Source organism: Bradyrhizobium sp. Arg816, assembly GCF_029989365.1.
Taxonomy (GTDB): Bacteria; Pseudomonadota; Alphaproteobacteria; order Rhizobiales; family Xanthobacteraceae; genus Bradyrhizobium.
The window spans coordinates 167092-589083 of record NZ_JAPRAQ010000003.1; the positions used below are offsets into that span (position 1 = coordinate 167092).

The 421992-nt window shown below is 64.5% G+C and carries 404 protein-coding genes, 4 tRNA genes, 1 other RNA gene and 3 pseudogenes (1 of these 412 only partly in view); 218 read left to right on the forward strand and 194 right to left on the reverse strand.

Features of this window, described 5'->3' with window-relative positions; all coding sequences use genetic code 11:
• On the forward strand, window positions 1–164 hold the 3' portion of the coding sequence (locus tag OWC48_RS09460; protein WP_282519745.1) for a hypothetical protein. Its footprint begins 64 nt before the window's first position; only the last 164 of its 228 coding nucleotides appear in the window; its start codon lies off the left edge, out of view; it ends in the stop codon at window positions 162–164.
• Window positions 165–201: 37 nt separating this feature from the next.
• Entirely contained in the window at window positions 202–669 is a 468-nt protein-coding gene (locus OWC48_RS09465) for a hypothetical protein (protein WP_282519746.1), read from the forward strand.
• 247 nt (window positions 670–916) lie between these two features.
• On the opposite strand, the gene OWC48_RS09470 is transcribed toward OWC48_RS09465, so the two are convergent.
• On the reverse strand, window positions 917–1108 hold the full coding sequence (locus OWC48_RS09470; protein WP_282519747.1) for a hypothetical protein: 192 nt from the start codon (window positions 1106–1108) through the stop codon (window positions 917–919).
• A gap of 158 nt (window positions 1109–1266) precedes the next feature.
• Here OWC48_RS09470 and OWC48_RS09475 point away from each other — a divergent pair, with 158 nt between their 5' ends.
• Both OWC48_RS09475 and OWC48_RS09480 read left to right on the forward strand, forming a co-directional pair.
• Window positions 1267–1632 (forward strand): PRC-barrel domain-containing protein, encoded by a 366-nt coding sequence (locus OWC48_RS09475; RefSeq protein WP_018643617.1) that lies wholly within the window; start codon window positions 1267–1269, stop codon window positions 1630–1632.
• A gap of 114 nt (window positions 1633–1746) precedes the next feature.
• A complete protein-coding gene (locus OWC48_RS09480; RefSeq protein ID WP_282519748.1) occupies window positions 1747–2133 on the forward strand; it encodes a response regulator in 387 nt (128 codons plus the stop codon).
• Between the two features lie 53 nt (window positions 2134–2186).
• On the opposite strand, the gene OWC48_RS09485 is transcribed toward OWC48_RS09480, so the two are convergent.
• A complete protein-coding gene (locus OWC48_RS09485) occupies window positions 2187–2387 on the reverse strand; it encodes a hypothetical protein (RefSeq protein WP_282520078.1) in 201 nt (66 codons plus the stop codon).
• Window positions 2388–2792: 405 nt separating this feature from the next.
• On the opposite strand from OWC48_RS09485, the gene OWC48_RS09490 reads away from it, so the two are divergent.
• Complete coding sequence (locus OWC48_RS09490; RefSeq protein WP_282519749.1) at window positions 2793–2960, forward strand: hypothetical protein; 168 nt, start codon at window positions 2793–2795, stop codon at window positions 2958–2960.
• Here OWC48_RS09490 and OWC48_RS09495 read toward each other — a convergent pair.
• A complete protein-coding gene (locus tag OWC48_RS09495) occupies window positions 2914–3207 on the reverse strand; it encodes a hypothetical protein (protein WP_282519750.1) in 294 nt (97 codons plus the stop codon). The two genes, OWC48_RS09490 and OWC48_RS09495, sit on opposite strands and share 47 nt — an antisense overlap.
• Entirely contained in the window at window positions 3143–3406 is a 264-nt protein-coding gene (locus tag OWC48_RS09500) for a hypothetical protein (RefSeq protein WP_282520089.1), read from the reverse strand. Before OWC48_RS09500 ends, OWC48_RS09495 begins: the two co-directional genes overlap by 65 nt.
• Before the next feature lie 149 nt (window positions 3407–3555).
• On the opposite strand from OWC48_RS09500, the gene OWC48_RS09505 reads away from it, so the two are divergent.
• Complete coding sequence (locus tag OWC48_RS09505) at window positions 3556–4473, forward strand: Ku protein (RefSeq protein ID WP_282519751.1); 918 nt, start codon at window positions 3556–3558, stop codon at window positions 4471–4473.
• 21 nt (window positions 4474–4494) lie between these two features.
• Window positions 4495–4746 (forward strand): hypothetical protein, encoded by a 252-nt coding sequence (locus OWC48_RS09510; protein ID WP_282519752.1) that lies wholly within the window; start codon window positions 4495–4497, stop codon window positions 4744–4746.
• On the opposite strand, the gene OWC48_RS09515 is transcribed toward OWC48_RS09510, so the two are convergent.
• Together OWC48_RS09515 and OWC48_RS09520 are read right to left on the reverse strand one after the other, a co-directional pair.
• A complete protein-coding gene (locus OWC48_RS09515; protein WP_282520079.1) occupies window positions 4743–5063 on the reverse strand; it encodes a hypothetical protein in 321 nt (106 codons plus the stop codon). The genes OWC48_RS09510 and OWC48_RS09515 overlap by 4 nt on opposite strands.
• Window positions 5064–5219: 156 nt before the next feature.
• Window positions 5220–5584, reverse strand: a pseudogene (locus tag OWC48_RS09520) (SOS response-associated peptidase family protein); the annotation flags it as partial.
• Window positions 5585–5807: 223 nt separating this feature from the next.
• On the opposite strand from OWC48_RS09520, the gene OWC48_RS09525 reads away from it, so the two are divergent.
• Window positions 5808–5993 carry a hypothetical protein gene (locus tag OWC48_RS09525; RefSeq protein ID WP_247485424.1) on the forward strand — a complete coding sequence of 62 codons (186 nt, stop codon included), beginning with the start codon at window positions 5808–5810 and terminating at the stop codon, window positions 5991–5993.
• Window positions 5993–6364, forward strand: coding sequence for a hypothetical protein (locus OWC48_RS09530; protein WP_282519753.1), 372 nt, complete (start codon window positions 5993–5995; stop codon window positions 6362–6364). Before OWC48_RS09525 ends, OWC48_RS09530 begins: the two co-directional genes overlap by 1 nt.
• Window positions 6365–7080: 716 nt before the next feature.
• On the opposite strand, the gene OWC48_RS09535 is transcribed toward OWC48_RS09530, so the two are convergent.
• Window positions 7081–7776 carry a recombinase family protein gene (locus tag OWC48_RS09535; RefSeq protein ID WP_282519754.1) on the reverse strand — a complete coding sequence of 232 codons (696 nt, stop codon included), beginning with the start codon at window positions 7774–7776 and terminating at the stop codon, window positions 7081–7083.
• A gap of 735 nt (window positions 7777–8511) precedes the next feature.
• Between OWC48_RS09535 and OWC48_RS09540 the strand changes: the two genes are divergently transcribed.
• Complete coding sequence (locus OWC48_RS09540) at window positions 8512–11607, forward strand: phage tail tape measure protein (protein WP_282519755.1); 3096 nt, start codon at window positions 8512–8514, stop codon at window positions 11605–11607.
• A gap of 364 nt (window positions 11608–11971) precedes the next feature.
• Here the strand turns inward: OWC48_RS09540 and OWC48_RS09545 are convergent, their stop codons facing one another.
• Both OWC48_RS09545 and OWC48_RS09550 read right to left on the reverse strand, forming a co-directional pair.
• Window positions 11972–13603, reverse strand: a complete 1632-nt coding sequence (locus OWC48_RS09545; RefSeq protein WP_282519756.1) for a hypothetical protein — start codon at window positions 13601–13603, stop codon at window positions 11972–11974.
• A 94-nt stretch (window positions 13604–13697) separates the two neighbouring features.
• A tRNA-Thr gene (locus OWC48_RS09550) sits at window positions 13698–13772 on the reverse strand.
• Window positions 13773–14090: 318 nt separating this feature from the next.
• Between OWC48_RS09550 and OWC48_RS09555 the strand changes: the two genes are divergently transcribed.
• From OWC48_RS09555 to OWC48_RS09575, 5 genes are all read left to right on the forward strand, one after another.
• Complete coding sequence (locus OWC48_RS09555; protein ID WP_282519757.1) at window positions 14091–14279, forward strand: hypothetical protein; 189 nt, start codon at window positions 14091–14093, stop codon at window positions 14277–14279.
• A gap of 40 nt (window positions 14280–14319) precedes the next feature.
• Window positions 14320–16026, forward strand: a complete 1707-nt coding sequence (locus OWC48_RS09560; protein ID WP_282520080.1) for an FAD-dependent oxidoreductase — start codon at window positions 14320–14322, stop codon at window positions 16024–16026.
• A gap of 181 nt (window positions 16027–16207) precedes the next feature.
• On the forward strand, window positions 16208–16516 hold the full coding sequence (locus OWC48_RS09565; RefSeq protein WP_028151418.1) for an EthD family reductase: 309 nt from the start codon (window positions 16208–16210) through the stop codon (window positions 16514–16516).
• Window positions 16517–16798: 282 nt separating this feature from the next.
• Entirely contained in the window at window positions 16799–17308 is a 510-nt protein-coding gene (locus OWC48_RS09570) for a hypothetical protein (protein WP_282519758.1), read from the forward strand.
• A gap of 114 nt (window positions 17309–17422) precedes the next feature.
• Window positions 17423–18247 (forward strand): alpha/beta fold hydrolase, encoded by an 825-nt coding sequence (locus tag OWC48_RS09575; protein WP_282519759.1) that lies wholly within the window; start codon window positions 17423–17425, stop codon window positions 18245–18247.
• A 161-nt stretch (window positions 18248–18408) separates the two neighbouring features.
• On the opposite strand, the gene OWC48_RS09580 is transcribed toward OWC48_RS09575, so the two are convergent.
• Window positions 18409–19062 (reverse strand): TetR/AcrR family transcriptional regulator, encoded by a 654-nt coding sequence (locus OWC48_RS09580; protein ID WP_282519760.1) that lies wholly within the window; start codon window positions 19060–19062, stop codon window positions 18409–18411.
• Window positions 19063–19144: 82 nt separating this feature from the next.
• Between OWC48_RS09580 and OWC48_RS09585 the strand changes: the two genes are divergently transcribed.
• The 11 genes from OWC48_RS09585 (at window position 19145) to OWC48_RS09635 (ending at window position 25942) form a co-directional block, all read left to right on the forward strand.
• On the forward strand, window positions 19145–20083 hold the full coding sequence (locus OWC48_RS09585; protein WP_282519761.1) for an SDR family oxidoreductase: 939 nt from the start codon (window positions 19145–19147) through the stop codon (window positions 20081–20083).
• A gap of 26 nt (window positions 20084–20109) precedes the next feature.
• Window positions 20110–20769: an NAD(P)H-binding protein gene (locus OWC48_RS09590; RefSeq protein WP_282519762.1), complete on the forward strand. Its 660-nt coding sequence runs from the start codon at window positions 20110–20112 to the stop codon at window positions 20767–20769.
• Between the two features lie 82 nt (window positions 20770–20851).
• Window positions 20852–21301 carry a DUF2948 family protein gene (locus OWC48_RS09595; RefSeq protein ID WP_282519763.1) on the forward strand — a complete coding sequence of 150 codons (450 nt, stop codon included), beginning with the start codon at window positions 20852–20854 and terminating at the stop codon, window positions 21299–21301.
• A 145-nt stretch (window positions 21302–21446) separates the two neighbouring features.
• The gene (gene hisD, locus OWC48_RS09600) at window positions 21447–22742 is read left to right on the forward strand and encodes a histidinol dehydrogenase (protein ID WP_282519764.1); all 1296 of its coding nucleotides are present in this window, start codon (window positions 21447–21449) and stop codon (window positions 22740–22742) included.
• Entirely contained in the window at window positions 22739–23236 is a 498-nt protein-coding gene (locus OWC48_RS09605) for a UPF0262 family protein (RefSeq protein WP_282519765.1), read from the forward strand. Before hisD ends, OWC48_RS09605 begins: the two co-directional genes overlap by 4 nt.
• A 5-nt stretch (window positions 23237–23241) precedes the next feature.
• Window positions 23242–23709 carry a low molecular weight phosphatase family protein gene (locus tag OWC48_RS09610; RefSeq protein WP_028151427.1) on the forward strand — a complete coding sequence of 156 codons (468 nt, stop codon included), beginning with the start codon at window positions 23242–23244 and terminating at the stop codon, window positions 23707–23709.
• A gap of 145 nt (window positions 23710–23854) precedes the next feature.
• Window positions 23855–24484 (forward strand): Maf-like protein, encoded by a 630-nt coding sequence (locus tag OWC48_RS09615; protein WP_028151428.1) that lies wholly within the window; start codon window positions 23855–23857, stop codon window positions 24482–24484.
• A 144-nt stretch (window positions 24485–24628) separates the two neighbouring features.
• The gene (yacG, locus tag OWC48_RS09620; protein WP_028151429.1) at window positions 24629–24811 is read left to right on the forward strand and encodes a DNA gyrase inhibitor YacG; all 183 of its coding nucleotides are present in this window, start codon (window positions 24629–24631) and stop codon (window positions 24809–24811) included.
• Window positions 24812–24995: 184 nt separating this feature from the next.
• A tRNA-Phe gene (locus tag OWC48_RS09625) sits at window positions 24996–25071 on the forward strand.
• A gap of 115 nt (window positions 25072–25186) precedes the next feature.
• On the forward strand, window positions 25187–25336 hold the full coding sequence (locus tag OWC48_RS09630) for a hypothetical protein (protein WP_282519766.1): 150 nt from the start codon (window positions 25187–25189) through the stop codon (window positions 25334–25336).
• Window positions 25337–25450: 114 nt separating this feature from the next.
• A complete protein-coding gene (locus OWC48_RS09635) occupies window positions 25451–25942 on the forward strand; it encodes a hypothetical protein (RefSeq protein ID WP_282519767.1) in 492 nt (163 codons plus the stop codon).
• A gap of 674 nt (window positions 25943–26616) precedes the next feature.
• Here the strand turns inward: OWC48_RS09635 and OWC48_RS09640 are convergent.
• The 3 genes and pseudogenes from OWC48_RS09640 to OWC48_RS09650 all read right to left on the reverse strand — a co-directional run bounded on the left by OWC48_RS09640 (window position 26617) and on the right by OWC48_RS09650 (window position 30618).
• Complete coding sequence (locus OWC48_RS09640) at window positions 26617–27000, reverse strand: PLDc N-terminal domain-containing protein (protein ID WP_028147401.1); 384 nt, start codon at window positions 26998–27000, stop codon at window positions 26617–26619.
• A gap of 408 nt (window positions 27001–27408) precedes the next feature.
• Window positions 27409–27636, reverse strand: coding sequence for a DUF3551 domain-containing protein (locus OWC48_RS09645; RefSeq protein WP_282519768.1), 228 nt, complete (start codon window positions 27634–27636; stop codon window positions 27409–27411).
• Between the two features lie 862 nt (window positions 27637–28498).
• A pseudogene (locus tag OWC48_RS09650) lies at window positions 28499–30618 on the reverse strand (ATP-binding protein).
• Between the two features lie 141 nt (window positions 30619–30759).
• On the opposite strand from OWC48_RS09650, the gene OWC48_RS09655 reads away from it, so the two are divergent.
• Genes OWC48_RS09655 through OWC48_RS09665 form a run of 3 tightly spaced genes read left to right on the forward strand, consistent with a single transcriptional unit; the run spans window position 30760 to window position 33429 of the window.
• Window positions 30760–31422, forward strand: a complete 663-nt coding sequence (locus tag OWC48_RS09655; protein ID WP_282519770.1) for an FABP family protein — start codon at window positions 30760–30762, stop codon at window positions 31420–31422.
• An 18-nt stretch (window positions 31423–31440) separates the two neighbouring features.
• A complete protein-coding gene (locus OWC48_RS09660; RefSeq protein WP_282519771.1) occupies window positions 31441–32151 on the forward strand; it encodes a dihydrofolate reductase family protein in 711 nt (236 codons plus the stop codon).
• Between the two features lie 9 nt (window positions 32152–32160).
• Window positions 32161–33429 (forward strand): NAD(P)/FAD-dependent oxidoreductase, encoded by a 1269-nt coding sequence (locus OWC48_RS09665; RefSeq protein WP_282519772.1) that lies wholly within the window; start codon window positions 32161–32163, stop codon window positions 33427–33429.
• A 31-nt stretch (window positions 33430–33460) separates the two neighbouring features.
• Here OWC48_RS09665 and OWC48_RS09670 read toward each other — a convergent pair whose 3' ends face one another.
• The 7 genes from OWC48_RS09670 to OWC48_RS09700 all read right to left on the reverse strand — a co-directional run bounded on the left by OWC48_RS09670 (window position 33461) and on the right by OWC48_RS09700 (window position 38948).
• Window positions 33461–33793, reverse strand: coding sequence for a hypothetical protein (locus tag OWC48_RS09670; RefSeq protein WP_282519773.1), 333 nt, complete (start codon window positions 33791–33793; stop codon window positions 33461–33463).
• Between the two features lie 121 nt (window positions 33794–33914).
• Window positions 33915–34490, reverse strand: coding sequence for a cysteine hydrolase family protein (locus tag OWC48_RS09675; RefSeq protein ID WP_282519774.1), 576 nt, complete (start codon window positions 34488–34490; stop codon window positions 33915–33917).
• Window positions 34491–34683: 193 nt separating this feature from the next.
• Complete coding sequence (locus OWC48_RS09680) at window positions 34684–35031, reverse strand: DUF3088 domain-containing protein (RefSeq protein WP_282519775.1); 348 nt, start codon at window positions 35029–35031, stop codon at window positions 34684–34686.
• A 55-nt stretch (window positions 35032–35086) separates the two neighbouring features.
• Window positions 35087–35662 carry a hypothetical protein gene (locus OWC48_RS09685; protein WP_282519776.1) on the reverse strand — a complete coding sequence of 192 codons (576 nt, stop codon included), beginning with the start codon at window positions 35660–35662 and terminating at the stop codon, window positions 35087–35089.
• A gap of 202 nt (window positions 35663–35864) precedes the next feature.
• The gene (locus tag OWC48_RS09690; protein WP_282519777.1) at window positions 35865–37181 is read right to left on the reverse strand and encodes a tetratricopeptide repeat protein; all 1317 of its coding nucleotides are present in this window, start codon (window positions 37179–37181) and stop codon (window positions 35865–35867) included.
• A gap of 12 nt (window positions 37182–37193) precedes the next feature.
• Entirely contained in the window at window positions 37194–38216 is a 1023-nt protein-coding gene (locus OWC48_RS09695; protein ID WP_282519778.1) for an aldo/keto reductase, read from the reverse strand.
• A 306-nt stretch (window positions 38217–38522) separates the two neighbouring features.
• Window positions 38523–38948 (reverse strand): PaaI family thioesterase, encoded by a 426-nt coding sequence (locus tag OWC48_RS09700; RefSeq protein WP_282519779.1) that lies wholly within the window; start codon window positions 38946–38948, stop codon window positions 38523–38525.
• Window positions 38949–39019: 71 nt separating this feature from the next.
• Here OWC48_RS09700 and OWC48_RS09705 point away from each other — a divergent pair, with 71 nt between their 5' ends.
• Window positions 39020–39646 carry a CoA pyrophosphatase gene (locus OWC48_RS09705; protein WP_282519780.1) on the forward strand — a complete coding sequence of 209 codons (627 nt, stop codon included), beginning with the start codon at window positions 39020–39022 and terminating at the stop codon, window positions 39644–39646.
• Between the two features lie 56 nt (window positions 39647–39702).
• Window positions 39703–40917 carry a hypothetical protein gene (locus OWC48_RS09710; protein WP_282519781.1) on the forward strand — a complete coding sequence of 405 codons (1215 nt, stop codon included), beginning with the start codon at window positions 39703–39705 and terminating at the stop codon, window positions 40915–40917.
• 150 nt (window positions 40918–41067) lie between these two features.
• Here the strand turns inward: OWC48_RS09710 and OWC48_RS09715 are convergent, their stop codons facing one another.
• Window positions 41068–41376 (reverse strand): hypothetical protein, encoded by a 309-nt coding sequence (locus tag OWC48_RS09715; RefSeq protein ID WP_282519782.1) that lies wholly within the window; start codon window positions 41374–41376, stop codon window positions 41068–41070.
• 197 nt (window positions 41377–41573) lie between these two features.
• Here OWC48_RS09715 and OWC48_RS09720 point away from each other — a divergent pair, with 197 nt between their 5' ends.
• The 5 genes from OWC48_RS09720 (at window position 41574) to OWC48_RS09740 (ending at window position 46773) form a co-directional block, all read left to right on the forward strand.
• On the forward strand, window positions 41574–42053 hold the full coding sequence (locus OWC48_RS09720) for a hypothetical protein (RefSeq protein ID WP_282519783.1): 480 nt from the start codon (window positions 41574–41576) through the stop codon (window positions 42051–42053).
• 197 nt (window positions 42054–42250) lie between these two features.
• Window positions 42251–43198 carry a TAXI family TRAP transporter solute-binding subunit gene (locus tag OWC48_RS09725; RefSeq protein ID WP_282519784.1) on the forward strand — a complete coding sequence of 316 codons (948 nt, stop codon included), beginning with the start codon at window positions 42251–42253 and terminating at the stop codon, window positions 43196–43198.
• Window positions 43199–43387: 189 nt separating this feature from the next.
• The gene (locus OWC48_RS09730; protein WP_282519785.1) at window positions 43388–45499 is read left to right on the forward strand and encodes a TRAP transporter permease; all 2112 of its coding nucleotides are present in this window, start codon (window positions 43388–43390) and stop codon (window positions 45497–45499) included.
• The gene (locus tag OWC48_RS09735) at window positions 45496–45873 is read left to right on the forward strand and encodes a DUF1850 domain-containing protein (protein WP_282519786.1); all 378 of its coding nucleotides are present in this window, start codon (window positions 45496–45498) and stop codon (window positions 45871–45873) included. The genes OWC48_RS09730 and OWC48_RS09735 overlap by 4 nt, the downstream gene beginning before the upstream one ends.
• A 93-nt stretch (window positions 45874–45966) precedes the next feature.
• Window positions 45967–46773 carry an SDR family NAD(P)-dependent oxidoreductase gene (locus tag OWC48_RS09740; RefSeq protein ID WP_282519787.1) on the forward strand — a complete coding sequence of 269 codons (807 nt, stop codon included), beginning with the start codon at window positions 45967–45969 and terminating at the stop codon, window positions 46771–46773.
• A 71-nt stretch (window positions 46774–46844) separates the two neighbouring features.
• Here the strand turns inward: OWC48_RS09740 and OWC48_RS09745 are convergent, their stop codons facing one another.
• Window positions 46845–48422, reverse strand: coding sequence for a sodium:proton antiporter (locus OWC48_RS09745; RefSeq protein ID WP_282519788.1), 1578 nt, complete (start codon window positions 48420–48422; stop codon window positions 46845–46847).
• A gap of 80 nt (window positions 48423–48502) precedes the next feature.
• Between OWC48_RS09745 and OWC48_RS09750 the strand changes: the two genes are divergently transcribed.
• From OWC48_RS09750 to OWC48_RS09765, 4 genes are all read left to right on the forward strand, one after another.
• A complete protein-coding gene (locus OWC48_RS09750; RefSeq protein ID WP_282519789.1) occupies window positions 48503–49267 on the forward strand; it encodes a tetratricopeptide repeat protein in 765 nt (254 codons plus the stop codon).
• A 248-nt stretch (window positions 49268–49515) separates the two neighbouring features.
• Complete coding sequence (locus OWC48_RS09755; RefSeq protein WP_282519790.1) at window positions 49516–50901, forward strand: tetratricopeptide repeat protein; 1386 nt, start codon at window positions 49516–49518, stop codon at window positions 50899–50901.
• 331 nt (window positions 50902–51232) lie between these two features.
• Entirely contained in the window at window positions 51233–53143 is a 1911-nt protein-coding gene (locus OWC48_RS09760; RefSeq protein ID WP_282519791.1) for a propionyl-CoA synthetase, read from the forward strand.
• Window positions 53144–53382: 239 nt separating this feature from the next.
• On the forward strand, window positions 53383–53652 hold the full coding sequence (locus tag OWC48_RS09765; protein WP_282519792.1) for a hypothetical protein: 270 nt from the start codon (window positions 53383–53385) through the stop codon (window positions 53650–53652).
• 185 nt (window positions 53653–53837) lie between these two features.
• Here OWC48_RS09765 and OWC48_RS09770 read toward each other — a convergent pair whose 3' ends face one another.
• The gene (locus tag OWC48_RS09770; protein WP_282519793.1) at window positions 53838–54533 is read right to left on the reverse strand and encodes a DUF1013 domain-containing protein; all 696 of its coding nucleotides are present in this window, start codon (window positions 54531–54533) and stop codon (window positions 53838–53840) included.
• A gap of 265 nt (window positions 54534–54798) precedes the next feature.
• Here OWC48_RS09770 and ispH point away from each other — a divergent pair, with 265 nt between their 5' ends.
• From ispH to rnhA, 3 genes are read left to right on the forward strand one after another with little or no spacing between them, the layout of a single operon-like run.
• A complete protein-coding gene (gene ispH, locus OWC48_RS09775; RefSeq protein WP_063985850.1) occupies window positions 54799–55767 on the forward strand; it encodes a 4-hydroxy-3-methylbut-2-enyl diphosphate reductase in 969 nt (322 codons plus the stop codon).
• 6 nt (window positions 55768–55773) lie between these two features.
• A complete protein-coding gene (locus tag OWC48_RS09780; RefSeq protein ID WP_282519794.1) occupies window positions 55774–56757 on the forward strand; it encodes a homoserine kinase in 984 nt (327 codons plus the stop codon).
• The gene (rnhA, locus tag OWC48_RS09785; protein ID WP_014491534.1) at window positions 56754–57218 is read left to right on the forward strand and encodes a ribonuclease HI; all 465 of its coding nucleotides are present in this window, start codon (window positions 56754–56756) and stop codon (window positions 57216–57218) included. Before OWC48_RS09780 ends, rnhA begins: the two co-directional genes overlap by 4 nt.
• Before the next feature lie 155 nt (window positions 57219–57373).
• Here the strand turns inward: rnhA and OWC48_RS09790 are convergent, their stop codons facing one another.
• The 6 genes from OWC48_RS09790 to OWC48_RS09815 form a co-directional block, all read right to left on the reverse strand.
• Window positions 57374–57859, reverse strand: a complete 486-nt coding sequence (locus tag OWC48_RS09790) for a peroxiredoxin (protein WP_282519795.1) — start codon at window positions 57857–57859, stop codon at window positions 57374–57376.
• 95 nt (window positions 57860–57954) lie between these two features.
• A complete protein-coding gene (locus OWC48_RS09795; RefSeq protein WP_282519796.1) occupies window positions 57955–58509 on the reverse strand; it encodes a DUF924 family protein in 555 nt (184 codons plus the stop codon).
• Window positions 58510–58539: 30 nt separating this feature from the next.
• Window positions 58540–60225, reverse strand: coding sequence for a long-chain fatty acid--CoA ligase (locus OWC48_RS09800; protein WP_282519797.1), 1686 nt, complete (start codon window positions 60223–60225; stop codon window positions 58540–58542).
• A 191-nt stretch (window positions 60226–60416) separates the two neighbouring features.
• On the reverse strand, window positions 60417–61886 hold the full coding sequence (locus OWC48_RS09805; RefSeq protein ID WP_282519798.1) for a D-alanyl-D-alanine carboxypeptidase family protein: 1470 nt from the start codon (window positions 61884–61886) through the stop codon (window positions 60417–60419).
• Between the two features lie 176 nt (window positions 61887–62062).
• A complete protein-coding gene (locus OWC48_RS09810; RefSeq protein ID WP_282519799.1) occupies window positions 62063–63859 on the reverse strand; it encodes a glucan ABC transporter ATP-binding protein/ permease in 1797 nt (598 codons plus the stop codon).
• Window positions 63860–63949: 90 nt separating this feature from the next.
• Window positions 63950–64999: an ABC transporter substrate-binding protein gene (locus tag OWC48_RS09815; RefSeq protein ID WP_282519800.1), complete on the reverse strand. Its 1050-nt coding sequence runs from the start codon at window positions 64997–64999 to the stop codon at window positions 63950–63952.
• Between the two features lie 227 nt (window positions 65000–65226).
• On the opposite strand from OWC48_RS09815, the gene OWC48_RS09820 reads away from it, so the two are divergent.
• From OWC48_RS09820 to OWC48_RS09850, 7 genes are all read left to right on the forward strand, one after another.
• Window positions 65227–65601, forward strand: coding sequence for a hypothetical protein (locus OWC48_RS09820; RefSeq protein WP_282519801.1), 375 nt, complete (start codon window positions 65227–65229; stop codon window positions 65599–65601).
• Window positions 65602–65749: 148 nt separating this feature from the next.
• Window positions 65750–66154: a phosphoribosyl-ATP diphosphatase gene (gene hisE, locus OWC48_RS09825; protein ID WP_282519802.1), complete on the forward strand. Its 405-nt coding sequence runs from the start codon at window positions 65750–65752 to the stop codon at window positions 66152–66154.
• Between the two features lie 133 nt (window positions 66155–66287).
• On the forward strand, window positions 66288–66890 hold the full coding sequence (locus tag OWC48_RS09830; RefSeq protein ID WP_081369120.1) for a YqaA family protein: 603 nt from the start codon (window positions 66288–66290) through the stop codon (window positions 66888–66890).
• A gap of 122 nt (window positions 66891–67012) precedes the next feature.
• Window positions 67013–67552, forward strand: a complete 540-nt coding sequence (locus OWC48_RS09835; RefSeq protein ID WP_282519803.1) for a hypothetical protein — start codon at window positions 67013–67015, stop codon at window positions 67550–67552.
• A gap of 27 nt (window positions 67553–67579) precedes the next feature.
• Window positions 67580–68980: an aspartate ammonia-lyase gene (locus tag OWC48_RS09840; RefSeq protein ID WP_282519804.1), complete on the forward strand. Its 1401-nt coding sequence runs from the start codon at window positions 67580–67582 to the stop codon at window positions 68978–68980.
• 155 nt (window positions 68981–69135) lie between these two features.
• Window positions 69136–70104: a nitronate monooxygenase family protein gene (locus tag OWC48_RS09845; RefSeq protein WP_282519805.1), complete on the forward strand. Its 969-nt coding sequence runs from the start codon at window positions 69136–69138 to the stop codon at window positions 70102–70104.
• A 142-nt stretch (window positions 70105–70246) separates the two neighbouring features.
• Entirely contained in the window at window positions 70247–71026 is a 780-nt protein-coding gene (locus tag OWC48_RS09850; protein WP_282519806.1) for a thioesterase family protein, read from the forward strand.
• Window positions 71027–71441: 415 nt separating this feature from the next.
• Here the strand turns inward: OWC48_RS09850 and OWC48_RS09855 are convergent, their stop codons facing one another.
• Window positions 71442–73004 carry an AMP-binding protein gene (locus OWC48_RS09855; RefSeq protein ID WP_282519807.1) on the reverse strand — a complete coding sequence of 521 codons (1563 nt, stop codon included), beginning with the start codon at window positions 73002–73004 and terminating at the stop codon, window positions 71442–71444.
• A gap of 108 nt (window positions 73005–73112) precedes the next feature.
• On the opposite strand from OWC48_RS09855, the gene OWC48_RS09860 reads away from it, so the two are divergent.
• The 7 genes from OWC48_RS09860 to OWC48_RS09890 all read left to right on the forward strand — a co-directional run bounded on the left by OWC48_RS09860 (window position 73113) and on the right by OWC48_RS09890 (window position 78819).
• Complete coding sequence (locus OWC48_RS09860) at window positions 73113–74078, forward strand: nitronate monooxygenase (protein ID WP_282519808.1); 966 nt, start codon at window positions 73113–73115, stop codon at window positions 74076–74078.
• Window positions 74079–74246: 168 nt separating this feature from the next.
• The gene (locus tag OWC48_RS09865; RefSeq protein ID WP_028147356.1) at window positions 74247–74495 is read left to right on the forward strand and encodes a hypothetical protein; all 249 of its coding nucleotides are present in this window, start codon (window positions 74247–74249) and stop codon (window positions 74493–74495) included.
• A gap of 131 nt (window positions 74496–74626) precedes the next feature.
• The gene (locus tag OWC48_RS09870; RefSeq protein WP_063986734.1) at window positions 74627–75334 is read left to right on the forward strand and encodes a hypothetical protein; all 708 of its coding nucleotides are present in this window, start codon (window positions 74627–74629) and stop codon (window positions 75332–75334) included.
• A gap of 87 nt (window positions 75335–75421) precedes the next feature.
• Window positions 75422–76099 carry a hypothetical protein gene (locus tag OWC48_RS09875; RefSeq protein ID WP_282519809.1) on the forward strand — a complete coding sequence of 226 codons (678 nt, stop codon included), beginning with the start codon at window positions 75422–75424 and terminating at the stop codon, window positions 76097–76099.
• Between the two features lie 130 nt (window positions 76100–76229).
• Entirely contained in the window at window positions 76230–76451 is a 222-nt protein-coding gene (locus OWC48_RS09880) for a hypothetical protein (RefSeq protein ID WP_282519810.1), read from the forward strand.
• Window positions 76452–76459: 8 nt separating this feature from the next.
• On the forward strand, window positions 76460–76927 hold the full coding sequence (locus tag OWC48_RS09885) for a hypothetical protein (protein ID WP_282519811.1): 468 nt from the start codon (window positions 76460–76462) through the stop codon (window positions 76925–76927).
• Window positions 76928–76929: 2 nt separating this feature from the next.
• On the forward strand, window positions 76930–78819 hold the full coding sequence (locus OWC48_RS09890; RefSeq protein ID WP_282519812.1) for a hypothetical protein: 1890 nt from the start codon (window positions 76930–76932) through the stop codon (window positions 78817–78819).
• A 136-nt stretch (window positions 78820–78955) separates the two neighbouring features.
• Here OWC48_RS09890 and OWC48_RS09895 read toward each other — a convergent pair whose 3' ends face one another.
• Window positions 78956–79180 (reverse strand): cysteine rich repeat-containing protein, encoded by a 225-nt coding sequence (locus OWC48_RS09895; RefSeq protein WP_282519813.1) that lies wholly within the window; start codon window positions 79178–79180, stop codon window positions 78956–78958.
• 226 nt (window positions 79181–79406) lie between these two features.
• On the opposite strand from OWC48_RS09895, the gene OWC48_RS09900 reads away from it, so the two are divergent.
• The gene (locus OWC48_RS09900; RefSeq protein ID WP_282519814.1) at window positions 79407–79688 is read left to right on the forward strand and encodes a hypothetical protein; all 282 of its coding nucleotides are present in this window, start codon (window positions 79407–79409) and stop codon (window positions 79686–79688) included.
• Between the two features lie 137 nt (window positions 79689–79825).
• Here OWC48_RS09900 and OWC48_RS09905 read toward each other — a convergent pair whose 3' ends face one another.
• From OWC48_RS09905 to OWC48_RS09920, 4 genes are all read right to left on the reverse strand, one after another.
• Window positions 79826–81757: an ATP-binding protein gene (locus OWC48_RS09905; protein ID WP_282519815.1), complete on the reverse strand. Its 1932-nt coding sequence runs from the start codon at window positions 81755–81757 to the stop codon at window positions 79826–79828.
• On the reverse strand, window positions 81754–82437 hold the full coding sequence (locus OWC48_RS09910) for a response regulator transcription factor (RefSeq protein WP_282519816.1): 684 nt from the start codon (window positions 82435–82437) through the stop codon (window positions 81754–81756). The genes OWC48_RS09905 and OWC48_RS09910 overlap by 4 nt, the downstream gene beginning before the upstream one ends.
• Window positions 82438–82569: 132 nt before the next feature.
• A complete protein-coding gene (locus tag OWC48_RS09915; RefSeq protein WP_282519817.1) occupies window positions 82570–85266 on the reverse strand; it encodes a DUF2235 domain-containing protein in 2697 nt (898 codons plus the stop codon).
• Between the two features lie 270 nt (window positions 85267–85536).
• Window positions 85537–85770: a hypothetical protein gene (locus OWC48_RS09920; RefSeq protein ID WP_028147346.1), complete on the reverse strand. Its 234-nt coding sequence runs from the start codon at window positions 85768–85770 to the stop codon at window positions 85537–85539.
• A 125-nt stretch (window positions 85771–85895) separates the two neighbouring features.
• Here OWC48_RS09920 and OWC48_RS09925 point away from each other — a divergent pair, with 125 nt between their 5' ends.
• Window positions 85896–86357: a DUF6314 family protein gene (locus OWC48_RS09925; protein ID WP_282519818.1), complete on the forward strand. Its 462-nt coding sequence runs from the start codon at window positions 85896–85898 to the stop codon at window positions 86355–86357.
• A 34-nt stretch (window positions 86358–86391) separates the two neighbouring features.
• Here the strand turns inward: OWC48_RS09925 and OWC48_RS09930 are convergent, their stop codons facing one another.
• A complete protein-coding gene (locus OWC48_RS09930; RefSeq protein WP_282519819.1) occupies window positions 86392–86694 on the reverse strand; it encodes a hypothetical protein in 303 nt (100 codons plus the stop codon).
• Window positions 86695–86867: 173 nt separating this feature from the next.
• Window positions 86868–86952, reverse strand: a tRNA-Leu gene (locus tag OWC48_RS09935).
• A gap of 158 nt (window positions 86953–87110) precedes the next feature.
• Here OWC48_RS09935 and OWC48_RS09940 point away from each other — a divergent pair.
• The gene (locus OWC48_RS09940; RefSeq protein ID WP_282519820.1) at window positions 87111–87653 is read left to right on the forward strand and encodes a disulfide bond formation protein B; all 543 of its coding nucleotides are present in this window, start codon (window positions 87111–87113) and stop codon (window positions 87651–87653) included.
• Between the two features lie 118 nt (window positions 87654–87771).
• Here the strand turns inward: OWC48_RS09940 and OWC48_RS09945 are convergent, their stop codons facing one another.
• A complete protein-coding gene (locus OWC48_RS09945) occupies window positions 87772–88857 on the reverse strand; it encodes an AbrB family transcriptional regulator (RefSeq protein ID WP_282519821.1) in 1086 nt (361 codons plus the stop codon).
• A 101-nt stretch (window positions 88858–88958) separates the two neighbouring features.
• Window positions 88959–89249, reverse strand: a complete 291-nt coding sequence (locus OWC48_RS09950) for a PsiF family protein (protein ID WP_282519822.1) — start codon at window positions 89247–89249, stop codon at window positions 88959–88961.
• Window positions 89250–89448: 199 nt separating this feature from the next.
• Between OWC48_RS09950 and OWC48_RS09955 the strand changes: the two genes are divergently transcribed.
• On the forward strand, window positions 89449–89940 hold the full coding sequence (locus OWC48_RS09955; RefSeq protein ID WP_282519823.1) for a hypothetical protein: 492 nt from the start codon (window positions 89449–89451) through the stop codon (window positions 89938–89940).
• Window positions 89941–89980: 40 nt separating this feature from the next.
• Here OWC48_RS09955 and OWC48_RS09960 read toward each other — a convergent pair whose 3' ends face one another.
• Window positions 89981–90529: a TetR/AcrR family transcriptional regulator gene (locus OWC48_RS09960; RefSeq protein ID WP_282519824.1), complete on the reverse strand. Its 549-nt coding sequence runs from the start codon at window positions 90527–90529 to the stop codon at window positions 89981–89983.
• 105 nt (window positions 90530–90634) lie between these two features.
• Here OWC48_RS09960 and OWC48_RS09965 point away from each other — a divergent pair, with 105 nt between their 5' ends.
• The 3 genes from OWC48_RS09965 to OWC48_RS09975 all read left to right on the forward strand — a co-directional run bounded on the left by OWC48_RS09965 (window position 90635) and on the right by OWC48_RS09975 (window position 92304).
• Window positions 90635–91066, forward strand: a complete 432-nt coding sequence (locus tag OWC48_RS09965) for a thioesterase family protein (RefSeq protein ID WP_282519825.1) — start codon at window positions 90635–90637, stop codon at window positions 91064–91066.
• Between the two features lie 3 nt (window positions 91067–91069).
• Complete coding sequence (locus OWC48_RS09970) at window positions 91070–91546, forward strand: PaaI family thioesterase (RefSeq protein WP_282519826.1); 477 nt, start codon at window positions 91070–91072, stop codon at window positions 91544–91546.
• 98 nt (window positions 91547–91644) lie between these two features.
• Window positions 91645–92304, forward strand: a complete 660-nt coding sequence (locus OWC48_RS09975) for a DsbA family protein (RefSeq protein ID WP_028147336.1) — start codon at window positions 91645–91647, stop codon at window positions 92302–92304.
• A 78-nt stretch (window positions 92305–92382) separates the two neighbouring features.
• On the opposite strand, the gene OWC48_RS09980 is transcribed toward OWC48_RS09975, so the two are convergent.
• The 3 genes from OWC48_RS09980 to OWC48_RS09990 form a co-directional block, all read right to left on the reverse strand.
• Window positions 92383–92589 carry a hypothetical protein gene (locus tag OWC48_RS09980; RefSeq protein WP_282519827.1) on the reverse strand — a complete coding sequence of 69 codons (207 nt, stop codon included), beginning with the start codon at window positions 92587–92589 and terminating at the stop codon, window positions 92383–92385.
• Between the two features lie 82 nt (window positions 92590–92671).
• Window positions 92672–93742, reverse strand: a complete 1071-nt coding sequence (locus OWC48_RS09985; protein ID WP_282519828.1) for a phospholipase — start codon at window positions 93740–93742, stop codon at window positions 92672–92674.
• 29 nt (window positions 93743–93771) lie between these two features.
• Window positions 93772–94743, reverse strand: coding sequence for a S1C family serine protease (locus tag OWC48_RS09990; protein WP_282519829.1), 972 nt, complete (start codon window positions 94741–94743; stop codon window positions 93772–93774).
• Between the two features lie 285 nt (window positions 94744–95028).
• Here OWC48_RS09990 and OWC48_RS09995 point away from each other — a divergent pair, with 285 nt between their 5' ends.
• The 6 genes from OWC48_RS09995 to OWC48_RS10020 all read left to right on the forward strand — a co-directional run bounded on the left by OWC48_RS09995 (window position 95029) and on the right by OWC48_RS10020 (window position 102331).
• Complete coding sequence (locus OWC48_RS09995; protein WP_282519830.1) at window positions 95029–96447, forward strand: M20 family metallopeptidase; 1419 nt, start codon at window positions 95029–95031, stop codon at window positions 96445–96447.
• 260 nt (window positions 96448–96707) lie between these two features.
• Window positions 96708–98498, forward strand: a complete 1791-nt coding sequence (locus OWC48_RS10000; protein WP_282519831.1) for a peptide ABC transporter substrate-binding protein — start codon at window positions 96708–96710, stop codon at window positions 98496–98498.
• Between the two features lie 30 nt (window positions 98499–98528).
• Window positions 98529–99488, forward strand: coding sequence for an ABC transporter permease (locus OWC48_RS10005; protein WP_282519832.1), 960 nt, complete (start codon window positions 98529–98531; stop codon window positions 99486–99488).
• Complete coding sequence (locus OWC48_RS10010) at window positions 99454–100371, forward strand: ABC transporter permease (protein WP_282519833.1); 918 nt, start codon at window positions 99454–99456, stop codon at window positions 100369–100371. The genes OWC48_RS10005 and OWC48_RS10010 overlap by 35 nt, the downstream gene beginning before the upstream one ends.
• Window positions 100371–101366 carry an ABC transporter ATP-binding protein gene (locus OWC48_RS10015; protein WP_282519834.1) on the forward strand — a complete coding sequence of 332 codons (996 nt, stop codon included), beginning with the start codon at window positions 100371–100373 and terminating at the stop codon, window positions 101364–101366. The genes OWC48_RS10010 and OWC48_RS10015 overlap by 1 nt, the downstream gene beginning before the upstream one ends.
• The gene (locus OWC48_RS10020; RefSeq protein ID WP_282519835.1) at window positions 101363–102331 is read left to right on the forward strand and encodes an ABC transporter ATP-binding protein; all 969 of its coding nucleotides are present in this window, start codon (window positions 101363–101365) and stop codon (window positions 102329–102331) included. The genes OWC48_RS10015 and OWC48_RS10020 overlap by 4 nt, the downstream gene beginning before the upstream one ends.
• 6 nt (window positions 102332–102337) lie before the next feature.
• Here the strand turns inward: OWC48_RS10020 and OWC48_RS10025 are convergent, their stop codons facing one another.
• On the reverse strand, window positions 102338–103357 hold the full coding sequence (locus tag OWC48_RS10025) for a helix-turn-helix domain-containing protein (protein WP_282519836.1): 1020 nt from the start codon (window positions 103355–103357) through the stop codon (window positions 102338–102340).
• Between the two features lie 323 nt (window positions 103358–103680).
• On the opposite strand from OWC48_RS10025, the gene OWC48_RS10030 reads away from it, so the two are divergent.
• Window positions 103681–106938 carry an autotransporter domain-containing protein gene (locus OWC48_RS10030; protein WP_282519837.1) on the forward strand — a complete coding sequence of 1086 codons (3258 nt, stop codon included), beginning with the start codon at window positions 103681–103683 and terminating at the stop codon, window positions 106936–106938.
• 13 nt (window positions 106939–106951) lie between these two features.
• Here OWC48_RS10030 and OWC48_RS10035 read toward each other — a convergent pair whose 3' ends face one another.
• The 3 genes from OWC48_RS10035 to OWC48_RS10045 form a co-directional block, all read right to left on the reverse strand.
• Entirely contained in the window at window positions 106952–108856 is a 1905-nt protein-coding gene (locus OWC48_RS10035) for a diguanylate cyclase domain-containing protein (protein ID WP_282519838.1), read from the reverse strand.
• Window positions 108857–109036: 180 nt separating this feature from the next.
• Window positions 109037–109258: a dodecin gene (locus tag OWC48_RS10040; RefSeq protein ID WP_063985811.1), complete on the reverse strand. Its 222-nt coding sequence runs from the start codon at window positions 109256–109258 to the stop codon at window positions 109037–109039.
• 132 nt (window positions 109259–109390) lie between these two features.
• Entirely contained in the window at window positions 109391–110638 is a 1248-nt protein-coding gene (locus OWC48_RS10045; RefSeq protein WP_282519839.1) for a glycosyltransferase family 87 protein, read from the reverse strand.
• A 359-nt stretch (window positions 110639–110997) separates the two neighbouring features.
• On the opposite strand from OWC48_RS10045, the gene OWC48_RS10050 reads away from it, so the two are divergent.
• Together OWC48_RS10050 and OWC48_RS10055 are read left to right on the forward strand one after the other, a co-directional pair.
• Window positions 110998–111999, forward strand: a complete 1002-nt coding sequence (locus OWC48_RS10050) for a glycoside hydrolase family 16 protein (RefSeq protein ID WP_282519840.1) — start codon at window positions 110998–111000, stop codon at window positions 111997–111999.
• 2 nt (window positions 112000–112001) lie between these two features.
• Window positions 112002–113501 carry a GH1 family beta-glucosidase gene (locus OWC48_RS10055; RefSeq protein ID WP_282519841.1) on the forward strand — a complete coding sequence of 500 codons (1500 nt, stop codon included), beginning with the start codon at window positions 112002–112004 and terminating at the stop codon, window positions 113499–113501.
• 17 nt (window positions 113502–113518) lie between these two features.
• On the opposite strand, the gene OWC48_RS10060 is transcribed toward OWC48_RS10055, so the two are convergent.
• The 9 genes from OWC48_RS10060 to OWC48_RS10100 all read right to left on the reverse strand — a co-directional run bounded on the left by OWC48_RS10060 (window position 113519) and on the right by OWC48_RS10100 (window position 123499).
• A complete protein-coding gene (locus OWC48_RS10060; RefSeq protein ID WP_014491631.1) occupies window positions 113519–114076 on the reverse strand; it encodes an HNH endonuclease in 558 nt (185 codons plus the stop codon).
• Between the two features lie 220 nt (window positions 114077–114296).
• Window positions 114297–115274, reverse strand: coding sequence for a peptidyl-alpha-hydroxyglycine alpha-amidating lyase family protein (locus OWC48_RS10065; protein WP_282519842.1), 978 nt, complete (start codon window positions 115272–115274; stop codon window positions 114297–114299).
• A gap of 128 nt (window positions 115275–115402) precedes the next feature.
• Window positions 115403–117178 carry an NAD(P)/FAD-dependent oxidoreductase gene (locus OWC48_RS10070; protein WP_282519843.1) on the reverse strand — a complete coding sequence of 592 codons (1776 nt, stop codon included), beginning with the start codon at window positions 117176–117178 and terminating at the stop codon, window positions 115403–115405.
• 77 nt (window positions 117179–117255) lie between these two features.
• Window positions 117256–118341: a DUF2855 family protein gene (locus tag OWC48_RS10075; RefSeq protein WP_282519844.1), complete on the reverse strand. Its 1086-nt coding sequence runs from the start codon at window positions 118339–118341 to the stop codon at window positions 117256–117258.
• A gap of 196 nt (window positions 118342–118537) precedes the next feature.
• A complete protein-coding gene (locus OWC48_RS10080) occupies window positions 118538–119167 on the reverse strand; it encodes a general stress protein (RefSeq protein WP_282519845.1) in 630 nt (209 codons plus the stop codon).
• Between the two features lie 15 nt (window positions 119168–119182).
• Complete coding sequence (locus OWC48_RS10085) at window positions 119183–119503, reverse strand: hypothetical protein (RefSeq protein WP_282519846.1); 321 nt, start codon at window positions 119501–119503, stop codon at window positions 119183–119185.
• A 276-nt stretch (window positions 119504–119779) separates the two neighbouring features.
• Window positions 119780–121288 (reverse strand): acyl-CoA synthetase, encoded by a 1509-nt coding sequence (locus OWC48_RS10090; protein WP_282519847.1) that lies wholly within the window; start codon window positions 121286–121288, stop codon window positions 119780–119782.
• A gap of 10 nt (window positions 121289–121298) precedes the next feature.
• Window positions 121299–122474 (reverse strand): ABC transporter substrate-binding protein, encoded by a 1176-nt coding sequence (locus tag OWC48_RS10095; protein ID WP_282519848.1) that lies wholly within the window; start codon window positions 122472–122474, stop codon window positions 121299–121301.
• A 50-nt stretch (window positions 122475–122524) separates the two neighbouring features.
• Window positions 122525–123499, reverse strand: coding sequence for a nitronate monooxygenase family protein (locus OWC48_RS10100; RefSeq protein ID WP_282519849.1), 975 nt, complete (start codon window positions 123497–123499; stop codon window positions 122525–122527).
• A gap of 181 nt (window positions 123500–123680) precedes the next feature.
• Between OWC48_RS10100 and OWC48_RS10105 the strand changes: the two genes are divergently transcribed.
• On the forward strand, window positions 123681–124568 hold the full coding sequence (locus OWC48_RS10105) for a LysR family transcriptional regulator (RefSeq protein ID WP_282519850.1): 888 nt from the start codon (window positions 123681–123683) through the stop codon (window positions 124566–124568).
• 97 nt (window positions 124569–124665) lie between these two features.
• Here OWC48_RS10105 and OWC48_RS10110 read toward each other — a convergent pair whose 3' ends face one another.
• Complete coding sequence (locus OWC48_RS10110; RefSeq protein WP_282519851.1) at window positions 124666–125319, reverse strand: DNA-3-methyladenine glycosylase; 654 nt, start codon at window positions 125317–125319, stop codon at window positions 124666–124668.
• Between the two features lie 182 nt (window positions 125320–125501).
• On the opposite strand from OWC48_RS10110, the gene gluQRS reads away from it, so the two are divergent.
• Window positions 125502–126371: a tRNA glutamyl-Q(34) synthetase GluQRS gene (gene gluQRS, locus OWC48_RS10115; RefSeq protein WP_282519852.1), complete on the forward strand. Its 870-nt coding sequence runs from the start codon at window positions 125502–125504 to the stop codon at window positions 126369–126371.
• Window positions 126372–126474: 103 nt separating this feature from the next.
• Entirely contained in the window at window positions 126475–127749 is a 1275-nt protein-coding gene (locus OWC48_RS10120; RefSeq protein ID WP_282519853.1) for an ATP-binding protein, read from the forward strand.
• Here OWC48_RS10120 and OWC48_RS10125 read toward each other — a convergent pair.
• Window positions 127676–128569 (reverse strand): YihY/virulence factor BrkB family protein, encoded by an 894-nt coding sequence (locus tag OWC48_RS10125; protein ID WP_028159235.1) that lies wholly within the window; start codon window positions 128567–128569, stop codon window positions 127676–127678. The genes OWC48_RS10120 and OWC48_RS10125 overlap by 74 nt on opposite strands.
• Before the next feature lie 162 nt (window positions 128570–128731).
• On the opposite strand from OWC48_RS10125, the gene OWC48_RS10130 reads away from it, so the two are divergent.
• The 6 genes from OWC48_RS10130 to OWC48_RS10155 all read left to right on the forward strand — a co-directional run bounded on the left by OWC48_RS10130 (window position 128732) and on the right by OWC48_RS10155 (window position 132858).
• On the forward strand, window positions 128732–128926 hold the full coding sequence (locus OWC48_RS10130) for a twin transmembrane helix small protein (protein WP_014491643.1): 195 nt from the start codon (window positions 128732–128734) through the stop codon (window positions 128924–128926).
• Window positions 128927–128928: 2 nt separating this feature from the next.
• A complete protein-coding gene (locus OWC48_RS10135; protein WP_282519854.1) occupies window positions 128929–129501 on the forward strand; it encodes a cob(I)yrinic acid a,c-diamide adenosyltransferase in 573 nt (190 codons plus the stop codon).
• A gap of 139 nt (window positions 129502–129640) precedes the next feature.
• Window positions 129641–130390: an electron transfer flavoprotein subunit beta/FixA family protein gene (locus tag OWC48_RS10140; RefSeq protein WP_282519855.1), complete on the forward strand. Its 750-nt coding sequence runs from the start codon at window positions 129641–129643 to the stop codon at window positions 130388–130390.
• A complete protein-coding gene (locus OWC48_RS10145; RefSeq protein WP_282519856.1) occupies window positions 130390–131334 on the forward strand; it encodes an electron transfer flavoprotein subunit alpha/FixB family protein in 945 nt (314 codons plus the stop codon). The genes OWC48_RS10140 and OWC48_RS10145 overlap by 1 nt, the downstream gene beginning before the upstream one ends.
• Window positions 131335–131544: 210 nt before the next feature.
• Complete coding sequence (locus tag OWC48_RS10150; protein ID WP_063985792.1) at window positions 131545–132426, forward strand: 3-hydroxybutyryl-CoA dehydrogenase; 882 nt, start codon at window positions 131545–131547, stop codon at window positions 132424–132426.
• A 237-nt stretch (window positions 132427–132663) separates the two neighbouring features.
• Window positions 132664–132858, forward strand: a complete 195-nt coding sequence (locus OWC48_RS10155; RefSeq protein WP_282519857.1) for a hypothetical protein — start codon at window positions 132664–132666, stop codon at window positions 132856–132858.
• 8 nt (window positions 132859–132866) lie between these two features.
• On the opposite strand, the gene tlpA is transcribed toward OWC48_RS10155, so the two are convergent.
• A complete protein-coding gene (gene tlpA / locus OWC48_RS10160) occupies window positions 132867–133532 on the reverse strand; it encodes a thiol:disulfide interchange protein TlpA (RefSeq protein ID WP_282519858.1) in 666 nt (221 codons plus the stop codon).
• Between the two features lie 109 nt (window positions 133533–133641).
• Between tlpA and argH the strand changes: the two genes are divergently transcribed.
• The 3 genes from argH to lysA all read left to right on the forward strand — a co-directional run bounded on the left by argH (window position 133642) and on the right by lysA (window position 136715).
• Window positions 133642–135039, forward strand: a complete 1398-nt coding sequence (gene argH / locus OWC48_RS10165; RefSeq protein ID WP_071909339.1) for an argininosuccinate lyase — start codon at window positions 133642–133644, stop codon at window positions 135037–135039.
• Between the two features lie 93 nt (window positions 135040–135132).
• Window positions 135133–135426, forward strand: coding sequence for an LPS translocon maturation chaperone LptM (locus OWC48_RS10170; protein ID WP_282519859.1), 294 nt, complete (start codon window positions 135133–135135; stop codon window positions 135424–135426).
• Window positions 135427–135449: 23 nt separating this feature from the next.
• The gene (lysA, locus tag OWC48_RS10175; RefSeq protein ID WP_282519860.1) at window positions 135450–136715 is read left to right on the forward strand and encodes a diaminopimelate decarboxylase; all 1266 of its coding nucleotides are present in this window, start codon (window positions 135450–135452) and stop codon (window positions 136713–136715) included.
• 238 nt (window positions 136716–136953) lie between these two features.
• On the opposite strand, the gene OWC48_RS10180 is transcribed toward lysA, so the two are convergent.
• A complete protein-coding gene (locus tag OWC48_RS10180; RefSeq protein ID WP_282519861.1) occupies window positions 136954–137862 on the reverse strand; it encodes an NAD(P)-dependent oxidoreductase in 909 nt (302 codons plus the stop codon).
• Window positions 137863–137977: 115 nt separating this feature from the next.
• Entirely contained in the window at window positions 137978–138361 is a 384-nt protein-coding gene (locus OWC48_RS10185) for a carboxymuconolactone decarboxylase family protein (RefSeq protein WP_014491654.1), read from the reverse strand.
• A 178-nt stretch (window positions 138362–138539) separates the two neighbouring features.
• Between OWC48_RS10185 and OWC48_RS10190 the strand changes: the two genes are divergently transcribed.
• Window positions 138540–140657 carry a TIGR02302 family protein gene (locus tag OWC48_RS10190; RefSeq protein ID WP_282519862.1) on the forward strand — a complete coding sequence of 706 codons (2118 nt, stop codon included), beginning with the start codon at window positions 138540–138542 and terminating at the stop codon, window positions 140655–140657.
• Between the two features lie 3 nt (window positions 140658–140660).
• On the forward strand, window positions 140661–141566 hold the full coding sequence (locus tag OWC48_RS10195; protein WP_282519863.1) for a DUF4175 family protein: 906 nt from the start codon (window positions 140661–140663) through the stop codon (window positions 141564–141566).
• Between the two features lie 224 nt (window positions 141567–141790).
• On the opposite strand, the gene OWC48_RS10200 is transcribed toward OWC48_RS10195, so the two are convergent.
• From OWC48_RS10200 to OWC48_RS10235, 8 genes are all read right to left on the reverse strand, one after another.
• Entirely contained in the window at window positions 141791–142144 is a 354-nt protein-coding gene (locus tag OWC48_RS10200; protein ID WP_282519864.1) for a nuclear transport factor 2 family protein, read from the reverse strand.
• 193 nt (window positions 142145–142337) lie between these two features.
• Complete coding sequence (locus OWC48_RS10205) at window positions 142338–143810, reverse strand: amidase (RefSeq protein WP_282519865.1); 1473 nt, start codon at window positions 143808–143810, stop codon at window positions 142338–142340.
• A 259-nt stretch (window positions 143811–144069) separates the two neighbouring features.
• Window positions 144070–145041, reverse strand: coding sequence for an iron exporter MbfA (mbfA, locus tag OWC48_RS10210; protein ID WP_282519866.1), 972 nt, complete (start codon window positions 145039–145041; stop codon window positions 144070–144072).
• A 67-nt stretch (window positions 145042–145108) separates the two neighbouring features.
• A complete protein-coding gene (locus tag OWC48_RS10215) occupies window positions 145109–146257 on the reverse strand; it encodes an alpha/beta hydrolase (protein ID WP_282519867.1) in 1149 nt (382 codons plus the stop codon).
• A 198-nt stretch (window positions 146258–146455) separates the two neighbouring features.
• A complete protein-coding gene (locus OWC48_RS10220; protein ID WP_282519868.1) occupies window positions 146456–147325 on the reverse strand; it encodes an MBL fold metallo-hydrolase in 870 nt (289 codons plus the stop codon).
• 103 nt (window positions 147326–147428) lie between these two features.
• Complete coding sequence (locus OWC48_RS10225) at window positions 147429–148040, reverse strand: glutathione S-transferase family protein (RefSeq protein ID WP_282519869.1); 612 nt, start codon at window positions 148038–148040, stop codon at window positions 147429–147431.
• A 140-nt stretch (window positions 148041–148180) separates the two neighbouring features.
• A complete protein-coding gene (locus OWC48_RS10230) occupies window positions 148181–149023 on the reverse strand; it encodes a fumarylacetoacetate hydrolase family protein (RefSeq protein WP_282519870.1) in 843 nt (280 codons plus the stop codon).
• Window positions 149024–149247: 224 nt separating this feature from the next.
• Window positions 149248–150099: an MBL fold metallo-hydrolase gene (locus OWC48_RS10235; RefSeq protein WP_282519871.1), complete on the reverse strand. Its 852-nt coding sequence runs from the start codon at window positions 150097–150099 to the stop codon at window positions 149248–149250.
• A 135-nt stretch (window positions 150100–150234) separates the two neighbouring features.
• Here OWC48_RS10235 and OWC48_RS10240 point away from each other — a divergent pair, with 135 nt between their 5' ends.
• The gene (locus OWC48_RS10240; RefSeq protein WP_282519872.1) at window positions 150235–150666 is read left to right on the forward strand and encodes a DUF3775 domain-containing protein; all 432 of its coding nucleotides are present in this window, start codon (window positions 150235–150237) and stop codon (window positions 150664–150666) included.
• Between the two features lie 4 nt (window positions 150667–150670).
• Here OWC48_RS10240 and OWC48_RS10245 read toward each other — a convergent pair whose 3' ends face one another.
• The 3 genes from OWC48_RS10245 to OWC48_RS10255 form a co-directional block, all read right to left on the reverse strand.
• Window positions 150671–151660 (reverse strand): NADPH:quinone reductase, encoded by a 990-nt coding sequence (locus OWC48_RS10245; RefSeq protein ID WP_282519873.1) that lies wholly within the window; start codon window positions 151658–151660, stop codon window positions 150671–150673.
• A 163-nt stretch (window positions 151661–151823) separates the two neighbouring features.
• Window positions 151824–152606 carry an SDR family oxidoreductase gene (locus OWC48_RS10250; protein WP_282519874.1) on the reverse strand — a complete coding sequence of 261 codons (783 nt, stop codon included), beginning with the start codon at window positions 152604–152606 and terminating at the stop codon, window positions 151824–151826.
• A 184-nt stretch (window positions 152607–152790) separates the two neighbouring features.
• On the reverse strand, window positions 152791–153303 hold the full coding sequence (locus OWC48_RS10255) for a CvpA family protein (protein ID WP_282519875.1): 513 nt from the start codon (window positions 153301–153303) through the stop codon (window positions 152791–152793).
• 138 nt (window positions 153304–153441) lie between these two features.
• Here OWC48_RS10255 and OWC48_RS10260 point away from each other — a divergent pair, with 138 nt between their 5' ends.
• Complete coding sequence (locus OWC48_RS10260) at window positions 153442–154203, forward strand: SDR family oxidoreductase (protein ID WP_282519876.1); 762 nt, start codon at window positions 153442–153444, stop codon at window positions 154201–154203.
• 164 nt (window positions 154204–154367) lie between these two features.
• On the opposite strand, the gene OWC48_RS10265 is transcribed toward OWC48_RS10260, so the two are convergent.
• From OWC48_RS10265 to OWC48_RS10280, 4 genes are all read right to left on the reverse strand, one after another.
• Window positions 154368–155456, reverse strand: coding sequence for an aromatic acid exporter family protein (locus OWC48_RS10265; RefSeq protein ID WP_080586654.1), 1089 nt, complete (start codon window positions 155454–155456; stop codon window positions 154368–154370).
• On the reverse strand, window positions 155453–156424 hold the full coding sequence (locus tag OWC48_RS10270; RefSeq protein ID WP_282519877.1) for an HlyD family secretion protein: 972 nt from the start codon (window positions 156422–156424) through the stop codon (window positions 155453–155455). The genes OWC48_RS10265 and OWC48_RS10270 overlap by 4 nt, the downstream gene beginning before the upstream one ends.
• Window positions 156425–156529: 105 nt before the next feature.
• Window positions 156530–158128, reverse strand: a complete 1599-nt coding sequence (locus tag OWC48_RS10275) for a choline dehydrogenase (RefSeq protein ID WP_282519878.1) — start codon at window positions 158126–158128, stop codon at window positions 156530–156532.
• A gap of 123 nt (window positions 158129–158251) precedes the next feature.
• On the reverse strand, window positions 158252–159709 hold the full coding sequence (locus OWC48_RS10280; protein ID WP_282519879.1) for a coniferyl aldehyde dehydrogenase: 1458 nt from the start codon (window positions 159707–159709) through the stop codon (window positions 158252–158254).
• A gap of 313 nt (window positions 159710–160022) precedes the next feature.
• Between OWC48_RS10280 and OWC48_RS10285 the strand changes: the two genes are divergently transcribed.
• Both OWC48_RS10285 and OWC48_RS10290 read left to right on the forward strand, forming a co-directional pair.
• Window positions 160023–160099, forward strand: a tRNA-Met gene (locus tag OWC48_RS10285).
• Window positions 160100–160306: 207 nt separating this feature from the next.
• Window positions 160307–161188, forward strand: a complete 882-nt coding sequence (locus tag OWC48_RS10290) for a PhzF family phenazine biosynthesis protein (protein ID WP_282519880.1) — start codon at window positions 160307–160309, stop codon at window positions 161186–161188.
• Window positions 161189–161380: 192 nt separating this feature from the next.
• On the opposite strand, the gene OWC48_RS10295 is transcribed toward OWC48_RS10290, so the two are convergent.
• Window positions 161381–161692: a helix-turn-helix transcriptional regulator gene (locus OWC48_RS10295; RefSeq protein WP_282519881.1), complete on the reverse strand. Its 312-nt coding sequence runs from the start codon at window positions 161690–161692 to the stop codon at window positions 161381–161383.
• A gap of 95 nt (window positions 161693–161787) precedes the next feature.
• Here OWC48_RS10295 and OWC48_RS10300 point away from each other — a divergent pair, with 95 nt between their 5' ends.
• Window positions 161788–162540 carry an SDR family NAD(P)-dependent oxidoreductase gene (locus OWC48_RS10300; protein WP_282519882.1) on the forward strand — a complete coding sequence of 251 codons (753 nt, stop codon included), beginning with the start codon at window positions 161788–161790 and terminating at the stop codon, window positions 162538–162540.
• A 231-nt stretch (window positions 162541–162771) separates the two neighbouring features.
• Window positions 162772–163941 carry a serine hydrolase gene (locus OWC48_RS10305; protein WP_282519883.1) on the forward strand — a complete coding sequence of 390 codons (1170 nt, stop codon included), beginning with the start codon at window positions 162772–162774 and terminating at the stop codon, window positions 163939–163941.
• A gap of 30 nt (window positions 163942–163971) precedes the next feature.
• Here OWC48_RS10305 and OWC48_RS10310 read toward each other — a convergent pair whose 3' ends face one another.
• The 6 genes from OWC48_RS10310 to OWC48_RS10335 all read right to left on the reverse strand — a co-directional run bounded on the left by OWC48_RS10310 (window position 163972) and on the right by OWC48_RS10335 (window position 168395).
• Entirely contained in the window at window positions 163972–164298 is a 327-nt protein-coding gene (locus OWC48_RS10310; RefSeq protein ID WP_282519884.1) for a hypothetical protein, read from the reverse strand.
• 313 nt (window positions 164299–164611) lie between these two features.
• Window positions 164612–165538 carry an MBL fold metallo-hydrolase gene (locus OWC48_RS10315; protein ID WP_282519885.1) on the reverse strand — a complete coding sequence of 309 codons (927 nt, stop codon included), beginning with the start codon at window positions 165536–165538 and terminating at the stop codon, window positions 164612–164614.
• Between the two features lie 53 nt (window positions 165539–165591).
• Window positions 165592–166317, reverse strand: a complete 726-nt coding sequence (locus OWC48_RS10320; RefSeq protein ID WP_282519886.1) for an alpha/beta fold hydrolase — start codon at window positions 166315–166317, stop codon at window positions 165592–165594.
• Window positions 166318–166430: 113 nt separating this feature from the next.
• Entirely contained in the window at window positions 166431–166727 is a 297-nt protein-coding gene (locus OWC48_RS10325; RefSeq protein ID WP_282519887.1) for a putative quinol monooxygenase, read from the reverse strand.
• A 340-nt stretch (window positions 166728–167067) separates the two neighbouring features.
• Window positions 167068–167250 (reverse strand): hypothetical protein, encoded by a 183-nt coding sequence (locus tag OWC48_RS10330; protein ID WP_282519888.1) that lies wholly within the window; start codon window positions 167248–167250, stop codon window positions 167068–167070.
• A 41-nt stretch (window positions 167251–167291) separates the two neighbouring features.
• On the reverse strand, window positions 167292–168395 hold the full coding sequence (locus OWC48_RS10335) for an NADH:flavin oxidoreductase (protein ID WP_404979735.1): 1104 nt from the start codon (window positions 168393–168395) through the stop codon (window positions 167292–167294).
• A gap of 124 nt (window positions 168396–168519) precedes the next feature.
• Here OWC48_RS10335 and OWC48_RS10340 point away from each other — a divergent pair, with 124 nt between their 5' ends.
• On the forward strand, window positions 168520–169407 hold the full coding sequence (locus OWC48_RS10340) for a LysR family transcriptional regulator (RefSeq protein WP_282519890.1): 888 nt from the start codon (window positions 168520–168522) through the stop codon (window positions 169405–169407).
• A gap of 74 nt (window positions 169408–169481) precedes the next feature.
• Here OWC48_RS10340 and OWC48_RS10345 read toward each other — a convergent pair whose 3' ends face one another.
• Together OWC48_RS10345 and OWC48_RS10350 are read right to left on the reverse strand one after the other, a co-directional pair.
• A complete protein-coding gene (locus OWC48_RS10345; protein ID WP_282519891.1) occupies window positions 169482–169991 on the reverse strand; it encodes a YkgB family protein in 510 nt (169 codons plus the stop codon).
• A 45-nt stretch (window positions 169992–170036) separates the two neighbouring features.
• A complete protein-coding gene (locus tag OWC48_RS10350; protein WP_282519892.1) occupies window positions 170037–170573 on the reverse strand; it encodes a carboxymuconolactone decarboxylase family protein in 537 nt (178 codons plus the stop codon).
• 130 nt (window positions 170574–170703) lie between these two features.
• On the opposite strand from OWC48_RS10350, the gene OWC48_RS10355 reads away from it, so the two are divergent.
• Window positions 170704–171699 (forward strand): AraC family transcriptional regulator, encoded by a 996-nt coding sequence (locus OWC48_RS10355; RefSeq protein ID WP_282519893.1) that lies wholly within the window; start codon window positions 170704–170706, stop codon window positions 171697–171699.
• A gap of 29 nt (window positions 171700–171728) precedes the next feature.
• On the opposite strand, the gene OWC48_RS10360 is transcribed toward OWC48_RS10355, so the two are convergent.
• The 5 genes from OWC48_RS10360 to OWC48_RS10380 all read right to left on the reverse strand — a co-directional run bounded on the left by OWC48_RS10360 (window position 171729) and on the right by OWC48_RS10380 (window position 184608).
• Window positions 171729–172046: a hypothetical protein gene (locus OWC48_RS10360; protein WP_071916798.1), complete on the reverse strand. Its 318-nt coding sequence runs from the start codon at window positions 172044–172046 to the stop codon at window positions 171729–171731.
• A 111-nt stretch (window positions 172047–172157) separates the two neighbouring features.
• Window positions 172158–173078 (reverse strand): DUF427 domain-containing protein, encoded by a 921-nt coding sequence (locus OWC48_RS10365; protein ID WP_282519894.1) that lies wholly within the window; start codon window positions 173076–173078, stop codon window positions 172158–172160.
• Between the two features lie 161 nt (window positions 173079–173239).
• The gene (locus OWC48_RS10370) at window positions 173240–178384 is read right to left on the reverse strand and encodes an AAA family ATPase (protein WP_282519895.1); all 5145 of its coding nucleotides are present in this window, start codon (window positions 178382–178384) and stop codon (window positions 173240–173242) included.
• A gap of 152 nt (window positions 178385–178536) precedes the next feature.
• A complete protein-coding gene (locus OWC48_RS10375; protein ID WP_282519896.1) occupies window positions 178537–183693 on the reverse strand; it encodes an AAA family ATPase in 5157 nt (1718 codons plus the stop codon).
• 372 nt (window positions 183694–184065) lie between these two features.
• Complete coding sequence (locus tag OWC48_RS10380) at window positions 184066–184608, reverse strand: YkgB family protein (protein ID WP_306664269.1); 543 nt, start codon at window positions 184606–184608, stop codon at window positions 184066–184068.
• A gap of 461 nt (window positions 184609–185069) precedes the next feature.
• On the opposite strand from OWC48_RS10380, the gene OWC48_RS10385 reads away from it, so the two are divergent.
• From OWC48_RS10385 to OWC48_RS10445, 13 genes are all read left to right on the forward strand, one after another.
• Window positions 185070–185435, forward strand: a complete 366-nt coding sequence (locus OWC48_RS10385; protein WP_282519898.1) for a response regulator transcription factor — start codon at window positions 185070–185072, stop codon at window positions 185433–185435.
• 212 nt (window positions 185436–185647) lie between these two features.
• Window positions 185648–186091: a sigma-70 family RNA polymerase sigma factor gene (locus OWC48_RS10390; RefSeq protein ID WP_223153778.1), complete on the forward strand. Its 444-nt coding sequence runs from the start codon at window positions 185648–185650 to the stop codon at window positions 186089–186091.
• A 56-nt stretch (window positions 186092–186147) separates the two neighbouring features.
• Window positions 186148–187128 (forward strand): L-histidine N(alpha)-methyltransferase, encoded by a 981-nt coding sequence (gene egtD / locus OWC48_RS10395; RefSeq protein WP_282519899.1) that lies wholly within the window; start codon window positions 186148–186150, stop codon window positions 187126–187128.
• A 133-nt stretch (window positions 187129–187261) separates the two neighbouring features.
• Window positions 187262–187516 (forward strand): hypothetical protein, encoded by a 255-nt coding sequence (locus tag OWC48_RS10400; RefSeq protein WP_282519900.1) that lies wholly within the window; start codon window positions 187262–187264, stop codon window positions 187514–187516.
• A 37-nt stretch (window positions 187517–187553) separates the two neighbouring features.
• Complete coding sequence (locus tag OWC48_RS10405; protein ID WP_282519901.1) at window positions 187554–188237, forward strand: sensor histidine kinase; 684 nt, start codon at window positions 187554–187556, stop codon at window positions 188235–188237.
• Window positions 188238–188256: 19 nt separating this feature from the next.
• Window positions 188257–188769 carry a YkgB family protein gene (locus OWC48_RS10410; RefSeq protein ID WP_282519902.1) on the forward strand — a complete coding sequence of 171 codons (513 nt, stop codon included), beginning with the start codon at window positions 188257–188259 and terminating at the stop codon, window positions 188767–188769.
• 579 nt (window positions 188770–189348) lie between these two features.
• Window positions 189349–191022, forward strand: a complete 1674-nt coding sequence (locus OWC48_RS10415; protein WP_282519903.1) for an ATP-binding protein — start codon at window positions 189349–189351, stop codon at window positions 191020–191022.
• Between the two features lie 2 nt (window positions 191023–191024).
• Window positions 191025–191639 (forward strand): response regulator transcription factor, encoded by a 615-nt coding sequence (locus tag OWC48_RS10420; RefSeq protein WP_282519904.1) that lies wholly within the window; start codon window positions 191025–191027, stop codon window positions 191637–191639.
• 346 nt (window positions 191640–191985) lie between these two features.
• Window positions 191986–192918 carry a helix-turn-helix transcriptional regulator gene (locus OWC48_RS10425; protein ID WP_282519905.1) on the forward strand — a complete coding sequence of 311 codons (933 nt, stop codon included), beginning with the start codon at window positions 191986–191988 and terminating at the stop codon, window positions 192916–192918.
• 187 nt (window positions 192919–193105) lie between these two features.
• On the forward strand, window positions 193106–193957 hold the full coding sequence (locus tag OWC48_RS10430; RefSeq protein WP_282519906.1) for an alpha/beta fold hydrolase: 852 nt from the start codon (window positions 193106–193108) through the stop codon (window positions 193955–193957).
• Between the two features lie 59 nt (window positions 193958–194016).
• Window positions 194017–194991, forward strand: coding sequence for a zinc-binding alcohol dehydrogenase family protein (locus OWC48_RS10435; RefSeq protein WP_282519907.1), 975 nt, complete (start codon window positions 194017–194019; stop codon window positions 194989–194991).
• A 32-nt stretch (window positions 194992–195023) separates the two neighbouring features.
• Window positions 195024–195794: an SDR family oxidoreductase gene (locus OWC48_RS10440; RefSeq protein ID WP_282519908.1), complete on the forward strand. Its 771-nt coding sequence runs from the start codon at window positions 195024–195026 to the stop codon at window positions 195792–195794.
• A gap of 121 nt (window positions 195795–195915) precedes the next feature.
• Window positions 195916–196326, forward strand: coding sequence for a DUF2000 family protein (locus tag OWC48_RS10445; RefSeq protein WP_282519909.1), 411 nt, complete (start codon window positions 195916–195918; stop codon window positions 196324–196326).
• A 43-nt stretch (window positions 196327–196369) separates the two neighbouring features.
• Here the strand turns inward: OWC48_RS10445 and OWC48_RS10450 are convergent, their stop codons facing one another.
• From OWC48_RS10450 to OWC48_RS10465, 4 genes are read right to left on the reverse strand one after another with little or no spacing between them, the layout of a single operon-like run.
• Window positions 196370–196582: a hypothetical protein gene (locus OWC48_RS10450; protein WP_282519910.1), complete on the reverse strand. Its 213-nt coding sequence runs from the start codon at window positions 196580–196582 to the stop codon at window positions 196370–196372.
• Window positions 196583–196627: 45 nt separating this feature from the next.
• Window positions 196628–196894, reverse strand: coding sequence for a DUF6510 family protein (locus OWC48_RS10455; RefSeq protein WP_224517587.1), 267 nt, complete (start codon window positions 196892–196894; stop codon window positions 196628–196630).
• Window positions 196895–196899: 5 nt separating this feature from the next.
• Window positions 196900–197661, reverse strand: coding sequence for a ferredoxin reductase (locus tag OWC48_RS10460; protein WP_282519911.1), 762 nt, complete (start codon window positions 197659–197661; stop codon window positions 196900–196902).
• Complete coding sequence (locus tag OWC48_RS10465) at window positions 197648–198265, reverse strand: sulfite oxidase-like oxidoreductase (RefSeq protein ID WP_212100660.1); 618 nt, start codon at window positions 198263–198265, stop codon at window positions 197648–197650. The genes OWC48_RS10460 and OWC48_RS10465 overlap by 14 nt, the downstream gene beginning before the upstream one ends.
• Before the next feature lie 222 nt (window positions 198266–198487).
• On the opposite strand from OWC48_RS10465, the gene OWC48_RS10470 reads away from it, so the two are divergent.
• The 12 genes from OWC48_RS10470 (at window position 198488) to OWC48_RS10525 (ending at window position 208523) form a co-directional block, all read left to right on the forward strand.
• Window positions 198488–200026, forward strand: a complete 1539-nt coding sequence (locus OWC48_RS10470; RefSeq protein WP_282519912.1) for an amidase — start codon at window positions 198488–198490, stop codon at window positions 200024–200026.
• 244 nt (window positions 200027–200270) lie between these two features.
• On the forward strand, window positions 200271–200879 hold the full coding sequence (locus OWC48_RS10475; protein WP_282519913.1) for a cytochrome P460 family protein: 609 nt from the start codon (window positions 200271–200273) through the stop codon (window positions 200877–200879).
• Window positions 200880–200903: 24 nt separating this feature from the next.
• Window positions 200904–201485 carry a cytochrome P460 family protein gene (locus tag OWC48_RS10480; protein WP_282519914.1) on the forward strand — a complete coding sequence of 194 codons (582 nt, stop codon included), beginning with the start codon at window positions 200904–200906 and terminating at the stop codon, window positions 201483–201485.
• Window positions 201486–201547: 62 nt separating this feature from the next.
• Window positions 201548–202822, forward strand: coding sequence for a beta-propeller fold lactonase family protein (locus OWC48_RS10485; protein WP_282519915.1), 1275 nt, complete (start codon window positions 201548–201550; stop codon window positions 202820–202822).
• 108 nt (window positions 202823–202930) lie between these two features.
• Window positions 202931–203842 (forward strand): urease accessory protein UreD, encoded by a 912-nt coding sequence (locus OWC48_RS10490; RefSeq protein ID WP_282519916.1) that lies wholly within the window; start codon window positions 202931–202933, stop codon window positions 203840–203842.
• A 26-nt stretch (window positions 203843–203868) separates the two neighbouring features.
• The gene (locus tag OWC48_RS10495) at window positions 203869–204171 is read left to right on the forward strand and encodes an urease subunit gamma (RefSeq protein ID WP_028148889.1); all 303 of its coding nucleotides are present in this window, start codon (window positions 203869–203871) and stop codon (window positions 204169–204171) included.
• Window positions 204172–204180: 9 nt separating this feature from the next.
• Window positions 204181–204756: a HupE/UreJ family protein gene (locus tag OWC48_RS10500; protein ID WP_282519917.1), complete on the forward strand. Its 576-nt coding sequence runs from the start codon at window positions 204181–204183 to the stop codon at window positions 204754–204756.
• Complete coding sequence (locus OWC48_RS10505; RefSeq protein WP_282519918.1) at window positions 204753–205091, forward strand: urease subunit beta; 339 nt, start codon at window positions 204753–204755, stop codon at window positions 205089–205091. Before OWC48_RS10500 ends, OWC48_RS10505 begins: the two co-directional genes overlap by 4 nt.
• Window positions 205092–205103: 12 nt before the next feature.
• On the forward strand, window positions 205104–206807 hold the full coding sequence (gene ureC, locus OWC48_RS10510; RefSeq protein WP_282519919.1) for an urease subunit alpha: 1704 nt from the start codon (window positions 205104–205106) through the stop codon (window positions 206805–206807).
• A 137-nt stretch (window positions 206808–206944) separates the two neighbouring features.
• On the forward strand, window positions 206945–207529 hold the full coding sequence (locus OWC48_RS10515; protein ID WP_282519920.1) for an urease accessory protein UreF: 585 nt from the start codon (window positions 206945–206947) through the stop codon (window positions 207527–207529).
• Window positions 207526–208215, forward strand: coding sequence for an urease accessory protein UreG (ureG, locus tag OWC48_RS10520; RefSeq protein WP_282519921.1), 690 nt, complete (start codon window positions 207526–207528; stop codon window positions 208213–208215). The genes OWC48_RS10515 and ureG (OWC48_RS10520) overlap by 4 nt, the downstream gene beginning before the upstream one ends.
• Entirely contained in the window at window positions 208212–208523 is a 312-nt protein-coding gene (locus tag OWC48_RS10525; protein WP_282519922.1) for a chorismate mutase, read from the forward strand. Before ureG (OWC48_RS10520) ends, OWC48_RS10525 begins: the two co-directional genes overlap by 4 nt.
• Window positions 208524–208602: 79 nt before the next feature.
• On the opposite strand, the gene OWC48_RS10530 is transcribed toward OWC48_RS10525, so the two are convergent.
• From OWC48_RS10530 to OWC48_RS10540, 3 genes are all read right to left on the reverse strand, one after another.
• The gene (locus OWC48_RS10530) at window positions 208603–208956 is read right to left on the reverse strand and encodes a hypothetical protein (RefSeq protein ID WP_282519923.1); all 354 of its coding nucleotides are present in this window, start codon (window positions 208954–208956) and stop codon (window positions 208603–208605) included.
• Window positions 208957–209156: 200 nt separating this feature from the next.
• Window positions 209157–210194, reverse strand: coding sequence for a thermonuclease family protein (locus OWC48_RS10535; RefSeq protein ID WP_282519924.1), 1038 nt, complete (start codon window positions 210192–210194; stop codon window positions 209157–209159).
• 240 nt (window positions 210195–210434) lie between these two features.
• On the reverse strand, window positions 210435–210929 hold the full coding sequence (locus OWC48_RS10540) for a hypothetical protein (RefSeq protein WP_282519925.1): 495 nt from the start codon (window positions 210927–210929) through the stop codon (window positions 210435–210437).
• Window positions 210930–211208: 279 nt separating this feature from the next.
• On the opposite strand from OWC48_RS10540, the gene OWC48_RS10545 reads away from it, so the two are divergent.
• The 3 genes from OWC48_RS10545 to OWC48_RS10555 all read left to right on the forward strand — a co-directional run bounded on the left by OWC48_RS10545 (window position 211209) and on the right by OWC48_RS10555 (window position 216336).
• On the forward strand, window positions 211209–214265 hold the full coding sequence (locus OWC48_RS10545) for an AAA family ATPase (protein WP_282519926.1): 3057 nt from the start codon (window positions 211209–211211) through the stop codon (window positions 214263–214265).
• Between the two features lie 320 nt (window positions 214266–214585).
• The gene (locus OWC48_RS10550; protein WP_282519927.1) at window positions 214586–215806 is read left to right on the forward strand and encodes an OpgC domain-containing protein; all 1221 of its coding nucleotides are present in this window, start codon (window positions 214586–214588) and stop codon (window positions 215804–215806) included.
• A 41-nt stretch (window positions 215807–215847) separates the two neighbouring features.
• Window positions 215848–216336 (forward strand): DUF2059 domain-containing protein, encoded by a 489-nt coding sequence (locus OWC48_RS10555; RefSeq protein ID WP_282519928.1) that lies wholly within the window; start codon window positions 215848–215850, stop codon window positions 216334–216336.
• 48 nt (window positions 216337–216384) lie between these two features.
• Here the strand turns inward: OWC48_RS10555 and OWC48_RS10560 are convergent, their stop codons facing one another.
• Entirely contained in the window at window positions 216385–217590 is a 1206-nt protein-coding gene (locus OWC48_RS10560) for an ABC transporter substrate-binding protein (RefSeq protein ID WP_282519929.1), read from the reverse strand.
• Window positions 217591–217744: 154 nt separating this feature from the next.
• On the opposite strand from OWC48_RS10560, the gene OWC48_RS10565 reads away from it, so the two are divergent.
• The gene (locus OWC48_RS10565; protein ID WP_282519930.1) at window positions 217745–219358 is read left to right on the forward strand and encodes an acyl-CoA synthetase; all 1614 of its coding nucleotides are present in this window, start codon (window positions 217745–217747) and stop codon (window positions 219356–219358) included.
• Between the two features lie 16 nt (window positions 219359–219374).
• Window positions 219375–220382: an NAD(P)-dependent alcohol dehydrogenase gene (locus OWC48_RS10570; protein WP_282519931.1), complete on the forward strand. Its 1008-nt coding sequence runs from the start codon at window positions 219375–219377 to the stop codon at window positions 220380–220382.
• Here the strand turns inward: OWC48_RS10570 and OWC48_RS10575 are convergent.
• A complete protein-coding gene (locus OWC48_RS10575; RefSeq protein WP_282519932.1) occupies window positions 220379–221311 on the reverse strand; it encodes an AraC family transcriptional regulator in 933 nt (310 codons plus the stop codon). The two genes, OWC48_RS10570 and OWC48_RS10575, sit on opposite strands and share 4 nt — an antisense overlap.
• A gap of 195 nt (window positions 221312–221506) precedes the next feature.
• Window positions 221507–222703: an MFS transporter gene (locus OWC48_RS10580; protein WP_282520081.1), complete on the reverse strand. Its 1197-nt coding sequence runs from the start codon at window positions 222701–222703 to the stop codon at window positions 221507–221509.
• Window positions 222704–222899: 196 nt separating this feature from the next.
• Here OWC48_RS10580 and OWC48_RS10585 point away from each other — a divergent pair, with 196 nt between their 5' ends.
• The 3 genes from OWC48_RS10585 (at window position 222900) to OWC48_RS10595 (ending at window position 225843) form a co-directional block, all read left to right on the forward strand.
• Entirely contained in the window at window positions 222900–223703 is an 804-nt protein-coding gene (locus OWC48_RS10585; RefSeq protein ID WP_282519933.1) for an MBL fold metallo-hydrolase, read from the forward strand.
• A 157-nt stretch (window positions 223704–223860) separates the two neighbouring features.
• Complete coding sequence (locus OWC48_RS10590) at window positions 223861–224880, forward strand: alpha/beta fold hydrolase (RefSeq protein WP_282519934.1); 1020 nt, start codon at window positions 223861–223863, stop codon at window positions 224878–224880.
• A gap of 15 nt (window positions 224881–224895) precedes the next feature.
• Entirely contained in the window at window positions 224896–225843 is a 948-nt protein-coding gene (locus OWC48_RS10595) for a fatty acid desaturase (RefSeq protein ID WP_282520082.1), read from the forward strand.
• Between the two features lie 56 nt (window positions 225844–225899).
• On the opposite strand, the gene OWC48_RS10600 is transcribed toward OWC48_RS10595, so the two are convergent.
• Together OWC48_RS10600 and OWC48_RS10605 are read right to left on the reverse strand one after the other, a co-directional pair.
• Complete coding sequence (locus OWC48_RS10600) at window positions 225900–226133, reverse strand: hypothetical protein (protein WP_282519935.1); 234 nt, start codon at window positions 226131–226133, stop codon at window positions 225900–225902.
• A gap of 138 nt (window positions 226134–226271) precedes the next feature.
• Window positions 226272–227255, reverse strand: a complete 984-nt coding sequence (locus OWC48_RS10605) for a YafY family protein (protein WP_282519936.1) — start codon at window positions 227253–227255, stop codon at window positions 226272–226274.
• A gap of 84 nt (window positions 227256–227339) precedes the next feature.
• Here OWC48_RS10605 and OWC48_RS10610 point away from each other — a divergent pair, with 84 nt between their 5' ends.
• Window positions 227340–227984 (forward strand): glutathione S-transferase family protein, encoded by a 645-nt coding sequence (locus OWC48_RS10610; protein WP_282519937.1) that lies wholly within the window; start codon window positions 227340–227342, stop codon window positions 227982–227984.
• A gap of 17 nt (window positions 227985–228001) precedes the next feature.
• Window positions 228002–228436 (forward strand): DUF6157 family protein, encoded by a 435-nt coding sequence (locus tag OWC48_RS10615; protein ID WP_282519938.1) that lies wholly within the window; start codon window positions 228002–228004, stop codon window positions 228434–228436.
• On the opposite strand, the gene OWC48_RS10620 is transcribed toward OWC48_RS10615, so the two are convergent.
• The 4 genes and pseudogenes from OWC48_RS10620 to OWC48_RS10635 all read right to left on the reverse strand — a co-directional run bounded on the left by OWC48_RS10620 (window position 228437) and on the right by OWC48_RS10635 (window position 232292).
• On the reverse strand, window positions 228437–229222 hold the full coding sequence (locus tag OWC48_RS10620; RefSeq protein WP_282519939.1) for an enoyl-CoA hydratase/isomerase family protein: 786 nt from the start codon (window positions 229220–229222) through the stop codon (window positions 228437–228439).
• 23 nt (window positions 229223–229245) lie between these two features.
• A pseudogene (locus tag OWC48_RS10625) lies at window positions 229246–230349 on the reverse strand (cyclic nucleotide-gated ion channel); the annotation flags it as partial.
• A 156-nt stretch (window positions 230350–230505) separates the two neighbouring features.
• Window positions 230506–230724 (reverse strand): hypothetical protein, encoded by a 219-nt coding sequence (locus OWC48_RS10630; protein WP_282519940.1) that lies wholly within the window; start codon window positions 230722–230724, stop codon window positions 230506–230508.
• Between the two features lie 122 nt (window positions 230725–230846).
• Window positions 230847–232292, reverse strand: coding sequence for a TAXI family TRAP transporter solute-binding subunit (locus OWC48_RS10635; RefSeq protein ID WP_282519941.1), 1446 nt, complete (start codon window positions 232290–232292; stop codon window positions 230847–230849).
• 403 nt (window positions 232293–232695) lie between these two features.
• Between OWC48_RS10635 and OWC48_RS10640 the strand changes: the two genes are divergently transcribed.
• Entirely contained in the window at window positions 232696–233043 is a 348-nt protein-coding gene (locus tag OWC48_RS10640; protein WP_282520083.1) for a DUF3307 domain-containing protein, read from the forward strand.
• 293 nt (window positions 233044–233336) lie between these two features.
• Window positions 233337–233750 carry a hypothetical protein gene (locus tag OWC48_RS10645; RefSeq protein ID WP_028148857.1) on the forward strand — a complete coding sequence of 138 codons (414 nt, stop codon included), beginning with the start codon at window positions 233337–233339 and terminating at the stop codon, window positions 233748–233750.
• Here the strand turns inward: OWC48_RS10645 and OWC48_RS10650 are convergent.
• A complete protein-coding gene (locus OWC48_RS10650) occupies window positions 233747–234070 on the reverse strand; it encodes a YkgJ family cysteine cluster protein (protein WP_282519942.1) in 324 nt (107 codons plus the stop codon). The two genes, OWC48_RS10645 and OWC48_RS10650, sit on opposite strands and share 4 nt — an antisense overlap.
• 5 nt (window positions 234071–234075) lie before the next feature.
• Window positions 234076–234774: a YafY family protein gene (locus OWC48_RS10655; RefSeq protein WP_282519943.1), complete on the reverse strand. Its 699-nt coding sequence runs from the start codon at window positions 234772–234774 to the stop codon at window positions 234076–234078.
• A 113-nt stretch (window positions 234775–234887) separates the two neighbouring features.
• On the opposite strand from OWC48_RS10655, the gene OWC48_RS10660 reads away from it, so the two are divergent.
• Window positions 234888–235148 (forward strand): hypothetical protein, encoded by a 261-nt coding sequence (locus OWC48_RS10660; RefSeq protein WP_282519944.1) that lies wholly within the window; start codon window positions 234888–234890, stop codon window positions 235146–235148.
• Between the two features lie 68 nt (window positions 235149–235216).
• On the forward strand, window positions 235217–235945 hold the full coding sequence (locus OWC48_RS10665; protein WP_282519945.1) for a glutathione S-transferase family protein: 729 nt from the start codon (window positions 235217–235219) through the stop codon (window positions 235943–235945).
• A 347-nt stretch (window positions 235946–236292) separates the two neighbouring features.
• Here the strand turns inward: OWC48_RS10665 and OWC48_RS10670 are convergent, their stop codons facing one another.
• The 11 genes from OWC48_RS10670 to OWC48_RS10720 form a co-directional block, all read right to left on the reverse strand.
• A complete protein-coding gene (locus OWC48_RS10670; protein WP_282519946.1) occupies window positions 236293–237444 on the reverse strand; it encodes an ABC transporter substrate-binding protein in 1152 nt (383 codons plus the stop codon).
• Window positions 237445–237534: 90 nt separating this feature from the next.
• Window positions 237535–237954 (reverse strand): thioesterase family protein, encoded by a 420-nt coding sequence (locus OWC48_RS10675; protein ID WP_282519947.1) that lies wholly within the window; start codon window positions 237952–237954, stop codon window positions 237535–237537.
• A 25-nt stretch (window positions 237955–237979) separates the two neighbouring features.
• Window positions 237980–238741 (reverse strand): 3-hydroxyacyl-CoA dehydrogenase, encoded by a 762-nt coding sequence (locus OWC48_RS10680; protein WP_038933541.1) that lies wholly within the window; start codon window positions 238739–238741, stop codon window positions 237980–237982.
• A gap of 25 nt (window positions 238742–238766) precedes the next feature.
• The gene (locus tag OWC48_RS10685) at window positions 238767–240650 is read right to left on the reverse strand and encodes a feruloyl-CoA synthase (protein WP_282519948.1); all 1884 of its coding nucleotides are present in this window, start codon (window positions 240648–240650) and stop codon (window positions 238767–238769) included.
• Complete coding sequence (locus OWC48_RS10690) at window positions 240647–241456, reverse strand: crotonase/enoyl-CoA hydratase family protein (RefSeq protein WP_063980927.1); 810 nt, start codon at window positions 241454–241456, stop codon at window positions 240647–240649. Before OWC48_RS10690 ends, OWC48_RS10685 begins: the two co-directional genes overlap by 4 nt.
• A 121-nt stretch (window positions 241457–241577) precedes the next feature.
• Complete coding sequence (locus tag OWC48_RS10695) at window positions 241578–241976, reverse strand: type II toxin-antitoxin system HicB family antitoxin (protein WP_282519949.1); 399 nt, start codon at window positions 241974–241976, stop codon at window positions 241578–241580.
• Window positions 241977–241981: 5 nt separating this feature from the next.
• On the reverse strand, window positions 241982–242170 hold the full coding sequence (locus OWC48_RS10700) for a type II toxin-antitoxin system HicA family toxin (RefSeq protein ID WP_282520084.1): 189 nt from the start codon (window positions 242168–242170) through the stop codon (window positions 241982–241984).
• A 44-nt stretch (window positions 242171–242214) separates the two neighbouring features.
• On the reverse strand, window positions 242215–242673 hold the full coding sequence (locus OWC48_RS10705) for a DUF3237 domain-containing protein (protein WP_282519950.1): 459 nt from the start codon (window positions 242671–242673) through the stop codon (window positions 242215–242217).
• Window positions 242674–242879: 206 nt separating this feature from the next.
• Window positions 242880–244199 carry a TRAP transporter large permease gene (locus tag OWC48_RS10710; RefSeq protein ID WP_282519951.1) on the reverse strand — a complete coding sequence of 440 codons (1320 nt, stop codon included), beginning with the start codon at window positions 244197–244199 and terminating at the stop codon, window positions 242880–242882.
• 2 nt (window positions 244200–244201) lie between these two features.
• A complete protein-coding gene (locus OWC48_RS10715; protein ID WP_014498282.1) occupies window positions 244202–244711 on the reverse strand; it encodes a TRAP transporter small permease in 510 nt (169 codons plus the stop codon).
• Between the two features lie 222 nt (window positions 244712–244933).
• The gene (locus tag OWC48_RS10720; RefSeq protein WP_282519952.1) at window positions 244934–245950 is read right to left on the reverse strand and encodes a TRAP transporter substrate-binding protein; all 1017 of its coding nucleotides are present in this window, start codon (window positions 245948–245950) and stop codon (window positions 244934–244936) included.
• Window positions 245951–246210: 260 nt separating this feature from the next.
• On the opposite strand from OWC48_RS10720, the gene pobA reads away from it, so the two are divergent.
• Window positions 246211–247380 (forward strand): 4-hydroxybenzoate 3-monooxygenase, encoded by a 1170-nt coding sequence (gene pobA / locus OWC48_RS10725; protein ID WP_282519953.1) that lies wholly within the window; start codon window positions 246211–246213, stop codon window positions 247378–247380.
• A gap of 240 nt (window positions 247381–247620) precedes the next feature.
• The gene (locus OWC48_RS10730; protein WP_282519954.1) at window positions 247621–248076 is read left to right on the forward strand and encodes a PaaI family thioesterase; all 456 of its coding nucleotides are present in this window, start codon (window positions 247621–247623) and stop codon (window positions 248074–248076) included.
• Here OWC48_RS10730 and OWC48_RS10735 read toward each other — a convergent pair.
• Window positions 248033–248917, reverse strand: coding sequence for a LysR family transcriptional regulator (locus tag OWC48_RS10735; protein WP_282519955.1), 885 nt, complete (start codon window positions 248915–248917; stop codon window positions 248033–248035). The genes OWC48_RS10730 and OWC48_RS10735 overlap by 44 nt on opposite strands.
• A 121-nt stretch (window positions 248918–249038) precedes the next feature.
• On the opposite strand from OWC48_RS10735, the gene OWC48_RS10740 reads away from it, so the two are divergent.
• Window positions 249039–249674 carry a pyridoxamine 5'-phosphate oxidase family protein gene (locus tag OWC48_RS10740; RefSeq protein ID WP_282519956.1) on the forward strand — a complete coding sequence of 212 codons (636 nt, stop codon included), beginning with the start codon at window positions 249039–249041 and terminating at the stop codon, window positions 249672–249674.
• Window positions 249675–249867: 193 nt separating this feature from the next.
• Here the strand turns inward: OWC48_RS10740 and OWC48_RS10745 are convergent, their stop codons facing one another.
• From OWC48_RS10745 to OWC48_RS10755, 3 genes are read right to left on the reverse strand one after another with little or no spacing between them, the layout of a single operon-like run.
• Complete coding sequence (locus tag OWC48_RS10745) at window positions 249868–250599, reverse strand: ABC transporter ATP-binding protein (protein WP_282519957.1); 732 nt, start codon at window positions 250597–250599, stop codon at window positions 249868–249870.
• Entirely contained in the window at window positions 250596–252365 is a 1770-nt protein-coding gene (locus OWC48_RS10750) for an ABC transporter permease subunit (protein ID WP_282519958.1), read from the reverse strand. Before OWC48_RS10750 ends, OWC48_RS10745 begins: the two co-directional genes overlap by 4 nt.
• Window positions 252366–252370: 5 nt before the next feature.
• Complete coding sequence (locus OWC48_RS10755) at window positions 252371–253411, reverse strand: branched-chain amino acid ABC transporter permease (protein ID WP_282519959.1); 1041 nt, start codon at window positions 253409–253411, stop codon at window positions 252371–252373.
• A gap of 177 nt (window positions 253412–253588) precedes the next feature.
• Here OWC48_RS10755 and OWC48_RS10760 point away from each other — a divergent pair, with 177 nt between their 5' ends.
• Window positions 253589–254110 (forward strand): MarR family winged helix-turn-helix transcriptional regulator, encoded by a 522-nt coding sequence (locus tag OWC48_RS10760; protein ID WP_282519960.1) that lies wholly within the window; start codon window positions 253589–253591, stop codon window positions 254108–254110.
• Between the two features lie 207 nt (window positions 254111–254317).
• Here OWC48_RS10760 and OWC48_RS10765 read toward each other — a convergent pair whose 3' ends face one another.
• The 9 genes from OWC48_RS10765 to OWC48_RS10805 all read right to left on the reverse strand — a co-directional run bounded on the left by OWC48_RS10765 (window position 254318) and on the right by OWC48_RS10805 (window position 264234).
• The gene (locus OWC48_RS10765; RefSeq protein WP_282519961.1) at window positions 254318–255601 is read right to left on the reverse strand and encodes a glycerate kinase; all 1284 of its coding nucleotides are present in this window, start codon (window positions 255599–255601) and stop codon (window positions 254318–254320) included.
• Window positions 255602–255785: 184 nt separating this feature from the next.
• Complete coding sequence (locus OWC48_RS10770; protein ID WP_282519962.1) at window positions 255786–257015, reverse strand: ABC transporter substrate-binding protein; 1230 nt, start codon at window positions 257013–257015, stop codon at window positions 255786–255788.
• A 241-nt stretch (window positions 257016–257256) separates the two neighbouring features.
• Window positions 257257–258483, reverse strand: a complete 1227-nt coding sequence (locus OWC48_RS10775; RefSeq protein ID WP_282519963.1) for an ABC transporter substrate-binding protein — start codon at window positions 258481–258483, stop codon at window positions 257257–257259.
• Window positions 258484–258610: 127 nt separating this feature from the next.
• Window positions 258611–259840 carry an ABC transporter substrate-binding protein gene (locus tag OWC48_RS10780; RefSeq protein ID WP_282519964.1) on the reverse strand — a complete coding sequence of 410 codons (1230 nt, stop codon included), beginning with the start codon at window positions 259838–259840 and terminating at the stop codon, window positions 258611–258613.
• A 40-nt stretch (window positions 259841–259880) separates the two neighbouring features.
• Complete coding sequence (locus OWC48_RS10785; protein ID WP_166345291.1) at window positions 259881–260900, reverse strand: branched-chain amino acid ABC transporter permease; 1020 nt, start codon at window positions 260898–260900, stop codon at window positions 259881–259883.
• A gap of 2 nt (window positions 260901–260902) precedes the next feature.
• A complete protein-coding gene (locus OWC48_RS10790) occupies window positions 260903–261781 on the reverse strand; it encodes a branched-chain amino acid ABC transporter permease (protein WP_063980940.1) in 879 nt (292 codons plus the stop codon).
• A 12-nt stretch (window positions 261782–261793) separates the two neighbouring features.
• The gene (locus tag OWC48_RS10795; RefSeq protein ID WP_282519965.1) at window positions 261794–262507 is read right to left on the reverse strand and encodes an ABC transporter ATP-binding protein; all 714 of its coding nucleotides are present in this window, start codon (window positions 262505–262507) and stop codon (window positions 261794–261796) included.
• The gene (locus OWC48_RS10800) at window positions 262504–263301 is read right to left on the reverse strand and encodes an ABC transporter ATP-binding protein (RefSeq protein ID WP_282519966.1); all 798 of its coding nucleotides are present in this window, start codon (window positions 263299–263301) and stop codon (window positions 262504–262506) included. The genes OWC48_RS10795 and OWC48_RS10800 overlap by 4 nt, the downstream gene beginning before the upstream one ends.
• A 66-nt stretch (window positions 263302–263367) precedes the next feature.
• Window positions 263368–264234, reverse strand: a complete 867-nt coding sequence (locus tag OWC48_RS10805; protein ID WP_014498264.1) for an IclR family transcriptional regulator — start codon at window positions 264232–264234, stop codon at window positions 263368–263370.
• A 130-nt stretch (window positions 264235–264364) separates the two neighbouring features.
• Between OWC48_RS10805 and OWC48_RS10810 the strand changes: the two genes are divergently transcribed.
• The 10 genes from OWC48_RS10810 (at window position 264365) to OWC48_RS10855 (ending at window position 278669) form a co-directional block, all read left to right on the forward strand.
• Entirely contained in the window at window positions 264365–266461 is a 2097-nt protein-coding gene (locus OWC48_RS10810) for a 3-hydroxyacyl-CoA dehydrogenase NAD-binding domain-containing protein (RefSeq protein ID WP_282519967.1), read from the forward strand.
• 216 nt (window positions 266462–266677) lie between these two features.
• Complete coding sequence (gene pimA, locus OWC48_RS10815; RefSeq protein ID WP_282519968.1) at window positions 266678–268360, forward strand: dicarboxylate--CoA ligase PimA; 1683 nt, start codon at window positions 266678–266680, stop codon at window positions 268358–268360.
• The gene (locus OWC48_RS10820; protein WP_282519969.1) at window positions 268357–269544 is read left to right on the forward strand and encodes an acetyl-CoA C-acyltransferase; all 1188 of its coding nucleotides are present in this window, start codon (window positions 268357–268359) and stop codon (window positions 269542–269544) included. Before pimA ends, OWC48_RS10820 begins: the two co-directional genes overlap by 4 nt.
• A gap of 52 nt (window positions 269545–269596) precedes the next feature.
• Entirely contained in the window at window positions 269597–270787 is a 1191-nt protein-coding gene (pimC, locus tag OWC48_RS10825; protein WP_085403564.1) for a pimeloyl-CoA dehydrogenase large subunit, read from the forward strand.
• A gap of 182 nt (window positions 270788–270969) precedes the next feature.
• Window positions 270970–272112 (forward strand): pimeloyl-CoA dehydrogenase small subunit, encoded by a 1143-nt coding sequence (gene pimD / locus OWC48_RS10830; protein ID WP_282519970.1) that lies wholly within the window; start codon window positions 270970–270972, stop codon window positions 272110–272112.
• A 163-nt stretch (window positions 272113–272275) separates the two neighbouring features.
• Window positions 272276–273049 (forward strand): SDR family NAD(P)-dependent oxidoreductase, encoded by a 774-nt coding sequence (locus tag OWC48_RS10835; RefSeq protein ID WP_282519971.1) that lies wholly within the window; start codon window positions 272276–272278, stop codon window positions 273047–273049.
• 103 nt (window positions 273050–273152) lie between these two features.
• Window positions 273153–273545 carry an endonuclease domain-containing protein gene (locus OWC48_RS10840; RefSeq protein ID WP_282519972.1) on the forward strand — a complete coding sequence of 131 codons (393 nt, stop codon included), beginning with the start codon at window positions 273153–273155 and terminating at the stop codon, window positions 273543–273545.
• A gap of 263 nt (window positions 273546–273808) precedes the next feature.
• Entirely contained in the window at window positions 273809–275314 is a 1506-nt protein-coding gene (glpK, locus tag OWC48_RS10845) for a glycerol kinase GlpK (protein WP_282519973.1), read from the forward strand.
• A 121-nt stretch (window positions 275315–275435) separates the two neighbouring features.
• Entirely contained in the window at window positions 275436–277883 is a 2448-nt protein-coding gene (locus tag OWC48_RS10850; protein ID WP_282519974.1) for a penicillin acylase family protein, read from the forward strand.
• Window positions 277884–278075: 192 nt separating this feature from the next.
• Window positions 278076–278669: a GNAT family N-acetyltransferase gene (locus tag OWC48_RS10855; RefSeq protein ID WP_282519975.1), complete on the forward strand. Its 594-nt coding sequence runs from the start codon at window positions 278076–278078 to the stop codon at window positions 278667–278669.
• Window positions 278670–278686: 17 nt separating this feature from the next.
• Here OWC48_RS10855 and OWC48_RS10860 read toward each other — a convergent pair whose 3' ends face one another.
• Complete coding sequence (locus OWC48_RS10860; RefSeq protein WP_282519976.1) at window positions 278687–279811, reverse strand: BBP7 family outer membrane beta-barrel protein; 1125 nt, start codon at window positions 279809–279811, stop codon at window positions 278687–278689.
• Window positions 279812–280036: 225 nt separating this feature from the next.
• On the opposite strand from OWC48_RS10860, the gene OWC48_RS10865 reads away from it, so the two are divergent.
• A complete protein-coding gene (locus tag OWC48_RS10865; RefSeq protein WP_282519977.1) occupies window positions 280037–280666 on the forward strand; it encodes a glutathione S-transferase family protein in 630 nt (209 codons plus the stop codon).
• Between the two features lie 12 nt (window positions 280667–280678).
• Here the strand turns inward: OWC48_RS10865 and OWC48_RS10870 are convergent, their stop codons facing one another.
• From OWC48_RS10870 to metF, 3 genes are all read right to left on the reverse strand, one after another.
• Window positions 280679–281467, reverse strand: coding sequence for a hypothetical protein (locus OWC48_RS10870; protein ID WP_282519978.1), 789 nt, complete (start codon window positions 281465–281467; stop codon window positions 280679–280681).
• A 698-nt stretch (window positions 281468–282165) separates the two neighbouring features.
• Window positions 282166–286017 (reverse strand): methionine synthase, encoded by a 3852-nt coding sequence (gene metH, locus OWC48_RS10875; RefSeq protein WP_282519979.1) that lies wholly within the window; start codon window positions 286015–286017, stop codon window positions 282166–282168.
• A 6-nt stretch (window positions 286018–286023) separates the two neighbouring features.
• Entirely contained in the window at window positions 286024–286965 is a 942-nt protein-coding gene (gene metF, locus OWC48_RS10880; protein WP_166345253.1) for a methylenetetrahydrofolate reductase [NAD(P)H], read from the reverse strand.
• Between the two features lie 399 nt (window positions 286966–287364).
• Between metF and OWC48_RS10885 the strand changes: the two genes are divergently transcribed.
• Window positions 287365–288381: an LLM class flavin-dependent oxidoreductase gene (locus tag OWC48_RS10885; RefSeq protein WP_282519980.1), complete on the forward strand. Its 1017-nt coding sequence runs from the start codon at window positions 287365–287367 to the stop codon at window positions 288379–288381.
• A 168-nt stretch (window positions 288382–288549) separates the two neighbouring features.
• Here OWC48_RS10885 and OWC48_RS10890 read toward each other — a convergent pair whose 3' ends face one another.
• Both OWC48_RS10890 and OWC48_RS10895 read right to left on the reverse strand, forming a co-directional pair.
• Window positions 288550–289410: a prephenate dehydratase gene (locus OWC48_RS10890; protein ID WP_282519981.1), complete on the reverse strand. Its 861-nt coding sequence runs from the start codon at window positions 289408–289410 to the stop codon at window positions 288550–288552.
• Between the two features lie 21 nt (window positions 289411–289431).
• Window positions 289432–290172, reverse strand: coding sequence for a 3-deoxy-manno-octulosonate cytidylyltransferase (locus OWC48_RS10895; protein ID WP_282519982.1), 741 nt, complete (start codon window positions 290170–290172; stop codon window positions 289432–289434).
• A gap of 219 nt (window positions 290173–290391) precedes the next feature.
• Here OWC48_RS10895 and OWC48_RS10900 point away from each other — a divergent pair, with 219 nt between their 5' ends.
• The 6 genes from OWC48_RS10900 (at window position 290392) to OWC48_RS10925 (ending at window position 298893) form a co-directional block, all read left to right on the forward strand.
• Complete coding sequence (locus OWC48_RS10900; protein ID WP_282519983.1) at window positions 290392–290946, forward strand: cytochrome c family protein; 555 nt, start codon at window positions 290392–290394, stop codon at window positions 290944–290946.
• A gap of 212 nt (window positions 290947–291158) precedes the next feature.
• On the forward strand, window positions 291159–293060 hold the full coding sequence (locus OWC48_RS10905) for an extracellular solute-binding protein (RefSeq protein ID WP_282519984.1): 1902 nt from the start codon (window positions 291159–291161) through the stop codon (window positions 293058–293060).
• A 14-nt stretch (window positions 293061–293074) separates the two neighbouring features.
• Window positions 293075–294958 carry an extracellular solute-binding protein gene (locus OWC48_RS10910; protein ID WP_282519985.1) on the forward strand — a complete coding sequence of 628 codons (1884 nt, stop codon included), beginning with the start codon at window positions 293075–293077 and terminating at the stop codon, window positions 294956–294958.
• A gap of 2 nt (window positions 294959–294960) precedes the next feature.
• Window positions 294961–296070: a microcin C ABC transporter permease YejB gene (locus tag OWC48_RS10915; RefSeq protein WP_028148358.1), complete on the forward strand. Its 1110-nt coding sequence runs from the start codon at window positions 294961–294963 to the stop codon at window positions 296068–296070.
• Window positions 296070–297248, forward strand: a complete 1179-nt coding sequence (locus OWC48_RS10920) for an ABC transporter permease (RefSeq protein WP_085401891.1) — start codon at window positions 296070–296072, stop codon at window positions 297246–297248. Before OWC48_RS10915 ends, OWC48_RS10920 begins: the two co-directional genes overlap by 1 nt.
• A gap of 7 nt (window positions 297249–297255) precedes the next feature.
• Complete coding sequence (locus OWC48_RS10925; protein WP_282519986.1) at window positions 297256–298893, forward strand: ABC transporter ATP-binding protein; 1638 nt, start codon at window positions 297256–297258, stop codon at window positions 298891–298893.
• A 90-nt stretch (window positions 298894–298983) separates the two neighbouring features.
• Here the strand turns inward: OWC48_RS10925 and OWC48_RS10930 are convergent, their stop codons facing one another.
• Window positions 298984–299214 (reverse strand): hypothetical protein, encoded by a 231-nt coding sequence (locus OWC48_RS10930; protein ID WP_282519987.1) that lies wholly within the window; start codon window positions 299212–299214, stop codon window positions 298984–298986.
• Window positions 299215–299251: 37 nt separating this feature from the next.
• Window positions 299252–299533 carry a hypothetical protein gene (locus OWC48_RS10935; RefSeq protein ID WP_282519988.1) on the reverse strand — a complete coding sequence of 94 codons (282 nt, stop codon included), beginning with the start codon at window positions 299531–299533 and terminating at the stop codon, window positions 299252–299254.
• 289 nt (window positions 299534–299822) lie between these two features.
• On the opposite strand from OWC48_RS10935, the gene OWC48_RS10940 reads away from it, so the two are divergent.
• Window positions 299823–300074, forward strand: coding sequence for a hypothetical protein (locus OWC48_RS10940; RefSeq protein WP_282519989.1), 252 nt, complete (start codon window positions 299823–299825; stop codon window positions 300072–300074).
• A gap of 111 nt (window positions 300075–300185) precedes the next feature.
• On the opposite strand, the gene OWC48_RS10945 is transcribed toward OWC48_RS10940, so the two are convergent.
• Entirely contained in the window at window positions 300186–301040 is an 855-nt protein-coding gene (locus OWC48_RS10945) for a C40 family peptidase (RefSeq protein ID WP_282519990.1), read from the reverse strand.
• Entirely contained in the window at window positions 301033–302406 is a 1374-nt protein-coding gene (locus OWC48_RS10950; protein ID WP_282519991.1) for a M17 family metallopeptidase, read from the reverse strand. The genes OWC48_RS10945 and OWC48_RS10950 overlap by 8 nt, the downstream gene beginning before the upstream one ends.
• 220 nt (window positions 302407–302626) lie before the next feature.
• Between OWC48_RS10950 and OWC48_RS10955 the strand changes: the two genes are divergently transcribed.
• The 3 genes from OWC48_RS10955 (at window position 302627) to OWC48_RS10965 (ending at window position 305493) form a co-directional block, all read left to right on the forward strand.
• Window positions 302627–302830 (forward strand): hypothetical protein, encoded by a 204-nt coding sequence (locus OWC48_RS10955; RefSeq protein ID WP_018454690.1) that lies wholly within the window; start codon window positions 302627–302629, stop codon window positions 302828–302830.
• A gap of 253 nt (window positions 302831–303083) precedes the next feature.
• A complete protein-coding gene (locus tag OWC48_RS10960) occupies window positions 303084–304586 on the forward strand; it encodes a metallophosphoesterase (protein ID WP_282519992.1) in 1503 nt (500 codons plus the stop codon).
• Window positions 304587–304680: 94 nt separating this feature from the next.
• Window positions 304681–305493: a tetratricopeptide repeat protein gene (locus OWC48_RS10965; protein WP_282519993.1), complete on the forward strand. Its 813-nt coding sequence runs from the start codon at window positions 304681–304683 to the stop codon at window positions 305491–305493.
• Between the two features lie 63 nt (window positions 305494–305556).
• Here OWC48_RS10965 and OWC48_RS10970 read toward each other — a convergent pair whose 3' ends face one another.
• The 10 genes from OWC48_RS10970 to OWC48_RS11015 all read right to left on the reverse strand — a co-directional run bounded on the left by OWC48_RS10970 (window position 305557) and on the right by OWC48_RS11015 (window position 314474).
• Entirely contained in the window at window positions 305557–306531 is a 975-nt protein-coding gene (locus OWC48_RS10970) for a type II secretion system F family protein (protein WP_063980966.1), read from the reverse strand.
• A 9-nt stretch (window positions 306532–306540) separates the two neighbouring features.
• The gene (locus OWC48_RS10975) at window positions 306541–307518 is read right to left on the reverse strand and encodes a type II secretion system F family protein (protein ID WP_028148367.1); all 978 of its coding nucleotides are present in this window, start codon (window positions 307516–307518) and stop codon (window positions 306541–306543) included.
• Window positions 307519–307534: 16 nt separating this feature from the next.
• A complete protein-coding gene (locus OWC48_RS10980) occupies window positions 307535–308998 on the reverse strand; it encodes a CpaF family protein (protein ID WP_282519994.1) in 1464 nt (487 codons plus the stop codon).
• Between the two features lie 21 nt (window positions 308999–309019).
• The gene (locus OWC48_RS10985; RefSeq protein ID WP_282519995.1) at window positions 309020–310285 is read right to left on the reverse strand and encodes an AAA family ATPase; all 1266 of its coding nucleotides are present in this window, start codon (window positions 310283–310285) and stop codon (window positions 309020–309022) included.
• Entirely contained in the window at window positions 310282–311016 is a 735-nt protein-coding gene (locus OWC48_RS10990; protein ID WP_282519996.1) for a CpaD family pilus assembly protein, read from the reverse strand. The genes OWC48_RS10985 and OWC48_RS10990 overlap by 4 nt, the downstream gene beginning before the upstream one ends.
• Before the next feature lie 20 nt (window positions 311017–311036).
• Window positions 311037–312512 (reverse strand): type II and III secretion system protein family protein, encoded by a 1476-nt coding sequence (locus OWC48_RS10995; protein WP_282519997.1) that lies wholly within the window; start codon window positions 312510–312512, stop codon window positions 311037–311039.
• Between the two features lie 11 nt (window positions 312513–312523).
• Window positions 312524–313318, reverse strand: a complete 795-nt coding sequence (cpaB, locus tag OWC48_RS11000) for a Flp pilus assembly protein CpaB (protein WP_282519998.1) — start codon at window positions 313316–313318, stop codon at window positions 312524–312526.
• Window positions 313319–313444: 126 nt separating this feature from the next.
• Window positions 313445–313969 carry a prepilin peptidase gene (locus OWC48_RS11005; RefSeq protein ID WP_014498226.1) on the reverse strand — a complete coding sequence of 175 codons (525 nt, stop codon included), beginning with the start codon at window positions 313967–313969 and terminating at the stop codon, window positions 313445–313447.
• Between the two features lie 123 nt (window positions 313970–314092).
• Entirely contained in the window at window positions 314093–314233 is a 141-nt protein-coding gene (locus OWC48_RS11010) for a hypothetical protein (RefSeq protein WP_282520090.1), read from the reverse strand.
• Between the two features lie 76 nt (window positions 314234–314309).
• Window positions 314310–314474: a Flp family type IVb pilin gene (locus tag OWC48_RS11015; protein ID WP_014498224.1), complete on the reverse strand. Its 165-nt coding sequence runs from the start codon at window positions 314472–314474 to the stop codon at window positions 314310–314312.
• A gap of 269 nt (window positions 314475–314743) precedes the next feature.
• Between OWC48_RS11015 and OWC48_RS11020 the strand changes: the two genes are divergently transcribed.
• Window positions 314744–315571 carry a sterol desaturase family protein gene (locus OWC48_RS11020; RefSeq protein WP_014498223.1) on the forward strand — a complete coding sequence of 276 codons (828 nt, stop codon included), beginning with the start codon at window positions 314744–314746 and terminating at the stop codon, window positions 315569–315571.
• A 158-nt stretch (window positions 315572–315729) separates the two neighbouring features.
• Window positions 315730–316227, forward strand: coding sequence for a pilus assembly protein N-terminal domain-containing protein (locus OWC48_RS11025; protein WP_063980973.1), 498 nt, complete (start codon window positions 315730–315732; stop codon window positions 316225–316227).
• Window positions 316228–316391: 164 nt separating this feature from the next.
• Here OWC48_RS11025 and OWC48_RS11030 read toward each other — a convergent pair whose 3' ends face one another.
• From OWC48_RS11030 to OWC48_RS11040, 3 genes are all read right to left on the reverse strand, one after another.
• Complete coding sequence (locus OWC48_RS11030; protein WP_028148374.1) at window positions 316392–316604, reverse strand: cold-shock protein; 213 nt, start codon at window positions 316602–316604, stop codon at window positions 316392–316394.
• A gap of 266 nt (window positions 316605–316870) precedes the next feature.
• Window positions 316871–317158: a translation initiation factor IF-1 gene (gene infA, locus OWC48_RS11035; RefSeq protein ID WP_008131890.1), complete on the reverse strand. Its 288-nt coding sequence runs from the start codon at window positions 317156–317158 to the stop codon at window positions 316871–316873.
• 23 nt (window positions 317159–317181) lie between these two features.
• Window positions 317182–318753 carry a DEAD/DEAH box helicase gene (locus OWC48_RS11040; RefSeq protein ID WP_282519999.1) on the reverse strand — a complete coding sequence of 524 codons (1572 nt, stop codon included), beginning with the start codon at window positions 318751–318753 and terminating at the stop codon, window positions 317182–317184.
• A gap of 507 nt (window positions 318754–319260) precedes the next feature.
• Here OWC48_RS11040 and urtA point away from each other — a divergent pair.
• The 15 genes from urtA (at window position 319261) to OWC48_RS11115 (ending at window position 333278) form a co-directional block, all read left to right on the forward strand.
• Window positions 319261–320583, forward strand: a complete 1323-nt coding sequence (gene urtA, locus OWC48_RS11045) for an urea ABC transporter substrate-binding protein (RefSeq protein ID WP_282520000.1) — start codon at window positions 319261–319263, stop codon at window positions 320581–320583.
• An 82-nt stretch (window positions 320584–320665) separates the two neighbouring features.
• Window positions 320666–322273, forward strand: a complete 1608-nt coding sequence (gene urtB / locus OWC48_RS11050) for an urea ABC transporter permease subunit UrtB (protein ID WP_282520001.1) — start codon at window positions 320666–320668, stop codon at window positions 322271–322273.
• On the forward strand, window positions 322270–323436 hold the full coding sequence (gene urtC / locus OWC48_RS11055; protein WP_282520002.1) for an urea ABC transporter permease subunit UrtC: 1167 nt from the start codon (window positions 322270–322272) through the stop codon (window positions 323434–323436). The genes urtB and urtC overlap by 4 nt, the downstream gene beginning before the upstream one ends.
• A 5-nt stretch (window positions 323437–323441) precedes the next feature.
• Window positions 323442–324203: an urea ABC transporter ATP-binding protein UrtD gene (urtD, locus tag OWC48_RS11060; RefSeq protein ID WP_282520003.1), complete on the forward strand. Its 762-nt coding sequence runs from the start codon at window positions 323442–323444 to the stop codon at window positions 324201–324203.
• A 3-nt stretch (window positions 324204–324206) separates the two neighbouring features.
• Entirely contained in the window at window positions 324207–324902 is a 696-nt protein-coding gene (urtE, locus tag OWC48_RS11065; protein ID WP_014498215.1) for an urea ABC transporter ATP-binding subunit UrtE, read from the forward strand.
• A gap of 36 nt (window positions 324903–324938) precedes the next feature.
• The gene (locus OWC48_RS11070) at window positions 324939–325769 is read left to right on the forward strand and encodes an urease accessory protein UreD (RefSeq protein WP_282520004.1); all 831 of its coding nucleotides are present in this window, start codon (window positions 324939–324941) and stop codon (window positions 325767–325769) included.
• 39 nt (window positions 325770–325808) lie between these two features.
• Window positions 325809–326111 (forward strand): urease subunit gamma, encoded by a 303-nt coding sequence (locus OWC48_RS11075; protein ID WP_007605424.1) that lies wholly within the window; start codon window positions 325809–325811, stop codon window positions 326109–326111.
• 8 nt (window positions 326112–326119) lie between these two features.
• Window positions 326120–326425 carry an urease subunit beta gene (locus OWC48_RS11080; protein WP_007599812.1) on the forward strand — a complete coding sequence of 102 codons (306 nt, stop codon included), beginning with the start codon at window positions 326120–326122 and terminating at the stop codon, window positions 326423–326425.
• Window positions 326426–326573: 148 nt separating this feature from the next.
• On the forward strand, window positions 326574–327113 hold the full coding sequence (locus OWC48_RS11085) for an HD domain-containing protein (RefSeq protein WP_282520085.1): 540 nt from the start codon (window positions 326574–326576) through the stop codon (window positions 327111–327113).
• A gap of 34 nt (window positions 327114–327147) precedes the next feature.
• On the forward strand, window positions 327148–328863 hold the full coding sequence (ureC, locus tag OWC48_RS11090; protein ID WP_014498211.1) for an urease subunit alpha: 1716 nt from the start codon (window positions 327148–327150) through the stop codon (window positions 328861–328863).
• Window positions 328864–329015: 152 nt separating this feature from the next.
• Window positions 329016–329315, forward strand: coding sequence for a putative quinol monooxygenase (locus OWC48_RS11095; protein ID WP_007599815.1), 300 nt, complete (start codon window positions 329016–329018; stop codon window positions 329313–329315).
• Between the two features lie 12 nt (window positions 329316–329327).
• Entirely contained in the window at window positions 329328–329948 is a 621-nt protein-coding gene (ureE, locus tag OWC48_RS11100; protein WP_259259170.1) for an urease accessory protein UreE, read from the forward strand.
• A complete protein-coding gene (locus OWC48_RS11105; protein ID WP_282520086.1) occupies window positions 329929–330657 on the forward strand; it encodes an urease accessory protein UreF in 729 nt (242 codons plus the stop codon). Before ureE ends, OWC48_RS11105 begins: the two co-directional genes overlap by 20 nt.
• A gap of 39 nt (window positions 330658–330696) precedes the next feature.
• Window positions 330697–331320 (forward strand): urease accessory protein UreG, encoded by a 624-nt coding sequence (gene ureG / locus OWC48_RS11110; RefSeq protein WP_282520005.1) that lies wholly within the window; start codon window positions 330697–330699, stop codon window positions 331318–331320.
• Between the two features lie 299 nt (window positions 331321–331619).
• Window positions 331620–333278 carry an HWE histidine kinase domain-containing protein gene (locus OWC48_RS11115; protein ID WP_282520006.1) on the forward strand — a complete coding sequence of 553 codons (1659 nt, stop codon included), beginning with the start codon at window positions 331620–331622 and terminating at the stop codon, window positions 333276–333278.
• A 73-nt stretch (window positions 333279–333351) separates the two neighbouring features.
• Here the strand turns inward: OWC48_RS11115 and OWC48_RS11120 are convergent, their stop codons facing one another.
• From OWC48_RS11120 to OWC48_RS11140, 5 genes are all read right to left on the reverse strand, one after another.
• Window positions 333352–333960: a TetR/AcrR family transcriptional regulator gene (locus tag OWC48_RS11120; RefSeq protein WP_282520087.1), complete on the reverse strand. Its 609-nt coding sequence runs from the start codon at window positions 333958–333960 to the stop codon at window positions 333352–333354.
• Between the two features lie 198 nt (window positions 333961–334158).
• Complete coding sequence (locus tag OWC48_RS11125) at window positions 334159–335301, reverse strand: OpgC domain-containing protein (protein ID WP_282520007.1); 1143 nt, start codon at window positions 335299–335301, stop codon at window positions 334159–334161.
• A 187-nt stretch (window positions 335302–335488) separates the two neighbouring features.
• Window positions 335489–335944 (reverse strand): hypothetical protein, encoded by a 456-nt coding sequence (locus tag OWC48_RS11130; protein ID WP_282520008.1) that lies wholly within the window; start codon window positions 335942–335944, stop codon window positions 335489–335491.
• Window positions 335945–336026: 82 nt separating this feature from the next.
• Window positions 336027–336398 carry a YqjD family protein gene (locus tag OWC48_RS11135; RefSeq protein ID WP_282520009.1) on the reverse strand — a complete coding sequence of 124 codons (372 nt, stop codon included), beginning with the start codon at window positions 336396–336398 and terminating at the stop codon, window positions 336027–336029.
• 79 nt (window positions 336399–336477) lie between these two features.
• Window positions 336478–337590: an AI-2E family transporter gene (locus tag OWC48_RS11140; protein ID WP_282520010.1), complete on the reverse strand. Its 1113-nt coding sequence runs from the start codon at window positions 337588–337590 to the stop codon at window positions 336478–336480.
• A gap of 208 nt (window positions 337591–337798) precedes the next feature.
• Here OWC48_RS11140 and OWC48_RS11145 point away from each other — a divergent pair, with 208 nt between their 5' ends.
• Together OWC48_RS11145 and OWC48_RS11150 are read left to right on the forward strand one after the other, a co-directional pair.
• Window positions 337799–338578: a L,D-transpeptidase gene (locus OWC48_RS11145; RefSeq protein WP_282520011.1), complete on the forward strand. Its 780-nt coding sequence runs from the start codon at window positions 337799–337801 to the stop codon at window positions 338576–338578.
• Window positions 338579–338595: 17 nt separating this feature from the next.
• On the forward strand, window positions 338596–339249 hold the full coding sequence (locus OWC48_RS11150) for a DUF2865 domain-containing protein (RefSeq protein ID WP_282520012.1): 654 nt from the start codon (window positions 338596–338598) through the stop codon (window positions 339247–339249).
• 68 nt (window positions 339250–339317) lie between these two features.
• On the opposite strand, the gene OWC48_RS11155 is transcribed toward OWC48_RS11150, so the two are convergent.
• A complete protein-coding gene (locus OWC48_RS11155; RefSeq protein WP_282520013.1) occupies window positions 339318–341411 on the reverse strand; it encodes a methyl-accepting chemotaxis protein in 2094 nt (697 codons plus the stop codon).
• A gap of 272 nt (window positions 341412–341683) precedes the next feature.
• On the opposite strand from OWC48_RS11155, the gene OWC48_RS11160 reads away from it, so the two are divergent.
• Entirely contained in the window at window positions 341684–341839 is a 156-nt protein-coding gene (locus tag OWC48_RS11160; RefSeq protein WP_011084288.1) for a Thivi_2564 family membrane protein, read from the forward strand.
• A gap of 158 nt (window positions 341840–341997) precedes the next feature.
• Here the strand turns inward: OWC48_RS11160 and OWC48_RS11165 are convergent, their stop codons facing one another.
• The 3 genes from OWC48_RS11165 to cysD form a co-directional block, all read right to left on the reverse strand.
• Entirely contained in the window at window positions 341998–344163 is a 2166-nt protein-coding gene (locus OWC48_RS11165; RefSeq protein WP_282520014.1) for a malate synthase G, read from the reverse strand.
• A 297-nt stretch (window positions 344164–344460) separates the two neighbouring features.
• Entirely contained in the window at window positions 344461–346377 is a 1917-nt protein-coding gene (gene cysC, locus OWC48_RS11170; protein WP_282520015.1) for an adenylyl-sulfate kinase, read from the reverse strand.
• Window positions 346378–346397: 20 nt separating this feature from the next.
• Window positions 346398–347192 carry a sulfate adenylyltransferase subunit CysD gene (gene cysD, locus OWC48_RS11175; protein ID WP_038933487.1) on the reverse strand — a complete coding sequence of 265 codons (795 nt, stop codon included), beginning with the start codon at window positions 347190–347192 and terminating at the stop codon, window positions 346398–346400.
• A gap of 236 nt (window positions 347193–347428) precedes the next feature.
• On the opposite strand from cysD, the gene cysG reads away from it, so the two are divergent.
• The 12 genes from cysG to OWC48_RS11235 all read left to right on the forward strand — a co-directional run bounded on the left by cysG (window position 347429) and on the right by OWC48_RS11235 (window position 358645).
• Complete coding sequence (gene cysG / locus OWC48_RS11180; RefSeq protein WP_282520016.1) at window positions 347429–348853, forward strand: siroheme synthase CysG; 1425 nt, start codon at window positions 347429–347431, stop codon at window positions 348851–348853.
• Window positions 348850–349167 carry a DUF2849 domain-containing protein gene (locus OWC48_RS11185; RefSeq protein ID WP_028148398.1) on the forward strand — a complete coding sequence of 106 codons (318 nt, stop codon included), beginning with the start codon at window positions 348850–348852 and terminating at the stop codon, window positions 349165–349167. Before cysG ends, OWC48_RS11185 begins: the two co-directional genes overlap by 4 nt.
• An 11-nt stretch (window positions 349168–349178) precedes the next feature.
• Window positions 349179–350834, forward strand: a complete 1656-nt coding sequence (locus tag OWC48_RS11190; protein WP_282520017.1) for a nitrite/sulfite reductase — start codon at window positions 349179–349181, stop codon at window positions 350832–350834.
• Window positions 350821–351336: a DUF934 domain-containing protein gene (locus OWC48_RS11195; RefSeq protein ID WP_282520018.1), complete on the forward strand. Its 516-nt coding sequence runs from the start codon at window positions 350821–350823 to the stop codon at window positions 351334–351336. The genes OWC48_RS11190 and OWC48_RS11195 overlap by 14 nt, the downstream gene beginning before the upstream one ends.
• The gene (locus tag OWC48_RS11200; protein ID WP_282520019.1) at window positions 351333–352064 is read left to right on the forward strand and encodes a phosphoadenylyl-sulfate reductase; all 732 of its coding nucleotides are present in this window, start codon (window positions 351333–351335) and stop codon (window positions 352062–352064) included. Before OWC48_RS11195 ends, OWC48_RS11200 begins: the two co-directional genes overlap by 4 nt.
• Before the next feature lie 124 nt (window positions 352065–352188).
• Window positions 352189–353190 carry a sulfate ABC transporter substrate-binding protein gene (locus OWC48_RS11205; protein ID WP_404979730.1) on the forward strand — a complete coding sequence of 334 codons (1002 nt, stop codon included), beginning with the start codon at window positions 352189–352191 and terminating at the stop codon, window positions 353188–353190.
• Window positions 353191–353223: 33 nt separating this feature from the next.
• Window positions 353224–354060, forward strand: a complete 837-nt coding sequence (gene cysT / locus OWC48_RS11210) for a sulfate ABC transporter permease subunit CysT (RefSeq protein ID WP_282520021.1) — start codon at window positions 353224–353226, stop codon at window positions 354058–354060.
• A 9-nt stretch (window positions 354061–354069) separates the two neighbouring features.
• Window positions 354070–354981 (forward strand): sulfate ABC transporter permease subunit CysW, encoded by a 912-nt coding sequence (cysW, locus tag OWC48_RS11215; protein ID WP_282520022.1) that lies wholly within the window; start codon window positions 354070–354072, stop codon window positions 354979–354981.
• On the forward strand, window positions 354971–356005 hold the full coding sequence (locus tag OWC48_RS11220; protein ID WP_282520023.1) for a sulfate ABC transporter ATP-binding protein: 1035 nt from the start codon (window positions 354971–354973) through the stop codon (window positions 356003–356005). The genes cysW and OWC48_RS11220 overlap by 11 nt, the downstream gene beginning before the upstream one ends.
• 92 nt (window positions 356006–356097) lie before the next feature.
• On the forward strand, window positions 356098–356601 hold the full coding sequence (locus OWC48_RS11225) for a CAP domain-containing protein (RefSeq protein ID WP_282520024.1): 504 nt from the start codon (window positions 356098–356100) through the stop codon (window positions 356599–356601).
• Window positions 356602–356679: 78 nt separating this feature from the next.
• Window positions 356680–357855 carry a patatin-like phospholipase family protein gene (locus OWC48_RS11230; protein ID WP_282520025.1) on the forward strand — a complete coding sequence of 392 codons (1176 nt, stop codon included), beginning with the start codon at window positions 356680–356682 and terminating at the stop codon, window positions 357853–357855.
• A gap of 1 nt (window position 357856) precedes the next feature.
• On the forward strand, window positions 357857–358645 hold the full coding sequence (locus tag OWC48_RS11235) for a 3-hydroxybutyrate dehydrogenase (protein ID WP_028148408.1): 789 nt from the start codon (window positions 357857–357859) through the stop codon (window positions 358643–358645).
• 142 nt (window positions 358646–358787) lie between these two features.
• On the opposite strand, the gene OWC48_RS11240 is transcribed toward OWC48_RS11235, so the two are convergent.
• The 3 genes from OWC48_RS11240 to OWC48_RS11250 form a co-directional block, all read right to left on the reverse strand.
• Complete coding sequence (locus tag OWC48_RS11240; RefSeq protein WP_071916674.1) at window positions 358788–359612, reverse strand: sulfite exporter TauE/SafE family protein; 825 nt, start codon at window positions 359610–359612, stop codon at window positions 358788–358790.
• Between the two features lie 190 nt (window positions 359613–359802).
• Window positions 359803–361170 carry a flippase gene (locus OWC48_RS11245; protein WP_404979732.1) on the reverse strand — a complete coding sequence of 456 codons (1368 nt, stop codon included), beginning with the start codon at window positions 361168–361170 and terminating at the stop codon, window positions 359803–359805.
• Window positions 361171–361494: 324 nt separating this feature from the next.
• Window positions 361495–362334 carry a protein-disulfide reductase DsbD domain-containing protein gene (locus OWC48_RS11250; RefSeq protein WP_282520027.1) on the reverse strand — a complete coding sequence of 280 codons (840 nt, stop codon included), beginning with the start codon at window positions 362332–362334 and terminating at the stop codon, window positions 361495–361497.
• A gap of 142 nt (window positions 362335–362476) precedes the next feature.
• Between OWC48_RS11250 and OWC48_RS11255 the strand changes: the two genes are divergently transcribed.
• Window positions 362477–363121, forward strand: coding sequence for a YqgE/AlgH family protein (locus OWC48_RS11255; protein ID WP_063981003.1), 645 nt, complete (start codon window positions 362477–362479; stop codon window positions 363119–363121).
• Between the two features lie 175 nt (window positions 363122–363296).
• Here the strand turns inward: OWC48_RS11255 and OWC48_RS11260 are convergent, their stop codons facing one another.
• Window positions 363297–364184, reverse strand: coding sequence for a TauD/TfdA family dioxygenase (locus OWC48_RS11260; RefSeq protein WP_282520028.1), 888 nt, complete (start codon window positions 364182–364184; stop codon window positions 363297–363299).
• Window positions 364185–364281: 97 nt separating this feature from the next.
• Window positions 364282–365061, reverse strand: a complete 780-nt coding sequence (locus OWC48_RS11265; protein WP_282520029.1) for an SDR family NAD(P)-dependent oxidoreductase — start codon at window positions 365059–365061, stop codon at window positions 364282–364284.
• A gap of 98 nt (window positions 365062–365159) precedes the next feature.
• Here OWC48_RS11265 and OWC48_RS11270 point away from each other — a divergent pair, with 98 nt between their 5' ends.
• Both OWC48_RS11270 and OWC48_RS11275 read left to right on the forward strand, forming a co-directional pair.
• Window positions 365160–365897: an SDR family NAD(P)-dependent oxidoreductase gene (locus OWC48_RS11270; RefSeq protein WP_282520030.1), complete on the forward strand. Its 738-nt coding sequence runs from the start codon at window positions 365160–365162 to the stop codon at window positions 365895–365897.
• A 130-nt stretch (window positions 365898–366027) separates the two neighbouring features.
• Entirely contained in the window at window positions 366028–366402 is a 375-nt protein-coding gene (locus OWC48_RS11275; RefSeq protein WP_282520031.1) for a CsbD family protein, read from the forward strand.
• Between the two features lie 143 nt (window positions 366403–366545).
• Here OWC48_RS11275 and OWC48_RS11280 read toward each other — a convergent pair whose 3' ends face one another.
• Window positions 366546–368258, reverse strand: a complete 1713-nt coding sequence (locus OWC48_RS11280; protein WP_282520032.1) for an SGNH family hydrolase — start codon at window positions 368256–368258, stop codon at window positions 366546–366548.
• Window positions 368259–368553: 295 nt separating this feature from the next.
• On the opposite strand from OWC48_RS11280, the gene OWC48_RS11285 reads away from it, so the two are divergent.
• A complete protein-coding gene (locus OWC48_RS11285) occupies window positions 368554–370332 on the forward strand; it encodes a heme peroxidase family protein (RefSeq protein ID WP_282520033.1) in 1779 nt (592 codons plus the stop codon).
• 24 nt (window positions 370333–370356) lie between these two features.
• On the opposite strand, the gene OWC48_RS11290 is transcribed toward OWC48_RS11285, so the two are convergent.
• Entirely contained in the window at window positions 370357–371742 is a 1386-nt protein-coding gene (locus tag OWC48_RS11290; protein WP_282520034.1) for a lytic murein transglycosylase, read from the reverse strand.
• A 194-nt stretch (window positions 371743–371936) separates the two neighbouring features.
• On the opposite strand from OWC48_RS11290, the gene OWC48_RS11295 reads away from it, so the two are divergent.
• Window positions 371937–372812: a UTP--glucose-1-phosphate uridylyltransferase gene (locus OWC48_RS11295; protein ID WP_282520035.1), complete on the forward strand. Its 876-nt coding sequence runs from the start codon at window positions 371937–371939 to the stop codon at window positions 372810–372812.
• Window positions 372813–372919: 107 nt separating this feature from the next.
• Here OWC48_RS11295 and OWC48_RS11300 read toward each other — a convergent pair whose 3' ends face one another.
• Window positions 372920–374416, reverse strand: a complete 1497-nt coding sequence (locus OWC48_RS11300; protein ID WP_282520036.1) for a diguanylate cyclase — start codon at window positions 374414–374416, stop codon at window positions 372920–372922.
• Window positions 374417–374553: 137 nt separating this feature from the next.
• Between OWC48_RS11300 and OWC48_RS11305 the strand changes: the two genes are divergently transcribed.
• Together OWC48_RS11305 and OWC48_RS11310 are read left to right on the forward strand one after the other, a co-directional pair.
• The gene (locus OWC48_RS11305; RefSeq protein WP_282520037.1) at window positions 374554–374811 is read left to right on the forward strand and encodes a hypothetical protein; all 258 of its coding nucleotides are present in this window, start codon (window positions 374554–374556) and stop codon (window positions 374809–374811) included.
• Window positions 374812–374822: 11 nt separating this feature from the next.
• Entirely contained in the window at window positions 374823–374990 is a 168-nt protein-coding gene (locus tag OWC48_RS11310; protein WP_282520038.1) for a hypothetical protein, read from the forward strand.
• 579 nt (window positions 374991–375569) lie between these two features.
• On the opposite strand, the gene OWC48_RS11315 is transcribed toward OWC48_RS11310, so the two are convergent.
• Together OWC48_RS11315 and OWC48_RS11320 are read right to left on the reverse strand one after the other, a co-directional pair.
• Window positions 375570–378446 (reverse strand): EAL domain-containing protein, encoded by a 2877-nt coding sequence (locus tag OWC48_RS11315; protein ID WP_282520039.1) that lies wholly within the window; start codon window positions 378444–378446, stop codon window positions 375570–375572.
• A gap of 154 nt (window positions 378447–378600) precedes the next feature.
• On the reverse strand, window positions 378601–379599 hold the full coding sequence (locus OWC48_RS11320; protein WP_282520040.1) for an NAD(P)H-quinone oxidoreductase: 999 nt from the start codon (window positions 379597–379599) through the stop codon (window positions 378601–378603).
• Window positions 379600–379712: 113 nt separating this feature from the next.
• Between OWC48_RS11320 and OWC48_RS11325 the strand changes: the two genes are divergently transcribed.
• On the forward strand, window positions 379713–379904 hold the full coding sequence (locus OWC48_RS11325; RefSeq protein WP_282520041.1) for a DUF1192 domain-containing protein: 192 nt from the start codon (window positions 379713–379715) through the stop codon (window positions 379902–379904).
• A gap of 530 nt (window positions 379905–380434) precedes the next feature.
• The gene (locus tag OWC48_RS11330) at window positions 380435–380944 is read left to right on the forward strand and encodes a DUF1465 family protein (protein WP_282520042.1); all 510 of its coding nucleotides are present in this window, start codon (window positions 380435–380437) and stop codon (window positions 380942–380944) included.
• A 192-nt stretch (window positions 380945–381136) separates the two neighbouring features.
• Here the strand turns inward: OWC48_RS11330 and rpmE are convergent, their stop codons facing one another.
• The gene (gene rpmE, locus OWC48_RS11335) at window positions 381137–381364 is read right to left on the reverse strand and encodes a 50S ribosomal protein L31 (RefSeq protein ID WP_007599895.1); all 228 of its coding nucleotides are present in this window, start codon (window positions 381362–381364) and stop codon (window positions 381137–381139) included.
• 201 nt (window positions 381365–381565) lie between these two features.
• Here rpmE and OWC48_RS11340 point away from each other — a divergent pair, with 201 nt between their 5' ends.
• Window positions 381566–383410: an ABC transporter ATP-binding protein/permease gene (locus OWC48_RS11340; RefSeq protein ID WP_282520043.1), complete on the forward strand. Its 1845-nt coding sequence runs from the start codon at window positions 381566–381568 to the stop codon at window positions 383408–383410.
• Between the two features lie 230 nt (window positions 383411–383640).
• Here the strand turns inward: OWC48_RS11340 and OWC48_RS11345 are convergent, their stop codons facing one another.
• Genes OWC48_RS11345 through OWC48_RS11355 form a run of 3 tightly spaced genes read right to left on the reverse strand, consistent with a single transcriptional unit; the run spans window position 383641 to window position 386148 of the window.
• Window positions 383641–384087, reverse strand: a complete 447-nt coding sequence (locus OWC48_RS11345) for a GNAT family N-acetyltransferase (RefSeq protein WP_282520044.1) — start codon at window positions 384085–384087, stop codon at window positions 383641–383643.
• Complete coding sequence (locus tag OWC48_RS11350; RefSeq protein ID WP_282520045.1) at window positions 384087–385115, reverse strand: peptidoglycan -binding protein; 1029 nt, start codon at window positions 385113–385115, stop codon at window positions 384087–384089. Before OWC48_RS11350 ends, OWC48_RS11345 begins: the two co-directional genes overlap by 1 nt.
• A 4-nt stretch (window positions 385116–385119) precedes the next feature.
• Window positions 385120–386148 (reverse strand): flagellar motor protein MotA, encoded by a 1029-nt coding sequence (locus OWC48_RS11355; RefSeq protein WP_282520046.1) that lies wholly within the window; start codon window positions 386146–386148, stop codon window positions 385120–385122.
• 209 nt (window positions 386149–386357) lie between these two features.
• On the opposite strand from OWC48_RS11355, the gene OWC48_RS11360 reads away from it, so the two are divergent.
• The 3 genes from OWC48_RS11360 (at window position 386358) to OWC48_RS11370 (ending at window position 391980) form a co-directional block, all read left to right on the forward strand.
• On the forward strand, window positions 386358–387386 hold the full coding sequence (locus tag OWC48_RS11360; RefSeq protein ID WP_282520047.1) for a cyclopropane-fatty-acyl-phospholipid synthase family protein: 1029 nt from the start codon (window positions 386358–386360) through the stop codon (window positions 387384–387386).
• 232 nt (window positions 387387–387618) lie between these two features.
• Window positions 387619–388812, forward strand: coding sequence for an efflux RND transporter periplasmic adaptor subunit (locus tag OWC48_RS11365; RefSeq protein ID WP_282520048.1), 1194 nt, complete (start codon window positions 387619–387621; stop codon window positions 388810–388812).
• 6 nt (window positions 388813–388818) lie between these two features.
• Window positions 388819–391980, forward strand: coding sequence for a multidrug efflux RND transporter permease subunit (locus OWC48_RS11370; RefSeq protein ID WP_282520049.1), 3162 nt, complete (start codon window positions 388819–388821; stop codon window positions 391978–391980).
• Window positions 391981–392169: 189 nt separating this feature from the next.
• Here OWC48_RS11370 and OWC48_RS11375 read toward each other — a convergent pair whose 3' ends face one another.
• The 8 genes from OWC48_RS11375 to tkt form a co-directional block, all read right to left on the reverse strand.
• Entirely contained in the window at window positions 392170–392955 is a 786-nt protein-coding gene (locus tag OWC48_RS11375) for an inositol monophosphatase family protein (RefSeq protein WP_028150910.1), read from the reverse strand.
• A gap of 97 nt (window positions 392956–393052) precedes the next feature.
• Complete coding sequence (locus tag OWC48_RS11380; RefSeq protein ID WP_282520050.1) at window positions 393053–394129, reverse strand: tetratricopeptide repeat protein; 1077 nt, start codon at window positions 394127–394129, stop codon at window positions 393053–393055.
• Between the two features lie 8 nt (window positions 394130–394137).
• The gene (locus tag OWC48_RS11385; RefSeq protein ID WP_282520051.1) at window positions 394138–394812 is read right to left on the reverse strand and encodes a thiamine phosphate synthase; all 675 of its coding nucleotides are present in this window, start codon (window positions 394810–394812) and stop codon (window positions 394138–394140) included.
• Between the two features lie 3 nt (window positions 394813–394815).
• Window positions 394816–395841 (reverse strand): class I fructose-bisphosphate aldolase, encoded by a 1026-nt coding sequence (locus tag OWC48_RS11390; protein ID WP_282520052.1) that lies wholly within the window; start codon window positions 395839–395841, stop codon window positions 394816–394818.
• A 280-nt stretch (window positions 395842–396121) separates the two neighbouring features.
• Complete coding sequence (fba, locus tag OWC48_RS11395; RefSeq protein ID WP_071916654.1) at window positions 396122–397189, reverse strand: class II fructose-bisphosphate aldolase; 1068 nt, start codon at window positions 397187–397189, stop codon at window positions 396122–396124.
• Window positions 397190–397240: 51 nt separating this feature from the next.
• Window positions 397241–398437, reverse strand: coding sequence for a phosphoglycerate kinase (locus OWC48_RS11400; protein WP_282520053.1), 1197 nt, complete (start codon window positions 398435–398437; stop codon window positions 397241–397243).
• A 139-nt stretch (window positions 398438–398576) separates the two neighbouring features.
• Window positions 398577–399584 carry a type I glyceraldehyde-3-phosphate dehydrogenase gene (gene gap / locus OWC48_RS11405; RefSeq protein WP_085401784.1) on the reverse strand — a complete coding sequence of 336 codons (1008 nt, stop codon included), beginning with the start codon at window positions 399582–399584 and terminating at the stop codon, window positions 398577–398579.
• A 169-nt stretch (window positions 399585–399753) separates the two neighbouring features.
• On the reverse strand, window positions 399754–401739 hold the full coding sequence (tkt, locus tag OWC48_RS11410) for a transketolase (RefSeq protein ID WP_282520054.1): 1986 nt from the start codon (window positions 401737–401739) through the stop codon (window positions 399754–399756).
• 285 nt (window positions 401740–402024) lie between these two features.
• Here tkt and OWC48_RS11415 point away from each other — a divergent pair, with 285 nt between their 5' ends.
• The 5 genes from OWC48_RS11415 to OWC48_RS11435 all read left to right on the forward strand — a co-directional run bounded on the left by OWC48_RS11415 (window position 402025) and on the right by OWC48_RS11435 (window position 404535).
• Window positions 402025–402345, forward strand: a complete 321-nt coding sequence (locus tag OWC48_RS11415) for a DUF4164 domain-containing protein (protein ID WP_020608063.1) — start codon at window positions 402025–402027, stop codon at window positions 402343–402345.
• The gene (locus OWC48_RS11420; RefSeq protein WP_028150902.1) at window positions 402342–402725 is read left to right on the forward strand and encodes a cell division protein ZapA; all 384 of its coding nucleotides are present in this window, start codon (window positions 402342–402344) and stop codon (window positions 402723–402725) included. Before OWC48_RS11415 ends, OWC48_RS11420 begins: the two co-directional genes overlap by 4 nt.
• Before the next feature lie 59 nt (window positions 402726–402784).
• A non-coding RNA gene (gene ssrS / locus OWC48_RS11425) (6S RNA) lies at window positions 402785–402945 on the forward strand.
• Window positions 402946–403136: 191 nt separating this feature from the next.
• A complete protein-coding gene (locus OWC48_RS11430) occupies window positions 403137–403733 on the forward strand; it encodes a 5-formyltetrahydrofolate cyclo-ligase (RefSeq protein ID WP_282520055.1) in 597 nt (198 codons plus the stop codon).
• The gene (locus tag OWC48_RS11435) at window positions 403711–404535 is read left to right on the forward strand and encodes a TIGR00282 family metallophosphoesterase (RefSeq protein ID WP_212489593.1); all 825 of its coding nucleotides are present in this window, start codon (window positions 403711–403713) and stop codon (window positions 404533–404535) included. Before OWC48_RS11430 ends, OWC48_RS11435 begins: the two co-directional genes overlap by 23 nt.
• Before the next feature lie 207 nt (window positions 404536–404742).
• On the opposite strand, the gene OWC48_RS11440 is transcribed toward OWC48_RS11435, so the two are convergent.
• On the reverse strand, window positions 404743–405810 hold the full coding sequence (locus OWC48_RS11440; RefSeq protein WP_282520056.1) for a GTP-binding protein: 1068 nt from the start codon (window positions 405808–405810) through the stop codon (window positions 404743–404745).
• A gap of 120 nt (window positions 405811–405930) precedes the next feature.
• Between OWC48_RS11440 and OWC48_RS11445 the strand changes: the two genes are divergently transcribed.
• Window positions 405931–407028 (forward strand): cyclase family protein, encoded by a 1098-nt coding sequence (locus OWC48_RS11445; RefSeq protein ID WP_282520057.1) that lies wholly within the window; start codon window positions 405931–405933, stop codon window positions 407026–407028.
• Window positions 407029–407247: 219 nt separating this feature from the next.
• Here OWC48_RS11445 and OWC48_RS11450 read toward each other — a convergent pair whose 3' ends face one another.
• The 7 genes from OWC48_RS11450 to OWC48_RS11480 form a co-directional block, all read right to left on the reverse strand.
• Window positions 407248–408591 carry a cytochrome c gene (locus OWC48_RS11450; RefSeq protein WP_282520058.1) on the reverse strand — a complete coding sequence of 448 codons (1344 nt, stop codon included), beginning with the start codon at window positions 408589–408591 and terminating at the stop codon, window positions 407248–407250.
• Window positions 408588–410756, reverse strand: coding sequence for a xanthine dehydrogenase family protein molybdopterin-binding subunit (locus OWC48_RS11455; RefSeq protein ID WP_282520059.1), 2169 nt, complete (start codon window positions 410754–410756; stop codon window positions 408588–408590). The genes OWC48_RS11450 and OWC48_RS11455 overlap by 4 nt, the downstream gene beginning before the upstream one ends.
• Window positions 410757–410764: 8 nt before the next feature.
• Complete coding sequence (locus OWC48_RS11460) at window positions 410765–411229, reverse strand: (2Fe-2S)-binding protein (RefSeq protein WP_282520060.1); 465 nt, start codon at window positions 411227–411229, stop codon at window positions 410765–410767.
• A gap of 604 nt (window positions 411230–411833) precedes the next feature.
• Window positions 411834–412214 carry a hypothetical protein gene (locus OWC48_RS11465; protein ID WP_282520061.1) on the reverse strand — a complete coding sequence of 127 codons (381 nt, stop codon included), beginning with the start codon at window positions 412212–412214 and terminating at the stop codon, window positions 411834–411836.
• Window positions 412211–412378: a hypothetical protein gene (locus tag OWC48_RS11470; protein ID WP_282520062.1), complete on the reverse strand. Its 168-nt coding sequence runs from the start codon at window positions 412376–412378 to the stop codon at window positions 412211–412213. Before OWC48_RS11470 ends, OWC48_RS11465 begins: the two co-directional genes overlap by 4 nt.
• A 498-nt stretch (window positions 412379–412876) precedes the next feature.
• A complete protein-coding gene (locus tag OWC48_RS11475) occupies window positions 412877–414301 on the reverse strand; it encodes a methyl-accepting chemotaxis protein (protein WP_282520063.1) in 1425 nt (474 codons plus the stop codon).
• 114 nt (window positions 414302–414415) lie between these two features.
• Window positions 414416–416161: a methyl-accepting chemotaxis protein gene (locus OWC48_RS11480; protein ID WP_282520064.1), complete on the reverse strand. Its 1746-nt coding sequence runs from the start codon at window positions 416159–416161 to the stop codon at window positions 414416–414418.
• 203 nt (window positions 416162–416364) lie between these two features.
• Here OWC48_RS11480 and OWC48_RS11485 point away from each other — a divergent pair, with 203 nt between their 5' ends.
• From OWC48_RS11485 to OWC48_RS11515, 7 genes are all read left to right on the forward strand, one after another.
• Entirely contained in the window at window positions 416365–417111 is a 747-nt protein-coding gene (locus OWC48_RS11485; RefSeq protein ID WP_282520065.1) for a YebC/PmpR family DNA-binding transcriptional regulator, read from the forward strand.
• A 233-nt stretch (window positions 417112–417344) separates the two neighbouring features.
• The gene (gene ruvC, locus OWC48_RS11490; RefSeq protein WP_282520066.1) at window positions 417345–417872 is read left to right on the forward strand and encodes a crossover junction endodeoxyribonuclease RuvC; all 528 of its coding nucleotides are present in this window, start codon (window positions 417345–417347) and stop codon (window positions 417870–417872) included.
• The gene (gene ruvA, locus OWC48_RS11495; RefSeq protein WP_282520067.1) at window positions 417869–418486 is read left to right on the forward strand and encodes a Holliday junction branch migration protein RuvA; all 618 of its coding nucleotides are present in this window, start codon (window positions 417869–417871) and stop codon (window positions 418484–418486) included. The genes ruvC and ruvA overlap by 4 nt, the downstream gene beginning before the upstream one ends.
• Window positions 418487–418506: 20 nt before the next feature.
• A complete protein-coding gene (gene ruvB / locus OWC48_RS11500; protein WP_282520088.1) occupies window positions 418507–419541 on the forward strand; it encodes a Holliday junction branch migration DNA helicase RuvB in 1035 nt (344 codons plus the stop codon).
• A gap of 152 nt (window positions 419542–419693) precedes the next feature.
• Window positions 419694–420611: a metallophosphoesterase gene (locus OWC48_RS11505; RefSeq protein ID WP_282520068.1), complete on the forward strand. Its 918-nt coding sequence runs from the start codon at window positions 419694–419696 to the stop codon at window positions 420609–420611.
• A gap of 69 nt (window positions 420612–420680) precedes the next feature.
• A complete protein-coding gene (gene ybgC / locus OWC48_RS11510) occupies window positions 420681–421130 on the forward strand; it encodes a tol-pal system-associated acyl-CoA thioesterase (protein ID WP_282520069.1) in 450 nt (149 codons plus the stop codon).
• 93 nt (window positions 421131–421223) lie between these two features.
• A complete protein-coding gene (locus OWC48_RS11515) occupies window positions 421224–421691 on the forward strand; it encodes a nuclear transport factor 2 family protein (protein ID WP_282520070.1) in 468 nt (155 codons plus the stop codon).
• Window positions 421692–421992 lie beyond the last annotated feature (301 nt).

Genomic DNA, 421992 nt, shown 5'->3' on the forward strand with positions numbered 1-421992 from the left:
ACGCCAAGGGCTGCATCAAGGGCGCCATCGTCGGCGGCGTCGCCGGCCACATGGCCGGTCATGGCAACCTCGGCGCGGCGGCCGGCTGCGCGATCGGCCATCATGAGGCCAACAAGCAGAACCCGAACAATTCGAATGCCCAGGCGTCGTCGGGCCAGAAGTGATTTCCGGATTGGGCCTCCATAGTGTTGGAGAGACGCGATGAAATCGACGGTGTCGGCGCTCGTTCTTGGACTTGCCGTCTCGACCTCCATGGTCTCGGCTCAACCGGCGAGATGGACCACCTACTCCATCCCGCAGACAGGTACCTCGGTCGATTTTCCGGCCTCGATCTTTACCGAAGAGGCGGGCCGGCCGGACGGCTACGGACAGCGATTTCGGACTGCTGACGGCCGAGCCGACCTTACGATACAGGCCACGCCCAACGTCTCGAACGATTCACCAGCTGCATTTCTCGCAAAGAAGCATCCGCCCGCGCGCATTCAGTACAAGCGAACGACGCCTCGGTTTTTCGCGGTGTCCAGTTATAAGGGCGACAAGGTCTGGTACGACCGGTGCAACTTCTCAAGTGGATTGATTCACTGCGTCCTGATCAACTACCCGGCGAACGAAGAGCGCGACTGGGACGACATCGTAACGCGGATCAGCCTCTCGCTGAGGGGCAGATAAGGAGGGTGCGGGTGGACCTCGCGCGGACTGCGCGGGTGCCTTTGCCCGTGGCTTCGAGAACACGGAAGTCCGAGAGGCCGCCGCCTTTGGCTATCCTCGCGAGCGCTAGTTCTGAATAGCGGGTCGTGAGACCTTTGGCTATCCGCGACAGGCGCCGTAGTTCAACGGCGGGCGACGGTCCCTGCAGCTCAATGGGGTCGCAAGGTTATCGTTCCTCCGATCTGCCCGCGGCTCTTCGATCGGTGGTTCACGCGGTAGCCGCCGCCCGCCCGGCCTCGGTGATGCGATACTCGATATCTCCGGATGGAAGCGGTTCGGTTTCCACGAGACCGAGCTCCACCAGCCGCGCCACGATTTCATGGTCGAACGTCGGCGGGCTGACCCAGGACTCGCCGATGAGCTTCCTCAGAAAATCGCGCTCCAGATCGGTCAGTTCCATGCTCTAACTCCGCTCGCCGACTTCGTCCGGCACATTGCGGCGCGTCATCCGATCCGGCCGCTTCATCCCTGGGAAATCAACTTTTCGCCCCGGATTGTGCCAGGAACAGAGGCACCGTGGCCCCGTTGATTCCCGAAGACAACACCCAGGAGGTCAACATGACCATGGAAGATCGCGAGACGTTCAGCCTGATCGGCAGCGACAAGGTCGAGGGCACGAACGCGTACGACGCGAAGGGCGAAAAGGTCGGCTACATCGAGCGCGTCATGATCGACAAGATCAGCGGCAAGGTGTCGTACGCGGTGCTCAGCTTCGGCGGCCTGCTCGGCATCGGCGACGATCACTATCCGCTGCCATGGCAGACGCTGAAATACGACACCAACCTCGGCGGCTATGTAGTCACCGGCATTTCCCAGGACCAGCTCCGCGGCGCCCCGAAATACGCCGACGAGAGCAGTTGGAATTGGAGCGATCCCGCGACCACCCGGTCCGTGAATGCCTATTACGGTGTGCCGGTGGCTTGAGGCCGCACCACGCGCTTGGCTGCCCGACGGCGAAGCTCGCTCTTCCGCCGGACTGCGGACCAGCGCACTGCCAGCACGCGAGACGACCCGGCTCGGTCGCCGAGGAGATTTAAAGTGAGTGATGCCGTTCGTGTTCTGGTCGTGGAGGATGAAGCTCTCATCGCCACCTTCGTCGAGGACGCTTTGTCCGACGGCGGTTTCCAGGCCTGCTCGGTCCATTCGGGGGAGGCGGCCCTCTCCACGTTTTGCGATGGCCGCGAAGGATGTCGGGTCCTGCTGACGGACATCAACCTGGGTGGTGGTATAAGCGGCTGGGAACTGGCGCAGCAGATCAGGGAAATCTCGCCTGGCTTTCCCGTGGTCTACATGACGAGCGCCAGCGCGCCCGACTGGAAATCGCGGGGCGTCGACGGCAGCGTCCTGATTCAGAAGCCCTTTGCGCCGGCGCAATTGGCCGCCGCCGTCTCGCAGCTGCTCGGTGGCGCGACATCGCCGGGTTGACCTGGGAGATACTCTGTAAACCGCGCTTCGCAGGGCGAAAGCAGGCCCGGGTGTCAGGCTTCGCCGGAGCCCGAGAAGAGCACCGTCGGCGGGGTCGCGCGCGTGGGCGGCGATGGCCGTCCGTAGCTCGGTCCAGGTCTGCTCTTGAGCTCGTACCTCTGTGCCAGATCGAGAAGCCGCCGCCTGGTGAACGGGTCGGCCTTCTCCGCCAGATCGCGCGCCCGCTGCGCGAAGCCACTGTAGAACTCTTCCATGACGCCACCCCACAACATCACCGAATGCCGATCTTCGATGGTCGATGAGGTTCGGGTCAAGAGATCGCTTGCGCCCGCCCGGAAAAGGGCACTACGCTGACCGAGGCGGGGGAAGCCAAATGTCGTTGCAGCATCCAATCCGGAAGCCTTGCCCGCACTGTGGGCGGCGATGAAGCTCGTGCGCGACGAGGGCGCCAGAGGCGGAGAGCGCTACGTCTGCTCCGATTGCGACGACGATCCGCTGCACGACCCCACCGCCCGGACGTGGGTGGACGGCCCGCTTCGGCCGCCCGCGAAATAGCGGTCCGGAAGGCCCGGGCTGGTCCGGATCTCCCAGAATCGGGACTGGCAAGTTCGTCACGGCCGCACCAACTCCCTTAGATGCCAAACATGGGGAGGTGCGATGTGTCGGCTGTCGCAAACCTGCTTGCGCGGAAGCAGGCGCTCATGGAGCGACTGGAGAGCGGTACCGGACCGAACGAACGCGAGGAAATCGAGCGCCTGATCGAGCAGATCGAGACCGCGCTTAACCTGCTCGAGTCGGGCGATGCCGCGACCCCGGGCGAGGAATGATCGGCTCGTGCCGGTCACAGAGTGTGCAGGTCCGGCACCTCCGGATCAGTCTGGCGTCGCTGAAATCGCCGCTGGACGGGTCTCCTGTCCGCGAAAAGGCGACCGCGCCCGCGCAGCCGGTTTTCCGCGAGAGCGCTTCGGCGCGCATGACGGCCGCGTTGGCGCGCAGGCACTCCACCGCCTCACCGGCCGCCACCCCGTCGTCCGCCATGACGAACGGCAATGCCACGTGGTAGGTGACGTCCATCGCAATCACCCTTGCGTTCGCGCTGCGCGCCATGTCGCCCACGTGAATATCCTTTCGAGACCGCCGCGAGCAGCTCGTTGGCCTCGGCCTCGAGAAAGTCGATGGCGATCAACAACGCCTTGACCGTCTCCCGGGGGTCTCCGCCGCAGGCTTCGATGGCCTGGTCGGCGGGCAGCGGATATGCTTCCATGTTCTTCATTTGTTCCATAAGAGTCAATGGGCATCCGTCGCATTCCGCTGGCGGCGAGGACCGTGCGGATGAATCTTCGCCCGGAGAGGCCCGCCTGTCGGAACTGCCATCTGCCATTCGTCTTGAATCCAGGCCACCCCAATGGAGTTCTGCGTAACATGGCCCCGCGCGCCAACTGGAAAGGCTTCCTGCGTCTGTCCCTGGTCACCTGTCCGGTGGCGCTCTACCCCGCGACCTCGGAGAGCGAGAAGATCTCGTTTAACCAGCTCAATCGCGAGACCGGCCATCGCATCAAATACCTGAAGGTCGATGCGGACACCGGCGACGAGGTCCAGAACGAGGACATCGTCAAGGGCTACGAGTTTGAGAAGGGCCAATACATCGAGGTGTCGAAGGAAGAGCTCGAGAAGATCGCGCTGGAGTCCACGCGCACCATCGAGATCGACGAGTTCGTCGACATCGATCCCCGCTACCTGATCCGCCCCTATTACGTCCGGCCGGACGGCAAGGTCGGCCACGACGCCTTCGCGGTGATCCGCGAGACCATCCGCGAGATGGATAAGGTCGCGATCGGGCGGGTCGTGCTGACCAACCGCGAGCACATCATCGCGCTGGAGCCGATGGACAAGGGCCTGGTCGGCACGCTGCTGCGCTATCCGTATGAGGTGCGCAGCGAGCAGGAGTATTTCGACGAGATCCAGGACGTGAAGGTCACCAAGGACATGCTCGACCTCGCCAAGCACATCGTGAACCAGAAGGCTGGGCGATTCGATCCCGAGAAGTTCGAAGACCACTACGAGAGCGCGCTGATCGATCTCATCAACCAGAAGCGCGCCGGCAAGCCGATCACGCCGAAGTCCAAGCCGGTGGCGGGCAACGTCGTCGATCTGATGGAGGCGCTGCGCCGGTCAGTCGGCAAGGAGGCTCCGCCTGCGAACGCGGCGAAGCCTGCGAAGAAGCCGAAGAAGGCGTCCGCGGGCCAGAAGGAGATGCTGATGCCCATCGCCGGCAAGAAGCCGGCGAAGGAGGCGGCTGCGAAGAAACCCGTCGCCAGGCCGCAGCGAAAGTCGGCCTGACGCTACTAGTAGGAGGTTCGCATGGATATGAAGGAAGCCTCAGCGATGACGGAAGCCTCCGGCCTCGTGAACGACCCAGAAGGCGCGGAGCTGGCTGTTGCGGCCAAGCTGAATGCCGAAGCGAAAACGGCCGCCGACTTGCCACGACCGCGCCCATCTCAAGACGTCGCCCTGCGCTTGGCCGATCGCTTGCGCGAGGCAGCGATGAATGCCCCGTTGCGGTCGCTCTTGGCCGCCTTTTTGGTTGGAGTCTGGGTCGCGCGCCGGCGCTAAGGTGAAGTCGTTCCAGGTTGTCGGAACCGCTTCGCTAAGTCCTCGGGACCCCTTTCGCTCGCGGGGCAGTCCGGGCACGTGTCTCCGATGGAATCGAGCACTTCGAGGATCGCCGCGACGGCATGATCGGCCGAGATGCCCGCCGGCGGATATTTGCAGGCGAGATCGACTGCTCTCTGGCGGGCATGGGGGTCGGCCCGGTCCTGCATCCAGCTGTGCTCCTCGCATTCGCGGATGGCGCCGGCCTCCTGCAGCACCGAGATCGCCCAGCCGCGCAGCGTCCGGATCGCGGGCTGCCGTTCCTTGAACTTCAGCATCGAAATCGCTCCTTGGCCTTCGACCGAATCCTTGTCGGCCCCCGTGCGTTCCGCGCTGCTACCACAGCCCAGGGATTCGAAATCGCGGGGGCTGCGCTTTTCCACGTGTTCCCCGCTGTGCTGACCTAGGAACAAGGTATCCGTGCGCCCATTGTGTTAGGCTGCGGGCGCCGGGTCTTCCTTCACGCCGCGGGCGATGATCCGTCCGGAAGCGGCCGCTGCAGCTTCAGGGCTTCATCCGCAGGAGCGGTCATCCAGATCTCAACCTCGTCGGGCGTCGTCAGGATCACAGGCATCGCCTTCGGGTGGATGGCGCCGACCTCGGCGTTCGGCTCCGTCGTCAGGAATGCGTACAGGTCGTTGGTGCTCTCGCCCTCCTTGACCTTCCGGACCGACGTCCAATTGGTCCAGATGCCGGCGAAACACGCGAGCGGACGGCTTTCGTCGAGCGCGAACCAGATGTCACCGCCTTCGGCTTTGTTGAACTCGCTGAACGAGTTGAACGGCCAGACCCGCCGGTCACACTATGCATAAAAGAGGATTTGCATTGTGACGATCTGAAACAAAAAGTGATTAATGCACCCTTGACGTTGGCCACATTTCGTGGCAGGAAGTGTTCTAGATTAGCAGAACATTACATGAACGAACATTTGCCCCGTTCGTGACCTGAAAAACCTCGCCACCATCATCCACCCGCCCGCTGCATCACCGCACGCGGGCTTTTCGCGTTTTGGAGACCTCTACATGAAACCAAAGTTTGATGCCCATGAACTTGTGACCAGTCCAATGAAACACGTCACGATGTTGTTGCCCGCCGTGCTGGTTGAGCATATCGACCGAGCGGCACAGGTCGATGACCCGTCCGCGCCCAATCGCTCAAGCTGGTGTCGGCGAGCCCTGATCGCCGCTCTTCGCCGGGAGGCCGCGTGATGACGGACGCAATTGAGGATGCCGTCGTCGCTGCGGCACGCGCCAAGGGCTACCAGCTCAACAGCGCGACCATGATGATGGTCGCGTGCGATTTGGCTGGATCGACCCTGGATGGAGACAGCTTAGTCCTCCCGGGCAAATTCTCGCTGAAGATCGCGGACTATGTTCGTGACCTGCATGACAGAGCGCCAAGCGGCTTCAGCAAGGTGCAACAGCCTGACAAACCGGCCGACGAACGGACCATTTCAGAGCTTCGCCGGAAACGATCGCTCGACCCAGCTTGGCATGACCGCCGGGCCAAAGCCACGGGTCTCACCCGAGACATGATGAATGAAATCGCTGCAACTCGCGGCGAAAACAAGGGAAACTGACATGACACGACGACTGCGCAGTGCAATTTCAACCCGGGTTGCCATCGAGGCAATCCCGCCCGATGCGCGCGACCAACGCGCCAGACACCTTGTCGCCCGCGAGCGAGGGCAGCGCTTGGCTGCTGCTCAAGTGGAGTTGGCTATGGCTGAGCGGACGCACGCGGACGCCCTCGCGATTGTGCCAGAGGCTGAAGCTGCTCTAGCAGCCGCCAAGACACGGCTCGCGGAGATCGAAGCAGAGATGAGCGCTGCTACACGGGCCGCCTGATAGGCAGCTCGCTAATTCGGACGGCAGTTTCAGCTTTTCTCCAGGGAGTCTGCCGTTCGTACAGGGAGGCGTAATGGTGATTGAGACGACTCGTCGCGGCTCTCACTGTTGCGCCTCCCGCGCTAATGGTAAAGTTTGGACCGCGGTTTCAGCTTCGGAAGAGTCGCCGCGGTCGGAGGCGCAGCAGATGATATTGAGACGACTCGCAGGACTGCACGCACTCGCGTTGGCTCTCACTGCTGCGCCTTCAGCCCTTGCCGGACCCTACTGCATACCCGTCCACGGTCGCGACCAGATCGCCAAAGGCGGCAGCGTGTGTCCGGTCGGGTATCTGGGGTCGGGACCGTGCTGCATTGCGCTCCATGTGGACACGCCACGCGCCTTTGCCCGTCTGCCCGGCCGATCTTGTCTGAGCGGGACATTTACCAGCTCCGGCAGCTATTGCGTGTCACTGCGATAAACGCGCGAGAACGCGCTGCACTTGCACGGCCTGCCACTTTCCGTTGCCGAGCGCGGTCGGAATGCCGGCCTCGTTCAAGCCATCTGCAATCGCCCGTAGCGACGTGGCGCCGTCCGCCTGTAGCTTACGGATCGTCGGGCCGATATCTGCTGCATGTTTCGTGGTGCGCTCCAGTAGGGCTTTCCGTGAGGCTTCCTGCATCTTCGCACCGGGGACGACGCCACGGTTGCCGCCAAGCCTCTTACCCCGGCGCTTGGCCGCTGCCAGTGCCGCCTTGGTGCGGGCTGAGATCATGCCGGCTTCCAGCTCCGCCACTGCGACCATCTGCTGAAGAAGGAAACGGCCGGTAGCACCTTCGATCACGGGCAGGTCCGCGAACCGAACGTCAACGCCAGCCTCAAGCAGGCGGGACAGGAAGGCGACAGAGCGCGTAAGGCGGTCAACCTTGGAGACGACCAGCGCAGCCCGATGCAGGCGTGCCGCGGCCAGTGCCTGCTCCAGCGCGGGCCGGTCAGATCGTCTACCCGACTCCACCTCTGTGAACTCGGCAACGATCGTCCAGTCGCCACCGTTAAGATATGCCGCAACTGCCGCATGTTGAGCCTCTATGCCCAGACCAGACTTACCCTGCTTGCCGGTGGAAACCCGGTAGTAGGTGATGAACTTCCCGTTGTGCTGAGCCACGACCCGCCTGTTACGAATACTTCAACGTCCGTTGACGTATCTGTAACGGAGCGCGAGCCGTCCCGTCAACGAAAATCTTTTCGATCTTCGGCCCTCGCCCAAGGCTCCGTTGTGCTGAGGTCATATGGTGGAGGCCGCTGAGGTGCCGCGGCCACGGAAGACACTGCAGTGGTCAGTCACCGACCCCGCGCCCCAGCATCGTTCGTCTGCGTGTCCCCGCTCGCATGGATGACGGTCAGTGATCACCAGCCGGTGACGCTGTCTGCCCATGACATACGTCACCGGCCGGGTCGCTGCGATCGACTGGACGCGGTGCGCTCAAAGCTGACCGCTTGTCACCGCGACGGACGACGCGACCACCACGGCCGCTGCTCCTCACTTCACCGTCCGCCGGGAGCACGATCACCATCACCATCATCGTTCTCGCCCTGCACGGGCCAGTGAGGTTTCCAAGCGCTCGCGAGCGCGGGAGGGGTGAAGGCGAGATTTTTTATGCGGCATGGCCCCGGCATTGGCTGAGCGGTTTTCCTTAGCCACCAACAAAAGCGGACTTACCACCACCCCAGGCCTTCGGGGATGCACCCCCACACGCGCGCGAGGTTCATGCATCCGCACCCCCACCCCCGAAATCATCGGGCGTCACCATTTCACGCGCCATATGAGCGCATTTTCCAAAAGGCGATTTTACGCCGTCACCGTCCGCGCGCTCGGCCGCGCCAACGAAGAAGAGAGACCATGTCAGAGAACCTCCAGCTCCACGTATCATTGACCGCGACCGACAGCATGAGTCCTGTGGTCGTCGGACTGCAAAAAAACCTCCAGAAGCTTAAGGCGGTCATCAACTCCATCAACGGTATCTCAGCGCCTAAGCTGTTTCCTGACAGCCTCTCGGCAGGCCTACAGAAGTTCACCGACGACGCCCGCAAGGCCGCTGCGACCTATCGCACCGAATGGAAGTCGGCCTATGCAGACAGCCTGCGTGACGCGCGGGCGTTCCATCGTGAACTGGACCGCCTTGACCGGCAGACCTTCAACCGCCGGCAGGCTGAGCAACGCGCCGTTGGTCGTAGTGCCAGTTCCAGCGGCCGTGGCGCGCTCCCCCGTGGTATTTCGCCAACCACGGCGCTCGTCTCCGGCGGCATCACCATCTCCGGTGTCGCATCCGCCTTTAAACGCCGCATGGAGACGGAAGCCAGCGAGACAAAAACTCAACTTTTCGGTGGGCTCTCAGCGGCAGAGGTGAAGAAACTGCGAGGTGATTGGTCGGATCAGGTCGCGATCAAATTTGGCGAGTCGGCTTCCGTGGTCCTCGACTCATTCACCGAGAGTTTGAAGCAGGGATTCGGAAAGGATGCGGCCAAGAAGGTCACTGAGGGCGCCTTAGAATCTGCCGCCGCGCTCGAAATGGACATCGGCCAGTTGATGCGGCTCGCTGGAAAAACCGCCACGTCCATCTATGGAGACGTGAAAAAGGCCGATCCCGCTCGCGTGCTCAAGATGATGAACTCGGTCGCCGTGGCCGCTGCCGCGACCGCCGCAGACCCTAACGAGGTGGTAGAGGCGAACAAGCGCGCTCTGTCCGCCTTGAGCACCACGCGGATGAAGGAAACCGATCTCTCCGCGTTCACATCGGTCGGCATCTCGGCAGGCCTGCAAAGCAATAAGGCCGGAACGTTCCTCGGCTACTTGACCTCGGAATTTGCAAACGCCGGAAACGCCCGTGGGCAGAGGGCCAAAGACCTAGATCAAGCTGCACGCATGATCGGGTACGGCGGCCGGTCACAGATGGCTCAGCGCATGGCGTCTGCACCCAGCGAGTTCATGTTGAGCATGTTCGAGAAGATGCAGAACATGACCGAGCAGACCCGCGCTAAGTTTGCAAACTTGGCCGGCATGCGCGAGTGGCGTGATGAACTCGTACAGATGGCCAAGGCCGGCGCTCAAATCCGGGAGACGCTGAAGGAGATCGACGAAAAGAGCGACGCGGTTTCCGCGTTCTCCCGCACCAAGCTGAACTCGCTTGCGAAGCGCTGGGACCGGATCAAGGCGATGTTCGGTCTCGCATGGGAGAAATTCGGGAGCGGCTTTGAGCAGAGCTTCATTGAGGTGTCCGATTGGTCCGATCGACATACCGGCATCTTCACCTCCAGCAAGATCGCGGAGAAGTCCAGAGACCTTGTCGAGCGGCTGAAGAAGGCCTTTGGTGTCGCCAACATGGGCGACGCACTCGACAAGATCGCCGCGAAACTATCGTCCGTGGACGTAGACAAGATCATCGGCTTCGTGTCGGGCTTCGCGGGCGGGCTCAGGTCTGTGTTCGATACCGTCACCAACCTGCTGAAGGGCGTGGCCGCGGCAATGGGCGAGGGCAACAGCGCCGAAGTTCTGGGGAGGCTGACCGGGCAGATTGTTGCCTTGTCCGTCGCACTCGGGACACTTACTCCGGTCATGGCCGTGTTCAGCGGCTTGGTGAGCATCATCAGCCGCATCGCGGGTCTGCTCGGTGGTCGGGCGTTGCTCGGTGCTGCCAGCGCCAACCCTGTTGGCACCGCTGCGTTGCTCGCTTGGCTCCTCGCGGAGAACAACGACGCCGGCATATCGGATGCCTCGAAGAAACGGCCGGGAGAAACGACCGGCCAATGGCGAGAGCGGCAGCGCCAGCACAAGAAAGACCTCTATCAGAAGCAGTCCGGCGACAGCTTCAACCCCGCGGACGTCCATCCGATGAGCTACATCGGGAGCAAGCTGGACAATCTCGGTGGCAAGATCGAACGCGCTTCGTTCATCAGCACCGACTTCAGCTCCCGGGGCCGGATCTACGGCGGCTTAGGTGGACTGAGCGGCAGCACGGCTGTCAGCGCCAACATGAACCGTCTCGTCAGCGGCGTCGGCACTCCCGATGCCCTGATCAACGGCGCCACGCCCGGCGGCCTGCTCCCTAACTTCGGCGTTGGGTCGGGAGGCATCATCCGTCGCGGTCGCAGCGGCGGCCTTGGCGCTCCTGACGTAGGGACCAACGTCCCCGCTGGCGGCGTAGCTGACACGACCGCCGGAATGGGCCTCAGCGGTAACGCCTACCTCGCCGCTCGACGAGCACGATTCGCCGGCGAAATGAAGGAAGACCCCACGCTCAAGCGGGACATCGCGGCCATGCAGTTAACCGAGGGCGCAAGTGGCGGCGGTACTGTCGAAAGCCTCTACAACCGCGCTGACATGATGGGATGGTCTCTCCGGAAGACTCTCGGCTACTACGCCGATGGATCGCAGAGTGTCGATAAGTATGGCCGGAGGAACAGCTTCTACGGCCCGATCCGCCGCGGCGAACTGCCGGGCGCAATCGCGAAGGTCAAGGCCGATCCGAAGCTTCGGGCGAAGTTCGACGCCTACACCGACGCGGCTCTGGCAGGCAGCCACAGGATCGGCGGCTACACCGACCAGGGTCTGCCGACTGATCCCAACGGCACGGTTGCTCGCGCCAGGAAGGGTCTGCCGCCGCTTCCGACGATCAAGGTGGGCGGGAACGAGTTCACCGAGTGGCTCGGCAATAAGCGGGCGCGCGACTATCGCCTGATGATCGAGAAAGGCATCGCCGGCAGCGGCGACTCTCCGATCAAGAGCGTCCCGTCGCCCGCTGATGCGGTCAGAAACGTTCCTGCTGGTCCGCAGTCTGGCGTCCCAATGAGGGGCGACTTTGGAGGCGGTCGTGGCTCTGTCGCGATCCACATCAACGGCAACAGCCACGATCCGGAAGCCCTCGCAACCCTGGTGCAGCGCCGGGTTGACGAGTCCATGAACTGGCGCGCCCATGACTCGGAGAGCGAGTACACCTGAGACAACAGCTCGGCCCTACGGGGCCGGGCAACTTTTTTCGCCGTTTGCGTCAATACAAATTCCAATGCAAACGCCGATCGCTCATGGTCGAGTCGCGATCGACGTTCGGTCGCATTGAAAGGAAAGCATCACCGTGAAGAGCCATCCAGTAGAAACCGCAATCGAATTGATCTTGTTGGCACTGTTCAGAGTCGGTGGAGATCATCGGGCAACTGCGCTATCAGCGGCCGATAGCCTCATGCACTTGATCGACGGGCAGGTATTCCACGACGTCTCAGTCGAAGCAGCTTCGGAGATCGGCGGGGGCTCGCTCGGTACTTCGTGATCCACCTCAGCCCACTGCGGCCATCGCGCTCTCAGCCACTCAGGCCGGGGGCGTTTTTGCAATCCGGGGGATGGCATTAATCACGCGGGCCATGGCGAACACCGACACGTCGCCATAGTCCTCGCCAGATGTTCGGGCCGCGTGGCCCTGAATGGCATCGACGACTCGCGGATCAAATCCAAGGTCACGACTGACTGACTTGAGGCGGTGCCGCCATGCGTGGTTAGGCTGGACCCGTTCATCGGGTACAACCGTCCGAACAAAATCAAGGACACGTTTGTAGCTGCCTTTCGCGAACAGCGGGCCGTCTCCCGAGTCAGCGACGAAGCGCAATAACCCGAGTTCGATCAGGTGTGGGTGGACAGGGACCAGCCGGTAAGTCCCCGTCTTGATGCTCCCGGCAAGCGGATTGAGATCAAAAACATCGTGACCTGACTCGGTGCGAACATCCTCTTTGCGAAGCTGTAACGCCTCCGCAATACGGCAGCCGGTGTAGCAGGCGATCAGCGGAGCCCACCGCTTGGCGGCGGCTGTCCTCGAGTCCTCTTTCGGCTTCTGCACGTATGAATGGCAGGCCTCGAAGATCGAGCCGGCTTCCTGATCTGTGAAGCCCTTCGGACGGGTCCGGATCTTCTTTTCTGCCTTGACCTTGACTGCGTCGGCCGGATTTTTCGTCAGCTTCTGATTGTCTACTGCCCAGCCGAAAATGGATTTGATGCCCGGCAGATCACCATCCTTCAAGGTCTTGGCGGTCACGACCTTCAGACGGGCGTCCTTGAACGCAATCATGTCCTGCTCGGTCACGCGGTTAGCATCGTCGTGACCGAGATGCTTAACGAGTCGATCGATCGCGCCCTTGTAAGTGTCGTAGGTAGTCCGACTGCGGCCGGTCGCTTTGGCTTCAGCCCACCATAGTTCAAGCAAGCCGGTGATGGTTTGCCGCGGCTTGATCGCTGCTACGCTTTCGATCGGTGGGAAGCGTTGGGCCTTCGGGTCAGGGCTGTAGTCACCCTCAGCATTGCGCCGTAGCTGCCAGCCTGCATCAAGGCTGGCCGTTCCGACGAAGCGGAGGAAGCGTCGCCGATCGCTCGGGTTTAGGTGGATGCGCTGGCGGATCAGAACCCAATCAGCGAGAAGTCCGAACCGATCTTCCAGCGCGTCATACTGGTCGGGCGGGAAGGCGTTGACAGCCGCAGTCAGATCACCAGTCCCAAACAGCTCCGTCGCGGTGCTCGCCTCGTTCGGCATCAAGGCCGCTGGAGGTGGGTTTTTGATGCGACCTTCAAGCGCCGCGCGACTGAGCGCCTTGTGATACATCCATGCGTCAGGTTCGCCGGGGTTGTCGCGGTGGATTTCCTGATACAGCCGGTACGTCTCGCCGCTCAGCGCGACCATGTCTTTGTGACTGAGACTGATCGGAGCCGCTTCGGTCAGATCGAACAGCCGGCGAAGGTGATCCAGAGCGTTGGCCTGTCGCGCCTCCGCAATGGTCCTGTCGTCCGTCCCGAGGGTAAACGCTACGTCGCTTCCGATCGTCACGGTCCGGACGAATGGATAGTCGTCTGGTGTGCTGATGCTGAGCAACACGCGCTTGCCGCGGAGTCGATCGACGATCTTGGTAGGAACGCGAATGCGGAATTGGGGAACGGTCGAGCCGGCACGCTGGGACATTGAGAACTTCAGAGAAACCATTGGTCTGTGTGGCACTTTTGTGTGGCACTCAGGACCGAAATTTCAAGAAAATCAATGTTCCCAGCAGGATGAGTGGTGCTGCCAGACAGGATTGAACTGTCGACCTCTCCATTACCAATGGAGTGCTCTACCACTGAGCTACGGCAGCATGTGCTGGGATAAGAATCGGCCGCCAAGGGGGCCTACCAAGCGGGCCGATATCTGCCACAAGCCCCCCTCCTGTGCAAGCTTGCTAGCTCCGCCAAAACGAGAAAATCGGGTCGATATCGGGGCCAAAATGCCCGTTTTCAGGTGAAAGTACCGACTTTCCGCCGATTTCGGTTCCGATATCCCCGGCCAACTGGCCAGTTGGCCGCGGCATGGCATTCGGCCCATTTTCGACTTTCGCACGATCGGATCGCGAGGGGCCTCTTGAGCTGCCGCATTCTCCGGGCATGTTATCGCGGATCGCTGGTATGGACCGCTGATGGCTGACGAGAACGACAAGAGCACGAGACAGGCGAGGGGGGCGCGGGACGACCGGCTGAAATCGGCGCTGCGTGAAAACCTGAAGCGGCGGAAGGCGCAGGCGCGCGAACGCGCCGCAATCACCGACCCCTCGCAGAATGACGATGCTTCCCTAGATGAGGGGACCGCCGGCAAGACTGGCGATTGAAGACTGGCGATTAGAATTTTTGGAGTGCATGGACGTGGCAATGGGGCAGGACGAGCAGCAACGAAACGATGGTGACGCGCAGATGTCGCGATTCACACGCCCCGAGCAGACCTTTCCCGCGCTGACATCGGCCGAGATCGAGCGCATGCGGAATTTCGGCGAGGTCCGCACTTACGCCGACGGCGAATTCCTGTTCGAGACCGGCAAGCCCGGGCCGGGCATGTTCGTCGTTCTGAAGGGCCACGTCGCCATCACCCAGCGCGACGGGCTCGGCAATGTCACGCCGCTGATCGACCAGGGGCCGGGGCAATTTCTGGCCGAACTCAGCCAGCTCTCGGGCCGGCCGGCGCTGGTCGACGGCCGCGCCGAAGGCGAGGTCGAGACGCTGCTGCTGCCGCCGCCCCGCCTGCGTGCGCTGCTGGTCGCCGAGGCCGAGCTCGGCGAGCGCATCATGCGCGCGCTGATCCTGCGCCGGGTCAATCTGCTTCAGGCCGGCGTCGGCGGTGTGGTGCTGATCGGACCCTCGCATTCGGCCGGCGTGGTGCGCTTGCAGGGCTTCCTCACCCGCAACGGCCAGCCGCATCATCTGCTCGATCCCGAACGTGACCGCGACGCCGCCGAGGTGATCGCGCGCTATTCGCCGAAGCCGGAAGACTGGCCGCTGGTCGTCGCGGCGAGCGGCGAGGTGCTGCGCAACCCCAGCGAAACCGAGGTTGCGCGCGCGATCGGCATGATCGGCGGCCCCCGCAACGACCGCATCTACGACGTCGCGATCGTCGGCTGCGGACCCGCCGGGCTGGCGACCGCCGTGTATGCGGCGTCCGAAGGGCTTTCGGTTGCCGTGCTCGACACCCGCGCCTTCGGCGGCCAGGCCGGCGCCAGCGCGCGCATCGAAAACTATCTGGGCTTTCCGACCGGCATTTCCGGCCTGGCCCTGACCGCGCGCGCGTTCAACCAGGCGCAGAAGTTCGGCGCCGACATCATGATCCCGGTCACGGTGAAGTCGCTCGACTGCACGCGCAGGGACGGCGCCTTTGCGGTGACGCTCGACGGCAGCGATCCCCTGCGTTCGCGCGCAGTCGTGGTTGCGAGCGGCGCGCGTTATCGCCGCCCCGAGATCGAGAACCTCGACAAGTTCGAGGGCCGCGGCGTCTGGTATTGGGCCTCTCCGGTCGAGGCGCGGCTCTGCGCCGGCGACGAGGTCGCCCTGGTCGGCGCCGGCAATTCGGCGGGACAGGCGGCCGTGTTCCTGTCGGGGCACGCCAAGAAGGTGCTGATGATCATCCGCGGCGGTGGCCTGGGGGCCAGCATGTCGCGCTATCTCATCGAGCGCATCGAAGCGACACCCAACATCGAATTGATGTTCAATACCGAGATCACCGCGCTCGAGGGCGACGAGGCCACGCTGCTGCGGCGCATCCGCTGGAAGAGCCGGTTGTCTGATGACGAGGACTCCGCCGCCATCAAGAATCTCTTTTTGTTCGTCGGCGCCGATCCCGCCACCAGCTGGCTCGACGGCTGCGGCGTCACGCTCGATCGCGGCGGCTTCGTCGTGACGGGCGCGCAGTCCGAGCTGAACCAGGGCAGGCTGGTGGCCCCGCTGGAGACCTCGGTGCCCGGCGTCTACGCGGTCGGCGACGTCCGCTCCGGCTCGGTCAAGCGCGTCGGCGGTGCCATCGGCGAGGGCGCGCAGGTCGTGGCCTCCCTGCACGGCTATCTCGGCGACGCCGCAAAACCGGCGCTCTAAAGCACGATCCGGAAAAGTGTGAAGCGGTTTTCCGACAAGATCGTGCTCAAACAATAAGTCAAGGACAAGACAAGGGAATGGCAAGTCGAATGAGGCTTGCCATCCTGACGTGTCCCACAGACTATCCCCTCTCGCGAGCCAATCGCGCGTGGAAGAACAAAGATTCACAAGGGAGGACCAAATGGCCGAACTCGTCGTGCTCTACAAGACGCCCAAGGACGCTGCCGCCTTCGACAAGCATTATGCCGAGACCCACATTCCGCTCGCGAAGAAACTTCCCGGCCTGAAGAAATACGCCGTCAGCACGGGCGCAGTCGGCTCGCCCGCCGGACCATCGGGCGTCCACCTCGTCGCCATTCTCAGCTTCGACAGCGTGGGCGACATCCAGAAGGCCTTCGGCAGCGACGCGGGCAAGGCGGCCGCAGGCGACGTGCCGAAATTCGCCAGCGGCGGCGCCGATCTGCTGATCTTCGACACCAAGGAAGTGTGATCCAACTTTCGTCGGAGACCTGAGGGCTCGTAGCCCGGATGGAGCGCAGCGTAATCCGGGACGACACTATCCACACGCGAGAACCCCGGATTTCGCTTCGCTCCATCCGGGCTACAAACTGTCGTCGTTTGTGACAGCACTGCAAAAAATTCGGTCGTGCGTTTGTCGATTCGCACGACGGCGCATGGCTCCGCACGAGTCTGTGACATCGCGTATGTAGCCATCCGATGAGGACCGTAATATCAATCGCCTGATCTCAATGCAGAGAGTAGGAGAGATGCCGTGGTTCTTGGGTTGAGCCTGCCCGCCTTCACGTTGGTCCATGTCATCATCAGCCTGATCGGCATCGTCGCCGGCCTGGTCGTGATGTTCGGTCTGCTCGGGTCGAAGTCGATGCCGGGCCTCACCGCGATCTTCCTGCTGTTCACGATCCTCACCAACGTCACCGGCTTCCTGTTTCCGTTCAAGGAGCTGCTGCCCTCGTACATCATCGCCGGCATCTCGCTGGTGCTGCTCGCGATCGCCTGCCTCGCGCTCTACGGAATGAAGCTCAAAGGGGTCTGGCGTCCCGTCTACATCGTGACCGCGATGATCTCGCTCTATTTCAACGTCTTCGTGCTGGTGATCCAGTCGTTCCTGAAAGTGCCGGCGCTCGCCGCGCTCGCGCCTGCCGTGCCGCCGAATCCGCCGGGAGGCCCCGTCTTCGCCGTGGTGCAGGGCATCGTGCTGGTGTTCTTCGTGGTGCTGACCATCGGCGCCTGGCGCCGCTACAAGCCGATGACGTTTGCCTGATCGCACGTTCACGGTCGGTGCGCGGCATCGACCTCGTGACATCGCCCGACCATCTCCGGATTGCCGGTTCGCGTTTTGCGAGCCCCGGATCGATTTTCACTGAAGGAGCCATTCATGCCCACCATCACCACCAAAGACGGCGTCGAGATCTTTTTCAAGGATTGGGGCTCGGGCCAGCCGATCGTGTTCAGCCATGGCTGGCCGCTGTCGGCCGACGACTGGGACACGCAGATGTTGTTTTTCGTTGCGCAGGGCTACCGCGTCATCGCCCATGACCGCCGCGGCCACGGCCGCTCGTCGCAGGTCGCCGACGGCCACGACATGGATCACTATGCCGACGATCTCGCGGCGGTGACGGCGCATCTCGACCTCAAGAACGCCATCCATGTCGGCCACTCCACCGGGGGCGGTGAAGTCGTGCACTACATCGCGCGTCACGGCGAGAGCCGGGTGGCGAAGGCCGCGATCCTTTCGGCGGTGCCGCCGCTGATGGTGCAGACGGCGGCCAATCCGGGCGGCCTTCCGAAGGGCGTGTTCGACGATCTCCAGAGGCAGCTCGCCGCCAGCCGCACGCAATTTTATCGCGATCTCCCCGCGGGCCCGTTCTACGGCTACAACCGTCCCGGCGCAAAGCCGTCGGAAGCGGTGATCCAGAACTGGTGGCGCCAGGGCATGATGGGCGGCGCGAAGGCGCATTACGACGGCATCGTCGCGTTCTCGCAGACCGATTTCACCGAGGATCTGAAGAAGATCAGCGTGCCCGTGCTGGTGATGCACGGCGACGACGACCAGATCGTTCCCTACGCCGATTCCGCGCCGCTGTCGGCCAAGCTGCTGAAGAACGGCACGCTCAAGACCTACAAGGGCTTCCCGCACGGCATGCCGACCACGCACGCCGAAACCATCAACGCGGACCTGCTCGCGTTCTTCAAGGCGTGAGGTCGCCTCTTGCCCTCTCCCCTTGTGGGAGAGGGTGGCTCGCCGCATAGCGGCGAGACGGGTGAGGGGTTGTCTCCGCAAGCGAACCTCTGAGTTCGCGGATAGAACCCCTCATCCGGCGCTTCGCGCCACCTTCTCCCACAAGGGGAGAAGGAAGAGCGTCACTTCAAGATCGCCCTGATCGCATCGAACGTGCGCTTCACGAAGACCTCCGGTTTCTCCCGCACACCTTCGCCGATCCAGCTTTCGCCGCCGACCCGCATCGCGCCGGTGGCGATCATGGCGACGAGCCGTGCCTTCAGCCTGTCCGATTTGGTTTTGGCGCGCTGCGAAAGCCCTTCGGCCAATGCGCGCTCGAGCTTCTCGTATTTGAGCTGATCGCGCGCTTGCAGCGCTGGATTGTCGCGCTTGAGCCGCGACATCGCCGCCGCCTCCGCCGGGTCGATCCGCTTGATCGCCCCCGCGATCGCATTCTCGGCCGCGGTCAGCATGGACTCGTTCGTGGGCCGCGCCACGATCTCGGCGACCAGCGCGGTTGCCGCGCCCTCCTGCCAGGCAGCGACCACATCCTCCTTGGACGCGAAATAATGGAAGAAGCTGCGGCGCGACACGTCCGCCGCGGTCGCGATGTCGTCGATGGTCGTGGCCTCGAAGCCACGCTCCAGGAACAGTGCCATCGCCGCGCGGGTCAACCGCTCGCGGGTCGCCTGCAGCTTGCGCTCGCGCAAGCCCAGGCCATCAGGGGATTTTGCCCCTGCTGCCAATGGCTTGGCGCCTTTCCTGGCTGATTTCCCGGCGGCCTTCGAAGCCTTCAATTATTTCACCTCTTGCAAACTTGCACTCAGTGCACATTTAGACCCGTCGCGGGGCTTTTCCAGCCCCGAACGGAGATATGGCATGACCGACTGGAGCACGGCAGACATCCCCTCTCTCAGCGGCAAGACCGCCGTCGTGACCGGGGCGACGGGCGGCCTCGGCTACGAGACGGCGATGGCGCTGGCGGGCGCCGGTGCCATTGTCATACTCACCGGACGCAACGACGCAAAGGGCCTGCGGGCGATCGAGGGCATTTGCGAGCGGTTTCCCAACGCATTGATCGCCTACGAGCATCTCGATCTCGCCAGTCTCGCCTCCGTCGCCGATTTTACCAGGCGCTTTGCCGCCAGCAACGAGCAGCTGGATCTCCTGATCAACAATGCCGGCGTGATGGCGCTGCCGAAGCGGCAGCAGACGGACGATGGTTTCGAGATGCAGCTCGGCACCAACTATCTCGGCCATTACGCGCTGACGGCACAGCTGTTGCCGCAGCTTCGTCGCGCGAAAGCGCCGCGCATCGTCAATCTGTCGAGCCTCGCGCACCGCTCCGGTGCGATCAATTTCGACGATCTGCAAGGCAAGCGTTCCTATCGCCCCTGGCGCGCCTATTGCCAGTCCAAGCTGGCGATGCTGATGTTTTCGCTGGAGCTGCAGCGCCGCAGCCTCGCCACCGGCTGGGGCCTGACGAGCCTCGGCGCCCATCCCGGCTACGCGCGGACCGATCTCATTCCGAACGGGCCGGGCGCGAACACTTTCCAGTCGCGCGTGAGCCGTTGGCTCCAGCCTTTCATCAGCCACTCCGCAGCCGAAGGCGCGCTGCCCACGCTGTTCGCGGCGACCTCGCCGGCTGCAGAGTCCGGTGGCTATTACGGTCCGAACTGGTTCTACGAATTGAAGGGGCCGCCTGCGCCGGCGAAGATCATGCCGCAGGCGAAGGATTTCGCCGCGGCCGCCATGCTGTGGGATGTCTCGGCGACGTTGACCGGTGTATCCTTCGACGAGATCGCGGTTGCCGCATGAGCCGCGGGCCGGTTGGGAACGTCACGATGCAAGTCATCATCTTCGGCGCGACCGGCATGGTCGGTCAGGGCGTATTGCGCGAATGCCTGATCGACACCGGCATCGACCGCGTGCTCGTGGTCGGCCGCAGCCCGACCGGAGTGCGAAACGCCAAGCTCACCGAAATCACGCACGGCGATTTCACCGACTACTCGGCGATCGAAGCGCAGCTCACGGGCTTCGATGCCTGCTTCTTCTGCCTCGGCGTCTCCTCGATCGGCATGAGCGAGGATCGCTATCGCCATCTCACCTACGATCTCACGCTCGCGGCGGCGACGACGCTCGCGAAGCTCAATCCGCAGATGACGTTCGTCTACGTCACCGGCGCCGGCACCGATTCCACCGAGCAGGGATCGCGGATGTGGGCGCGGGTCAAGGGCAAGACCGAAAACGATCTGCTCAAGTTGCCATTCCGGGGCGCCTACATGTTCCGGCCCGGGGCGATCCAGCCCCTGCACGGCGCCCGCTCCAAGACCGCCTGGGTGCAGGCCGTGTATGCCGCAACCGGGCCGCTCTGGTCGGCGCTGCGCCGGATCTCGCCGCGGCTGGTCACCTCGACCGAGCAGATGGGTCGCGCCATGATTCGTGTCGCCCGGGAGGGGTATCCGCGGAAGGTACTGGAGATGGAGGATATCAATAGCCTCTAGTCGGCTGGCCCGTTAGTTTCACGGAAATTTCCGCGTCCGCGCGCGTTGAGCCATATCAGTCCCCCGAGGAGAAATGCCGGCGATGTCTCCCCAGCTCAAACTGATCGCGCTCGATGCCGACGATCTCGCGGTGATCTCGACCCATGTGCAGGACGCCCGCGTCCAGGCCGCCGACATCATCTGGCGGCAGAGCGAGAAGCGGCTGGTGGTCGGGATGAGCCGGCTGGACTGGGAGCAGACTCTGGACGGCGAGGCCGAACCCCGCCGGCTGGTCGCCGCGCTCCGCTTCGACCGCGTGCTCGCCTGCAAATCGCGCAACATCGATCTCGGCGCGCCGGACGAGGTTCTGGACCTCGTCGGCATCGAGTTTCACCCCCAGGACGGCCGCGACCAGGAGCCCGGCGGCAGCGCCCTGCTGCTGTTCGCCCATGGCGGCGCCATCCGCCTCGACGTCGAATGTCTGGAGTGCGAGTTGACTGATCTGGGGGCGGACGAGCTGGGGGCGGGACTGGGCATCGAGGAGGAGGGGTGAGTTGACCGGTATACCAGTCAAGCCAGGTCGGGCCGCTGCCGGAACGGCATCTCCCGAGGGTTGACGCAGCTTCCCCGTCGCGCCATTGAGCAGGGGGTCGGGTGAGCCAATCCGCCCCAAAGACCAGCCGGAAGCCAAGCCAAAAATGCCCGTTCGTCTCGACCGCAGCAGCGCCGATTTTGACCAGCGATTCGCGGCCTTCCTCGCCGCCAAGCGCGAGGTCTCGGCCGACGTCGAGGCCGCCGTGCGCGTCATCGTCGACGACGTGGCCAGGCGGGGCGATGCGGCCCTGCTCGAGGCCACGGCAAAGTTCGACCGGCTGAAGCTGGATGCATCCGGCCTGCGCGTCACCGCCGCAGAGATCGAGGCGGCCGTAAAGGCCTGCGATGCCGCGACGCTGGATGCGCTCAAGCTCGCGCGCGACCGCATCGAGACCTATCACCGCCGCCAGCTTCCGAAGGACGAGCGCTTCACCGATCCGCTCGGCGTCGAGCTCGGCTGGCGCTATACCGCGATCGAATCCGCCGGCCTCTATGTACCCGGCGGTACCGCGGCCTATCCCTCCTCGGTGCTGATGAACGCGGTACCCGCGAAGGTCGCCGGCGTCGCGCGCCTCGTCATGGTGGTGCCGTCGCCGGACGGCAAGCTCAATCCGCTGGTGCTGGCGGCCGCTTCGCTCGGCGGTGTCAGCGAGATCTACCGCGTCGGCGGCGCGCAGGCCGTGGCGGCGCTCGCCCACGGCACCGCGACGATCGCGCCGGTCGCAAAGATCGTCGGCCCCGGCAACGCCTATGTCGCCGCAGCAAAACGGCTGGTGTTCGGCAAGGTCGGCATCGACATGATCGCCGGTCCCTCCGAGGTGCTGGTGATTGCCGATGACACCGGCAATGCCGACTGGATCGCCGCTGATCTGCTGGCGCAGGCCGAGCACGACGCCAGCGCGCAATCGATCCTGATCACGGATTCCGCGCGCCTGGCCGCCGATGTCGAAAAAGCCGTCGAAGCGCAGCTGAAGACATTGCCGCGCACAGCAATTGCCGGCGCCTCCTGGGCCGATTTCGGCGCCATCATCATGGTGAAGAAACTTGCCGATGCCATTCCGCTCGCGGATGCGATCGCGGCCGAGCATCTCGAGATCATGACTGATGATCCCGACGCGCTTGCCGCAAAGATCCGCAACGCCGGCGCGGTGTTCCTCGGGGCGCATACGCCGGAGGCGATCGGCGACTATGTCGGCGGCTCCAACCACGTGCTGCCGACGGCGCGCTCGGCGCGGTTCTCCTCAGGCCTCGGAGTTGCCGACTTCATGAAGCGCACCTCGATCCTGAAATGCGGCCCGGACCAGCTGCGTGCGCTCGGACCTGCCGCGATGACGCTCGGACAAGCGGAGGGGCTGGACGCTCATTCGCGCTCGATTGGATTGCGCCTCAATCTGTCATGACCCAGCCGCCCGAACAGGACGACACGACCAATCGCATCGTCGCGGTCACCCTCGACGAGGACTCGATCGGCCGTTCCGGGCCCGACATCGAGCATGAGCGCGCGATCGCGATCTACGATCTGATCGAGCAGAATCTGTTCGCGCCCGATGGCGCCGACGGGAAGGGGCCGTTCACGCTGCATATCGGCATCACCGGCAGCCGGCTGATGTTCGACATTCGCTGCGACGACGGCACGCCCGTGGTCGCGCATCTGTTGTCGTTGACGCCGTTCCGGCGGATCGTGAAGGACTATTTCATGATCTGCGACAGCTACTATCAGGCGATCCGGACAGCTACGCCGGACAAGATCGAGGCCATCGACATGGGCCGCCGCGGCATCCATGACGAGGGATCGCGCACGCTCCAGGAGCGGCTGAAGGGCAAGGTGCGGGTCGATTTCGAGACCTCGCGCCGGCTGTTCACGCTCATCACCGTCCTTCATTGGAAGGGCTAAGTGCGATGGCGGCGCCGCCACGCGCACGCGATCCGCAATCGGTGCTGTTCGCCTGCGCGATGAACAGCGTGCGCTCGCCGATGGCCGAGAGCCTGCTGCGGCACATGTTTCCACAAGGCCTCTACGTGAAGTCGGCCGGCGCCAGGAAAGGCGAGCTCGATCCCTTCGTGGTCGCCGTGATGGATGAGCTGGGGCAGGACATCTCCGCCCACAAGCCGCAGACCTTCGAGGAGCTGGAGGATTGGGAGGGGCTGAATTTCGACCTCATCATCACGCTCTCGCCCGAAGCGCACCACAAGGCGCTGGAGCTGACCCGCACGCTCGCCGCCGACGTCGAATACTGGCCGACGCAGGATCCCACCACGATCGAAGGCAGCCGCGACCAGAAGCTCGCCGCCTACCGCGAGGTCTGCGACCAGCTCCTGATGCGCATCCGCAGGCGTTTCGCGAAGGTCGGCGCGGCGAGCGGTTAGCCGTAACACCCGCGTCACAGACCGAGGGCACATGCATGTGGGACGCCTCGAATCAGTAAAGTCCGGGTTCCCGGGTTGTGAAATCAGCCCCCTTCCGATAGGTTCCGCGCGCAATTCACCCCCTGCTTCATCCCCCAATCACCTGATGCTCGGCCGCCCCAAATTCGTACTTGCCTCCGGTTCGCCGCGGCGCCTGTCGCTGCTCAACCAGGCCGGCATCGAGCCGGACGCGCTCCGGCCGGCCGACGTCGACGAGACGCCGAAGCGGGGCGAGCTGCCGCGCGCCTGCGCCAACCGTCTCGCAAGGGCCAAGGCCGATGCGGCGCTCAAATCAGTCCAGCTCGACGACGAGCTGCGCGGCGCCTTCATCCTCTCGGCCGACACGGTTGTGGCGGTCGGCCGCCGCATCCTGCCCAAGGCCAATCTGGTGGACGAGGCGGCGCAGTGCCTGCGGCTGCTGTCGGGCCGCAACCACCGCGTCTACACCGCGATCTGCCTGGTGACGCCGCGCGAGGCCTTCCGCCAGCGTCTGGTCGAGACCCGCGTCCGCTTCAAGCGCCTCTCCGAGGACGACATCCAGGCCTACATCGGCTCTGGCGAATGGCGCGGCAAGGCCGGCGGCTACGCCGTGCAGGGCATCGCCGGTTCCTTCGTGGTGAAGATGGTGGGGTCCTACAGCAACGTCGTCGGCCTGCCGCTCTACGAGACCACGACGCTGCTCGGCGGCGAGGGTTTTCCGATCCGCTTCGGCTGGCTCAACGCCACGGCGATCTAGCGCGCCGACAAAAATCTCGAAAACAACCCCATGCACAGTAGAATGGGCCGCCGGACCCGGCCCGCAGCGCCTGCGCGTCCGGGCGAGGAACCGCTTCGCCGACAGGCTCTTGAACGCCTTCACCCCGAGTAAGCTGCCGACATCATGGACGACCACGTCAAAAAGCCCGCCGGCCCGCTCAAAACCTGCCCGATCTGCGGCAAGCCGCAGTCGGAAGCCACCCGCCCGTTCTGCTCCTCGCGCTGCCGCGACGTCGACCTGAACCGCTGGCTGAAAGGCTCCTACGTCATTCCCGGCCGCGACGACGAGGCGGATGGCGAAGAATAACGAGTAATATCAATCTCTTAGTCAGGCGGTCGATTCTCCGTGAACCAGCCGCAGCAAGCCCGCCCCACCTTGTGCACAGGCGGGCCGCGCCCAGCGAAGCCACTTGGCGAAGCCGGGTGGACAGGCCGCTTCCAGCCCACTATAAACCGCCCGCTCGATGGGCCTTGGCCCCTCTTTGGAGCACGCCCAGGTAGCTCAGTTGGTAGAGCATGCGACTGAAAATCGCAGTGTCGGTGGTTCGATTCCGCCCCTGGGCACCATCCTGGTGCTTGCCCTCGTTCTCCGGCATCCGCTGACGCCAATTTCTCCGGCCTATTCCAGCAACGCCACGCATCGTGGCTGAGCGCGTACCTTGGTTCAGCGGGTGCGGTGCTGTTGACGATGCTCATTCATGGCTGCGCGCGCTTCATGGCGGAACGCAACGATGATTTCCGCACGCTCCAGGAGCCAAACCTCGTCGTCGTGGCCATCGCGGTCGCCGTTCTGATGACGTTCGTCCAGTGGTTGATCACCACGGGCGGATGACGAGACCGGCCGAATCAAGTTGCAGGATTCGGCGATGCAACTCCAATTGGCGCGTGATATCCTCGTCTCGGGGGATGGAATGGACTGTCCCTCCGCATCTGGAAGGACATGGCCATGACGTTGTCGTCACGCTTCGTTGCGCGTCCCGCTGTCGCATTCCCATCGATTGCACTGTTGCTGTGCGGCCTGAGCGGCACGGCAATGTCTCAACCGACGCCCACCGAGACCCAGCTTCCCAGCGTCACGGTCGACGCGCCGCGACAGGTGGCAAGGCCGCACAAGCCAACGCATCACGTGGCCGCCCGCAGCACCGGGTATCGGACATCGCCAACCACATCGACAGCCGCGGCGGTGCCGATGTCGGATGCCGCGAGGCTCGCCAAGCTCGAACGCGAAACGAGCAGCTGTGCCGGCGGTTGCCAATCGAGCTTCAAGACGGGAAATCAGCCCTGGGTCGGCTGCAACGCTTCGGGCGGCGTGTACTCCTTCACGTGCCGGAACGTCGGCAACTTCAAGACCTACGACGAGTGCAAGGAAGCCGGACGAGTCACCGGCTGGCGGTCGGGCGAGACCTCGGCCTATTGCAGCAGCTTGGCGTTGAAGTAGGGGCGGCTGGGGTTGAGGAGGCTCGTCGGCTAGGCCAGCCTCCTCCGATCGGACTGGGCACAGTCGCCCGCGCATCGATAATCACGGCGTGATCGCCGGTACCTATCATCGCACGCTGCGGTTCCGGTCGAAAACGCAACCAAGTCCAATAATGCTCAGTAGCGCTCCGTCAGAACTTCGAACCGACACCTCCATTGTTGATGCGAGAGCGATCCGGTGGGCAACCTGCAAACCCGCAAGACGAAGTCTGCCTTCTAATTCCCTTTGGGCCCGGGCGGTCCGATCGGGCCTGCAGGTCCGGCCGGCCCTGGAGGACCCGCTGGCCCGGGGAGGCCGCAATTCTGTATCACCACGTCTCTCGTATCTGATCCGGACGTGATCTTGACGATACAAGTGGATGGAAACTCCGGTCCAATCCACCGAAATCCTCCCGTCGACGTGCTCTCGACTTTCACGGTTTTGCTCGGACTGATCTTGATCTCCACGCTGGGCTCGCGGGGCCGTCTTACTCTTCCGACGATGACCAACTCGCCCTGCGATATGGTGGCGGTTGTTATGAATATTTCCGCATGCGCGCTTTCAGTCCACGCAATTGCAAAGCCGGCAATAAGAGCTCCAACGGTTCCAAAAGGCTTTGCGAACATCATGGGCCTCCCCGCTTCCCTCACCGATGGTTAGGAGACCAGCTTGGTGCGAAGGCGCCCGTACTCGGTGTCGGTTATGGAGCCCGATTTTTTGAGCTGATCGAGCTTGGAAAGCTCGTCGGCGACACTAAAGCCGACGATGTGCCGTAATTCCTCGCGCGCCCGCTGAGCCTGCTCAGCGCTGCGTTCCGCCATCCCCCTGCCTTGGGTGATGAGGTAAGCAAAGATGCCGAGGTAGGAGGTCAGAACAAGCGCAAGCACCCACAGTGCCTTACCCCATCCGGAAATGTCGTGGCGCCTGAACAGGTCGCCATAGATGACAATGAGCAGCCAGAACCAAACGACAAATGCGAATACAGCAATTATATCCATCAGAAAATTTCGATATGTGAATCCTTCCTGAGCGAAGAACATTGCGATCCCCTTATTGAGTTGCCGTTCTCGATCTCTTCTGTAGGCCAGTCGCACGGCCCGCTACGCGAAGGCTCAACGGCAGTACCGATGCGACACCCGGTGCGACCTTCCGCTGGACGAGCGGTACCAGCAGTTGCCGTTCCTCCAATAATATCGATGCCAATGCCGATGTCGCCGGTGGGCGCCCGCGATGGCTCCGGCCGTCGCCCCTATGGCAGCGCCGCGGCGACCACCAACAGCACCACCGATGACGGCACCTCGCAGCGCACTCTGAGAAAATAATTCGCTGGAAGGGACCATTCCTGCGAACGAGAGCAGGATGACGAACAGTGCAAGCTTTCGCATCGGGGGTCTTCCTTGATTGACCGCTTCTGCCATGCCGTGCCGCCGAATAGCTCCGAGCGGTGATTAGCGCCGCCGCGGAGCGGCATAGCGCGGGTTGATGCCGCAATATGCGTTCGTGCCAGAAGCAGAAGCCAGGCATTGCGAGCGGGTGGCGAACTGACAATTGCCCGGAAAGCCCCAATTGCGACCTCGCAGGCAGTATCGATCCGCCTCGACAGCTCGGACTGGCTCCAAAAAAGCAAGGAATACAGCGGCAGTGAGTAACGTCAGCATCGGAGCGACACGATGCATATCGATCTCCGTGGATGGATGGAGGTGAATATACTGGCGGAGCGAGGGGAATACCGCCAGTAAAAGCCCTTGCCAGACGCTGGGGCGTTTATTGATGCTACCTGGCGCGAAAAGCGCTCATGCTACTCAGGCTCGGAACCGCTTGTAGGTAAACGTAACAATTGCCATTGCGTGTCCTTGAATGCGGACCGCTGGCCGGATGACGTACGGCTTTCGGATATCGAGCCCCGTTTCGCCAGCCAGGATGCCGCGGAAGCATGGTTCGTAGAGAACGATCCTGTGGGAGTGGCGTTCGAATACGAGGTTCTCGAATGAACCGGATCGGCCGCGGGACTATCTACGCCATGTTAGTAGTCGTTGTGCTGCTGATCGTCTGGCAGATTCTCGCACCGCTTTGAAGGAGTGAGACGTCGTCGCGCGAGGCCAATGAACCTTGCATACTTGTAACGAGGCGGACACCGAAGCGCCTTCTGGGTGGCCAAATGCTGGCGGAATGTGAGGGCTTATAAAAGCCGACCCTGGCCCACGGAATTTACTCCGATGTTATTTCAAGCGGCGATTATTTGCCTGATCGTACTCAGCATTGGCGTTCTCGTCGCCCACGCGGTTGACGCTCTCAGAACGTAGTGAGCCCGCCAGCGTGAACCGGCGGGCCTCCACCTCGGTCTTCTCAGTTCACGCCCAGAGTCTGGCGTTGAAGTAGACGCGGCTGGGGTTGAGGAGGTTCGTCCGCTCGGCAGCCTCCTCCGATCGGACTGGGTACAGTCGCCCGCGCATCGATAATCACGGCGTGATCGCCGATACACATCATCGCACCGGCATGTCGCTTTCGCTCATGCGAGCTGCTCGCCTGCTTGCGTCGCTATCGCCCCGCCTTCGCCAAGCCGGCCAAACTCGCCGCCAGCTCATCGCTTCGGAACGGCTTCGTCAGCCGCGACAGTCCGGCGTGATGCCTTCGTTGTTGGCGTAGCCCGACACGACGAGGATCTGGAGCTCGGGATATTGATTGCGCAGCGCGAGGCCGAGGTCTGTTCCGCTCATGCCGGGCATCAAATGGTCGGTGACGAGCAGGTTCGGCCGCAGGCCTTCCCTGACGCGCTGAAGTGCATCCTCCGCCGAGACGGCTTCAACGACGTTGTAGCCGAGCTCGCCCAGCATCTCGGCGGTGCTCATGCGCACCAGCGGTTCGTCATCCACCAGCAGTGCGGTGCCGACGGGCTGTGGCCGCAGTTTTGATTGCGGGACGGCATCGATCGCGCCCGCGACGGCGTGGCTGACCGGCAGCCACAGCTCGACCGTCGTTCCCGCGCCCATGGCGCTCCTGATCGTCAGCGCGCCGCCGAGCTGTGACGCGAGGCCGTGGACCATCGAGAGGCCAAGACCGGTGCCTCGCCCGACGCCCTTGGTCGAGAAGAACGGTTCGACGGCGTGGGCCAGCGTGAACTCGTCCATGCCGATGCCGGTGTCGGCGACGGAGATGCAGACATAGGTGCCCGGTGCCAACTCGGAATTGTGAGAGTCTCCGACCGTCCGGGCCTTCGCCGAGATGCGCAACTTGCCGCCGTCGGGCATGGCATCCCTGGCGTTCACGCTGAGGTTCAGGATCGCCATCTCGATCTGGTTGGGATCGGCCATGGCCGCAGGAAGGTCTTCCGGCGTGTCCACCGTCACCTGGATCTGCGGTCCGGTCGTGCTCGAGATCAGGTCGCCCATCTCGGCAACGAGGAGACCGATGCTGACGGGAATGGCCTGAAGCGGTTGCCGGCGCGCGAAAGCAAGCAGGCGTTGAACCAGCGTCTTGGCGCGCTCGGCCGCCTGTGCTGCGCCGGCAATGAGGCGATGCTCGCGCTCGCCGCCGATGCCCTTGCGCTGAAACAGGTCGAGCAGGCCGACGATCGGCGTGAGCAGATTGTTGAAGTCGTGCGCGACGCCGCCCGTGAGCTGGCCCATGGCCTCCATCTTCTGGGCCTGGCGGAGCGCCTCCTCGGCCTGCGCGAGCCGCGCCTGCTCCTCCAGGCGATCCGTCACGTCGACCCCGGTCAGGAACGCGCCGATCCGCGTGCCGTCAGGAGCGCGTAGCGCCTCGAACTTCATCTCGTAGACGCGGCGGTCGAACCGGGGATCGCCGAACTCATCGATGTTGGTGAAGGCTTCGCCGGCCAGCGCCCGGCTCCAGATCGCGGTTGCCGCAGCGAGATGCTCGGGCCGGTCGGCCAGGAATTCGTGCAGGGAAGCGCCGATCTGCGGCCGCTTGCCGTAGATGCGCTGATAGGCATCGGCGCAGGACGTGTTGATCGCCAGCCAGCGATAATCGAGATCGAGCGCCTGGATCTGTCCGTCGGTGGTTTCCACGATCGTCGCCAGCAAATGACGCTCGGCGGTTCGTTCGGCGACGCGCTGCTCGAGGGTCGTGGTCAGCTCCCTGTATCGCGCTTCGCTCGCCCGCAGCCGCGTCTCGCCCAGCACGCGCTCCGTCGTCTCGGACACGATGCAGAGCACTCCGCCGGCCGAGCCGTCATCGTCCCGCACGGCCGAGTAGGAGACATCCCAGTAGCTGGTTTCGCCGTAGCCGTGGCGCTCGACGTAGAACGGACGATCCTTGGCGGCGAACGTCTTTCTGGTTCGGCGCACGCCTGATAGCAGCGGTTCGAGATCGTCCCACAGCTCGCCCCAGTTTTCGATCGCGGGGCGACCGAGGGCGCGGGGGTGATTGACGCCGATGCCCGGGGCGTAGGCGTCATTGTAGAGCGCGACGAAGTCAGGCCCCCAGAACAGGACGATCTGGGCTTGCGCGGCCAGCAGCATGCTGACCGTCGTTTTCAGCGCCTGAGACCAATCGCGGGGATGACCGAGCGGCGAATCCGACCAGTCGCGGGTGCTCATCATGGCGCCCAGCCCGCCGCCGTCAGCGAGGAAGTCCAGATCAGTTGACTGCCGAGCAGCTCTCTCAGACAGCACCGGATCCCCCGCTACGCGTGACATGGGCGTCCTTGCCCATTCGAGCCCGATTTCCAGGGCTCGTACTCAAGCTCACATAACACCCGGCGCACGCTCTGGTTCCGTTCCAGTCGATTCCCGCAGCCCTTGTGCTATTGCTGTTCCCCGCAACGATGCGAGGTTCCCATGCTCCCCATTCCCGCCGACATCTTCACCGAACAAGAGGACGTCTCGCCCGACGGCCTTGCCAATCTCGGTCCGCTCCGCCGGCTCGCAGGGAGCTGGCAGGCGGACAAGGGCATCGACATCAATCCGAAGGCGGAGGGGCCGGAGCGGCGGACCTTCATCGAGCACATCCGCATGGACCCGATCGATCCGCAGGCCAACGGGCCGCAGCTGTTTTACGGGCTGCGCTATCACATCCACATCAACACGCCCGAGGAAGACATCACCTTCCACGACCAGGTCGGCTACTGGCTGTGGGAGCCCGCGACCGGGCTGATCATGCAGACGCTCGCGATCCCGCGCGGACAGGTCCTGCTCGCCTCGGGCAAGGCCGGGCCGGATGACAGGAAGATATCGGTCACGGCGAAGCGCGGCGATACCGCTTACGGAATCTGCTCGACCGATTTCCTGGAACAGGCCTTCCGCACCGACTCCTATCGCTGCGACATCACCTTCAACGATGACGGAAGCTGGAGCTATCTGATCCAGACCGAGTTGTTCGTGCGCGGCGCGCCGTTCAATCATCACGACAGCAACACGCTCAAGCTCGTCGCGCCGCCCAAGCTCAATCCACTGGCGGTGATCGTGAAGGATCGCGCCGGGCGCGATGGATCAGGCGCCTGAAGCGGACCGGAGAATTGCATGAAGCCCTACGTCATTTGCCTGATGCACTCCAGCCTGGACGGCCGCACGCATCCCAGCCGCTGGCGGCCGAAGGGGGCGAGCACAGACTGGTTCGAGAAGATCCATGACGAGCTCGGCGGCGACGCCTGGGTGATCGGCCGCGTCACCGGCTCGGAGTTCGCCAAGGGCAAGCCCTATCCCGAAACGGCGGGCGAGACATTTCCCCGCCAAAGCTGGTTCGCGCGGCGCGATGCGAAAACCTACGGCGTCGTGCTCGATGCGCAGGGCAAGATCGGCTGGGGCCGGTCCGACATCGGCGGTGACCCGATCGTGGTGGTGCTGACCGAGGGCGTGCCGGATTCGCATCTGGCGGGGCTCCGCGGCGAGGGTGTGTCCTACATCTTCGCCGGCAAGTCCGAGATCGACCTGGCGCTGACGCTGGACATCCTCAATCGGGAGCTCGGGGTGAAGCGCCTGCTGGTGGAGGGCGGCGGCGTTGCCAATGGCGCCTTCCTGCGCGCCGGCCTCATCGACGAATTCAACCTGATCCTCAGCCCCGCGATCGATGGCGCCAGGGGCGCACCCTTCGTGTTCGATTCGACGGACGCGGACAGCGACAAGCGCGCGCCGCTCGCCGCGATGACGCTGGAGAGCACGCGCGACCTCGGCGGTGGCGTTCTGCTGCTGCGCTATCTGATCAAGAACGACCCGCAAGCGATGCCCAGGTAAGGCATCGGCATGGGACAATTGGAGCACATCGTCATCGTCGGTGCCGGCGCGGCCGGGCTGATGGCGGCGCGCGAGCTGGCACGTGCGGGCAGGACGGTCACGATCCTGGAGGCGCGCGAACGCTGCGGCGGACGCGTCCATCCACTGCCGGCGTCGGAGTTCGGCTACCCCGCCGATGGCGGCGCCGAATTCGTGCATGGCGAGGCGCCGGTCACGCGCAAGCTTGTGCGCGAGGCGGGACTGTCGCTGCAGGAGATCGAAGGCACCCAGTGGAGCTTTGACGGCACGAGGCTCTCGCGCGAACATCGTCACGATCCGCACGAGGCAGAGCTTCAAGCCGCGCTGGGGGCATTGACGGATGATCTCACGGTTGCCGATTTCCTGCGCCGTCATTTCGCCGAGCCCGAGTATGTTCAGCTGCGCTATTCGATCGAGCGCATGGTCGAGGGCTATGACGCCGCCGACCCCGAGCGCGCCTCGACGCTGGCGCTGCGCGAGGAATGGATGGACGGCGGGCATCACACCCAGGCGCGCATCGTCGGCGGCTACGGCGCGCTGATCGATTTTCTGGCGAGCGCGTGCCGCGGGCTTGGCGTGACGTTTCGCTTCGGCTGCGCGGTGTCAGCGATCGAGGAGACGGGCGGCGCGCTGGCCGTCCGCTGTGCCGGCGGCGACGTGCATGGCTGCGATCGCGCGGTCCTCACCGTGCCGCTGCCGTTGCTGCGCGAGATCGCGCTTCCGGAGCCCGCACGCGCGAAGGCTGCGGCAGCTGACGATATCGGCTTCGGCAGCGTGATAAAAATCCTGCTGCGGTTCGCGCGGCCGTGGTGGCGCGAGCGAAGCGAAGACCTTGCGGACATGACCTTCCTGCTGTCGGACCAGTCGATCCCGGTGTGGTGGACGCGGCATCCGGACCAGCATCCCGTGCTCACCGGCTGGTTCGGCGGGCCGCGAACGGCCGAGCTTGCGAAGCTCGATCGGCAAGGGCTGATCGATGCCGGGGTCGTTTCGCTTGCGGCGATCTTCGGCGTGTCGCGGGCCGACATCGCGCGCGATCTCGTGGCGGCTGCGGCGACCAACTGGCTGCACGATCCCTTCGCGCGCGGCGCCTATTCCTGGGCGACGCCGCGGACGCGCGAGGCCCAGGCGATCCTGGCGCGCGCCGACGGCCCGGTGCTGTTCTCAGGCGAAGCGCTCTATCGCGGCCGCGACATGGGGACGGTCGAGGCGGCGCTGGCGAGCGGGCTGGAGACGGCGGAGATGATTTTGCGGGGATGAAAAAAGGCCCGCACAAGGCGGGCCTGATCTCTCACCAGCGGCCGCCGCCGAAGCTGAACGTCACGCCGGGACCTCCGCCACCATAGTAGCCGTACGGTCCGCCGCCGTAATAGCCGTGGTGCCGCGGGTAATAGCCGTAGCTCCGGTCGTAGCTCCGGTAGTGCGGGCGATAGTAGCCGTGGTTGTGATGACGCCATTGGTGATGGCGATGGCCATGGTGGTGGTGCCTGTGCTGTGCGCTGATGTCGGTGGACTGGCCGGCTTGCGCGTTCTGCTTCGCGCTGGCCTTGCCCGCCGCGTTGGCCGTGGATCCGCCGGCGAGCGCCGCAGCACCCACGGCCATCGCGACAAAGAGATACTTCATGTCATCACTCCAGTTGAGAAGTCGTGTGACAACAGATGGCTGTCCGGTGCGTTCCGGCCAGTCCGGGCGTCGAAACGACGCAGACGGAGTCCCGATCGACGTGTGAATGATGTGGCGCGATCTATTGTCGCATCGCTTCGAGCGAAGCGATCACGTCGGCGGCGGCGACGATGCGCGCGAATTCGCCGTTGAGATTCGACAGCGTCATCGCATGAATCTCTTCGGCCGAATGCTTGTCGCCATCCGGTCCGATCCGGTCGAAGGTCCAGGTCGCATCGCGCACGAGGCCCGCGTCGAAACCGAGATTGCCGGCCATCCGCGTCGTCGTCTCGACGCAATGATTGGTGGTGGCGCCGCAGATCACCAGCGTCGTGATGTTGCCAGCGCGCAGGCGCGTCTCGAGATCGGTGCCGATGAAGGCGCTGTTGACGCGCTTGACGATTACCGCCTCGCCCGGCGCTTCGCGCGCCTCGTCCTTGACCGCGTAGCCGGAGTTTTGCGGCAGGAACGACGAGGTCGGCTTGGTGCCCTCGTGGCGGATGTGGAAGATCGGCGCGCCGCGCTTCCTGAATGCGGCGAGCAGATCGGCGATGCGCGCCACCGCATCCGGATTGTTGCGCCGCTTGCCCGCCGCCTCCCATTCGTCGAACGCGCGCTGGACGTCGACGACGATGAGGGCGGGGAGGGGACTGGTCATGGGATGCGGCTTTCAGGCTTGCTTGCGACCTGAACTATGCGAGGCGATCGAGATAGCGCACAATGCCAATCTTCCCTCGTTTCGCGACGAAGGTCCGTAGCCCGGATGGAGCGAAGCGTAATCCGGGAAGGTCTGGCACCGAATTCGGGGCCCCGGATTACGCTTCGCTCCATCCGGGCTACGAGATCTTCTTTCACGGATGCGGATCGGGAAACCCGTGGCGTTCGGAGAGCGCGGCGAGGATTGCGTCCTTGTCCGCGATGAAGGCGCGGCCCTGGTGGCTGCCGGTCTGGTGCGGCGACGTCGTCCCGTCGGCCAGCACGAGCAGCGGCAGCGACTGGTTCTCCTCGCCGACCAGCGCGATCACCGGCAGCCTTGGGCGCGGCCATGCGATGCGCTCGACGTCGAGCTGTTCGGCGACCTGCGGAAACGAGGCGAGCACGCCCTCGATCAGCGCGCAATGCCAGCAATAGAAGCGCTGACCCGGAAAGGCGGGGTCCTCGAAACCAGGGCGCAGCAGAAACAGGCGGTCGCGCGTCATGAATCGCTCCAAAGCATGGCGCGATCATACATGCCGGCAGCAGCGGGCGATGCCGTTACTTGAACGGGTCCTGGATCGACGGCGACGATTGCCGGATGCGGCGCACGCTCACCGGCTTGCCGTCGGAGACGAACAGCAGCTCGTATCGGCGGCCCTCGCTGTCGGTCGCCGTGCAGGTGACGTCCGTGACCTTCCTTGCGGCGAAATTGCCGGTCTGGCGGCAGACGCCGGTCGAGGTCTGCTCGGCCGGCACCGGCAGGCCGTCGACCTTGGGGCGGTCCTTGGAATTGAGCAGCATGCGGTCGATTCGCAGCTCGTAGGAATTGTCGTCCGCGCGCTGGCCGTTCTCGCCGGAGAACGACACGACGTGGTTGGCGTCGGAGGGATCGTCGACGGCGACCGCGAAATTGACCCGGCCCTTGTCGCCATGGGCGTAAGCCACCGTCTTGCACGCGAAGGTGCGCCCCGCGACCTTCAGCGTCTTGCAGTGGCCCGACATCAGCGCCAGCAGGTCGATGAAGGCGTTTTGCGCCGGCGGGTTGTTGATGGGGATGGGCGCGGAAGACTCGGCAAAACAAGGGCTTGCGAGAATCGCGAGGGCCGCGGCGAGGACCGGTCGGCGGAGGCGCATCATCAGGCTCGTATGCCAGGGGGCCACGGCGGCGGGAAAGTTCCGCTCAACAACGAGCGAACCACAAATTGGTTGCGAACCCGTTTGTTCAGCTAAACCCGACTGGAATACCACCGCACCACCCATCGGCGATTCACCCGATCGCCCCATCCCGTCCTAGCAGGCCACTTGCTGCCAGACCGATGTTTTTTTCGTGGCAGAGCTAGCCCGTCGCCGCCTGCCAGCGCGCGTCGCGAAGGGAGGGCCGGCGGTGCAGGCGGGCGTCGAGCAGCGCGCGGGCGCGGGGCAGCTCGCCGCTGCGCATGAGCGCGACGATGTAGGTATCCTCGATCAGTTCGCGCTGGGCATGGCTGCCGCCGATGCGAACGACCTCGCCGAGGACGGGCGCGAGCGTTCGCACGCATGAGGTGTAATCCTCGCGGGCAAAGGCCGCGAGCGCACGGCAGATCGCCGGCACCACGGGACCGGCCGGCAGCTTGCCGTCGCCGAGCCGCTGCTCGATCGCCGCAAGGCGCGCGGCCAGCGCTCCCTGGTTCTGCGTCGCCGCAGCGAACAGCGCCATGTGGACGTCGGCAAAGGGCAGGCTCGATTTCGGAAACAGTTTTTGCGCGGTTGCGTCGGCCTCGAGCCAGAGTGCCTCCGGCACGGCGTGGCCGTAAGCCGACAGGCGCCAGAGCAGCGAGGCGCTGTCGGTGATGACGTTGAGCGGCGGCGCCTGCGTGGCGGAGGGCTGAAGCACGTCGGCATAGATCGCAAGCGCGCGGGCGGCATCGCCGTGTTCGAGCGCGCCGAGCGCCTGATGCCAGCGAATATGGCCGTGCAGGATGCCGGTGCGGTCGTAGGAGGGGATCCATTCGTCGACGAGACGGTCAGCCGCCTCGATCGAGCCGTCCTCGAACATCGCATGCAGCACGGCGTGCGCGGCGTGGGCGTTCTGACGGCGCAGGTCAAAACCACGTTCGGTGACGCCGCGGCCGCGCGCGACGTCGCCATTCTCCGTCATCGCCCAGCCGGACATGGTGAGAAACCACCAGTCCTCGCCATAATGCTGCGCGACGCGCTCGCACAGCTCGTGCCGGGCGCGGTCGTGATCGGGCATGCCGGAGAACGCAAAGAGACCGAACGCGCCGAGCGGCAGCGACAGCACCACGGCGTCGCGCGGCCATGCGTCGACGTGTTTCAGCGTCGATGCGATGGCTTCGGGCAGCCGTCCCTCGATCGCAAGCGCCAGCGTCTCGACATGCGAGCGCTCGCGCTCCGTGCCGCGCTTGGCGACGCGTTCGCGTGCCACTGCCGCCTTCTGCCGCGCGAGGTCGCCCTGCTGATAGAAGGCATGCACGCGGGCGCGGGCGATATGGGGCAGCGCGAAATCCGGATCGGCCGCAATCGCGCGTTCCAGCGCCTCCGCCGTGCCGGTCCAGCCGGCCAGCATGAGATCGACGCCTTCGCGATAGGCGCTTGCCGCCTCATCGGAAGAGGTGGAGAGCGGCAGGCCGTAGCGGTCTTCGTGCGCCGTCATCGTCTTCAGCTCTCAAGCTGTCCGCGCGCGGCGTCCCTCGATCGGATAGGCGGGGTCGTTGTAGCCCGGCGTCGAGGGATGGCCCGGCACGACCAGCCTGTCGATCAGCGCCTCGTCATCCCCAGTGAAGCGGTAGTCGAGCGCGCCGATGTAGCCGTCCCACTGCTCCTCGGTGCGGGGGCCTGCGACGATCGAGCTGACGAAGGCGGAGTTCAGCACCCAGGCGACCGCGAACTGGCCGGCGGTGATGCCTTTCTTCTCGGCGTGGGTCTTGATCTCCTGCGCGAGCTGGAGCGATTCCGGCCGCCATTCCGTCTGCATCATGCGGGTGTCGTTGCGGCCGGCGCGTGTCTCCTTGTCCGGCGCTGCGTCGGGCTTGTACTTGCCGGTGAGCACGCCGCGCGCCAGCGGGCTGTAGGGCACGATGCCGAGGCCGTAGTAGGAGCAGGCCGGAAAATGCTCGACCTCCGGCATGCGGTTCATCGCGTTGTAATAAGGCTGGCTCACCGCGGGACGGTCGATGCCGAGCCGGTCGCAGATGTTGCAGATCTCGGCGACGCGCCAGGCGCGGTAGTTCGAGACGCCGAAATAGCGCACCTTGCCGGCCCGGATCAGATCGCCCATCGCGCGCACCGTCTCCTCCAGCGGTGTCGCATGGTCTTCCTTGTGCAGATAGTAGATGTCGATGTGGTCGGTGCCGAGCCGCTTCAGGCTCTCGTCGGCGGCCTGCAACACCCAGCGCCGCGACAGGCCGACACGGTTGGGATCGTCGCCCATACCAGTGTTCATGGGGTTGGCGAGTTTCGTGGCGAGCACCCAGGCGTGACGGTTGTTGCCGATGGCGCGGCCGACGACCTCCTCGGATGCGCCCTTCGAATAGGCATCCGCCGTGTCGATGAAATTGATCCCGGCCTCATGCGCCTTGGCGATGATCCGATTTGATGCGGCTTCATCGGTCGGCCCGCCGAACATCATGGTGCCCAGACAGATCGGCGAGACTTTCAGGCCGGTGCGGCCGAGCTGGCGGTATTGCATGGGCGGGTCCTCGATATTTTGATGGAGAGCAGCATAGCTAGCTACCGCCGTCATTGCGAGCGCAGCGAAGCAATCCAGAGATGCGTCCGCGGTGAGATACTGGATTGCTTCGCTTCGCTCGCAATGACGAGGTTGGGGAGGGCGCTTGCCGCACTCTCAGCTGTCATCGCCCGCGAAGGCGGGCGATCCAGTATCCCAGAGACGGCTGTGATTGAGCCGAGAGGCTGCGGCGTACTGGGTCGCCCGGTCAAGCCGGGCGACCCAGTGGTGGGTGTGGCTAGCAACGGCGGCAGTATGACCGCACGCCTATGCCGGCCCCTTCATGATCTTGAACACGCCATTCGCCATCACGATGCAGCGGCCATCCACCGTCACTTCCGTGCTCATGAAGATGAGGCTGCGCGTCGAGCGCACCACGCGCGGACGGGAGATCAGGATGTAGCCGATCTGGCCGGCCTCGACGAAATGGGTGTCGAGCTGCACCGTCGCCATGAACTCCTTGCCGGAAACGTAGCGGGCGGTCATGCCGCAGGTGCGGTCCGCGAACGTCATCATCACGCCGCCCTGGACCATGCCGCGGCGATTGTGGTGCTTGTCCTCGGTGGCGAGCGCGAATTCGTAATGGCCGTCGACCTTGCGCTCCCACAACGGGCCGATCAGGTGCATGAAGCCCGTGGTCTCCAGGATGCTCCAGCCGTCCGATTTGAGCCTTGCGGCGGCCTTGTTGGTCATGTGGTCGTCCATTGCTGCGCGGGCCTTGCGATCTCATTTCATCGGGGCCGGACGTGGTGTAGTCAAGCATCATGAGACCGTTCGACGATGCCACACGGCGGAATATCGCGGCTGCCTGCGCGGCCTTCACGCGGCTGCCGGAGGACGATGCGCCGGCCGTATTGAAGCGCGCCGCGGTGGCGGTCGCGCTGACCGCGACGAGTGACGGCGATGACACCGCATTCCTGCTCACGCTGCGCGCGTCACACCTGCGCGCCCATCGCGGCCAATGGGCCTTGCCGGGCGGTCGCTGCGATGCCGGCGAGACCCCGGTCGAAGCGGCGCTGCGCGAGCTTGATGAGGAGCTTGGCCTCCGCCTCTCGCACGCGGAGGTGCTCGGCACGCTCGACGATTATCCGACCCGCTCCGGCTATCTGATCACGCCCGTGGTGGTCTGGACGGCCGACAGTGCCGCGATCCGGCCGAACCCGGATGAGGTCGCCTCGGTCCACCGCATCGCGCTCGCCATGATCGAGCGCGAAGACGCGTTCGACTTCATCGCGATTCCCGAAAGCTCCCGCCGCGTGATCCGCTTCCATCACGAGACGAGCCTGATTCACGCGCCGACCGCGGCGCTGATCTACCAGTTCCGCGAGGTGCTGGCGGGGCGTCACACCCGCGTCACCGAGCTGGAACAGCCGGTGTTCGCCTGGAAGTGACGATGGTAAACGGCGCGTTAACGTGACGGTTACCGGATGCCTGCTAAGAGGGCAGCATGCATCATTCGATTCGAAAACATCTCGCGCTGGTTCCATTCGCGCTCGTCCTGCTCGCGCCCGTTGCGCGAGGCGGCGAGGCCGACGCGCTGCCGCCGGCCGTCCGCGATGCCAAGGCCCAGCTCTTGTCGCAGTTCTTTGCGCAGGGTGGGGCGTCGCCGGCCGTGCTCGAATATCGCCGCAAGCTGCAGGAATATCAGGCGGCGCGCGCGGCCTTCGACGAGGAGGCGGGTGCCTATTGGAGCCAGATCTCCGAGAAGCGGAAAGGCCGCAACGCCAAGCGGCGCAGCGGACAGCAGGTGATGCTTGATGATTACGTGCTGGAGCATCCGCCGCTCTATAATGGGCCGAAGCGGCCGGTGAATCCGGAGCCGGAGGAAACGCCGGATCGTCCGACCAGAAAGCCGATACCGGTGGTCGCCGATCTCCTGCAGGCGGCGCGGGAGCTCTATCAGTTCACGCCGCAGCGGCCGTCCAGCGAGGTCGAGTTCAAGCGCGCCTATGCTCGCTACGCGCTCGCCTCCGGGGTGACGCGCGAGCAGGCGGTGCGGGTCTATTCGTTCGAGACCGGCGGCACCGGCAATTACGACGTGCAGGCGGGTATTGAGCATGGCGGCAAGCGCGCGATCTCGACCGCGATGGGCTACAACCAGCTCCTGACCACCAACAGCGTCGAGCTGCTGGCCGAGCAGGGGCATGAACTCATCCGTGCGCTTTCCGACAAGGTGGCGCGGACGTCCGGGCCGACGCGCCAGCCACTCGAGCACAAGCTTGCCGTTCTGAAGAAGATGGTGGCGCAGGCGAAGTCGGTGCCCGACACCTGGTCGGAGCACGAGAAGATCGGCAACACCGCGCAGGGCTGGGCCATGCATGCCATGGTGCTGGACATCGATATCGGCCCGATGCTGCAAACCCATAAGCTTTTGACTTCGGTGCTGTTCGCGCGCGCCAAGGGCTACACCCGGCCGCTCACCGCCGCCGAGCTCGAGATGATGAACCTCACCGGCGACGGCACCGGTCTCGACATGGTGACGATGCCGCAGGCGATGCGCGAGCAGGTGCCGACCTCGAACTTCTTCCAGCGCGGCGGCTACGAGCGCAACCCGGTCGCGATCCGACACAACACGGTGGCCAAGCTGCTGGCGGTGACGGACACGCGGATGGACAGTAACAGCAACAATGCCGGCGCACGGGAGCTGGCGGGGGCGTTTTAGTCCTCGCTGCCACATCCTCCGCTGTCATGCCCCGGCTTGACCGGGGCATCCAGTACGCCGCAGCCTCTGGATTGAATCACGACGGCCTCTGGAATACTGGATCACCCGCTTTCGCGGGTGATGACCGAGTGTGTGGCGGCGTCGTCGCCCCTACTGATCCGACCCGAACTTGAACTTGCCGTCGCCTTCGAGATACGGGCCGCTGCGCATGTAGAGCTGGCCGTTGTGGCCGATGAAGAACAGCGTGCCTTTCGGCACCTTCTTGGCGCCCTTCAGGAGTTCACCGGCGTTGCTGGTGCCCATCTTGTAGGAGAAGGTCTTGCCTTCCTTGTCATAGGCATAGCCGGTGTCGGGCTTGAGCTCCCAGGGCGTTGCCGCGGTCTGCGCCAATGCGGGTGCGCTGAACGCGCCGAGCGCTGCTGTGAGTGCAAGTGCAAATGTCTTCGTTGAAAATGCCATCGTCCCATCCTCCCCATCGTTGGGGTTGCCGTCTTGAACAAATCACGAACGGCGTTTACAGGTCAATTTGCGAAAGCGCCGCAGCGCATCACGTCCTGCCCAGCAGTTTGTGATTTTCCCTTGGTCCCCGCGCGACTATGTTCCGCTTTCAGTCTAGAACGCAATTCGACAAAAATATTGGTAGGGGGATGATTCGGATGAACCATGTCGTGAAAGCCTGCTCAGCCGCCGCGCTGTTGGTGACGGCGCTGGCGCCCGACGCCCGGGCGGATGACTACCAGCTCAGCCACAACCAGCGGATTTCGTGCAGCCGTGGCCTCGCCCCGGGCAAGCTGAACACCGCGACCTGCAAGTCCTACACTTACCTGTTCAATACCAAGACCTCGGAATATTTCCGCTGCCAGGTCTCGCTCGCGCTGACCCGCGACAACAAGGAAGTCATCAACGTCCAGACCGACGGCGGTTGTACCAAGAAGCCGCGCATCTTCGAGACCGACGGCAAATACGATTTCGACGCGACCGAGACCGAACCGCCGAACACCAACTCGTTCTTCGGCCCCGGCGGCTACTCGGTCTGGGCCGCCGACGTCACCGCGCAGAAGGTGCGCGGCTGCATCATCATCTCCTCCGGCCTCGGCTCCGACATCTCCAAGTGCCTGGACATGACCTTTCAGTAAGGGGCTTGCCAGTATCGATTGCCGGCGACGGCGAGACACGCGCCAGACCCTGACTGCGCCACCTCGCCGCACCCGCGGGTTCCCTGAAAGTCGAGCCGGGTCAGCCGTTTACCGCAGTCCTGTTGTGACTTTTGGATGGGTTGACCCGCTTCCCCCATCCGGCCAATTTCCCGGCCGGTTTGGGGAGTACAACAACCATGAAACGGACGATTTTCGGCGCGGCCGCGGCTCTTGCCCTGGCGGCGTCGGCACCTTGCGCGCATGCGCAATCCTTCATCAACGTGCTGACCGGGGGCACCTCCGGCGTCTACTATCCGCTCGGGGTCGCGATCGGAAAGATCTACGGCGACAAGATTCCGAACGTGAAGACGCAGGTGCAGGCCACCAAGGCGTCGGTCGAGAATCTCATCCTGCTCCAGCAGGGCCGCGGTGAAATTGCGTTCACGCTGGGTGACTCGCTCAAGGCCGCCTGGGAGGGCGACGAGGAAGCCGGCTTCAAGTCCAAGCTGGACAAGCTGCGCACCATCGGCGCGATCTATCCGAACTACATCCAGATTGTCGCGACCGCCGAATCGGGCATCAAGACGCTCGCAGACCTCAAGGGCAAGAGCCTGTCGGTCGGCGCGCCGAAGTCGGGCACCGAGCTCAATTCCCGCGCGATCCTCGCGGCCGCAGGTATGACCTATAAGGACCTCGGCAAGGTCGAATATCTGCCGTTCGCCGAATCCGTCGACCTCATGAAGAACCGCCAGCTCGGCGCGACGCTTCAATCGGCCGGCCTTGGCGTCGCCTCGCTGAAGGATCTCTCGAGCTCGGCCTCGATCACCGTGGTGTCGGTGCCGAAGGAGACCATCGACAAGATCGGCCCGCCCTTCATCTCGGCAATCATTCCGGCCAATACCTATACCGGCCAGGACAAGGACGTGCCGACCGCGGCCGTAGTCAACTATCTCGTGACGAGCTCCGCGGTGTCGGACGACCTCGCCTATCAGATGACCAAGCTGATCTTCGAGTCGCTGCCCGAATTGCAGAACGCCCATGCCGCGGGCAAGGAGATCAAGCTCGAGACGGCCGCCACCGGCAGCCCGGTTCCGCTGCACCCCGGTGCGATCCGCTATTACAAGGAAAAAGGGCTGATCAAGTAGTCAGCTTTCGTTATCGGACGTCATGGCCGGGCAAAAGCGCGAAGCGCGTCTTCGCGTAGATGTCCCGGCCATCCACGTTCTAAGGCTAGGCGAGCAAGTCCGTGGATGCCCGGGACAAGCCCGGACATGACGGTTCGGATGAGCCGTGCCAATGCTATAAATTTTGCAGGTGGACTGGGGCGATTTGAAATGTTGGAAAAAGCACAGGGCACCGAAGCGCCCATCAAGGTTGAATTCGACAATTTCGAGCATGGCTTTCCGGAAGGTTTTGGTCCGGGTTGGTGGGGCCAACTCGCCTACTGGATCGGCATCGCCTTTGCGACCTTCCAGCTCTATGTCGCGGCCTTCAACTATCTGCCGAGCCAGGTGGTGCGCGGCGTCCATGTCGGCTTTCTCGTACTCCTCACCTTCGGCCTGATCGCCAATTTTACGGCGAAGAGCGACTTTGGTCGTGCGCTCGGCTGGGTTATCGGTGGCGCCGGCTTCTTCTGCGGCCTCTATCAGTGGATCTTCTACGCCGATTTGATCGCGCGCGACGGCGATCCGACGCGGCTCGATCTCGCGGTCGGCACGCTGCTTGCGGTGCTGATCTTCGAGGGCACGCGGCGTCTGATGGGCGCGGCGCTGCCGCTGATGTGCGGCGCGTGTCTCGTCTACTGGTTCTTCGGGCAATACCTGCCGTCGCCGCTCAACCATCGCGGCTATGATTTCGACCAGATCGTCACGCATCTGTCGTTCGGCACCGAAGGCTTTTACGGCGTGCCGATCTACGTGTCGGCGACCTACATCTTCCTGTTCATCCTGTTTGGCTCGTTCCTGGAGCGCGCCGGCATGATCCAGCTGTTCACCGATGTCTCGCTCGGCCTGTTCGGCCGCACGCGTGGGGGGCCTGCCAAGGTCGCGGTGTTCGCCTCGGGCATGATGGGCACGATCTCCGGCTCCGGCGTCGCCAACGTCGTCACCGTCGGCCAGTTCACGATTCCGCTGATGATCAAGTTCGGCTATCGCCGCGCCTTTGCCGCCGGTGTCGAGGCGACGGCCTCGATGGGCGGCCAGATCATGCCGCCGGTGATGGGCGCGGTCGCCTTCATCATGGCGGAGACGCTCGGCGTCCAGTACTCGGAAATCGTCAAGGCGGCGGCGATCCCCGCCATCCTCTATTTCGCGTCCGCATTCTGGATGGTGCATCTGGAGGCCGGCAAGCACGGTCTCGTCGGCATGAAGCGCTCGGAAATCCCGAGCGCCTGGAAGGCGCTGGTGACGCGCTGGTACCTCGTGCTGCCGCTCGCCGCTCTCGTCTACATGCTGTTCGAGGGCTTTACGCCGCTCTATGCCGGCAGCATGGGCCTCGCACTGACGGTGACGCTGATCCTCGGTGCCAGCATCACGGCCGGCGCCTCGTCGATGGTGATCCGCTCCATCTTCTGGATCGGGCTCGCGCTGGTCGTCGCCGCGCTGTCGCGCGACGGCCTCCAGATCGTGCCGGTCGCGAGCGTCGTCGTCGGCCTGATCGTGATCACGGCTTTCATCCGTGGCGGGTTCAAGGCCCTGCGCGAGTGCCGCGACGCGCTGGCCGAAAGCGCCAAGTCCGCCATCACCGTCGGGATGGCCTGCGCCATCGTCGGCGTCATCATCGGCATGATGTCGCAGACCGGCGTCGGCACCATTTTTGGCAGCTGGGTGATCGGGCTCGGCGAGAAGAGCCTGTTCCTGGCGCTGATCATGACCATGCTGCTGTCGATCCTGCTCGGCACAGGCATTCCGACCATCCCGACCTACATCATCACCGCCGCGCTCGCCGCGCCGGCGCTGGCGAAGCTCGGCGTGCCCTTGATCGCGAGCCACATGTTCGCGTTCTATTACGGCATCATGGCCGATCTCTCGCCGCCGGTGGCACTCGCAGCACTCGCGGCAGCGCCGATTGCGAAGGAGAACCCGGACAAGATCGGCTGGGAGGCGATGCGCATCGCGCTCGCCGGCTACGTCATCCCCTTCATCTTCGTCTATTCGCCGGCGCTGATGCTCCAGGCCGGCGATCCCATGGCGGCAAAGCTCGGCTTCTACGGCGCGGTGGCGCTCGCGGCCCTGAAGGCGCTGGTGGCAATCGGCCTGTTCGGCATGGTCGCGATCGGCTTCCTGTTCACGCGCATGACGCTGCTCGAACGTGTCCTCGCGCTCGGCGCCGCGCTCTGCCTGCTCGGCGACTTCCCGCTCAGCGACACCGCGGGCTTCACGCTCTCCGCCGCACTCGTGCTGTGGCAGTGGCGGCAGCGTCCGCCGGCAGTGATCGAGGCGGTGTGAGCCTCTGCTTCGCCACAGCGGGTGGCGTGAAAGCGCTCGCGCTTTCCGCCTTCACGCTGGTGTGGACGCATTCGATTGCGAAGGTCGATTGGCAGGAGGACTGGCGCGTCACACCTGCCGGCCTCGAATTGGTGCAGGCGCGGGTCAAGGGCACCGGGCCCGGCATGGAGCCGCCGCCCGAGGCGCGACTGGTCGACGGCTGGTTTCGATGGAGGCCCGCGCGCGCGCCGATGCCGGAGGTCGTGCTCGGCAATTCCGGCGCGGCCGGGGAATGGCGGTTATGCCATGATGGAAGCTGCCGGACGTTGTCGGAGATTGTCGGGCATCCCATTGGTGCTAACGTTACGACGATGAAAGTCTGTAACGATCCGTAGCCCGGATGAAGCGAAGCGCAATCCGGGAACAGTCGCCCCGGATTACGCTGCGCTCCATCCGGGCTACAAGAACAACAACACGGGAGAAACGCGATGGATCGGCTCAAGGGCAAGGTTGCGATGGTGGTGGGCGCCGGCTCGATCGGGCCGGGCTGGGGCAACGGCAAGGCGACCGCCGTGACCTTCGCGCGCGAGGGCGCGCAGGTGTTTTGCGTCGACCGCAACGGTGCTGCAGCCGAGGAGACTGCGAAGATCATCACCGGTGAGGGCGGCAAGGCGACGGCGTTCACCGCGGACGTCTCGCGCGCGAGCGAGATCGAGGCGATGGTGGCGGCGTGCCTGAAGGCCTATGGCCGCATCGACGTGCTCGACAACAATGTCGGCATCGCCGAGATGGGCAGCGTGGTCGAGGTCACTGAGGAGAGCTGGGACCGCGTCTTCACTGTCAACCTCAAGAGTGCCTATCTCGCCATGAAGCACGTCGTCCCCGTGATGGTGAAGCAGGGCGGCGGCTCGATCATCAACATCTCCTCGATCGCCTCGATCCGGCATGTCGGGATTTCCTATGTCAGCTACAACGCCAGCAAAGCGGCGATGAACCAGCTGACGCGCTCCACCGCGATCGAGTTCGCGAAGAACCATGTGCGGGTGAACGCAATCCTGCCCGGCCTGATGAAGACGCCGATGGTGGAGCATTCCGCAGGTCTTGCGAACAGCTACGCCAAGGGCGACGTCGAGGCGATGTGGCGCGCCCGCGATGCGCAGGTGCCGATGGGGCACATGGGCGAGGCCTGGGACGTCGCCAACGCCGCGCTGTTCCTGGCGTCGGACGAGTCGAAATATGTGACGGGGATCGAGCTGGTGGTCGACGGCGGGATCACGTGCAAGGCGGGGGCTTAAGGCGCCTCATAGTCCGCTGTCGTCCCGGATCGGCGCTTCGCTTGTCCGGGACGACGGCGGCGTTTGCGGACCTATCCGCCCGCGCTCAATTCTGCGCGATCGAGCTCTTCCTCGATCCGGTGAAACGCATCGTCGCCGATCACTTCGGTATCGCGAAGGCCGAGGATCGATTTGCGCGCGGCTTCGATGGCGCGGCGGCGCAGGGGATCGGCGGGTAACTCGCCGCTGGCGATGCCGCCGTGCGGGTCGTCGTCGGCCTGCATCAGGATGGCGCGGTATTCGAGCCGCAGGATTTCCGCTTCCTCCGACGGATCGTCCTCGATCGCATCGAGTGCGGCGCGATAGGCGATCGCGCGGGCGCGCGCGACCTCGATACCGACGGGATCGTCGTCCTTGAGGCCGAAGGCGAGGATCAGCGGCCGCAGCGTCAGGCCCTGGATGACCAGCGAGCCCAGCACCACCGCAAAGGCGATGAAGACGATGAAGTCGCGATGGGGGAAGTTTTCCGGCAGGGCGAAGGCGGTGGCGAGCGTGACGAGACCGCGCATGCCGCACCATGAGATGATGAGGCCGCCCTTTGGCGAGGCAACCTGCTTGGGATCCTTCGGATGATAGAGACCGTTCACGATCAGGACGCGCAGCGTGGTGCGGTAGAACGTGATCCAGGCAAGCCGCACCAGCACCACCGTGAGCAGGATCCAGGCGGCAGCCACGCAATATTCCCAGCGCACCTCCGCGTCGAGCCGCGTCCAGATCGGCCGCATCTGCATGCCGATCAGCATGAAGGCGAGCACGTTGAGCACGAACACCATGGTTTCCCAGACCGCATAGGACGGCACCCGCAGCCGCGCCGGCATGCGCGCCCCCGCCGTGCGCGCGACGGTGATGGCGTAGACGACGATGGTGAGGATGCCGGAGAGGCCGAGATGCTCGGCTGCGATCCAGACCATGAAGGTGGTGGCGAACTGCACGATGATCGCGCTCGGCGCTTCCTTCACGCGTTCCAGGAACAGCGGGATGATGCGCCCGGCCAAAAGACCGGCGAGGACGCTGCCGACCAGCCCGAGTGCAATCGTCGGCGCGACCTCGCTCCATTTCAAATGCTCCATGACGACAGCGCCGACCGCGATGCGATAGATCAGAAGCGCGCTGGCGTCGTTGAGCAGGCTCTCGCCTTCCAGGACCTTCACCATGCGATAGGGCAGCTTCACCTGGCTCAGGATCGCAACCGCGGCTGCGGCATCCGGCGGTGCCACGATGGCGCCGAGCGCAATGGCGGCGGCCCAGGGCATGTCAGGCATCAGCCGGTGCGCGACGAAGGCCACGCCGACCGTGGTCAGGCCGACCGCGGCCACCACCAGGGTCGAGACCGGAACCCAGTTGTTGCGGAGATCGCGCAGCGAGGTGTCGAAGGCGGCATCCATCAGCACCGGTGCGACAAAAAGTGCCAAGGCGAGGTCGGGTTCGAGCGTCCAGGACGGGCTGTTCGGAACGAAGGCGATCAGCGCGCCGCCGATGGCGAGAAAGGTCGGGTAGGGGACCTTGATCCGCCGCGCCAGCGCCGATAATGCAACGGCGCCGAGCAGAAGCACGATGATCCATTCGAATGTCGACACGTTGATCCCCGAAACCGATTTTGGCTGTGCCACAAGCTAGCACCAATCCGGCCGTATGATGGATAGTGCGCCTTCAAGGCAAGGCTCAAGCCAAGACCAAAGCCAAGACTTTCATGCGTTCTCAAAATCTCATTCGATTGTCCGGTGCGGTGGCGCTCTGTGCGCTTTCGCTCGGAGCGGCCCATGCCGCGACCGGGGGTGAGCCCGCCGCCGTCGTGCAGGTCGACGTCGCGCCGTGCCTCGCTGCTGCTGCCGCCGACGACATGGACAAGGCCGGCTCCGCCTGCGCTTCCGTCATCGACAACGAGAAGACCGCCAAGGCGGACCTGGTCAAGGCGCTGGTCGCGCGCGGCGCGCTCTATGCGCGACATGACCAGGTCGACCGTGCGATCGCCGACGACAGCCGCGCCCTTCAGCTCGATCCGACCCTGGCCGACCTCTTCAACGCCCGCGGCGAGCTCTGGCTGAAGAAGGGCGACAAGCCGAAGGCGGTGCAGGATTTTGGCGCCGCGCTGAAGATCGATCCGAACCACGAGAAGGCCAAGGCCAACCACAAGGCGATGGCGCGCGAGCTCGAGCGGATCGGCGCGCAGATGGCGGTGGCCGGCAAGCCCAGCTTCAATTGCAGGAGTGCGGCCCGGGCCGTCGAGAAGGCCATCTGCGCCAACCGCGAGCTCGCCGATCTCGATCGGGAGATTTTTGCGTCGAATGCCCGCGTGATCTGGGAGGCGCGCAGTCCTGCGGAAGCCAAGGCGCTTCAGCGCGAGCAGGACGAATTCATTGCCCGCCGCAATGCCGGTTATGGGCGAGCCGGGTACGATCTCAAGAAGGCGATGCAGGAACGCTTGCAGCGGATCAACGGGGTGGACGGGTATTGAGGCGGTCTTCGCCTCTCCCCGCGTGCGGGGAGAGGCCGGAATTCGAGCGAAGCTTGAATTCCGGGTGAGGGGGACTCTCCGCGAGTCCTCATCGTCACCGTCTCCGCGGAGAGTCCCCCCCACCCCACCCTCTCCCCGCAAGCGGGGCGAGGGAGTGATGCTCCCGAGCGTCCCTGACAGGCCCGAATTGAACCCAATCCTTGCCCGCCGCGACAATGGTGAAAACCTGATGTCACGGAGTCTTCCTGATGTGCGGCACGCGTTCTTCCGCGCAAATGTTCCCGTTTGCCAAAGTCCCGCTTCGCGCCTTGCTGCTCTGCACTGCGATGAGCCTTGTCCTCGCCGCCCCGGCCTCTGCTGCCGTCGATTGCGTGATGGGCAGCAAGACCGTTCCTGCCGAACTGATCACGGCGTGCGGCGCTATCATCGACCAAACCGCCAATTCGAGCTCCGACCGTGCGGCCGCGCTGTTGGTGCGCGCCGACGCCAATGCGCGAACCTCAGGCGGCCTCACGCAGGCGCTGCGGGATATCGACCGCGCCATCGCGCTGGACGGCAGGAATGCAAAGGCATGGCGCCTGCGCGGCGATTTGCTGCGCGAGGCCGGCGGCGATCTCAATCGCGCCGCGGCTGATCTCAGCAAGGCCATCGCACTCGATCCGCGGGACGCGGAAGCCTACGAGCTGCGCGGCGTCGTCTACACCAATCAGCGCCGGCTCGACCGCGCGCTCGCCGATTACGATCAGGCGATCAAGCTGAAGCCGGATGATGCGCAGGCCTGGTCCGACCGCGGCGTGAACTATTATCTCGGCGGCGACAACGAGAAGGCGATCCGCGATCTCAGCGAGGCGCTGCGGCTCGATCCGAACCGGCCGCGCGCCTACACCAATCGCGGCGCGGCCTACAAGAAGCTCGGCCAGCTCGACAAGGCGGTCGCCGATGACGGCGAGGCGATCAGGCTCGATCCGAAGGTCCCCGAATATTACGACAATCGTGGCCTGGTACTGGCCGCGATGGGTGAGTACGACAAGGCGATCGCGGATTACGACCAGGCGCTGCGGCTGGCGCCGCGGCCGAACTTCTTCACCAACCGCGGCGATTCCTACCAGCTCAAGGGCGAGCTTGGCGCGGCGCTCAACGACTACGAATCCGCGCTGAAGATCGATCCGAATTTCGCGCAGACCTACGACAACCGCGCCGTGCTCTACAAGAAGATGGGCGAGCGCAAGAAGGCGCTAGCCGATTACGAGACGGCGCTGAAGCTCGATCCCGGCAACGAGAACGCGGCCAATGGCCGCCGCACTGTGATCGCGGAGATCGCGAAGTTCGGCGCCGAGCCGCTGCGTCCGCTCGCGGCGAATTCCGGCAACGGTCCGTCGTTCGATTGCGCCACGGCGAAGCGCGAGGTCGAGAAGGTGATCTGCGCCGACCCGCAACTCGGCGTGCTCGATCGCCAGATCGCCGAGACCTATGAGCGGGTGTTGAAGGTTACGAAAGGCCGTTCGGCCGGCGACCTGCGCAAGACCCAGCGCGATTTCCTCGCCACCCGTGATGCCAGCTTCCGCCGTCCGGGCTACGATCTGAAGAAGATCATGCAGGATCGGTTGCAGCGGCTGAATGCGATGGAGAGTTGAGGCGCCTCTCCGCGCACACTGCGTTCCCTCCCCCCTTGCGGGGGAGGGTTAGGGAGAGGGGGGGCCACAAACTCCAGACTGAGTTCGTGGCCACCCCTCTCTCCCGCTCTCCACCGCAAGGGGGGAGAGGGCTCACCTTTGCTGTGGCTCCAGCTTGCCTCGATGGCCTTTCTTCCCTCCCCCCGAAAGGCCCATCCTTTTCAGCTTGAACCGCGGCCCGTTCCCGGGAAAATACCTCTCAAACAACGCCGGCACTTGATCCCTGTCATGGCGGGACGCTCGTCCTGTCGGTCAGGTCAAGGCCAGGCGAAAAGGGAACGGGAGCGCGGGCATGAACGTCAAGGGAACGAGCCTCTATCACGAGGTCCATGCGCGCTCGCTGGCTGATCCCCAGGGCTTCTGGGCCGAGGCGGCCACGGAGATCGACTGGATCGAGCCGCCAAAGACGATCTTCGATGCCTCGCACGGCGTCTACGGTCGCTGGTTCATGGGGGGCGTCGTCAACACTTGCTACAACGCGCTCGACCGCCATGTCGAACGCGGCCGCGCTGACCAGGTCGCGCTGATCCATGATTCGCCGCTGACGGGCTCGGTCACCAAGTTCACCTATGCCGAGCTATTGGGTGAGGTGCAGGCGCTCGGCGCCATCATGCAGGATTTTGGCGTCGCCAAGGGCGATCGCGTCATCCTCTATATGCCGATGGTGCCGGAGGCCGTCGTCGCGATGCTCGCCTGCGCGCGCATCGGCGCGGTGCACTCGGTCGTGTTCGGCGGCTTTGCCGCCAAGGAGCTCGCCACCCGCATCGACGACGCACAGCCGAAGCTCATCCTCTCCGCAAGCTGCGGCATCGAGCCCGGCCGGATCGTGCAGTACAAGCCGCTGCTCGACGAGGCGATCAAGCTTGCGGGCACGAAGCCGCAGGCCTGCATCGTGCTGCAACGTCCCCAGCATATCTGCGACCTCACGCCGGGCCGCGACTACGATTGGGCGAGCCTTCGCCGCAAGGCGATGAACGACGGCAAGAAGGCCGCTTGCGTGCCTGTCGCGGCCACCGATCCGCTCTACATCCTCTACACGTCAGGCACGACCGGGATTCCCAAGGGCGTCGTGCGCGACAATGGCGGCCATCTCGTCGCGGTGAAATGGTCGATGTTCAACCTCTATGGCGTCAAGCCGGGCGAGGTCTGGTGGTGTGGCTCCGACATCGGCTGGGTGGTCGGCCACAGCTACATCATCTATGGCCCGCTGCTGCATGGCGCGACGTCGATCATGTACGAGGGCAAGCCAATCGGCACGCCCGATGCCGGCGCGTTCTGGCGTATCATCAGCGAGCACAAGGCGGTCGCCTTCTTCACCGCACCGACGGCGTTCCGCGCGATCCGCAAAGAGGATCCTGAAGGCAAGTTCATCCGGCAATACGACCTGTCGCAATTCCGCACGCTGTTCCTCGCCGGCGAGCGCGCCGATCCGCCGACGGTGGAATGGGCGGAGCAGCAGCTCAAGGTGCCGGTGATCGACCATTGGTGGCAGACCGAGACGGGCTGGTGCATCGCCGGCAACCCGGTCGGTCTCGGTATGCTGCCAGTGAAGCATGGCTCGCCGACGGTGCCGATGCCGGGCTACCAGGTCGACGTCGTCGACGAAGCCGCAAAGCCCGTCGGCCCCAACACCATGGGCTCGATCGTCATCAAGCTGCCGATGCCGCCGGGTTGCCTGCCGACGTTGTGGAATCAGGACGCGCGCTTCAAGGACGCCTACCTCACTGAATTCCCCGGCTACTACAAAACCTCGGACGCCGGCTACAAGGATGAGGACGGCTATGTCTTCGTCATGGGCCGCACCGACGACATCATCAACGTCGCCGGCCACAGGCTCTCCACCGGCGGCATGGAGGAGATTTTGGCCTCGCATCCGGATGTCGCCGAATGTGCCGTGCTCGGCGTCAAGGACGCGATCAAGGGCGAGGTGCCCTGCGGCTTCCTGGTGCTCAAGGCCGGCGTGAAGCGGCCGCCTGCGGAGATCGAAAAGGAGATCGTCGCGCTGGTGCGCGACAGGCTCGGCCCCGTCGCCGCCTTCAAGCTCGCCATCACCGTCGGCCGCCTGCCGAAGACGCGTTCCGGCAAGATCCTGCGCGGTACCATCAAGAAGATTGCCGATGGCGAAGCCTGGACCATGCCGGCCACGATCGAGGATCCCAAGGTGCTGGACGAGATCGGTGAGGCGCTGAAGGGGAGGGTGTGAGGTTACGCTCGGGCCGTCGTGCCAATGAGGTGCGACGCTGCCGCCCCAACCTCTGCTGTCATCACCCGCGAAAGCGGGTGATCCAGTACTCCGCGGCGGTAGTTGCGTGACCCAATGACCGCCGCGGCGTACTGGATTCCCCGCTTTCGCGGGGAATGACAGCGAGCGGGGAACGACGCCCAGGGACTTACAATCTCCTCATTCCGCGCTAAACAGGGCCGGCCAACAGGGGACCTCGTATGCCACTCGCCACCGCGCCGCGCCTGCTTGTCGCCGTGTTGCTCGCCATCGCTGTCTCCGCCTGCTCCGCGCGCTACCAGACGCCGGTAGCGGTGGGTGGCGACGATGACGACGCGGTCTGCCAGAGCCGCGGCTATGCGGCAGGCTCGCCCGAATATGTGGCGTGCCGCAAGGACCGTGACGTCCAGCGCAACGCTGCGACCACCCGCGCCGACCGCCGCCAGCGCGATCTCGGCGAATACATGCTGAACAATCCCCAGCGGCCGTAGGTACAACTCGGTTCGTAGCCCGGATGTAGCGAAGCGCAATCCGGGAGACGTGCATCGGCGTGTCGTGCATCCCGGATTACGCTGCGCTCCATCCGGGCTACTCTTGTTGAAGAGACAAAGCAAAAACGCGGCAGGTTTCCCCGCCGCGTTTTGATTGCGTTCGATGACGAATTGAGAGGGGAGCCTTACTCCTCCTCCTCGTCCTGCTTCTTGCCGCCGAGCGTCTTCAGCTTTGCGAACACGGCGTCGACGTTGAGGTCGTCGCTCGAGCGCTCGGCCGGCTCGAATTCGTCCTTCTTAGTGGTTTCGGAAGCCGGCAGCAGGGTGGCGCCGCCGTAGGATGCGTCGATCGGCTTTTCCTTCGCCGCGCGCGCCACTTCGAAATCGAGCTCGATCTGCGAGCAAAGGCCAAGGGTCACCGGGTCGATCGGGGTCAGCTGGGAGGTGTTCCAGTGGGTACGGTCGCGAACGCTGGCGATGGTGCTCTTGGTGGTGCCGACCAGGCGCATGATCTGGGCGTCCTTGAGCTCCGGATGGCTGCGCAGCAGCCAGAGGATGGCGCTCGGGCGCTCGTGACGGCGGGAGACCGGGGTGTAGCGCGGGCCCTTGCGCTTCGGCTGGGGCGGCAGAATCACCTTGCTCTCCTGGAGGCGGAGTCGGTAGTCCGGGTTCCTCTCGCCCTTCTCGATCTCCTCGCGGGTCAACTGGCCGTTGGAGAGGGGATCCATGCCCTTGATGCCCTGAGCAGCGTCGCCGTCGGCGATCGCGCGCACCTCGAGGGGATGCATCTTGGTGAAATCGGCGACCTGGTCGAAGGTCAGCGCGGTGTTGTCGAGCAGCCAGACGGCGGTCGCCTTGGGCATCAGAGGTGCGTTGCTCATGGCAAATCTCCTTTGTGCTTCGCCCACCCCTCTGGAGGCGAAACCGGTGGTCATCAGCGATGACAGGGAATTCGCGCTATATAAGCCCGGAGGGGCTAGCCACGCAATGGTTCTGCTATAGATAGTGCCTTGACAGCGCCCGAAAGGGGGCCCAATTCCCTTGGAAACGCCTGTAGAGTCCTAGCAGACCCTTTTAAGCCCCATTCCATCCATTGACCGCCCCCGCCAGAAGGCGAAACGGGTGATTCGGTCCCGAGATCGCTCAATGTCAGCCAAACCAGACCTCAAGATCGTGCTTTGTTCTCCCCGCGGCTTCTGCGCCGGGGTGGTCCGGGCGATCGACACCGTGGAACGGGCGCTCGATAAATACGGCGCCCCCGTCTATGTTCGCCACGAGATTGTGCACAACAAATACGTCGTCGACGGGTTGAAGAAGAAGGGCGCGATCTTCGTCGAAGAGCTCGCCGAAATCCCGGAAAACACCACCGCGCCGGTGGTGTTCTCGGCCCATGGCGTGCCGAAATCGGTCCCGGCCGACGCCACCTCCCGCAACTTGTTCTCGCTGGATGCGACCTGCCCGCTGGTCACCAAGGTGCACCGCGAGGCCGCGATCCACTTCAAGCGCGGCCGCGAGATCTTCCTGATCGGCCACTCCCATCATCCTGAAGTGGTCGGCACGCTCGGCCAGCTTCCGGTCGGCGCCGTGACCCTGATCGAGACCGCCGAGGACGCCAAGACCATCGTCCCGAAGAACCCCGACAACATCGCCTTCGTGACCCAGACCACGCTGTCGATCGACGACACCGCGGAGATCGTGGCGCTGCTCAAGGAGCGCTTCCCGAATATCAACGGCCCGCACAAGGAAGACATCTGCTACGCCACCACCAACCGCCAGCTCGCGGTGAAGAAGGTGGCGCCGGTGGTTGACGCGCTCATCGTTGTCGGTGCTCCCAATTCGTCGAACTCGCAGCGCCTGCGCGAAGTCGCCGAGCGCGAAGGCTGCGGGATTGCGGTGCTGGCGCAGCGCGCCACCGACATCGACTGGACCAGGTTCGGCAACATCAAGAGCCTCGGCATCACCGCGGGCGCGTCCGCGCCGGAAGTGATCGTCGAGGAGATCATGGACGCGTTCGCCGAGCGCTACACGCTGCATGTGGAGACGGTCTCGGCCGCGGAAGAGAACGAGTTCTTCCCGCTGCCGCGCCAGGTGCGTCCCGAAGCCGCCGCCGAGTAGACTTTTATGGCGGTCTACACCGACGTTGCCGCCGACGAGCTTGCGGATTTCCTGAAGCAATACGATCTCGGCGAGTTGCTCTCCTACAAGGGCATCGCCGAGGGCGTCGAGAACACCAACTTCCTGCTGCACACCAGCAAAGGCTCGTTCATCCTCACGCTCTATGAGAAGCGTGTGGCGAAGAACGACCTGCCGTTCTTCCTCGCGCTGATGACGCATCTCGCCGAGCACGGCGTCACCTGCCCGCTGCCGGTGAAGGCCGGGGACGGCGAGGCGCTGCGCGAGCTGTCGGGCCGGCCGGCCGCGATCATCACCTTTCTCGAAGGCGTCTGGCCGCGCAAGCCGAACGTGGCCCATTGCGCCGGCGTCGGCGAGGGACTGGCCAGGATGCATCTGGCCGGCGCCAATTTTGCGATCAAGCGTGGCAATGCGCTGTCGGTCTCCGGCTGGCGGCCGCTGTTCGACGCGGCGGCAAGCCGCGCCGACCAAGTCCAGCCGGGCCTGCATGCGTTTCTCGCCGCCGAGCTCGACTATCTCTCGAGCGGGGTCTGGCCGAGCAATCTGCCGGAGGGCGTAATCCACGCCGACCTCTTCAACGACAACGTCTTCTTCCTCGGCGACAGGCTCTCCGGCATCATCGACTTCACCTTCGCCTGCAACGACATGCTGGCCTATGACGTCGCGATCTGCCTGAATGCCTGGTGTTTCGAGCCGGACCATTCGTTCAACGTCACCAAGGCGCGCGCCTTCCTCAATGCCTATGGCCGGGTGCGAAAACTCTCCGAGGCGGAAGAAGCCGCGCTGCCGCTGCTCGCGCGCGGCGCCGCGATCCGCTTCCTGCTGACGCGGCTGGTCGACTGGCTCAACGTGCCCGAGGGCGCGCTGGTCAAGCCCAAGGATCCGCTGGAGTATTTTCGCAAGCTGCGCTTCCACCAGAGCGTTTCCAGCGTGCGCGACTACGGGCTGATGCCGTCAGGACTGGTCGCGTGAGCGAGCTTCCCATCGTCACGATCTATACCGACGGCGCCTGCTCGGGAAATCCCGGGCCCGGCGGCTGGGGCGCGATCCTGAAGTTCGGCGACAAGGAAAAAGAGCTGAACGGCGGTGAACGCCACACCACCAACAACCAGATGGAATTGATGGCGGCGATCTCCGCGCTCGAAGCGCTGAAGAAGCCGTGCACCGTCGATCTCTATACCGACAGCCAGTATGTGCGGCAGGGCATCACCGGCTGGATCCACGGCTGGAAGCGCAACGGCTGGCGCACTGCCGACAAGAAGCCGGTGAAGAATGTCGAGCTATGGCAGCGCCTCGATGCGGCGCTGAAGCAGCACGAGGTCCGCTGGCACTGGGTCAAGGGCCACGCCGGGCACCCGGAGAACGAGCGCGCGGATCAACTCGCGCGGGATGGGATCGTGAAGGCGCGGTTGCAGCAGCGGGTGGGGGAGTAGGCGACGCGCTATCGGCGTCGCCCGGTTTCGTAGGGTGGGCAAAGCGAAGCGTGCCCACGGCTTCTTCTCAATCAAGGAAAGATGGTGGGCACGGCGCTGACGCGCCTTTGCCCACCCTACGGCACTTCCCGCTTGGAAGGAGCTCTGGCCTAAGCTTACAGCTGCCCCAGCAGCGTATCGCCGCCGGAGACCTCGACCTTGCCGGGCATCGCTTCGAGGTTCAGCTTCTTCACCACGCCGTCCTCGACCAGCATCGAATAGCGCTTGGAGCGGATGCCGAGGCCGTTGCCGGAGGCGTCCAGCTCCATGCCGATCGCCTTGGCGAAGTCGGCATTGCCGTCGGCGAGGAAGATGGCTTCGTTGCGCTGGTCGGTATCGCGCTTCCAGGCGTTCATGACGAAAGCGTCGTTGACGGAGACGATGGCGATGGTGTCGACGCCCTTGTCCTTCATGGCATAGGCGTTGAGGAAGATGCTCGGCAGGTGCATCTTGTGGCAGGTGCCGGTGTAGGCGCCGGGCACTGCGAACAGCGCCACCTTCTTGCCCTTGAAGATGTCGTCGGTGGTCTTCACCTGCGGACCCTCGGCCGTCATCACGCGGAATTTCGCCTCGGGCAGCTTGTCGCCAGTCTGGATCGCCATCGTCAGTCTCCCTGAAAATCGGTCCCGCTTTTTAGACCGTGCGGCGGCGCTGCACAACATTGGCGGCGAGGGGCGCGTCTTTCACCGTTCTGTCATCAGCCGGCAAAACCGCCGGCGTCGAGGAAGGCCTGTTCTTCCTCGGTGGTATCGCGGTCGAGGAGGCGGTTGCGGTGGGGAAAGCGGCCGAACCGCTGGATGATGTCGGCGTGCTCCTGCGCGTATTTCAGGTTCTCGGCATTGTCGGTGTTCTGAAACAACGCGACGCAATGCAACTGGTCGGGCAGGTGCTCGGAATGCATGAAGGGCAAATAGAGGAATTCGAGCAGGATGGGATCGATCCTGCGATCGACGCCCCGATCGATGGCGCGGCGGGCGACGTCGCGCGCCGGCGCGTCGCTGGCAAAGGCTTCCGGCGTGCCGCGAAACATGTTGCGGGGAAACTGGTCGAGCGCGATGACGAGCGCGAGCGCGCCCTCGTCGCTTTCTTCCCAGGAGGCCAGCTCGCCGGCGGTCGCCCGCTTCCATAGCGGAAAAAAGCGACGCCTGACCTCCGCGTCGAAAGCGTCGCTGCGCTTGTACCAGCGCTCGCGGCCGGCCTCGCGCCAGAAGGCGAGAATGCCCGACGGCGTGATGTCGCCGACGTCAGTCATGAACCCAAGAGTCATGAACCAAGGCGCGGCCTAAGCCGCCTCCGCCTTCTTCTCGTCGCGGAGCTGCCGGCGCAGGATCTTGCCGACATTGGTCTTCGGCAGGTCGGTGCGGAATTCGATGTGCTTGGGCACCTTGTAGCCGGTGAGCTGCTCCTGGCAGAACTTGATCACGGCTTCCGCGGTGAGGTTAGGATCCTTCTTCACCACGAACGCCTTCACCGCCTCGCCCGACTTGGAATCGGGAATGCCGATCACGGCGCATTCGAGCACGCCCGGATTGCTGGCGATCACTTCCTCGATCTCGTTGGGATAGACGTTGAAGCCGGAGACCAGGATCATGTCCTTCTTGCGGTCGACGATCTTGGTGTAGCCCTTCTCGTCCATCACGCCGATGTCGCCGGTGCGGAAATAACCGTCCGCGGTCATCACCTTGGCGGTCTCTTCCGGCCTGTTCCAGTAGCCCGACATCACCTGCGGGCCCTTGGCGCAGATCTCGCCGGGCTGGCCGAGCGGGACTTCGTTGCCGTCGTCGTCGCGGATCGAGATGTAAGTCGAAGGCACAGGGATGCCGATCGATCCCGAGAACTCGGTCGTGGTCGCGGGATTGCAGGTCAGCGTCGGCGAGGTCTCCGACAGGCCGTAGCCTTCGGCGATGAAGCAGCCGGTCACCGCTTTCCACTGCTCGGCGACGGGGCGCTGCACCGCCATGCCGCCGCCGTTCGAGATCTTCAGCTTGGAGAAGTCGAGCTTCTTGAAGTCGGGATGGTGCATCAAGCCGTTGTAGAGCGTGTTCACGGCGGGGAAGCTGTTGACCTGGTACTTCGCCAGCTCCTTGACGAAGCCCGCGATGTCGCGCGGATTGGGGATCAGCAGATTGCAGCCGCCGGCGCGCACCGCGAGCAGGTAGCAGGCCGTCAGCGCGAAGATGTGATAGAGCGGCAGCGCGCAGACGATCATGAGCTGATCGACATGCGGCGGCGCGGCGAGTGCCGGCTGGAGCCAGGCGTCGTTCTGCAGGACGTTGGCGACGATGTTGCGATGGAGCAGGGTGGCGCCCTTGGAGACGCCGGTGGTGCCGCCGGTATATTGCAGGAAGGCGACGTCGCCCGGCGACAGCTTCGGCTTGTTGAACGTCAGGCCGCGGCCGACCGATATCGCGTCGTTGAAGGACACCGCGCCCGGCAGCGACCAGGCCGGCACCATCTTCTTGACGCGGCGGACGACGAGGTTGACGATCACGCCCTTGAAGCCGAGCAGGTCGCCCATGCTGCCGACGATGACATGCTTGACTTGTGTCTTCGCGATCACCTGCTCGACCGTGTGGGCGAAATTCTCCAGCACGATGACGGCTTCGGCGCCGGAATCCTTGAGCTGATGCTCGAGCTCGCGCGGCGTGTAGAGCGGGTTGACGTTGACCACCGCGAAACCGGCGCGCAGCACGGCCGCGGTTGCGACCGGATATTGCAGCACGTTCGGCATCATGATCGCGACGCGAGCGCCACGTTGCAGGCCGCGGCCCTGCAAATAGGCGGCGAGCGCCAGCGACATCTGGTCGAGGTCGCGATAGCTGATCGCCTTGTCCATGCAGATGAACGCCTTGCGGTCGGCGAACTTGGCGAAGCTCTCCTCCAGCAGGTCGACCAGCGACGCGTATTGGGTCGGCTCGATATCAGCAGGCACGCCGGGCGGGTATTGCTTGAGCCAGATGCGCTCCATGGAAAACTCCCCTCAATTTACCAGAGCCCGTTGTGTCTCGGGCTTGCCTCATTGCGGCCAGTATCGAGCCTGCCGGAACGGGTGGCAAGCCGTTCGAGGCTTAGGACAAAGGTCCGGGAGTGGCTACTGGAATTGTCGCAAGCCGTTCTGCCGCAGGTGCGAAGCGCGGGCGCGGCTTGCGATGGGTGCCGTTAACTGTTGTTGGCGGGCTTGGCGGCGGGCTTGGTCGCGGCCTTGGGCTTGGCGGGCTTGGCCGCCTGATCGCCGCTTGCCGCAGGCTTCTCGGCGGGTTTCGCCGCCGCATCGTGCTTGGCCGCGGCATGCTTGGTCCCGGCCGGCTTCGCAGCGGACTTGGTATCGCTCTTGGCGTCGGGCTTGGTCGCAGCCGGCTTTGCCGCCGCCGTCTTGGCATCCTTCGGCTTGTCGGCTGGCTTGTCGGTCGCGTCGGGCTTCCTGGCGACGCGCGACTTCTTGCCACGCGGCTTTGGCGTGGCCTGCTGGTCGGCATCGGCCGCGACCGCCGCGATCAGGGCGGTGCCGGTGCGGGTCGGGCCGGTATAGACCAGCACGGGCTCGGCCGCAGCGGGGGCGGAGGCCATCAGCTCGGAGGCCTTCATCAGGGGCGGCTGAAGGCCCGCGGTGAAGAAGGTGACCTGGGCTTCGCCGCCGGTGGCGGAGGCCGATCCGGACGTGCCGCCATTGGCGGCGATCAGTGCGTCGTCATCGTCGCTGGCCGGCCGTTTGCGATGACCGCCGCACATGTCCTCGCGCAGGTTCGGCGGCGAGGCGTCGACCGGCACCAGCCTGTCGACGGTGCCGAGCGAGGGGCGGAGCCAGGTGAGATTGTCCTGGCTGAAGCCGCGCTCGAGCAGCTGCGCCGCCTTGACCGCACGCGCAGTACCGGAGTTGGCGCCCAGCACGACGGCGATCAGCCGGCGGCCGTTGCGCGTGGCCGACGCCACGAGATTGTAGCCGGAGGCGCAGATGAAGCCGGTCTTGAAACCGTCGGCGCCGGGGTAGCGGCCGATCAGCTTGTTGAAATTGCCGGTGACGCGCTTGCCGAAGCGGATTGCGGGGATGTGCACGAAGTATTCGTATTCCGGCAGGTCGCGCAGGAACGAGCGCGAGAGAATGCCGAGGTCGCGCGCGGACGTGATCTGGCCGTCGGCGGGCAGGCCGTTCGGATTGACGTAGCTCGTCTGCGTCATGCCGAGCTTCTGCGCGGTATCATTCATCATCGCCGAGAAGCCGTCGATCGAGCCGCCGACGCCTTCGGCGAGCACCACGGCCATGTCGTTCGCCGACTTCACCATCATCATCTTCAGCGCGTTGTCGACGGTGAGCTGTGTTCCCGGACGGAACCCCATCTTCGACGGCGATTGTGAAGCCGCCGTCGGCGACACCGTGAGCAGCGTGTCGAGCGTCAGCCTGCCGTCCTTGACCGCCTTCAGCGTCACATAGGCTGTCATGATCTTGGTGACGGAGGCCGGATACCAGGGAATGGTCGCGTTCTCGGCCTGCAGCACCTTGCCGCTGTCAGCTTCGATCAGCAGCAGTGCCTCGGCGCCCGCGGTGCGCGGCGCAAGCAGTACGGCGGATGCGAGGGCCGCAGCGAACAGGTTGAACAGGGACTTGCGAAGCAGCGGGCGAAGGGCGTGCACTATCCGATTCCGGTCCTTGGAGACCCGCCGGTTCCGGTCGGATCTCGTGATCTGATGTTCGGTTCTGAAATCCGGCGCCGCCGCTTGCGGCGTCGCAAACCTATACCGGCTCGTGCGTCGAGAACAGGGGTTTCGGCCGGGTATTCCGCGATGAAATAGGCCGAATTTCGACGATGCTATGGGGACTTGACCGCAGTCGCCGCAGCCTCGGCGGCCGTCACGCTGGCCCGTGCATTTTCCTGAACCATGAACTGGGCCCTGGCGAGTTCGGCAAAATGGCCGCCTTTGGCCACGAGTTCATCGAAAGTTCCGCTTTCGATCACGCGGCCGTTCTCGAACACCAGGATCCGCGTGGCATTGCGGATGGTGGAGAGACGGTGGGCGATCACGAACGTGGTCCGTCCCTTCATCACTTCGTCGAGAGCGGCGTTCACCTTGGCCTCGGTGACGGCGTCGAGCGCGCTGGTGGCCTCGTCCAGGATCAGGATCGGTGGATCCTTCAGCAGCGCGCGGGCGATCGACAGCCGCTGGCGCTCGCCGCCGGAGAGCATGCGGCCGCGCTCGCCGGCATTGGTCTCGAAGCCGCCGCTGCGCTCGATGAATTCGAGCGCCTGCGCGCGCTCCGCGGCCTTGCGCATCTCGGCTTCGGTCGCATCCGGCTTGCCGACGTGCAAATTCTCCGCGATCGAGCGGTTGAACAGCAGCGCCTCCTGGAACACCACGCCGATGTTCCGGCGCAGCGACGTCAGCGTCACGCCGCGGACGTCCATGCCGTCGATCCTGATGAAGCCCGACTGCGGATCGAAGGCGCGATGCAGAAGCGCGATCGCCGTCGACTTGCCGGCGCCGGTCGCGCCGACCAGCGCGATGGTCTGGCCGGGCAGCGCGGTGAAGGAGAGGTCCTCGACCGCCGGCCGCTTGCCGTCATAGGAGAAGGTGACGTCGTTGAATTCGACGAGGCCGGAGAGCCGCCCGGCATCGATCGCGTCGGGGCGGTCGTGGACCGCGGGCACGGCGTCGAGCACGTTGAAGAACTCGCGCAGCCGCGGGGCTTCCATGAACACGTTGTTGATGAAGCTCACGACCTGCTCGAGCTTCTGGATCAGCAGCGTCGCGAAGCTCACGAACATCACGATCTCGCCGACGGAGGTGAGCCCCTGATCGTGCAGCGCGATGCCGAGCGTGAAGATCGCGAGCACCGTGATCGTCGTGGAGGCGCGCGTGATCACGGTGACGAGCGCCCACCAGGACAGCACCGGCATCTGCGCGGCCAGCAGCTCATCGGCGACGGAGCGCAAGCCCTTCACCTCGGACTCGACGCGCACAAAACTCTGCACCAGCGCGACGTTGCCGAGCGCGTCGGAGGCGCGCGCGGAGAGCTCGCTATAGTGCTCCTCGACCTGCATCTGCATGCCGAAGGTTCTGCGCACGACGAAGGTCGTCAGCGCGGTGAAGACGATGCAGAGCACGAACAAGAGGACCGCGAGCCGCCAGTTCAGGTAGAGCGACAGCGGCAGCAGCACCACGACCGACAGGATCGCGGCAAAGTGCTCGCGGAAGAAGCCGAGCCACAACCGCCACAGCGCATCGGTGCCGTTGAGCATCACCTTCATCAGCCGGCCCGAATGGGTGCCTGAGTGGAAGGTCAGCGGCAGTTGCAAAATGTGCTCGAAATAGTCGGTCAGCACCGCCTGGCGCTGGCGGTGGGAGAGCCGGTCGGCTTGCAACGCCACGATCGCGCTGCAGCCGATGGTGAACAGCCCGAACGCTACCCAGGCCAGCAGGAACGGCCACGCCGAGTTCGATCCGGCGACCGTCTTGCCCGAGAGCACGTCGACGATCCGGCCGAACAGCACGGGTTCCGCGAACTGCGAGGCCGCAAGCAGGAGATTGGCAAACGCCAGCAACCAGCCCAGCCGCGCCTCCTTGCCGAGCAGTTCGAGAACGCGGGTGTAGAGACGGAGGATGGGCATGCGGGGACGAACTCGGGCGGACAAAACGGTGTGAGCCCATATTCTAATCAGGGATCGCCGGTGAGATACAGCGGAAGCTGCGGGTTTTGCTCAGTTGATCAGCCGTCCCGCGACCGGCGGCAGGAACCGGTCGTCGAAGATATCGCCCGCCGCCGGCCGTTTGCGGAATTTGAAATCCTGCGCGATCTGGTCGATCGAGCGGTCCAGGCGCGCCGGGTCGATGCCGCCGAGGCCGTTGCGCTTGACCTCGTCGGTCAGGATGTTGTCGATGAGCACGCTGCGCAGGCGTTCCCGCTCGAGGTCGCGGTCGCCGTCGTCGATCCGGCTCGTGGCTTCGTCCGCCGCGCGGGCCGGCTCCTTGATGGTCGCGTTGACGCCGGCGATCAATGCGCGCACGAAACCCTTCACGGCGTCGGGCTTCGCGGCGGCGAAAGCGGGGTTGGCCACCACGGCGAAGCCGTAGGCTTCGCAGCCATAGTCGGCATAGCGGAGTACCACGAGATCGCCACCGGGCACGCCGCGGTCGCGCAGGTTCACCGCCGAGAGATAGCTGAAGCCGGCGACCGCATCGACCTGGCCTGCGGAGAGGATCGGCTCGCGGACCGCGGCGCTGATCTTGTGGAATTTCACTTGTGACGCGTTGATGCCGTTCTGCTGCGCCAGCGCCGGCCACAGCCGCATCGACAGATCGCCGTCGGCGACGCCGACGGTCTTGCCGTCGAGGTCGGGCAGCAGGTGAATGCCGCGGCTCCTGCGCGCGACGATCGCGTAAGGCGCGCGATTGAACAACACGAACACGGCTTTGACCGCCGCGGCATCGTCCTTGTCGCGAAAGCGGATCAGCTCGTTGATGTCGACGAGCGCGAGCTCGCTGTCGCCCTTGGCGACGCGCGCGAGCGCCTCAGGCGATCCGGCTGCGCTATTGAAGGACACGTTGAGACGCTCGGCGCCGAAATTGCCGTCCTTCGCGGCGAGGAAGAACGGCGCCATGCTCGCATCGACGGGACGATCGAATGTGAAGTGGATCGCAGTGGACGGCGCAGCAGTCTCGGCCGCGCTGACGTCGCGCGCAGCCAGCGCGGCAAGCGAGATTGCAATGGCCAGCAGGCCGCGAAGGGCGATCGTCTTGAATGCAAACATCAGTTGCGCCGGTCCCGCATTGTTGTGGTTTCGTGACGCTCGCAGCGCCGGCCGGCGATGAGCCTGCGCGCGGCAACATGAACGGCGGATGAGCGGGGGTTGCGTCATGATCACGCAACCCCGTTCAGCTTCTGTTGGGGTTGGGGAACTCAACATGGGCTGCAGGTGTTTGAACGACATGAGCCTGTCGTCAGGCACCATTCGAGGTCCCAAGGAGGGTCCAGGACATGTTTGACAGATTTTCGGGGTTTGCCGGCCGCAAGGCCGTCCTTGCCACCGCCGCGGTGCTGGCGCTGACCGCGGTCGCCCCGACCGCCTCATACGCAGGCGGTCGCCACTGGCGCGGCGGCGGCGGCGCGGCGGCTGCCGCGGCCTTTGCCGGCATCGTCGGCACCGGGCTCGCGATCGCGGCGAGCCGTGACGCCTACGCCTATGATTACGGTCCGGGTCCGGGCTATGGCTATTACGGCGGCCCTGCCTATTACAGTGGCCCCGCCTACGGTCCTTACTACGGCCCGGGCCCGAACTACCAATATCAGCGCTATGGCGGCACGGCTCCGTCGGAGCTTTGTGGCCAGGGCTACATGCAGAACTGCTACTAGCCTTGGCTACCAAGTCCCTGGCTACCAAGTCCCTGGCTACCAAGTCTTGACCACAACGGGCCGTCGCGCTTGCCGCGGCGGCCCGTTTTTCGCTTTTATCACCGCGCGTTAACGCGCTAGCCATTGGTTTAGGGTAGTTTTGAGCACCATGAGTGATTCGCTTGAGCGGCTATATCTGGCTGTGCTCGCGGCCAGGGATCTTGATCCGGCAACATCGCGTACCGCCCGGCTGTTTCAGCGTGGGCCATCCAAAATGGCGAAGAAACTGGCCGAAGAAGCCATTGAGGTCGTCATCGACGCGGTCAATGGCGACAGCGAGGCCGTGATCCGGGAAAGCGCCGACCTGCTCTACAATCTCACGGTGCTCTGGGCCTCGGCCGGCGTGCGCCCGGAGGATGTCTGGCGCGAGATGGCGCGGCGGGAAGACATGCTCGGCATCGCCGAGAAGCTGCCGAAGTCGCCGATGAAGCTGCCCAAGGTCGCGTCACCGCGCGTCGCCGCCAGGCGGCCAATTGTCGCGCTGGAAGGGCGCGTCTCGCGCAAGCGCCACTAAAGCGCGGTGAAGCCGGAGCAAAGCGTCATCGCGCTTTAGGTTGTTGTTTGCGCGCGATCTTTCGGAAAACCGCGACACACTGTTCCAGATCACGCCAAATCGTCACAAAACTCGCGATGGACAAATCCGTCCCATGGTGCTTCATCGCGGCGCCATGCTGAAACGTATCTACGACTGGTGCATCGACGCCGCCCACAAGCCCTACGCGCTCTGGATCATGGGAGCCGTGGCTTTCGCAGAAAGCTCCTTCTTTCCGGTCCCGCCGGATGTGATGCTGATCCCGATGTCGCTAGCGCGCCCGCAGCGCGCCTGGCTCTACGCCGCGGTCTGCACCGCGACCTCGGTGGTGGGCGGTCTGCTGGGCTACGCCATCGGTGCGCTGCTGTTCGACTCGGTCGGCCATTGGCTGATCCAGGTCTATGGCCTCGGCGACAAGGTCGATGCCTTCCGCGCCTCCTATGCGGAGTGGGGCGCGGTGATCATCCTGCTCAAGGGCCTGACACCGATCCCCTACAAGCTCGTCACCATCACCTCGGGCTTTGCCGGTTACAATATCGGCCTGTTCATCCTGTGCTCGATCGTCGCGCGCGGCGGCCGCTTCTTCATCGTCGCGATCCTGCTCAACCGCTATGGCGACTGGATCCGCGTCAGGATCGAGAAGCATCTCGGTCTCTGGGTGGCGCTCGGCGCCGCCGTGCTGGTGCTCGGCTTCGTCGTCGCGGTCAAGCTGATCTAGGGAATGATCCGGACCCGAAGCGTCGCGTCAGCGCAACGCGTGAAGCGGTTCTCCGAAAAGATCATGCTTACTCGATGACCCCGCGCTTTGCCGCCGCGCCGGGTTCGGCTACGGTTGCCGTCATGATGGTTCGATCCGGCAATCCGGTCCTCCGACTGGGGACGCTGATATTTGCAGTGCTTTCGCTCCTGCTCGGTGCCGGCGGCACCGGTTGGCCGCAATCCGCGCCGCCGGCGCTCGGCTTGCAGGAGCAGGGACCGCAGAGCGCGCCGCCGCCCTCGACATCAGCACCTTCATCGCCGCCCGCGCGCGAGGAAAATCCCGGGCTGATCAACGAAATGGGCAAGCTGTTCGACAAGCTGCCCTCGATCCTGCCGCCGATCAAAAGCCCGAGCGAGACCATGAACGATCTGTCGCGGCTGGCGACGCCGTCGGCCATGGTGTCGGGGCGCATGGCCTGCCCCGCCTCGTCGAATGGCGCGCCCGACTGCAAGCAGGCCGCCGACCAGCTCTGCCAGAGCAAGGGCTACAAGGAAGGCAAGAGCCTGAACGCCGATTCCGCGGAAAAATGCTCGGCCAAGGTTCTGATCCCGGGCCGGCAACGCAAACCGGATGACTGCCGCACCGATACCTTCGTCACCAGCGCGCTGTGCCAGAACTGAGGACGTAGCGCCAGCAAAGGAGCGCCCATGAGCCGCACGGAGCAGGACTTCCTCGGACAGCGTGAGATCGCCGACGACATCTACTACGGCGTCCAGACCATCCGCGGGAAGGAGAACTTCCACATCACCGGCATTCCGATGAACCAAGAGCCTTACTTCGTGAAGGCGCTCGGTTACGTCAAGAAGGCTGCCGCGATGGCCAACCGCGACCTCGGCGCGGTCGATGCGAAAGTTGCGGACGCGATCATCCAGGGCTGCGACCGCGTCATCGCCGGCGACATGATGGATCAGTTCGTCACCGATTTCATTCAGGGCGGCGCCGGCACCTCCACCAACATGAACGCCAACGAGGTGATCGCCAATCTCGCGCTGGAATCGCTCGGCTTCGGCAAGGGCGACTACCAGCACGTCAGCCCGAACGACCATGTCAATTACGGCCAGTCGACCAACGACACCTATCCGACCGCGTTCCGGCTGGCGCTGATCCTGCGGCTCGAGAGCTACATGACGGCGCTGCGCCAGCTCCAGGAGGCCTTCTTCACCAAGGGCCGCGAGTTCGAGCGCGTCCTGAAGATGGGCCGCACGCATCTTCAGGACGCCGTGCCGATGTCGCTCGGCGCCGAATTCCGCGGTTGGGGCACCACGATCGGCGAGGAGGTCGACCGCATCTCCGAGGCGCGCGCGCTGCTGCGCGAGATCAATCTCGGCGCCACCGCGATCGGCACCTCGGTCACCGCGGCTGTCGGCTATCCAAAACTCGCGGTCCGGCATTTGAGCGCGCTGACCGGCGTCGACTTCATCCTCGCCGGTGATCTCGTCGAGGCGACCTCGGACACCGGCGCCTATGTGCAACTCTCCGGCGTGCTCAAGCGCACGGCGAGCAAGCTGACGAAAATCTGCAACGACATCCGCCTGCTGGCCTCGGGCCCGCGCGCCGGCTTCAACGAGATCAACCTGCCGCAGCTCCAGCCGGGCTCGTCGATCATGCCGGGCAAGGTCAACCCTGTCATCCCCGAGGTCGTCAACCAGACCAGCTTCCTCGTCATCGGCCTCGACACCACGGTGACGCTGGCGGCCTCGGCCGGCCAGCTTCAGCTCAACGTGATGGAGCCGGTAATCTCGTTCGCGCTGTTCTTCTCGATCCGCACCATGGAGCGCGCGGTCAACAGCCTGCGTGAGAACTGTGTCGTCGGCATCACCGCCAACGAGGAGCACACCCGCAACATGGTGCTGAACTCGCTCGGCATCGTTACGGTGCTGAAGCCGCTTCTCGGCTACAAGCAATGCGCCGAGATCGCGCGCGAGGGCTACAAGAGCGGCAAGTCGCTGCACCAGATCGTGGTGGTCGAGCGCAAGCTGCTGACGCAGGAGAAATGGGACGAGATGTTCTCGTTCGAGCGGCTGATCAATCCGGATCTGATTGGGTGATGCCGCCCGCATTTGCGCAGCGAATTCCGCATGTTGGAATTGCGGTAACGGCATCCGCCACGGCGTCAAAACGCAATACTTGACAGTGGAAAGATTGCCTTGTTGGTATGGCCTCCAGCTTTCGATTTGCTCGCCACCAAAGGATCGTTTCGCCTATGTCCATGCCTGCCTTGTTCAAGGGACGCCTGTCGATCCCCGTGATCGGTTCGCCGCTCTTCATCATCTCGGTGCCCGATCTCGTGATCGCGCAGTGCAAGGCCGGTGTGGTCGGCTCGTTTCCGTCGCTGAACGCGCGGCCGCCGGAGCTGCTCGACGAATGGCTGGCGCGGATCACCGAAGAGCTCGCGGCCTATGACCGCGCGCATCCCGACAAGCCGTCGGCGCCGTTCGCGGTGAACCAGATCGTGCACAAGTCGAACAACCGGCTCGATCACGACATGCAGCTCTGCGCCAAGTACAAGGTGCCGATGATCATCTCGTCGCTCGGCGCGCGCGAGGAGCTCAATCAGGCGGTGCACGGCTGGGGCGGCATCGTCTTCCACGACGTGATCAACCAGAAGTTCGCCCACAAGGCGATCGAGAAGGGCGCCGACGGCCTGATCCTGGTTGCGGCCGGCGCCGGCGGCCATGCCGGCACGATCTCGCCGCTGGCCTTCGTTGCAGAGACGCGAAAATGGTTCGACGGCCCGATCGCGCTGTCGGGCGCCATCGGCAACGGCAGGGCGATCCGCGCCGCGCGCATCCTCGGCGCCGACTTCGCCTATATCGGCTCGGCCTTCATTGCGACCAAGGAAGCCAACGCGGTCGAGAACTACAAGGAGATGATCGCGGGCTCGACGGCCGACGACATCGTCTACTCCAACCTCTTCACCGGCGTGCACGGCAACTATCTGAAACCTTCGATCCTCGCGGCCGGCATGGATCCGGAAAACCTGCCGACGTCCGATCCGTCCAAGATGAACTTCGGGACGGATGCCTCCGGCGAGCGCGCCAAGCCGAAAGCCTGGAAGGAGATCTGGGGTTCGGGCCAGGGCATCGGCAGCGTCGACGGCATCATCCCCGCCGCCGATCTGATCGCGCGCTTCAAGAAGGAATATGACGAGGCGATCGATCCGCCGCTCTAACCGCTCTCGTGTCCCGGACACTGCAGCGTGCAACGCTGCTGCGCAGAGCCGGGACCCATCGCTGCAGCACATGGACCCCGGCTCTGCAGCGCACCGCTTACGCGTTGCGTCCGGGTAACGCCAGCCGAGATATCGTGCAAACATGACCGCCATCTATCGCGTCGACGGCAACAACGTCGTCACCAGCCCCAATGCCGCGGGCCCGTGGGACAGGCGCATGCAGCACGGCTCGGCGCCGTCTGCGCTGGTGACGTGGGCGGCGGAACGCATTCCGACGCCGGTGCCGATGAATGTTGCGCGCGTCACCATCGACTTGATGCGCCCGGTGCCGGTGGCGCCGCTCACGATCGAGAGCGAGGTTTTGCGCGAGGGGCGCAAGATCCAGCTCTGCGAGATCAAGTTGTTCGCCGACGGCGTTCAGGTCGTCGGTGCCACCGTGCTCAAGATCAAGCGGCAATCACAGCCGTTGCCGGACGACGTCAAGGAGTTGCCGGTGACGCTGCCGTCGCCCGAGGACTCGCTGGTCGAGGATGGTCATGGCGCGACCAGTCCGTTCGCAGGCATGGTCTCGATGCGCGCCGCGCGCGGCCGCTTCGGCCAGGCCGGGGCTGGCGCGATCTGGTTTCGCCTCGACCATCCGCTGGTCGAAGGCGAAGCGGTCTCGCAGGCGATGCGCGCCGTGGTCGCCGCCGACTTTTCCAACGGCGCCGCCTCGACGCTCGACTTCCGCGCCTGGACCTACATCAATGCCGACCTCACCGTGAACCTGTCGCGCCAGCCGGTCGGCGAGTGGATCTTGCTCGACGGCGAATCCTGGATCGGTCCCGACGGCGCCGGCCTCGCGATGTCGCGGCTCGCGGATCGTCTCGGCTATTTCGGCCGTGCGGTGCAGAGTCTGGTGATCGAAAAGCGGTCAGCGTGACGGCAAGCGCCGTGATCGCTCCTTGAGCCGATTGAACGGCAGACTTCCGCCGCCGCGGAAGGGATGCCCTGGTCGCGAACCTCTTCTTGTCCGGAGGTCTCTGTTCGACGCCAGCGTCCTGCCAGTTCAGCTGCCGTAGACGATCTTGATCTCCCACAGCAGGACGATGATAGCCGTGATCAACGTGATCGCGGCCAACGCACTTTCCAAGGAAGCGACTCTCATTTGATACTCCGCTTCCCAGCCCCGTCAGCGGTCTAGTTGATTCGTTGATTCGCCTGCAATTGCGCGGACGGCGTGCCTGAAAAGTCCCTTCCGAGCTGTTGTTCGCGGGTCACAGCGACCCGTAGAACCCCGGGGTCCGGTCGCGGGAATACGTGCGGTGCTGCCTGCCACAAGTTGCAGATCGGGATGACTACCCCACCATCCGGTCTCGTCCGCTCCAGAAGCCTGCGCGCAGCACCTTCTTGTCGACCTTGCCGACGCCGGTCATCGGCAGCTGCTTGACGAACTGGATCTGCTTCGGTGCATGGGCCGAGCCCTTTCGCGTCCTCACCAGATTGATCAGCTCGTCCGGATCAGGCTTTGCCCCCTCGCGCGGCACGACGATGGCGGTGACGGCCTCGCCCCATTTCTCGTCGGGAATGCCGACGACCGCGACCATCGCGACATCCGCATGCTGCGACAGCACGTCCTCGACCTCGCGCGGAAAAATGTTGAAGCCGCCGGAGACGATCATGTCCTTCTTGCGGTCGAGGATGAACATGTAGCCGCGCTCGTCCTTGCGCGCGACGTCGCCGGTGTGGACCCAGCCATTCTTCAGCGTCTCGGCGGTGATGTCGGGCCGTTTCCAGTATTCGGCCATGACATGCGGAGCGCGCACGCAGATCTCGCCGGCTTCGCCCGTCTTCACTTCCTGGTCGTTGTCGTCAAGGATCCTGACCTCGCAGGTCGAGATCGGGAAGCCGCAGGACAGGAACAGCTCCGGCGTCCTGGGATCGTGATCAGCCTTGCGCAGCACCGAAATCGGATAGCATTCGGTCTGCCCGTAAAGCTGCGAGAACACCGGCCCGATCCGCTCGATGCCCTCGACCAGCCGGCTCGGCGACATCGCGGAAGCGCCATAGAGCACGAGTTCGAGCGAGGACAGATCGGTCTTGCTCAAGGCGGGATGATCAAGCAGCACATAGATCATGGTCGGCACGAACAGCGTGAAATTGATGCGATCGCGCGCGATCGTCGCCAGCACCGCCTCGGGATCGAAGCCTTTCAGCATGTGCACGGTGCCACCGCGCATCAGGGTCGGCACGACTTTCGTGCCGGCGACATGGCTGATCGGGGCAACCGCGAGATAGTGCGGGGTGTCCGGGATCTCGAAGTCGGCGAGGATCGCGCTAGCACCCCCGGCGTTCTCGCGGTGATAGCGCAGCGCGCCCTTGGATTTGCCGGTCGTGCCGCCGGTGTAATTCAGTGTGGAGAGATCGTCGGGGCCGGCGAAGCAATGCGCGCTGGCATGGCCCTCGATCTCGATCGCCTGCGACAGGTCGACGCCATAGTCCGCCGGTCCCGTGGTGAAGACCGCCTTGAGCCGGCTCGCACTCGCGGCAAGCTCGCCGCCGCGATCGCGGAAGGTGGCGGCATCGACCACCAGCATTTCGGCCTCGGAATCCTCGAGCTGGAAGAGCTGGTCTGCCCGCGATCCCAGCGGATGCAGCCAGGTAACGCAGAGCCTGGATAATTGCGCGGCGACGCCGGCGCACCAGGTGTCGGCGCCGTTCGCGGTGAGGAAGGCGACGCGCGCGCCGGGCTGCAATCCCAACCGCATGAACACGGCCTGGATGCGTCCGATCAGGTCGATGGTGCCCTGATAGCTCAACGATCCACCGGGCCAGGCGAAAGCGGTGCGGCCGGGATAGCGCGACAATGCCCGCAGCGTCTGCGCGCAAGTCGGGGACGATGCGTGGAGCGGATCGGACATATGTTTCCCCGTTGCTTTGTCATCGGCTTTTGACGTGCCAATGTTTGCGCGTAACGCTAGCACAGGGAAGGCGGGATGGAACGACAAAGCCCGCGCAAGGAGGCGTGAGTGGCATCCGATCGACTGCAACACTTCCGTGATCGTCTCGCTCTGCCTCTGATCGCGGCGCCGATGTTTCTGGTGTCGGGCGTCGAGCTCATGGTCGCGGCCTGTCGCAATGGCGTGATCGGCAGCTTCCCCACCGTGAATTGCCGCAGCACGGAACAGCTCGAGGCGTGGCTCACGGAGATCGAAACGCGACTGCGGCAACACGAAGATCACACGGGTCGCAAGGCCGCGCCGCTTTGCCCGAACCTGATCGTGCATCGCTCCAACGCACGGCTGGAGCAGGATCTCGCCGTGCTGCTGCGACACAGACCGGAGATCGTCATCACCTCTGTTGGATCGCCCGCGCCGGTGTTGGAGCCGCTGCACCAAGCGGGCGCGCTGGTGCTGGCGGACGTGGCCTCGATCCGCCACGCCCAGCGCGCGGCGGAAGCCGGCGCCGACGGCCTTGTGCTGCTCACCGCGGGCGCAGGCGGGCAGACCGGCTGGCTCAATCCGTTCGCGTTCGTCCGCGCGGTGCGCGCGTTCTTTGACGGCATCATCGTGCTCGCCGGAGGCATCAGCGACGGCCGCGCGCTGCACGCGGCCGAAGTGCTAGGCTGCGATCTCGGCTACATGGGCACGAAGTTCATCGCGACGCGCGAGAGCATGGCGGACGAGCGCCACAAGGACATGCTGGTCGACAGCAGCGCCGACGACATCCTGCTCACCACCGCGTTCACGGGGTTGCAGACCAGCATGCTGAAGCCGTCGATCGTGGCTGCGGGCCTCGATCCCGACGATCTGCCGGCACGTGGCGCGATCGACATCGGAAAGGACATTGACGTCGACGCGCGCGAAAACCGCCCGAAACGCTGGCGCGATATCTGGAGCGGGGGACACGCGACATCGGGTGTGACCGATGTGATGGCGGTCGACGATCTCGTGGCGCGGACCCTCGCCGAATATCGCGATGCGGGCGGGCGGTAGCCGGCGTCCTTCCCCTCGCCCCGCTTGCGGAGGAGGGAGGGGCGGCGCCGTCGCTCCCGATCACAGTTAATCGAGCGCTCCTCCGCAGCCCCGTACTTAACGGCAGATTAACCAACGCCCGCCAAGAATCCCCTCACGGCCGCCAATCAGGACCGAGAGGGACAGGCGATGGACTTCGATTTTCTCAATAGCAAGACAGCCGCGACGCTGGACGAAATCCGGGTCCGCGTGGCCCATGCTCTGGCCCGTCATCCGCTGTGCCGCAACGTGCGCTTCGACATCCTCAGCGTCCCGCGCACCCGCCGGGGCGGCAATTGGACGGTGACGCTGCAATCGGTCGAGCCGCGCGCGGTCTGGGAGGCCTCGGAGATCGTCGCCGACATCCAGGATGCCTACGACCTCGCGCTAGCTGCCTGATTTCCTTGAAATTTCAGGGCATGTCGCTGTAGTCCGCGCGATTGCCGTTACGATGGCACCGTTCGGCCTTATTTACCGCCCAGTTTCCGGGCACTGCTCACGTGGACTTGAAGCTGGGCCTGGAGAGACGTTTGTCCAAAGCCATCACCATCGTTGTGCTGACCTGTTTCCTCGTCCTGGGCGCCGCCACCACCGCCATCCTCGGCCGTGACAGCGTGCCCAGCGTCAGCGCGGAGATGATCACGCAGGCCCCGCCGCCCAAGCAGCTTTCGACAAATCGCGCCGCCAAGGCCGACCGTCTGGTCCCGACTCTGGCACTGGCCTCGGCCGCGATCGATCCGGTCCAGGTCCCGGCCGACAAGCTTTCGCAGGCGCCGGTGCTGACCGAGCCGCTGCGCCAGGCTTTTGCCGCCGCGACGCCCGCCGATTTCCCGATGCCCAAGGCGAGCGTGCATGAAGCACCTGCCGCCGCAGAGGCTCCCGTCGAAGCTCCGGCCAAGCCCAAGGTCGCCGCCAAGCCGCAGCCGCAGAAAAGCTATTCGCTGCTGTCCGACGTGCAGATCGCGGGCATCAGGGATCGCCTGAAACTGTCGTCGTCGCAGGAATATTACTGGCCCTCGGTCGAGACCGCGCTGCGCAATGTCGTCCGCAAGATCTCCGCGAACAAGCTCTCCAATCCGAACGCGCCGGGTGTGCCGATCGATCCGAACTGCGACGAGGTCCAGCAGTTGAAGTCGGCCGCAATGCCGCTGCTGTTCCAGCTGCGCGAGGATCAGAAGGAAGAAGTGCGCAAGCTCGCCCGCATCATCGGGCTTGAAAAAGTCGCGCAGCAGATTTGACGCGCAAGTTCCTCCGGGAACTGCGCCCCCCATCGGGAACATCCGGCAATCGACAAACGTTGCCCGCTCCAAAGAGGGAGTGGATCAATGCGCGCCTCGACAGCTTATTTCGTCGGTGCCGGAACGATCGTTGCCGCCATCGCCATTGGTCTCGGTGGCGGCATCGTCGCCGGCAATATCATGAATCCGGTCGCGACCAAGCAGGGGCCGGACACGAGCAAGATGGCGCAGCGCGCTGAAGCGGTCAAACCCGCGACGACGGACGCGCCTTCCGAGCGCTTGCAATACCTCACCGGCTCGCAAGCCTTCGGCGCCATGGTCGCCGCGCCGGCACAGGCTGAAGCCAAATCCGCAAAGCCCGACACGCAGGCAAGTCAAGCGAACACCGAGCCGCCAGCGCCACAGCCTTCCCAGGCGGCCGCGGCCGAGCCGCCCAAGCCGGCACCGGCATCGCCTCCGCAAGTCGCAAAGCCTGCCGAGCGGCAGGCATCGACAGAGCCGCCATCCTCACCCGACAATGCCTATGCCAAGGCCAGGGATTCCGACGTGAAGCGCGCCGCGTCCGAACGGCGCCGCATGGAGCGCCGCGAGCGCTGGGCCGAGCGCCGGCACTACGACCCCCGCGAGCCGCGCGGCATGCGCGACCGCACCGATTGGGATGACGTCGCGCGCAACATCCGCGAAGATTCCGATGCGCGTGATGTCACGAGCCGGCCGCGTAGCGGCGTGCCGCAGATCAGGCTGTTCGGGCCTGACGACGATTAGCGCCCATCCTCGCCGTCGCGCACGCGATCGTGAGCGACGGTTCGTTCTGCGGACGCGCTTGCCTCGAATTTCAACTTCCAGACGATCTCCGTTCAATGCATGATTGGCGTGGCTAGCCAAAGGCCGCGTCATGGGCGTAGCGCTGTCAGCTTGGGATCGCTTCTTCGCGCCGTACCGCGAAGGCGTCACCGTGCCGGCGCCGGTTGATAGAGCCGGCATTGCCTGGCTGCTCCACTTTCTCGCGCGACATGCGCGGAATCGCGGCTTCACCGCGCTGCAATTGTCCTCGAAGGCGGACGGCGGGGCGGCCTTCTCGACTGACCTCACTCATCTCGCATTGCAAACCTTTTAGAGGTTTCCATGTCGATACATCTGTTGTGGACGTCCGCGGACAGTCTCATCGTTGCCTTTGCACTCGCATTCATCGTTCCGCAACGGCATGTGCTGCCGCTCATTCTGATGTTCGGCGCTTGCGATGCGCTGGGTTCCGCGCTCGGCGTCACGATGCCGATCGCGGGCGGGCTCGCAGCGATCCTGTTGATCGCTTGCGGCGCATCGCTGGTGGTGCGCCACCCCATCGCGCAACGTCTCTTGAATGCGCCGGGCTGGTTCTATGTGCTGCCACCGCTGCTGGCGATCGACAATCTCGTGTCGCGCACGCCTGATGCGCCGGCCGTTGCCGCACTGTCGAGCGCGATCATGGCCGGGCTCGGCTTTGTCTGCGGAGCCGTCGTGTCGAGCGGTTGGCGCGCAGGCTCGCGCGACGTACGACCGCTTGCAGCGGCTTGCCTGATTGCGGCCGGAAGCCTCCTCGCCTACAGAGCCTGACCATGGTGGCCTCCGTCACGACCCGCAGCTACGACCGTGCCCGTACCGGTACGAACAATTCCGAGACGGTGCTGACGGCGACCGCCGTCCGCACCAGGGGCATCGTCAAACTCTTCAGCCTTCCGATCCCCGACGATCCCAGGCTCGAGGCGCAGCCGCTGGCGGTCGGCGGCGTGCACACAGCCGACGGCAAGACCCGCGACCTGATCTTCCAGGCCAGCATGGGCAATTGGGTCTATGCATTCGACGCTGTGACCGGCGAGAAGATCTGGGCGACCAACCTCGGACGTCCCATCGTCGGAACGAGGGCCATCGACGGCCACATGACCAACGTCCATTGGGGCATTCTCTCGACCCCGGTGATCGACGAGGGGGCGGGCATTCTGTATGCCTGCGCCTGGATCAGCGACGACGGCAGCGTGGCCAAGGGGCAGCATTTCCTCGCGGCGCTGCGGATCCGCGACGGCTCGAAGGTTCACGGGCTGCTGAACCTGGAGGGCGCGGTCTACACGCCGCCGAACGGCCTGCCGGTGCAGAAATTCGTCTCGGCCCAACGCAAGCAGCGCAGCGCCCTGACGCTGACGCGGAACCACGTGCTGATTCCCTTCGGCACGATCGCCGAGACGTCGAAGACGGCGCGCGGCTGGCTGCTCGCGGTCGACGTCCATGCCTGGCGGCTCGCAGCGTCGTGGTGCTCCACCGTCACCGGCTCCGGCGGCGGGCTGTGGCAGAGCGGGGCCGGCCCGGCCCTCGCTCCTGACGGTTCAATCTACGTCATCACCGGCAATGGAGCGTTCTCGCCGCAGCATGGCGACTTCGGCGAGAGCATCGTGCGGCTCGCCTTGCACACAGGAAACAATGCGCATTTCGAGGTCATGTCGTGGTGGGCGCCATGGACCGACGCCAACCGGGTCGGCGCGGCCGCGGACGCAGCAGCCGACGATGACGACAATGACGAACCGGCGTTGCCGTCGAACGTTTACCTGCCCTCCGTGATCGCGCATGCAAGGCGCATGGGAATGCCACTGAAGCCGCGGTATGCGCGCGAGATGCCGCATGTCGCGGTCACCTCGGGTCGCAGTGCAACCGATGCGCAGATCGCGCCGGTCGTGGCGCATCACATGGAGGCGATGAACGAGTCGATGTGGGGCGACCAGGATTTCGGCTCCGGCGGTCCGGTCTATGTCGCCTCCGCCCATGCCATTCTGGCCGCGGGCAAGGACGGCATCCTCTACACCGGCAATGCCAATGCGCTCGGCAAGACCCAGCCGGGCGAACTTGCGGCCGGCCATTTCGCGGCGAATTACAATAGGCTTCTCATGCCGCCGATCCTGTACACATATTTCGATCCCGCCGTGCCGCCGGCGCCGGCGTCACCGACGGAGCTGAACCTGTTTCCCGGCGGCGCGACGCGGCATCTGCATGGCACGCCGCTGCTGTTCCAGTCCGCCACCCACGGCACCATGCATTTCGTCGGCGGCGAGAACAGCGCCTTGCGGGCCTGGTCGATTGCGGCCGACGGGAGAACGACCTATCTCGCCGGGGGCAACGAGATCGCTTCGCCGCAATCGCCGCGTCCGCCGGGCGGCATGCCCGGCTGGGGCATCACGCTTGCCGCCAACAACGGCACCGATGGCATCATCGTGGCGATGGTGCCCTATCAGGACAGCAACATGATTCTCAGTCCGGGCCGCTTCCTGGTCTATGACGCGCAGAATTTCGCCACCAATCCGGATGGCTCCAAGCGGCTCCAGGTGATCTGGGACAGCGAGGACTGGGGGCCGGAGCACGCCTTCATGCATCCCAAGTTCAACCGTCCGATCGTCTGGAAAGGCCGCATCTATCGCCCGACTTATGACGGCCGCATCGATGTCTATGGCCTGACGAACTAGCTGCTGTCCCTCTCCCTTCTTCGCGGGAGAGGGTGGCTCGCGGCAGAGCGTCTCTGCTCTTGGTGCGTCGAAGCAACTCTCATCCGCCTTGCCATTGGCAAGGCACCTTCTCCCACAGGACAGGGGGGGAAGAAGATCACCTGCCGTGCGACTCCACCACCTTGCGGCAAGCATCCGAGAGCTTTGTCTTGTTCTCGCGCAGGCAGGCATTCATCTGCGGCGGCTTGCCGATATGTTCGGCGCAGTATTTGCCGGCGTCGCTGCGGCAGGCCATCTGCTCCTGCGGCGTCGGACCGGATTGCGCAGCGGCGGGCAGGATGGCGGCAGCGAGCAGCAGCGCGGCAAGAACTGAAGTCTTCATGAAGCACCTCTTTGGGATTGTGACGGGTCCCGCTGGGATCGGGTGAGCCGGACCATCTCGCGAAGGCCCGTTGCCGGTCCATGCCATGTTCATGGCATCGGCTCGCTCGGCGCACCCCCATCTTCATGGCATGTATCCGCGCGCCGTCTTTTGCCATTCAGGCTGCACGTCGGCTGCGAAACCCGGTGATTGCATCGGGGCGCCGAACGGGAAGCAGGAGAGCAAGATGTCGAAAAAAGTGGGAGCGCTGAGCGCCGGGCTGACGGTCATGATGCTCGCGGGCGCGGCGATGGTGTCGCTGGGCACGAGCCCGGCGCAGGCGCTGGTCTATTGCAAGACGGTCGGCGTGCCGAAGGGCTGCGTGGTGCGGCCGACCGGGGCGGTGGTGGTCGCGCCGGCCGCCGCGGTCGCGGTGGCGACGCCCGGAGTCGGCGCGCCCGGCGTCGGCGTTCGTGCGGGAACGCCGATGAATCGCGGCGGCCCGGTCAATCGCGTCGGCGTGCGCTGACGATCTCGTTTGATTGAGTTGATTGCATCGCTTCGGGCGAAAGGATGGCTTGCGGACGAACCCCCCGTCCTCCGCATGACGATCATCCGGCCCGTTCCCTCTCTCCGTGCGTCCCACACGCTCGGGGAGGGGGCTTTTCAGCCCGTGGCGGCGGCGTCGCTATCGGGAAAGGTTTTCGGCAGTTGCAGCCGTACGCGCGTGCCCGAGGCATCCGAGGCCAGATCCAGCAACGCGCCGCAGCGCGCGGCGCGGCTTCGCATGTTGCGCAGACCCCGCGCGGTCTGGCCCGCATTGCCGGCTTCGCCGTTGCCGGACAGGGCAAAGCCCTTGCCGTCGTCGGCGACGCTGATCATGCCACGCGATCCTTGGCCGCTCTCTTGGCCATCGTCGAGCGTCTCGATGGTCACAACGATATGGCGCGCCTGCGCATGCTTGACCGCGTTGGTCACGGCCTCGTCGAGGATGCGCACGATCTGGATGACGTGCCATGGCCGCAGTTCAGGATGCAGCGGCAGGCCCTGTGGCGTCGCCACGTGCCATCCGAGGGCGACGTCGTGCGGCCGCAATTGTGCCGTCGCGCGCTCGCGCCAGGAGCCGAGCGCTAGCATCAGGTCGCCGCCGATGTCGTCCATGGAATCGATGACGAGGCGCAGATCCTTCAACGCGGCGCGCGCAGCGTCCGTGATGCCTGAGCTCTCGTGTCCACGCTCGGAAAGCGCGACGATGCTGACGAGCTGGCCGCCGAGGCCGTCATGCAGGTCGCGCATCAGCCGCGTGCGCTCGTTGGCGAGTGCGGCGGCCCGCGCGCGCTCCTCCTCGCGCGCAAAGCTCGCCTTCAGCCGCTCCTCCGCCTCGCGCACGCGCGTCACGAGCTGGCTGGCAAAACTGTCGACCTGGTTCAGGGCGCGGGCGAAGCGCCAGGTCAGCCCGGCGCCGATCGCGACCAGCATCGCCGAATAGGACAGGCGCGAGACAAAGATGCGCTCGTTGGTCATGATCTCGAACACCGACAGCATGTCGTGGACCCAGCAGGTCAGCACGATGGTCACTGCGCAGCCAAGCGTGAAGCTTGCGGCGTCCTGCCTCCGCACCACTTGTGTCGCCGTGATGCTGGCCATCAGCAACAGACAGACGCCGACCATGGGAATGCCAAGGACCAGGAAGAGAATGCGCGGCAGCGGCGGGCCGCCCACCAGTCCGACCGCGAACACCACGATGCCCGGCACGAACAGCAGCGCGCCATAGCGCGGCCAGTGCCAACCAAAGAACAGCAGGGCGAAGACGACGATCAGCGCGCTTTCCGTCGGCGCCGACGCCAGCAGCACGGCGGCCAGCCGCGATGTCGTGGCCGGCGGCACCGGCGGCGGCACGAACGCCTGCACCACGCCGAGCACCATCGCCACCGCCAGCACGCCATAGACCGGCTCGCGGCGCCGCATCAGCCACATGATAGCGAGGATGACGGCGAGGATCGATTGCCAGGCGGAGAACACCACGGGCAGCGTGACGAACAGCAATGTGCGAGTCTCGTAGGACGGACGCAGGGCAGCATCCGGCCCGACATAGACGGTATCGAGAAAGCCCTTCAGCGGTCCCCAGACGAACAGCCGCAGCGCGATCTCGTTGTCGCCGTCATGCAGCAGCGAGGCGGGGATGAGCGCGATCTGCGGCGTGTTGCGGTCTGGCCGGTTGGCGTTGGCATCGCGGCGGGAGTCGAGCACGACGACGCCGTTGACGGCGACCTCCACCGCGTTGCTGAAGCGCGGCAGGAATACGGACCATCCGGCATCGCCGTTTCTGAAAGTGAAGGTGCCGGTGTAGAGCGGAGGATCCGACAGCGAATAGCGCGACGACGTGAAATGGGGCAGCGCCACGGGACGGCTCGCGCCGTCCTCCCGCAGCGAAAATCCGCTCACTGCGAAATCGTCGGGGTCGCTGGGCTGGAGCAGCCGCAGCCCCAGGATGGTGACGATCACGATCAAGACCTGGAGCAGCAGATAAGGCACCAGGCGCGCCGCGATCAGCCGGCGCCGCGGTCGCGCGGGGGCCCTCGCCGCAATCTCGCTCACAGCTTGATCAGGCCCTGCTGCACCGCCTCGAACACCGCTTCACTGCGCGTGTGCACTTCGAGCTTGCGATAGATGTTCTTGATGTGGCCGGGCACGGTCTGTCTGGACAGGCCGAGATGGCTCGCGATCTCGGCGTAGCTGAAACCCTTTGCGATGCCCCAGAGGATATCGATCTCGCGCGGCGTGAGTCGCGCGGTGTTGAGCACGGGCCCCCGCGGCGGCTCGGCCGAACTCGGCGCGGCGCCTTGCGTTCTGCGTACGATGAAACGGGCGATCGAGGCCGAGATCGGCGAATGGCCGGCGACCAGATCGCGCACGGTGGTGGCGATGTCGGTCGGGAAGGCGTCCTTCAGGAGATAGCCGGTGGCGCCGACGGCGATCGCCGAGATCACGCTCTCCTCGTCGCCGAGCGCCGAGATCACCATGATCTCGGTGTCGGGAAAGCGCTGCCGGGTCTCGCGGATCAGCTCGATGCCATGGCCGTCGGGCAGCCGCAGATCGGTCAGCAGCACGCGCGGCGCGCCGCCGTTCAGGGTCTGGCGCGCCTCGCCGAGCGTGGCTGCGCTGCGCACCTTGTAGCCGGCCTTGACCGGCGCATCCTGGAGCCGCCAGCAGGTCGGCGCGTCGTCCTCGACGAGGAGGATGGTGATGGCCTCACCCGTCTCGCCCTGTTCGCTCATGTTCGTCGTCCCGCACCGCGTGTCCCCCGCGGCGCGAGGCCAAGTTTAGCCGCGGCGCGGACGCCGCGACACCCATAATCATGGGGGCGGCAAGGCGGTGTTCGACGCGACTGGCTGCGACGACGGTCGCGGCTAGTTCGTCGGTGGCGGGGCTGGCAGGCGCTGGACCCGGATCGTCGCCGTACCGCTGTTGTTGTTGTAGAACTGGACGCGTGGCCCCTGCAGGGGAACGAGCCACCGCGGCGTATACCGCAACGGTACGACTTGCGGGAAGAGCTGGACGGCGTCGTTGACGTAGAAGAACAGCTCGCCCGCCTCGGGCGCCACGAACTCGGCAACGAGCAGATCGGACAATCCCTGACTGCGCCATAGGGCACGTGCTGCGGGCAGCGCTTCAGGGGGGATCGGCTCGAAATCTCCGAATGGACGCCAGACTCGCCTCAACTCGCTGTCCGGTTTCCTGAACTCCGCGGAGTCCTCGACATGGATGGGGTAATTGTCCTTGGAGTTGTCCTCATACGCCGGCACGGTCGCGTTGACCCGACGCGGCAACTCGTCGGCCGGGATAGTGTTGACGGCAAGCAGCGGCAGATTGTTCGATCCCTTGGCGCCGACCCGCACGATCGGCTGGAACCAGTCTGCGCCGTAGAGCCGCAGGATCGGCACCGCCGAGCGATGGGTCAGATCCGGCGGGGTCTTGAAGCCGTTCAGGCCGGTCATGATGGTGCGGTCGAACCAGGGATCGGCCATTTGAATCCAGACGCGATATTTGCGCCCCTTCTCGACCGCGAGCCTGCTCGCCCAGCAAAAATCGCTGACGTCGAACAACTCGCCGTCGCGGGCCGTCACCGACACGTCACCGACCGCGCGTGCAGATTTGCTGCTGACGCAAATGTCGCCGGTGCCTTCGCTCCAGTCGAGATAGCTGCGGGACACCAGCAGCAGCGCGGAACCAAAAATGGCGACGAGGAAAATGCCCGGCAGCAGGACGTTGGTGAATGCCATGCGCACCGGCCACGCGTGCAGTCGCATCCAGCGTCCAATTGCGAGTAGCCAGCCTGACTTGCTCACCCGGCGTCTGGAGGCCTTCCGGTCGGGCCGGTACCAAGCTAGCCGCGCGCGCTCCTGAATGCTGTCGCGCAGGGCCGCGTTCCTGTTCCAGGCGATGAGGATGACAACGACAAGAACCGTGGTGAGGAAGGGATAATAGAGAGCGATGGCAACCCATGGCGCCGCATAGGACGGCAGGACGCTCCCGAGCAGGTCGGCGAGCGGCTTGACGACCGTGCCCGTGCCGTTGTCGAACGCCGTGATCCATTTGAGCAGCGTGGTATCTTCGAGGCCGTGCTCCTTGGACGACCCCACCACCGTGCGCGCGATCCAGGGCCATGACACCAATATGCCAAGCGCGATGACCAGTGAGAAATAGGCCACGCGGCGCCACCATACGGTGTCGAGCACCTGCCTGGCCATCTCGGCATCGGGCGGACTCATCTCCGTGAATGCGTCGGCCTCGGCCGCCTTTTGCGGATCGCCGGTCCTTTCCGCGTAGGCGGATCTCATGGCCTTGCGTGTCTCGTCCTTGGTGAGCGGCAGTACCTCCCCGGTCGGCAGCAGGACCCTGGCATTCGCCGGAAGCATCAGCGGCGCGTAATTGTCACATCCGTGCAGCATGCGTTCGACGACGGCGAAGTGCACCACCGGCGATCCGCCATCTTCGATCCGGTCTCCAATCGGTCGCGGGCCGTAGCGGTACAGCACCGCGGCGCCGCCGCGTGAGTCGTGCATCGGGCCGATTGCCGACTGGTATTCGCGGAAGCGATCGATCGTCCCATCTTGGAAGCGGAGCTGGTTGCCGAGTTGCTCGACCATCCAAACCAGCGGCACGAAGGACAGGGTGGATTCTGGATAGCCGCCCCCGATGTCGGAATGAACGCCCGCGAACCATACCTCCTTGACGACTTGACCCGCGGGAAGATCGCTTTGGTCGATCCGCAGCGGGTGAAAAGTGGTGCGTTCGTCGTCTAGCGCCAGTGCATGACAGGCGTGCTTGACCGTCTTCGATAGGCGGTGGTTACGGAAGGAGATCGGCCAGATTGCCCAGTCGATCGCGAGGCGGAGCTCCTCGACCGGGACGCCGAACGCCTCGACTGTGTCGAACAGTCCGAGGAATTCGATCTCGACGTGCTTGCGGCCGTCCATCGCTTCGCGGACCTTGGCATAGGAGCGATGGCCAAGGACGAGGTGATAGAGATAGATCAGGATGTCGCGGATCCAGCGGACGATCCAGATTGTCGGCAGGCTGCAATAGCCCACCGACTTCTTGCGATACTCGCGCCAGGCAGCCATCGTGTTGCGCTGCATTTCCGCATGCGACACCGCAACCTTGTCGATCTCCGCCGGCACCAACCCCTGGCTCGCGATCAGCGCCGCCAGTGTGCGCGCGGTGAAGGCGCCGCGGCTGAAGCCGAAGATGTAGATCTCGTCGCCCTCGCGCCAGTTCCAGCACAGGAAGCGGTAGAGCTTGCGGACATTGGAGGGAACGCCGATGCCGGTGGCGCCGTCGATGGCCGCGAGCGGCGCCCAGCCGGCGGTGCCGACGCCCTTGATGTAATGCGCGATCTGGTCGGGCTGGGTGTGGTCGAGCGCTTCATAGAGACGCCAGACGCTGGATTCCTGGGCGGTGAACGCGTTACCCGTGCCGTCGGCGAACAGCACGAGCTTGCGCTTCGACAGGGTGGCGGCAGTCCTCCCGCCCGCGCTAGCATCGTCATGGGTGTGCTTGGATCTGGCAGAATCGCTGTTCTGCGCGCCATCATGGTGGGTCATGGGGCCGCCCCTCTGGCAATCGACGGTGAAGCACTTCAGGCCGGCGCCGTTCAGCACTCCACGATTTCAATCAATGGTTGCGTTATGAAAAACAGGTGCATTCTGTGCATAATCCCGTTGAGGTAGCAAGCGAGATCGCGTCGCCACGCGGCAGTGAAGCGCCGCGGGATAATGGTCGCGGATAACCCGGCGAGCGGGGAGAGGCCGGTGTTTCAGTCTCTACTTGCCATTGCCACGGCGCGCGCCAGCGGGATTCGCGCAACCGCGAGGCTACGGGATTTCAACCCGCGGCGGCGGATAGCGCCGCGCCAGCGCCGACAGCGGCAGGTGCCGTTCGCCTTCCGGCAGCTCCAGAAAGGCCAGCACCTGCGGCCGCTTCCAGTCGCCGATGCCGAAATCCATCGCCGTCCATTTCTGCGGCTCGGGGCCTTCGAGGCCCCGGACCCAGACGAAATAGCGGGGGAGGTCGTCGGCGTCCGCTTCCGTCGTGCGTCTCCTGGCCATCGAAGCTGCTCACTGCATCACCATTTCGCTGCGATAGGATATAGATATCGGCTCGCCGAAGTCGAACTCCCGGCTGCGGGTCCCGTGAGGCTGGACCGGCTGGTTAATTGCGCAGGTCGGAAGATATGAATGAAGCGATGATCGACGGCTGGGGTGGCGCCTCGGACGTCACGAGAAGCCTGATCGGCTCGTGGTCCTTCAACCGTGTCATCGAAGGCCAGGCTACGATGCAGGGTATCGCGACCTTCACGCCCCTGGACGGGGGGCGGCTGGCTTATCGCGAGCAGGGATATCTGAAGCTCGCTAACGGCACCACGGTGGAAGCCGAACGCGAATACGTCTTCAGCAACAGCGACGGAGGATTCAAGGTCTTCTTCAAGGAGGATCAGCCGCGGCTGTTTCACGAGATTTCACTGTCCGCATCTTCCGGAGGAGAGCTGAGCGGACGTGCGCGCCATCTTTGCAAGCACGACGACTATCAGTCGGCCTACAAGTTTCGGCCGGATGGAACGTTCGTCGTCCGTCATGTCGTATCGGGTCCGAGCAAGGACTACACGATGAACACGACCTACACGCGTCTCCCGTGATCACGCCGGCGCGATGGCGACGGCGTGCCGCCTCTCACCGCCAGAGCTCACTCTCCGCCACGCGGTTGATGTCGGCGAGCCGGCGGTCGGCGTCGGCGTTCAGGTCGATGCTGGCCACCAGCGTCAGCAGGCGGTGATAGGCGCCGTCGGCGATTTCGACCGGCAGCGGGGCCTCGTCAAAGGCCTCGACATAGCTGCCGACGAGGCCGCTCAACAGGCGGCAAAGACCGCGCTGGGCGGGATCGTCCCGGCCGAGCGTCTCGAGCTTTTGCTGAAATGTCCGGAAGGTGCGCAGGCCGTGGTGCTGTTGCGAAAGCCACGTATGCAGGTCGTTCATGTGAGCTCCTTCGAGTTACAGAAGAAGCTACCGGTTTATACAGGTGGGATGTGACGATTGGAAGGGGAGGGGAAGATTCAGGCAGTCCGTCTTCGCCAAGAGGCTTCGCCGGACACGCTTCGCCCTTTCGGTTCGGCGTGGCTGCGCCACGCGAAGCCCGAAAGGGCGAAGCGTGGTGCCCCTGGCCGGAATCGAACCAGCACTCCTTGCGGAACTCGATTTTGAGTCGAGCGCGTCTACCAATTCCGCCACAGGGGCTCCCGGTCGGCCCCTGGAAAAGGGCCTCGCAAAGCGGGCGGACTATAGCCATGGACTGGGCAGGGTCAACCCGCGCCAAAGTGATCCCGGCCGTTCTCGACAGCCGCCTGGGCCGGGGTTAGAGGCTTAAGAAAGCGACCCATCCGAGAGAGGCTGCCGTGACGACCCAGAGTGCCGCAATACCTGCATTCAGGCCGGCTGCGACCGGTCCCGCGCTGACCGCCTCGGTGCTCGTCACGCTGATTGCCGCCGCGACCATCGCCGGCGCCTGGTTCTTCCAGCTCGTGCTGGAGATCCTGCCCTGTCCGCTGTGCCTGGAGCAGCGCTACGCCTATTATCTCGCGATCCCGGTCGGTGTGCTCACGGCGCTTGCGGCGCGGAGCGGGGCGCCGCGCCCGCTGCTGCTCGCGGGCCTTGCGATCCTCGCGCTGGCGACACTCGCCAATGCCGGCCTCGGCACCTACCACTCCGGCGTCGAATGGGGTTTCTGGAAGGGCCCGACCGATTGCTCTGGTCCCGTCATCAATCTCGGCAATGCCGCCGATCTGCTGTCCAAGCTCGATACCGTGAAGGTGGTGCGCTGCGACGAGGTGCAGTGGCGCTTCCTCGGCCTCTCGCTCGCCGGCTACAACGTGCTGATCTCGCTGCTGATGGCCGCGATCGCGGCGTGGGGATTTGCGAAGACGACGAAGCGCGCGTAGCTGCCGTAGGGTGGGCAAAGGCGCGCTCTTTGCGCGCCGTGCCCACCATTCATCAACATTCACGCCAGTTGTTGGTGGGCACGCTGCGCTTTGCCCACCCTACGGGAGCCGTGTCCGCTCAATCATCCACATCGTCCTGCGTGCGGCCGAACAGGTGCACGATGCCCGGGGTCGCGATCGTCACGAAGACGAAGCGCGACAAATGATGGGCGCCGACGAAGATCGGGTCGATGTGCAGGGTGAGCGCGAGCGCCAGCATCGCGTCCATCGCGCCCGGCGCGAAGGCGACGACGACATCCGATAATTTCACCTGCGTGGTGAGCGCGACGACGCCGACGAAGATGGCGGAGACGGCGATAGCCACGGCAAACGAGCCCAGCGCCGCATGGATGTGGCCGGCGAGTGTCTTGATCCGCATCCGCGCGAAACGGCTGCCGATCAGCGCGCCGATGCCGATCAGCGCCACGCCGCGCACCCAGTTCGGCAGGCCGCCCTCGACCCAGCCTGCGCCATGCAGCACGCTGGAGGCGATCATCGCGCCGAACATCCAGCTCGCCGGAAACTTGATCAGCCGCAGCAGCAGCGCCGCGGCCAGCGAGGCCGCGACCAGCTCCACGAGCTCGAGCGGCGAGGCGATCGTCGTCGTCAGCGACGGCGCGACGGAGGGTGCCACGCCCGCGAACGCGAGCACCATCGGCAGCGCCGCGGTGAGGATGATGACGCGCATGGTCTGCACCACCGCGATGCCGGGCAGGTCGGCGCCGCGCTCGACCGCCAGGATCGTGATCTGCGACAGCGCCCCTGGGCTGCCGGCGAGAAAGGCCGAGGTGCGGTCCCAGCCATGGATGCGCTGGAGGTAATAGCTCGAGCCGAAGGTCGAGCAGAAGGTGGCGAGCGCAAGCAGCCCGATGGTGAGGGGATAGGCGCTGACCTGTTGCAGCAGATGGCGCGAGACGACCGAGCCCAGTGAAATGCCGAGCAGCACCAGCACGGTCTGGGTCAGGATCGGCGGCAGTGCCAGCTGGCGGCCGGCGATCGCGGCGATCCCGACCGCGATCATCGAGCCCGAGATCAGTCCCCCGGGAAGTCCGGCGACCAGAAACACGAGGCCGCCGGCGGTGCCGATGACGAGCGTCTCCACCGTGCTCAAGATCTTGGCACGGCTTGGCCATTCGAACGGCAGGGAGGCGGTGATTTGCTTCACACCACCTTATCGCAAATCAGCGAGAGGCACACAATTGCAGCCTCGTCATGCCGCAATGCGCGCGCCTCTCACGGACGCTCGCGAACCGTAGTGTGACGGATTTACTTCTTGTCGGCGGCGGCGGGGGCGGCGGTGCTGGCCTTCGCTTCCTTCATGCACTCACGGCGAAATTTTTTGCGCTCCTTGCCCTTCAGCGCCTTGGCGTCCGCTTGCTTGGAGCATTCGAGCGACTCCGCCGAGCGCTCCTTCGACGCCTTCTTGTCGGCGGGGGCGGCGGCAGTTGTGGTCTTGGCGTCGGTCTTGGCAGCCGGCGCGGCGGTCTGCGCGAAGGCGGTGCCGGTGGCGAGCAGGGAGGTCAGGGCGACGATGGCGAGGCGAGACGTGAAGGTCATGGTGGTGCACTCTTGCGAGATTGCGGAGGGTTGGGAACGTCGGCTCGCCTTGCTGAACGCGACATGAATAATCCGAGCCGGGGGGATCACTATATTTTGGCGGCAGGAGCCATCGCTTCCTTGTCGCGGCTGAGCGGCACGCTAGGATAGCAATCCTCGTTTCGCTTCCGTCGGGGAAGACCAAGGAGGAGGACCAAGGATGACCATTCAATCGAAATTGCTGTGTGCAGTGGCGTTGACGGGCTTTGCGGCGCTGATCGCGAGCGCGCCGGCGCAGGCGCTGACCTCGCAGGAGTGCAGCGCGAAATACCAGGCCGCCAAGAAGGACGGCTCGCTTGGCGCCACGAAGTGGAATGACTTCCGCAAGGCCCAGTGCGGTGCGGATGCGACGCCTGCCGCTGCGCCGACCGCCGCTGCTCCGGCTGCGCCCGCCGCTCCCGCCGAGCCGAAGCAGGCGAAGAAGGAGGCGGCCCCCGCTGCCGCGCCAACCCTGCCGGCCGGACCCGCGATCTATCCGAATGCGGTCGACCCGAAATACGCCAAGGAGACCGCCGGCAAGGCCCGCCTCCACACCTGCGTCGACCAGTACAACGCCAACAAGACCACCAACGGCAATGGCGGCATGAAGTGGATCGAGAAGGGCGGCGGCTATTACAGCGAGTGCAACAAGAAGCTGAAGGGCGCCGCCTGAGCTTCGACATGATGCGATGGCCGGAGCAAAGCTCCGGCCATTAGCCCAACAGCTTCTCGGCCGACTTCGCCACCAGCTGCGAGCGCTTGCGCGGACCGCGCTCGACGAACAGCAAACTCTGGCCGAAGATGAAGCAATAGAACAGGAAGGCCTGCGCCTCGGCCGCCTCGGCCTCGAGGCCGGTCGCGCGATAGAGCTCGGCGACGTGCTTGAGCCGCGCCGCGTCCACGCTCGCGACCGCCGCGGCGGCGTTTTCGTCCGAGCGGGCCCATTGCCGGATCGCGAGCTCGATCGCCATGCCCTCCGGATTAAGCCGCTCGGAATAGAGCTGGATCACCGCCTTCAGCCGCTCGCGGGGCTCTTGCCCATCGAGGCTTGTCTGCTGCGCGATTGACGCCGCACGTCCCTCGCGCCAGCGTTCCAGCATGGCATCGAGCAGCGCGGCACGGTCGGCGAAGCGGCGGTAGAAGCCGCCCTTGGTGACGCCGAGATTCTTGGCGAGCACCTCGACCCTGACACCCTCGACCCCCGAGCGGGCGAGCTCGGTAAACCCGGCCTCGACCCAGACATCGCCCTTGCCGTCGCTCATGAAGAAAGCCTCACCGGTTCTTGATACGGTACCGTATTGCTAACGCGCGGAGGCGCTGATACGCTACCGTATCAATGATCAGAGGGTGGAAAAACGGCAGGAGGAATGGCGATGCAGGAGGCGACCTATCGCGGCACGGTCTATCCGTGGCAGTGCGATCATGTCGGCCACATGAACATCATGTGGTATGTCGGCAAATTCGACGAGGCAAACTGGAATCTGTTCGCCCGCCTCGGGCTGACGCCGAGCTATCTGCGCTCTTCCGGCCGCGGCATGGCCGCCGTGCAGCAGAACATCACCTACAGGCGGGAGCTGCTTGCCGGCGACATCGTCGAGATCCGCAGCCATTTGCTGGAGGTCCGCGACAGGTCGATCCGTTTCCGGCATGACATGACCAATGCCGAGACCGGCGAGATCGCCGCGTTCTGCGACATCACCGGCGTGCACATGGACCGCAGCCAGCGGAAGTCGGCGCCGTTCACGGATGCAATCCGCGCGGTCGCTCTGCAGCATCTTGCCGAGCCGGCCGGGGCCTGAGCCATGGCCACGTTCGAGCCGAAAAATCCGGGCTATCGCGCTGCCGCCATTGCCATGTTCGACGGCCAGCCGGCGATGCGCACGCTCGGCATCGTGATCGTCCGCCTCGCGCCCGGCGAGGTCGAATTGGCCATGCTGCATTCGGCGGCCTTCACGCAGCAGAACGGATTTGTCCATGCCGGCATCATCACGGCAGGCCTCGACAATGCCTGCGGCGTCGCCGCCTTCACCCTGATGCCGCGCGAGGCCGACATCCTGACCGTCGAGTTCAAGACCACGCTGCTGGCACCCGCTCGCGGCGCCCGCTTCGTCTTCAAGGCCGAGGTGGTCAAGCCCGGTCGCACGTTGACCTTCTGCGAGGCGAGGGCCTTTGCCGAGCATGAGGGCAACACCACGCTGATCGCCACCATGACCGGGTCTCTGATGGCGATGCTGCCCCGCGCGGCGGCTTCGCCGGCGCCGGCGGCGATCCGCGCATAGCACGGCGATGACATCGCGCCCGCAACGCTCTATATGACGCGTAACAGGTCCCGGTCGCGAACCGTATTTGCAGCGATGGGACCGAAACGGGACGAGATATGGCTGGATTCAGGAACAAGGGCCTCGTGGCGACGCGGCGTGCGGCGCTGACGCTGATCGGGGCGGGTGCCCTTGCGGCAGGTCGGATCACCTCTGCGCGCGCGGCCGCCGCCGATGACGAGGTGCTGACCGAAGCCAAGGTGCTGCGCGACCCCGATGTTCCCGTTGCCGGTAATCCCGACGGCAACATCAGCATTATCGAATGGTCCGACTACAATTGTCCCTATTGCCGCAAGCTGGAGCCGGAGCTGCGCCAGGTCGTCCAGGACGACGGCAAGGTGAGGCTGGTGATGAAGGATTGGCCGATCCTCGGGCCGGTCTCGGTCACCGCGGCGCGGATCGCGCTCGCGGCGAAATTCCAGGACAAATACCATCAGGCGCATGACGCCATGATGGGTGTCAGCTCGCGCCTGACGGAGCCGCGCATCAACGAGCTACTCGCGGCCGCCGGCGTCGACATGGACCGCTTGAAGCGCGATCTCACCGACCGCGCCAAGGACATCGACGCCGTCCTCAAGCGCAACAACGAGCAGGCCGAAGCCTTCGGCTTCAGCGGTACCCCCTCCTTCATCGTTGGCAAGTACCGCGTACCGGGCGTGCTCAGCATGACCGAGTTCGAGCAGGTCATCGCCGATGCCCGCAAGGCCAAGATGAACTGACGCGACCGGATCGATCGCCGTCAACGCAAAGGCGCCGCCGCGGACCCGCGACGGCGCCTTGTTCGTGATACGGCGTCGTTATTTCGACGAGATGCGGACCCAGTCCTTGTGCGTGCGATCGCGTAGCGCATCCCAATCGGCCTTGGCGACGTCCCAGTTCACGATGGTGCGGTTGGTCGTCGCGACCTCGCCATTGGCGACCGACGACGTCTGCATGGAATCATAGACGTACACGCCGCAACCGAGCAGCAGCGCGCCCAAAATCATTCCGAAAAACGTCTGCATCTGCGAACCTCCGGTGACGGGCGATAACGTCGGCCCGGAGTGATGGTTCCGCGGCAGTACGGCGCAGGTAAGGACGACTCGTTCATCCGCCGTTCAGCCACTCCAGCAGCTCCGCGTTGATCTCGCGCGGATAGGTGTGGCTGAGATCGTCGATCTCGCGATAGGTGACGTCGGCGCCGGCGGCGGAGAGGGCTGCCTGCGTCTGACGCGCGGTCTGTACCGGAAACATCCAGTCGAGCTTGCCGTGGGTGATGAAGATCGGCAGTCCCTGCAGGCGCGCGGCGTCCGCCATCTCCGCCATCAGCGGATGGAAGGTCGCCGACACCGGCGCGAGATGCGTGAAGGGCGAGGCGCCGTCGAGCCCGGTGACGTAGCAGAAGGTGCCGCCGTCACTCATGCCGGTCAGCAGCAGGCGCGAGGCGTCGATCGCCCAGCGGCTGCGCACCGTGTCGAGAATGCGCATGAGGTTCGGCGTGTCGCTATCGTCGCCCATCAGCGCCCATGTCGGGCCGGTCGCGGTCGGCGCCACCAGGATCGCGCCAACGCTGCGGGCGTCGCGGAGCCAACTCCAGAGAAAACCGCGGCCGTTGCCGCTGCCGCCATGCAGCGCCATCACCAGCGGCATGGCGCGCTCCGGCGAATAATATTCTGGCACATAGACCGAGAAGCCGCCGCGGCTGCCGGGCTCGTTGTGGTCGTGGAAGATGCCGGTGTGTTCGCCCGCGCCGGCTTCCAGCCGCACCAGCAGGTCGTCATTCTCGCGATTGGCAGCGTTGAGGAAGAAGCTGCTCACCGGCGGAAACTGGGTCGACAGCGGATACAGCGCTTCCTGCGCACGAGGCAGATGGCGCAGCGCGCGGAAGACTGCGACGAGATCGCCATTGCCACGCTCGACCTCGCGTATGCCGGCAAAGGCGGCGAGCGTCTCGTTGCAGGCGCGGTCGAGCCGCTCGCGCAGCCCGGTGAACGGCTCGGGCCAGGCGCCGATCGCAGCGTATGCCGCTTGCAGCGCCTCGTCGGGCGTGCCGATCGCATTCATCACCGAGGCAAAGGCCGGCGGATGCAGGTTTCGCTGGAAGAAGCCGAGTGCTTCCAGCGCGTTGAGCAGCGGCGGCAGCACGGTCACGATGTCGTCAACGACGGCCTCGGTCATCGCCGCTTCCTTGCGTCGGTTCGGTGGTGTCAGTGCAGCTTCGGCGCCTTGAGCAGCTTGAAGCGATCGGTTGAGGTCACCGTGACGTCGAAGGTGACGCCTTCATGATGCACGGTCAGCGGCACGTCGACGCCGGCAGCGCCCAGCGCCCACATCTTCTTGTAGAAGGCGGTCTGGCTCGTCACCTCCTCGCCGTCCACCGCAAGGATGACATCGCCGGTCTTCAGCTCGGCGCGTGCGGCCGGGCCGTTGGCGGAGATCCCGATCACCACCAGGCGGTTGTCGATCTCGGTCGAATAGAGCCCGAGCCAGGGGCGCGACGGCTTATTGACGCGACCGAATTTGCGCAGATCGTCGAGCACCGGCTTCAACAGGTCGATCGGCACAATCATGTTGACGTGCTCGGCCTTGCCGTCGCGTTCGCGCTCCAGCTGGAGCGAGCCGATACCGATCAGCTCCCCGCGCTCATTGAGCAGCGCTGTGCCGCCCCAGTTCGGATGCGCGGGATAGGTGAATACCGCTTCGTCCAGCAGATATTCCCAATAGCCGGCGAATTCCTGCTTGGCTACGATCTGGCTCGCGACCGATCGGGTGCGGCCGCCGGCGCCGCCGACTACGACGCGGTCGCCGACCCTTGTTTTCGCCGAGTTGCCGAGCGGCAAGGGTTCGACGTCGAGGTGACCGAGCGCCTGCACGAGGCCGAAGCCGGAGACGGAATCGAAACCGAGCGCATGCCCCTCGACGACGCGCCCGTCGGCGAGATGCAGCCACACCGATTCCGCCTCGGTAATGAGGTAGCCGATGGTGAGCACCAGCCCGTTGTCGATCACGACGCCGTTGCCGGCGCGTTCGGTGCCCAGCGTTTCGGCACTGAAGGCATCGGGCGGGATGATGGCGTGCAGGCCGACGACGGACCCGAGCGAGCGGTCGAGATCGAAACCGTAATCGCTCGCGCGCGGCTGATTGGCCGGCGGCACTCTCCATTCGGTCAGGGCGGGCATGGAGTTCTCCTGGCTGAGAGCATTGCTCCGCCGTGGCTGGCGGAACGACGCGCGAAGCACTCATAATTTAGGCTGGAGGAGGCCGTCTTGAAAGCCTCGTTCCCAACTATTCCGGAGATCGCCGCGTGAAATCTTCGACAGGCACAGGAACGCCCGCATAGGTGGCAAGCGCCCGCGCGATCCGGCACCGGCCGCATGGCTGCTGTCCCGCGACGTGCTAGGCGGGGTGCAATGAAGCTGCTAACCATTGCCGCTTCGTTTGACCAAGAGATCACGGACCGAAGCATGGATAACCGCAGCGACATCTGGCGTGGCGTCGACACGATCAAGGCGCGTTTCATCGACCTCAGCGACAGGGTCTGGGGCATGCCCGAGGTGTGCTACACCGAGGCGCGGTCCGCCGCCGAGCATCTCGCCGAGCTGCGCCACCAGGGTTTCCGTATCACCGAGAAGGTCGCGGGCATCCCCACTGCGGTGATGGGCGAGTGGGGTGAGGGCGGTCCGGTCATCGCCTTCATGGGTGAATATGACGCGCTGCCGGGCCTCAGCCAGGAGGCCGGCGTCGCCGAGCACCGTCCGGTCGAGACCGGCGGCCACGGCCATGGTTGCGGCCACAATCTGCTTGGTTCCGCGGCGCTGCTCGCCGCGACCGCGATGAAGGACTGGCTCGCCGAGAACAAGGTGCCCGGCCGCGTGCGCTATTACGGTTGTCCGGCGGAAGAGGGCGGCGCAGCCAAGGCCTTCATGGTGCGCTCGGGCGCGTTTGAAGACGCCGACATCGCCATCACCTGGCATCCGCACAGCTTCTGGGAAGTCGCCGTGACGCCGTCGCTCGCCAACACCCGCGCGGATTTCATCTTCACCGGTCGCACCTCGCATGCGGCGGCCTCGCCGCATCTCGGCCGCTCCGCGCTCGACGCGGTGGAGCTGATGAATGTCGGCGTGAACTACATGCGCGAGCACATGCCGAGCGACGCGCGCGTGCATTACGCCCTGCTCGACACCGGCGGCATCGCCCCCAACGTGGTGCAGGCGCATGCGCGCGTACGCTATTCGATCCGCGCCCGCGATCTGCCCGGCATGAACGAGCTGGTCGGACGCGTCAGCAAGATCGCAGAAGGCGCGGCCTTGATGACCGAGACCAAGGTCGAGATGAAGATCATCTCTGCCGTCTCCAACATCCTGCCGAACACGCCGCTGGAGCAGGCGCTGCATCGGGTGATGGAAGATCTCGGACCGCCGCATTTCGACGACGCCGACAAGGGCTTTGCCAGCCAGATCCGCGCGACGCTGACCGACAAGGACATCGCGTCGGTCTATTATGCGATCGGTATGGAGCCGACCGACCGGCCGCTGGCCGACTTCCTGGTGCCGCTCGATGCCAAGCGCAACCCGCTGGTCGGCTCGACCGACGTCGGCGACGTGAGCTGGGTGGTGCCGACCGTGCAGGTTCACGCACCCACGGTTGCAATCGGCACGCCGTTCCACACCTGGCAGGTGGTGGCGCAGGGCAAGAGCGGACACGCTCATAAGGCCATGGTGCAGGCGGCCAAGGCGATGGCCGGGATCGGCATCAAGGCGTTGACGGATCCGGAGCTGATCAAGGCCGCGAAAGCGGATTTGCAGAAGCGGACCGCCAAGACACCTTATGTCTGTCCGCTGCCGGACCACGTCGCGCCGCCGCTGACCATGTCCGTGGCGTAGAATTTCGTCTCGATACTTCGTCTGATCCGGCGAACAAATTTTTCGCAGTGCAACGTGGATTTCGGCGCGTTTTGACGCCGGATTGCCGAACGCTTGGGCTGCGGAACGCGGTTTTGCCCAACGGGCAGCCAAAACACCGTTTGCATACACACGGTCGCAGTTGACGCGCGGCCTATTCGGTGTGCCATCTACCGCCAGCAAAACCCGGCGGCCGCGGTGCGGCTGCCTGCATCCATACGGGAACCAGACGGGGGACAACCATGCTGGATAAAGAACTGCGTTCGATGATCGGTGACGTGAAGGACGGGCGGATGGATCGCCGTGCCTTCATCAAGCGTATGGCCGCGGTCGGCCTCACCGCACCCCTCGCCAACCAGATTCTCGCGCTCGGCGGCGTCGCCATGGCGGAAGGTGCCTCGACCTACAAGCCGACCAAGCGCGGCGGCGGCGGTGCATTGAAGCTGCTGTGGTGGCAGGGTCCGACCCTGCTCAATCCGCATTTCGCCACCGGCACCAAGGACCAGGACGGCGCGCGCCTGTTCTACGAGCCGCTCGCCTGTTGGGATCCCGACGGCAACATGAAGCTGGTTCTGGCCGCCGAAATTCCCTCGATCCAGAACGGCGGCCTCGCAGCCGACGGCAAGTCGGTGACCTGGAAGCTCAAACCCGGCGTCAAATGGCATGACGGCACGCCGTTCACGGCCGACGACGTCGTGTTCAACTGGGAATATGCCAAGGATCCGGCGACCTCGGCTCTGACGATCGCGACGCTCCGCGATATCACGGTCGAAAAGGTGGACGAACTCACGGTTCGCATCCTTTTCAACAAGCCGACGCCGTTCTGGGCCGACGCCTTCGTCGGGGCTCCCAACACCATCATCCCGAAACATCTGTTCAAGGACTATATGGGGTCCAAATCGCGGGAGGCTCCGACCAACCTCTCGCCGGTCGGCACCGGCCCCTACAAATTCGTCGAGTTCAAGCCGGGCGATCTCGTCCGCGGCGTGATCAATCCCGACTATCACATGGCGAACCGTCCCTATTTCGATACGATCGAGATGAAGGGTGGTGGCGATGCCGTCTCGGCGGCGCGCGCGGTGATCCAGACCGGCGAATATGATTTCGGATGGAACATCCAGGTCGAGGACGACGTGCTGCTGCGCCTGGAGAAGGGCGGCAAGGGAAAGACCGTCTACGCGGTCGGCGGAGACACCGAGTTCATCGCACTGAACTTCACTGATCCCAACACCGAGGTCGATGGCGAACGCTCGTCGATGAAGACCAAGCATCCGCTGTTTTCAGATCCGGCGGTGCGCAAGGCGCTCTCGCTGTTGATCGATCGCGAATCGGTCAAGAAGGCGATCTACGGCCGCGCCGGCCGCACCACCGCCAACTTCCTCAACGGGCCGGAAAAATTCGTATCCAAGAACACCTCGTGGGAGTTCAGCGTGGAGAAGGCCTCGAAGGTCCTCGACGAGGCCGGCTGGAAGCCGGGCACCGACGGCATCCGCGAGAAGGACGGGAAGAAGCTGAAGCTCGTCTACCAGACCTCGATCAACGGCCCGCGCCAGAAGACACAGGCGATCGTCAAGCAGGCCTGCCAGAAGGCGGGGATCGACGTCGAGCTGAAATCGGTCGTCGCCTCCGTGTTCTTTTCCTCCGACGTCGGCAATCCCGACACCTATTCCAAGTTCTACGCCGACATGGAGATGTTCCAGATCCCGCTGAGCCAGCCCGATCCGTCGCAGCACATGCGTCGCTACCTTTCGAACCTCGTCGCCACCAAGGAGAACAAGTGGCAGGGCACCAACTTCCCGCGCTGGGTCAACAAGGAGTACGACGAGACCATCCAGGCCGCGGACGGCGAGATGGATCCGGTCAAGCGCGCGGCGCTCTACATCAAGGCCAATGACCTCATGTACCAGGACACCGTGTTCATTCCGGTGCAGCACCGCCTGAAGGTCGAGGCGGCCGCCAACAATCTGCGGCCCGTCGTTTCCGGCTGGGCCAACGAGACCGACAATCTGTTCGACTGGTACCGGGAGGAATGATCACGCAGGCCTAAACCGGGATCGTCCTTTATGAGTCAGTATGTCCTGCGTCGTCTGCTGATCGCCGTTCCGAGTCTGCTTGGCATCTCCCTGGTGCTGTTCGTCGTGCTTGCCCTGGCACCCGGCGATCCCTTCTCGGAACTGGCGACCAATCCGAACGTGCCGCCCGAAGTCGCTCTCGCGCTTCGGGCGAAGTTCGGCCTCGACGATCCGATCTACCTTCGTTACCTGCACTGGCTCAACGCCATGCTGCACGGTGACTGGGGTTTCTCCTTCGTCAGCCGGATGAACGTCGACACGCTGATCCTCCAGCGTCTGCCGGCAACACTCTACGTGATCGGTTCGGCGCAGATCCTGGCGCTCCTGATTGCGATCCCGGTCGGGGTCTATGCGGCGACAAAGCCCTATTCGCTGTTCGACCAGATCGCCAACACGCTCGCCTTCGTCGGCTTCTCGCTGCCGACCTTCTTCACCGGCATCCTGTTCATCCTGATCTTCTCGGTCACGCTGGACTGGCTGCCTTTCGTCTATACGACCGACATCAAGGGCACCGGCATCCGTTGGGTGCTGGAGATGATCCGGCAGGCAATCATGCCGGTGGCGGTGCTCGGTCTGTTCCAGGCGGCGTCGATGACGCGTTTCGTTCGCTCGGCGATGCTCGACGTGATCCGGCTCGACTACGTCACCACCGCCCGCGCCAAGGGACTCGGGCAGGCCAAGGTCATCGTCAAGCACGTGATGCGCAACGCCATGATCCCGGTCGTCACCCTGATTGCGTTGCAGATGCCGGCCGTGTTCGGCGGCGCAATCGTCACCGAGCAGATCTTCCGCATCCCCGGCATCGGCTCGCTGCTGATCTCCTCCATCCTCTCCAACGACACGCCGGTGGTGATGGCCGTCACCTTCGTCTTCGCGTGCCTCGTCGTGCTGTTCAATCTCATCGCGGACGTCCTTTATGGCTGGCTTGACCCTCGCATCTCCCTCCGCTGAGCGGCGCGTCTACTCGCCCTGGCGCGAGATGTGGCGGCGCTACAGCCGCCACAAGCTCGCCGTGGTCAGTGCGTTTCTGCTCCTCATTCTGATCCTCGCGGTGGTGGCCGGCCCCTTCGTCTGGCGGGTCAAGATCGACGACATCGATATCGTTGCGGGCATGCAGGGGCTGTCGCTTGCCCATCCGTTCGGCACGGACGATCTCGGGCAGGACATCCTGGCCCGCATGATCTATGGCGGGCGCATCTCGCTTGCAGTCGGCCTTGCTGCGATGCTGGTCTCGGTCTTTATCGGTGTCCTGATCGGCGCGCTCGCCGGCATGTCGCGCGGCGCGCTCGGCCACGGCCTGATGTGGCTCACCGACCTCTTCCTGTCCCTGCCGCAGCTGCCGCTGCTGCTGCTGTTGATCTATCTCTTCCGCGACGGGCTGAAGCAGATGTTCGGTCCCGAGGGCGGCATCTTCATCCTGATCGTGCTCGTGATCGGCGGCTTGCGCTGGATGCCGGTGGCACGCCTCGTGCGTGCGCAGTTCCTGTCGATCCGCGAGAAGGAGTTCGTCGAGGCGGCCCGTGCGCTCGGCGCAAGTCCGGTGCGCCAGGTGGTCCGGCACATCCTGCCCAATGCGCTCGGTCCGGTGATCATCGCCGGCACCATCGACGTCGCTGCCGCCATCATCGCGGAATCGACGCTGTCCTTCCTCGGCCTCGGCTTTCCGCCGGATACGCCGACCTGGGGCCGGCTGTTGTACGACGCCAAGGATTTCCTCGACATCGGCCCGCATTGGGCGCTGTTTCCGGGCGGCGCGATCTTCATCGCGGTGGTCGCCATCAACTTCATCGGCGACGGCCTGCGTGACGCGCTCGATGCGCGACGGGTGATCTGATGGCGCCGCTGCTGGAAATCAAAGGGCTGAAAACCCACTTCTCGACCGACGACGGCATCCTGCAGGCCGTCGACGGTGTCGACATCTCCATCAACAAGGGCGAGACGCTCTGTGTCGTCGGCGAATCCGGCTGCGGCAAGACCGTGACCGCGATGTCGATCCTGAAGCTGATCGCCATGCCGCCCGGCCGTATCGCGGCGGGCCAGATCATCTTCGAGGGCCGCGATCTCGTGCCGCTGACGAGCCGTCAGCTCGACGAGATCAGGGCCAAGGAGATCGGCTTCATCTTCCAGGAGCCGATGACCTCGCTCAATCCGGTGCTCACCATCGGCGAGCAGATCGCCGAGAGCCTGCGCCGCCATGAAGCGGTGACGAAGAAGCAGGCGCTCGAGCGCACCATCGAGATGCTGAAGCTGGTGCAGATCCCCAACGCTGAAGGCCGCGTGCACAATTATCCGCACCAGTTCTCGGGCGGCATGCGCCAGCGCGTGATGATCGCGATGGCGCTCGCCTGCAGGCCGAAGCTGATCATCGCCGACGAGCCCACCACCGCGCTCGACGTCACCATCCAGGCGCAGATCCTCGACCTCTTGCAGGACATGAAGGAGCGCTTCGGCATGGCGGTGATGCTGATCACCCACGCCATGGGCGTCGTCGCCGAGACCGCGCAGCGCGTCGTCGTGATGTATGCCGGCAAGGTGGTGGAGGAAGCGCTCGTCGACGACCTCTTCGGCAATCCCGGTCATCCGTATACACAGGGCCTGATCCGCTCGATCCCGCGCATCGATCTCGACAGCGAGCACAAGACAAGGCTCGAAGCGATCGGCGGCTCGGTGCCGATCCTGATCAATCCGCCGGTCGGCTGCCGCTTTGCTCCGCGCTGCCGCCACGCCATGAGCGTTTGCACCGAGAAGGAGCCGCTGCTGCGCGAGATCGCGCCCGGCCACCGCATGGCCTGTCATTTGGGAGATACGCAGTTGGGAGGCACGGCATGACCGAGCCCTTGCTCCGCGTCAGCGGCCTGAAGAAATATTTCCCCGTGCTCGGCGGCCTGTTGTCGCGCCAGGTCGGCAGCGTCTATGCGGTCGACGGGGTCTCGTTCTCCGTCAATCGCGGCGAGACGCTCGGTCTCGTCGGCGAATCCGGCTGCGGCAAATCCACCACCGGCCGCTGCGTGCTGCGGCTGATCGAGCCGACCGACGGCGAGGTCGTGTTCGACGGCCAGGACGTGCGTAAGCTCGGCGGCAATGATTTGCGCGCGATGCGGCGGAACATGCAGCTGGTGTTCCAGGATCCGTTCGCCTCGCTCAATCCGCGCATGACGGTCGGCGCCATCCTCGGTGAGGCCCTGATTATCCATAAGCTCGGGTCCTCGGCCAAGGAGCGCGAGGAGCGCGTCGCCAGCCTGCTCGTGAAGGTCGGTCTCAAGGCGGAGCACATGCGCCGCTACCCGCACGAATTCTCGGGCGGCCAGCGCCAGCGCATCGTGATCGCGCGGGCGCTCGCGGTCGAGCCGAAGCTGATCGTCTGCGACGAGCCGGTATCCGCGCTCGACGTGTCGATCCAGGCGCAGGTGATCAATCTGCTGGAGGATCTCCAGGCCGAGCTGAACCTCACCTATCTGTTCGTCGCGCACGACCTGTCGGTGGTCGAGCACATCTCCGACCGCGTCGCCGTGATGTATCTCGGCCGGATCGTCGAGCTGGCGAAAGCGAGCGATCTCTACCGCAATCCGCAGCATCCCTACACCAGAGCGCTGTTGTCGGCGGTGCCGGTGCCCGATCCCAAGCTCAAGCGTGAACGCATTCGCCTCAAGGGCGACGTGCCGAGCCCGATGAAGCCGCCATCCGGCTGCCACTTCCACACCCGCTGCCCGATCGCCCAGCCGCGCTGCGCGGAAAGCGCACCCGAGCTGAGGGAAGGGGCGGGCGGGCACTTCGTGGCGTGCCACCTCGCCTGAAGGCCGTCACCCGTTTTGTGACGTGCGTCGGGCCAGTTGATGCAGCACCGTGTCGATGCTCGGGACCGCACCGGTCTCGCGGAGCCAATTGTCGGCCAGCTCCCTCAGTTCGCCCGGCGTCAAGCCGAACTTGCGGCGGAATGCGCGAATGAAGGTGGAATCGCTGCTGAAGCGCATGCCGACGGCAAGGTCGATCAGCCGCGTGTCCTCCGCGGACGGCGATATCAGCTGGCGGAAAGCGAGATTGAGCCGCTGCTCCCTCACGTAGTGCGCCAGCCCGCCGTCCGCCTCGAACAGCCGATAGAGGGTGGCGCGCGAGATCTGGAAGTGGTGGCAGATCGCTGCCACGGTGAGCGCGTCGGTCTCGAGATTATCGGCGATGTGGCGCTTGATCAGTGCGAGATAAAGATGCCGCTCGGCGCGTTCGACCCCTGCGGCAATGTCGGCCGTCCCGCCCGCGGCTGCGGCGACGATATCGGCGATGGCTTCGATTGTGGCCTCGGGGCTGCCGGCCTCGGGTTCGGGCGGCAGCGCAAGCGCGGCGTAATGGTTGGAGAGCAGCCGCGCGTGTGGATGGTTTGACGGCAGCAGGGTCGCCGTGGCCGAATCCGGATGCGCGAGCCGCGGTGCGAGCATGGCGCGTTGCAGGATGATCGCCGTCAGGCGGGTGCGGCTACCAGACGCGCGCAACACCGTCCGGTTCGGCTGCGCCATGTCGATGAGAACGATGTCACCGGGCCCCAGCGTCACCTCGCGGCGGCCGGAGCTGAACTGCATCTCGCCTTCGACGCACAGGGTGATCTGAAAGTGATCCATCGCGCCGCGGGCGACGTGTGCCGGCGTCCGGTCGTATTCCTGGTCGGTCGCGCGCGTATCGACCAGCAACGCATTGCGGGTCATCGTCGTCAGGGTGGTGACATGGAAATCGTCTTCCGCGGTGAGCGGAACGACGTCGCAGATGTCGGCCGTCATGGCGCGCAACTGCCTTAGCGCGTGCACCCCGCGCCCTGGGATGTCCGCCAGCATATTCTCGTTCACGGCCGTGCCGCCTGCATCACCCCACGACGAGGCAGGACCGCATGGACTCGATATTCGAAGACCGGCGGCACACCAACATCATTTCGGCATGTAGCTATTCGGAAATCAGTGTGCAAGCAACGTTGGGCGAGGCCGCGACGGATTTGGCACAGGTCGTCCGGAATCCGCACCGATTTTATCGCCCTGAGACGTTGGGCACATCATGCGACGAGTCGGCCTGCTAGAGGTCCGTTCGCCAATTGAGTGCCGGTGCCGCCACGCGGGGGGCTGCGCCGTTCGGAATGGGGTGCCGCGTGCGATTGGAAGTGGGAATGACGGGCGCGAGTGGTTCGAAATCGCGCTGGCGCAGGCGCACCGGGAAAGCGCGAGCCTGGCGGACATTTGCGGTCATGGTCCTGTCGTACCTCGGCGCGACCTCTGCCAGCCGGGCGCAAATCGACAATTACGGGATCTGGACTGGAAGCAGCAGCACGCCCGGGCAGGTGCTTGAATTCGATACGCTGACCAATGCTCCGATCGGGGCGGCCATCGCGACGGGCGCATATCCCACGAACGCGGTGTTCTCGCCCGATGGCCGTTTCACCTACGTTGCCGCATATGCAAGCGGCGAAGTCGATGTCATCGACGTCGTCAGCCGGAATGTTGTCGCGACCATTCCCATCGTCGCTGGATCGCTCGCTGCGTTGGCTCTCAGTGCGGATGGCACGAGCCTCTACGTGGCGTCCAACCTAAGCAATTCGGTCACCGTCGTCTCGACCGCGACCAATCACGTGGTTGGCTCACCCATTGCGGTAGGTTCGCATCCCCTCGGGATTGCGGTCTCGCCGGACGCGACTCGAATCTATGTCTCCAATGCAGCCTCCGACAGCGTCTCGATCATCGATGCCACGTCGAAAGCCGTGATAGGCACGATCGCGGTCGGAAACGCGCCTTCCGGCGTCACCCTGTCGCCTGACGGCAGCAAGATTTATGTGGCCAATCAAACCAGCAGCTCCGTCTCGGTGATCAATGCGGCATCGCAATCGGTCGTCGCGACCGTTCCGGTCACCGGATTCCCCTTGAGTGTTGCGGTCAGTCCCGATGGTTCACGGATCTATGTGACCACCACCCAGTCCAATCAACTCGCGGTCATCAATGCGGCGACGAACACCGTAATCGCAACTCTGGCTTTGCCAGGCTCCGGCCTCGGGGTGACTGTAACGCCCGACGGGAGCCGCGCCTATATCACGACCGGGCTTGGATCCTATGTGCTGGATACCGCGACCAACACGATCGTAACCTCGGTATCCATTCCTATCGTGGGCAGCGGCAATGTCGGTACCGCGTTTATCGGCCCGAACGTCATCGTCGCGGCGGGTGGGGCGCTTTCGGTCGCCAGCGATGCGGCCCTCACCGCGCTGGGCTTCGGGCAATACATCAATTTCAATGGCGGCACGCTGCAATTCACCGGTGCTTTCAACAGCGCGCGGACGATCTCGCTGCTGGCCGGCGGCGGCACGATCGACGCCAACGGCTTCAACGCGACGTTGTCGGGCCAGATCATCAATACGGGATCGTTGACAAAGACCGGGCTGGGCACGCTGACGCTGACGGGCGCCAACACCTATGCCGGCGGCACCTTCATCAATGGCGGCACGCTCGCCCTGAGCGGCGCCGGTACGCTGGGCGACGTCGGCGGATTGACGACGGTCAACAGCGGTGCCACGCTCGACCTCGGTCGCACGACGCAAACCCAGAGCGCAGTTGGCCTCAATGGCGGTATGATCCGCAACGGCAGTCTGAACGCGCCCATCACGTCCACTGGCGGCATCCTCAATGGCATCGGCGGCTCCGCGAGCCTGACGACGACCGCGGGCCTGACGATGCTGCTCGGCATCAACGGCTATACCGGTGCGACCACCGTGAACGGCGGCGTGCTTGACGTCGAGGGAACAATCACCGGCACTTCGGCGGTGACGGTGAATTCCGGCGGTGTGCTGATGGGGGCCGGCACCATCGATCCGCTGACGGTGGCGATTGCCAGCGGTGGCACATTCGCGCCGGGCAACGGCACGCCGGGCAGCTCGACAAGCATCATCGGCAATCTCGTCTTGCAATCGGGCGCCATTTATCAGGTCCAGGTCAATCCGCCGACGGCGTCCTATGCGAACGTCACCGGAAGCGCGACGCTCGGCGGTGCCACCGTCAACGCGGTGTTCGCGGCCGGCAGTTACATCGAGAAAAGGTACACGATCCTCAGCGCGAGCGGCGGCATCTCCGGCAGCTTTGCTTCGGCGGTCGCGAACAGCAATCTGCCGGCGAACTTCAAGACCGATCTCGGCTACGACGCAAACGGAAACAAGGTCTATCTGAATCTGTCCCTGGCCTTCGTCCCGCCGTCGAATTCCGGGCTGAACGGCAATCAGCAGGCGGTGGCGAACACGCTGGTCAATTCCTTCAACGTCAATGGCGGCATCCCGCTGGTCTATGGCGGCATGACGGCACCAGGCCTGACCCAGGCTTCCGGCGAATCCGGAACGGGCTCGCAGCAGACCACGTTTGCTGCCATGGGCCAGTTCATGGGCCTGCTCACCGATCCCCTGGCGCAGCGAAACGGTGGGGCGGACCCGGCCGGAGGCACGTTCGGCTTTGCGGAAGAGGACAGTTCAAGCGCCTACGCCGCACGCAAGCGCACCGATGCATTTGCCATGGTCAGCAAGGCGCCGCCGCAGAGCTTCGCGCAGCGCTGGAGCGTGTGGGCCGCGGGCTTTGGTGGTTCGCAATCGACCGACGGCAATGCGGCGGCCGGCTCGAACGACACGACGAGCCGCATCGCCGGCACGGCCGTTGGTGCCGACTATCTGCTCTCGCCGAATACGTTGCTCGGCTTCGCGCTCGCCGGCGGCGGCACCAGCTTCAATGTCAACGGTCTCGGCTCCGGCCGCTCCGACCTGTTCCAGGCCGGCGCCTATCTGCGCCACACGAATGGTCCGGCGTATATCTCCGCCGCGCTGGCCTATGGCTGGCAGGACATCACGACAGATCGCACCGTGACCATCGCCGGCACCGATCGTTTGCGTGCCGAGTTCGACGCGAACGCGTATTCCGGCCGCATCGAAGGCGGCTACCGTTTTGTCGCGCCGTGGATCGGCGGGATCGGCATCACGCCCTATGGCGCGGCGCAGTTCACGACGCTCGATCTGCCGGCCTATGCCGAGCAGGCCGTCTCGGGCTCGGCCGCGTTCGCCTTGAGCTATGCCGCAAAGAGTGTCACGGATACGCGCAGCGAGCTCGGCCTGCGAACCGACAAATCCTTCGCCATGCGAGACGGCGTGCTGAGCCTGCGCGGCCGCCTTGCCTGGGCACATGATTTCAATCCCGATCGCTCGATCGCCGCCACCTTCCAGGCGCTGCCGGGCGCGAGCTTCGTCGTCAACGGCGCCGCACAGGCCCGCGACTCCGCGCTCACTACGGCCTCGGTGGCGATGAGCTGGCCGAACGGCTGGTCGACGGCGGCGAGTTTCGAAGGCGAGTTCTCCAACGTTACCCGCAGCTATGCCGGCAAGGGTAGCGTTCGCTACGCCTGGTGAGCGGTCGATCCCGTCACGCGCTCTTCGCGGGCCAGGGTACGACCTGTCCCGACATCACCATGCGGTCACGGCCGCTGTCCTTGGCGGCGTAGAGCGCGCGGTCGGCGCCAGCGACCAGCGTGTTGCAGTCCATCGCGGTTTGGGATGGAAGGCTCGTCGCAGCGCCGATGCTTGCCGTCACCAGCCGGGAGGGCGGATTTTGCGCATGCAGCATCGCGAGCTCGTGCAGTGCCTGGCGAATCCCTTCGCCGACTTCGGTGCAACCATCCGGGCCGGTGTTCGGCAACAGTACGGCGAACTCCTCGCCGCCGTAACGCGCCGCGAGGTCGGCCGGGCGCCTGACCTGAGCGGACAGGATCCGGCCGAGCGCGCGCAGGCATCCGTCGCCCGCCTGGTGTCCGTAATGATCGTTGAATTTCTTGAAGTGATCGACGTCGATCAACAGGAGCGAGATCTCCGTGCCGTCGCGCCGGGCGCGCGCCCATTCCTCAGCGAGGCGTTCGTCGAACGCGCGGCGGTTGGCAAGGCCGGTCAGGCCATCGGTGGTCGCGAGCGATGCGAGTTTGTCCTGCAAGTCCTTCTGCTCTGTCATGTCGCGCACGACCGCGACGACACCGTCGACCTCGCCGCTGTCGGGGGCTCGGGTCACGTGCAAGGCCGCCTCGGCCCAGATATCGCCCTTGTCGCGATGGCGCTGGCGATAGACGAACCGCGCTTCCTCGGCCTCGCCGTTCTTCAGCGCGGTGATGGCCTGCTCGACCCGCTCGATGTCGTCCGCGTGGATGCCGGCCACCGCCGACGTGCCGAGCAGTTCCTCGGGAGACCAGCCGATGATACGCACGCACGAGGGAGAGGCGTAGAGCAGCCGGTTATCCAGCCCGATCCGGGATACCATATCGCTGGATTGCTCGGCGAGCAGGCGGAAATGGGCTTCCTTCGCGACCAGGGCCTGCGCCATTCGCTGCCGCTGCCAGAGCTGGCGGACCAGGTAGAAGCCGATCACCGCAATCAGCACGACGAGGCCGAGCACGAAGGCCGTGCGTACGGCTGCCACGCGTCGCCAGGGTGCCAGCACGTCGTCCTGCGACTTGCTCGCCAGCACCATCAGCGGATAGCGGCTGCTGCGCTGGTAGTAGCTCAGCCGGTGCACGCCATCGAGCGGCGACTTGAAATAGTAGACTGCGGCCGCCGGACGGCTTTTCCATTCCCTGAACAGCGGCGCATTGGAGAGGTCGCGCCCGATGAAGGCGCCGCTCTCGTCGTGGCTGCGCGCCAGCATGATACCGGCGTCGTTGAGCAGCGATGCCGAGCCGTTCGGGCCGACGTCGAAGCGCTCGTAGAATTTCGCGAAATAGGCGACGTCGATCGTGAGCAGCGCGACGCCGGCAAAGCTGCCGTCGGGGTGGTTGATCCGGCGTGACGCGGTGATGATCCACTGGCCGCCGGCGCGGCTCTTGATGGGCCGCCCGATCAGCGTGTCCTTCGCCGGGGAATCACGGTGCTGCCGGAAATATTCGCGATCGCTGTTGTTGAGCTTGGAGAAGTCGACATGCTCGGTCGTGGCAAGCCATCGGCCGGCTTCGTCATAGACGAAGATGCCGCGGATGCGGTCCGATGATTTGCGGGTCGGCAGGTAAGTCTGGAGCTTCGCGATCGTGTCCGGGCCGGTTCCGTCGAGTTCGAGCCGATGGACCAGTCCGACCAGGATCGTATCGGCGAGCTCGAACGTGTCGTCGGCGTGCTGGATCAGCGAATGCGCGAGATTGGCGACGTCGATCTCGGCGTTCCTGAGATCGGCGTTGTGCGTTTCCCATTCGCGCCAGACGCTCAAGCCGAGGATCGCCACGCAGATCAGCAAGACGAATCCCGCCGCCCAGAGCGGAAGGCGCGTCTTGCCGAGTTCGCGGTTCGTGACCATCGGGCTTGCTCCAAACCGGCGCAAACCTCTCACTTTGGTCTTAACGGCCTGTTGCAACTTCCGCGATGATTTTGCGCGTCGGCAGTCCGCCGGACGAGGTCGTCGATATTTTGATCGACTCTCATCGTCGGATGTTAACCACGCCGCCGCGGCATGATGTTTCGCGCGGCGTCCGCCGCGTCAGTCCATCAGCGTGAAGCCGACGCGCAGCGTCACCTGGTAGTGGCGGACAGCGCCATTCTCGATGTGACCGCGCGTCTGCACCACCTCGAACCATTTCATTTCGCGCACGGTCTTGGCGGCGCGGCTGATCGCGTTCTTGATCGCATCCTCGATGGAGGTCTCGGATGATCCGACCAGCTCCAGGATCTTGTAGACGTGATCCGTCTCGGCTGTGGGCATTGTACGTCTCCCTCGTTTGCGTTGCGGCACCACCGCCACCCGCGCTCCCATCTGAACGGGGTACTGGCGTTCCGGGTTCCACCGTCCGACGCTCGGCGGCGTGACGCTGGCGTTGCAGCGGGCTGAGAGGCGTTATTCCGCGGGCTGCGACAGGATGGGCGCCGGCTGCGTCCCGCGCCACAGCAGCCGCAGCAGCAGGACCAGGAGCGCCATCAGGGCGAAGCCGCCCAGGGCGGGCGCGAAATGTTGGTCGGGATCGGCCTTCTGCCCGAATTGCACCGCGAGCCGCCCCGACTGCAACAGCCCATAGGCTCCGGCGAACAGGATCAGCCCGTATATGACGCTCCGCTCGCGCGGGCTCGCCATCCTGGCGAGATCGGGCAGCATCAGGGCCAGACCGATCCCGACCATCGGCAGATCGTAATCATACGCATAAGGGCTGATCATCACGGATACCATCACGGCGGCACCGAGCGTGAAGGCCGGTGAAGCGCCCCGCGCTGCACCGAGAAGGACGGCGAACAAGGCCAGCCCGGCAACGGCCGTCTGTCCCCAGAAGGCGGCGCCTGCGGGAAGGCCGGCTTTGTACAGCGCTGCATAGGTCGAGATCATGCGGAAGAGCGGGTAGAAGCCCTGCTCGAGATACCCCGCCGACTCCCTGATCGCCCCGAGCCACGCGAACCAGATCTGCCACCCGAAGAGGAGCGTGCAGAGCAGTGAGCTCGCCAATACGACGGCCGCGGCCGTTCCGAGCGCAATCCAGCGCCGCGTCACCAGCAGATAGACGCCGGCGGCAATCGCAAGGTGCGGCTTGATCACCATGGCGCCGAGCGCGAGGCCGGCCAACAGCTGCCGCCGCTCCACGTTGAGACAGACCAGCCCGATCAGCGCGCCCGTCAGAAAGCCGTTCTGCCCGCAGCCGATGGTGATCGCCATCGCCGGAAACAGGATCACCAGCACCTGCGCGAAATTCCGGCCGGCGATCGCCCGGAGCGTCACGAGATAGAGCGCAAGTGTTGCGGCGGTGAACAGGAGATAGCCGACGCCGACCGGCAGGAATGCGAACGGCGCGACCAGGAGGTCGTATTGCGGCGGATAGGTCCAGGGCATGAAGCCGGTGGCGCCGCCGGCGGCCTCCATCTGCATCTTCAGCAGGGCATCGAAATGATAGACCTGGTCGAGATCGCCGCGCCAGACGTGCTGCGCGACGATGTGGAAGGCATCGAAATCGGCGAGCTCGCGATCCGTCCAGCCGCCGAAGCGTGCGAACCAGAAGGCCTTGAAGACGGCGATCGACGCCAGCGCCGCCAGCACGAAGCGGACATAGGCAGTCCGCTTCGACGGCGAGGACTGAACCGCTTCCAGCGTCTCGGCAAACATGAGCGGCGACCTTGGACCTGATGGATCGGCGGTTGGACGGGCAGGGCCGCGGATCCCGGCCAAACTGCCATCGGAGGCTTAAGGGACGGTAACGAATGCGGAAGGATTTGGCGCCGGCGCTTCTCTGGCGGAGCTGGGGCGCGCGGAACTGGGCCCGGTTAACCGCCGATCCTGCGCCCGGGATGACACGATTTCCGGGCGAACCTGGATGCGATGTCGAGATGACCTTTTCGAAATCGCCCGCCCGCACAGACGGCCGTGCTTGCCCGCTCGAAGACAGGCGAGCTAACCTGCGCATATCCTGCCAAGTTTTCTGCCAAGTTTTCTGCCAAGTTTTCTGCCAAGTTCGATGTGCGGTGATGATCGACAGTTGGACGAAGGGCGCTCTGGTTGCGATCGGCCTGTCTGCCGTGCCCGCGCCGGGCGTCGCGCAGGACGATCTCGATGCTGCGCCCGGCACGATGACGCTGCAAGTGAGCACCGATCCCTCCATGATCGAGTGCCGCAAGCTTGAGACGGTCAATCCCGCCTTGCTCGCCTTCCTGCCGCTGCGCCGGACTTTCAACGATGACTTTGACGAGCATCCGCTTGCGACAGGTCGCTGGGTGCCGCATTACGCCGGCGGTGCGGCGTGGCCGGAAGCGCGCTATTGGGGTGGTGACGGCTCCGACTTCAAGCGCAAGACCAGCGCCAATGGCGAGCAGCAGATCTATGTCGACCCGCGCTATTCGGGGCGTGCGGGGACGCCGCTTGGGCTAGATCCGTTCAAGGTGAAGGACGGCGTGCTCTCGATCGTCGCCAGCCGCACGCCGCCGGAACTGAAGTCCGTTCTGTTCAACAACGAGTACATCTCGGGGATCCTGACCACGCAGGGCACGTTCGCGCAGAAGCACGGCTATTTCGAAATTCGCGCCAAGGTGCCGGTTGGCCATGCGGTCTGGCCGGCGTTCTGGATGCTGGCGGACGACGGCGGCTGGCCGCCCGAGGTCGACGTGCTGGAAGGCCGCGGCGAGCGGCCGGGCGATCTCGTGATGACGACGCATTGGCGGATTCCGTCGACCCAGAAGATCCAGTCCTGCGGCTTCGACTATGCGGTCGGCGACGCTTCCAGCGTGTTCCACAATTATGGTGTGCTGTGGGAGGAGGATCGCCTGGTCTATTTCATCGACCGCAAGCCGGTCTCCGACATCAAGGTGCCGATCGGCTTCGACGATCCCATGTACATGATCGTCAATCTCGCGATCGGATCGAAATTCTTTCTCGGCGTCGGTCCGGTCGATGCGGAATCGCCGCCCACCGTCGCATTCGAGATCGACCGGATCTCCGTCTATCAGATCGACATGGAGCAAGCTCGGAGATAGCGATGTCAGCTGATGTCTCGCGGCGCGATCTTGCGAAGCTCGCGGGGCTCGCCGCGCTTGGCGCTGCGGCGGGTGCCAAGGCTGGGGATAACAAGGCTGCAGATAACAAGGCTGCAGATAATGAGACGCCCGCATCGGCCGACCGCCACGCGCCCGCGTCCTTTCCCAAGGACTTTTTGTGGGGCACGGCGACCTCGTCCTACCAGATCGAGGGCTTTGTCCACGAGGACGGCCGCGGCAAATCGATTTGGGACATTTTCAGCCACACGCCAGGCAAGATCGAGGACGGCTCGACCGGCGACCGCGCCAATGAGCACTATCACCGCTACAAGGACGACGTCGCGTTGATTAAGGCGCTCGGCGTCAAGGCCTACCGCTTCTCGATCGCGTGGCCGCGGGTGTTTCCGGATGGATCGGGCCAGCCCAATCCGAAGGGGCTCGATTTCTACGACCGGCTCGTCGACGAACTGCTCGCGAACGGCATCGAGCCCTATGCGACGCTCTATCACTGGGACCTGCCGCAGGCGCTCCAGGATCGCGTCGGCGGCTGGCAGTCGAGCGACACGTCGAAGGCTTTTGCAGATTACGCCGCCTACGTCGCCCCGCGCCTGACCGATCGCGTCAAAACCATCTTCACCGTGAACGAGGTCGGGCGCTTCGTGAATTTTGGCTATGGCTGGGGCATCGACGCGCCCGGCCTCAAGCTGCCGACCGCGCAGCTCAACCAGGCGCGCCATCACGTCGCGCTGGCGCATGGGCTTGCTGTGCAGGCGATCCGCTCCTCCGCGCGGGCCGGCACCCGTGTCGGCGCGGCCGAGAATATCGCGGCCTGCGTGCCCGCGATCGCAACGCCGGAAAATATCCGCGCTGCGGAGATCGCGACGCGCGAGCTCAACGCCGGCTTTCTTGGTGTGGTGCTGGAGGGCAAGTACACCGACCACTTCCTCGCCTATGCCGGGGCGGATGCGCCGAAATTCACCCCTGAGGAATTGAAGATCATCGGCACGCCGAACGATTTCGTCGGGCTCAACATCTACGCGCCGCAATACTACGTCACGGCATCCGATCGTGCGCCGGGCTTCCGCGTGCTGCCGTTCCCGACCTCGTTCCCGCACATGAACTCGGAATGGCTGCGGGTCGGCCCTGAGGTGATCTACTGGGCCCCGCGTCTGGCCGCAAAAATCTGGAACATCGAGACCATCTACATCAGCGAGAACGGCACCTCGTCCGAGGACAAGATTTCCGCCGACGGCCAGGTCTACGATCTCGACCGCATCATGTTCCTGCGCAATTACCTGACCCAGATGCAGCGCGCGATCGCCGAGGGCGTGCCGATTCGCGGCTATTTCCTGTGGAGCCTGATGGACAATTTCGAGTGGATTTTTGGCTACGGCAAGCGGTTCGGCCTCTACCGGGTCGACTTCGAGACCCAGGCGAGGCTGCCGAAGCTGAGCGCGGCGTTCTATCGGGATGTGGTGGCAAGGAACGCGATCGGGATGTAAGGCGCTGTCTCCGAATCCTACGGATCCAGCTCCGTATCCCAGTAGAGATAGTCCAGCCAGCTATCGTGCAGATAGTTCGGCGGGAACAGGCGGCCGTTGCGGTGGAGCTGGTGCACGGTCGGCGCGAACGCGCTCTGGCGCGGAAACATCTTTGCCTGCGCCGGCGTCAGATTGCCCTTGCGCAGATTACAGGGCGAGCATGCCGCGACCACGTTCTCCCAGGTGGTCTGGCCGCCCTTGCTGCGCGGAATGATGTGATCGAAGGTGAGGTCTTCGGGCGAGCCGCAATACTGGCAATTGAAACGATCGCGCAGGAAGACGTTGAACCGGGTGAACGCGGGATGCGTGGTCGGCTTGACGAAGGACTTGAGCGAAACGACGCTCGGCAGCTGCATTTGCAGCGTGGGACTGTGAACCGCCTGATCGTAATGCGCGACGATGTTGACGCGGTCGAGGAACACCGCCTTGATCGCGTCCTGCCACGACCAGAGAGACAGCGGGTAGTAACTCAGCGGCCGGAAGTCCGCATTCAGCACCAACACCGGCCAACTGCCTTGCGAGACATGTGCGTTCAAGTAACGCTCCCGGCCTCCAATGTACGCTGCGAAGCAGCATGTACTGACATACTACATGCAGCGTGACGGGATTGTGAAGCCCGTTGAGCGACTTATTCAGGTGCAAGCAATGCGGCGGCGGGGTGGCAAAGCGCTCAAAACCGCCGTGATTTGGGGGGCGAGGACGACGCCGGGCGAGGCAGGGTCGACCAGACGGCGCATCGCGGCCTCGCCCGCCCAACTATTCCCGCACCCGCTCCAGCTTCTGCAAACACCGCGTCGCGCGCACCACGGCCGGCATTTCCTGGTCTCCGAAGCTGGCCTTCCAGTTGGTGACGCCGACTTCGCCGACATAGATGTCGCCCCTGGAGTCCAGCGCGAGGCCGTGCGGCGCCAAAAACTTCCCGCTGGCAACGCCTGGCCCGTTCTCGCCGCCGAGCCGCGCGATGCGGTTGCCCTTGGCGTCCACGATCGACAGCCGCGGGCCGAGATTGGGCACGTTGCGGTTGATGTCGAGGCCGGGTCCGAGCTCGCCGATCACGAAGGTCGGGCTCTTGGCACCACCGCAGCAGCATAGCGCGCAGGGCCGATGCAGATTGTTCCACTGCGTCTCGTACTTTCCCTCGCCATTGAAGACCTGCACGCGATGGTTCTCGCGGTCGGCGACATAGACCCAGCCGTCTGCATCGGTGGCGATGTTGTGCACGATGTTGAACTGGCCGGGATCGGTACCGGGCTCGCCCCAGCTCTTGAGCAGCTTGCCGTCCGGCGTGAACTTGTGCACGCGCGCGTTGCCATAGCCGTCGGAGACGTAGATATCGCCCTTCGGCGACAGCGCGGTGTGGGTGCAGCGATGGAAGGGCTCGCCGCTCATGAACGGCGACGGCTTCTCGGGGATGCCGATCGTCAGCAGCACCTTGCCGTCGGTAGTGCATTTGCGAACGGTGTGGTCGCCGTCATCGGTGCAGTAGAGATTGTCGTCGGCATCGATGTGTAGGCCGTGCGCGCGCGAGAACAACCCTTCACCCCAGCTCCGGAGGAAATTGCCCTCGCGATCCAGCACCACCATCGGATGGGCCCCGCGGTTGAAGACGTAGACGCGGTCCTTGCTGTCGACGGCGACCGAGGCGACGTCGGTCAGCGTCCAGCCGTCGGGCAGCTTTGCGAAATTTTCGACGACGCGATAGCGGTGCTCGCCGGTGCCGAGAATGGCAGGCATTGATTTTTCCTTCCTTTAGCTGTGTCTGGTCTGCATCCGCATCGTCATTGCGAGCGCAGCGAAGCAATCCAGAATCTTTCCGCGGAGACAGTCTGGATTGCTTCGCTGCGCTCGCAATGACGAGGGGCTCAAGCCGTATCCGCCTCACGCCCCAAAATCCCTTCCTCGATCGCCTTGATCTGGAGCGCGAGATATTTCGAGTTGATCCGGCACTGCGCGAGGCTGCCGGCGATGAACCAGAGGCCGGGCTGCCTGGTGCGGGCATACATGTTGCGCAGTTCGAGGCCGTCGCCAAAGCCCCAGACCGGGCCGACGCGGTCGGCGACGCCGTCGCCGAACAGCTTTCGCACCAGATATTCCTGGGGCTTGTAGCCCGTGGACAGCACGATGAGATCGGCCGCGATCATCGCGCCGTCCTTCATCCGAGCGCCTTCGGCCGTGAAGCTCTCGATGTCTGCGAACTGCCTGAACCCGATCGCTCCCTCGACGATCAGGTTGGAGCAACCGACGTTGAAATAATAGCCACCGCCGCGGGTGAGGTATTTGAACTGCCAGCCGGTGCCGGCCTCGCCGAAGTCGAGCTTGAATCCGACGTTGCGCAGGCCGTCGAGCAGCTCCTTGTCGAGCGCCTTCGACTGCTCGGTCAGCATCACATGGGTTTTCTTCGCGAGCGGCGTCGGCATCGAGGTCGCGATCAAATCGTTGTCCTCGAGGGTGCCTTCGTTGTACGTCGCATAGGCGAGCTGGGCCGACGGCTCGATATTGGTGACCAGCGTCGGCGACCGCTGCACCAGCATCACCTCGGCGCCGCTCGAGCAGAGATCCTGCGCGATGTCGTGGCCGCTGTTGCCGGTTCCGATCACGATGGCGCGCTTGCCGGTCCAGTTCTCGCCGTCCTCGTAACGGCTGGAATGCAGCAGCGTGCCTTTGAAATTGTTCAGCGTCGGAATATCAGGCACGTTGGCGATGCCGCTGACGCCGGTCGCCATCACGACATGGCGCGGGCACATGGTGCGGTTGCTGCCGTCGGCGCCCCGCAGCGTGACGGTCCAGCAGCCCTTCGCGTCGTCGTAGGTGGCGCCCTCGAACTCGGTGCCGGTCCAGAAATCCAGCTCCATCGCGTCGACATAGGCTTCGAACCAGTTGGCGAGCTTGTCCTTCGGGATATAGGTCGGCCAGTTCGGCGGGAATGGCATGTAGGGCAGATGATTGACCTGCACCTGGTTATGCAGGGTCAGCGCGTGATAGCGCTTGCGCCAATTGTCGCCGATCCGCGTCTCGCGATCGACGATCAATGTGTCGATCTTCAATTGCTTCAATCGTGCTGCAATCGCAAGGCCGGCCTGGCCGCCGCCGACCACCAGCACGGCAGGATCGCGATCGGCGTAGTCGCGCGCCGCGTTGCGCAAATCGAGCCAGTTCGGCCCGCGGAAATCGCGTGAATAGGCCTGTCCCCGCGGCCGCGACGTGCCGAGCTGCTCCTCGAAGCCTTTGAGCTCATCGAGCGCGGTGAGCAGCGTCCACGCCTTCAGCCGGTCGCCATCGGCGGTATCGGGCACGAGCCGGACGATACCGCTCCCGCGACCGATCACGGTCTCGAAATTGAAGATGATCTCGATATTGCTGGTGCCGGCGCGCGTGACCCAGCGCGGCGCCGCGCGGTTCGGCGCGATCGTGAAGCTGGTCGGCGCCGCCGGTGGCGCGAGCGCCTTCAGCGCTTGGGCAATCCGGGCGTGGCCAGCGATCGTTTGCAGGTTCCAGCTCAGCGCCAGCACATCGCGCCAGAAACTGTCGGCGAGGAAGAGATGGTCGAGTGCGGCCGGATCAGGCTTGCCGAGCGAGCGCTCGAACTCGTCAAGCCAGGCTTGCGCCGAGACGGAAATATCCTTCGTCTTGCCCAGCATGCGCGACCTCGTGGCCGTCTTCGCGGCGTTTCCTCTGAGGTTGACGCTATACCGGTTCGATGGCCCTCGAAAGCGGTTTACCCGAGCAGCGAGAGCATGTGGCCCTGCTCCGGCGGAATACGCCCTTTCAGCGTGTCGAGAAACACCCGCCGCACCGCGTCGGGGCCGCGGCCCTCGACGACGGTTAAGCATCTCTCCAGCAGCGGCGCAAAACCGGACCATGCCGCGCTAAAGCGCTGCTCGATACCGCCCGGGCCCCATTCCTTGGCGCGCTTGCGGATCTGGTCGGGCGCGAAGAACCAGCGCGGCTTTGCACCGGGCAGCTCGCCTTCGTCGGGCTCGGTGGCGCGATGCGTCAATCCGACGCGTACGGAGCATTTCATCCGGTCGCCGAAGTGCCGATGCAATCCGGCGCGCAGCGCGGTGTTGCCTGCCATGTCAACGAAGGCGACCGGCGCATCCGATGGCAACGACGCAATGCGGTCATAGGTGACGACCTCGTCATAGCAACCGAGCGACGAGACAAAGCCGCTGTTGCCGGCGGACGTCAGCCCGATCACCTTGCGGCCGCGGGTGTGCAGCAGGTGGGCGAGGCCGAACGCGGTCTTGCTCGAGGCGCTCGAGAGCAGCACGGTGCGTGCGCCGAAGTCGTCATTCTCGGCCAGAAAGTCGTCGACCAGGAACGACAGCATGAACAGCGGCCGCAGCAGCGCCTGGTAATCGCCCTTCCGGCCGGCGTAAGCGGGATCGCCGCTGACCCGTGCATAGGCATTGTAGACCGGCGCCACGTCCTGCCGGTGTGCGGCACCGTCGCGAAGGCCGCGCTTGCTCACGTCGGTCGCCTCGATGACGAGATGCGTCGCCATCGGGAAATAGCCGAACAGGCGCTCGCCCACGGCGACGTTCGGATGCCTGGAGGCGATCACCTCGCCAAAGCCCCATACCGGAATGTTGCCAAAACCGTTCGGCGCGGGAAAGAGCTGCCAGTATTTCAACTCGTCGCCCATCACCGCATAGGTGATGTTGTTGGCGGTGAAGGCGAAGCGGTCGACCTTCACGAGCAGGGCGTCAGGCGGCAGCGCATCCGCGCCGGGAAGCTCGGTCGTGACCACCTTGCACTGGTCGAGGTCATTCTTCGCAACGACGAAGTCGATCGATGTCATGGCTTTGATCCCGGCTTTGTCCGTGCCGGCATTTCATTCGTTCACCCATGATCCTTTTGCAACAGCAACATAGTTTAAAACGCCGTTCGCTGCTGCCGATGAATCCAGACGGCGCGAGGAGAGGCCCATATCTACTGGGCCTCTCCCGGTTGCTCCGTCCGCATAGCGACTGGCTAACAGTCAGGAGGTATCCCCCTTACCTTCCCCGCATGCCGGCGCCGTACAACTCGCGCTCACGACCGACGTCCTCAGGGGATAGCGGCGGGCTGGCGGCGTCGAAGCCGTTCCAGCCGGACTTTTGCCAGGCAGTGCTCCGATCCTGCAGGTTCACGGACTTCTCATGAAGAAGGGCGTCAAGACGCGAGCGGTCTGGCTCGGATATCCTCGCCGATACCAGTGTTCCGCCACGTCGAACGCCCTCGGCGTAGCGCGACGCGTCTTCCTTGGAAACGCCGGCTTGGGTCAATGCTCCGACGATGCCGCCGGTTGCGGCGCCCGCCGCGGCCCCAACCGCCGTCGAAGCCAGCCAACCCGCAGCGACGACCGGCCCCAGTCCCGGAATCGCCAGCAATCCAAGTCCCGCGAGCAGTCCGGCTGCGCTTCCGAGCCCCGCGCCGATGCCGGCGCCTGTGCCCGCACCTTCGGCGCGGTCGTCGACGCCGTCACGGTCGCGGTCAACCTTGCCGGTGGATGAGCCGTACCAGTTGTCGGAATTGTTCGCGACGATGCTGATGTCCGAGTGCGGCACGCCTGCGGCCTCGAGGCGTCGGACCGCACGTTCCGCATCCGAATAGTTGTCATAGAGTCGAGAAATGGTGGTCGTCATGTTTCATCCTCCTGCTTACTTGACGGGGTTCACGTTGCCCTGGAAGTCCACGCTCACGTTGGCCTTGGTCCCGGCCTTGTCCGCCTTGCCGCGCCAGACGCCGTTGTCGTCCTTTTGCAGGCCGGAAACATTGGAATAGCCCGCCGCCTCGATTTTCGACTTCGCCTGGCCCTCGGTGAAGCTGTTGCGGCCTGCGACAGGTGCGTTCGAGTTGTTGCGATCGGAGCTGTTGACCGCGTTGTTGCCCGGCCCGCTCTGCGCCGGCTGCGACTGCGCGCTTACAGGCACTGATCCGAGCAGCAAGAGAGCTGCAGCGAGCGAAAATAGACGTGACATCGTTTGTCCTCCGACAGTTGATTGTGCCGGTCGACAACAGACGAGATTCAGATTGGTTGCTTTGCTTCTGCGATCGAAAGCGCGCGTGAATGATGTGCTGCGAGCACTACGAGGTGCGCTCTGTATGAGCTTGCTGCACTAACGTCAGCGGCATCAGGTCGCGTAGGAACAATTGCCAGTATTTCCCGTTGAGGCATCTTCGCGCTCTGGACGCGTTCCGCATGGCTGAGCGGAATCTCAGACGGTATCGTTCACGGGCCGAAGGTGGGCTCCAGCTCACGCCACCCAATATGGCTCCCGCAGCTTGCGCTTGAAGATCTTTCCCGTTGCCTCGCGCGGCAGCGCGTCGCGGAATTCGACGTCCTTCGGCACCTTGAAATTGGCAAGCCGCTCGCGCAGGAACGACTGGACCGCGGCCGACGAGAGCGCCGCGCCCGGCTCCGGCTCGACATAGGCGCAGAGCCGCTCGCCAAATTCGGCGTCGGGAATGCCGAACACGGCGCAGTCGCGCACGCCGGGCATTCCGATCAGCGCGTTCTCGATCTCGGCGGGATAGATGTTGACCCCGCCCGAGATCACCATGTCGCGCTTGCGGTCGCACAGGAACAGATAGCCGTCCTCGTCGAGATAGCCGACGTCGCCGACGCTGACGAGCCCGTCGCGGCCGGCTTCTGCGCGCGCTTCGGCCTTGCCGTGATAGTCGAAATCCGGCACCGAGGCCTGCCGCATGTAGATTTCACCGGGTTCGTTGGCGTCGCACGGGCTGCCGTCGGGGCGGAAGATCCTGACCACACCGCCCTCGATGGCGCGGCCAACGGTGCCGGGCTTCTTCAGCGCCTCTTCGGCGGAATGCCACACCGGAATCCCGGTCTCGGTCGAGCCGAAATATTCGTTGATGACGCCTCCCCACCAATCGATCATCGCCTTCTTCACGTCGGGCGGGCAGGGCGCCGCGCCATGAACGACAAAGCGCAGCGAGGACAAGTCGTAACGCCGCTTCACGTCGTCGGGCAGCCGCAGCAGGCGCACGAACATCGTCGGAACCATATGCATGTGCGTGACGCGATGGCGCTCGATCAGTTGCAGCAGGTCCTCGGGATCGAAGCGCGGCTCCAGCACGATGGTGCAGCCGCTGCGATAGGCCAGCATGCCGTAGGAGTGCGGGGCGGAATGGTACATCGGGCCGTTCATCAGCACGACCTGATCCTCGTTCGGCTTCACGCCATAGGCGATCGCCCCGACGCGCTCCGAGGCCGCGACCTGCTCGGGCCGCATCGGCATGCGCCGCACGCCCTTCGGCATGCCTGTGGTGCCAGAGGTGTAGAACATCGGCGCGCCGCGGCGCGGCGGCTGCGCGAGTTCCGGCTGCCTATCCCGCCATTTGTCCCAATCGGTCAATCCGTCCGGCACCTTTGTGAGCGCGGCGGGGATGTCGAACGCGCCGGCGATCTCCGGCGGCGTCGGCACGATCATCAGCGCCAGGCCGTCCGGCAGGCCGTCGCGAATCTGCGGCAGCAGGTCGGCATGGCAGATCAGGATGTCGGCGCCGCTGTCGGCCAGAATATAGCTGACTTCGGCGGCCTTCAGGTGCCAGTTGATCGGCACCACCGGTCGGCCGAGCGCGGCGGAAGCCGCGACCACCTCGAACAGGGCGAAGTCATTGCGCAGCATCATGGCGACCGGCGTGCCCTCGCGCCCGCCGAGCGTGCTGATCCCGCCTGCGGCCCGTCTGATCCGCGCATGGAGTTCTGGATAGTCGATCCGGCGCTCGCCGCTGATGATCATGGGAGGTCCTCTACCGGTCATCGAGAATGTCGCCGAACGGCACCCAGCTCTTGCCGTTGAAGCGGCGGAGCTGAAGCTGCTGGAACGGCAGATAGTCGTCCGGACCGGTCGACACGCTCATTCCGGGCAACAGCAGCGGCAGCTTCACCTCTTTCAGCGACGCGGCCTGCTTCAAGATGTTGTCGCGGCTGACATCGTCCTTGCAGGCGCTCAGCACCGTCATCAGCAGCGTGGCATAGTGATAGCCCGCCGCATAGTTGGAGTTCGAGAGATCCGCTGTCGGCATGTATTGCTTCATGAACGCGAAATATGACTTCACGCCGGGATCGTCGGCCCATTGCGGGTCCATCGTGTCCTTCTGGTTGCTCGACGAGATCAGTCCGACCGCATTGTCCAGTCCCGCCGGCTCCAGGAACGAGATCGAGGAGGCCGAGGTGGGTACGAAGGACAGCTCCGGCTTCCAGCCGATCTCGGCTACACCCTTGACCATCTGCGAGGTGAACTTGCCGAGCACGACGCCAAACAGCACGTTGGCGCCTGACGCCTTCAGCGTCGAGAGCTGCGAGCTGATCGTCGGCGCGCTGGTCTCGTAGCTCGCCTCCGCGATGATCATGCCGGCGGCCTTGGACCCGAGCGCGCGTTTGAAGCCCGCGACATAGTCGCGGCCGAAATCGTCGTTCTGGGCCAGGATCGCGATCTTCGCGTCGGGCTTGGCCTGCAAGACATACTTGGCATAGACGACGCCCTCGGATTCGTAGGCCGCCATGCCCGGCATCGTCCAAGGATTCTTCTGCGGATCGGCCCATTTGGTGGCACCCGAGAGCACGAACAGCTGCGGCACCTTCTTGGCGTTGAGGTAACGCTGCACGGCGCTGTTGGTGGCGGTGCCGAGCGAGCCGAACATCATCAGCACCTCGTCCTGCTCCACCAGCTTGCGGGTCTGCTCGACCGTCTTCGGCGGCGAGTAGGCGTCGTCCAGCGTGATGAACTTGACCTTGCGGCCGTTGACGCCGCCTTCCGCGTTGACCTTTTCGAAGAACGCCTCCTGCGTCCGTCCGATCGCGCCGAAGCCGGATGCCGGACCGCTATAGGGCAGGGTCTGCCCGATCCGGATCTCGTCCGCACCGGCGCTGCCGGCGGCAAGCGTCAGCGACGATAGGCCGATCAGTGCGGCTGCCAGCTTCATGGTGTCCTCCCGTTTGTCTTGTCAGTCCAATTTTCTTGTCGGACCAAGCGTCAGGCGCTGGCGCGCAGCATAAAGTCGTGACGCGCCTGATCGAATTCGCCCTTCATCCGGTCGACCAGCTCGGCGACCGGAGGCGCATCCAGGATCTGGCCGATGCCCTGGCCCGAACCCCAGATGTCGCGCCACGCCTTGGATTTCGTGTTGCCGCCGGAGCCGAAATTCATCTTCGTCTTGTCGGCGAGCGGGAGATTGTCCGGATCGAGCCCCGCGGCGGCGATCGAGGGACCCAGATAGTTGCCGTGCACGCCGGTGAACAGGTTGGTGTAGACGATGTCGTGCGCGGCGTGCTGCGTCAGCGCGGACTTGTAGGCTTCGTCGGCATTGGCTTCCTGCGTCGCGATGAAGCGCGTGCCCATATAAGCGAGGTCGGCGCCCAGCGTCAGCGCGGAGGCGATGCCAAAACCGTCGCTGATTGCGCCCGATAGCAGGATCGCGCCGTCGAACCATTGCTTGACCTCGCGCACCAGCGCGAACGGCGACAGCGTGCCGGCATGGCCGCCGGCGCCGGCGCACACCAGGATCAGTCCGTCGACGCCTTGCTCCGCGGCCTTGCGCGCATGCTTGACGTTGATGACGTCATGGAACACCAGCCCGCCATAGGAGTGCGCGGCCTCGACGATCTCGGCGGGCGGCCGCAGCGAGGTGATGATGATGGGCGCCCTGTGCTTCACACAGGTTTCCATGTCCTTCATCAGCCGGTCGTTGGAGGCGTGGCAGATCTGGTTGACCGCATAGGGCGCAACCTTCTTGCCGGGATTGCGCGATTTGTATTCGCCGAGCTCGTCTTCGATGCGGCTCAGCCACTCGTCGAGCTTTTCCACCGGACGGGCGTTGAGCGCCGGAAACGAGCCGACGACACCGGCCTTGCATTGGGCGATCACCAGCTCCGGCCCTGAGACGATGAAAAGGGGCGAGCCGACCACGGGCAGCTCCAGATTGTTCTTGAGCAGAGCGGGCAGTGCCATCCGATCCTCCTGACGACGCGCGTCAACGGCCTGCCGGCCGGGGGTGAGCGCTTCCATGTCGATTGTCGCGTCGGCGGGGTGTCCGCCGTCCAGCGCTTTGTCCCCACTATAGGGTTGGACGGCGGGCGGAGGATCGTTCAATATTGAACAAGCGGATATTCAGATTTGTACGGAGCCGGCGGTGGATTGGGATCTCTGCAAGACCTTCGTCGCGGTCGCCGACACCGGCAGCTTCACCGCTGCGGCAAAACGTCTGCATGCCAGTCATCCGACCGTCAGCCGCAAGATCGCGGCGCTGGAGGCGCAGCTTGGCACCAAGCTGCTGGCGCGGGCCGCGGATGGATTCGTGCTCACCGCCGATGGACGTACGCTGCGAGAGCACGCGGAGGCGATGGCCGTTGCCGCACTCCGGGCCGAGGCCGCCGTTGGCGCCGGCGGGCGCAAGGCGCGCGGCACGGTCAAGCTGTCGATCGGCGCGACGCTGGCCTCGCACTGGCTGATGCCGCGGCTGCGATCGTTTCTCGGCGCGCATGACCACATCCGGCTCGAGATCATCACCCATCCGTTTCCAGCCAGCGTGCGGCGGCGGGAGGCCGACGTCGTGCTGCGCCCGGTCGATAGCGGCGAGGAAAACCTGGTCGGTCGCAGGGTTGGCCGCCTCGGCACCGGCTTCTATGCCTCGCGCGACTATGCCACCGGCCGGTCCTTGCCGGAGCGGAGCGGCGAGTGGAAGGGGCACAGCGTCATCGGCTTCGCCGATCAGGATTCGAACGCGCAGCTGGCGCGCTGGAGCGACGCGATCACGCGCCAGGGAACCATGGTGATGCGCTGCTCGTCGCAGGGCGACATGCTGGCGGCGGTGCGTGCCGGAATCGGAATCTCCGCGCTGTCCTGCTTCGTCGCGGAGAGCTATCCGGATCTCGTGCGCGTCGCGCCGCAGAAACTCGTCAGCGTCGCCGATCTCTGGCTGCTCGCCCATCCCGATCTGGTCGAGTTGTCCGCGGTGCGGGCCGTCATCGACTTCGTGGCCGAATGCGCCCGCGCCGATCGCGAGCGGCTGCGAGGCTAAAGCATGATCCGGAAAAGTGCGCAGCGGTTTTCCGAACAGATCATGCGCAAACAACAACCTAAAGCGCGATGACGATTCGTCCCAATCTCATCGCGCTTTAAGGCTGGTTGCTGATGACACCTTCGCGCTTCTTGATCACGCGATAATAGCTCCACCACAGATGCGCCGCTGCTCCGCGCAGCGGCCGCCAGGGTTCGGCGAGCGGCGCCATCTGCTTTTCCGTCGGCCGCGCCTTGAGCCCCAGGCCAACTTTGATCCCCTCCTGCACGGCGATGTCGCCGGCCGGCCAGGCATCGCCGTGCCCGAGGCAGAACAGCAGATAGACATCGGCCGTCCACGGACCGATGCCGGGCAGCGTGATCAACGTATGGTGCGCGGCCTCGGCGTCTTCTTCGGCGAGCACGTCGAGGTTCAGGCGCTGCGCAGTGATCTCGCGCGCGAGATGTTTCAGCGTCTTGATCTTGGCCGCGGAGAGGCCGAGCCGTCCCAGCCGGTCGGTACGGGCGCGGCGCACCGCGTCATGGTCGAATGGATCGAAAGCGGCCGACAGCCGCCCCCAGATCGCCGCGGCGCTCGCCGTGGAGAGCTGCTGCCCGCAAACGATGTGGGCAAGCCCCGTAAAACCCGGCTCACGGCGCCGCAGGGCCGGCATGCCGGCGATCTCGAGTACGGGCTTGAGGCGCGGGTCGCGCTTGATCAGCGCGTGGACGGCGTCTTCGAGGTCGGACTGGGTTTCGAGGTGGATGGTCATGGTGGCTCAACTTGTCATGCGCGGGCTTGCCGTCTCTGCTAAGGCTACGCTGGCCCAATACCGAGACGCCCGCCGAAGCCTTCGGCGTAGGCGGGACCCGCGCATTGATCTCCTATCGTAACAGAGTCCCGGAAGATGGATTGCCGGGTCAAGCCCGGCAATGACGAATACACCGAGAACTCATGCCACCCGTTTTCCGATTTGCCCCCAGCCCGAATGGCCTCGTGCATCTCGGCCACGCCTATTCGGCGCTGCTCAATTTCGACCGTGCGCGCGAGACCGGCGGGCGGCTGTTGCTGCGGATCGAGGACATCGACGCAACGCGCTGCCGGCCGGAATATGAGACGGCGATCTACGACGACCTCGCCTGGCTCGGCATTGCCTGGGAGATGCCGGTGCGGCGGCAGTCGGAGCATCTCGCCGTTTATCGCGCCGCGTTCGAAAAGCTCGCTGCGCTTGGTCTCCTCTATCCCGCGTTCGAAAGCCGCGCGGAGATCGCCAAGCTCGTGGCCGCGCGCGAGGCCGCTGGGCCATGGCCTCGCGATCCCGATGGCGCACCGCTTTATCCGGGTGACGCCAGATCGCTGTCGGCCGGCGAGCGCGACCGGCTCATTGCATCTGGCGTGCCTTACGCGCTCCGGCTCGACATGGCGGCCGCCTGCCGGCGCGCCGCCGGCCTGAGGTGGACGGAGCTGGGCGTGGGCCCCGACGGCGAGCATGGTACCGTCCCCGCGCGGCCCGAGGCTTGGGGCGACGTCATCCTGGCCCGGAAGGAGACGCCGACCAGCTACCATTTGTCCGTCGTCGTCGACGACGCGCTTCAGGGCATCAGCGAGGTCGTGCGGGGGCAGGACCTGTTTCACGCCACCTCGGTTCACCGCCTGCTCCAGGTCCTGCTCGATCTGCCGGAACCCGCCTACCGCCACCACGCCCTGATTCTGGACGAGGCGGGCCGGAAGTTGTCGAAATCGGACCGCTCGACCGGCCTGCGCGAGCTGCGCGCTGCCGGCGCTACGCCCGCCGGCATCCGCCGGTTGGTGGGATTAGGTTAAGTTTCTCTGGGGGTTAGCAAAACGCCGCCGTGACTCCAGGGGTTCCGCCGTGCGATGCTTGCTTGAGAGCCTGGGGATCGAAGGGGACCCTTCGAAGGGATTCATGGCGGCGAAAACGCGCTCAGCGCGCACTACGCGAACGTCCAGGCGACCGCCTCGGAAGCGGTCCGGGGCGACCGGCCGGTTGCGCAAGCGCAGCGCCAAGGCCGTGGCGCCGGACGTGGTCCAGGCCGCGCTCGCCGCCTTCGCCCATGAGGTCCGTACCCCGCTGACCGGCATTCTCGCGATCAGCGACCTGCTCGCCACCTCCGATCTCGGCGAGCGGGAGCGGCGCTGGGCCGACACCATCAAGGCCGGTGCCGAGCATCTGGCGAGCCTCGCCACCCTGTTCGTCGATGCCGCTAGGACCGGCAAGGGGGCGGGCAAGGGTGGAAGTGCCTTGCGGCAGGATTTGTTCGATCTGCGCGCGCTCGCCCGCAGCGCCGGCGATTCGCTCACCGGACGCGCCGCGGCCAAGGGGCTCCAGGCCCAGGTCGATATCTCCGAGAAGCTGCCGGGGCTGGTGGTCGGCGATCCCGTCCGCCTGCGCGCCGCGCTCGAGAATCTGATCGACAATGCGGTCAAGTTCACCGAGCAGGGCGGTGTCGCGCTCGCGGTCGCGCCTTGGCGTCCCGCCAAGGGCAAGGCCAGAGACAAGGCGAAGGGCAGGGTCGGCGTCGCCTTCGCGGTGTCCGACAGCGGCATCGGCCTGACCATGGCCGAGATCAAGCGGCTGTTCCGCCCCTTCACCCAGGCCAATGTCACCATCGCCTCGCGTTTCGGCGGCGCCGGCTTGGGCCTTTCCTCGGTCAAGCAACTGGCGCGCGCGATGGGCGGCGACATCACGGTCGCACCGCGGCGCGGCGGCGGCGCCACCTTCACGCTGACTATGTCGCTCGACGCGACGGAAGCGCGCAAATCCCGCAAGTCAAAGGGCGAAGCCGAGGCGGATGCGATGGCCGCGCTGCGCGTGCTCAGCGTCGAGGACAACCCGTTCGGCCGCGTCGTCCTCAACACCATCCTGACCGAGCTCGGCCACCAAGCCGAGTTCATCGGGCGCGGCGAGGACGCGGTGAACCGGCTCGCGCAGGGCGCGTTCGATGCGGTGCTGATGGACATGGTGCTGCCTGGCATCGACGGCGTCGAGGCCATCAGGCGGATCCGGACCATGCCGGCGCCGCTGGCTCAGATCCCCATCATCGGCGTGTCCGGCCGCGGCGAGGACGAGGCGGCCTCGCGCGAGGCCGGCGCCGACGCCTTCCTGGTCAAGCCTGTGTCTCCGCGCGCTTTAGCGACTGCGCTGCTTGAAGCGAAACGCCGTGAGGAAGCCGCGACTTGATGATCGCGGCGTTGAGCTCCCCGCCGTAGACGAAGATCGCGGCGATGAAATACAGGAACACCAGCGCGATGATCACCGAGGCGAGTCCCGCATACATCGTCACGTAGTTGTTGGCGAAGCGCGCCAGATATTGGCCGAACACGATGCCCGAGATCAGCGACGCCACGATGGTGAAGACGATGCCGGGCAGGATCTGGAGGAAGGCGCGCCGTCCCGCCGGCAGCCAGGCATGCAGGATGATCAGCGCCACCACCAGCGCACCCACGGTGATGCCGTAGCGCAGCCAGGTGAGGATGCTCTCGTTGGACTCGACGAACAGCGGGATATGGCGCCGCGCCGCCTCGATGAAGAGCGGGCCGAGCACGATCAGGAACGCCATGGCGAGCGCGGTGAAGGCCGCGACCAGCGTGTAGCCGATCGATTCAAGGCGCAGCCAGTACCAGCGCCGCATCTCCACCACCGCATAGGCGCGGTTCAGCGCGACGCGGAGCGCCTCGACGCCGTTGGAGGCGAAGTACACCGACAGTGCTGCACCGATCGTCAGCACGCCGGTGCGGGTCGTGGTCAAAACGTCGTGGACTTCCCCCGAGATCGAATCGGCGACCTGCTTGGGCCAGACCTGAAGCATCAGGCTTGCGGCCTGATCGGCAAGTTCCTTGGAGCCGAAGAAGCCGGCGAGCGAGGTCAGCACGATCAGGAACGGGAAGAGCGCCATCAGGGTCGACAGCGCGATATGGCTCGCGATCGCCCAGCCGTCGTCGGCGAGGAAGGTGTAGAAGGCGTCTTCCACGACGACGTAGATGTAGCGGATGGCCTTCACAGCTTACTCCGGATTCGCCTTTCCCCGCATGCGGGGAGAGGCGAAGAAGACAGGCGACGAGCGCAAATCGGAAATCATCCAGCTAGCTTCTGATATTATTGGCTTAAAAGCCAGATCGGGAACGCCATGGCGGACCAGCGCACACGGTGTTATCTACCGCTGATGGCATCTCTCCTGAGTACTTTCATCCTGCCGGTGGCAGCTGGCGCCGTGGCGTTGGTGCTGCTGCTCGGTCTCGTCAACATGATGCGCGGCGGCTCGCCCAACACCTCGCAGAAGTTGATGCGCTGGCGCGTGCTGCTTCAGTTCGTGGCGATCGTCATTGCCATGCTCGCAGTCTGGGCAATGGGGCGTTAAAAATGGTGACGCTGAATCGCATCTATACGAAGACCGGTGACGACGGCACGACGGCGCTCGGAACTGGCGAGCGCCGTCCGAAATACGATCTGCGCATCGAAGCCTACGGCACCGTGGACGAGACCAATGCCGCGATCGGCGTTGTCAGGCTCCATACCCATGACATGCCCGAGTTCGACGCGATGCTGGGCCGCATCCAGAATGATCTGTTCGACCTCGGCGCGGACCTCGCAGTGCCCGAGCGTGAAGGCAAGGCCGAGCGGCTGCGGGTGGTGGCAAGCCAGGTCGAGCGGCTCGAGCGCGACATCGACGCGCTCAACGACAGACTGGCGCCGCTCACCTCCTTCGTGCTGCCGGGGGGCACGCCGGCCGCCGCCTACCTCCACGTTGCCCGTACGATTTGCCGCAGGGCGGAACGCGTGATGGTGGAACTGGCGGCCCGGCCCGGCGAGCCCGTGGGCGCTGCTGGCATCCAGTATATGAACCGCTTGTCCGACTTCCTGTTTGTCGCCAGCCGCGCCGCCAACCGCAACGGCGCCGGCGACGTGCTCTGGGTTCCGGGCCAGAATCGCTGACCCCCAAGATTCTGCCCATTGAGGTCGATATTTCTAAGGTCTAAAATTTGGCCCTGTCGCGCGTTGACCGGGCTGGATCAGGCCTTTAGGTTCCGCGCCAGTTGATAACCCCCTTCCCAAATTGAGTGAAAGAGGATCGATGAAGGTCTTGGTGCCGGTAAAGCGGGTGGTTGATTACAACGTCAAGGTCCGCGTCAAGGGCGATGGATCGGGCGTTGAACTCGCCAACGTCAAAATGTCGATGAACCCGTTCGACGAAATCGCGGTCGAGGAAGCGTTGCGCCTGAAGGAAGGCGGCAAGGCCACCGAGGTCGTCGTGGTTTCCATTGGACCGGCGCAGGCCTCGGAGACGATCCGCACCGGCCTCGCCATGGGTGCCGACCGCGGCATCCTGGTGAAGGTCGAGGGCACCGTCGAGCCGCTCGCGGTCGCCAAGATCCTGAAGAAGGTTGCGGATGAAGAGCAGCCCGGCCTGATCATCCTCGGCAAGCAGGCGATCGACGACGACAGCAACCAGACCGGTCAGATGCTGGCCGCGCTGCTCGGCTGGTCTCAGGCGACGTTTGCTTCGAAGCTCGAGGTCGAAGGTTCTGACTTCAAGGTCACCCGCGAAGTCGACGGTGGTCTGCAGACCGTGAAGCTGAAGGGGCCGGCAATCGTCACCACCGACCTGCGTCTCAACGAGCCGCGCTATGCCTCGCTGCCCAACATCATGAAGGCCAAGAAGAAGCCGATCGCGGAGAAGACCGTCGCCGATTACGGCGTCGACGTCGCCGCGCGTCTCGAGGTTCTCAAGACGACGGAGCCGGCGGGCCGCAAGGCGGGCGTCAAGGTCAAGGACGTCGCCGAGCTGGTGTCGAAACTCAAGAACGAAGCCGGGGTGCTCTGATGACGACGCTTCTGATTGCCGAACACGACAATGCGTCGCTGAAGGATGCGACCAACAAGGCCCTGACCGCGGCTGCCGCGCTCGGCGCGGATGTCGACGTGCTGGTGGCCGGCCAGAACGCCAGGGCTGCGGCGGATGCTGCCGCCAAGCTTGCCGGCGTGAAGAAGGTGCTGCTCGCGGAGGGCGAGACTTACGCTCACGATCTCGCCGAGCCGCTGGCTGCGCTGATCGTCTCGCTGGCTTCCGGCTATGACGCGATCGTCGCGCCCGCGACCTCGCGCTTCAAGAACGTGATGCCGCGTGTCGCAGCCCTGCTCGACGTCATGCAGGTCTCCGAGATCACCAAGGTGGTCGCCCCCGACACCTATGAGCGCCCGATCTATGCCGGCAACGCCATCCAGACGGTGAAGTCGAAGGACGCCAAGAAGGTCATCACGGTGCGCACCTCGACCTTCGCTGCGGCGGGTGAAGGCGGCAGCGCCTCCGTCGAGAACGTCGCTGCGGCGGCCGATCCGGGCCTGTCGTCCTTCGTCGGCGAGGAAGTCGCCAAGAGCGACCGCCCCGAGCTGACCTCGGCCAAGATCATCGTCTCCGGTGGCCGTGCCATGCAGAGCCGCGAGAACTTCGCCAAGTACATCGAGCCGCTCGCCGACAAGCTCGGTGCCGGCGTCGGTGCCTCGCGCGCGGCGGTGGATGCCGGCTATGCGCCGAACGATTGGCAGGTCGGCCAGACCGGCAAGGTGGTGGCCCCCGAGCTCTATGTCGCGGTGGGCATTTCCGGCGCGATCCAGCATCTGGCCGGCATGAAGGACTCCAAGGTGATCGTCGCGATCAACAAGGACGAGGACGCGCCGATCTTCCAGGTCGCCGATTACGGCCTGGTTGCCGACCTCTACCAGGCGGTTCCTGAGCTCACCGACGCGCTCGCCAAGCTCGGCAAGTAAAAACGCGCTAAAAACACCGGCCGGAGTGGTACACTCCGGCCGGTTTTTCTTTTTCGAGGCGTTTTCTTTGGCGAGGGGCACGCCGGGGAAGCGATCCAATCTAGGTTTCGAGCCAGGATTCTGATCTAATCGGGCTTCTGATTAAATCGGACCTCCCGGCTCGGGGGATGAGGCAGGCGCGATCTGCGCGCCGTTCCGGTGGATGACATTATGGCGGCAGTGATCAAGAAGGTCGGCGTGATCGGCGCGGGTCAGATGGGCAATGGCATCGCGCATGTCGCGGCGCTGGCCGGTTTCGACGTGGTGCTCAACGACGTTTCGGCCGACCGGCTCAAGTCGGGCATGGCCACCATCAATGGCAATCTGGCACGCCAGGTCTCCAAGAAGGCCGTCAGCGAGGACGACAAGACCAAGGCGATGGCGCGCATCAAGCTCGCCGAGAAGCTCGACGACCTCGCCGATTGCGACCTCGTGATCGAGACCGCGGTCGAGAAGGAAGAGGTCAAGCGCAAGATCTTCCACGAGCTCTGCGCTGTGCTGAAGCCGGAGGCGATCGTCGCCTCCGATACCTCCTCGATCTCGATCACGCGGCTTGCCGCGGCCACCGACCGGCCCGAGCGCTTCATCGGCATTCACTTCATGAATCCGGTGCCGCTGATGGAGCTGGTCGAGCTGATCCGCGGCATCGCCACCGACGACCAGACCTTCGAGGCGTCCAAGGAATTCGTCTCCAAGCTCGGCAAGCAGGTCGCGGTCTCGGAGGATTTCCCGGCCTTCATCGTCAACCGCATCCTGCTGCCGATGATCAACGAGGCGATCTACACGCTGTATGAAGGCGTCGGTAATGTCGAGGCCATCGACGCGGCGATGAAGCTTGGCGCGCATCATCCGATGGGCCCGCTCGAGCTCGCCGATTTCATCGGCCTCGACACCTGCCTGTCGATCATGCAGGTGCTGCACGAGGGCCTCGCCGACTCCAAATATCGCCCGTGTCCGCTTCTGGTGAAATACGTCGAGGCCGGCTGGCTCGGTCGCAAGACCCAGCGCGGCTTCTACGACTACCGCGGCGCCAAGCCGGTTCCGACGCGCTGATCCAATTTCCGGTGCCGTAGGGTGGGCAAAGGCGCAAAGCGCCGTGCCCACCATCTCTCCAATGATGCGGTGGAAATTGGTGGGCACGCGTCCGCCTTCGCTCTTTGAGCTACGGCGGACAGGTCGCTTTGCCCACCCTACGGCGCTATCGCCCTTCGGCCGTGCATCGGCGCCGTGACAATTCATGTCGCGTTAACCCATCGCCTCTAGGCTGGGCCCGGTAAGAGGGTTTGCGTAATGGACATGATGGCGATGGTCAGCACCATGCTGGCTGCTCAGCAAGGCGCGCTGCAGTCGAATATCTCGGCGACGCTGATGAAGCAGAACGCGGATATGGAGAAATCCACCGTCCTGACGCTGCTCGGCGCCGGTCAGCCCTCGCTCGCCAATGTCGGCGCCGGCGTCGGCAGCAACCTCAACGTCACCGCTTAAGACACACCCTAGAGCGACGCGGCGGCCTTGCCGGTCGCTGCCCGGAGCAGCTTGAGCGCGTCCTCGCTCGCCCATTCCGCCGGCCCCGCGATCGTCGCGATCTCGCAGCCCTGCGGGTCGACTAGCACCGAGGTCGGCATGCCCAAGGCCCGGCCTATGGCCTTAAGATCCTGGAAAACCTTGGCTTTCTGATCGTTAAAATAGCCGAGCCGGGTCAGATTGGCCTCTTTCAGGAACGTCTTGGGCTTCTCGGCGTCGCGGGTGTCGATGTTGATCGCCACCACCTCGAAATTCGGGCCCGAAAGCTTGCCCTGGAGCTCGTCCAGCGCCGGCATTTCCTTGCGGCAGGGCACGCACCAGGTGGCCCAGAGGTTGACCAGCAGCGTCTTGCCGCGGAAATCGGACAGCTTCTTCGGCTTGCCGTCGGCGTCCTCGAAGACCAGGTCGGGCAGTTTTAGCGGCGCGCTCGCCACGGTCAGGGCGGCCAATTCGCCATGGGCGAGGGGGGCGATTTTCTGCGCCGTTGCCACCGCGGCCCGGCAGGCCGGATCGCCAGAGGGCGCCCGGTTCAGGCCCAGCCCGTACAGCGCGGCAAAGCCGGCCAGCCCCCCGATCGCCACGGTGGCGATGACGAGGGGGATCCGGCGCGTGGCGGAGGGCGTCTTGTCGAGCATATCGTTTGTCATCCGGTCGCAGATATGGCTATCAGGGGCCTCTTAATACGGCTGGCTCCGGCCAGCAAACGTGCGGCAGCAGCGGCAAGCAAGGCGTGAGCAGGGGATCATGAGCAACAAGATGTGGGGCGGCCGGTTCTCGGAACGTCCCGATGAGATCATGGAAGAGATCAACGTCTCCATCGACGTCGATCGTCACCTCTTCGCCCAGGACATTGCCGCATCCAAGGCGCACGCCGCGATGCTTGCCGCGCAGGGCATCATCACGGGCTCTGATGCGAAAAATATCGGCAAGGGTCTAGACACGATTTTGTCAGAGATCGGCAAGGGCGGCTTCACGTTCAAGCGTGCGCTCGAAGATATCCATATGAACGTCGAGAGCCGCCTGTCCGAGCTGATCGGCCCCGCCGCCGGCCGGCTGCACACCGCGCGCTCGCGCAACGACCAGGTTGCGACCGATTTCCGTCTCTATGTCCGCGACGTTCTCGACGAGACCGATGCCGCGCTCGCCGCGTTCCAGGCCGCGCTGGTCAATCGCGCGCTCGAGCATGCCGCGACCGTCATGCCCGGCTTCACGCATCTGCAGACCGCGCAGCCCGTGACCTTCGGCCATCATCTGCTCGCCTATGTCGAGATGGCGGCGCGCGACCGCGGCCGTTTCCAGGACGCCCGCAAGCGGCTCAATGAATCGCCGCTCGGCGCCGCCGCGCTCGCCGGCACCTCGTTCCCGATCGATCGCCACGCCACGGCGAAGGCGCTCGGTTTCGACCGCCCGATGGCGAACTCGCTCGATGCGGTCTCCGATCGCGACTTCGTGCTGGAGACGCTGTCGGCGGCCTCGATCTGCGCCGTGCACATGTCGCGCTTCGCCGAGGAGATCGTGATCTGGACCTCGCCGCTGGTCGGTCTCATCCGCCTCAGCGACAAGTTCACCACGGGATCCTCGATCATGCCGCAGAAGCGCAACCCGGATGCCGCCGAGCTCGTGCGCGCCAAGACCGGCCGCGTCATCGGCGCGCTCAATGGCCTCCTGATCGTGATGAAGGGCCTGCCGCTCGCCTATCAAAAGGACATGCAGGAGGACAAGCAGGGCGCGATGGAGGGCTTTGCTGCCCTGTCGCTCGCGATCCGCGCCATGACCGGCATGGTCCGCGATCTCGTGCCCGACGAAGCGAAGATGAAGGCGGCGGCGGGCGAGGGTTATGCCACCGCGACCGACCTTGCCGACTGGCTGGTGCGGACGCTGAAGATGCCGTTCCGCGACGCCCACCACGTCACCGGCCGTATCGTGGCCAAGGCCGCCGAGGGCGGGGTGGCGCTGCACGAGCTGCCGCTGAAGGAGATGCAGGCGATTGAGCCCAAGATCACCAAGGATGTGCTCGGCGTGCTCTCGGTCGAATCGTCGGTGAAGAGCCGGACCAGCTTCGGCGGCACCGCGCCGAAGAACGTGGCGTCGCAGGCCAAGGCCTGGGCGAAGCGGCTGGAAAAAGAGCGAAAATTGGGCTGAGGGCAAAATTTCGCTTATGTTTCATGGTCATCCGGCTCTCGCCAGAGCGCGCCAATCTCTGTATGGTGCGGCCCGCGTAGTGGGGATTTCGTCGTGACGTCAAAGTTTCGCCCGGCCGGCTCGGGGTGGGCCATCATTGTCTTGAGCCTGACGGCGCTTGCGCTTGCCGGCTGCGGCCGTAAGGGCCCGCTGGATCTGCCGCCGACCGCCTCCAGTGCATCCACGGCCAATGTCGCGCCTCCAACCGACACCGAGGCCGAAGCCCAGAGGACGCCGAGCGTGTTCAATCCCACCTACGGTGCGGACGCGGCGCCTGCGGCCGCCAAGGGCAAGAAGAAATCGTTTATCCTCGACCCGCTCCTGGACGAACCTCCCGGCAAAAAATGAGCCGGGATAGCTGAGCCGACGCCATGAACCATTTTGACTATCGCAACGGCGTGCTGCACGCCGAGGCCGTGAACCTGTCCGAGCTGGCCGCAACCGTCGGTACGCCGTTCTATTGCTATTCGACCGCGACGCTCGAGCGGCACTACCGCGTCTTCGCCGACGCCTTCGCCGGCGAGAAGGTGCTGGTCTGCTACGCCATGAAGGCGAATTCCAACCAGTCGGTGCTGCGCACGCTAGCCAAGCTCGGGGCCGGCGCCGACGTGGTCTCCGGCGGCGAATTGAAGCGCGCGCTTGCCGCCGGCATTCCCGCCAGCAAGATCCTGTTCTCCGGCGTCGGCAAGACCGAAACCGAATTACGCGCCGCGCTGGCCGCCGACATCCTCTGCCTCAACGTCGAATCCGAGCCCGAGCTCGAGCTGTTGTCGCGCCTCGCGACCGAGATGGGCAAAACCGCGCGCATCTCCGTGCGCGTCAATCCGGACGTCGATGCCGGCACGCACGCCAAGATCTCGACCGGCAAGTCCGAGAACAAGTTCGGCATTCCGATCGCCTATGCCCGCGAGGTCTATGCGCGCGCCGCAAAGCTTCCGGGCATCGAGGTCACCGGCACCGACGTGCATATCGGCAGCCAGATCACCGATCTCTCCAAGATGGAGACCGCGTTCCGCATCCTCTCCGAATTCGTGCAGACGTTGCGCGCCGACGGTCACAACATCAGCCACGTCGATTTCGGCGGCGGCCTCGGCATTCCCTATTACATGGACCGCGAGGCGCCGCCCGCGCCCGACGCCTATGCCGCCATGGTCAAGCGCGTCAGCCACAATCTCGGCTGCACGCTGATGTTCGAGCCGGGCCGCATGATCGTCGGCAACGCCGGCATCCTGGTCGCCAAGGTGATCTATGTGAAGCACGGCGACGGCAAGAATTTCGTCATCATCGACGCCGCCATGAACGATTTGATCCGCCCGACACTGTACGAGGCGCATCACGACATTTTGCCGGTGACGCAGCCGGCCACGAGCGCCGCCACGATCATGGCCGACGTCGTCGGCCCGGTCTGCGAGACCGGCGACTATCTCGCACTGGATCGCACGCTGCCGACGCCGAAGCCCGGCGATCTCATCGCCATCATGACCGCGGGCGCCTATGGCGCGGTGCAGGCCGGCACCTACAACACGCGGCCGCTGGTGCCGGAAGTGCTGGTGAAGGGCGATCAATACGCCGTGGTGCGCCCGCGCATCGAGGTCGAGCAGCTGATCGCGATGGATACGCCGGCGCCGTGGTTGTGAGGGATTGAGGGGCGGTAAGGCCGCGCCTCATCCTCGCTGTCGTCCCCGCCTAGTGCGCAATTGCGCACGGGGGGCGGGGACCCATGACCACAAGAAGTGGTTGTTTGGCTAAGCTGGAACTCCGAGTCCCCGTTACCATATCCGCCTGTGGTTATGGGTCCCGGGCTCGCGCTTCCGCCTTCGCTCTTAGCTACGGCGGACAAGTCGCGCCCCGGGACGACGAGGAGAGTGCGGAGCGCTACTTCCCGGCCAATCCACTCTTCGTTCCACCAACCACCACCCCCGCCTTCTTCTCGATCGGCTTGATCGCCGCGGTGAAATCGGACTCGGCGCCTTCCGCGCTGATCACGGTCTCCCACAACCGGCCGACGGCATCGGCGACCTCCATCGACAGGCCGAGCTGCTTCATCTCCTCCAGCGCCAGCCGCACGTCCTTCACCATCAGCCCCGTGGAGAAGCCGAAGTCGAAGGTCCGCGGCAGCACTGAGCGCGGAAACTTGTCGCGGCTCGCGGTGTTCATACCGGAGCCGGCATTGATGACGTCGATCATCACGGCGGGATCGAGCCCCGCCTTGACGCCCATCACCACCGCTTCCGAGGTGGCCACGATCGCGGTCGCCGACAGGAAATTGTTGGCGAGCTTCATGGTCTGCGCCGCGCCCGGCTTCTCGCCGATGAAGAACACTTTTCCGATCACGTCGAGCGCGGGCTTCAACAGCTCGAACTCGGCTCTGGGCCCTGAGACCATCACCGCCAGCGTGCCCTTCTCGGCGCCGCCGACGCCGCCGGAGACGGGGCAGTCGATCTGCACGATGTCGCGTTTCGCCAGCAGGCCGTGGATCTTCGACGCCATCGTCGAGCCGACGGTGGAGAGATCGATGAAGCGCCTGGCGCGGCTCCCTTCGATCACGCCGTTCGCACCTGTCGCGACTTCGAGCGAGGCCTGCAGCGAGGGCAGGCTCGCCATGACAGTCTCGACCTGGTCGGCGACGTCCTTCGGCGAGGTTGCAGCGGTGGCGCCGCGCGCCACGAGCTTGTCGACGGCCTCCTTGCGCGTGTCGAACACGACGAGCTTGTGCCCCGCCTCGACCAATCGTCGTGCCATCGGGAAACCCATGTTTCCGAGGCCGATGAATCCGATGTGCATGGTGTTTCCTTCTTTTTTCTTCGTTGTTTGTTGGATGTGAAGCGGCGATCATTCTCCGCTCGTCCTCCCGGGCTCGCGCTCGACGCGCCCCGGGACGACGGCGGAGAGGCCGGTCTCACGCCTTGCCGTCGATCTCCGCGAACACCTCGCGCGCGATGCGAAAGCTGTCGACTGCGGCGGGCATGCCGCCATAGATCGCGACCTGCATCAGGATCTCGCGGATCTCGTCGCGGGAGACGCCGTTGGTCAGCGCACCCTTCAGATGCGCGCGAAACTCGTGCTGACGGTTGAGGATCGCGATCATGGCGATGTTGAGCATGCTGCGGGTCTTGCGCGGCAGCTCCTCGCGGCCCCACACGGTGCCCCAGCAATATTCGTTGAGCATCTCCTGGAACGGACGGTTGAAATCGTCGACGTTCTTCAGGGCATTGTTGACATAGGCCTCGCCCAGCACCGCTTTGCGGACTTCCAGGCCCTTGTCGTGCATCTTCTTGTCCATGGCGTTTCCTCTATTTCCCTTGCGCTTTCCTTGGGAATGGCGCGCGGAAATTACGGGGTTGCGCCCGGCCAGTCACGTCCTTGTGTTATGCGGGAAAAGGGGTCTCTCCCGTACCGGAACGGATGCCTCAGTGCTGCCGTTGTGCTACGCTTCTCTACCGGGCAACCTGGAGAGTTGATTGAACGGCGTCACCCCCGACCCGTCAGACCCGATCCGCGATGGCGACGCTCTGTCGCGGCTGAAGCTGGCGCAGGCCCTTGATCGGGCCATTTATGCCATCGCGTGGGAACGTGCCTGGCCACATCTGGCGCGGGTGCTGACTGTCGTCGGCCTCTTCCTGGTGGTGTCGTGGGCCGGCCTCTGGTTGGTGTTGCCGTCCGTCATCCGTGCCATCGGTCTCGTGGCTTTTGCCGGTATTGCAATCGCTGCTTTGGTCCCCCTGATTCGTTTCCGCTGGCCGGGCCGCGACGAGGCTCTGAGCCGGCTCGACCGTGGCTCCGGTATCCGTCACCGTCCGGCGACGACGCTGACGGACACGCTGAGCTCGAAAGATCCGGTCGCGCTGGCGCTGTGGCAGGCGCAGCGCGAGCGCACGCTGGCGTCGCTCAAGCGCATCCGTGCCGGCTTGCCGCATCCGCGCCTCGCCCTGCACGATCCCTGGGCGCTGCGCGCGCTGGTCATGGTGATGCTGGTCGCGACCTTCTTCGCCGCCGGCGACGAGCGCGCGATGCGGTTAGGTGCTGCGTTCGACTGGAACGGCGTGCTGGCGCCGACCAACGTCCGCGTCGATGCCTGGATCACCCCGCCGCTCTACACCGGTAAGCCGCCGGTCATCCTGTCGGCGGCCAACAAGGAGGCCGCAGCGCTACCTGCGAGCGGTCCACTCGCAGTTCCGGCCGGCTCGACCCTGATCGTACGCTCCTCCGGTAGCAGCCTCGATGTCGTCACCTCCGGTGGCCTCAAGGAGGTCGCGCCCACCGAGGCCGCGCCGAAGGGCACCAACGAGAAGCATTTTACCATCACCGGCGACGGCACCGCGCATGTCCGCGCGCCTTCCGGCCAGCCGCAATGGGCCTTCGCGGCGACGCCGGACCGCGCGCCGACGATCGCGCTCGCCAAGGATCCCGAGCGTCAGGCCTACGGCGCGTTGCAGCTCTCCTACAAGATCGAGGACGATTACGGCGTCACGGGCGCCGCGGCGCAGTTCGTTCCGCGCGCAACCGAAGACAAGGACGGAACCAAGGACGCGGACGGCAAGGCCGCGCGGCCGCTGTTCCAGCCGCCGCAATTCGCGCTCACCCTGCCCAACGCGCGGACACGCAATGGCGTGGGCCAGACCGTGAAGGACCTCAGCGAAGACCCCTATTCCGGTGCTGACGTGACGCTGACGCTCACCGCCAAGGACGAGGCCGGCAACGAGGCGAAGAGCGAGCCCTTCAACATGCGCTTGCCGGGCCGGCTGTTCACCAAGCCGCTCGCCCGCGCGCTGATCGAGCAACGCCGCATCCTCGCGCTCGACGCCAACAAGAATTCCGATGTCTACGCCGCGCTCGACGCGCTGATGATCGCGCCCGAGATGTTCACGCCGGAGGCCGGGCAGTATCTCGGCCTGCACAGTGTCGCACGCCAGCTCGAGGCGGCGCGCACCGACGATTCCCTGCGTGAGGTCGTGGCGAGCCTGTGGGCGCTCGCGGTGACGATCGAGGACGGCAACATCAGCGACGTCGCGAAGGCGTTGCGCGCGGCGCAGGACGCGCTCAAGCAGGCGCTTCAGCGCGGCGCCAGCGACGAAGAGCTCAAGAAGCTCATGGACAATCTGCGGACCGCGCTGGACAATTACATGCGCCAGTACGCGCAGCAGATGCGCAGCAATCCGCTGGCGCGGCCGGCTATCGGCCTCGACGACCAGATGAAGCGCATCGAGCGGCTGATCCAGCGCGGCAACCGCGAAGCGGCGGCGCGCGAGCTGGACCGCCTGGCCCGCGCATTGGAAAATCCTCCGGGGCCGCCCAGCGCCGAGCAGAAAGAGATGGACGAGATCGCGCGCGAGCTGAACGATCTGCTCCGCGAGCAGAACGCGCTTCGCGACGAGACCGACCGGCAGAGCAAGGACTCCAAGCGCGGTCAGCGCACAAAACCTCTGCCGCCCAAGGTCGCGGAGATCCTGCGCAAATCGAGAGAGCTGCGGCAGAAGACGCGCGGCGCGACCAGCGATCAGCTGGAGGATCTGGCGAAGCAGCAGGACGCCTTGCGCGAAGAGCTCAGGACCTGGCGTGAATCCCAGGGAGCGAGATAGCTCATGAAACACACCTCAATCTGGCAGAATGGCAAGGTCGCACGCGGAAGGCTGGCCACGGCCTGTCTCGTGCTTATGCTGTCCTGTTCCACGGCTTCGCTTGGCCTCGCCCAGTCGTCGCGCGCCGACCAAAAGAGTTTGGATGCACTGCTCGACAGCGCCGAGCGGTCGATGAAGCAATCCGCCGACAGCCTGAAGGACAAGAATTCGGACGAGAGCGTGGGCCAGCAGTCCAGGGCTATCAGGGACATGGAGAAATATCTCTATCCCGATCCGAACGATCCCTCCGCGTCGCGCGAAGGGTCGCAGGACACGCAGGGCCGGCAGGAGCAACTGAAGAAGCGGCTGGAGGCCCTCAAGAAGAAGCTCGCCGAGATGGGCTTGCAGCAGGATGGCCAGAAGGGCCAGCGCGGGCAGAAGCAGCCGGGGCAGCAAGGCCAACAAGGTCAGCAGGGCCAAGGTCAGGGTCAGGACGGCGACCAGGATGGCGATGACGGCTTCGACGCCGCCGAGAACGCCATGGGAGATGCCGGCAATCAGATCGGTGAGGGCGATGCCGACGGTGCGACGGCATCGCAAGGCAAGGCTATCGATGCCCTGCGCAAGGGCATGCAGGATCTCGCCGACGCGCTCGGCGGGCAGCAGAACGGCGAAGGTCAGGATCCGGGCGATGGTGACGGCCCCGGTCAGGCTGTCGGCCGCCAGCAGAGCGGCGGCGAACGGACCGATCCGCTGGGCCGGCCGCTGCGCGGCAAGGAATACAGCGACGACTACACGGTCAAGATTCCCGGCGAGATCGATGCCCAGCGCGCGCGCCGCATCCTCGAAGAGCTCCGCCGCCGCCTGAGCGATCCCGCGCGTCCGCAGATCGAGCTCGATTACCTCGAGCGTCTGCTGAAGGATTTTTGACGTCACACTCGGTGTCATCGCCCGACTCGCCGCCTTCTTGTCGCCTTCGCTAAGGCTTCGGCGGCCGAGTGAGTTCTTCGCGCGGCGAAGCCCCTTGGCGGAGACGGGATCGGGCGCCCAGTATTCCAGAGACGGTTGTGATTGAACCGAGAGGCCGCGGCGTACTGGATGCCCCGGTCAAGGCCGGGGCATGACAGCGGAGTGTGAGGATGGCTTAACTCAACTCACCGCGACACGTGCGCTGATACCGCGAGCCACGTCCCGTTCTTCTTCGTCCAGCAATCGGTGTACCGCCCCGTCGCCTGCTGGCCGTCGGCGGTGGTGAAGCTGGTGGCGGCGTGGATGATGGCAAAATCGCCCATGATGCGGATGATGACATCATGCGCATGCAGATTGCGGATCGCGATCGGCCGTGCCGTCTGCTCCAGGAAGCCTGCGCGATCGACCAATGTCTTGTCGGGATTGGAGCAATAGAACTCCGGCGCCAGGATTTCGTCGAAGCGTTTGACGTCGCAGTTTTGTACGGAGGCGACATAGTCGTGGTTGAGCGCGGTGAGCTGGTCGAGGTCTTGGCTCATTGCATTTCCCTCCCTGTCATTCCGGGCGCGCCGAGCGTGGCCCCGGAATCCCAATATTGTTTTACTCCGTCATTTGCGAGGAGCTCGCGACAAAATTGCGAAGCAATTTTGCGCTGAAGCGACGAAGCAATCCAGAATCTGTCCGCAGTGACTGACTGGATTGCTTCGCTTCGCTCGCAATGACGCGGCGGCACTAATCATCAAACATCTTCGGCGGTACGAACCCGCCGAACTCGCGCTCGATCAGCTCGGCGAGCTTGAGCGGCGTACGGTCTTCCAGCCACGGGCCGACGATCTGCACGCCGATGGGCAGTCCATCAGGCGCAAAGCCCGTCGGGATCGCGGTGGAAGGCAGACCAGGCAGCGTCGCGATGCCGGGCCAGGCGAGCTGGTCGGGATAGATGTGCTCCTTGCCGTCGATCTTGATGCGGCGCTGCTCCTGCTCCGGCGAATGGTCGTGCGGATAAGCTGCCGTCGGCATCACCGGGCAGATCACGGCGTCGTACGTCTTGAACAGCTCGCGCCATTGCGCCCGCAGCCGCGTGCGTCCGGCATTTGCCGCCACCCAGTCGCGATGGCTCAGCGCGATCCCGCGCAGCCGCTCCGCGGCGAGGCTGTTGTCGCGCTCGGGGAGCGCCGCAGCCGCTGCCCTGGCGCCGGCATAAACGTCAGGCGCAAAACTTGCTGCGAGGAACGACATCAGCATCCGCATATAGAGCCGCGAGGAAGCTGCGAAATCCGGCAGCAATGGGCTGCTGCGCTCAATCCTGACGCCGGCCTTGGCGAGATTGTCGGCCAGCATGTTGATGGTATCGCGCACTGCCGTGTCTGTCGGCATCACCGGGTCGGTGTCGATCACCAGCACGCGGAAATCCCTGAACGCAGTATGACGCGCCGCCGGCAATTCGAGCCGGTAGGCGATGCCTGCTTCAATAGGGTCCGGCCCGGCCATGACATCGAGCACGAGCGAAAGATCGACGGCACTGCGCGCCATCGGACCGATCACCGAAAGATCGCGCTCGAACGGCAAATGAGGCGCCGGTGGCGCGACATGCCCGCGCATCGCGACGAGGTTGAAGGTCGGCTTGTGCGCATAGATGCCGCAATGGAAGGCGGGCACGCGCAGCGAGCCGCCGATGTCGGAGCCGATCGACAGCGGGCCATAGCCCGCAGCGAGCGCAGCCGAGGAGCCGCCGGACGAGCCGCCCGGCGTGCGGCCGAGATCGTAGGGGTTGTTGGTGATGCCGTAGATGTCGTTGTAGCTCTGCCAGTCGCCGAGCGCGAGCGGCACGTTGGTCTTGCCGACGATGACGGTGCCGGCGTCCTTCACCCGCGTGACCGGCAGAGAATCTTCCTTGGCAATGAAGTCTTTTTGCGCAGGAATGCCCCAGGTCGTCGGCAGGCCCGCAATGTTGTAGGATTCCTTCACCGTCATGGGCAGGCCGAGCAGCGGCTTTCTTTCGCCGCGAGCCAACGCTCCATCCGCGTCACGCGCAGCGCTCAGCGCGCGCTCGAAATCCCGGACGCAGATCGCGTTGACCTTGCCGTCGTGCCGTTCGATGCGGTCGATCGCATCCCGCGTGAGCTCGACCGCGGAGACTTTCCTTGCGGCCAACGCGGCCGACAGCTCGACCGCGCTCTTGAAACTCCATTCCGATTTCGCCACGACATGCTCCTGCGCTTCCCTGAAAGGATGATGCGCAGTTTGGCCGAATGCCGCAACCGCCGTTTGATCGCGATTGATATGCCGGTGAGGCTCGTCGGGCGGACGCCCAAAAGTCGGTGTCATCGCCCGGCTTGACCGGGCGATCCAGTACTCCGAGAGGGTTGTGATTGAAGCGATAGGCCGCGGCGTACTGGATCGCCCGCTCCGGTGCGCAATTGCGCACAAGGCGGGCGATGACTGCGAGTGTGAGGCTGGCTGCCTACGCCGCCCCGATCAATATCCCGACCGCCAGCACGATCGCGCCGCCGAGCACGATCTGGAACACGGCCTGGAGGAACGGCGTGTCCATGTAGCGCGCGCGGATGAAGGCGATTGCCCACAATTCGAAGAACACGACGACGCCGGCTACTCCCGTCGCGATCCAGAATGCGTTCGGCCAGCTGTCTGGGACGAGATAAGGCAGGGTGTGGCCGAGCCCGCCGAGGGTCGTCATAGCGCCGCAGGTGATGCCGCGCAGCCATGGCGAGCCGCGCCCGGTCAGCGAGCCGTCGTCGGACAGCGCCTCCGCAAAACCCATGCTGATGCCGGCGCCGATCGACGCGGCGAGACCGACCAGAAACGTCTGCCAGTTCTGGTGCGTGGCGAAAGCCGCGGCGAACAGCGGCGCCAGCGTCGAGACCGATCCGTCCATCAGGCCGGCGAGGCCCGGCTGCACATATTGCAGCACGAACATGCGGCGGTTGGTCCGATCTTCCTCCGCGCGCACATCGGGGCTGAGGATCTGGTCCGCCAGCTTTGAGGCCATCTCTTCGTGGCCCTTCTCGGCTTCGGCGAGATCACCGAGCAAACGGCGCACGCCGACATCCTGCGCCTGTTCGGCGGCCTTCACATAAAAGCGCTCGGCCTGCATTTCCATCGTCTCGACTTCCCTGCGGATGGTGTCGAGCGACAGGTTCTTGGTGAGCCAGACCGGGCGGCGACGCAGGAAGCCCTTGACGTCCTCGCGGCGGATGGGAGGCAGGTGCGGACCGAAACGCTGCTCGTACGTCTCCAGCAGCATGTGACGATGCCCGCGCTCTTCTTCGGCCATCTGCTCGAAGATCTTGGCCGAATCCGGATAACGCTCCCTCAGATCCTCGGCGAAGGTCATGTAGATGCGGCTGTCCTCCTCCTCGGAGGAGATCGCGACCGCAAGCACCTCGCGCTCGGTCAGATCGGCAAAATTCTTCACGGCGGCCCTGTTCCAGTAGTTTAGAACTATTCTAAACTATATAGGGCGCCGTGGTTCCCGGGTCAAATCAGGCCGCGCCGGCTTTCGTCAGAAAATCGAGCAGCAGGCGGCTCACCTCGGCCGGCTGTTCCTGCTGCACCCAATGGCCGGCGCCGTCGACGAGGTGACAGCCGAGCATCTTCGTGCAGCCGCGCCCCTGCATCGCTTCGAACCCGCCGGGGCGCTGATAGGTGCCCCAATCCTGCTTGCCCGAGATGAAGCAGGAGGGCACGTCGATGCTGCGGCCCGCAAACAGCTGCATCTCGCTGTTGAGCATGCCCGACGTGCCGTAGCGGTACCATTGCAAGCCCCCCTGGAATCCGGTGCGGCCGTATTCGGCGCTGTAATAGGCGAGGTCGCTGTCCGGCAGCCATTGGTTGGCGGCGATCGCGGCCGGCGAGGGCATCTCCTTCGCAACCGTCTCGGCCATGGTCTCGCCCGCGTCCATCACGTAGTAGGTCGGCAGCTTGGCGAGCTCGCCCGCGGACCACGACTTCAGCGGATATGGCTTGTTGTCGGTCCAGTCCGCACTCTTGTGGTGATAGTAGGCGCGGAGGAAATCGTGCACGCCCTGCGGCGCGTGCTGCATGTCCGCGTTGGCCGGCCGCGTCGCGTAATACCATTGATAGTGAATTCGCGGACGCGGCAGCGCGGCGAGCTCGCGATGCACGGGGTCTTCCGCTGGCGGCTTTGCCGGACTGTCGACGGTGTTGAAGGGCATCGGTGGCGCCCCGCCGAACGGCGCGCTCATCAGTGTCACCGAGCGAAACACGTCGGGCCGGATCAGCGCGCACCAGGCCGCGACCGGGCTGCCGAAATCATGCCCGGCGAGATCGACCTGCCGGTAGCCGAACGCCGACACCAGGGCGAGCGCGTCGCGCACGAGGTTGAGGAGCGAGAACGGCGTGAGATCGCCGTCGTAATCGGCGGTCCAGCCCGTGGTGCGGCCGTAGCCGCGCTGGTCCGGCGCGATCACGTGATAGCCGGCCGCGGCCAGCGCCGGCATCACCTTGCGCCAGGAGAAGGCGAGCTCGGGAAAGCCGTGCAGCAACAGGATACAAGGCCGCCCCTTGGTCTCGAAGCCGGCTTCGAGCACGTGCATGCGCAAGTCGTTGATGCCGTCGACATAGCGCGAGCGGATTCCGGCGGGGAGAGGGATGTTTGGGAGTGTTGTCATTATTTCCTCCTTACCCTCCCCTGGAGGGGGAGGGTCGATCGCGCGAAGCGCGAGCGGGGTGGGGTGATCTCTCAACACAGGCAGCGTCCGTTGTGGAGAGACCGTCACCCCACCTCGGTTCGCATTCCGCTTCGCTGCATACGAACCGATCCTCCCCCTCCAGGGGAGGATGGGAGTTCGCGGTGCAACCGCCTTACATCACACCGCTGCACACACGAACGCGTTGCCCTTGCGCCGGATCTTCCCCACCGACGGTGACGGAAAATGCGCGGTGCAGCACAGCGTGTCGGTGTCGCAATAGCGTTCGAGAAAGCTCCGGCGCGTCGTGGCCGCCTTGGCCTGATCGGCGTCGAACTTGATCGACAGCTCCGGATAATGCGTTTGCAGCGGCGAGTGCATGAGGTCGCCGGAGAACACAGCGTCGTCCTTCCCGCGGCCCATCGCGATGGCGATGTGGCCAGGCGTGTGGCCCGGCGTCGGCATGATGCGGACGTGATCGCCGATCTGGTGATCATTGCCGACCAGCTCGTGGCGCCTGGCCTCGACCACCGGCAGCACGCTGTCGGCGAAGGGCGGGATCTCCGTCTTGGCATTCTCCGCGAACCAGTGATCGTATTCCTGCTTGGCGAAGACGTAGCGCGCCTTGGGGAAGGTCGGCACCCAGCGGCCGTTCTCGAGCCGCGTGTTCCAGCCGACGTGATCGACATGCAGATGCGTGCACATCACGAAATCGATGTCGTCGACCGCGAACCCGGCGGCGTTGAGTCCGCGCAAGTAGGTGTCGTCGGTCTTCATGTTCCATTTCGGACGATTGGGGCGCGGCTTGTCGTTGCCGATGCAGCTATCGATCAAAATGGTGTGGTGCGGCGTCTTCACCACATAGGACTGGAAGCACAGGAGCAGTACGTCCTGCTCGTCCAGCGCCTTGGCCTGCCGCATCCAGTCCCGGTTCTCGGCCAGCACCTCGGCCGTCAATCCCGGCAGCATTTCCAGCGCCGGGACGAACGAGGTCTCCTGCTCGATGACGCGATGGATGGTGAGATCGCCGACCGCGTATTTCAGGCTCATGAGAACTCCCGCTGTACAGCATGATCCGGAAAAGTGTGTAGCGGTTTTCCGACAAGATCATGGTCAAACAACAACCCTAAAGCGCGATGTTCTTCATCGCGCTTTAGGCGGCTGGAGGCACCGAGATCTTGACCGAGGGGCGTTCCAGCATCTTCTGGTGGAAGGCGTCGAGTTTCGGATAGGCCTTGCGCCAGCCGCAATCGGCGAAGCGGAAGTCGGCATAGCCGAGCACGCACACGAGCCCGATCTGCGAGATGTCGAACGGGCCGTTCAAAACTTCGGGCATGTTCTCGAAGCGCGCCATGCCGGTCCAGGCCCGGTTCCAGTGGTCGTCCGACCACGCCTGCCATTGCAGGCCCTGCGGCCGCACCATCTTCTCGTAGCGGCACAGCAGCATGGAATCGAGCATGCCGTTGATCAGGGAGTGATTGGTCTTGGCCTTCCAGCGCCGCGGGCCGTAATCCGGGATCAGGCTGCCACCGGCCATCTCGTTGAGATATTCGACGATGACGTAGGAATCCAGAATGACGTCGCCGTCATTGGTGATCAGCACCGGCAGCTTCTTCAGCGGCGTGATGCGCGAATAATCCTCATTGACCGTGCCCGGCGCGACGGTCGCGGGCGTCAGCTCGATCTTGTCGATCAGCCCGAGCTCGATCGCGGCGACGCGCACCTTGCGGGCGAAGGGCGAGGCGGCGGAGAAGGAGAGTTTCATCGGAAAATGTCCTACGCGGTGACCGGCAATTTGTTTTCGTCATTGCGAGCGAAGCGAAGCAATCCAGTCTGTCTCCGTGGAAATAGTCTGGATTGCTTCGTCGCTTCGCTCCTCGCAATGACGGGGAGAGGGCGGAGGCCTTACGCCGCCACGATCTCCTGGCGCTGCTCGCCGAGGCCTTCGATGCCGAGCGTGACGACGTCGCCGACATTGAGGAAGGTCGGCGGCTTCATGCCGAGGCCGACGCCGGGCGGGGTGCCGGTGGTGATGATGTCGCCCGGCAGCAGCGTCATGAACTGCGACACGTACGAGACGCATTTGGCCATGGAGAAGATCATGGTCTGGGTCGAGCCGGTCTGGCGGCGCTCGCCGTTGACGTCGAGCCACATCGACAGGTTCTGCACGTCCTTGATCTCGTCCTTGGTCGCGAGCCACGGGCCGACCGGGCCGAAGGTGTCGTGCGACTTGCCCTTGGTCCACTGACCCAGGCGCTCGATCTGGAAGGCGCGCTCGGAGACGTCGTTGCAGACGCAATAGCCGGCGACGTAGTTCAGCGCATCGGCTTCAGAGACATACTTTGCGCGGGTGCCGATGATGGCGGCGATCTCGACTTCCCAGTCGAGCTTGGTCGAGCCGCGCGGCTTCTCGACCGCATCGTTCGGGCCGGACAGCGAAGTGTTGGCCTTCATGAAGATGATCGGCTCGGTCGGGATCGCGGCGCCGGTTTCCTTGGCGTGGTCGCTGTAGTTGAGGCCGATGGCGACGAATTTCGAGATGCCGGTGACGGGCGCGCCGAAGCGCGGCTTGCCGGAGACGGCGGGCAGGGAGGCCGGGTCAAGGCCCGCCAGCTTCTTCAGGGTATCAGGGGAATAGGCCTCGCCGGTCAGGTCCTTCACATGCGCCGACAGGTCGCGCAATTGGCCGGATTTGTCGATCAGGCCGGGCTTTTCCGCACCCTTTTCGCCATAACGAACAAGCTTCATTCTCGTTTCTCCCTGGAGATGGACCGATCGGTTAAATAGCTTCATGGAACAGGGCGGCGGGAAATTCAACCGCTCAAAACGGGGCGCATTGCAGCCCTTCCTTTGTAGGGTGGGCAAAGCCGCGGAGCGCCGTGCCCACCAATTCTTTTTGATGGCCCGGTATGGTGGGCACGCGGAGCCTGTCATCGGGCGCGCATTCGCGCGACCCGGTGGCTTTGCCCACCCTACGATTGCAGCACCACAAACCTGAACGCATCCCCGTCCCGCTTGATGTGCCCGGCCGAGAAATGCCCGCCGACCACCAGCGTCGGGGTGTCGGCAAAGCGCGCGAACACCTTGTGCCGGGTTTCCGCCGATTGGGCGGTATCGGTGTCGACGACCGAGCACCAGTCGAGATGCGCCATTTGGCAGGGGTGATGGGCGACGTCGCCGCTGAGCAGCGCCTGTTCGCCGCCGGATACGATCAGGACGCTCATATGCCCGGGACTGTGGCCGGGGGTCGGGATCACGCTGATCTCCTCGCAGAGCCGGTGATCGCTCGGGATCAACTCGGCCAGGCCCGCATCGACGACCGGCTTCACGGAATCGTTGAACACTGCGATCTTGTCCGGCTCGGCCGTATAGTCACGCCAATATTCATACTCGGTCTTGCCGAACAGATAGCGCGCATTGGAGAACGTCGGCACCCATTTGCCGTCGACCAGCTTCGTGTTCCAGCCGACGTGATCGACATGCAGATGCGTGCACAGCACGGTGTCGATGCTGTCAGGCGGAAAGCCTGCCGCAGTCATGGTCTCCAGGAACGGCGTACTGCGGTTATTCCAGACCGGGACGCCGCGGCCCTGCTTGTCGTTGCCCAGCCCCGTGTCGACCACGATGCGGCGCGTCGGCGTCTCCACCACCAGCGAATGGATCGACATTTTTAGCCGGCCCTCTTCGGTGGCGAAATGCGGGATCAGCCAGGGCAGCTTCCGGATTTCGTCACTGCTCGCCAAAGGCAGGATGAAGCGGGTCGAGCCGACCGTCTCCAATTCCACGATTTTGGTGATTTTGACCTTGCCGACTTTCCACTGCATGCGGCGCGCCCCTCATTTTCTTGCTTTCGCGAAAGATGCGGTCTTCCGCCGTCGAAGGCAATGGATCATCTGTCGCGATGTTGCGTTATCGCAGGAACCCGAGACCAGAAAGAACCACACGCGAAGGGGAAACCCATGCCAGAGCTCGCCATTTCCGCCGAGAAGGTCGCCTTCATCATCGAGAAGGCCCGCGAATTCGACGTCAAGGAAGCGGCGTCCGATCCGGACTCGGGGTCCAACGCGACCGACGATGACGAGATCGACGTGCTGGAGGACACCAATTCCGATCCGGTCGCAGCCGAACTCTCCGGCTTCATCCAGGCGATGAACGAGGACGAGCAGCTTGACCTCGTCACGCTGATGTGGCTCGGCCGCGGCGACGGCACGATTGACGAATGGGACGATCTGCGTGCCCGCGCCGCCGAGGCCCGCGCCGAATACAAGGCGCCCCGGCGCGAGGCGGTGCAATACCTGCTGGGCGAGCCGATGCTGGGCGATCTCCTCGCCGATGGCATGGACGAGCTCGGCATCGACTGGACCGACGAGCGGACCACGCCGGTATCCTAAGTCGCTACCGCGCGCAGTCGACGATCACGGTGCCGAGCTTGTCGCCCTTCTCGACGGCGAGATGGGCCTGCGCCGTGTCCGACAGTGCGAACTGCGCCGCGATGGTGTGGATCCGCGGTCCCGCCGCCAGCCATTTCGTGATGTCGGCCTGCGCCGCCGAGAGCAGCGCGGGCGGCAGCGCGAACAGCACCAGCGTGCGCAACGCGATGCACTTTTCCATCAGCTCGCGCATCGGCACCGTTGGCGTGCGGTTGCCGTTGGTGGCGTAGACCGCGATCGTCGAATTGACCGCCATCAACCTCAAGGTGGTCGCGATGTTGCCGCCGAAATCGACATCGACCACGCGATCGACACCACGTCCGCCGGTGAACGCCATCGCCTTGGCAACGACGTCCTCGTCCCTGTAATTGACCACGAGATCGGCGCCCGCGCGCCGGGCCTGTTCGGCCTTCATCGCCGAGCTGACTGTCGCGATCACCTGCGCGCCGCCCCATTTGGCGAGCTGCACGGCATAATGGCCAACCGCGCCGGCGCCGCCGGTGACAAGCACGGTCTTGCCGACGATCGGCCCATCCGCAAACAGGCTGCACCATGCGGTCATCGCGGGGATGCCGAGCGTTGCGCCTTCCGCAAAAGAAAGATGATCCGGCAGCGGCGTCACCAGCTGCTCGGCGAGCGCGATATATTCGGCCGCCGTGCCGAAGGCGCGGCCGTTGCGCTGGCCGTTGAACAACCAGACCCGGTCGCCGACCTTGAAGCGCGTCACGCCGTCGCCGATCTGGTCGACGAAACCCGCGCCGTCGCTGTTCGGAATGACGCGCTCGTATTCCATCGCACGATAGCTGCCGCCGCGCCGGCCGACATCGGCCGGATTGACGCCGGAGGCTTCCAGGCGAATGCGGACCTCGCCTGGACCCGCGACCGGCGTCGTCATCTCACCATAGGTGAGGACGTCCGCCGCCGGTCCCGTCTGTTCGTACCAGACCGCTCTCATCTGGGGCCCGCTTTCCGAAGTTCGTGAACCATTGCTGCTACCTCGAACGCGAACTTCGGAAAGCGGGCCCCAGAAAGGAATTCAAAATTCTAGTGCCACTTATCGATTTGAAGTTCCTGACAGAACTCGCGGCATACACCGCAGGAACTTCAAATCGGTGGCACTAGAGCGTGCCCGGGAACGCGCCGCCGTCGAGCAAAATGTTCTGGCCCGTGATGAAGCCGGCCTTGGCGCCACAGAGGAAGGCGCAGGCATAGCCGAACTCGTCGGGCTGGCCGAAGCGGCCGGCGGGGTTGAGCTTGGCGCGCTCGGCCAGGATCTGCTCCGGTGTCGTGCCGCGCTTGTCGGCCTCGGCCTTTGCGGTGCCCGTCAAGCGGTCGGTCTCGAACGGACCCGGCAACAGGCCGTTGATGGTGACGTTGTTGATCACCGTCTTGCGCGACAGGCCGGCGATGAAGCCGGTGAGGCCGGCGCGCGCGCCGTTGGAGAGGCCGAGGATGTCGATCGGCGCCTTCACCGCCGCCGAGGTGATGTTGACGATGCGGCCGAACTTGCGCGCCATCATGCCGTCGACGGTCGACTTGATCAGCTCGATCGGCGTGAGCATGTTGGCGTCGATCGCCTTGATCCAGTCGTCGCGGGTCCAGTTGCGGAAATCGCCGGGCGGCGGGCCGCCGGCATTGTTGATCAAGATGTCCGGCTCGGGGCAGGCCTTCAGCACGGCCTCGCGGCCGGCAGGCGTCGTGATGTCGCCGATGATCTCGGTGACCTTCACGCCCGGATAGGCCTTGCGGATGTCGTCGGCCGTCTTCTTCAGGGCTTCGGCGCCGCGCGCGGTCAGCGTGACGTCAACGCCGGCTTCCGCCAGCGAGATGGCGCAGGCGCGGCCGAGGCCCTTGCTGGATGCGCAGACGATGGCGCGGCGACCTTTGATCCCAAGATCCACTGTTTCACTCCCGTAATGTCAGGCAGGTTTTAGACGGGCCGCACTCTAGCCAATCGTGGCGCCGCTGATAAGGGAGGGGGCCGCGTCAAAATGCATGGCGCGGTCGCGCGGCGATGCAAATGTGCGGGCATGATCCGGAAAAGTGTGCAGCGGTTTTCCGAAAAGATCATGCCCAGACAATAAGCTAGATGCGCCGTTCCTGCTTGAGGCGGTCGATCGCGGCCGCGGCCTCCGGCGGCAATGTCTTGAAGCCCATCTTGCCGGCCGCCGAGAACAGCGGCCGCAGATGCGAACCGGCGAGGAACGGCGGCTGGCGGTTGGCCGGCACGATCTGGTCGAACACCAGCACCAGCGTGGTGGCGACGAGGCCGACCCTGACGGCGCCGAGTGCGGCGCCGGCGAGCCGGTCGCCGATCCCGGCTTCGCGTATCGTGTCGTTCAGCGCCATGCGGCCGATATATCCAAGGAGCATGCCGACGACCACGAAGATGCCGAAGAACCAGATCCAGTTTTGCAGCAGCGGCGCGTTCGGATTGGTCGCGACCTGCGGCACGATCAGCGGCATCAGCGCGACGGCGATGGGAGCGGCCAGGAGATAGGCGAGAATGGTCATGGCGCTGCCGAGCAGGCCAGTCCTGAAACCGAAGCCGATCGCGACGGCGAGTGCCGCATAGACCGCGAGATCGAAACTGTTCATGAGCGTCAGGCCTGCCTCGATGGAACGCTTGCGTCGATGGAACGAATGAACGCCGGACCGATCATTCCGGTTTCAGATCGTTAAAATCGTCTGTATTGATGGCTCCAAAGCTCAGGGAAAACGCTCAAGGCAAGCGTCATGTCAGATCTATTCGACGTCAGTAAAGAAACCATCCTTGTGACGGGCGCAAGCCAGGGGCTGGGGCGGCAATTTGCCCGGGTTCTGGCGGACCATGGCGCGGCCGTCGCGCTCGCGGCGCGGCAGACCGACAAGCTGAAGAGCCTGGAGGAGGAGATCCGCGGCAAGGGCGGCCGCGCTGCTGCGGTCGCGCTCGACGTCACTGACATGTCATCGATCGCCAAGGCTGTGGATGCCACGGAAGCCGCGCTCGGTCCGATCACGGTGCTGATCAACAATGCCGGCATCGCCATCGAGAAACTCGCGACCGAGCAGACCGAATCCGATTGGGACGCCGTGATCGGCGCCAATCTGAAGGGCGCCTATTTCCTCGCGACCGAAGTCGCGCGCCGCATGATCGCGCGCAAGCAGGAAGGCAACATCGTCAACATCGCTTCCGTGCTCGGCACTGGCGTGCTGAAGGCGGTGTCGCCCTATGCGATCTCCAAGGCCGGCATCCTCCAGGCGACCAGGGCGATGGCGCTGGAGCTCGCAGGCCAGAACATCCGCATCAACGCGCTGGCGCCGGGCTATATCGATACCGAAATGAATCACGCCTTCTGGTCGACGCCCGCGGGCGAGCGATTGGCCAAACGCATCCCGCAACGCCGTGTCGGCGCCGAGTCCGATCTCGACGGCGCGATTTTGCTGCTGGCCTCGAAGGCGTCGCGGTACATGACGGGGAGCATCGTGACGGTGGATGGCGGGTTCTTGTTGAATTGACTTTCTTCGCCTCTCCCCGGCTGCGGGGAGAGGCCGGATTTGCGCGCAGCGTAAAGCCGGGTGAGGGGGGTCTCCGCGAGTCCAACTCTCACCGCTTTTGCCGAGATAGCCCCTCACCCCAACCCTCTTCCCGTAAGAACGGGGAGAGGGAGAAGAGCTACGCATTATCTTGTTTCAGCGCTCCTAGCCGAGGGCGTCAGCAGGATAGCCACGATCTCGACGATCAGCAGCCCGCCGGTGATACCGGCAAGGCGCTCGATGCCGGGAATGATGCTGGACGGCGGCCCTGATCCCTGCACCATCGTCATGATGAAGACGACCGCGCCCTGTGTGCCGACATAGCCGATATCGCGCGCGCTTGCCTGGACATGCGCACCGACCCAGACCCCGATGGCAAGCGCGGCAAGCCAGGGCAGGAAGTTTTCGAACGAGGCGATCAGCACCGCGAGGCCGGCGAGGCCGCCGATCAGGCAGCCGAGGATGCGATGCGTGCCACGGGCCGCGATCTTCTCGCGATTCGCAGCATCGTCGTCGGATATTGCCGGCACGGCCATCACGGCCGCGACCGTGATCGCGGCCTGCGAGAAGCTCGGCAATTGCAGCCAGCTCCATGCCAGCGGCACCAGCATCACACCAAGGCCCGCGCGCATTGCGTGCTGGGTCGAGGCCCATTGCGCGCCGAGAAGGTCGGACCAGCCCGGCGCCCGCGGACGTGGCGGCGCATGATCCTCGCGCGGCGACAGCAGGTGCGAGACCAGAATGGCGGCGAGAGTGCCGATCGTCACCTCGGCAGTACGGTTGCAGGCGACTGACAGCGCCGAGGTCGGATCGTCGAGCGTTGCGAGCAGCACCATGTCGGCCGTGACGGCGCCGAGCAGCCAGGCATAGCCGTGGCGACTGACTTGCAGGCCGAGCACGCCGATGCTGCTGGCGATGAACAGTGCGAGGCTCAGTGCAACCTGGTCCTCGATCAGCCACGGGCTCAAGAGCAGGCCTGCAGCGGCACCGATCGCGGTGCCGACGATGCGCAGGGCGCCGCGACGCAAGGAAGAGGGCGCCGTCACCTGCGTCGAGACGAAGGCACTGATCGCCGCCCACCATGGTGCGTCCACCCGCAGCACAAGCGCCACGATCACGGCCAGCGTGACGGCCAGTGCAACGCGGCTGCAATGATGGCCGCGTGGGCCGGCCAGATCGATCTCCAGCAACTCCCGCCGCAATGCAGAGATCGCTCTCGTCGCGGCCCCGCTCATGGCAGCACGACCACCCTGGCGTCGGCACCCATATAGAGTCTCAGGTCTGGTGGCGGATCGACCAGCGTCAGCGTCACCGGAAAGCGGCGCTTGAGGCGGATCCAGTCAGTGGTCGGCGCCACGTAGTTGAGCAGGCGATTGGGCACGGGTTCGCGGCTGATGCCACGAGCAATGCCGGTCACCTTGGCACGGTGTAGATGCCAGGGATTTGAGTCCAGCGACACCCAGGCCGTGCTGCCGACGGCAAAGCCGCGGATGTAGCTTTCCTTGAAGTTGGCGACGATGCGCCAGGCGCGGGCATCGACGATGCCGATCAGCGGCACATCGGCCTGTGCAGTGTCGCCCACGCGCAGGCTGAGCGACGTCACCGTGCCGCTGGTTGGTGCGACCAGCTTGGTGCGGGCGAGCTGCCATTCTGCGAGTGCCAGCGCCGAATTGGCGCGGGTTTCGGTCGCCTGATGCATGGATAGCGTGGCCTCCGTCGCGGCGACCGACTCCTGTGCGGCGTCGCGTGCCGCATTCGCGCGCCGCAGCGTATCGCTCGCCTGGTCGAGCGCGACGCGGGAGACATCCTGGGCCGAGGCGAGCGTCGTCAGGCGCTTTTCGTTTTCGCTCGCAAAATCCGCGGCCGAGCTCGCCGCCGCCAACGCGTCCCGTGCCGACGCGATCCGGTGCTGGTCGGAGGCGATCTGCGCGCGGGCCTCGGCAAGATCGGCACGCCGCTGATCCAGGGCCAACTGGAAAGGTACGGGATCGATGCTCGCAAGCAGGTTGCCCTCGGCCACATCCTGATTGTCGGCGACATGTACGGCAATGATGCGCCCAGTCACCTGAGGCGCGAGCGCGACCAGATCGGACTGAACATAGGCGTCGTCGGTGAAGGCGACGAACGACGATATCACCTCATAGGCAACGAAAAGCGCTAGCGCGATCGCTGCCGCAAGTCCGACTCGTCGTCCACGCGTCATGTCAGGCAAAACTCCGAGGCAGCGGCGCGCATCAACTTCTCCGAGCTAGATGAGCAGTCTATCCCGGCCGGTTGCAGCTCGAAAAGTCCCGTTCGTGCCGCACCGCTAGTTTGTCCGCATCTCCGCCCTGATCATATCCGCCGCCTTCTCCCCGATCATGATGGTCGGCGCATTGGTGTTGCCGCCGATCAGCGTCGGCATGATCGAGGCGTCGACGACGCGCAAGCCCTCGATGCCGTGCACCTTCAGCTTCGGATCGACCACGGCCATCGCATCGGTGCCCATCTTGCAGGTGCCGACGGGATGATAGACGGTGTCGACGCGATTGCGCAGGATGGCGCGAATGTCCTCGTCGGTCCTCACGTCGGACGTGAACATGTCCTTCTTCTGCAACGCGCGCAGCGCAGGCGTCTCCATCAGCCGTCGCGTGGTCTTGAAGCCCGCGACCATCGCCTCGAGATCCTCCGCCTCGCCCAGAAAGTTCGGATCGATCATGGGTGCAGCGAGCGGATCGGCGCTCTTCAGCCAAACGCTGCCGCGGCTCTTCGGTCTGAGCAGGCAGACATGGCATGAGAAGCCCGCCTCCTTGTGCTTCTTGCGGCCGTGGTCGTCGAGCATCGCGATGACGAAGTGCAGCTGAATGTCCGGCACATCGAGGTCGGGGCTGGTTTTCAGAAAGCCGCCACACTCGGCGAAATTGGTGGTCATGAGGCCGCGTCGCTCCCTGCGGTACCGCTGGATGGCGCGGAGCAGGGATGGCAGCCGTCCCAGTGACGAGTGAACGAAGTGGGGATAGTCGGAGGCGTAGACGAACACGAAATCCGGATGGTCCTGCAGATTGCGCCCGACGCCCGGCAAATGATGCGTGACGCCGAGGCCGTGCGTACGAAGCGCCTCGCCATCGCCGATGCCCGACAGCATCAATAGCTGCGGTGACTGGAATGCGCCGCCGGCGAGGATCACCTCGCGGCGGGCACGCAGCTGCTTCGTCTGCTTGCCCTGCACATATTCGATGCCGACCGCGCGCCCGCCCTCAAACAGGATTTTCGTGGCCTGCGACCCCGTCTCGACGCGCAGATTCGCGCGCTTGTCCATGTGGGGCTGCAGATAGGCGCGCGCCGCGCTCCAGCGCTCGCCATGGTGCTGCGTCACCTGGTAGCTGCCGAGACCTTCTTGGTCCTCACCATTGAAGTCCTCGCGGATGCGGAACTGCGCCTCGCGCGCGGCCTGGTGGAAGACGTCATGGATCGGATTCTCCGAGCGCAGTCTGTTGACGTGCAGCGGACCGCCCTTGCCGTGATACTCGCCGTCGAAATCGGAATTGTTCTCCGAGCGCTTGAAATAGGGCAGCACGTCCGTATACGACCAGCCGGCATTGCCGAGCGCGGCCCAGTGGTCGTAGTCGGCGCGATGACCGCGGATATAGACCATCGCATTGATCGCCGAGGATCCGCCGAGGCCCTTGCCGCGCGGTTGATAGCCGATGCGGCCGTTCAATCCCTTCTGCGGCACGGTATCGAAGGCCCAATTGGCCGCGCTGTACGGCAGGGCAAGCCCGAATGGCGTGGTGATCCGCCAATTGTCGTTCCGTCCGCCGGCATCGAGCAGCGCCACGGATGTCGCCGCATCCTCCGACAGCCGCCCCGCCACCGCGCAGCCGCCGGAGCCCGCGCCCACGACGACGAAATCGAATGTGTCAGTCACCGATGTTTCCCCCTCTGCATTTTCTTTGTTGCCGTCATTGCGAGCGAAGCGAAGCAATCCAGGCTGTCACCGCAGAGGGATTCTGGATTGCTTCGCTGCGCTCGCAATGATGGGTGTTGAAACTTACGACATGAACCGCATCAACTTCTCCAGCCGCGCGATCTTGCCGCCATAGGGCGGATAGAGGTCGGCGAGGCGGTTGAACTTGGAGCGATAAAACACCGGCTTCAGTTTGCTGAACGTGCGAAAGCCCCATTCGCCGTGATAGGCGCCGGTGCCGGATGCGCCGACGCCGCCCATCGGCTGGTTGGCTTGCGCGAAGTGGAACAGGCAGTCGTTGACGGTGACGCCGCCGGAGATCGTGCGCGACAGCACCTCGTCGCGGGCGGCGCGATCCTTGCCGAACCAGTACAGCGCGAGCGGCCGGTCGCGGGCGTTGACGAAAGCGATCGCCTCCGCCGGATCGCGATAGCCCAGCACTGGCAGAACGGGGCCGAAAATCTCCTCCTGCATCGCCGCCATCGCCTCGGTCGCGCCGACGATCAGTGTCGGCGGGAATTTGCGGTGTGCTTTCCAGTTCGGATCGTCCGCTTTCGCCGGTTGCAGGATTTTTGCGCCGCGCTGCGCAGCATCTGCCACGAGTCCTTCAAGCCGCGCATAATGCCGGTCGGAGATGACGGAGGTGTAGTCCTTGTTGGCTGGATCGGTGCCGAACATGCGCCGCATCTGCGCGCGCACTTTTTCGGCGAAGGCCTGCAACGAGCGCTCGGGCACCAGCACGTAGTCCGGTGCGATGCAGGTCTGCCCGGCATTGAGCAACTTTCCGTAGGCGATGCGCTCGGACGCCTCCTCGAGATCGGCGGAGGCGTCGATGATAACAGGCGACTTGCCGCCGAGCTCGAGCGTAACGGGCGTGAGATTGCGCCCGGCGGCCTCCGCGACCAGCCGGCCGACCCGGGTCGAGCCGGTGAAGACGAGATGGTCGAAGGGGAGGGGTGCGAAGGCTTTTGCCACTTCGTCCTCGATGCCGGTGACGAGCACCTCGTTGGCATCGAACCGCGCGGCCACCGTCTCCTTCAGCAGCACTGAAAAGTGCGGCGACAGCTCGCTCGGCTTGATCATGACACGGTTGCCGGCGGCGATCGCGCCGATCGCGGGCGCAAGCGTGAGCTGGAGCGGATAATTCCAGGGCGCGATGATGCCGACGACGCCGAGCGGCTGCGGGATCAGCCGGTTGCGCGCGGGCAGGAATTGCAGCGTGGTGGCCACGCGCTGCGGCGCCATCCAGCTCTTCAGGTGCTTGGTCGCATGCCGGATCTCGGAGAACACCAGCATCGTCTCGGCGATGGTGGTCTCGACGGCCGAGCGGTGGCCGAAATCGGCCGAGATCGCCTGCCGGAAACGCTCCTCATTGTCCGCGACCACGGCACGCAGCCGCGCCAGCCGGTCGAGCCGCTCAGCCAGGTCAGGTGCAGGCTCGGCGCGCGCCCGCGCAACCATCGCCTCGAAGGCATCTTTCAGCGCCGGGAGTGGCGCGCTCGCCGAGGGACGGTCTATGGGTCGGTCCAAGGTGTGGTCCATGGGCGGTCTCCCCTGAAAATGGCGTTTGCCCCTGGTTTTATTGCCCGCAAGCTGGGCCTTTGTGGAACTTCTGGCAAGAGCGCACCAAACGGGTCGGAAATCGGCCCAACTCACTGTCATAAAGTCGAAAAAAACGTCCCGTCGGCCCTTTCCAAAGGCGGCCCGGGTTGGTACATACGCCTCGCACCCGAGGGGCTTTGCCCCGGGGTTGCCTTCCAAGGAAGCCTTTGGGACGCGAGAGCAAGCCACGCGAATAGCGCCGGCCCTCATTCATCGTCCCCGGCATTTTGGCCAAGGCAAAGCAACGGTTTAACGCGGGGTGGAGCAGCCCGGTAGCTCGTCAGGCTCATAACCTGAAGGTCATAGGTTCAAATCCTATCCCCGCAACCAAATTCGGACTTTTACCGGTTCCGATACGAAAATGGCCCGCGTTGAGCGGGCCATTTTTGTTTTGCGACCTGTGCGGGAGCCGCTTCGGTCGCGCAGAGCCCCTCGGCCAAATCGGCTGTCTCAGATGTCACCGCAATAGCTATACCATCGCTGTTGTCGCCGCCGTCGCGCCTTCACCGTCCTGCCCTCCATGAAGTGAGCTATCCGATGACCGAGGTCGAGCTTGTCAACGTGTTCACCCACACCGGGCGCGGCGGCAACCCCTGTCCAATTGTCATCGATGCATCGAACCTTACCGCTGCGGGGATGCAGTCGGTGGCCCGGCACTTCGGGCACGAGTCGGGCTTCGTCCTGCCGGCTCCCGGCGGCGACGCCGACTATGCCTTCCGGTTCTGGGTTCCGCGACACGAGATGGAGATGTGCGGTCACGCGACGATCGGCGCGCTCTGGGTCCTCGCGACCAAGGGGCGCTTGCCGGGCGAACAGGTCCGCATCGAGACGCGCAGCGGATCGGTAACGGGCTATGTCGATCGTGTGGACTCGGGCGAACCGTCCGTCGAGATCAGCCAGCCTGTCGGCAAGGTCGTCGATCTCTCGCGTGCCGAAGAGGAGGACGTTCTGTCGACGCTCAAGCTGTCGCGCCGCGATCTGCTTGATATGCCGGTGCAGAACGCCGTCACGTCACGCGTGAAGACGCTCATCCCGATCCAGGGCGTCCGCGAGCTCAATGACCTGGTGCCGGACCCGGCGCAGATCGAGGCGTGCTGCGGGCGGATCGGGTCCACCGGACTTTACCCTTACGCCATCGAACATCAGGGCGAACGGCGCTTCGAGGCGCGACAGTTTCCGAAATCATCAGGCTACCCGGAAGATGCTGCCACCGGCATTGCCGCCGCGGCGCTCGCGTTCGGACTGCTCAAGAACGGCCTGGTCGAGCGCAACAGCGCGCGGATCACCATCATGCAGGGCCGGGCGATGGGGTCGTTGTCCGAGATCCGGGTGCGGCTCGGCTTCGCCGACAACCGTCCTGTGGGTTGCCTGCTTGGAGGCTCCGTCACGCGCGCGGAGCAACATGTCTTGCAGCCCTAGCAGGTCGGCGCAGAGACGGCGCGCCAGACCTGGGCCTTCAGCGCTGTGGCCAGAAAATCGATCATGGCGCAAACGCCGGGCAGCATGCCGCGCCGGGACGGAAGCGCGGGCCATCTTTGTTTTGGGATACGCCGGGTGGCAACATCAGCCGATCCCTTGCGCGCTCCACAAATCTGTCGTGCGCGAATGCCCTCAGTCCGGATAGCTCAGGATCATTTTCAGTAGTTTCGGAAACCGCGCGTTGATGTCCTCTTCGCGCAAAACGTTGCGGTGCTGGACGCCTTGCTTTGACGTCCGGATCAGGCCGGCCTCCCGCAGGATCCGAAAATGGTTCGACAGGGTCGACTTCGCCATTTCGGGGCAGGGCGCCGCCTCGGTGCACGACATGCAATCGTTTTGCGCGGCCAGGCTTTTGACGATGCGCAGCCGCATCGGATCCGCGAGAGCTCCAAGCACCCCGGCGAGTGTAATCTCGTCCCGCGATGGGTGAACGAACTGCACCATGCCCAAAATATAGCATGCCCCTTGAACTCATTCAATAGTTCACTAGTATTGAACTATTGAATATCGGCATCCCGCCGAACAACGGAAGACATGCGATGACCAAGAGACTCGAAGGCAAAGTTGCGCTGGTGACTGGCGCATCCAAAGGCATTGGTGCCGAAATCTCCGCCCGGCTTGCGGCTGAGGGTGCGGCGGTCGCCGTCAATTACAGCTCCAGCAAAGAGGCCGCCGACCGCGTGGTCGCCGCCATCATCGCCAAGGGGGGCAAAGCCGTCGCGGTCCATGGTAACCTGGCCGACGCCAAGGACGTGAAAAGCGTCGTCGCGGAGACCGTGAAGGCGTTTGGTGCGATCGACATCCTCGTCAACAACGCGGGCATTTACGAGTTCGCGGCGCTCGAGGCCATCACGCCTGAGCATTTCCACAAGCATTTCGACCTCAATGTGCTCGGCCTTCTCTTGATCTCGGGGGAAGCGGTGCAGCACTTCAATCCCAAGGGGGGAAGCATCATCAACATCAGCTCCGGCGTGTCGACCATCGCGCCGGCGAACACCGCCGTCTACACCGCAACGAAAGCATCGGTGGATGCGATCTCCTCCGTGCTGTCGAAAGAGCTCGCGCCGCGCAAGATCCGCGTCAACGCCGTCAATCCGGGCATGATCGCCACCGAAGGCGTCGTGTCCGCCGGCCTGCACGAGGGCGACATGCGCAACTGGATCGAATCCACCACCCCGCTTGGCCGCATCGGCAAGGTTGAGGAGATCGCTGCCGCGGTGGCCTTCTTCGCTTCGGACGAAGCGTCCTACGTCACGGGCGAGACACTTCACGTCACCGGCGGCCTTCGCTGACGCGTGACGTGACCTGGCGGCCCGGAATCGCTGAACGGCGTTCGTCCCAGCATGGTCGTGGTAGTGTATCCCGCAACCAGGTTCGGACCTTACCGGTCCCGATGAGAAAATGGCTCGCATCAAGCGAGCCATTTTTGTTTTGCGGGTGAGAGGGTCACCTCCTCCGACAGGCTCACAGCGGAACAGACGTGGATGCCGTAGACCGGTGCCCAAGCGACAGCAAACCGGCGCGTGAACGGCCGCTTGTTTTGTCGGTCCGTTTCGGGTCAAACGTCGATCATGCCTTATTGCTTTTCTCGAGGTCTCGCTGTCTTCGTGCTCGTCCTGCTGACCGGATGGGGCAGGCCCGCCGACGCCGCGGCTGAGGAGGCGGGCCAGTCGGCCGGAGCGAACTCTGACCTTCCGGCTTCCACCTATTGGCGCACTGATGCTCAGGCTGCTCAAAGTGCCGAATGCCGCGCCGTGCTGGCTGGCCTTCGCGGGCAATTGCGCCATCAGGCCACCACAGCCTTCATGGCCGTGCGGGGCGATCAGATTGTCTTCAGCGAGGGACCGATTGCGCGGCCGTCGCTCGTTCGTTCCGTGAGAAAGAGCCTGCTTGCGATGTTGTACGGTCAGGCCGTGCAGGACGGCCGCATCAACCTCGATGCGACGCTTGCCGAGCTCGGGATCGACGATGTCGGCGGTCTGCTGCCGATCGAGCGAGAGGCCCGCGTGCGCGACCTGCTTGCCGCGCGCTCGGGTGTCTATCATCCGGCTGCCAATCCGGGCGACGACGCGGCGGGCGCGCCTCCCCGCGGCTCACAATTGCCGGGGCAGTACTTCCTTTACAACAATTGGGATTTCAACGTCGCGGGCGACGTCTATGAGCAGCGTACGGGGCGTAACCTCTACGATGCTTTCGCGCAGGACATAGCCGCTCCGCTGGGCCTGGAAGACTTCGATCGCGCGCGCCATCACCGCAGCGGCAAGCCCTCGCGTTCGAGCCACTTGGCCTATCCTTTCTATCTTTCGGCGCGCGATATGGCGCGTATTGGCGAACTGATGCTGGTGGAAGGTCAATGGCAGGGCCGTCAAATCGTGCCGGCCGGTTGGACGCATCTGATCACGACGCCGGTCACGCGCTCGGCAGAGATGCATCCACCCAACGCAGTTCGCCGCCGGGCGTCCTACGGGCTGTTGTGGTGGATGCCGGAGGTGCCCGACGATTCGGTGCTGGCGGGCTCGTATTTCGCATGGGGCTATTTCGGCCAATGGATTCTCGCGATTCCGAAGTCCGGAATGGTGATCGTGCACAATTACGAGACCGTTGCACGCGAGGATGAAAGCCATCCGCCGACCGTGCCGCTGCGGAGCTTTCTCGAGCAGGCGCGGATGATCGCCGAAGCGCCCTGCCGGTAGGGTCACCAGCGGCGCTGTCAGATAAGAGCGTTACGGTTTGCCGTCGGCCTCTTCGCTTTCCGAAAGCGCGCGATAGCGCACGAGATCGGGATCACCATCCATGTAGAGCCCAATGAAGCCCCGATAGCCGAAGTCGTCGCGGAGAAGCACGAGCAGCCGGTCCAAATCCTTGTAGGTACGATCTTCCTTGTCGCCCCAGGTTCGCAGCGGCAGGAATTCGCGTCGCCAGCTCGGCCGAACATAGGCCAGGTGCTCGGCCATACCTTCAATCGTCTTGGTGATGATGAGGACATTGCGCAGGTGTCCGCCATTTTGCAGCTCCTGCTTGATTTCCCCCTCCTGTAACCCTTTCGCCAAGGGTTGCTCCCGCAAATTGATCGCCCAAGGGCGAAGACCACAACGGGGGTAGACTTCCTTGCACCGACCAATCCGCAGTCCCTTTCCGTCCTGCGGTCCGGAAGATTCGGAGCGAGTCGAACTGCTCCATGACGAAAGCTGCCTCCGACACTGTGTCTATCAGCGAAAGGGGCCACCTTGCGAGCCGGCAATGAGGTGACGCGCACCGCAAGTGGCGGTGCAAGGGAGAATCGACGTAATATCAGCTACATCGATAGGGTTGCGAACACGGCGAGATGCTCCAGGCTCGCGGTCGACTCCGATGCGTGTTCCCCTAGGCCACTCCGCCGCCCGGCTCTTGCAGGTGGCGGAAGGCGGCGGGCACGTTGACGGAGTTGTGCGCCCAATCGAACAGGCTGTACTCACCGTAGTGCGCCATGGCGACCGCCTCGAGCGTGGCCTCGATCGATCGACCTTCTGCGATTGCCGTGCGCACGGCGCTGTCGAGCTCGCGAAGATAGCGAAGCGGGAATTCGATGTCCGCGGGACGCATCGGCCGGCCGTGGCCGGGAATGATGGTCGCGTCTTCCGGCAGGAAGTCGCGCACGCGGGCAAGGGTCGTGATCGTCTCCTTGTGCCGCCCTTCGAGGAGCCACGGAAGCGCCGGAGACGGTGCTTGAATCATGTTGCCAACCCAAAGCACCTTCGCGTCTGGCGCCCAGATGACCAGGTCGCCTGGCGTCTGCGCGAACCCGAAGTGGCGGACCTCGACGATGCGGCGGCCAAGATCGACACTGATCATGTCGGGGACGGTGATGTCAGCGGAGCGGGCCTGCACGCGTTCAATGCCCTTCCCCTTACCCATGAGGCCGATCATGAAACGGCGATCGTCCTCGAAGCTTTCTTCCATGTAGCGCTTGGTCGCCGGATGCTGAATCACGACAGTGCTGTCGGGAAACAGGTAATTCCCGTAGGCATGGTCACCGTGATAGCTGGTGTTGACGAGGAAGCGGATCGGCTTCGACGTCACTTGACGTACGAGCCCGATAAGCTGCGCGGCGAGATCGCCATTCAGCATCGACTCGACGACGAGTACGCTGCGTTCGCCGATCACGAAACCGGCCGTGGTGGCGACGTGGTCTTTCTCGAACACGTCGTCGGGCATGACCGCGAAAACGCCGGGAGCCAGTTCGTTCGATGTGAGGTTCACCCGAGCCGCATCCCAGGGCGGCGTTGCTTCTTGCTCACTGTCCTGCGTCATCGGATGGGCCTCCTGTTTGAATGACGCCAAGCGACCGCGCTTTGCGGACGCCGTTATTTCGCTGCTGCGCGGGCGGCCTGCTTGATTGCGTCGGCTACGACGTCCGGGTTGGAGACGGGGACGGCGTGCGAAGCGTTCACCTCGATGACGGTGGAATGGGCGCGATCGGCTTCGAACTTGTATTCGTCGACCGGAATGGCGCGATCCTGCAGCGGCCTGACTTGCCAGCTCGGCTTGCTCGTCCATGCCGCGGATGACAGCGGTTCGGTCAGGGCCGCCAGGTTCATGGGGCGTTGGCCGGCGAGCATCAGGGCGGCCACGCTCGCGGGCACGTCGGCGGCAACGTTGCTGTGGAACTTGTCGGGCTGGTAGAGGAGATACGTGCCGCTGGTCCCGTCGGGCAGGGTGTACGTGGTCGGCTCGACGGACGTGGGGAATGTGCTGCCGGGGTAGCGTTCGAGCAAATGGGTTGCGGCCTCCCCGGCCGCGGGCATGATGGAGGCCGCGTAGACAAGGCCCTTGACCTTGGGGTCGTCCCCGGCCTGCGTGATGACGGCCCCGCCGTAGGAGTGGGCCGCCAGGATCACGGGCCCCTGGATCTTGTCCAACAGGCTGCGCAGGTACGCGGTGTCGATTGCCGGGCCCAGCAACGGATTGCCGAAGGCGACGACCGGGTAGCCGTCGCGCTGGAGCCTCTCAATCACTCCATTCCAGATCGACGCGTCTTCGAAGGCCCCGTGCACAAGGACGACAGTGGGCTTGGGCGATTCCTGGTTCATCGTGAGTCCTTTTCAGGAGAATTCGGGAGGAGGTCGCTTCGCTGAAGAGCTCGTTAAGTCGCGCCGCCCAAGCTCATCATCTGCCTTGCAACGAAGAGCCCCGGTAAGACGCTCTATTTCTGGGCGATGACGTGAAGCCGGTGCACCTTGGGAGCTTCGGAAAACAGCTCGTCCGCCTTCGCGAACAGCGCCTTTGCAAGTTCGCCGTTCAAATGCGCATCTCGTCCGACTTCGTCATTGAACGTGTCGATGATTCCGTAGCGTCCCGGCTCCTCTTCCTTGAGCCCGTACCACGCCACTATTCCGGCCTCTGCCTTCGCCATCACGGCGCCCTGCTTCAGGAAAGCTTCGACTTCCGCTTCTTTGCCACGATTGGCTTTCAACTCGACGAAGAAGGCGAACTTGGCCATGCCATTGATCCTTTCGGCTGCATCCGACTGTTGGACGTCTCTATTCGAAATGCGTTTTTATAAAAATACATCATGCGAGAGTGGGATTGGTTCGCTTTGTCGTGATCGAAGTGAATAATATAAATATGCAATTTCAAATGCTTATGAGAAGTATATCTTCGATTGCGATCTGTGATCGAGAATGGATTTGAAAATTCATAGGCTTCATATCTGAAGTCTTTTGATCAAATCACAGGTGGCCTCGACCATCGCAGCCCGGCCGTCCTCATGGGTCGTGCGGTGAGATGCGCGGTGCCGAAATGATGAATGACGTCGTCGCGGTCACGCGCCCGATGACGACTTAGGACCCGCTCGGAGCCTCACCGAGAGGTGGAAGCAACTGTTGCGCGGTGTGAGGCGATAGCTCCTCGATGGCCGCTCGAAGGTGGGCCGCGGCCTTCGAATGCCCGGGCTCATCGAGCATGCGCAATGCTTCCAGCATGAGCGACAACGCCACCGAGGCATCGGAGATCACGTCCGTCATGATCGTTCCTTTCGAGGCGGCGTCGACGTCGCGGGATGGGCTCACATCATCAGTTCGGTGTCCTTGATGTCAGCGATGGGGCCGAGGATCGCAGGGTCAAATTCATCCAGAGAGCTGCGGTCCAACAGGCGCTTGGGCAGATCGGGGTTCGCCAAGGCCCCGCGGCCTATCGTGACGACATCGGCGCCATCGTCGAGCGCAGCCACCGCCTGCTCGATGTTGTGCAGGCTGCCATTGGCGAAAATCGCCGCTTTGGCGGCGTAGCGCTTGGCGAGGCGCATCAATGACGGGCCGTCCTTGACGAAAGCGGGCTTCCACGCCTCAAACTCGGTCACATGGACGAAGTCGGCGCCGGCATCGCCGAGGCTGCCGAAGATGATTTCGGCGTCACGCTCCGCCCCCGCCCATTTGTGATGATAGTCGTTCACCTTGCCCTGCGAGATGCGGACCCCGACTGGCACCGCGCTCCCGACCTTCGCACGCGCCGCTTTGAAGGTTTCCACGATTAGCCGCACGCGGTTCTCCGTTGCGCCGCCCCAGCGGTCGGTTCTGCCGTTGGCGTAGTCGGTCAGGAACTGGTCGAGCAAGTAGCCGTTGGCGCCGTGAATCTCGATGGCGTCGAACCCGGCGACGTGGATCGCTCGCGCGGCCGAGTCCGCGAAGCCGGCAATGGCGTCGGCGATCTGCTCTTCCGTGATGGCTGCCGGCAGCACGTAGCGGTCCTTTCCGTGATAGAATGTCATCTGCTCGCCCTTGGGCTGAATGGCAGACGGCCCGACCGTGCTGTCGCGAAAGCGATTGCCTTGACTGATCGCTCCGGCATGCATCATCTGGGCAATGGCCACCGCTCCGTGCGACTTGATGCCGTTGACGACCGGCTTCCAGGCCTTGGCCTGCACTTCGTCGGTCATGCCGGGCTGATGGACGTAGCCCTGCGAGAACGCCTGGTCTGTGTAGATGCCCTCGGTGATGACCGTTCCAAACCCGCCTCGCGCGAACCGCTCGTAGTATCGCGTCATGGTTTCGGTGGCCCGGCCGTCCTGGGTCGCCGTGATGCGCGTCATTGGCGCAACGGCAAGACGGTTCTTCGCGGTACGGCCGTTTATATCGATCGGCGTGAAAAGCGCCTTCGCTTCGTGGTCCATCATTTGACTCTCCAGGGTTTTACCTTCGGGAGTGGCTTCCCTTGCTGGAGATCGATCTAGAGCTTGCCGTGAGCCGACAGAAGTCCGGCTGGAAGCTAAGCACTTTATCGATTATCGTTATAAAATGGATTTCGCAGATGTGGCGCTGTTTCGCAGCATCGTGACCGCCGGTAGCCTGTCAGCCGCGGCGCGAGAGATGGGCACAACGCCGATGTTGGTCAGTCGAAGGCTCGCAGCGCTCGAAGCCGAGCTCGGCGCGCGTCTGTTTCATCGGACCACGCGCTCGCTATCGCTCACCCCCGAGGGCGAGGCCTTTCTGCCTCACGCCGCTGCCCTGATAGCCGCCCGCGATTCAGCATTCGAGTCCGTGTCGTCCGCCGGCTCGGGCCTCTCAGGTGTGCTCAAGGTCACCGCGCCGAACGTCATCGGCCATGCCGTCATCGTACCCGTCGTGGCCAAGCTGATCGCGGACAATCCGGCGCTTCGGGTCAATCTTGTCCTGAGCGACGATCGCGTCGACATCGCGTCGATGGGTCTCGACGTTGCGATCCGCGTGGCGCCGATGAAGCCTTCCGACATGATCGCGACAAGGCTCGCCGACAATCCTTACATCCTCTGCGCATCGCCAGCCTATATCGCTCGCTTTGGCGAGCCGGCAACGCTGGGCGATCTGGTGAGCCACCCCTGCATCAAGCTTCATGCGATGGAGACCTGGCCGTTCGTACGTGGAGGCGAATTGGAGCAGATCCGGATCGCCGGCCCGCTGTCGGCCAGCACAGTCGACGCTGTTCGAGCGGCTTGTCTTGCGGGCGTGGGGGTCGCCATGATGACCTATTGGGATGTCTATGAGCGGATTGAACGCGGCGAGTTGAAGCGCATCGTTCTGGCGGATGCCGCGCCGGTCGAGCTTGGGATATGGGCGGTTTTCCTGACTCGCGCGCAAATGCCCGTCCGGGTAAGAGCGTTCATCGATGCTCTGCGAAAACGGCTGCTTGCGGGCACACTGCCGTGATCGTCGCGACGTGCAATCGCCGGCGAGCTGGAAAGCTCGCCGGCGACGCGTCGCCTTGGGCAGAATGCAACCTGTTACCGCGTCAGGCGAACCAGATCCTGCCTTAGCAGATAGAAGGAGACTGCGAGCAGCACGACGTCCTTCATCAGGAAGGGCACGTTGCCCGTCATCGCGGGGAAGCCTCCCGCGGCGAGGTCCCAACCCTCCGGCATGAAGGGAATGATGGTGACGGTCGCGATGAAGGTGCCGGTCGAGCCGAGGGCACCGAGCACGCCAAGCCGGTGGCTCCAGAAGCCCGCGAGCAGCAGCGCGCCGAAGGTCCATTCGGAGACGCCGAGGAGGTAGCTGGCGCCGGCATGGCCGAACACGGGATAGAGCCACCAGATCAATGGGCCGTTGCTGATGAACGGGACCAGCCGTTCGAACTCGTACGGAAACCACTTCTGGTAACCGAAGAAGAAGAACATGATCACCATCGAGGCGCGGACGACATGGTAGTCGAGATCTTCCGCGAGCAGGCCGGATCCCTGCAGGGCGCGGACGAGAGGATTTTGGGCGGTGTGGGTGTTGGCAAGCATGGTCATGGTCGTGATCCCTGATGTGAGATGAGCGACGTGGCGGCCGTCGCGTTAGGCGATCGCCGGGAAGTCGATCTCGGTGTCGTTGATGCGGTTGAAGACGTTGGTGAACACGGTAGTGGCAAAGGCGAGGCTGATGTCGACGAGCTGCGCGTCGCTGTAGCCGGCGGCCTTGATCGCGACGAAATCCTTGTGGCTGACGGTGCCGCTGGTGCGCGCAAGCTTGTCGACGAAGGCGACCAGCGCATCACGCTGGGCATCACCGGTGGGCCGGCCATCGCGGATCTGCTTCAGGACCTCCGGCGCCAGGCCGACGAGCTTTGCGAGATGGCTGTGGGCGGCGACACAATAGTCACAGCCGGCGGCCTCGCTGATGACGAGCTTGATGATCTCCTTGTCGGACTTGGTCAGTCCGCCGGAGGCGAGCACAGTGTCGGCAGCGAGCACGGCCTTGAGCGCAGCGGGGCCATGGGCGGCGATGGCCGCAAAGGTGTTCGGCACGCTGCCGATGGCCTTCTTGATCTGGGCATAGACCTGGCCGGAGGGGCCGGCGTCAGTTTCGAGGTTCGGGATGGAAAGGCGGGACATGATGGCACTCCGTGTTGGGGTGGTGAACGATTGCGGAGTGACACTATGGTCGTGATGTGAGATGTTGAATGCTTGATGTGCTTGTATATATGCTCAATCGTCTCAAATAACGTATCGAGAGGGAAATACGATGGATTGGCTCAGCCGGCTGTTCGAGATGATGCCGGTGCGCGGCCGTCTGGACCTGCGCTGCTCCTACGGCGCGCCGTGGCGGATCGAGCAGGGGCCGGGCGAGGCCAACGAAATCCCGTACCACGCGGTGCTCGCTGGCTCGGCGATGCTGGACGATCCGGCGGGAGGCCGGCCGTTGCGACTGGAGGCCGGCGACATTCTGCTGCTGCCGCACAACCCCCGGCACGTCATGCACGACGGCAGCGGAGCTGCGCCGCTGAAGGCCCGCAACCGCGCGTCACTCAACTTCACGATCAGCGAGAATCCCGGCTCGGACGCCCGGCTCGATCTGTTGTGCGGACATTTTTCGATCGCCCCGCCGCACGACCGGCTGCTGCGCAACTATCTGCCACCGGTGCTGATCGTGAGGGCCGGCGCGCAGGCCGGAGAGCGGGATACGGCGGGGCAGCTCGCAGGCCTCGTTGCTTTGATGCGCGGCGAGACCGCAGACGATCAGCTGGGCGGCCGCGCGATGCTGAACGCGTTGTCGACGGCGATGTTCGCGCTCGTGCTGCGCCTCGCCAGCGAGACCGGGGAGGCGCCACGCGGGCTGCTTGCGCTCGCAGGTCACCCACGCCTCGCGCCGGTCGTCGCGGCCATGTTCAATGCGCCCGCGCGCGCATGGACACTGCCCGAGCTCGCGCAGCTCGCCAACATGTCGCGTGCGACACTCGCCCGTCAATTCCAGGAGAAGGTCGGACGTTCGCCCAGCGAGCTGCTGACCGACATCCGCATGACGCTGGCAACGAACGAACTGAGGAAATCCTCGCTCTCGACCGGAGCGGTGGCCGAAGCGGTCGGATATCTGTCCGAGGCGGCGTTCCAGCGGGCGTTCAAGAGCCACATGGGCATCACCCCCGCGCAATGGCGAAAGGCTGCGCAGACGCCTGCGACGATTGACGAGCTGGAGCTGGCGAAGAGCGCAGAGACGGCATCGGCTGGCGAGAATGCCTAGGCCGGCGCGCGTGAGGCGGCCGGGCTAGCTCAGCATCCACGGCAGATGATGAGCTTGCGATCCAGCATCTGATCGCGCTGCTGCTGCTCACGCTCCCAGGCCGACAGAGCATCCGATTGAGGCGCGTCGGCCCGGCTCGGCTGACGGTGGCCGACCGGCGCGAGCCAGGGCAGGCGCGAGGTCGGCTCGGCCGAGGCGAAACGCGCGGCGGCCCGCGACGGCAGATCGGGGAGGGCGTCGAGAGAGCTGTTCCGGTCGGAAGCATGTGCGGGCGACAGCAAGCCGATCAGGAGAAGGCCCGCAAAGGCGGAGCGGATCGAGCGTGTCTGGTTCGAACGATGGGACATTGTGGCGCTCCCGTAGTGGAGGCTCGGGATGAGCGGCTCCGTTGACGGCCACCATAGTCGTGGACGCGAAAGGCTGAATGCCGCGCGATCTCGAAGATATGCTCGTTCGTCTCACGAGCGTCGATAGAGGGGACTGGCTGCAGCTTCAGCGGGCCGGCTACCAGGCGTTGGCTCAACGACCACCTCGGCGATATCGAGATTGCGATCGGGGCCGTGTGGAACCACCGTTTGGCCGGGTTCGAGACGCATCTGCATGCCATCGAGATGGACCGTCACGATGTCCGGCTCGAACGATACAAAATTGGAGATGCGGCGGACTTCGGGATAGGCGTCGGGATACGACCATGCCGCCTGGCGCGCGTCTCCGATGGAGTAGTAGCTGCAGAGGCCCTTGTACGGGCAGAAGGTCTGGAGCTTTACGGGAGTGAGGGCAGACTCATCGATGTCGGCACGTGGAACATACCAACGCGGTGCAAAGCCGGACTCGTAAAGGACCAGCGGCCGCTTTGTATCGGCGATGACCCGGCCCTGGTGGTTGACCACGAGGTTACGAGAGGTCTCGCGGATGTCGATGCGGTGATAGGGATCGGCGGCATGGCCCACGATGCGTTCGTCTTCCTCGTAGAAGGCATCCATGGCCCGCCAGGCAAAAGCGATCAGACCCTGCAAATCGCCTGCATGGGCGGGCAGGTTGGTGTGCCGCCATGCTCCTCGTGCCGCGATGTGTTGCTCGTCGACCCGAACGCCGTACCAGGACGTCGGCCCAAGATCGGCATGTTGAGTGATGTGCTCGGTAGGTTCCAGCACATGTGGGGAAACATCGGCCTCCGGGAAATAGGCCACAGGATAACGGCCCGGTTCGAAAAGGAGGAGCACCCGCTCGCTGTCGGCGATCCAGCTTCCCCCAAAACGCACGCGGATGCGGCGGCGCAACGGTTCGACGTACAGGAGTCGCTTGGGCAGCGGCTCGGGGACGAGAAAGCGGCCGATTGCTCCCGTTGAAAGCGGGCCTTGTTGCCAGGACAGTCCCAACTGATCTCTCCCTGCAGTACACCGTCGGTCGATGGCGGACCTGTTCCGGCCCGTGCTTGGCTTCGCCGGCGCGATCCGATGGCTATATTTCGTCCGTGGCCCGGCCTTGGTTACAGGTCATCCCACCAATTTTGCGGTGTGATGACGCCAGCCGAGATGGTTCAACCAACCGCAAAGCCGTCATCGATCGGCACGGTGAACTGGAAGACGGCGCCGCGCGGTTCGTTTGCAGCCGCCCACAGTCTGCCGCCATGCGCAACGATGATCGAGCGGCATATCGACAGTCCGACACCGAGGCCGCCCGACTTGGTGGTGTAGAAGGGTTCGAACAGCCGCGCTTGGCCCTCCGCAGACAAGCCCGGCCCCGAATCCGTGATCGATACGCGTATGCTCTCGGCATCCGCTCTCGCGGTCTGGATCAACAGCTCGCGCTTGCCCTCCGTTGTCTCGCTCATGGCCTCGATGGCGTTGAGGATCAGGTTGAGTGTGACCTGCTGCAGCTCGACGCGATCGCCGATGACCTTGGGCAGACGATCGGCGAATATCGTCTGGATCGCGACATCGTGCCGCGCCGCTTCAGCTTCCGTGAGTTCGATGACTTGACCGATGACGTCGTTGATCGCCAGGGAATCCCGTTTGGGCGGTGATTTCTTGACCAGATCCCGGATTCGCCCGATGACCTCGCTGGAGCGGATGCCGTTCTCGATGGCGCGTATCAGCGCCCTGCGCGTCTGCTCCAGCGCCGGCGGTTGGTGATCGAGCCAGCTCAAGGCCGCTTGCGCGCTGGCGATAACGGCGGTGTTCGGCTGGTTGACCTCGTGGGCGATCGACGCCGTCAGCTGTCCCATCACCGCCACGCGGTTGGCGTGGGCCAGCTCCATCTGAGCCTCGCGGTAACGCTGTTCGCGCTCCTGAAGCTCCCGGTACAAACGAGCGTTGTCGAGCGAGGTCGCAGCCTCGGATGCGAGAAATTTGAGGATCGCGATCCGGGCGGGTGTGAAGACGCGCGAGGCGAGATTGTTCTCGAGATACAGAAATGCCACCGCCCTGCCTTGCTTGACGAGCGGCACGCACAAGGCTGATCGGACGTGCTTCTTCTGGATGTACTCGTCGCCGCCGAACGCGCTGCTCGTCGAGGCATCGTCGAGCACGACGCTTTCCTGCGCGCGAGCCGTGTAAAGCACGATCGACATCGGGACTTCAGCGGCGGAGATCGGCGAATCGGCGAGATCGAGAGCGATAGAACCGCCGCCGGTCACTGCGTCCGCCCGAATTCTCAGCTCGGAACCCCTCGGTAAAATCAGCACGCCACGTTCCGCACCCGCATGCTCGATGGCCGAGCGAAGCAGGGTCTCCGTGAGCTTCTCCAGCACGATCTCGCCTGAAACAGCCTCCGACACCTTGAGAACCGTCGCAAGGTCAAGCTGCTCGACAGGTGCTCCGATCGTGCCTGCGGCGCTGAGCGCGGATCCTCGCTCCCGCAGGTTCGGATGGAGTTTCTCGAGCTGGCTCACCTTCGCCTCGGCGCCCCAGCGCGCGTAGCAATCGCGCGCTTTCGTCAGGTAGGATTGAACGACCGTTCGAATGCCGCGCGCCTCGTAGAACCCTGCTGCACGTTCCGCAGCGATCGCCTCGATCTGCGCGAAGCCGGATTCTTGCGCCAATCGGATCGTTTCTTCGTAGAGCTGCTCCGCCTCGAGTTCGCGACCCTCGATGCGCGCAAGCTCCGCCGTGACGAGCTTCTGCCGGGCGGCGAAGTTTGCGGGGCAGCGGTCGGACCAGACTGTCAGCTTGCGGTGGTGTTCGCGGAGGTCGCTGAGGCGCCGCTCGCGTTCCTCAGGGCGTGATGCGTGATAAGCTCCGGCATGAGCGAGTGCCGTGTAGAACCGGTATTCGGTGAAATCCGAATAAGCGCGGACGCACCATGAGAGTGCTTCTGCGCGTGCGGCGAGGGCAATCGCGGCCTCGTCACGTCCGGCAATGACTTCGATCTGAATTTGCGTCGCGTAGTAGAAGAAGGCGCTTATCGGTTCGCTCGCGTCCGGGGGCTGAAGCGCCCCGGGGCTCTCGAAGTCATTCGGCCCATCGCGTCCCATAAGGCTCAGCGCCAGATCTCGTTGCCTTATGAGGCCCTCCGCAGCCAATCGGACGCCCAAACCCTCGGCGAATGCCAGGGACCGCTCGGCACGCGAGCAGACGTCCATGAGCGAATCGCCGCAGAAGAGATCCACCGATATCAACCCGCGATGCGAATACGCCGCGAATGCCAGATCTCCAGTCGTCAAACAGATTGCAAGAGCGCGCCGAATGAACGGCCGTCCCGATCGGATCGGGAGAACCCATGGGGTCACGTGGAGGCCGAATACCAAAAGCGCCCGGCCGCTCAGCCCTGTCTGCGGCTGCCTGTCGGCAAGGGCTGCGCCAAATTGTGATAGCCGGAATCCAAGTTCGGCATCGGTTGAACTGCTCGCGAGCACGCCGAATATGGCGGTCAGCGGGTAGCACGCTTCAGGGCTGGTTCCGTGTGCGAGCGTCAGTCGCGTGGCCGCCACGAGCATGGTGTCGGACAGGTTGCGATCGGTGAGAAACGCAGGTGTGAGGAGGTCGGCCAGGACGCCCATGGTCGCACGATGATCCGGATCGGTCATCGGCGGTAGCGCATGAAGCTGCTCGTCGGACAGTTTTTCGGTCAAGCTCCGCAGGCGTCGCCGATCCTCATCCACCTCGCTGCGGCTGGGATGAGGAGACCAGTCGATCCCGGTTCTGCGCAAGAATGCGAGGCAAACGGCGACCGCCCGCTCGAGCTGTCCCGCAGTGGTGTATAGCTGCGCCTGGAGTCTGGCGACCTCGGCGCTCGCCTGAATGTCCGAACAGCTCTGCGACAGGACCGTCAATTCCGCCTCTGCCGTGTTCAGCTCGCCGAGCAGGAATTTGCACTCGGCGTGGAGCAGGCCGATCGCGAAGGCGTCCCGGCTGCACCGCGGATGCCCTTCCTCCCCGAGCAGTTCGCGCGCGATTTCAAGGTAGGTTGCTGCCGCGTGGTAAGCCGTTGCATTTCGTGCGCGCCGGCCCGCGGCGAGATTGACGGCAATGACCTGTTCGCGTTCAGCGCCGTTCGTCAAAGCGGCGATGCCGCGGTTCAGCTGGTTGGCAACGATATAGACGCGCTCGTTGGTTTCGTCAGGCGTCAGCTGCGCTGCCAGGACCAGGCCGATCCGAAGGTGCAGCGCCGTTCGCCTGTCCTGGTCCGGTTGAAGCGCATAAGCGGCCTCTTGCACGCGATCGTGCACGAACGCGTAAGAGCTCTTGAGGCGTCGGACCAGCTCGAGACGCGTCGCGTCTTTCAAATCCGCGTGCAGCGTCTGCTCCGATGCTCCGTGCACGAGGCAGAGCATTGCGATCTCGGCGCTGTTGCCCAGGCAGGCCAGCTCCAGCAGGGCCTGACGTGTCTCGTCGCGCAAACCGCTCAGCTTGCCGACCATGAGATCTGCGACGTTTTCGGCGTAGCTCTTTTCCTTGATGCGTTCGAGATCCCAGCGCCACTGTCGCTTGTCATGATCGAAGGTCAGTAGTTCCTCTTCGGCCAGCGCCCGCAGAAACTGCGTGAGGAAGAACGGATTCCCGTTCGTCTTCTCGTATATCAGCTGCGCCATGGGCATGGCGTATGCCGGCTCGCAATGAAGTGCATCCGCGGTGAATTCCAGGACGGCATCGCAAGTGAGGGGTGCCAGGTCGATTTCCCGCACCCGTTTGCGGGACGTCCGAATTTCGACGAGCCGTTGGGCCAGCAGATGCTTGACGTCGACATCGTTGCGTCGATAGGCGACGATGAGAAGCAGATTTTGCAGGTCGGATCTGTTCAGAAGAAACTCGATCAGATCCAGTGTGGCCAGGTCGAGCCACTGCAGGTCGTCGAGGAACAGCACGAGGGGATGGTGAGGCTTGGCGAAGATGCCAATGAAGCGTCGAACGACGAGTTGGAAGCGTCGCTGTGCGTCTTGCGGTGGTGCTTCCGGGACAGGTGGTTGATCCCCGATCACCAGCCGCAGCTCCGGTACGAGATCCACCATCAGCTGACCGAGAGGGCCCAGCGCGTCGTGCAGTGCGCTACGCCAGGGTGCCAGATCGGCGTCGCTCTTGGCGAGGAGGCCCCGGATAAGGCCTTGAAGCGCATGCGCGAGCGTCGCGTAAGGCATATCGCGCTTGTGCTGATCGAACTTGCCGGAAGCGAAGAGCCCTCCCAACGGCACCAAGGCCTTGTGCATTTCGTCGACCATAACGGACTTGCCGATACCGGAGGGGCCGGACACCAGGATCAACTCGGGCGTGCCGCTCCGCGTCACGCGATCGAACGAGGTGAGCAACGCCTCGATCTCGTGCTCCCTGCCGTAGAGCCGTTCGGGAATGAGGAGGCGGTCGGGTATATCGGTTTGGGCCAGGACGAAATCATCGATTTGTCCCCGCGCTTCCCATTCGGCGAGTGACCGTTCGAGGTCGCTCTTGAGACCGGCGGCGGTCTGGTAGCGGTCCTCTGCCGTCTTGGCGAGGAGCTTCATGATGATCCCCGACACGGCGCGAGGCACGCCATTGACTCGTTCGGCGGGCGCAACGGCTTGTCTGGCGATGTGGCTGTGCACCCATTCCATCGGACTGGCAGCGGTGAACGGCAGTGCGCCCGTCAGCATCCGGTAGAACGTCACGCCGATTGCATACAGATCGCTGCGGGAATCGACGGACCGGTTCATGCGGCCGGTCTGCTCGGGCGCCATGTAGGCCAGCGTGCCCGCCATGGTCTCCGGTGGTTCGAGCTGCTGTCGCTCGCGCGGCAGGCGAGATGCAAGGCCAAATCCGGTGATCCTGACCTCGTCTGCTCCGCTCACCAGAAGATTGGCCGGCTTCAAATCCTTGTGGACCAGGCCCTGCCGATGCAGCTGGTCGACGGCGGTGGTGATGCCGAGAGCCAATCGCAGAAAGCGCGTCAGCTTCATCGGCGCGCCGAGCAGCCGCTCGAGCGGCTCGCTGCCGGGATCTTCCAATATCAGCAAGGTTCGACCACCGTCGCGGATCAGCTCCAGCGGCCGTACGGCCCAGGTCCCATCGAGCTCGTCGCGCAAGGCGTATTCATGGGCGAGCCGGTCGAGGACCGCGGCCGGCGGATGTTCCGTAGCCGCCCTTACGGTCAGGACATTGTTGACGCCGCCATCGGCGCCCCGGCGCCATTCGCGGCAAAAGACGCGCTCGCCGTCGTCCCATGACGCCTTGAGACCGGCATTGCCATTCGTGGATACCCGCGAGGATACGTGCATCTGCCGGACTCCGGAACTAGCCGGCCAGTCGATTGAAAAGAAGGGAAAGGTTTTCACCTGTCCCGTTCGGGAACCTACTCCCAACGCCAATCCCCAACAATAGCCGGGATCGGAGCCACGCTATGAGCCAGATTCCGACTTCGGGGCGTGGTTCAACCAACGGCAAAGCCGTCATCGATCGGTACGGTGAACTGGAAGACGGCTCCGCGCGGCTCGTTTGCAGCCGCCCAGAGTCTGCCGCCATGCGCCACGAGGATCGAGTGGCATATCGACAGTCCGACACCGAGGCCGCCCGACTTGGTGGTGTAGAAAGGTTCGAACAGCCGCGCTTGGCCCTCCGCAGACAAGCCTGGTCCCGAATCCGTGATCGATACGCGTATGCTCTCGGCATCTGCTCTCGCGGTCTGGATCAACAGCTCGCGCTTGCCCTCCGTTGTCTCGCTCATCGCCTCGATGGCGTTCAGGATCAGGTTGAGCGCGACCTGCTGCAGCTCGACGCGATCGCCGATGACCTTGGGCAGACGATCGGCGAACACCGTCTGGATCGAGACATCGTGCCGCGCCGCTTCGGCTTGCGTGAGTTCGATCACCTGACCGATGACGTTGTTGATCGCGAGGGAATCCCGTTTGGGCGGTGATTTCTTGACGAGATCCCGAATTCGCTCGATGACCTCGCTGGAGCGGATGCCGTTTTCGATGGCGCGTGTCAGCGCCCTGCGCGTCTGCGCCAGCGCCGGCGGTTGGTGATCGAGCCAGCTCAAGGCCGCTTGCGCGCTGGCGATGACGGCGGTGTTCGGCTGATTGACCTCGTGGGCGATCGACGCCGTCAGCTGTCCCATCACCGCCACGCGGTTAGCGTGGGCCAGCTCCATCTGAGCCTCGCGATAGCGCTGCTCGCGCTCCTGAAGCTCCCGGTACAGACGAGCGTTGTCGAGCGACGTCGCGGCCTCGGACGCGATAAATTTGAGAAGCGCGACCTTTGCGGGCGTAAACACGCCCTTCGCCAGATTGTTCTCGAGATACAGCAGTGCGACCAGGCCGCCTTGCTTCGTGAGCGGAATGATCAGGACCGACCGGGCACTCGTGAGCTGAATGTACCGATCCCCTCTGAAGGTTCCACTTTCCGCAGCTTCGTCGAGAATAACGCTCCCTTGCGTGCGAGCCGCGTACAGGACGAGCGACTCCGGGATTTCCGTCTGGGAGATCGGGCGATCGCACAGATCGACATTGATCGAAGCCCCCCGGGTCGTCGCTTCCGCGCGAATCCGCAGCGCCGCGTCCCGCTGCAAAATCAGCAATCCTCGTTCCGCGCCGGCGTGCTCGATGGTCGTGCGCATCAGAATGTCGATCAGCTTCTCGAGGACGATCTCGCCGGACACGGCCTCCGAGACTTTCAGGGCCGCCACGAGGTCCAGATGTTCGATCGGCGCACCGATCGTGTCAGTTGGGGTGGCCATGGGTGCGTTCTCCGCAAGGTGCGGATACATGTCGTCGATCTGGCGTACCTTGCCATCGGCTCCCCACTGCGAATAGGCGTCGCGCGCGTTCCGACGGTATATGTTAGCGAACGCGTCATAATCGCGAGCCGCATAGAAGTTCGCAGCCAGTTCGTAAGCGAGACCCTCATCGGCAATGAGCCCGTTTGCGCGGGCCGAGCGAACTGCGTGTTCGTAAAGGCGCATTGCATCGGAGTCGCGGCCCTCCAGCCGGGCGATTTCGGCACCGACCAGCGCCGCGCAATGCGCGAAATTGTCCGGGCAGTTCTCCGCCCAGGCCTGGAGTTGCCGATGATGCCCGACAATCGTGTCGATGTGCCCCTGCTCGGCGGCGATCGCTTCCGGCACTGCAGCCAGAGAAAGCGCACTATAGAAGTGATACGAAGCTGCCTCCGCCGGAGTGAGCGGCGTCCATCGCCGCCGCTGCAGCTTCGACAGGATGCCGACCGCCGTTGCGTAGTCGCCGGCAAGAAAACGCGCCCGGAGCTTGAGGATCCAGTAAATGCACTCAGCGCGCCACAAATTCGGATTGGCGGCGAACTGCTGTTCGATCCGAAGCTCGTCGAACTGCTCGTCGTCGAAGGAGCCGAATGTCGGGGTCAACCCGCGGAGCGTCCGGAACAGCCCGCGTTGCGCGGCGATGATGTCCTCGATGAACCCGAACCTCATCTTCCGGACGAAGGCGAGGCCAGTCTCGGCCTCGTTCAGAATCTCGACGAGTGGATCGCCTGCCTGGAAAAGATTGCCATTCAGATTGCTGCAGCTGTAGGCGGCATAGGTAAGATCGCCGCTCCTGTGCGCGCTCTCGAAGGCGCGGCGAAGGAGATCGCGCGCGACCCTGAAGTGTCTGGTCCAGGGCACGACGTGGGCGCCGAATATCAGATAGGTCGCAGCCTGGAAGCGGCTTATTCCACGCTGCTCGACCAATTCATAACCGAGCTCTCCGAAGCGAAAGCCGGATTTGTAGTCGCCGAATTGCAGGCCGGCCACCATTCCGAGCTGCACATAAGCAACGCACGACCCGTCGCTGTGGCCCCACGCGAGCCCAAGATTGACGGCCCTGCAGATCGTGAGGGAAAGCAGGTTCATATCCGTGAAGAGGGCGGGCGGCAGCAGCTTTGTCAGGACATCCATCGTCGCAAGCGAGGCTGGGTCGCGCATCAAGGGTAGCTTGACGAGGTCTTCGATGCTGCGCTCCCCAATGCCCGTCCAGATAAGATCGTACTCGCGGCGCGCCTCCGCTTCAGTCGGGTTGGGAGACCAGTGCACGCCTAGCTGCCGCAGGTACCCCAGGCCGATTTCGACGGCGCGGCTGGATTGACCGAGCGTTGTATAGACGTCCATGCGCAGGCATGCGACGGCGGCCTGTTCGAGCGGGTTGGTCGCGCGCGTCGCCAGTGCAGTCAGGCGATCGTCGGCGACAGCCGGTTCGCCGGTCAGGAACTCGCATGCGGCCCGATTGATTTCCAGTGCGAAGGCAAGCTCGTGCCGCCGCGCCCAGCAATCGGCGGTCAGGAGTTCGCTTCCGGTGGAGAGATAGGCAAGTGCCGAGCTATAGGCCGAGGATGCCTTGGCGCGCTGGCCGGCAACCAAGTTGAGCTCGGCGAGTTGCTCGCGCTCGCCCGGCGAGCCGACGAGGGACAGGCCGCGGTTGAGCTGATTGACGATATCGAAGATCGCCACCTCGCGCTGCTCCGGCGGTGTGCGTGCCACCAGGATCCGGCCGATTCGCAAGTGCGACGCAGGCCTCGCGGACTCGGGAATCAGTGCGTAGGCGGCTTCCTGGACCCGGTCGTGCACGAACCTGCGGTGCCGGTCCTGACGCTCGACCAACTCGAGACGCACCGCGTCGACGAGATCCAGATCGACCTGCTGTTCCGATGTGCCGAGCATCAATGACAGCGTTGCGATCTCGGCGCTGCTGCCGAGGCATGCAAGCGTCTGCAAAGCCGTCCGCGTTTCTTCCGGCAGGCGGCTCAGCTTGTGGATCATCAAGTCAACGACGTTTTCGGTATAGCCTTTGGCATGGATGCGCTCGAGGTCCCACTGCCATTGGCCTGCCGCATGATCGAAGGCCAGCAACCGTTCTTCCGAGAGTGCGTGCAGGAACTGGATCAGGAAGAACGGATTGCCGCCGGTCTTCTCATGTATCCGTTGCGCCAATGGCGCGGCGCGGATCGGCTCGGAGCGAAGCGCATCCACGATGAAACGCTCGACGTCGGCGCGAATGAGGGGTGCCAGGCTGTGCGTCCGGATGCGCGCGCCCGAATCGTGAATTGCGGCGAGCTTGCGCCTCAGCGGATGGTTGGCATCGATCTCATTGCTGCGATAAGCGCCGATCAGCAAGAGGTGTTGCAGGTCCGATCTGGTCAGCAGCTCCTCGAGCAGATCGAGCGTCGCAGCATCCAGCCACTGCAAATCGTCGAGGAAGAGTACAAGCGGTCGATCCGATTGCGCGAAGACGCCGATGAAGCGCTGCAGGACGAGTTGAAATCGTCGCAGGGCGTCTTGCGGTGAGGCATCCGGGACCGGCGGCTGATCGCCGATGATCAGTTTCAATTCGGGAATCAGATCGACCATGAGCTGGCCGTTGGGCGTCAATGCTTCGCAGATAGCGTCGCGCCACGATGCGAGTTCGGCGTCATTCTTGGCGAGGAGGCGACGGACGATGCTTTGAAAGGCCTGTGCCAGCGTCGCATAAGGGATGTCGCGCTTGTACTGATCGAACTTGCCCGAGGCGAAAAGGCCACCGAGCGGGACCAGGGCTCTGTGCAACTCGTGGACTACGGCGGACTTGCCGATACCGGCATGGCCCGAGATCAAGACGAGCTCGGGCTTTCCACTCCGGGCGACGCGGTCGAACGCGTCGAGCAAGGCCTCGATCTCATGTTCCCTGCCGTAGAGCCGCTCGGGAATGCGGAGGCGGTCCGGTTGGTCCGCCTCGCCGGGCGTAAAGCCGTCAATCCGGCCTTGCGTCAGCCATTCGGCAAGGCAGTGCCCGAGGTCGTTCTTGAGGCCGGCGGCGGTCTGGTAGCGGTCCTCGGCCGTCTTGGCGAGAAGCTTCATGATGATCGCCGACACGGCGCGAGGCACGCCATCGACTCGTTCGGCAGGCGGAATGGCTCGTCTCGCGATGTGGCTGTGCACCCATTCCATCGGACTGGCCGCGGTGAACGGCAGTGCCCCCGTGAGCATCCGGTAGAACGTCACGCCGATTGCGTACAGATCGCTGCGGGAATCGACGGACCGGTTCATGCGGCCGGTCTGCTCGGGTGCCATATAGGCCAGCGTGCCCGCGATGGTCTCCGGCGGCTCGAGCTGCTGTCGCTCGCGTGGCAGGCGAGAGGCGAGGCCGAATCCGGTGATCCTGATCGCGCCCGCTGCGTCGACCAGGATGTTCGCCGGTTTCAGATCCTTGTGGATCAGGCCACGATGATGGAGCTGGGCGACCGCCCCGGAAATGGCGAGGGCCGATCGCAAGAAATGATCCAGCTTCATCGGCGCGCCGAGCAGCCGCTCGAGCGGCTCGCTGCCGGAGTCTTCCAATATCAGCAAGGCACGATCGCCATCGCGGATCAGCTGCAGCGGCCGCACGGCCCAGGCTCGATCGAGCTCGTCGCGCAAGGCATATTCGTGAGCGAACCGGTCGTGGAGCGCGGGCGGATGATCCGCCGCGGCTCTTACGGTCAAGACGCTGTTGACGTTGCCATTGGCGCCCCGGCGCCATTCGCGGCAAAAGACGCGCTCCCCGTCGTCCCACAGGAGTTCGAGACCGGCATCTCCGTTCGTGAGGATCGGCGAGGACACATTCATCCGCCGGACTCCGGAACTGACCGGCCGCCCCGTGGACAAGGCGCGCCAACCGTCCAATCGCCCCCTCATCAGCCTAATCCCCGAAAAGGTCCCCCACAACAGCACTCATCAGAACGAACCCGCCGGCTTCACGCTGCTCGCTCCTCTGGCCTCCAACATTCGAAGAGGCGGCCACAAAGGTTACAGGCAGATTTGATTTTGATCGGGAACTCCGGGGATCGGGAACTCTCCCGCGAGCCGCAGATTCCCTGGCTTGAGCGGGGGCAATTGCGGGGAGTCTTCGAGAGGTCGTTCAGCGTGGACAGCGTAAGATCTACAAGCCGTCGCCGCAAACCTACGCTCACGTGGAGAATGATCTTGGCGTCCGTCTCGCTATTGCATCGCTTCCTGTCGAACAATCCCGTCCTGAGCCGGCGACACGTCGGCTGCTGCCCGGAGGAGGTCCCGCTTGAGCAGATAGACGGAAGCCGCAAGCAGTACGACATCCTTCATGAGGAAGAGGAACGGCAACGTGGCCGCAGGAAAGCCGCCGGCCGGCGCGGCCCAGGCATCGGGGAAGAACGGAATGATCGTCACGGTGGCGACATAGGTCGCGCATGAACCCAGCGACCCCAGGACCGCCAGTCTTCTGCTCCAGAAGCCGAGCAGCAGGAGCAATCCAAACAACAGTTCCGCTGAACCCAGGAAGTAGGCCGCGCCGCGCACGCCAAACACCGGATACAGCCAGAAGATCAGCGGACCATTGCTGATGAACGGAATCAACGCGTGCGCTTCGTAGTCGAACCATTTCTGGCAGCTGAAGACGAAGAAGACGACGATCATCGCCACACGCGTGACATGGTAGTCAAAATCGCCTCTGACCAGATCGAGCTCGGACAGCTTCTTTATGAGATGGTCCATCTGATGTCGTCTCATCCTCGAGGTCGCGGATTGGCGCCAAGGGCGGCGTCGACGTCTGTCGCGTCCTGAACGGTAGCCAAGCTTCGAAGAGCGCGCTGTGCGCGGGTTATCGTGCATTTCTCAAACTTGCGCTGTTCGGCCGCAGGCGACCGGGATCGGCGTGGCCTGACATCGCGTCGCCTTTGGTGGCTCGCCCTTGGCACCGCAGACCCATACCAAAGTATGGGTCTGTGCATCACAATCGCGAGATTGTAGGAGCCACCCGCCGAACGCATCCTCGGGGCCGACATGCGCAACCGATCATGGCGCAGCTACTGGATTTTCCTCAGTTGGGGAGACCGAACATGTGCCTCTCGCGAACAAGCATCGAACGTCACGACAGCAGCCGCCTGGTCAACTGGGGAGCGGCTTGCGCTTCAATCGCCCGTGTTGCGATCGCGTTTCGATGACGATCGCGTCTTGCGAGGGTAAGTCAGGTGAAGGTCCCTTTCGTAGGAGTCGTCGATGACGACGAGGCCCTGTGCCTGTCTTTGGTGGATCTGATGCGATCGATCGGCTACCGCTCCGAGCCGTTTGACAGGGCCGAAGCGCTGCTGAGCTACGCCGGCCGGTTCAGCTTCGACTGCATCATTGCCGACGTTCACATGCCTGGAATGGGCGGGCTGAACCTCGTTCGCGAGCTCCAGCAGCAGAAGGTCGGAGCGCCGGTGATTCTCATTACCGCGCTTCCTCACAGGCAGCTGGACGCCGAAGCGGCCTCGATCGGCGCATTCTGCCTTCTCAGAAAGCCGTTCGAAACGAGCGCGCTGCTGGAGTGTCTCGACAGGAGCCTTCGAAGATGAAAGCGCTCTCGGGTGACGACATCACGTCCTCTATGGCGACGCAATCATCTGGCGGGGACGCGCCCGGGCGTGCAGGACCCCGGGAGGGTACGGATCCGCCGCGACATGATCGCCGGAAGATGGCCCGTTGGGAGAGATGGAACGATTGTTCGGAGCGATGGGGCCGGCTCCTGCTTGCGGCGCGAGCAGGGGACGGAGACGCATATGAGCGATTGCTGCGGGAGCTGGATCTGTGGCTCCGTGCCTACTACGCGCGCCGGCTTCCCTATCCCGCCGCCGACGATGCGAGGCAGGAGGTGCTCCTGGCCATTCACGCGAAACGCCACACGTTTGCGGCCTCGAAGCCCTTCGGCGCCTGGGTCACGGCGATTGCCCGCTATAAATGGGTCGATCGCGTGCGCGATGCGTCTCGCTACAGCGCGCTCGCGCTCGACGAAGACATCGCAATCGAGGATCACGAAGGTGCCGCGATCAGCGCTGCCGCGCTGGACCAGCTGCTTGGCCGATTGAAGCCTGCGCAAGAGAGCGTGATCCGCCTCGTGAAGCTCAATGGTCTGAGCATCGCGCGAGCGGCCGGTGCGACCGGACAGTCGGCGGCCCTGGTCAAGATCAATATCCATCGCGGCCTGAAGAAATTGTCGACATTGGTCTCCTGACGTCATTGCGGCCGCGGGCCGGGCCGACCGAGACGTCGTGCGAAGGAAAGCCGAAATTGCTTCAACTCCAGAACGAAATGCGATCTACGGTGGCCGACCTGACGGCGGCGTTCCGCTATGACATCATGGAAGGGCTGAGCCTCGCGCCAAAGGCAATTCCGGCGAGATGGCTTTATGACCGACGCGGATCGGCTCTGTTTGAAGCCATCACGCTGCTGCCCGAATACTACCCGACACGAACCGAGCGATCGATTCTTGCGTCCGCAGTATCGGAAATCGCCGCGCTCGCGGGGCCGGGCCGCGCGGTCGTAGAATTCGGCTCAGGCTCGTCGGCAAAGACGCGACTGTTGCTGGCAGAGACGGAGCCCTCCGCCTATGTGCCGATCGACATCTCGGGCGAGTTCCTCCGGGAGGTTGCGGCAGGCTTGTCGCATGCATTCCCGGCACTGCCGATCTATCCAACCGAGGCCGATTTCACCTATCCGTTTGCGCTTCCGGAAGAGATTGCCTCGACTGCGCGCCTCGGCTTCTTTCCGGGGTCGACGATCGGAAATCTGACCGTGCCTGCGGCGGTCGACCTGTTGCGGGCCATGGCGGCGACCCTGGGTGCCGGATCGATGCTGCTGATCGGCATCGATCGTATCAAGGATCAGGATTTTCTGCTGCCGGCATATGACGACACGCAGGGGCTGACGGCCGCATTCAATCTCAACCTCTTGCATCGGATCAACCGCGAGCTGGGCGGCTCGATTCCGCTGAGCGCGTTTCGCCATCTGGCGCGCTGGAATGATGCGGAGGCGCGTATCGAGATGCATCTGGAAGCCACGCGCGACGTCCGTTTCGAGGTCGACGGTCGCGTCTTCTCGTTGTCGAAGGGCGAGACCATCCACACGGAGAACAGCCTCAAATACGGGCGCAGGGATGCCTTCGTTCTGCTGCAGGCCGGCGGATGGAATCCCGTCGCCGATTGGACCGACGACAGCGGGCTCTTCTCGGTCATTCTCGCGGAGCAAAGGCCCGCGCCGGCGGCACCCTAGGTTGAATCGGGGCGCAGACGGAAACATTCCAACAATATCGCCTCAATCGGCGCAATCCACGAACAGCGAGGCCCGTACACATGCTGCATAATGTGCGCGTCATCATGGCAATCAACTGCGTTGAGGCGCGACCATGCAACTCCGTTCATCCCTCATCCTGAGCTTCGCCGCCATTCCCCTCACCGCGCTGGCAGATCCGCTGCCGGCGCCGTCGCCGAAAGCGCCGAGCCCGGCCGAGAGCGTCCAGGTGCAGCCGCGCGGCAATGAATTCATGCCGAATTCACTTGCCGAGGATGCGGTGCAGAAGCGCATTACCGACTTCAACCGGAAACTGGAAGGTCTGGACGCAGATCTCGACAAGAAGCTGAAAATCTGCCGCGGGTGTTGATCGATATCCGTTTCAACAAACAGCGATAGGTCCGCACATGAGGCACACTGTCACCGGTTCATTCCGCGACGGAAGCGGGTGCGCGAACTACGAGCGGATCGCCCCGATCCGGGATGACGCGCTCGAGGATGTCGTCAGGGAATTGCAGCATCGCATGCGCAATATCCTCAGCATCGTTCTGTGCTTCGTGAACAACACCGATGCGAATTCGACCGCCGATTTTCGCGAGGCGCTCTCGGCACGGATCGCGACCCTGTCCGATGCCTACAGGATGATCGAATCCGCGGGGGATCAGCGAGTGTCTCTCGCGGCGATGCTGGAGCGAACGCTCAAGCCGCACGCGATGTTTCACAGGGGCCGCATTCTGCTCGCGGGGCCGGACCTCACGCTGGAGCCGCACATCGCCTTGGCGCTGCACGTCATCATTCATGAGCTGGCGACCAACGCGACCAAGTACGGCGCGCTGACATCGACGGCAGGAGCCGTCGAGGTGATCTGGGAAAGCCCGCCCTATCTCGGCGGACAAGGTCTTGCGATCCAGTGGCGCGAGCGCGGCGGACCGATTGTGACCAAGCCGGAACGCAAGGGCTTTGGCACGCAACTGATCGCAAGGGCCCTGCCGGGCGCGCAGGTCGATCTCGACTTCGCACCGGACGGTCTTGTCTGCCGGCTTCTGATCGATCTCGGTCAGACGCTGACCACGCAAGGGCCCGTCAGTTAGGATCAGGAGGATCGACACCATGAGTACATTGGCGAGAGCCCCGCGCACATCGTTCGCAAGCAGGCTGCCGATATCGGGGCTGCTTGCGGGAGACCTGGATTACCACATCGTTCGGGCGTCGATGGTGATCCTGTTCTTCTTCTTCGGTTACCAGAAATGGTGGGCGTACGAGGCGGATCGCCTGGACCCCTTCATCAGCAACGGCCCGCTGATCTGGTGGCTCTATCCCGCTTTCGGCCATCAAGGTGCCAGCTGGTTCCTCGGCGTCTCCGAATGGACTTTTGGTGCTCTGATATTCGCGGGGTTCTGGAGCAAGCGCCTCGGCATTGTGGGCGCCCTTGGATCGACCGGTACCTTCATCGCAACAGTCACGATCATTCCGTTTATGCCGGATGGTTGGGACGCTGCTGCGGGCGGCTTTCCGGCGATGACGGGCAACGTTCCGTTCCTGATGAAGGATGTCGTGCTGCTTGCGGTGTCGTTGTATCTTCTGAAGCAGGACGCGGCGCGTGTTCTGCGACTTGAGGCTTGAGATACACTGCAAGGCAGATGCAGATCATGGCCAGCGCGAGCACGGGATAGTGCAACGAGACGGCCGCCGCGGCGAGGAAGCCGAGCAGGGTGGTCAAGGATCGCATGCGCATGATCGTGCGCGCCTGGCCCGGGATCTCCTCGATCGCCGGCCGGTCGACGGCTTCCCAGCACAGCAACAGATAGGTCGCGTTCACCAGGGCGAATACGCCGGCATAGACGGTGACGGGCAGCGGCGCCAGCCTTGAGCTCGCGATCCGATGCAGGCCTGCGCGGCAGTGTCTCGACGCCCCGATTTGGCCTGAACAGCAAGCGGGTCATGCCGGCGGCCAGCGGGGCGCAATGCCCGCGCTCCGCACTTTCGTAGACATTCGGAGCAACCGTCGCATCGGTTACACCTGCTTCGAAAAAAATCGGGGCAATGCGCAACGACGTGCATGGCGCTGGCTCGTGAACCGTGGCTCTCGCGACCAAACTTGGCAACGTTCTCAAGTCCCGTTACATGTTGCGGCGTACTGACGCGCTCTCGTCCCACCCCCCGATACGCAAGCGGCGAGGTGATGCGTCGAGACGCCTGGAAATGATTGTCACGACGAGACATCTCGGTATGAGGCTTGATAACGAGACGCACGAACTGGATCTGGTCGCGAAGGCGTTTCAGATCATCTCGAGAGAAATCAGCTATCAGGGATTGGCCAAGGCTCTCCTCATGGAGGCGCGGAGTTACTCCGGGGCCAGTCGGGGAGCGATCCTGCTCAGCGGGCAAAGAGAGTTGCTTGCCAAGGCCGATGCGAGCTTCCCGCGCGAGAGGGCGAACTTCCTTGCCTCCTTCCCGCCGCACGCCGAATTCCGCTTGCCGAGCGACCTTGCCGAAGAGGTGCTCGATCGAAAGCAAACGGTCGTGAGGCAAGCCGGCGCGGAGAGCTCCGCACTGATCGATCCCGCGAACCCGCCGTCTGGAAAGATAGCCCAGCTGTGCCTGCCGTTGATTCACCAGCACTGGGCGATCGGCGTTCTCTATCTGGAAGCGGATGGAGATGCGGATATCTTCACGCCGCGATGCGTCTGGGTGACATCCATGCTGGCCAATCAGGCCGCCGTCTCATTCGAATCGGTACGCCTGTTCGAGGCGTTGCGCGAGACCAACATGTGGATGGTCAGAGGTCAGCAGATCGGCGGGATGGGCAGCTATCGCTGGAACACGCGCACCTTGCTCTCCCGCGGATCGCGCGAATGTTACCGCATTCTGGATATCGACCTGGACGTGAACCCCGTGCCCTTCGAGGTGTTCAGGAGCCGGGTCCACCCCGAGGATTATCCCGCACTGGAGCAGGCGCTCACCGAAGCGATCAGCACGAAGTCACCCTTCACCCACGAGTACCGCGTGGTCCACCGGGACGGCAAGACGTTGCATGTCGTGGCCGTCGGGCAATTCGATGAGGGGCCCACGGGAGACCTCGAGCTGGAAGGCATCATCACGGACGTCTCGCAACGGAAGGCGGCGGAGCAGGCTCTCGCCGACGCGCGAAACGAGCTTGCGCGGGCGACGGGTCTGACGTCCCTTGGCGAGCTCGCCGGCTCGATCATTCACGAGATCGATCAGCCGCTAACGGGCATGATCATGAGCGCGGAAGCTTGCCTCCGGTGGCTCGCCCGCGATCCCGTTCAAGCGGCGGAGGCCCGGAAATCGGTCGCGCGCATCATCAGGCAGGCACGTCGAGCCGCGGAGGTTGTGACCGGGGTCCGCTCTCTGGTGCGGGGCACGCAGGTCCATTTTGCCGAGTTCGATATCAACGATGCGGTTGCGGAGGTTCTGCTTCTGTCGAAAAGGGAAATCGAGCGCGCCGGGGTCGTCGTCCGTACCGACTTCGATCGATCATCGCCCCGTGTCGAGGCAGACCGTGTTCAGGTCCAGCAGATCGCCCTCAACCTCGTGCGCAACGCGATCGAGGCCATGGCCGGGGTCGAGGACGGGAACCGCATTTTGGCCCTCTCTTCGGGGGTCGTCGATGGTATGATTTCCGTGGCAATCGCGGATACGGGGGGCGGCATCAGCCCGGCCGATAGAGAGCGGGTCTTCGAGACGCTCTATACGACGAAGGGAGCGGGACTCGGTCTGGGACTGTCGATCTGCCGCAAGATAGTGAAACTCCACGGAGGACAGCTATGGGTGGAAGAAAACGGGAGGTGCGGAGCGAAGTTCACCTTCGCTCTCCCGCTTCGCCAGGCGGTTCAGTCGTCGGAAAGCCGGTAGACATGCCTCCTTCCGGTGTCGTTCATATCGTCGACGACGACCGCGCGGTTCGCGAGTCCCTTGGCGATCTGCTCGAGTCCCTGCACTACAAAGTCGCCTTGTACGGATCTGCCTCGGATTTCCTGGAGGTTGAACTGTCGGATGCCCCTGCGTGTCTGGTGCTCGATGTCAGATTGCCCGGCACGAGTGGCCTGGAGCTGCAGGAGTACCTGACGAAAATCAACGTCGGAATCCCGGTGATCCTGATGACCGCCTTTGGCGACATTCCCATGTCGGTAAGAGGCATGAAGCTGGGGGCGGTCGATTTTCTCACCAAGCCGATACGGGATCAGGATCTGCTCGACGCGATCACTGCCGCGATCCGAAAGGACATCGATCGGCGCGACGACAACGCGCACCTTGCGCAGTTGCAGGAGAAGTTTTCACTCCTGACCACGCGCGAGCGGCAAGTGATGACGCTGGTGGCATCCGGTCTGATGAACAAGCAGGTCGCCAGCGAGCTCTCGATCAGCGAAGCGACGGTCAAGATGCATCGTGGCAGCGTGATGCGGAAGCTCGGGGCAAAAACCGCGGCGATGCTCGTTCGAATGGCCGAAGCGCTCCAACTCCAGGGCTGAGGCTTCGCCTCCGGGACTGGCATCTCGTGCCGAATCATCTCGGCGCCGTCCCTGCACGCGACCCATACCTAAGTATGGGCCGGAACAGCACAAGCGTGAGATTGTCCGCGAGCGCGATGAAAAGCATGTTGCCCCTGTGCGGTGCTGTCAGCCGGCGTTGGCAGCGCGCCTTGACCGGAGAGGTAACGCCACGTGCAGCTTGCGGCTTCAACGCCCGTATCCGGGCGATCAGGGCATCTCCTCCGTGCAGAAATTCGTTGACGATTGGACGCGGCCATCCGGAGCACAGAACAGGGCGACGACGATGGGGATGTACGTATCAAATTCGAGTGAGAGCACGCCAAGGATGGCGGTCTCCGCTTCGCCAATCCGGCCGGTGGACGAGACGCTGTCGTCCAGGCCGTCCGACGCCGCGCTTCATCCGACGGTCAGCATAACGCCGTCCGAGCCGGTGAAGCGCCTTGGGATCGGCTGGCGCTGGTGGTTTTCGGAGAGCGTTCACCTGCCGGTCGGCAACAGGATTGAATTTCGCTTTCAGGGATCGAGACATCTCCTGGCGTTGTACAACGAGGGAGCGCGGAAAAGCGGTGAGACCTCCATCGATGGCCTCTGCTCGTCGAAGCTGCGAGGCTCCGAGCACAGGCTGACCTTTGTCCCGGCGGGACGCGCTTATCAGGAATGGCATGAGGCCGCCTCGTCTGCGCAGGTGACCTTCCTCTATTTCGATCCGGCCGCGCTTCACAAGTCCGACGACGGCGCGGCCGGGCTCGCGCCAAGAATATATTTCGAGGATCCGCTGGTCTGGGAGACCGCCTCCAAATTGAAGAAGGCGATCGAGAGCGCCGAGACGAATTGCGCGCCCTACCTCGAGGCGCTCTGCGGCGTGCTCGCCCACGAGCTTTCCAGGTCCGATCACGATGTTGTTCGCGAGCCGGCAGCGGTCAGTCGTGGAGGTCTCGCGGGTTGGCAAAAGCGTGTCGTGGTCGAGTACGTCGAGGCGCATCTGGGAGAACAAGTCTGCCTCCTGAAGCTCGCCGAGCTCGCCAGGCTCAGCGTTCACCACTTCTGCCGTGCTTTCAAGAAGTCGTTCGGGATCCCGGCCTACCAGTATCAGGTGCAGCGACGCATGGAGTTCGCCAAGCTGCGGCTGGCGGATCGGGCAGTATCGATTACCGACATCGCACTCAGCCTGGGCTACGCGCAAACGAGCTCCTTCAGCTCCGCCTTTCGCAAAGCGACGGGTTGGACTCCTACGGACTATCGCAGGGGGTTCGAATGAAGAGTTCCGAGGCGCGATAGATCGGGCAGAGCAGGGGACAGGCAGTCTCGTACGGGCAGAAATCCCCGGGGAGTCTGTAACCGGATCGCCCCGAGCCACGAAATGTTCAGGTGAGACCCCCTCGAATCGGCTGCCATCAGATCATCGATTTCACCGGGCGCAACAGGCGTCGAGGGAAGGACCTCAGATGACGAGCATTCGATACCGCAAGGCGGACGTGGACGGACTGAACGTATTCTATCGGGAGGCTGGCCGGGCTGACGCGCCCGCCTTGCTGCTGCTGCACGGATTTCCGACCGCCGGCCACATGTTCCGCGAGCTGATCCCGGCGCTCTCGGATCGCTTCCGACTGGTGGCGCCGGATTTGCCCGGGTTCGGGCAGTCCGACATGCCGGCTCGCGAAAGCTTTGCCTATACGTTCGCCGCGTTGGCGCAGGTGATCGAACGATTCACGGAAGTCATCGGACTCGCCCGTTTCTCGCTCTACGTTTTCGACTATGGCGCGCCGACGGGCTTTCGGATGGCTCTTCGACATCCCGAGCGCATCGTTTCCATCATCTCGCAGAATGGCAACGCCTATGAGGAGGGATTGAGCGAAGGCTGGAGCCCGATCCGGGCTTACTGGCAAGATGCATCGCAAGCGAATCGCGCGGTGCTGCGATCATTCCTTTCGCCAGAGACGACGGTCTGGCAATACACCCACGGGGTGCCTGACGCCTCCCTGATCTCCCCTGATGGCTTCACGCTGGACAACCATTATCTCGAGCGCCCAGGCGCGGACGAGATCCAGCTCGATCTGTTCGGCGACTACAGGACCAACGTCGCCATGTATCCGGAATTCCAGGCCTACTTCCGCAAGCGCAAGCCGCCTTTCATGGCGGTCTGGAGCAAGAACGATCCCTTTTTCCTGCCGGCGGGCGCGACGGCGTTTCAGCGCGACATGCCGGCTGCCGAAGTGCGCTTCTTCGACACGGGGCACTTTGCGCTCGAGACTCATGCTCGGGAGATCGCGGCGGCGATCGGTGATTTTCTTGCCTAGCCAAATTCAAATGGGTAGCCGCCGCTTCCCTCGCCGCGGCAGATGTCAGGAGAACCATCATGCGCGCTATCGTTCTTGATAAATTCGGTGGCTTGGACAGCCTCGTCTATCGGGACGTTCCGGAACCGGAGCCGCAGCTCGGTCATGTCGTCATCGAGGTCAAGGGATTCGGCATCAATCATGCGGAAATGCACATGCGCCGGGGTGAATGGGCCGAAGCGGCGCCGATCAGCGGCATCGAATGCGTCGGTCTCGTGAAGTCGTGTCCGGGCGGAGAATTTCCGGTGGGCGCCAAGGTGGCCGCACTGATGGGCGGTCTCGGCCGGACCATCAACGGCAGCTATGCCGAATATACGCGTGCGCCCGTCTCGAACGTCGCATCGATCGATGCGGACTTGCCCTGGGCCGAGCTCGCAGCGATCCCCGAAACCTTCGCGACGGCATGGACCGGTCTGTTCCGAAATCTCGATCTCGCGAAAGGTCAGGTTCTCGTGATTCGCGGAGCGACCTCCTCGTTCGGTCAGGCCGCACTCAAGCTCGCGGTCAATGCCGGCGCGCGCGTTATCGCGACGACGCGCAGCCGGGAGCGCTTTGCCATGCTGGAGAAGCTCGGAGCCGCGCGGTGCGAAATCGAACGGCGCGATCTGTCAAAGCATCTGCCCGAGGCGAAGCAGGTCGACGCAGTCCTGGACCTTGTCGGCAACAGTGTCGCGCTCGACTCCCTCGCCATACTTCGCCGCGGCGGCCGCTCCTGTCTCGCCGGCTGGCTCGGCGGGCTTGATCCGATTCCGGATTTCAATCCGCTGCTGCAGATGCCGAGTGGCGTCTATCTGACCTTCTTCGGCAGCTTCGTGTTCGGCACGCCCGGGTTTCCGCTCTCCGACGTGCCGTTGCGGGAAATCGCCGCCGACGCAGCGGCCGGCCGGCTGGACGTCAAGCCGGCGCGAGTCTTTCGCTTCGACGAGATTCGCGAGGCGCATCGCGTCATGGAGGCGAACGAGGCAGTCGGAAAGATGGTCGTCGTTCGCGACTGATATTTACAAGCTTGGCATTCGGGAGGGGTCATATGTCTAAATCAGTCGCGATCGTGACGGGGGCGAGCCAGGGGATCGGCCGGGCGACCGCGGTGCGCCTGGCGCGCGATTTCTCGGCGGTTGCCCTGGTCGCGCGAAACCGCGCCAATCTCGAGGACACCGCAAAGGCGGTCAGGGCCGCCGGCGCCGGGGTGCTGGTGATCGATGCCGATCTGGCCGAACCTCGCGCTGCTCAATCTGTCGTCGACCAGACCTTGGCGGCGTTCGGCCGGATCGATGCCCTGCTCAATATCGCAGGCGCGGTACCTCAGGTCGATCTGTTCGAGACGACGGAGGCGCAGTGGGAGGCCGGACTGGCGTTGAAGCTGCACGGCGCCCGGCGGCTCACGATCGCCGCCTGGCCGTCGCTCATGGCTGCGAAGGGGGCGGTGGTGTTGATGTCGGGAAACTCGGCCTCCTTCCCCAAGGCGCCCTATGCCGCGGTCGGCACCATCAACGCTGCAATCGTTGCCTTGGCAAAGGCGTTCTCCGACAAGGGAATCAGCGATGGCGTCCAGGTCAACAGCGTCCTGCCGGGGCCGGTGATGACGGGCCGCCGCCGCTCCTACCTCGAGCACTGGGCGCCCCTGCACAACATGACCGTCGAGGAAGCCACGGCGAAGTTTCCCAAGGACGCCGGGATCGCGCGTTACGGCGAGCCGGAAGAGATTGCCGAGTTGATGGCGTTCCTGGTATCGCCCGGCGCGCGCTGGATGACCGGCTCGGCGTTGCGGATGGACGGCGGCGAGGTGAAGTCGATATAATCGGTCTGCACCCGAAGGGCGTCCGCGGAAATGGGCCGCCTGCAACAGCGTTCGATGCGCGCAAGCTTGGGAAGGGCCCTTTCGCTCTTCGCCAGCGTTGAGGAATAGCGACAAAGCCGTCATGCAATTTGACACCAAGATCGCGGTCGTGGTCCGCACCGACCTTGAGCCGTGGCAGAAGCTGAACGTGGCCTCCTTCCTCGCCAGCGGGATCGCGGCGGCCTTTCCGGCTTGCATCGGCGATCCCTACGAAGACGGCTCCGGGACGAAATATCTGCCGCTGATCGGCCAGCCCATCCTGATCTATGGCGCCGACGGCGCGGCACTATCACGCGCGCTCGATCGCGCACTGACGCGCGGAGTGACGCCGGGGCTCTATACCGAGGACATGTTCAGGACTGCTCACGACGCCGCCAACCGCGAAGTCGTGAAGGCAGTTTCCCGCACGGACCTGAATCTGGTTGGGATTTCGATGCGCGCTGAGCGCAAGGTGATCGACAAGATCGTCGACGGGTTGAAATTTCACGGCTGACGCTTCCGGGACCTGTTCGCCGCGCTCGCGCCGGCCGGCCTTTTTAGTCTTCCCGAGCTCTAGCTCTGAGGAGCTCGTCGCGGCGCCTGATCAGAATCTCGAGCCGCGCGGCCTGATCGTCAATTCGCTGGCCGACGAGCTCTTCGCTCATCGCGATAGAATATGAGGCGGCCTGTTCGATCAACTCGCGAAGCTTCGTCGCCGTGGCGGCAATCTGGCGCTCGATTTCAGCGAGGTGGATGTCTTCACCGTGCATGGGGGTCTTTGATTTCGGAGTTTGGCGGGCGATCGGGCGTGGCCTTCAGAAGTACAGGTGCCGGGCACCGTGCATTTCAAGGACACATCCCCTCTGAGTGCGCGTCGCCTTCATCAGATCGCTTCCGCAATCGGCGCACTTGACGAGCGCCTCCAGCGGCCCGCCGTCGACGGCCAGAGAGCCAAGGCAGGACACCGTGTTGCATGCCGCACACCGAATCTTCGTCAGGGTGATGTCAAAGGCAAAGGCTTCTTGAAGCAAATGTGTGCCGGGATCACCGCCAAGGATGAGGTCGGCGATGTTGTCTGCCATGGCGATCATGCTCCTGTTGGTCCGAAACGCTCGGTTCTTATGGCGAGAGGGTCGAAGCCGAGCTTCACGAGCATGCTCGAGACGCCTTCGACAAACCCCGTGGGACCGCAAATGAAGAAAATGGGATTTTGCTCGCGCCTAAAGCTGCTCTCTGCGAGCAGAGCCTCGTTGACCCGCCCCCGATGTCCGTTCCAGTCGCTCGGATGCTCGCGGGTGAGCGCATAGACCAAGCGCAGGTCGCGATCGCCGCGAGCCATCGTATCGAGTTCATCCCGGTACACGATTTCGGCAAGGCTGCGTGCCGAATAGATCAATGATGCCGGTATGGGTGCGGGCGACCTCCTGCGGTGGCGTAGCATAGCCATCAGCGGCGTAATCCCGGTGCCACCCGCGACCAGGCAAATCGGTCCACCGCGCGTTTGGCTCCAGATGAAATGCCGCCCAATGGGTCCACGAAATTCAAGAGCGTCACCAACCCGCAATTCGTCGAGGAGATAGGAGGACACCTCACCGTCCTCGACCCGTTCCACGGTGAGCGTGAGCAGTTTCTCTTCCGGAGGCGACGCGATCGAGTAGCTTCGTTCGGCCTGATAGCCGTCATCGGCGGTGAGACGGATGTCGACGTGCTGGCCGGGCCAGTGCCCGGACCAGTTGGCCGGCTGCAGGATGATGCTCTTCACCCGGCTTGTCTCGGCCACGATGGCCTGCACGCGACCGGTCTGCCACGCGATCCTGGGCTGCTGCAGAGGCGCATCAGTCTCCGTCATAACGTTGCTCCCGCCAGGGATCGCCATAGTTGTGATAACCACGCGATTCCCAGAACCCAGGCTCGTCCTTGGGCATGAAGCGGAGCCTTCGCAGCCATTTTGCGCTCTTCCAGAAGTAAAGATGCGGCACCAGGAGTCGCGCGGGGCCGCCGTGCGCCGGGGCGAGCGGCAGACCCTCATAGCGGGTCGCGATCATCGCCTTTCCAGCGACCAGGTCGGCCACCGGAAGGTTCGTCGTGTATCCGCCGTCGCAATGCGCCATGACATAGGCGTCCGGCGGCTCGCTCAGCCCGACCACCTTGAGAAGATCGTCGAAGCTGACGCCCTGCCAGACCGTGCTGAGCTTCGTCCATTTCGTGACGCAGTGAATGTCGACCGTGATCGTGGTCTGGGGCAGTGCCTCGAATTCGTCCCAGGTCCATTTCCCCAGCAACGACCCGCCGAGTTGAAGCGCAATCTTCCAGTCGGCGACACGGATATCCGGCGTGGGGCCGGCGGACAGCACCGGGAAGTCGGTCGTCAGATACTGGCCCGGCGGCAGCCGTACGGCTTCGGGTGCCTGTCGCTTGGATTTGAAGCCGCGAGAAACGGGAGGTCGGTCCATGGAAGCGTGCCCTTGTGCGGTGACGCGCAGGATGTCCCGACGCGCGTCGGCTTAACCTGCAGCCCACGTCAGCGCACATGAACCCTGATCGATGCCTTGTCGATGGCCGTCGCGGTGAATGCATCAAGATTGCGAAAGACGAGGCAATCGCGGCTGCGCAGGCAAGAACTGTTTCAATGTCAAATGCGGCTTCGTTCTGAAGTGGTTCAGAAGGAGGAAACGATGTCGAGCGTGAGCCTGCCCTTGCATTCCGACGAACTCGCTTACCTCACCGCGCACGAGCTGGCAGCTCGCATCCGGCGACGTGATCTGTCGCCGGTTGACGTGGTCGATGCGTTCATCCGGCGCATCGAAGCCCGCAACCCGAGCCTGAATGCGCTGGTCTATCTCGATTTCGACGGCGCCCGCACGAGAGCGAAAGAGGCCGAGCGCGCATTGGTCGCCGGCGAGCAGTGGGGGCCACTGCACGGCATCCCGTCGGCGCTCAAGGATCTGTTCGACTTCAAGCCGGGCTGGCCCGCGAGCCTGGGCGGCATCCGCGCGCTCAAGCATCACGTCGTGAACGGTTACTGCGTGTTCTGCGAACGCATGGAGAAGCGTGGCGGCGCCGTGTTCCTCGGCAAGACCAACAGCCCCCTCATGGGATTCCGAGGCACCTGCGACAACTACCTGTTTGGTCCCACGCGCAACCCGTTCAATCTTGCCAAGAACACGGGCGGCTCATCCGGAGGAAGCGCCGCTGCCGTCGCCGATGGACTGCTACCCATTGCAGAAGGTACGGATGCCGGCGGCTCGATACGAATCCCCTCCGCCTGGTGTGGAGTGTATGGCTACAAGGCGTCGTTCGGACGCGTGCCGTTTCTCGTGCGTCCCAACGCGTTCGGCGTGGCCGACTCTCCGTTCCTGTTCGAAGGGCCCATCACGCGGACGGTCGAAGATGCCGCCATCGCGCTGAACGTACTCGCCGGCCCTGATCCGCGAGATCCCTTCAGCCTGATAGAGCCGCCCGTCGACTTCACCGCGGCGACCCGTCGTTCGATCCGTGGCCTCAAGATTGCCTATAGTCCGAATCTGGACGTCTTTCCGGTCGACGGAAAAGTCGCGGCGACGGTCCGCCGCGCGGTACTGGCGTTCGAGGAAGCCGGCGCTCACGTGGAGGAGGTGAAGCTCGGCATCGTTCGCTCGCAACGGGAGCTGAGCGACGTCTGGTCGCGGCTCTACATGCTTCTGAACCTGCAGGCGATCGAGAACATGAAGCGCGACGGCATCGATCTGTTCGGCAAGCATCGCGACGACTTTCCGCCTGAATACATGGATTGGGTCGAGAAGACCAATCGCATGTCGGGGCTCGATTTCTTCCGCGACCAGGCCGTCCGGTCGGAGGTCTACGATGCCTTCCAGAACGTCCTTGAAAGATTCGATCTGTTGGTCACGCCGACCGTCGCGTGCCCGCCGGTCGACAACGCCAGCGACGGCAACACGGCTGGACCGAAGTCGATCAACGGCGTCGAGATAGATCCTCTGATCGGATGGGCCCTGACCTACTTCGTCAACTTCACCGGCCATCCGGCAGCCTCGATCCCCGCGGGTTTGTCCGACGGTCTCCCGGTCGGGATGCAAATCATAGGTCGGCGAAACGCCGACTTCGACGTGCTGGCCGCGAGCGCGGCTTTCGAGCGGCTTCGTCCCTGGCAGGACAATTACCGGATCTGCCGCGAGCGCCCGCTGAGAGCAACCCCGCTTTCAGACCTCCCCCGCTGACCTTGCACCCTCTCGGTCGTTTCCATGGCCGTCCGCGCCGCGATCGCGGTGCCGATAGGGCTGCGTGTCTTGCTTCGAGCATGAATCCCTTCACCGATCGCAAGATCGGCACGGAATGCATCAAGATGGCCAAAGCGGAAGCAATCCCCAGCGCGCAAGATCTTCCGCGACTGGCTAAGTCATCTCTCGACAGGTCAATCGTGCCGGCGCCTCGCGCGTTCGGCCCTAGTCGCGGGAGAAGACAATGCGCGTGAGAGTCCAGGCAGCAGCGGCAGTCATCGTAGGCAGTGCGGTCGCAACGATCCTGTTCTTCGGATCGCTTAGGGATAGCAACGCCCAGAGCAATACGCGCTATCTGCCGGAATACACCGCAGACGGGCAGTTGCTCCTGCCGAAGAATTTCCATGAGTGGGTCTATGTCGGGTCGCCGCTGACGCCGAATGCCCTCAACGGCGGGCAGGCGAACTTCCCGGAATTCCACAACGTCTATATCGAGCCGGGCTCATACGCGATCTACAAGAAGACCGGCGAATTCCCCGAAGGGACGATCCTGTTCAAGGAGCTGCAGCTGACGTTGCCGCAGGAGAACGCCGACGGCTCGCGAACGGAAGCGTCGGGACGTGGCTACTTCCCGGGCAAGTGGAACGGCGCCGACGTGACCGTCAAGGACTCGAAGCGCTTCGCCGACACCAACGGGTGGGGCTATTTCAACTTCAATCACCACGAACCGAAGGCGTCGATGGCCAAAGTGAAGTCGAAGGACGAGTGCGCCTACTGCCATATCGCCAACGCCAAGAAGGACGAGGTCTGGACCCAGTTCTATCCGCTGCTGGACAACAAGGACGCGCGGTGACCGCGCAATGAGCGGAAGATCGGCATGAAAATCCTCAAAGCCGCCTGTGTCGCCGCCGTCGTGATCGTTGGGATCGCGGCCGCGGTCAGGCAGTCACAGCTGCGGGCGAACGCGGCGGATGGTGTTTCGATCGATGCGAGTGTCTCCGACCGCGACGGGCATCCGCACGTGCCCGATGACTATCGGACGACCTATCAAATCCTCGGAAGCTGGGCGATTGCGGCAGACGACGGACACGGCTCGAAGGAGCTTCACGTCGTGTACGCCTCGCCTGGAGTGATCGACGCCTATCGGAAGGACAAGCGCTTCCCGGATGGTGCGGTGCTGGTCAAGGAAGTGTTCAAGGCGGCAACCTCAGAAATGACGACCGGGACTGTCAGCCGCGCCGATGCTTTGAAGGGGTGGTTCGTCATGGTGAAGGACTCCGCGAACCGTCACCCGGAGAGCGCGCTGTGGGGCGACGGCTGGGGATGGTCCTGGTTCGACGCGGGCGATCGCTCAAAAACGACGACGACGAATTACAGGGCCCGATGCCAGGCGTGCCATGTGCCCGTGCGGGCGTCCGACTGGGTTTACATCGATGGATACCCTCCGTTGAAGCCATAGCGATGGTGCAGGTCACCGAAAGTCATTCGATTTACCAAAGCCAATCATCAAAGGAGCGAGAGATGGCTAAAGAGGCGACGACGAGCGAGATGGGCATGTCGAAGGGGCAGACTGGCCATCTCTATATCCAGACCAACGAGATCGACAACGCCATTATTCATTACACGCGGCAGGCGGACGGCAAGCTGGCCGAGGTCGCGCGTATCAAGACGGGCGGCGCCGGCTCCGGTGAATTCAAGCCGATCAGCGGCCAGGACAGCGCGCCCAACTCCTACGAGGGTGCGGGAAGCGTCATCATTACGTCCGATCGGCGCTTCTTGTTTGCGACCAATGGTGGAGACAACTCCGTTTCGAGCTTCCGCCTGGAGAGCGACGGTCGTCTCACGCTGCTCGACGTGAAGTCGACCGGCAACCCGGTCGAGGGCAGGAGCGGCACGGCCAAATCGCTGGCTTTCGCTCCGTCGACGCGCACGCTCTTCGTGCTGCATGCGTTCGGACCGGATCATCTTCGGCTGATGTCGGTCGATGCCGAAGGCATGCTCAAGACGCGGCCCGAGGGGTACACGGTGAACACGTACAGCAAGCGGAACCGTGTCTCCACCATGGTCGTGGTCTCGCCCAACGAGGAGCTTGTGATTGTCGGCACCACTTTCGATGAGCCGATCGCGCTCACCGGCCTGTATCCCGACGGCTCGCCGATTCTCTGGGTCCAGCGCGCCGGCGGCGCGTTGCACTCGATCGCGTCGAATGCACCGGATCCGGACGGCCTCGCCGTATTCGCCTTGCAAAAGGACGGCTCGCTCGGCACGGCCAGGTTCTACGACGCGAAGGGCGGTTCTCCGTTCTACATCGCGTTCCTGAATCAGCGTCCGAATACGTTCGTGATCGGCTATGCCGTCGGCGACGGATGCTCCATCTGCACCATCGAGAAGAACGGCTCGATCAAGATCGGCTCGCTCGTCAAGATCGACACCAGCGCGGGCCTTCCGTCCGAGCTATGCTGGCTCGCCGTCGCTCCCGATGATCGCACGATCTACGCGACGAACTTCGGCTACAGCAACATCAGCAGCTACCGGATCAACGGTAGCGGCCTGGAGATTGCGTGCGATCCGGCCTGTCCGAAGGTCCCCGGCGACGGCACCGCGAGGGGATTGAACGGAACCGTGACGAGCGGTCCCAGCGATAGCTGGATCTCGCCGGACGGCGCCTATCTCTATCAGATCTATGGCAACGCCTCGAAGCTGGTCAGCTACAGCACCCAGCCGGACGGTTCGCTGAAGGAGATCGGCAGCGTCAAGATCCCGTACAACGGCTCCCAGGGTCTTGCGGGCTTCTGATCCCGGTTTCGCGACGAGTCCGGGCGTGGCCGGCATTGCCGTTCCGCGCCCGGCCCCTCCCTCGCCGGCGTGCGAGACACACACAGTCAATCATGAGCCCCGAGACGGATGTTTGAAGCAATTCACGAGCGCTCTCGCGGGACGTCCGCGGCTCATCCCGGCCATCCGGACGAAGCGCAGGGCGCCACGGAAAAATTCGATCTGCAGCGCGCTGTCGGGGAAGCTCGCGTGGTGTTCTGCGGCGCCGCAAACGGCACGGAGATCATCGACGTCTATCAGAAGTTTCCGATGGCCATTGCCTTCCCGAATGTCGACGATCGTCGGCGCAAGGAGGCGGTCCTCATCAATACTTCGGGTGGTGTCGCGGGCGGCGACGAGATCAGGATCGAGGTGGTCGCTCAAGGCAATGCGTCGGTCGCGGTGACCACGCAGGCCGCGGAGAAGGTCTATCGGGCGCTGGATCGGCCTGCGCGAATCCGGACGCGGTTAAGGGCTGAGGGAAATGCCCGGCTTGCGTGGCTTCCGCAAGAGACGATCGTCTTCAACCAGGCGCGCATCGCGCGGCAGACCGAGATCGATGTGAGCTCGGGCACCGAATTGATCGCTCTCGAGTGGCTGGTTCTCGGCCGCATCGAGAGCGGCGAGGAGGTTCTTGCCGGACATATCCTGGACAGTTGGCGCGTCAGGGTCGACGGCCGACTGGTGTGGGCGGATGGCTTCCTCGCGTCAGACCAAGCGCTCCTGCAGCTTCGGAAGACGGCGCTGCTCTCGAACTGGAAGGCGATCGCGACCATGATCTATTTCGGTCCGGGTCTCGAGGCCCGACTCGAGAGATTGCGCGAGATCGGTGCGTCCCTGGAATGCGCGTGCGGCGTCACGATCGTGGGCGCGATCATCGTGGTCCGGGTCGCCGCGATCGCAAGCGTGGATCTCAGGCGAGGTCTGCGCCGCTTCCTCGATCAACTCGATGATGAGCTCGGATCCGGTCCCTTCGGAGTGCCGAAGATGTGGTCCTGTTAGCAGCGCGGCCAAGTGGGAGGCGCATCTTGAATCTGACGCCACGGGAACGGGACAAGCTGATGATCGCCCTCGCCGCGATCGTTGCGCGCGGCCGGCTCGCGCGAGGCGTCAAGCTGAATTATCCCGAAAGCATCGCATTGATTTCGGATGCCATCATGGAAGGCGCTCGCGACGGACGCTCGGTCGCGGATCTGATGTCCGAAGGCGGCCGGCTGCTGCGCCGCGACCAGGTCATGGAGGGCATCCCGGAAATGATTCGCGAGATCCAGGTGGAGGCAACGTTTCCGGACGGGACCAAGCTTGTCCCGGTGCACAACCCGATCCGATAGGAGCTGATGATGCGTATCGTCCCGATCTGCGTCGCCGCGTTGAGCCTGCTTGCCTCGCCGGCCTTCGCTCATCCCATCCTTAGCGCGGGCAGTTCGTTCGACGCCGGTCTCGTCCATCCGTTCAGCGGCGCCGATCATCTGATTGCGATCACGTTGGTGGGAACATGGAGCGCGCTCGTGGGCGGATCCGCGAGAGCCGTGTGGCCGCTGACTTTTCTGATCGCGATGCTGGGCGGCTTCGCCGCGGCAAGTGCCGGACTTCAGCTGGGCTTCGTGGAGGCGGCGATCAGCCTCTCGGTGGTGGCGCTGGGAGCGTTCGTTGCGTTCGAATTCAGGATGCCCGTCATGCTGGGCGCGGCGGCCGTCGGCCTGTTCGCGTTCTTCCATGGTCACGCCCACGGAACTGAAGCCGCGTCGATGCTTGTTCCCTACGTGATTGGCTTCACGACGGCGACCGCCGCTCTTCTGTTGACCGGCATGGTCATCGGGTTCTCTGGAGGACACGCCGCCAGAAAAAGTCTGCTTCGCGCGGCGGGCGTATGCGCCGGGCTTGTCGGGCTGCTGCTGCTTGGAGGCGTGGCATGATTCCCGGGGAGGTCATTCCGGCTGACGGCGACATCGTCCTGAACGGGGACAGGACCGGACTATCGATTGCCGTCGCCAACACCGGCGACCGGCCGGTCCAGGTGGGCAGCCATTATCATTTCGCCGAAGTGAACGCCGCACTCGCGTTCGATCGATCCCTTGCCCGTGGCTGCCGCCTCGATATCCCGGCCGGGACGGCCGTGCGGTTCGAGCCGGGTCAGTCGCGCGAGGTCTCATTGATTCCGTTTGCCGGAGCGCGGCGCATCTATGGCTTCAGCGGCGGCGTGATGGGGCCTCTGGAATCGGGGACCGATGCTCCCGGCGCCAACGAATAAGGTGAGGAAGACATGTCCCACACGATGAGCCGCGCGGCCTATGCGCAGATGTTCGGCCCCACGGTCGGCGACAGGGTGCGCCTGGCGGATACCGACCTGTTCATCGAGCCCGAGAGGGACCTCACGATCTATGGCGAGGAGGTCAAGTTCGGCGGCGGCAAGGTCATTCGCGACGGCATGGGACAATCGCAGCTCACGCGCGCGCAGGGGGCGGTCGATACGGTCATTACCAACGCGCTGATCCTCGATCACTGGGGAATCGTCAAGGCCGACATCGCGATCAGGGACGGGCTCATTGCCGCCATCGGCAAGGCGGGAAACCCCGACATTCAGCCGGGTGTCTCGATCATCATTGGGCCGGGGACGGAAATCATCGCGGGCGAGGGCAAGATCATCACCGCCGGCGGAATGGATACGCACATTCATTTCATCTGCCCGCAGCAGATCGACGAGGCGCTTTTCTCGGGCGTGACGACCATGATGGGGGGCGGCACCGGACCGGCCGCAGGGACGACGGCGACGACCTGTACGCCGGGGCCGTGGCACATCCATCGGATGCTCGAGGCGCTGGATGGGTTCCCGATGAACTTCGGCATTTTCGGCAAGGGCAATGCGAGCCTGCCCGCAGGCCTGGTCGAGCAGATCGAAGCCGGCGCGTGCGGCCTGAAGCTGCACGAAGACTGGGGCGCGACGCCCGCATCGATCGACTGCTGTCTCTCTGTCGCCGACGACCTGGACGTGCAGGTCATGATCCACACCGATTCCCTCAACGAAGGCGGGTTCGTCGAGCGCACGATCGCCGCATTCAAGGGCAGGACGATCCATGCGGCTCATACAGAAGGGGCCGGCGGCGGGCATGCGCCTGATATCATCAAGGTCTGCGGCGAGAGCAACGTCATTCCGGCCTCGACGAATCCGACGCGTCCCTACACCGCGAACACGCTCGACGAAGCACTCGACATGCTGATGGTGACCCACCATCTGGACCGTCGCATTCCGGAGGACGTCGCCTTCGCGGAGAGCCGCATACGAAAGGAGACGATCGCCGCCGAGGACATCCTGCACGATCTCGGCGCGTTCTCGATCGTGTCGTCGGATAGCCAGGCGATGGGGCGCGTCGGCGAGGTGATCACGCGGACGTGGCAGACCGCCGACAAGATGAAAAAGCAGTTCGGGCGGCTGCCGGAAGAGACCGGGCAGAACGACAATTTCAGGGCTCGGCGCTACGTCGCGAAATACACCATCAATCCGGCCATCGTGCAGGGAATGTCACGCCATGTCGGTTCGGTCGAGGTCGGAAAGCTCGCGGACATTGTCGTCTGGGATCCCGCATTCTTCGGCATCAAGCCCGACATGGTCTTGAAGTCGGGCATGATCGTCGCCGCGATCATGGGTGACCCCAATGCATCGATACCGACGCCTCAGCCGGAATATTACCGGCCGATGTTCGGCGCCTTTGGCCGTTCTCCCGGCCGAAATTCCGTGACCTTCGTCAGTCAGGCCTCGCTCGAGACGACGAGACAGCTGGGCCTGGCCAAGCAACTCCTGCCGGTCTCGAACACGCGATCGATCGGCAAGCATTCCATGATCCTCAACGACGCGCTGCCCCTCATGGAGGTCGATCCCGAAACCTACGAAGTTCGGGCCGACGGACGGCTGCTCACGTGTCCGCCGGTGAATGTGGTCCCGATGGCGCAGCGCTATTTCATGTACTGACGCGTTGCCGGCATGGTGGTGCGATGACAGACCAGAGTTATGGACATACGGCGCTGGCGTTCCTGAGGCTGCAGAGCTGGCTCTCGCCGTCGTTCCCGAACGGGGCCTACAGCTACTCGCACGGACTGGAGTGGGCCGTGGAGGCCGGCTATGTCTCCGATCGGCGCAGCCTGATCGATTGGCTCGAGGCCGACCTTTGTTACGGCTCCGGCCGAAACGAAGCCATCTTCTTCAGCGAAGCCTACCGATGCGTGGCCGAGGGCGCCGAGGACCAGCTCCCGGATCTGGCCGAACTCGCAGCCGCGTCCCGCGGCACATCCGAATTCGTGCTCGAATCCGCCCAGCAATCGTCCGCGTGCCTGACGACCCTTCGCAGCGTTTGGCCGGATCGAATTCTGGACATGTTCTCCGACCCGAAATGCCCGCCCGTGTTGGCCGTCCTGCTCGGAGCGCGAGCGGCGCGCGAGCGGATTGCCGTCGACATCGCGCTGCCGGCGTTCCTGCACAGCTACATCGCCAATCTGGTGAGCGCGGGGGTGCGATTGGTGCCTCTCGGTCAGACCGATGGTCAGCTTGCCATCGCGGCGCTCGAGCTGCCGATCCTGTCGCGCAGTGACATCGCAAGGCGTGAGACGGTCGACGATCTCGGTTCGGCGGGCCTGATGGTTGAGCTCGCGTCGATCGCACACGAGCTCCAATATACGAGGTTGTTTCGGTCATGAAGACGATTGAACGCGAGAGCAGGTCTCTTCGCACACCTGGCATTGCGGCAACCAACGGGCCGCTACGCGTCGGCATCGGCGGCCCGGTCGGTTCCGGAAAGACGGCGCTGGTCGAGGCGTTGTGCAAGCACCTGCGCGATTTCTACGAGATCTACGTCATCACCAACGATATCTACACCAAGGAGGATCAGCTCATTCTGACCCGTGCGCAGGCGTTGGCAGCAGAGCGCATCATGGGGGTGGAGACGGGCGGCTGTCCGCATACGGCCATACGGGAGGACGCCTCGATGAACCTGGCGGCGATCCACGACATGAACCGGAAGTTTCCGGACGCGGAGCTTTGCTTCGTCGAGTCGGGCGGCGACAATCTCGCCGCCACCTTCAGCCCGGAGCTTGCGGATCTGACCGTCTACGTGATCGACGTCGCCGCAGGAGAGAAGATCCCGCGCAAGGGAGGGCCGGGGATCATGCGATCCGATCTGCTGGTGATCAACAAGATCGATCTGGCTCCCATGGTGGGCGCGAATCTGGAGATCATGGAAGCGGACGCGCGGCGGATGCGAGGCGCGCGACCGTTCATCTTCTCCAATCTGAAGAGTGGCCAGGGTGTCGAAGAGATCGCGGGCTTCATTCTGCAGAAGGGCGGGTTGTCCGCCGCGACGCTGTCCGGAGGTGCCGATCGATGACGGATGATGACCGGGAGTTTGTCGGCGATCTCGCCAGGCTGCGCCGCAGCATCGACAATCTGGATGCGGCGATGGTGCACCTGCTCGCGGAACGCTTTCGCTGCACTGATGCGATCGGAGAGCTCAAGGCCAGGCATGGACTGGAGTCCCGGGATCCCAGACGTGAAGCGGCGCAATTGAAGCGGCTTCGCTTCCTCGCCGCACAGAGCGGGCTCGATCCGGATTTTACCCGGAAGCTGCATGCCCTGGTCGTTCGAGAGGTCGTCATCAATCATGAGGCGGTGAAGTTCGGTTCGGGAGCCGGCTAGGAACGATCGCTTTTACAACGATCCATTTCACGGTGGAGACCGGACAAGGCGCCACATTCCACTGGTGTTTGCTCGGTCGTTACGCGGACTGGTCGACCAGACTGCCGGGCTGCTGGCCCTTCTTCTCCAGCTGCTTTTCGATGGCGTCCCGGATCTTCTGCTCCACCGCCGCTCTCTGGTCCGGGCTCATGTTGGCGAGGTCGGCCTCGCTGAGATTCATGCTCTTCAGAATGCCAGCCCGCATACGGTCGAGGGGATTCATCTTCGCGTATTTCAGGAACTCCTGCACGACGCTGCTGTCGCCCGATGCGCCGTCTTCGCTTGCTTGCGAGAGCCCGCCATTGTCGGTCACCGACGGCTTCGATGCAGTGGTCGATGAGCCCGCCTTTGCAGGCTGGTAGCCGAAGATTGAAGCTCCTGGCGTGACTTGCATGTTCGGTCCCCCGAGACGATCGCGTAGGGCAAGCAACGTGCGTGCCAAATCCTCTCGCTGGATTTCCCGATGTTTCCGGGCTCGTGCTCATCGGCGGCTTGAAAAAATTGCCGGTGCGGCGGCGTCGCCGGCAAAGTTTGCCCGGTCACCTGCGCGAATCCGCTGCCGGCCGTCGATCCTGGTCGGCCGCGCGCGCCTCCTCAGAACGTCGTGATCGGCTTGCCGTCCGCCCCCACGAGGCTCGACGGCGCCTCGCCGAACACCAGCCCCTCCGGCTGAAACTTGATCGTCTTGCCGCCCTCGACGAAGTCGGCGAAATTGTGCGGCGTGGCCGAGTGCACGCCGTTGCTCAGGAAGTCGTCGATCTCGTAGCAGGTGTCGGGCTTGCCGCCGGAGCCTTCGCCCAGAAATTTCTGGAAGGTCTGGCTCGTCACCTCCGCCTTCTTGCGCGCCGACCAATTGGTGTAGCGGCGATAGAGCTTTGGCAGGATCACCGGGCCCTTGTCGGTCGCGAGCACGTCGGTCTCGTTCTTCCTGGGTTCGCGCAGGTCGAAGTCGAAGGCGGGAATCGTCTTGGTGAGATGCTTCCAGACCGGCAGCTTCTGCGCGCGTGCGGGCTTCGCGAGCGCGAGGAAGGCCTTGATCTCGTCGTCGTTCATCGAAGAGTAGAACGTCGGATAGGCAAAGCCCTGCTCGACCAGCCAGTGGTTGATGTCGATGGTCTTGCCGGCGACCGTGATCTCGATGTCGCCGACCAGCCGGCCATAGGTGTCGAACACCTCGTTCGGCGCATCGACATGGGTGAACACGCGGCAGGCGAGCGTCGGCCCGCCGGCGCTGCTGAGGAAGTCATGCAGCGCCTTGCTCGTCGTCGCGCCAAGAAACTGCCGGTAGGGGTGTGTGACCTCGTGATAGGCTTGGCGCTTGGCGTCGCTCAGGCCCTTCTTCTCGGCGGCCGAGAGCGGCGAGGGCTGATAATGCAGCTCCGGCGCGTCGATGCCCTGGAGGCGAATGGTGAGCTTGCCGTTCTTGATCGGCGCCGTCGCGGTCCGGCCCTTGACCTTGGCGCCCTCGAAGACATGGGTCGGCTGAAACGGCACCGAGTCGTTCTTGCGGAAGCGGATCGCATCGGGGGCGACATTCACCACGACCTTGGTGGTGTCGGCGTCCGACCGGCCCTCCGGCCAGAACTGGCCGACATCGATGGTGCCTACGACCTCCAGCAGTCCAACGGGCATCGGGCGCTCCTGTCAAACGAACGCGGCGGTCGCCTCATCGAGGCGACTCGCGCACGCGCTGGCAGGTAGCGGATCATCTTCGTGCGACAGGCCCATGACGGTGCGCGGCCGCGAGACAGTGCAACGCGGCCTTCGAGCGGAGCGGGCGGGGCATGATTGGTCCGTCGTGCAACGCATGCTGTGGCGACGACGGACCATCCTAGATTGGTGCGGAAGCCTCCGCGCTGCTCCCGCTCGGAATCAGGGTCGGTACGGACAGACCATCGTCAGGTGGAGCAGCGTCGGCGCCTGGTCCTCGCCGTTGTCGTATTCCCACTCCAGCCGGATTTCGTGCCGGTCGGCATAGGCCTCGCTCGCCGCGTGGGTGATGATGTTCGTCTTCATCGGGATCGGCGGCTCGGAATTGAAGCACTTCCGCACGCAGGCATCGAGCAGCGCGCATCGTGTCAGCGGGATCACGCCGGGCTCGTCCTTGGACAGCGGGACCGTATTCAACTGCGTGGTGAGGTCGACGCGAGCCCGTCCCTTCTCCTTGTGCCAGTACGCCGCGCTCCCGTCCGGCCATTTGTCCGCCTGCGTCAGGATCAGATGGTACTGGCCGTACTCCAGGGTCGGCACGTGGATGTCCGGCGACGCCTTGAGGATGTCCACGCTCCTCTGCATGTTTTCCAGAGGGAAATAATTGTCGTTCATCAAATCTTTGAATGAAGCCCCGGTGTAGGTTCTCGACCCCATCGTCTTTTCCCTCAATATGTCCTTGGCTTTGCGAAATACATAGCTCCGCGACGCCGGTTAGTTTGCCAACCTGGCTCCGCCGGAATATGCCCCATCTTTGCTGGGATTTGCGTACGCTACCACTCAGGACTGTGTTTCGTCCAGATCGCCAACCGCACCGTGCCCCGCTAAACGGCGATGGGCAAGTCCGATTGCTAAGCGGTTCTTGATAGGTATTCTTACCAGAGTTGCTCGCGGGCGCTGGACGACAGCGATGCCGCGATCCTTGAAGGCGCAGGAATGCATTGCTTCGCGTGTCAGTCGGCGATTGATCCGGGCGATAGCTGGTGCTCCAAGTGTGGGGCGGCGGTACGTCGGCGTGCTGATCCCGACAGCGAGCGGCGGTTTGTGACAATTCTCCGAGCCGACGTCATCGACTCCACAGGGCTTGTTGCCGAACTGGAGCCGGAGGAGGCCGTCTCACGCCTGGAGCCCGCGCTGGCGGCCATGAGGGGCGCGGTACGCCAGTTTGGCGGCATCGTCAGCAAGGAATTGGGGGACGGCTTGGCCGCTGTCTTTGGTGCCCCGATCGCTGACGACAACCATGCGCCGCTCGCCTGCCATGCGGCCATCGAGCTTGTCCGGCGTGTTGGCAGTCTTGGCGATCCCGGACTTCAGGTTCGGGTCGGCCTCCATTCGGGGCACGTCGTCGCCTATATGGTCGCCAGCGAGTTTTCCAAGGTCTACGAGATCGGAGGAGCCGCTCAGCATCTTGCCGCGCGGCTGGAGGCAGCGGCCGAGGCCAATCAGATCTACGTGTCGGAAGCCTGCCAGAAACTCGCGGATGGACATGTCCGGTTCGAATCCTTGGGTCTCAAGGTGCTGCGCGGATTCAACGAGCCGCTGCCGGTCTACCGTGTCGTCGGAGCGAGCGACCTTTCAAGCTGGCGGGTGCGACGAGCCCGGAGCGTTTCGCGGTTTGTCGATCGCACGACCGAGCGGGCCCTGTTGGGACGTGCCGCGGAGAGGTCTAGTGCAAGCCGGCAGACGGTCCTTCTGATCGGCGATGCAGGCATCGGAAAATCGCGGCTCGCACATGAGTTCGCCCAGGTGCTCAAGGCCGATGGCTGGCGGTTGATCGACGCTGAGTGCAGCCCGAACCTTCAGGGCGTACCCTTCAGCGCGCTCAAGCGCACTATACTTTCAATCTTCGAAGTTATCGCAAGAGATTCGGATGGTCTGGTCGACATCAAAAAGGAGTTGCGGGCAATCGATCAGCTCGCGATCGATTCCATATTGGATATTCAGGTCGAGGATCCTCGCTGGAGTGAGTTGGAGCCTTACGCGCGCGCGCGTGCCATTTCCGATGCAAGTTGCGCCATCGTTCAAAGCTTGGCCCTCCAGCAGCGCACCGTTCTTCTCATCGAGGACCTGCACTGGATCGACCGAGCCAGCGATACGGTTGTTGCTGCAATCGCGTCGTTGCAGAGCCCCAACCTGATAGTTTTTCTAACGAGCAGGCCGAACGGCATGCCTGAGTGGATCGCGCGCTGCCACGCGGAAGTGATCGCAATGCGCCCCCTGGACGACGATTCGGGATTGGCCATGTTGGCCGATATGCTCGGACCGTCGGCGATGAACACCGATTTGAAGAACCGGATCATCTCTCATACTGCCAACGTTCCCCTGTTTCTCGAGGAAGTCTGCCGTGGACTGAAAGATAGTGGCACGCTTCGCGGTCAGTGGGGTGACCTTGCGCTCGTTCGACCTATTGACGAGCTCGGCATCCCCACCAGCATTCAGGGGGTGATTGCGGCGCGGCTCGATCGTGTCTCAAGGCAGGAACGCTCGGTTCTCCAAATAGCGGCGGCGCTGGGGCCGCGCTCAAGCGTGATGATGCTGCGGAACGTCGCCGCGCTGCCCGAAGACATTCTCCAGGATTGCCTCGGAGCGCTCGACCGAGCCGAGATCCTCGTCAGGATCGATAGTGAACTTGAGGACTCGATCGAGTTCCAGCACGAGATGGTTCGCCAAGTGACCTACGAGTCGATGGTCGAAAAGGTGCGCGAAAATATACATGGGCGAATTCTTGCGGCCTTCGAAAGCGACGAGACATGGAGCGACGGTCCTGACACGCTTTGCTACCACGCAATGCGCGCGAAGGATTGGCTGAAAGCGTTCGGGTACGGGAGAGGTGCCGCGCAGAAATGTCTTGTGCGCTCGGCGTATGCCGATGCGGTCGACTATTTCGGGATCGCGATGAGTTCGCTCGACAAGATGCCGATGACTCTCTCGCGGGAGGCAGATGCAATCGACCTCCGGATGGAGGCGCGAATGGCATTCATCTGGTCCGGTCAGGTTGCCGAGTGGATCGATCTCGGAAAAGAGGCCGAACGCCGGGCTAGTGGAATTGACGACATCGGAAGAAAGGTCGCCGCCATGACCGTCATGGCGGGTGGACAGAATTTCTACGGAACGCCAATTGAAGCGGTTGCGCTCGGCCAGGAGGTCGTTGGCCTCGCTGAGAAGTCAGGCAACCCGGGTTGGCGCAACCTTGCACAATACAATCTGGGACAGGCCTATTTTCTCGCCGGTCGATATCGCGAAGCGGAGCAGACGTTGGCGCAAGGCCGCGCTAACCTCATGGGGCCGGAAGCAAGCGCGCCCTTCGGAACTCCCCCAAAATACACGCTCCTCCTTTGCTGCATGATGAAGAGCTTCACCCACACGGTCATGGGAGAGCTCGATATCGCCGGCCAGCTCCAGCAGCAGGCCGCCGCGATCGCGGAGGAGACGGGCCGCCCCTACGATCGCGTCGCCGCCGCCTATAGCGGCGGCTGGCTGATGCTCGGCCGCAACGAGCCCGCCGCGGCCGCCGCCATTCTCGAAGACGGTTTTGTGCTGGCGCAGAAGCACGGCATCCGGCTGTTCGTGCCGGTGCTCGCCTGTCATCTCGGCATCGCCTATCTGGAGCAGGGGCTGTTCGACCGGGCGCGCGGCATGCTGGCCGAGGCGCGCGAGGAGGCGAAGGCGGTCGGCTATACCTCGGCGGTGCTGCGCAGCTCGATCTACCTTGCGCTCGCAACCTTCCGCCTCGGCGACGTCCAGGCCGCGCAGAACATGCTGCGCGAGGCGCGCAACACCGCCCGCCAGCAGGGGTTCTCCGGCCTCGAGGCCGAGGCCCTGTTCGGCGAGGCCGTGGTGACGCCATCCTCCGGCGAGGAGAACAAGGTGGCCATCCTCGCCGCCCTGCGCGCGACCATCGCGATCGCCTCCGAGAGCGGCGCGCTGCCGCTGCAGCACAAGGCCGAGGCGATGCTGACCGGGATGCTCGCCCGGGGCGGCGAGCTGACCTGACCCTGCTCCCTGGCGTGCGATCGTACCGTCGGGCTGCTTTTTTGCCCGACGGGTCATTTGAGTTTCGCAGGCAAAGCAAGGACTTAAGAGACCGTCTCTACTGTGCATGGGGTTGTTTTCGACATTTTTTGATGGGGCGCCACCGCCAGACGGCTGTAGAGGCAGCCCCGCCCGCTCCGATGACGAAGCCCCTTGCACGGACGCCAAGGTCGGCTACCGTTGCTACTAGCCGCAGGGCCAGGTGACTTTTGATTTACATTTTTTAGCATTCGATCTTTCGGCGCCGCGACGGCGCGACGCCTACCGGACGAGGCGGGGTCATGGTCACACGGGACCAGTCGGCTTTGTTGGCGCCGGTCGAGCGCGATTTGCGGCTCGATCTCTTCCGCGGCATCGGGTTGTGGATGATCTTCCTCGATCACATCCCGCACGACGTCGTGGCCTGGCTGACCTTGCGCAATTACGGCTTCAGCGACGCCGCCGAGTTCTTCGTCTTCATCTCCGGCTACCTCGTCGGCTGGATCTACGGGCCGATCGTCGCCGGCGGCTGGTTTCTCGCCGCGCTGAAGCGGCTGTGGCGGCGCGCGGGCGAGATGTATGTTGCCCACATCATGCTGTTCCTGCTGTTCACTGCGCAGATCGCGCGCACGGTCAGGAGGTTCGACAACCCGATGTATGCGGACGAGTTCAACGTTCACAATTTTCTCGACCATCCGGACATCCTGATAGGTCAGGCGCTCTCGCTGCGCTACAAGCCGGTCAATCTCGACGTGCTGCCGCTCTACATCACGCTGGTGCTCGCCGCGCCCTTCATCGTGTGGGGCCTGGTGCGCCGGCCAAACCTGACGCTGGCTGCCTCCGTAGTGTTGTACGTGTTGGCGCGCCGGTTCGACTGGAACATCGCCTCCTATCCGCCGGGCACGACCTGGTACTTCAACCCGTTCTGCTGGCAGCTGATGTTCGTGTTCGCCGCCTGGTGCGGCGTCGGCCAGATCGACAAGATCGCAAAATGGGTGTGGTCGAAGGCGGCGATGACGCTGGCGGCGGCCTGGCTCGCCTTCGCATTCCTGATCGTGATGACCTGGCACATCCCTGCGCTCGAGGCGCTGATCCCGAAATGGATGATCAAGGCGATCTACCCGATCGACAAGACCGACCTCGACATGCTGCGCTTCACGCACTTTCTGGCGCTGGCGATCTGGATGACCTATTTCATCCCGCGCCACTGGAAAGCGTTGCATTTGAAATGGGTACACCCGGTCATCCTCTGCGGCCAGCATTCGCTGCCGATCTTTTGCCTCAGCGTTTTCCTGTCGTTCTCGGCGCATTGGATCCTGATGCAATTCACCAGGGGCGTCTGGGAGCAACTCGCCGTCTCGTTCGCCGGCTTCGTCATCATGTTCGGGGCGGCGTGGCTGCTCGACCGCGCCGAGCGGGTGCCCAGCCTCTTCGTCAAGGTGACGGATGTCGACGACGAGACCGAGGCCGCCGCCGATGGCGTGCCGGTAACGGTCATCGGCGCGGCTCAGGCTCGCCGCTGAGAACACATCGCGTCGCCGGGACGATTTTTCGGGAGAGATGCATGTCGAGATTTTTGTTGACGATTGCCGGCGCCCTCCTGCTCCTCGTCTGCAACGCGTCGGCGCAAGGGCCGTCGCCCGAGGCGATGGATGCTGCGCGAAAACTCGTCGCCACGCTGAAGATCGCAGATCAGTATCGCGCGGCGCTCCCGCAGCTCCTGCTCAAGCTGAGACCCGTGGTCGCACAGGACCGGCCTGAGATCGAGCACGATTATGACGCAATGACGGCGCCGGGCTCCAACATCTACGCGCCGTTCTTTGCCTCGATGATCGACCAGATCGCCGCTCTTTATGCCCAAAACTTCACCGTCGACGAGCTGCGCCAGATCGAGGCGTTCTATGCCCAGCCTGCCGGGAAGAAGTTTCTGGAAAAGTCGGATGTGCTGGCGCAGGCGAGCGCGCAGATCGGCCAGGACGTCAACCAGAAGGCCGCCGACGAACTGAAGCAGCGCCTCATCGAGGCGCTGCGCCAGAAGGGGCACAAGCCCTGAGCTTGGACCGGCAGGGTACGCGAGGCTAGGCCTTGCGTACCGGTTGCCTCACTTCACCAGGGGACAGCCGCCGTCCTTTAGCGGCCGGAACGCCTGGTCGGCCGGCACTTCCGCGAGCAGCTTGTAATAGTCCCACGGGCCCTTCGATTCCTCGGGCTTCTTCACCTGGAACAGGTACATGCTGTGCACCATGCGGCCGTCCTCGCGGAGTGTGCCGTTGTCGGTGAACGCGTCCTTCACCGGCAGCTCGCGCATCTTCGCCATCACCGTCTTGGTGTCCCGGGTACCGGCGGCCTGGACGGCCTTCAGATAGTGCAGCGTCGCGCTGTAGGTCGCGGCCTGGTTCATGGTCGGCATGCGCTTGACGCGCTCCTGGAAACGCTTGCCGAAGGCGCGGGTCTTGTCGTTGAGGTCCCAGTAATAGGCCTCGGTGATGATCAGGCCTTGCGCGAGCTTCAAGCCCAGGCTGTGCACGTCGGAGATGAACATCACGATCGCAGCCAGGTTCTGGCCGCCGGCGACGATGCCGAACTCGCCGGCCTGCTTGATCGCGTTGATGGTGTCACCGCCGCCATTGGCGAGCCCGATGATCTTGGCCTTGGAGGCCTGGGCCTGCAGCAGGAATGACGAGAAATCGGCCGTGTTGAGCGGATGCTTGACGCTGCCGAGCACCTTGCCGCCGGCAGCCTTGACCACGTCGGAGGTGTCGCGCTCGACCGAATGGCCGAACACGTAGTCGGCGGTGAGGAAGAACCAGCTGTCGCCGCCGTTCTTGACGATGGCGCTACCGACGGTGTGGGCGTTGGCATAGGTGTCATAAGTCCAGTGCGCGGTGTAGGGCGAGCAGGATTTTCCGGTGATGTCGGAGCTTGCCGCGTCGGCCACGATCATCACCTTCTCGTACTGCTTCGACAGCTCCATCACCGCGAGCGCGGTGGCCGAGGTCGGCAGGTCGATGATCATGTCGACACCCTCGGTCTCCCACCACTTTCGCGCGATGGTGGAGGCGACGTCGGGCTTGTTGAGCACGTCGGCTGCGACCATCTCGATCGGCTTGCCGAACGTCTGGCCGCCAAAATCCTCGATCGCCATCTTGGTGGCCTCGACATTCCCCTGGCCGCCGATGTCGGAATAGACCGAGGAGAAGTCGGAGAGCACGCCGATCTTGAGCGGGGCCTGCTGGGCGGACGATGGATTGATGAAAAACGCAGACAGCAGGCCGGCCGCGAAGGCGGCGAGCGCGATCCGATACATGGCATTTCCCCCGACATTTTTAGTGGGTGCACCAGCCCAAGTTTGCCTCGGTGAAGCGGCAATTCTTGCGTCATGACGCCAGCATGCAGGCAATTTGACCCGGCCGACAGCGCCGACTACGCTTCGCGCAAATTGCAAATCCCGGGGAGTAGAAATGTCGAGCGACACCGCGGCCACCATCTCGAAAGCGCGCGAGCATTCCATTGGTGATCTTCTGCGCCGCTCGGCAGGCCGCGAGCCGGACAAGCTCGCGGTGAGCTGCGGCCATGTCAGCTGGACGTTCGCCGAGATGGACGCGATCTGCAACCGGCTCGGCCGCGGCCTGCTCGGTCTTGGCGTGAAAAAGGGCGACCGTCTCGCCGTGCTCTCGCGCAACTCGCATGCCTTTGCCGCGCTGCGTTTTGCGGTGGCCCGCATCGGCGCGGTGCTGGTGCCGATCAACTTCATGCTCAATCCGGACGAGATCAATTTCATCCTGAAGAGCTCCGGCGCAAAACTGCTCGCGACCGGTCCCGATTTCGTCGAGCCCGCGCGCGCGGCTTCGGCCAAAGGCTGCGCGGTCGAAAAGATGGTCTGGCTGCCGGGCGAGGATCCGGCCACGGCGCCCGCGGGCCTCACCACTTTCGACGATCTCCTCAACCCCGACGGCGCGTTCCTGGAGGCCTCGGTCGACAGCCGCGATCTCGCACAGATTGTCTATACCAGCGGCACGGAATCGCTGCCCAAGGGCGCGATGCTGACCCATGAAGCCGTGATGTGGCAGTACGTCAGCTGCATCATCGACGGCGGCATGAGCGCGGACGACAAGTTCCTGCACGCGCTGCCGCTCTATCATTGCGCCCAGCTCGACGTCTTCCTGGGACCGCAGATCTATCTCGGCGCCTCGGGCGTGATCACGGGCAAGCCGACCGCCGACAACATCCTGGCGCTGGTCCAGGCGCACAAGATCACCTCGTTCTTCGCGCCGCCGACGATCTGGATCGCGATGCTGCGCTCGCCGAATTTCGACAAGACCGATCTGTCGACACTTCAGAAGGGTTATTACGGCGCCTCGATCATGCCCGTGGAGGTGCTGCTCGAGCTGCAGCGCCGCCTGCCCAACGTCAAGTTCTGGAATTTCTACGGCCAGACCGAGATCGCGCCGCTCGCGACCGTGCTGCGGCCCGAGGACCAGCTGCGCAAGGCCGGCTCGGCCGGCAAGCCCGTGCTCAATGTCGAGACGCGCGTGGTCAACACGGCGATGGAAGATGTGAAAGTCGGCGAGGTCGGGGAGATCGTTCACCGCTCGCCGCATCTTCTCTCCGGCTACTACAACGATCCCGTGAAGACCGCGGCGGCATTCAGCGGCGGCTGGTTTCACTCCGGCGATCTCGCCACCATCGATGAGGACGGCCACATCACCGTGGTCGACCGCGTCAAGGACATGATCAAGACCGGCGGCGAGAATGTCGCGAGCCGCGAGGTCGAGGAGATGGTCTACCGCATCCCCGCGGTCTCCGAGGTTGCCGTGGTCGGCCTGCCCGATCCGCGCTGGATCGAGGCGGTCACGGCGATCGTCGTGGTCAAGACCGGCGAGAAGCTCGACGAGGACACCGTCATCAAGCACTGCGCCGGCCAGATGGCGCATTTCAAGGTGCCCAAGCGCGTCATCTTCGTCGACAGCCTGCCGAAGAACCCGAGCGGCAAGCTGCTCAAGCGCGAGCTCCGCCAGCGCTTCGTCGGCGGCGAGACACTCGACAAGGCGATCCAGAAGAATTTTGGGACGTAAGCACGGAGCGGTCGCCATGAAAGCCTGGCAAGTCGCGCGCGACTGGTCGATCGAGGGGATGGAGCTGGTCGATCTGCCGAAACCGACGCCTGGCCCCGGCCAGGTCGCGGTACGGATGAAAGCGGCATCGCTCAACTACCGTGATCTGCTCACGGTGCAGGGTAAGGGCGGCGTCTCCCGATTGCCGCTGATCCCGTTCTCGGACGGTGCCGGCGAAGTCATCGCGGTCGGCGACGGTGTTGCCCGCGTTGCGGTTGGCGATCGCGTCTGTCCGATGTTCTTCCAGTCCTGGATCGACGGGAAGGTGTCGGCGTCCAGCCGCCGCTATGCGCTCGGCGGCACGCGGCCGGGCGTGTTGCAGGAGGTGATGCTGCTCGATGCCGAGGGCGTCAGCCGCATTCCATCGCACCTTTCGTTCCTGGAGGCGGCGACGCTGCCCTGTGCTGGCCTCACGGCGTGGCGCGCGCTGTTCGAGGAGGCCAGGGTGAAACCCGGTGACACCGTGCTGGTGCAGGGCACCGGCGGTGTCTCGATCTTCGCGCTGCAATTCGCAAAGCTCACCGGCGCGAGCGTGATCGTGACGTCGTCGAGCGACGAGAAGCTCGAACGTGCCAAGGCGCTCGGCGCCGACCACACCATCAATTATCGTTCGGTGCCGGAGTGGGGCAAGGCCGCGGCCGATTGGACTGGCGGCGGTGTCGATCACATCGTCGAGGTCGGCGGCAAGGATACCTTTGCGCAGTCGCTCGAGGCTGTCAGGATCGGTGGCAACATTCTGGTGATCGGCGTGCTCACCGGCTTTTCGCAGCAGATCGCGATTCCAAGCCTGTTCTCCAAGAACCTGCACGTCATCGGCCTGTCGGTCGGCAGCCGGCGGATGTTCGAGGCGATGACAGCCGCGATCGGGCGCAACGGCATGAGGCCAGTGATTGACCGTGCGTTCGGCTTTGACGCCGTGCCGGACGCGTTGCGGCTGATGCAGCAGGGCGGTCAATTCGGCAAGATCGTGGTTGAGTTTGCCTAGTCCATCTCGCCGGAAAGCATCCTGACGTCGTCGGGCGTCCGTCCGAAGCGGCGGCGGAATGCGCGGTGGAAGTAGGAGACGTCGTGAAAGCCGGCGAGGTGCGCGATCTCGATGATCTTGCGCGTTCGCAGGTTTGGATTCCGAAGCAGCCGCTGCTCCAGAACGAAGCCGCTATAGGTGATGCCGGCCTGCTCGAACATCAACTGGATCGTGCGCGGGCTGATCCGGTGCGCGGCTGAAAGGACGGTGAGCGACAGCGCGGGGCTGTCGAGCTGGGCCAGGATGTCGGATTTGAGCGTTTCGAGACGCGCCGCCGCAAGGCCGCGCATGCGAGCTTGCTCGGCGACATCGCCGCGCGCGCCGATCATCAGCACGGAGAGGTCGAACAGATGCTGCGAGACTGCATCGAGCTCCGCGGGCGCGAGCTTGTCGGCATAGGTGTGCGCAAGGTCATAATATCGCAGGTACATCGCCGTGATCGGATTGGCGCCGGGAATCGACTGCGCAATCAGGTCCTCGGCATTCGGGCACGCGCGCAGCAGCGCCTTGCGCGGCAGTAGCGTCGTCCGGAAGTCGCCGTGCGTCGTCTGGGTGATATGGGCGCCCTTGATCGAGGGGTCGCCGATCGTGACGTCGCCGGCGGCGACCTCCAGCGGACGTCGTCCCATGGCCCCGCTCAGCGCCGAATTCGGCGACACCGTGATCACCAATTCGTCGTTCGTCCCCAGCGACACGAAGGAGATCGGCGTGCCGAACGAGGCCGAGAGTCGGAGGCGCGGAAGAATGGCCGGCGAAATGGTCCGGTGAACACGTCCTTCCCCGATCGGAACGAAATCGACGTCCGCGACCTGGCGGCAGAACTGCTCGCGCCATCTTTCATAGGCCTGGCCATTCGGGTCGCCATCGAATGAGAGTTGAGGCTGGATCATCGATCGGGAAGGGCAGGTTGGTTGGCGATTTACGGCAGGTTGTATCGTCAGGCCGGTGCGCCGCAACCGCAAAAGCGCTGGATTGCGTGATAAGCCACTCGCGGTGACGCGCTGTGACCGCGACCTGGTGCCGCAGCCCGGTGTGCCCGGATCGTAAAAGCAATTCGCGCCGTGATGTCCGGGCGGCCGCTTGGCTCAATACTTCTTCACCGCGGCACCGAAGGCCAGCCACAACACCATCGATGCGAGCCCGAAGCCGCCGAGCAGCAGGAAGGTCGAGCCGTAGCCGATCCATTGCGCGATCCAGCCGCCGAGCGCGGGGCTGAGACTCGCGCCGATGCCTTGCACGGTGATGACGGCGCCCTGGCCGAGATTGATGCGGCCGGTGCCGTTGAGTGAGCGCGCGACCATGCCGGGGACGGCCACCGTCTGCAGCCCGGTGCCGATGCCGTCGAGCACCTGCATCGGCACGACGCCCCACCATCCCGTGACGAAGAAGGCGAGCACGCCGCGGATGGGCAGGAACATGAAAGAGACCAGGATCACCGGCCAGTAGTTGCGCTTGCTCGCGGCCTTCATCGCGATCAGCGACGTCACGACCATCACGCCCTGCGCGATCACGACGGTGGTCGCGACGAAGGTCGGGCCGTTGGCCTGGCCTTCGGCCACCGCCGCAAGTCCATAGAGCGGTACGATCGCGGCGTTGCCGAGATGAAACAGCGCGAGCGCCAGCGCCAGCACGAGCAGCGCCCGGTGCTTGAGCAGTATGGTGAACGCATCCGGCGCGCTGTCAGGGTCATCCTCCTTGCTGCCGCGCGAGGCGCGATCGTCGATCGCCTTTGCGGGGATCATCAGCACGCAGGCAATCGCGATGGCGCCGAACACGGCCGCCAGCACGAACACGAAGACATAGCCGAACTTGTAGCCGAGATAACCCGACAACGCTGCGCCGACCATGTTGCCGGCATGGTTGAAGGCCTGGTTGCGGCCGTTCAGCGCATTGAAGCCTTTTTGTTTGGCGATGCCGAGGGTGATGCCTGTGACCGCCGGCACGATCGCGGCGCTCGCCAGCGATTGCGCGACTTGCGACAACGTGACCGCCCAGAAATTCTGCGAGATCAGGATGATTGCGGACGCAAGCACCACGCAGATGCCGGGGATGACGACCCACAGGCGCTTGTTGCGGCTGGAATCGATGAAACCGCCGATCGGCGTCGTGGCCAGCATGCCCGCGACATTGCCGATCGTCAGCGCGGTGCCGATCAATCCGGTCGCCCAGCCGCGCTCCTGGAGGAACACGCCGACGAACGGTCCGATGCCCGACTGCATGTCGGCCATGAAGAAGTTGACTGCGTAGAGGGGCCAGAGGCGGGGAGGGGAGCGCGATGCCATCGGGACGTTGAGCGACTGCCGGCGGAAATGGTCTTGCACAAGCAGGGCTGACAAGACGGGCTGACATGACCGGCCAACTGGCGCCGGGGCGGACCGGAAAGTAACATGTGCTAGCCGGGTTGGTTCCTCCGCACTTGCGATGGGAGGGCTACGGCGTCATCTCGTGGGTGTCCCCTCCTTCTTCTGGATCATGGCCATGCCTCTCTGGACCTGCGAAACCTGCGGCGCGCAATTTTCGGACAGCGGAAATCCGCCCGCATCCTGTCCGATCTGCGAGGACGAGCGGCAGTTCGTGAACTGGAAGGGCCAAACCTTCCTCACACGCGCGGAGCTGGCTGGCGGCCACCGCCTGGTCTGGCGCGATGATCTCGGCCTCACCGGCCTTGCGCTCGAGTCGAGCTTTGCCATCGGGCAGCGCGCGCTGCTGGTCCCCGACGGCGGCGGATGCGTGATGTGGGATTGCATTCCGCTAGCGACGTCGGAAGCGATCGCGCATGTGCGGTCGCTCGGCGGATTGAAGGCGATCGCGATCTCGCATCCGCATTACTATGGCGCGCTTGCCGACTGGAGCGAGGCGTTCGGCGGTGTGCCGGTCTATCTGCATGCCGATGATCGCCAATGGGTGACGCGTCCGCATCCCGCCATCGTGCACTGGACCGGTGATCAACAGCGCATCTCCGACGATGTGCTGCTGCTCCGCACCGGCGGTCATTTCGCGGGCGCGACCATGCTGCACCATGCGCGCGGTGCGGAGGGCAAGGGCGCGCTGCTCACCGGCGACATTGCGCAGGTGACGATGGACCGCCGCTTCGTCAGCTTCATGTACTCCTATCCGAACTACATGCCGCTCAACGCCTCCGCGGTGCGGCGGATCGCGGCTGCTGTGGAGCCGCTCGCCTTTGACCGCATCTACGGCGCCTGGTGGGGCCGCAACATCGCCTCCGGCGCCAAGGCCGCATTCGCAGCGTCCGTGCAGCGATACATCGCGGCCATCGCCTGACGCGCGACGACCAAAACCCCCTTGTCCTGATCTAATAACTGTACTATAAGTACAGATATTAAGCGCAGCGCAACGATGCGTTTGCTGGTCCGGCACGAACGATGCATCGTGGTTGCGGCGGGCGCATGCTGCGGCCGCGTGAGCGGGAGTTGGACGCATGACCGGGCAGCGCGACTACGAGATCTTTGAGGCCGGCGACGTCACGCTTCAGTCCGGCGCCGTCTTCCCCGCGATGAAGCTCGCCTACAAGACTTACGGCACCCTCAGCCCCGCCAGGGACAACGTTATCCTCTACCCGACCTCGTTCAGCGCCCAACACTACGACACGGAGTGGCTGATCGGGCCCGATGGCGTGCTCGACCCTACGCGCTACTTCATCATCATCCCGAACCTGTTCGGCAACGGCCTGTCGTCCTCACCGTCGAATTCCGGCGAGGCGCCTTTCCCGCAAATCACCTATCACGACGCCATCGCGATCCAGCACCGTCTGCTGACCGAGCGTTTCGGTATCACAAAGCTCGCGCTGGTCTATGGCTGGTCGATGGGCGGCATGCAGACCTATCATTGGGCGGCGCTGCATCCCGACATGGTCGCGCGGGCCGCGGTGGTCTGCGGCAGTGCGCGCTGCGCGCCCTATAATTACGTCTTCCTCGAAAGCGTGAAGGCCGCGCTGACCGGTGATCCCGCCTTCCGCGACGGCCGCTTCGTCGAGAAGCCCGTTGCCGGCTATCGCGCCATGGGACGCGTCTATGCCGGCTGGGCGATGTCGCACGGCTTTTACCGCGACGAGCTGTGGCGGGAGGCGGGATTTACCTCGCTCGAGGATTACCTGGTCCGGAACTGGGACGCGACCTTTGCCCGGCGCGACGCCAACGATCTCCTCGCGCAAGCCGGGATCTGGCAGCGCGGTGACATCAGTCGTTGCGTTTCATTCGGCGGCGATCTCGATCGGGCGCTGGCCGCGATCAAGGCGCATGTGCTGCTGATGCCGGGTGCGACCGACCGCTATTTCGACGTCCGCGATAACGAGGACGAGCTCGGCAGGCTGATCAACGCAAAATCGGCGGTGCTGCATCCGATCCCGTCGCTGCACGGCCATCGCGCCGGCAACCCCGTCAACAATCCGCGCGACCAGGCCTTCCTCAAGGCCGAGGTCGCAGAGCTTCTCAGCAAGTAGGGCGAGCCTTCGATGATGACTGACGCGACCGTTTCAGAGCCCGGCCATCGCCTGAAGCCGCTGAGCCCGGCGATGCTGCGTGAATTGTCGGTGCGCTCCAATCTCAGGGGGGCCGCGAAAAGTCTGAGCCATTACGGCCTGATCGTGCTGGTCGGCGCGCTGGTCTGGAAGGTCTCTTCAGCCTGGGGCGTGTTATGGGCGCTGCCGCTGATGGCGGTGCAGGGCTATTTCGTCGCCTTCCTGTTCATGGCGCTGCACGAGACCGCGCACAAGACCGCGTTCAGGAGCCGTGCCCTCAACCTTGCGGTCGGCTATCCCTCGGCCTTCGTCATCGGACAACCTTACGAATATTACTGCCTGTTTCACTGGGACCATCACCGCTACACCCAGGATCCGGACAAGGACCCGGAGCTGATCGTCGGCGTGAAGCCGAAATCCGACACGCAGCTCGCGCTCGCCTATAGCGGCCTGCTTCAGGTCGCCGGCCGCCTCCGGTTGATGCTCGGCCACGCCGTCACCGGCAAGGTCACCGTGCCCTGGATTCCCGAAAACAAGCGCGCCATCATCGTGCGCGAGGCGCGCGCCTATGCCGGGCTCTATGCGCTGCTGCTCGCGCTCTCGCTATGGTTCTCCTCGGCGTTGCTGCTCTGGGTCTGGATTGTCCCGCTCATGATCGGGCAGTCCTTCCTGCGGCCCTATCTCTATGCCGAGCACACCGGCTGCGACCGCACCCGCAGCGCCTTCCAGAACACGCGCACCACCTACACCAGCGCGATCGTCAAATGGTTCGCGTGGAATATGCCCTACCACGTCGAGCATCACGCCTATCCTTCGATCCCCTTCCACGCCCTGCCGAAGCTGAACGAGATCGTGGACGGCGAGATCGTCTATCGCGGCCGCGGCTATATCGCGACGACGCGCGAGACCTGGGCCTGGTTTCGCCGGCAGCGGCAGATAGGTTAACCCAATGCAAAACTCCGGCCGCAGCGCGGCCGGAGTTTTGTCGAGGGCGTCAGATATCAGTAGATCCCGTAGGCGCAGACATTCACGACGCGGACGCGCAGGCCGTGGCGGGTCTGGACGACGCGCTCCTGGTAGCAGTTGCTGACGCCGGTGTTGACGTAGACGCCGCCAAAACCCCAGCCGGGACCCCAGTGATGATGGAAGCCGTGGGCCGAAGCCGCGGTGGGCGCGAGACCGGCAGCACCGAGCGAACCAGCGGCGATCAGACCAAGAGCAAGCTTACGAAACATTTTCATTCTCCAGTGTGGCGCTAAGGCCGTTGTTGTGTCCCTGCATCTCCGTCGGGCCGAGACGCGAACGCGTTCAGGGCGCGAGGCAGGAATCGTGTTTCAGGAATGTTTCGCGGGTTTCGGCGAAATGCGCCGCCGTCAGGCTTTTCGCGCCGCTGCGCGATAGCACGCAGCCATCGCCTGCGTCATCTCCGCCATCTTCTCGCGGAGATCGGCGGGCTCCAGCACTTCGGCCTCGGACCCCAGCCGCAACAATTCGGATGCCGCGTGCCATGACGTCTTGCCGGTCGGCACGCGCGCGATGCGCCAGCCGTCCGCATCGATGGTCTCTTCAAGTTGCGTGCGTGCCCTGACATAAGGCTGGCTCAGCGCGTCGAGCAGTTTGACGCCTAATGGCGACAGCCGCACGATCGCGACATTGGGATGCATCTCGGCTTCGAGGCGAAGCGTCGCAGCCTGCCAATAGGCGGCGAGATCGAACGCGGCGGGACGATCGAAGCGGTCGTCGAGCGCGGTGCAGTCCAGCACGCGCGCGACACGATAGGTGCGCACACTGCCGTCGACTTGGCCTGCGAGATACCAGCTGCCGCCCTTCAGCACGAGACCGAGCGGCGCGACGCGGCGCTGCTTCTCCGCGCGCCAGCTCTGGTAGCGGATCTTGATCAGCGTCCCGCGCAGAGCGGCGCCGGCAATGGTGCGCAGATGTTTGGGTTCTTCCGTCTCGCCGAACCAGCCGGGTGCATCCAGGTGAAAACGCTCCTGCATCCGCCCGGCGTCTTCGCGAAGGTTGGCCGGGAGTGCCGCCATCAGCTTGTTCTGCGCGGCGATCATCGCCGCGTCCAGCCCGAGCGCCGCGGCCGGTCCCGGCAGTCCCGCAAGGAACAGGGCCTCCGCCTCGTTCTGCGACAGGCCGTTCAAACGCACGCGATAACCGTCGAGCAGGCGATAGCCGCCCTCCGCGCCGCGGTCGGCATAAACGGGGACGCCGGACGCCGCGAGCGCGTCGATGTCGCGATAGATCGTGCGCACGGAGACCTCGCAGGCCTCCGCAAGCTCGGGCGCAGTGACCTGCCCCCTGGCCTGGAGGGTGGTGAGGATCGACAGCATTCTGCTCGCGCGCATGGTCCCTTAAACCATACCTGACACAAGATGTCAGGTATGGTCCGCTACAAGCGCCATCGCCAGCCGGCCAGATGGAGACCTGCTATGACCGATCAGAACCGCATCACCCTGTATTATTCGCCGCAAACCCGCGCCACCGGCGCGCGGGTGCTGCTGGAGGAGCTGGGCGCGCCCTACGATCTCCACGTCCTCAACATGAAGGCCGGCGAGCAGCGCCAGGGCGCCTATCTCGCCATCAATCCGCTCGGCAAGGTGCCGGCGGTCCGCCACGGCGAGGCGCTGGTGACCGAGCAGGTCGCGATCACCATCTATCTCGCCGACCTGTTTCCGCAGGCGGGGCTGACGCCCGCGCTGAATGATCCGCTGCGCGGTCCTTACCTGCGCTGGATCGCCTGTTACGGCGCATCGTTCGAGCCGGCCTTGATCGACAAGTTCATGCAGCGCGAGCCGGCGCCGATCATGCAGTCGCCCTATGCCGATTACGACACCATGCTGGGCGCCCTCGAGACGCAATTGTCGAAGGGGCAGTATCTGCTCGGCGAGCGCATGACGGCTGCCGATATCTTGTGGGGTCTCGCGTTCAGCTGGACGATGATGTTTGGCATCGTGCCGAAGAAAGATGTATTCGTTCGCTATGCCGAACGCATGACCTCCCGGCCTGCGTTCCAGCGGATCAATGCCGCCGACGATGAGATGGCGGCGCAGCACGCCGCGGCCGCAGGTGGTTGAATGATCCAGGGTTGCAGATGACAAAGTCGATCCACACGACCAACTGCGTCAACACCTTCATCCGGGTCGCTGACGACTGTCCCGCGCATACCGGCGAGGAGCCGCCGCTGCGCGCGGGAAAGCCGACGGTGGCGTGCCTGCAATACGAGATGATCGCCAAGGCACCCTACAAGCACACGTCCGACGACGTGATCTTCGCGACGTCCGCGCCGGGACGCGAGCTCGATGTGAAGGCGACGAAGACGGAGAAGCGTGCGGCCCGTGAAGCGTTCTTCTCCCGGGGGCAGGCGTGCATGAGGGCGTCGAGCCTGGGCAAGCGCTTCGGCTGGGGCGTTCATGCCGACAGCGAGGGCCGGATCGCGATTTACGCCGTCGACAGCAAACGCTACCAGGCTCTCGTCCGCGATCCCAAGCTCACGCAGGTGCGCGCGATGCGGTCGCAGCGGGCGTGATCAGTATTTTGGCGGCCGTTTTTCCGCGAACGCCTTGATACCTTCCTTGATCTCGGCGCCGCGCATGCTGTCGCGGTGGCGCTGATCGGCGGCCGCTTCGTCCAATTCGCCGCGGGCGAATTCGTTGATGGCGCGCTTCATGCCGGCCATTGCCTGCGGCGCGTTGCCGGCGAGAACCGTGGCGAGCTTGTCGACCTCCTCGTCGAGGAGTTCCACCGGCACCATGGCGGTGAGATAGCCGATCCGCAGCATCTCCGGCGCGCTGATCTTCTGCGCGGTGAGGAACAGCTTCTTCGCGTTGTCGACGCCGAGCCGCGTCACGTAACGCTTGATGCCGCTTCTGTAGTAGTGCAGTCCGAGCCGCGCCGCCGGCATGAACATCTCGGCGGTGTCGACGCCGATGCGGAAATCGCAGGCGAGCGCGAGGTCGGTCGAGCCGCCATAGACGCCGCCATTGAGCCGGCAGATCGTCGGCACGCCGAGATCCTCCAGCCGGTTGACGACGACCTCGAACGCCGAGCCCGCGCTCTGCTGCTCGTTGGCGCTGACCGCGCGCTCGGCAACCGAGTTGAGGTCGTAGCCCGCCGAGAAGGCCCGCCCCGTGCCGGTCAGCACCAGCACGCGGATATCAGGATCGGCCTCGATCCGGTCGAAAAGCCTGACCAGCTCGCCGAGATCCTCGGCCTGGAGCCGGTTGAGATGTTTGGGCCGGTTGAGGCGGATGGTGGCGCGTGCGCCGTCACGTTCGAGCACGGGGCTTGAGGCCGCGTCGGCTGTGTCCGACATTCTTGTCTCCATTTATATTTATTGTTTTCGAGCGTGCGGCGTTTGGCTTCCGCGTCGATGGTCTCGGCGAGATCGGGATGCCGCGCCATCAGCACGCGGAAGTCGACGAGGTCGAGCACCAGCAGCCGCGACACCTTCGTGGTCGAGACATTGGCGCCGCGCATATTGTTGCCGAGCAGGGCCATCTCGCCGAAGAAGGCGCCATCGCCGAGCTGGACCTTCTTGCCGGGCAGGTCGACCTCGACCTCGCCGGCGGCGATGAAATACATGCAGTCGCCCTGCGCCCCCTTCCGGATGATCATGGTGCGGGCCGGCAGCTCCATGGTGCGCAGCATGTGGGTGACGTCGGCGATGGCGGCAGGCCCGAGCGCTGCGAAGAACGGCACCTTGCTGACGGATTCCCAGGTCTTGAGGAAATTGTCGCGGCGGGTCTCAGCGGCAAAGCCGGTGGCCAGGATGCCGGTCCAGAGCCCGAACACGCCGAGGCCTGAGATCATCACCATCGCCGCCACCACGCGCCCGAGCGGCGTCACCGGCACGACGTCGCCATAGCCCGTCGTCGTCAGCGTGACGACAGCCCACCACAGCGCGGCGGGGACGCTGCCGAAAGTCTGCGGCTGCACGTCCCGCTCCAGGAAATATTCGGCGACGGAAGCGAGGAACACCACCATCAGGAAGATCACGAGCACGCTGACCAGCGGTCCCGATTCCAGCACCAGCACCCGGCGGAGCTGCCGCAGGCCGGGAATGCCCGGCACCACCTTGAGGACCCAGAGCACGCTGAGCAGCCACGCCGTCTTCGGCTCGATGCCGATCAGGAGCGCGACCGGCACGGCCAGCGCGCCCAGAGCATCGACCACTCCGGCAGAGGAGGTCATGTAGAGCGACAGGCGCCCCGTTTGTGCCATGTGGCGCAGCCGGACCACCCATTCGAACACGAAATAGACGAGGCAGGCCCAGAGCAGGGCGTCGACCCAGCGGGGCGCCGTCTCATAGGCCGGGTTGACCGTCAGCAGCACCATGCTGAGCACGCCGAGGCCAACCGCCGCATAGGCCGCCTTGGTCATGTTGCGGCCGGCCGTGGCGGCCACGAACTGGGCCAGTGCGGGGATCAGCGGCTTGGACATGCGGGAAGGCGGGCTCGGTCGTGTCTCTTGAGGTCCCGGCTGGGACGCCACCGCCAAAGTGCCCGCCCGGGCAGGAGCCGTCAACGACGGGCAGGGCTTGCCCGCAGCATCGTCGGATAGGGGCGCGGAAGCCCGGTGCCGTGGTGGATCCGGGGACTACCTGAAATGTGGTGGCTCGTCGTAGCCGCGGCGGCTGCTGAAGAAAAGCAACACCATCAGGCCGATGCCGACGACGAGGGAGAAGCCTGCCCCCAGCGCCAATGCCACATAGCCTTCCGTCGGGATCGGCTCGCCCTCGATCGCCATTGCGGAATAGGCGAAATATCCAGCCGCCACCAGCATGCCCAGAAGGATTATGATGAGGAGTGTACGCATCACGCGTGCTCCGGTTGTATCCGGGAACAAACGGTTGTGAATGGGGACGGTTCCCGAATCCGGCCCGGGGATTCGCGGGAAATGTCGGCAAGGCGCCACTGCAAGACCGTCAAATCGATAGGTCAGGCACTCTGAGCTGTCTTCACCACGACGATATTGCTCTCGTCCTGCTGGGGAGGGGCCGTATCCTGCGCGATCTTGTCGGCCTCGCCGCAGTGGCGTTTGAGATAGTCACGGCGCATGCCGATCTCGTCGCGGACGAACTCGTAGCCGAGCTTGAAGGTGTCGAGCCCGTCGGTACTGATCGTGCCGTCTCTGAGACCTATGACGGCGCCGCGCAGAATGCCCTCCAACTCATCCTGGAGACATTCGAGCTGGTCCAGCGAATGCGCGTGCTCGATGCGTTCGCCGATGTCGAGGACGGCGGTTGAAAGCTCGCCAGCCTTCTCAGGCGCGATGCGGGTGATCTTGGCGTAGATCGCGGCGAAGATCGAGCCGATCACGCTGAGCGCGGCGGCGCCCAGATACATCAGGTCGCTGTACTTATCCATGAACGACTTGGTGTCGTCGTTGATGTAGTCGGCCGCCCCCTGATGCGCCATCACGTAGGCATCCTTCTCGACGGAGGCCGGCTCGATCCGGCTGGCGAAGCCGTTGTCGAGCCCGAGCGCGGATTTGTTCTCATAGACGACGCGCGCGAGCTCGCCCGCCGTGCTCGCCGACATCCTGGATTGCGTGACCAGCAGCCATTCGAGCCCGATCGTGTCGAGGTCGTCGTCGGGAATTTCCGGCGATGCGGACAGCGTGCCCGCGGTTAGCGTCTCGCTGGAAATGCCGGGAATCTTGCGCGCCAGCGCCTTGGCCTCGTCGATCGCGTTCAGCGTGAAGCCGCCGCGCTTGGCGACCTGCTCATAGGCCTTGTCCCGCACCGCCCTGGAGGCATGGACGATGGCGATCACCGCGCCAAACCCGCTCGCCGGCGCAAACAGCTTGTCGAGCGTTGCACCCTGCGGCGCCATCTGGATCCTGGCGGCGTCCGGACCGTCGGGGATGTCGAGGATGCTGCGGACGAAGGCGAGCGAGGATTCGTTCTCGGCGAGGACGGCGACTTTCTTCTTCTTGAGTTCGGCGAGCGACTTGATCTTCTTGCTGCCGGGACCGAGCAGCAGCACCAGATCGTGCTCGAGGATCGCGAGCGTGCGCGCCCGCAGCGGCACCTTGGTGTCGGTGCGAAGGACGGCGAGGTCGGCCTGCTTGCGGTCGAACTGTGCGAGCGCCCTGGCGTTGTCTGGGTTGTTGACGATCTTGATCCGGAAGCGCGAGGCGTTGTTCTTCAGCAGCGTGGCAAGCTTGGCGGCGAACAGCGCTTCGTCGCTGTTGGGGGGGCCGACGGCAAAGGTCAGCGTCTCCGAATTGTGCAACATGGCGCGGCCGCCCCAGACGGTGGCGAGCGACAGCAGCAGGGTCAGCACGACGTAGAGAAAGACCTGCTGCTGATTGGTCTTGATTACCTTGGGGCGCCGCGGCGGCGGTTCGGTCGGTGACGAGGTCGGGCCTTCGGTACTCATGGCAGCACTCCGGCCCTATTCCTGAGTGGCGGACGGCTCGCGGATACGATCGCGGCGGGCGCCCTGCAATTCCTAAACGTCTGAAAAAAGAACGATATTCTCCGCCGACAATGATAGCGCGCCGATACCGGAATGCAAAATTCGAGCCGGAGGTAACCTTACTCGAGCCGGCCGCGGCGATTGGTCATCCTATCACCAGTTAGCCACAGTTGGCGATTTTCCAGTTCCCCCCGGCTGCATTCCGTCGCGGGAGATGTCATAAATCACACGTCCCGGCGATTTGACCGGTCCAAAAAGAAGTTGCGCTGAACGCTCCGGTCTTTCTTGTCACGTCAATGAGGGCGTCAGCTTGTCGTTTCCACCCATGTCATCGGCGGTTCCGGTCGAAGCGCTCATTGGCTGGATGTTGCTGCTCACCTTCAAGCACATCATCGCCGATTTCGTCCTCCAGACCGCCTGGATGGCGCACGGCAAGGACCAGAAGCACGGCTGGGCTTTGCCGCTTCTGGTGCATTGCCTGGTTCACCTCGCGGTTGCGCTGCCGCTGATCCTGTTGGTGGCGCCGCGATTCTGGTTCGTCGCCTTCATCGACTTCGCGATCCACATCACCATCGACCGCGCCAAAGGGTTCGTCTCCGCCAATTTCGGTGTCGACCTGGCGCATCCCTGGTTCTGGACCCTGATCGGCGTCGACCAGGCCCTGCATCACCTGACCGGTTTCGGCCTTTCCATCTTCATGGCGGCGAACTGAGGCCGGCGGCTCTCTGGAGTGGCTGCCGGGCCTGCATGGTTCGAGACGGCGCTGCGCGCCTCCTCACCATGAGGGGGTAGGATCTTTCAGCAGAAACCGACCTCATCCTGAGGAGCCCGCCAATGGCGGGCGTCTCGAAGGATGGCCGCAGGCGGTCGCTACCCCCGCTTTCAACCCACCAGGGCGCCTCCGATTCGCGACCAGGGCGCAAGGACCCCGGGTGACTACCGGGCGGCGTGGTTAACCTTTCATTAGAGAATTGCGCTGCATCTTCGGCAACGAGGAGAACCGCAATGTTTTCAAGCCGCGACGCATATGAAAGCGATTTCTGCCCGGTCCGCGACGAGCTCCTTGGCGAGATGTATCGCGCTAGCGAGAGTGGCCTGCCGAGGCTGGTTGAGAGTGTTTCCCCTGACGCGCGCGCCAGGCTGGCGCTGTTCTGCTATCGCCGCAGCCATCTGCACTCGCTGGCGGTCGCGATCGCAGCCAGCTGCAACGAGCGTGACCTGATCGACAACGGCGGCCGCGTCGGCTCGACGCTGTACGCGCTGTCGCGCGAAAGCACGGTCAAATCGTCGCCGTCGCTGTCGGGGGGCCGCAAGCCGATCACGCTGTCGACCAAGCCGCTCTCGGTGCTTGCACCGCTTGAGGACGGGTTCGACGACGAGGTCAGCGAAGCCGTTCCAGCTGTAGCCGTTCCAGCTTAAGCGACCTCGATTACCGGCAGTCCGAATTTCCGCCGCGCCATCGCGCATTCGGCGTCTCCCGGCATGCAGGTGCGGCACACCTCCGGCCGGACCTCGTAAATGCCGCAGGCCGTCTGCTTTCCGATCTCCCCCCGCAACGCCGAACAACGATCGCCCTCGCAGCGCATGCCGGATTGGCGCGCGTTGACGAGCGTCTCGGGGATTGCGGCAAGCTCCTCGTCGCTCTCGATCGAGAAGCGCGGCCAGTTCTCCGAATAACCACAGCAGGCGCCGCAGCTCTGGCAAAAGCTCGACAGATCGACGGGGGAGATCTCTTCCATCGCGCTCACGTGTCCTTTGGCGGGCCCCAGACCAGGCTCTGCCGCCATCTTGCGCGCAGCACGTCGCGCCGCTCCGGATATCTATCGTCGAGATAGCTCGCATCCACGACGCGGTCGGTGCGGAAGCTGCGGAAGTCGCCGCGCAGCTCGCACCAGGCCGCAAGCAGGCGCACGGCTTCGAGATAGCCGACCGAGATCGGCCAGATCATGCGCTCGCTGGGGCGGCCCTGCTCGTCGCGATAACGCAGCATGATCTTCTTGCCTTCGTGGATCTGAGTGCGCGTGCGCGCCATGTCTAGGCGATCCGGCTCCCTGTTCCAGCTCGGCCGCGCGCGGCTTGCCGGCTCCAGCACGAAGGGACGCAAGCGCTCAGGCACAGTGTCGGCGATCTTGGCCATCAAATCTTCGGCGGCGCGTGCCAGCGCGGAATCGGCATGGCCCGCGACCCATTGCGCGCCCAGCACCGCCGCCTCGATCTCGTCGGGTGTCAGCATCAAGGGCGGCAGGTCGAAACCCTTCTCCAGGATGTAGCCCATGCCGGCTTCGCCGCGGATCGGCACGCGCTGGCCGATCAAGGTTGCGATGTCGCGATAGATAGTGCGCTTCGAGGTCTCGAGCTCGGCCGCGATCGCGTCCGCGGTCAGCGGCTTACGCGTGCGCCTCAGCACCTGGATGATCTGAAACAGCCGGTCGGCGCGTCTCATGACAATTCTCTTATCGGGGGACGGATCAGAAAATGGCGCGCTGCTGCTGACAGGATGTTGGCAGCAGGGGGTGTCTATACCGGGACAACACATCGACTGAAGAGGATTTGTCCATGATCATTCCAACCCATTTTGGCCCGGCGATTCCGATGTTGCGGGCACAGGTCTGGTCCGCCTGGGCGCTCGGCCGCCTCGTTTCGTTCGATCTCATGGCCGTCGACCTCCGATTTGCACTCGCAAGCGTGATGGCACGCTCGCTGACCCGGGCTGCGGACGCGCTGGCCCGTCATGTCATGGCCCGTGCCTGGCGGGGGGCCCGTTTCGCAGAAGATATCACGGCTGCTGCCACCATGGTGGCAGCAGCCGGTCACTAGGTTCCCTCAAAGTTTCGCAAGTCCAAATTTCGCAGCTCCAAATTTCGCAGGTCCAGGAGAGAGTTCGCATGATCACGCTTTATGGCTTTGGCGCCGGCTTCGGCCTGCCGGAAATCAGCCCCTTTGTCACCAAGACCGAGGTCCAGCTCAAGATGGCGGGACTGCCCTACCGGAAGGAGCGGGCGATGCCGCCGGCCTCGCCCAAGGGGCAGCTGCCGTTCATCGACGATGGCGGCGAGGCGGTGGCCGATTCCACCTTCATTCGCGCCCATATCGAGCGCCGCTATGGCTTCGATTTCGACGCCGGGCTGTCGCTGGCCGAGCGGGCGCAGGCCTGGGCGTTCGAGCGCATGATCGAGCATCACGTCTACTGGGCGCTGGTCGGGGCGCGCTGGGTCGATTCGGTCAACTTCGCCAAGGGGCCCGCGCATTTCTTCGACGGCGCGCCGGAGCACAATCGCGAAAAATTGCGCGAGGATGCGCAATTCCGTGTCGCCGAGAACTATCTGCTCTCCGGCCTCGGCCGCCACGCGCCCGATGACGATGTCGATCTCGCGGTGCGTTCGCTGTTCGCGCTCTCGGTCCAGCTCGGCGACAAGGCCTACCTGATGGGCAACAAGCCCTGCGGTGTCGATGCCACCGCCTTCGGCGCGCTCGCCGGAATCCTGACGCCCTTCTTCGAATCCGGCCTGCGTCAGCGTGCCGAGGGATTTGCGAACCTCACCGCCTATGTCGACCGCATGATGGACGATTATTATCCGGAGTTCGCCTGGACCCCGCTGCGGCAGGCGGCCTGAGGCCGAATGGAATGAGACTCCTCTCGCGCCCCGAAGGAGGTGCGTTCCCTCCCCCCTTGCGGGGGAGGGCTAGGGAGAGGGGTAGCCCAGCAAAAGGTGCCGGTTGTTGTTGATGCATCGAGGGCGGGTGCGTGACGGAAAGAATCCCCGTGCGGCACCCCTCTCCCTGCCCCTCCCCCGCATCCGCCTTCGCCAAGGCTACGGCGGACAAGAGGGGGGAGGGAACGGAGAGAGCGCTGCTGTTGGCTGAACTCGATTCGACTTCACGCTTGTCAATCTCAAAGCCAAAACAAAAGAGCCGGCCCATCAGGCCGGCTCTCGTCGTCTCGAAACTTTCGCGCCGCGCCTTACCTCACCAGCGTGTACTTGCCGTTCTTCACGGTGAGCAGGATGCGCGAGCGCTCGTCGAGGCCGTAGCGGTCCTTTTCGGTGAAGTTGTAGACGCCCTGGCTCGCTGCCAGCTCCTTCTCCGACAGCAGCGCCTGGCGGATCGCTTCGCGGAATTCCGGCGTGCCGGGCTTTGCGGTCTTCAGTGCCGTCGGAATGATGCGCTTGAGGATCTCGAACGCATCATAGGAATGACCGGCGAACTGGCTGCGGCTGTTCGGGCCGTACTTGGCCTCATAGGCGGTGTTGAGCGCGAGGCCCGGCTTCTTGGTGGCGGCCTCGTCGGGCTGGTCCTCGGGATCCATGACGGGACCGGAGGCCATCAGCACGCCTTCCGCTGCTTTGCCGGCGATGCGGATGAAGTCCATGCTGGCGGCGCCATGGGTCTGGTAGATCAGGCCCTGATAGCCGCGCTCGCGCAGCTCGGTCTGCGGCAGCGCGGCCGCGGTCCCGGAAGCGCCGACCAGGATCGCGTCGGGGTTGGCGGCGACGAGCTTCAGCACCTGTCCGGTCACCGACGTATCAGGGCGGGCGAAGCGCTCCTCATCGGCGATGGTGATGCCCATCGGCACCGCCTGCGCCTTCAGGTCGTTGAACCAGAGGTCGCCATAGGAGTCGGAATAGCCGATATAGCCGACGGTCTTCACGCCCTTCGCCTTCATGTGGTCGTACAGCACCTTGCCCACGATCGGGATCGGCTGCGGCATCGCCACCGACCACTTCATGCGCTCAGGCGTGATCGGGAACGGCGCCAGGCCGAAATGCGGAATGCCGGCCTCGTTGGCGACGTTGGAGACCGCGATGGTCGGCGGCGTCAGCGCCGAGCCCATGATGATGTCGGCCTTGGATTCGGTCACGAAGCGGCGGGCGTTGGTGGTCGCCGTGGTGGGATCGCCGCCATCGTCGAGCACGATCACCTTCAGCGGCACGCCGCCGATCTCCTTCGGCACGAATTCCAGCGCGTTGCGCTCGGGAATGCCGAGCGCCGCGCCCGGGCCGGTCGTGGTGGTGGTGATGCCGATGGTGATTTCGCTGGTCTGGGCCAGCGCAGGCAGAGCCGGCAGGGCAAGCGTCGCAGCAGTGATGGCGGCGGTCAGGTAAAAGCGTTTCATCTATTCCTCCCTTGACGTGTTTCTTTGAAAGCAGAAATCGGGGGGTAATTCAGCCCCCTCTTTTGGCGATGCGGCGATTTAGCTCCAGACCTAATTCCCCGTGAATTTGGCTACCATTTCCGCCGGAAACGGTGCCGATTTCAGCTTGTCGGGGTTAACGGGATCGCGGCCGACCAGGACGCGGGTCTCAAAACCCTCGATCGCCAGCGCCACGCCCTTGTAGACGTTGTGCTTCACCTCGAAGCTCGAGCGCTTGATGCTCTCGATCTTCGTCTCGATGGTGATCCAGTCGCCATAGGTCGACGGGATGTAGAACTTGGACCGCGTGTCGACCATGGGGATGCCCACCAGGCCGTATTTGCGGACCAAATCCTGCTTGGAGAATCCGGCGACCTCGAACAGGGTCGACGTCGAATCGTCGAACATCGCGAAATAGCGCGGGTAATAGACGATGTTGGCGGGGTCGCAGTCGCCCCACTGGATCTGGACGTCGCGCCGGTTCACGAACATGCGGTGGCCCTGCTTTCGTTGCGCCTTACTTCGGCGCCATGCGCAGCGAGCCGTCGAGGCGCACCACTTCACCGTTCAGGTACGAATTCTCGACCATGTGCAGCGCGAGCGCGGCGAACTCGTCGGCGTGGCCGAGCCGGCGCGGGAACGGGATCGCGGCGGCGAGCGAGTCCTGGGCTTCCTGCGGCAGGTTGGCGAGCAGCGGCGTCAGGAACAGGCCGGGCGCAATCGTCAGCACGCGGACGCCGAACTGCGCGAGCTCGCGCGCGATCGGCAGTGTCATGCCGACGATGCCGCCCTTGGAGGCCGAATAGGCCGACTGGCCGATCTGGCCGTCATAGGCGGCAACGGACGCGGTATTGATGATGACGCCGCGCTCGCCGGTCGCCTGCGGCTCGAGCTTGGACATCTCGGTTGCGGCGAGGCGCAGCATGTTGAAGGTGCCGATCAGGTTGACCTTGATCACCTTGTCGAAATCGGCAAGGGCCATCGGTCCGTCGCGGCCGACCACGCGCTTGGCGACGCCGATGCCGGCGCAGTTCACCAGCACGCGCGCGGGTCCATGCGCCTTGGTCGCCTGCGTGATCGCGGCTTCGGCCGAGGCGGCATCGGAGACGTCGCAGGTCACGGCCACGCCCTTGAGCTCGGCGGCGACGGTCTCCGCAAGCTTGGCATTGAGGTCGAACACCGCGACCTTGGCGCCCTGCGCCGCCAGCTTTCGCGCGGTCGCAGCGCCCAGTCCCGATGCACCGCCGGTAACGATGACTGCCTGATCCTTCAACAACATGGCGTTCTCCTTTGGCGATGGTTTCTTACCCGACCGATATCACACGGTCCGATGGATTGGCAGCGTAGAGCTCCTCGATTAGCGCGTCGCGATGCTCGAGCACCGCGCGCTGGTTGATCGAGCCCTTGTCGGTGACCTCGCCCTTGTCGATCGAGAGCGGCGTATCGAGCAGGATCGCGCGCGTGATCCGCGTCGAGGAACCGGTGGCGGAAGCCAGAAAGCGCGTCAGGCGCTCGCGGAAGGCTTCGCGCACCAGCCGGTCCCGGGCGGTGACGGTGAGATCGTCGGCCGGCAGCGTCGGGTTGATCAGCCGGCAGCCGTCGAGATCGAGTAGCACCAACGCGGAGATTTCGTCGCGGTTGATGCCGGCGATGACGACGTCGCGCACCAGCGGCGCGCAGGCCGCGACGAAGCGCGCACGCAGCGGGCCGACGCTGACCCAGGTGCCGCTGCCGAGCTTGAAGTCTTCGCTGACGCGGCCGTCGAAATCGAAGCCCGCGCTGAGATCGTCGGGATCGACGGGCTTGAGCGCGTCGCCCATCTTGTAAAATCCTTCCTCGTCGAAGGATTTTGCGGTGATGTCGCCCTGGCGCCAATAGCCGGGCATCACGTTCGGCCCCTTGGCGCGCACTTCCATCTTGCCGTTGTTCGGCACCAGCTTGGCGTCATTGCCCGACACGGGCAGCCCGACATGGCCGGAGCGGCTGGTGCGCGGATTGACCGACATGAAGAATGGCGCGGTTTCGGTGGCGCCCAGGCCGGTCAGCATCGGCACGCGGTAGCCCTTCTCCTTCACCGCGAGCTCGTCGAGGCTGTTCCAGACGAACGGCGACAACGCCGCGCCCGAGAAGAACATCGCGTGCAGGCGGTCGAAGAACTTTGCGCGCAGGCCCTGGTCGTCGCGCAAATAGGGCAGCAGCGATTCATAGCCCTTGGGGACGTTGAAATAGACCGTCGGCGAAATCTCCTGGAGATTGCGCACGGTCTCCTCGATGCCTCCAGGCACCGGCTTGCCGGCGTCGAGATACATCGAGCCGCCATTGTAGAGCGTCAGCCCGATATTGTGGTTGCCGCCAAAGGTGTGATTCCAGGGCAGCCAGTCGATGATGACCGGCGGCTCGTCCTTGAGGAAGGCGAGCGTCTCGCGCAGCATCACCTGGTTGGCGCAGATCATGCGCTGGGTGTTGATGACGGCCTTGGGATTGCCGGTCGAGCCCGAGGTCAGCAAGAACTTTGCGATCGTGTCGGGGCCGATCCTGTCGTGTATCGCGTCGAGATCGCTGCGCAGCGGCGTCGCCATGAGGTCGGCGAGCAGGGTGACGTCGCGGCCCGGCACGCTGCCCCAGGACGCGGCGATCTCGGTGCCATCAGAGACATTGGCGGCGAGCGCGTCCGCGAACTTGCCGGCGTCCTCGGCGAAGACGAGACCGGGCGTCAGCAGCTTCATCAGGTAAGAGAGCTTGCCGTAATCCTTCGACACCAGCGAATAAGCCGGCGACACCGGGCAGAACGGAATTCCCGCATAGAACGCGCCGAACGCGAGCAGCGCGTGGTCGATCGAATTGCCTGAGAGGATGACGACCGGCCGCTCCGCCGACAGGCCGCGCGCAATCAGGCCGGAGGCAATGTGCCGGCTGGCGGCGAGCAGCTCGGCGTAAGTGATCTTGCGCCAGCCGCGGCCGCCTTCACGCTCGGCCATGAAGATTCGGTCCGGCGTCGTCGTCGCCCAATGATGCAGGCGGTCGGTGAGGCGGACCGGATAGTCGCCGAGCGGCTGCTTGGGCCGCAGGTAAATGGTGCCGTCGTCGCGCCGCTCGATGTTGACGGCGGGATCGCCGAACGAAATGGGCCGCAGCGGGGAAGTGCTCGCGCCGCGCTCCATGCTGGAAGAGGACGGCTGCCCGCTCATGACTTCGGCTTCACCTTTGCGGTCTTGTGTTCGAGGAATTCGCGGATCCTGCGTTTCGCCTCTTTGTCGCTCTGCGCAACCGTTGCCATCAGCGATTCCATCAGCAGGCCGGCCTGCGGATTGGCCTCCGCGATCATCGGCAGCGCCTGGAGCACGGCGAAGTTCGTCAGCGGCGCGTTGGAGGCGACCTTGGTCGCAAGCTCCAGCGCCTTGCCGAGCCCGTTGCCGGCCTCCGTCACATATTGCGTAAAGCCGTAGGAGGCGCCTTCGGTCGCGCTATAGACGCGGCCGGTCAGCATCATGTCCATCATCCTGGCAACGCCGATCAGTCGCGGCAGCCGCACCGAGCCGCCACCGCCGACGAAGATGCCGCGCTGGCCTTCCGGCAGGGCGAAATAGGTCGAGGGCTCGGCGACGCGGATATGGGCGGCGCAGGCAAGCTCCAGCCCGCCGCCGATCACCGCGCCCCGGAGCGCAGCGATCACGGGCACGCGGCTGTACTGGATGCGGTCGAACACCCGGTGCCACATCTGGGAATGGAGGAGGCCGCCGGTCGCGTCGTGGTCCTGAAGCTCGGAGAGGTCGAGACCGCTGGAGAAATGATCGCCGATGCCGTGGATGACGACCGCGCCGATATCCTCGGGCAGGGAGGCAAAGCACTCGCCGATTTCGAGGATGATGCCGTCATTGAGCGCATTGCGCTTGGCCGGCCGGTTCAGGCCCACGGTCAGAACCCGGTCCGCCCGCTCGATCCTCAAAAGCCCGGAGGCGCCCGCGTCAGCGGTCTCGGCGTTTCCCTGTGTCATTTGCGTCCTTGTCAGAATAGTTATGTTGTATAACGAATTCTGGGGGAGTCAAGGAGGGGGCGGCGCGGTCGTAGGTTGGGGGAGGACGCCTTCTGCATTGGGCGCAATCTCCGGAAATGCCTCAGGCGGCGTCGGTCATCAGCTTCTTCGCAGCCTGGGCAAGCAGACCGGATCGCGTGTAGCCGTGGGCTTCGGCATATTTGTCGATCTGCTCCAGCACGTCACCGGGTAGAGTGACATTGACGCGCACGATCTTCGGTTGCTCGTTTTTCACCGATACCAAAATGGCGACACCCGTGCGGTTCTCGGGATCCGACATGATCTCTTCGAGCGAGGAAGGCTCCGGGATCGCTTCTCCGTCTTCCGCCATGCCTTCGAGATGAAACGCCAGCGCTTCCTCGGCCATGTCGCGCGCTTCGTCGAGCGTGGTCCCCGCGGTCACGACGCCCGGCAGGTCGGGAAACGACACGCCAAAATCGCTGTCGGCGTCCTTGTGGATCAATCCAATGTAATGACGCATGGCGCTTACCTCAGCTTCAGGCCGGGCTGCTGCTCAATGCTCTTCAGGGTCCCCAGCGGGACGTCCCGCTTTGGATGAGGCACCGTGACGCGGCCCTTTTTCGCCGGGTGCTTGAATTGGACGTGGCTGCCTTTTTGAGCCACTTGGACCCAGCCATCCCTCTGAAGGGCCGAGATAATTTCCCGGCTATTCATCATGTGTATTTATACACACTGGTGTGGATTTGTCAATACGAGGGTCACACCACCTGATGCACGTCGATCACGACGCGGTCCGCATGGCGTGCGGCTGAGCCGACAAAGATGTGCTCCATCAGCCAGCGATATTTTTCGTGCCCCGTCTCGAATTTCGGGACCGTGCGAAAGTAAATCAGCTTCGGATCGACCGGCTCGCCGCGCTTCAGCTTTTGCAGCAGCTCGACCGGGCCAAAGCGCATGCCCTTGTTCTCGACGTAGACGATAGCGCCGTCATCCGTCTCGAAGGCGTATTTCGCTTCGAGATCGATCAGCTCGTTGGGACGAATGGTCTGGAAGTCGGCGCCGAACGGCAGCACCTTGCCGGTAATCGCACCCGTCACCTCGCCGCCGATAATCGGGATGATGCGGCGGACCCCAATGCCGGTCTCGCCGGCGGTGACGACGTCGCCGATTTTTGCGGTGATCGTGAAGACGTATTTGGTTTCGAGGATGGGATTCATCTATCACTTCCTATGTCAGCGACGTGCTGCTCTTCCTTCTCCCCCTGTGGGAGAAGGTGGCGCGAAGCGCCGGATGAGGGGTTGTCTCCGCAAACGCAGATGTGCGGGCGGAGAGATACCCCTCACCCGTCTCGCCGCTATCGCGGCGAGCCACCCTCTCCCACAAGGGGAGAGGGGACAACCGCGCGTCGCGCAGCAGGCGTTCACTAATGCGCCATCATCCGCGTCGGCAGCCAGGTCGCCAGCATCGGGAAGGCGATCAAAATCACCAGCCGCACCAGATCCGTCGCCACGAACGGGATCACGCCCTTGAAGATCGTGGAGAAGGAGACGTCCTTCACCACGCTTTTGATGACGAAGACGTTCATCCCGACCGGCGGGTGGATCAGGCCGAGCTCGACCGTCATCACGATGATGACGCCGAACCAGATCGGATCAAACCCGAGATGCGTGATCACGGGAAAGATGATCGGCACGGTGAGGATGATCATCGCCATGGCGTCCATCAGGCAGCCGAGCACGAGATACATCACCATGATCAGCGCCAGCACGCCGTAGGGGCCGAGGCCGAGACCGGTGAGGAACTCGGTGACCTTCTGCGGCGTCTGCGTCACCGTGAGGAAATAGCCGAAGATCAGCGCGCCGATCAGCACGGTGAACACGGCGGCCGCGGTGCGCGTTGCCTGCAGCAGCGACGCCAGAATCTTCTCGCGGTCGAGCCGCCCGGTGACAACGCCGATGATGAAGGCGCCCGCGGCGCCGACGCCGCCGGCTTCCGTCGGCGTGAAACGCGGCAGGAAGGGCAGGCCGTAGAGGCCGCCGATCACGAACACGAACAGCAGGACCGGCGCCCAGATGTCCTTCAGGCCCGCGAAGCGCTCGCGCCACGGCAGCACCTTGCCCTTGGGCAGGAAGTCCGGGCGGAAATGGCCGATCAGGAAGATCGTGATCATGTACATGGTCATCGCCAGCAGCCCCGGGATGATGCCGGCGATGAAGAGCTTCCCGATGTCCTGCTCGGTGATGATGCCGTAGACCGCGAGCACGGTGGACGGCGGCAGCATCGCGCCCAGCGTGCCGCCGGCGGCGATCACGCCGGTGGCGAACGACTGCGGATAGCCGAAGCGGCGCATCTCGGGGTAGGCGACGGCGGAGAAGGTCGCGGCGGTCGCGACGGAGGAGCCGCAGATCGCGGCAAAGCCGCCGCAGGCGCCGACGGTGGCGATGCCGAGCCCGCCGCGCAGGTGTCCGACAAAGCCGTTGGCGGCGCGGAACAGCTCGCGGCTCATGCCTGAATTGCTGACGAAGGAGCCCATCAGCAGGAACATCGGGATGACGCCGAAGGTGTAGTCGGTGACCGTGCGCATCGAGGTCTGGCCGACCAGCTTCAGCGCCGCCGTCCCGTTGACGAGATAGGCGAAGCCGGACACGCCGACGAGGCCCATGGCCATGCCGACCGGCACGCGCAGCAGCATCAGGACGAACAGGGAAACGAAGCCGATTAAGGCGACGGCATCGGTGCTCATGATTACTCCGTCGCCTTCAATTTTGGATCGTGCATGTCTTCGGGATGGAAGATCAGACGGTAGGTGCGGATCGCGATCAGCAGCACGGCCGCGGCATCACCGATCCACGCGACCGCGAAGAACGGCCAGGTCGGCATGTGCATGTCGAAGGTCTGGACGTTGTCGTTGTAGGTGCCGCGCACCTTGTCGAACAGCGTCCAGGTCTGCACGGTGACGACGAACAGCAGCACCAGCGTCGCGAACACGTCGATCCAGCGCTGGTAGCGCGGCCCGACATTGCCCCAGACCAGGTCGACCGTGATGTGGGTGCCGCGATAGGACGTCGCCGCGATGCCCCAGAAGATGAGGATGCCGAGCAGCATGCGGCCGATATCGAACGAGTCGGGGATCGAGTAGTTCAGCGTATTGCGCAGCAGCACCGACAGGAAGATGTCGAGCGCGACGATGCCGACGAAGCCGGCCGCGATCCATTCGATCGTGTCGATGATGCGGTCCATCCAGGAGCGCTTCATGGGAGGTGTCCCGTCGTGTGCTGTCATTTCTTGATCTCGGTCTCGCCTCGGACTTCACCTCGCCCCGCTTGCGGGGGAGAGGTCGCATCGCATCGTAGATGCGATGGGGGTGAGGGGGACTCTCCGCGAGTCCGAGTGTCACCGTCTCTGCGGAAGCAGCCCCTCACCCCAACCCTCTCCCCGTAAGGACGGGGAGAGGGGGAGGACGGACCGGTCGCAGCGTCACTCCGCCAGCGCGTTGTACTTCTTCAGCGAGGCCTTGAGATCCGCCAACGCGGCGTCGGGATCGGCGCCGGCCTTCTTGGCGCCTTCGCCCCAGGTCTTGACCAAGGGATCGGCGGCCTTCTTCCAGGCGGCGGTCTGTTCCGGTGTCAGCTTGTAGACCTCGTGGCCGGCTTCCGCCTTGACCTTGTCGATGCCGGCGTCCTCGAACTTGCCCCAGTGCTCGCCGACCACGCCGGCCATCTCGGTCGAGCAGTTCTTGTCGATCGCGGCCTTCTGCTTGTCGGACATCGCGCCGTACTTGTCCTTGTTGATCACGAATACGAAGGTCGTGGTGTAGAGCGGCGCCTCCATGTCGTACTTGGTCACCTTGTCGATGCCGAACAGCACCAGGGAGCCCCAGGGGAAGGTGACGCCGTCGGCGACGCCGCGCTCAATGATGTCGCGGACCTCAGGCGCGGAGGACTGCACATTGGTGCCGCCGAGCGAGGTGACGAAGTTTGCCATGGTGGCGTGCGCGGGACGGATCTTCAGGCCCTTCACGTCCTCCGGCGCCACGATCTTTTTGGTCTTGGAATGGAAGGAGGAGGGCGAGTGGACGAAGGCGAGGCAGTATTTGACGTCCTTCATCTCCTTCTCGGCATATTTGCGGTACCAGGCGTCCAGCCCCATCGAGCCGCCCTTGGCGTCCGAGATCAGGAACGGCAATTCGCCGGCGCCGACGATCGGGAAGCGGCCGGGCTGATAGCCGGGATTGACGTAGGTGACGTCGGCGATGCCGTCGCGTGCCATGTCGTAATGGTCGAACGCCTTGCCGAGCTGCTGGGCGGGAAACACCTTGCCGGTGATGGTGCCGCCGGAATCCTTGTTCACTGCGGCCACCCAGTCTTCCAGCGACTTCTGCAGCGGGTGCGACGCCGGCACCCAGTGCGAGACTTTCAGGTCGAAGGTCTTGTCCTGCGCGAACGCGGGGCTCACGCTTGCTGCCAGCAGCAAAGCCAGACAGGCTTTCCTCATTGGTCGTCTCTCCCTGTTTCGACGGCGGGCTTCGATGGCCCGGTCTCGTTAATTAACATGTTATCTAATTGGCCGGCGCGTTCAAGCCGGAACTGGCGCGGCGTGCCGCCGCGTCATCTACGTCAGCCATGTTGCATGGATTTGTCGCTGCCCGGGCGCACTCCCCTTTTGCCCAACGATTATATGTTATAATTATCTTGCGCGGACCGACGCGACAAGCGAGCCGCGGCGAAAACCTACAGGATCGGGAGGAGCAAGTATTGCGGACAAAAGTCGCAATCATCGGGGCCGGGCCGGCCGGATTGTTGCTTGGGCAACTGCTGCACCAATACGGCATCGACAATGTGATTCTGGAGCGGCAGAGCCCGGACTACGTGCTGGGCCGCATCCGTGCCGGCCTCCTCGAGGAGGGAACCGTCGCGCTGCTCGACCAGATCGGCGCCAGCGGGCGGGCGCATGCCGAGGGCCTGGTGCATGAAGGCATCGAGCTCGCCTTTTCCGGGAGCCGTCACCGCATCGACATGAAGGCCGCGACCGGCAAGACGGTCATGATCTATGGCCAGACCGAGGTCACGCTCGACCTGATGAATGCGCGCAAGGCTGCGGGCCTCACCTCGGTTTACGAGGCCAGGGACGTGCAGCCGCATGATTTCGACGGCAGTCGGCCGCGCGTCACCTATGTCAAGGACGGGGTCACCCACACGATCGATTGCGACTTCATCGCCGGCTGCGATGGCTTTCACGGCGTCAGCCGCGCCAGCGTCCCGGCCACGGCGATCGAGGAGTTCGAGCGGATCTACCCGTTCGGCTGGCTCGGCATCCTCTCGGAGACGCCGCCTGTCAGCCACGAGCTGATCTATTCCAACCACGCCCGCGGCTTCGCGCTCTGCACCATGCGCTCGACCAAGCGCAGCCGCTACTATGTGCAGTGCGCGCTCGACGACCATGTCGACCAATGGCCGGACGACCGTTTCTGGGACGAATTGAAGCGCCGGCTCGACCAGGAGGCGGCCGACAGTCTCGTCACCGGCCCCTCGATCGAGAAGAGCATTGCGCCGCTGCGCAGCTTCGTCGCCGAGCCGATGCGGTTCGGCAAGATGTTCCTGTGCGGCGACGCCGCCCATATCGTGCCGCCGACCGGCGCGAAGGGGCTGAACCTGGCTGCCAGCGATGCGCATTATCTGTCGAACGCACTCCGCGAATTCTACGACGAGAAATCCAACGCCGGCATCGACGCCTATTCCGCCACGGCGCTGGCGCGGGTCTGGAAAGCGGTGCGCTTCTCCTGGTGGATGACCTCGATGCTGCACAAATTCCCCGACACCGGCACCATCGGCGGGCGCATCCAGCTCGCCGAGCTCGACTACGTCACGCAGTCGCAGGCCGCGATGACGTCGTTGTCGGAGAACTATGTGGGGCTGCCGTTTTAGGAGGGTCACTGTCATGCCCCGCGAAGGCGGGGCATCCAGTACGCCGCGGCCTCTCCGTATCACGTCACCGTCTCTGGAATACTGGATCACCCGCTTTCGCGGGTGATGACAGTCTTCGTGAGGCAACGCCGGAGGTCGTTTCAAACACCCGCGCAAATCCCGTTTAAAACTTTGTAGGCGGTGAAACTGTCATCCACATCGCGTTCAATGGCGGCAACCCCACCTCGATGCGAGATAGTCATGACCGACACCGACATCCCCGACGGCTTCGAGCCGCTTTCCCGCAAGAGTCCGCTCACCGAACCCTGGGAGCCGCTTTACTCGAAGAACACCGACAAGGCCGTCATTATTGGCCTCCGGCTGGCAAGGCCGCACACCAACGGCCGTGGCTTGATCCACGGCGGCCTGATCGCCGCGCTTGCCGACAACGCCATGGGCTATAGCTGCGCGCTGGTGACGAACTGGACCACTTCGTTCGTGACGGTCTCACTCTCGGTCGATTTCGTCGGCTCCGCCGAGATCGGGCAGTGGTGTTCGATCGAGAGCGACGTGATCAAGACCGGCAAGACGATCTGCTTCGCGCAATGTCTGATCAAGGCCGACGGCACTGTGATCGCACGGGCGAGCGGGACGTTCCGGGTGGTGCCGAAACCTACCCAAACCTCCACTCCGCCGTCTCCACCACGAGATCGATGAATGCGCGCACCTTGGCCGAGAGCAGGCGTGAGGTCGGATAGACGATGTGGATCGGCAGCGCCGGCTGCTCGTATTTCGCCAGCACGATTTTCAGCCGCCCGCGCTTCAACCCCTCTGCGGCCTGATAGGCCAGCACCCGCGTGATGCCCCCGCCGGCTTCTGCATATTGCAAGGCGGCGTCGGCGCTGTTGCTGGTAAAACGTGGCGTCGGCGTCCACTCGATATCGCGGCCGTCCTGGACGAAGTGCCAATTGGCGTAGGGGCCGAACGCGATGGTCTGGTGCGCGTGCAATTCCTGTGGCGTCTTCGGCTCGCCGTTGCGCTTCAGGTAGCCCGGCGTCGCCACCGTGATCCGCCGCATCTCGCCGACCTGGCGTGCGACCAGCGAAGAATCGGCGAGATGGCCGATCCGCACCGCGGCATCGACCGCGTCCTCGACGAGATTGACGAGGTTGTCCGAAAGTCTGAGCTCGGCCGTGACCTCCGGATAGCGCTTGAGATAATCGGTCATGACCGGCGCCACATGCAGCCGCCCGAAGCCGAGGGGCGCCGACACCACCAGACGCCCGCTCGGCCGGTTGCGTTCCTCCCGCGCGGAGCCGTCGGCCTCCTCGACATCGGCGAGGATGCGCCGCGCGCGCTCCAGATAGCGCGTGCCGACATCGGTCAATCTCACCTGCCGGGTAGTGCGCTGCAGCAGGCGCGCGCCGAGATGCTCCTCCAGCGCCGCGATCAGCCGCGTCACGGCCGAGGGCGACAGCTGCAGCTTGCGCGCCGCCGGCGCAAAGCCGCGCAGATCGGCGACGGTGACGAAGACGTGCATGGCTTCGAGGCGGTCCATGGAATTATTGCATATATTGCAATGATGAAGTGTCAAGTGGCCAGATTGTTTTGCCCGCTGGAAGGTCCATTTTAGAACGCGAAAGACGCAGGGATGCGCCGGGATTTCAGGAGATGTTCCGATGACGGCAACTCACACCTACGCCAGCGACGTGGCGTTCACGCCGGCGGTGAAATCGATCCAGACCCGAAAGGGATCACGCGAGGGGTATGCCCATGCCGAGCAGCGCGGCTGGCGCACCGAGGTCGACGAGAACCTCGCGGCGTTCCTGGCTGACGCCAACAGCTTTTATTTCGCCACCGCCTCGGCCGATGGCCAGCCCTACATCCAGCACCGCGGCGGCCCGAAGGGGTTTTTGAAGGTGCTGGACAAGCAGACGCTGGCTTTCACGGACTACGCCGGCAACCGGCAATACATCACGCAGGGAAACCTGACCGAGAATCCCAAGGCCTATATCTTCGTGATGGACTACGCCCATCGCCGCCGCGTCAAGATCTGGGGCGAGGCGCGCGTCGTCGAAGACGATGAGGCGCTGACGACGTCGCTGATGCCCAAGGGGTACCGCGCGCGGCCGGAGCAGGTGATCCTGTTCAAGATCGCAGCATGGGACACCAACTGCCCCCAGCACATTCCGCAGAAGTTCGATGCGCCGGATGTCGCGGCAGCGCTGGCGGCGAGGGACCAGCGGATCGCGGAGCTGGAAGCAGAGGTCGCGGCGTTGAAGGGAAAAGCGAGTCTGCCTTCAGGCGAAAGCTAGTGCAGCTCGCACGGTACACCCTCTCCCCCTGAGAGAGGGGGTGGCTCGCGGCGCAGCCGCGAGACGGGTGGGGGGTGTCTCTCCGCAGGCGATGGTCCCACGTCGTCATTCGCGGAGAGAACCCCTCATCCGGCGCGCTTACGCGCGCCACCTTCTCCAACAAGGGAGAAGGGAAGAGGAGCCAGCCGCGAAATCAGATCACACTCGCGCCTTCGTGCTGGAAGCCGAGATAGCTGGCCGCCACCCGCTCGTTCGCGGCGATATCGCTGGCCTTGCCGCTGAGCACGAACTCGCCGAGCTCCATCACATAGGCCTGGTCCGCAATCTTCAGCGCGGCCTGCGCGTTCTGCTCGACCAGCAGCACCGAGACGCCGCTGGCGCGCAGCTCGGTGACGATGCGGAAGATGTCGGCGACGATGATCGGGGCGAGGCCGAGGCTCGGCTCGTCCAGCATCAAGAGCTTCGGCTCGCCCATCAGCGCGCGGCCCATCGCGAGCATCTGCTGCTCGCCGCCGGAGAGGGTGCCGGCGAGCTGCTTGCGCCGCTCCTTCAACCGCGGAAACAGCGTGTAGACGCGTTCCATCGAGGCTTTCGCCTTGCTGCGCTCGATGCGGAAGGCGCCGAGTTCGAGATTGTCCTCGACATTCATGGTCACGAACAATTCGCGGTGCTCGGGGACGAGGCCGAGCCCCATCGCGACGCGGTCCTCGATGTCGAGCCGTGACAGATCCTGCCCGGCGAAGGCGACACGGCCTTTCAGCGGCAAAATGCCCATGATGGCGGAGAGCAGCGTGGTCTTGCCGGCGCCGTTGGCGCCGACGATGGTGACGATCTGGTTGGCGCCGACCTCGAGCGAGACCGAGCGCACGGCCTCGACCTTGCCATAGGCGACATGTGCGTCGGCGACGGACAACAGCGCGCTCATGCCGCCACTCCGAGATAGGCCTTGATCACTTCGGGATTGGTCTTGATCGTGGCGGGCGTGCCTTCCGCGATCTTGGTGCCGAAATCGAGCACCACGATGCGGTCGGCGAGGTTCATCACGAAGCCCATGTCGTGCTCGACAAGAAGCACGCTCATGCCGCCGTCGCGCAATTCGCGCAGCAGCGCAGCAAGGCGCTGCTTCTCCATGTGGCGCAGGCCGGCGGCCGGCTCGTCGAGCAGCAGCAGCATCGGATCGACGCACAGCGCACGCGCGATCTCGACGATGCGCTGCTGGCCGAGCGAGAGCGAGCCTGCGAGCTGATGCATCTGCTCGGCAAGGCCCACGCGCTCGATCTGGCGGGCGGCCTCCGCGAGCAGCCTCGCTTCATCGGCGCGGTCGAGCCGCAGCATCGAGGAGATCGGTCCCGAATGGCCGCGCAGATGCGCGCCGATCGCGACATTCTCCAGCACGGTCATATCAGGGACCAGCTTCACATGCTGGAAGGTGCGGGAGATGCCGAGCTTGACGATCTCCTGCGGAGGCGCCCTGTCGACCTTCTTGCCGAGCACCGAGATCGAGCCTGATGTCGCCGACAGCACACCGGTGATCAGGTTGAACGTCGTGCTCTTGCCCGCGCCGTTCGGTCCGATCAGCGCGACGATCTCGCGGGCCTGCACGTCGAAGGAGACGTTGTTGACCGCGATCACGCCGCCGAACTGCTTTCGCGCCTTCTCGACCTGGAGCAGGACGCCGGACTGGCCGGCCGCGCGGGTGCGCTGCTCCAGTTTCAGCGAGGTGTCCGGCTTCTTGCCGCTGGTTCGCTCGGGCAGGAACGACATCAGCCAGGGCCAGACGCCGCCGGGCGCAAGCTGGAGCAGCGCCACCAGCATGATGCCGAACACGATGGTCTCGACCTGCCCGGAGCCGGGCAGGATCAGCGGCAAATAGCTTTGCAGCACCTCCTTCAGGACCACGACGATCGCCGCGCCCAGCACGCCGCCCCAGACATAGCCGGCGCCGCCGACCACCGCGATGAAGAGATATTCGATGCCGGCCTGCGCGCCGAACGGCGTCGGATTCACCGCGCGCTGGAGATGCGCGTAGAGCCAGCCGGAGAGGCCGGCGAGCACCGCGGCGTGGATGAACACCAGGAGCTTTGCCCGCGGCGTGTGCACGCCGAACGCTTCGGCTGCGACGTGTCCGCGCCGCAGCGCGCGGATGGCGCGGCCGGTGCGGGAATCCAGCAGGTTCATCGTGAGCAGGGCCGAGAGGATCACGGCAACCCAGATCGCGTAATAGATCGAGCCGGGCGAGAGCATCTTGAACGAGCCGATCGACAGCGGCGGGATCGCCGAGATGCCGTCGTTTCTTCCCAGGAATTCCAGCTTGCTGAAGAGATAGAACAGCCCCAGCCCCCAGGCGAGCGTGCCGAGCGGCAGATAGTGCCCGGAGAGACGGACGGTGACGAGGCCGAGCAGCACCGCCAACGATCCGCTGACCAGCAGCGACAGCGGCAAGGTCAGCCACGGCGACAGGCCGTAGGCCGTCGACAGCACCGCGGTGGTGTAGGCGCCGAAGCCGACGAAGGCTGCCTGGCCAAACGAGGTCAGGCCGCCGACGCCGGTGAGCAGCACGAGGCCCATCGCGACGAGGGCGGCAAGGCCGATATTGTCGAGCAGCACGATCCAGAACGGCGGCATGCCCGGGAGATGCGGGATCGCCGCCATGAGAAGCGCGAAGACGAGGATGGGAAGCCGGCTCTGCATGCGCGTCAGTCCTTCTCTTCCTCGACCGCGGGCGCGGCGAGCGAGCGCAGCAGCAGCACGGGGATCAGCAGCATGAAGACGATCACTTCCTTGTAGTTGGAGGCGTAGAAGGACGAGAACGCCTCGACGATGCCGACGACCAGCGCCGCGACGGCGGTGAGCGGATAGCTGACCAGGCCGCCGATGATCGCGGCAACGAAGCCCTTCAGGCCGATCAGGAAGCCGGAGTCGTAATAGAGCGTCGTGATCGGCACGATCATGATGCCCGACAGCGCGCCGATGACGGAGGCCAGCAGGAAGGCGATCTGGCCTGACAGCGTGGTGCGGATGCCGGCAAGGCGGGCGCCGAGCCGGTTCACGGCGGTCGCGCGCAGCGCCTTGCCGTAGAGCGTCAGCCCGAAGAACAGCCAGAGCCCGATGATGAAGGCGATGGTGATGCCGTAGACGGTGATGCTCTGGCCGGTGAAGCGCAGTGCGCCGGCGGTGAAGGAGCCGGACAGCACGGCAGGTCCGCGCTGGCCTTCGGCGCCGAAGAACAGCAGGCCGAGGCCCTGCAGCGCGAGGTGGACGCCCACCGATGCGATCAGCAGCACCAGCACGGAGGTGTGCGCCAGCGGCTGGAACGCGATGCGGTAGAGGTAGAGGCCGATCATCGCGACGATCACCAGCGACAGCGCGATGCAGACCGCCACCGGCGGCTTCTGGGCGGCGAAGTAGATGGTCAGCGCCAGCACGATGGCCGGCAGCACGATGTTGGTGACGAGGCTGCGCACGACCAGGCGGCCGTGCAGCGCCTTGCGCGCCACGAACAGGTCGAACACGAAGGCGCCGATGCCCAGCGCCAGCGCGAGCTTTGCCGTGCCCGGCATCTGCCCCGCGGCCAGCGAGGCATAGGTCAGCGCGCCGTAGGTGACGAATTCGCCCTGGGGAATCAGGATGACGCGCGTGACGGCGAACACCAGCACCAGCGCCAGGCCGAGCAGCGCATAGATCGCGCCATTGGTGATGCCGTCCTGTACCAGGAACAGCATGATGGTGGTATTCAAGACCGGACGCTCCCCCTCAAAGATCGGGACCGGGCTCCGCAATTGCGGTGGACGGTCCGCTCACAGCCATTGAAACGCTGACGATAATTGATATGATCCATAACAATTATCAAATATAACTTCAAGGGTGGGGCGGACGACCCGCCCCGAATTTAGCGGGATCACGAGCACGAGGCGATGACCGTTTCCAAAACCGCTGAAAAGTCTTCTGAAAAGCCCGGTGACGCGGCCAAGGGCCGCAAGGACGCGGCCGAGGCCCACCCTGAAGCCCTCCAGCTTGGCGAGCTCTCCGAGCAGCTCGGCTACGTGCTGAAGCGGGCGCAGCTCAAGGTGTTCGAGAACTTTTTGCGCTGCATGGCCTCGCTCCAGCTCACGCCCGCGCAGTTCTCCGTGCTGCTGCTGGTCGAGAAGAATCCGGGCCGTAACCAGACCGAGATCGCCTCGACCCTGGGTATCCTGCGCCCGAACTTCGTGGCGATGCTCGACAATCTGGAGAGCCGCGACCTCTGCGCGCGGATCCGCTCCACCAACGACCGCCGCTCGCACATCCTGGTGCTGACCGACAAGGGCAAGGCCGTGCTGACCCGGGCGAAAAAGCTCGTCGCCACCAAGCACGAATCCCGGCTGAACCAGCTGCTCGGGCAGGCCAACCGCGAAGCCCTGATCGGGATGCTGTCGAAGATCGCGAACGAGTTTTGAGGGGGCCGCGCTCTTTCCGCTCCCTCCCCCCTTGCGGGGGAGGGTAGGGGAGGGGGGTAGCCTAGCAAAAGGTGCGCGACGTATTGCGCGCTGCAGACAACAGCGGACTCTTGGTGCGCACTCCATCGAGAGCGCGCGTCGTGTGGCACCCCTCTCCCTAGCCCTCCCCCGCAAGGGGGGAGGGAACGCAGCGGAGTACGAGGCGCCTCAATCCACCAAAATCACCCTGATATCGTTCACGTTCGTCAGCGTTGGTCCCGGCATCAGCAGATCGCCGGTCGCCTCGAAGAACGTCGTCGCGTCGTTGTTGTCCAGGTACGCCTGCGGCTGAAGCGCCAGGGCCTTCATCTTCGCGAAGGTCGCAGCATCAATCAGCGCGCCGGCGGGGTCGGTGGGGTGGCCGGCGCCGCCATCGGCGCCGTCGGTGTCGCCGGCGAGAGCAGAAATGTCAGGCGTGTCCTTCAGCAGGCCCGCGAGCGCCAGCGCGTATTCCTGGTTCGGGCCGCCGCGCCCGTTGCCGCGCACGGTCACCGTGAGCTCGCCGCCGGAGAGGATCGCGAGGCGCTTGCCTTGCGCGCGGGCCTGAAGCGCGAGCCTGGCGTGATCGGCGGCGACCTCGCGGGCCTCGCCTTCGAGATCGGCGCCGAGATCGATGGTCTCGTAGCCCGCTTCCTTGGCGAGCTTCACCGCGGCGTCGAGCGATTGCTTGGGCCGCGCGATCAGCTCGAAATGCGCGCGCGCGAAGGCGGCATCATCAGGTTTGGCGCTTTCGTTGGCGGGATCGTCGAGTGCGCGGCGGACGGCGTCGTCGATGGCGAGCTTGTATTTTGCGACGATCGCGCGCGCATCGGCCAGCGTGGTCGGATCGGGCACGGTGGGGCCGGAAGCAATGGCGGACGGATCGTCGTGCGGCACGTCGGAAATCGCGAGCGTCACGATCTCGGCGGCATTCCTGCCGGCGCGCGCCAGCCGGCCGCCCTTGATCCGCGACAAATGTTTCCTGACCGTGTTCATCTCGCCGATCGGCGCGCCCGACCGGAGCAGCGCCTTGTTGACCGCCTGCTTCTGCGCGAAGCTGATGCCGTCCACCGGCGCGATCCAGTTCGCCGAGCCGCCGCCGGTGAGCAGCACCAGCAGCAAATCGTCGGGTCCGGCCTCGCTCGCGAGCGCAAGCGTATCGGCGGCGCCCTTCAACCCGGCTTCATCGGGCACGGGATGGCCGGCCTCGACCACGCGGATGCGGCGCGTCGGCACGCCGTAGCCGTGGCGCGTGGTGGCGATGCCGACGAGGCGCTCCGGCGCGAGCTTGAGCGTGTCGAGATAATGCCGTTCGGCGGCCGCGGCCATCGCACCCGCGCCCTTGCCGGCGGCGAGGCAGATCACGCGCCCTTTCGGCGCGGGCCGCAGATGCGGCGCCAGAATCGTGCTGGGATGGGCGGCGGCAACGGCGGCGTCGTAGAGCGCGCGGAGCAGGGGACGTCGGTCGGTCATGACGAAAGGCCTTCAGCGAACTGAAATGATGGCGACACAATCGCCGGCTCCCTGCCTACCGCATCAGGCGCCAAAGCGTAAGCGGGCTTTACAATCATTCGATTGTGCAATCGCGTGATCATAATCCGCGCGCAAGCAAAAGCCCCCTGCGATGGCCGCGCAGGGGGCTCTCTGTCGTTTGGGGCTAGCCGCCGACGTCGGCGCTGATCACGTCTCCGAACAGCTCCCACTTCTCGCCCTTGAACTTCTCGAGTTGAAGCTGGCTGATCGGCGCGAAATCGGTCGGCGAGGTGTTGATCTTGACGCCCGGCAGCAGCGCCTCGGTGCGGAAGTCCTTCACGTTCGCCGCCTGCTTCATGATGTTCTCGCGTGTGAGATTGTCACCGCACTGCTTCAAGACCTGGACCAGTGTCTGCGCCACGGCATAGCCGACGATCGTGCCCTTATCGAGCTTGTCGCCCTCGGGGAAGTATTTGGTCATGAAGGCCAGAAACTCCTTCATGCCGGGATCGTTGTTCCACGCGGGATCCGACACGTCCTTGAGATAGTCGGCCGAGATGATGTCCTGGCCATTCTCGAAGCCGGCCGGCTTCATCACGCTGCCGACGGAGGCCGAGACGTTGTTGAGGAAGTGCAGCGGCTTCCAGCCGATCTCGGCATTCTTCTTGATCGCTTGCGCGGCGAATTTCGGCGTCGTGATGTTCATGAAGACGTCGGCACCGGTCGACTTCAGCTTGACGATGTGGTTGTCGATGGTCGGCTCGGAGGTCTCGTAGCTCTCTTCGATGACGATCATCGAGGCGGCTTTCGAGCCGAGGCCGTCCTTGAGGCCCTTGAGATAGTCCTTGCCGTAATCGTCGTTCTGGTAAAGCACCGCGATCTTGGCGTCCGGCTTGTTCTTGAGCAGCCACTTCGCATAGATCTGCGTCTCGCTCTGGTAATTGGGCTGCCAGCCCATGGTCCAGGGGAAGTTCTGCGGATCGTTCCACTTGGTGGCGCCGGTCGCGACGAACAGCTGCGGCACCTTCTTCGAGTTCATGTATTTGTGGATCGCCGAGTTCGGCGGCGTGCCGAGCGAGTTGAAGATGAACAGCACCTCGTCGCTCTCGACCAGCTTGCGAGCCTGCTCCACCGTCTTCGGCGGCGAGTAGGCGTCGTCATAGGAGATGTAATTGATCTTGCGGCCGTTGATGCCGCCCTCGTCGTTGATCTTCTTGAAGTAGGCGGCTTCGGTCCGCCCGATGATGCCGTAGGCGGAGGCCGGTCCGCTGTAGGGCATGATGTTGCCGATCTTGATTTCGGTGTCGGTCGCGCCGGTATCGTATTTCTTCTGGGCCGATGCAGTGGAGGCCGAGGCCGCAATGAGCGCAAGCGCCAGTGACGCGGCCGCAAGTTTGCCGGTGACAGCGGGCATTCCTATCTCCCTATTTTCTTGGTGTGTGTGCGCTTCCTTTTCTTGGCTCGATTATTTTTGGCGACGCGGATGCAATTCAATACGATTTACCGCGAGCCTTCAACAGAAAGCCCCCGCGGCGGTGTCACAGGGACTGCTCCTTTAGTAGTCAAGGACCGTCGCGCGCTCGTGTGCGATTGCGAGACGGCGCGGCTGTCTTGAGTTGATTAACCGGTCGGAGGCGATTTTGAGTTGCGCGGCTTCAATGGCCGAGCTCGCTCGAGATGATGTCGCCGAACAGCTCCCATTTCCTGCCCTTGAACCGCATCATCTGGAGCTGCTCGATCGGGGCGAAATTATCGGCGGAGGTGTTGATCTTGATGCCGGGCAGCAGCGTGTCGGGCTCGAAATCCTTCAAGGAAGCGGCCTGCTTCATGACGTTCTCATGGGTGAGCTCGTCGCCGCACATCTGCAGCACCTTCACCATGGTCTGGGCCGCGGCATAGCCGAACACCACGCCGGCATCGAGCTTGTTGGCCTTGGGGTCGTACTGCGCGAGGAAGTTATAGAACTTCTTCATGCCGTCATCGGCATTCCATTGCGGGTCGGAGCCGTCCTTGGTGTAGCTCGCCGACAGGATGCCTTGCGAGATCTCCAGGCCCGCGGGCTCGAGCACGCCGCCGACCGAAGCCGAGACGTTGGAGATGATGTGGACCGGATGCCAGTTGATCTCGGCCGCCTTCTTGATCGACTGCGCGGCGAATTTCGGCGTGGTGACGCTGAGGAAGACGTCGGCGCCCGAGGCCTTCAGCTTCACGACGTGCTCGTCGATCGCGGGCTCCGACGTGTCGTAGCCGTCTTCGAGCACGATCATCGATGCCTTGGCCCCTAAGCCGTCCTTCAGCCCCTTCAGATAGTCCTTGCCGAAATCGTCGTTCTGGTAGAGCACGCCGATCTTCGCGTCCGGCTTCTCCTTCATGATGTATTTGGCGTAGATGCGCGCCTCGCTGGCGTAGCTCGGCTGCCAGCCCATGGTCCACGGATATTGCTTCGGATCGTTCCACTTGGAGGCGCCGCTCGCCACGAACAGCTGCGGCACCTTCTTCTCGTTCATGTATTTGCGGATGGCGCCATTGGTGGAGGTGCCGAGCGAGCCGAAGATCAGCAGCACACCGTCGCTCTCGACCAGCTTGCGCGCCTGCTCCACGGTCTTCGGCGGCGAATAGCCGTCGTCGTAGGAGATGAACTTGATCTTGCGGCCGTTGATGCCGCCCTCGGCATTGATCTTGTTGAAATAGGCTTCCTCGGCCTTGCCGATCGCGGCATAGGCGGAGGCCGGCCCGCTATAGGGCATGATGTTGCCGATCTTGATCTCGCTATCGGAAGCGCCGCTGTCGTATTTCTTTTGCGCCTGTGCCGGGCTGCTCATCGCAGTGCACAACGCGAGCGCGGCCGAAACGGCCGCAACCTGAAATCGAACGACAGTCATCTTTCTCCACCCGGAATGGATCGGCGCCGCATTGAACAAGATTGACGCCTGACGTCAACAAAAAGCCCCCGCGGTCGCCCGCGGGGGCTTTGTCAGATTTGACTAGATTTGGACTATTGCGTCAGCGTCACTCGGAAGCGACGTCGCCGCTGATGATCTCGCCGAAGAGTTCCCACTTCTCGCCCTTGAAGCGCTGCATCTGGAGCTGCGAAATCGGGGCGAAGTCGGTGGCGCTGGTGTTGATCTTGACGCCGGGCAGCAGCGTGTCCGGTGCAAAATCCTTCAAGGAAGCGGCCTGCTTCATCAGGTTGGCGCGGGTGAGGTCGTCACCGCACATTTCCAGCGTCTTGACCAGGGTCGACGCCGCGCCGTAGCCGTAGACCATGCCGGTGTCGGTCTTGTCGGCGCCGGGCATGTATTTGTCGACGAACTCGTTCCACTTCTTCATGCCGGGATCGTTGTTCCACTGCGGGTCGGTGGAATCCTTGGCATAGGCCGCCGACAGCACGTCCTGCGAGGCCTCGAAGCCGGCCGGCTTCATCACGCTGCCAACCGAGATCGACACGTTGGTGAGGATCTGGAGCGGCTTCCAGCTGAGCTCAGCGGTCTTCTTGATGGTCTGGGCCGCGAACTTCGGCGTCGCGTAGATCAGCAGCACGTCGGGATTGGCGGCCTTGATCTTGACGATGTGGCCGTCGATCGACGGCTCGGAGATCTCGTAGCTCTCTTCCATGATGATCATGGACGCGCCCTTGGCGCCGAGACCGTCCTTGGTGCCCTTGAGGTAGTCTTTGCCGAAATCGTCGTTCTGGTAGAGGATCGCGACCTTGGCGTTCGGCTTTTCCTTCATCAGCCATTTCGCGTAGATCTGCGCTTCGCTCTGGTAGGAGGGCTGCCAGCCGATGGTCCAGGGGAAGTTCTTCGGGTCGTTCCACTTGGTGGCGCCGGTGGCGACGAACAGCTGCGGGATCTTCTTGGCGTTCAGGTACTTCTGGATCGCGGTGTTCGAGGGCGTCCCGAGCGGATTGTACACGGCCAGCACTTCGTCGCTCTCGACCAGCTTGCGGACCTGCTCGACGGCCTTCGGCGGCGAATAGGCGTCGTCATAGGTGACGAAGTTGATCTTGCGGCCGTTGATGCCGCCCTTGTCGTTGATCATCTTGAAATAGGCTTCTTCGGTCTTGCCGATGATGCCATAGGCCGATGCCGGACCGCTGTACGGCATGATGTTGCCGATCTTGATCTCGGTGTCGGACGCGCCGGTGTCGTATTTCTTCTGGGCAAGTGCTGCGCCGGAGGTGAGGGTCGCGACCGCCGTTACGAGTGCGGTGGTTCGCAGTATTCTTCCGAAAAGCAATTGGGTCTCCTTGGTTAAAACAACAGTCTGGATGGACGTTTCAGTTCTTCCTGAGCCGACCGGCGAGTTGCTGGCCCATGATCGCGACTTGCCTTGCGCCATGCGGCACGAGGTAGATGACGAGGAACAGGAGCACGCCGAACACCGCGCCGGAGAGGCCCTTGGAGATGCCCTCCGCGATGTTCGGCACGAAGATGATGAAGGCGGCGCCGACGATCGAGCCGGGCAGCCAGCCGACGCCGCCGACGACCATGCCGAGGAACAGCGAGATCGCGAGCGTGATGGTGTAGCTGTCGGGCGCGACGAACTGCACCGCGATGGCGCCGAGCGAGCCGGCGATGCCGGTGATGGCGGCGGAGACGCCGAAGGCCAGTGTCTTGTACAGCGCGACGTCGACGCCCATCGCGGAGGCCGCGATCTCGTTGTCGCGGATCGCCATGAAGGCGCGGCCCGAGCGGGAACGCAGCAGGTTCACCGAGAAGATGTAGATCGCAATCACGACCACGAGCGTGAAGTAGTACAGCCACATGTCCTGCGACATCGGCAGCCCGAACGGCGCGTCCGGCTTGGTGACGACGAGGCCCTGCACGCCGCCGGTCCAGTGCTCGAGGAAGTTCAGCTTGAGGAGCTGCGGCATGGCGGTGGCGAGCGCGAAGGTCGCGAGCGCGAGGTAGACGCCGGAGAGCCGCAGCGCCGGCTGCCCGAACAGGAAGCCGAAGCCGAAACAGACGACGCCGGCGATCGGCAGCGTCAGCGCGTAATTGACGTTGAAGTGCTCCATCAGCACGGCTGTCGTATAGGCGCCGACCGCGTAGAACGCGCTCTGGCCGAGCGAGAACTGGCCGCTCCCGCCGGTCAGGATGTTCAGCGCCAGCACCGCGAGCCCGTAGATCAGGAGCATCGTCATCTGGAAGATGATGAAGTTCTTGACGAAGACGGGCGCGATCAGCAGCGCCGCGAGCACCACCAGCGAGGTGCCGGTGCCCAGCGTCATGGCGCGCTTCGGAACAGCCTCGACCGCCTCGTGGCCTTCTGCAACGACTTCTTCTGCAGCGCTCATGATCAAACTCGCTTGACGATGTGCCGGCCGAACAGGCCAGCGGGTTTGACGACCAGGACGGAGATGATCAGCGCGAGCGCGATCGGGAGCTTCAGCTCATTGCCGACGCCGGGGATGTAGGTGCCGGCGAGGTTCTCGAAGATGCCGACCAGGAAGCCGCCGACCACGGCGCCGAACGGGCTGGTGAGACCGCCGAGCACCGCGGCGGCAAAGCCGTAGATCAGCACGCCGCCCATCATGTTGGGTTCGAGGAACACGACGGGGGCGATCAGCATGCCGGCGATCGCGCCGATCGCGGTCGCCATGCCCCAGCCGAGCGCGATCATCCAGCTCGTGTTGATGCCGACGAGGCGGGCCGATTCAGGCACCGAGGCGGCCGCACGCATGGCCAGGCCGATGCGCGTATACTGGAAGAAGAAGTAGAGGCCGAGCAGCAGCAGCACCGTGACGCCGATCATGCCGGCCTGGTGGGTCGAGATCAGCTGGCTGCCCAGGAACGGCGCGGAGCCGAACGGGGTCGGGTACTGCTTGATGGTGAAGTCCCAGATCAGGCCGGCCGAGGAGTTGATGATCGCAAACAGGGCGATGAAGCCGGCGACGTTGGTCAGCACCGGCGCTTTCGCCAGCGGCTTGAACAGGATGCGCTCGATCGCGATGCCGGCGACGAAGGAGAGCGCCAGCGTGAGGATGAAGGCGGCCCAGTAGGGCACGCCCCACTGCATCAGCTGCCACGAGATGAAGGTCGAGAACATCGCCATCTCGCCCTGCGCGAAGTTGAGATGGTCGATCGCCTGGTAGATCATGACCACGGCGAGCGCCATGCAGGCGTAGATCGCGCCCGTGGCGATGCCGGCCAGCACTTGGTTGGTGAACAGCTCCATCGTGCCGGCTCCTCAGTAACCCAGATAGGATTTGCGGATTTCTTCGTTGTTCGCGATGTCCTTGGCATTGCCCGACATCACGATGCGTCCGGTCTCGATCACATAGGCCTGGTCGGCGAGCTCGAGCGCGAGCTGGGCGTTCTGCTCGACCACCAGGATCGACACCCTGTCCTCGCGATTGATCTTGCCGAGGATGCCGAACAGGTCGCGCACGACCAGCGGTGCCAATCCGAAGGACGGCTCGTCGAGCAGCATCAGGCGCGGCCGCAGCATCAGCGCGCGGGCGACCGCGAGCATCTGCTGCTCGCCGCCCGAGAGCGTGCCGGCCTGCTGGGTGTGGCGCTGCTTCAGCACCGGGAAATGCGCGTACATGCGCTCGATGTCGGAAACGATGCCCGCGCTGTCCTTGCGGGTGATGGCTCCGAGCTGGAGGTTCTCCTCGACCGTCATGGTGGTGAAGGTGCCGCGGCCCTGCGGCACGTGGGCGATGCCGAACCGCACGATGCTCTCGGTGGAGCGGTTGCTCAGCGGCTTGCCTTCGAACTCTATCGCACCGGTGGAACGCACCATGTTGCAGATCGCGCGCAGGGTGGTGGTCTTGCCGGCGCCATTGGCGCCGAGCAGCGTCGTCAACGATCCTTCGTTGAGCGAGAAGGACAGGCCATGGAGCGCCTGGACCTGGCCGTAATAGGCGCGCAGGTCCTTGACGTTGAGCAGCGTCGTCATTGGTCCTTGCTCCCGAGATAGGCCTTGATGACGTCGGGGTCCGCCTGCACCTGGGCGGGCGTGCCTTCCGCGAGCTTTTTGCCGAAATTCAGCGCGACGACGTGGTCGGCGATCGACATCACGAGGCCCATGTGGTGCTCGACCAGCAGCACGGTCATGTGGCGGTCGTCGCGGATGCGGCGGATGAGATCGCCGAGCACGTAGACTTCCTCGTGGTTGAGGCCGCCGGCCGGTTCGTCGAGCAGCAGGATCTTCGGGTCGGCCGCGAGCGCGCGCGCCAGCTCGACACGCTTCTGCGTGCCGAAAGGCAGGCCGGACACGACGGTGTGGGCGACGTCCTCGAGCTTGAGATAGGCGAGGATCTCCTGCACCTTCTTGTTGACGTCGGTCTCGCTGCGCCGGACCCAGGCGAGCCGAAGCGAGTCGCTGATGATGTCGCTGGAGGTCTTCGAATGGGCGCCGACGCGGACGTTGTCCATCACCGAGAGGTTCGGAAACAGCGCCACGTTCTGGAAGGTGCGGCCGATGCCGATCTCGGCGATCCGGTGCGGGGGCCGCGACAGGATGCTCGCGCCTTCCATCAGGATGTCGCCCGATGACGGCTGATAGAGCCGCGAGAGGCAGTTGAAGAGCGTGGTCTTGCCGGCGCCGTTGGGGCCGATCAATCCGAGGATCTGGCCCTTGTGCATGTCAAAGGACACGCCGTTGAGCGCGACGATGCCGCCGAACACGACGCTGACGTCGCGAACCGCGAGCAGGGGCGATGTCCCCCGCGCGAGCTGTGCCTGCGTCATCTCGTCTCGCCCACACACGTCAGTGGGCGAAGGGGCGATGCGAACCGCTCCCGGTGATGACAAAGGCTATCTGAACCCCTCGGCCACACGCGCAACTTTCCCTCCTGATTTCAGCTTTTTGCTGACTTCTTTTTTGGATTGCGGCATCAGTCCCCCGAGTGCCGCCTCAATGTTCCTTACCATCGCAAGCAGACGCGGTCCAATGTCGTTGATCAAACGCTCTTCCGTGAAGCGGAATGCGGGTGCGCCGCAATTGAATGCGTAAGGTCCGGTTCCGTCGTTGAGCTTGAGCGCGACGCCGGCGGCGCCGATGTCGTCGTGCCAGTCGCCGACGGACATCGCGAAACCGTATTTCGCAACCGTCTCGCCTGAACGTTCCAGTCCGTCGCGCATCTTCGGCCAGCGGCTGCCGTAATGTTCGCGCAGAATGCGGGACACCTCGGCGCGGCCTTCTTCGTCGAGCGCCCAGAAATAGGCACGGCCCATCGCGCTGGTTGCAATCGGCACGCGGGAACCGACGTCCAGTTGAACGCCGACCGTCTCGCTGCCGCGACTTTGCCCGAAATAGATCATGCTGTGACGGTCGCGGCCGCCGATCGCGACGGCGCCGCCGGTCGCGCGCATCACTTCCTCGCGAAATGGCTCGGACAAATGCCGAACGCCGAGATTGGATAACGCCGCATAACCGAGCGCCATCGCGGCCGGCGCGAGCTGATACTTCTCGAAACGGGGAACCGGTGTCAGATAACCGAGCTTCGTCAACGTGTAGGTCAGGCGCGAAACGGTCGGCTTGGGCAGGTTCGTACGCGCAGCGATCTCCTGGTTGCCGAGAAGCCCGTCGCTGGGTTGGAATGCGCGCAAAACATCTAGTCCGCGGGAAAGCGCGACGACGAAATTCCGATCGGTCGCAGTCTTCTTGCCTGTACGCTTCATCCCTGATCTGCTTCTTGCGCGGAGTCGTTGACAACGTCCGTGCTTCAAAATAACCCTGCCGTCAAGATGCGGAATTAAATTCCGCACCGCGAAATCGAACAAAAGTAAATCCCCACCAAGGAGGGAAGCCGTGAGCGAAGTGGTCAAGCTTGAGCGTCATGACGAAGTCGGGATCGTCACGGTCAACAGTCCTCCGGTCAATGCGCTGAGTGCCGCAGTGCGCGGCGGCATTCTCGAATGCATCAAGGAAGCGATCGCCGATCCCGCGATCAAGGGCATCGTGCTGACCTGCGCCGGCCGCACCTTTATCGCCGGTGCCGACATCACCGAATTCGGCAAGCCGCCGAAGCCGCCCGCCCTCAACGACGTCCTCGCCGAGATCGAGAACTCGGCCAAGCCGGTCGTCGCCGCGATCCATGGCACCGCGCTCGGCGGCGGCCTCGAGGTCGCGCTGGCCTGTCATTTCCGCGTGGCCGTGAAGGACGCCAAGCTCGGCCTGCCCGAGGTGAAGCTCGGCCTGTTGCCCGGCGCCGGCGGCACCCAGCGCCTGCCGCGCGCGGTGGGGCCGGAACTCGCGGTCAAGATGATCGTCGGCGGTGATCCGATCGGTGCTGCCGAAGCGCTCAAGAATGGCCTGATCGAGGAGGTCGTCGAGGGTCCGGCCTCCGGCGGCGAAGCCTTCGTCCGCAAGCTGCTCGCCGAGAAGCGTCCGCTGCGGCGCCTGCGCGACGACGATTCCAAGCTCGCGGCGGCCAAGGCCGATCGCTCGATCTTCACCAATGCGGTCGCCGCCATGACCAAGAAGTCGCGCGGCCTGGAAGCGCCGTTCGCGGCCGCCGACGCCGTCGGCTACGCCATCGACCTGCCGTTCGACGAGGGCCTGAAGAAGGAGCGCGAGGGCTTCCTCAAGCTCGTCGCCAGTGACCAGTCCAAGGCGCAGCGTTATGCCTTCTTCGCCGAGCGCGAGGCCAGCAAGATCGCCGGCGTGCCTGAGGGCACCAAGTCGCGACCCGTGAACCGCGTCGCGATCCTCGGTGCCGGCACCATGGGCGGCGGCATCGCGATGTCCTTTGCCAATGCCGGCGTGCCCGTCACCCTTATCGAGACCGGCGAGGAGCAGCTCAAGCGCGGCATGGGCATCATGCAGAAGAACTGGGAAGCGACCGCCGCGCGCGGCGGCATCCCGGCCGACGCGCCCGCCAAGCGCATGGCGCTGATCAACGGCGTCGTCGGCATCGAGAATGTCGGCGATGCTGACCTGGTGATCGAGGCCGTGTTCGAGACCATGGCGGTGAAGAAGGAAGTGTTCGGCAAGCTCGACCAATACGTCAAGCCCGGCGCCGTGCTCGCCTCCAACACCTCCTACCTCAACATCGACGAGATCGCGAAGTCGACCAAGCGGCCGCAGGACGTGCTCGGCATGCACTTCTTCTCGCCTGCCAACGTCATGAAGCTGTGCGAGATCGTGCGCGCCGACAAGACCGCGCCGGATGCGCTGGTCACCGCCGTGACCATCGCGCGCAAGATCGCGAAGGTGCCGGCCGTGGTCGGCGTCTGCGACGGCTTCGTCGGCAACCGCATGCTGGCGCAGCGTGGCAAGCAGTCCGAAAAGCTGCTGTTCGAAGGTGCCTTGCCGCAGCAGGTCGACGCCGTGGTCACCAAATTCGGCATGCCGATGGGGCCGTTCGCGATGGGCGATCTCGCCGGCCTCGACATCGGCTGGCGCTCGCGCAAGGACCGCGGCATCAAGTCGGAGATCGCGGACGCGCTCTGCGAAGCCGGCCGCTTCGGCCAGAAGACCGGCAAGGGCTACTACAAGTATGAAGCAGGAAGTCGCTCGGCGCTGCCCGATCCGGAGGTCGAGAAGCTGATCGACGAGACGCTGCTCCGTCTCGGCCGCAAGAAGCGCGTCGTCAGCGACGAGGAGATCCTCGAGCGCATGATGTACCCGATGATCAACGAGGGCGCGAAGATCCTCGAAGAGGGCATCGCGGCGCGTCCTTCCGACATCGACGTGGTCTGGCTCTACGGCTACGGCTGGCCGATCTACCGCGGCGGCCCGATGTTCTGGGCCGACACCGTCGGCCTCAAGCAGATCGCCGATCGTCTCTCCTTCTACGCCAAGGAGACCAACGACCCGAGTCTCGAGCCCGCGCCGCTGCTGAAGAAGCTCGCGGCCGAAGGCAAGACGTTCGCGTCGCTGGCGGCGGCGTCGAAGGCGGCGTGATCGGGTTGGCTGTGGCCGCGATGGCTCGCACCGGGCAACGCTTTCTCCGTTCCCTCCCCCCTTGCGGGGGAGGGTTGGGGAGGGGGGTAGCCCCGGGTGAGGTCAGCGTTTGTGGCTACCCCCTTCCCCAACCCTTCCCCGCAAGGGGGAAGGGAGCCCGGCAGTCTGCTCACCTCACTTGGAATCGCGGTTAGCGTTGCAGAGTAACGAACCCAAATGACCCATCCCGGCGAACAGTTCTATCCCGAGGGCGTGCGTTGGGACGACACCATCGTCCAGGGCTCGCTGCCTGACCTGCTGTCGCAAGCCGCCGCCGATTTCGGCCCGCGCACCGCGCTGGAATTCCGCGATCGTCCGATCAGCTATACCGACCTCGCCGCCATGGCCGAGCGTGCCGCGGCTGCGTTCCTGCGCGCCGGCTGCGGCAAGAACAGTTCCGTGGCGCTGTTCCTCGGCAACACCCCGGACCATCCGGTCAATTTCTTCGGCGCGCTGAAGGCAGGTAGCCGCGTCGCGCATCTCTCCCCGCTCGACGGCGAGATCGCGCTGACGCACAAGGTCTCGGATTCCGGCTCGCGCCTGCTCGTGACCTCCAACCTCGCGGCGCTGCTGCCGACCGCGCTGAAGTTCCTGGAGAAGGGCCTGATCGATCGTCTCGTCGTCTGCGAGGACGACGATTGGGGCAAGGTCGGCACGCCGCAGGCGCCGATCCCCGACGATCCCCGCATCGTCACCTTCAAGAGCTTCGTCGAGGGCGCGGCCGCGCCGGCTGAGTGGCCGTCCGTGACGGTCGACGACGTCGCGCTGCTGCAATATACCGGCGGCACGACCGGCCTGCCCAAGGGCGCGATGCTCACTCACGGCAATCTCACCTCGGCGGTGTCGATCTACGATGTCTGGGGCAAGCCGTCGCGTGAGGCGCGCGGCGACGTCGTCGAGCGCGTGATCTGCGTGCTGCCGCTGTTCCACATCTATGCGCTCACCGTCGTGCTGCTGTCCTCGCTCAGCCGCGGCAATCTGATCTCGCTCCACCAGCGCTTCGATGTCGAGGCGGTGATGCGCGACATCGAGATCAAGCGCGCGACCTATTTCCCGGGCGTGCCGACGATGTGGATCGCGATCGCGGCACTGCCTGATCTCGACAAGCGCGACTTCTCGTCGCTCGCCACCATCGGCTCCGGCGGCGCGCCGCTGCCGGTGGAGGTCGCGAGCTTCTTCGAGCGCAAGGTCGGCAAGAAGCTGCGCAGCGGCTGGGGCATGACCGAGACCTGCTCGCCCGGCACCGGCCACCCGCCGACGGGACCAGACAAGCCGGGGTCGATCGGCCTGATGCTGCCCGGCATCGAGATGGACGTGGTCTCGCTGGACGATCCGACAAAAGTGCTGCCGCCGGGTGAAGTCGGCGAGATCCGCATCAAGGGCCCGAACGTCACCAAGGGCTACTGGAACAAGCCGAAGGGCTCCGCGGAGTCCTTTTCGGACGGCCGCTTCCTTACCGGCGACATCGGCTATGTCGACACCGACGGCTATTTCTTCCTGGTCGACCGCAAGAAGGACATGATCATCTCCGGCGGCTTCAACGTCTATCCGCAGATGATCGAGCAGGCGATCTACACCATCCCTGGCGTGCACGAGGTGATCGTGCTCGGGATTCCCGACCCGTATCGCGGCGAGGCCGCCAAGGCCTTCATCAAGCTCAGGCCGGACGCCAAGCCGTTCTCGCTCGACGAGCTGCGCGCACAGCTCGCCGGCAAGGTCGGCAAGCACGAATTGCCGGCAGCGGTCGAGTTCGTCGACGATCTGCCGCGCACGCCGGTCGGAAAATTGTCGCGCCACGAATTGCGCCAGCAGCAGAAACCGTCACAATCCACCCAACCCGTATCAGGAGGTCGCTCTTGACCGACGCCGTCATCGTTTCCACCGCCCGCACGCCGATCGGCAAGGCCTATCGCGGCATGCTCAACGCCACCGAGGGCGCAACGCTGCTCGGCCACGCCATCGGCGAGGCCGTCGCCCGCGCCAAGGTCGATCCGAAGGAGGTCGAGGACGTCGTGATGGGCGCGGCGCTCCAGCAGGGCGCGACCGGCGGCAACATCGCGCGCAAGGCGCTGCTCCGCGCGGGTCTCCCCGTGACCGTCGCCGGCACCACCATCGACCGGCAATGCGCCTCGGGCCTGCAGGCGATCGCGCTCGCCGCGCGCTCGGTGATCTTCGACGGCGTCGAGATCGCGGTCGGCGGCGGCGGCGAGTCGATCTCGCTGGTTCAGAACGACAAGATGAACGGCTTCCACGCGCAAGATCCCGCGCTGCTCAAGATCAAGGGCGAGGTCTACATGCCCATGATCGACACCGCCGAGATCGTCGCCAAGCGCTACGGCATCTCGCGCGAGAAGCAGGACGAATATTCGCTGGAGAGCCAGCGCCGCACCGCCGCGGCCCAGCAGGGCGGCAAGTTCAGGGATGAGCTCGCGCCGATCACGACGCAGATGGCGGTCACCGACAAGGCGACCGGCGCCGTCTCGTTCAAGGAGGTGACCTTGTCGCAGGACGAGGGCCCGCGCCCCGAGACCACGGCTGAAGGCCTTGCCGGCCTCAAGCCCGTGCGCGGCGAAGGCTTTTCGATCACCGCCGGCAATGCCAGCCAGCTCTCCGACGGCGCCAGCGCCTCCGTCATCATGAGCGACAAGGAAGCCTCCAAGCGCGGCCTCAAGCCGCTCGGCATCTTCCGCGGCTTCGTCTCCGCCGGCTGCGAGCCGGACGAGATGGGCATCGGCCCGGTCTTCGCCGTGCCGCGCCTGCTCAAGCGCCACGGCCTCACCGTCGATGACATCGGCCTCTGGGAGCTGAACGAAGCCTTCGCGGTGCAGGTGCTGTACTGCCGCGACAAGCTCGGCATCGATCCCGAGAAGATCAACGTCGACGGCGGCGCGATCTCGGTCGGCCATCCCTACGGCATGTCGGGCGCGCGCCTCACCGGCCACGCCCTGATCGAAGGCCGCCGCCGCAAGGCGAAGTACGCGGTCGTCACCATGTGCGTCGGCGGCGGCATGGGCGCGGCGGGACTTTTCGAGGTGTTGCAGTAATTTCACCGTCGTCCTGACGGCGACGAAACAAAGAAGCTCACAGGAGGATCCGATGGATCTCGCATTCACTAGGGAAGAGCAGGCGTTTCGCGAGGAAGTGCGATCATTCTTCCGCGACAACGTGCCGCCGGATACGCGGCGCAAGCTGGTCGAGGGCCGTCACCTCTCGAAGGACGAGATGGTGACGTGGTGGCGCATCCTCAACAAGAAGGGCTGGGGCGTCAGCCACTGGCCGAAGCAGTATGGCGGGACGGGGTGGACCTCCGTGCAGCACTACATCTTCAACGAGGAGCTGCAGTCCTATCCGGCGCCGCAGCCGCTCGCCTTCGGCGTCAGCATGGTCGGCCCTGTGATCTACACCTTCGGCAACGAAGAGCAGAAGAAGCAGTATCTGCCGCGCATCGCCAATGTCGACGACTGGTGGTGCCAGGGCTTCTCCGAGCCCGGCTCCGGCTCCGACCTCGCTTCGCTCAAGACCAAGGCCGAGCGCAAGGGTGACAAGTGGATCATCAACGGCCAGAAGACCTGGACGACGCTCGCCCAGCACGCCGACATGATCTTCTGCCTCTGCCGCACCGACCCCTCCGCCAAGAAGCAGATGGGCATCTCCTTCATCGTCTTCAGCATGAAGTCGAAGGGCGTCACCGTGCGTCCGATCCAGACCATCGACGGCGGCGTCGAGGTCAACGAAGTGTTCTTCGACGACGTCGAGGTGCCCATCGAGAACCTGATCGGCGAGGAGAACAAGGGCTGGGATTACGCCAAATTCCTGCTCGGCAATGAGCGCACCGGCATCGCCCGGGTCGGCGTGTCCAAGGAGCGGCTGCGCCGCATCCGCGATCTCGCCTCCAAGGTCGAATCCGGCGGCAAGCCGATCATCCAGGATGCGGCGTTCCGCGAGAAGCTGGCGGCGTGCGAGATCGAGCTGAAGGCGCTCGAGTTGACGCAGCTCCGTGTCGTCGCCGACGAAGGCAAGCACGGCAAGGGCAAGCCCAATCCGGCGTCCTCGGTGCTGAAGATCAAGGGCTCGGAGATCCAACAGACCACCACCGAATTGCTGATGGAAGTGATCGGTCCGTTCGCGGCACCCTACGACGTGCACGGCGACGACGGCTCGAACGAAGCCATGGAGTGGACTGCCCAGATCGCGCCAAGCTACTTCAACAACCGCAAGGTCTCGATCTACGGCGGCTCCAACGAGATCCAGCGCAACATCATCGCCAAGGCGGTGCTGGGGCTGTGAGTCGACAATGACGGTGTCGTCCGCCGCCTTGTGCGCAGTTGCGCACTGGGGCGGGGGACCCAGTACGCCGCGGCGGTCGCGAGTACGGCAGGCGGCTGCGTTTACTGGATCCCCGCTTTCGCGGGGATGACGTCTGAGGGTGAGGCGACGGTAGGGCAATTCCCGCCGATTTGGAGAGAGACATGGATTTTGATCTGAACGAGGAGCAGCGGCTTCTCAAGGACAGCATCGACGGCCTGCTGACCGATTCCTATGATTTCGAGAGCCGCAAGAAGTACATGAAGGAGAAGGGCGGCTGGAGCCAGGCCGTCTGGGGCAAGCTCGCCGAGCAGGGTCTGCTCGGCCTGCCCTTCGCGGAGGCCGATGGCGGCTTCGGCGGCGGCGGCGTCGAGACCATGATCGTGATGGAAGCGCTCGGCAAGGCGCTGGTGCTCGAGCCGTATCTCGCAACGGTCGTGATCGGCGGCGGCTTCCTGCGCCACGCCGGCTCCGATGCGCAGAAGGCCGCGCACCTGCCCGGGATCATCGACGGCAGCAAGACGTTGGCGTTCGCCCAGCTCGAGAAGAACTCGCGCTACGATCTCTTCGACGTCTCGACGACCGCGAAGAAGAAGGGCGACGGCTGGGTCATCGACGGCGAAAAATTCGTCGTGCTGAACGGCGAGAACGCCGAGACCCTGATCGTCACCGCGCGCACCAAGGGTGACCGCCGCGACAAGTCCGGCATCGGCGTGTTCCTGGTGCCGGCGAATGCCAAGGGCGTGACCAAGAAGTCGTACCCGACTCAGGACGGCCTGCACGCCGCCGACATCACCTTCACCGGTGTCGAGGTCGGTGCCGATGCAGTCCTCGGCAATCCCGACGACGGCCTCGCGCTGATCGAGCGCGTGGTCGATGAAGCCCGCATCGCACTCTGCGCCGAAGCGGTCGGCCTGATGGATGAGTCGCTCAAGACCACGGTCGAGTACATCAAGACGCGAAAACAGTTCGGCGTTGCGATCGGCTCGTTCCAGTCGTTGCAGCACCGCGCCTCCGACATGTTCGTCGCTGCCGAGCAGGCCCGTTCGATGTCGATGTTCGCGACCATGGCCGGCGATTTCGAGGACGCCAAGGAGCGCTCCAACGCCATCGCCGCGGCCAAGGTGCAGATCGGCAAGTCGCTGAAGTTCGTCGGACAGCAGGCGATCCAGCTCCACGGCGGCATCGGCATGACCATGGAGGCGAAGATCGGCCACTACTTCAAGCGGCTCACCATGATCGAGAACAGCTTTGGCGACACCGATTACCACCAGCGCCGCGTCGCGGATGGGAGTGGGTTGATCTGAGTTGATCTAAGCCACGCGAAGACTGTCATGCCCCGGCTTGACCGGGGCATCCAGTACTCCGCGGCGGTAGTTCGTTCACGCAACTTCAGCCGCGGAGTACTGGATCGCCCGATCGAGTCGGGCGATGACATCGAGTAAATGGAATCAGCGGAGCCCAACAACAATGAAGAACACCCCGTTCGATCTCACCGGCAAGGTCGCAATCGTCACCGGCTCCAGCCGCGGCATCGGCCGCTCCTCGGCGGAGCTGCTCGCAAAACTCGGCGCCAAGGTCGTGGTGTCATCGCGGAAAGCGGACGCCTGCAAGGAGGTCGCCGACGGCATCGTTGCTGCCGGCGGCGATGCCACCGTCATTCCCTGCAACATCGCGCGCAAGACCGAGGTCGAGGCGCTGATCGCGGGCACGATCAAGCACTACGGCAAGATCGATATCCTGGTCTGCAACGCCGCCGTGAATCCGTATTACGGCCCGCTGCTCGACATCACCGACGAGGCCTTCGACAAGATCATGGGCAGCAACGTCAAGAGCAACATCTGGCTCTCCGCGCTGGCGATCCCGCAGATGGCCGAGCGCGGCAACGGCTCCGTCGTCATCATCTCCTCGATCGGCGGCTTGCGCGGCTCCACCGTGATCGGCGCCTACGGCATCTCCAAGGCCGCCGACTTCGCGCTGTGCCGCTCGCTCGCCGGCGAATGGGGCCCGAAGGGCGTTCGCGTCAACTGCATCGCGCCCGGCCTCGTCAAGACCGATTTCGCCCGCGCGCTGTGGGAAGACGAAGCCAACCTCAAGCGCCGCACCGCCACCACGCCCCTTCGCCGCATCGGCGAACCCGACGAAATCGCCGGCGCCGTCGCCTACCTCGCCTCCGACGCGTCGAGCTTCATGACCGGCCAGACCATCGTCATCGACGGCGGCGTCACCACGGCGGCGGTGTAGCTCTCACTTGCAATTGTATTGAAGTGGCGCTTCACTTCACCCTCCCCTGGAGGGGGAGGGTCGCTCGCGCACAGCGCGAGCGGGGTGGGGTGAAGCCACAAAAATGGTCTCAACATTAATCCGACGCGCTGCCGCGAAGAAGCTTCGGGCGAACACAACGCCGCACGAACGAATGTTGTGGCGTGCCCTCAAAGAGCTTCCGATCGAAGGTTCACACTTCCGCCGCCAAGCGCCGATCGGTCCTTACATCGTCGACTTCTTCTGCCCGGCCAAACACCTCATCATCGAACTCGACGGCGGACACCACAACGAAGATGAGACGGCCGCGCGAGACAGCACGCGGCAGAGCTGGCTCGAGAACGAAGGCTATCGCGTCATCCGATTCTGGAATTCGGAGATCAACAGCGATCTGACCGCCGTGCTCGAACGGATCTATGCCGAGCTGTACGGATCGCGAGAGGCAGAAACGATCCGATTGAAACATCGACGCAAGTAGAAGTTCGCTATCTTACCCTCCCCTGGAGGGGGAGGGTCGATCGCGCGTAGCGCGAGCGGGGTGGGGTGATCTCTCCGCATGGGCACCGCGCGATGCGGAAAGACTGTCACCCCACCCCGTCTCACATTCCGCTGCGCTTCATGTGAGCCGACCCTCCCCCTCCAGGGGAGGGTAAGCGAGACCAACCTTGACCTTCCCGCCCTAATCCGCTCCCTTTGGCGCGACACAATGACCCCTCTCAGGGAAACGCCAAGGTAGCTTCCATGTCTTTCGTCCTCGCCATCGACCAGGGCACCACCTCATCGCGCGCCATCGTTTTTCGCAGTGACATCTCGATTGCCGCCCGCGCGCAGCAGGAGTTTCCGCAGCATTTTCCGGCCTCGGGCTGGGTCGAGCACGAGCCGGAGGACATCTGGACCTCGACCGTGACGGTCTGCCGCGACGCGATCGAGCAGGCCGGCATCACCGCAAAGGACATCGCCGCGATCGGCATCACCAACCAGCGCGAGACCACCGTGGTGTGGGATCGCGCCACGGGACAAGCCGTGCACCGCGCCATCGTCTGGCAGGACCGCCGCACCGCCGACATCTGCGCGAAACTCAAGGCCGACGGCCGCGAGCCCGTGATCTCGCAAAAGACCGGCCTGATCATCGATCCCTATTTCTCCGGCACCAAGGTCGCCTGGATCCTCGATCACGTTCCCGGCGCGCGGGCGCGTGCCGCGCGCGGCGAATTGATGTTCGGCACCATCGACTGCTATCTGCTCTGGCGCCTCACCGGCGGCAAGGTGCACGCCACCGACGCCACCAACGCCTCGCGCACGCTGCTGTTCAACATCCACACCGGCCAGTGGGACGACGAGCTCTTGGAGATCATCGGCGTGCCGCGCTCGATGCTGCCTGAGGTGAAGGATTCCTCCGCCCGCTTCGGCGAGAGCGTGCCTGACCTCTTTGGCGGCGCCATCGCGATCTCAGGCATCGCGGGTGACCAGCAGGCCGCGACGATCGGACAAGCCTGCTTCCGCCCGGGCATGATGAAGTCGACCTACGGCACCGGCTGCTTTGCGCTGCTCAACACCGGCACGACGCCCGTCGTCTCCAAGAACAAGCTGCTCACCACCGTCGCCTATCAGCTCGAGGGCAAGCGCACCTACGCGCTCGAAGGCTCGATCTTCGTTGCGGGTTCGGCGGTGCAGTGGCTGCGCGACGGCCTCGGCATCATCAAGCACGCCGCCGAGACCGGACCGCTCGCTGATCAATCCGACTCCATGCAGAGCGTCTATCTGGTTCCGGCCTTCGTCGGCATGGGCGCGCCCTACTGGAATCCGCGCGTGCGCGGTGCGCTGTTCGGCCTCACCCGCAACACCGGCCCCGCCGAGCTCGCGCACGCCGCGCTGGAGAGCGTGTGTTACCAGACCTTCGACCTCTGGGCCGCGATGCGCGCGGACTGGCCGAGTTCGGAAGTCGCGAGCGTCGTGCTGCGTGTCGACGGCGGCATGACCGCCTCCGACTGGACCATGCAGCGCCTCGCCGATCTCTTGGACGCACCGGTCGATCGCCCCGCGATCCAGGAGACCACGGCGTTGGGCGCGGCCTATCTCGCCGGCCTCCAGGCCGGCGTCTATCCCGAGCCGACGAAGTTCGCCGACAATTGGCGCCTCGAGCATCGCTTCAAGCCGAACATGAGCCAGGCGACGCGCGAGCGGAAGCTTGCGGGCTGGGCGAGGGCGGTGAAGGGCGTGCTCGCGAGTGACGAGGGAGAGGGATAGGCGGATGTCGTAGCCCGGATGGAGCGAAGCGCAATCCGGGGTTTTCTCCACGAGCAATATTCCCGGATTACGCTTCGCTCCATCCGGGCTACGGACAAAATAACAACAACGGGAGAAGACAATGAACACGGATCTCAACCGGGTCATCCAAAAACTCTGCGGCGCAGCGATCTGCGCCGCGCTGCTGACCTCGACAGCCATCGCACGCGACAAGCCGAACCCGCTCGGAAGTGCGCGGCAGCTCAAGACCGATGTCGCGGGCCTCGACGCGCCCGCCCAGATCCTGGTCGACGTCTGGGGCATCCCGCACATCTATGCCGGCAACGAGCACGACCTGTTCTTCCTGCAGGGTTTCAACGCCGCGCGCGACCGGCTCTGGCAGATCGATCTCTGGCGCAAGCGCGGCCTCGGCCTGCTCGCAAAGGATTTCGGCCCGGCCTATGCCGAGCAGGACAAGGCGCTGCGGCTGTTCCTCTATCGCGGCGACATGAATGCGGAGTGGGCGGCCTACGGCCCCAAGGCGAAGACCTATGCGGACGCGTTTGTCGCAGGCGTCAATGCCTATGTCGCCGATGTGCGCGCAGGAAAACGTCCGCTGCCGATCGAGTTCAGGATCGCCGGCACCATGCCTGATCCGTGGACGGCGGATGACGTCGTCCGCATCCGCAGCCACGGCCTGACGCGCAATGTCGCCTCCGAGGTCAAGCGCTCGCTGGTCGCCTGCGCGGCCGGCCTCGATGCCGATCGGTTCCGCGTCAAGCTCGAGCCGGCATGGACCACGAAAGTCCCCGATGGTCTCGACCCCTGCAGCGTGCCGAAGGCCGTGCTCGCGGCCTACGATCTTGCAACGCGCCCGGTCGCCTTCGCGGCACCGAAGGACAAGCAGGCCGCACTCGCGCACGATCCCGACAAATACCTCACCGAGGCCGACCAGCAGCGCGACACCATCGGCTCCAACAATTGGGTGATCGCGGCCTCGCGCACGGCGACGGGCCGCCCGATCCTCGCCAACGATCCGCATCGCGAGCACAGCGTGCCCTCGCTGCGTTACATCGTCGGCCTCAATGCGCCGGGCCTCTCCGTGATCGGTGCCGGCGAGCCGGCGCTGCCCGGCATCTCGATCGGCCACAACGGCACCATCGCCTTCGGCCTCACCATCTTCAACGTCGACCAGGAAGACCTCTACGTCTACGAGCTCAATCCGCAAAACCCCAACCAGTACCGCTACGGCAATGGCTGGGAAGACATGCGCATCGTCCACGAGACCGAACAGGTCAAAGGCGAGGCCGATCGCGACCTCGAGCTGAAATTCACCCGGCACGGTCCCGTCATCTTCGTCGACGATGCGAACAAGCGCGCCTTTGCAGTCCGCTCGATCTGGTTCGAGCCCGGCACCTCCGCCTATTTCGGGTCCTCCGACTACATGACCGCGAAGGACTGGAACGGCTTCCTCGCCGCCATGCGGCGCTGGGGCGCGCCGTCGGAGAACCAGGTCTATGCCGACACCCGCGGCAATATCGGCTGGGTCGCCGCCGGCAAGACGCCGCGGCGCGCCAACTTCGACGGCCTGATGCCGGTGCCCGGCGACGGTCGCTATGAGTGGCAGGGCTTTCTCTCGCTCGACGAATTGCCGAAAGCCTATCAGCCCAAGCAGGGCTTTCTCGCCACCGCCAACCAGATGAACCTGCCGGCCGATTACCCGATCGCCGAACGCAAGGTCGGCTTCGAATGGTCCGACAGCGCGCGCTGGCAGCGCATCACCGAGGTGCTCGCGGCCAACAGCAAGGTCACGCTCGCCGACGCCATGGATTTGCAGAACGACGACACCGCGATGCTGGGGCGGCGCCTCGTCAAGCTGTTGCAGCCGCTCACCTCCGACGATCCCAATGTGAAGAAGGGGCTCGAGCTGCTCAAGCCATGGGACGCGCGGGATGCCGCCGACAGCGCGGCGGCTGCAGTGTTCGAGGTCTGGATCGCCAATCATCTCGGCCCAAGGCTGCTGAAGACCACGGCTCCCAAGGCCGCCGATCTGATCGCGCCGGAGGCGTCGAGCATTTCGGCGCTGGTCGCCTATCTGGAATCTCCTGATGCGTCATTCGGCGCCGACCCCGCTGCCGCGCGCGACCAGATCCTGCGCGACAGCGTCGGCGCCGCGGTGGCCGACGTCACGGGCAAGCTCGGGCCGGATGCCTCGACCTGGCGCTGGGGCCGGCTGCATGTCGCGAAGTTCGACCATGCCTTGATGCCGCTCGCCGACAAGGCCACCGCCGCGCAGCTCTCGGTCGGCCCGCTCGCCTATGGCGGTGCCGCCAACGTGCCGCGCGCGGCCACCTACCGCCGCGCCGATTACCAGCTGTTCGCCGGCGCATCGTTCCGCATGGTGCTCGACGTCGGCAATTGGGATGCGAGCCGCACCATCAACACGCCCGGCCAATCCGGCGATCCCTTCAGCGCCCATTACCGCGACCTCGCTCCGCTCTGGGCAACGGGCCAATATGTCCCGCTGCTCTACAGCCGCCCGGCCGTCGAAGCCGCGACCGCGGAAGCGATCATTTTGACGCCGCGATGAGCGACTTGTTGGCTGGAGGGCCGGAAGAGCGCGGCCTGCATGGTTTGAGACGCCCGCTTAGGCGGGCTCCTCACCATGAGGGTCTGATATCTCGCCGCGAAACGCGACCTCATCCTGAGGGCCCGCCGTAGGCGGGCGTCTCGAAGGATGAGCCGCAAGCGAGCTGTTCGCCATGTCTTTCCAAGAGGCCCCATGATCATCCCCGACGGCTATTCCGACATCCCCGCCGGCAAGATCGCCGCGGTCGTCACCCATCTGGAGATGACCGCACCTCCCGCGCGCCGCGATGATCCTCCAGGAACGTGGTCCTTGCGCAAGGTCGACGCGCCCGCGCTTCATTGGTATCGCGATCTCCATCGCCGTGTCGGCGAGGAGTGGCTGTGGTTCTCGCGTGCGCGCCTGAATGACGCAGAGCTTGCCGCAATTATCCACGCGCCGGGCGTCGAGGTCTATGCCCTGGTCGTGGACGGCCGCGACGAAGGCCTGCTGGAGCTGGATTTCCGCGAGGCCAGCCAGTGCGAGCTGGTTTATTTCGGCGTCACCGCCGGATTGATCGGGACTGGCGCAGCTCGCTTCTTGATGAACCGCGCGCTGGAGACTGCCTGGTCGCGCCAGCTACGCCGCGTCTGGGTGCACACCTGCACCTTTGATCATCCGTCCGCCGTTACGTTCTATCAGCGCTCCGGCTTCCGCCCGTTCCGTCGCCAGATCGAGGTGGCCGATGATCCGCGCCTCGATGGAACGGCGTCGCCGACGGCGGCGAGGCATGTGCCGATCATTGAGTAATGCCGGGCTACGCGCCCTCAATAATTATACCGCACGCCAAAGCTGACCCCCTGCGCAAGCAGGTTCGTCGTGTTGAGCACCGGCCCGGGCCGGTTCGGCCCGCCGCCGGCCGGCGGTGGCGCGAGGTTCGGATTGACGGTGGTGTCGATCAGCCCGCCGGCGCGCTGTACGCCGGTCCAGTACATCACGTCGTAGCCGGCGATCAGCCGCCAGCCGGGCGCAACCTGATATCCCGCCTTCAACGACAGCTCCGGCACCACGGCGAAGCGGGTCTGGTCGTAATGGCCTATATTGCTTGACAGCGCGAGGAAGCCGCCCGGGGCCGTCGTGGTGACGCCGGCCACGGTCGAGGCGGTCGAGCCCGAAATGTCGGCGCTGTTGAGATTGGCGCCGAGCGCCACCTTGCCGCGCCACTCCAGCGACCACGGGCCATTGCGCCAATCGCCGGTAAGGCCGAGATCGAGGCCGTGGAAATTGCTCGACGCCTTGAAATTGTCGGTGGGGCTGAAGGTGCCGAAGGCAAGAATGGCCGCGGTATTGGAGATCGTCAGCGTGTCGGTCGACCGCAGATAGCGATAGCCAACCAGCGCGCTGACGCGCTGTCCGCTCCACGCGCCGAGATCCCAGCGATAGAGCGCGCCGGCGCCGAGCAGGCGCGAGGTTTCGCTCGCGCTGGCACTGCCGGTGGCCAGCCCCGGAAATCCCGCGATCAGCGCGTCGGGAAATCCCGTCAGCGCATTGGTGAAGGGCCGTGCCAGGATCGGATTGGCATTGGTGTCGGTCGCAAATCCGGTCGAGAGATTCTCCAGCCCGAAGAACGAGGCTTCGATGCCGCGGCTGCGCTGCGGATCGAACCAGTAGCCGGCGGTGATGCGCCCGCCCGAACGCCAGTCGTTGTTCACACTGGAATTGCCGAACAGCACGGTCGTCGTGGGCTGGCCGAGCACGCCGACAACTCCCAGCGGCGTGCCGACCGGGCTCGTGGTCACCAGCGCCGGCAGCTTGTCGCCCGTCACGCTCCAGGCAAGGTAGTCGGCCTCGGCCCAGAACGGATTGAAGTCGGCAGGTTTGGGCGGCGCCTTCATCGGCAGATCGGCTGCTGACGTGACGTCGGGCACGATCGCCGTAAGAGCTAGGCCCACCGCTGCCGCTCTCAATGCCCGCCGATTCATTTGGCTTCCCTCTGGGTCCGCGGAATGAACCATGCGACAATTTGTTCGGCAAGCTGGAGTTGAGGCGGTGCCGAGACGAAAATGTGTAGCTGTTGCCGTTGGGCACCGCTCGCTGGCTGTGTCGTTCGATAATAGCCTTGTGAAGAAGATGAATGGCCGGCTTCGAGCCCCGGCCCTGACTAGTGAGCGAGAACCATGTTCCTGATTGGCCAATACGATTCTCCCTTCGTCCGCCGTGTCGCGATCGCGCTGCGGCTCTACGGCCTCGCCTTTGAGCACCGGCCATGGTCCACCTTCGGCGACGCCGACAAGATCGCGCCGTACAACCCACTGCGGCGCGTGCCGACGCTGGTGCTCAACGATGGCGAGGCGCTGATCGAGAGCACGATCATTCTGGACTATCTCGATGAGCTCGTCGGGTCGGAGAAGGCGATGCTGCCGCGCGGCGGCGCCGAGCGGCGAAAGCATTTACGCATCTGCGCACTCGCTACCGGCCTCGGCGACAAGGCGGTGAGCCTGCTCTATGAGCGCGTGCTGCGGAAGGAGCAGCTTGCGCTGTGGGTCGAGCGCTGCCAGGCGCAGATCGGCGACGTACTCGGCGTACTGGAGGCCGAACGCGCGGGGGTGACGACGCCGTATTGGCTGGGCGGCCGGATCGGCCACGCCGACATTGCGGTTGCCTGCGTCGTCCGCTTCACCCGCGAAGCGCATCCGCAACTGCTCGAGCCGTCGCGCTATCCGGCGCTGTCGGCACACGCCGAACGCTGCGAGGCGCTGGCGCCGTTCGGGGAGATCGTGCAGCCGCTGGCCCCGCCGAAGGGGTGAAAGCGCGCCGTCCTATCGCCTGTTGCAGGGCTTGATCTCGCCCGCCGCGGACTTCAGGACGATCGGATTCGGCGACAGCCTGATGCCAAAGAACAATTGAGAGCCGGACACCTTGTCGTCCGATCCCTGGTGGGCGTCCAGCTCGAGCTTCGCCGCGATCTCGGATGTCAGCTTGGCCCGCTCCTCCATCGAAATCGTGTTGTGATATTTGATCTCGTAGACGACGTCGGCTTCCAGCACGGAGCGCGTCTGGCAGACGACGCCGCCGCTCGAAATGTTCAGGGCGATCGCGTCCTCGCATTCGGCCTTCAGCAATGCATTGCGGGTCGATATCAGCGATTCGTCGGAAATCAGGAGAATGTTGGCGTTCTCGAGCTTGAGGTGAATTGAATCAACTTGCTGCATTCCGGCGACCGCCGACAGCTTGTCCCTGACCTGCGCGGACACGTCGAGGTTCTTCTCGAGCGATTGCTTCAGGTCCCGGTCCACCGTCGGTGATTTCCGGATCTTGTCGGCCAGCAGCGTGGGGTCGATATCGCAGGTCGGATGCAGCTCCAGCCGGCCATCGCTCAGATATTCGATCGTGTTGATGGTGCCGGGACCGCCGAATGTGCTTGGCGGGACCACCTCGAAATATCCGGTCTCGGAGAGGATGGCCGTGATCGTCTGTTTCTTTCGCGGGAATCCGACCCAGGCTGCAACCATCACCAGGCCTATCGCGACAAAGACGAGGCTACCAAGCCAGAGCCATTTGCGGCTTGCTACTTTCGCGGGCAGCACAACTGGTTTCGCTCGCCGCATGGCGCGTAGCCTTTCGGGCAGTCAGCCGCGGCAATCGTGGGCAGCACGACAAGGGCGATCGCGGCGACGAACAGTGCAATGAACTGCGTCATATGTTCGATCCCAAGCAAACCATCGGTTTGAAGGTAGTAGACCGATAGAGTAGCGAATCAAGGTTGAGCGGACAAGTGAACGAGTTCACACCGCCCGGTTCCCGCGCGAAATTGCCGGCGAGGCGAGTTGTGAGGCGACTTCGCTTTCGAAGCGGTTGCACGTTCGGCTGCTGTAGCCCGGATGCCCCTTACCCTCCCCTGGAGGGGGAGGGTCGATCGCGCAAAGCGCGAGCGGGGTGGGGTGATCTCTCAACACGGGTATTGCTCAACGCGGAGAGACCGTCACCCCACCTCGGTCCGCATTCCGCTTCGCTGCATGCGAACCGATCCTCCCCCTCCAGGGGAGGATGGGGACCGTGCGTGTGGGATCTGAGTTGCCCGTCGCCGTCATTCCGGGCGCAACCTTCGCGCGCCTCCGAATGACGGCGACGGGCGAGGCGAAGAGTATCAGACGGGCACGGCAGGCGATGATGGAATATTACCGGTGTTTTGCCCGACGGAGCAAGTCGTTTCGGTAAGACCGAAATTCCTCAAGCCTTTCAACCCCATCCCTACTGTGCATGGGGTTGTTTTTCACTTTTTAGTCTTGGGAAGTGAAGGCGGGGCCTACCCCGCCCCCGCGCGCTTCTTCTGCCAGACGAGATGCACCGCGCAGGTGCAGCCGGGCGGATGCGAGGCGAGGTCCTTCGACGTCTCGTCGTTCGCGGGTGTCGCCGCGAAAGCCTTGTCGGTGCCCTCTCGCGACGGGATGTAGTTCAAGACCGGCGCGAGCCAGCGCTCGGTCTCGGCCACCGTCATGCCCTTGCGCGCGGCATAGTCCTCGACCTGGTCACGCTCGATCTTGCCGACGCCGAAATAATAGCTCTCGGGGTTCGCGAAATAGAGCCCCGACACGGAAGAGCCCGGCCACATCGCAAAGCTCTCGGTCAGCCTCACGCCGGCGGTCGCTTCCGCGTCGAGCAGCTCGAACAGCGTCGCCTTCTCGGTGTGATCGGGCTGCGCGGGATAGCCGGGCGCAGGGCGGATGCCCTGGTATTTCTCCAGGATCAGATCGTCGCAGGAGAGTGCTTCGTCCGGTGCATAAGCCCAGAACTCGCGGCGCACGCGGGCGTGCATGCGCTCGGCGAAGGCCTCCGCAAGGCGATCGGCCAAGGCCTTGCACAGGATCGAGGAGTAGTCGTCATTGGCCATCTTGAAGCGGTCGGCGACCACATCCTCACCGATGCCGGCCGTGACGACGAAGCCCCCGACATAGTCGGGCACGCCGGCGGGCGCGACGAAGTCGGCGAGCGCGGCGTTGAACCGGCCCTCGCGCTTCTCGAGCTGCTGGCGCAGCGTGTGCAGCGTCGCGATTCTCTTGGTCCGGCTTTCGTCGGCATAGAGCACGATGTCGTCGCCTTCAGCGTTCGCCGGCCAGAAGCCGACCGTCGCACGCGCCCGGAACCATTTTTCCTTGACGATCAGGTCGAGCATTTTGCGCGCATCGTCATAGAGCGAGCGCGCGACTTCGCCGACCTTGGAATCGTCGAGAATGGCGGGGAAGCGGCCGGCGAGCTCCCAGGTCTGGAAGAACGGCGTCCAGTCGATATAGGGCACGAGCTCGGCGAGATCGTAATCGTCGAAGCTGCGGATGCCCAAGAAGGTCGGCTTCACCGGCTTGTTCGCGGCGAAGTCGACCGGCACGCGGTTGGCGCGCGCGGCCGCGAGCTTCAGGCGCTTCTTGTCGGCCTGCGCGCGCAGATGCGCGTCCGAGATTTTGGCGTATTCGGCGCGCACCTCGGCGGCGTAAGCCTCGCGCTTCTCGGGCGAGAGCAGCGAGGAGGCAACGCCGACGGCACGGCTGGCGTCATTGACGTGGACGACGGGACCGGCGCGATAGCTCGGGTCGATCTTGACCGCCGTGTGCACGCGGCTCGTGGTGGCGCCGCCGATCAGCAGCGGCAGCTTCAAACCTTCACGCTGCAATTCGCCGGCGAAGAACGCCATCTCGTCGAGCGAGGGCGTGATCAGGCCTGATAGCCCGACGATGTCGGCCTTCTCCGCCTTCACCGTCTCGACGATCTTAGCGGCCGGCACCATCACGCCGAGGTCGATGACCTCGAAATTGTTGCACTGGAGCACGATGCCGACGATGTTCTTGCCGATGTCGTGGACGTCGCCCTTGACGGTCGCGAGCACGATCTTGCCGGCGGAAGAGGAGCCTTCGGTGCCGATACCGTTGGCGAGGTTGCGTGCCTTCTCTTCCTCCATGAACGGCATCAGCCACGCCACCGCCTGCTTCATCACGCGCGCGGATTTCACCACCTGCGGCAGGAACATCTTGCCGTCGCCGAAGAGGTCGCCGACCACGTTCATGCCGGCCATCAAGGGGCCTTCGATCACGTCGAGCGGACGCTTGGATGCCTTGCGGGCCTCCTCGGTGTCCACTTCGATGAACTCGGTGATCCCGTGCACCAGCGAATGCGACAGCCGCTTCTCCACCGGCCATTCACGCCAGGCGAGGTCGGCTTCCTTGGTCTGGGTCTTGTTGCCGCGGAATTTCTCCGCAAGTGCCAGCAGGCGCTCGGACGCGCCGGGGTCGCGGTTGAGGATGACGTCCTCGCACACCTGGCGCAGCTCGGCATCGATGTCGTCATAGACGATCATCTGTCCGGCATTGACGATGCCCATGTCCATGCCCGCCTTGATGGCGTGATACAGGAACACCGAGTGCATCGCCTCGCGCACCGGCTCGTTGCCGCGGAACGAGAACGACAGATTGGAGACGCCGCCGGAAATATGCGCGTGCGGCAGGTTCTGGCGGATCCAGCGCGTCGCCTCGATGAAGTCGACGCCGTAATTGTTGTGCTCCTCGATGCCGGTCGCGATCGCGAAAATATTCGGATCGAAGATGATGTCCTCAGGCGGGAAGCCGACGCGGTCCACCAGGATGTCATAGGCACGCTTGCAGATCTCGGTCTTGCGCGCGAACGTGTCGGCCTGGCCGACTTCGTCGAACGCCATCACCACCACGGCTGCGCCATGGCGCCGGGCGATCTTGGCCTCGTGAATGAACTTCTCCTCGCCTTCCTTCATCGAGATCGAGTTGACGACCGGCTTGCCCTGCACGCATTTCAGGCCGGCCTCGATCACCGAGAATTTCGAGGAATCGACCATCACGGGGACGCGGGCGATGTCGGGCTCGGCGGCAACGAGGTTGAGGAAGGTCACCATCGCGGCTTCCGAATCCAGAAGCCCCTCGTCCATGTTGACGTCGATGATCTGCGCACCGTTCTCGACCTGGTCGCGGGCGACCTGCAGCGCGGCCGTGTAGTCGCCGGCGGTGATCAGCTTGCGGAAGCGGGCGGAGCCGGTGACGTTGGTGCGCTCGCCGACATTCACGAAGGGAATGGCGTCGGTCAGGATGAACGGCTCGAGGCCGGAGAGCCGCAGCCGCGGTTCGATTTCCGGCACGACGCGCGGCTTGTGCGGGGCGACGGCTGCCGCAATCGCCGCGATGTGGTCCGGCGTGGTACCGCAGCAGCCGCCGACGATGTTGACGAGGCCATCGCGCGCGAATTCGCCGACCAGGCGCGCCATGTATTCCGGGGTCTCGTCGTATTGACCGAATTCGTTGGGCAGGCCGGCGTTCGGATAGGCGCAGACCAGCGTGTCGGCGACGCGGCCGATATCGGCGATGTGGGCGCGCAGATCTTCCGCGCCGAGCGCGCAGTTGAAGCCGATGGTGACGGGTTTTGCGTGCCGCACCGAATTCCAGAACGCTTCCGGCATCTGGCCCGACAGCAGGCGGCCGGATTTGTCGGTGATGGTGCCCGATACCATCACGGGCACGTCGATGCCCCGCGCTTCGGTGATTTCGGCGATCGCATAGAGCGCCGCCTTGGCGTTCAGCGTGTCGAAGATGGTCTCGACCAGCAGCAGATCGACACCGCCGTCGAGCACGCCGTTGATCTGCTCGCCATAGGATTTGCGCAAATCGTCGAAGGTGACGGCCCGGTAGCCGGGGTTGGAAACGTCCGGCGAGATCGAGGCGGTGCGGTTGGTCGGGCCGATGGCCCCCGCAACGAAGCGCGGCTTGCCGTCCTCGGCTTCGACGCGACGAGCGGCATTGCCGGCGAGGCGGGCGCCTTCGCGCGCCATCTCGTAGACGATGTCGGTGAGGTCGTAATCGGCCTGCGCGATCGAGGTCGTCGAGAAGGTGTTGGTCGCGACGATGTCGGCGCCGGCGCGCAAGTATGCGGCGTGGATGTCCTCGATTGCCTGCGGCTGGGTCAGGATCAACAGGTCGTTGTTGCCGCGGAGGTCGCGATGGAAGTCCTTGAAGCGCTCGCCGCGGAAGGCGGCCTCATCGAACTGCAGGTTCTGGATCATCGTGCCCATGGCGCCGTCGAGCACGAGGATGCGCTCGCGCGCGGCGTTGAGCAGGGCAGTTCGCTTGGGAGAAACGGGAGTGGTCATTTTATCTTAAGCCGCCTTCTGCGCGCTCTTGGCGCGGATGCCGAGCAAATGGCTAATCGCGAACACGAGATCGGCGCGGTTCATGGTGTAGAAATGGAAGGTGTCGACGCCGCGCTTCGCCAGCTTCTGCACCTGGCCGGCGGCAACGGTCGCGGCCACCAGCTTGCGGGTCTCGGCGTCGTCGTCGAGGCCGTCGAATTTCTCCGCCAGCCAGTCCGGCACGGAGGTGCCGGCGCGGGTGACGAAATTGCGGGCCTGCTTGAAATTGTGCATGGGCATGATGCCGGGCACGATCGGGATGTCGATGCCGCGGGCACGCACGCGGTCGAGATAGCGGAAGTAGAGGTCGTTATCGAAGAACACCTGCGTGATCGCGCGCGTCGCACCCGCATCGACCTTGGCCTTCAGCGTGTCGATGTCGGCGTCGAAATCGCGCGCTTCAGGGTGCTTCTCGGGATAGGCGGACACGGACACTTCGATGTCGCCGTGCCGCTTCTTGATGCCCGCAACGAGGTCGGCAGAACTCTGGTAGCCGTCGGGATGGCTGGAATAGGGCGTGCCGATGCCGCCGGCGGGATCGCCGCGCAGGCCGACGATGTGGCGGACGCCGACCTCGTGATAGCGGTCGACGATCTCGTCGATCTCCCCGCGCGAGGCGCCGACGCAGGTCAAATGTGCGGCCGGCAGCAGCGCGGTTTCCTTGAGGATGCGGGTGATGGTCGAATGGGTGCGCTCGCGGGTCGAGCCGCCGGCCCCATAGGTCACGGAGACGAATTTCGGGTCAAGCGGGGCGAGCCGGTTGATGGTCTCCCAGAGATTGCGCTCCATCTCCTCCGTCTTGGGCGGAAAGAACTCGAAGGAGATCGCAGGCCGCTTCGAGGAGAGGTGCCCGTTTTGGAGGTGCCCGTCTTGCCCTTCGGCTCGGGCAGGCGTCGTCAGATCGGTCATGGCACCACTCACTCCAGGGGCTCGTCCGGCTTTCGGCGGCCGGCAGTCGGGTCTCGATTGGATGTGGCCAAGATAAGCCAAAGCGGTCGCACTCGACAGCCCATCAGGGATGGGAAGTGGCCCACTTTCACCGGTAACGGTGGAAATATTGAACGGATGAGGGTGTAAGTGGGAAGTGCGTAGATCCGATAATATGTTATATAAATCAACAAATTGTAACGGATTTGGCGGCGAGTAGGAGCAAATAAGGGGCGTGGGCAGTGTGAAGACGGTGTTGCCGCGACAAATCTTGTCCCATCGCCTCAACCGGCCTTGCCGTGCGGGTTCGCGGCCTGCACACGCCAGACCTGCGCAGTCTGCCCATTGCCGCCGCGCCGGCCTTCACTACCTTAGCGCGCCATGATCCCGCTCTCAGTCCTCGACCTCTCCGTCGTCACCACAGGTACAAGACCCGCCGCGGCGCTGCGCAACAGCATCGATCTGGCGCGCCATGTCGACGGGCTTGGCTATGTCCGTTACTGGCTCGCCGAGCATCACAACCTCGCCTCGGTGGCGAGCCCGGCCCCCGATGTGATGATCGGGCAGATCGCGGCGATGACGAAGCGCATCCGCGTCGGCTCCGGCGGGGTGATGCTGCCCAACCACGCCCCGCTCGTGGTGGCCGAGCGCTTCAAGATGCTGGAGGCGCTGTTTCCCGGCCGCATCGATCTCGGTCTCGGCCGTGCCCCCGGCACCGACGGCGCCACCGCCTATGCGCTGCGCAGCCGTCTCGACCGCCGCGAGGGCGACGATTTCCTGGAGCGGCTGCACGAACTGATTCTGTGGGAGACCCGCGAATTTCCCGCAGGGCATCCCTACAACAACGTCGTCGCGATGCCCGACGACACCAAGCTGCCGCCGATCTGGCTGCTCGGCTCCAGCGATTATTCCTCGGAGCTCGCCGCGCAAGTCGGCATGGGCTTCGCGTTCGCCCATCATTTCGCATCCCACGACGCGATCGATGCGATGGTGCATTACCGCAACCGTTTCCAGCCCTCGGCCTGGAGCGCGAGCCCGCACGCGATCCTCGCCGTCGCCGTCATCACGGCCGATACGGATGAGGAGGCCGAAAAGCTCGCCACCTCGTTCGATCTCAACCGCCTGCGCCGCGACCGCGGTCAATATCTGCCCCTGCCGAGCGTCGAGGAGGCGCTGGCCTATCCCTATACGGACGCCGAGCGCATTTCGATCTCGCGCAACCGTTCGCGCCTCTTCGTCGGCAGTCCGGCGACGGTGCAGAAGAAACTGCAGCCGTTGATCGATGCGAGCAAGCCGGACGAGTTGATGGTGATTACGGCCGTGTACGACCACGACGCGCGGAAGAAGTCGTATTCGCTGCTGGCGGAGGCGTTCGGGCTGAAAGCGGCCGCGGCGTAGCTTACCCTCCCCTGGAGGGGGAGGGTCGCTAGGCATTGAGCGAAGCAAAATGCGTAGCGGGGTGGGGTGACGGTCTCTCGGCGACGAATACTGCCCGAATGGAGAGATCACCCCACCCCGCTCGCGCTGCGCGCGATCGACCCTCCCCCTCCAGGGGAGGGTGGCCAATCAATCCTGTTGCGTCTCGCTGAACGTCGCGCGGAAGGGGTGCCCCGGATACACGCCGACGATGCGGAATTCGCGGGAGAAGAACTTCAGCTCCTCGATCGCGAAGGCGAGCCCCTTGTCGTCAGGATGGCCGTCGACGTCGGCATAAAACTGCGTGGCGAAGAAATTGCCGTCGACCATGTAGCTCTCGAGCTTGGTCATGTTGACGCCGTTGGTGGCAAAGCCGCCGAGCGCCTTGTAGAGCGCGGCGGGCAAGTTGCGCACGCGAAATACAAAAGTCGTGACCAGCGGGCCGGAGCCCTGCGCCGCCCATTTCGGCTCGCGCGCCAGCACCACGAAGCGCGTGGTGTTGTGCGCCTCGTCCTCGATGTCCTCGGCCAGGATGTCGAGGCCGTAGATCTTTGCCGCAAGCCGCGAGGCGATCGCGGCGACGGCCTTGTCGTTGCGCTCGGAGATGTCGCGGGCGCTGCCGGCGGTGTCGGCGTGCACGATCGGCTTGATGCCGAGCTTGCGGATGATGCGCCGGCACTGGCCGAGCGCATGCACGTGGCTCTCGACGCTTTTGATGTCCCCGAGCTTCGTCCCCTTCACCGCCATCAGCTGATGGCGGACGGGCAGAAACCATTCGCCGATGATGAAGAGGCCGGAGGCCGGCAGCAAATGATGGATGTCGGCGACGCGGCCCGCGACCGAATTCTCGATCGGGATCATGCCGAGATCGGCCTCGCCCGACGAGATCGCCGACAGCGCGTCCTCGAAGGTGGCGCATGGTATCGGCTCGGCGTCGGGATAGGCCTCGACGATGGCGATGTGGGAATTGGCCCCAGGCTCGCCCTGGAATGCGATTTTCAGCTTGCTCATGATCGGCCTTGTAACAGCGGCTCAGGATTTGGAAAGGATGCTGCGGGCGGTCTCCAGGTCCGCGGGCGTGTCGACCCCGCGGGGCACGGTGTCGACGATGGTGAAGTCGATCCGCATCCCGGCCTCCAGCGCCCGGAGCTGCTCGAGCTTCTCCTGCAATTCCAGCGGGGATGGCGGAAGCCGGACGTAGCGCTCCAACGCGGCGCGGCGATAGGCGTAGAGGCCGATATGGTGGTAGCGCGGTCCGTCGCCGGTCGGAGCGGTCGCGCGGGTGAAATAAAGTGCGCGCATGCGTTTCCCGCCCAGCGAGGTTCCGATCGCCTTTACGACGCTCGGCGCGAGGTCCTCCTCCTCGGTATGGATCTGCGAGGCCAGCGTCGCGATGTCCACCGCCGGGTCTTGCAGCGGCGGCAGCACCTCGCGGATGTTGTCGATCGTAATGGTCGGGAAATCGCCCTGGAGATTGACCACGATTTCGGCCTTGCCTGAGGGATCGAGCTTCTGCATCGCCTCGTGGATGCGGTCCGAGCCGGAGGGGTGCTCCGGGCGGGTCATCACGGCTTCGCCGCCATGGGCGGTGACCACGGAGGCGATCTCGTCCGTATCGGTTGCGACCGCGACCCGGCCGATGCCGGCGGCCTCTGCTCGCCGCATCACATGCACGATCATTGGCAGGCCGGCGATGTCGGCGAGCGGCTTGCCGGGCAGGCGGGTGGCGGCCATGCGGGCCGGGATCAGCACCAGGATGCGGGGATCGATCATCGGGTCAAGGGCCTGGAAACGAGAGGTTTTCCGCGTCGAGAAATGGGGTGGGGACGGGCTGAAAGCCGGGTCGCTTATACGGGTTGCCAGACCCCGGGCAAACCGATATCTCAATGGCAAAACTCGGGGAAACAATAAGGAACGTTTGATTCTCCCGAGGCTCGTCCTGGCGGCCGCGAGGCCGCTATTTCCTTACTGTGGTGTGGGGCCTGGCCGGAAATGGACTCTTTCGAACTCAATAAGATTCTCGGTGCCGTGTTGGGCACCTGTCTCATCCTGCTGGTGACGAGCTTCACCGCCCAGGCGCTGTTCACGCCGAAGCCGCTCGAGAAGCCGGGTTTCGAGATTGCCGTGAAGGAAGACGCCGGCCACGGCAAGGAAGGCGGCGGTGCTGCCGCTGCCTCCGAGCCGATCGAAAAGCTGCTCCAGACCGCGTCCGTCGAGAAGGGCGCGGCGGCCGCCAAGAAGTGCGGCGCCTGCCACACCTTCGAGAAGGGCGGCCCGAATCGCGTCGGTCCGAACCTCTATGGCGTCGTTGGCGAAGCCAGGGGCGAGGGCCGCAACGGCTTCAACTTCTCGGCCGCCATGAAGGCCAAGGGCGGCACCTGGTCGTTCGACGATCTCAACAAGTTCATCGCCAGCCCGAAGGGCTTCATCCCGGGCACCGCGATGGGCTTCGCCGGCATCCCGAAGGACTCCGAGCGCGCCGACGTCATCGCCTATCTGAATTCGCTGTCAGAGCATCCTCAGCCGATCCCGACGGCGTCGAAGTAAGGCGTCAAAAACCTGTCTTGGAATTAACGGCCAGGCTGAAAAGCCTGGCCGTTTGCTTATCCGGGCCTCGCGGTGAGTTTATCGGGGCGTTTGGCCGCATTCGCCGGGCCACGCGGGCTTCCAACATGAGGAAAAAGCAACATATTCCGTCGAAACCTCGCCTATATTGAGCACTTAAAGGGGTAACCTCCTTCAAGATCAGGAATGTTGATTTGGCCATTACCCGACGCGATCTCCTGCTCACCGGCACTGCCGCCGTAGTGCTCCCCGCCCTCGGTTCCGTAGGGGGCCTTCCCGTCATCGGCACGGCCGCGGCGCAATCCGCCAGCGAGGCGCCCTGGCGCCACGCGCTGTCGCTGTTCGGACAGGTCAAATATCCCGCCGACTTCAAGCGCTTCGATTACGTCAATCCGGAAGCGCCCAAAGGCGGTGTCGCGCGCCAGATCGCCGTCGGCACCTTCGATAATTTCAATATCGTGGTGGCCGGGGTGAAGGGGCAGGTCGCCGGTGCCGTCGCGTTCATCTACGAATCCCTCACGACGCCGTCGCTCGACGAGGTCTCGACCGAATACGGCGCGCTGGCCGAGGCCGTCAGCCACCCGGCCGACTTTTCCTTCGTCACCTATCGTTTGCGGCCGCAGGCCAAATGGCATGACGGCAAGCCGGTCACTGCGGACGACGTGATCTTCTCGCTGGATGCCTTCAAGAAGCATCACCCGATGTACTCGGCCTATTACAGCCATGTGGTGAAGGCCGAGAAGGTCGGCGAGCGCGAGGTGAAGTTCGTGTTCGACGCGCCGGGCAACCGCGAGCTGCCGCAGATCGTCGGGCAGCTCACGGTTTTGCCGAAACATTGGTGGGAGGGGACCGACGCGCAAGGCCGCAAGCGCGATGTCTCCGCGACCACGCTCGAAATACCGCTCGGTTCCGGCCCCTACAAGGTCAAGGAATTCGTGGCGGGACGGTCGATCGCGCTGGAGCGCGTCAAGGATTATTGGGGGCGCGATTTCGCCGCCAATGTGGGCCGCAACAATTTCGACGAGATGCGCTACGAGTATTTCCGCGATGCCACCGTGGCGATCGAGGCTTTCAAGGCCGATCAGGTGGACTGGCGCACCGAGAACAGTGCGAAGAACTGGGCGACCGCCTACGACTTCCCGGCCGTGACCGAAAAGCGGGTAATCCTCGAGGAGTTCGCCAATCGCAGCTCGGGCGTCATGCAGGCTTTCGTGCCGAACCTGCGCCGCTCAAAGTTTAGAGATCCTCGCGTGCGTCGTGCGCTCAACTATGCGTTCGACTTCGAGGAGATGAACAAGCAGATCTTCTACGGTCAGTACAAGCGCGTCAGCAGCTATTTCGATGGTATCGACGAGCTCATGGCGACCGGGTTACCGCAGGGGAAAGAGCTCGAGATCCTCGAGACCGTCCGCGCCGAGGTCCCGCCGGAAGTGTTCACGACGGCCTACACCAATCCGGTCGGCGGCAGTCCGGAAGCCGTGCGCGACAATCTTCGCGAGGCGCTGCGCCTGTTCAAGGAGGCCGGCTACGAGGTGCGCGACCGCAAGCTGATCGACGTCAAGACCGGTGCGCAGTTCACCCTGGAGCTGCTGAACCAGGATCCGAGCTTCGAGCGGGTCACGCTGTTCTACAAGCCGTCTCTAGAACGGCTCGGCATCGCGGTCAGCGTGCGCACGGTCGACCCGACTCAGTACGAGAACAGGACTCGGGACTGGGATTTCGACGTCGTCACCAACTCATGGGGCGAGTCGCAGTCGCCGGGCAACGAGCAGCGCGAGTTCTGGTCGTCCAAGACCGCCGATATCCCCGGGTCGCGCAACATTACCGGCATCAAGAATCCGGCGATCGACAAGCTGATCGAGAGGCTGATCTACGCCACGGGTCGCGACGATCTAGTCGCGGCAACCAAAGCGCTCGACCGTGTGCTGCTGTGGAATCACTACGTCGTTCCGCAATGGACCTATTCGAAGATCCGCACCGCGCGCTGGGATCGCTTCGGCCGACCGGCGGAATTGCCCAGATACGGTCAGTCCGGCTTCCCGTTCATCTGGTGGTATGACGCAGACAAGGCGGCACGGATCGCAAAGAAGTCGTGAAGGACACCCCCCGCATGACGCAGATGTCACGCCGCCATGTGCTGGTCTTGGGTGTCGGCGGCACTCTCGGTGCGTCCCTCGGCGCACTGATGTTGCCCGGCGCACGCGCATCGGAAGCGGGGACCGAGGCGCACGGTATCTCGGCGTTCGGCGATCTCAAATATTCCGCCGATTTCCACCATTTCGACTACGTCAATCCCGACGCGCCGAAGGGCGGCGCGTTCTCGCTCATTCCCTCGGTGCGGGCCTACAACCAGTCCTATTTCACGTTCTCTTCGCTCAACGCTTACATCCTGAAGGGCGAAGGTGCGCAGGGCATGGACATGACCTTCGCGCCGTTGATGGCGCGGGCCAATGACGAGCCCGACGCGATGTACGGGCTTGCGGCGAAATCGGTGCGAATCTCGCCGGACAAGCTGACCTACACCTTCACGATACGGCCCGAGGCCCGCTTCCACGACGGCTCCCGGCTCACCGCGCATGACGTCGCCTTCTCGCTCAACACGCTGAAGGAGAAGGGCCATCCGCTGATCATCGTGCAGCTCCGCGATTTCGTGAAGGCCGAGGCGCTGGACGACGCCACCGTGGCCGTCACCTTCGCGCCGAACCGCGCGCGCGACGTGCCGCTCTATGTCGCGAGCCTGCCGATCTTCTCGAAGGCCTATTATGCCACGCGCGCCTTCGACGAATCGACGCTCGATACGCCGCTGGGCTCCGGCCCGTACAGGGTCGGCAGGTTCGAGGTCAACCGCTACGTCGAATACGAGCGCGTCAAAGACTGGTGGGGCGCCGACCTGCCGGTCTGCCGCGGCAGCTACAATTTCCACACGGTGCGCTACGAATTCTACCGCGACCGCGACGTCGCCTTCGAAGGCTTCACCGGCAAGAACTATCTGTTCCGCGAGGAGCTCACCTCGCGCATCTGGGCCACGCGCTATGATTTCCCGGCGATCAAGGACGGCCGCGTCAAGCGCGAGCAGCTGCCGGACGAGACCCCGTCGGGTGCGCAGGGCTGGTTCATCAACGCCCGCCGCGACAAATTCAGGGATCCACGCGTGCGGGAGGCACTGATCTACGCCTTCGACTTCGAATGGACCAACAAGTCGATCATGTACGGCGCCTACGCGCGCACGCACTCGCCATTCCAGAACTCCGACATGATGGTATCAGGCCCGCCTTCACCCGAAGAGCTCGCGCTGCTCGAGCCCCTCCGCGGCAAGGTGCCTGACGAAGTGTTCGGCCAGCCTTTCGTGCCGCCGGTGTCTGACGGCTCGGGACAGGACCGTAGCTTGCTGCGCAAGGCGGGCGAGCTGCTCAACGAGGCGGGCTACGTCATCAAGGATCGCAAGCGGGTGCTGCCCAATGGCGAGCCTTTCACGATCGAGTTCCTGAACGACGAGCAGTCGATCCAGCCGCATCACGGGCCGTACCTGAAGAACCTCGCAACGCTCGGCATCGACGCCACGTTCCGCCTGGTCGACGCCGTGCAGTACCGCGCGCGGCTCGAGGATTTCGATTTCGACATGACGATCCAACGCTTCTCGATGTCGGCGACGCCCGGCGACGCCATGCGGGCGTTCTTCTCCTCCCAGGCGGCCAAGACCAAAGGCTCGTACAATCTCGCCGGCATCTCCGATCCGATCGTCGACGCGCTGATCGAGAAGATCATTGCCGCCCAGACGAGGGCGGAACTGACCACAGCATGCCGGGCCTTCGATCGCGTGTTCCGGGCCGGGCGCTACTGGGTGCCCCAGTGGTACGCAAACTTTCATCGCGTGGCCTATTGGGACCAGTTCAGCCATCCCGACAAGCCGGCGAAATATGCGCAAGGCGTCGGCGCGCCAGAGAATTGGTGGTTCGATGCCGCCAAGGCGGCCAAGCTTGAGCAGGCGAAATAATCATGAGCGCCTATATCGCCCGCCGCATCCTCCTGATGATCCCGACCCTGCTCGGGATCCTCTTCGTCTCCTTCGTCGTCGTGCAATTCGCGCCGGGCGGGCCGGTCGAGCGCGTGATTGCGCAGCTCTCGGGCGCCGACACCGGCGGCAGCTCGCGCATCTCGGGCGGCGGTGATTTCGCTCAGCGCGCGCCGGGTCAGCTGGGCGCTGGTGGCGATGCCATCAATTCGAAATATCGCGGCGCGCAGGGGCTGGACCCTGACTTCATCAAGAAGCTGGAGAAGCAATTCGGCTTCGACAAGCCGGCCCCCGAGCGCTTCGCGCTGATGGTGTGGAATTTCGCCCGCTTCGATTTCGGCAACAGCTATTTCCGCGACGTCAGCGTGCTCCAGCTGATCAAGGAAAAGCTGCCGGTCTCGATCTCGCTCGGCATCTGGCTGACGCTTTTGACCTACCTGATCTCGATTCCGCTCGGCATCCGCAAGGCGGTCAAGGACGGAACGCGCTTCGATACCTGGACGTCGAGCGTGCTCGTGCTCGGCTACGCGATTCCCGGCTTCCTGTTCGCGATCCTCCTGATCATCCTGTTCGCCGGAGGCTCGTTCTTCAACTGGTTCCCATTGCGCGGACTGACGTCGGACGGCTGGTCGCAATTTCCCTGGTACTGGAAGATCATCGATTACTTCTGGCATTTGACGCTGCCGCTGATCGCCATGGGGCTCGGCGCGTTCACCACCATGACGTTCCTGACCAAGAACTCGTTCCTGGACGAGATCCGCAAGCAATACGTGATGACCGCGCGCGCGAAAGGTTGCAGCGAGAATCGGGTGCTCTATGGTCACGTCTTCCGCAACGCGATGCTGATCGTGATCGCGGGCTTTCCCAGCACCTTCATTCACGCATTCTTCTCGGGATCGCTTCTGATCGAGACCATCTTCTCGCTGGATGGGCTCGGACTGCTGAGTTTCGAGAGCGTTCTCAACCGCGACTATCCCGTGGTGTTCGGCACGCTCTTCATCTTTTCGCTCGTCGGCCTCGTGATCAACCTGATCTCTGACCTGACCTACATGTGGATCGATCCGCGGATCGATTTCGAGGCGCGGGAGGTCTGATGACACTGGCCGCCCCGACCCCGATCGAAACCACCGCAAAGTCGCCGCTCGGCGATGCCGTGCCGATCACGCGCAAGCCGTTCGTGCCATCGCCGCTCAACCGCCGGCGCTGGCAGAACTTTAGGGCGAACCGGCGCGGTTACTGGTCGTTCTGGATCTTCATGATCCTGTTCGTGGTGTCGCTGTTTGCCGAGCTGATCGCCAATGACCGGCCGTTCCTGATCAAGTATGACGGCCATCTCTACTGGCCGGCCTTCGTCACCTATTCCGAGACGACCTTCGGCGGCGACTTCGAGACGGCGGCCGACTACCGCGATCCCTATTTGCAGAAGCTGATCAAGGACAAGGGCGGCAGCATCGTCTGGCCGCTGATCCGCTATTCCTACGACACCCACAATCTTGATCTGCCGACGCCAGCCCCGTCACCGCCGACCTGGATGTTGACGGAGGCGCAGTGCAAGCCTGTCGTCGAGAAGAAGGGCCTCAAGAGCTGCCGCGACCTGGAATACAACTGGCTCGGCACCGACGATCAGGGCCGCGACGTGGTTGCGCGCCTGATCTACGGTTTCCGCATCTCGGTGCTGTTCGGCCTGTGCCTGACCATTGTCTCCTCGGTTGTCGGCATCGCCGCCGGTGCGGTGCAGGGCTATTTCGGCGGCTGGGTCGACCTGTTGTTCCAGCGCTTCATCGAGATATGGACTGCGATCCCTTCGCTTTACCTTCTGCTGATCCTCTCGTCGGTGCTCGTGCCCGGCTTCTTCGTGCTGCTCGGTATCCTGCTCCTGTTTTCCTGGGTGTCGCTGGTCGGGCTCGTGCGCGCGGAATTCCTGCGCGGGCGCAATTTCGAGTACATCCAGGCCGCGCGGGCGCTTGGCGTGTCGAACGCCGTGATCATGTTCAAGCATTTGCTGCCGAACGCGATGGTCGCGACGATGACGTTCCTTCCGTTCATCGTCTCCTCGTCGGTCATGACGCTCACGGCCCTCGATTTCCTCGGCTTCGGGCTGCCGCCCGGCTCGCCGTCGCTCGGCGAATTGCTGTCGCAGGGTAAGTCCAACGTGCAGGCGCCCTGGCTCGGTTTCTCCGGCTTCTTCTCGGTCGCGATCATGCTGTCGCTCTTGATCTTCATCGGCGAAGCCGTGCGCGATGCCTTCGATCCGCGCAAGACGTTCAAGTGAGGGCGTGATGGACGCGATCAACCAGCCCCTGCTTGCCGTCCGCGACCTCTCGGTAGCCTTCCACCAGGGCGGCGCCACGACGCTTGCGGTCGACAAGGTCTCGTTTCAGATCAAGCGCGGCGAATGCGTCGCGCTTGTCGGCGAGTCCGGCTCCGGCAAGTCGGTCAGCGCGCTCTCGATCCTGAAGCTCCTGCCCTATCCGAATGCCTCGCATCCCTCGGGCAGCATCCGCTTCAAGGGGCGGGAGCTGATCGACCAGTCGGAGCGTGAGATGCGGGAGATTCGCGGCAGCGACATCTCCATCATCTTCCAGGAACCGATGACCTCGCTCAATCCGCTGCACACGATCGAGGCGCAGATCGGCGAGATCATCCAGCTCCACAATCCGACCAGCAATGCCGAGGCGCGCAAGCGGACGCTGGAACTGCTGACGCAAGTCGGCATTCCCGAGCCCGAAACGCGGCTCAACAGCTATCCGCACCAGCTCTCCGGCGGCCAGCGTCAGCGCGTGATGATCGCCATGGCGCTCGCGAACGAGCCGGATCTGTTGATCGCGGACGAGCCCACCACAGCGCTCGACGTCACCGTGCAGGCACAGATCCTGGCGCTGCTCGCCGAGATCCGCGCGCGGCTCGGCATGAGCTTGCTCTTCATCACCCACGATCTCGGCATCGTGCGCCGCATCGCCGACCATGTCTGTGTCATGAAGGGCGGCGAGATTGTCGAGCAGGGGCCGGTCGAGCAGGTCTTCAGGACCCCGAACCATCCCTATACGCGCGACCTGCTCGCGGCGGAGCCGAAGCCCGATCCGGCGCCGCCGCAGCCGAGTGCACCGGTGGTGATGTCCGCCGATGATTTGAAGGTCTGGTTTCCGATCAAGCGCGGCTTGATGCGCAAGACGGTCGGCCACATCAAGGCGGTCGACGGCGTCAGCATTGCCGTGCGCAAGGGCGAGACGCTCGGCGTCGTCGGCGAGTCCGGCTCGGGCAAGACCACGCTCGGGCTGGCGCTGATGCGGCTGATCTCCTCGAACGGCCGCATCGTGTTCCTCGGCAAGGACATCCAGGGCCTGCGCTTCAAGGAGATGCGACCGTTCCGGCGCGACATGCAGATCGTGTTCCAGGATCCGTTCGGCTCGCTCAGCCCGCGCATGTCGGTCGCCGACATCGTCGCCGAGGGCCTCACCGTGCATCAGCCAGAGCTGTCGCGCGAGGAGCGCGAGGCGCGCGTCGTCAAGGCGCTCGAGGACGTCGGGCTGAAGGCGGACACCCGCTACCGCTATCCGCATGAATTCTCCGGTGGCCAGCGCCAGCGCATCAGCATCGCGCGGGCGGTGGTGCTGGAGCCGGATTTCGTCGTGCTGGACGAGCCGACCAGCGCACTCGACATGCTGATTCAAGCACAGATGGTCGATCTCTTGCGGGAGCTCCAGCGCAGGCGCGATCTCACCTACATGTTCATCTCTCACGATTTGCGCGTCGTTGCTTCGCTCGCCAGCCATCTCATCGTGATGCGCGGCGGCAAGGTGGTCGAGGAGGGACAGGCCGCCGAACTGTTCAAGAGCCCAAAGACCGATTACACGCGCGCGCTGTTCGCGGCGGCATTCCGGCTGGAGACGGCGGGGAACGGGGCGGTGGCGACCTGATTCCTCCGGGGCGCGAATTCCGGGGCGCGCGGTAGCGCGAACCCCGGGGACGCTTCTGCTTGCGGGCTTGCACCTGCCAGTCGCGTTGATCTATGCGGCGCGTTCCTTGTCTGACCGTTCCTCGACCGTGGTCGCTGTTTCTTCCAACCTCTTTTCGTAATTGCCCGCAAGCTTCTCAATACTATCGGCCCACATCCTCAATATTGAGACCTGAAAGTGGATCATCGGCTTCAAGGCATTCATGCCGATTGCTGTCGCTGCGGCGATGCGCCGTTGTGGGTCGTGTGCGAGATGGTTTGCAGTACCGGTCTTGTCTGCCATGGTGCTCGCTCCTTCGTTCTGGTGTTGTGGCCTAAAGTCACCTCTCGGGTTGTGAATTGCGTGCTTCCAAACACTCGGCCAAGATTTGATCTGCCGCGAGTCGGGCACATTGGTCGTCATGCAATTCATCCATTTTCTTCAAGTAGGCGACTGCGGCTATTTGCAAGAGATCGAAATCATCTTCGCCGGTATCGCGAAGATTGGCGATGTAGCGGTCGAGGGCGGCACGCCTGTTGTCATTCTCGCTGATGCCACTGTGGAGCAGCAAGTAGTTCCGCCAAGCGAACGCACACGCGCCTTCTCGGGCCTGAGAATTCATGGGCACCTCCCAAAGGCAGAGAAAGACTGACGACGTCTTTCGTTCCGCGAATCTCTCAGTTGTAACGTTGTTCCGTAGCTGCACCGCGAAGTGCCTATGAGCCGGCCGCGGGCTGCCCTTCGAATGACGGGTTGCATGAATGATCGCGCGTGTGTTCCCCGGAAAAATGAGCTTGGGGAACGTGCGAGACTTCCGGTTCTATCTGCGCTGGAGTGTCGCAGTCGGCTTCGCTCAAATATATCGATATCCACGATAATATCCGAACCGAGAGCTTACCGCGGAGGCGGTGATGGCTTCGAAGCTGTCTTCGGGCGTTGTTCCCTTGCTGCTGGTCGGAACAACGGCGCTTTTGATCGCAATTCGGCCACCCGTGTGGCTACTGCTGCTGCTTGGCTCCTTTGCATTGGCGGTGCTGTATATCGTCGCTAGAACAAGGTCGCGTTATGATCCGCTCGATCCACGCTTCGGCAGCTGCATCCCTCCGATTTCCAAGCCGAAGACCAGCGTCGACAATGTCCCCAAGCAACATGGCGACGTCTGACATGCATCAGATGCGGATCCGCTTCGGGCCCAAGATCGACATGCGGCCATATCGGTTTCAACGTGGCCTTCCGAAATCAAAGCGGACGCGACGAATTCACGAGTGCCCGCCCTAGAGCCGCTTGATCGCGGCGATTTCGCTGCCTGCCGCCTTGATCCGTGCGATCGCCGGCTCGGTCGCCTCGATCACGGCTGCCATGTGATGCGCGTTGGCGTGAACCATGGTGCTGCCATCGCGGACGATGGCGACATGGCCCTTCCAGAAAATGAGATCGCCGCGTTGCAGCTTGCTCCGCTCATGCGGCTCCAGCGCGCGGCCGAGCCCTGCCTGCTGCATGTCGCTGTCGCGCGGGCAGCCGATGCCCGCTGCTGTCAGCGAGATCTGCACGAGGCCGGAGCAATCGATGCCGAGGCTGCTCTTGCCGCCCCAGAGATAGGGCGTGCCGACGAAGCGTTCGGCGACCGCGACGAAGTCCGGCTCGCGATGATCGAGCGGGGCGAGATGGCCACTAGGCAGATATTGTCCGTCGCGCGTCACGGCGAAGCTGCGGTCCTCGCGCGCGACTGCGACCTTCGATCCCATGACGAGTGTGCCGGCCGGCGGCAGCTTGATCGAGGGACCGGGGAAGGCGAATGTCCGGAGCGCGCTCACCGTGTGGGTTGACGCGGCGGCCGGCTTCATCAGCGCTGCGTCGGGGAGCCAGCCGACATAACCATCGCCACCAAGCTGGCCCCAGGCCCAGCCCTCGCCGTTGCGGTCGTAGACCGTGACGCGCTCGCCGCGCAGCGCCTCCGTCATCAGCATCGCGTTCGACGACGGCTGCTCGCGCACGGGCGCGATCGCCTCGAACACCTCGAATTCCTCGCCCGTGACGAAGCGGTCGGCTTGCACCTCGCCTTCGAGGTATTTCGCGGCGATGTCGCCCCGCGCCGGCGTTAGCCTTGGATCGTGTCCTGGATCATGCATAGCGCTCGCTCAGCAATGCGTAGATGGCGCGCGCGGCCTGGCATTCGCCGCCTTCGGGCCGCGCCGGCTTTGCCGACGGGGTCCAGCCGTAAATATCGACATGCAGCCAGCTTTTCGCCTGCTCGACGAACCGTTGCAGGAACAGCGCGCAGGTGATCGAGCCGGCAAAGCCGCCGGACGGTGCGTTGGTGATGGTGGCGGTCTTGGAGTCCAGCCACGCATCGTAAGGCGGCCACAGCGGCATGCGCCACAACGGATCGTTCTCCTTCGCCGCGCACCGCGCGACGTCGGCGGCCAGCGTCTCATCATTGGTGTAAAAGGGCGGTAAATCCGGCCCCAGCGCGACGCGCGCCGCGCCGGTCAGCGTGCCCAGATCGATCAGAAGGTCCGGCTTTTCCTCGTCGGCCAGCGCCAGCGCGTCGGCGAGCACGAGCCGGCCCTCAGCGTCAGTGTTGCCGATCTCGACCGTGATGCCCTTGCGCGAGGTGAAGATGTCGAGCGGCCGGAAGGCATTGCTGGAGACGGCATTTTCGACCGCCGGAATCAGCACGCGCAGGCGGACCTTGAGCTTCGCATCCATCACCATGCGCGCGAGCGCCAGCACGTTGGCGGCGCCGCCCATGTCCTTCTTCATGATCAACATGCCGCTCGACGGCTTGAGGTCGAGTCCGCCGGTGTCGAAACAGACGCCCTTGCCGACCAGCGTCACCTTGGGATCATCAGGATCGCCCCAGCCGATGTCGATCAGGCGCGGCGCGCGGTCCGAGGCCATGCCGACGGCGTGGATCAGTGGAAATTTCGTCCTCAGATCCTCGCCGATGGTGCAGGCAAAGCTCGCACCGAATTCCGTGGCGAGCGCTTGCGCGGCCGCGGCCAGCTCCTCCGGCCCCATGTCGTTGGACGGCGTGTTGATGAGGTCGCGCGCCAGCATCGCGGCGTCCGCCACACGATTGATCTCGGCCGCGTCGACGCCATCGGGCGGCACCAGCCGGACGGCGGGGCGGTCAGCCTTGCGGTAGCGGGCGAAGCGGTAGCTGCCGAGTGCAAAGGCAAGCGATGCCAGCCGCGCATCGTGCGGTGCATTGGCAAATCGATAGATGCCCGGCGGCAGCAGGCTGGGCAGGGCGCCCGGCCGGAACAGGTCGCGTGATCTCGCGCCCTCGTCCTCCAGTCCGAACAGCACTTGCGCGATCGCGCCGTCCGGCGCGGGCAGCGCGAGATAGCCGCCCGGCTTGGCGGCAAAGGCGCTGGCGGTGGCGAACCGGCGCTGCACCGGCGGCAATTTCTCGGCGACCTGATCCCAGCTCGACTTGGTGACGAAGGTGATCGGGATGGCGGTGGGCGATGTCTCGAAGACAGAAGGCATTGGCGGGTCCGGATCGTCTGATCAAGCAGGTCATGCGAACGGACGAGACTTCGCAGAGTTTCGCCGCGGCTGCAATCGGCTTTGCTGTCACCGTTCAGCGACCCGCTACTCGCCGCAAGGGGCCCATGCTAGGTTCCGGCAACGGCCGCCGGATCGACTGGGAAAACTGTGCAGGAGATGACCGGCCACCGAAGACGAGGCCTGCCGGGAGGAAACTGCAATGGAATTTGTGTGGAGCGTGGTCACATTCATCGGCCAGGCCGTCGAGGCGATCTTTGGTTATGTCGAGCATCATCACTGGATATTTGCGTTCCTTGCCGGCGGTTACGTCTTCTATCTCCACGACCGCTCCGTCCACGCGCGGTTCGATGCGCTCGACAAGCGCATCGACGAAATCCGCAAGCGGCTTGCCATCGAATATTGATCGGGTCAGCGAAACCATCGCCGGGCGGATCTCGTATCCATGCTGAGAACTGCCGTTCACGAGAGCGCGGCCGCGGGGCTTTACTAGCGCCGCGGTTGTGGCATTATTGACGAATATTTTAGATTGTGTCGTGCGGTTCTGCTGGCATCGAGCGCAACAACGCGGCGGCTCGGCTTGATATCCGGCCAAACCTGTTCGTCGAAAGCATTCTTCTCATCGTTTGGGCGCAGCATTCGCAAATGAGCGGCGCAAAATGGATAGAGCGTTCGTTATTGCGCAGATTTCCGACCTGCATCTGGATGGGTCAGGCCGGCTGCTGGCGACGATCGAGGCGCTCAGTGCCGCAATCCGCAAGGCGATGGCGGACTTCGCGGACGTTCCAGATCGCATTCTGCTGATCACAGGCGATCTCGTGGACGACCCGACGCCGCGCGCCCTGGACGAAGCGCTCGCCGTCATCGCGTCCTTCCGGCAGACCGGACTGTTCACCGACATCCAGGCGGTCGCGGGCAATCACGACGTCAAGCGCCCGAGCCAGCGCGCGGGCCGCCACGACGTCTATGATTATTTGCATCTGCCGCGGAGCTCGAAGAGCGTCTATTACCGCCAGGCTGGCCTCGATCTGGTGCTGCTCGACTCCAACCGCGCGAGCCTCTCAACGCTCGCGAGCGGCAATATCGACGAGAGCGCCTACAGCGCGCTTGTCGCGGATTCCGCCCGGCTGAGCGTCGAGCTCGCAGGCAGCATGGGATCCGTGGGACGCGCCGACTATGCCGAGCCGGCGGAAAACCTGGTGCGCGTGCTGGCGTTGCATCATCATCCGCTGCCGCAGGCGACCGGCGAAGGAAAGCGGTTTCTCGGCGTCCCCGACGAACCGCTGATGTATCTCGCGGCGCCCGCAACCTTCCTCGAAGCGGCGACGTCGCTCAACGTCAATCTGGTCCTGCACGGACACCGGCATGTCGAGGGGCTCACCCGTTACTCGATCCCGGATCCGCGGGCCACGCGCAGCGCGAGCGGCGAAGCCTTCTGGCGTACGATCTACGTGCTCTCCTGCCCGTCCTCGACCGGGCAGGCCGGTGACGATGCCGGATTCAACATCATTCATTTTGGCGCATCGTCCCGGGCCGGCCGCACGGAGCACCAGTTCGCGATCACGCGCTATTCGCGGCCGCGCAACGACGGCACCTTCGGGCTGCTCGACTCGAACCTGCCGGACGGCGTCATCAGGTTGCCGGCAGGACGGGATTTTTCCCGCGATCCCGCCGTCCAGTCGGCCATCGAGATCGCCTCATGTGCGATGTTGAAGCGTGATCAAGTTGCCGCACAGGCCCGGCGGCTCCTGATGCGCCGCGCTTTCTACGCCGACGGCGAGGTGGACTGGCCGAGCGCGCTCCACGCCTATCTCGTCACGTCATGGGCCTGGGCCGATATCGCGGGCAAGTTCGCGAGATCGGAGCGCAGGGATGACGCCGAGGCGCTGGCCGCGGTGAAGTTGCTGCTGCGCCGCCTGGTCGAGCACTGCGCCGACGTGCTCGGCATTGACGACGTTCAGCTCGACGAGCTCCTTGCGAAGCGGCTGGTCAACCGCAACGACTTCCGGCGCGAATGGCCCGGGATGCCGAGCCCGGGCGTCGATGTTGCTCAGGCGCGGCGCCGGCTGCAATTGCTGTTGCACGACCTGAACGAGCCGGTGAAGGTGCTCGGTCTCGATCTCGCCCTCGGTGGCGAGCCGCCGCCGCAGACACCGCCGTGAGGGGCAGCCAGGCTGACGTTAACCGGCCGTTAGGGTTAACAGTCTATTGCTGGCGCGTTCGGCTCGATCAATCGGCTCGTGAGTCAAAAGCGTCATGCGTCAACGGTTCAGTCTTGCCCGGCTTCTCGCGTCCACTTCGCTGGTGGCGGCAGTGGCCATGGGCCTCGGCGGCTGCACCGCCATGTCGAAACTCTCCGACGTCACCGGCTCTGTCGGACCGCGGACGGAAGCCGCCCCCGCCGATCCCGCGCGCACCGTCGAGGTCTATGGCGAGCGCTACCGTGCCAATCCCAAGGACGCCGACGCGGCGCTCGGCTACGGCCAGGCCTTGCGCGCCAACGGCCAGCGCGCCCAGGCCGCCGCCGTGCTCGAGCAGGCGACCATCGCCAATCCCGGCAATAAGGCGCTGCTCGCGCAGTATGGCCGCGCGCTCGCCGACAATGGCAATTTTCAGCAGGCCTTCGACGTGCTGTCGAAGGCGCACTCGCCCGACAATCCGGACTGGCGCCTATTGTCGGTGCAGGGCACCGCGCTCGATCAGATGGGCCGCCACGACGAAGCGCGCTCCTATTATGCGAGCGCGCTGAGGATCGCGCCGGGTGATCCCGGCGTGCTCTCCAATCTCGGCCTGTCCTACATGTTGTCGAAGGACCTGCCGAAGGCCGAAGAGACGTTGCGGCAGGCCTACGCCTCGCCGCGTGCCAGTACCCGGGTGCGGCAGAATCTCGGCCTCGTCGTCGGTCTCCAGGGCCGCTTCGCCGAAGCCGAGACGATCGTGAAGGCCGACCTGCCGCCGGACCAGGCCGCGGCCAATGTCGCTTACCTGAAGGAAATGCTGAGCCGCAGCGACGCTCCGCGCGGCGCGCCGAAGCGGACGCCGATCGCCTCGCTCAGCCAGCCCGGCTGATCAGAACCTGATCTTGCAATCCTGAAGCTGGCGGCGGACCGCGCGCGGTCCGCGTCTTAACCGTCAGTGCAGCTCGCTGATCTTGATGCCGGTCGGTCCGAGAATGACGACGAACAGCACCGGCAGGAAGAACAGGATCATCGGCACCGTCAACTTCGGCGGCAGCGCGGCGGCCTTCTTCTCGGCCTCGTTCATGCGCATGTCGCGGTTTTCCTGCGCCATGACGCGCAAGGAATGCCCGAGCGGGGTGCCGTAGCGCTCCGCCTGCTGAAGCGCGAGACACACCGACTTGACACCCTCGAGCCCGGTGCGCCGCGCCAGGTTCTCATAGGCGACCTTGCGATCCTGCAAATAGGACAGCTCGGCCGTGGTCAGGGTGAACTCCTCGGACAGCGCGATCGACTGGCCCACGATTTCGGTGGCGACCTTGCGGAACGCCATTTCGACCGACATGCCGGACTCGATGCAGATCAGCAGCAGGTCGAGTGCGTCGGGGAAGGCGCGCTTGATCGATAGCTGGCGCTTGGAAATCGCATTCTTGAGGAACAGCATGGGCGCCTGAAGGCCGAGATAGGCCGCGCCGATGCAGATGCCGATCTTGATCGGCATCGACTGCTGCATATGCGCGATCAGGAACACGTAGATGATCGAGCCGACGAACAGCACGAGCGGAGCCACCATGCGGGCGAAGAGGAAGGTGATGTAGGGCGCCTGGCCGCGATAGCCCGCCATGATGAGCTTGTCGCGCGCGGCTTCCTGCGCGAGCCATTTGGTGAGGTTGAAGTCCTCGACGACTCGGGAGACGACCTGCTTCGGCGTTTGGCGCAGCGAGACCTTCTCGCTCTTGTTGAGACGCTCGCGCTCGCGCTGGCGGATGCGTTCGCGCTCGCTCGCCACCGCCTTCATGCGCTTGGCGAGGCCTTCGCCGGCGAAAAGCGGCATCACCAGCGTATACACGGTGGCGCTGGCGGCGATGGCCGCCAGCAGCATGGTCATGAAGCGGACATCATGCAGTTTCGAAACGAGGAATTCGACCATACGGCACCGTCAGAAATCGAAATTGATCATCTTCTTCATCACCATGATGCCGATCGACATCCAGACGACGCAGCCGACCAGCATGAGCTGGCCGGTCGGATGGGTCCAAAGCAGCGAGATGTAGTGCGGAGTCGTGAGATACACGAGGAACATCACGATCGGCGGCAGCGAACCGATGATGCCGGCCGAGGCCTTGGCCTCCATCGACATCGCCTGGATCTTTTCCTTCATCTTCTTGCGGTCGCGCAGCACCTTGGAGAGGTTGCCGAGCGCTTCGGAGAGGTTGCCGCCGGATTTTTGCTGGATCGAGATGACGATGCCGAAGAAGTTGGCTTCCGGCAGCGGCATGCGCTCGTAGAGACGCGAGCAGGCCTCGCCGAGCGGCATGCCGATCGCCTGGGTCTCGATGATGGCCAGGAACTCGCTGCGCAGCGGCTCAGGCGAGTCGGCGGCGACGACCTTGATCGATTCGAACAGTGGCAGGCCCGCCTTGATGCCGCGAACGATCACGTCGACCGCATCGGGCAGCGCCGCCAGGAATTTGTTTTCGCGTCGCTTCTTCAGGAAGCCCAGCGCCCAGCGTGGCAGGCCGAAGCCGCCGGCGAAGGCAAGACCGGCGGCGCCAAGCAGGCCGCCGCCGACGAACAGGGCGATCGCGAACAGCACTCCCGCCACGACGGCGGACACGATCCAGAATTTCTGTGGCGTCCAGTCGAGCCCTGCCTGCGACAGGCGAACACCGAGCGGGACGCTCTTCTCCTGCTGGCGCCGCGCCTCGAGATCCTTGAGCGACGTCTCGACCTGCTCGCGGCGCGACCGCTGGCTCTTTTCGGTCTGCTTGGCCGCGGGCGCATCGGCGCGCGCGATCGAGGCGCGGCGGTTTTCCGCCTTCCGCTCTCCGGACAGGAGCGGATAAAGAAACACCCAGGCGATGCCGCCGACGGCGGCAGTGGCGAGGAAGGCGAGGGCAAGGACCTGCATGTTCATGGCTGCGCCGATCTGCTCATGTCTTCGGCGCGACTTCCGCCGCATCGAGCGCGGCGGCAAGGCGCTTCTCGTCGCCGTAATAGCGCGCACGCTCCCAGAATTTCGGGCGGCCGATGCCGGTCGAGCGGTGCCGGCCGATGATCTTGCCGTTGGCGTCCTCGCCGACCATGTCGTAGAGGAAGATGTCCTGGGTGATGATGGTGTCGCCTTCCATGCCCATCACCTCGGTGATGTGCGTGATGCGGCGCGAGCCGTCGCGCAGGCGCGCGGCCTGGACGATGACGTCGATCGAAGCGCAGATCATCTCGCGGATGGTGCGCGAGGGCAGTGAGAAGCCGCCCATCGTGATCATGGATTCGCAGCGCGACAGCGCTTCGCGCGGGTTGTTGGCGTGGAGCGTGCCCATCGAGCCGTCATGGCCGGTGTTCATGGCCTGGAGCAGGTCGAACGCCTCGGGTCCGCGGACTTCGCCGACGATGATGCGTTCGGGGCGCATACGCAGGCAGTTGCGCACCAGTTCGCGCATGGTGACCTGGCCTTCGCCCTCGATGTTGGGTGGACGGGTTTCGAGTCGCACCACGTGCGGCTGCTGGAGCTGGAGCTCGGCCGCGTCCTCGCAGGTGATGATGCGCTCGTCGTGCTCGATGTAGTTGGTCAGGCAGTTGAGCAGCGTGGTCTTGCCGGAGCCGGTGCCGCCGGAGATCAGCACGTTGCAGCGGACGCGGCCGATGATCTGGAGGATTTCCGCGCCCTCCGGCGAGATCGCGCCGAACCTGACCAGCTGATCCAGCGTCAGCTTGTCCTTCTTGAATTTTCGGATGGTGAGCGTGGGCCCGTCGATCGACAGCGGCGGCACGATGGCGTTGACGCGGGAGCCGTCGGCGAGGCGCGCGTCGCAGATCGGCGAGGATTCGTCGACGCGCCGGCCGACCTGGCTGACGATGCGCTGGCAGATGTTGAGGAGCTGCTGGTTGTCGCGGAAGCGGATGCCGGTGCGCTGGATCTTGCCGGCGACCTCGATGTAGACGGTGTCGGCGCCGTTGACCATGATGTCGGCGATATCGTCGCGCGACAGCAGAGGCTCCAGCGGACCGTAGCCGAGAACGTCGTTGCAGATATCGTCGAGCAGCTCTTCCTGCTCGGCGATCGACATCACGATGTTCTTGATCGCGATGATCTCGTTGACGATGTCGCGGATTTCCTCGCGCGCGGACTCGGAGTCGAGCTTGGCGAGCTGGGCGAGGTCGATGGCCTCGATCAGCGCACCGAAGATCGTCGCCTTGACCTCGTAGTAATTGTCCGAGCGACGGGATTCCATGGCCGGCGCCGGCCGGGCGGGGGCAAGCGGCGGCGAGGCGACGGCCGGCGGGGGCGGCGCGCGCGACACCGCGGGCGCCGGAGCCTGGGCAGGCTCTGGCGCCACGGCGCCGGGCTTGGGAGCCCGAGTATCGGTGTCTGTTCCGCTACGCTTACCGAACACTTAACAACTCCATGCGGCGGCTTATTTTCCCCGCAACTTATCAATCAGGGGTGAAAGCAGGGACGACTTTTGCTTCTTCGTCTCGCTGCGGCCGGTCAGGCGCTGGGCGATCTGAAGGAACATCTCGATCGACTTGTGGTTGGCGGAGATCTCCGCGATCATCTGGCCGTTGTTGGCCGCCGAGCCGAAGATCTGCGGTTCGAACGGGATCGAGACGACCGGCGGGCTCTCGATCGCCTTGGCGAACTCGGCGGCGGCAATTTCGGGCCGTTTCGGGACGCCGACCTGGTTCAGGCAGTAGAGCGGGGGCCGGTCGTTGGGCCGCGAGGCCTTCAGCAGATCGAACAGGTTCTTGGTGTTGCGCAGATTGGCGAGATCAGGCGCTGCCACGATCAGGATGTCGTCCGCCCCGATCAGGGCGCGCTTGGTCCAGCCCGACCATTGATGCGGAACGTCGAGAACGATGCACGGCATGGTGGAGCGCAGCGTGTCGAACACGGCATCGAAGGCGTCGGTGCCGAAATCATAGACCCGGTCGAGCGTCGCCGGCGCCGCCAGCAGACTGAGATGGTCGGTGCATTTCGACAGCAGGCGGTCGATGAAGGCGGTGTCGACGCGATCCGGCGAGAACACGGCATCCGCAATACCTTGCGGCGGGTCCTGGTTGTAGTCGAGCCCAGCGGTGCCGAAGGCGAGGTCGAGATCGGCGACGACCGAGTCCATTGCGAGGTCGCGCGCGATCGCCCAGGCGACGTTGTGGGAGATGGTGGACGCGCCGACGCCGCCCTTGGCGCCGACCACGGCAATGATGCGGCCGACCGCCTTGGCTTCGGGCGCCGAGAACAGGTTGCAGATCGAGCGCACGACGTCGATCGCGCCGACCGGCGCGAGCACGTAGTCGCTGACGCCGCGGCGCACCAGCTCGCGGTAGAGCGTGACGTCGTTGATGCGGCCGATCACGACCACGCGGGTGCCGGCGTCGCAGACCGTGGCGAGATGGTCGAGGCCGGTCAGAAGATCGTTGCGGCCGTCGCTCTCGAGCACGATCACGTTCGGCGTCGGCGCCGAGCGGTAGGCTTCGATCGCGGCCGCCATGCCGCCCATCTGGATCTTCAGATGGGCCTTGCCGAGACGACGGTCTTCGCCGGCCGACTGCACCGCGGCAGCGGTCTCGACGGTCTCGCAGAAAGCCTGGACCGACACGCGCGGCGAGGGAGCAATATGCTCCTCGACCGGCGTCGGCGCCTCGGGCTGCTCTTCTTGAGTCTGGCGAGCGTAGCTGATCATTTGCCGGTGTCGCTGAGTTTGGCCTTGTCGGCCTCAGGATAGATGGTCGTCGTCGTCGTTCCCTTGCGATACTTCTCGAAGGCCGTGGTGCGACGCGCCGTATAGGACGGCGTTTCAGTCCGCGGCTGCTCGAGGTCCGACGGATTGTCGATCATCGCCGCCATGTTGCGCTGATAGGCGCAGCCGTAATTGTAATAGTCCTTGTTCTCGAACCAGCTCTTGTTCTTCATCGAGGGGCCGATGTCGTCGGGCCACAGGCCACAGGGACCGGCGACCGCGGCGATCTTGGAATAAGTGAGCCGGATCGGCGGCAGGAAGCGCCTGTCTTCCGGCTGGTAGGGGCGAATGTTGACGCCGCGCGGCGGAACCCCCGCGCCCGCCAGCATCGCCTGGATCTCGCGCACCGTCTCCGCGACCGGACGTGCGTTGGGCGTGCCGGACGGCACGTCGATGCGGATGGCGCCGGTACCTTCGTGCAGCCAGGCCGAGGCGACGCCCATCACGTCGGCGCGCTGGGCGGCGGTCAATCCGCCGCGGGCGTGGCCGACGAAGACGACGATCGAGCGGTTCTGCTCCTCGATCGCGATCGGGTGGCGCTGCTTGTAATCGTCGGGGATGGAGGCCGTGACCGCTTCGTTGTGCTGGCAGCCGCCGAGGGCGAGCGCCATGCCGACGAGCGCGCCACCGAAACGGATGGCGCGTTTGCGAATCTGGGGTGGTGCTGTGATCATCGTGAAATCCCCGTTCCGCCTCAGTCGGTAATGAAGCCGTAGGTGCCGCGGTAGTTCTTGGCCGGTTCGGTCCGGCCGGGCACGCCGTAGATGCGGTTGATATTGCCGATCAGCTCGGCCTGCGGATCCGCGGGCGCGGCGAAGCCGTCATCCGGCCGCGACAGGTCCTTTGGCGACGTCGCGCGAACGACATAAGGTGTCACGATCACCACCAGCTCGGTCGAGTTGTTGACGAAGTCACGGCTGCGGAACAGCGTGCCGAGGATCGGGAGCTGCATCAGTCCCGGCAATCCGTTGACCGCCTGCTTGGTCTGCTGCTGGATCAGACCGGCCATGGCCATCGCGCCGCCGGAGGGAATTTCCAGCGAGGTTTCGGCGCGGCGGGTCTTGATCGAGGGCACGGTCAGCGAGTTCACCGAGTTCGAGGTCACGGCCTGCGACAGCGTGATCGAATTTTCGTTCGACAGTTCCGAGACCTCGGTCATCACGCGCAGGCTGATCTTGCCCTCGCTCAGCACGATCGGGGTGAAGTTGAGCGAGATACCGAACTTCTTGAAGCTGATCTGGGTGGTACAGACATGCGTGGTGGGATCGCACGCATAGCCCGCCGGTACCGGGAATTCGCCGCCGGCGATGAAGGTCGCGGACTCACCGGAGATCGCGGTCAGGTTCGGTTCGGCCAGCGTCCGGATCACGCCGGCGCTCTCCATCGCGCGCAGGGTGGCCTGCACCGACGGCGTCGCGCCGAACTTCGTGGTCAGAGCGTTGCCGTCCACCAGATTCTTGCCGAGAGCCGTGAAGGGGTTGGAGTTGGTGAAGCTCACCACCGAGGTGCCGTAGTTCAGGTTCGCGGTGAGATCGATGCCAAGCTGCTTGATGATGGTGCGCGCGACTTCGGCGACGGTCACCTTCAGCATGACCTGGTCGCGGCCGCGGACCACGATCGAGTTCACCACCTTTTCGGCGCCGCCGGCGAGGCGCGCGGCGAGATCATTGGCCTGCTGCGCTTCCAGCGGGTTCGCCGCCGAGCCGGTCAGGACGACACCGTCGCCGAGGCCGTCGATCTGGATGTCGGAATTGGGCAGGACCTGCTTGAGCGCGGCGCGCAGGCCGTTGAGGTCGCGCTTGACCGCGATGTCATAGGCCGCGATCTGCTGGCCGGCGGAATCGAAGAACACGATGTTGGTCTGGCCGACCGAGGCACCGATGATGTAGGCGCGCTGCGACGAGCGGACCACCGCATTGGCGATCTTGGGATCGGCGACGAGCACGTCCTTGATGTCGCGCGGCAGGTCGATCACGATCGACTTGCCGACGCCGAGCGAGAGGAAGCGCGCGTTCAACTGGCCATCGGCCCCGACCTGCGCCACGGGACGGTAGTCGGCGGCGATCGCCGGGGTGAGCACCGGGTTGAGCGTCAGCGCAAAGGCGGCCGAAAACGACAGGGCGCGGACCATCGAGGTTCGCATCGTCGCCAAATCTGCCCTGCATTTCATATCGACAGTCCTCATCGTGCCTTCGCCGTCGCGCTTGGGATGCCGTAGCGAATGATCGAAACGCCATCGCGCTTCGCGGAATCATCGAGCGTGATCTCGCTCATCTTGACGTCGGCGATGCTGCGCAGCGCCAGCGACAGCGTGCCGCTCTGCCGGGCCGCGGAGAGCGTCGCCGTCTGCGCGGGATTGAGCTCGAGCGTGACGGTCTTGCCCACCACGGTGTTCTGGCCGTCCTTTTCCTTCGGCGCCTGGTCGATGGCCAGCACGCGGACATTGGCCAGGATGATCTCGGACGTGACGATGTCCTGGGCGCCGGAGCTCTGGTCGGCGTTCTTGAGGCGGCGTGTCAGAAGCACGTCGACGCGGTCGTTGGGCAGGATGAAGCCGCCCGCGCCGGTCTCCGGCGAGATCTCGGTCGAGATCGCGCGCATGCCGGTCGGCAGGATCGCCGCCATGAAGCCGGAGCCCTCGGCCCTGACCAGCTTCTGGTCGCGGATCGGCTCACCCTGGATGAAGGGCGCGCGGGCGATCGAGCCGATGACCTGGGTTGCGCCCTCGGGGCGTTCGTTGCGGCGGATGAAGGTGGCGCTGGCGGTTGCAGCCGGCCAGGTCTGCCATTGCACGTCTTCCGGCTTCACGGTCTGGCCGAGGCCGATGTCGTTCTTGGCGACCAGGACGTCGACGGTCGGAAGCTGTGCGACCGGAGCCGCCGGTGGCGGCGCAGAGTCCGAGCCGCTCGCCAGGTACGCGGCGACACCGCCGGCGCAGATGGCGACCGTCAGGACGACAATGCGTGCCCTATTCATACGCTTCACTTTCCACAAAACGCCGCGACGCAGCCGCCGCCGTCATCGGCAGTTGACCAGCTATTCGTCAAAGCATGGTTAATGAGGCGTATCTAAATCGGCTTAACGCCGGCTTACCCGGTGCGTTCAGCGCAGTGCGAGGTGAGCGAGGTCGATCGCCTTCACCCATTCGGTCTCCGGATAGACCATCAGCGCGCCGAGCGTGAGCGCGATGCCGTAAGGAATGCCGCTCTCCTTGTCGTGCAGCCGTGCCAACCAGGCCTGGCCCGCCAGCCCGTAAGGCAATGGCCATTGCCGGAACTGGAGCAGGAGCAGCGTCAGGGCTCCGCCGAACAGCGAAGCGTAGAGCAGGAAATCCATCAATTGCGCGAAGCCGAACCAGAGCGCGACCGAAGCCGCGACCTTGGCGTCGCCGCCGCCCATCCAGCCCATCGCAAAGCAGCCGAAGGCCACGACGAGGAGCAGTGCGCCGGCGCCGACATGGCTCAGCATCTCGTAAGGTGCCATGCCACCGGCGAACGCGAGCACGAAGAAGCCCGCGATCAGCGCCAGCGACACGCGGTTCGAGATGGTCATCGTGAAGAGATCGCTCGCGGCGGCGAAGGCCATCAGGGCCGGGAAGAGCAGAAGGCGCGCAAGGTCGAGGATCATGGGCGGCGTCTTGAGCTTGGGTTCATCGCGGGATCGGAGTGTCGCCGCATGCTAGCCGGCAGTGCTAAACAAACCGACAACGGCGGCAGCGGCGCTGCGCGCAGGAACCTGCCGGAGGCGCACTCACCAGATGCTGGCAATGCGCGCGGCGAGGACGGCCGTCGCGAGCAGCAGCGCAAGGCAAACCCAGTACGCCGGCGAAGAGGCCTCGGCCGCCTCCGCCTCGCTCGCCGCAACCGCGGCTTCGGTTCTGTACTCGCGCAACGCCACTGGAACTCGCCGCATTCAGAAAAACAAAGGCCCCGGAGGTCCGGGGCTTTTGCCGTCGTTGGTCGGTCGCTTACTTCAGCGAGGAGCTGATCGAGCCGAACTTGGTGTTCAGCGAGCTGCCGAGGTTGTTGACGACGGTGATGATGGCCAGTGCGATGCCGGCGGCAATCAGGCCGTATTCGATGGCGGTGGCGCCGGATTCATCCTTCGCGAAACGCGCAATCAGGTTCTTCATGAACTAAACTCCGTCTGGGGTGTGATCGCCTCGTTCGGCGCTGTGCTTGACGCGCTAAACATGAGAGCCGAGCTCTTTCGGTAGAGTTAATTCGATCGGGCAAACCCGCTTCCCGCCCGATGCTTTTGCCCAGAGTGAATTTGGCCTTAAGGACGCAATCGAAATTCTTCCTGTTCCAAATGCGCCTCAAGCGCGCCGTGGACTTCACCCTCCCTTAAATTTCGCGGAGTAGGCATAAGCGGGATCAGAAGTCCGGAAGAGAGGCGATGATGTCGAGCCTGCCCATGCAAGTCGCCTTGATGCTCGGCGAGACCATCCAGAAGATGGTCCCCGTCACCTTCGTGCTCGCAGCGGTCTTCACCGTGCTCGAGCATTTCTGGGCCTGCAATCCCGGCGCGCCGTGGTGGCGCAAGCGCGAGATCCTCACCGACATCTGCTACTGGTTCTTCGTTCCGGTGTTCGCCCGCACCATGCGGATCGGACTCCTGATCGTCGGTGCCGGTGCCGTCTTCAACATCCACGACGCCGACGACCTGATCGCCTTCTACGACAATGGCCATGGCCCGCTGGCGCAGTTGCCGCTGTGGGTGCAGGCGATACTGTTCCTGGTGCTGTCTGACTTCATGCTGTACTGGCTGCACCGGCTGTTCCACGACGGCGGATTCTGGAAGTACCACGCCATTCATCATTCGTCGGAGGAGATCGGGTGGATTTCCGCGGCCCGCTTCCATCCCGTCAATCTCATGCTCGGGACGATCGGCGTCGACGTCGTGTTGCTGATGGCCGGCATCTCCCCGAACGTCATGATCTGGCTCGGTCCGTTCACCACCTTCCATTCGGCCTTCGTGCACGCCAACCTGAACTGGACCTTCGGACCGTTCAAATATGTGCTGGCGACGCCGGTGTTCCACCGCTGGCACCACACCGCGCTCGAAGAGGGCGGTGACACCAATTTTGCCGGGACGTTTCCGATCTGGGACGTGCTGTTCGGCACCTTCCGCATGCCGGAGGGAAAACTGCCACAGGACTACGGCAAGGACGAAGCGACCATGCCGAAGGAGATCGGGGGTCAGCTCGCCTATCCGTTCCGCCAGTAACGGACCTCCTGAGGCAGCAAAACGCCCAGTCCGTTCAAACAATAGTCGGCGAGTTTGCGGAACGTTCACGAATTAAGGGCAGGTTAGCCGGGTCGGGCACCGGCTCCGCTGTGTATCGAATCGCTTCTGCCGGTTTGTGACGTCCCGGGGGTAAGAGTATGCGTAAAGAGTTGCTGCGCCGTCATGCGCGCGTTTGTCTTCTGGTTGCGGCTGCGGTGCTGGCATCGCCGGCCGCCAGCCTTGCCGAGGCGACCGCCGACACCATCGCCGTCAATGTCGACCAGGCCAAGCTGGTCCGGCTGCCCGGCAAGGTGGCGACCATCGTGGTCGGCAATCCCCTGATCGCCGACGTCACGCTCCAGCCAGGCGGCATGATCGTCGTGACCGGGAAGGGCTACGGTGCCACCAATTTCATCGCGCTGGACCGGGGCGGTGAGATCCTGGTCGACCGTCAGATCCAGGTCGAAGGTCCGAGCGACCGGCTCGTCACCGTCTATCGCGGGGTCGAGCGCGAGTCCTACAGCTGCATGCCGCTGTGCCAGCGTCGCGTGACGCTCGGCGACAGCGACAACTACTTCAACAACACGATGAGCCAGGCAGGTTCGTTGAGCAACAACGCCAGCGGCAACGCCGGCGCTGCCGCCAAAACGAACTAGCAAGACCGACGCGTTGTCCAGTTGCGTCCATGACAGCGCGGATGCGGCCGGTACGACCTGTTGAGTCCATCCGCTCTGTCGGACATGAAAAAAGGCCGTGCGTTGCGCACGGCCTTTTCCTTTTGCTTGCTCGCTAGAGCCGTCCGGGCCGAAGGCCCGTGGGCTCAACCGGCGGCGCGGAGGTTGTCCGCTGCCGACTTGCCGGAACGACGGTCGGCGACGATCTCGTAAGAGACCTTCTGACCTTCACGCAGCGTGCCGAGACCGGCGCGCTCGACGGCGCTGATGTGTACGAAGACATCCTGGCCGCCATCGTCGGGCTGGATGAAGCCAAAGCCCTTGGTCGCGTTAAACCACTTCACGGTTCCCATGCTCACGGGGTAGTTCCTTCTCAGATGTGCAGTGTCGAAGCCTACTTTCGCAGGCGGGTTAGATCGAGTTTCTGGAAGGGTCGTCAGCGTGTCTGAACCGGCTGTACCGGTGGATGCCAATGTCGTCCGGCCGAAAATCGATGAGTGATTTTATTGGAATTAAGGCACCAAAACAATCCTGACGTGCACGATTTTTTGATCCGCCGCGTTCGACACGGCGGATCAGCATACAGGTCAGAATTTACCTCCGCAGCCGAGATGCTGGAAGCGGATCAACGGCGGCGGAACTGGCCACCGCGCTGTCCGGGACGGGGAGGCCCGCCCACGCCACTCGGACGTTCGTCCTTGTGGCGGAAAATCAGCCGGCCCTTCTCGAGGTCGTAGGGCGACATTTCCACGGTCACGCGGTCACCCGCCAGCGTCTTGATGCGGTTCTTCTTCATCTTGCCGGCGGTGTAGGCGACGATCTCGTGCCCGGCGTCGAGCTGCACGCGGTAGCGCGCGTCGGGGAGGATTTCGGTGACCAGTCCTTCGAACTGGATCAGCTCTTCCTTAGCCATGAATTTCTCCAGGTCGTGGACGGCTAGTGCGAATAGGGTTTGCGGGTCGGTTGGCCCATCGGCCGACTCTCGCGGCGTAAAAAGGCCACGCCTTGTATCCCATCGGGCTTGCCGGCGCTATGCGCGGAACGCTGTTCCGGACGGTCGGTTGGGGAAGAATGCGTCTTACCACCGGACCGGTGGCGGCGAGACCCCTTCGAGACCTTCTGGCTACCACCGGGACGTCCGTCAACATGCCGTCCGTCACCGTGCCGACCTTCGCCGGGCCGTCCGTCGCCCTGCTTGGCGGCGCTATGGTGGCGTCCGTCGGCATGCCTTTCGTCGGTGCGTCGTCCGTCAGTGTGACGTCCCTCACCATGCCTTGCGCCTTGCGGGCGCTGGCCCGGGCGGCCCGGCCGGCCCTGTCGTTGCTGCGGCGGGGGCGGACCCGCATCGCGGCGCCCGGCGTCGGTGCGGAGATCCTCGCGCGGCAGCGCCACCTTGATCAATCGCTCGATGTCGCGGAGATAGCTCAGTTCCTCGCCGCCGGCGACCAGCGAGATCGCGGTACCGTCGGCACCGGCACGCGCGGTGCGGCCGATGCGGTGCACATAGGTCTCGGGCACGTTCGGCAGGTCGAAATTGATGACGTGGCTGATGCCGTCGACATCGATACCGCGAGCGGCGATGTCGGTGGCGACCAGGGTGCGGATCTCGCCGGAACGGAACTGGGCGAGCGTCCGCTCGCGATGGTTCTGCGACTTGTTGCCATGGATGGCGCTGGCGGCGATGCCAGCCTTCTCGAGTGTCTTCACGACCTTGTCGGCACCATGCTTGGTGCGGGTGAAGACCAGCGCGCGATTGACCGGCTCGTCCTTCAGGAGCCTGGTCAGGAAGGCGGGCTTGGCGGAGAAATCGACCTGGATGATGCGTTGGTTGATCCGCTCGGCGGTCGAGGACACCGGGGTGACCGCAACGCGGGCGGGGTCCCGCAGCATCGCGTCGGCGAGCTCGGCGATGTCCTTCGGCATGGTGGCCGAGAAGAACAGCGTCTGCCGCTTGATCGGCAGCTTGGCGACGATTTTGCGGATGTCGTTGATGAAGCCCATGTCGAGCATGCGGTCGGCCTCGTCGAGCACGAGGAATTCGACGCTTCCAAGCTTCAGTCCGTTGCTCTGCACGAGGTCGAGCAGCCGGCCGGGGGTCGCCACCAAAACCTCGAGGCCAGGCATCAGCGCGCGAACCTGGCGGCCCATCGGCACGCCGCCGATGGCGAGTGTCGAGGACAGCCGGATGTGGCGGCCGTAGGCGTTGAAGCTGTCGAGGATCTGGCCGGACAGCTCGCGGGTGGGTGAGAGCACCAGCACGCGACAGGTCTTCGGCTGCGGCTTGATGCGGTTCTCGAGCAGGCGGTGCAGGATCGGCAGCGCGAAGGACGCGGTCTTGCCGGTGCCGGTCTGGGCGATGCCGACGACGTCGCGGCCGGTCAGCGCCGTGGGAATCGTCTGGGCCTGGATGGGGGTGGGGGTGACGTAATTCTCTTCGGCGAGAGCACGCGCGATGGGTTCGGCAAGGCCGAAGTCCTGAAAGGAAGTCAAAAGATGGGTTCTTTCCATGTCGAAAGCGAGCGCCCGGCGCAATCAGCGGGGCACGCGCAATAAGGGTGTCGAATAGACACCTGCGTGTTTGGGGTGTCGGATGGCTTGATGGGATGGGGCAAGCCAGAGGCCCGGAAAGGGCTTAAGAACACGCGGCTCGCTACGACCCCTTGATTCGCAAGAGGTCTCGAACCTCCATATGGAACATTCAGGGGGCGGTTTCAAGGCAACGCGGCCTCAAACCGTGATTGCAGTGCAGAAATAGTTATGCCAGAAATTTAGACAGTGTCATTGTTTTGCTTAAAAAATATCCTGTCTGCCGCATTAGCATACATTTTATTTGCCCAAGATTTGAGCAATTGGACTGCGGCGAAAGTTGGATTGCAGCAAAATTATCTAGCCTGACCAATAGGTTGGCATGTGCCCAGCCCATGGCATGGTTCTTGCGATTCCATTAATCGCAGGCGGCCGTGGGGCCGTTTCGCAGCGTCTTTTTCACGTCTGCGTCAGGGAGATGATACATCCATGCTTAACAAATCCACTCACGATATAGCGGCGTCATTTAGCCGCCGTGGCGTTCTCGCCGCGACCGCCGGACTGATGATGGGTCTGGCTTCATTGACCGGCGCCAAGGCCGCGGACGACACCATCAAGGTCGGCGTCCTTCATTCTCTCTCCGGCACCATGGCCATCAGCGAAACCACGCTGAAGGACACCATCCTCTTCCTGATCGACGAGCAGAACAAGAAGGGCGGCGTGAACGGCAAGAAGCTCGAGGCCGTCGTCGTCGATCCCGCTTCGAACTGGCCGCTGTTCGCAGAAAAGGCGCGCGAGCTGATCACCAAGGACAAGGTTGCGGTCGTATTCGGCTGCTGGACCTCGGTGTCGCGCAAATCGGTGCTCCCGGTGTTCAAGGAGCTGAACAGCATCCTGTTCTACCCCGTGCAGTACGAGGGCGAGGAGAGCGAGCGCAACGTGTTCTACACGGGTGCTGCGCCGAACCAGCAGGCGATCCCCGCCGTCGACTATCTGATGAAGGACGAGAAGGTGAAGCGCTGGGTGCTCGCGGGCACCGACTACGTCTATCCGCGCACCACCAACAAGATCCTGGAGGCCTACCTGAAGTCGAAGGGTGTCGCCCAGGAAGACATCATGATCAACTACACGCCGTTCGGTCATTCCGACTGGCAGACGATCGTGGCCGACATCAAGAAGTTCGGCTCGGCCGGCAAGAAGACCGCGGTGGTCTCGACCATCAACGGCGACGCCAACGTCCCCTTCTACAAGGAGCTCGGCAACCAGGGCATCAAGGCCAAGGACATCCCGGTGGTCGCGTTCTCGGTGGGTGAGGAAGAGCTCGCCGGTATCGACACCAAGCCGCTGGTCGGCCATCTCGCCGCCTGGAACTACTTCGAGTCGATCAAGAACCCGGCGAACGAGAAGTTCATCAAGGACTGGCAGACCTACACCAAGAACCCGAAGCGCGTGACTAACGATCCGATGGAAGCGCACGTGATCGGCTTCAACATGTGGGTGAAGGCCGTCGAGAAGGTGAAGTCGACCGATCCGGACAAGGTGATCGACGCGCTCCCCGGCATCGAGGCGCCGAACCTGACCGGCGGCGTGTCGAAGATGCTGCCGAACCACCACATCACCAAGCCGGTGTTCATCGGCGAGATCAAGGGTAACGGCCAGTTCGACGTGGTCTGGAAGACCCCGAGCCTCGTTGCCGGCGACGCCTGGTCGAAGGAGCTCGAGGGCTCCAAGGACCTGGTCGGCGACTGGGTCGGCAAGAAGTGCGGCAACTTCAACACCAAGACCAACAAGTGCCTCGGCTCAGGCTCCTGATCCGGATCTGACGTTTGATTGCACGACGGGAGAAGACGGCTATTCCGCCGCCTTCTCCCCACTTCTGCCGGGGTGATCCACAGTGCCAACCAATTTATCCGCTCGTCTCTCGACCTTTGTCCTCTCGTTATTCCTGATCGCGTTCGCACTGCCGGCCCTTGCCGGTCCATTCGAGGAGGCGGTCGCCAAATTCGCCAATGACGATTACTCCGACACGGAAGAGGCGATCGGCGTGGTCGCGAGCAGCGGCAACAAGCTGGCTTTCCCCATCATCAGCGCGCTCCAGGACGGCCGTCTCATGGCCGATCCTGATAGCAAGAAGGTTTACGTCACCGGTGCCGACGGCAAGTCGATCGATGCCGCGACCGGCGAGCCCGTCGCCAGCGTTCCCGACACCGCGAGCGCGGTCCGCCTCAACAACCGCCTGCGCCGCAGCGTCGATGCCGCGATCGGCAGCCTGACGCTCCAGTCGCCGGACGTCGGAACGCGCCTGCAGGCCGCGCAATCCGTTTTCAAGTCGCATGAGGAGACCGCGCTCGAGGCGGTCGATGGCGCGTTCGCCAAGGAAACCAACAAATCGGTCAAGGCTGCGCTCGGCGAAGCCCGCGCGGCCATCCTGCTGTTCAAGTCCGATGCCACCGAGGTCGAGAAGCTCGAGGCGGTCGCCACCCTCAAGGCGCGCGGCGACCAGGAGGCGATGGCGCTGCTCACCGGCATGGGCGACCAGCCGGCCTCGGTAACCAAGGCCGCCGCGAGCGCGATCGGCTCGATCCAGTCTTCGCTCGCGGTCTGGTCCACGGTACAGAATGCCTGGTACGGCCTCTCGCTCGGCTCGGTGCTGCTGCTCGCCGCGATCGGGCTCGCCATCACCTTCGGCGTCATGGGCGTCATCAACATGGCCCATGGCGAGATGGTGATGATCGGCGCCTACACCACCTTCGTGGTACAGGAGGTGATCCGCACGCGCTACCCCGCACTCTTCGATTATTCGCTCTTGATCGCCGTGCCGCTCGCCTTCCTCGTCGCCGGCGGCATTGGCGTGCTGATCGAGCGCAGCATCATCCGCTTCCTCTACGGCCGTCCGCTGGAGACCCTGCTCGCAACCTGGGGCCTGTCGCTGGTGCTGCAGCAGGCGGTGCGCACCATGTTCGGCCCGACCAACCGCGAGGTCGGCAATCCCTCCTGGATGAGCGGCGCGTTCGAGCTCGGCCAGATCACCATCACCTATAACCGGCTCTGGATCCTCGTCTTCACGCTCGCCGTGTTCGCCATCCTGCTCGCGATGCTGCGCTACACCGCGCTTGGCCTCGAGATGCGCGCGGTGACGCAGAACCGCCGCATGGCGGCCTCGATGGGCATTGCAACCTCGCGCGTCGACGCGCTGACCTTCGGCCTCGGTTCCGGCATTGCCGGCATCGCCGGCGTGGCGCTGTCGCAGATCGACAATGTCAGCCCCAATCTCGGCCAGAGCTACATCATCGACAGTTTCATGGTCGTGGTGTTCGGCGGCGTCGGTAATCTCTGGGGGACCCTCGTGGGCGCGTTCACGCTCGGCATCGCCAACAAGTTCCTGGAGCCAGTCGCCGGCGCCGTGCTCGGCAAGATCGCGATCCTCGTTCTCATCATCCTGTTCATTCAAAAGCGGCCGCGCGGCCTGTTCGCGCTCAAGGGCCGTGCGGTGGAAGCATGACCCCCCACATGCTGACCAAGTCGCTGGACCGCGGCGCGACGATCTTTCTCGCCATCGTCGCGGCCTGCGGCATCCTCATCCCGCTCTCCAACCTGCTGCTGCCCGCGGGCTCGGTCCTGCAGGTGCCGACCTATCTGGTCGCGCTCTGGGGCAAATATGTCTGCTACGCGATCCTCGCGCTTTCGATCGACCTGATCTGGGGCTATTGCGGCATCCTCTCGCTCGGCCACGGCGCCTTCTTCGCGCTCGGCGGCTACGCGATGGGCATGTACCTGATGCGGCAGATCGGCACCCGCGGCGTCTACGGCAATCCGATCCTGCCCGACTTCATGGTGTTCCTGAACTATTCGAAACTGCCCTGGTACTGGTACGGCTTCGACATGTTCTGGTTCGCGGCGCTGATGGTGCTGGTCGCGCCCGGCCTGCTCGCCTTCTGCTTCGGCTGGCTCGCCTTCCGCTCTCGCGTCACCGGCGTGTACCTGTCGATCATCACGCAGGCGATGACCTATGCGCTGCTGCTCGCCTTCTTCCGCAATGATTTCGGCTTCGGCGGCAACAACGGCCTGACCGACTTCAAGGACATCCTCGGCTTCAACGTGCAGGCCGAGGGCACCCGCGCCGCGCTGTTTGCGCTGAGCTGCCTGGCGCTGATCCTGAGCTTCCTGATCTGCCGCTCCGTCGTGTCCTCCAAGCTCGGCAAGGTTCTGATCGCAATCCGCGATGCGGAATCGCGCAGCCGGTTCCTCGGCTACCGCGTCGAATCCTACAAGCTGTTCGTGTTCACGTTGTCGGCCTGCATGGCCGGCGTTGCCGGTGCGCTCTACGTGCCGCAGGTCGGCATCATCAACCCGAGCGAATTCGCACCCGGCAACTCGATCGAGGCGGTGATCTGGGTCGCGGTCGGCGGCCGCGGTACGCTGATCGGCGCTGCACTCGGCGCCGTCGTCGTCAACTACGCAAAAACGTTCTTCACCTCGGGCATGCTCGCGCCCTACTGGCTGTTCATGCTAGGCGCGCTGTTCATCCTGGTGACGCTGCTGCTGCCCAAGGGCATCGTCGGCACCTTCAACGCCTGGTGGGAGTCGTCGAAGGAAAAGCGCGCGGCGACCAGCGCGAGCGCCGCGGCCGAAGATGGCGTCACCGAACCCAAAATGGCGGAGTAGGCGCAATGAACGTCATGGACACCCGCGCGACCTCCGCGATGCTCTATCTCGACGGCGTGCACGTCTCGTTCGACGGCTTCCATGCCATCAACAATCTGTCGCTGACGCTCGCGTCCGGCGAAATGCGCGCCATCATCGGCCCGAACGGCGCCGGCAAGACCACGATGATGGACATCATCACCGGCAAGACCAAGCCCGACGAGGGCACGGTGCTGTTCGACGGCGTCACCGATTTGACGCGTCTGGACGAGACCCGTATCGCCGAGCTCGGCATCGGCCGGAAATTCCAGAAGCCGACCGTGTTCGAGAGCCAGACCGTGCAGGACAACCTCCTGCTCGCGCTCAATGTCGACCACAGCGTCAAGGGCACGCTGTTCTGGCGCGGCAGCAGGGCGGAGTCCGAGCGGATCGACAAGGTGCTGGAGACGATCCGTCTCACCGAGGCGCGCAACCGCCTCGCCGGCAGCCTCAGCCACGGTCAGAAGCAGTGGCTCGAGATCGGCATGCTGCTGGCGCAGGATCCGAAGCTGCTGCTCGTCGACGAGCCCGTCGCGGGCATGACCGACGTCGAGACGCATCTCACCGCCGAGCTGCTCAAGGAGATCAACAAGACCCACACCGTGATGGTCGTCGAGCACGACATGACGTTCGTGCGCGAGCTTGGCGTCAAGGTCACCTGCCTGCATGAAGGCACCGTGCTCGCGGAAGGGACCATCGACCAGGTCTCGTCCAACGAGCGGGTCATCGAAGTCTATCTGGGACGCTGAGCAATGCTTGAGGTCAAGGACATCAACCTGTTCTACGGCGCGGCGCAGGCGCTGCGCGGCGTCTCCATCGCCGCAGAGCCCGGCAAGGTGACGTGCGTGCTCGGGCGCAACGGCGTCGGCAAGACCTCGCTGTTGCGCGCCATGGTCGGCCAATATCCGATCTCCTCGGGCGCGATCGTGCTCGACGGCAGCGACATCACGGGCCTCAAGCCCTATGAGCGGGCGCGCAAGGGCATCGGCTTCGTGCCGCAGGGCCGCGAGATATTTCCGCTGCTGACGGTCGAGGAGAACCTCAAGACCGGCTTCGGTCCGCTCAAGCGCGAGGACAGGCACATCCCGGACGACGTGTTCTCGCTGTTCCCGGTGCTGCAATCCATGCTCGGCCGGCGCGGCGGCGACCTCTCCGGCGGCCAACAGCAGCAGCTCGCGATCGGGCGTGCGCTGGTGATGCGGCCAAAGCTGCTCCTGCTCGACGAGCCGACCGAGGGCATCCAGCCGTCGATCATCAAGGACATCGGTCGCGCCATCTCTTACTTGCGTAACCTCGGCAACATCGCCATCGTGCTGGTCGAACAATATCTCGACTTTGCCTGCGAACTCGGCGACAGTTTCGCCGTGATGGATCGTGGCGCGGTGAAGTTCTCCTGCGACCGATCCAATCTCGATCCGGCCGAAATCAGCCGCCAGATGGCGCTGTAATCCGAAAATTTCTGCCGCGGCCGGCTGGGGAGACGGATGCGCAGCGACGCTCTAACGACATCTTCGGTTTTCGAGGCGAACCGCGCCCGTGGCGCGGTGCGCTTCGACGTCCATGCGCGCGATGGCGTGACGCGGCGTGGCGTCTTGCATGAGTCCGGCTCCCTGCGCGCGCGCTTTCCCTCGCCGGAGGGCGAGGGGCTCTCCGGCGTGTTCGTCAACACGGCCGGCGGCGTTGCCGGCGGAGACAGTTTTGACATCGAGATCGCGGCAGGCCAGGGCTCGCGCCTGACATTGACCACGGCTGCGGCCGAGAAGGTCTATCGCGCGCCAGGGGCGGCGGCGCAGCTCAATATCGCCTTGAAGGTCGCCGCAGGCGCGCATCTTGGCTGGTTACCCCAGGAGACGATCCTGTTCGATCGCGCCCGGGTCCATCGTCGTTTCGACATCGAGCTCGACGAGGCCGCCTCGCTTCTGCTTTGCGAGATCGTCGTGTTCGGCCGCACCGCCATGGGCGAGCGGATGGAGCAGGGCGAGTTCATTGATCGCTGGCGGCTGCGTCGTGGTGGCAAGCTGGTGTTCGCCGAAACCGTCAGGCTCGACGGCAATATCGGTGCGAAACTTGGGCGATCAGCGGTGGCCAAGGGTGGTGCCGCGATCGGTACGGCGCTGATCGTCCCCGGCGACGAGCCGCTGATCGAGCGTATCCGCGAGGCCTCGGAGTCGTTCGCCGGCGAGGTCGGAATCTCCGCCTGGAATGGCTTTGCAATGGCGCGGTTCTGTGCCCAAGATGCCGCGCGCTTGCGCGCCGACATGATGGCGGTGCTGGCGCGGACCGGCGCGGCGCTGCCGCGGCTGTGGCTGAGTTGATGGCCGCTGAATTGATGCATTGAACGGAAGAGATGCTGCATGAACCTGTCTCCCCGCGAAAAGGACAAGCTCCTGATCTCGATGGCGGCCATCGTCGCCCGCCGCCGGCTGGATCGCGGCGTCAAGCTCAACCATCCCGAGGCGATCGCGATCATCTCCGACTTCATCCTCGAAGGCGCGCGCGACGGCCGCACCGTCGCCGAGCTGATGCAGTCCGGCGCGCAGGTCCTCACCCGCGACCAGGTGATGCCGGGCATCCCCGAGATGATCCACGACATCCAGGTCGAGGCGACGTTTCCGGACGGCACCAAGCTCGTCACCGTGCACGAGCCGATCAGGTAGGAGCGCAAATGATCCCCGGCGAACTCTTCATCCAGGACGGCGAGATCGAGCTCAATGCCGGCCGCAAGACCGTGACGCTGACGGTGGCCAACACCGGCGACCGCCCGATCCAGGTTGGCTCGCACTACCATTTCTTCGAGACCAACCCGGCGCTGAAGTTCGACCGCAAGAAAGCCCGCGGCATGCGCCTCGACATCGCCGCCGGCACCGCCGTCCGCTTCGAGCCCGGCCAGACCCGCGACGTCCAGCTCGTCGCCGTGGCGGGGAAGAAAACCATCTACGGTTTTCGTGGCGACGTGATGGGGAAGCTGTGATTCGAGGTGAGGTGAGCACGCCGGTCGGGCTCCCTCCCCCCTTGCGGGGGAGGGTTGGGGAGAGGGGTGAGTCACGAACTCTGACCGAAGCTATTTTGCGGCGCTGCGTCGATCGCGGATGTTGTCAACGAGGAGCATCGTGATCGTCATGCTCCCCGCCGTCCGCCTTATCTCGGAAGCCGCTGAGCTGGCTGCGCGCCGGCACAACGGCATGGCGCGCAAGGGGCGTGGCCAGGAGCCTTACATCAATCATCTCGCCGAGGTCGCAAGCCTGCTCGCCGTCGCGACAGACGGCGCCGATGCCGAGCTTGTCGCGGCTGGCTGGCTGCATGATCTGATCGAGGACACCGAGACCACGCGTGAGGAGCTCTCACAGAAATTCTCTGACCGTGTCGCCTCCCTTGTAGTCGAGTGCACCGACGATATGAGCCTGCCGAAGGCCGAGCGGCGGCGCCGGCAGGTGATTGACGCGCCGAAGAAATCTCCCGGCGCCAAGCTGATCAAGATCGCCGACAAGATCAGCAATATCGGCGCGCGCATTCATTCCGACCCGTCCGCCGAGGAGCGCGACGATCTCGCCGACTACACGGGCTGGGCTGAGCAGGTCGTCGCCGGATGCCGTGGCGGCAATTCGTGGCTCGATGCAAGATTCGACGATGCCGTAAGAGCAGCGAGGGCTGCGCTGTGAACAACCAAGAATTCAAACGCAAACGGGGCTTGTGATGTCCGTCAAAATAAAGCGTTCCGTCTATGCCGACATGTTCGGCCCGACCACCGGCGACAAGGTCAGGCTCGCCGATACCGATCTCATCATCGAGGTCGAGAAGGATTTCACCACCTATGGCGAGGAGGTGAAGTTCGGCGGTGGCAAGGTGATCCGCGACGGCATGGGCCAGTCGCAGGTCACCAACAAGCAGGGTGCCGCCGACACCGTCATCACCAATGCGCTGATCGTCGATCACTGGGGCATCGTGAAGGCCGACGTCGCGATCAAGGACGGCATGATCTCCGCGATCGGCAAGGCTGGCAATCCCGACATCCAGCCGGGCGTCACCATCATTGTCGGCCCCGGCACCGACGTGATCGCGGGCGAGGGAAAAATCCTCACGGCCGGCGGCTTCGACAGCCACATCCATTTCATCTGTCCGCAGCAGATCGAGCACGCGCTTATGTCCGGCGTCACCTCGATGCTCGGCGGCGGCACCGGCCCGTCGCATGGCACGTTCGCCACCACCTGCACGCCGGGGCCGTGGCACATGGGGCGGATGATCCAGTCGTTCGATGCGTTCCCGGTCAATCTCGGCATCTCCGGCAAGGGCAATGCGTCGCGGCCCGCCGCGTTGGTCGAGATGATCAAGGCCGGCGCCTGTGCGCTGAAGCTGCACGAGGATTGGGGTACGACGCCGGCGGCGATCGACACCTGCCTGTCGGTGGCCGACGACTACGACATTCAGGTGATGATCCACACCGACACGCTGAACGAATCCGGCTTCGTCGAGGACACGGTCAAGGCATTCAAGGGCCGCACCATCCACGCCTTCCACACCGAGGGCGCCGGCGGCGGGCATGCGCCCGATATCATCAAGGTCGCGGGGCTGAAGAACGTGCTGCCGTCCTCGACCAATCCGACGCGGCCGTTCACCCGCAACACCCTCGACGAGCATCTGGACATGCTGATGGTGTGCCATCACCTCGATCCCTCGATCGCCGAGGACCTCGCCTTTGCCGAGAGCCGCATCCGCAAGGAGACCATCGCGGCCGAGGATATCCTGCACGATCTCGGTGCGCTCTCGATGATCTCCTCGGACTCCCAGGCCATGGGCCGCCTTGGTGAAGTCATCATCCGGACCTGGCAGACCGCGGACAAGATGAAGAAGCAGCGCGGGTCGCTCGACCAGGACAAAGGCAAGGACAACGACAATTTCCGCGTCAAGCGCTACATCGCCAAGTACACGATCAATCCCGCGATCGCGCATGGCGTGTCGAAACTGATCGGCTCCGTCGAGAAGGGCAAGCTCGCCGATCTCGTGCTGTGGTCGCCGGCCTTCTTCGGCGTCAAGCCGGACTGCATCATAAAGGGCGGCTCGATCGTCGCCGCCCCCATGGGCGATCCCAACGCCTCGATCCCGACGCCACAGCCGGTGCACTATCAGCCGATGTTCGGTGCCTTCGGCAAGGCGCGCACCGCGTCGTCGGTGGTGTTCACCTCGAAGGCGGCGGTCACCGGCGGCCTCGCGCGAAAGCTCGGCATCGACAAGAAGCTCTATGCGGTGCAGAACACCCGCGGAAAAATCTCGAAGAAGAGCATGATCCACAACGACGCCACGCCCAATATCGAGGTCGATCCCGAGACCTACGAGGTGCGCGCCGACGGCGAGCTGCTCACCTGCGCGCCCGCCGAGGTGCTGCCGATGGCGCAGCGATATTTCATGTACTGAAATAGCGTCTGGACGCATGTCCCCGGCGCATGTCCCGATTGCATGTCTTGTTGCATGTCCTGGGGCGGCGTTTCCGGTTTTGCGTTCGACCCCGCCTGGTCTAAGGTCCCGCCCGGTATCTTATCTCAGAAGAAAAGCCGGGAGGATTTCTCGTGATTTACGTCGTTGCCACCTTGACCATCAAGCCCGAGACGCGCGCCGAATTCATTGCGGCCGCCACTGCCTGCATCAAGGAAACGCGGAAGGAGCCCGGCAATATCGCCTATGATTTGCACGAGAGCGTCACCGATCCCGCCAAGATGGTGTTCGTCGAGCAGTGGGAGAATGCCGAGGCGCTGGTGCCGCATCGCGCCATGGAGCACATGAAGACGTTCGGCCGCGTCGCAGTGAAGTGTTTTACGGCGCCGCCGAAGATTGAAGTGATCACGCCCGAGAAGGTCGAGACACGGTAACGGGGTAAAAGCATGATCCGGGCGACGCAGGTTAAGGGACAGCACGGCTTCACGGAGACGCCGGCGGATACGGTGGTGCTCGATTTCGACGACCGGCACCGCCGTCGCATGGCGATGACGGGGACGCGGGGCCTCGAATTCCTGCTCGACCTGGAGAATGCCGTCGCGCTGCGCGGCGGTGATGCATTGGTGCTGGAGGACGGCCGGCTGGTCGAAGTGGTCGCGGCGCCCGAGCCGTTGCTGGAGATCCGCGGCCGCGATCCGCACCACCTCATTCGCGTCGGCTGGCATCTCGGCAATCGCCATTTGCCGACCCAGATCATGGCGAAGAGCCTGCGCATCCGCCGCGACCATGTCATCGAAGCCATGGTGAAGGGCCTCGGTGCGCGCGTGATCGAGATCGAGGCGCCGTTCGATCCTGAGGGCGGCGCTTACGCCGACGCCGGCCATGCGCATGGTCACGATGATCACGGGCATCACGATCACGACCATCATCACCATGATCATGGTCACGATCACCACGACCACCATGATCATGCCGCGCATGACCATGGCCACGACCATCACCACGACGAGCATTGCGACCACCCCGACCACCACCACGGCCACAAGCATGCTCATGACCACAAATGAGCCGGTGAGTGCCGGTGACCTCGCGGAGCGCGAGGCGGCGGCGCTGTACCGGCTGATGACGTGGCTGTCGCCGGCCTTTCCGGTCGGCGGCTTCTCCTATTCCAGCGGCATCGAATGGGCGGTCGAGGCGGGCGACATCACGGACACCGCGACGCTGGCCGACTGGCTCGACGCGATGCTGGGCGATGGGTCCGGCTTTTGCGATGCGACGTTCCTGGTCCACGCCTATCGCGCCACTGAATTGGGCGAGGATACCACGTTGCGCGATATCGCGGAGCTCGCCGCCGCCTTCGTGCCGTCGCGCGAGCGGCAGCTCGAGACGACCTCACAGGGCCGCGCCTTCATTGAAATTTCCCGCGCCGCGTGGGATGCCGACGGGCTGGATGCCATGGTGGCGGCATGTCGCACGGCACTGGTCTATCCCGTCGCCATCGGCGTGGTTGCAGCGGTGCACGGCGTGCCGCTGGCGCCGACGCTGCACGCCTTCCTGCATGCGCTGGTCTCGAACTGGATTTCGGCGGCGAGCCGCCTCATTCCGCTCGGCCAGACCGACAGCCAGCGGGTGCTGGTGAAGCTGGAAGCCGCCGTTGCCGCGACCGCCAATCGTGCATTGAATGCGACATTGGACGACCTCGGCAGCGCGACCTTCCGCGCCGATCTCGCTAGTCTGCGGCACGAGACGCAATATACGCGGCTGTTTCGCTCGTGAGCGGCGCGGCCTTTAACCCATCAAGAGAGAGCGAGTGACATGTCGAAATCTCACGGTCCCTTGCGTGTCGGAATAGGCGGCCCGGTCGGATCGGGCAAGACCGCGCTGATGGACCTGCTCTGCAAGACCATGCGCGAGCGCTATGACATCGCGGCGATCACCAACGACATCTACACCAAATGGGATGCGGAATTCCTCGTGCGCTCGGGCTCGCTGACGCCGGACCGCATCGCCGGCGTCGAGACCGGCGGTTGTCCGCACACCGCGATCCGCGAGGACGCTTCGATGAACCTGGCCGCGGTCGCGGACATGCGGGCAAAATTTCCCGGGCTCGACCTCGTGCTGATCGAGTCCGGCGGCGACAATCTGGCTGCCACTTTTTCCCCGGAGCTCGCCGACCTCACAATCTACGTCATCGACGTGGCGGCCGGCGACAAGATCCCGTCCAAGGGCGGCCCCGGCATCACCCGCTCCGACCTCTTGGTCATCAACAAGATCGACCTCGCGCCCCATGTCGGCGCCTCCCTGGAGAAGATGGAGACGGACGCCAGGCGCATGCGCGGCGCGCGCCCCTTCGTCATGACCAACCTGAAAAAGAGCGATGGGCTCGACCAGATCGTCGGCTTCATCGAGGCCAAAGGCGGCCTGAAACGGGCGAGCTGACGGCGCGACGACGTGGCGCAGGCGTTTTCCGCCGTTAACGTTTGGGGCAAAAGCCGCATCCGCGGAACAAATTTCGGACACGGCGATTAACTACCTCCGGTGCCCGGAGCAAAGCCTTCATGGCCAGACCATCGGCCGGGCGTATTAAGCTTTTCAGGCGACCGAAGTTGCGTACTGATGCCTCCTCCTTCATTATCTCCGTTACTGGGGTCCACTCTGTTTCGGCACATGGCCGTTCGAGCGGCGTTGATATGCTCCGTATTTATTGCCGACCTGCTGCTTTCGGCTGAGTAGTCGAAGTGGTCCGGCTGGGATTTATCATCGGTTTCATCGCCCTGCTCGGAGCCCTGCTCTCCGGGCTCGCGGCCTATCGTGTCCACGACCAGGAGCTGGCACTGGACCGGATCGCGCTGGCGCGCGCGATCGACGTCCACGCGAGCCTGGTTCAGGACCGGTTGACCGAGCGCGAGCTGCTCGCGCGTGTCGCCTCAGGCTTGTTCCGTGCGCCGTCGGTCATCAAGCCGAACATGCTGGAGCCGCTGCGCTCGGCCATCTACGCCTTCAAGACCGATTTCGTGGTCGCCGGGTGGGTCGCCCGGCTGAAGCCGAACGAGCTTCTGCCGGCGCAGGCCGCGATCGCGAGCGCCGGCTTCCCCAATCCGCAGATCCGCTCCTATGACGACAAGCCGATCGATCTTGCGAAGGTCACCCAGCCGATCGACGTGCTGATGGACCTCGAGCCGCGCAGCAACGAGACCAAGGCGCTGCCCGGCCGCAGCTACGACCAGGACCAGGTGCGCAGCGCGATGCTGACGCGTGCGCGTGTCGAGAAGAGGTCGGTCGCCTCAGACCCGGTTCAGTTGCTGCGGGGCGACGGGCCCATCGGCATCATCGTGGCCGCGCCCGTGATTCCCGAGGGCGCGACCGAGCCGGCCGGCTTCGTCACATTTTCCTACGAGCTCGCCTCCCTGATGCTGACCAATGACGACATGTCGTTGTTCGCGGTCGCGCTGAAGGATCCGCGCAGGGAAGGTGGTGAGCTCGTCGCCAACGACCAGGGCGTGGTCTCGTCACGCATGACGGCAGCGGACGGGCCGGCGCCGTCGGCGACGCGCACGGTGAGCTTTGGCGGGCGCGACTGGCATCTCGGCTACTACGCCAAGACCAATTCGGCGCGGCGCGCCGAGCAGACGGCGATCATCGTGGCGGCGATCGGTCTTGCCATCACCGCGATGGTGTGCGGCCTGTTCGGCTATGTCGCCTACAACAATCTGCGGCTCAGCCGGGAAATCCAGGTGCGGATCGGCTTCGAGCGCCGGCTGACCGCCGTCATCGACGAGCTCAACCACCGGGTCAAGAACATCCTGGCGGTGATCCAGTCGATCGTGACGCGCACGCTGCGCCACGGCTCGGACATCGACGTTGCGCGTGAACTGCTGATCGGCCGCATCCACGCCATGTCCAACGTGGTCTCGCTGCTCAGCGAGAGCCAGTGGCAGGGCGTCAAGCTGAAGGGCCTGTTCGAGGCGCGCGCCATCCCGCATGCCGACCGCATCGCCGTCACCGGCCCCGACATCGCGGTCAGCGCACGCGCCGCGCAGAGCCTGTCGCTCCTGTTCTTCGAGCTCGCCTCGCACTCCGACGAAGGTCTGTCGCTGGTCGGAAAGCATCCGCACATCACCGCGAATTGGACGGTGACGGGCGAGGGGACCGATGAGGTCTTCCATTTCCGCTGGGAGGAGTTCAACACCAGCGAGGCGACGCGCCGCCCGGATTCCGATTTCGGTCTGATCCTGCTCGACCGTGTCGCGCCCGAAGCGCTCGGGGGCACCGCCAAGCGCTTCTTCACCGACGCCTCCTACGTTTATGAATTGACGGCGCCGATGGAGACGGTGGTCGACATGTCCGAGCGCGACCGCACGGACAAGATCTCGGCTCCGGTCAGGCCGGTGCGATAGAGGTCGCGCGTTAGATTGTTGTGTTGAGCATGGTCTTTTCGGAGAACCGCTTCGCCCTTTTCCGGATCATGATCTAACCCCTTGGCCGCAGCACCAGGTCGACCAGATTGCGCGCGTAGGCCGGCGTGATCGGTGCAATGCCGAAGACGTAGCGGTAGAACAGGCTGCCATAGATGGCGTCGTAGAGATCCTCGGGCGCTCCCTCCGCCAGGATGCTGCCATCCGTCTGCCCCGCGGCGATCATCTCGACCAGGGCGTCGCGGCGGAATTGCAGGTAGCGGGCATAGAACAGCTCCGCCGAGCCGGTCTTGGAAATGCATTCGGAGACGACGGCGAGCTGCACCTTGCCGAACTCGCCCTGGAGCGCCTCGGCATAGGCCGCGGCATGGCGGCGTGCGCGCGCCGCGGCGCTGCCGGAGCTCGCAGGCGGCAGCGGCAGCATCTGCGCGGCATGATGAAGGAAGGCGTCGATCAGCAGCGCTTCCCGCGACGGCCACCATTTGTAGATCGTCATCTTGGAGACGCTGGAGTGGCGTGCGACGGCATCGATGGTGGTGGCGGCAAGGCCGGTGGCGGCCATCAGCGCATAGGCACTTTCGAGGATGGCGTTGGTGGTCTCGATCGACCGCGGCCGGCCGCGCCGGGGCGCGCTGTCAGCCTCATCACCCCCGCCCTTTGCCATCGCCACGCCAAGTCCCCTTATGCAGAGCCACCCCTCACGCAGAGGCTCCCGCATAGCGCAGCCACAGGTCTCGGCCTAGCACAATCGCACGATTATTTGGCGAGAGCGTTTTCGAGTGAAGTGGATACCGGTTCGCGTGAAGAAAACGCGTCGAAACAGGAATCTAGAGCTCCGTTCCGATTAGATCGGAACGGAGCTCTAGGCCTGCTGCCGCAGGGCGGCCGGCAGGTCCTGCCGCCTCGACCAGGAGATGTAATAGGCCACTGCTGTCATCGCCGCGAAGCCAACGAGGCTTACCGCGATCTGCATCACCACGAGGTTCGGTCCGGTGATCAGGATGAGATGGCCGGCAAAGGACAGGAACACGGCAACGCAGAACACCGCGAGCCAATCCTCGCCGCATGTGATCACCGCCTGAAGCGGCCGCAACTTGAGGCCGGGGTGGTCGGCCGGAATGAAATGGGTCGCGAGGAAGGCGAGCGCGAGGAAATGGACCACGCGATAGGGCGCGAGGTTTTCCTTGTCTGTCGGCGCGATGCTGTTGACGAGGAAGTCCGGCAAATAGACCGACAGCGCGGGCGAATGCCGCATCAAGGTGACGGCCATCGCGAAGATGAGATAGGCACCCGCGAGGATACGCAGCCAGGACATGCCGTGCAACGCGCGTCCGGAGGCGCCTGTCACGGCGAACCAGCCGCCCAGGACCATCAGCATCTGCCAGCACAACGGATTGAAGGTCCAGTCCTGGTCCGGATAGACCCGGAAATTCCAGTCGAACCAGCGCGCCGCAACGTACAGCGCGACCGATGCCGCCAGCGTCAGGTTCGGCCGCCGCAACAAACCCCACAGCGCAAACGGAAAGAACGCCATCAGCGGGATCATCAGTTGCAGGAGGTCGAGGTTCAGCGGCTCTTCCTGGAGCACGAGGCCGCGGACCAGGATGCGCAGCGGATGCTCGAGAATGCCCGAGATGTTGTATTCGTGGATGATCTCCGGCGCCATCGATTGCGAGGCGACATAGGCGATGGTGTCGATATAGATCACGAAGAGCACGACATAGGCGGCGTAGAGCCGCCAGACGCGGCGAAAGATGCGCGTCGCCGCGACGACGTAGCCGCGCTCCAGCGCCATCCTGCCGTGAATGATGGCGACGCCATAGCCCACCACGAACACGAACAGGTCCGCGGCGCCGCTGAAGCCGAAATTTCGCAGCGTCAGGAGATTGACGACGTTGTTCGGGATGTGGTCGACGAACACCGACCAGTTGGCAATGCCGAGCGTCAAATACAATCTGGCATCGTGATGGAATGCGGCGAGGTTCGCCTTGACGGACGGTTTCATCGCGGAAAATGACTTTTAGAATCAGGGCCGCTGCTTTTAGCGGCAACCGCCCGCCTATCCGAGTAGCGTTTGCGTGAGGGAGGCCGGAATTGTCCAATCTGGCGCAAAATTGCGCATGAGCGCCGGACGGAATTCGCGCAAGCTCGCTCGTTCTGCCGCCGACGAAATCATCTTAGCGCCTTGACCATTATTCGGCCGGTTCGGCCGCGGCCTCGTCGGACGCGCCGGCGCGACTCGCCATGATTCCGAGGGCGACGCCGCCGATCGCCAGGATCGGCAATAGCCGCTTGATTCCGATGGCACGAACGATCTGGAGGCCCGTCGCGAGCAGCATGGGGTCGGCGAGCATATTCGAAGCGGCCGACTTCGCGGCGCGCTCGGCGGCGATCCGGGCGCGCTTCTGAATCTCCCGCTTGTAGCCCCAATAGCTCCCTGCCGCGGCGAGCGTCAGCAGGAAGAAGATGCCGGCGCCCGCGAGGCAGGCCTGCACGGGACCATATTTTTCGAGGACCGAGATGAAGGCGGCCGCGCAGAGAAAGCCCGTGGTGATGAAGAGCGCGAGTGCCGCGCCCGCGGCGAGCGATGTCAGGCGGACGGTCGTGCCCGTCGATGCGCTGATGCCGTCGATGATGCGCTGTAACATGGCCTTGCTCCTCAGATCCCCGCAAGCCGGCAGCGGCGGCGCGACGGCGCCGCCGTAACAACGTCAAGGTCTTGCGTCCACGCTACCGGCGCCAGGCGACGCCGATCAGGAAGCCGATGCCGAGCGCGAGCCCGACGGTCGCGAGCGGCCGCTGCGTGATGGCGTCTTCCAGCGTTTCCTCGATCGAGCCGTAGGCGTCTTGCGCAGCTTCCATCATGGCGCTGCCGCGATCCGACATGTCGTCGACCGCGGAATCCACGCTCTCGCGGGCCTGGCGATAGCCGCGGCGGGCCTGCTTGCTGCTGGAATTGGCAAAGGTGTTGAGCGCGTCGGTAATCTGATCGGTGAGGGCGGCGATATCGCTTTTCACGGCTGCTACATCCTTTTCGAGGCGTTCTCTGGTGGCTTTGTCGGTCCAGTCTCTCATCCCGGTTTCGCCATTGGTCATTGACATCAGGAGCTCCAAAACTGTTGGCGGCTGAGATAGCCGGAAAACGTTTCTTGCCCGGGTAAGTTCCGTTCGGGGAAACCGGTCATGCCTGCGGGAGCTGCGGCGAATTCTCCGGCAGCAGATGCTCCTTCAGGATCAGCCCGACGATCAGGAGGGGCGACGACAGGAATGCGCCCATCGGTCCCCACAGCCAGGTCCAGAACGCCAGCGCGATGAAGACGGCAAGCGCGTTCAGGGAAAGCCTGCGCCCGATGATGGTGGGCGTGACGAAGTGTCCTTCCAGGAAGGTGATGCCGCCGAAGGCGAGCCCCGCCATCAGTCCGCCGCCGATGGTCGGGAAGGCGACGAGCCCCACCACGACCAGAATGACGAACATCGCGACCGGTCCGATGATCGGGATGAAGTTGAGCGCCGCCGCAAGCGCGCCGAGCCCGGCCGGATTGGGCATGCCGGTGACGGCGCAGATGAGACCGGTTGCGATGCCCACGCCGAGATTGATCAGCGTCACCGTCAAAAGGTAGTTGCCGAGATGGACCTCGATCTCGTTGACGATCCGCAGCGTGCGCAGCCGCGCATCGCGATCGCCGAAATTCATGATCAGGGCCCGCCGCAGGTCGCGCCAGCTCGCGATGAACAGGATCAGCGTGGCGAAGAACAGCAGGAATTCGGCGAAGGTCGGCGACAGGAATTCCAGCGTCGGTTGCACCCATTCGGCTTTCGGCAGCGGAAGGCTTGGCAGCCCCTCGGAGCCGCCCACCATTGTCTGCAACTCCTTCCACAGCGCCAGCGGCCGGTCGAAGACGTGCATCTTCTCCTTCAACTGCGCGCCCAATTCCGGCAGGCGCGAGCTCCACTCCATCGCTGGCACGGCAATCAGCGCGACGACGAAGGCGACCACCGTCGTCACCGCGATCACGATCAGCACGGCGCCGAGGGCGCGCGGCACATGCCGCCGCTCGAGAAAGCTTGCGGCCGGCGACAACATGGTGCCGGCGACGACCGCCATCACGACCGGGAGGAAGAACGCCCTGGCGACGTAGAGCACGGCGACCACGGCAATCAGGAACAGACCGGCGAGCGCAAAGGCGACGAACTCGGTGCGGCGGATCACCGGCGGCAGCTCGACATGGCTGTCGGGAAGCGGGGCGCCCTCGTTGTTGCCGGAAATCAGACGTTCGGTGGGAAGGACGCGCACAATATCTCCTCCCGCACGGAAGCCTCCGCGCGCCCAGTGTTGGCAGTAAAACGTCCGGGAGGACGTTCCGGTTCCATCGCGGTTTCGTGAAGTTTTGCTCGCTTGACTGTGACGTGGGCGCCGCAGCTGGCGGCGGAACTTGAGTCGGCCCAGCTGCGTTTGTTGGGAAGCCGCATCACCCAGATGCACACATCCAACGGGGCAGCACATGACAAGGTTCTCTCCAGCCCGTCGCCGCTTCTCGCCGCGCGCCGCTACCGCTATTGCCTTCGCGACAGCATTGCTGACCGTGCCCTTCGCGGCACAGGCCCAGACGCTCGGCTACGCGCCGATGCAACCGCAGGGATATCCGCAGGACCCGACCTATTCGCGGGGGTATGTCACCGCGGCGCCGCAGGCCGCCGACGAGGATGCCGCGCTGCCCGACCGGCTGCGCAAGCAGATCGTCAGCTTCGACCGGAACGAGCCGGCCGGGACCATCGTCATCGATACCGGCAACACTTACCTCTATTACGTGCTCGGCAATGGCCGCGCGATCCGTTACGGCGTCGGCGTCGGCCGCGAAGGTTTCACCTGGGCCGGCGTGCAGAGCGTCAGCCGCAAGGCCGAGTGGCCGGACTGGCATCCGCCGGCCGAGATGATCGCGCGTCAGCCTTATCTGCCGCGCTTCGTCGCCGGTGGTCCCGGCAATCCGCTCGGCGCACGCGCGATGTATCTCGGTTCGAGCGAATACCGCATCCACGGCACCAACGATCCCACCACGATCGGCAAGTTCGTGTCCTCCGGTTGTATTCGCATGACCAACGCGGATGTCACGGACCTGTTCAGCCGCGTCAATGTCGGCGCCAAGGTGGTGGTGCTGCCGAAGAACGCCCCGCTGATGGCCAAGGGGTACGACAAGGGCGGCGACCCCGTACGCAAGCGCCCGGTGACGACGCTGCCTTCGGGGCGGCAGGCGCTGAACATCGCGACGTCGGCAGTGAACTAAGAGTTGAGCGAGGTCATATGAAGAGACGCTCGATCGGCAAACTGGCCGGTGGCGCGGCGACGTGCTTCGCCGTCGCCTCGTTCGGCCTCGCGTTGACGCCGTCGGCGCATGCGGAAGACTTCTTCTCGGCGCTGTTCGGCAGCTTCCGCGCGCGCTCCGCGCCGGAGATCCGCATGCCGTTCCCGACCGATGACATGCCGCGCTACGACCCGCCGCGCCAGCGGGCCTCTTATGGCGGCGGCAGTGCCTATTGCGTGCGCGGTTGCGATGGCCGCTACTTCCCGGCGCAAGGAAACGACGCCGAAAGCAAGACGCAATCCTGCAAGAGCTTCTGCCCGACGTCCGAAACCTCGCTGGTCTACGGCAGCAATATCGACGACGCCACGACCGACAAGGGAAAATCCTATTCCGACCTGCCCAACGCGTTCCGCTTCCGCAACGAGATCGTCGCGGGCTGCACCTGCAACGGCAAGGATCAGGTCGGCCTCGCCCAGGTCAAGGTCGAGGACGATCCCACCTTGCGCAAGGGGGACATCGTCGCGGGCAGTGAAGGCCTGGTGGTCGCCAACCGCAACGCCAACGACCGCCGCGGCGTCGCGATGAATTTTTCGCCGCTGCCGGAGTCGGTGCGCGCCAGGTTCCGCCAGGTGCCGGTGGTCGCGAAGGAGTAGGGTGCCCCGCGTTCGCGGGGACGACACCGAATTTGTAGCGGTTGCTTTCTTCCCAGCCCGCAGCAGCTTTAAGCCGCGCGGATCTTCCCCAGGAAGTCGCTGACCTGCTGGCCGAGCTGGCGGCTCTGCGTCTCCAGCGTTTCCGAGGCCTGCTTGACGTTGTCCGCCGCACCGGCGGCAGCGTCCGCGTCGGCCTTCACGCCGGTGATGTTGTCCGAGACGTTCCTGGTGCCCTGCGCCGCAAATTGCGTGCTGCGGGTGATCTCCTGGGTCGCCGCGCCCTGCTCCTGCACGGCGGCGGCGATCGCGGTAGCGACCTCGTTCACTTCGCCGATGATGCCGCCGATGGTCTGGATCGCGTTGATGGCGTCGCCCGCGACCTTCTGGATGTCGGCGATTTGCTCCGAGATTTCCTCGGTCGCCTTCGCGGTCTGGCTCGCCAGCGACTTCACCTCGGAGGCGACGACCGCAAAGCCACGGCCGGCTTCGCCGGCGCGCGCCGCTTCGATCGTGGCGTTGAGCGCGAGCAGGTTGGTTTGCGCCGCGATGGTGTTGATCAGGCCGACGACCTCGCCGATGCGACCGGCGGATTTTGCAAGACCCTGCACGGTACCGTCGGTCTCGCGGGCCTGGTTGACGGCGCGGCTGGCAATGCCTGCGGCGTGCGCCGCCTGCTGGCTGATGTCGTTGATCGAGGCGGAGAGTTCCTCGGCCGCGGCGGCGACGCTGTCGACGCTCATGGAAGCGTCGTTGGAGGCCTTGCCGGCGATCTGGACGCGGTCGTTGGTCTGGCGCGACACCGCGGAGAGATCGCCCGAGGTCTTGCGCATCTCGCCGGACGCTTCGCTCAGTTCGCCCAGCGTCTTGCGCACCGCCCCCTCGAACTCGCCGACATAGGCCTCGACCGCGCGCTGGCGCGCGGTCGCGCCGACATTGCGTTCGCGCTCATGCTCTTCAATCTTGAGCTTCTCGGTTGCCTGCTGCTTGAAGGTCTCCAGCGCGCCGGCCAGCGCGCCGATCTCGTCCTGGCGGTCGAGATAGCCGCTGTCGACGGCGAGATCGCCGCCGGCGACCTTGAGCATGGCGTCGCGGATGGTGTTGAGGGGATGGATGACGCGGCGGCTGACCAGCATGACCGCGCCGACGGCGAGGCCGATGGCAAGCGCCAGAAGCATGAGCTGCACAATCAGTGCGCGCTGAGCCGCGCTGCGCTGGTCCAGCGTATGGCTCTTGGCGGCATCGAGCGCGGTCTCGGCCACGGCGACTGCGCCGGCGAGGCGGCCCACCGTGACCGGGGTCCATTGGTTCGCGGTTATCTCGGCCTTTTCGCCATTGGCGAGCGTATTGGCGAGGCGATCGCGAAGCGCCAGATATTGCGGATCGAAATAGGCGGTCTTGGCCGTTGCCATGGCAGACGACAGGGCCGGCGGCAATTGCATGCCCGAGGCCGACAATTCCAGCGCCTTCCACGCCGCAGCCGTTCCGCCGACATATTGGGTGTAGGCGAGGCGGGCCTCCGGCGCGATGCGGCCGGCGTTGAGCCCGGTCGAGATGATCAGCGAGGCTTCACCGCCGGTGTTGCGGAGCAGCCAGGCGTTCTGCTTGATCGACAGCAGCTGGTCGATCTCCGCGTCCTGGTGGTTGACGCTGGCGGCCAGGATGTTCGAGAGCTTGTCGAGCGTCTCGAGCAGGCCCTGCGTCGTCTCCATGTATTCCTTCGGCAGGCCGGCACGACGCTGATCCTTGGGCTTGGCGACGTCCTCCCAGAACTGCTTCTGCTCCTCGGTCAGCAGCTTGTAGAGACGCGCGAGCTCCGGCACCAGCGTGCCGGACTGCGGAAACTCCATGCTCGGCAGCAGCTCCAGCGCGTGTGCCATCGCCGGCATCTCGGCGTCGCGGATCGCGCGCAGATATTTCTCGATCTCAGGATCCATCGGCTCGGTCGCGTTAAGGAGCCGGTTGGTGCTCGAACGGTCAGTGCGCAGATTGTGCATCGCCTTGAACAGATCCGCGGAGGCATCGGCGATCTGCGAGATGCGGTTGGCGGTCTTGAGGCGGTCCCAGGAGGCGTAGGCGGTGAGCGAGAGCGCGATCACCACACAGACCGAGGTGATGGCGATCACCGCCTTCAGCAGGGCGGAAACGGTCAGACGATTCAGCATCGAAGCCCCCAAAATTCCCATTGCAAAGTTGGTCGAGACGCCCCGGCAACATCAAAACGGAGGGGCAGGCAGATCGGCAATCGCATGCCGTTTGCGCCGCATCACCCAAACGGTTTCCGCATCTGAAACGAAAAGGGTAAAGTTTTAGGCAGGCCGGCTGATCGTAGAAGTACGTATTTACTAGAAGTTGCAGTGGGTTGCCGTGATGGAACCTGGGCGGGAGATGGGCGTTAGTACACCGTCAGCAATTTGTCTGAAGGGGGGTCCTTGCGATGCTGGTCGGCGTACTCGTCACCTTTCTCGTCGTCATTCTCGTGCTCTATCTCATCAACATGCTGCCCATGGACGGCCGCGCCAAACAGATCGCGCGCGTGGTCGTCATCATCATCGGCGTGGTGTCGCTGCTGAAATATCTGACGGTGTTTTAGCGGGGCGGGACGTGTAGCCCGGATGGAGCGCAGCGAAATCCGGGGGCCTGCCCCAAGCAACGCCGGTCCCGGATTGCGCTGCGCTCCATCCGGGCTACGGCCCGCAACAAAAAAAGCCCCGGTGCGAGCCGGGGCTTTGGTGTTTGAATGATCGGGCTTCAGCCTGCCGCCTTGGCCTCGCGGCGGCGGGCGGTGAGGATGTATTCGGTGTAGCCGTTCGGCTGCGTGCGGCCCTTGAAGATCAAGTCGCAAGCGGCCTTGAAGGCGACACCGTCGAAGGCGGGCGCCATCGGCTTGTAGATCGCGTCGCCCGCGTTCTGCTTGTCGACCACGACGGCCATGCGCTTGAGCGATTCCATCACCTGTGCCTCGGTGATGACGCCCTGGTGCAGCCAGTTGGCGAGATGCTGGCTGGAGATGCGCAAGGTGGCGCGGTCTTCCATCAGGCCGACATCGTGGATGTCAGGCACCTTGGAGCAGCCGACGCCCTGGTCGATCCAGCGCACGACGTAGCCCAGAATGCCCTGGCAGTTGTTGTCGATCTCCTGCTTGACGTCGTCGGGCGCCCAGTTCGACTTCGACACCGGAATGGTGAGGATGTCGGAGAGTTTTGCGCGCGGGCCGCCCTTGGTGAGCTCCTGCTGGCGCGCGGTGACGTTGACCTGGTGATAGTGCAGGGCGTGCAGCGTCGCTGCGGTCGGCGAGGGCACCCAGGCGGTGGTGGCGCCGGCCTGCGGATGCGCGAGCTTCTGTTGCAGCATGTCCGCCATCTTGTCGGGCGCGGCCCACATGCCCTTGCCGATCTGGGCGTGGCCGGGCAGGCCGTCGATCAGGCCCATGTCGACGTTCCAGTCCTCATAGGCCTTGATCCAGGCTTGCGCCTTCATCTCGTTCTTGCGGATCATCGGGCCCGCTTCCATCGAGGTGTGGATCTCGTCGCCGGTGCGGTCGAGGAAGCCGGTGTTGATGAACATGATGCGCTTGGAGGCGCGCTGGATGCAGGCCTTGAGGTTGACGGTGGTACGCCGCTCCTCGTCCATGATGCCGACCTTGAGCGTGTTCTCGGGCAGGCCCAGCATCTTCTCGACGCGGTCGAAGATCTCGCAGGTCAGCGAGACCTCGTCCGGGCCGTGCATCTTCGGCTTGACGATATAGGCCGATCCGGTGCGGCTGTTCTTGGTCTTGGAGTTGCCCTTGATGTCGTGGATCGCAAGCAGGCCGGAGACGGCGGCATCGAGCAGGCCTTCCGGAATCTCCTCGCCCTTGTCGTCCAGCACCGCGTCGGTGAACATGTGGTGACCGCAATTGCGCATCAGCAGCAGGCTGCGGCCGTGCAGCTTGACCTCGCCCTTGCCGTCAGGCGTCTTGTAGCTGCGGTCGGCATTGAGCGAACGGGTCAGCGTCTTGCCGCCCTTCTCGAAATCGGCCGAGAGCGTGCCGTTCATCAGGCCGAGCGTGTTGCGATAGACCAGCACCTTGTCCTCGGCGTCGACCGCGGCGACCGAGTCCTCCATGTCGAGGATGGTCGAGACCGCGGACTCCATGATCATATCGGCGACACCAGCGGGATCGTCCTTGCCGATCGTGCTGCTGCGATCGATCTTGACCTCGACGTGCAAGCCGTTGTTGGCGAGCAGCACCGCGGACGGCGCGGCCGCATCGCCCTGGAAGCCCGCGAATTGATCCGCGTTCTTCAGCGCGGTGGCGTTGCCGCTCTTCAGCTTCACCGCGAGCTGGCCTGCGACCACGCTGTAGGCAGTGACGTCGGTGTGGCTGCCGGTCGCCAGCGGCGCGGCGGCATCGAGGAACGCCTTGGCCTTGGCGATCACCTTGTCGCCGCGCGCCTTGTTGTAGCCCTTGCCGCTCTCGGCAGCGTCGTGCGGGATCGCATCGGTGCCGTAGAAGGCGTCGTAGAGCGAGCCCCAGCGCGCATTCGCCGCGTTCAGTGCGTAGCGCGCATTGGTGAGCGGGACGACGAGTTGCGGGCCGCAGATCTTGCCGATTTCCTCATCGACATTGGCGGTCTCGACCTTCTGCGTCGTCGGCTCCGGAACGAGATAGCCGATCTCCTTCAGGAAGGCGGTATAGGCATTGAGGTCGAACGCCTTGCCCTTGTTGGCGCGGTGCCAGTCGTCGATCTTGGCCTGCAGCGTATCGCGCACCGCCAGCAGCGCGCGGTTCTTCGGCCCCAGCTCGTTGATGATGCCTGCAACCCCGGCCCAGAACGCGTCCGGCGCGATCCCCGTTTTCGGGGCCGCTTCCTTGGCGATGAAATCGAAAAGGACGGGAGCGATCTTCAATCCGTGGGCGTCGACGCGTTTCATGATGGGCTTTCTTGTTGGAAATGGCTGTTTTTTGGCTGCTTTTGACCCGACAGCAGCAAAATGCGCCCATAGGGGGCGGCTTTCAGGGCCTATTAGCCCCAAAAAAGAGGCCCTGAGAAGTCCCCCAAAGGTTTGTCAAAATGTCAAGACGAGGTGTGGGACGCTCCACGCACCGGTGTCATTCCCCGCGTAGGCGGGGAATCCAGTACGCCGCGGCTTCTCCGTATTCCAACGCTGTCTCTGGAATACTGGGTCGCCCGGTCAAGCCGGGCGACGACAGCGGGGAATAGGACAGACTCAAATATTCGCGGCGAGGTCCACGAGTTCGTCGAACAGCACGCCGGTGGTCTTCAGCATCCGTTCGATCTCGTCAGCGGCGTCCGCAACCGTGCGGGCCGACGTGTCGATCACGAGCTCGGCAGCCTGCGGTGCTTCGTAGTCATTGCCGATGCCGGTGAACGACGCGAGCGCGCCGGCGCGGGCCTTCTTGTAATGGCCCTTGGGATCGCGATCCTCGCAGACCTCTGCCGGCGTCGCGACATGGATCTCGCGGAACGCGGTGTCGGCGATGCGGCGCGCGGTCGCGCGGTCCTCGCGGGCCGGCGAGACGGCGGCGACAATCGCGATGTGGCCGTTGCGGGCGAGATGGGTCGCGACCTCGGCGAGGCGGCGGATGTTCTCGCTGCGGTCGGCGGCGGAGAATCCGAGATCGTTGTTGAGCCCGGCGCGCAACGTGTCGCCGTCGAGCAGGATCGGCGAGCCGCCATTGGTGAACAGCCGACGTTCCAGCGCCTTCGCCAGCGTCGACTTGCCGGACGCCGGCAGGCCGGTGAGCCAGACCACGGCGCCGTTGTGGCGGTAGCGCGCGGAGCGTTCGTCGGGCCGCAGCGCCGATTCCACCGGCACGATGTCGACCGGCACGGCGCGCTGGCCGGCATCGACCGACAGCACGAGACCACCGCCGGCGATGCGCCCCGAGACTTCGATCACGAGACGGCCGGTGCGCGGATTCTCAGTATAGGGATCGGCGGCAATCGGGCTCGAAAGGGAAATGTCGATCTCGCCGACATGGTTGCGGCCGATCGCCTTGTTCTCGACGCTCGACAGCTCGCCGGGATCGACCGCCTTCTCGATGGCGACGACGGTGGCGCGGCTTTCCTTCGGTCCGCAGCGGACCAGCAGCTGGTCGCCCTTGGCCAGCGGCTTGTCGTGCAGCCAGAAGATCCGCGCGCGCAGGCGGCGCGTCTCGCGCGGTGCGGAGCCGACATGCGCGACGATGTCGCCGCGCTCGATGAACAATTCGTGGTCGAGCGTGATGCCGACCGAGCGGCCCGCGCCCTGCCGTCCTGCGACCGGCGTTACCGGCCAGCTTTCGACGGTCTTGATCTTGGCGATCTTGCCGGCCGGCATGATCACGATCTCGTCGCCGGCAATGAGGCTGCCGGATTCGATGCGGCCCGCCACGATGCGGCGGTCGTCGAACTTGTAGATCGCCTGCACCGGCAGGCGCAGGGCGAGGGCTTCCAGCGGACGCGCCGGCTCGAGCCTATCAAGCGCCCCGACCACGGTCGGACCCTTGTACCAGCCGATGCGGTCGGTGCGCTCCGCGACGCCGTCGCCGTCGCGGGCCGAGATCGGGATCACGGCCGTCGGCGTCACGCCGAGGCCGTTCAGATGCGCCGAGATCTCGTCGCTGATTTCTTTGAAGCGCTCGGCGCTGAAATCGACGCGGTCCATCTTGTTGACGACGATCGCGACCTGCTTCACACCGAGCAGGTGCAGGAGATAGCCGTGCCGACGGGTCTGGTCACGCACGCCTTCGAGCGCGTCGATGATCAGCACCGCGCCGTCCGCCTGCGAGGCGCCGGTGATCATGTTGCGCAGGAATTCGGCATGGCCGGGCGCGTCGATCAGCACGATGTCGCGCGAATTGGTGCGGAAGCGGATCTGCGTGGTGTCGATGGTGATGCCCTGGTCGCGCTCGGTCTGGAGCGCGTCGAGCAGGAACGACCATTCGAACGGCATGCCGCGCCGCGCGCTGACGGCTTTCAGCATCTCGAGCTTGCCGTCGGGCAGGCTGCCTGTCTCGTGCAGCAGGCGCCCGACCAGCGTCGACTTGCCGTGGTCGACATGGCCGACGATGACGATGCGGACCTGCGGACGCGTGGTGCCGTTCGGCGTGGCGGGCGAAGCGGGGGTGACGATCATGTTCATAGCCGCGTTGCGTCCTTGAATCAGAGATAGCCGGCGACGCGCAGACGCTCGAAAGCGTCCTCGGTCTCGTGGTCGAGCGCACGGCCGGCGCGTTCCGGCACCTTGGTCTGCTCGAGCTCGGCCAGGATCTCGTCGATGTTCGACGCGGTCGACGCGACCGGATTGGTGATGTCCTGATCGCCCAGCGAGCGGTAGCGCTTGCCGTTCTGCGATAGATAAAGCGGGATGATCGGGATATTCTCGCGCTTGGTGTAGGCCCAGATGTCGGCCTCGGTCCAATGCAGGATCGGATGGATGCGCAAATGCGCGCCTTGCGGCGGCGACGCATTGAAATGATCCCAAAACTCCGGCGGCTGGTCGCGGACGTCCCAATTGCCTTCGAGCCCGCGGGGCGAGAACACGCGCTCCTTGGCGCGGGTTGCTTCCTCGTCGCGGCGAATGCCAGCGATCAGGCCGTCAAAACCGTATTTGCCGAGTGCCATCTTGAGGCCCTCGGTCTTGCGCGCGGCGGAACGGGCGGCCGGCGGCAGCGTTGGATCGACGGCATCGATCGGCGGGCAGGGCTCGACGCGCAAATCGAGATCCCATTCCTTGCCGTAGTGATCGCGGAAGCGATACATCTCCGGAAACTTCTTGCCGGTATCGACATGGAGGGCCGGGAACGGCAGCCGGCCGAAGAACGCCTTGCGTGCCAGCCAGATCATGACGTTGGAGTCCTTGCCGAGCGACCACAGCAGGGCGATCTTCTTCAGGCGGCCGAAGGCCTCGCGGAAAATGTAGATGCTCTGCGCCTCGAGCTGGTCCAAATGGTCCATGCTGGGGGCGGTCAGCCCGACTGGAATTTGCTCGGAAACGGGAGCCCGGGAGTCCCGTCCATCTGCACCGGAATCGGTCCTGAGAAGATGCATCTCTGCCACTTTGCGTTTGGAGGCGAATTTTCTATAGTTGCGGTGCAGAAGAGAAGAAAAAATTTTCTCTTTGCGCGCTCGAAACGACACATATATAGAAAATAATTCCAGTCAACCCCGGATGTGGGGGAAGCGAGTATCGCATGCGGTTCTTGCCGGTGTTCCTCGATCTCAAGGCCGGTCCGGTGGTCCTCATCGGCGCGGGTGAGCTTTTGCGCGCCAAGCTGCGCGTGCTCGCCGCCGCCGGTGCGCGCATCCGCGTGCATGCGATCGACGGCAATCGGGACCTGAGCCTCAGCTCCGACGACGCTGCGCGGATTGAAATCGCGGCGGGGGACCCGCTCACCGCCGATCTCTCGGGCGTCATCGCCATCGTTTGCGCGGGCGCGGGCGATGTCGGCGTGGCCATGTCGGGCCGCGCCAAGGCGCTCGGCCTGCCCGTCAACGTCATGGACGATTTCGAACATTCCAGCTTCATCTTCCCGGCGATCGTCGATCGTGGCGATGTCGTGGTCGCGGTCGGCACCGGCGGCACCTCGCCGGTGGTGGCGCGGCGGGTGCGCGAGAAGATCGAGGCACTGTTGCCGGCCCGCATCGGCGAGCTCGCCGAGTTCATCGGCGGCTTCCGCAAATCGATCAACGAGCGCATCGCCGAGTTTCCGCTGCGCCGCCGCTTCTGGGAGCGCGTCATCGACGGTCCGATCGGCGCGTCCGTGCTCGCGGGCCGCAAGGGCGAGGCCGACGCCGCGATCAAGGCGATCTCCGATCCGTCCGCGTTCGCGCGTGCCGACAAGCCGGAAGGCTCGGTCGCGCTGGTCGGCGCCGGGCCCGGCGACGCCGACCTTCTCACCATCAAGGCGCTGCGCGCGCTCCAGGATGCCGACATCGTCTTCCATGACGAACTGGTCTCGGGCGAAATTCTCGACCGCATCCGCCGCGACACCACGCGCGTTGCCGTCGGCCGCCGCGTCGGCAAGCCCGGCATCGGCCAGGACGCCATCAACAAGCGCATGATCGAGGCCGCGCAATCCGGCCAGCGCGTGGTGCGGCTGAAGGGCGGCGACCCCCTCGTGTTCGGCCGCGGCGGCGAAGAGGTGGAAGCGTTGCGCGCGGCCGGCGTCGCCTATTCGATCATTCCCGGCATCACCGCGGGGCTCGGCGGCGCCGCCGATTTCGAGGTGCCGCTCACCTATCGTCATGAAGCGACTCGCATCACCTTCCTCACCGCGCACAAGGCGCGCGATGCCGAGAACGTGGACTGGTCGGCGCTGACCGACACCAAAATGACCGTCGTGGTCTACATGGGCACGACCGCTGCCCCCGCGATCCGCGAAGGCTTGTTCGCGGCCGGCCGTTCGCCGGAGACGCCGGTCGGCGTGTTCGCCCGCGTCACGCGGCCGGATGCGCAAGGCGCGATCGGCACGCTGCGCGACCTGCCCGAGCTCGTGCGGCGGACCCATGGCGGTCCCGCCATCCTCATCATCGGCGACGTGGTCCGGCATGCCGGCTCGCTTCGCCGCCAGACACCTCAACACATCATCTCTGACCTATTGGATGCAGCCGAATGACCTCTCCGCTTGAACAGAAGAAGATCAAAATCGCCGGCCCGTCGGTCGTGACCGCCAACCGCACCTGGGACGGCATCGTGGTTTACCGCACCGCCGCCAAGAGCTGGTCCGCGGACCTGTCGGAAGCCGCGATCGTGCGCAACTCGGACGAGGCCAAAGCGTTGCTTGCGGAGTCCGTTGCCGATGACGTCGGCGCGATCGGTCCCTATATCGCACCGGTGCAGGTTGGCGCGGACGGCAAGATCGAACCCGGCAATCTGCGCGAACAGATCCGCCGCACCGGCGTGACTATCGGGTCGTCGGTCCAGGTTTAAGGCACTCTCTTATGTATGCTTACGATGAAATCGACCGCACGCTCGTCAACGAGCGCGTCTCGGAGTTCCGCGACCAGGTGAAGCGGCGCCTTTCCGGCGAGCTCACCGAGGACGAGTTCAAGATCCTGCGGCTTCAGAACGGCGTCTATCTGCAACTGCACGCCTACATGTTCCGCGTCGCGATTCCCTATGGGACGCTGGCGTCGAACCAGTTGCGGGCGCTTGCCCATGTCGCGCGCAAATACGATCGCGGCTACGGCCATTTCACCACGCGGCAGAACATCCAGTTCAACTGGATCAAGCTCGCCGAATTGCCGGATGCTCTCGCCGATCTCGCCGAGGTCGGCATCCATGCGATGCAGACCTCCGGCAATAACATGCGCAACGTCACGTCGGACCAGTGGGCCGGCGTCGCGCCCGGCGAGATCGAGGATCCCCGGATCTGGTCGGAGCTGATCCGCCAGCACACCACGCTGCATCCGGAGTTCTCGTTCCTGCCGCGCAAGTTCAAGATCGCGATCACTGCGTCGGACCACGACCGCGCCGCGATCAAGATCCACGATATCGGCTTGAGGCTGATCAAGAACGAGAAGGGCGAGACCGGCTTCGAGGTGCTGGTCGGCGGCGGTCTCGGCCGCACGCCGTTCATCGGCAAGACCATCAAGCACTTCGTCCACGGCCGCGATATCCTGAGCTACATCGAGGCGATCCTCCGGGTCTACAACCAGTACGGCCGCCGCGACAACATCTACAAGGCGCGCATCAAGATCCTGGTGCACGAGCTCGGGATCGAGAAATTCTCGCGCGAGGTCGAGGAGGAGTGGCAGCACATCCGCAACTCCTCGCTCCAGATCGACGACGAGGTGATCGAGGACATCCGCTCGCGCTTCACCTATCCGTCCTACGAGAAGCTGCCGCACAATCCGGACGAGCTGCGTCAGGCCGCGGCCGATCCTGATTTCGAGGCGTGGCGCAAGAACTCGGTGGCCCCGCACAAGGTGCAGGGCTATTCCATCGTCACGATCTCGCTGAAGCCGATCGGCGCGCCTCCGGGCGATGCCACCGCCGAGCAGATGGACGCGCTCGCCGATCTCGCCGACCGGTACTCCTTCGGCGAGATCCGCGTCGGCCACGAGCAGAACCTCGCGCTGCCGCACGTCGCCAAGCGCGACCTGCCGGCCTTGTGGAAGGCGCTCGACAAGCTCGGGCTGGCGACGCCGAACGTCAATCTGATCACCGACATCATCGCCTGCCCGGGGCTGGACTATTGCTCGCTGGCGAATGCGCGCTCGATCCCGATCGCGCAGGAGCTGACGCGGCGCTTCGCCAACCATGAGCTTGCCAACCTGATCGGCCGTCTGCACATCAACATCTCGGGCTGCATCAATGCCTGCGGCCATCATCATGTCGGCCATATCGGCATTCTCGGCGTCGAGAAGAACGGCGAGGAGGTCTACCAGATCACCATCGGCGGCCGTGCCGACGAGGGTGCTGCGCTGGGCAATCTGATCGGCCCCGGCGTCAAGTTCGACGAGGTCGCCGACGTCGTCGAAGACGTCGTGGAAGCCTATCTTGCGCTGCGCGAGCGGCCCGAAGAGCTGTTCATCGACACGGTGAAGCGCCTCGGCGTCGAACCCTTCAAGGAGCGCGTCTATGCCACTCGTTAACGGCGGAAAAATCGTCGACGACAGTTTTGTCAAACTGGCCGTCGATACGCCGCTGCCCGAGAGCGGCGACATCCTGGTGCCTGCCGAGCGCTTCGTCGGCGAGGCTGAAGCCTTGCTCAAGCGCACCGGCAAGGTCGGTGTGATCTGGCCGAACAATCGCGACATCGACGAGCTCGTGCCCTATCTCGGCAAGGTCGCTACGGTCGCACTGGTGTTCCCGACCTTCCGCGACGGACGCGCCTACAGCCAGGCACGGCTGCTGCGCGAGCGTTACAATTATCGCGGCGATTTGCGTGCAACGGGCCAGATCCTGCGCGACCAGTTCGTGTTCATGCTGCGCGCCGGCTTCGATTCCTTCGAGGTCAAGAAGCAGGCCGATGCGGAAGCCTTCATGCAGACCGCGAAGCGCTATTCGGTGTTCTATCAGCCGACCGGCGACGGCCGCATCACCGCGCTGCACCGGCGGATGCAACTGCGTCACTCCGAAGGTGTCGGCACGTGAACGCAATCGCGCCTCAGGTTTCTTCGGTGTCCACATCCGCGCTGCCCTCGGCGGCGGAGCTCGATCGCGCGCTGCGCGCTGCTTCGCCTGCGGAAGTCATCGCCGCGGCGTTGAAGGCGGTTGGGCGCGAGAAGCTTGCGCTGGTGTCGTCCTTCGGCACGGAATCGGCGACGCTGCTGAAGGTCATGGCCGACGTCGATCCGGCGATCCCCGTGATCTTCCTCGACACCGGCTGGCTGTTCGAGGAGACGTTGGCCTATCGCGACACGCTGATCGCGGAACTCGGCTTGAAGGACGTCCGCTCGATCAGGCCTGCCGAGGAAACGCTGTCGCGCGAAGACCCCGACCGCGACCTTTGGTTCTCCGATCCGGACGCCTGCTGCCGCATCCGCAAGGTCGAGCCGCTCGCGCGTGCGCTGAAGCCGTTCGATGCGTGGCTCAATGGCCGCAAGCGCTTTCAGGGCAATGCGCGCACCGACATTCCGGTGGTCGAGGACGACGGCGTGCGGTTGAAGTTCAACCCCTTCGCCAATGTCTCGCGCGAGGAACTCGAAGCCATTTTCGTCCGCGCCAAATTGCCGCGTCATCCGTTGGTGGAGTCCGGTTTCCTGTCGGTTGGGTGTATGCCTTGCACCAGCAGAACGGCCGAGGGCGAGGATGCACGCGCCGGTCGCTGGCGCGGCCGAGCCAAGACAGAATGCGGCATCCACACGATGAAGACTTCGTAGCACAGTCGAGCTGTTCGGCTACGAACAAGAAAATCCGGTTCCGTTGACTTGAGAGCGTTTCGCCCCGAGTTATGCCCGCGTGCCATCGATGACGATGACGTCGTCGTGGTGAATGGAGATGGACATGATGCGCCGTATCGTTCCGCTCGCGGCAGGGCTGCTCTTGACTGGATTGTTGGCAAGCTCGGCTCTCGCCGCTGACATCAATCTCTTGAACGTGTCGTACGATCCGACGCGTGAGCTCTATGCCGAGTTCAACAAGGCGTTCGCGAATGCCTATCAGAAGGAAACCGGCAAGAGTGTCGAGATCAAGCAGTCGCATGGCGGCAGCGGCTCGCAGGCGCGTGCCGTGATCGACGGATTGCAGGCCGATGTGGTGACGCTCGCGCTTGCCTATGACATCGACGCCGTCGCGAACAAGGGCCTCACCGCGACCGACTGGCAGAAGCGTCTGCCGCAGAATTCATCGCCCTATACCTCGACCATCGTGTTTCTGGTGCGCAAGGGCAATCCGAAGGGCATCAAGGACTGGGACGATTTGCTCAAGACCGGTGTCTCGGTGATCACGCCGAACCCGAAGACCTCCGGCGGGGCGCGCTGGAATTATCTCGCTGCCTGGGGCTTTGCCCAAAAGAAATACGGCTCGGCCGACAAGGCCAAGGACTTCATCGGAAAGCTCTACCAGCAGGTGCCGGTGCTCGACACCGGTGCGCGCGGCGCCACCGTGACCTTCGTCGAGCGCGGCGTCGGCGACGTGCTGCTGGCCTGGGAGAACGAGGCCTATCTCGCCCTGAAGGAGTTTGGTGCGCAGAAGTTCGAGATCGTGGCGCCGCCGCAATCGATCCTCGCCGAGCCGCCGGTCGCGATCGTCGACAAGGTTGCCGATAAAAAAGGCACCCGCAACGCAGCCGATGCCTACCTCCAGTATTGGTATACCAAGGAAGGTCAAGAAATCGCCGCGCGCAATTTCTACCGTCCGCGCGACGCAGAGATCGCCAAGAAGTACGCAAACTCCTTCGCCAAGGTCGAACTGTTCACGATCGACGACGTTTTCGGCGGCTGGACCAAGGCGCAGAAGGAACATTTTGCCGACGGCGGCGTCTTTGATCAGATCTACAAGAACTGATCGGGCGCCGTCTTAGGAGTAGCAGGGGGCCTGGTGAGCGTACTTGCAGCACGACGACGGACATTGCCGGGCTTCGGTCTCACGATGGGACTGACGCTTTCCTGGCTCTCCATCATCATCCTGATTCCGCTGGCCGGGCTGTTCCTGAAATCGCTGGAGCTCAGCCCCGAGCAATTCTGGAACATCCTGTCCAGCCGCCGCACCCTCAACGCCTTGCGCGTCTCCTTCGGCCTCGCCTTTGCGGCGGCCTGCGTCAATCTCGTCATGGGCAGCATCATCGTCTGGGCGCTGGTGCGTTACCGCTTCCCCGGACGCCGGCTGTTTGACGCCATCGTCGACGTGCCGTTCGCGCTGCCGACGGCGGTCGCCGGCGTCGCGCTGACGGCGCTGTTTGCCGAGACGGGCTGGCTGGGCGCGCCGCTCGCCGCGCTCGGCATCAAGGTGGCGTTCACGCCGATCGGCATCTTCGTCGCCATGATCTTCATCGGTATCCCCTTCGTGGTGCGCACCGTGCAGCCGGTGCTCCAGGACCTCGACCCCGAGATCGAGGAAGCCGCCGGCAGCCTCGGCGCCAGCCGCTGGCAGACCATCATCCGCGTGATCCTGCCCTCGCTCGGGCCGGCGTTGCTCACCGGCCTCGCGCTCGCCTTCGCCCGCGCGGTCGGCGAATACGGCTCGGTGATCTTCATCGCCGGCAATCTGCCGAATGTCTCCGAGATCGCCCCGCTCCTGATCGTGATCCGGCTATCCGAGTTCCGCTATGCCGACGCGACCGCCATCGCCGTGGTCATGCTCGTCGTCTCCTTCGTCATCATCTTCGCCGTCAACCGGCTCCAGCGCTGGGCGCAGAGCCGGATCCCGGCGCGCTGAGGGCGGATCATGACGATGCAGATCGCAGATTCCGTCTCGCTGCCTTCGACCGATGCGCGCGCACGTGCGCACGCCGTTGCGGCACGCGACAGCCTCCGCACCGAGCCGCCGGCAATACGTATCGCCATCATCGCGATGGCGGTGATCTTCCTCAGCGTCTTCGTCGTGCTGCCGCTGGTTCTGGTATTCGCGCAGGCCTTTTCGAGAGGCGTTCTCGCCTATTTCTCTGCGCTTGCCGAGCCGGAAGCGCTGGCTGCAATCAAGCTGACGTTGATCGTGGCGGCGATCTCGGTCGGCCTCAATCTCGTATTCGGCCTCGTCGCGGCATGGGCCATCGCCAAGTTCGAGTTTAGCGGCAAGACCTTCCTGATCACGCTGATCGACCTGCCGTTCTCGGTGAGCCCGGTGATCTCGGGCCTCGTCTTCGTGCTGCTGTTCGGCGCGCAGGGCTATTTCGGCAGCTGGCTTAGGGATCACGATATCCAGATCCTGTTCGCAGTGCCAGGCATCGCGCTCGCCACCACCTTCGTGACCTTCCCGTTCGTGGCGCGCGCGCTGATCCCCCTGATGCAGGAGCAGGGCACGCAGGAGGAGGAGGCCGCGATCTCGCTCGGCGCCTCCGGCCTGCAGACCTTCTTCCGCGTCACCCTGCCCAACATCAAATGGGGCGTGCTCTACGGCGTGCTGCTCTGCAACGCGCGCGCGATGGGCGAATTCGGCGCCGTGTCGGTGGTATCAGGACACATTCGCGGCGAGACCAACACCATGCCGCTGCTGGTCGAGATTCTCTACAACGAGTACCAGTTCGTCGCTGCGTTTGCGATCGCCTCGCTGCTGGCGATGCTGGCCCTGATCACGCTGATCGCCAAGACCGTTCTCGAACGTCACCTCGACGAAGGACACGACGCAAGTGACCATTGAAGTCAGGAATCTCGTCAAGCAGTTCGGCAGCTTCAAAGCCCTCGATGGCGTCGATCTCAAGGTCGACAATGGCGAGCTCCTGGCGCTGCTCGGTCCGTCCGGCTCCGGCAAGACCACGTTGCTGCGCATCATCGCCGGCCTCGACTGGCCCGATTCCGGCGAGGTCTCCTTCAATGGCGAGGATGCGCTGGCGCAGGGCGCGCGCGAACGGAACGTCGGCTTCGTGTTCCAGCACTACGCGCTGTTCCGCCACATGACGGTGTTCGAGAACGTCGCCTTCGGCCTGCGCGTGCAGCCGCGCGCCAGCCGCAAGGACGAGCCCACCATTCGTGCGCGCGTCAAGGAGTTGCTCGATCTCGTGCAGCTCGACTGGCTCGCCGACCGCTATCCGAGCCAGCTCTCCGGGGGCCAGCGCCAGCGCATCGCACTCGCCCGCGCGCTCGCGATCGAGCCGCGCATCCTCCTGCTCGACGAGCCCTTCGGCGCGCTCGATGCCAAGGTGCGCAAGGAGTTGCGCCGATGGCTCCGCTCGCTGCACCAGGAGATCAACGTCACCTCGATCTTCGTCACCCACGATCAGGAGGAGGCGCTCGAAGTCGCCAACCGCGTCGTGGTGATGGACAAGGGCAGGATCGAACAGATCGGCTCGCCCGACGACGTCTATGAAAGCCCGGCGACCGCCTTCGTCCACGGCTTCATCGGCGAATCCATCGAGCTGCCGGTCCAGGTCGAAGGCGGCGTCATCAGGCTCGGCGACCGGCCGCTCAATCTTGCAGTAGACGGCTTGGTGTCTGGCGCGTCAAAACTGTTCGTGCGGCGACATGACATGCTGGTCGGCCCGCCCGGAAGCGGTGCCTTCGAGGGCGCCGTGCAGCACGTCCGGAATTTCGGCCCGGTGCAGCGGGCCGAGGTGGCCCTGTCCGGCGGCGAGACCATCGAGATCGACGCCCCCCGCGACAGGGAACTGCGCGCCGGCGATACGATCGGCCTCAAACCGCGCCGCTACCGGATATTTGCGGGCTAGGCGCCGCGGCCAAAAGCTCAAATCTTCCTCAATATTCACCTTTCAGCCACGGTTGGTATGCAACAACGGCCCCTCATTGGGGGCTCCTGGAAATGCGCGCCGCGGCCGCGATATCAATTGCTTTGCTTCTCGCCGGCTGCGCCGGCAACGAAGCACCGGTCCAGCAGCCGACCATGTATGCCGACATGTCGGTCCCGGGCGCCAAGCTCGATGCGCAGGCGGCAGCGATCATGATCTCGCAATACCGCCAGAACAACGCCCTCGGCACCGTCGTGATCGACCCCGATCTGATGCGGCTCGCCGAATCCCAGTCCCAGGCCATGGCGGCGGCCAACAAGATGGACCATGACGTCCGCGCCCCGCTGGCCAAGCGCCTCAGCGCGGGCGGCTATCCGGCAACGGTGGCGGTCGAGAACGTCTCGGCCGGCTATCATACGCTGGCGGAAGCGTTTTCCGGCTGGCGCGACTCGCCCCCGCACCGGGCCAACATGCTCAAGAGCGGTGTCACAAAACTGGGCATCGCGGCGGGCTATGCTCCGGGCACCAAATACAAGGTGTTCTGGACCATGATCCTGGCCTCGACCGACCCCCGATAAGCCAGACTTGATCCCGGGATGCATTGACGCCGCGGGGGACTGTCGCCACGGTGGCTCGCCTTTTGCTATTGTTCCCAGATGACAGATCATAGCCCGGAAGTCGCAACAGTCCCCGCGAAGGCGCAGCGCGTCCTGGTCCTCCAGGGCGGTGGGGCGCTCGGCTCCTATCAGGCCGGCGCCTATCAGGCGCTGTGCCATTTCGACTTCGAGCCGGAATGGGTCGCCGGCATCTCGATCGGCGCGGTCAACGCCGCCATCATCGCCGGCAATGACGGACACACCCGCATCAAGCGGCTCAAGGAATTCTGGGAGATGGTGTCGGCGCCGGTGCCGTGGAAGCCGATCGGCAAGAGCGATCACAGCCGCGAGCTGTTCAACTCGACCAGTGCCGCATTGATCGCGACCTTCGGGGTGCCCGGTTTCTTCACGCCGCGCATTCCGCCCGCGCCGCTCTGGCCGCCCGGCAGCAAGCAGGCCGAGAGCTATTACGACACCGCGCCGCTGAAGAAGACGCTGGAGCGCCTGGTCGATTTCGACCGCATCAACGATCTGAAGACGCGGCTGTCGGTCGGCGCCGTCGGCGTCACCTCGGGCAACTTCAAATATTTCGACAATTACGAGTTCAAGAAGCTCGGCAAGACCATCGGCCCCGAGCACATCATGGCCTCCGGCGCGCTGCCGCCGGGCTTTCCGTCCGTCGTGATCGAAGGCGAGCACTACTGGGACGGCGGCATCGCCTCCAACACACCGCTCGACTACGTGCTCGATGCCGAGATCGCTCGCGACATGCTGATCTTCCAGGTCGATCTGTTCAGCGCCCGCGGCGATCTGCCGAATTCGCTGCTCGAGGCGACCGAGCGCGAGAAGGACATCCGCTTCTCCAGCCGAACGCGGATGAACACCGACAAGAACAAGCAGATCCACAACGCCCGCAGGGCCGTGCGCGACCTGATCGGCAAATTGCCGGACTATCTGAAGAACGACCCGTCCGTCGAATTCCTCGCGAAGGTGTCGCGCGAAAGCACCGTCACCGTGGTGCACCTGATCTATCGCAGCAAGAACTACGAATCCTCGTCGAAGGATTACGACTTCTCGCATGTCGGCATGGTCGAGCATTGGGAAGCCGGCGTGCGCGACGTGCATCTGTCGATGCGCCATAAGGACTGGCTCGAGCGGCCGCAGTCCGGCGAGACCATGGTGACCTACGATCTCACGGGGGACGTCACCGCGCCCCCGCCAAAAAGGAGCGAATAACATGGGTAGTCTGTCAGGCAAGAACGCCGTCGTGACCGGTTCGACCAGCGGCATCGGGCTCGCCTATGCGCGCGCCTTCGCCGCCGCTGGGGCCAATGTCGTCATCAACGGCTTCGGCTCGCCGGAAGACATCGAGAAGGAGCGCGCCAAGATCGAGTCCGACTTCGGCGTGAAGGCGGTGTACTCGCCGGCCGACATGACCAAGCCCGCCGAGATCGCCGGGATGATCGCGCTCGGCGAGAAGTCGTTTGGCTCCGTCGACGTCCTCGTCAACAATGCCGGCATCCAGTTCGTCTCGCCGATCGAGGAATTCCCGGTCGAGAAGTGGGACCAGATCATCGCGATCAACCTGTCCTCGGCTTTCCATGCCATCCGCGCGGCGGTGCCCGGCATGAAGAAGAAGGGCTGGGGCCGTATCATCAACACGGCGTCGGCGCACTCGCTGGTCGCCTCGCCCTTCAAGTCCGCCTATGTGTCGGCCAAGCACGGCATCGCCGGCCTGACCAAGACCGTGGCGCTCGAGGTCGCGACCCACAAGATCACCTGCAACTGCATCAGCCCCGGCTATGTCTGGACGCCGCTGGTGGAGAAGCAGATCCCCGACACGATGAAGGCGCGCAACCTCACGCGCGAGCAGGTCATCAACGACGTGCTGCTCGACGCGCAGCCGACCAAGGAGTTCGTCACCTCCGAGCAGGTCGCAGCCCTCGCGCTGTTCCTGTGCGGCGACGACGCCGCGCAGATCACCGGCACCAACCTGTCGATCGACGGCGGCTGGACGGCGGAGTAACGACCGGTGTCATGCCCCGGCTTGACCGGGGCATCCAGTACGCCGCGGCGGAAGTTGCAAGAGCGAGTTCGCCAACGTTAGGCTCTGGAGTACTGGATCGCCCGGTCAAGCCGGGCGATGACAGCTAGGGCGGGTGGCTGGCCTAATGCGTCCAGGCCAGCGCCGTCACGATCGCGGACGACAGGTTCAGCTCCGCGAACATGATCTTGCCGGCGACCACGAACAGCACGCAGGCAAGCGTCAGGCGCAGCACCGTCTCGGGGACGCGCGTCGCACTGAGGCTGCCGACGATGATGCCGGGCAGCGAGCCCAGCAGCAGCACGCCCATCAGGGCCCAATCCACATCGCCAAGCGCCCAATGTCCGATGCCCGCGACCAGCGTCAGCGGCACCGCATGCGCGATGTCCGAGCCGACGATGGTCGCCATCGGCAGGCGCGGATAGAGCAGCAGCAGCACGGTGACGCCGACCGCTCCGGCACCGACGGACGAGATCGACACCAGCACGCCGAGCACGATGCCGGTGACGACGGTCGCGATGGCCGTGGTGCGCTCATTGACCTGCTCGAGGCGCTTCCGATAGCGCTCCATGAGAGCCTTGCGGAAGATCAGCGAGGTCGCGGTCAGCAGCAGTGCAAAGCACAGCACCAGATTGACCAGGCTGCGCTCGGAATCGCTCCTGAGGTCGAGCTTCCACAGCACGAGCAGCGTCAGCGCGCTCGCCGGGATGCTGCCGCAGGCGAGCCGCAGCACGGCGGGCCAGTGCACGCTCCGCGACCAGCCATGCACCACGCTGCCGCCGGTCTTGGTGGCGGCGGCATAGAGCAGGTCGGTGCCGACGGCGGTGGAGGGGTGGATGCCGAACAGCAGGATCAGCAGCGGCGTCATCAGCGAGCCGCCGCCCACGCCGGTCATCCCGACAAGCAGGCCGACGCCAAATCCGGAGGCGACATAGAGTGGATCAATCATGTCTGGGGAATCTTAGGTTTATCTCGTCGGTTGAGCAATATGACGTAGAATAAAATTTCCCTGAAGCGCAACCGTTTGGGTTGAATAAGAATAATCTTGCTACGGACGGTGGGCGGGGAGGGGGTTTCAGTCGCCGCTGCGCAAGGCGCGAAACAGCCATTCTCCAGGCCGGCAACCCGGGTGGCAGCGCCTATTTGCCAAACGCCAGCACGTGCAGGCCGAGCCGCTGGCGCACGATCCAGAACAGCAGCACTGTCTCGAATGTCAGCGAGATCGAGGTCGCAGCCGCGGCGCCGTGACCGCCGAAGCTCGGCACCAGCGCGATGCAGAGCACGACGTTCATCACGAAGGCCAGCGCGTAGGCCAGCGCGCAGATCTTCTGCTGGCCGAGCATGTTAAGCAGGCGCTCGACCGGTCCAATCGCGGCGCGCACCACGAGGCCGATCGCGGCGACGAACATGATGTCGTAGCCAACCGTGAATTGCGGGCCGAACAGCCAGAGCAGCGGCTTGCCAAGCGCAAGCAGCACGATTGTCGCTGCCAGCGACGGCCAGAACGTCCAGTTGATGGCATGCGCGACATAGGCCGACAGGCGCGCCTTGTCGCCGAGCGCGTTGTACTCGGCGAAGCGATGCGCGGTGGTCGCCGACATCGCGTAGTGGATGAACGAGACCAAAGCGAGCGTCTTCACCACCGCGAAATAGACACCGACCTCGTCCGACGGGCGGAACTGCTGAAGCACCAGCACGTCGGTATAGGACAGCAGCAGGTAAAAGCTCTCGACCAGCAGGATCGGCAGCGAGACGGCGAGCCAGCCGCCGATGTCGTAGGTTTTGGGGCCTGGCTCGATATGATCGGCGAGCTTGCGGTTCAGCACCACCATCTGCCCGGTCATCGCGATCCACACCGCGCCGGCGCTCGCGACCATCGCGGCGACCGCGCCGAGATGATAGCCGAGCAGGAAGGCAGCGGCCGTGATGCCGATGATCAGCGCCTGGCGGATGATGAATTGCGGCATCAAACCGAGCTGCATCCAGTCATGCGAGCGCGCGATGCCGTCCTGGGTGTTGGCGACGACGAAGGCGGGCAGCGTCATGCAGCCGATATAGAGCGGCAGCACCTCGGCCGGATTAATCCAGGGCGAGAGCAGCTTGACGATACCGGCGAGCCCCAGCGACACCAGCGTGGACGCGGCAAAGGTCAGCCAGCGGCTGCCGGAGAGAAAGCCGCGCAGCAGCGCATGCTCACCGCTGGTGCGATACTCGGGAATGATCTTTTGCGCGGAGGCCGAGATGCCGAAATCCATCATGCTGCCGAGCAGCAGCACCCAGGTCCAGACATAGACGTAGATGCCGTAGTCGGACGTCCCCATCCAGCGCGCGAGCAGAACCTGCGAGAAATAGGCGAGGCCTGCGCTGATCACCCGGATGATGAAGATGGTGCCGGCCAACCGCCGCGTCAGCGACGCCTCGTTCGACCCGCCCGTCAGCTTCGCGCGCAGCCGCGCGACGAGGCCGGCAGGTCCGGTCGTTGCGGGTTCTGCATCCATCACGGCCAATTCGAGATCCCCAGGGCGTCCGTATCAGGCGTCCCGCATGCTGCGGCAGGCCTGATGCGGTAGCCCTTGGGGATTAGCAACCATTCGTTAAGATTGGGTTGGGTGAGGCATGCTGCCGCTCCAGCCACCGGCGTCGTCCCCGCCTAGTGCGCAATTGCGCACGGGGGCGGGGACCCATAACCCCAGGGAGACATTGTTGCGCTGGCTGGCAACTCCGAGTCCTCGCCAAACCACTCCCTGTGGCTATGGGTCCCGGGCTTTCGCTGCGCGCGCCCCGGGACGACAGCTGAATATGTGGCGCTGGCAGCGCAACTCAGCTCCGGCTTACTCCAGATTCGTATTGAACTCGTACGACTTCTCAGGCGCGACGAGTGTGAACTTCAGCGCCGCGCCGTCGGGCTTGGCGCCCGGCGGCAGTCCGTCGAGCTCGAAGGAAAATCGCTGCACGCCGGGTGGGCTGCGGTCGACCGGCGCCGGGATCGGCAACGCCCAATCGGGCGTCGGCCCTTCCACGAACAAATTGACGCCGCGGCTATCGGGCACGACCACGTCGACCACGACATTCTTGGGCCCGTCACGTCTGACGTCGCGGATGGTCAGCGGATTGGGATCACCGATCGTGGCAGGCTTCGGCACGGTGTCGAGCGCGGCACGCAGATTGGCGTCCTCGGTCGAGGCGACGTTGTTGAAGCCGAGCTCGACATTGGCCTCGACGGGAACGCAGAGCTTCTCGCACACGGCGTAGTTGATCTCGGCGCGCAGCGTCACCGGCTTGTCGGGCGCCTTGGGCACGATGCGCAGAGGCAGCACGATCTGGCCGTGATAGCCGATCGAATGCCCGCCGGCGCCGTCATCGAATTTCAGCGGCGCCGGCCACATCACCGTCACCGCTTCGACATTGTCCGATTTCGAGAAATCGAACCGCGGCGGAACGCCGGAATCGCCGGGGATGCGCCAGTAGGTCTTCCATCCCTGCTGGAGCTGGAAGGCGATACCGCCGAGCAGGACGGCGCCGCTGCGCGACCCTGCGATCAATCGCACTGCGGAATGGCCGTCGCGCTGCCAGGGCGAAGCGTCGTCGGCGCGGGCTGCGAGCGTCACCGACGACGCAAGCAGGGTTGTTGCGACGCCAATCGCCGCATGCAGGGGAACTCTTGTCAGCATGGCACGTCTTTACAGGGTCGCCCCTGGGCAAACCATTGAATTGCTTGTGATGGATGCACCTGAATCAAGTCGAGGCAAGCCTTGATTTGACAGCGGCCCGGCCCGACATCAGGATAGGAATCGAAACCGGAGTGCTTTACCGATGGCTCCCACAGGCAAAAGGACGGGCGAAAGCACCCGCAGCGCGGCCCCCGCGCTTCCCAGCTCGGCCGGCTATCTCGACGGCCAGCTCCTGATCGCGATGCCCGTGATGGGCGATGAGCGCTTCGAGCGCTCGGTGATCTATCTCTGTGCGCATTCCGCCGAGGGCGCGATGGGCATCATCGTCAATCATCCCGCCGGCAGCATCGACTTCCCCGAGCTCCTGCAGCAGCTCGGCATCATCAAGAAGGGCGAGCACATCAAGCTGCCGGAGAACGCCGAAAGCATGAAAGTGCTGCGTGGCGGACCGGTCGATACCGGCCGCGGCTTCGTGCTGCATTCCAGCGATTTCTACATCGAGAACGCGACGCTCCGGATCGACGACGGCGTCTGCCTCACCGCGACCGTCGACATCCTGCGGGCGATCGCCAACGGCTCCGGCCCGAAGCACGCCATCCTAGCGCTTGGTTATGCCGGCTGGGCGCCGGGCCAGCTCGAGACCGAAATCCAGAGCAATGGCTGGCTGCATTGCGATGCGGATTCGGATTTGATCTTCGGCGACGATGTTGACGAGAAGTACGGCCGCGCGCTGCGCAAGATCGGCATCGATCCCGGCATGCTCTCGAACGATGCGGGACACGCGTAGCTGTGTAACAACTGCTGCGAAGGTTTGCGGTGTCCTGCGCCCCCCTCCGCTGTCGTGCCCCGGCTTGACCGGGGCATCCAGTACGCCGCGGCCTATCGATTGCATCACAACCGTCTCGGAGTACTGGATCGCCCGGTCAAGCCGGGCGATGACCACGTCCAGCGGGGTGTGCCGCCTACTCCGCCGCCTGCTGCTGTACCGTCGGCTCTGTCCCCGCCACCGTCGCACGGCGCATGTCGCGGGGCTGGGACTGGTCGTAGCGGCGGACGCGATGCATGGTCTGGCGGTTGTCCCACATCACGAGATCATGCAGCTTCCATTTGTGGACGTAGACAAACTCGGCCTGCGTCGCATGCTCGTTCAGATCGCGCAGCAGCAGCCGGCCCTCCGGCACGCTCATGCTGACGATCTTGCCGGCATGCGATGAGAGATAGAGCGACTTGCGGCGATGCACCGGATGGGTGCGCACCAGGCGTTGCAGCACCGGCTTGAACATCTGTTTTTCGTCGTCGGTGTACTCGGTGAAGCCGAGCGATCCGCGCGAATACATCAGCGAGTGCTCGCAGACGAGATCCTCGATCTCCGCCTTGGTGTCGTCATCGAGCGCGTCATAGGCCGCGCGCATGTCGGCGAACTCGGTATTGCCGCCCTTCGGGTTCACCACCCGCGCCGACAGCAGCGAGAATTTTGCGGGGATCGGGCGAAACGAGCTGTCGGAATGCCACAGGCAGTTGCCGAGATTGAACAGATGCGCGCGGCTGTCCTTCGCCAGCGGCTTGCCGTCCTTGCCGAGATTGGAGACGTCGTTGAGGCCCGATTGGAGACGGTAGTCCTTTTCCTTGGTCACGGTGCCGCCGCGCGCGTCCTCGCGCTGGCCGAAATTCAGCGCGAAGGCCATCTGCTGCTCGTCGGTGATGTCCTGGTCGTGGAAGATCAGCACCGCATATTTGTCCATGGCGGCCTCGACCTCGCGCGCCTCGGCCTCGGTGAGAGGCTTTCGCAGGTCGAGGCCGGAAACCTCGCAGGCAAAATGTTTTTGAAGCTGCCGGATGGCGATCGTCATGGTGTTTCTCCCGCAAACCGCGAGCGGTTGGTCCCGCTCTGCCGGTGAAAAAGCTACTCCGGCACTCGGCGTTGTCAACGCTCGGCGCGCATGGCTCTCACGCGTTGCGGGCCATCAAGCCTCCATCGACCGGGATCACCGCGCCGGTGAGGAAAGACGCAGCCGGCAGGCACAGGCTCAGCGTCATATGCGCGACCTCCTCGGGGTCGCCGTAACGGCCGAGTGCAGTGCGGCGCTTGGCGTAGATGGTCTTGTGCTCTTCGGAGATGCGGTCGGTGATGGCGGTGCGGATCGGGCCCGGGCAGATGCAGTTGACGGTGATGCCCTCGCGGCCGAGCTCGACGGCGAGCGAGCGCGTGAGGCTCGCCACGCCGCCCTTTGCCGCCGAATAGGGGCTGTGCAATGCGGTGGCGCCGAGGGCCTCGGTCGAGGCGATGTTGACGATGCGCGGGCTCTTCGACCTGCGCAGGTGCGGCAGCGCGGCGCGGATGATGCGCGGATGCGCCGTCAGCATCACCGCGATGCCCTTGGCCCAGGCATCTTCGTAAGCCTCGTCGTCTATCGCGACGCGCACGGAGATGCCGGCATTGTTGACGATGATGTCGAGTCCGCCGAAATGCGCCGCGACAGCGCCAACCACGCGCTTGATCTCGCCGCCATCGGCGACATCGAGCTTCCACGCCTTCGATGATCCGGCGTTCGCGGCAATCTCCTTGGCAACGGACAGTGCGCCCTGCTCATCAAAGTCGGTGACGGCGACGTTTGCGCCTTCAGCGGCGAACACGCGCGCTGTGGCGCGCCCCATGCCGCTCGCAGCACCCGTGACGAGAACGGTCAGGCCCTTCACCGACCGGCTGAGCTCCTTGAATTCGGACATGCCGTTTCCTCGCGTCTCTTGTTTCTTGTTATGAGATGGACAAGGCTGGCATCGATCAGCAGACAGGTCAAACAAGCAAAACAAAAGGGGAGGCCGCGATGGCGAACGAGCTGGATTTCTTAGGCAAGCAGGTGCTGGTGGTCGGCGGTTCCAGCGGTATCGGCAACGGCATCGCGCAAGCCTTTCGTGCGAGGGGTGCCGCTGTTGCGGTCTGCGGCACGCGTGCTCATCCTGCGGAATATTCGACGCAAGAAGGCTCCGATCTCACGGGTCTTTCCTATGCGCAGCTCGACGTCGGCAACACCGGCGCGGTGGAAGCGTTCAAGCCGTCCTTCGACCGTCTCGATGTGCTCGTGCTCGCGCAGGGCGCGGTGCTCTATCGCCGCGGCGAGTTCGAGATGGCCGGCTTCCGCAAGGTCGTCGAGGTCAATCTGATGAGCCTGATGGCCTGCGCGACGCGGTTTCACTCCATGCTGCGCGACAGCAAGGGCGCGCTGATCATGGTGTCCTCGACCGCAGCCTATCATTCCACCATGGGCAATCCCGCCTACAACGCCTCGAAGACCGGCGCAGTCGGATTGACGCGGACGCTGGGCGAGGCCTGGGCCGAGGATGGCATCCGCGTCAACGGTATCGCGCCCGGCCTCGTCGACACCAAGATGACGAAGGTAACCACCGACAATCCCAAGCGGCTCGAAGGCGCGTTGTCGCGCATTCCGCTGCGGCGATTGGGCACGCCGGCTGACATGGCGGGCGCGGCCCTGTTCCTGGCCTCGCCGCTGTCGTCCTACATCATTGGCCAGACGCTGGTCGTCGATGGCGGGCTCATCCTGTAGCCAGGATGGAGCGACTGGCCTGCCGTAGCTCGAAGAGTGCAGGCGGGATCCAGACTACACACTTTCGCAGAAGCTTGGAACTGCGCTGCTCCTGATCGGTTACTTGGGCTGACCCCCGAGGAGGAGCAACATGGACAAGGATCGGATCGTCGGATCGGCCAAGGAATTCGCTGGGCGCGCAGAAGGCGCCGTCGGTGATCTCGCTGGCGATGCGCAGACACAGGCGTCAGGCAAGGCGCGGGAAGCCGCTGGCACCGTGCAGAATCTCTACGGCCAGGCCAAGGACGCCGTGCGCGACGCCGGCGAGACCGCGGCCGGCTACGCCAAGGATGCCTACGACAAGCCGGCCGAGACCTTGCGCGACGGTTCGCAGGCGATTGCCAAGAAGGTGCAGGACAATCCGCTCGGTGCGCTGCTGGTCGCCGGCGGGATCGGCTTCGCACTCGCGCTTCTGATGTCGCGTCCCGCCCGTCGCCCGCCGCCGCGCTGGCGCTATTACGGCTGAGCTTCCCGCCACTGGTCATTCCGGGGCGCGCCTCTTGGCGCGAGCCCGGAATCCATTCATCGGGCATCGTCGGTGGGGCGCGATGGATTCCGGGTTCGCGCTACGCGCGCCCCGGAATGACAGCTGAAATCATCAGTGAAAAACTACCGGAACATCTCCGCCGATCGCCCGACGTTACCAGGCGGGCGCGGGATCGCGGGATTGGGATTCGGATTGCGCGGCGCCGGCGCCAATTGACGCGGCGGTGGCTGCGGAGAGCCGAAGCCGAAGAAATCGCGGAATGACGGCGCTGCCTGGGCCGGCTGCTGCGGCTGCTGCTGCATCGGCGGCTTCTTCGGCGCGAGTCTTGGCGGCGCGATCGCGGCGGCTGGACCCGGTGTGCCGGGAGCGGCGCTGCCGTCGGGCGTCGTCGTCGCCATCGGCGTATCGCCCTTGGCCTGCTCGCGGCCGACTTCGCGGCGCGGCCAGGCATAATCATCGGCACGGCCCGCGGGCGCGGCCAGCGGCTCACCCTTCACCATCGTCTTCGCGGCGAGCGCATCGACGGCGGCGGGACGCGAACCCGGTCCGCCCAGCAATTGATCGGCCGAGATCGAGGCTGCAACCAGCGGCACGATCGGTCCCGCCAGCGGCCGCGGCGCGGGCTTGCCGGGCTCGGCGCTGGTGTCGGGGGTCGCAGGTTCGCTCGGCAGCGCAATCGGGCCGGAGCGTCCGGCGAGCAGCCGAGTGATCTCGCGCTCGACATAGTGGGCGAGCTTGCGTGCGCCGGGTTTCGTGAAATAGACGCCGTCATAGCTGCGGAGCTGGCGGATCTGGCCCTCGAAGTCCGGGCCCTTCTGGAGGAAGCGGCCGGCTTCGTCGACAAAGCCGTCCCAGACATCGACATAGGTGATGCCGGCCTTGGCCGCGCCTTCGCGATAGAGCGAATCCAGGAACAGCATGTCCGCCGTGCCCTTGGGGCCGCGGATCGCGGGCAGGCCGACCCAGAGCACCGGCACGCCCTTGGACTTGAGGACGTTGGCCAGCTCCTCGATCTTCTTGCCGTACAGCTCGACCCAGCGCTCGTCGCGGAATTCGTAGAGGCCGTTCGGGTTGCGCGCGGTCTTCTCCGGCGCTGCGACCGCCGGCGTGTCGGCGTTGTCGGCATCGTCCTGCGGCAGGTCGGCGTCGGCCGGCTTGTCGTCCGGCTTGGCGGCGGAATCAGGTTTGGCGTCGCCGGGCTTCTCGCCTGGCTTGCCTTGCGGCTTGGCGCGCGCGCCCTTGTCGTTCTTCTTGTCCTTGTCCGTCGCCTTGTCGGGCGCGACCTCGCGGATCGAGATGCGGTCGTTGAGGCCGAGCATGACGACGATCACGTCGGGCTTCTCGGTCTCGAGGATGCCCTTCGCTGCCGCTGCCCAGTCCGCGGGCTCACCCTTCGGCTGGTACTTGATCAGGCCGGACGTGGTCTTGTGCTTGCGGATCACGCCCATGTCGGGCTGCTCAGTGTAGGCGTCTTCGAGGCCGTAGGCGAGCCAGTCCGCCATGGCGTCGCCGATCACCAGCACGTTCTTGTCGGGCGTCGTGTCGCGCTTGCTAGGTGCCGGCGCGCGCGAAAAATCCTGGCGCGGCGCCTGCGGCTGTTGCTGCTGGAATGGCGTGAAGAAATCGCCGCCGAACCAGCCGCCGCCTCCACCGTTCCGCGGTGGCGGGGCCTGCCGCTGCGGCGGGCCGCCGAAGCCGGGGAAGTTGAAGAACTGCGCCGAGGCGGGTCCTGCGACGGAGACCAGGATCGCGAGCGCCGTCCCCAGCGCGATCAACGGGCCGGTCTCGGTCAGCGCCTTGAAGAAGGACTTGAACTGGGGCCTGGGCTTCGACATGCGATCTCGGGCACGCGCAATGGGGGTCGGGATAGGCTCGATATAATAGCGGAATCGGGCGCCAAACGGGCAGAATTCGTTGCCATAAACCGTCCGTTGGGTCCGGAGGTCAAGGCCGATCGACCCGAAACAGGCCGGAACGGTTACCGGCGGGCCGGATCATGGGGTGCGACGGCGTGATCCACCCCTAATTGCGATCCATCTCACAACTTCGATGGCGGTCTCACGGTATTTTCACGCTGAAATAGCGCTCTCTCAATATTGATGACCAATTCCAATTTCGGGAGCTGAACCCATGCAGGACATCACCAAGCAAGATGTTGCCGAGTCCCGTGCGCAAGCCGAGAAATTGCTCGACGCGCAGGCCGAGCAGTCCAAAGCGAAGCGACCGCAAGGCCATGGACGATCCGAACGCGGCCTGGACGCCGTGGCTTACCAGCCGGAAGGCTTTGGCCGGTTCGGCCGCATGTTCCCGGAGCTGGCCCGGGCCCGCTTCGGCGATACCCTACCGCAGGAACAGGCGATCATGAATGCGATCGCCGACACCATGATCAAGCGGGGAGATACCGGCGCTCCGATTACCGAGGAGGAACCGGCCGACGAGAATCCGAAGATCAAGGCAGGCTACACCTATTTCGGCCAGTTCATCGATCACGACATCACCTTCGATCCTGCCTCCGATCTCGACCGTGACAATGATCCCAACGCGACCCAGGATTTCCGCACGGCGCGGCTGGACCTCGACAGCATCTACGGCCGGGGGCCGGCGGATCAACCCTACCTTTACAATCCCGATCTCACCATCAAGCTCGGCTTCGACAAGACGCCGGCCTATCTGAAGGGCAAGAAGAAGCTCTTCGACGTGCAACGCGCGCCGCGTGACGAGAGCGGTGAAGTCGACGATGCGCATCAGGATTGCCCGCGCGCCATCATCGGCGACAAGCGCAACGACGAGAACAACATCGTCCTGCAGATTCACCAGCTGTGGCAGCGCTTCCACAACAGGATCATGCTCGACCTGGCGCGGCCGTCGACCGAGCCGGGAAACGAGCGGCCGGGGATCACGGGCCTCGCAGCCTTCAATACGGCCCAGCGCAAGGTACGCTGGCACTATCAATGGGTCGTCTTGCATGACTTCGTGCGGCGCATCGTCGGCGACAAGATGTTCCACGCGGTCTACAACGGCGGCAAGCCGAAGCTCCACTTCTACAACCCGGAGGCCGCGCAATATCCGTTCATGCCGGTCGAATTTTCGGTCGCGGCCTATCGGTTCGGCCACTCCATGGTCCGGCCGAGCTATTCGCTGAGCGCGGCGATACCGCATCAGAAGACGAATTCACTGGACCGGCTGCCGATCTTCAAGCCGAACTTCAGCTGCGACGATGTGCAGAGCCTGAACGGCTTCCGTCCGTTGCCGCCGGAATGGGGCATCGACTGGAGCTTCTTCCTGCCCGACGTGAAAAGCGATCTGCCGAAGCCAACGAAGGAGCTTCCGTTCGGCGATTTCGTGCGGCCGCAGCCGGCCTATCGGATCGACACCATGCTGGTCGATCCGCTCTCGATGTTGCCGGACCTGCGCAACGAGAAGAGACCCGATCGCAAGTCATTGCCGAGCCTGAACCTGCAGCGCGGCATCGCGCTGGGCCTGCCGAGCGGGCAGGCGGTGGCACGGCGCATGGGTCTCAAGCCCCTGACGGACGATCAGCTCTGGATCGATCCCGGCAATCTGGACGACGATGCCGCGAAGGCGCGCAGCGACATGTTCGCGACGAACGCAGCGCAGCTGCACGAGAACGCACCGCTCTGGTACTATATCCTGCGCGAGGCGGAGCTGGCCGACGCGGTCAAGACCGACTTCGAGGAAGACGGAGAGGAGAAATCCCAGGTGCTGGGTGGCAGCCGGCTGGGCGACGTCGGCGGTCGCATCGTCGCCGAGGTCTTGATCGGCCTCGTCGTCGCGGACAATCAGTCCTATCTCGTCCAGGACCCGAACTGGCGGCCCACGGTCAAGGACATGTCGGGCCAGGGGGCGAGGTTCGAACTATCGGACGTCGTGAATTACGTCGATTCCTGAACGATCGGCCGTGGCGGGCGGTGTTTACCGCCCGCGCAGCCGTTCCAGCACGTCGGAGGAGGCAAACCCGTCGGCGGGGACCCCGATCGAGGCCTGGAAATTACGCAGTGCCTCCCGGGTCTGGCCGCCGAATTGGCCGTCCGGGGTGCCCTTGTAGAAGCCGCGCTGGGCCAAGAGCTGCTGGAGCTCCAGCCGCTCGGTGCGGGACAGCTCGCGCTCCTGCCGCGGCCAGGGCTGCACGAAGGGCTGGCCGCCGCGCAGGCGGTCGGCGAAATGGCCGATCGCCAGCGCATAAGCCTCGGCCGGGTTGTACTTCATGATGACGCGGTAATTCTGCAGCATCAGGAAGCCCGGGCCCTGCGCCCCGGCCGGCGCCAGCAGATAGGCTTTCTCGGCCGGATGCGGGAAGGGCTGGTTGGTCGGGCGCTTGAGCCCGAGCTTCTCCCACTGCGCGATCGTCATCGCCTTGGCGCGATCGGCCAGCATGTAGTTGAAGCCTTGGGGCACCACGACCTCAAAGCCCCAGGTCTGGCCGGCCTGCCAGCCGTCCTTCTTCAGATTGTTGGCGGTCGAGGCGATCAGGTCGGTGGGATTGTCGACGACGTCGCGCCGTCCGTCGCCATCGCCATCCACGGCAAAGCGCTTGAACGCGGTCGGCATGAACTGCGTCGGGCCGAAGGCGCCGGCCCAGGAGCCGCGCATCTGCTCAGGCCTGAGATCGCCGCGGTTGAGGATCTCCAGCGCGGAGAGAAACTCGTCCTTGAAATAGGCCTGGCGGCGGCCGATGCAGGCGAGCGTCGCGGTCGATTGCAGCACGCTGCGGTCGCCCATCTGCGTCGAGTAATTGGACTCGATACCCCAGATCGAGGCGATGATGTAGCGATCGACGCCGGTGGCCTTTTCGGTGGCGTCGAACTGCGCCTTGTATTTAGAGAGGACCTCGCGGCCCTTGGCGAGGCGGTTGTCGTTCACGAGGATGTCGAGATAGTCCCAGATCGACTTGGTGAACTCCGGCTGCGAATCCATCAGGTCCATGATGCGCAGATCGGGTGTGAGCCCGGCTGTGAAGCGCTGGAAGTTCTCCTGCGTGATGTTGCGCCGTGCGGCATCGGGCCACATCCCCGCGACGCAATTGTTGAAGTTGGAGGCGGCTTCGCGGATCGCGGCGGCCGTCATCAGCGGATGGCCGGAGGCGCCGTCCTCGCCGGTCCAGGGTAAGGCGCCGCCGGGGCCGGGCGGGGCTTGCGCAGGCGCCGGATTCGGGCCGGAGAAAATACCGCCGAACAGGTTCGACAAGCCGTTCTGCGCCTGCGCGTGCGCGCTGACAGGCAGCAGCACAGCGGCCGCAAGCATCATTGCGCCGGTCACAAATCCAGCACGTTTTGCCAGCCCTGCCACTGATTGCATCATACCCTACCTGTCCGGCCGAAAATCCGCCTTCAGGAGGCCCGGTACCGGTTGCCAATAGCTTAACAAAGGTGAAATTTTGGTGTCGGCCTTTTTCTCAACTCTGTGAGCGCGAGGCCCCACATCCGCCTTTGTTAGCGGCTGCAAACAAGCTAGCAAGATACCATTGCTCCGTTCACGTCTCAGGTATTCGATCAATGAAAATTCGCAAAGCCGTATTCCCCGTCGCCGGCCTCGGCACCCGCGTCCTGCCCGCCACCAAGGCGATGCCGAAGGAAATGCTGACCATCGTCGACAAGCCGCTGATCCAGTACGTCTATGACGAGGCGAGGGAAGCCGGCATCGAGCATTTCATCTTCGTCACCGGCCGCAACAAAAATGTCATCGAAGATCATTTTGACAAGATGTTCGAGCTCGACGCGACGCTCGCCGCGCGCGGCAAGAAGGCCGAGCAGGACATCCTGGCGCAGAACCAGCCTGGGGCCGGCGCCGTCAGCTTCACCCGCCAGCAGGCGCCGCTCGGCCTCGGCCACGCGGTCTGGTGCGCGCGCGACATCGTCGGCAACGAGCCGTTCGCGGTCGTGCTGCCCGATGAGCTCGTGCTCAACACGACCGGCTGCCTGAAGCAGATGATCGAGACGGCTTCAACGCTCGGCGAAAAATCCAACGTCATCGCGGTCGAGGCCGTACCCGACCATCTCACCCATCAATACGGCATCTGCGGCGTCGGCAAGCGCACCGGCAAGACGTTCGAGGTCGACGGCATGGTCGAGAAGCCGGCCAAGGGCACCGCGCCCTCCAACCTCTCGATCACCGGCCGCTACATCCTCCAGCCGGAGATCTTCAAGATCCTGGAGACCCAGGAGCGCGGTGCCGGCGGCGAGATCCAGCTCACCGACGCCATGATAGGCCTCGCCAAGTCGCAGAAATTCTACGGCGTCGAGTTCGAGGGCGAGCGCCATGATTGCGGCTCCAAGCCCGGCTTCCTCCGCGCCAACATCGCCTACGGCCTGAAGCGGCCGGAACTGCGTGATGGGCTCATTGCGGAAATGAAGAAGTATCTGGGGCAGTAGTTCCCGGCGTCATTGCGAGCGAAGCGAAGCAATCCAGAATCTTTCCGCGGAGAAAGTCTGGATTGCTACGTCGCAAGAGCTCCTCGCAATGACGGGGAGAGAAGCCCTCACGCCACCAGCGACAGCTTTGGAAGGCTCGCGACCACGGACTGGTTGCGGCCGCCGGCTTTCGCCGCATAGAGCGCCTTGTCGGCGGCGGCGACCAGGACCGGCCAGTCCATGCCGGTGGTGGGAACGAAGCCCGCAATGCCGCAGGAGACCGTCGACATCGCCTGGTCGTCGGACCAGCCCTGCACCTTGCCGCGGATCGTCTCGGCGACATTGAAGGCCTCGGCGGCCGACGTGTTCGGCAGCAGCACCGCGAATTCCTCGCCGCCATAGCGCGCGGCGCAGTCACCGGACCGCCGCACGGAATCGGAAATGCAGATCGCGATGCCGACCAGCACCTGGTCGCCGGCCTGATGGCCGAACGTGTCGTTGTAGGCCTTGAAGTGATCGGCATCGATCATCAGCAGCGCGACCGGTGTCTTCTGGCGCATCGCGCGGCGCCATTCGGCGTCGATGACCTGGTCGAACTTGCGGCGGTTCTTCAGGCCGGTGAGCGCATCCGTCGTCGCCATCTCCTCGAGCTTGCGCTCGGCTTCGGCGCGCCGGCTGATCTCGCGGGCGAGCACCAGCGTCGAGGCCAGCATGAACAGGATGAGCGCCAGGACCACGGCGCCGATGCGGTAGGCTTCCTTCTGCCAGATCTCGAACACGGCGGCGAGCGGCTTGCCTGCCACCACGAAGAGCGGACCCGGGCCGGTGCTGCGGACGTAGAGGCGCGGCGTCGCGTCCACCGGGCCCTGGCCCGCATAGGACCCGCCGGCCTTGAGATTGTCGGCCTTCCAGCTCTGCCGCGTCCCGAGATTCTTGCCGATGACGTCGAGATCGAACGGCCGCCGCATCATGATGGTGCGGTCGCGCCTGAGCACGGTGATGGTATCGTCGGGATCGAGGTTCAGGCGCTCGAACAATTCGTGGAAATAGCTGAAACGGATCGAGCCGGTGACGACCCCCAGGAAGCCGCCGTCGGTATCGCTGATGCGCCGGCTCAGCACGATGGAATAGGCGCCGCGGAACAGCATCGGACGGCTGATGAAGAGGCCGGCGTCGGGATCGTCGCGATGAACCCTGAAGTAGTCCTCCTCGCTCCGGTTCTCCGGCAGGGGATCGAGCGTGGAGGCGTCGATGGTCAGCCTGCCCTCGGCATCGAACACCTGGATGGCGCCGAAGTGCCGCGCCGTGGTGGCGTGGTCGAACAGGATCAGGTGACGGATCGGCTTCGAGACCGCGTTGATCTCCGGCAGCAGCATGTTGCTGGCGACCGCCTTCAGGGAGAGATCGTAGATCTCGATGTTGCGGCTGATATCTGCTTCGATGGAGGTGGCCAGATTGTCCAGCGTCTGGCGCGCGAGGGCCTCCTCGCCGCGGCGCATGTCCAGCATGACGTTGACGCAAATGGCGGAAAAGCCGATCACCGTCACGACGGACGATATGATCAGCAGCTTCGCCGAAATCCGCCACGGCCGGCGGGTCGTGACGTCGCGCCATCCAGACTGCATCGATTGCTCCCGACGCTAGTGGATGCGCCCGAAATCTTGCGTAGTGTTTAAGCCGGGACGGCGCTGCCGCAATGAGTTAAGAATTGGTTTCCGCGGGGATCGCTTTTGGGCAGCGGAGCCGGGACGAGAGGACGATTGTGAACGATTACGACGCGCTGCGGGATTACCTGACGCGGCAGAAGCAAATGGAATTCGTGCTGAGCTTCGAGCAGATCGAGGAGATCATCGGCGCGGCCCTGCCACGTGCGGCGAATCGCGCCTCATGGTGGGACAGCCTCCGCAGCCCCGACATCCAGATGCCCCAGCGCGAAGCCTGCCTCGCCGCGGGGTTCGTCGCGACGCGGATGCCGGACGGCCAGAGCGTGCGGTTCACCAAGAAGAAGCAGCGCAGGTGAGCTGACGCCGCATGATTCTGCGCTGGCCAAGGGGGATTTTTGGCGCAGCCCTGATTGCAACAGGCGTGCTGTTCGCGCTCGCCTTCGAGGCCCGCTACTGGCGCTGGCGCGACTGCGCCGCGATCTCGCTGGTGGCGGGGTTTTGTCTGGTCGCGGGGCTACGACGCAAGCCAGGGTAGGCCAGCTGGACGCGGTGCGCCGCAAGCGCGAGATGGGGGCGTTAGCCCACGTGTTTCGCCCAAGTGTTTAGCCCAAGTGTAGAACCACGACCTTCATTGGCGATTACCGGGCCAGCGTTCGTCAGCGGCATGGGCTCGTATCAGGCAGCTGGTCGTCTGCCGGTCGCAGGTGCGCACGCATGTGTTCTGGCGCCCTCGAACGTCACCGGCCCCGCCGGTGTAGTTGGCACATGTGCCGAGGCAATTTGCGCCTCGATCCTCGCATCGTGCGGCTGTCACTGCTTCGGCCGATGAGGCGAGGAACACTCCGGTGCCGATCAGGGTGATCGCGTAGAAAAGGTGCCGAGTCATCCGTGACTCCTGAGAAAGACGCGTGGTCTGCTCATTCCGAGAACGACAGCTGCGGGCCCCGTGACCACGATGACGAAGCCGTTCTGGATCGAATGCTGCGTTGCATCTTTCATGGTGGTCGAGCACGGCCCATTGATCTGGATCAAGCCCGGCATCAGCGCGCCGGTGCGGCACCCCGCTCGCCTTGCGAGCGACCCTTTCCGGGAGGAGAGCGGAAGGAGATGAGCGCTAGCTCGCCGCTTCCAGCCGCACTTCCGTGAGCAGGCGCATCGCCGCATCCGCGTCCATCGGCTCGCCGAAGGCGAAGCCCTGCGCGTATTCGCAGCCCATCTGGTAGAGCTCGACCGCGTCGGAATCGGTCTCGGCGCCTTCCGCGACCACGTCCATGCCGAGATCATGCGCGAGCGCGATGATCGACTTCAGGATCACCGGACGGGTGCCGCGGTTGGTGGTGCGAACGAAGGACTGGTCGATCTTGATGGTGTCGAACGGGAAGCGCTGCAGATAGGCCAGCGAGGAATGGCCGGTGCCGAAATCGTCGAGCGACAGTCCGGTGCCGAGCTCGCGGATGCGCGTCAGCATCTGGGCTGCGTGCTCCGGGTTCTCCATCACCAGCGATTCCGTCAATTCCAGCTTCAGCGTGCCGCGCGCCACCGAGGAGCGCGACAGCACGGTGCGGATGTCGTGGATCAGATCGTGGCGCAGCAATTGCCGCGAGGAGACGTTGACGGAGGCGAAGATCGGCTCGCGCGAGCGCATCGCGCGTTGCCACACCGAAAGCTGCTTTGCGGTTTGATCGAGCACGAACATGCCGAGGTCGACGATCAGGCCGGTTTCTTCCGCGATGCTGATGAATTCCGACGGCGCCATGCGTCCGAGCTTCGGATGATCCCAGCGCACCAGCGCCTCGAAGCCGGCGATCGAACGATCCTCCAGCCGTACGATCGGCTGGTACAGGATCGTGAGCTCCTGCCGCTCGATGGCGCGGCGCAGCTCGCTCTCCAGCGTCAGGCGGTCGGTCTTTCGCGCGCGCATCGCCGGCTTGTAGACGTCGATGCGGTCGCCGCCGATCCGCTTGGAATGATACATCGCAAGCTCGGCGTCCTTGATGATCTCGTCCGTCAATTGGGTCTGCGGATCGGAGAGCGCCAGCCCGATCGAGGCCGTGAGAAAAATCTCGCGGTCGTTGAAGGCGATCGGGGCGCGGATGGTCTTGCGGATGGTCTCGGCGAAGGCGGTGATGCGGGCAGGGTCCTGCTCCGAGAGCAGGATCAGGCCGAACTGGTCGCCGGCAAGCCGCGCCAGCGTGTCCTGCGGCTTCAGGATGCGGGTGAGGCGGCGGGCCAGCGTCAGCAGGATCGAGTCGCCGACTGCGATGCCGACGGAATCGTTGACCTGCTTGAAGCGGTCGAGGTCGATGACCATCAGCGTCGGCCGTAGCGTCGGCATGGTCTTGGCGAAATGCGCGACCGCGCCGAGCCGGTCCATGAACAGTTTGCGGTTGGGCAGGCCGGTGAGGTTGTCATGCACGGAATCGTGCAGCAGGCGCTCCTCGGCGTTGCGCAGCTCGGTGACATCGGTGAGCGTGCCGACCACGCGCGAGACCTCGCCGTCCGAGCCGACCACCGGGCGCGCCTTCAGCGCGAACCACATGAAATGACCGTCCGGCGTGCGCAGCCGGAAATCCTGCACCAGGCGGCCGCGGCGCTGGTCGAGCACGCTGTCGAGCGCGGCGCGGAACCGGTCCTGGTCGAGCGGATGCAGCACCTCGAGCCACGACGCCGCCGGGCCTTCCAGCGTGCCGCGCTTGAGGCCGAGCAGGGCTTCGGTCTCGGGGCTGGTGAACACCTTGTCGGCGGAGACGTCCCAGTCCCAGATCAGATCGCCGGAGCCGGCCAGCGCCAGCGCGCGCCGCTCGATGTCGGAGACGACGCCGGTGCTGGCGCCGCCGCCGGCGAAGGCGTGCTGCATCACCGTGAAGCCGATCAGCATCACGATCAGCACGAGGCCGCCGAGCAGCGCCGGGCCGACGATGTCGTTGGTGACGGAGCCCGCGACCGTCATGCCGGCCGCGACCACCCAGATCACCAGCAGGAACCAGGTCGGGATCAGCAGCACGGCGCGGTCGAAGCCGTGGGTGGAGAGATAGACGATCAGCGCGAAGCCCGCGAAGGCGATCAGCACCAGCGAGATGCGCGCGATGCCGGACGCCACGGCCGGGTCGAACAAGGCGAGCGCGACGAGGGAGCCGAGGAATGCGAGCCAGCCGACTGTGATGTGCGAATAGCGCACATGCCATCGACTGAGGTTGAGATAGGCGAACAGGAACACCAGCAGCGTCGCCGCCAAGATCGCTTCACCCGCCGCGCGCCAGATGCGCTCGGCGTTGTTCGACATGTCGAGCACCTTGCCCCAGAAGCCGAAATCGACGCCGATATAGACCAGCACCGCCCAGGCCAGCGCCGCGGCGGCCGGGAACATGATGCTGCCCTTCACCACGAACAGGATGGTGAGCACGAGCGCCAAAAGCCCGGAGATGCCGATCACGATGCCCTGGTAGAGCGTGAAGGAGTTGACCTTGTCCTTGTAGGACTCGGGCTCCCACAGATAGAGCTGCGGCAGCTTGTCGGTGCGCAACTCCGCGACAAAGGTGACGACGGCGCCGGGATCGAGTGTGATGCGGAACACGTCGGCCGTCGCGCTCTCCTGGCGCTCCGGGCGGTCGCCGATCGAGGGCGTGATGGTCGCGATGCGCGACAGCCCGAGGTCGGGCCACAGCAGGCCCGACGAGACGATGCGGTAATGCGGGGCGACGATTAGGCGGTCGAGCTGGTCGTCGGTGTTGTTGGCGAGCGCGAACACCACCCAGTTCTGCCCGCCCTCGCGGGCGCGCACCTCGATGCGGCGGACGATGCCGTCGGTGCCGGGTGCGGTCGAGACTTGGATGCGATCGGCGTCACTGCGCTGATGCTCGAGCACGCCGGTGAGGTCGATCGCGGGCGCGTCGCCACGGACGCTGACGGCATCCAGCGCGCGCGCCGGGCACGCGGCGACGAGAATCATGAGGCCCAGCGCTATGGGCGCGAGGCACCTGATCAGACGCAAGGTCGGTTCTCCGCGTTCGACGCAAACTCTTCAGTGCAGGATGGTCAGTGCAAGGCGTTTTCCGAACGGAACAAGATGGTTCGGCGCGTCGCGATAGATGCCACGAAAGCGAGGAAAATCAAAGGGTTTCCGCCGTGCCCCATGGGCCGTTGGCCTAGACCTCCAACACAATTTTGCCAATATGTGCCGAGGTCTCCATGCGCCGGTGCGCGTCGGATGCCTTTTCCAGCGGGAAACTGCTGTCCATCAGCGGCTTGACGCGGCCTTCGCGCAACAGCGGCATCACTTTCGCCTCGATTGCGGCCACCATCGCCGCCTTGTCCGCATTACTACGGGGGCGCAGCGTCGAGCCGGTATGGGTCAGGCGCTTCACCATCACCTTGGCGATGTTGACGCTGACCTTGGGGTCGTTGAGGGTTGCGATCTGCACGATGCGGCCGTCGACCGCGGCGGCATCATAGTTGCGGTCCACATATTCGCCGGCGACCATGTCGAGGATCAAATTGGCGCCGGTATTGTTCGTCTCCGCCTTGACCACGGCGACGAAGTCTTCGGTCTTGTAATTGATGGCGCGGTCGGCCCCGAGCTTGAGGCAGGCATCGATCTTGTCCTGCGATCCCACGGTGACGAACACTTTCGCGCCGAACGCTTTCGCAAGCTGGATCGCCATGGTGCCGATGCCGGAGGAGCCGCCATGGATCAGCAGCGTCTCGCCGGCCTTCAGGCCGCCGCGCTCGAACACGTTGTGCCAGACCGTCATCAGGGTTTCCGGCAGCGCGCCGGCTTCCTTGATCGACAGCGCCGGCGGCACGCTCATCGCCTGGGCGTCCTGCGCGATGCAGTACTGCGCATAACCGCCGCCGGCGACCAGCGACATCACCTTGTCGCCGACCTTATGCCGTTTGGCGTTGCTGCCGACCGCCACCACTTCGCCGGCGATCTCGAGCCCCGGCAGGTCGCTGGCGCCGGGCGGCGGCGGATAGGCGCCGGAGCGCTGCGCCACGTCGGGCCGGTTGACGCCCGCGGCCTGTACCTTGACCAGGATCTCGTCGGGACCGGGCTGCGGAACGGCACGTTGTTCCGGCACCAGCACCTCCGGTCCACCGGGCTTGGAGATGGCGACCACGGTCATTTGCGCGGGCAGCTTGTCCATGATGTGTCCTTGAGCAAAGGTGCGGGATGAAACGAGGCCCTTTGCTTAGCCAGCGTGGTGCACGCTGGCAACCGCTTCAGCCATGTGCCCGCGCGAACGCAGGAGGAACGACGATGGCGACGGAAGACGACGACCGCCCGCGCAAGAAGATCAGCCATGAAATCGGACAGGATCTCTCACTGTTGTCGGTGGAGGAACTGACCGAGCGCGTGGCGCTGCTCAACACCGAGATCGCAAGGCTCGAGGAAGCCGCCACCAAGAAGCGCGCCTCGCGCAATGCGGCGGATAGTTTCTTCAAGAAGTAGACGGCCACCTCACAGGTTCGAGGGCTAGGCGAAATCCTCGTCCTGAGGAGACCGCGTAGCGGTCGTCTCGAAGGATGGCCGCGGGCGATAGCGGGGCCTGCATGGTTCGAGACGCGCGCGGTGCGCGCTCCTCACCATGAGGGGTGAGTCAATCGCCCACTGCGCCGAGTTTGTTCCCGCCGCGCACTCGGCCAGTGACCGACATGGCTAACGAACTCTCAAAAAATTAGCTCGTTTACTTCCAATTAAGCTTTCGGGTTTATGACTGGAACTGTCCTCGTTTGGACACCGAGTGGCTCCTGTCCACTCTGTTTGACGCCTCCCTGTTATCAACTTTCAAAGCCGCCGGTCTCCGGCGGCTCTTTTTTTTCCATTTTTGCGTCTCGTTCTGGTTGAATTCCGAGGAAGGACCCGCGGAAACCATATCCGTGCTTGTCGCTGGACTCCGCGTCCCGCCCGCGCAATGATTTGTTCATCATAAGCCGGCGCCAAAGCCGGGTGGGTAAACAGTTGCGTAAGGGGCGTTAACCATGGAACGTTTGCAAGCCGAAGGTGCTCTCGTTCAACTCAGCGAGCGGTTCACCAATTCTGCGGCGTTCGGCGTCCTGTTCCGGGAGGGCATGGACCTGGTGGAAGAGACCGCCGCCTATCTCGACGGCGCCGGCCGCACCGAGGCCAAGGCGCTCGACCGCGCCGTCAGCCTCACCTATGCGACCGAGAGCATGCGTCTGACCACCCGCCTGATGCAGCTTGCTTCGTGGCTGCTGCTGCACCGCGCGGTGAAGGAAGGCGAGATGACGCTGAGCCAGGCCAATCGTGAGAAGACCAAGGTCAAGCTCACCGCCGCCGATCCCGGCCCGTCCGACACCGTCGAGAAGCTGCCCTCGCAACTCCAGGACCTGATCCATCGCTCGATGAGCCTTCAGACCCGCGTGCGCCGCCTCGACACCACCATCCACACCCCGGCGGTCGAATACGTGGCGATCGGCAATCCGCTGGTGCCGCAGCTCAACGCGCTGAAGGCCGCGTTCGAGCGGTAAGCGCAGAGGTGCCGTAGTCACAGCTCTCGTAGGGTGGGCAAAGGCGCAAAGCGCCGTGCCCACCATTTTGCTTTCCGGATCGTAGAAAGGATGGTGGGCACGCTTCGCTTTGCCCACCCTACAGGTCTCGCCACAAACAAAAACGCCCCCGGTCTCCCGGGGGCGTTTTCGTCACCAGCCTTGTGGGCCGGATCAATCCTTTTTGAGAAAGCCCGAAAACTTCTTCTGGAAGCGCGAGACGCGGCCGCCGCGATCCATCAGCTGGGCGTTGCCGCCGGTCCAGGCCGGGTGCGACTTCGGGTCGATGTCGAGGTTCAGCGTGTCGCCTTCCTTGCCCCAGGTGGAGCGGGTCAGGTACTCGGTTCCGTCGGTCATCACGACCTTAATCGTATGATAATTCGGATGAATTTCGGCTTTCATGGCAATTCCTCGGGCGCCCGGCGCCTGTCTTGAGTGGCTATCGAATGACGGATTTGGCGGGGTCTATACCCCACAGGCCCCTTTAAAACAAGCCATTGTGGGCACACGAGAACCGGGCCGTCCCCTAAGGGACATCCCGGATTTGCCACTCCCCCTGCAGCGGCCTATGTGGAGTTAATCTGTCTCCTTGGGTCCGATCTCATGAGCGCTGTGGAACGGCTTGACGACCAGTACCGCGACGAGCGCGCCGGGCCTGAGGCCCCGTCGATCGAAGCCGAGTTGATCGAGGCGCCGGCGAAGAGCCGCGCCAAGCTGCGGCCGCTGCTGGCGCTCGCGCCCTATGTGGCCCGCTATCGCGGCCGCGCGGCGCTCGCTTTCGTCGCGCTCACGGTCGCGGCGCTGACCACGCTGCTGGTGCCGGTCGCTGTGCGCAGGATGATCGATTTCGGCCTGACGCCGGAAGGCATCGCGCTGATCAACAGCTACTTCTCGGTGATGATCGCGGTGGTCGCCGTGCTCGCGCTTGCCAGCGCCTCGCGATACTACCTCGTGATGACGATCGGCGAGCGCATCGTCGCCGACCTCCGGCGCGACGTCTTCGCCCATCTGCTCTCGCTCTCGCCGGCCTTCTTCGATTCCGCGCGCAGCGGTGAGCTGGTGTCGCGGCTCACGGCCGACACCACCCAGATCAAGTCCGCGGTCGGCGCCTCCGTCTCGATCGCGCTGCGCAATCTCATGATGTTCTTCGGCGCGGCGGCGATGATGGTGATCACCAGCCCGCGCCTCTCCGGCTTCGTGCTGCTCGCCATTCCCCTGATCGTGCTGCCGCTGGTCGCGTTCGGGCGCTGGGTGCGGCGTCTGTCGCGCAATGCGCAGGACACGCTGGCCGATGCTTCGGCCTATGCGGGCGAGCTGGTCGGCGCCATCCGCACCGTGCAGGCCTATACCAGCGAAGGGCTCGCCGAGAAGCGTTTTGGCGGCGAGGTCGAGCAGGCCTATGAGGCCGCGCGCACGTCCACGCAGGCCCGCGCCGTGCTCACCGCCATCATCATCTTCATCGTGTTCGCAAGCGTGGTCGCGATCCTCTGGATCGGCTCGCATGACGTCCTGATCGGCACGATCTCGCCGGGCCGGCTCGGCCAGTTCGTGCTCTATGCGGCCTTCGCCGCGGCGGGCCTCGGCCAGCTCAGCGAGGTCTGGGGCGAAGTCTCGGCCGCCTCCGGCGCCGCCGAGCGCCTGTTCGAGATCCTGCATGTGCAGCCCGAGATCACCGCGCCGGCGTCACCGCGCGCGCTGCCGGTGCCGGCGCGCGGCGAGGTCGGCTTCGACCAGGTCAGCTTCGCTTATCCGGCGCGGCCAAACGTCAATGTGCTCGATGCCGTGTCGTTCACCGTGCGCCCCGGCGAGAAGGTCGCGATCGTCGGCCCGTCAGGCGCCGGCAAGAGCACCATCTTTCATCTCCTGCTGCGCTTCTACGACCCGCGGGGCGGCGCGATCTCCCTCGACGGCGTGCCGGTCAAATCCGCCGACCCGCGCGATTTCCGCTTGCGCATCGCACTCGTGCCGCAGGAATCCAACGTGTTTGCCGCCAGCGCCCGCGAGAACATCCGTTTCGGCCGGCCCGATGCGACCGATGCCGAGGTCGAGCGTGCGGCCGAGCTCGCGCACGCCGCCGAATTCATCCGCCGCCTGCCCGAAGGTTTTGACGCTCCGCTCGGCGAGCGCGGCGTCACGCTGTCCGGCGGCCAGCGCCAGCGCATCGCGATCGCCCGCGCCATCCTGCGCGATGCGCCGCTCTTGCTGCTCGATGAGGCCACCTCCGCGCTCGATGCCGAAAGCGAGACGCTGGTGCAGACCGCGCTGGAAGAGCTGATGCGCCACCGCACCACGCTGGTGATCGCACATCGTCTTGCCACCGTGCTGTCCTGCGATCGCATCCTGGTGATGGACCATGGCAAGATCGTCGAGCAGGGCACGCATGCCGAGCTCGTTGCTGCGAACGGGCTTTATGCGCGGCTGGCGAGGCTGCAGTTCGAGGGCGCGTGAGGCGTCCCGCCTGCTGCCTCATTCACGGTGTCATCGCCCGCGAAAGCGGGCGATCCAGTATTCCAGAGACAATAGTGAGATTCGGAGAAGTCGCGGCGTACTGGATGATGCCTCGGTCCCGGCTCCGCCAAGGCTACGCGGGGCCACAAGCTCGCTCGGCCGCCGAAGCTTCAGCGAAGGCGGCAAGCCCGGGGCACGACAGCGGAGGGTGGGGCTGGCAGCAAACCTCGTCACGCCCGCCATTCCATCTTCAGCACCGGCCGTCCCGAGGTCGGGTTCAAATCCTCGCCGGCATGCGCAAAGCCGTTGCGCTCGTAGAAGCGGATGGCGCGGGCATTGTCCTTGTTGACGAGCAGCGTGATGCCTGACGGTGACAGGCGCTTGGCCTCATCCACCAGCAGCCTCGCCGCATCCGAGCCCCAGTGCGCGGGATCGACCACGAGCTGGTCGAGATAGCCATCGCCGTCGATGGTGACGAAGCCGGCCAGCACGCCCTCCGCTTCCGCGACCACGATCGAGGCTTTCGGCACCAGATCCTTGCGCCAGCGCTGGCGCCACCAGTCCAGCCGCGCGGCGAAATCGATCTGCGGATAGGCCTGCTGCCAGGTGCGATGCCAGAGGTCGATCGCGGCGGCTTCGTCCTCGGGGCGGTAGGGGCGGAGGTGGAGGGCGCTCACTACCGCTCCGTCAGCTTCAGCTCGATGCGGCGGTTGCGCTTGTAGGCCTCTTCCGTGTTGGCGGCGTCGAGCGGCTGGAATTCGCCGAAGCCGGCGGCGACAAGGCGCTGGGCCGGCACGCCGAGCGAGATCAGATATTGCACCACCGAGATCGAGCGCGCGGCGGACAGGTCCCAGTTCGACTTGAAGTTCGCGCCGCTCACCGGGCGGACGTCGGTGTGGCCATCGACGCGCAGCACCCAGGGAATATCGCTCGGGATCTTCTTGTCGAGCTCGATCAGCGCGGCTGCCAGGGTGTCAAGCTCCGCGCGGCCCTCGGGCAGAAGCACCGCCTGGCCGGTGTCGAAGAACACTTCTGACTGGAACACGAAGCGGTCGCCGACGATGCGGATGTCAGGGCGGTTGCCGAGAATGGCGCGCAGGCGGCCGAAGAACTCCGAGCGATAGCGCGACAATTCCTGCACGCGCTGCGCCAGCGCGACATTCAGGCGAGACCCCAGATCGGCGATGCGGTTCTGCGATTCCTTGTCGCGCTTCTCGCTGGCGTCGAGCGCCTCCTCCAACGCCGCCAGTTGCCGCCGCAGCGCGCTGATCTGCTGGTTCAGCACCTCGATCTGCGCCAGCGCCCGCGCCGAGACCGCTTTCTCCGAGTCCAGCGCCTTGCCGAGCTCGGTGGTCTTGCCTTGGGCGTCGTTGCCGGCGGCGGCGAGGCCGTCATAGAGTCCCTTGATGCGATCGCGCTCGGTCTCGGCCGAGGCGAGGCCGGCTTTCAGTGACGAGACCTGGTCGTCGAGCGTGAGCTTGCCGAGCTTCTCCAGCGACAAGAGCTCGTTGAGCTGGGCGATCTTGGCGTTGAGCTGCTCCAGCGCCTTGTCCTTGCCGGTGACCTCCTGCGACAGGAAGAACTGCACGACCAAAAATACCGACAGCAGGAACACGATCGACAGCACCAGCGTCGACAGCGCGTCGACGAATCCGGGCCAGTAGTTGAAGCCGGCTTCGCTGCGGCGGCCGCGCGCTAGAGCCATGTCGCTAACCCTTCTCCGGCTGGCGCGCGATGCGCTCCAGCAGGCGGCGGATCTCGCGGTTCTGCTCGCCCTGGCCGTCGGCCCATTCGCGGATCATCTGCTGCTCGGTCCGCATGTGCGAGACCAGCGCCTGGATGGCTTCGGCAAGGCTCGCCATGGCCGCCGTGGTGCCGCGGCTGGCGCTGCCTTCCTCGAGCACGGAGCGTAAGCGCTCGACGGCGGCCTGGAGCTCGCCGCTGGCAACGCCGCCGCCGCCACCACCGCTGGCTGCGACCGCAACCTCGCCGTGGCCATATTCGCGCACGGTGGTGGCGAGCCAGTCTTCGAGGTCGGTGTAGAAGCGGTTCTGGGCCTGGCTCGACTGCAAATCGAGGAAGCCGAGGATCAGCGAGCCGGCGAGGCCGAACAGCGAGCTCGAGAACGAGATGCCCATACCGCCGAGCGGGGCGGCGAGGCCCTCCTTCAGCGTGTCGAACAGGGCGCCGGAATCGCCCCCGACCTTGAGCCCGTCGATCACCTTGCCGACCGAGCCGACCGTCTCGATCAGGCCCCAGAAGGTGCCGAGCAGGCCGAGGAAGACCAGCAAGCCGGTCATGTAGCGGGAGATGTCCCGGGCCTCGTCCAGGCGGGTCGCGATCGAATCGAGCAGGTGCCGCATGGTGGTCTGGGTGATCGTCATCCGCCCGGTGCGCTCGCCGCCGAGGATCATGGCCATCGGCGCCAGCAGCTTCGGGTGCCGGGACGGCGCCAGGCCGGGATCGGCGATGCGGAAATTGTTGACCCAGGAGACTTCGGGGTAGAGCCGTATCACTTGGCGGAAGGCCAGGATGATGCCGATGAACAGCACGCCGCCGATCAGGGCATTGAGGCCGGGATTGGCGAAGAAGGCCAGGATGATCTGCTTGTAGAGCACCACGCCGACCAGGGTGCACAGCACCAGAAAGACCAGCATCCGCACCAGGAAAACGCTGGGCGAGGATAGCTTGGTATATTCGATATCGATGGGGGAGCGGGGCGAGGCGCCTGGCGGCATGGCCGGTATCATCCGTTACGAACTTGCTTGCGGGGCGCACTATGGCACAGCGGCAGCCCAAAAAAAGCGCCGGATGTGCCGATTTCGTGGAGAGCTCTCGGAACCCAAAGCTGAAACCGCGCTTTGATAGAGACGTATCTTGCAAAACGTCGGCATTCCACAGGCTTAGGTCGCATTTTCTCCCTGTCGCCCAGAGACGGAGTGGTTGCATGAGCGTCGTTTCCGCGTTCATCGTGTCCGCCGAACGCGTGCCGCTGCCTGATGTCGTGATCCGCGCCGCGATCCAGCGCCTGTGCTCGCGCAGGGCGACGCGCATGGCCGCGCTGGGCGCGGCCGATGATGCCGCCTTCGCCGGGCGGATGATCCTGCGGCCGATCGCCGGGGACGCGGATGCCGTCAATGCCGGCCATGACGAGGTGCCCGCGGCGTTCTTTGCGGAGGTGCTCGGGCCCAACCGCAACTACTCGTCCTGCTTCTACAAGTCCGATGCGAGCACGCTGCAGGAGGCGGAGGAGGAGGCGCTGCGCCAGACCGTCGAGCACGCCGGTCTCGCCGACGGCCAGACCATCCTCGAGCTCGGCTGTGGCTGGGGCTCGCTGTCGCTGTGGATGGCGCGGCGGTTCCCGCATGCGAAGGTGACGGCGGTGTCGAACTCGCAGGCCCAGCGCGTCTATGTCGAGGAGCAGGCGCGGCTGCGCGGACTGTTGAACCTGCGCGTGGTCGCCGCGGACATGAACGTGTTCGCGCCCGATGGGCAATTCGACCGCATCGTCTCGGTCGAGATGTTCGAGCAGATGATGAATTGGCGCAAGCTGATGACGCGCGTGCGATCCTGGCTCGCGCCTGACGGGCGCTTCTTCATGCACATCGTCACCCATCGCTCCGGCTCTCATCTGTTCGACCGCGCCAATCGCGAAGACTGGATAGCGCAGCATGTACTCATGGATGGATTGATGCCGAGCCATCACCTCGTCAGGCAATTCGGCGACGTCTTCAGGATCGAGAAGGAATGGTGCTGGAGCGGAACGCACTATCAGCGCACCGCGAACGACTGGCTCGCCAATTTCGATGCGCGTCGCGACACGATCGAAGCGTCCCTGCGCAGCGTCCATGGCGAGGAGACCGCTGTGTGGATGCGACGCTGGCGCTGGTTCTTCCTCGCGACATCAGGACTGTTCGGCCACGCCGATGGAACCGAATGGGGCGTGAGCCAGTACAGGATGAGGGCCTCCGGGTGATTGCGTTCTTCTGTCGCAGCCCGCGGTGATGGAACCCGACTCACAATCCGGTGAGCCTCGAAAAGCGCACTGAACTCAGCATGATAGGTCATGTGGCAATGAGCCGCCCGCGCAATGCGTTGCGTCGCAGCACGTACGTTCTATTTTGACGGCATCAGCCGCGTTGAATCGCCCAGAACGGGCTCGCGCGGAGCGTGATTTCAGTTTCAACAACATCGGGGCATTTAGTTTCATGTCAGGACTTCGCGCGCGATCGGCATGCGTTGCTATGATGCTCGCGGCCTTTACGCCGCTGCTCGCGGGCTGCGACGAATCCGTCTCTGCGGTGTCCGCTGCCCAGCCCGCCGATCCTGACGTCAGCGTCGTCATCGTCAAGCCGCAGCCGCGCGCCGTGGTGCGCGAGCTGCCGGGCCGCATCGCGCCGACGCGCGTCTCCGACGTGCGGCCGCGCATCTCCGGCATCGTGGTCGAACGCCTGTTCCGCCAGGGCAGCGAGGTGAAGGCCGGCGATCCGCTCTATCGCATCGATCCGCGTCCGTTCGAGGTCGAGGTGATGGCCACCGAGGCCGCCGTCGCCAAGGCCGAGGCCGCGCTGATGCAGGCGAGGCAGCAGGCGCACCGCATCGCCACCCTCACCAAGGATCGCGCCGCCCCGGAAGCCGAGAACGAAAAGGCGATCGCGGCCGAGCGCCAGGCCCATGCCGAGGTCGAAGGCCGCAAGGCCGAACTCGCGCGCGCCAAACTCAATCTCGACTATGCCACCGTGCGCGCGCCGATCGACGGCGTCGTCGGTGCGGCGCTGGTCAGCGAGGGTGCGCTCGCGGTGCAGAACGAGACCAACCTCGCCAGCATCCAGCAGCTCGATCCGATCTATGCCGACTTCACCCAGTCGGTGACCGAGCTCAACCAGCTCCGCCGCGCCTTCGAGAGCGGCGACCTCGAGCGCATCGCGGCCGATGCCGCCAAGGTGCGCCTTGTGCTCGACGACAACACCCTTTATTCGCTCGACGGCAAGCTGCTGTTCTCCGACGCCAAGGTCGATGCCCATACCGGCCAGGTGACCTTGCGCGGCGAATTCCGCAATCCCAAGCGCGAACTGCTGCCGGGCATGTATGTCCGCGTCCGCATCGACCAGGGTCTCGACAGCGACGCGATCGCGGTGCCGCAGCAGGCGATCCAGCGCAACGGCGGCGGCGGCAGCGAGGTGTTCGTCGTCAAGGACGACAACCACATCGCCGTGCAGCCGGTGCGCACGGGGTCGGTGCAGGACGGACTCTGGTTCGTGACCGAGGGCCTGAAGGCCGGCGACAAGGTCGTGGTCGAAGGCTTCCAGAAGTTCGCCGCCGGCGACAAGGTGAAGCCGCAATCCTGGTCGGAGGCGGACGCGACCGCGGACAACCGGCACGCCCAGAAGCTGACGCGGTAACGCGCCATGGCGAGTTTCTTCATCGACAGGCCGATCTTCGCCTGGGTGGTCGCGCTGTTCATCTGCTTGATCGGCGCGATCGCGGTTCCGTTGCTGCCGATCGCGCAATATCCGATCATCGCGCCGCCCTCGATCTCGATCTCGACCAGCTATCCCGGCGCCTCGCCCGAAAACCTCTACAACAGCGTCACCCGGCTGATCGAGGAGGAGCTCAACGGCGCCTCCGGCATCCTCAACTTTGAATCGACCAGCGACTCGCTCGGCCAGGTCGAGATCATCGCCAATTTCCAGCCGGGCACCGATACCAGCGCCGCCTCCGTCGAGGTGCAGAACCGCATCAAGCGCGTCGAGGCGCGGCTGCCCCGCGCGGTGATCCAGCAGGGCATCCTGATCGAGGAAGCCTCGAGCGCCGTGCTCCAGATCATCACGCTGAACTCGACCGACGGCAGCCTCGACGAAGTCGGCCTCGGCGATTTCATGATCCGCAACGTGCTCGGCGAGATACGCCGCATCCCCGGCGTCGGCCGCGCCACGCTCTATTCGACCGAACGCAGCTTGCGCGTCTGGGTCGATCCGGCGAAGCTCGTCGGCTACGGGCTGACCGCGGACGACGTCAACAAGGCGATCGCCGCGCAGAACGCGCAGGTCGCGTCGGGCAGCATCGGCGCCGAGCCGTCGACCTCGAGCCAGCGCACCTCCTCGCTGGTGCTGGTCAAGGGCCAGCTCTCGTCCCCGGACGAATTCGGTTCCATCATCCTGCGCGCCAATGCCGACGGTTCGACCGTGCGGTTGCGCGACGTCGCACGCATCGAGGTCGGCGGCCTCAGCTACCAGTTCAACACGCGCCTGAACGGCAAGCCGACCGCGGGCCTCTCCGTGCTGATGTCGCCGACCGGCAACGCGCTGGCGACCGCGGGCGCGGTCGAGGAGAAGATGAAGGAGCTGTCGCGCTTCTTCCCGGCCAACATCTCCTACGAGATCCCCTACAACATCACGCCCGTGGTCGAGGCCTCGATCAAGAAGGTGCTGACGACGCTGGTCGAAGCCGTGGTGCTGGTGTTCGTGGTGATGTTCCTGTTCCTGCAGAACATCCGCTACACCATCATCCCGACCATCGTGGTGCCCGTGGCGCTGCTGGGCGCGTGTACCACGCTGCTGCTCGCCGGCTATTCCATCAACATGCTCTCGATGTTCGGCATGGTGCTCGCGGTCGGCATCCTCGTCGACGACGCCATCGTCGTGGTCGAGAACGTCGAGCGCATCATGTCCGAGGAAGGCCTGCCGCCGAAGGAAGCGACGCGGAAGGCGATGGCGCAGATCTCGGGCGCCATCATCGGCATCACGCTGGTGCTGATGGCGGTGTTCGTGCCGATGGCGTTCTTCCCCGGCTCGGTCGGCATCATCTACCGCCAGTTCTCGGTGACCATGGTTGCCGCGATCGGCTTCTCCGCCTTCCTCGCGCTGTCGCTGACGCCGGCACTGTGCGCGACCCTGCTCAAGCCCGTCGCGGCCGGCCACGGCCATGCGAAGCGGGGCGTGTTCGGCTGGTTCAACCGCATGCTCGAAGGCGGCAAGGAGGGCTATTCCCGCACCGTCGGCTTCTCGCTGAAGCGGACCGGCCGCCTGATGCTGGTCTATGTCGCGCTGCTGGTCGGTCTCTCCTGGGCCTTCGTCAGCCTGCCCGGCGGCTTCCTGCCGATCGATGACCAGGGCTTCGTCACCACCGACGTGCAGACGCCGTCGGATTCGTCGTATCCCCGCACCGAGGCCGTCATCGAGAAGGTCGAGAAATATCTCGCCGAGCGGCCGGGTGTGAAGGATGTCACCTTCCTCACCGGCTTCAGCTTCTCCGGCCAGGGCATGAACACTGCGCAGGCCTTCATCACGCTGAAGGACTGGTCGGAGCGCGGGCCGAAGGACTCAGCCGCCGCGATCGTCAACGACATCAACCGCGATCTGTCGTCCTCGATCCGCGATGCAAAGATCTCTGCGCTCCAGCCGCCGCCGATCGACAATCTCGGCAATTCCTCGGGCTTCTCGTTCCGCCTCCAGGACCGCGGCCAGAAAGGCTATCCGGCATTGATGCGCGCCGCCGACCAGCTGATCGCGGAGGCCAATGCGAGCCCCGTGCTTCAGAAGGTCTATATCGAGGGCCTGCCCGAGGCCGGCGTTGTCAATCTCGTGATCGACCGCGAGAAGGCCGGCGCCTTCGGCGTCACCTTCGAGGACATCAACAACACGATCTCGACCAATCTCGGCTCGAACTACATCAACGACTTCCCGAACCGCGGCCGCATGCAGCGCGTCGTGGTGCAGGCGGACGCCCGCGACCGCATGCGGACCGAGGACATCCTCAACTACAACGTCAAGAACAGCCGTGGCCAGCTCGTGCCGTTCTCCTCTTTCGCCACGGTCGAATGGGCGCGCGGCCCGACGCAGATCGCCGGCTTCAATTATTATCCCGCAGTGCGCATCTCCGGCGAGGCGAAACCCGGCTTCACCTCGGGCGACGCGATCGCCGAGATGGAGCGGCTTGCCGGCAAATTGCCGCGCGGCTTCGGCTATGAATGGACCGGACAGTCGCTCCAGGAAAAACTCTCGGGCTCGCAGGCGCCGTTCCTGCTGGCGCTGTCGGTGTTCGTGGTGTTCCTGTGTCTTGCCGCGCTCTACGAGAGCTGGACCATTCCGCTCGCGGTGCTGCTCACGGTGCCGCTCGGCATCGTCGGCGCGGTGGCCGCGGCGATGCTGCGCGGCCTGCCCAACGACGTCTATTTCACCGTCGGCCTGATCACCATCATCGGCCTCGCGGCAAAGGACGCGATCCTGATCATCGAGTTCGCCAAGGATCTGCGGAAAGAAGGCAAGCCGCTGGTGGACGCCACCATCGAGGCCTGCCGCCTGCGCTTCCGCCCGATCCTGATGACCGGCCTTGCCTTCATCTGCGGCGTGCTGCCGATGGCCATCGCCCACGGCGCCGGCGGCGCCAGCCAGCAGGCGCTCGGCAGCATCGTGATGGGCGGCATGATCGCGGTGGTGATTTTGGCGCTGCTGATGGTGCCGGTGTTCTTCGTCTCGGTGCAGCGCGTGCTGGCGGGGGATCGGGAGCCGAAGGCGGCGAAGGACGGCGAGACATACGGGCCGCCCGCGCCGGTGCGGCATAGCCACTAAGGCGCGACGGCCGCTGCCTTCTTCGCCTCTCCCCGCTTGCGGGGAGAGGTCGGATCGCATCGCAGATGCGATCCGGGTGAGGGGGGCTCTCCGCGAGTCCAACCCGTACCGAGCTTGCCGAGGCAGCCCCTCACCCCAGCCCTCTCCCCGTAAGAACGGGGCGAGGGAGTGCACCGTCGATGCGGCGGCCTACTTCCGCAAAATCTTCACCAGCTCCCCGTGCACGAACTCATTGCCGCACACGACATGCCCGGTCACCAGCGCATCACCGGGCGTTGCGATGTCGCTCACCGTGCCGCCAGCCTCGCGCACCATGATCATGCCGGCGGCGATGTCCCAGGATTGCAGATTGCGCTCCCAGTAGCCGTCGAGGCGGCCGGCGGCGACGAAGGCGAGGTCGAGCGAGGCGGCGCCGAAACGGCGCAGGCCTGCGACGCGGTCCTGGATCGCGGTCATCTCGCGGCGGAATTCCTCGTGGTCGCCACGGCCGATATGGGGCAGGCCGCAGGCGACCACGCATTCGTTGAGCTGGCGGCGGCCGGCCACGCGCAGGCGCTGGTCGTTGAGGAAGGCGCCCTTGCCGCGCTCGGCGATGTAGAGCTCGTCATTGGCGGGGTTGTAGATCACGCCCGCAATGATCGTGCCCTCGCGCACGAGGCCGATCGAGATCGCGAATTGCGGGATGCCGTGCAGGAAGTTGGTGGTGCCGTCGAGCGGGTCGACGATCCAGGTGTGGCTCTTGTCGCTGCCTTCGCGGGTACCGCCTTCCTCGCCGATGAAGCCGTAGCCGGGACGGGCCTTGGCGAGGTCCTGGTAGAGGATCTCTTCGGCGCGCTTGTCGGCGAGCGAGACGAAATTGGCCGGCCCCTTCAGCGAGACCTGAAGATGCTCGATCTCGCCGAGATCGCGCTTGAGGCTGCGGCCAGCGCGGCGCGCGGCCTTGACCATGACGTTGATAGTTGCGGAATACAGCATGTGCTCTGGTCTTGATCGGGGGAAATGGCGCGAAATCGCGCCCGTTTGAAGGATGGGGTGCCCTGCGAGGGGCCCAAGGTCAAGTCATTGCGTCAAGTCATTTGGTCCCGAGCCATTTTCTGGCGGCGGCCTCGGCCTTGGAGCGGTCGTCGGCGGGCAGGTCGGAGAACTGCTTGTCGAGCTCCGGATCGCCCTTGCCGACGGTCTTGGCCACCAGGTGCCATTTAAAGCCCTCGATTTTGTCCACGGACGTGCCCATGCCGTTGATCAGCACCCAGGCCAAGCGGTTCTGCGCGATCGCGCTGCCCTGGCGGGAGGCCTTGCGGAGCAACGCGACGGCGGCCGGCTGGTTCTTCACCGTGCCGGTGCCGTTGAACATGGCGATGGCATATTCGACCTCGGCATCGACATTGTCCGCCAGTGAAGCCGCCTGGAGCAGCCGCACCGCGCGTTCCGGGTCCTTCGGCACGCCGGTGCCTTCCTTGTAGAAGGTCGCCAGCGCGTATTGCGCCTCGGGCAGGCCGGCATCGGCGGCCTGACGCAGCAGCTCGGCGGACCGCTTGACGTCCTGCGGCAGGGTCTGGCCGTCGAGGTAAAGCAGCGCGAGGTTATAGGCCGCCTTGGGCTCGCCGAGCTTGGCGGCGGAAGCCATCAGCTTCACCGCCTCGCTCTTGTCGACCGAGCCGCCGCGGCCGGAAATTCGCAGCATGGCGAGCGCGAACATCGCCTCGCGGTCGCCGGCATCGGCGGCGCGCTTGTACCATTCCAGCGCCTTGGCGTAGTCGCGGCGGATGCCCATGGCGTTGGAATAGAGCTCGCCGAGCATGGTCATCGCCTTGGGATCGCCCGCTTCTGCGCGGGCGGTGGCAAGATCGAACGCCGTCTTGTACTGGCCGCGCTGATAGGCGCCGAACACCAGATCGACATTGGGATTGTCGGTTGCCGGTGCGGGGATCACGGTTGCGGGCAGCGCCGGCTTGGGCGAGGCGGCCGGCTTGGGCGAGGCCGAAGGTTTTGGCGCCGGCGCGGCCTCCTTCTTCTTGGCGGCCGGGGGCGGCTTGGGCTTCTCAGGCACAGCGCTCGGCGTGGCCACCGGCGGCGTGATCTGGAGCTGCGCGGCCGCGGGCGCCGTCAGCAGCAGCGTGGCCAGGATGGTGATGCGCGGGAGCTTCATGTCGGGCGCTAGCCGTGCTCCTGACCCGCAAGCGCAGCCGCATGGGCCTTCTTGATCGCAGCGTCGACCTCGATCAGCGCGGCCTTGGGACCGCGCGGATCGGACCAGACGAAATCGCCGACCAGCACGAAATCGGCGCCGCTGGCGGCGAAGTCGTGCGCCTCTTCGAGCGAGGTGGCAAAGCCGACGCAGGGCGGCTCGAACAGCTCGGCCCACCAGTCCAGCCGCTCGGCGATCGCCTGGGACGACGGGCGTTGGCCCTTTGCATCAGGTTCGCCGAACAGCACGTAGTCCGCGCCTATCTCGCCCGCATCCATGGCATGGTGCCGCGTCGTCAGCCCGCCGACGCCAGCGATGCGATCGGGCTTGAGCGATGGCAGCGCCTCTTTCAGCGCGGCGATGCCGGGGAGGTGCGCGCCGTCGGCACCGCCACGTGCGACGAGCTCAGCATGGCCGTCGACGAGCAGCGCAGCGCCCGCCTTCTGGACCGGCGGCGCCAGCGCCTTGATGCGCGTGATCATGGTGCGCTGATCGGTCTCCTTCAGCCGAACCAGCACGGCCGCGACGTCGGCGGAGGCAAGCAGACCCGGCAGCTCGGCGGCGAGCGCAGCGGGATCATCGACAACGGGCGTCGCGAGATAGAGACGCGGCGCCGGGCGCGGCGGAGGCGATTTGTTCGACAAGATCTAGGCTGCTTTCTTTTCCAGGCTGCTTTGCCATTCGCCCTTGGACGCCAGACCATTCATCCGGGCGCGATGGCTGAATGCACTTTGGCCGGCTGCGACATTCTCGGCCTTGCCGGACCAGGCCTTCTGCGGCGCGGCCTGCAGCGCGCGGCCGTAGGAGAAGGTCAGGCCCCAGGGCAGCGGCCCGAGCTTGTGCATGGCGTTGAGATGCGCCGTCGCCTCTTCGTCCGACTGGCCGCCGGAGAGGAAGGCGATGCCGGGCACGGCCGCGGGCACGCAGGCCTTCAGCAGCCGAATTGTCTTCTCCGCGACTTCCTCGACGGGAGCCTGCTTCGCGCATTTCTTGCCAGAGATCGCCATGTTCGGCTTCAGCACCATGCCTTCGAGCGCAACGCGCTGCACGCGCAATTCCTGGAAGGTCTTGTTGAGCACGCGGGTCGTCACTTCATAGCAGCGGTCGATGTCGTGATCGCCGTCCATCAGCACCTCAGGCTCGACGATCGGCACGATCTGCGCGGCCTGGCACAGCGCTGCGTAGCGGGCCAGCGCATGGGCGTTGACGCCGATCGCGGTCATCGAGGGAATGCCGCTGCCGATATCGATCACCGCGCGCCATTTGGCGAAGCGCGCGCCGCGTTCGTAATATTTCTTCAGGCGCTCGGCGAGCTTGTCGAGCCCGACGGTGACGAGCTCGCCCGGGCACATCGGCAGGGCTTGCGTGCCCTCGTCGACCTTGATGCCGGGGATGGCGCCGCTCTGCTCGATCAGCTTGACCAGCGGCGTGCCGTCCTTCGCATCCTGCCAGATCGTCTCGTCATAGAGGATCACGCCGGAGATGTACTGGCTCATGGCCTCCCTGGAGCGGAACAGCATCTCGCGATAGTCACGGCGATTGCCTTCCGTCGATTCCACCCCGATCGCGTCAAAGCGCTTCTTGATGGTGCCGGAGGATTCGTCGGCGGCAAGGATGCCCTTGCCGGGCGCGACCATGGCGGTCGCGATCCTGTTGAGCTCAGTCAGATTCATCGAGAGGTCCTCCCAAAACGATGCTGCCCTTGCCTGTGAAAATAGACCGTTCTCGGGCAATTGCCGAGTTAACGTTCGTCGCAGGGTAAAAGGGGCGGGAGGTCAGTTGGGGATACGTTTGGCCGGGCTGGCTGCCCTTAACCTCGCCCCGCTTGCGGGGAGAGGTCGGTCGCGAAGCGACCGGGTGAGGGGGTACAGGTCTATCGATAGGGCACAACTCGCGGAAAGAGCCCCTCACCCCGACCCTCTCGCCGTAAGAACGGGGAGAGGGAGGGATACATCACGCCACCTTCGGATCCAGTTCGCCCTTGGCGTAGCGCTTGGCCATCTCGGCGGGGGTCAAAACCTTCTTGAACTTGGAGGCCTGGCCTGCGGTATTGAACTCCTGGAGCCGCTGCTTGCACAGCTTGGTCATCGCTTCCATCGCGGGCTTCAGGTACTTGCGCGGGTCGAACTCTTCCGGGTGCTCCTTGAACACCTTGCGGATCTGGCCGGTCATCGCCATGCGGTTGTCGGTGTCGATGTTGATCTTGCGCACGCCGTTCTTGATGCCGCGCTGGATCTCGGCCACCGGCACGCCCCAGGTCGGCTTCATCTTGCCGCCGAACTCGTTGATGATGTCCTGGAGGTCCTGCGGCACCGAGGAGGAGCCGTGCATCACCAGATGCGTGTTCGGCAGCTTGCGGTGGATCTCCTCGATCACCTTCATGGCGAGGATGTCGCCGTCGGGCTTGCGGGTGAACTTGTAGGCGCCGTGCGAGGTGCCCATCGCGATCGCGAGCGCGTCGACCTTGGTCTCCTGGACGAACTTCACGGCCTCGTCCGGATTGGTCAGGAGCTGGTCGTGGCTCAGCTTGCCTTCGGCGCCGTGGCCGTCTTCCTTGTCTCCCATGCCGGTTTCGAGCGAGCCGAGCACGCCGAGCTCACCCTCGACCGAGATGCCGCCGAGATGGGCCATGTCGGTCACGGTCTTGGTGACGCCGACATTGTAGGTCCAGTCGGCCGGGCTCTTGCCGTCGGCCTTGAGCGAGCCGTCCATCATCACTGAGGTGAAGCCGGCCTGGATCGCGGTCATGCAGGTCGCGGCCTCGTTGCCGTGGTCGAGATGCACGCAGACCGGAATGTGCGGATAGATCTCGGTCACCGCGTCCATCATGTGCTTGAGCATGATGTCGTTGGCGTAGGAGCGCGCACCGCGCGAGGCCTGGATGATGACGGGCGCGTCGACCGTGTTGGCCGCGTCCATGATCGCCAGCGCCTGCTCCATGTTGTTGATGTTGAAGGCCGGTACGCCGTAATCGTTCTCAGCCGCATGGTCGAGCAATTGACGCAACGTGATCCGAGCCATGTGTCTTTTTCTCCGGTTGGGCCTGCAAGGCCGACTTAAAAGGCCGACTGATTACTCGGTGCGCAGAACTTCGACGCCGGGAAGGGGCTTGCCTTCCATCCATTCAAGAAATGCGCCACCGGCGGTCGAGACATAGGTGAATTGACCGGCCACATGGGCCTGGTTGAGGGCCGCGACCGTGTCGCCACCGCCCGCGATCGAGATCAGCTTCTTCGCCTTGGTGCGCTCGGCGGCATGCTTGGCGGCCGACACGGTGCCGCGGTCGAACGGCTGCATCTCGAAGGCGCCGAGCGGTCCGTTCCAGACCAGCGTGGCGGCGTCGTCGATCGCCGCGTGGACGCGCGCGATCGATTGCGGGCCGACGTCGAGGATCATGCCGTCGGCCGGGATCGCATCGAGCCCGTAGGCATGCGAGGGCGCGTTCGCCGCGAAATGATAGGCGACGGTGGCGTCCACTGGCAGGATGATTGCGCAATTGGCGGCTTCCGCCTTCTCCATGATGCGGATCGCGGTCGCGGCGAGATCCTTCTCGGCCAGCGACTTGCCGACCGCGACGCCCTGGGCGTGCAGGAAGGTGTTGGCCATGCCGCCGCCGATCACGAGCGCGTCGACCTTGGTCACGAGGTTTTCGAGCAGATCGATCTTGGTCGAGACCTTGGCACCGCCGATGATCGCGATGACGGGCTTGGTCGGCGAGCCCAGCGCCTTCTCCAGCGCGACGAGCTCGGCCTGCATGGTGCGGCCGGCATAGGCCGGCAGCTTGTGGCCGAGGCCCTCGGTTGTGGCATGGGCGCGGTGCGCGGCCGAGAAGGCGTCGTTGACCCAGATGTCGCCGAGTTTTGCCAACTCCGCGACGATGGCGGGATCGTTCTTTTCCTCTTCCTTGTGGAAGCGGGTATTTTCCAGGCACAGGATGTCGCCATCCTTCAAGCCGGAAACGGCCGTGGCCGCGGGCTCGCCGACGCAGTCATCGGCGAAGGCGACGGGCCTGTTCACGACCTTCGACAGCGCTTCGGCAACCGGCTTGAGCGATTCCTTGGGGTCGCGTCCCTTCGGCCGGCCGAAATGCGCGAGCAGGATGACCTTGCCGCCTTTGTCCGAGATTTCGGTGATGGTCGGCGCGACGCGCTCGAGCCGGGTCGCGTCGCTGACGCGCCCGTTGTCCATGGGCACGTTGAGATCGACGCGCAGCAGCACGCGCTTGCCCTTCACGTCGACGTCGTCGAGGGTGCGGAATTTGTTGGTCATCGGACACTCTCTTGTCCCGGGCGCATAGCGGCGCGGAGTGTCGCTATGCAGAACCGGGACTTAACGCTGGAGGGACATGGGTCCCGGATCTGCGACGCAGCGTTTCACGCTGCATCGCGTCCGGGACACGAGCGCGGAGTTAGATCACCTTCGCGAACGCGACGGCGGTGTCCGCCATGCGGTTCGAGAAACCCCACTCGTTGTCGTACCAGGACATCACGCGCACCAGCGTGCCGTTCTGCACCTTGGTCTGGTCCTCGTGGAAGGTCGAGGAGTGCGGATCGTGGTTGAAGTCGATCGAGACGTTCGGCTGATTGGTATAGCCGAGAATGCCCTTGAGCTGCTGCTCGGAGGCGCGCTTCATCGCCGCGTTGATTTCCTTGGCGTCGGTGGCGCGCTTGGCGACGATCTTGAGGTCGATGACCGAGACGTTCGGGGACGGCACGCGGATCGAGACGCCGTCGAGCTTGCCCTTCAGCTCGGGCAGCACGAGGCCGATCGCCTTGGCGGCACCGGTCGAGGTCGGGATCATCGACATCGCCGCCGCACGGCCGCGGTAGAGATCCTTGTGCAGCGTGTCCAGCGTCGGCTGGTCGCCGGTGTAGGCGTGGATCGTGGTCATGAAGCCGGTCTCGATGCCGACCAGGTCGTTCAGCACCTTGGCGACCGGCGCAAGGCAATTGGTGGTGCAGGAGCCGTTGGAGACGACCAGATGATCCTTGGTCAGCGTGTCGTGGTTGACGCCGTAGACGATGGTGGCGTCGGCGCCGTCGGCGGGCGCGGAGACCAGCACGCGCTTGGCGCCTGCGGTGAGATGCGCGGAGGCCTTGTCCTTCGCGGTGAAGATGCCGGTGCATTCCATCGCGATGTCGACGCCGAGATCCTTCCAGGGCAGCTTCGAGGGATCGCGCTCGGCGGTCACCTTGATCTTGCCGCCGCCGAGGTTGATGGAGTCGCCATCGACGGTCACGGTGCCGGGGAAGCGGCCATGGACGCTGTCGAAGCGAAGGAGATGCGCGTTGGTCTCGACCGGGCCGAGGTCGTTGATGCCGACGACCTCGATGTCCTTGCGGCCGGACTCGGCAATAGCCCGCAGGATGTTGCGGCCGATGCGGCCAAAACCGTTAATTCCGACGCGGACTGCCATGTTTCATCTCCTTATGACCGTTCAATGACGGGTTCGATAAGCCCAATCATCCCGCACAACGCGCCATACGCGCCTGCGAGGGTTTTTTAGGGGCGGACGCCCGGTTCGGCCGGGCGATGCTTGATCATATGAGAGACTAGGTAGTCCTTTTTTTTGGCAAGCTCAACTCTCAGCTAACGCGCTTCAGCACAGCGTTAACCGCAGCCTCGGCGGTAATGCCGAAATGCTTGTAAAGATCCTTCGCCGGCGCGCTCGCGCCGAACGAATGCATGCCGATAAAATCGCCATCCTGGCCGATCACGGCATCCCAGCCCCAGCGCACTGCGGCCTCGATCGCGACCTTCACCGGCGCGTTGCCGATGATCTCGGCACGCTTGGCTTCTGGTTGCGCTAACAAAAGCTCGAGCGAGGGCACCGAGACCACCCGTGACGCGATGCCGCGCTCGGCGAGTTGCTTCTGGGCGGCGACCGCGATCTCGACCTCGGAGCCGGAAGCGAACAGCGTCGCCTTGGCTTCGCCCTGGGCTGCGACCAGCTCGTAGGCGCCGGCCGCGCAAGGACTGTCGTTCGGCGCATTGGTGCGGAGCTGCGGCAGGTTCTGCCGCGTCAGCGCCAGCACGGTCGGGCCGTCGATACGATTGAGCGCAAGTTCCCAGCACTCGGCGACCTCGATGGAGTCGGCGGGGCGGAACACGCGCATGTTCGGAATGGCGCGAAGTGCGGCGAGATGCTCGACCGGCTGGTGGGTCGGGCCGTCTTCGCCAAGACCGATGGAATCGTGCGTCATCACGTAGACGACGCCGGCGCCCATCAACGCCGCAAGGCGCATCGCGGGACGCGCATAGTCGGTGAACACCAGGAAGGTCGCACCGTTCGGTGCGAAGCCGCCATGCAGGAAGATGCCGTTCATCGCAGCCGCCATGCCGTGCTCGCGGATGCCGTAATGGATGAAGCGGCCCTTCGGCGTCTTGGCCGAGAAAGCTGTGGCCGACTTCGCCTTGTTGTTGTTGGAGCCGGTGAGGTCGGCCGAGCCGGCGAGGAATTCCATCGGCATCGCGCCGGCGATGACTTCGATCACCGCTTCCGAGGATTTGCGGGTCGCCGCGGTCATCGGCTTTTCCAGCAGCTCCTTCTTGTACGCGCGCACCGCCTTCGCGAGCGAGGCCGGACGCTCGTGACGCAGACGGCGCTCGAACTCGGCGCGCTTGCGGCTGCCGAGCTCACCGAGCCGTCCTTCCCATTCCTGCCGTGCCGCGGCGCCGCGGCTGCCGGCTGCGCGCCAGGCCTTCAGCACGTCATCCGGCACCGAGAACGGCTCGAGCGAGATGCCGAGATTTTCCTTGGCGGCCTTGAGCTCGTCGGCGCCGAGCGCCTCGCCATGCGCCTTAGCGGTGCCGGCCTTGTGCGGCGCGCCGAAGCCGATGGTGGTGCGGCAGGCGATCAGCGTCGGCTTGTTGGATTTTTGCGCGCGGGTGATCGCGGCAGTGATGGCGGCCTGGTCATGTCCGTCGATCTTTTCGGCGGCCCAGCCGCACGCCTTGAAGCGCTTCACCTGGTCGACGGAATCGGAGATCGAGGTCGGCCCGTCGATCGAGATGCCGTTGTCGTCGTAGAGCACGATCAGCTTGTTGAGCTTCCAGTGCCCGGCCATCGCGATCGCTTCCTGCGACACGCCTTCCATCAGGTCGCCGTCGGAGGCGAGCACGTAGGTGTGGTGGTCGACGATCTTCTTGCCGAACTCGGCGGCCAGCATCTTCTCGGCGAGCGCCATGCCGACCGCGGTCGAGATGCCCTGGCCGAGCGGACCGGTGGTGGTCTCGATGCCCTTGGTGTGGAAGTTCTCGGGGTGCCCCGGGGTCAGGCCGCCGAGCTGGCGGAACTGCTTGAGCTGATCCAGCGTCATGTCGGCATTGCCGGTCAGATACAGCAGCGAATAGAGCAGCATCGAACCGTGGCCGGCTGAGAGCACGAAGCGGTCGCGGTCGGGCCAGTCGGTGACTGCGGCGTCGAATTTCAGGAATTGCGTGAATAGCACCGTGGCCATGTCGGCGGCGCCCATCGGCAGGCCGGGATGGCCCGATTTCGCCTTCTCGACAGCGTCCATCGAGAGGCCACGGATCGCGTTGGCCATGCGGTTGTGGTCGACTTGCGTCATGTCTGAAATCCGTCTGAAATGAGGCGCTTGGCGGTGGTGCGGGTCGCGTGGGGGGAGCTTGGCGGCCACGGAAGGTTGGGCTGGGATAGCACCTCGGTTCCGGGAGTCCAAGGCAATCAAACGTCGGTTTGGCCGTAAAAGTTGCTTAGCAGTGCATAGTTTCGCGGCGACGTTGCGCTCCGCTAGCTTGCCACGTAAATTTCTGCTTCTAACCACTTGCCGAACCGAGTCTTTTACCGGACGGCAAGTCCCAAGGTAACGGCCACAGGTTCCGCCGCTGACTGCATGAACGATCGGGTTTCCAACAGCTCTGCCATGACGGAGTCCTCGGCCGTCGAGATCGAGATCGCGACCCGCAGACTCATGGCGGCGCTCGACGCGCTCGAAAGCGCGGTGGAGCGGCGGCGCGATGCCGATCGCGACGAGAATGAACTCGCGGCACGAATCCAGGCACTGGGCGCGGATCGCTCGCGGCTTGCCGATGAGCTCGACGGCGCGCTGGTGAAGGCGCGCAAGCTCGAGCGCACCAATCGCGAAATCTCCGATCGGCTGGATTCCGCCATCGTCACGATACGCTCGGTGCTCGATACCGGAGAGGACGGATGAGCCACATCAACGTCACCATCAACGGCCGGCAATACCGCATGGCCTGCGAGGAGGGCCAGGAGGTGCGGCTGCTCAAGCTCGCCGAAAGCCTGGAGACGCGGATTCAGTCGCTGCGCGGAAAATTCGGCGAGATCGGTGATGCCAGGCTCACCGTGATGGCGGCGCTGACCGTCTGCGACGAGCTGGTCGACGTCGGCAACCGCGTCCGCACCATGGAGCAGGAGCTGACGGAATTGCGGGATTTCCGCAATGCCGCCGTCGAGCGCGCCCGGATGACCCAGACCGCCGTGGTAAATGCGCTGAACGCCGCCGCTGAGCGCATCGAGAAGTCGACCCAGGTCCTGAACCGAACGGTGGGCAACGGCATCGCGATCGGCTGATTTTGGACGGACCGCCGGTTGGGCTGGCGATTCGTCAGTATCGTTGTTAGATTGCGCAAGCGAGGCTGCGACGTGCGTCAGGAGCCATATATCCCCGGGGCCTTATCGATCCTTTAGGGAACTGTCCCTGGCCGGGCCCGTGGGCTCGGACATATGGTGCCCACCTACTTTCGTAGGGAACTCCGGGATCGAGTGCTTCAACGGCGTTCGCGGCTTCGCACTTTTGTTTGCTTGGTTTGTGCTTGTCGAAACGACTGCGGCCAGTTCAACAGGTGTCATGCCCCGGCTTGACCGGGGCATCCAGTACGCCGCGCCCTTTGTGTGAATCACCACCGCCTCTGGAATACTGGATCACCCGCCCCGGTGCGCAAGGGCGCACAAGGCGGGTGATGACGTGGGGGACCAAAGCGCATGCCCAACTCGAAAGCCGAACTCCGTGCCAAGGCCCTCGCGGCGCGCGACGCGCTGAGCGAGAAGAAGCGCACCGACGCAGCCGCAAAGCTCGCCAAGCGCGGGCTGCCGTTCCCGCTCCTGCCCGGCAGCATCGTCTCCGGCTATTCCCCGATCCGCAGCGAGATCGATCCGCTGCCGCTGATGAAGGCCCTCGCCGAGGCGGGCGCAAGGCTCGCGCTGCCCTGCGTCACCGCCCGCGGCCAGTCGCTGATCTTCCGCATCTTCCATCCGAACGACCGCCTGATGCTCGGCCCGCTCGGCATTCCCGAGCCGTCGCCGGCAGCAAGCGAAGTCATCCCCGACGTCATGCTGACGCCGCTCGCGGCCTTCGACCGTCTCGGCCATCGCATCGGCTATGGCGCGGGGCACTACGACCACACCTTCGCGCATCTGCGCAAGGCCAAGCAGATCGTCGGCATCGGGCTTGCTTTTGCAGCGCAGGAGATCAAGGCGGTTCCGGCACTATCGCACGACGTCGCGCTGGATTATGTGCTAACGGAATCGGACGTGTTCGATTTCCGGAGTTCTGAAGTTGCGCATTCTCTTCGTGGGTGATGTCGTCGGCCGTAGCGGCCGCAACGCCATCGCCGAATATCTGCCCGGCATGGTCAAGGACTGGTCGCTGGATTTCGTCGTCGTCAACGGCGAGAATTCCGCCGGCGGCTTCGGCATCACGGAAGCGATCTATCAGGAGTTTCTCGATGCCGGGGCCGACGCGGTGACGCTCGGCAATCACTCCTGGGACCAGCGTGAAGCCCTGGTGTTCATCGAGCGCGCCGAGCGCCTGGTGCGGCCGGCGAACTACCCGCGCGGCACGCCCGGCCGCGGTGCCGCGCTGGTGGAGACCAAGAACGGCAAGCATGCGCTCGTCGTCAATGCGCTCGGCCGCGTCTTCATGACCCCGTTCGACGATCCCTTTGCTGCGCTCGAGCGCGAGCTTGGTGCCTGTCCGCTCGGCGTTGCCGCCGACGCCATCGTCGTCGACTTCCATTGCGAGGCGACCAGCGAGAAGCAGGGCATCGGCTTCTTCTGCGACGGCCGCGCCAGCCTCGTCGTCGGGACCCACACCCATGTGCCGACCGCCGACCATCAGATCCTCACGGGCGGCACGGCCTACATGACCGACGCCGGCATGACCGGCGATTACGATTCCATCATCGGCATGCAGAAGGAAGAACCGCTGCGGCGCTTCACGTCGGGGATTCCCTCAGGCCGGTTCGAGCCGGCGGCCGGCGTCGCGACGCTGAGCGGCGTTGCGGTGGAGACGGACGATGCCACGGGCCTTGCGCTAAAGATTGCGCCGGTGCGCGTCGGCGGGCGGCTGGAGCCGGCGACGCCGAAATTCTGGTTGAGCTGACGTCTCGCGGTATTGGCCACCCTCCCCTGGAGGGGGAGGGTCGCTACGCATGAAGCGAAGCGGAATGCGTAGCGGGGTGGGGTGACGGTCCCTCCGCGACGAACAGTGCCCGCGTGGAGAGATCACCCCACCCCGCTCGCGCTTCGCGCGATCGACCCTGCCCCTCCAGGGGAGGGTAAGAGCAGCGTCGCTCATTTCAAACGAGCCTCACGCCGCGGCGCGAACCGCCTGCCAGAGGTCCAACACTTCCGCACGCGCGATCCCGCGCGTGATGAAGACGATGCGCGAGCGGCGATCGCTGTCGGGCCAGCCACCAAGCGCGACCGGCGGATGGAAGACGTGATGCACGCCATGGATCACGATCGGCGCCGGTTCGTCACGGAGATTGAGGATCCCCTTCACCCGCAGCAGATCCTGGCCGCGCGCGTTGCGTAAATGCGCGAGCCAGTGCGTCACGGCCATCCAGTCGAGCGGCTCGTCGAACGCCAGCATGAAGCTCGCGATCGACGCATCGTGATCATGATGGCCATGATCATGGTGCGCGTGATGATCATGATACGCATGATCGGCGTGCACATGCGGCTCCGCGAAAGCCCGCTCGTTGAGCCAGCGTTTAACGTCTATCCTTTTCAGCTCGGGATCGATCAGGCCGGCGCCGAATAGCTGCGCGGGATCGATCTCGCCGTGACTGACGCTTTCGATTCTGGCGCCGGGATTGAGCCGCCGCAGGCGCAGCTCAAGCGCCGCGATGTCCTCGACCAGGTCGCTCTTGGTGATCAACAGCCGGTCGGCCAGCGCCACCTGTTTCACCGCCTCAAACTGCCGATCGAGCTGATGCGGCGCGTTGACCGCATCGACCGTGGTCACGACCGTGTCGAGCCGCAAGAAGTGCGAGACGAGTGGGTTGTTGAGCAGGAGCTGCACGATCGGCGCTGGGTCGGCGAGCCCGGTGGTCTCGACCAGGATGCGGCGGAACGGCGGAATCTCGCCACGGTCCCGCTTCACCAGAAGGTCCCGCAGCGTCTGCTCCAGGTCGCTGCGGATGGTGCAGCAGATGCATCCGCTCGCCAGCACGGCGACTTCGCCATCGACGCGCTCGACCAGAAGATGATCGAGACTGACCTCGCCATACTCGTTGATGATGACGGCGCTGTCTTTCATGTCGTCGTGGCGCAGCAGGCGATTGAGCAGCGTGGTCTTGCCGCTGCCGAGAAAGCCGGTGATCAGCGAAACCGGAAGTCGCTGCGCGGATTTATCGCTTTCGAACAGGCCCATGGGAAGCTCTCGCGTCGACCGTCTTATTTTTGTCGCTGGACAACAGCGTAGCGGAGGAGGAGGTTAGCGGAAACAATTTCAGAGTCAGACTTTGTTCTGACCACAACCTGGGAGGGTGCAATGTCTAACGAGATCAATGACGTAGATCAAGACGGCGGCGGCTCCACGACGGATCGCCGGACCTTGCTCCGCACCGCGGGCATCGCCGGCGTTGCTGGAGCCGCGCTCGCCGGCTCGATGCATGGCAAGTTCTCGCTTGCACCGATCAGCGAGGCCCAGGCGCAGACTGCAACCTCCATGCCCAAGGGCACCGACAAGCCCTGGTGGCCATCGAAATGGGGCAAGGACGACGAGTGCGGTGCATCAAATCATATCACGCCCGAAAAAGTCCTCGACGCCGCGAAATGGATCAAGGACGGCAAGATCTACAAGATTGGCCGCGTCTACGAAGGCGCCATGCCGCTGTTCGGACCGCGCGCGTTCACGCTGCGCATTCCCGGCAGCCCGACCGGCGGCCCGTTCGGTGACAACAAGATGGTCTATCACGACGAATTCCTGACCACCGAGATCGGCCAGACCGGCACACAGTTCGATGGCCTTGGCCATATCGGAATCCAGCTGGGCAGGGACGGCGACAAGAACGAGATGCGGTTCTACAACGGTTTCACCGCCCAGGAGATCAGCGACGCCTATGGTCTGAAGAAGCTCGGCGTCGAGAAGCTGAAGCCGCTGTTCACCCGAGCGCATCTCGTCGACATGGTCGCGCTGAAGGGCGGGATGATGGACGCCGGCCAGGAAATCTCGGCGGCCGACATCAAGGCCGCGCTGGCGAAGCAGAACATTCCCGAGAGCGACATCAAGCCGGGCGATGCGATCATGTTCCACACCGGCTGGGGCTCGCTGTGGATGAAGAACAACGATCGCTTCAACAGCGGCGAGCCGGGCATCGGCCTCGATGCTGCGAAGTGGGTGGTCGAAAAGGATCTTGCGCTGACCGGCGCAGACACCTGGGCGGTCGAGGTCGTGCCCAATCCCGACAAGTCGCTCGCTTTCGTGGTCCACTCCGAGCTGCAGACCAAGCATGGCATCCACAACCACGAGAATCTGATCTTCGACGATCTGATCGCCGACAAGAAGTACCAGTTCGTCTATTGCTTCGCGCCGGCCCCGATCAAGGGCGCCACGGGCAGCAATGGATGTCCGATCGCGATTACGTGACAGCCTTGTAAGGGGATGCGCGATGCGACCCTCCCCTGGAGGGGGAGGGTCGATCGCGCAAAGCGCGAGCGGGGTGGGGTGATCTCTCCCCACGGGCAGTGTTCGAGGTGGAGAGACTGTCACCCCACCCCGGCCCACATTTCGCTGCGCTCAATACGAGCCGACCCACGGACGAGCTACGCTCGTCCCGGACCCCTCCAGGGGAGAGTAAGAGAAGACCTACTCCGCCGTCTGCTCCCGCAGCTCCGCGACGTCCTTTGCCGTCAGCTTCGAGCCCTTGGTGCCGAACCGTGCCGTGACGTAGTTCGCCACCGCCGCAATCTCGTCGTCGCTATACGCATCGCCGAACGCCGGCATCGAGAGCGCGCCGTCCGGCGTATGCCGCTTGGTGCCCGAGAGCACGATCTGCGCGACGTTGGTGGCGGCGGGGTCGTTGACGGCCCAGGTGCCGGTCAGCGTCGCCATCGGCGAGACCGGGCTCTCGCCGCTCCAGCCGTGGCAGCTGGCGCAGGCGCTCGCGAACACCTGCTTGCCGCGGGCGTTCGCCGTCACGCCGTCCTTGTGCGAAGCGGGCGCGACCGGCGCCGTGGTCGCAGGCAGGTCGGGCGAGGCCACCGGCGGCACGCTGCGCAGATAGGTGACGACCGCGCGGATGTCTTCAGGAGCGAACTGGCTGAAGCTGTGGTCGACCGCTTCGCCCATCGGACCCGAGGCCGAGCCGTGGCCCGGTGCGTGGCCGAGCGAGAGATACGAGATCAGGTCCTCGTCGCGCCAATTGCCGAGGCCGGTGGCCTTGTCGGAGGAGATGTTGAAGGCGCGCCAGCCGGCCGTGATCGCGCCGCCGAACTTCTTGCGGTTGTCGAGCGCAAAGCCGAGATTGCGCGGCGTGTGGCACTCGCCGCAATGCGCCAGCGCTTCGGCGAGATACGCGCCTCTGTTCCACTCCAGGCTCTTCGAGGTATCCGGCGTAAAGCGCGTGTCCGGATTGAACACGGCCGACCAGAAGATCATCGCCCAGCGCTGGTTGAACGGGAATGACAGCGTGTTGTCGGGCGCTTTCGCGCGCACAGCCGGCAGGCTGAACAGATAGGCCTTCACCGCCAGCACGTCATCGTCCGTCATGTAGGTGTAGGACGTGTAGGGCATGGCCGGATAGAGCCGCGCGCCGTCATGACGCGTGCCGCGCTGGACCGCGTTGAGGAAATCCTGGTCGCTGTAATTGCCGATGCCGGTGTCCTTGTCCGGCGTGATGTTGGTCGAATAGAGCGTGCCGAACGGCAGCTTGAAGCCGAGCCCGCCGGAATATTCCTTCCCGCCGGGACTGGTGTGGCAGACCATGCAGTCGGCCGCCTTCGCGAGATACTCGCCGCGTTCGACCAGGCTTGCTTTCTCCAGCTTGGCCGGTACGCCGGTTGGCTTGCCTGCGCGATAATCCGCCAGCGCCACTTTGGTGCCGCCGGCGAAGTCGAGCGGGCCGGGCCCGCGGATGATCCAGACGCCGAGCGCCGCCACCACGATGGCGATCACGACCAGGCTTGTGAGGATACGCACCTTGCCGCTCATGCCTTCTTCCCCGCAGCCAGAAGTTTCCGGTCGATCGGCAGGCACCGCAGCGCCACGCCGGTTGCGGCGTAAATCGCGTTGCGCAGCGCCGGTGGTCCGCCATTGACGCCGGCTTCGCCGATGCCGCCCGGCGCCTCGCCGCTCTTGACCACGATGACCTCGATCTTCGGCGTCTCGTTGATGCGCATCATGCGGTAGTCGTGGAAGTTCGACTGCTGCACGCGGCCCTTGTCGATGGTGATCTCGCCATAGAGCGCAGCGGTGAGGCCGAAGATCAGTCCGCCCTCGATCTGCGCCTTGATCGTATCGGGGTTGACCGCAATGCCGGTGTCGACCACCGAGGTGATGCGGCGCAGCGTGACCTCGCCGATGTCGTCGATCTCCGCTTCCACGACAGTTGCAAGGAAGCTCGCAAACGACGGCTGCAGGCAGACGCCGCGGCCAACGCGGGCCGGCAGCGGTTGGCCCCAGCCGGATTTCTCCGCGGCGAGGTTGAGCACCGCGAGCGCGCGCGGAGTCTTGGTCAGCATCGACCTTCGGAACTCGACCGGATCCTTGCCGGCCTTGCGCGCAAGTTCGTCCAGCGCGCATTCGAATGCGAACACGTTGTTGTTCGGGCCGACGCCGCGCCAGAAGCCGGTCGGCACCGCCGGTGGCTCGGCACGGACATATTCGACGTGGAAGTTGGGAAAATCGTAGGGCGTTTCAACGGCGGCATCGACCGCGTCGATGTCGACGCCCTTCTGGAACGCCGGCGGCAACCAGCGCGCAATCACCGCCGAGCCGGCAATCTTGTACTTCCAGGCCGCCACCTTGCCGTCGACCAGGGTCGCATTGACCTGGTCGCGATAGACCGGGCGGTAGACGTCGTGCTGGATGTCCTCCTCGCGGGTCCAGATCACCTTGACGGGATAGTCGACCTGCTTGGCGATCTTCACCGCCGTGATCACCATGTCCGGCTCGAGCTTGCGGCCGAAGCCGCCGCCGAGCAGGTGGTTGTTGACGATCACCTTGTCGACGGGAAGGCCCGCTGCTTTCGCCGCCTCCGACTGCACGCGCGTCATGATCTGCGTGCCGGTCCAGATCTCGCAGGCATCCGGCCTGACGTGGACGGTGGCGTTGATCGGCTCCATCGAGGCATGCGCGAGGAACGGCAGTTCGAAGCTCGCCTCGAACTTGTCGCCACTCGCAAGACCCTTGGCGATGTCGCCGACCGATTTCGCGACCGCGCCATCCTTCTCGCTGGCTGCGCGCAGATCCTGCCAGATGTCCTTTGTGCTGAGCTTTGCGTTCGGTCCCTCGTTCCACTCGATCTTGAGCGCGTCCAGCCCCTTCTTCGCGGCCCACATGTGGTCGCCGATCACCGCAACGGTGTCCTCGAGCACCACGACCTTGCGCACGCCCGGGATTTTCGTCGCCGCGCTGTCGTCGACCTTGCCGACCTTGCCGCCGAACACCGGGCAGACGGCCACCGTCGCGATCTTCATGTTGGGCAGGATCGCATCGATGCCGTAGACGACCTTGCCGTTGATCTTGTCAGGCGTGTCGAGCCGCTTCAGCGGCTGGCCGATGATGACGAAGTCCTTGGGGTCCTTGAGCACGACGTCCTTCGGCGGCGTCTGACCCTGCGCGGCCAGCGCCAGTGCGCCATAGCCGAGCTTGCGGCCGCTTGCCGTATGCACGACCTCGCCCTTTGCGGCCGTGCAGCTTGCAGGGTCGACCTGCCATTGTGTTGCGGCGGCCTGCACCAGCATCGCCCGCGCGCCGGCACCCGCTTCGCGTAGCGGCTTCCACCAGGCGCGGATCGAGGTCGAACCACCCGTCGCCTGCAGGCCGAAGGCGGGATTGGCGTAGAACTTGTCGTTCGGCGGCGCATGCAACACCGCAACCTTTGCCCAATCGGCGTCGAGCTCTTCGGCCAGAACCATCGAGATCGCGGTGTAGATGCCCTGGCCCATCTCCACCTGCGGCATGATCAGTGTGGTCTGGCCGGTCTCGTCGATACGGATGAAGGCGTTGGGCGCGAACTTGCCGTCGGTCGTATCCTTCGGCTGCTCCGGCTCATTGACCGCGGCCCGCAGCGGCAGGCGAAAGGCGAGCACGAAACCGGTGGCGAGACCGCCGGTCATAAGCGTGCGGCGGGAGAGGCTGTTGTGTGCATTCATGGCGGACCTCAGGACTGACGGCCGTTGGCGGCCTGCTTGATGGCCTCGCGGATGCGCACATAGGTGCCGCAGCGGCAGATGTTGCCGGCCATCGCGGCGTCGATGTCGGAATCATCCGGATGCGAGGTGGTTGCCAGCAACGCGGCGGCCGCCATGATCTGGCCGGACTGGCAATAGCCGCACTGGATCACCTCGAGATCGAGCCAGGCCTTCTGCACCTTCGCACCCGACGGCGTGTTGCCGACGGCCTCGATGGTGGTGATGGCGCGGTTCGCGACCGCGCTGACCGGCAGCACGCAGGAGCGCACGGCCTTGCCGTCGACATGCACCGTGCAGGCGCCGCATTGCGCGATGCCGCAGCCGAATTTGGTGCCGGTCATTCCGAGGATGTCGCGCAGCACCCACAGCAGCGGCATTTCCGGCGGCGCGTCGAACGATTTGGTTTCGCCGTTGATGGTGAGAGTTGTTGCCATAAGCATCCCCTTGCTCGCTTGATCGCTTACGGCGATCTAGTCGGCGAATTCGTGCGCGACAATAATCATACCGATGCGAAACGATGAAGCGCCAGAATTTCTGGCGATGCATATTTGCGCTGCCGGCGCGTCAGGCCATGACGTTCACGAATTTGTGCGGCGATCTCTGCAACGGAATTGGGCTAATTGATATGATAAGCGTCATGTTTTGACGCATTTTCGTCGCAGCACCGTTGATCGCCGCAGATGATCGTGCGAATGCGGAAATTCATGCGATGACGAAATTCGTGCGATTGGGAAAGTCGGGCGGCGGCGAGCGCGTCCGACATCGTTGCGCCCTCTGCCCTTGTGGGAGAAGGCCGGACACAGTCACGGAGGAAACGTCGCCTTGCTCGCCTGCGAAGCGCTCGAACACACGCCAAGAAGCTGGCACGCTGTCAGGCCGACATCGGACGTGACCGCGCATGTCCGCTTATCGGTTCGCACGTCGCAGCACGTAATCCGGCTTGACGTAAACGAAGCGCGCTGCCGCGAACAGGCGCGAAAGTCCTCGCCAACGATGGGCGAGATGCAGGATCGCTAAGTCATTCGTATCGCGTATTGTTCAGTCGTGTGCAGTGTTGGAGCTGGAGATCCTAGCACGCCATCGCTCTTCAAACGTGTCAGGGCCCTCTTTCAGGGCCAACGCTTGTGCATCGAAAGGATTGCCGGGCTTGTTGGCGATGAGAATGCCTGCAGCTTCTCCGCGAGAACCAGGTTGGGGACGCCGCTCTGTAGGCCATTCCAGCAATGCTTTCGATAGCATCGGTTTGCCCGCGTACCAGCATTTCCGTCCGTCGATGAGACGGTAGGACCACCATTGCCCTTGCGGATTTGGCGGCATTGCAGCGCTGCATTGTTGCTTGGCATGCAGGCTGGTCATTTCGAGCGATGAGAGCGCAACAATGCCAACGGTTAAAGAAAACGCTTGAAGTGGTTTGTTCATGGGCGCTGCAATCGACTTACAGCAACGATCAAGGCAGGCCGTTCGAGAACTTCCACCAACTTTTCAAGAATACGCGCATTATCCTTGGGATGGGGCCGAAGGAATTCTTCCAATATGAGTTGCGCGTCGCTAATCGCTTCCAGGGCTAATTGCTGATCAGTCATCACTGCTTACTCATCAATTAGTTGCGCTGAGGAAGCGAGCGAAGGGAGAGATCAAGTCATCTTTGAGGAATATCCCCGCTCTTCTTTTCACTTTTTATTTCAAATCTCGCGCCTCGGCCGCAGCTTCCGTGTCGCGGGGCGCGCTCCGCGCGTTCGTTTCGATGGCGGCGCATGTTCTTCTTATTCGATGCAAAAACAAAACCGCGTAACGGAAGCTCGGCTATCTCTTCCAAGGCGATCCGCTTCTGAGCGGCCGACAAATGTCTGTAATGGAGGTCGGTGCGGCTGGATCCAGATTTAAAAACCAACCCCATCTCCCACAAGGGGAAAAGGGAAGAGGGGGGGGGATTTCGGAATAGTAGCATTGTGCGCCTGTTTTGCCCGACGAGTCAAACTGCGTCCTGGCCCGCCGGCGCAAGCCATTGATTCTCCACGCCCCGGCTACTGTGCATGGGGTTGTTTTTCAGATTTTTGATTGAGCGGCCGCAGCAGCGGCCCTCAGCTCTGCCGAAATCCCATCCGGAAGGCGCCCCAGTGCTTGCCGCGGATCACGATCGGCGAGGACAGGTCCTTCATCAGCACGAACTGCCCGCCGCCCATGTCGCGGCGATAGGTCTGGAGCAGGAACGGTTTTGTGTTGGCTGCAACCTTCTTCACCGCGCGGTCGCTGAACAGGCGGCGATTGCGGCAATTGGCGTTGTTCCAGACGGGATCCTTGCCCTGCGGCAGGCGGTAGTTCGGGTTGTGAGTCGGCAGATAGCCGCCCTTGGCCCAGGCGACGCAGAACACGATGCGGGGGTCTGACTTCTGGATCGGGTCCTGGATGGCGGGCAGCACGCGGTCGGTGAAGTCGACGTAGTTCGTGTTGTATTGCTTGGGATCGGTGCCGGGGATGTCCCGGTAGTTCTCGTCCATGAGCTGGTCGAGCGTGATCTCGCCGCGGTCGATTGCGGCCTCGAACTCGTCCGAGATCCGCTTTGCGGTCTCGACGACGACGCGGATCAGCGGCGCATCCGATGTCTCGACGCCGCTGTCGGCGATCATTGCGATCAGCGCTTCGGACGTGTCGAGCAGTTTTGTCACGCGCTGATCGGCGTTCCTGAGATCGCGCGAGGACAGGTCGACGCCCTTGGCGAGCTCGTTGAGCTCGCTGATGACCGTGTCGCAATGGCCGAGATTGGAGGTCGCGGCGCGCGTGACGCTGTCGATCTCCGCTTCCACGGAGGCAAAACCCTGCTGGACCCGCGAGATGATGCCGGAGATCTGCTGGGCGCCTTCGCCGGCGGTCTTGGCGCGTTGCGAGGCGTCGCTGCTCTCGCCGATCAGGCCTTCGATCTGGCCGTCGAGATCGCGCACGGTGTCGGAGATCTGATGCGTGGCCGCACGGGTAGCCTCCGCGAGATTCTTGACCTCGCTTGCCACCACCGCAAAGCCGCGGCCGGCATTGCCGGCGCGGGCGGCTTCGATGGTGGCATTGAGCGCGAGCAAATTGGTCTGCTTGGCGATCGCCTCGATCGAGCCGGACACTTTCGCCACCTGCGCCAGCGCCGAGCCGACGGCGCTCAGGCGCGCCTCGATCCGCGCCACGGCTGCGACGAGCTCGGAGATGTGGCTGACCGCGGTGTCGACCGCGCCGCGCGATTGCGCGATCTCGCCGACCGCCGCCGATGCGGTCGATTGCACCGCTTGCGACGCATTGGCGATATCGTGATTGGCTGAGACCATCGTCTCGGCCGTCTCCTGGAGGTGATGGAACCGTTCGGACTGGTTCGCGACGCGGTTTGCGACTTCCTGGACGTTGCCGGCGATGTCGGCGAGCTCGACGCCGAGACCGCCGATGCGGTCGGCGAGCTGGTCGATCAGGCGTTCGGCAAGTGTCCGGTTGGAGCCGGTGTCCAGGACTGCCAGTTGTGCGACGGACATGTTTTGAGAGTCCTCCAGTCAGAGCCGTTCGCCGGCTCTCCGCGGCATTCCCATTCCCATTCCAATTCCAGCCTTAAAGGATGATTCGCGGCCGGCGTCTTGCCTGAGCGTGCACTACAGCTTGTAAGCCGTGCGGAATCCGCCCCAGTGCCGGCCCTGGACGCGGATCGGAACGTCGATCTCGCGCATCATCACGGTGTTGCCGTTGCCCATGTCGCGGGCATAGCTCTGGACCAGGTACGAGCGCAGGTTGCGTGCGGCGGCGAGCCCTGCCGGGTCGTTGAAGATCCGCCGGTTGCGGCTGTTGGCGGTATTCCAGGCGGTGTCGCCCGGCCGCTGCGGATGCGAATAGATCTTGTTGTGCACCGGCAGGAAGCCGTTGCGGTCGACCATGGCGCAGAATGCCATGCGCGGTTCCTTGGCGAGAAAGGCTTCCTGGAACGCCGGCAGCGCGCGGTCGGCCCAGTCCAGATATTTCGTGCGGTATTGCTGCGGATTGGTGCCGGCGATCTCTGCATAGTCGGTGTCGAAGAGGTCGTCGATCTTGACCTCGCCGCGTGCAACCGCCTGCTCGAAAATCCGGGTCAGCGCCGTGCCGGCTTCCATGGCGCGGGTGACGAACTCGGTGTTCTCCTCGTGGATCGACCAGAGCCTGTCTTCGATCTTCTCGCTGAGATCGGCGTCGGGGCTGACGAATTGCGCGCGGGCGCCGGCCTTGGACTGCTCGATCACGCGCAGGCGGCAGGCGCCGACGCCTTCGAGGGTGCCGTCGACGACGGCCTGCGTGGCAAGCTTCGCCGCCTCCGCGCCGCCGATCAGCACGCCGTCCATCGCGATCTCGTAGACCTGCAACACGCCGCGCGCGGTTTCGAACTTGAGATGGCAGGGCAGCCGCTCGGTCTTGCGGCGGTCGTCGTGCTCGCTCTGGCGCAGCAGCACCGCACAGCGCGATTTCAGCTTCCGTGCGAAGGTGGTGACGGCCTTGCCGGCGCTGGCGACGTTCTCGCCGTGGGTCTCGGCGGCCTTGGTCGCGGCGTCGATCTCGGCCGCGCTCTCGCCGACGGAGATGATGAACTGCGACGCGCTTGCCGCGTTGCCGGAGACCTCGCTGGTGGTGGCATTCTGCTCGGCGACCGCGCCGTTGACGGTGTCGAACACCGGGCGGATCGCCTCGATTGCCTGCGCGATGCGGTGCACGGCGTCGGCCGAGCCGGCGGCGTCGCGCTGGAGCGCGTCGATCTTCCTGGTGATCTCCTCCGTCGCGCCCTGGGTCTGCACCGCGAGCGCCTTCACTTCGGTGGCGACGACCGCAAAGCCCTTGCCGGCCGCACCCGCACGCGCGGCCTCGATGGTGGAGTTCAGCGCGAGCAGCGTCGTCTGCCGTGCGATCTGCGCGATCAGATTGACGACATTGCCGATGGCGGCGGAGGATTCGCGCAGGCGGTCGACATTGGCGCGGGCTTCCTGCGCCGCGGCGCTGGCTTCGTCGGCGAGCTTGCCGGCCGCGCGCACCTGCGCGCCGATGCCTTGCGCGGACTGGGTGAACTTGTCGGCGGCATGGGCAAAGCTCGACGCGTTCGACTGGGCGGCATTGGTGCGGCCGGTGAGGGCGTCGGTGCGCTCGCGAATATCCGCGAGCGTTGCCGCGGTCGCCTCCGCGCCGCCGGCGACCGAATTGGCGGCGCGCTCGAGCTGGCGGATCATGGCGCCGAGCTCGAGTTCCAGCAGTTCCAGGATTTCCCTGGCCGAATCGGCATCAGCGGCCGGGACGGGCTCGGAATTGGCCGCCGGCGGAGCCTGCGGGGCGGCCGCCGGCGCAGCCATGTCCGGCTGACGCTTCCGAAATAATGCGAACGCCATCAGGTCACTCTTGTCGGGAGACGGGTAGACGCTATTTTCGCAGGCCGGAATGAAATCAGGGTTAACGATGCCTGACTTCTGGGCACGTTCCACTACGGTACTACCTTAAAGTATGAGAGGCCCTTTCATTCCGGTGGGTTGGCGGCCTATAAGGCCGCGCTTCCCACGCTCACCTTTGGCGCACGATTCCTGACGAGACACGCATGGCCGGACATTCCCAATTCAAGAACATCATGCACCGCAAGGGGCGGCAGGATGCCCAGAAGTCGAAGCTGTTCGGCAAGCTGGCGCGGGAAATCACCGTCGCGGCCAAGCTCGGCACGCCCGACCCCAACATGAATCCGCGCCTGCGTGCCGCCATCATCGCGGCGCGCCAGGAGAACATGCCGAAGGACAATATCGAGCGCGCCGTCAAGAAGGCGCTCGGCAATGACGGCGAGAACTATGACGAGATCCGCTACGAGGGTTACGGCCCCGGCGGCGTCGCCGTCATCGTCGAGGCGCTGACCGACAACCGCAACCGCGCCGCCTCCGACATCCGCTCCTTCTTCACCAAGTCGGGCGGCAATCTCGGCGAAACCGGCTCGGTCTCCTTCATGTTCGACCGCACCGGCATCATCGAATACGACCGCAGCGTCGCCTCCGACGACGCGGTGCTGGATGCCGCGATCGAGGCCGGTGCCGATGACGTGGTCTCGGGCGAAGGCGGACACGAGATCTACGCCTCGACCGAAGGCTATCGCGACGTCGCCAAGGCGCTGGAAGCCAAGTTCGGCGAGCCGCGCAAGGCCGCGCTGATCTGGAAGCCGCAGAATACGCTGGCGGTCGACGACGAGACCGGCGAGAAGCTCTTGAAGCTGATGGACCTGCTCAACGAGCACGACGACGTCCAGCACGTCTACGCCAATTTCGAGGTGTCCGACGCGCTGATGGCGAAGATGGGCGGCTGAGGCAGCCAGCTCCGAATTTCCCTGTCGTCGCCCGGCTTGACCGGGCGACCCAGTATTCCAGAGACGCCAGCGAGATACGGAGAAGCCGCGGCGTACTGGATACCCCGTTTTCGCGGGGTATGACGTCGGAGGGTGCTGCGGGCAGCGCGGCAATCTCCGACGAGTCCCACTTCCCCTGTTACTTCCGTTCTGTTTCTGTTTCCCCCACCGCAGCCAGCCGCTATCACTGGCCCATGACTGCGCTCCCGATTCGTGGCCCCGTTCGCATCATCGGCATCGACCCCGGCCTGCGCCGCACCGGCTGGGGCGTGATCGAGGCCGAGGGCAATCGCTTGATCTGCGTCGCCTGCGGCTCGGTGGAACCGCCGGACGATTTGCCGCTGGCGAGCCGGCTGCTCGCGATCCATGAGGGGCTTGCCGCCGTCCTGTCCGGTCACAAGCCGATGGAAGCCGCGGTCGAGCAGACCTTTGTGAACAAGGACGGCGTCGCGACGCTGAAGCTCGGCCAGGCCCGCGGCGTCGCCATGCTGGCGCCCGCGATGTTCGGCATTACTGTTGCCGAATACGCGCCGAACCAGGTCAAGAAGACGGTGGTCGGCGCCGGTCACGCCGACAAGCACCAGATCGCGATGATGCTGAAGATTTTGCTGCCCAAGGCCGAGCCGCCGTCAGCGGACGCCGCCGACGCGCTCGCCATCGCTATCACCCACGCCCATCACCGCCAGAGCACGGCGCTCAGGCTGAAGGTGGCGGGCTTATGATCGGCAAGCTCAAGGGCCTGATCGATTCCTATGGCGAGGATTATGTGCTCCTCGACGTCGGCGGCGTCGGCTATCAGGTGCACTGCTCGACGCGCACGCTGCAGCATCTGCCGTCGCCCGGTGAAGCCGCAGTGCTGTCGATCGAGACCTACGTCCGCGAAGATCAAATAAAGCTGTTCGGCTTCCGCACCGACCAGGAGCGCGAATGGTTTCGCCTGCTCCAGACCGTGCAGGGCGTCGGCGCCAAGGTCGCGCTCGCGGTGCTCGGCACGCTCGTGCCTTCCGACCTCGCAAATGCCATCGCGCTGCGCGACAAGGCCGCGGTGGCGCGTACGCCCGGCGTCGGTCCCAAGGTTGCCGAGCGCATCGTCACCGAATTGAAAGACAAGGCGCCGGCCTTCGCCAATGTCGATCCCGCTGTCGTGCATCTCGCCGGCGCCGTCGACGACCAGCGTGCGCCGCGGCCCGTCGCGGACGCGATCTCCGCGCTCGTCAATCTCGGCTACGGCCAGCCGCAGGCGGCGGCGGCGATTGCATCCGCATCGCGCAGCGCGGGTGAGAATGCCGAGACGGCGCAGCTCATTCGCCTCGGGCTGAAGGAGCTCGCGAAGTGAGCGACCCCAAGGCCAACCGCATGGTCACGCCCGAGCGCCGCAGCGACGATGTCGGCGATACCGCGCTGCGCCCGCAATCGCTGTCCGACTTCGTCGGCCAGCAGCAGGCGCGCAAGAACCTCTCGATCTTCATCGAGGCGGCACGCAAGCGTGGCGAGGCGCTGGATCACGTGCTGTTCGTAGGTCCGCCCGGCCTGGGCAAGACCACGCTGGCGCAGATCGTCGCCAAGGAGCTCGGTGTCGGCTTTCGCGCGACCTCGGGTCCGGTGATCGCCAAGGCCGGCGATCTCGCCGCACTCCTCACCAACCTCGAAGAGCGCGACGTGCTCTTCATCGACGAGATCCATCGTCTGAGCCCCGCGGTGGAAGAAGTGCTCTATCCCGCGATGGAGGACTTTCAGCTCGACCTGATCATCGGCGAGGGCCCGGCGGCACGCTCGGTGAAGATCGAGCTGTCGAAATTCACGCTCGTCGGCGCCACCACGCGCGCAGGCCTCCTCACCAATCCCTTGCGCGACCGCTTCGGCATTCCGGTGCGGCTCAATTTCTACACCATCGAAGAGCTGGAAAGCATCGTCACCCGCGGCGCGCGCGTGCTCAATGTCGGCATGAGCGCCGACGGTGCCAACGAGATCGCGCGCCGTGCCCGCGGCACGCCGCGCATCGCCGGCCGCCTGCTGCGGCGCGTGCGCGATTTCGCCTCCGCCGCCGATGCAGCCTCGATCGACCGCAAGATCGCCGACCACGCGCTGAGCGCGCTCGAGGTCGACGCCGCGGGCCTCGACGCCATGGACCGCCGCTACCTCACCACCATCGCGCAGAACTATGGCGGCGGCCCGGTCGGCGTCGAGACGATGGCTGCCGCGCTGTCCGAGCCGCGCGATGCGATCGAGGACATCATCGAGCCCTATCTCATTCAGTGCGGCTATCTCCAGCGCACACCGCGCGGCCGCCTGCTCACCTCGCACGCCTTCCGCCATCTCGGCATCGCCGAGCCCTCGCGCGATGCCGCGGCACAGTTCGGCCTGTTCGGCTCGGACGAGAGCGACGACTGATCTCGCGCAAATGCCGGGTGCAGCTATCGTCATGAACTCCCGGTAACCTTTGTGCAGACAGTCTGCACGCGAATGCAGACCGTCTGCACGAGCGGACCCAAATTCCGCTTCAATCGGACCGCATCACAAAGCTGCATCACCATCGGGCTTCCATGATCACGCGTCGTCATCTCATCCGTTCCATCGGCGGCCTGTCCGCGCTCGGCGTCTCGACCGCGGCCTATGGCGTCGGCGTCGAGCCGCTGCGGCTCCGCGTCACCCGTTATCACCCGACCCCGCGGCAATGGCCGGCGGATTTTCCGCTCAAGATCGCCATCGTCACCGACATTCATGCCTGTGATCCCTGGATGTCGCTGGAGCGGATCGAGGGCATCGTCGATCGCACCAATGCGCTCAACGCCGATGTCATCGTGCTGCTCGGCGACTATGTCGCGGGTGTTCACCAGGTCACGCGCATCATTCCGTCGAGCGAATGGGCCAAGGTGCTCGCGGGCCTCAAGGCACCGCTCGGCGTCCATGCCGTCATGGGCAATCACGATTATTGGGTGGACAGGGCCGTGCAGCAGGCCGGGCACGGGCCGACAGCCGCCCATCGCGCGCTGGAGGCGGCTGGCATTCCCGTTTACGAGAACGACGTCGTGCGTCTCACCAAGGACGGACGCTCCTTCTGGCTCGCGGGCCTCGGCGATCAGCTCGCCTACTATCCCGCGAAGCGCTATGGCCGAAGCGTGCACCGGCTTGGCGCCGACGATCTCGCGGGCACGCTGGCGAAGGTCACCGACGATGCGCCGGTCATCCTGCTCGCGCATGAGCCCAATATCGCGCCGCTCGTACCCGCGCGCGTCGCGCTGCAACTGTCCGGTCATACCCATGGCGGCCAGGTCCGCCTGTTCGGCTGGTCGCCGGCTGTTCCGCCTCAGCACGGCGTGCGGCTCGCCTATGGTCACTTCCGGCTGAAATGCGACGTCATCGTCTCCGGCGGCCTCGGTTGCAGCATCATGCCGGTCCGCGTCGGCGTGCCGCCTGAGATCGTCGAGGTGACGCTGGGAAGGACGCCGGCCGTGGCATAAGCTGCGCTTGCGCGGCCGGCTGTTTTTGCGCAAAACGGGCCGGTTGCAAAAAGCGAAGAGGCTCGCGACGTGACAGCCCATCTCGACGGCGAGATCCGCGACGGCCGCCATCACATGCAGGTCCGCGTCTACTACGAGGACACGGATTTCTCCGGCATCGTCTATCACGCCAATTATCTCCGCTACTTGGAGCGTGGGCGCACCAATCATCTGCGGCTGATGGGGGCCGAGCAGCAGGCACTGTTCGACCAGGTCGAAACGGAGGGCGCGGGCTTTGCCTTCGTGGTGCGCTCGATGCATCTGGATTTTCTGAAACCCGCGCGGATGGACGACGTGCTCGACGTCGTGACGTGGCCGGTTGCGGTGAAAGGCGCCTCCATCATGCTGGCGCAGGAGGTGCGGCGGGCCGAGGACTTGCTGGTGAAAGCCGAGGTGCGCGTCGCCTTCATCAGCGGCGGCCGCGCCCAGTCGATCCCGAAATCGATCCGCACCCTGATGAAGGCCGATCTGATTTCCTGATCGCCCGATAAGTGATCGCGCGATAAGTGATGGCCTATCGACTCCGCCAATTGCGGCGATAGATTGCGGCCTGGACCAACCGATGAGGCCACCATGTCGCGCCCGCCGCTTCCACCCTTCACCCGTGAGACCGCCGCGCAAAAGGCGCGCATGGCCGAGGACGCCTGGAATTCGCGCGATCCGGTGAAAGTCTCGCTTGCCTACACCGAGGACAGCCGCTGGCGCAATCGCTCGGAGGTGTTCCAGGGCCGCGAAGCCATCGTCGCCTTCCTCACCCGCAAATGGGAGAAGGAGCAGGAGTATCGCCTGATCAAGGACCTCTGGGCTTTCGACGGCAACCACATCGCGGTGCGCTTTCAGTACGAATGGCATGACGCCAGCGGCCAGTGGTATCGCTCCTACGGCAACGAGCAATGGGAGTTCGACGAGCACGGGCTGATGCGGCGCCGCGAGGCCTCGATCAACGACATCATGATTGCGGAGAAAGACCGCCGGTTTCACTGGCCGGCGCCGGGACCGCGGCCGGCGGAGGTGCCGGGGCTGGGGACCGAGCCGTTCTGAGGCTTGCGGAGATAGTGCAGCGAGCACGCTGCACCCTCTCCCCCTGTGGGAGAGGGTGGCTCGCCGCGCAGCGGCGAGGCGGGTGAGGGGTGTCTCTCCGCTCGTGACCCTCTTGCAATTGAGCTTGCCGAAGCAACCCCTCATCCGGCGCTTCGCGCCACCTTCTCCCACAAGGGGCCTGTTGCGTTATCGGCTCTTGAGGCTGAAGACGTCAGGAGAGAAGGCCTTGGTCCCGGTAATTTCCTGCCAAGATCTGTAGTTGTCGCCCTCGGCGGGCGGCTCACGCGGCGATCGTGGCCCA

What these genes read in the sequence shown, in the direction of transcription:
- OWC48_RS10765 (WP_282519961.1), bottom strand. Translation starts at nt 255,601, where the DNA reads ATGACCGACCGACGTCCCCTGCTCCGCGCGCTCTACGACGCCGCCGTT.
- OWC48_RS09795 (WP_282519796.1), bottom strand. Translation starts at nt 58,509, where the DNA reads ATGACTGACGTCGGCGACATCACGCCGTCGGGCATTCTCGCCTTCTGG.
- OWC48_RS10470 (WP_282519912.1), top strand. Translation starts at nt 198,488, where the DNA reads ATGTCGAGCGTGAGCCTGCCCTTGCATTCCGACGAACTCGCTTACCTC.
- rpmE (WP_007599895.1), bottom strand. Translation starts at nt 381,364, where the DNA reads ATGAAAGCCGAAATTCATCCGAATTATCATACGATTAAGGTCGTGATG.
- OWC48_RS11125 (WP_282520007.1), bottom strand. Translation starts at nt 335,301, where the DNA reads ATGAAACCGTCCGTCAAGGCGAACCTCGCCGCATTCCATCACGATGCC.
- OWC48_RS10885 (WP_282519980.1), top strand. Translation starts at nt 287,365, where the DNA reads ATGATCCCGCTCTCAGTCCTCGACCTCTCCGTCGTCACCACAGGTACA.
- OWC48_RS09595 (WP_282519763.1), top strand. Translation starts at nt 20,852, where the DNA reads ATGTCTCCCCAGCTCAAACTGATCGCGCTCGATGCCGACGATCTCGCG.
- OWC48_RS10020 (WP_282519835.1), top strand. Translation starts at nt 101,363, where the DNA reads ATGACCGAGCCCTTGCTCCGCGTCAGCGGCCTGAAGAAATATTTCCCC.
- OWC48_RS11160 (WP_011084288.1), top strand. Translation starts at nt 341,684, where the DNA reads ATGCTGGTCGGCGTACTCGTCACCTTTCTCGTCGTCATTCTCGTGCTC.
- OWC48_RS10025 (WP_282519836.1), bottom strand. Translation starts at nt 103,357, where the DNA reads ATGCTGGCGGACATCCCAGGGCGCGGGGTGCACGCGCTAAGGCAGTTG.
- OWC48_RS09680 (WP_282519775.1), bottom strand. Translation starts at nt 35,031, where the DNA reads ATGACGCGCGACCGCCTGTTTCTGCTGCGCCCTGGTTTCGAGGACCCC.
- OWC48_RS09725 (WP_282519784.1), top strand. Translation starts at nt 42,251, where the DNA reads ATGAAACGGACGATTTTCGGCGCGGCCGCGGCTCTTGCCCTGGCGGCG.
- metH (WP_282519979.1), bottom strand. Translation starts at nt 286,017, where the DNA reads ATGACCACTCCCGTTTCTCCCAAGCGAACTGCCCTGCTCAACGCCGCG.
- ruvC (WP_282520066.1), top strand. Translation starts at nt 417,345, where the DNA reads ATGACTGCGCTCCCGATTCGTGGCCCCGTTCGCATCATCGGCATCGAC.
- OWC48_RS09515 (WP_282520079.1), bottom strand. Translation starts at nt 5,063, where the DNA reads ATGCTGAAGTTCAAGGAACGGCAGCCCGCGATCCGGACGCTGCGCGGC.
- OWC48_RS09485 (WP_282520078.1), bottom strand. Translation starts at nt 2,387, where the DNA reads ATGGAAGAGTTCTACAGTGGCTTCGCGCAGCGGGCGCGCGATCTGGCG.
- OWC48_RS09815 (WP_282519800.1), bottom strand. Translation starts at nt 64,999, where the DNA reads ATGTTTGCATTCAAGACGATCGCCCTTCGCGGCCTGCTGGCCATTGCA.
- OWC48_RS10850 (WP_282519974.1), top strand. Translation starts at nt 275,436, where the DNA reads ATGAACACGGATCTCAACCGGGTCATCCAAAAACTCTGCGGCGCAGCG.
- OWC48_RS10150 (WP_063985792.1), top strand. Translation starts at nt 131,545, where the DNA reads ATGGCGGCAGTGATCAAGAAGGTCGGCGTGATCGGCGCGGGTCAGATG.
- OWC48_RS11365 (WP_282520048.1), top strand. Translation starts at nt 387,619, where the DNA reads ATGTCAGGACTTCGCGCGCGATCGGCATGCGTTGCTATGATGCTCGCG.
- OWC48_RS10685 (WP_282519948.1), bottom strand. Translation starts at nt 240,650, where the DNA reads ATGAGCGGGCAGCCGTCCTCTTCCAGCATGGAGCGCGGCGCGAGCACT.
- OWC48_RS11255 (WP_063981003.1), top strand. Translation starts at nt 362,477, where the DNA reads ATGGCTCCCACAGGCAAAAGGACGGGCGAAAGCACCCGCAGCGCGGCC.
- OWC48_RS10695 (WP_282519949.1), bottom strand. Translation starts at nt 241,976, where the DNA reads ATGCGTCATTACATTGGATTGATCCACAAGGACGCCGACAGCGATTTT.
- OWC48_RS09760 (WP_282519791.1), top strand. Translation starts at nt 51,233, where the DNA reads ATGAACGTCAAGGGAACGAGCCTCTATCACGAGGTCCATGCGCGCTCG.
- OWC48_RS11190 (WP_282520017.1), top strand. Translation starts at nt 349,179, where the DNA reads ATGTATGCTTACGATGAAATCGACCGCACGCTCGTCAACGAGCGCGTC.
- OWC48_RS09845 (WP_282519805.1), top strand. Translation starts at nt 69,136, where the DNA reads ATGTCCATGCCTGCCTTGTTCAAGGGACGCCTGTCGATCCCCGTGATC.
- OWC48_RS09575 (WP_282519759.1), top strand. Translation starts at nt 17,423, where the DNA reads ATGCCCACCATCACCACCAAAGACGGCGTCGAGATCTTTTTCAAGGAT.
- OWC48_RS11400 (WP_282520053.1), bottom strand. Translation starts at nt 398,437, where the DNA reads ATGACCAACAAATTCCGCACCCTCGACGACGTCGACGTGAAGGGCAAG.
- OWC48_RS11310 (WP_282520038.1), top strand. Translation starts at nt 374,823, where the DNA reads ATGATTCTGCGCTGGCCAAGGGGGATTTTTGGCGCAGCCCTGATTGCA.
- OWC48_RS10405 (WP_282519901.1), top strand. Translation starts at nt 187,554, where the DNA reads ATGAGGCACACTGTCACCGGTTCATTCCGCGACGGAAGCGGGTGCGCG.
- OWC48_RS10590 (WP_282519934.1), top strand. Translation starts at nt 223,861, where the DNA reads ATGACCGGGCAGCGCGACTACGAGATCTTTGAGGCCGGCGACGTCACG.
- OWC48_RS10095 (WP_282519848.1), bottom strand. Translation starts at nt 122,474, where the DNA reads ATGAAGCTGGCAGCCGCACTGATCGGCCTATCGTCGCTGACGCTTGCC.
- pimD (WP_282519970.1), top strand. Translation starts at nt 270,970, where the DNA reads ATGGATTTTGATCTGAACGAGGAGCAGCGGCTTCTCAAGGACAGCATC.
- OWC48_RS10595 (WP_282520082.1), top strand. Translation starts at nt 224,896, where the DNA reads ATGACTGACGCGACCGTTTCAGAGCCCGGCCATCGCCTGAAGCCGCTG.
- OWC48_RS11330 (WP_282520042.1), top strand. Translation starts at nt 380,435, where the DNA reads ATGGAACGTTTGCAAGCCGAAGGTGCTCTCGTTCAACTCAGCGAGCGG.
- OWC48_RS09705 (WP_282519780.1), top strand. Translation starts at nt 39,020, where the DNA reads ATGAGACCGTTCGACGATGCCACACGGCGGAATATCGCGGCTGCCTGC.
- OWC48_RS10620 (WP_282519939.1), bottom strand. Translation starts at nt 229,222, where the DNA reads ATGTCGGACACAGCCGACGCGGCCTCAAGCCCCGTGCTCGAACGTGAC.
- OWC48_RS11440 (WP_282520056.1), bottom strand. Translation starts at nt 405,810, where the DNA reads ATGGGCCTGTTCGAAAGCGATAAATCCGCGCAGCGACTTCCGGTTTCG.
- OWC48_RS11250 (WP_282520027.1), bottom strand. Translation starts at nt 362,334, where the DNA reads ATGCTGACAAGAGTTCCCCTGCATGCGGCGATTGGCGTCGCAACAACC.
- argH (WP_071909339.1), top strand. Translation starts at nt 133,642, where the DNA reads ATGAGCAACAAGATGTGGGGCGGCCGGTTCTCGGAACGTCCCGATGAG.
- OWC48_RS11020 (WP_014498223.1), top strand. Translation starts at nt 314,744, where the DNA reads ATGTCGAGCCTGCCCATGCAAGTCGCCTTGATGCTCGGCGAGACCATC.
- OWC48_RS09925 (WP_282519818.1), top strand. Translation starts at nt 85,896, where the DNA reads ATGAATGAAGCGATGATCGACGGCTGGGGTGGCGCCTCGGACGTCACG.
- OWC48_RS10375 (WP_282519896.1), bottom strand. Translation starts at nt 183,693, where the DNA reads ATGAATGTGTCCTCGCCGATCCTCACGAACGGAGATGCCGGTCTCGAA.
- OWC48_RS09505 (WP_282519751.1), top strand. Translation starts at nt 3,556, where the DNA reads ATGGCCCCGCGCGCCAACTGGAAAGGCTTCCTGCGTCTGTCCCTGGTC.
- OWC48_RS11145 (WP_282520011.1), top strand. Translation starts at nt 337,799, where the DNA reads ATGACAAGGTTCTCTCCAGCCCGTCGCCGCTTCTCGCCGCGCGCCGCT.
- OWC48_RS10585 (WP_282519933.1), top strand. Translation starts at nt 222,900, where the DNA reads ATGCCTCTCTGGACCTGCGAAACCTGCGGCGCGCAATTTTCGGACAGC.
- OWC48_RS11485 (WP_282520065.1), top strand. Translation starts at nt 416,365, where the DNA reads ATGGCCGGACATTCCCAATTCAAGAACATCATGCACCGCAAGGGGCGG.
- urtE (WP_014498215.1), top strand. Translation starts at nt 324,207, where the DNA reads ATGCTTGAGGTCAAGGACATCAACCTGTTCTACGGCGCGGCGCAGGCG.
- OWC48_RS11465 (WP_282520061.1), bottom strand. Translation starts at nt 412,214, where the DNA reads ATGAACAAACCACTTCAAGCGTTTTCTTTAACCGTTGGCATTGTTGCG.
- OWC48_RS11135 (WP_282520009.1), bottom strand. Translation starts at nt 336,398, where the DNA reads ATGTCAATGACCAATGGCGAAACCGGGATGAGAGACTGGACCGACAAA.
- OWC48_RS10660 (WP_282519944.1), top strand. Translation starts at nt 234,888, where the DNA reads ATGATCATTCCAACCCATTTTGGCCCGGCGATTCCGATGTTGCGGGCA.
- OWC48_RS09495 (WP_282519750.1), bottom strand. Translation starts at nt 3,207, where the DNA reads ATGGACGTCACCTACCACGTGGCATTGCCGTTCGTCATGGCGGACGAC.
- OWC48_RS11460 (WP_282520060.1), bottom strand. Translation starts at nt 411,229, where the DNA reads ATGGCAACAACTCTCACCATCAACGGCGAAACCAAATCGTTCGACGCG.
- OWC48_RS09635 (WP_282519767.1), top strand. Translation starts at nt 25,451, where the DNA reads ATGACGTTGTCGTCACGCTTCGTTGCGCGTCCCGCTGTCGCATTCCCA.
- OWC48_RS09645 (WP_282519768.1), bottom strand. Translation starts at nt 27,636, where the DNA reads ATGCATCGTGTCGCTCCGATGCTGACGTTACTCACTGCCGCTGTATTC.
- OWC48_RS10890 (WP_282519981.1), bottom strand. Translation starts at nt 289,410, where the DNA reads ATGAGCAAGCTGAAAATCGCATTCCAGGGCGAGCCTGGGGCCAATTCC.
- OWC48_RS10065 (WP_282519842.1), bottom strand. Translation starts at nt 115,274, where the DNA reads ATGCCTGCCATTCTCGGCACCGGCGAGCACCGCTATCGCGTCGTCGAA.
- OWC48_RS10000 (WP_282519831.1), top strand. Translation starts at nt 96,708, where the DNA reads ATGCTGGATAAAGAACTGCGTTCGATGATCGGTGACGTGAAGGACGGG.
- OWC48_RS09875 (WP_282519809.1), top strand. Translation starts at nt 75,422, where the DNA reads ATGCGCGCCTCGACAGCTTATTTCGTCGGTGCCGGAACGATCGTTGCC.
- OWC48_RS09970 (WP_282519826.1), top strand. Translation starts at nt 91,070, where the DNA reads ATGGCCACGTTCGAGCCGAAAAATCCGGGCTATCGCGCTGCCGCCATT.
- OWC48_RS09710 (WP_282519781.1), top strand. Translation starts at nt 39,703, where the DNA reads ATGCATCATTCGATTCGAAAACATCTCGCGCTGGTTCCATTCGCGCTC.
- OWC48_RS11275 (WP_282520031.1), top strand. Translation starts at nt 366,028, where the DNA reads ATGGACAAGGATCGGATCGTCGGATCGGCCAAGGAATTCGCTGGGCGC.
- OWC48_RS10370 (WP_282519895.1), bottom strand. Translation starts at nt 178,384, where the DNA reads ATGCACGTATCCTCGCGGGTATCCACGAATGGCAATGCCGGTCTCAAG.
- OWC48_RS09880 (WP_282519810.1), top strand. Translation starts at nt 76,230, where the DNA reads ATGGGCGTAGCGCTGTCAGCTTGGGATCGCTTCTTCGCGCCGTACCGC.
- OWC48_RS09765 (WP_282519792.1), top strand. Translation starts at nt 53,383, where the DNA reads ATGCCACTCGCCACCGCGCCGCGCCTGCTTGTCGCCGTGTTGCTCGCC.
- OWC48_RS10455 (WP_224517587.1), bottom strand. Translation starts at nt 196,894, where the DNA reads ATGGCAGACAACATCGCCGACCTCATCCTTGGCGGTGATCCCGGCACA.
- OWC48_RS11130 (WP_282520008.1), bottom strand. Translation starts at nt 335,944, where the DNA reads ATGTTACAGCGCATCATCGACGGCATCAGCGCATCGACGGGCACGACC.
- OWC48_RS10195 (WP_282519863.1), top strand. Translation starts at nt 140,661, where the DNA reads ATGAAACACACCTCAATCTGGCAGAATGGCAAGGTCGCACGCGGAAGG.
- OWC48_RS09585 (WP_282519761.1), top strand. Translation starts at nt 19,145, where the DNA reads ATGACCGACTGGAGCACGGCAGACATCCCCTCTCTCAGCGGCAAGACC.
- OWC48_RS10480 (WP_282519914.1), top strand. Translation starts at nt 200,904, where the DNA reads ATGAAAATCCTCAAAGCCGCCTGTGTCGCCGCCGTCGTGATCGTTGGG.
- OWC48_RS09700 (WP_282519779.1), bottom strand. Translation starts at nt 38,948, where the DNA reads ATGACCAACAAGGCCGCCGCAAGGCTCAAATCGGACGGCTGGAGCATC.
- OWC48_RS10335 (WP_404979735.1), bottom strand. Translation starts at nt 168,395, where the DNA reads ATGGACCACGAAGCGAAGGCGCTTTTCACGCCGATCGATATAAACGGC.
- OWC48_RS09470 (WP_282519747.1), bottom strand. Translation starts at nt 1,108, where the DNA reads ATGGAACTGACCGATCTGGAGCGCGATTTTCTGAGGAAGCTCATCGGC.
- OWC48_RS10320 (WP_282519886.1), bottom strand. Translation starts at nt 166,317, where the DNA reads ATGAACCAGGAATCGCCCAAGCCCACTGTCGTCCTTGTGCACGGGGCC.
- OWC48_RS10135 (WP_282519854.1), top strand. Translation starts at nt 128,929, where the DNA reads ATGGTGACGCTGAATCGCATCTATACGAAGACCGGTGACGACGGCACG.
- OWC48_RS11380 (WP_282520050.1), bottom strand. Translation starts at nt 394,129, where the DNA reads ATGAAGCTCCCGCGCATCACCATCCTGGCCACGCTGCTGCTGACGGCG.
- glpK (WP_282519973.1), top strand. Translation starts at nt 273,809, where the DNA reads ATGTCTTTCGTCCTCGCCATCGACCAGGGCACCACCTCATCGCGCGCC.
- fba (WP_071916654.1), bottom strand. Translation starts at nt 397,189, where the DNA reads ATGGCTCGGATCACGTTGCGTCAATTGCTCGACCATGCGGCTGAGAAC.
- OWC48_RS10110 (WP_282519851.1), bottom strand. Translation starts at nt 125,319, where the DNA reads ATGACCATCCACCTCGAAACCCAGTCCGACCTCGAAGACGCCGTCCAC.
- OWC48_RS10715 (WP_014498282.1), bottom strand. Translation starts at nt 244,711, where the DNA reads ATGAAGCGCTCCTGGATGGACCGCATCATCGACACGATCGAATGGATC.
- OWC48_RS10965 (WP_282519993.1), top strand. Translation starts at nt 304,681, where the DNA reads ATGCGTCAACGGTTCAGTCTTGCCCGGCTTCTCGCGTCCACTTCGCTG.
- OWC48_RS11290 (WP_282520034.1), bottom strand. Translation starts at nt 371,742, where the DNA reads ATGATGCAATCAGTGGCAGGGCTGGCAAAACGTGCTGGATTTGTGACC.
- OWC48_RS10630 (WP_282519940.1), bottom strand. Translation starts at nt 230,724, where the DNA reads ATGCGTACACTCCTCATCATAATCCTTCTGGGCATGCTGGTGGCGGCT.
- OWC48_RS10435 (WP_282519907.1), top strand. Translation starts at nt 194,017, where the DNA reads ATGCGCGCTATCGTTCTTGATAAATTCGGTGGCTTGGACAGCCTCGTC.
- OWC48_RS09475 (WP_018643617.1), top strand. Translation starts at nt 1,267, where the DNA reads ATGACCATGGAAGATCGCGAGACGTTCAGCCTGATCGGCAGCGACAAG.
- OWC48_RS11415 (WP_020608063.1), top strand. Translation starts at nt 402,025, where the DNA reads ATGAACGATCGGGTTTCCAACAGCTCTGCCATGACGGAGTCCTCGGCC.
- OWC48_RS11080 (WP_007599812.1), top strand. Translation starts at nt 326,120, where the DNA reads ATGATCCCCGGCGAACTCTTCATCCAGGACGGCGAGATCGAGCTCAAT.
- OWC48_RS09730 (WP_282519785.1), top strand. Translation starts at nt 43,388, where the DNA reads ATGTTGGAAAAAGCACAGGGCACCGAAGCGCCCATCAAGGTTGAATTC.
- OWC48_RS10710 (WP_282519951.1), bottom strand. Translation starts at nt 244,199, where the DNA reads ATGAGCACCGATGCCGTCGCCTTAATCGGCTTCGTTTCCCTGTTCGTC.
- OWC48_RS10855 (WP_282519975.1), top strand. Translation starts at nt 278,076, where the DNA reads ATGATCATCCCCGACGGCTATTCCGACATCCCCGCCGGCAAGATCGCC.
- cpaB (WP_282519998.1), bottom strand. Translation starts at nt 313,318, where the DNA reads ATGAATAGGGCACGCATTGTCGTCCTGACGGTCGCCATCTGCGCCGGC.
- OWC48_RS10680 (WP_038933541.1), bottom strand. Translation starts at nt 238,741, where the DNA reads ATGTTGTTGAAGGATCAGGCAGTCATCGTTACCGGCGGTGCATCGGGA.
- OWC48_RS09690 (WP_282519777.1), bottom strand. Translation starts at nt 37,181, where the DNA reads ATGACGGCGCACGAAGACCGCTACGGCCTGCCGCTCTCCACCTCTTCC.
- OWC48_RS09590 (WP_282519762.1), top strand. Translation starts at nt 20,110, where the DNA reads ATGCAAGTCATCATCTTCGGCGCGACCGGCATGGTCGGTCAGGGCGTA.
- OWC48_RS09560 (WP_282520080.1), top strand. Translation starts at nt 14,320, where the DNA reads ATGGGGCAGGACGAGCAGCAACGAAACGATGGTGACGCGCAGATGTCG.
- OWC48_RS09810 (WP_282519799.1), bottom strand. Translation starts at nt 63,859, where the DNA reads ATGCCCATCCTCCGTCTCTACACCCGCGTTCTCGAACTGCTCGGCAAG.
- OWC48_RS10100 (WP_282519849.1), bottom strand. Translation starts at nt 123,499, where the DNA reads ATGGCACTGCCCGCTCTGCTCAAGAACAATCTGGAGCTGCCCGTGGTC.
- OWC48_RS11515 (WP_282520070.1), top strand. Translation starts at nt 421,224, where the DNA reads ATGTCGCGCCCGCCGCTTCCACCCTTCACCCGTGAGACCGCCGCGCAA.
- OWC48_RS10300 (WP_282519882.1), top strand. Translation starts at nt 161,788, where the DNA reads ATGACCAAGAGACTCGAAGGCAAAGTTGCGCTGGTGACTGGCGCATCC.
- OWC48_RS09985 (WP_282519828.1), bottom strand. Translation starts at nt 93,742, where the DNA reads ATGACCGAGGCCGTCGTTGACGACATCGTGACCGTGCTGCCGCCGCTG.
- OWC48_RS09895 (WP_282519813.1), bottom strand. Translation starts at nt 79,180, where the DNA reads ATGAAGACTTCAGTTCTTGCCGCGCTGCTGCTCGCTGCCGCCATCCTG.
- OWC48_RS10545 (WP_282519926.1), top strand. Translation starts at nt 211,209, where the DNA reads ATGCATTGCTTCGCGTGTCAGTCGGCGATTGATCCGGGCGATAGCTGG.
- OWC48_RS10340 (WP_282519890.1), top strand. Translation starts at nt 168,520, where the DNA reads ATGGATTTCGCAGATGTGGCGCTGTTTCGCAGCATCGTGACCGCCGGT.
- OWC48_RS10005 (WP_282519832.1), top strand. Translation starts at nt 98,529, where the DNA reads ATGAGTCAGTATGTCCTGCGTCGTCTGCTGATCGCCGTTCCGAGTCTG.
- OWC48_RS10950 (WP_282519991.1), bottom strand. Translation starts at nt 302,406, where the DNA reads ATGCCTTCTGTCTTCGAGACATCGCCCACCGCCATCCCGATCACCTTC.
- OWC48_RS10795 (WP_282519965.1), bottom strand. Translation starts at nt 262,507, where the DNA reads ATGACGACGCTGCTCAACGTCAAGGACCTGCGCGCCTATTACGGCCAG.
- OWC48_RS11105 (WP_282520086.1), top strand. Translation starts at nt 329,929, where the DNA reads ATGCTCATGACCACAAATGAGCCGGTGAGTGCCGGTGACCTCGCGGAG.
- OWC48_RS09950 (WP_282519822.1), bottom strand. Translation starts at nt 89,249, where the DNA reads ATGACCTTCACGTCTCGCCTCGCCATCGTCGCCCTGACCTCCCTGCTC.
- OWC48_RS11445 (WP_282520057.1), top strand. Translation starts at nt 405,931, where the DNA reads ATGTCTAACGAGATCAATGACGTAGATCAAGACGGCGGCGGCTCCACG.
- OWC48_RS10935 (WP_282519988.1), bottom strand. Translation starts at nt 299,533, where the DNA reads ATGAATTCTCAGGCCCGAGAAGGCGCGTGTGCGTTCGCTTGGCGGAAC.
- OWC48_RS10055 (WP_282519841.1), top strand. Translation starts at nt 112,002, where the DNA reads ATGTCAGCTGATGTCTCGCGGCGCGATCTTGCGAAGCTCGCGGGGCTC.
- OWC48_RS10450 (WP_282519910.1), bottom strand. Translation starts at nt 196,582, where the DNA reads ATGCACGGTGAAGACATCCACCTCGCTGAAATCGAGCGCCAGATTGCC.
- OWC48_RS10380 (WP_306664269.1), bottom strand. Translation starts at nt 184,608, where the DNA reads ATGAGACGACATCAGATGGACCATCTCATAAAGAAGCTGTCCGAGCTC.
- pimC (WP_085403564.1), top strand. Translation starts at nt 269,597, where the DNA reads ATGGATCTCGCATTCACTAGGGAAGAGCAGGCGTTTCGCGAGGAAGTG.
- OWC48_RS11270 (WP_282520030.1), top strand. Translation starts at nt 365,160, where the DNA reads ATGGCGAACGAGCTGGATTTCTTAGGCAAGCAGGTGCTGGTGGTCGGC.
- OWC48_RS09640 (WP_028147401.1), bottom strand. Translation starts at nt 27,000, where the DNA reads ATGTTCTTCGCTCAGGAAGGATTCACATATCGAAATTTTCTGATGGAT.
- OWC48_RS10565 (WP_282519930.1), top strand. Translation starts at nt 217,745, where the DNA reads ATGTCGAGCGACACCGCGGCCACCATCTCGAAAGCGCGCGAGCATTCC.
- OWC48_RS11285 (WP_282520033.1), top strand. Translation starts at nt 368,554, where the DNA reads ATGCAGGACATCACCAAGCAAGATGTTGCCGAGTCCCGTGCGCAAGCC.
- OWC48_RS10920 (WP_085401891.1), top strand. Translation starts at nt 296,070, where the DNA reads ATGACACTGGCCGCCCCGACCCCGATCGAAACCACCGCAAAGTCGCCG.
- OWC48_RS11370 (WP_282520049.1), top strand. Translation starts at nt 388,819, where the DNA reads ATGGCGAGTTTCTTCATCGACAGGCCGATCTTCGCCTGGGTGGTCGCG.
- OWC48_RS10775 (WP_282519963.1), bottom strand. Translation starts at nt 258,483, where the DNA reads ATGACTGTCGTTCGATTTCAGGTTGCGGCCGTTTCGGCCGCGCTCGCG.
- OWC48_RS10700 (WP_282520084.1), bottom strand. Translation starts at nt 242,170, where the DNA reads ATGAATAGCCGGGAAATTATCTCGGCCCTTCAGAGGGATGGCTGGGTC.
- tlpA (WP_282519858.1), bottom strand. Translation starts at nt 133,532, where the DNA reads ATGCTCGACAAGACGCCCTCCGCCACGCGCCGGATCCCCCTCGTCATC.
- OWC48_RS09715 (WP_282519782.1), bottom strand. Translation starts at nt 41,376, where the DNA reads ATGGCATTTTCAACGAAGACATTTGCACTTGCACTCACAGCAGCGCTC.
- OWC48_RS09915 (WP_282519817.1), bottom strand. Translation starts at nt 85,266, where the DNA reads ATGACCCACCATGATGGCGCGCAGAACAGCGATTCTGCCAGATCCAAG.
- OWC48_RS10615 (WP_282519938.1), top strand. Translation starts at nt 228,002, where the DNA reads ATGACAAAGTCGATCCACACGACCAACTGCGTCAACACCTTCATCCGG.
- OWC48_RS09850 (WP_282519806.1), top strand. Translation starts at nt 70,247, where the DNA reads ATGACCGCCATCTATCGCGTCGACGGCAACAACGTCGTCACCAGCCCC.
- OWC48_RS10575 (WP_282519932.1), bottom strand. Translation starts at nt 221,311, where the DNA reads ATGATCCAGCCTCAACTCTCATTCGATGGCGACCCGAATGGCCAGGCC.
- OWC48_RS10740 (WP_282519956.1), top strand. Translation starts at nt 249,039, where the DNA reads ATGACGGCAACTCACACCTACGCCAGCGACGTGGCGTTCACGCCGGCG.
- OWC48_RS10540 (WP_282519925.1), bottom strand. Translation starts at nt 210,929, where the DNA reads ATGGGGTCGAGAACCTACACCGGGGCTTCATTCAAAGATTTGATGAAC.
- metF (WP_166345253.1), bottom strand. Translation starts at nt 286,965, where the DNA reads ATGACCGATCTGACGACGCCTGCCCGAGCCGAAGGGCAAGACGGGCAC.
- OWC48_RS11120 (WP_282520087.1), bottom strand. Translation starts at nt 333,960, where the DNA reads ATGGCAAAGGGCGGGGGTGATGAGGCTGACAGCGCGCCCCGGCGCGGC.
- OWC48_RS09830 (WP_081369120.1), top strand. Translation starts at nt 66,288, where the DNA reads ATGGTGCTTCATCGCGGCGCCATGCTGAAACGTATCTACGACTGGTGC.
- urtD (WP_282520003.1), top strand. Translation starts at nt 323,442, where the DNA reads ATGAACGTCATGGACACCCGCGCGACCTCCGCGATGCTCTATCTCGAC.
- OWC48_RS11155 (WP_282520013.1), bottom strand. Translation starts at nt 341,411, where the DNA reads ATGCTGAATCGTCTGACCGTTTCCGCCCTGCTGAAGGCGGTGATCGCC.
- OWC48_RS10530 (WP_282519923.1), bottom strand. Translation starts at nt 208,956, where the DNA reads ATGCAAGTCACGCCAGGAGCTTCAATCTTCGGCTACCAGCCTGCAAAG.
- OWC48_RS11225 (WP_282520024.1), top strand. Translation starts at nt 356,098, where the DNA reads ATGCGCGCCGCGGCCGCGATATCAATTGCTTTGCTTCTCGCCGGCTGC.
- OWC48_RS10315 (WP_282519885.1), bottom strand. Translation starts at nt 165,538, where the DNA reads ATGACGCAGGACAGTGAGCAAGAAGCAACGCCGCCCTGGGATGCGGCT.
- ureG (WP_282519921.1), top strand. Translation starts at nt 207,526, where the DNA reads ATGAAGACGATTGAACGCGAGAGCAGGTCTCTTCGCACACCTGGCATT.
- OWC48_RS10720 (WP_282519952.1), bottom strand. Translation starts at nt 245,950, where the DNA reads ATGAGGAAAGCCTGTCTGGCTTTGCTGCTGGCAGCAAGCGTGAGCCCC.
- OWC48_RS09910 (WP_282519816.1), bottom strand. Translation starts at nt 82,437, where the DNA reads ATGAGCGAACAGGGCGAGACGGGTGAGGCCATCACCATCCTCCTCGTC.
- OWC48_RS11260 (WP_282520028.1), bottom strand. Translation starts at nt 364,184, where the DNA reads ATGACGATCGCCATCCGGCAGCTTCAAAAACATTTTGCCTGCGAGGTT.
- OWC48_RS10215 (WP_282519867.1), bottom strand. Translation starts at nt 146,257, where the DNA reads ATGACAACACTCCCAAACATCCCTCTCCCCGCCGGAATCCGCTCGCGC.
- OWC48_RS11505 (WP_282520068.1), top strand. Translation starts at nt 419,694, where the DNA reads ATGATCACGCGTCGTCATCTCATCCGTTCCATCGGCGGCCTGTCCGCG.
- OWC48_RS10600 (WP_282519935.1), bottom strand. Translation starts at nt 226,133, where the DNA reads ATGTTTCGTAAGCTTGCTCTTGGTCTGATCGCCGCTGGTTCGCTCGGT.
- OWC48_RS11085 (WP_282520085.1), top strand. Translation starts at nt 326,574, where the DNA reads ATGCTCCCCGCCGTCCGCCTTATCTCGGAAGCCGCTGAGCTGGCTGCG.
- infA (WP_008131890.1), bottom strand. Translation starts at nt 317,158, where the DNA reads ATGGCTAAGGAAGAGCTGATCCAGTTCGAAGGACTGGTCACCGAAATC.
- OWC48_RS10120 (WP_282519853.1), top strand. Translation starts at nt 126,475, where the DNA reads ATGGCGGCGAAAACGCGCTCAGCGCGCACTACGCGAACGTCCAGGCGA.
- OWC48_RS09990 (WP_282519829.1), bottom strand. Translation starts at nt 94,743, where the DNA reads ATGCCCGCCCTGACCGAATGGAGAGTGCCGCCGGCCAATCAGCCGCGC.
- OWC48_RS10570 (WP_282519931.1), top strand. Translation starts at nt 219,375, where the DNA reads ATGAAAGCCTGGCAAGTCGCGCGCGACTGGTCGATCGAGGGGATGGAG.
- OWC48_RS10925 (WP_282519986.1), top strand. Translation starts at nt 297,256, where the DNA reads ATGGACGCGATCAACCAGCCCCTGCTTGCCGTCCGCGACCTCTCGGTA.
- OWC48_RS10040 (WP_063985811.1), bottom strand. Translation starts at nt 109,258, where the DNA reads ATGCCCACAGCCGAGACGGATCACGTCTACAAGATCCTGGAGCTGGTC.
- OWC48_RS10605 (WP_282519936.1), bottom strand. Translation starts at nt 227,255, where the DNA reads ATGCGCGCGAGCAGAATGCTGTCGATCCTCACCACCCTCCAGGCCAGG.
- OWC48_RS10705 (WP_282519950.1), bottom strand. Translation starts at nt 242,673, where the DNA reads ATGAATCCCATCCTCGAAACCAAATACGTCTTCACGATCACCGCAAAA.
- OWC48_RS10445 (WP_282519909.1), top strand. Translation starts at nt 195,916, where the DNA reads ATGCAATTTGACACCAAGATCGCGGTCGTGGTCCGCACCGACCTTGAG.
- OWC48_RS10140 (WP_282519855.1), top strand. Translation starts at nt 129,641, where the DNA reads ATGAAGGTCTTGGTGCCGGTAAAGCGGGTGGTTGATTACAACGTCAAG.
- OWC48_RS10550 (WP_282519927.1), top strand. Translation starts at nt 214,586, where the DNA reads ATGGTCACACGGGACCAGTCGGCTTTGTTGGCGCCGGTCGAGCGCGAT.
- OWC48_RS11420 (WP_028150902.1), top strand. Translation starts at nt 402,342, where the DNA reads ATGAGCCACATCAACGTCACCATCAACGGCCGGCAATACCGCATGGCC.
- OWC48_RS10355 (WP_282519893.1), top strand. Translation starts at nt 170,704, where the DNA reads ATGGATTGGCTCAGCCGGCTGTTCGAGATGATGCCGGTGCGCGGCCGT.
- OWC48_RS10430 (WP_282519906.1), top strand. Translation starts at nt 193,106, where the DNA reads ATGACGAGCATTCGATACCGCAAGGCGGACGTGGACGGACTGAACGTA.
- OWC48_RS09865 (WP_028147356.1), top strand. Translation starts at nt 74,247, where the DNA reads ATGGACTTCGATTTTCTCAATAGCAAGACAGCCGCGACGCTGGACGAA.
- OWC48_RS11240 (WP_071916674.1), bottom strand. Translation starts at nt 359,612, where the DNA reads ATGATTGATCCACTCTATGTCGCCTCCGGATTTGGCGTCGGCCTGCTT.
- OWC48_RS10870 (WP_282519978.1), bottom strand. Translation starts at nt 281,467, where the DNA reads ATGCGGCGAGCGAAACCAGTTGTGCTGCCCGCGAAAGTAGCAAGCCGC.
- OWC48_RS11430 (WP_282520055.1), top strand. Translation starts at nt 403,137, where the DNA reads ATGCCCAACTCGAAAGCCGAACTCCGTGCCAAGGCCCTCGCGGCGCGC.
- OWC48_RS10075 (WP_282519844.1), bottom strand. Translation starts at nt 118,341, where the DNA reads ATGACATCGATCGACTTCGTCGTTGCGAAGAATGACCTCGACCAGTGC.
- OWC48_RS10555 (WP_282519928.1), top strand. Translation starts at nt 215,848, where the DNA reads ATGTCGAGATTTTTGTTGACGATTGCCGGCGCCCTCCTGCTCCTCGTC.
- OWC48_RS09740 (WP_282519787.1), top strand. Translation starts at nt 45,967, where the DNA reads ATGGATCGGCTCAAGGGCAAGGTTGCGATGGTGGTGGGCGCCGGCTCG.
- OWC48_RS09820 (WP_282519801.1), top strand. Translation starts at nt 65,227, where the DNA reads ATGTTTGACAGATTTTCGGGGTTTGCCGGCCGCAAGGCCGTCCTTGCC.
- OWC48_RS10015 (WP_282519834.1), top strand. Translation starts at nt 100,371, where the DNA reads ATGGCGCCGCTGCTGGAAATCAAAGGGCTGAAAACCCACTTCTCGACC.
- OWC48_RS10200 (WP_282519864.1), bottom strand. Translation starts at nt 142,144, where the DNA reads ATGAGCCAAGACCTCGACCAGCTCACCGCGCTCAACCACGACTATGTC.
- OWC48_RS10345 (WP_282519891.1), bottom strand. Translation starts at nt 169,991, where the DNA reads ATGACCATGCTTGCCAACACCCACACCGCCCAAAATCCTCTCGTCCGC.
- OWC48_RS10665 (WP_282519945.1), top strand. Translation starts at nt 235,217, where the DNA reads ATGATCACGCTTTATGGCTTTGGCGCCGGCTTCGGCCTGCCGGAAATC.
- OWC48_RS10995 (WP_282519997.1), bottom strand. Translation starts at nt 312,512, where the DNA reads ATGAAATGCAGGGCAGATTTGGCGACGATGCGAACCTCGATGGTCCGC.
- OWC48_RS10460 (WP_282519911.1), bottom strand. Translation starts at nt 197,661, where the DNA reads ATGACGGAGACTGATGCGCCTCTGCAGCAGCCCAGGATCGCGTGGCAG.
- OWC48_RS09525 (WP_247485424.1), top strand. Translation starts at nt 5,808, where the DNA reads ATGAAACCAAAGTTTGATGCCCATGAACTTGTGACCAGTCCAATGAAA.
- OWC48_RS10915 (WP_028148358.1), top strand. Translation starts at nt 294,961, where the DNA reads ATGAGCGCCTATATCGCCCGCCGCATCCTCCTGATGATCCCGACCCTG.
- OWC48_RS09980 (WP_282519827.1), bottom strand. Translation starts at nt 92,589, where the DNA reads ATGCAGACGTTTTTCGGAATGATTTTGGGCGCGCTGCTGCTCGGTTGC.
- OWC48_RS10325 (WP_282519887.1), bottom strand. Translation starts at nt 166,727, where the DNA reads ATGGCCAAGTTCGCCTTCTTCGTCGAGTTGAAAGCCAATCGTGGCAAA.
- hisE (WP_282519802.1), top strand. Translation starts at nt 65,750, where the DNA reads ATGAGTGATTCGCTTGAGCGGCTATATCTGGCTGTGCTCGCGGCCAGG.
- OWC48_RS09540 (WP_282519755.1), top strand. Translation starts at nt 8,512, where the DNA reads ATGTCAGAGAACCTCCAGCTCCACGTATCATTGACCGCGACCGACAGC.
- OWC48_RS10225 (WP_282519869.1), bottom strand. Translation starts at nt 148,040, where the DNA reads ATGAAACTCTCCTTCTCCGCCGCCTCGCCCTTCGCCCGCAAGGTGCGC.
- OWC48_RS11300 (WP_282520036.1), bottom strand. Translation starts at nt 374,416, where the DNA reads ATGCAGTCTGGATGGCGCGACGTCACGACCCGCCGGCCGTGGCGGATT.
- cysD (WP_038933487.1), bottom strand. Translation starts at nt 347,192, where the DNA reads ATGGACCATTTGGACCAGCTCGAGGCGCAGAGCATCTACATTTTCCGC.
- OWC48_RS11470 (WP_282520062.1), bottom strand. Translation starts at nt 412,378, where the DNA reads ATGACTGATCAGCAATTAGCCCTGGAAGCGATTAGCGACGCGCAACTC.
- OWC48_RS10535 (WP_282519924.1), bottom strand. Translation starts at nt 210,194, where the DNA reads ATGCCCGTTGGACTGCTGGAGGTCGTAGGCACCATCGATGTCGGCCAG.
- OWC48_RS10490 (WP_282519916.1), top strand. Translation starts at nt 202,931, where the DNA reads ATGTTTGAAGCAATTCACGAGCGCTCTCGCGGGACGTCCGCGGCTCAT.
- ispH (WP_063985850.1), top strand. Translation starts at nt 54,799, where the DNA reads ATGTCAGCCAAACCAGACCTCAAGATCGTGCTTTGTTCTCCCCGCGGC.
- OWC48_RS10475 (WP_282519913.1), top strand. Translation starts at nt 200,271, where the DNA reads ATGCGCGTGAGAGTCCAGGCAGCAGCGGCAGTCATCGTAGGCAGTGCG.
- OWC48_RS09565 (WP_028151418.1), top strand. Translation starts at nt 16,208, where the DNA reads ATGGCCGAACTCGTCGTGCTCTACAAGACGCCCAAGGACGCTGCCGCC.
- OWC48_RS10085 (WP_282519846.1), bottom strand. Translation starts at nt 119,503, where the DNA reads ATGTCACGTCTATTTTCGCTCGCTGCAGCTCTCTTGCTGCTCGGATCA.
- urtC (WP_282520002.1), top strand. Translation starts at nt 322,270, where the DNA reads ATGACCCCCCACATGCTGACCAAGTCGCTGGACCGCGGCGCGACGATC.
- OWC48_RS10800 (WP_282519966.1), bottom strand. Translation starts at nt 263,301, where the DNA reads ATGACGCAGGCACAGCTCGCGCGGGGGACATCGCCCCTGCTCGCGGTT.
- yacG (WP_028151429.1), top strand. Translation starts at nt 24,629, where the DNA reads ATGGACGACCACGTCAAAAAGCCCGCCGGCCCGCTCAAAACCTGCCCG.
- OWC48_RS11320 (WP_282520040.1), bottom strand. Translation starts at nt 379,599, where the DNA reads ATGGACAAGCTGCCCGCGCAAATGACCGTGGTCGCCATCTCCAAGCCC.
- gluQRS (WP_282519852.1), top strand. Translation starts at nt 125,502, where the DNA reads ATGCCACCCGTTTTCCGATTTGCCCCCAGCCCGAATGGCCTCGTGCAT.
- OWC48_RS10360 (WP_071916798.1), bottom strand. Translation starts at nt 172,046, where the DNA reads ATGTCCCATCGTTCGAACCAGACACGCTCGATCCGCTCCGCCTTTGCG.
- OWC48_RS11475 (WP_282520063.1), bottom strand. Translation starts at nt 414,301, where the DNA reads ATGTCCGTCGCACAACTGGCAGTCCTGGACACCGGCTCCAACCGGACA.
- OWC48_RS10070 (WP_282519843.1), bottom strand. Translation starts at nt 117,178, where the DNA reads ATGCTGGGCAAGACGAAGGATATTTCCGTCTCGGCGCAAGCCTGGCTT.
- OWC48_RS10090 (WP_282519847.1), bottom strand. Translation starts at nt 121,288, where the DNA reads ATGATCATCAGCGGCGAGCGCCGGATCGACTATCCAGAACTCCATGCG.
- OWC48_RS10910 (WP_282519985.1), top strand. Translation starts at nt 293,075, where the DNA reads ATGACGCAGATGTCACGCCGCCATGTGCTGGTCTTGGGTGTCGGCGGC.
- OWC48_RS11355 (WP_282520046.1), bottom strand. Translation starts at nt 386,148, where the DNA reads ATGCCGCCAGGCGCCTCGCCCCGCTCCCCCATCGATATCGAATATACC.
- OWC48_RS10220 (WP_282519868.1), bottom strand. Translation starts at nt 147,325, where the DNA reads ATGAGCCTGAAATACGCGGTCGGCGATCTCACCATCCATCGCGTCATC.
- OWC48_RS10400 (WP_282519900.1), top strand. Translation starts at nt 187,262, where the DNA reads ATGCAACTCCGTTCATCCCTCATCCTGAGCTTCGCCGCCATTCCCCTC.
- ureC (WP_014498211.1), top strand. Translation starts at nt 327,148, where the DNA reads ATGTCCGTCAAAATAAAGCGTTCCGTCTATGCCGACATGTTCGGCCCG.
- OWC48_RS09660 (WP_282519771.1), top strand. Translation starts at nt 31,441, where the DNA reads ATGAAGCCCTACGTCATTTGCCTGATGCACTCCAGCCTGGACGGCCGC.
- OWC48_RS10985 (WP_282519995.1), bottom strand. Translation starts at nt 310,285, where the DNA reads ATGATCAGCTACGCTCGCCAGACTCAAGAAGAGCAGCCCGAGGCGCCG.
- OWC48_RS10010 (WP_282519833.1), top strand. Translation starts at nt 99,454, where the DNA reads ATGGCTGGCTTGACCCTCGCATCTCCCTCCGCTGAGCGGCGCGTCTAC.
- OWC48_RS10080 (WP_282519845.1), bottom strand. Translation starts at nt 119,167, where the DNA reads ATGACGACCACCATTTCTCGACTCTATGACAACTATTCGGATGCGGAA.
- OWC48_RS10835 (WP_282519971.1), top strand. Translation starts at nt 272,276, where the DNA reads ATGAAGAACACCCCGTTCGATCTCACCGGCAAGGTCGCAATCGTCACC.
- OWC48_RS10245 (WP_282519873.1), bottom strand. Translation starts at nt 151,660, where the DNA reads ATGAGAGCGGTCTGGTACGAACAGACGGGACCGGCGGCGGACGTCCTC.
- OWC48_RS09995 (WP_282519830.1), top strand. Translation starts at nt 95,029, where the DNA reads ATGGATAACCGCAGCGACATCTGGCGTGGCGTCGACACGATCAAGGCG.
- OWC48_RS09780 (WP_282519794.1), top strand. Translation starts at nt 55,774, where the DNA reads ATGGCGGTCTACACCGACGTTGCCGCCGACGAGCTTGCGGATTTCCTG.
- ureC (WP_282519919.1), top strand. Translation starts at nt 205,104, where the DNA reads ATGTCCCACACGATGAGCCGCGCGGCCTATGCGCAGATGTTCGGCCCC.
- OWC48_RS11450 (WP_282520058.1), bottom strand. Translation starts at nt 408,591, where the DNA reads ATGAGCGGCAAGGTGCGTATCCTCACAAGCCTGGTCGTGATCGCCATC.
- OWC48_RS11390 (WP_282520052.1), bottom strand. Translation starts at nt 395,841, where the DNA reads ATGAATCTGACTGAGCTCAACAGGATCGCGACCGCCATGGTCGCGCCC.
- OWC48_RS11325 (WP_282520041.1), top strand. Translation starts at nt 379,713, where the DNA reads ATGGCGACGGAAGACGACGACCGCCCGCGCAAGAAGATCAGCCATGAA.
- OWC48_RS10770 (WP_282519962.1), bottom strand. Translation starts at nt 257,015, where the DNA reads ATGCCCGCTGTCACCGGCAAACTTGCGGCCGCGTCACTGGCGCTTGCG.
- OWC48_RS10895 (WP_282519982.1), bottom strand. Translation starts at nt 290,172, where the DNA reads ATGATCGATCCCCGCATCCTGGTGCTGATCCCGGCCCGCATGGCCGCC.
- OWC48_RS10525 (WP_282519922.1), top strand. Translation starts at nt 208,212, where the DNA reads ATGACGGATGATGACCGGGAGTTTGTCGGCGATCTCGCCAGGCTGCGC.
- OWC48_RS11235 (WP_028148408.1), top strand. Translation starts at nt 357,857, where the DNA reads ATGGGTAGTCTGTCAGGCAAGAACGCCGTCGTGACCGGTTCGACCAGC.
- cysC (WP_282520015.1), bottom strand. Translation starts at nt 346,377, where the DNA reads ATGAACATGATCGTCACCCCCGCTTCGCCCGCCACGCCGAACGGCACC.
- OWC48_RS10155 (WP_282519857.1), top strand. Translation starts at nt 132,664, where the DNA reads ATGGACATGATGGCGATGGTCAGCACCATGCTGGCTGCTCAGCAAGGC.
- OWC48_RS10990 (WP_282519996.1), bottom strand. Translation starts at nt 311,016, where the DNA reads ATGATCACAGCACCACCCCAGATTCGCAAACGCGCCATCCGTTTCGGT.
- OWC48_RS09685 (WP_282519776.1), bottom strand. Translation starts at nt 35,662, where the DNA reads ATGCGCCTCCGCCGACCGGTCCTCGCCGCGGCCCTCGCGATTCTCGCA.
- pimA (WP_282519968.1), top strand. Translation starts at nt 266,678, where the DNA reads ATGACCCATCCCGGCGAACAGTTCTATCCCGAGGGCGTGCGTTGGGAC.
- OWC48_RS09975 (WP_028147336.1), top strand. Translation starts at nt 91,645, where the DNA reads ATGGCTGGATTCAGGAACAAGGGCCTCGTGGCGACGCGGCGTGCGGCG.
- OWC48_RS10270 (WP_282519877.1), bottom strand. Translation starts at nt 156,424, where the DNA reads ATGACGCGTGGACGACGAGTCGGACTTGCGGCAGCGATCGCGCTAGCG.
- OWC48_RS10035 (WP_282519838.1), bottom strand. Translation starts at nt 108,856, where the DNA reads ATGGTCACGAACCGCGAACTCGGCAAGACGCGCCTTCCGCTCTGGGCG.
- OWC48_RS10290 (WP_282519880.1), top strand. Translation starts at nt 160,307, where the DNA reads ATGACCGAGGTCGAGCTTGTCAACGTGTTCACCCACACCGGGCGCGGC.
- OWC48_RS10840 (WP_282519972.1), top strand. Translation starts at nt 273,153, where the DNA reads ATGGTCTCAACATTAATCCGACGCGCTGCCGCGAAGAAGCTTCGGGCG.
- OWC48_RS10655 (WP_282519943.1), bottom strand. Translation starts at nt 234,774, where the DNA reads ATGAGACGCGCCGACCGGCTGTTTCAGATCATCCAGGTGCTGAGGCGC.
- OWC48_RS10635 (WP_282519941.1), bottom strand. Translation starts at nt 232,292, where the DNA reads ATGAGTACCGAAGGCCCGACCTCGTCACCGACCGAACCGCCGCCGCGG.
- OWC48_RS10640 (WP_282520083.1), top strand. Translation starts at nt 232,696, where the DNA reads ATGTTGCTGCTCACCTTCAAGCACATCATCGCCGATTTCGTCCTCCAG.
- OWC48_RS10030 (WP_282519837.1), top strand. Translation starts at nt 103,681, where the DNA reads ATGACGGGCGCGAGTGGTTCGAAATCGCGCTGGCGCAGGCGCACCGGG.
- OWC48_RS10610 (WP_282519937.1), top strand. Translation starts at nt 227,340, where the DNA reads ATGACCGATCAGAACCGCATCACCCTGTATTATTCGCCGCAAACCCGC.
- tkt (WP_282520054.1), bottom strand. Translation starts at nt 401,739, where the DNA reads ATGACGCAAGTCGACCACAACCGCATGGCCAACGCGATCCGTGGCCTC.
- OWC48_RS11375 (WP_028150910.1), bottom strand. Translation starts at nt 392,955, where the DNA reads ATGCTGTATTCCGCAACTATCAACGTCATGGTCAAGGCCGCGCGCCGC.
- OWC48_RS09665 (WP_282519772.1), top strand. Translation starts at nt 32,161, where the DNA reads ATGGGACAATTGGAGCACATCGTCATCGTCGGTGCCGGCGCGGCCGGG.
- OWC48_RS10505 (WP_282519918.1), top strand. Translation starts at nt 204,753, where the DNA reads ATGATTCCCGGGGAGGTCATTCCGGCTGACGGCGACATCGTCCTGAAC.
- OWC48_RS10930 (WP_282519987.1), bottom strand. Translation starts at nt 299,214, where the DNA reads ATGGCAGACAAGACCGGTACTGCAAACCATCTCGCACACGACCCACAA.
- OWC48_RS10945 (WP_282519990.1), bottom strand. Translation starts at nt 301,040, where the DNA reads ATGCATGATCCAGGACACGATCCAAGGCTAACGCCGGCGCGGGGCGAC.
- OWC48_RS11280 (WP_282520032.1), bottom strand. Translation starts at nt 368,258, where the DNA reads ATGTCGAAGCCCAGGCCCCAGTTCAAGTCCTTCTTCAAGGCGCTGACC.
- OWC48_RS11005 (WP_014498226.1), bottom strand. Translation starts at nt 313,969, where the DNA reads ATGATCCTCGACCTTGCGCGCCTTCTGCTCTTCCCGGCCCTGATGGCC.
- OWC48_RS09545 (WP_282519756.1), bottom strand. Translation starts at nt 13,603, where the DNA reads ATGTCCCAGCGTGCCGGCTCGACCGTTCCCCAATTCCGCATTCGCGTT.
- OWC48_RS10735 (WP_282519955.1), bottom strand. Translation starts at nt 248,917, where the DNA reads ATGGACCGCCTCGAAGCCATGCACGTCTTCGTCACCGTCGCCGATCTG.
- OWC48_RS10960 (WP_282519992.1), top strand. Translation starts at nt 303,084, where the DNA reads ATGGATAGAGCGTTCGTTATTGCGCAGATTTCCGACCTGCATCTGGAT.
- OWC48_RS11150 (WP_282520012.1), top strand. Translation starts at nt 338,596, where the DNA reads ATGAAGAGACGCTCGATCGGCAAACTGGCCGGTGGCGCGGCGACGTGC.
- OWC48_RS09720 (WP_282519783.1), top strand. Translation starts at nt 41,574, where the DNA reads ATGAACCATGTCGTGAAAGCCTGCTCAGCCGCCGCGCTGTTGGTGACG.
- OWC48_RS10670 (WP_282519946.1), bottom strand. Translation starts at nt 237,444, where the DNA reads ATGAAACGCTTTTACCTGACCGCCGCCATCACTGCTGCGACGCTTGCC.
- OWC48_RS10230 (WP_282519870.1), bottom strand. Translation starts at nt 149,023, where the DNA reads ATGAAGCTTGTTCGTTATGGCGAAAAGGGTGCGGAAAAGCCCGGCCTG.
- OWC48_RS11480 (WP_282520064.1), bottom strand. Translation starts at nt 416,161, where the DNA reads ATGGCGTTCGCATTATTTCGGAAGCGTCAGCCGGACATGGCTGCGCCG.
- OWC48_RS09885 (WP_282519811.1), top strand. Translation starts at nt 76,460, where the DNA reads ATGTCGATACATCTGTTGTGGACGTCCGCGGACAGTCTCATCGTTGCC.
- OWC48_RS10185 (WP_014491654.1), bottom strand. Translation starts at nt 138,361, where the DNA reads ATGGACAAGAAGATGCACGACAAGGGCCTGGAAGTCCGCAAAGCGGTG.
- OWC48_RS10975 (WP_028148367.1), bottom strand. Translation starts at nt 307,518, where the DNA reads ATGAACATGCAGGTCCTTGCCCTCGCCTTCCTCGCCACTGCCGCCGTC.
- OWC48_RS09530 (WP_282519753.1), top strand. Translation starts at nt 5,993, where the DNA reads ATGACGGACGCAATTGAGGATGCCGTCGTCGCTGCGGCACGCGCCAAG.
- OWC48_RS10785 (WP_166345291.1), bottom strand. Translation starts at nt 260,900, where the DNA reads ATGAGCGCTGCAGAAGAAGTCGTTGCAGAAGGCCACGAGGCGGTCGAG.
- OWC48_RS09615 (WP_028151428.1), top strand. Translation starts at nt 23,855, where the DNA reads ATGCTCGGCCGCCCCAAATTCGTACTTGCCTCCGGTTCGCCGCGGCGC.
- OWC48_RS09920 (WP_028147346.1), bottom strand. Translation starts at nt 85,770, where the DNA reads ATGGCCAGGAGACGCACGACGGAAGCGGACGCCGACGACCTCCCCCGC.
- ruvA (WP_282520067.1), top strand. Translation starts at nt 417,869, where the DNA reads ATGATCGGCAAGCTCAAGGGCCTGATCGATTCCTATGGCGAGGATTAT.
- ureE (WP_259259170.1), top strand. Translation starts at nt 329,328, where the DNA reads ATGATCCGGGCGACGCAGGTTAAGGGACAGCACGGCTTCACGGAGACG.
- OWC48_RS11070 (WP_282520004.1), top strand. Translation starts at nt 324,939, where the DNA reads ATGCGCAGCGACGCTCTAACGACATCTTCGGTTTTCGAGGCGAACCGC.
- OWC48_RS10260 (WP_282519876.1), top strand. Translation starts at nt 153,442, where the DNA reads ATGTCAGATCTATTCGACGTCAGTAAAGAAACCATCCTTGTGACGGGC.
- OWC48_RS10295 (WP_282519881.1), bottom strand. Translation starts at nt 161,692, where the DNA reads ATGGTGCAGTTCGTTCACCCATCGCGGGACGAGATTACACTCGCCGGG.
- OWC48_RS10425 (WP_282519905.1), top strand. Translation starts at nt 191,986, where the DNA reads ATGGCGGTCTCCGCTTCGCCAATCCGGCCGGTGGACGAGACGCTGTCG.
- OWC48_RS09510 (WP_282519752.1), top strand. Translation starts at nt 4,495, where the DNA reads ATGGATATGAAGGAAGCCTCAGCGATGACGGAAGCCTCCGGCCTCGTG.
- OWC48_RS11165 (WP_282520014.1), bottom strand. Translation starts at nt 344,163, where the DNA reads ATGAAACGCGTCGACGCCCACGGATTGAAGATCGCTCCCGTCCTTTTC.
- OWC48_RS09695 (WP_282519778.1), bottom strand. Translation starts at nt 38,216, where the DNA reads ATGCAATACCGCCAGCTCGGCCGCACCGGCCTGAAAGTCTCGCCGATC.
- OWC48_RS10690 (WP_063980927.1), bottom strand. Translation starts at nt 241,456, where the DNA reads ATGACACAGGGAAACGCCGAGACCGCTGACGCGGGCGCCTCCGGGCTT.
- OWC48_RS09500 (WP_282520089.1), bottom strand. Translation starts at nt 3,406, where the DNA reads ATGAAGAACATGGAAGCATATCCGCTGCCCGCCGACCAGGCCATCGAA.
- OWC48_RS10145 (WP_282519856.1), top strand. Translation starts at nt 130,390, where the DNA reads ATGACGACGCTTCTGATTGCCGAACACGACAATGCGTCGCTGAAGGAT.
- OWC48_RS11360 (WP_282520047.1), top strand. Translation starts at nt 386,358, where the DNA reads ATGAGCGTCGTTTCCGCGTTCATCGTGTCCGCCGAACGCGTGCCGCTG.
- OWC48_RS11230 (WP_282520025.1), top strand. Translation starts at nt 356,680, where the DNA reads ATGACAGATCATAGCCCGGAAGTCGCAACAGTCCCCGCGAAGGCGCAG.
- OWC48_RS10940 (WP_282519989.1), top strand. Translation starts at nt 299,823, where the DNA reads ATGGCTTCGAAGCTGTCTTCGGGCGTTGTTCCCTTGCTGCTGGTCGGA.
- OWC48_RS09955 (WP_282519823.1), top strand. Translation starts at nt 89,449, where the DNA reads ATGACCATTCAATCGAAATTGCTGTGTGCAGTGGCGTTGACGGGCTTT.
- OWC48_RS10235 (WP_282519871.1), bottom strand. Translation starts at nt 150,099, where the DNA reads ATGCAGTGGAAAGTCGGCAAGGTCAAAATCACCAAAATCGTGGAATTG.
- OWC48_RS11455 (WP_282520059.1), bottom strand. Translation starts at nt 410,756, where the DNA reads ATGAATGCACACAACAGCCTCTCCCGCCGCACGCTTATGACCGGCGGT.
- OWC48_RS10500 (WP_282519917.1), top strand. Translation starts at nt 204,181, where the DNA reads ATGCGTATCGTCCCGATCTGCGTCGCCGCGTTGAGCCTGCTTGCCTCG.
- OWC48_RS10420 (WP_282519904.1), top strand. Translation starts at nt 191,025, where the DNA reads ATGCCTCCTTCCGGTGTCGTTCATATCGTCGACGACGACCGCGCGGTT.
- OWC48_RS11340 (WP_282520043.1), top strand. Translation starts at nt 381,566, where the DNA reads ATGAGCGCTGTGGAACGGCTTGACGACCAGTACCGCGACGAGCGCGCC.
- OWC48_RS10900 (WP_282519983.1), top strand. Translation starts at nt 290,392, where the DNA reads ATGGACTCTTTCGAACTCAATAAGATTCTCGGTGCCGTGTTGGGCACC.
- OWC48_RS11265 (WP_282520029.1), bottom strand. Translation starts at nt 365,061, where the DNA reads ATGTCCGAATTCAAGGAGCTCAGCCGGTCGGTGAAGGGCCTGACCGTT.
- OWC48_RS10410 (WP_282519902.1), top strand. Translation starts at nt 188,257, where the DNA reads ATGAGTACATTGGCGAGAGCCCCGCGCACATCGTTCGCAAGCAGGCTG.
- OWC48_RS10240 (WP_282519872.1), top strand. Translation starts at nt 150,235, where the DNA reads ATGCCAGAGCTCGCCATTTCCGCCGAGAAGGTCGCCTTCATCATCGAG.
- OWC48_RS09750 (WP_282519789.1), top strand. Translation starts at nt 48,503, where the DNA reads ATGCGTTCTCAAAATCTCATTCGATTGTCCGGTGCGGTGGCGCTCTGT.
- OWC48_RS09655 (WP_282519770.1), top strand. Translation starts at nt 30,760, where the DNA reads ATGCTCCCCATTCCCGCCGACATCTTCACCGAACAAGAGGACGTCTCG.
- OWC48_RS11295 (WP_282520035.1), top strand. Translation starts at nt 371,937, where the DNA reads ATGAAAATTCGCAAAGCCGTATTCCCCGTCGCCGGCCTCGGCACCCGC.
- ruvB (WP_282520088.1), top strand. Translation starts at nt 418,507, where the DNA reads ATGGTCACGCCCGAGCGCCGCAGCGACGATGTCGGCGATACCGCGCTG.
- OWC48_RS10180 (WP_282519861.1), bottom strand. Translation starts at nt 137,862, where the DNA reads ATGCACATCGGATTCATCGGCCTCGGAAACATGGGTTTCCCGATGGCA.
- OWC48_RS09755 (WP_282519790.1), top strand. Translation starts at nt 49,516, where the DNA reads ATGTGCGGCACGCGTTCTTCCGCGCAAATGTTCCCGTTTGCCAAAGTC.
- OWC48_RS10650 (WP_282519942.1), bottom strand. Translation starts at nt 234,070, where the DNA reads ATGGAAGAGATCTCCCCCGTCGATCTGTCGAGCTTTTGCCAGAGCTGC.
- OWC48_RS10560 (WP_282519929.1), bottom strand. Translation starts at nt 217,590, where the DNA reads ATGTATCGGATCGCGCTCGCCGCCTTCGCGGCCGGCCTGCTGTCTGCG.
- OWC48_RS10465 (WP_212100660.1), bottom strand. Translation starts at nt 198,265, where the DNA reads ATGGACCGACCTCCCGTTTCTCGCGGCTTCAAATCCAAGCGACAGGCA.
- OWC48_RS09840 (WP_282519804.1), top strand. Translation starts at nt 67,580, where the DNA reads ATGAGCCGCACGGAGCAGGACTTCCTCGGACAGCGTGAGATCGCCGAC.
- OWC48_RS10970 (WP_063980966.1), bottom strand. Translation starts at nt 306,531, where the DNA reads ATGGTCGAATTCCTCGTTTCGAAACTGCATGATGTCCGCTTCATGACC.
- urtA (WP_282520000.1), top strand. Translation starts at nt 319,261, where the DNA reads ATGCTTAACAAATCCACTCACGATATAGCGGCGTCATTTAGCCGCCGT.
- OWC48_RS10645 (WP_028148857.1), top strand. Translation starts at nt 233,337, where the DNA reads ATGTTTTCAAGCCGCGACGCATATGAAAGCGATTTCTGCCCGGTCCGC.
- OWC48_RS10675 (WP_282519947.1), bottom strand. Translation starts at nt 237,954, where the DNA reads ATGTTCGTGAACCGGCGCGACGTCCAGATCCAGTGGGGCGACTGCGAC.
- OWC48_RS10760 (WP_282519960.1), top strand. Translation starts at nt 253,589, where the DNA reads ATGACCGTTTCCAAAACCGCTGAAAAGTCTTCTGAAAAGCCCGGTGAC.
- OWC48_RS10350 (WP_282519892.1), bottom strand. Translation starts at nt 170,573, where the DNA reads ATGTCCCGCCTTTCCATCCCGAACCTCGAAACTGACGCCGGCCCCTCC.
- OWC48_RS10485 (WP_282519915.1), top strand. Translation starts at nt 201,548, where the DNA reads ATGGCTAAAGAGGCGACGACGAGCGAGATGGGCATGTCGAAGGGGCAG.
- OWC48_RS11205 (WP_404979730.1), top strand. Translation starts at nt 352,189, where the DNA reads ATGATGCGCCGTATCGTTCCGCTCGCGGCAGGGCTGCTCTTGACTGGA.
- OWC48_RS10580 (WP_282520081.1), bottom strand. Translation starts at nt 222,703, where the DNA reads ATGGCATCGCGCTCCCCTCCCCGCCTCTGGCCCCTCTACGCAGTCAAC.
- OWC48_RS09675 (WP_282519774.1), bottom strand. Translation starts at nt 34,490, where the DNA reads ATGACCAGTCCCCTCCCCGCCCTCATCGTCGTCGACGTCCAGCGCGCG.
- OWC48_RS11025 (WP_063980973.1), top strand. Translation starts at nt 315,730, where the DNA reads ATGCGTAAAGAGTTGCTGCGCCGTCATGCGCGCGTTTGTCTTCTGGTT.
- OWC48_RS11040 (WP_282519999.1), bottom strand. Translation starts at nt 318,753, where the DNA reads ATGGAAAGAACCCATCTTTTGACTTCCTTTCAGGACTTCGGCCTTGCC.
- OWC48_RS10050 (WP_282519840.1), top strand. Translation starts at nt 110,998, where the DNA reads ATGATCGACAGTTGGACGAAGGGCGCTCTGGTTGCGATCGGCCTGTCT.
- OWC48_RS10330 (WP_282519888.1), bottom strand. Translation starts at nt 167,250, where the DNA reads ATGACGGACGTGATCTCCGATGCCTCGGTGGCGTTGTCGCTCATGCTG.
- OWC48_RS09790 (WP_282519795.1), bottom strand. Translation starts at nt 57,859, where the DNA reads ATGGCGATCCAGACTGGCGACAAGCTGCCCGAGGCGAAATTCCGCGTG.
- cysW (WP_282520022.1), top strand. Translation starts at nt 354,070, where the DNA reads ATGACGATGCAGATCGCAGATTCCGTCTCGCTGCCTTCGACCGATGCG.
- OWC48_RS09605 (WP_282519765.1), top strand. Translation starts at nt 22,739, where the DNA reads ATGACCCAGCCGCCCGAACAGGACGACACGACCAATCGCATCGTCGCG.
- cysG (WP_282520016.1), top strand. Translation starts at nt 347,429, where the DNA reads ATGCGGTTCTTGCCGGTGTTCCTCGATCTCAAGGCCGGTCCGGTGGTC.
- OWC48_RS10865 (WP_282519977.1), top strand. Translation starts at nt 280,037, where the DNA reads ATGTTCCTGATTGGCCAATACGATTCTCCCTTCGTCCGCCGTGTCGCG.
- OWC48_RS09465 (WP_282519746.1), top strand. Translation starts at nt 202, where the DNA reads ATGAAATCGACGGTGTCGGCGCTCGTTCTTGGACTTGCCGTCTCGACC.
- OWC48_RS09890 (WP_282519812.1), top strand. Translation starts at nt 76,930, where the DNA reads ATGGTGGCCTCCGTCACGACCCGCAGCTACGACCGTGCCCGTACCGGT.
- OWC48_RS11075 (WP_007605424.1), top strand. Translation starts at nt 325,809, where the DNA reads ATGAACCTGTCTCCCCGCGAAAAGGACAAGCTCCTGATCTCGATGGCG.
- OWC48_RS09960 (WP_282519824.1), bottom strand. Translation starts at nt 90,529, where the DNA reads ATGAGCGACGGCAAGGGCGATGTCTGGGTCGAGGCCGGGTTTACCGAG.
- OWC48_RS09965 (WP_282519825.1), top strand. Translation starts at nt 90,635, where the DNA reads ATGGCGATGCAGGAGGCGACCTATCGCGGCACGGTCTATCCGTGGCAG.
- OWC48_RS10415 (WP_282519903.1), top strand. Translation starts at nt 189,349, where the DNA reads ATGATTGTCACGACGAGACATCTCGGTATGAGGCTTGATAACGAGACG.
- OWC48_RS09930 (WP_282519819.1), bottom strand. Translation starts at nt 86,694, where the DNA reads ATGAACGACCTGCATACGTGGCTTTCGCAACAGCACCACGGCCTGCGC.
- gap (WP_085401784.1), bottom strand. Translation starts at nt 399,584, where the DNA reads ATGGCAGTCCGCGTCGGAATTAACGGTTTTGGCCGCATCGGCCGCAAC.
- OWC48_RS10805 (WP_014498264.1), bottom strand. Translation starts at nt 264,234, where the DNA reads ATGAAGCGTACAGGCAAGAAGACTGCGACCGATCGGAATTTCGTCGTC.
- OWC48_RS09900 (WP_282519814.1), top strand. Translation starts at nt 79,407, where the DNA reads ATGTCGAAAAAAGTGGGAGCGCTGAGCGCCGGGCTGACGGTCATGATG.
- OWC48_RS09610 (WP_028151427.1), top strand. Translation starts at nt 23,242, where the DNA reads ATGGCGGCGCCGCCACGCGCACGCGATCCGCAATCGGTGCTGTTCGCC.
- OWC48_RS09855 (WP_282519807.1), bottom strand. Translation starts at nt 73,004, where the DNA reads ATGTCCGATCCGCTCCACGCATCGTCCCCGACTTGCGCGCAGACGCTG.
- OWC48_RS10255 (WP_282519875.1), bottom strand. Translation starts at nt 153,303, where the DNA reads ATGAACAGTTTCGATCTCGCGGTCTATGCGGCACTCGCCGTCGCGATC.
- OWC48_RS10045 (WP_282519839.1), bottom strand. Translation starts at nt 110,638, where the DNA reads ATGTTTGCCGAGACGCTGGAAGCGGTTCAGTCCTCGCCGTCGAAGCGG.
- ureG (WP_282520005.1), top strand. Translation starts at nt 330,697, where the DNA reads ATGTCGAAATCTCACGGTCCCTTGCGTGTCGGAATAGGCGGCCCGGTC.
- OWC48_RS09835 (WP_282519803.1), top strand. Translation starts at nt 67,013, where the DNA reads ATGATGGTTCGATCCGGCAATCCGGTCCTCCGACTGGGGACGCTGATA.
- OWC48_RS09555 (WP_282519757.1), top strand. Translation starts at nt 14,091, where the DNA reads ATGGCTGACGAGAACGACAAGAGCACGAGACAGGCGAGGGGGGCGCGG.
- OWC48_RS10955 (WP_018454690.1), top strand. Translation starts at nt 302,627, where the DNA reads ATGGAATTTGTGTGGAGCGTGGTCACATTCATCGGCCAGGCCGTCGAG.
- OWC48_RS10130 (WP_014491643.1), top strand. Translation starts at nt 128,732, where the DNA reads ATGGCATCTCTCCTGAGTACTTTCATCCTGCCGGTGGCAGCTGGCGCC.
- OWC48_RS10745 (WP_282519957.1), bottom strand. Translation starts at nt 250,599, where the DNA reads ATGAGCGCGCTGTTGTCCGTCGCCGACGCACATGTCGCCTATGGCAAG.
- OWC48_RS09670 (WP_282519773.1), bottom strand. Translation starts at nt 33,793, where the DNA reads ATGAAGTATCTCTTTGTCGCGATGGCCGTGGGTGCTGCGGCGCTCGCC.
- OWC48_RS11350 (WP_282520045.1), bottom strand. Translation starts at nt 385,115, where the DNA reads ATGGCTCTAGCGCGCGGCCGCCGCAGCGAAGCCGGCTTCAACTACTGG.
- OWC48_RS11185 (WP_028148398.1), top strand. Translation starts at nt 348,850, where the DNA reads ATGACCTCTCCGCTTGAACAGAAGAAGATCAAAATCGCCGGCCCGTCG.
- OWC48_RS10280 (WP_282519879.1), bottom strand. Translation starts at nt 159,709, where the DNA reads ATGGACCACACCTTGGACCGACCCATAGACCGTCCCTCGGCGAGCGCG.
- OWC48_RS11015 (WP_014498224.1), bottom strand. Translation starts at nt 314,474, where the DNA reads ATGAAGAACCTGATTGCGCGTTTCGCGAAGGATGAATCCGGCGCCACC.
- OWC48_RS10265 (WP_080586654.1), bottom strand. Translation starts at nt 155,456, where the DNA reads ATGAGCGGGGCCGCGACGAGAGCGATCTCTGCATTGCGGCGGGAGTTG.
- OWC48_RS10440 (WP_282519908.1), top strand. Translation starts at nt 195,024, where the DNA reads ATGTCTAAATCAGTCGCGATCGTGACGGGGGCGAGCCAGGGGATCGGC.
- OWC48_RS09800 (WP_282519797.1), bottom strand. Translation starts at nt 60,225, where the DNA reads ATGGAGCGCATCTGGCTCAAGCAATACCCGCCCGGCGTGCCTGCTGAT.
- OWC48_RS09770 (WP_282519793.1), bottom strand. Translation starts at nt 54,533, where the DNA reads ATGAGCAACGCACCTCTGATGCCCAAGGCGACCGCCGTCTGGCTGCTC.
- OWC48_RS10750 (WP_282519958.1), bottom strand. Translation starts at nt 252,365, where the DNA reads ATGCAGAGCCGGCTTCCCATCCTCGTCTTCGCGCTTCTCATGGCGGCG.
- lysA (WP_282519860.1), top strand. Translation starts at nt 135,450, where the DNA reads ATGAACCATTTTGACTATCGCAACGGCGTGCTGCACGCCGAGGCCGTG.
- hisD (WP_282519764.1), top strand. Translation starts at nt 21,447, where the DNA reads ATGCCCGTTCGTCTCGACCGCAGCAGCGCCGATTTTGACCAGCGATTC.
- OWC48_RS10790 (WP_063980940.1), bottom strand. Translation starts at nt 261,781, where the DNA reads ATGGAGCTGTTCACCAACCAAGTGCTGGCCGGCATCGCCACGGGCGCG.
- OWC48_RS11195 (WP_282520018.1), top strand. Translation starts at nt 350,821, where the DNA reads ATGCCACTCGTTAACGGCGGAAAAATCGTCGACGACAGTTTTGTCAAA.
- OWC48_RS10730 (WP_282519954.1), top strand. Translation starts at nt 247,621, where the DNA reads ATGACCGACACCGACATCCCCGACGGCTTCGAGCCGCTTTCCCGCAAG.